Raw genomic sequence first — 461,373 nt, 5'->3', positions numbered from 1 at the left:
GTTAGATAGCTTCGTTTAATCTGTTACTGATTTTCCTTTTTCACTCCATAAACAAAGCGTTTGGGTGCATGAATCACCTTCAATCGACCATTATGCGCAGAGAGTTATTAACAAATTTGTCATGGACAGTGAGATTGACTCTTAAGTATTTACTCAACGCAGATCACATTTTTATCAACTGAAGATTGTGCTGCGGATTTTAACTCCTGATAATCCGCCGAAATTGCCCATTTTTATTACGGCATGCTACTGCGCAAGCAGGCAAGACCAAAATAGAAATGCTCTCCCGCTAAGGGGAGCGTCTCTGTTTTGGTCTTTTTTTTTGCTCCAACATCAGGGAAACACTATGAACTATAACGAGATAGCAGAAAAAATCCTCCAGGACGTGGGCGGCGCGGCCAATATACGTACGCTTACCCACTGCGCCACCCGGCTGCGTATGGAATTCATTGATCGTCGTAAAGTCCAGGATGAGGCGGTCAGTCAGATCCCTGGCGTGATCAGCGTGGTGGAAAAGGGCGGCCAGTTCCAGATTGTCATCGGCAACGAAGTGCAGCAGGTATATCGTCTGCTCAAAAAAGCGCTCCCGGAGACGAAATCGGTAACCGCTGAGGGTAAAGATCCCGCGTCAAACGGAGTAATTACCCGCATTATCAGCGTCATTTCCACAACCTTCACGCCGGTGATCCCGGCGATTACCGGCGCGGGGATGATAAAAGCGCTACTGGCTATTCTCAAACTGACGGGACTTATCAGTGCCACCAGCCCGACTTACCAGTTACTTAACATTATCGCCGACGCCGCGTTTTTCTTCCTGCCGGTACTGCTGGCTTACGGCGCGTCGATGAAATTTGAATGCAACCCAATTCTGGCAATGACGATTGCAGGCGTGTTGCTGCATCCGGGTATAGGGCAGATGATGGCTGCCGGAAAGCCGGTGGACTTTATGGGTATCAACGTTCTGCTTTCTGATTACGCAGGATCGGTGCTGCCGATCATTCTGACCGTCTGGTTGATGTCGTGGGTGGAGCGCTTTGCGGAAAAAGTCTCGCCCTCTATCATAAAATTCTTTATCAAACCGATGCTTATTCTGCTGATTACCGCGCCGCTGGCGCTGGTGGTCGTGGGCCCGGCGGGTATTCTGCTTAATGACCTGGTGGCGGCGGGTGCGGCAACCATCGACCGTCACGCCAGCTGGTTGATTCCAATGCTGATGGGCACATTACAACCGTTTTTGATAATCACCGGTACCGCCTGGGCGATGACGCCGATTGCCACCGGACAACTGAGCAAAAACGGCTTCGAGATGATAAACGGGCCAGGCATGCTGGCCTCAAACGTGGCGATGGGTGCTGCGACCCTGTGCGTGGCAATGAAAACCAAAAACAGCAACCTGCGCCAGCTGGCCTCGTCTTCCGGTTTTACTGCACTGCTGGGGATCACTGAACCGGCGCTGTACGGGGTATTGCTCAAATTCCGTCGCGTGCTGATCGCCGCGATGATCGGTGGCGGATGTGCCGGGATGTACGCCGGATTAAGCGGGTTAGTGCGTTACGCCTTTGTCTCGCCGGGACTCGCCGCGCTGCCGGCGTTTATCGGCGAAAATCCGATGAACATCGTTCATGCGTTGGTCACGGTGTCGATTTCTATCGTGGTCACCTTTGCGCTGACATGGGTGTTTGCTTTTAAAGAGGTGGAAGAAGCGGCAGTGGCGCCACTGAGTACCCCTCAGACGTCTCTCAGTCCGAATGCATCAGGCGAGAGCGTCATTGCTAGTCCGCTTAAGGGTGACGTTGTCACTTTATCTGAAGTTAATGATGACGTCTTCTCCGGCGGTTTGCTGGGCGAGGGTGTCGCTATTCGTCCGAAGGAGGGGGTATTAAAAGCACCGTTTGACGGCAAAGTGATGATGTTCCTGCCGTCCTGCCATGCAGTGGGCTTGCAGGATGCCAACGGCCTTGAACTGCTGATTCATATTGGTATTGATACCGTCAATCTTAATGGTCAGCACTTCAGTTCGTCTCTGAAAGTGGGTGACGAAGTGAAGGCCGGTGAGACGCTGATTACCTTTGATATTGCCGCCATCGAACAAGCCGGTTATGACCTGATCACCCCTGTTGTCGTGGTGAACGGTGACGAGCACGCCACGTTACGCATGACGACGGCCACCTCGGTGACCTTTGGCGATGAGCTGATGGTGAAGTCAACAAACGGGAGCCTTCAATGATTTATAAAAACGCGGCGCATTTTCCGGAGGGTTTCCTCTGGGGAGCCTCCACCTCGGCCTACCAGGTTGAAGGCGCGTGGAATGAAGACGGTAAAGGCCCCTCGGTTGTCGACATGCTCACCCATCCCCAGGGTACGGCGGATTTCCGTGTCGCCAGCGACCATTATCATCGCTTCGAAGAGGATGTGGCGCTGATGGCGGAAATGGGGCTGAAGGCCTACCGTTTTTCGGTGGCCTGGTCCCGGGTCATCCCCGATGGGGACGGTGAGATCAATCCTGCCGGTCTGGATTTCTACCGCCGCCTGATTGCTGCCCTGAATCGCCACCAGATCACCCCTGTCGTTACGCTTTATCATTTTGATTTGCCGTGGGCGCTGGAGCAAAAGGGCGGCTGGCTGAATCGCGACACGATCGATGCTTTTGTTCGCTACGCCGGGCTGTTGTTCAGCGAATTTGCCAGTCAGGTGCCGCTGTGGCTGACCATCAATGAGCAGAACACGCTGATTCTCCATCCGGGAGCGATCGGTGTGCCGGAGGGCGGTGTGCTTCCCGACGAGAAGTCGCGCTATCAACAAAATCACCACATGATGCTGGCGCAGGCAAGGGTATTCGCGCTTTGTCATCGGGACTATCCGGGGCTGAAAATAGGACCAGCTATCAATACCACCTCAATGTATGCCGAAACCTGCAAACCTGAAGACGCGATCGCAGCCCATAACTGGGAGACGCTGCGCGGCTGGAGTTTTTTGGATGTGGCGGTGCATGGTCGCTACAACGCGCTGGCCTGGGCCTGGTTACGCGATCGCGGACTGACGCCGGTAATTCACGAAGGGGATGCGGAACTGCTGGCGCAGGGGAAACCGGATTTTATCGCCATTAACTATTATTCCACCGCGACTATCGCCGCCAGTCGTGGGGACGGTAACGACGTGGCGCCACGGGCAGGCGATCAGCAAATTATGCTCGGTGAAACGGGCGTTTACCGACCGGCAGAAAACCCGTGGCTCGGCAAAACGCCCTACGGTTGGGTGGTCGATCCGGTCGGTTTACGTCTTACCCTGCGTAAAGTCTGCGAACGTTACGCCCTGCCTGTTCTGATTACGGAAAACGGGATGGGTGCGCCGGATAAACTTGAGGATGACGGCACCATTAATGACGACTATCGCATCGCTTTTTTGCAGGCGCATATCGAGCAAATGCAACTGGCGATTGCCGATGGGGTGGACCTTATGGGGTATTGCCCGTGGGCGGCTTTAGACGTGGTCAGTACGCATCAGGGATATGCCAAACGCTACGGCTTCATCTATGTCGATCGCGGCGAAGATGACCTCAAAACGCTTCGTCGCATCCGCAAACGCAGCTTCTGGTGGTATAAGGGTGTCATTGCAAGAAACGGTAATCCTGAGGACGATGCTCAGCCATGATTGTGCAGAAGGTACTTAACAATAGCCTCGTGCTTTCCTGTGATGACGATAATCGGGAGGTTATCGTCATGGGGAAGGGTATCGGTTTTAGTAGCCGACCCGGCGATGAAGTACCACCCGAAAAAATTGAAAAATTATTTGTGGTTCAGGAGCAAAGCGGTCGCAGCGGGTATCTGGAGGCACTCTCAGCGATGCCCGACGCGGTGATCGAAATGGCGGCGATGATTATCGCCCGGGCCAATGCGCAACTGGCAAACAAGGTCAGGGAGCAGATTTTCTTCACGCTGGCCGACCACTTGATGTTTGCGATTGAACGCTGCCAGAAAGGTATCGCGATCCAGAACCGGTTGCTTTCTGAGGTCCGACGCTTTTATCCCCAGCAGTATCGGGTAGCCAGCGAGGCGGTTGCGGCCATCAATCAGCAGCACGGTCTTGCGCTTCCTGATGAAGAGGCGGGGAATATCGCCTTTCATCTGGTTAATGGTCAGACGCAGGGCGACGATGTTGCACAAACCATGCAGTCGGTGAAGATGCTGAAAGACATCTTTAATCTGGTGCAGTATCACTTTAAACGGGAAATTGATACGGAGTCGCTTAACTACTCGCGGTTCCTTGTCCATATGCAGTTTTTTCTGCAGAGACTTCAGGAAGGCGAGTTGGATAAGGCCCGCGATAGCTTTCTGCTCGTGCAGATCATTAAGGAGTTTCCTCACGTCTACCGCTGTTCGCTGTTGATCAGGGATTATGTGAAGTCTCAGCTTGATGTCACCCTGGGTGGCAATGAATTATTGTGGCTTACCGTGCATTTGGTGAGGATTACCGGGGCGGATAGTGATGGGCATTGAGAGTAGGTGATAAGGGGAAGATCGCTTTTGTTAAAACGCGACAGCCATGCCTTTTCTCATTTTGCTTCATGCTTACAGGGAGGGTGTTGAGTCCCCGCTGAAACCGGCCGCTGGCTGAGGAGTCCCCAGAAAAAATGTATGCACGGACAGTCCCCTCTCCCTTGAGGGCTGAGGAATCCCCAGAAAAAATGTATGCACAGACAGTTCCCTCTCCCTGAGGGAGAGGGTTAGGGTGAGGGGGAAAATGCGGCTCTGAGGGTCATTCCGTTCACCTTATGTTCCTTGCTTTTCTATCGCTCCAGAACCCGTGAACGTGCCAGGGTGGCTCGCCGCCACCACCCTGGCGACCCGGGCTCCCGGCCAGGAAAATCGCCGCTGGCGCGGTTCACTTAGCGTATTCCTTCAGGCTTATCGGGGACGGGCGAAGGAAACGTCCCTGTAAAGTCGCCCTCGCCGCGCATCCCTGCGCGTCGCCCCGGCCTTGCGGATACGCTTCGTTGATTTTCAGCCGGACCAGAAAACCTCGCTGCGAGAAACTGCACTGAAGATAAAACGTTTTCGCTGTTTGCTTTAGCATCCTGAAGCTATTCTTTATTTCATTTAGCTTCAGGCTTACAGCGAGGGTGTTGTGTCCCCGCTGAAACCGGCGAGCCGGAGGCCGGAAGACAAGGTCTGGCCGCCAGGGATGGCGGTCAGAGGTTTGTCGAGCCAGGACGGCGAGTCAAACCGGCCGCAGGCTGAGGGCCGGGAGGTGAGCGCAGTGCGCAGCACCGGTTTCCGTGCGGGGCCGCGGGGATTGCTAAGGGGGCCGCGGTGGCCCCCTTAGCACGTTCACGGGTGACGGTTTCGGTATGTTCAGCAGGTCTGAAGGTGAACGTAAACACCTTCAGCGTCGCCCGTTTACCCTCGCCCCAGCCCTCTCCCACGGGGAGAGGGGGAAAAACGAGTCCCTTTTGCAGGTTCAGCAGATCTGGAAGTGAACGTAACCACCTTCGGAGCCGCCTGTTCCCCCCAACCCTGGTGGAGAGAAGGGAGAACGGCGAGCCCGCTTTATGGCATACCACCGCAGGTAATTACTCCCCCCACCGGTGCTTAATATAGCTGACCGCCTCCCGCGTTTGCGGCTGGTCCAGATAACCCTCTCTGAACAAAATCGTGCCGCTGATTTGTGGAATAGCCTCATTCAAATCAAGCTGCTTCTTCAGCTCCGGCACGCCGCCGCCAACCATCCAGTCAGGTTCATTTTTTGCGGCCACGCCTACTTTATAGAGCGCAACACCAATATAGAGCCGCGTTTTAGTCGGTTTTACGACCTCCGCCCACCACTTCGCCAGCACATCGTAGCGAGCCGCGTCGCGGGCAAAAGGCCAGTAGATCTGCGGCGCAATATAATCGAGCAGCCCCTGCTGTACCCAACGACGGGTATCGGCATAAGACTCATCATAGGCAGCCGCGCCACGGGTATCCGACCCGGCAGGATCGTGAGACCGATTTCGCCAGACTCCCGCCGGGCTGACGCCAAATTCCACATTGGGGTTGAGTTGCTTAATAGTGCGTGACACCTGCTCAATCAACAGTTGCGTATTATGCCGACGCCAGTCTGCTTTTGAACTGAATCCCTGCCCATACTGCCTGAAAGTCGAACTGTCATTGAGGGCAGAACCCGCCGATTCGGTATAGAAATAATCGTCAAACTGCACGCCGTCGACGGGATAACGTGCCACGACTTCGGCAACGATACTGGTTATCCAGTCGCGCGCTTCAGGAATGCCCGGGTCGAGAACATAGCGCTCCCCGGAGGTGCGGATCCAGTCGCGGTGCAGCACAAACACGCTGGCCGGGTTCAGTGAGAGCGTGCGGTTCAGCTCTGCTGCCGTAGACGGTTTAACGTTGGTGGAAACACGATAAGGATTGAACCAGGCATGAACGCGCATCCCGCGCTTATGCGCTTCGTCGAGCATAAATTGCAGCGGATCGTATCCCGGATCCAACCCTATGGTGCCGGTCAGCATATCTGACCACGGCAAAATCTTCGACGGCCAGAGCGCGGTGCCGTCGGGCTTCACCTGGAAGAAGACCGTATTGATGCCCAGACTTTTCAGTTTATCAAGCTTGTCGGTCAGCGCGGTTTGCTGAATACGGATACGCACGGCAGCGCTACTGCCATTCACCGAATTTAACGGCGGCCAGTCAAGGCGAGACACCGTGGTCAGCCAGACACCGCGCATCGGCATATTGTTGCGTGAACCGGCATCCGCAAGAGGGTGCGTGGCGACCGGCGGCAGGGGGGTAACAAGCGAGACCGGAGGTTTAGAGGCGCAACTGGCGAGTAAAAACGCCGCTGCCATGAACGCACAGCTTTTTTTAATTCTCGTTAGCGGGAGAAAACGACGCGAGCGGTTAATGGGATACTCCGGTATATCGGGTTGTCGCCTGGAAGGCACATTTTCGGCTTATTCGAAGGTAAGTCAATGCGCTATGTCGACGTTCATGCGTGAATGACGGTTTCTGCGCCAGGGTTTGCGCATCCCATAAACCGTAGAAGAGAATAAACAAAAAACCTACATAATTTTGTAGGTCGGCACACTTGCACTAAACGCTAATGTGGCACTAAATGAAGCGCTTATATCCGTTATGCTTCACCTTGCAGGTGCGTTGGCTACGTTTGTTCATCCCGGTTACAGAGTCAGCTATGCTACCGGGGCTCAACCTTACCTCTTTACTGCAAAATGAATGCGTCGGGGTATAACTTAATCTCAACAAGGAGAAGTGATGAATTTGCTTAATCGTTATTCCCTCGCTCTGATGCTCTCTGTTCTGCCGGGCGTCGCACTCGCCGGTGAGGCGCATGTCTGCAAATCGGCATCCATCGCGTTGACCAACAACAACGCCGTACTCTCTGACAGCACAGCTTTCACCTGCGGAGGCGGTCTGTCAGGCACGCTGCCTGAGCTGGCAAAATCAGGCTGGCAGATTGTGCAGGTGATTGAACAGAGTGATACCGCTTCCGTGCGTGCCGCCATGCAGCCCGGAAAAGTACCGGAAAACCCGGAAGATTTGATGAAAGGGTACTGGCAACTGGTGATTCAAAAGTAACAGCATGGGCAGCACGCATAGTGCTGCCCACAAAGGTTACTGTTGCTGTCGGCTGCGAGGTGTTTCTATTTGCAGCAGATAGCTCATCCACGCCGGGAGCAGGGTCAGCGTAAAGAATGTCGCGGCGACTAACCCACCAATGATGGCGAACGCCATGGGTCCCCAGAATACCTGCCGGGCAATGGGTATCATCCCGAAAATCGCGGCACACGCGGTCAGCAGAATCGGTCTTGCGCGGTGACGGGCCGCCTGTTTTATTGCCTCCGCATGGCTCAAACCTGCCTTAAGATTCTCATCCACTTCGCTAATCAGGATGATCGCATTACGGATAATCATCCCACTCAGGGCAATGACACCCAGCAGGGCCACAAAACCTAACGGTGTCCCCGTTGGCAGTAACGCCGCCACCACGCCCACAAATCCAAACGGGGCCATAAGGGTGGCAAGGATGACGCGGGAATAGCTTTGAAGCTGAATCATCATCACCGCCAGCATAGTAATGAGGGTAACCGGCAGAACCGACATTAACGAGTCATTACCTTTGTCCGACTCTTCAGATGCGCCGCTCACTGAGACGCTGTAACCGGTTGGCAGACTGCTGGCGAAAGCCCGCATTACGGGGGCGAGGTCGGTGACCACGCTGTCGACGTTTTGCCCGTGCGTCACATCCGCCTGCACCGTCACCGAGGCTTCGCGATTACGGCGTTGAATGACGGGGTTGCCTAAATCCCAGCTCAGGCTGGCAACGGCAGAAAGGGGAATTTTAGCCCCACCGTCCGTGGCGATCAGCGTGCCCTCAAGGCCCGACAGGTCGTTTCGGTCCGCTTCGCTGGCTTGTAAAATAATATCCGTGCTGCGGGTCTGCTCACGTAAAGCGGTCACGGTCACCCCGGAGTAAAACAGATTCAGTGCGTTGGCAATGCGCGCGTTACTCAGTCCGGCCATCGACGCCGCCGTCTGATTGATATGGATATCAACCGTGCGTTGCGGATCGCCGGAAGTGAGGTTGATCCCCGTTACACGGACATCCTTTGCCAGGAGATCGGCAAGCTTACGCGCGTAGATGCGTGTCTGATTAAAATCCGCGCCGCTAACCCGGTATTTCAGTGGCCAGCCCACCGGTGGGCCGAGCTCAAGGGGAGAGATACGCGTCACGATGTCACCAAACTGGTCATGGAGCAGAGCGGTGAGTTTTGCCTGTAGCTGTTCCCGCATTTCCGGGGCTTTCGCCACCACCACAAGCTGGGCCGTATTTTCCGCATCAGGTAAAAGATCCATGGGAAGATAAAAACGCACGGCACCGGTCCCAATCCAGCTCGAATACCGCGCAATGCCTTCTTCTTTATCCAGCATGCGTTCTAATTGATGGGTAACCTCTTGAGTACGTTGCTGGGTGCTGTTCTCCGGCAATGTCAGGCTGATTAACAGCTCCGGTCGGTCAGAGGCCGGGAAAAATTCGCTCTTGAGCCACTGGCTGCTCCAGACGGCCAGCACCAGAAGCAGACACGAGGCGAGGGTGACCGTCAGGCGGCGTCTGAGCGTGAAATCCAGAACAGCGTCATAGGCCTTTGCCAGGCACCCTGGCTGATGCGCCGGTTTTTGCATTTGTGCACCGGTTAGCAGCCAGATCCCGCTGAGCGGGGAGAAGAGGATCGCCACTATCCAGGAACTGATGAGCGAGATCAAAATGACCGCAAACAGAGAATAACAGTATTCTCCCGCCATCGATTTAGCGAAGCCCACCGGGATAAATCCTGCAATCATCACCAGCGTGCCGGTAAGCATCGGAAACGCGGTTTTGACAAAGGCACTGGAGGCGGCCTTACGCAGGGGTTCACCGCGTTCCAGATGGGAAATCATCGACTCAATGGTAATCATCGCGTCATCCACCAGTAGCCCAAGGGCGATAATTAACGCCCCTAATGAGATACGTTGCAGACCGATGCCCAGCAGATCCATGCCGATAAACGTCAGCGCCAGCACAATGGGGATCGCCACGGCGACCACCAGCCCGGCCCGTAATCCGAGCGAGACAAAGGAAACGGCCAGCACGATGACAATGGCTTCCATCAGGACATGCAGAAATCCGTCAACGGCCTCGTGCACAATGGCGGGCTGATTGGCTATTTTAGTGACCGTTATGCCATGGGGCAGGTCGGCGATAATGGCGGCCATGCGTGCATCCAGCGCCTTACCGAACGTGAGCATATTGCCGCCCGGCAGCATCGCAATCGCAATGCCATAGGCCGGCTGGCCATTGACGTGGAACACGGGATCCGGCGGCTCCGCTGCCTGGCGTTTAATCTGCACAATATCGCCAAGTGCAACCGTTCGCCCGCCTGCGCGCAGCGTCATATGTTGTAGCGTATTTTCATTTAAATCGGGGTGAATAACCTGAATGCTGACGCGATCATCCTGGGTCCTTAACGTACCGGACGGGGTGACGGCATTGGCGTTTTTTAGCGTGGCGATGATGTCGTCAGGAGAAATGCCCATCGACGCAATCTGGCGCGCAGAAAAGGTCAGGCTAATGCTGTCGCGTTGTACGCCAAATTGCACGGTCCTGCCAATATCCTTCACCGTATGAAGCTGACGCTGGATAGCATCGACGGCATCATGCATTTCCGTATGCGTGAATCCCTCGCCGGTAATGCCATACAGCGTGCCGTAAGTGGCATCATATTCGTCATTTACCACCAGAGGACTGACCTGGTCCGGCAGGGAGGCAGAGAGATCCTGCATCTTTTTGCGCAACTGCTGCCAGAGGGGTTTGACTTCCGCGGGGGGCGTGTCGTCCCGCAGATTGAGCGTGACCTCGGTGTAGCCATTACGCGTCTGACTCTCCACACTGTCAAACCACGGGAGTTCCTGTACCGTTTTTTCGATGGGGTCGGCCACCAGATTGACCATCTCCTGCGGCGTCGCACCGGGCCATTGCGCGCTGACGATCGCCGTCTTGATGGTAAACGCCGGATCTTCATCCCGAGAGAGGGCGTTAAAGGCTATCCAGCCAGCGGCCATAATGATCAGCAACAGGAAACTGACCATCTGCTGATGGGCTATCGCCCAGGAAGAGAGGTTGTATTTTTGCAGATTCATTGGGCGCCACCTTGAAAAATACGCACTTTTTCGTCATTAACCAACGTGGTGACGCCCGCTGAGACGACATGCTCGCCCGGCTTGACGCCCTGACTAATCCAGACGCCGTCAGTAGAAAAGCGCTGAAGGCTAACCGCTCTCACCTCCAGTTTGCTTGTCTGCGGGTTAACGACAAACACCGCGGGCTGGTTCCCGGAACGGATCAGTGCCGAGGCAGGGAGCCTCAGGCCGGGTGCCGTGCTGGCATCCAGTATCACGGCAACCGCCTCGCCAAACAGCGGCACGTTGGGTGCGGTGGCGAGGGTTGCTCTGACCTGTCGGGTGCGGGTGACGTCGTCCAGTTGCGGGCTGATGTAACGTATCCGAGCCGGCACGGGTTTTCCCTCAAGCATCACTGACACGTTATCGCCTGCGGACAGTGAGGGGACGTGCGCGGCGGGGATAAAAAACTGGACTTCGGTGGGGCCCGAGGCGATCGTGACCACCTCCTGACCGGCCGTGAGGCTTTGCCCCGGTGAGGGCACGACACGCGTGACCACACCATCAACGGGGGCGGTAATCGCATTGAAACCCGAGGTATTCAGCGCCACTGCACGTTGCGCCAGCGCCCGGGATTTGCGCGCATTCAGCGCAGCCATGTTGGCCGTTGCCTCGTCAAGTTGAGCACGTGAAGCCGTACCCACCTGATAAAGCTTTTTCACTCTGTCCAGCGCCAGCATGCCTTTTGACGCTTCGGCTAATGCGTCCTGGTACTCGGCAAGTGTGGCTGCGGTCTCCTCCTCACTTTGTACCCCTTTAAGGGTGGCAAGGACTTGCCCTTTTTTTACCCGTGATCCTACCTCTACCGGGCGGGTTGCCAGTTCGCCGTCCAGACGGAAATGCAAGGAGAGTTGTTGAGCGGGTTCAAGGGTGCCGCTCCAGGTCATTTGCGCCGGGCGTTGGGCGGCGGGAACCGTCCAGACCTTAACCTGTCTGGGCGCGGGGGATGCCGCCGGTCTTGCATCACATCCTGTTAACAGCAAGGTGAAGATAAGAGGGCTAAAGAAGGATAATAAATGTCCCTTATGCCGAAGAAAATCAGCGTTCGGTAAGCGTAATAAATGGTTGGTGGTCAGCATCGGCAGCGTCTCTGTTTATTTCTTGCCGCTATCTCACCGCATAAAGAACAAGGAACTTTTGAGAGACCATCAAGATTTGGTCAATAACGGCGTATTTCATAAATATTCCGTAGAAATTGCACCTGCCTTGTGAAGGTCTTGACAATTTATTGACACAGCTTCTGGATAATTTCCAAAAAGGCGGACAGGTTCCGCTTGATCGGAAATCACCGTACGCCAGGAGTTAGCCAATGGTATGGGTTATTGCAAAATTGCGTTCAACAGCCATTGTCGTCATGGCTTCTTTTATTCTCTCGGCATGTTCTCTTGCCCCGAAATATACCCGACCGGACAGCCAACTGCCGCTTGAATGGAATCAACATGACAGCGCAATAACCGCTACAACGTCGCTTTCGGTAGCACCGGTCTTTTTCAACGACGATAAATTGCGCCAGCTGATCGCGTTGACCATGGCGAATAACAAAGATATTGCGCTGTCTGCCCTGAATTTACAGAAATATGACGCGCAATACGGTGTGGAAAAAATGTCCTCTCTCCCCGGTATCAGTCTGCAGGCGCAACAAACTTCGGCCCACGAGCCGGGAGGAATATTCGATACCGTCGATACCGGTGCGGTCACTTTCCATCAGTATGATGTAAAGCTGGTATCAGCCTCGTGGGAAATCGACTTTTGGGGGCGACTAAGAAACCTGCGCGAAGCCGCGATGTATGACTATTTTTCCGCCGCAACCACGACGCGGGCATTAAAAATCAATTTGCTGGAGCAGACGGTAAGCCGTTATTTCGTTTATCTGGCCGACCGTGAGTATGTGGATATTGCCCGTCATCAGCTAGCAGCAGCGGTACAGCTGAGCGAAATGGCAGAAGGGGCAGCAAAGGCCGGAGAACGTAATCAAAGCCAGGTAATGGATGCAGAAAAGGAGGTGCGCCGTTTAAGGATTGAACTTCAGCAAGTGCAATTACAGGCGCAAAAGGATTATAACGCGCTGCAACTGATTGTCGGTTCGCCTTTACCGCAACGCTTATTTAATGATGCATCAATGGAAAGTGACTGGCATTTTCCCGTGATTCAGGAAGGACTGCCGTCTGAGGTTTTACTTAAACGGCCGGACATTCTGGCTGCGGAGTTCCAGCTTAAAGCAGCCAATGCGCGCATCGGCGCGGCACGAGCCGCGTTCTTTCCGACAATAACCCTTTCTGCTGAGGGCGGTTCATCAACCGCAGCCTTGAGTCAGTTATTTTCCGGTGGCAGTGCAGCCTGGAGCTTCGTTCCCTCCGTCACGTTGCCCATTTTTAATGGCGGTAAAAACAGCGCCAGGTTAACCCTCGCTGAGCTTAATAAACGCAGTGAGATTGTGAATTATCAAAAGGCGATACAGCAGGCGTTTGCCGATGTCTCAAGCGCACTTGCGGCGCAGTCTTCACTCAATAAACAGTCTGCGGAGATGGCGCAGTTTTATGCTGCTTCTCAACAGCAGTTTCGCATGACGGAAAGCACATTCATGGCCGGGCAAATCAGTAAAGAAGCGCTGATTGTACAGAAAAACGGGCTGATGCAGGCGCGTAAACAGATAACCGCAATGCGGCTTAACGTTTTGCTGCAGGCAGTGAAGGTCTATTCCGTTCTCGGTGGCGACAACACGCTTTGACGTATTGATTAATACTCTTCAGGTAATGTTATTTATGGCTTTAAAACATCGATTAATGGGATGGGAACCGTCAGATTTCGCCACCTATGCCCACGCATGGCAACGCTTTGGCGGCAGTGTGAATACGCATCCGGATGTCATTCGTTTTATCATGTCCGGCGGTGATAAGTCGTTCACCTTTTGGCACCGCCGTGAAAAGGGCGACGTGGTTGCGGCCTATTTTGTGGTAGATGAGCGTGTTATTGGCCTGGACGTCTGGCGGGAGTATCCGGTCTCGTTTGATGAAGTGCTTATCCCTGTTGCCGCCGGGCAGCGCATCTGGTTGCCGGATAAAACAAGCCGCCTTTCAGCTTCTCTCAGCGGTCAGGTCATTAATGCGGCCTTTAATTATCGTAATAAGCGTAAAGTGTGCCTGGTTAAAGAGACGTTCTCCGCGAAAACGATAAAGAAGAGAAAAGGGGAGATGCGTAAATTTCTCGAAATGGGTGGGGAGTGCCGTAAACTGGCAGACATGCCTGCGGCTGAGATCGCACGACTTTATGTTTACCTTTTTAAATTGCGTTTCGCTGATACCGTCAGGTGCTATACACAGGAAAATATTGCACGTTTGCTTACCGCAGTCAGCCCAATGATTTTTGGCAACGTGCTCTTTTTTCAGGGTAACCCCTGCGCAATAGATTTAGTTCTGAAAGCCGAAAGCGATCGGATGATTTATTTTGATGTCCCCAATGGGGGCGTAGATCCGCAGTTTGCACATTTAGCACCTGGCAGTTTACTCATGTGGGCTAATATTTCCGATGCGCGCGAATTGTGTGTGAAAAAGGAAAAGAAAATGGCGTTTTCGATTGGGCTTTATGAAAAGCAGTGGGATTATAAATTACTCTGGGCCAAGGCTCAGCGAACGGGTAAATCTCTGACCGTATAAACCCGGTTACTCAGGGTCTTTATTACCTGCGTGTGCATCCAGTAATACAGCGACGATCAGCTGAAGAAAAAAGATAAAGAAAGCGAAGGCAAGAACAATACATGCTTCCGTGTTAATTCTGTGCAGCGCACGATTCAAACAGTCAAGGAAATTAAGCGACATGGTAAACTCCTGTTTACCATGTATTTAACGCTATCAATTACAAGGTTCTGTAAAACTCGTGTTAAGAAACGGTCAATATTACCATTAATTATGCCGCCCTTAGCGTGACCCGAAAGGTGAGTCCGCCATACTCATTTTTCTGGACTTCAATGGTGCCATCGTGGGCATCACAAATCGCTCTTGCAATCGAGAGACCAAGCCCTGAACCACCGGAATAGCGCGAGCGGGACACTTCTTCGCGCACGAAGGGGGTAAAGATGTCCTCCATTAAGCTGTCCGGCACGCCTGGCCCCCTGTCTTTGAAGATGACGCTGACTTTACCGTTCATGCTCTCATAAGTAATGTCCAGACGCTTTCCTTCGGCGGCATAGCGCAGGACGTTGTCCATGAGGATCAGAAAAACCTGCCCCAGCCGATAGGGATCCGTCAGGCAACGGGATGCGCCCTGCTCGTGGTGGGAAATCTGCACGCCTTGCTTAATGGCTGATGGATTAATCCAGGCGATTTTCTCTCTGACCAGTTCGTTAATGCTGGTGGGCACCATGTTCAGGCTCAGCTGACCGGCATCCGCGAGTTTCAGCAAATGCAGATCCTCAACCAGCCGGTTAAGCGCGTTGAGTTGCTGCATCACCATGTTCAGCTGTGTGTCATTGGGTTCGAAAACGCCGTCAATCATCCCCTGCAGGCGACCGATAGCTGCGGTCAGGGGAGAGCGAAGCTCATGGGCCATGGCCACATGCGATTTTTTCAGCTCATTTTCATAACGCTGGAGCTGACGTGACATGCCGTTAAAGTTTTCACTGAGGCTGCGTAATTCCAGTGGCAAGCTCTCCGGTATGACCACCTGAGCACCAAAATTGCCTTTTGAGACGGCTCTGGCAACGCCAGCCAGCTGACTGATTTGCATGGAAAGCGGGCGGGCTGTCTTTAGCGTTAAGGTAAAAATCATCGGCATAACGATCAGTATTAATAATCCCAGTATCACCCAGTCGGTGATCCCTATGCCCGGATCGGAATAACCAATACCGTACCAGGTATCGATTATCTGATGATAACGCGTTATGTCCTGCTGCGGATTTTTAACGAGCAGCGACAACTCTGCGCGGATATCCGCCGGCATTCGGTACTCATGCCATTTGTTTTCAACAAAAAACTTAAGCCACATGCAAAAGGCGATCAGCACAATACTGCTGATGGCCAGAGAGATAACGCGGCGACAAATCCAGTTCCATAACGAGCTGTTTTCACGGCCTGCGCCCGAGCGCGTGTTTTTCATACGTTAGCGAACCTGTAACCAATACCCCGGACGTTGATGAGCAGGTCGGATTGCCCCGTCGCTTCGAGTTTTTTGCGTAAATTATAAATGTGAGTATCCACCACGCGTTCAAGGGCGTCACTCTCAGGCAGACACGCCTCCAGCAATGCCTGACGGGTAAAGGCTTTATAGGGCGATTTTAAGAACGTCATCAGCAATAACAGTTCAGTTGGCGTCAGGTCGAGGGGGTGGGGTGTTCCTCCCGGATTGTCGACCGAGACGATCATCGAATCCCTGTCAGCCGTGATACCACGAAACTGAAGCGTATCCGCCCGGTGTGCGGTTGAATAACGGCGAAGAACCGCATGAACGCGGGCGACGACTTCACCCGGATTGTAGGGTTTGACGACATAGTCATCTGCGCCGAATCGCAGGGCACTGATCTTATCAGTACCTTCACCGATGGCGGTGACCATAATGATCGGCACATCGCTTCGGCGCCTGACCGCCATCAGGACATCATTACCACTGAGGCCCGGTAACATCACATCTAACAGAATGAGATCGGGCTTCCAGCTAAAGACTAAATCCAGTCCACGTTGACCATCGCTGGCTATCGATGTCTGGAATTGTTCACGATTAAGATAGGCCTCAAGCACATTCGCAGCATCGAGGTCATCTTCAATAATTAAGACACGTTTCACGGTAGCCTCTTGATTAAATCTTGATTAAGTGTTGGGTCTATCTTGATTATTAGTGTGCATACTTTCAGTCTAATTGCGAACAGCATAATTCATTCCGGATGCTTTATGAAGAAAATAACACTCGCACTCGCCACTTTAATAACTTTACCGCTCTCCTGTTATGCAAATTCGGAGGTCGAAAAATCTGAAGTCACGGTCGGGCTGGTATCTCAGTACGCGCCAAAATATATGGGTTCAAAAAACGATAAAACGGATTTTCTTCCTTATTTTGACTGGACCAGAGGTTCCTGGTTTGCTAATTCTGAAAAAGGTGTGGGTTATCAACATCAGTTCGACACTGGCTTTTATCTGGGGCAGGCGCTGGGGTACTCGTGGGGGCGGGCTGACGACGACAGTTGGTATCAGGACGGTTCCCGGCATCTTAAGGGAATGGGTAAAATAAACGCTGCGATGACCTCAACCACGACACTTGGCTGGTGGATGGCTGAATGGATTGGTTTTGAAAGTAATATTATCGCACCGTTAACCGACAGTCAGGGTATGCAATACAAAATTGGACTAAACGTGGTGTTATTTAATGATGGCGACAATACGCTCGTTGTAAATACCGAAAGAAAATATGGTGATGCGCGATTTAATAATACCTGGTTTGGGGTAAATGAAAAACAGAGCCAGAATTCAGGTTTTAAACCCTTTCGCTCAGACTGGGGTTTGAACAGCGTTGATTACAGTATTAACTGGCAACATACCTTCAGTCCGAACTGGTCCGGGTATGCAGAAGTGCGTTATACCACGCTCGCGAGTCGCGTCAGTCATAGCCCACTTGTCGAAAAAGACGATTTTATGACGGGAACCCTTGGCGTGTTTTACACCTTTTAATGCGTAGGGGCTGTCTATAAAGGCTGGGTTATTTCCGGGCGAGCCGTACACCGACTCGCCCTCTAACAAAATCCCTTACTCGAACAGGCTGCGGTGGAGCACTTTTACGGCACTGTCTGAGGTTTCAGCCGGAAGCAGGAAACAGAGCGTGTGCTCGGATGCGCCATGGCAAATCATGCGCACATGATGTTTTTCCAGCTCAGCGAACACGTCTTTGCACACCCCTGACGCCTGGGTGAGTTCATTACCAATTAAGGTGACCAGATCCAGCCCGGTCTCCAGCTCTACGCGACAGCGAGAGGAGAGTTCCGTCAACAGCGAGGTGGTCAGCGAATCAGCCTCTCCCGATGTAGCGCAGGATGAATTCAGTATCAGGGCGATGCTGTTTTCTGACGTCGTTACCAGATCAATCGCCGTATTATGCCGCGACAGAACAGCAAACGTCTCAGCCAGGAAACTGCAGGCAGGCTGCGTGTGCAGGCTGTGCAGTTTTAACAGCGTCTGCTTGCGTCGTGTGGCCAGTGCACGATAGCGAGGCGGGTTCTCTGCGTGTCGACAAACCAGGGTGCCGCCAGCCGAAGGTTGTTTACTTGAGCCCACAAAGACCGGAATGTCTTTACGCATCGCAGGCAGCATGGTCGCCGGGTGCAGGACCTTGGCACCAAAAGCAGCCATCTCGCTGGCCTCAGAGAATGAGACTCTTTCCATACGCTGTGCCTGAGGAACAATACGCGGGTCCGTCGTGTAAATGCCGGCCACATCTGTCCAGATATCCACGCGCGCAGCGTGTAATGCTTCGCCGAACAGTGAGGCGCTGTAATCGCTGCCGCCACGGCCAAGGGTCGTGGTTTGACCCGTATCATCACTGCCGATAAACCCCTGCGTGATAACAAGCCCTTGTTCAATACGCGGGCGCAGCTGTTTTTCAGCCAGTTCCGCCGTTTCAGCAATCTGCGGTTCGGCACAGCCAAAGGCATCAGTGGTACGAATCACTTTGCGGGCATCGAACCACTGCGTTTCCACATCACGTTCACGCAGAACTTCAACAAACAGCAAGCTGGACATCAACTCGCCGTGACTGACCAGCGCGTCGCTCAGTGCGGGAGTCGCACTATGTTCTGCCGTCTCGGCAAGGCGACTAATATTCAGCAGCAAGCGATCGATCTCCTGACCGATTGCATCAGGCTGTTTCAGGCGTGAAATAATGTTGTATTGAATAGTGCGTAGGGTATCGATCTTGTCCAGGCGATCACGGCTTTGGAGGCCCGCGGCAAGTTCGACTAGAATATTAGTAACGCCTGCAGATGCGGACAGCACCACGAGACGAACATCTTTGTCAGCAAGGACGATGGAGGCACTGCGGTTCATCGCGTCAAAGTCAGCAACGCTGGTACCGCCAAATTTGGCAACGACGATGTGTGGATAAATGCGAGTCATAACAATCTCATTTCAGGGCGCCATAACAAGATGGCAAGAAAATTTTCATTCTCGGCTTAAGGGAAGGTGACTTCGCCTTACGAAATGTCCGCCCGCGAACATTTCTAATTACAACCCGGGATTAATGTCCTGTTGTCGATAACGTGTTTTGCCTGCACACGCTACGGGGTGTGATGCGCATTATATGACTTAAATTATTGGTTTCCTTTTTCTTTGTCAGGATTGAGTTTTTACTCATTCGCTGCCGGGACCGAGTGTCGTGAAAGCGTCACGTCTGAACGTTAAAGTTCCGGCACAATGTTGTTAAAAATCCTGCTGGCTCGCCGTACAGGAATAATTAGCGCGGGCATAGTAAGTGATTTAACCGTCTGGATCGACGTTTTCCTTAGCGTTTACCGTAAGCCAATGAAAAAAGGAATAATTTTTTTAAAAGATGCGCTGCTGTTTGTGTTAAATAAAGGTATGATTTGCAAGGAAAAATTTTGTAATAAACCGCAAGAAATAAAACATTGAGTCCGCTGCTAAAACAACATATATTAGCCGCGTTTTTTTCCACCCTAACCATTAACCTTTAATTCAACCCGGCGTTCATGATACCCGCGGTTGTAGGAGTGATATGATGACGGATAAAGTCCGTATTGATTCTTTGAGTGCTAATTCATTACCGCAAAGCAATGAAACCTTTTTAGCAAGACAAGCTGAGTTTGAATCTAACGTCAGGAGTTATCCGCGTAAACTGCCCCTGGCGATTGCCAAAGCGCAGGGCGTCTGGATTACTGATGTTGAAAATAATCAATATCTTGATTGCCTCGCAGGCGCCGGGACTATGGCACTGGGCCATAACCATCCTGAAGTGCTTCAAAGCATCCAAAGTGTCATTACCAGTGGCTTACCGTTACATACGCTCGATCTGACCACACCGCTGAAAGATGAGTTCTCATCTTATCTGCTGTCGTTGCTGCCAGGTCAGGGTAAAGAATATTGCCTGCAGTTCACCGGTCCATCCGGTGCTGATGCCGTTGAAGCTGCGCTGAAACTGGCGAAAAAAGTGACCGGTCGTTCAGGCGTGATCAGCTTCTCCGGCGGTTACCATGGTATGACCCATGGCGCGCTCTCCGTGACAGGTAATCTGTCGCCGAAAGAAGCGGTCGACGGCATGATGCCGGAAGTACAGTTTATGCCTTACCCGAATCAGTATCGCTGCCCGCTGGGTATCGGTGGTGAGGCGGGCGTTAAAGCGCTGACCTACTACTTCGATAACCTGATCAACGACGTTGAAAGTGGCGTGCGTAAACCTGCCGCCGTGATCCTGGAAGCCGTGCAAGGCGAGGGCGGTGTCAACCCGGCCCCGGCTGAGTGGCTGCAGCGTATCCGTAAAGTGACGCAGGAACACGGCATCATCCTGATCATCGACGAAGTGCAGGCGGGCTTCTGCCGCACCGGCAAACAGTTTGCCTTCGAGCACGCAGGTATCGAGCCAGACATTATTGTGATGTCCAAAGCTGTGGGCGGCGGTTTGCCGTTAGCGGTTCTGGGTATCAAAAAACAGTTTGACGCATGGGCGCCTGGCCACCATACCGGTACCTTCCGCGGCAACCAGTTGGCAATGGCCACCGGCCTGACCACGCTGAAAATCCTGAAAGACGACAAGATTGCCGATAAAGTCGCCGTTCAGGGCGAATGGCTGAAAGGCAAACTGGCTGAGCTGCAAAAACGCTATCCGGTAATTGGCCACGTTCGCGGCCTGGGTCTGATGATCGGTATTGAGATCGTTAAACCTAACGACGCGCAGGATCACATGGGTTGCTACCCGGCGGATGGCGAACTCTCTGCACTGTTGCAGAAAGAGTGCTTCAAAGCAGGTCTGATCCTTGAGCGCGGTGGCCGTCACGGCTGCGTGCTGCGTCTGCTGCCGTCGCTGTTAATTTCCAACGCAGAGCTGGAAATTTTCCTCGATAAATTTGAAAACGCTATGCTGGCTGCCGGCGTTAAGCCTGTTTAATCGGAGCTCTGGAACGAATGTCTGATTTAAATCTGATTCTTTCAGGTTCTGAGCAAAGTATTGCCGCTTATCAGGACGCTATCGATCAAAGCACCCAAGCCGTGGTGTCGTGGTTGAAGCAGCCGGAAATGTACCAGGGCAAGAGCGTTGAACAGTTGCGTGAACGTATCAATCTCGAATTCAACGCGCAGGGCCTGGGAAACCAGGCCGCTATCGAACGTGCGGTTGAGTACTTCCTGAAAGACAGCTTGTCCGTTCACCACCCGCAGTGTGTGGCGCATTTGCACTGCCCGAGTCTGGTGATTAGCCAGGCTGCGGAAGTGTTTATCAATGCGACCAACCAAAGCATGGACTCTTGGGATCAAAGCCCGTCAGCCACCATCATGGAAGTGAAGCTGGTTGAGTGGCTGCGTGAGCAGGTGGGTTTTGCAGCGGGCGACGCCGGTGTCTTCACCAGTGGCGGTACGCAGAGTAACCTGATGGGCCTGATGCTGGCACGCGATGCGTTCTTCGCGCGTCAGGGTCACTCTGTTCAGCAGGACGGCCTGACGGGCGACCTCAGCAAACTGAAAGTGTTCTGTTCTGAAAATGCGCATTTCTCTGTGCAAAAGAACATGGCGCTGATGGGGCTGGGCTACCGTTCCGTGACGCTGGTGAAAACCGACGAATTCTCACGGATGGACGTAAGCGATCTGGCTGAGAAACTCGCGCAGGCGAAAGCCAACGGTGAGCAGGTGATGGCGATTGTTGCCACTGCCGGTACCACCGATGCGGGAGCGATCGATCCGTTGGCCGACATCGCCGCACTGGCAGCGAAAGAAAATATTTGGGTGCATGTCGATGCGGCCTGGGGTGGCGCACTGTTGCTGTCCGAGAAGTATCGCCACTACCTGAATGGCCTGGAGTTAGTGGATTCCGTCACCCTGGATTTCCACAAGCAGTTCTTCCAGACCATCAGCTGCGGGGCATTCCTGCTGAAAGATGCGCGTCATTATCAGCTGATGCGTTACCAGGCTGCGTACCTGAACTCAGATTTCGATGAAGAGCATGGCGTACCGAATCTGGTCTCCAAGTCTCTGCAAACCACGCGTCGTTTCGATGCCCTGAAATTGTGGATGGGCCTCGAAGCGTTGGGTAAAAAGCAGTATGCCGAAATCATTGATAACGGCGTAACGCTTGCGCAGGACGTAGCGACCTTCGTGACCGAACAGCCGCATCTGGAACTGGTCATGCAGCCTCAGTTGGCAAGCGTACTTTTCCGTTTCCGTCCGGAGCAGGGTGACACTGCATTTGTGGCACTGCTGAACCAGCGCATCGGTGATGCATTGCTGGCTTCCGGTGCTGCCAACGTTGGAGTAACGGAAGCAGATGGCGTCACATGCCTGAAGCTGACATTGCTGAACCCGACCGTGAACCTGCAGGACATTAAGGTTCTGCTGGGCAGCGTGAAAGAGTGCGGTCTGCAATTACTGAACGCCTGAGTTTCTGGATAGTGAAAATAAAGCCGGTTGCCGAAATGCAGCCGGTTTTTTTATTGGTGGATCGGGCGCCTATGTCCGGAAGAGGAGGGCGAAAACCATAGCCGCCAGGGCGCCAGTTCCGAGAAAATCGCTTGTATAGCAATTTGCTTGCGTCAGAATATGCCTGATCCGATACCGGTGATTTTGCTCGAGCGTCTTGCCATTGACGTGACGACACAAGGACACCAATTTGGAAAGTGGCTGCTTAACGATGCAGTCACGCGGATTAGTCATCTGGCAGATCAGGTTGGAATAAAAGCCATTATGGTTCATGCCATCGATGAGCAGGCAAGAGCATTCTATGAATACTTCGGTTTTGTTCAGTCACCAATAGCTTCCAACACCTTATTCTATAAAGTATGAACAAGAGGTTAATCAGCCACGTTGTGAGCCGGTCGCAGAAATGCAGCCGGCTTTTTTATGATGTGACATTCAGCAGAAGCACGAGAGGAGAGCAGAATCACTGAGGCCTGGCGGCACCTTAAAGCACGTTTAAATTCAATTTAACATAATATACATTATGCGCACTCAAATTATGGTAGTGCGATTGTGATGTTTCTTGTGAGCTTCCGGCACGATGCCATTCACGTAGCTACACCCGCACTGGCTTATCAAAATGACCTCATGCAGCGCAGCTTTTACATTGGATGAAGGCAACCTGTACACGGACAATCAGTTCCCACATTTTCGCCGTGCGGCTGTAATTAACTTTCCTGCAACTTCTGACGCTATCCATGTTAAAACTTAGGGCTAACTTCCATTTGGAGATTGTTGTTTATGGCTTTTTTTTCCGGTATCACCGGACGACTGTTCCTGATAAATCTAATAACCGCCGTTGCCTATGCCTTCATCCTGCCTGTAATGAGTCTGTATTTGATTAATGGATTACACGCAAGCCCGATTTTTATCACCTTTTACAGCCTGGGTTTTGCTTTGTCTGGACTGTTTTTTAGCCAACTGATGGGAGGACTTGTAGATAAGGGATATCCGGCAAAACGTCTTTTCATCTGCTCTGTTCTGGCGCTTTTTTTGGCAGGCATCGCTTTCACTTTTTGCCGCAATCCTGTTGAGGCATTGATCGTGGGTATTTTTCTTATGGGGCCTGGAAATGCGTCTATCCCCTTACTTCTTTCAATGATCCGAAAGCATTCAATGACCGCAGGACTCAACTCAACGCGGTTAAATACCCAAATGCGTTCAGGGGTGTCTATTGTATGGATCGCGGGACCCGCTCTGGCATTTGTCTTCGCTGACAGATTTGGATTCGTCTTTAATTTTATGATTTCAGCCGTGCTTTCTGGCATGACCATACTTGCCAGCCTGTTGCTGCTTCCGAAGAATAAAAAAACAGTTAATGAATGCACTGTAAAATCAAGCGGTATCGAGAAAACCCGTATCCCTGGTATGATTTGGCTGTTGGGCGCAATAATGATGCTGGCAAATTTATCGAATAGCTTGTACCTGACCATTATGCCGTTGTACCTGGTTGAAGAACTTCATTTGCCTGCTTCGTTCCCCGGTTTTCTGCTGGGAGCAACTGCCATAATGGAAATTCCCGTAATGCTTGCCGCTGCGCATCTGGCAGAAAAAACCGGTAAAGAGCCGCTGATCCTGGTCGGTTTTCTGTTTGCCGCCCTTTACTACAGCCTGCTTCAGTTAGCCGGCAGCATGATTGAACTGATTGTGTTGCAGCTTTTAAACGGATTGTTCTTTGGTATTTTTGTCGGTCTGGGCATTTCTGTTATTCAGGACGCTTTGCCGCAACGCAGTGGTTTCGCCTCAGCATTCCACTCCAATGCCATGCGTACGGGAATGATGGCTGGTAACGGAATTGCCGGTCTGATGGCGCAGCTTGCTGGCTTTAGAATTACACTGCTTGTTCCATTATTCTCCGTGAGTTGTGCTGCATTATTGATGCTTTACATAAACAGAACCCACGCGATAAAAAATCGTTCAGTGATGAGTTGAGTCAACGTGCGGTTCCCGAGAATCGCATTACATTAAAACGGCGCCATTGCGTCGTTTTAATTCTTGTACTTTCGTACTGAACCTCCTCACTTTGATATCTTTTTTAATAACGGACCGTTATCTATTTAATTGACTCTCTTTCTCCCTCATTGTATAAAATCGCGCCCTTGTACTAATTCTCATTTACATCTAAGTCAGAACGAAGGATAGCGTTTCATGAAAAAGGTCATCAGTGCGTTAGGTTTGGTTTTCGCCTCGGTCAGCCCCGTTTTGGCTACCACCTACCCCGTTACTATCGAGAATTGCGGATACCAGGAAACCTTCACTAAGGCGCCAGAACGGGTTGTCGCACTGGGGCAAAATACCGTGGAGATTCTGTTACTGCTGGGTCTGCAGGATAACGTCGTCGCCAGCGCCTTCTGGCCTACGAAAGTTCTGCCTTCCCTTGCCAAACAAAACGAGCAAGTGAAAACCCTGACCGTAGAGATCCCGACCCTGGAATCCATTCTTGCGCAAAATCCTGACTTCGTTCCGGCCCAGTTGCCATTATTGCTGGGGCCTGAAAGTAAAGTCGCCAAACGCGAAGATCTCGCGACCGTAGGTGTGAACAGCTATATGTCTCCAGGCATGTGCGCGACTAAAAAAGCCGTCGGCGATATGTATGGCAGCCGCCAGAAGCTATGGGACATGACCTTCCTGTATAAGGAAATTGCTGACTTTGCCACTATATTTAACGTCGAAGACCGTGGTCATGCTCTGGTAGAAGATTTCAAAAAACGTGAAAGCGATCTGCGTGCTGAGTTCAGCAAAAATAAAAAAGACCTCTCATTCGTGTTCTGGTTCTCCAGTTCATCGCCCTCCTCTGACGCCTATGTTGGCGGCAAAAACAGCGCCTCTGGTTTTATTGCCAACGTGCTGGGTGGCCACAACGCCATCACATCTGAAACGGAATGGCCCACCGTTGGCTGGGAAAGCATCATTGCCGCTAACCCGGATGTGATCGTCGTTTCCAGCCTCGATCGTAATCGTTGGGCGCTGGATAACGCAGAAGAAAAAATTAAATTCCTCAAAAGCGATCCGGCGGTCAGCCAGCTTGATGCGGTTAAAAAAGGCCACATTGTGGTGATGGATGGCCAGGCGATGAACCCGACAATTCGTACCATTTATGGTGCGGAACAAGTTGCTGAACAGCTCAGAAAAATGGGGCTGAACTAATGACCCACGCCGTAAAACAGGCCCGTCAGGGCCTGCTGTTGACCACCTCGACAGTGCTGGCGCTGGTTTTATTGCTGTTGGTGACGGCAATCGGGGTAAGCGTCGGTGAACTGTCCATCCCGCTCAGCAGTGTATTTTATGCCCTGACTAACAGGCTTGGATTCACTGAGATCCCCCTGAGTCGCATCTATGAAAGTGTTATTTGGGATTTTCGCCTGAGCCGTGCGTTAGTAGCGGCCTGCTGTGGCGCGGGTCTGGCCATCTGCGGCGCGGTGCTGCAAAGTCTGTTAAAAAATGCCCTTGCGGAACCTTACGTGCTGGGTGTGTCGGCCGGGGCATCAACCGGTGCCGTTTCGGTGGTGGTGCTGGGCATCGGTACCGGAGCGGTTTCGCTTTCTGCCGGTGCCTTTGCCGGTGCCTTTGCGGCTTTCGCCTTTGTCGCCTTCCTGACTAACGGCGCTCGCGGGGGGAACGAACGCACCATACTTGCCGGTGTTGCCGCGTCCCAGCTCTTTAATGCCATTACGGCATATACCATCAGTACGTCCGCCAGCGCCCAGCAGGCGCGGGATGTCATGTTCTGGTTACTCGGCAGTTTTAGCGGTGTGCGTTGGCCGGAGTTTCAGTTAGCCCTTGCGGTCATGCTGTTGGGTCTCGCCGTGTGCCTCTTTTACGCCCGTGCGCTGGATGCTTTTACCTTTGGTGATGATGCTGCCGCGTCGCTGGGTATAAACGTTCCCGTGGTACGGCTTATCCTGTTCACGGCCACCGCACTGATGACGGCGACCATTGTCAGCATGGCGGGGTCGATTGGATTTGTCGGTCTGGTTGTGCCCCATATGATGCGCTTTTTCTTCGGCCCGCTTCATCGCACATTACTGATTGCCAGCGCATTGGCCGGCGCCATTCTGATGGTGCTGGCGGATATTGCCTCGCGCATGTTAATTGCGCCGCAAAGCTTACCGGTGGGCGTGGTGACAGCGCTGGTCGGCGTACCGTTCTTCGCCGTCATTATTTATCGTTCAAGGAACAAGTGATGAGTATCACGGCTGAAAACATTACCTGGAAGGTCGGTAAAAAAGTCATCGTTAATAATGTGTCTCTCACTGTTTCACAGGGGCAAACGGTGGGATTACTGGGGCCAAACGGTTCAGGAAAGTCGTCGCTGCTGCGTGTGCTTGCCGGTTTACGTCGCCCACATGAAGGCTCGGTTACCCTCGATGGCAACAATATTGCACATATGCCAAAAAAGCAGCTTGCCCGGCGCGTTGCCTTTGTTGAACAGCACGGAATGACCGAGTCCAATATGCGCGTGCGTGACGTCGTCAAACTTGGTCGCATTCCTCACCACACGGCATTTTCCGGCTGGAGCAGGCACGATGACGAGACGGTAAATGCCGCCCTTGAACGTGTCGATATGGTTGAAAAGAGCGATCAGGGCTGGTTGAGTCTCTCCGGTGGCGAGCGCCAGCGCGTGCACATTGCCCGAGCTCTGGCGCAGGTCCCGAGCGAAATTCTGTTGGATGAGCCGACTAACCACCTGGATATTCATCATCAAATGCAGTTGATGAAACTTATCAGTGAGTTACCGGTGACCAGCATTGTCGCTATTCATGACCTCAATCATGCCTCTATGTTCTGTGATGCGTTAATCGTCATGCAACAAGGCCAGGTGATTGCCAGCGGGACGCCGCAGGAGATTTTGACAGAGGAACTGCTCTGGGACGTTTTCCGGGTTGAAACCAAAATTGAAATATCGGCGTTTCATGGCAAGAAACACATTCATTACCTGATTTAAAGAAGACACCCTGCATGCCTGTTCTGCGTCCCGCTACACGCCTCTGGCCCCCGGTTTTACTGGGGAGCCAGTTTGTTTTTAACATTGGTTTTTATGCCGTTGTACCGTTTCTGGCCATTTTTCTGCGCGACGACATGCTGTTATCCGGTGGAATGATCGGCCTGATCCTTGGACTGCGAACCTTCTCGCAGCAGGGCATGTTTATTGTCGGCGGCGCGCTGTCCGACCGTTACGGTGCTCGCATCATCATCCTGTGCGGTTGCGTGATTCGTGTGGTGGGTTATCTTTTGCTGGCGCTCGGCGATAGCCTGACGCCGATCATTCTTGGTGCCTGCCTGACGGGGATTGGCGGCGCCCTTTTCTCTCCCTCCATTGAAGCATTGCTGGCGAAAGCGGGTACCGACAGTGAGGCCCGAGGCAAGCGCAGCCGTGCCGAATGGTTTGCGCTGTTTGCGGTGTGCGGTGAACTGGGTGCGGTATTGGGGCCGGTGGCGGGCGCACTACTGGCAGGTTTTGGCTTTCGCCAGGTGGCACTCGCTGGCGCTGTCGTTTTTGTTATTGCTCTGGGCATTTTGCATTTCTGTCTGCCGGCCGACGCCCCGCATAAAAAAACGCTACACTTCACGCCGTGGTGGACCACGTTCCGTCAGCCCCGCTTTGTCGCCTTCATTATTGCCTATAGCTCGTGGCTGCTGAGTTATAACCAACTTTACCTGGCCCTGCCGGTTGAAATTGCGCGCGCGGGCGGCAGTGAAAAAGATCTGGGGCCATTATTTATGCTGGCCTCGGTACTGATTATTCTTTTGCAACTGCCCCTTGCGCGATTCGCCCGGCGAATCGGCGCCATAAGGATTTTGCCGGTAGGGTTTTTATTGCTCTGCGCGTCCTTCCTGAGTGTTGCCTGCTTTGCCGCTATGCCGCCCCCGGATTCCTGGCTTCGTCTGTTACCCGCGGCCAGTTTTGTCACCCTGCTTACGCTCGGCCAGATGCTACTGGTGCCCTCGGCAAAAGATTTGATCCCGGTATTTGCCACGCCCGCGACGCTTGGCGCGCACTATGGCGCCTTAGCAACGGCAGGCGGTGTTGCGGTTCTGGCAGGTAATTTACTGTTAGGCAACCAATTAGATCGGGCATTAACCCCCTCTTCCGATGCGGTGGTTCCCTGGCTGCAATTGGCCGCCTTCCCGATGCTTAGCGCCATTGCGCTGGTCTTGATATTCCGTTCGGGGCGAGCATCAACTGAAAAACAGTAATCAACGTCCGCCGAAGCGTTAATGCGTTAACGTTCTGCAAGAGCCAGCGCTTCGTGCCGGGCGATGAAGTCGTTTTTCAACTGACTATAGATTTCGGAGCTGTTTTGGCTGTGTTTAGCAGCGCTGAGCTTGATATCAGCATACTGACTGGCAATGTCGCCGTTTCGTTGTAAATAGTTTCTAAAGGCCAGATGCCGGATAATATGCATACTCCCGGCTTCGAAAGCATGGACATGATGTGTGCGCCGCTCGCCGCCTTTAACAAAATAGCGTCTTCCACTGATGCCATATTCACCGCGCGGCGAATAACCTAACGCTGTCATCTGGTTATTCTGCTCATCCAGACTGTCGAGACTGATAACCTCAAGCAAAATATCAATCACGGGTTTGGCAATCAGCCCGGGTACAGACGTGCTACCAATATGATGGATATGCAGTAGCGTTTCATTCAATGCCTGGCGCAAATTATGGGCTTCCACGGCAAAGTCAGTGGCCCATTGCGCGTTATGTGGTTCAAGCGTGATGAGTCTGGCCATGTGTTTTTCCTCTTCTTGATGCCCCGCCTGAAGACTTACTCTTTAGGCTGCCAGTTTGCCCAGGGATTTTCTGCTTCCTCTTCCTGCGTTACCGGTGATGGCTCATCAAGCGAGTCGATGTACAACGCTTCCACTTCGCTGCGCGCCCAGGGTGTCCGACGCAAAAACTTGAGGCTGGATTTAATGCTTGGGTCGCTTTTGAAGCAATTGATATTGATGCGTTTTGCCAGTTCGGCCCAGCCATATTTAGCGACCAACACAGTGAGTAAGGCTTCAAGCGTAATACCATGTAAGGGATCTTTTGCAGCATGCATAAAGAGAATGTCCTGTACCAGAAGAGCAATTGCGCACACCATACTGGCTCTGCTACAGATGTGCAATAAATGCAGCGTTCAGCGTAGCGCAGGGACTATGGGTGCAAATCCTGGTCGTTAGGGCCGATGCCTCTAGACGCTGATTATGAGGGCTAGCCCTAAATATGAGCTTCCCGTTAATGTGCATTTAGCCGAACGCTGTAGCGAACAATGTCGTCCTGAGTGGCAATCTGCTCATAGAGCTTTCGTGCAGGATTGTGTGTTCGTGTAACCCAGTAGACTTTAGCCCAGCCTTTTTCTCTCCCTTCCCGCTGTAGATCCTCGATCAACGCCCTCCCCACCCCTTTTCCTCGGCTCCGTTGGTCGACATATAAATCTTCCAGATAGCAAAGCGGTTCCGTGACCCAAGTACCTTCATGTAGTACACAAAGTGCAAACCCAACGATATGCGCATCCCTTTCTGCCAGACGGCAAATCAGTGATGCGTTAGCTGTATGGATTCGCGCCCAGGTTTCCTGGGTAATGGCTTCGTCAAGCTGACTACCGGCAAAATCCAGATAGCCCTGCCAGAGCTGACGCCAGGCAATAAAATCGTCAGGTTTTGCTTCACGAACAACAATGCTCATTCTCACTCCTTTAGCGCCGGCACCAACCGGCTACAGATATCACGCATAAATTGCCGCAACCAGCGATGCGCCGGATCGACTTCAGTACGCGGATGCCACATTTGTGAAACGGTAATCCTCTTCGTTTTCACCGGCAGTTCAAAGGTGAACCAGGCTTCTGGCGCGGCGAGATTTATCAGAAACGAGGCAGGCACCAAGGCAATAAAATCGGTGCGCCGCACAACGGCCAGCGCCGCCGGAAAACCGGGAACGATGGCAGCAATTCTGCGCGCAAAACCGGCCTGGGCCAACCCCTCATCCACGGGGCCAGTCAGTAACCCCCTGCGTGAAGTGACGACATGCGGCCAGTTAACGTATTGTGACGTTGTCACATTTCTTGTTCCAGCGAGAGGATGAGACTGGCTCACCACCCCGACAAAGCGATCTCTGAACAACGCCTGAACACGGATCTCCGGTCCCATCTCACCGAGTACACCAATTTCAAGATCAACCCATCCTTCCCGCAATGGCCGTGCGCTCTTTTCCGGTTTTGCAGCAAAACGGAGGCTCACGCCAGGCGCGATGGTAGCCAGTTCGGCAATCAACGCAGGCCCAAACGCTTCGACAAATCCGTCGTTGGCGCGCAGGGTAAACAGCTGCTCAAGCGTGGCGATGTTCAGTTCTGGTGACGAAGGGCGAAGCACCGAGCGCGCGTCAAACACCGTATTCTGCGTCCGTTCGCGAATAGCCTGGGCATAAGGCGTCAGCACCATATTTCGGCCCGCTCTCACCAACAGTGGATCACCGGTAGTTTCTCTCAACCGGCTGAGCGTTCGGCTCATGGCGGAGGCGCTAAGCTGTAACCGGCGTGCCGCGCCTGCAACGCTTTGTTCCGCCAGCAGCGCATCGAGAGCGAAAAGTAAATTGAGATCGGGTTCAGTCATCTTGTAACGCTTCCGTGATCTTAAGAGAGGAGATATGGCGTTTCATGCAGGTTATATCTGCAATTGCTGCGTCTTCCGCCTTATCTTTGCCGACAGTATAGTTTCCTCAAATGAATCTACGCAGAGGTATTGATGGAATTATTTACTGATAAGACCGGTGATGAGGGACTGCCAGGCCGCGAGCGCTGTCTGGCGATGCTTGCCGTCATGACCTGTACCACCATGGCCGTGTTTGATGGGGCGATGGTTAATATCGCCCTGCCACAGATAGCCGAAGTGTTGCATGTGGCGGCCGGTGACGCGGTGTGGGTCGCTAACGGTTATCTCCTCACGACCGCCATGACGCTGGCCATCTTCTCTTCTCTGGCCGTCAGAACCGGGTTTCGGTCGTTATTTTCCGTTGGCGTTATCCTTTTTACCCTCGCCTCGCTGGGCTGCGCATTGTCTTCATCCCTGGAAATGCTGGTCGCCATGCGTTTATTGCAGGGGCTTGGCGGTGCGGCAACGTTGAGCATAGCGCCTGCCATTTTGCGTTCGATTTTCCCTAACCGGTTACTGGGTAGGATCCTGGGGGTCAACGCGTTGTTAATCGCCACCAATACCGCGATAGCCCCGGTGATCGGCGGTGCTTTGCTGAGCGCATTAGGCTGGCCGTGGTTGTTTGCTATTAATATCCCGTTAGGCATGGTGGCGCTGATAATGGCCCTGCGCACCCTCCCGGATAAACGCACTGTGAACGCTGGGCCATTCGACTATGCGGGCGCCATCTGGTCGGCAACAATGCTGGGAGCCGTGATCATGGCCTCCAATGCCTTTTCCCATGCCGGGTCCGAGAGTGGGCAAACCCTCTTTCCCGCAGGCGCGTACGGTCTTATTGCGCTCACTGCCGGTCTGCTGTTTGTGCGTCGCCAGCAGCGTGCGCCACACCCGCTTCTGCCGCTGACACTTTTTGCCTCAACACGATTTTCGCTGGCTGCGTTAACCTCCCTGGCCTCCTTTGTCAGCCAGGGCATGACCTTTGTCGCGCTGCCCTTTTTATTCCAGAGTGTGTACGGCTACAGTGCCTTTACGTCGGCGCTGCTTTTCACCGCCTGGCCTGTCGGGATAATCCTGTCTGCGCCTCAAGCGGGGCGTCTCGCCGATAGGCACTCACCGGCATTGATTTCAACCGTCGGGTTGGGTCTGTTTACGGTGGGATTACTTCTGCTCGCGCTGCTGCCCGATCCTGCGCAATGGTGGGATATCAGCCTGCGCGCCCTGGTGTGTGGTCTCGGGTTTGGCGCGTTCCAGAGCCCAAACAATCGCGAGATGTTGGCCAGCGCCTCCCGAGAGCACAGCAGTTATGCATCGGGCGTGCTGGCGATTATGCGAACCTTCGGCCAGTGTCTGGGCGCGGCTCTGGTCGGCGTCATCCTGTCTCTGTATGCTTCCTCGGGTCTGCATGACGGACAGGAGCACGCCGTAAGGTTAACGCTCTGGCTGGCAGCGGCAGCAACGCTACTGTCGATTGTGTTTAGCCTTTGTCGTCTCGCCAGCGCCAAACAGAAATAACGTTGCGACCTCAGAGCACCTCGACACATTCAAACTGTTCAAACACCAGTTCCATCTCTTCACTGAAGCACCCGTGCCGGGTGAAGAAGGCCTGGTGTTCCTTCTGCCAGTAAGCCAGGCTGAGATCGCCTTCTCCTTCTCGGGCCGCCAGTGCCGGCGTGACGTCGCTGAAACGCACCAGCTGTAATGCTGTTGTGCGAATCACACACACGGGCACGCCCTCACCATTAAGAATAATGTTATAGCGCCCAATTTGCGGCAAGGGTTCGTCGCTGTCATAACAGGCGTATGCGCTACAGGTAGCGGTTTTGATGCCGGAAATGACCAGGGACGCCAGTTCATCCGCCATTTGTGATGAATCACCAAACGCCCATGAGGCGGCACCGGGGTATTTCTCTGTTAATGTCTCTTGCATCTTGTTGTTTCACCACACAGATATTTTAGTATTAAGCATTGTTCATCTTTTAATGACATCGGGCACACTCTAATCCTGAGCCGCCAGCGCTCTGTCCCGCCCCTGAATTTTAGCCTGATACAAGGCTTTATCAGCCCCCTCTTTCAGGCGGGTAGCCTCATCCTCCGCGCCAGACCCTATCAGCGAGAAACAGCCTGCACTGATGGTGACCACTTTCTGATCGGCCCCCGATTCCGCATGGGTAATTTTGGCCATACGCACCGCAGTAACCGCCTGACGCGCAACAAAGAGTGCGGCCTCCGGGCCGGTGTCCGGCAAAATGATGGCAAACTCTTCACCGCCATAGCGGGCAATCAGATCAGAATTTCTGAGCTTCAGTTTCTGAATGATCTCACCCACCATGCGCAGGCAGCTGTCACCCGCGACGTGACCATAAAAATCGTTATAGCGTTTGAAAAAGTCGATATCCAGCATCACCAGAGACACCGGCTTTTTGCTCAATGCCGATGCCTTCAGACTCTGGGTCAGGAAGAGATCAAATTGTCGGCGGTTAGCCAGGCCCGTCAGACCGTCCGCGAGAGCCATAAGCTGAAGCGTATGGTTGATACTGGTCAACTCATCACGCAAGGCCGCCAGTTCGGTCTGATTTTTCACATTCATACGTACCTGACGGAACACGATGGTGCCCATCAGTAATGTGCCCAGCAGCAGCATGGCGTTCAGCACCAGATCCGGCAGGCTATCTTTCAGCCAGCGCGTCCAGAGTGCGGGCTTGTCGTACCCTGCTGCAACCACCAGCGGGTAACGTTCGAGTCGGGCAAAGCCAAATATCCGTTCCACATGATCCAATGCAGAAATCCAGGTCGCGTTGCCCCGGTCTTTCTGTGCCAGCTCACGGGTGAACAACGGGCTGGCAGAGAGGTTTTTATTGATCACATCATCCGGGAACGGGCGAACATAGAGTGCCGTGCCATCGGTAATCATCAGCGCCAACAGATCGCGATTTTCGAGCTCGAAATAGCTGTAAAAGTGTCGGAAGTAATCAATACGGATGGTGGCCAAAACCACGCCGGCAAATCCACCCGCCGCGTCGCTGAGACGCATTGAAACCGGGATCACCAGATCGCCGGTGGTACGACTGCTGATCACCTGTCCGATGTGCACGTTACTATGACCATTTAGCTTGTGATAGACAAAATATTCGCGATCGCTGTTATTGGTGATTTCCGGAAATTTGCCGAATGCCGTGGCTCTCATGTTCCCCTGCGCATCGTAAATGAACAGGCCGTGAAGTTGAGGCAAACGGTCTTTGAGATCGGTAAGGAAAACATCAAAGCGTTGCGTATCCAGGGCCGATACCCCCTCGGCGGGGATCGTACGCCGTATATCACGCAGGGCCAGCTCCGCCTGAAGAAAGGTGTCTTCTGCCTGACGCGCCTGGGAGACCGAAAGGTTGATGGCGCTACGCTCGGTATCCTCAATGGCGCGCTCCCAGGAGCGGCTTAACGTCCAGCTACTGGTGGCAACCCCGGCAAGCAGCAAGGCAACCATAAAAAAGGTGATGCTACGGCCAAGGGAGGAGTCGAGCGCCAGCGCGCCTGATATCAGTTTATTAATCTTCATCATGACTCCCTGGGCTGCGGTTTCCTTCCTGCCATTGATGGCCTGATGCATTAACGTCCACTGAATGATAAGTAAAAGCGGTTATAAGGATTATCACAAGGATCGACAGGAAAAAGTGGCTGGTGAATAAAAAGGAGAATAAGGTCTATTCCCCTGCCTGTTGGGTACGTGACGGCGTCATTTGACGATACGTTTAGGCCAGCGAATCGCGGAAACGCCGTTGAGAACCGGGCGGGCAAATAAAAAGCCCTGAAAACGTTCAATCCCGGCCGCTTCCAGCCAGCACCACTCTTCGACCTTTTCAACGCCTTCTGCCACAACGGTAATCTGCATTTCAGCACAGCAATCGATAATCGCTTTTACAATGGCTTGTTTAGGACCATGCTGGTGAATATCCGTGACGATGCTGCGATCGATTTTCAGTTTGTCCGGCTGAAACTTGGCGAGCAGAGACAACCCCGCAAATCCTGAACCAAAATCATCAATAGCAAGACCAATGCCTGCCGCACGCAGTTGACGGATGGCAAAGCTAAACTCATCGTAGCTGGAAATGACTTCGTCTTCTGTTACCTCAACGATGACCTGCTCCGGATCCAGTTTATTGCGGGTGATGTGTTCAAGTAAAATATTGACCGCCCCCGGAATTTTCACCAGCGACATCGGGAGTAAGTTGATGGCAATTTTATGATTGCCGATCCCCAACTGACGGGCCATGGCCAGCGCCCAGCCTTTTGACGCCAGATCGGCTTCGTGCAGCTTATGACTGGGAATGGTGGAAAAGTACTCCTGCGGACTGCCGCCGTTTGGCCCACGAATTAACGCCTCAAGTGACGAGATATTGCCCCGCACAGGCTCAATAATGGGCTGAAATGCGAACTGGCAGGGTTGGTCATCAAGAAGGGGAACAGTGACATTTTCAAACGGTGAATTTTTCGTGTCCAGACGCCAGCGGTCGGGGATGACATTTTTTACCCGCGGTTTTGGCTTCGGGGCTGACACGAAATTACGGATGAATTTGTACACCCTGTCATTGCAGGCAAGATGATATTTCAGCGTGCCAAATTTAATGACCGAACGTAGCACGACGCCGGGCTTATCAATACGTAAGTCAAAAAGCACCATGCCCTGATTGAGAAAACGGCGATTTGGCGCAAAATCACGCAAAAGTTCAACCACATCAGCATGGCGCTCATCGTGACGTATTCGTTCATATACGGCGTTTACCGCCGTGACCGGACCTTCAAGTACCTGCAAAAACTCTTTACCGTCGAAGAGTAAAACGCCGGTTACGTTAAGGTCGGTGTTACGCAGACTCGCCTGCTGGGCAAGTTCAGTCAGTTGCGAAGGATCCAACGCATTATGAAGTCTGCTACGGTAGATCAAAGTCGCTAACACTGGCTACTTCCCTCGAAATAAGTCCACATAAAAAGTAAATCTATAAGTACTACTGCAACAGTTTAGCAAGTGGCTGCGGATCCCGTTGGCTGAATAAAGGCCCTTATCGGGGTATGCTTTTCTACTAACATGGCTCCTACACCCGCAAATCAAGGGGTTACCAAATACACATTTAGCCAGCAAGCCACTCTGATTTAGCCGTACTTTATTACCAAAGGTAATTGCGACAGAAGCGTCGTGCCTGATTATGACAAAAATTTGTCAGCGCTGCTGATATATTAGCCGGCTATGTTAATACTTTTCCCGTTTATCACTTATTTCTTGATATTACATCCCGAATGCACTTTTAATTTCCCTTAAGGGCATTGAAAGCATCGCAGGAAATTTTTTGTATGTTTTTTCTTTTTCAAAATCATAACAACATTTAAATAATAAGCAGTAAGCATGACTAAAAAAATATTTAACGTTACTACTTTCCGTCATCGCCTCATTGGTGGAAAATGTGCGGGTAATAAAAAGAGCATTCCAACTGACTGGTAAATAAAAAAAGCATTACCGGCAGCACTATTCCTGTTTAATTGTAAGCAGTTTATTATGGGGCTATTCATGAAGCGTAACACTCCCGTTACACAGAAAGAGCTTTTACTTAACGAAGGCACGACGCTACTGTCGACTACTAATACGCATAGCCATATTACTTATGCCAATACCGCCTTTATCGACGCAAGCGGTTTTACCGAAGACCAGCTTGTCGGTGAGCCACACCATATCATTCGCCATCCGGACATGCCCCCTGCTGCTTTCGGGGACTTGTGGTTTACCATCCAGCAGGGAGAAAGCTGGACCGGAATGGTTAAAAACCGTCGCCAGAATGGTGACCATTATTGGGTGCGCGCTAATGTCACCCCGGTATATCAGCAAGGACAACTCACCGGATATATATCAGTACGCAACATTCCTTCTCGTCAGGAAATAAACACCAGCGATGAACTTTATAAAAAAGTAAACGATAATAAACTGCGTAGTTTCCGTTTCTATAAAGGGTTGGTTGTCAGGCGTGGGGTCCTGTCCTTTTTATCTCTTTTTCAACGCATCAGCGTTAGCAGTCGCACTAATTTAGGTATTGTCATTGCCGCTCTGTTATTAATGGCTATGCAATTTGGCACATTAAATGGTGCTGAAAAAGCAGGTATTACTCTGCTGACGCTTGCCGTGCTCTCTTTCTACCTGCAGGCGCAGGTGACCCGTCCGTTGAAAATTATTCTTACCCAGATGCAAAAAGTCGTATCCGGTCGTCAGTCAGATTATTACGCGTTCAACCGCGTTGATGAAATGGGCATGCTGCTGCGGCTGGTAAATCAGTCGGGCCTGAACCTCAGTTCGCTGGTGGACGATGTCTCTGCTCAAATCAAAGGGATCCGCACCATCAGTCAACGCATCACGCAGGAAGGGGAATCTTTGCAAAAACGTACCGAAGAGACCTCTGCGGATCTGCATCAGACCGCCGCGGCGGTTGAAGAGATAGCCAGTGCGGTGAAACAAACCGCCGAAACGGCGTCTGAAGCGATGGTTCGTGCCGATGAAACCAGCGTTAATGCCACCAACAGCGGCACTATCATGAAGAAAACGATCAGCATGATGCAGTCGGTTTCCCAGGATAATAACAAGATTGTCGATATTATCGGTGTGATTGACCGTATCGCATTCCAGACCAATATCCTGGCGCTCAATGCTGCTGTAGAAGCCGCCCGTGCGGGTGAATCTGGACGAGGCTTTGCGGTGGTGGCCGCCGAAGTGCGTAATCTGGCCCAGCATTCGGCGTCGGCCGCACGAGAAATTCAGACGCTGATTGAACAGAACGTGGCGAACGTAAAAACGGGTGTCGAGATGGTCGAAAATACGGAGACGCATTTGACCGCCATGATCGAGAACGTCCTCAACATGTCGACGATGATTAAAGAAATCGGTACTGCCACCCACGAACAGACACTGGCGCTTGAACTGATTAATCAGTCAGTCTCAAAAATTGGCGTTATGACGCACAACAATACCAGCATGGTCGAAAACGTCACCCTTACTGCGGAAGATCTCTCTGAGCGAGCCGCCCGCCTGCATCGTGCGGTGCATGTGTTTGGAGGCAGCTGAACCTGGACGGGCGCATGTTATAGTCAGGTTTTTACCCCCTGGCAGGTAGCGCGCCCATGTATTCAACGCTTCGAATCGTCATCCTGTTCGTTATCACCCTGTCGACTGCCCAGGCGGCTGATGTGCTGGTTCCACCGCCCGGGTATTTCAAACCGCCCGGCACGCCCAGTAAACCGCCTTCTCACTTTGTCTGCCCTCAATTCCCGGCCCCCTTTACCGGGGCACTTTTGTTTTCCAGTAAATATGAAGGCGCTGACAGTGCGCGGGCGACGCTTAACGCAGAGGCTGAGGAAAAGTTCCACCAGCAGACAACGGCAATTACCCGGCTGGAAAAGCAGGTCAGTCAACTGGTGATGGGGTATCAACGTGATGGCGATCCCGCTCGTGTGGCCTGTCTCGCTGATGGGCTGTCCGCCTGGGCGAGGGCTGATGCGCTCACCTCGACAGAGACGAATCATACGGGCAAGTCCATGCGTAAATGGGCGCTGGCCTCCCTCTCTTCTGCCTGGTTGCAGTTGCAGTTTTCACCGCTGCATCCGCTGGATCCGGTGAAAAGCCAGACCGTAGATATTGAGCACTGGCTGGGAAAACTGGCCGATCTGACGGTCAGCGACTGGGCGAACCTGCCGCTTGCCAGAACGAACAATCACAGTTACTGGGCGGCATGGGCCATCATGGCGACCGCCGTGGCGACCAATCGCCAGGATCTTTTCCAGCATGCACTGACAATGTACCGTACCGCGGCAGGCCAGGTGGATAACGATGGATTTCTAGCCAACGAACTGCGCAGAAAACAGCGTGCCTTCTCCTACCATAATTACGCTATCCAGCCGCTGGTAATGATCGCCCTCTTCGCTCGCAGTAATCATGTCGATGTGGTTGCTGAAAATCATTACGCCCTGCGACGCCTGGCCGAACGCATTGTGACAGGATTTGATAATGCCGCTGCGTTCAACATCAGGGCTGGCATTGCGCAGGATCGTTCATTTTTACGCCAAAAGTCCAGCTATGCCTGGCTTGAGGGCTGGTGCGCGCTTGATCGCTGCACAGAGGCCGCTAAGGCGCAGCTTCAGCAACAACGCCCGTTGTACAGCACCCGTCTGGGCGGTGACCTGACTGCGTTGTTTGCCAACCGGTAACGGACCCGGACTGTTCTGAAAGCAGTGCATCGCGGTTGCACTCGCCTGCCAGATAGCCGACCATGAGTTTTGCGGGACGACGTACACCCGCATCGATCGAAATGATACTGCCCCGTGTGTCGCACGGGTAACCCTTGAAACATGAACTGAATTAAGGAGTACGCATGAAGTCGAATCGTCAGGCACGTCATATTCTGGGACTGGATTATAAAGTCTCAAACATCAGGAAAGTCGTAAGCAAAGACGACAATGACACTGTGGTCACTCACCGTTCTGGACGTCATCGTCGCGCAGGCTAATACGCTGCATTTTTCCTGCCACCCCGCCCGGGGTGGTATTTACTCCATAAAATTCATCTCCTAAATACTGCACTCGTCAAGTATTTGGCATTTTGATGCTTTATACTGACGCGCGCTGCAGTACCCCGCCGTGAGCACGCATTCACGCCGGTTTTAATGACTTAGGAGTTGTAAGATGCAATCGAAGCATAATAAAAATCGTTCTTTGTATATTCCTTACGCAGGGCCACTGTTGCTTGAATTCCCGCTGTTGAACAAAGGCAGCGCGTTTAGCGTCGAAGAAAGAAGCCATTTCAACCTGCTGGGCCTGTTGCCCGAAGTGGTGGAAACCATCGAAGAGCAGGCTGAGCGCGCCTGGTTGCAGTATCAGGGTTTTAAAACCGACATCGATAAGCATATTTACCTGCGCAATATTCAGGACACTAACGAAACCCTCTTTTACCGTCTCGTGGAAAACCACCTCGATGAGATGATGCCCGTCATTTACACTCCGACCGTGGGCTGGGCATGTGAACGCTTCTCTGAAATCTATCGTCGTGCTCGCGGTGTGTTTATCTCCTGGAATAACCGCGGCAGCATGGACGATATTCTGCAGAACGTGCCGAACCACAACATCAAGGTGATCGTGGTCACCGACGGCGAACGTATTCTCGGTCTGGGCGACCAGGGCATTGGCGGAATGGGTATCCCAATTGGCAAACTCTCTCTTTATACCTCCTGTGGCGGCATTAGCCCGGCGTACACCCTTCCAGTGGTGCTGGACGTGGGCACAAACAATCAGCAACTGATCAACGATCCGCTCTATATGGGCTCTCGTCATCCGCGCATTACCGGCGATGATTACACCGCTTTTGTCGACGAATTTATCCAGGCCGTGACCCATCGCTGGCCAAACGTGCTGCTGCAGTTTGAAGATTTTGCCCAGAAAAACGCCATGCCGTTGTTGAACCGCTATCGCGACGAAATCTGTTGCTTCAACGACGACATTCAGGGCACCGCCGCCGTGACCGTGGGCACGTTAATCGCCGCAAGTCGCGCCGCAGGAAGTCAGCTGAGCAGTCAGAAGATTGTCTTCCTGGGGGCAGGTTCCGCAGGCTGTGGCATTGCTGAACAGATTATTGCGCAGACGCAGCGTGAAGGGCTGAGTGAAGCGGAGGCTCGCCAGAATGTCTACATGGTCGATCGTTTTGGCCTGCTCACCGATCAGATGCCAAACCTGCTGCCGTTCCAGAGCAAACTGGTCCAGAAGCGTGAAAACCTGGAAAGCTGGGACACCGCCGCTGACGCCCTGTCACTACTGGAAGTCGTGCGTAATGTGAAACCAGATATTCTGATCGGCGTTTCCGGGCAGACCGGGCTGTTTACAGAAGAGATCATTCGCGAAATGCATAAGCATTGCCCGCGCCCTATTATCATGCCGCTCTCAAACCCTACCTCCCGCGTAGAAGCGACGCCGCAGGATATCATCAGCTGGACCGAGGGCATGGCGCTGGTGGCCACCGGCAGTCCGTTTGCACCGGTGGTCTGGAACGACAAAACCTATCCGATTGCGCAGTGCAACAACTCCTATATCTTCCCGGGTATTGGTCTTGGGGTGATCGCTTCCGGGGCATCGCGCATCACCGACGACATGCTCATGTCAGCCAGTGAAACCCTGGCGAAGTACTCGCCGCTGCTGATCAACGGTGAAGGCCTGGTGTTGCCTGAGCTGAAAGACATTCATGTGGTTTCCCGCGCCATTGCTTTTGCTGTCGGCAAAATTGCCCAACAACAGGGTGTGGCGGTGAAAACCTCTGAAGAAGCGCTGTTACAGGCGATCGACGATAACTTCTGGAAGCCTGAATACCGTAGCTATCGCCGCACGGCGATTTGATCGTCTTTCTTCTGTTTGCCGGGCAATTTTGAGCCTGCCCGGCAAACGATCCCCCGCCTTTTTTGGCTGATAGCAAAATGCGCCTGACCACGCTACACTCCCTGCATCCATCAACTAACTGAATAAAGGAGGATAATTATGTTGTACTGTGAACGTCTTTTCGTTTCACGTACTTTTGGTGATCGCACCTGCTCAAGCGTTATCGGTATCGTGCTGCGATAACTTCGGCTTGAGCGAAGCTAACTGAATCCCTTCCCTCGGGCTTACCGGGTTATCGTCAGCGATGTTTGACGAGGCATTTTTATGCCTGTAACTCTTGAGTAAGCAATGAGCACATTACTGTCTGCACAATCATTACGTATTGAAACGGCCTTTGGCCCGTTATTTTCTGATCTCTCCTTTACCCTGAACCAGGGCGACCGCCTCGGGCTTATCGGCGACAACGGCTGCGGTAAAAGCACGCTGTTAAAAATACTGGACGGCACAATTTCGCCTTCCGGTGGCACGGTTTCCGTTGCCAGACACTGCCTGCTCGCGCGGGTTGAACAGCATTTGCCTGATGCACTGCTGTCGTTGAATCTTCTGGATGCGGTTCTGGCGCAACTGCCTGTGGTTGAGCATGACAGCTCACGCTGGCGCGCGGAAGCGTTGCTGGCGAGCATGGGGCTCACGCCTTCGGAAATCACCCTGCCGGCTGCCACCCTCAGCGGTGGGCAACATACCCGTTTGTTACTGGCGCGCGCACTCATCACCGAGCCGGATTTATTGTTGCTCGATGAGCCCAGTAACCATCTTGATCTGCCTACGCTACTGTGGCTTGAGCAGTTCCTGCAACGCTGGCCGGGAAGCTTTGTGCTGGTCTCGCACGATCGCGTCTTGCTCGATGCGGTCACTAACGGAAGCTGGATCCTGCGGGATTCCCGTCTGCATTACTTTGCCCTTCCCTGTTCTGCGGCACGCAGAGCGCTGGAGGAGCGTGATGCGAGCGATGCCCTTCGCCACAAGGCTGAGCAAAAGGAGATTGACAGGGTCACCTCCAGCGCCAAACGGCTGGCCACCTGGGGGCAGGTGTATGACAACGAAGATCTGTCACGCAAAGCCAAACAGATGGAAAAGCAGGTGGAACGTCTGAAAGAGAGCCAGACGCAGCTGACGGCGGGGAGTCCGTGGCGTCTGGCGCTACAGGGCGAACCCTTAATCGCCGATCGTCTGCTGGAGATGGAAAACCTGCCTGTACCGGCGGCGCCCCACCTGCCTGCGTTGTTTTCCGTGCCTCTGGCACGGATCAAAACCGGCGATCGGGTCGCCATTCTCGGGCAAAACGGCTGCGGAAAATCCTCTCTGTTACGGCTGATCTGGCGTCAGTTATCGACGCAAACGAGCGAGGCAACGATAAAATTGCATCCTCGTTTACATGCCGGTTATTACGACCAGACGCTGGAGCAGCTACCGGATGATGCAACGTTGCTGGACGCGCTGGAACCTTTCGCTCCCTCAGCGGAACTGCGGAAAATGACGCTTATCAGCGCCGGTTTTCCGTGGGCCCGACACGGGCAAAAGGTTGCGTCTCTTAGCGGTGGCGAGCGTTCACGCCTGCTGTTTATTGGCTTGTCGCTGGCGCGATACAATCTGTTATTACTGGATGAACCGACCAACCATCTGGATATGGCAGGTAAAGAAGCGTTGGCGGATACTCTGGTACAGTTCAGCGGCGGCGTGTTGCTGGTCAGTCACGACAGGGAACTTATCCAGGCAAGCTGTAACCGCTTCTGGTTAATTCGTCAGGGCACATTCAGCGAGTGGCATGATGTTGATGCCGCCTATGACGCCTTGCGTGAAACGACGAGCCCGCCCCGTAGCGTTTCGGTGTCACCGAATGTGGCTGGCGAACCGGAGGACGAAGCTGAGGCGTTGCTGGAGAGGCTTGTCACGCTGGAAACGCTGCTGGAACAAGATCTGGCACGTAAAATGTCACATCAAAAACCTGCTTTACAGGCCCAGTGGCGGGAAGAGATAGCGCGGCTCAACGCGATATTAATGTAAGGTGTTTTAAACGCGGGATAAGCGAAACGTTAACAGCGCTTATCCCATCACAGGCGCATCACGCGCCTGACTTTAAACTTCCGAATCGTAGGTATGGAGGAATTGATATGGATTTTTCACCCACCGGACTGGACGTGCTGTTTATCGCCGGTTTTGGCCCTGTCCCCCACAATGTGGAGGCGAGTAAAACGCTTTATCAGGGAGCATTAGGCCTTCCCCTTAAGGGCATGGAAGGAAATGAAGACTACCTTGTGGTTGAACACGGTGCGCTGGAGGGAGCAAAGCACTTTGCGCTCTGGCCGTTGCACCAGGCGGCGGAGTCCTGTTTTGGTACCCCGCACTGGCCTGCTGATATTCCCGTACCGCAAAGCTGGATCGAATTTGAGGTGCAGGACATCGCCAGTGCCACGCAGGTATTAAAAGACAAAGGTTACAGGCTACTGGTGGAGAACCGTCTTGAACCCTGGGGGCAAAGTATTACCCGCTTCCTCAGCCCGGAAGGGATGCTAGTGGGCTTAAGTATTACCCCCTGGATGCGGGATTAATTCTACGGGCCGCTGACAGAGCGGCCCTTTCAACTCACGCCAGCGCCTGGTGTTCCTGCTGACGCTTTGCTCTTTTATGCCCGTACATCAAAAGTGATGACATCGCGGAGAAGGACAGAATGGCCGCAGGCAACGTGACATAGTCCCAACTGAGACCCAGTGTAATCATCAGCCCACCGAAATACGCCCCTATCGCGCTGCCGAGGTTAAAGGCAATCTGGCCTCCTGCCGCGCCTAAAAGTTCCCCGCCTTTTGCATTCTGAATAAGCAAAATTTGCAGCGGTGCAGCGAGTGCAAACAATCCGGCACAGCAGATAAAGCCCATCGTCAGGGAGGCCACTTTATGTTCACCAAACGCAAACAACATCAGCAATGACAGGACGATAACCATATCGGTGGTGGCGGCAATGCGCAGTGGGCTAAAACGTCCCGATAACCGGCCGCTCATCAGGTTACCCAGCACCATGCCCAGCCCCATCAGCATCATGATGACGGTCATAAACAGCTCTGAGAACCCGGAGACGTTCAGCATGAAGGGTTTGATATAACTGAACCAGGCGAACACGCCAGCATTACCAAACATGGTGGCAGAAAAGATGAGCCAGGGTTCTGGCTTTTTCAGAAACCGGAACTGCTCGGACAATCGCGCTTCTGATTTATCGTACAGTTTTGGCACCCAGGCCAGGATCGAGAGCAGCACCAGCGCGTTAAACAGCGCAATGATGAAAAAGGTGTATCGCCAGCTAAAGGCGTGCCCCAGCCAGGTACCGAACGGCACGCCGGCGAGGTTGGCGACCGTCATCCCTGCGACCATGCCGGCAACCGCCAGCGTGACTTTTCCCGGCGGTGCAATCTTTGAAAGAATAATGGTGCCCACGCCAAAGAAAGCGCCATGGGGAAAGCCAGAGACCAGCCTGCCAATTGCCAACATGGTATATGACGTAGAAAAGGTAAAAATCACGTTGCCGACGGCGCACATCGCCACCAGAAATAACAGAATACTTTTTAAGGAAAATTTACTGGAAAAGAGCGCAATAATCGGCGCGCCAATCACCACGCCAAACGCATAAAAGGAGATCATATTCCCGGCGGAAGGAATGGTAATACCGACATCCCTCGCCAGCTCAGTAAGCACACCCATGATGCCGAACTCCGCCATGCCAAGACCAAAGGTGCCAAGCGCTAACGAAAATATCGTTTTTTTCATACCACAACCACATGTTAAATATTTGCAGCACGCATTATCAGCTATTCCCGAAGTGTGAACCAGATCAAATCATCGCCCTGCCTGCTTAATCCATAAAATCGCAACGGATTGTGAATGTCCGACGCTGAACTGCGCGAACCTACTGACTGAGCATTACACTCATTAAGGCATCTCATCATTAATCCGGGTAAGGAAAACGTTATGGGAAAGAAGAATAAGCAAGGTACCCTTCCAGAAGCACCCGCGGCACCGTCACTAAAAAACAAAGAGTACGAGAAAGAGCTACGTCGCCTGCATGTTGAACTGGTCAGGCTGCAACAATGGGTAGTCGCAAAGGGACTCAAGGTTTGTATTGTCTTTGAAGGGCGTGATGGGGCCGGAAAAGGGGGCACCATTAAAGCGATTACCGAGCGTGTTAGCCCCCGCGTTTTTCGTGTCGTCGCCCTGCCTGCACCCACCGAACGTGAAAAGACGCAGCTGTACCTTCAGCGGTACGTGCCCTACCTGCCCGCAGCGGGTGAAATCGTTATTTTTGATCGCAGTTGGTATAACCGGGCGGGTGTGGAGCGCGTCATGGGCTTTTGTACGCCGGAACAGGTGGACAAATTTCTGGAAAGCGCCCCAATGATGGAACGTGCCATTGTCGAATCCGGCATCATTTTGCTGAAATACTGGCTGGAGGTAACGCCCAAAGAGCAAGAGCGCCGCCTGCGTGATCGCATTAATGATGGTCGAAAAATCTGGAAGCTCTCCCCCATGGATATCAAGTCTTTCGACCGCTGGGACGACTACACCGTGGCGCGTGACGCCATGTTTGCCGCTACAGATACGTCGTGGGCACCGTGGTTTATGGCGCGGTCAGAGGATAAAAAGCGCGTACGCCTGAATATTATTACGCACCTGCTCTCGCAGGTTCCTTATGAAAAACTGCCCGTTGAAGCCGTGACCCTCCCCAGGCGTAAAATTGGCAAAGTGAAGCCCACGCATTATCCATTCCGAATCATTCCAGAACCGTTTTAATATCATCCCGAGCCTGCTCTGCATCGTTTTAATAAAGGGATGCAGAGTGCCATTTTAAAATTTGCATATCTTTCATTTTCACTGGAACATGCCTCGTAAAATAAACACTGCCAGGTGAATCAGTATTGTTTTTTATTATTCGCGAGGGATAATGCCTGCACACAAACAGGAGGTGAGCGATGAAAGTAAAAGCACACGATAATAATAGTCTCAATGCCGCTGCGCGCCCGCTAAGCCAGTCGCAGCAGCACTCAGGCCAGAATGACAAAAAATCCGCAGAACATCAGGAATTTATTCGTGAGATGAATGAGTTTGTGGCAAAAGCCGGTTTGTTATCCGATGACCCGTTTTTTTGAGGGCTTTAATGTCTTTCCAGTTTGATGTCTATCGTAACCCCTCTGAAAAAACAAAAGTATTGCAACCCTACATCATGGTCATCCAGCACGATTACTATGATGACTTATCGACGTGTTTAATTGTTCCCTTTGGTTATCGAGGCCATTCGACTCGTTATTATCATCAGGCCACACCTCGGATCAATATTGAATTTCAGTCGCTGTTTATGAATACGCCGGGCATCACTAGCGTGGAAAAAAAGAGACTACGCCGCGAACACTTTGTCTGTAATCTTAAAACAGCGCGGCCAGATCTCATTGCCGCACTGAATGCGCTTATCACCAACACTTAACTCCCTACTACCCGCTCCGATGTCTTACCGGAGCGGGGGAACTATTCGGCTTACTTTATCCCTTCTCTGTTCTCTTTCTGCGCTTCCAGGCGTTCCACCTCACGATACCAGCGCGGATGGTGCTTCTGCGCCCAGCGGCGACTCACCTTTCCTTCTATCATCCCTTTAATCGAGCCTTTGACCCAGAACGCCATATACATATGAATCAGAATGGCGTGGAGCAAAATAATGGCGGAGGTGGCGTGGATCAGCAGGCTATAGCGCACCACCTGTATCGGGAAATAGTGCGCAAACCAGGGCCGCCAGATAATGATCCCGGTGACCAGCAGCACAAAAATCATGCTCATGATGGTCCAGAACATCATCTTTTGCCCCGCATTGTATTTGCCGACCTTCGCAACCTTGTGTTCATTTCCTTTCAGGACTTCAACAATGCCTTTCAGCCAGGGGAGATCCTGCTTGTCGGGAATGTTGTGATGCACAAAGCGTACGAACATCACCATCAGGATGAGGAACACTGCCACTCCAAAGAACGGATGGAGAATGCGCCCCATCTGCGGCGTACCGAAGGTTTCTGTCAGCCATTGCAGCGTCGGAAAGAAGAATGAAATACCTGACAGTGACACCAGGAAAAAGAAGATAACCATCGTCCAGTGACAGGCGCGATCGATAAATGTGGTACGCACAATCATCTTTGACTTATTCATGGTTGTCCTCCTCGTGGTCATCCACTTCTTTGTTTGGACCAATACCGATGTAGTGATACATCAGCCCGGCAAAGGTGGCGATAAACCCGGCCGCGGACAGGGGTTTGAGTATCCCTTTCCACAGGTTGACGGAGGTATCGATCTTCGGGTCCTTTGGCAGGTTGTGGTATAACTCCGGCTGATCGTTATGGTGCAACACATACATGACGTGTGTGCCGCCCACGCCGGCTGGGTTATAAATCCCGGCATGGTCATAACCCCGGGCTTGCAGTTTGTCGACGCGTTGCTGCGCCACCTCCAGCATCTCAGCCTTGGTACCAAAATGAATCGCCCCCGTCGGGCAGGTTTTTACGCAGGCAGGCTCCTGACCCACGCTGACACGGTCAACGCAGAGCGTGCATTTATAAACCCGGTTATCTTCTTTGTTGAGCCGTGGAACATTAAACGGGCAACCCGCAATGCAATAGCCGCAGCCGATGCAGTTGTCCTGTTGGAAATCGACAATGCCGTTGGCGTACTGAATAATCGCCCCGGCGGACGGGCATGCCTTAAGGCAGCCCGGATCCTCGCAGTGCATACAACCATCTTTGCGGATCAGCCACTCCAGCTTGCCGTTCTGCTCGGTTTCGCTAAAACGCATCACCGTCCAGGATTTGGCGCTCAGGTCGGCCGGGTTATCGTATACCCCAACGCAGTGCCCCACCTCGTCACGAATGTCGTTCCATTCCGAACAGGCCACCTGGCAGGCTTTGCAGCCCACGCAGGAGGAGACATCAATCAACTTGGCCACTTCCGCTTTATGATCCCGCGCGCGTGGCGCGGGAGTCATGGCGTTCGTGGCGGAGCGTTTCAAAATGTCCTGTGTTTCCATTGCCATCTCGTCGCTCCTTACGCTTTCTCAATGTTGACCAGAAACGCCTTGTACTCTGGCGTTTGCGAATTGGCATCGCCAACGTTAGGCGTCAGGGTGTTGGCGATATACCCTTTCCGGGCCACACCTTCAAAGCCCCAGTGCAGCGGGATCCCCACGGTTTCTACCTGTTGACCGTTAACGTTGAGCGTTTGCAAGCGGCGGGTAACGACAGCCACCGCGCGAATAAAGCCGCGCTGGCTGCTAACCCTGACGCGATCGCCATTGGCAATCCCTTTTGCTCTCGCCAGGTTTTCGCTGATCTCCACAAACTGTTCCGGCTGAGCGATAGCGTTTAGTCGCGCATGTTTGGTCCAGGTATGAAAATGCTCCGTCAGGCGATAGGTCGTGCCAACGTAAGGGAATTTATCCTTCTTACCCAGGCGGACCGCATCTTCCTTGTACACACGCACAACAGGGCTGGAAACCACGTTCGGATGCAGCGGATTGGTGCCGAGCGGCGTTTCCACGGGTTCGTAATGTTCCGGGAAGGGGCCTTCCGCCAGTTTATCGAGCGCAAACAGACGCCCCAGACCTTCCGGTTGCATGATAAACGGCCCGGTGTTGCTGCCCGGCGGCGAAGTGTTGAAGTCCGGGATATCGTTACCCGCCCATTTCGTTCCCGTCCACTGGATCAGCATCCGTTTCGGATCCCATGGCTTGCCATTAATATCGGCTGACGCACGGTTATACAGAATGCGGCGGTTCATTGGCCACGCCCATGACCAGCCGAGCGTATTACCAAGGCCGGACGGATCGGCGTTATCACGGTTAGCCATCTGGTTGCCCTGCTCGGTCCAGCTTCCGGTGTAGATCCAGCAAGACGATGCCGTGGTGCCGTCATCACGTAGTTGGGCGAAGCTGCTCAGCAACTGGCCTTTCTTCGCGATCGGCACGCCGTTGGCATCATAGAGATCTGCCAGCGCAACGCCGTTGTTCTCTTTTGCCACTTCTTCCGACTCCGGGTGATCCGGCTGTTTGTAATTCCAGCTCATTCGCAGCAGCGGTTCGACACCCTTTCCGCCCTCGGTGCGATACATCTCGCGCAGGCGATGGTAAATCCCGGCCAGGATCTCGCCGTCATTACGCGCCTCACCCGGTGCATCCTGACCTTTCCAGTGCCACTGCAGCCAGCGACCGGAGTTGGCGATGGAGCCGTCTTCTTCCGCAAAGCAGGTCGACGGCAAACGAAATACCTCAGTCTGAATCGAGGCGGTATCCACATCGTTCATCTCGCCGTGGTTTTGCCAGAAATGGGACGTTTCAGTGACCAGCGGGTCAATCACCACCATATACTTCAGCTTGCTCAGACTGGCGACGACCTTATTTTTGTCCGGGAACGACGCCACCGGGTTAAAACCCTGGCAGATATAGCCTGTGACCTGCCCTTTCTCCATCATGTTGAAGTACTTGATAACGTCATAGGATTGATCCCACTTCGGCAGCCAGTGATAGCCCCAGTCGTTCTCCTTCTGTGCCGCATCGCCATAGAAGGATTTCATCAGGCTGACGAAGAATTTCGGATAGTTGCTCCAGTAGTTCACCTGGTCAGGTAGCGTCGCTTTTGGCGTATTCGCCGTCAGATAGCTTTGCAGGTCTGCCTGTTTCTCGGACGGCAGCGTCAGATAGCCGGTCAGGCTGGTCGACAGCAGGCCGAGATCGGTCAGGCCCTGAATGTTGGAGTGACCCCGCAGAGCGTTTACCCCGCCACCGGCCATGCCCATGTTGCCGAGCAGCAGCTGGATCATCGCCATGGTACGGATGTTCTGCGCGCCCACGGTGTGTTGCGTCCAGCCCAGCGCATACAGGAAAGTGGTGGTTCTGTCTGCGGCGCTGGTGGAGGCCAGCACGCCACACACTTTCAGGAAATCGGCTTTCGGCGTGCCACAGATGTTCTCCACGACCTCCGGCGTATAGCGCGAGACGTGCTGTTTCAGCAGGTTCCACACGCAGCGCGGGTGAGTGAGCGATTCATCGCGTTTGGCATAACCGTTCTCATCGAACTGATAGTGCCAGGAGGATTTATCGTACTGGCGTTTTTGCGCGTCATAACCGCTGAACAGCCCATCATCGAAAGCAAAATCGTCCCGCACCAGCAGGCCGGCGTTGGTGTAGTGTTTAACGTACTCGGCGTTTATTTTGTTATTTTCGATCAGGTACAGCAGCACGCCCGACAGGAAGGTAATGTCGGTCCCAGAGCGGATCGGCGCATAGATATCCGCCACCGACGCCGTGCGCGTAAAGCGCGGGTCGACGACAATCAGCGTCGCATCGTTGTTGTTTTTGGCTTCCATCGCCCAGCGGAACCCCACCGGATGGGCTTCAGCGGCGTTACCGCCCATTACCATCACGACGTTGGCATTTTTGATATCAACCCAGTGGTTGGTCATCGCACCGCGACCAAATGTTGGAGCAAGACTTGCTACCGTTGGTCCGTGTCAGACGCGCGCCTGGTTGTCTACCGCCAGCATGCCGAGTGAGCGCACAAATTTCTGCGTCAGCATGCCGGTCTCATTGCTCGCAGCGGACGCACATAACATGCCGGTGGAAAGCCAGCGATTGACCGCCACGCCCTGCGCATTGGTCTCGACGAAGTTAGCATCGCGGTCGGCTTTCATCAGTTTCGCTATGCGATTAAACGCATCATTCCAGGACAGGCGCTGCCATTTGTCAGACCCCGGCGCGCGATATTCCGGGTAACGCAGGCGATTTTCACTGTGAACATAGTCCAGCAGGCCTGCCCCCTTCGGGCAGAGCGCGCCACGGCTTACCGGATGATCGGAATCGCCCTCGATGTGGTAGATCTCGTCTTTTGCGTTCTTTGCGCCATCACCCAGGCTGTACATTAATAATCCACACCCTACTGAACAGTAGGTGCAGGTGTTACGAACTTCTTTTGCGCGAAGTAATTTATAATTACGCGCCTGAGCCAGCGCCATTTTTGGCGCAAAACCCAGTGCGGCGACCGTTGTCCCGGCCATACCCCCCGCGCAGATTTTAAAAAATTGTCTGCGGCTGACGTCCATTGCGTTCCTCGTTATTTTTAAGCAACAACGGCGGGGAAACTAACAGCAATATCCCTGCTGAATTTGCGTCAAATCAATAACGCGATGGACCAACTTCTTAATAGTCACTTTTGTCGGGTTTATATACTTCTTAGTAAGTACGTCTCCATGGGGATTTATTACCCTGCCGCTGTCTTAACGTGCTATACATTTGCCCCTTGCTATATTTTGAGGGGGCCAGAATAATGAATAAAAAACGTGCAACACTGATCGGTCTGATTGCCATCGTGTTGTGGAGCACGATGGTCGGCCTGATACGTGCGGTCAGTGAGGGGCTGGGGGCGGTTGGTGGCGCGGCAATGATCTACACGCTGAGCGGCATTCTGCTTGTGCTCACCGTCGGCTTTCCTGATATTCGCCGTTTCCCTCGCGGGTATTTGCTGGCAGGAAGCATCCTGTTTGTTTGCTATGAACTGTGCCTGGCGCTGTCTTTGGGTTATGCCGGTACCCGTCAGCAGGCTATTGAAGTGGGAATGGTCAATTATCTTTGGCCGAGCATGACCATATTATTCGCGATTCTTTTCAACGGGCAAAAAACCACATTCTGGGTCGTGCCCGGTTTACTTTTAGCCATTGCTGGCGTCAGTTGGGTATTAGGCGGCGAACAGGGAATCAATCTTCACGATATTCGCCAGAATGTACTCTCCAGTCCGCTCAGTTATTCTCTGGCCTTTATCGGGGCATTTATCTGGGCGGCGTATTGCACGGTCACCCGCAAATATGCCAAAGGGTCGAACGGTATTACGCTGTTTATTTTGCTGACCGCTGCGACATTATGGGTGAAATTTCTGCTCAGCGATCACCCCCCGATGCAATTCAGTGTGCCGGCGGTGATTAAACTTGCTTTAACCGCCATCGCCCTTGGGTTTGGCTACGCAGCATGGAATACGGGCATATTACACGGGCATGTTGCGGTACTGGCGGCAGCCTCTTACTTTACCCCGGTGCTCTCGTCAGCACTGGCCGCCGTGGTGTTAAACGCCCCGCTCTCATTTTCTTTCTGGCAGGGTGCGTTTATGGTCTGCGCCGGATCGCTACTCTGCTGGTGGGCCACCCGGGATACCTGACCACAATTGCACCTTCTGTTCATTTGAACTAAAATAATCATCAAATGAACAGGAGGTGTCTCTCTATGCAACTCTATACACCAAATACCCGGGCGATCCCGCACGATTTGCTCAGCATTCTGGGACTGCCCGCAACGGCCATTGCGGCTCACGACAGCATCAGCGAAGGGCTTGATGCCGGCGTGTTGCGTAACATCGCCGGTGCTGTTGCCCTTGATGAAGTCACGCTCTGCCGGATGGCGGGGATTGATCGTAATACTTACCAACGCCGCCTGAACAGCGCAGAAAAGCGCTTTTCCCCGGAGCAAAGCGCCAGAGTATATACGCTTGCCAGGGTTATCAGCGCCGCGCAGGAACTCTTTAACGGTGACAGCGAGCGTATGGCCAGTTGGCTGAACAAACCGGCGAAAGGTTTAGGCGGTAAAAAACCGGCAGAATTGCTCTCCACACCCGCTGGCGCAGACGCGGTGCTGACGTTGATTGGTCGTGTCGAACACGGCGTGATTAACTAATGGAAAACATTACCTTCTGGCGGCTGGTGAAGGAAAAATATGCCGCCACCGCTTTTGACGGCTACGGGGCGAGAACCTTCGGTGGTCGCTGGAATTCACCGGGTCAGGATTGTGTCTATCTGGGCTCATCCAAAGCGCTGTGCGTGCTGGAAACCCTGGTGCATCTGGACATTGAGGATATTACGCAAGGGTACGTTTTTTTAACCCTCAACGTACCGCGCACGCTGGTGGCAACCCTGGATCTCGATGCATTGCCGGAAGACTGGCAGTCCGATCCTGCGCCGGTTTCCACTCAGCATATTGGCGATGACTGGCTGGCCTCCAGCAAAAATGGCCTGGTATTGCGCGTCCCAAGCACCATTACGGGGGAATGGAACGCGCTTTTTAACCCGGAGCATCCGCAGGCGGCGAAGGTGCTCAAAAGCGTCAAATCGGAGCCTTTTACCTTAGATCCCCGTCTTAGTCGGCCATGCTAACCTGTTTTTCTACCCCTTTCAGGCTGAACCAAATCCCCACCGCCAGCAATAAAAGCAGCGTTCCTGCCGTTCCCAGCGCCACGCTGTGTGACGAGATAAAGGCCGTTTTCGCGGCAGACATAACGTCCTGTGCCAGCGGCGATGACACCGTCTGCGCCAACTGAAATGCCTCGCCAATAGATGATGAGGCCTGTGCGGCCTGTTGGCTGCTCAGGCCAGCGGGCAGCAAAATCGATGATGAAAAGCTGCGGGTCAGGATCAACCCAAACAGCGCGATGCCCAACCCCGCCCCCAGCTCATAGCCCATGGTTTCAATCGCTCCTGCGGCAGCGGCTTTTTCTTTAGGCGCCGCCGCCATAATGGCCGCCGTTGAGGAGAGTAACGCGCTGGCGGCACTGAAACCCAACAGGGCCATCAGGATCCAGGCCTGAGTCTGCTCCGTCGAAAAATCCGTCACGGAGAGCCCCAGGAAACTCATTGCACTCAGCGCCATACCGCCTGCTGCGACCTGCCGTAGCCCCAGACGAGTAACTAACATCCCGGCAATCGGACCGCTGAAACCGCTGGCTAACATCACCGGCAGCATAAACAAACCGGCGGCAAACGGAGTGAAACCATGCACAAACTGCAACTCCTGGGCCATCAGCAGTTCAAAGCCCACCAGCGCAACCATGGCGGTGACTGCCATAAGTACGCCAGAGAGGATAATACGATGCGTAAACAGACGCAGATCGATCATCGGCGTCGATGCGGCAAGCTGTTGACGCACAAACGCCATCAGTAGCCCTGCCCCGACAAAAAAGACCGCCGCGACGCCCCCGGCTGCAACACTCCCTTTCAGCGCCGTTTTTGCGCTCCAGACCAGCATCAAAATGGCTGCAATCAGCATCAGTGCCTGTATCAGATTGAGCGGCTGCTGACGTTGACCCGCCTGATGAGGAACGAAACGCGCCGTCAGCGCCATCACCACCAGCACAATGGGCACGTTGACCAGGAACACCGCCCCCCAGTTGAAATGTGCCAGCAACCAGCCGCCAATCAGCGGTCCAAAGGCCGCACCGCCCGAACCTACCGCCGCCCAGACGCCGAGCGCCATATTACGCTGTTCAGCTTTCGCGAAGGTAGTGCGGATCCCGGCAAGGGTTGCAGGCACGATCATGGCCGCACCAATGGCAAGCAAAGCGCGGGAGGCAATCAGTTGTTCAGCGCTGGAGGAAAAGGCCGCGAGCAGTGAAGCGGAACCAAACAGTCCACTTCCGAGCAGCAGCAAACGTTTAAAACCAATACGGTCACCCAGTGCGCCCATTGGCAGCACCATACCCGCCATGACCAGCGAATAGATATCAATAATCCACAGTAATTCGTTGCCGCTTGTCGCAAGCTCCGCACTCAACGTTGGGGAGGCTACATGCAGGACGGTCGCATCGATTGCCACCGGAATGTAGACCAGCACAATAATGACCAGCGTTAACCACTGACGAAACATAACACCCTCTTTGCAATATTGGACACGCGTCCAGAATGGGGATCCTACGGAATGTTGAACAACTGTCCAGCTTTTTGTTAGACTCCGTTCACTCAGCGTTTAAGGGAGCCATGAATGGCTTATCTGAATCGGGATGAGCGACGAGAGCTCATATTACAAGCAGCCATGCGCGTCGCACTCGCCGACGGATTTACCGGCATGACGGTGCGCAGGATAGCCAGCGAAGCTGGCGTGGCGACAGGCCAGGTACACCACCATTTTGCCTCGGGCGGAGAGCTAAAATCCCAGGCGTTTGTACGGGTGATTGCCGACCTGCTGGAGGCGGACGTGCTACCTCACTCTGCAACCTGGCGACAGCGGCTGCACGCCATGCTGGGCAGCAATGAAGGCGGGTTCGATCCTTATATTCATCTGTGGCGGGAAGCGCAGTTATTGGTCAGTAAAGAGGCCGAGCTGAAAGGGGCGTATGTTCTGACAATGGAGATGTGGCACAAGAAGGTGCTGGAGATTATTCACGCCGGTGTGGCGGCTCGGGAATTTACACCCGCGGATACAGCGGAAAACATCGCCTGGCGCTTAATTGCCCTCGTCTGCGGGCTGGATGGTATCTACGTGCTCGGTATGCCAGATGTCGACGATGTGGCCTTCGACCGACATCTGGATGCCATGATTTCTCGCGAACTGTTTTACTTGCCGTCGCCGTGAAGATTAAAACGTGACATTGTCACCTCCAGATCTTTCACGCTGAAGCCGTATTGCGGGTCGCTCGTGCCCAAACCAAAGCGCTGTTCCAGCAAAGCATGCAGGGCCTGCGCGTCTGGCGCAACCACCTCCTCGGTGACATGACCATCTTTCCAGGCCGTGAAGTGATAGTTGGTCAGCGTCAGTTTTACGCCATCGGGCAGATGGCGGCACATCAACAAGTGATGGCGGAAATGCGACTGCGGCCAGTGAGCTGAGTGGAAATTACCCATCACAAAATCGGCCTGATACTGCTGCCCCATTTCAAACTGGTACATCGACTGCCATTTGTCATGATGGCGGAACTGCAAAATCCAGTCCGGCCCCGCCTGCTGCAAGCGATAAAGACCATGCGGCGTTTTTTGCTCAATGTCTGCCACCAGGCGCACCGGCGCGGTCAGGGTTTGCCCCCCAAAACCCACATCCGCCAGCCACTGCTCATCATTAAGCGTGACAAGCAGCACGCGGTGGGTTCGCGGCGGCATTTGCGCCGGGTTGGATAACACCACCCGGCCCAGCAGACTACGAACGTTAAAGCCTGTCTCACGCAGCACACGTTCGAAGAGACCATTTTGTTCGAAGCAGTAACCACCGCGACGGGCAACCACCAGTTTGTTAAAGATCGCGTCATCAGTCAGTTCAATTTCGCGTGGCAATACAACGTCCACGTTCTCAAAAGGTATCGCGGCGTTGTGGTGTAAATGCAAAGACCGCAAGGTGTCGATGTTCACATCAGGCTGTGCGGTAAAATCAACACGGGCGAAATAAGCGTCCAAAAAAGGGGTCATGACCAGCTCCTGCAATAGATGTCCTTCTGTTATAACGCATTTTTTCTGCCCGACAGGCGATTTTGTGCGCTGCATTTAGCGTTGTGTGCCACGCTGCATAATCGCCAGCGCAGTGAGCATCAACACCAGACCGGTAATGAGCGTTAGCGTGGCCATTGCCATCCCCTGTCCTACCGATCCCTGCTCAAACTGGCGCCAGATAAAGACCGCGACGGTCTGGGTTCCGGCAGGCGCCAGCAGCAGCGATGTCACCAGCTCACGCGAGGCGATAGCGAACACCATCAACATGGCGGCCAACATGGCCGGAAAGACCAGCGGCAGCACAATAAAACGTAAAGCCTGGAAGGCGCTGGCACCGTGAACGCGCGCAGCGGGTTCCAGATTCCCCCCCAACTGGCGCAACGCACTACTGACATAGCGCACCGGCCAGGGCAGCAACAGGCAGCAATAAGAGAGCAGTAAAATAGCCCAGGTGTTATACGGAGAGACCGGCCAGAAGGTGCGGTTCCACAACAGAATTAACCCTACGCCAACCACAATCCCCGGCAGCGCCGCAGGCATAAGGGACAGTGCATCAATGACCCGTCGCCCTTTGATTTTCTGCACCACAACCAGCCAGGCGGCCACCAGACCCACAAAGCCGGTAATCAGCGCTGAGCCAAAGGCCAGTGATAAACTGGTTCCGAGCGCCGTTAATGCATCCCCCTGCTGGGCAAAGAGCGCGCTGTAATGGGCCGTGGTCGCATTCGCCAGCGATAAGCCCCCCGAGAGCGTGGACATCACGCCGGTTACCGCCATCGATAATCCAGGTACCACGACGGCGAGAAAGCCGACGAAAGCCATTGCCAGCACGACCGGCACGGCAGCGACACCGAGTGTTGCCCCCGTATTTTCCGTCGGTTTACCGGTTACGCTGGTCACCTCTTTCCCCCCCGTCAGCTTGCCCTGTAACCACCAGGCGCAGAGCGCAATGACAATCAGAATGAGGGAGAGCATTGACGCGCCCGGCAGATCAATCGGCCAGTCCGCCAGCCGTTTTTCAATGCCGACGGTCAGCATCACGACACCAGAGCGCGTCCCTAACGCGGCAGGAACGCCGTACTCTTCAATCGCCAGGGTAAAGGCCAACAGCATGCCAGCCGCCAGTGACGGCGACAGCATTGGCAGCGTCACATGAATAAATGCCCGCCACGGTGTTGCCCCGTGGACCCGGGCAACCAGCGCCAGTCGCTGCCCGCTGGCAAGCAGGCTACGTGAGACGGCGAAATAGACCACCGGGAAAATGTTCAGCGTCATCACCAGCACAATCCCGCTCTTACTGAACAGCAAGGCATTGAGATCGAAGCCCAGCAGTTGCGCCAGATAGCCGTTGGTTTGCAGCACCAGCATCCATGAGAGTGCGGCAATATAGGGCGGGGTTAAAAAGGGAATGAGGAACAGGAGATCCCAGAGTTTTGGGCACGGTAAATTAAACAACCCGCGTGCAACCCCCAGCGGCAGGCCGATACAGGCGCTCAGCAACGCAACGCCTGCGGCAATTTGTAATGTGCCAATAAACATGGCCGGAAGCTGAGGTTCAGAAAACAGGGGGCCGACGCCGGTAAAAGCCCCTTCCAGCGATCCGGCGATGAAATGGGGGAACACGGCCTGCAGGACAATAAAGAAAAGCGGTAAGGCGACCAGAATCACCAGAATGGCGACGGTCACCCCCGAGAGAAGTCGTTGGTTCACAGCGGCGTTCCAAAAGACGGGGCGGCCCCCGTCTGGTGATGATTACTGGGCGAAGAGCGTATTAAAACGCTTGAGGATATCGGCGCGCTCGCTGGTGCCGTCATTTTTGGTTGGCAGTACGTTCAACTCGGTAAACAGCGGACGTTTTGCCTGCACGTCGGTACGGGCGGGCATTAACCAGGCATCGGCCACCATTTTCTGCCCTTCTGGGGACAGCACATAATCAACGAAGGCTTTCGCATCGGCTTCATGCTGGGTGGTTTTGAGGATCATCATCGGACGCGGCGCGATCACGGTACCGCTGGCCGGGAAAATCACCTTCAGAGATTCCCCCTGCTCTATGTTGCCGTAGGTCACGTAATCTACCGCGCCAAAGACCGCTGCTTTCGCGCCCTGCATCACCGGCGTCACCGCCTGCGCGTTCGGGCCGCTGACGACCATGCCGTTTTTCTTCAACTCATCAAACAGCGCCCAGGCTTTGTCGCCCATGCCGTTTTGCAGGCCGATCAGCAAATCCAGAGAGGCACCGGAAAGCGCCGGGTCCGGGGTGGTCACTTTGTCTTTGAATGCCGGCGCGGTGAGATCTTTCCACTCTTTCGGCTCTGGCGTGCCGCTCTTGGTGTTCCAGACAATGCCCAGCGCGGAGATGCCCTGAGCAACATAATCAGCACTCTTCAAGGTATCCGGCACGTTGCCCGCGTTAGCACTTTGATACGGCAGCAGCCAGCCACGGTTGTGCAGATCTTCTGCGGTATCCCATGAGGCAGAGATCAGAATATCGGCCTGCGGATTGGCTTGTTCAGCTTCCAGACGGGCCATGACTTTGCCGGTGGTGGCCTGGAAAATATCCACTTTCACGCCGGTTTTCTTCTCAAAACCGCTGGCAAGACCTTTCGCCAGAGAACCTGGGCCTGCGGTATAAACGGTCAGCGCATGTGCGCTGGACATCATGACAGACGATAACACCATGGCTAACGCAACTCCTTTCTTCACGGACAGTCTGGCTTTCATGCAATTTCCCCTGAGGATGATGTAACAGAACGAATAGCGTCTACCCGACCGGCAGACAAATGAACAATACGGTCAGCGAGGATCTCGGCTTCGCGGCGATCGTGGGTGACATAAACGGCGGTAATACCAAGCTGGCGAAGCAGTGTGGCCATGTCGCGGCACAACGATTCGCGCAGTTCGCTGTCAAGATTGGAAAGCGGTTCATCAAACAACAACACCCGCGGTTCGGCGACAATCGCCCGCGCCAGCGCCACGCGCTGCTGTTGACCACCGGAAAGCCCGGAGGGTTTGCGTTTCGCAAACTCGCTAAGACCGACGCGCGCTAATGCCGCAGCGACGCGGCTTTCCCGTTCACCACGCGGCACATTGCGCATTCTGAGCGGAAAGGCGACGTTCTCGTCGACGGTCATGTGCGGCCAGAGCGCGTAATCCTGGAAGACCATGCCGATATCGCGGGCTTCTGGCGGCATTGCCCATCCGGCCTTCGCCACCAGACGTGAGCCAAAGGTAATGGTGCCGTTCGCAGGCAGTGTTAATCCTGCCAGCAAACGCAGCAAGGTACTTTTGCCGCAGCCGGAGGGGCCGAGCAGTGCCACGATGGTGCCAGCGGGGATCTGGAGATCGATCTGATCGAGTACGGTATGCGTACCAAAAGCGTACGAGACACCGTCAAGGCGGATTTCGGTAGATGCGTCCATTAGCGCTCTCCCACAATGAGAGAGCGTCCAACACCCATGGGCTTTCGCCGACGGGCCGCATCCACCTGCACATAAGTCAGGGGAGCAAACATATTGTTATCCTCTTTGGGATTTGCTGCCGCCGACTATAGGCAGGAAATGTGACGTATAAATTACGTTTATGTTGCGGCTTGATTTATAAGGAAGAGTGGTAAACGCTTAGAAGATCGTTCCTTCCATTTCCTTAATGAAAAAAGGTGATTACGTGCGTATCGCAACAATCACGAATTTTGCCTACATTTCCACCGTCGTTTTGACCCTGGCCTCGGGTGTGGCGCTATTTACGGCGTCTAATGCGGAACGCGCAGAACGCCAGGCTATCGCACACAGTCGTGTCTCCGACACGCTGGTTGATGAACTTGAAAGAGATGCTTATGCCCTGACCGATTTGGCGCGTGTTGCTGTGGTCCGCCGTCAGCCGGAGCAGATCGATGCCTGGCGACAGCAGTTGGATGCAGACATCAAGCTCGAAGACCGCCTGGTACAGTTGAGAGACCGGGATGCCACCACCGACGAAATTTTAATTCTGCGTGACGGGCTTAAAGTGCTCAGAGAACTGGAAGATGAACAACGTCAGGCGATAGAGGCGGTAGAACTCGGGAAAGCGAACGAAGCGATAGAGATTGTCTTTGGTCAACAATATGAGGACCAACTGGGCCAGGCCGAATACCGTTTTGCCCATTTCCGCAGTCTGTCAGACCAGCGCACGGACTCGGTGATTGCTGAAGCGACGCAGTTATCTCAGCGCTTGCGCACCCTGTCTGAAGTGATGGTGGGCCTGACCGCCCTGCTTTTCCTGTTCGTGCTGGGCTTTATCATCAAACACCGCATTTTGCGGCCGGTGGTTACCTTGAGTGATGTGGTCAACCGGCTGGCAACCCAGGATTACGCCGTGGAAACACCGGTGCTGGCGCAGGTGGATGAAATTGGAGACATGGCGCAGGCTATCCACATATTCCGTGAAAACGGTCTCGCACGGCAGCGGCTGGAGCAAGAGCGCGATGCCGAATGGGCCTCACGCACCCTGCTTGCGCGTATGACTCAACGCCTGCAAGGCTGTGATTCCTACTCTGCCATTATTCGCGTGGTGAGCCGTTTTGCTCCGCGGATTATTCCGGACATGGGAGGACGGCTCTACATTCTCGATACCCGCACGAACCGAATGAAATCGGCTGCCCGCTGGCTGTTGCCGCCAGGTGACGATGCGCCCTTCACGCCAGACGCCTGCTGGGCACTGAAACGCGGCCAATTGCATTGCCCTTCCCGTGACTCGGTGGATATGCCTTGTGATCACATTGTGCCGGAGATTGCCGCCCGCGCCATTTGTGTTCCGCTCATTGCGCAAAACAAAACCATTGGGCTGTTAACCTTTGATCAACCTGACCAGGATAAAGAGCCGCCCTACGCTTATCTGGAACTGATGGCGGAAACCCTCGCACTGGCACTGGCCAACCAGGGGCTGCGGGATACGCTTACCGAAAAAGCCGCCCATGATCCGCTTACCGGTCTGCGTAATCGCCTAAATCTGGAAGAGACCTTGCGCGCGATGATCGATCTGGCGATGAGCAATAACAGCTGCCTGAGCTGCCTGATGCTGGACATTGATTATTTCAAAAAGCTCAATGACAGCCACGGGCATGAAGCGGGCGATAAAGTGCTGCGTGAAATAGCTCAACTGCTGGTCGAGACGTTGGGCGACCGGGGCACGGCATTCCGCTACGGTGGCGAGGAGTTCCTGATTATGCTGCCTGACACCACGGAGACCGAGGCCCGCAAGCTGGCGGAACAACTTCTCCAGAATGTCATCACCCACCCTATTTTGTATGAATCCCATAATATCGGCCCGGTATCGGTCTCCATCGGTCTGGCAACCTGGCCGCAGCATGCCCGTGCCACCAATTTAATCCGGGCAGCTGACCTTGCGCTCTACCTGGCAAAAGAGCGCGGGCGCGGGCAGATTGTGGTTGCTCGTGCTGGCGGGCCGACAACCTCGGCGGGTGTCGCCTCTTGATAGATGTGCTTTAATGCCAGCGATTATCACTTTAAAGGATCTGTTATGAGCCATTTCCGCCCCGTTGCCCTGGACCACGCCAGTCGCCTGTTAAACCATGGGCCTACCGTGCTTATCACCAGTCGCGACGAACGTATCGACAGGCGTAACGTGATGGCTGCCGCCTGGTCGATGCCGGTTGAGTTCTCTCCGGCACGTATTGCTATTGTGGTGGATAAAAGCGCCTGGTCCCGCGAGTTGATTGAAGGCAGCGGGATGTTTGGCATCGTGGTACCCGGCGTCGCGGCAACAAACTGGACTTACGCTGTCGGCAGCGTCACCGGGCGCGAAGAGGACAAGTTCAACTGCTACGGCATACCGGCCTTTGCCGGGCCGGTGCTTGGATTGCCGGTTATTGAAGAGAAGTGCCTCGCCTGGTTGGAATGTCGCCTCTTACCGCCGACTGCTGCGCTGGAGAAGTACGACACGCTGTTTGGTGAAGTGGTCTCAGCGGCAGCTGATGAGCGGGCATTCGTTAACGGTCACTGGCAGTTCGACGAGGGTCAGCTCAATACCATCCACCATCTGGGCGGCGGCAATTTTGTTACCAGCGGGAGAGCGATTAAAGCGCCGGCATAATCTCTTTCTGCCCTCTCCTCTTAGTCTGAGTAATCCCCAGAAAAAATGCGTGCACAAACGCTCCCCTCGCCCCTGCGGGGAGAGGGCCAGGGTGAGGGGGAAATGCAGCTCTGGTGGTCATTCCGTTCACCTTATGTTCCTTGCTTTTCTATCGCTCCAGAACCCGTGAACGTGCCAGGGTGGTTCACCGCCACCACCCTGGCGACCCGGGCTCCCGGCCAGGAAAATCGCCGCTGGCGCGGTCCACTTAGCGTATTCCTTCAGGCTAATCGGGGGCGGGCGAAGGTAACGTCCGTGTAAAGTCGCCCTCGCCGCGCATCCCTGCGCGTCGCCCCGGCCTTACGGATACGCTTCGTCGATTTTCAGCCGGACCCTGTCATCGCGGCGAATGTTATATTCTCATTACGCCACGGTATCGCTGTAAAACGTAATATTACCAGGGAGGAAACCGTCCGGGCGCGTGGAGAATAGCAACAAACGCCCACGCAGAAGCATGGGCAAAGTACGACGTTAACAATCAGAGGCGAAATATTCGTCTCCGTTCTTCACTGGGCGTAATCCCGAAGACCTTCTTATAAAGCGTGGTGAAGTGGTTGCTGTTGGCAAAGCCGCACATAAATGCGATGTCGGTAATGGTCATATCCGTCTCACGCAGCTTTACTCGGGCGGAAACCAACCTCAGCCGCTTGAGATAACTGTCCGGCGTCAGGCCAGTCGCCTCCTTGATATGACGAAATGCCGTACGGCTGGTCAGGTGAAATTGCTCTGCAAGCTGCGTCCAGTCGTGATCCAAAAAACAGTGCTCCTGCAAGAAATGCAATAACTTGTGCAGCTTGTATTTGGTATTGCTGTACTCCGCTTCCGACTGAGCGTGAAGCATCGTGGTCAACAGCTGAAAAAAGAGTGATTCGCGCAAAGCACGCTTATGGTCGTTAAGCATCGCCGGAGAAAATATTTTTTCGATAAGGGATTTACAGTGCGCCCGACTGTCGGGGGCCAGCCAACCGTACCGCGAGGCATCGTGACCGGAAAATGACTGTAATAGTGGCTCGATGCCGGATAAATAACCGAAATTAACCCTTGGGTTAATCAGGATATTAATCAGCTTAAGCGTTCCCAACTCATCATAAAAATGGAAATCGGCCCCGCTAACAAAAAATACATCTCCCTGCTGAATGTACATAGGCTTGCCATTAATAACATGTAAACCATGTCCCTCTTCAACAATAACCAGTTCACCAAATTCATGGCAATGCTCGCAGCCATTATCTTCCGGATCGCTGGAATAAAGAGCGAGTTTGCTGTCAGGTGTGGGGAAATAATAGTCAATCGTCAGTGTGTTCATTCAGGTTACCGGAAATATGCTTCACGCACCCTGAACATATTACAACGCCAGGGTGAGAACGAATCCTGTTTCATAAATTGTGATCGCAGGCTTTAGTACCACACTGTCACTGCCATTTTTCTATGGATATTGGCATTGCGGGAGTGGCTGGCCGGGAAGCACAGATTCTATTCTGCATTCATCATGAATACAGAGGATGCAGAATGACCCAGGCACTACAACAAAACCCCGGCATGAAGATGGTGCGCCACGCACATTTTCTGGAGACCGCCGCCGCACTAAAGCCGCATTTACATAGCCAACGTCGCCAGCCCGCAAGGCTGGTCACCGCGCAGGCCGATGCCAGTACGCTTCATGGCTGGCGGGCGCAGGAGAGCGGCACGCCTGCTGAGTTATACGCCCGTGAATGGCAAAGCGGTGATAGCGTCATCGTTGATTTCGGCACCCACTGCGTCGGCTATCTCTCCCTTGCCTGCCATGCGGCAGGCAGCCCGCCCGATGCTCCCGCTCACCTGCGCCTGACCTTTGGCGAAACGCTCTGCGAAGTGGCCGAGCCTTTTAGCGATTATCAGGGCTGGTTATGCAGCAGTTGGTTGCAGCAACATGATCACTATATCGATGAATTCCCCGCTTCGCTGACGCTGCCCCGCCGTTACTGTTTTCGCTATCTCAAAATAGAGGTGGTGGCGGTGTCGCGTAAGTACCGTCTATGCCTCGACGATATCAGCGTAAACACGGTCAGTTCCGCCCCTGAAAGCTGCCCGCCCTGCCTGACCCAGGATCCGCTGCTGCGCAAGATTGATGAAGTCTCCGTCCTGACGCTGCGTAACTGTATGCAGGATGTCTTTGAAGATGGGCCGAAGCGCGATCGTCGCCTGTGGCTGGGCGATCTGCGACTGCAGGCGCTGGTCAATGATGTGACCTTTGCCGAGCACGATCCGGTGCGCCGCTGTCTTTACCTCTTCGCCGGAAACACCCGCGAAGATGGCATGCTGGCAGCCAATATCTTCGTGCAACCGGAGGTGATCGCGGACGACACCTTCCTGTTCGACTATGCGCTGTTTTTTATCGACGTGCTGCACAACTACCTCAGCAGTTCCGGTGACGAGCTAACCGCGCGCGAGTTGTGGCCTACCGCCTGGCGGCAGGTGGAGCTGGCGCTTGAACGCTGCGATGCAAGCGGCCTTGTTCGCGACAGCGAAGACTGGTGGTCCTTTATTGACTGGCATGAGGCGCTCAACAAACAGGCGGCATCACAGGGTGTGCTGATCTACTGTCTGGAGCGCGCACGATTGCTGGCACTGCGTTATGACGCCAGCAAAGTGACGGTATTAACCGAGACGCTGTGCAAATTAAAAGCCGCCGCCCTGAGCCATTTATGGGATGAGAAACAGGGTTTTTACGTCAGTGGTGCGGCTAAACAAGTCTCCGTCGCCTCACAGATCTGGCTGGTGCTGGCGGACGTTGGTGAAGCCGGGCAGCAGCGCCGGATAATGGAAAAACTACTGGAAAATTCGCCGGAACCGGGCATGAACACCCCCTATCTTCGCCACCACTTTATTGCCGCACTATTGAAAACCGGCCTACAGCAACAGGCGGTGGATGAGATCAAAACCTACTGGGGGGCAATGGTGGAGCACGGCGCAGATACCTTCTGGGAATTGTTCGACCCCGCCCATCCTGAGTATTCTCCGTACGGCAGCAAATTAATAAATAGCTACTGCCATGCGTGGAGTTGTACCCCGGCCTGGTTTATTCGCCAGTTCGGGCTTTAATCACAACAATAAGAGTGAGTATTTCTATGGCTGAAATAACATCTAACCTGTGGCGGCAACGCGTTGGCTATGGCATCGCGGACCTGTCCTGTAACCTCGTGTGGCAATTGATTTCACTGTATCTGATGTTTTTCTATACCGATGTAATGGGCCTGCCGGCTTATTACGTTGGCATTATGTTCTTAGTCACTCGCCTGGTTGACGGCGTAGCTGACGTATTAATGGGACTGGTGATTGATAATACAACCACCCGTTGGGGACGCTGCCGTCCTTATTTATTAATCGGCGCAGTACCCTTTGGATTATTGTGTGTACTGGCATTTTATGTGCCCGATTTCGGTACGACTGGAAAATTAATCTATGCATTTTTAACGTATTTGTGTCTGTCGTTTTTATATACCATCGTCAATATTCCATTCTGCGCTATGTTGCCTTTTATCACTAATGACTCAAAGGAACGTACCACCCTTTCTGCGGTCCGTATCTTGTTAGGTTCACTCGGATCGACCATTGTGGCCGTTGCTACCCTGCCGCTGGTGAATGCATTAGGAAAAGGTAATCAGACCCAAGGGTTTTTCTATACCGCCATTGTTTTTGGGGCGATCGCCACCTTCTTCCTGCTGATCAGTTTTCGCAACGTGGAGGAAAAAATCACCATCACTCAGGAGCGCATGACCTTAAAACGCGCCTGGATTGGGCTTAAATCCAATCAACCCTGGTTTGTGTTCGCGGTGAATATTTTCCTGATGTGGGGGGCCTTCTTTTTCCAGACCGGCGCACTGGTCTATTTCTTTCACTACTACGTGGGTAACGTAGAGCTGACGGCGATTGTCGCCGGGATCTCCACCTTCGTCCCGCTGCTGGGAACACTCACGGTGCCCATGCTGGCTTCTCGTATGAAGAAACGTCATGTCTATCTGGTTGCCAGCGCGATTAATCTGGTCGGCATGGGCGTGATGATTGTGGCAGGCGTCAATACGCTGGGGTTAATTATCGGGGCAGTGATTCTGTCACTCGGCGCCGGGCAACGTACTGCCATCTATTTCTCTATGCAGGCTGATCCGGTGGATTACGGCGTCTGGAAAACCGGGATTAACACCGCCGGCATCCTGACCTCCATCAACGGTTTTCTTGGCAAAGTCGCGATGGCTGGCGCAGGCGCAATCACTGGCATTTTACTCTCCACGGGCGGTTATGTTGCCAACCAGAGCCAAAATGCGTCGGCCCTGCTCGCGATTAAGTCCTGCTATCTCTACATCCCGGCCGTGTTGATCGTTGCATCGATGGTATGGATCGGGCGCTTCTACCGCCTCGATGACCATTATGAAGCCATCCGTGCCGATCTTGACGCAGGAAAACAGGCGACCGTCGAAAAACCGTCGCTGCCGGGTGAACGCGCCGCGATGTAACACCCTCACAATAAAAAATCTCTGACTCTTAAGGACTTTTATGCGTATCACTCTGATTAGCGCAGCGGTTTGCTGCGCCCTTTTTGGGGCTAATGCCGTCAATGCGGCAGCCCTCAGCGTTGAACAACGACTGGCGCTTCTGGAATCGCGTTTAAATGACGCGGAGAGTAAAGCGACGGAAGCAAATAACCGTGCTAAAGCCGCGGAACAGCGCACCATCAGCGCCGAAAACCGGGCAAAAAATGCCGAACAGCAATTACAGGCATTGAATGTACGTACTACCGCCAGCGAACAAAAAATGCAGGCAGCGCAGGAAAAAGTGAGCACTCAGAACAGCAAAAGCACCCTCGGTGATGGGGTTGAATTTAATGCCTACGCCCGCTCCGGGATGCTGATTAACGGGCACGGCAAAGGGGCGCGAGGCGGGCCAGGTGTCTCTCCGGCCAGTTCATTAAACGGCGATGCGCACGTTGGGCGTTTGGGCAACGAAAAGGATAACTACCTTGAGCTCAGCCTCGGTAAGAAAATGACCTTTGACGATGGATCATGGGCCCATTTCAAAACCATGATTGCCGATGGGGCGAACAATCCCGACCCGTGGGTGCAGGACAATGACAGCCACCATATTAACGTCCGCCAGCTGTACGTCGAGATGGGGAATTTTGCTGATTTCAGCGGCCCGGCTAAAAATGCCTCAATCTGGGCCGGGAAACGCTTTGATCGGGATAATTTTGATATCCACTTTACCGACAGCGACATCATGTTCCTGGGTGGCACCGGCGGTGGGATCAACGATGTGCAATGGGGCAATAATCTGCGTGGCGATTATTCGGTGTATGCGCGTAATTTCGGTGACTTAGGCAGCGATCGCTACGAAGACAATGACGTGCAGAACGTGATGTTCACCGCGAATCACTTCTACGGCGACCATCTGCAACTGATGCTCACGGGCATGACCGCCCAGGGCAATGACACGCTCAAGGACCGAACATCAACAACCGGGAGTTATGCCCTGCGCAGTGACAACACGGCTAAAAACGGTTATTACGCCATGCTGGCCTGGCATGATAAACAGCAGTTTTATGGCCTGACCAAAGGGGTTTCGGAAACCGCGTTGCAGTACGGCGGTGGGCTGGGGGCGGAGGCCCGTCAGCCGGGTAGCGACGGCGATCTGACAGAAAATGCGCGTTCACTGCGTCTGGCTTCCTACGGTATTGTGCCGTTGGCAACGAACTGGGAACTTGCGCCGTCGGTTATCGCTCAGCATAGTGAAGACCGCTACCGTGATGGCGACCGTTATGATTGGGTAGCCTTCAATCTGCGCGCGTCTCAGGCGCTTACGCGTAATTTCGCCCTGCTTTACGAAGCCTCCTGGCAGTATATGGACCTTGACCCCAATGGACGCAGCTACCGCGCAGACGGTGCGGTGAATACCTACCAGCAGGTGAAAGGCAATTTCTATAAGCTGACCTTCGCGCCAACCTTCAAAGTCGGGGATATTTTCGATATCAAAGCGCGGCCGGAGATCCGTTTCTTTGCAACCTGGATGAACTGGGATAAAAAACTGGACCGTTATGCGGTGAACGATGATTTTGGTAGCAAAGGGTTTACCGCAGGCGGAACCTGGAACTTTGGGGTGCAGACGGAGATTTGGTTCTAAGCGTTGTGTCATGCCGGATGACGGCTAACGCCTTATCCGGCCTACAGATTTTCTCACTCTCCCCATCGGCATTGAGGGCACGTTCACGGGTTCTGGTGTGACAGAAAAGCAAGGAACATAAGGTGAACGGCATGACCATCAGAGCTGCATTTCCCCCTCACCCTAACCCTAACCCTAACCGGAATCCCCAGTAATATTACGTTTTACAGCGATAACACTGCGCAATGAGAACACAACATTCACCGCGATGGCTGGGTCCGGCTGAAAATCGACGAAGCGTATCCGTAAGGCCGGGGCGACGCGCAGGGATGCGCGGCGAGGGCGATTTTACACGGACGTTACCTTCGCCCGTCCCCGATAAGCCTGAAGGCATACGCTGAGTGGACCGCGCAGCGGCGATTTTCCTGGCCGGGAGCCCGGGTCGCCAGGGTGGCGGCGGCGAGCCATCCTGGCACGTTCACGGGTTCTGGCGTGACAGAGAAGCAATGAACATAAGGTGAACGGAATGCCCCTTTAAGCTACATTTCCCCCTCACCCTAACCCTCAAGGGAGAGGGGGCCGATCGTGCTCGCAATTTTGTGGGGATCCCTCAGCCCTCAGATAGAGGGAAGCTATCGCGCTTACATCTCGTAACCCGGTTTTTTAATCAGCGTATCCAGATTCGGGGCAATGTCGGTGTCCCAGACTTCACTTTTCCATGCGTCTGGCTCGACCTGATTCAGGGCGACGCTAATGGAACTCTCTTTGCTGCCCAGGTGGCGGGCAATGGTATCGACAATGTCCGACGCCAGCGCGGATTTTTGCTCCTCGTTCAGGTCACGGGGAAAACATTTGATATCAATATGCGGCATGGTGTGCTCCTTGTATTAGGACTTTCAACCTACCACAGGCAAAAAGTCTCAGTTATCAAATAATGTCGTTATCACGCAGAACTTTATTCAGCTTCGGCACGGCGCAAACGGCATCGGCGATGGCGGAGATATGCGGTGCATTTTCGAAAAACCAGCTGTGGCGGGGCCCCCAGGTACGCATGACGCAAAGATAAATATCCAGCAACGTTAATTGCTCACCAAAAGCATAAGGCGTGGCCTTGAGCTGCTGATCCAACCAGACATATAACCGTTTGCGGTGATGAATAACCTGTTCGCGCAGCTGCTCTGGCGCCTGCGAAACGAAACGCTCAGGGTAATCCGCGTAGGTAAAAGTGGGATAGACATTGGCGACCAGCCAGATGAGTAAACGCCAGAACTGCTGGCGTTCCGGCGTGCCTTGCGGCGGCGCAAGCTCCGGTCGGATATCGAGAATCATTAAAGCGATAGCCGCTGATTCGGTCATGACGCTGCCATCATCAAGTTGCAGCGTGGGCACCTGGCAAAGCGGGTTAAGCCTGAGCAACCGGTCCTGCATGGGACCGGGTTTATCAAACCCTTCAACGTTCTCAAAATGATACGGAACATCTGCCAGGGTTAGCATCAGTTCAGCAATAGCAGAACCCCAGCCGGGCGCGCCATAGACGGTGAGCATAAGACCTTCTCTCTTGCGAATAAACCTACAGTTTAGTCAAACTGGCAAGGAAGGCGTCGGCTTCATGATCGTTAGTGATACGAACGAAACGCAGATGTTTATAGCGGGGATCGGCCATATCAGCCGCGTAGCGGGTGCGGTTCTTGCGCCAGGTTTTGAGCGTCCAGATGATGATGGACTCGCGGCTCAAAAAAGCGCGACGAAAACTTTCCCGGTTGCCGGTATCTGGCCAGAGCTCATTTTGCTGCCAGGCCCGCTTCATGGCGCGCAGTACGCACTGGCGTAAGGTACGCCAGAAACCATAATCGACCCAGACGATGAAATCGACGTCACGCCATTTAATCTCGCGGGTGCGATTGTAATTACCGTCCAGTACCCAGCCGGGGTTGTCCAGCGCCGCGATCAGCAGCGCATTCATCGCTTCGTCACTGCGCCCTTGCCAGTCGGGCAGCCAGTAAAGCTTATCCATTTCGATGTAAGGCACCCCAAGGGTTGCCGCGAGACGGCGGGATAGCGTTGATTTCCCACTGCCGCTGGTACCGATGACATTAATCTTCATGGCTTAAGCAGACTCACGTTCGACAAAATGAAAACCGATGTCCACCACCGCATCCTGCGGGGCAATGCCTTCAATGCGATCTGCCAGCAGCGTTGCGGCGCGTTGGCCGATCGCGTGGCGATCGACACTGATGGTGGTTATAGACGGCCAGGTATCACCGGCAAAATCTAAGTCCCCAAAGCCAATCACCGCCAAATCTTGTGGCACACGCAGTCCGCGAGACTGGGCTTCCACGATAGCCCCCTGCGCCAGCGTATCTGAACTACAGACAATCACATCGTATTCACCCGCCTTGAGCAGGTCGCTGAGCCCCTGGCGACCCGAAACAAAACGGGCCGGTAATGCGACATCAACGGCAGGCGGATTCATAATGCCACTGCGTGCCAGTGCATCCGTTAATCCACTGCGACGCAGGGCGGCGCGGTTATCTACCGTCCAGAGTAAACCCGGCCGACGATAGCCTTTACGCACCAGATACTCGGCCGTCGCCTCCCCCACTTTTTCGTGAGAAAACCCCACCAGCATATCCAGCGGCGTGGGGGTTAAATCCCAGATTTCCACCACCGGCACGCTGGCATTCAGGATCACGCGTTTGAGCTCCGTGGAGTGATGTATGCCAGTGAGCACAATGCCGTCAGGACGACGTGAGAGCAGCGTCGCAACCAGTTCCGCTTCGTTTTCCTGGGTGTAACCCGCCACGCACAGCAGCATATGGTAGCCGCGCTCCGCCAGTTCATCGCTGATGGTCTGAATCGTATCGACAAACATACTGTTGTTAATTTGCGGTACCACCACCGCAATGAGCTTACTGCGACGTGAAGCCAGCCCACCGGCCAGCGCATTGGGGATGTATCCCGTAGCTTTCACCGCCGCCAGCACTTTTTCGACGGTTTTCGGGCGCACAAGCTGTGGCGTGTTGAGTGCACGGCTGACCGTCATTGAAGAGAGACCCGCCGTACGGGCAACGTCTTCAAGAGTGGGCGCGCGAGGCGGAGTGGGACGTGTAGGTTTCGACATGTTGACTCACAACGGCGTGTTTTTGTGACGGGGATTATAGGCGATTTGTTAGATTTATTCGCGCATCACAACTCACCCTTTTGAACCTTGTAAATCAGCGAGTTATATCGAGGTTTTAACGCTAAATGTTATCGCTATCATTATAAAGACGTGTGCGTTAGGCGTGATTCCGAAATGTGATCGGTTTCAGGTTATGGTGCCATTCAAAACTGATTATTGTGATCTATTGTACATTTTGGCAGCAAAATTGTAGCGATGACGTCCTGGCTGGATTACAAATGTTAGCGCAAACATTAATACTATCCCGTCCACAGGAGTTGATCATGACTGTTAGTGCAAATTCTGATGCCGTCACCTACGCCAAAATGCAGGGCGCTAAAACAGCCGCGGAAACCGGCGACCGTATCGAGTGGGTTAAACTTTCCCTTGCCTTCCTGCCACTGGCGACTCCCGTCAGTGATGCCAAAGTACTGACCGGGCGTCAGAAGCCGCTGACGGAAGTGGCGATCATCATCGCCGAGATCCACACGCGCGATGGTTTTGAAGGCGTGGGTTTTAGCTATTCAAAACGCGCGGGTGGTCAGGGCATTTATGCGCATGCGAAAGAGATTGCCGACAACCTGCTGGGCGAAGATCCCAACGATATTGATAAGATTTATACCAAACTGCTGTGGGCGGGTGCGTCCGTTGGCCGTAGCGGCATGGCGGTCCAGGCCATCTCCCCTATCGATATCGCACTGTGGGATATGAAAGCCAAACGCGCAGGTCTGCCGCTGGCAAAACTGCTGGGATCACACCGTGACTCCGTGCAGTGCTACAACACTTCCGGCGGCTTCCTGCATACCCCGTTGGATCAGGTACTGAAGAACGTCGTGATTTCACGTGAGAACGGTATCGGGGGTATCAAAATCAAAGTCGGTCAACCGGATACCAAAGAAGATCTGCGTCGTCTGACGGCAGTACGCGAAGCACTGGGTGATGACTTCCCGCTGATGGTGGACGCAAACCAGCAATGGGACCGTGAAACGGCGATTCGCATGGGTCGTCAGATGGAAAAATTCAATCTTATCTGGATCGAAGAGCCCCTGGATGCATACGATGTCGAAGGCCACGCACAGCTTGCTGCCGCGCTGGACACGCCTATCGCCACCGGTGAGATGCTGACCAGTTTCCGCGAACACGAACAATTGATTCTGGGCAACGCCAGCGACTTCGTTCAGCCTGATGCCCCCCGCGTAGGCGGCATCTCACCGTTCCTGAAAATTATGGATCTCGCGGCGAAACATGGCCGGAAACTGGCCCCGCACTTCGCGATGGAAGTGCATCTGCACTTGTCCGCTGCCTACCCCATTGAGCCCTGGCTGGAGCACTTCGAATGGCTAAATCCGCTGTTCAATGAGCAACTGGAGCTGCGCGACGGTCGTATGTATGTTTCTGACCGCCACGGCCTCGGCTTCAGTATTAGCGAACAGGCGCGCGCCTGGACCCAGCAGAGCTGCGAATTCGGTAAACGCCCTTAACGTTACCAGGCGGGAGCCCTTCCCGCCTGTCTTAATACTCTTTTTATGCATAAAAATGGCGCGTCCTGCGCCACGCTGCTTCGCCATCATGGTTGTACTCCCGACGCGGCAGCGTTTTTTAATTTTTACGATACTCACATGCTTTGTTATCGCAATCATTTTATCGTGAATTTGCTTGCTGAATCACTGCATGTTTATTTGCGTTAAGATTGCACTTTTATCAGCAGTATATGTGATCATTCAAGCATATTGACACTTATAAAGTGGATTCTTTCTGTTGGTTTTAATATAAATGTTAGCGCGAACATAAAATATCAAAAGGAGCTATTAATGCATTCAGGTGCCGCCAGGGGTACTGATATTTAAGCCGAGAGAATACGTAACTTTCCCGTTTAATTATTGCGTCGGGGTTCTCCGTCGCCGAGGAATCGATGATGAGTCATGTTATTAAGCGCACCAATGTGCGCCACGGTATTCTTATTTTCTTATTTCTTGCCACCGTATTTAACTATGCTGACCGCGCAACGCTCTCCGTTGTTGCGCCTATAATGAGTAAAGAATTAGGGTTCGACCCGGAAGCGCTCGGGCTGGCCTTTTCCGCGTTTGGTATCTCCTACGTTATTATGCAAATCCCGGGTGGCTGGCTACTCGACAAATATGGCTCGCGGCTGGTCTATGGCTGCGCGCTGATCGGCTGGTCCTTCGTCACCATGTTCCAGGGCACCATTTATATGTTCGCCAGCCCGTTGATTGTACTGGTGATTTTGCGCCTGCTGATGGGCGCGATTGAAGCCCCTGCCTTCCCCGCAAATAGTCGCCTGAGCGTACAGTGGTTCCCGAATAAAGAGCGTGGATTTGTGACAGCGGTGTATCAGGCGGCGCAGTATATTTCACTCGGTATCGTTACGCCGTTAATGACGTTGATTCTGCATAATATGAGCTGGCACTACGTCTTTTATTATATTGGCGCTATCGGTGTGGTGCTGGGCATTGTCTGGCTGGCAAAAATTCGCGATCCCTTACAGCACAAAAAAATTAATCAACAGGAGTTAGACTATATTCGTGAAGGAGGTGGTGAACCCACTCTTGGCAGTGCAAGCAAAAAAGAAAAAATCACCTTTGCGCAAATTAAAAGCGTCTGCGTTAACCGCATGATGATCGGCGTTTATATTGGTCAGTTCTGTGTCACCTCTATAACCTGGTTCTTCCTGACCTGGTTCCCGACCTATTTATACCAGGCAAAAGGCATGTCGATTTTGAAAGTCGGTTTTATTGCCAGTATTCCGGCTATTGCCGGGTTTATTGGCGGTCTGATGGGCGGGGTCTTCTCTGACTGGTTATTAAAACGCGGGTACAGCCTCACTACGGCGCGTAAATTGCCCGTTATCTGCGGCATGCTGCTCTCCTGCGTGATTGTGGTGGCTAACTATACCCGCTCTGAAGTGGTCGTCATTGCTGCCATGAGCCTGGCATTTTTCGCCAAAGGATTCGGCAATCTAGGCTGGTGCGTGCTGAGCGACACTTCGCCAAAAGAGATGCTGGGCGTGGCCGGAGGCGTCTTTAATATGTGCGGCAATCTGGCAAGTATTATCACGCCGCTGGTTATCGGGGTGATTCTTTCCCAGACCCAATCCTTTGATTACGCTATTTTGTACGTGGGCTCTATGGGGTTAATTGGTCTGTTCTCCTACCTGTTCATTGTGGGTTCGCTGGAACGTATTCAGTTAACGCCGTCTGCGGCCTGAGAGTAAAAACGCGGCTTCGCAGTGCGAGGCCGCGGTCTCATTACGACAATACCTTCGACAGGAACTGGCGGGTTCGCGGATGCTGAGGGTGATTGAGCACCGCGTCGCTGTCGCCCTGCTCGACAATTTTCCCGTCAACCATAAACACCACCTGATCGGCCACTTCTCTGGCAAAACCAATCTCATGGGTGACGACCACCAGGGTGGTACCGGAACGGGCGAGCTTTTTAATCACGTCGAGCACCTCACCGACCAGTTCAGGATCCAGCGCAGAGGTGGGCTCATCGAACAACATGACCCTGGGCCGCAGCGCCAGCGCGCGGGCAATGGCGATGCGCTGCTGCTGTCCACCGGACAAATGCCGAGACCACGCATCCGCTTTATTACGCAGGCCCACTACGTCAAGCAGCTGGTACGCCCTGTCGATCGCCTCTTTGCGGCTCAATTGTTTGTGGGCGATCGGCGCTTCGATAAGGTTTTCCAGCACGGTCAAATGCGGAAACAGATTAAAGTTCTGGAACACGTAGCCAACATTAACCCGTTGGCGAAGGATTTCCTTCTCCTTCAGCTCATACAGTTTGTCACCTTTGAGGCGATAGCCGATGTAGTCGCCGTCAATCTGAATAAAGCCTTCATCAACGCGTTCAAGGTGATTGATAGCGCGCAGTAAGGTCGATTTACCCGAGCCGGAGGGGCCGAGTATCACCGTCACTGAACCGGGCGGGATCTCAAGCGACACCTCATCCAGCGCTTTGTGGCGCACGAAATATTTGCTGACGCTGGTAATGGAAATATGACCGTTAGGGGATGCTGGCATGGACAGGCTCCTGAGTGGGGGCCACGCGGGCTGGTGCGACGGCACGGGTGCGATTCGTATTGACGGCGGAACGGCGTTCGCTGCGCGCCAGTGAGCGTTCAACCAGATACTGAATTACCGACAGCACACTGGTGATAACGAGATACCACACCGCCCCCACCATCAGCAGCGGAATGACCTCCTGGGTTCGGTTGTAGATCATCTGAATGGTATAGAACAACTCCGGCATCGCCAGCACATAAACCATCGCGGTTCCCTTGGCGAGGCTGATAATTTCATTGAAGCCGGAGGGCAGAATAGTACGCAGCGCCTGTGGCAGGATAATGCGTAGCGTGCGGCGGGAGGCGGGCAGCCCCAGCGCGGCGGCCGCTTCGTATTGCCCATGATCTACGCCGAGAAAACCACCGCGAATGATCTCCGCAGTGTAGGCGCTTTGCACCAGCGTCAGTCCGACCACGGCTGTGGAAAATTGCCCCAGCACATTCACCGTTTCGAAGCTTGCCCACTGGATTGCCGTAAAGGGAATGCCAACCGACAAGGTGTCGTAGAGATAGGAGAAGTTATAGAGAATAATCAGCACCACAATCAGCGGCAATGAACGAAAAAGCCAGATATACCCCCACGCAAGGCTGCTCAGCAGCCACGATGAAGACAACCGTGCTAACGCCAGCAGCCCGCCAAGTATCACGCTTAGCAGCGTCCCCAGTAATGTCAGCAGTAACGTTTGCCCCAGTCCCTCCAGGATCACGGGTTCAAAGAACCAACGGGCAAAGACGCTCCACTCCCAACGCGGGTTAAACGCCACCGATTGAACAACAATTGCCAGCACCAGTAAGGCAAGTACCGCACCGATAATGCGCAGCGGGTAGCGCGCCGGAACGACTTTAATGTTTTCGCGCGATGTCATGATGATTCCTTCAGGCAGATTTACTCAGGTTGTCGACCGACAGCGATTTGGTAAAACGCAAGCGGCCATCAAACGGCGGCTGGCTGTACTCTTCCGGGTCGCGGTTGAGATCGAACTGCGCCTCATAGCCCTGGCTGAGATAAAGCCGCACCGCTTCCGGCTGACGAAAGCCCGTGGTCAGAAAAATGCGCCGGTAACCTGCGAGGATCGCCCGACGTTCAAGTTCGGCCACCACGCGGGCTGCAAGCCCCTGTTGACGTAAACCCGGCTTCGTCCAGATGCGCTTAATCTCGGCGGTATTTTCATCAAAAGGTTTGTACGCCCCGGTGGCGATAATCTCGCCATCACGCTCCAGCACCACAAACAACCCGTGCGGAGCCAGAAACCATTCCGGCAATTCCACCTCGGCATCTTTAGAAAAGTAATCCCCGTACCGGGCTGCATATTCCCCAAACAGCCCGGTGATAATGGGCTGCAGTTCGGGCGCCTCCGGGGAGATATCACGAAATCGTTCGCTCATCTGCGTCTCCTTAATCACCGAGTCCGGCGGGATTAATTTCAGAGGCCGCAATGCGTTCCGCCCCCTCACCCCAGCGGTTCAGCACTTTGTCGTAATCACCGTTTTTGATGACGCCGTTCAGTGCAGCCTGCACAGGTTCGACCAGACCACTGCCCTTTTTCAGGGTGACGGCAATGTGCGCCGCTTTTGGCCAGCCACCGTCCACGCTACCGACCAGACGTGTCTTATTGGTGAGCGCGGCTTTCCATGCGCCTATCACATTCGGGCCAAAGAAAGCATCTGCCCGACCCGACTGAATCGCCAGGGTTTGGGCGGCATCGTCTTTGGTGTACACCGGCGTAAAGGGTTTAAGCCCTTTCTTCTCGTTCTCCGCATTCCACGCGAGCAGGATCGATTCCTGGTTGGTGCCGGAACCGACAATAATGCGCAACCCAGCAATGTCTTCAGCTTTCTCAATGGCTTTGATTTTACTGGTGGATTTCACGTAAAAGCCGAGGGAGTCTTTGCGGTAGGTGGCGAAGTCAAACTTCTCTTTGCGCTCTTTGGTCACCGTGACGTTGCTGATGGCCGCATCGTATTTGCCGGAGGTCACCCCCAGCGGCCAGTCCTCCCAGGAGGTTGGCACCACATTAAGCTCCAGCCCGAGGCTGTCGGCCACCAGGCGGGCAATATCCACTTCACTGCCGAGCAGCGTTTTGTTGTCATCGGAAAACACGGTCAGTGGCGGCGAATTTAAGGCAGCCACCGCCACCGTAAACTTGCCCGGTACCGCCAGATGGAGATCTTTTGGCAGTTTCGCAATCGCATCCGGGTTACGCGCGGTATGGATCGGCGTTTTGTTGGCTTCAAGGCTCACGCCCGTGCCATTAATATTGACGTCATTGGCCCAGGCAAACGGCGTTAGTGCAAGGGATAAAGCCAGGATCAGTGCGGATTTCTGCATAGCGTTTTCTCTTTATTATTGTGCGATAGATTATTATTCGGTGAACTGATTGCGAGGCTGCGCGAGGCCAAAACTGTCGCGAAGCGTCGTGCCTGGGTACGCCTTGCGAAACAGGCCGCGTGCCTGAAGCACAGGAACGACCTGTTCAACAAAGCGCGGGAAGGTATCCGGCGTACCACCCTGGATGATAAAACCATCCGCGCCGCCGGCATCGAACCACTGTTGTAACCCGTTGGCGACCTCCTCCGCTGTGCCGGAAAAACGTGGGCGCGGTGAAGCACTTTCCAGTGCAACCTGGCGTAACGTCAGTTGACGCTCACGGGCATTACGTTTGATTTCGTCGGTGGTGCTGCGAAAGCTGTTCTGCCCTAAATCGCCGATATCGGGGAAAGGTTCATCAAGGGGGTACTGGCTGAAGTCGTGGTGTTCGAAGTAGCGGCCAAGATAGTTCAGCGCATCCTGAATGGAGACCAGTGCAGCGGTGGTCTGATATTGCCGCTCCACATCTTCAGCATCCTCCCCCACAATCACGCTGACGCCCTGGAAGATATGCAGATCATCCGGGCCTCGGCCATGGGTTTTAAGTTGCGCTTTTACGTCCTGATAAAAATGCTGCGCCTCTTCGAGCGTATCGTGGTGGGTAAATATCGCATCGGCATGGCGAGCAGCTAATTTTTTGCCGTCTTCCGATGCACCCGCCTGAAATATAATCGGTCGGCCCTGTGGCGTTCGGCCAATATTTAATGGCCCGGCAACCTGGAAAAAATCGCCATGATGATCGAGGGTATGGAGTTTATTCGGATCAAAGAATTGTCCGCTCGTTTTATCACGAATAAACGCATCCTCTTCCCACGAATCCCACAACCCTTTGACCACATCGAGATATTCATCGGCAATACGGTAGCGCAGTGCATGTTCAGGATGTTGGCTGCGGGAGAAATTTTTTGCGGAACCTTCCAGCGGCGAGGTCACCACGTTCCAGCCAGCACGACCGTTACTGAGGTGATCAAGGCTGGCGAACTGACGGGCAACGGTGAAGGGTTCACTGTAAGAGGTTGATAACGTGCCGACCAGACCGAGACGCGTGGTCACTGCCGCCAGCGTCGATAAAACGGTAATCGGTTCAAAACGGTTTAAGAAATGGGGAATCGATTTTTCGTTAATATAAAGGCCGTCGGCGACAAAAATAAAATCCAGCTTGCCTGCTTCCGCTATTAACGCCGTCTCTTTTACAAACGAAAAATTAATACTGGCATCCGCCAGCGCCGCCGGATGTCGCCATGCGGACATATTTCCGGAAGCACCGTGTAATATAGTTCCCAGCCGCAGTTGTCTTGTTTCTGACATGGTCATTCCTCGTTTTCAGGCAACAGGTCACCCGGAGCAACAGCCCCAGGCTCAGGTTAATGGTGATCAGGCCTGTAGTAAGGCTTTCTCTGCCAGCAACGCGAAATAGCGTGAGGCGTCTTCAATTAGTGCTTCATCGGGATTGAATGCCGGATGGTGCAAGCCGTACTCACTGGCGCTGCCAATACTGACGAATGCGCCAGGGATCTGCTCCAGATAGACGGCAAAATCCTCACCCCCCATGTGCAGGTCGGCCTCTTTGGTTTGATAACCATGCCAGTCGGCAACGTCGCGGGCAAAAGCCGCCCATTGCGCATCATTGACTAATGCGGATGGCCCGGCATGCCAGTGCACCTGAATATCTGCATTGAACGCCTGCGCCAGTCCTGCGGCGATAGCGTTGACCCGTGCCTTTACATGTTCCCGAACGTCCTGGCGATGGGTGCGTAACGTGCCTTCCAGTTCAACCTTTTCTGGCAGCACGTTCCAGGTATTGCCGCCGAGAATGCGGGTCACGCTGAGTACAACAGAATCGAGCGTGTCCACGCTGCGACTGGCTACGGTTTGCAGGGCCACCACCAGTTGACTGGCGACCACGATGGCGTCGATCCCCTCCTGTGGTCGGGCAGCATGTGCGCCTTTGCCGTTGACCTCAATCACCAGGCGATCGACGTTGGCGTAGAACGGCCCGCCGCGGGTAGCAAAGGCACCAACCGGTAAACCCGGTTCGTTGTGCATGCCAAAGATCGCGCTGACGTTCTCCAGCGCACCGGCCGCAATAAGTCGTTTTGCGCCGCCAAAGTTCTCTTCCGCAGGCTGGAATAAAATGCGCACTTTGCCCGGAAGTTGCGCCTCTTTCTCTTTCAGCAGCAGCGCGGCTCCCAGCATCACACTAGTGTGGATATCATGCCCGCAGGCGTGCATCACGCCCTTGTTGCGTGAAGCAAAGGGGACATCCACCGCTTCGTCGATAGGCAATGCGTCAATATCGGCGCGCAGGGCAATGATTTTCTCGCCTTGCCCCACTTCAACGACGACACCCGTGGGCAGAGAGACAGGGACAAAACGTAGCCCGGCCTCTTCCAGCCACTGACGCACGCGACGGGTGGTTTCAAACTCCTGTAATGAGAGCTCAGGGTACTGGTGCAGCTCGCGCCGCCAGTCGATTAACTGTTGTGCGAAACTCATTGCACCCCCTCCTGAATCCGCTGGGTTTGTGTCCAGGCTTCAGCCAGTAGCTTTAAAGAGGTAAGACGCGCAGGCGATTCCACCAGTGGGTTATCCAGAATAAATTCGTCGATGCCGAACGCATCTGCCAGTGCATCCAGCCCCGCCAGCACGGTTTTGGCTGTACCCTTGATGAGCGACGGCTCCCGGCGGAAAATGCGCACCGCCGGGCTGCCCGCCTGACGCGCAAAGGCCTGCGCCTGGGCTTCGCTGGACACGCTCACCCGCTGCCCGTTTTCCAGTTCTACGCCCCAGATTTCGACCTGCTGCGCCAGACGCTCAGCCTCGCTTTCTGTCTCTGCGGCAATGACCTGCACCGCCACAATCAGATCGCGCTGGCTGCGATTCCGCCATTCAGTGACAACGTCACGCAACAAAACCTTGTCGCCGTTAAGATGCGCGGCAAAGACAAAGTTCCAGTCGAGCGTGGCCGCCAGACGTGCGCTGTCCAGACTTGCACCCAGCAGAAAGCGTTCAGCGCTCAGCTCAGGAACAGGCGTCGCCGCCAGCGATTCAGCGTCCGCATTTATTGAAGTGCTTTTCAGCCAGCCATCCAGTTCACTTAACTGTTCAGCAAAGTTTCCCTTTTCATCACTATGGAGGCCACGCTGTAACGCCTGGGTGGAGAGAGGTAACCCTCCCGGCGCTTTACCAATGCCGATGTCAATGCGCCCTGGTGCCAGTGAAGAGAGAACATTGAAATTTTCTGCCACCTTATAGGGGCTGTAATGTTGCAACATCACGCCTCCGGATCCGACCCGAATGCGTTGGGTTTGCGCCGCTATCCAGGCGATGATGATTTCCGGTGAGGGGCTGGCAAGCTGGGGAGAATTATGATGTTCGGCAATCCAGAAGCGATGAAACCCTCCTTGTTCAGCGTGTTGCGCGAGCAAGAGCGTGCGCGCCAGGGCGCTCTGCGCGGTGTCGTTTTCCGCGATGGGACTTTTATCCAGCAAACTCAAACGATAGGACATGCAGGGAACTCAGGTTGGTTACGATAGAGGGCATTATTGAGAGCCGCATCGTCCTTTGTGAAACAATTAATTTACATTAAATAAGCAAAAAATTTGCAAAGTCACGCCCTACGCGCTGGCAGCATCATTATTCTTTATGGTTTGCCTTATCCCTGTTTGCCCGGTGATGCCCGAACTTACGCCTCTCCAGGGCATATTTAGTCAATTCTGCGGGGAATTTTACCCTGCGTAATCGCTTAATCTACTGACTGCTGGCGACTTCACAATTTCGACTTATCATCATCGGTTTTTCATCGGGTATCTTTTGCGTCGGTAAAAAATTGCGGGTAGGATGCTGCGCCATGTTTTGTCTTATTCATACGTAGAATGATTGAAAGGACAGAGCACTTTCCCGGCGGGGCAAACGTTTGGTTTTCGCGCTGTCGGGGGCGAGGAATTCCCAAAAGGTTCAGACAGGTCAACAGGTACATAATGAAAAAAACCGAGCATAACGCGGCGGAACATCAGGCCGCGAAACGACGTTGGTTAAACTCTCATGAAGAGGGTTACAACAAAGCAATGGGTAACCGCCAGGTGCAGATGATTGCCATCGGCGGTGCAATTGGCACAGGGTTATTTTTAGGCGCAGGCGCGCGTCTGCAGATGGCGGGGCCGTCACTGGCTATCGTTTATCTGGTCTGCGGTATCTTCTCCTTCTTTATTTTACGTGCGCTGGGTGAACTGGTTTTACACCGCCCTTCCAGTGGTAGCTTCGTCTCCTACGCCCGTGAGTTTCTGGGCGAGAAAGCCGCCTATGTGGCGGGCTGGATGTATTTCGTCAACTGGGCGATGACCGGTATCGTGGATATCACCGCCGTTGCGTTATATATGCACTATTGGGGTGCCTTTGGTGATGTTCCACAATGGGTCTTTGCACTGGGTGCGTTGGCCATTGTCGGCACCATGAACATGATCGGCGTGAAGTGGTTTGCCGAAATGGAGTTCTGGTTCGCCCTGGTGAAAGTGCTGGCGATTGTTGCATTTCTGGTGGTCGGCACGATTTTCCTCGGCTCCGGTAAACCGCTGGATGGCAATGCCACAGGTTTCCATCTCATCACCGATAACGGCGGTTTCTTCCCGCATGGTCTGCTGCCCGCGCTGGTGTTAATCCAGGGTGTGGTCTTCGCTTTCGCCTCCATTGAATTTGTTGGTACGGCCGCCGGGGAATGTAAAGACCCGGAAAAAACCGTACCGAGAGCGATTAACAGCGTCATCTGGCGTATTGGCCTGTTCTATGTCGGTTCCGTTGTGCTGCTGGTTCTGCTGCTGCCGTGGATGGCGTATCAGCCAGGTCAGAGCCCCTTCGTGACCTTCTTCTCTAAACTGGGCGTGCCGTACATGGGCGATGTGATGAACATCGTGGTACTGACCGCTGCGCTCTCCAGCCTGAACTCAGGCCTTTACTGCACCGGACGTATCCTGCGCTCAATGTCGATGGGGGGTTCTGCGCCGAAGTTCATGTCCAAAATGAGCAAACAGCATGTGCCCTATGCAGGCATTCTCGCGACGCTGGCGGTCTATGTAGTAGGCGTGTTCCTGAACTATCTGGTACCTGCTCAGGTGTTTGAAATTGTTCTGAACCAGGCGTCCGTTGGCATCATTGCCTCCTGGGCCTTTATCGTGGTCTGCCAGATGTGTCTGCGTAAAGCCATTAAAGAAGGTCGCGCGGCGGAAGTGAGCTTTAAGATGCCGGGTGCACCGTTCACCTCCTGGTTGACTCTGCTGTTCCTGTTCAGCGTGTTGGTTCTGATGGCGTTTGACTACCCGAACGGCACCCTGACCATCGGCTGTCTTCCGGTACTGGTGATTCTGCTGGTCGTCGGCTGGTTTGGCGTGCGTAAACGCGTTGCCGCTATCCACAGCACCGCACCGGTTGCCCAGGCGGGCCCTGCCGCAGATGCCCCGCTGGTAGAAGAAACCGCAAAATAATTAACGGCGTTTAACGTCACAAAAAAGCCAGCCAGGTCTTCACCGGCTGGCTTTTTTTATGGATGTGATTTACAGCGCTATGCGAATCACGTCATCTGGATCGGTTGCCTCTTTCTCCTTGGTGGAGGCCTGTTTCACGCTGACATACAGCGTCTTACCATCCGGGGAGAGCACCAGGCTGTTCGGGTAAGTCGGCGTATCGAAAGTTTTCACCACTTTATAGGTTTTAGCGTCAATTACGCTGACCTTACCGGCTTTGCGATGCGTCACATAGGCTTCATTGCGGGTTGGGTTAAACAGCACCGCCAGAGACTCAGGCGCGGCCACTTTCTCCAGCACTTTGCCATCGCGAATATCCACGACCAGCACCTCTGGCTCTTTAGAGTCAGTAATAAAAGCACGGTGACCGGCGGTATCAAGGCTGAGGTTCAGGTAGAAGTGCTCTTTGCCATCATCCTGCAGTTTTTTACGGCTTAACACGCTATTAGTGGCGGTATCGATAGTCACCAGTTCACCGTCAGCGTTGGTGCTGTACAGGCGTTTGGCTGACGAATCCACGGCAAGTCCCGTACTGAAGGTGCCGGTATTGGCAATGGTCGCTTTCAGTTTCATCGACTCACCGTCCACGACCCAGACGACGCTCTCTTTACCGATGCCGGTGATGTAAACGGTGTTAGTCGCTTCATCCACCGCTAACTGGCGCGGTTGCAGCGGGCGCACAGTTTCACTGCGTTTACGATCATCCAGCACCAGGCGGCCTTTTACCTCACCGGTTTTGGCATCAACCGCGGTGACGGCACTGTTGGTGGTATTACCAAACCAAAGCGTTTGCGTACGATTGTTAATGGTCGCGCCAAACGGTTTCAGATCATTATGAATGACCTGAGTCACTTCAAGCGACACCGGATCCAGACGGTAAACCACCCCACCCTTGTCCAGTTTGCGGCTTTGTGAAGTGGCAACCCACAACGCATTTTCCTGTTGGCTGTATGCCATCTCATAGGCACCTTTGCCCACCGCTTTGCGCAGCATCTCGTCTGCCGCCTGAGCGCTGAAGGCCCCCGCAAACAGCAAAGATCCGAGTAACAGAGAACCACGCAGACGCGGTGTGCATAAATGACGTAAAGACATGACGACTCCCTTTGATAATGGCGTTATTACGTTTATTGCTGCTTCACATGCTGTCCTTTCGACGACGTCATGGCATCGCCTTGTAACTGAGAATAGTAATCATTATGAGTCACAATGTGGAGAGTAAATTACACTTCCTTTACCCTTCTCCTTTTTTCCTACACTTTGTATTAACGTAATGTGCCGTTTAAGTTTTCATATTTTGTTTAAAACATTAACATTACCGACATGTTCCATTTGGTTCGTCTCTTAACCTGGTTTACACATGAATACTTTCGCTGTTTCAAGAATTGCGCTTCTCCTGCCTGTTTTACTTTCCCCTGCCGTGTGGGCCGCGGACAACGAACAGACGATGATCGTCAGCGCTGCTCCCGAAGGCGTCTCTGAGCTGGACACGCCAGCCGCCGTCAGCGTGGTCAACGGCGAGGATATGCGTCACGCGACGCCGCAGATTAATCTTTCGGAATCACTGTCGAGCGTGCCGGGACTCCAGGTACAGAATCGTCAGAACTACGCCCAGGATCTCCAGCTCTCTATTCGCGGTTTTGGTTCGCGCTCGACCTACGGCGTTCGCGGTATTCGTCTTTATGTTGATGGCATTCCCGCCACCATGCCGGATGGTCAGGGTCAGACATCGAATATCGATCTCAACAGCGTGGACAGTGTTGAAGTGTTACGCGGCCCCTTCTCTGCTCTCTATGGCAATGCGTCGGGTGGCGTGGTGAATGTGAAAACCGAAACCGGACGCCAGCCAACCACGCTCGAAGCCAGCAGTTATTACGGCAGTTACGGAAGCTGGCGTTATGGCACCAAAGCCACAGGTGCGGTCGGTAACGGCACACAACCAGGCGATGTGGATTACACCGTTTCTACCACCCGTTTCACGACGCACGGCTACCGCGACCGCAGCGAGGCCCGTAAAAATCTGGCCAATGCAAAATTGGGCGTGCGTATTGACGAGGTCAGCAAGCTGACGCTGATGTTTAATAGTGTCGACATCAAAGCGAACGATCCGGGCGGACTGACGCGCGACGAATGGCGCGATAACCCTCGCCAGTCTCCTCGGGCTGAGCAATACAACACCCGTAAAACGGTAAAACAGACGCAGGCCGGGCTGCGTTACGATCGTCAGTTCAGCGAGCAGGATGACTTTAGCGTCACGATGTACGCCGGAGAGCGCGAAACCACGCAGTTCCAGTCGATTCCTCGTGCGCCACAGTTGAATCCAACGCATGCCGGGGGCGTTATCGACCTGACGCGTCATTATCAGGGCATTGATACCCGCTGGACCCATCGCGGTGAGCTGGTTATTCCGGTAACCGTGACCGGGGGCCTGAATTATGAAAACATGAGCGAGCAGCGCAAAGGCTTTGAAAACTTCGTGATGGTCAACGGCGCGCCGGATTATGGCCGCGAAGGTCATTTACGCCGCAACGAACGTAACCTGATGTGGAACGTCGACCCTTATCTGCAAACCAGCTGGCAGCTCACGTCGAAGCTGTCACTGGATGCGGGAGTACGCTACAGCAACGTCTGGTTTGACTCCAACGATCGCTATATCACCGCCACCAATGGCGATGACAGTGGCGAAGCGAATTATCATAAATGGCTGCCGGCGGGTTCACTGAAGTATGCGGTGACCGATAGCTGGAACCTGTATGCCGCAGCCGGACGTGGCTTTGAAACGCCGACCATTAACGAACTCTCTTACCGCTCCAACGGTCAGAGCGGGCTGAACTTCGGTCTGAAACCTGCAACCAGCGACACGGTAGAGATTGGCAGCAAAACACGAATCGGTAATGGCTTGCTGAGTGCGGCGCTGTTCCGTACCGACACGGACAACGAACTGGTTACGGATACCAGCAGCGGTGGCCGCACGACCTATAAAAATGCCGGTAAAACCCGTCGTCAGGGAGCGGAAATGTCGCTCGATCAGCAGTTTGCTGGTAACTGGCGGGCGAAAGTCGCCTGGACTTACCTCGATGCCACCTACCGCAGCGATGATGTCTGTAACGACAGTGACTGCAACGGCAATCGTATTCCGGGAATTGCCCGCAATATGGGCTTTGCCTCATTGGGTTATGTGCCGGAAGAGGGTTGGTACGCCGGGGCGGATATTCGTTATCTGAGCAATATCGCGGCCGACGATGAAAATACGGCCATTGCCCCCTCCTGGACGGTGGTCGGTCTGAACACCGGGTACAAATTTAACTACGGTAACTGGGGTATGGATCTGTTTGGCCGTGTAGATAACCTGTTCGATCGTGAGTACGTCGGTTCAGTGATTGTGAATGAGTCGAATGGGCGTTATTACGAGCCAGCTCCGGGACGAAATTATGGGGTGGGGCTGTCGGTGGCATATCGGTTTGAGTGATTCAGTTGTTTAAGTTGGAACACGATCGGTCCCCTCTCCCAAGGGACTGAGGGATCCCCAGAAAAAATGCGAGCACGAGCGGTCCCCTCGCCCTTGAGGGCTGAGCGATCCCCACAAATAAATGCGAGCACGAGCGGTCCCCTCTCCCTTGAGGGAGAGGGTTAGGGTGAGGGGGGAAAATGCAGCTCCGATGGTCATTCCGTTCACCTTATGTTCCTTGCTTTTCTATAACGCCAGAACCCGTGAACGTGCCAGGGTGGTTCACCGCCACCACCCTGGCGACCCGGGCTCCCGGCCAGGAAAATCGCCGCTGACGCGGTCCACTACGCATATTCCTTCAGGCTAATCGGGGACGGGCGAAGGTAACCTCCCTGTAAAGTCGCCCTCGCCGCGCATCCCTGCGCGTCGCCCCGGCCTTACGGATACGCTTCGTCGATTTTCAGCCGGACCAGAAACCCTCGCTGTATGTCACTGTATTAAAGGCAACTCCGATTTCGCTTTTATAAAAACGCGACAGCCATGCCTTTTTTCATTTAGCTTCAGGCTTACAGCGAGGGTGTTGTGTCCCCGCTGAAACCGGCGAGCCGGAGGCCGGAAGACAAGGTCTGGCCGCCAGGGAGGGCGGGCAGAGGTTTGTCGAGCCAGGACGGCGAGTCAAACCGGCCGCAGGCTGAGGGCCGGGAGGTGAGCGCAGTGCGCAGCACCGGTTTCCGTGCGGGGCCGCGGGGATTGCAAAGGGGGCCGCGGCGGCCCCCTTTGCACGTTCACGGGTGACGGTTTCGGTATGTTCAGCCGGTCTGGAAGTGAACGGAACACACCTCGGTGCCGCCCGTTTCCCCTCACCCCAGCCCTCTCCCCGATGGGGCGAGGGAGAAAAGCGAGCCCCCCGTTGATTCAGCAGATCTGGCGGTGAACGGAACACACCTCGGTGCCGCCCGTTTCCCCTCACCCCAGCCCTCTCCCCGGTGGGGCGAGGGAGAAAAGCGAGCCCCCCGTTGATTCAGCAGATCTGGAAGTGAACGTAACTACCTTCGGTGCCGCCTGCTCCCCTCACCCCACGGGGAGAGGGAAAAACCCGCCAGCAGGTGAAACCTTAATCAGAACGTCGTCCAGCCCTCATCCCGACTCTCGGGCGCTTTCGCACGAGATTGCGCCTTCAATGCCGGGCGCAGCAACGGCTGCACTGAAGACGCCAGCTCGCCCCCTGCCTCAAGCCGGAAGGTCGCCACCAGCTGTTCCAGCAGGCGAGCCTGTTCTTCCAGCGAACCGGCTGCCGTTGAGGACTCACTTACCAGCGACGCATTCTGCTGCGTCGTGCTGTCAAGCTCGCTCACTGCACGCGCAATCTGCTCAATACCCCGGCTTTGCTCTTCAGATGCTGAGGAAATCTCGCCCATAATGTCGTTTACCCGCGTCACTGATTGCACCACTTCATCCATGGTCGCGCCGGCTTTGACCACCAGGTCACTGCCTTTGGTGATTCGTGAAACCGACTCACTGATTAAATGTTCAATATCTTTTGCTGCCTGAGAACTGCGCTGAGAGAGGTTGCGAACTTCGCTGGCCACCACCGCAAAACCACGCCCTTGTTCCCCTGCACGTGCAGCCTCTACCGCTGCGTTCAAAGCCAAAATATTGGTCTGGAAAGCGATGCTATTGATGACGGCGGTGATATCGGCAATTTTACTGGAGCTGGTATTGATGTCGTTCATGGTGTTGACCACCTCACGCATCACCTGCCCGCCTTCACTGGCCGTCGAGGACGCCTGTGCGGCAAGGCGGCTGGCGTTTCGGGCATTGTCGGCGTTGTTTTTCACCGTTGCAGTCAGCTCTTCCATGCTGGCCGCCGTTTCCACCACCGCCGCCGCCTGCTGCTCGGTGCGAGAAGATAAATCGGTATTGCCTTCGGCGATTTCTGTTGCTGCACGTGAAACCTGCGACACGCTGTTACGCACTTCGAAAATCATCTCACGCAATTTGCTGTTCATACGGCCCATCGCACCGGTAAGCTTGCCCAGTTCATCCTGACTATGCGCTGTAATCTGTGAACTCAGGTCGCCGCTGGCGATACGCTCGGCCAGCGCCAGGTTGTGCACCACCGGACGGGTAATCTGGCGGATGATCCACCAGGACACCATCACACCAATCAGAATGGCAATCAGGCCAATAATCGCGGCAATGGTACTGGACGTGTTTGCCAACGCGTCATTATGCGTTTTAACAAGACCCAGTAGCTGTTTAATGTCGGCACTGCTTTCATCACCACCTGATTTCACCTTATCTTCAGCGAGTTTCAGCCCCTGCACGGCGACATAATAGTTCACGCTGAGATCGTAATACTTACTCGTATCAGCCCAAAGAGCCTCCAGAGGGGCCTGGATTTCACTCGGTAACTGAGCAGAGACCGACTGGAGGGAGGCTTTCGTTTCGTTAAAATTCTTGTCCAGCGCAGCACGCGCCTCTTTGGTTGGGCTGAAGCGAAGCACCAGTGCCGCATCACGGATGCTGCTGATGTTAATCAGCTGATCAAAGATTTGGCCAGAAACCGCGCTATCCGCTACGGGCGTACGGATGAGGGTCGTAAAGCGGGGTTTTTGATCCTCCGCTGCCAAGTTATCCAATGAAGAACGCACGGCATTCAGGGCATTGGTGGCCTGCTGCATCTCACTTACGCTGGACTGGAATTGGGTCAGATGGCCATTGAGCGCGCTGAGGTAACCTTTCTCTTTTTCGGTCCAGCTCATCTCTTCGGCGCTGGCAGTGAGTTCGGAGGCATGTTTAACAAAGCCAGCCATTAGCTGCCCCGCTTTGTCATCGCCATAAAGATACTTAAGACGGTTAATTTTAGCCTGAAAGACTTCGATATTGACGTTGTAAATCAGATTGGTTTTTTCATAGACGTCGCGGATTTCTTTGAATCGTAACACGCTCAGAACGGTTGCAATGGCGACCAGGAACAGGACCACGCCGAATCCTACCGATAATTTTTTACTGATATTGATATTGCTCAACCCTTGGCTGAAAGACATCCGGGACTCCTTGCTGACAACAATGTTAGCGCCTGACTGCGCACTAAAACCTTATCGGCAATACGGATTCGTTTTTCAGAGAAAAGGTGATGTGGGAGCGAAAAGTGTGATGTAGATGCTCCTCTACAGCAAATTAGCCGTGAGGAGCATGCGGGAGGTTGTGAAAAATTGTGGCACTCTTTTTCAGGCTGAGGCGCCGTCAGCGAGAAAACTGTTTGCGTAAAATGATAGCGCCATCATCAATCGCTCGCCACAGGGCCTTCTCGCTGGCAGCACCATCCCCTTTCTCCAGGGCGGTTAATAAATCGCCATAATCATGCCCGCGAGTTAACTCATTTGATGAAGGATAAAGATAATTAAAGCATGGGCCGATACGCACCCACAGCTGTTCGATTAATGCCGACAAAGTGGGCATTCCCGCATAATGATAAACCGCAAAGCGAAATACACGATTGGTTTGTAAAGAGAGCTCCGTATTCCCGCTTTTAACGGCTTCATGGAAAATATCCGCGAGACTGCGTAATTCATGGAGGATAGCCGGGGTCATATTTTGACTCGCAGCACGCACTGCCATTCCTTCCAGATTTTTGCGGATATGATTAATTTCGCTGTAGCGTTCGAGATTAACTTCAGGCACTAAAAATGCCTGGGCCGGTGTGGCATGAAGCGCTCCGGCAGAAACAAGACGCAGTAATGCTTCTCTGACCGGCGTAATACTGGTGCCAAGTTGATCGGCAATTTCTTTAGTAATGAGGCGTGCGCCAGGTTTTAACGCACCAATAATAAGCGCACTTTTTAAACTTGCCTCTACTTGCATAGTAAGGCTTGTTCGTTGCGCTTTTTCCAAATCAAGCATGAGAGTATCCTGTAAAAAAATCTTATTAATTATCAGCCTTGTAGCCTGTCCGTAATCATAATGTCCCTAGGATATATTATGCAAAAGCATGCCTGGTATTGGATTGTCACGAGAATGTTAGAACGATTAGTTATTTATTATGCACAACTATCAGGAATCCTTACCGTGAGGTCATCGATTCCTGATATATGGTTAATTAAAGCTGTTTTTAAAAATTTTGCACGAAATATGATGACGGTTTTTCACCGTCATCATCATCTTAGTCTGCGGCACCAACCTGAATCACAACTTTACCGAAGTTTTTCCCTGCCAGCATCCCGATAAATGACTCAGGGGCGCTTTCAAGTTCATCGATAATCTGTTCGCGATAATGGATTTTCCCTTCAGAAATCCATTGCGACATGTCATGCTGAAATTCGTCAATACGGTGACCATAATCCTGGCTAATAATAAAGCCCTGCAATCGTATCCGTTTTTTCAATAGGGTGGCCATTAATAATGGAACCCTGTCCGGGCCTGCGGGTAATTCAGTCGAATTATAACCACTGACCAGACCACATAATGGAATACGGGCGGAAGTGTTCAATAATGGCAACACCGCATCGAAGACCGCGCCGCCGACATTTTCGAAATAGACATCAATACCCTGCGGGCAGGCCTGGGCGAGTTGCTCGGCAAAGTCATCCGCACGGTGATCCAGACAAGCGTCAAAGCCAAGCACCTCGACGGCGTGGCGACATTTCTCCGCGCCGCCAGCGACGCCCACCACACGGCATCCTTTGATCTTTCCGATTTGCCCAACCGTTGCGCCGACCGGCCCGGTGGCAGCCGCCACCACCAGCGTCTCACCCGCTTTTGGCTGACCGATGTCCAGCAAGCCCATATAGGCGGTAAAGCCCGGCATACCCAGGATACCCAGAGCCCAGGACGGATGCTGCGGGTTGTCCCCAAGCTTAACCAGCCCTTCGCCGTTTGAAATCTCATAGTCCTGCCAGCCGCTGTAGCCGAGGACCCACTCCCCTGTCTGGAAGTCAGGATGATGTGACGCAACCACCCGACTGACAGTGGCACCACACATTACCTCACCGATAGCCACCGGCGGGGAGTAGGATGGCGCATCGCTCATGCGTCCGCGCATATAGGGGTCAAGTGAAAGATAGACGGTACGCAGCAGGAGCTGGCCCTCTTCAGGCGTCGCGACGGCATGCTTTTCCAGCCGAAAATTGTCTGCAACCGGCGCGCCTTTTGGGCGAGAAGCCAGTACCCAACGGCGGTTATGTTCGCGTTCTTGCGTCATAAAGTTCTCCAGTGCCAAAAAGATGTATAGATAATAGGATGTATCCTCCAAACGTGCGCACTTATCGAACTCACGAAGATTGGGGGGTGACAGCCTAAACCCTGGCACTTAGGGAGCCGTTGTCATTACGCGCTGGCTGGGTTTAGTCGCACAATAAGGTAATAACAGGTTTCGGTTGTTTCGTTGATGAAACGGCAATCGTTCGGCGGCCCCAGCTCCAGGCAGTCACCCGCTTTCATTTCATGGCGCGTTTCCCCTTCGACGAACACCAACTCCCCCGCCTGCAACCAAATTAACTGGCGGGCGTGCAGGTAAGCGGAAGCAGGCATCGGGATATCGCTACCACCGGGAAGCTCGATGTGCACCAGATCGATAGGAATATCGCCCTTCGGTGAAAGATGACGACGCAGATAATGGCTTTGCGGATCGCGCCAGACCGGCTGATCGGCAAAACGCAGCAGTTTCCCCTCCTGCATTTCTGCCCGGGCAATCAGCGTAGACATGCTGATACCGAATGCGCCGGAAAGACGCGCAAGCAGCGCCGCCGTCGGGCTACTCTCACCGCGTTCAATTTTATGAATCATGGCGCGCGAAACCCCTGCCCGTTCGGCTAAGTCGCTCAGCGACCAGCCTCTTGACTCACGCTCAACGCGAATTCGCGCACTGATCCGTTGATTTATATTGTCTGAGATAGTATTCATATCGTAATACTATAGTGAACAACCACTGAGGTTCAACTTAAGCATGAACATTCGATATGCCTTAAAAGAGGACTGTGCCGCTATCGCGGAAATATACAACCATGCGGTACTGCACACCGCGGCTATCTGGAATGATAAAACGGTCGATGCAGACAACCGCATCGCCTGGTTCGAGGCACGGGCATTACTGGGTTACCCGGTGCTGGTCAGTGAAGAAAACGGTGTTGTAACAGGTTACGCCTCATTTGGCGACTGGCGCGCATTTGACGGCTTTCGTCATACCGTTGAACACTCTGTCTATGTTCACCCCGATTATCAGGGAAGGAAATTGGGTCAGGCGCTGATGAGCAGATTGATCGACGAAGCCAGGAAAATCGGCAAACACGTGATGGTTGCCGGGATCGAGTCACAAAATGCGGCGTCTATCCATCTGCATCAAAAACTCGGCTTCACACTGACCGCACAGATGCCGCAGGTTGGCACCAAATTTGGTCGCTGGCTGGATCTCAGCTTCCTGCAACTCCAGCTTGACGATCGCCTGGACCCGGATGCTATCTGATGAATCAGACGCTGACACTCTGTTTCCTCGTCGCTGCGGGCATCGGTCTGGTAGTGCAAAACATGCTGATGGTGCGTATCACCCAGTCCGCCTCCACCATTCTTATCGCCATGCTGCTCAACTCGCTGGTCGGCATTGTGCTGTTCGTCAGTATCTTGTTGATAAAGCATGGCACTGCCGGGTTCAGTGAGCTGGTGTCAACCGTGCACTGGTGGACCCTCATACCCGGCCTGCTTGGCTCGTTTTTTGTGTTTGCCAGTATCAGTGGATATCAGTATGTGGGTGCTGCCACAACTATCGCGGTACTGGTCGCCAGTCAGTTGATTGGCGGGCTGGTAATGGACGTAGTGAGAAGTCAGGGCGTGGCGCTAAAAGCGCTGGCAGGGCCGATATGTGGTGCCGTTTTGCTGGTGATTGGCGCCTGGCTGGTAGCCAGACGCCAGTTCTGAACTTACAGAATGGTGCCACCTTTGGTGAGATGCTCATGGCGGGCTTCAAGCTCTTCCTTATGATGACGCCCCTTATGAAAAATCGCCTGGCGCAGGCGCTGTTGCTGGGCGTAACGATCGTCCCGGCTCAGCGCTTCATCATTGCTTAACTCCACCAGCAATTCATTCATATGAATAATGACGCTCTCTTCAATGGTGCTATCCACTCGGGCGACAACCTCATCCAGATGTGACATGCCAACTCCTGTTAATTCAGTTTTGCTTTTGAAAAATCACTGCCCATCAAACTGACGCTGTAACCGCTGACGTTGCTGCGGGTGGCGTAGAAGGTTTTACCGTTCGCCAATGGGATCCACGGCGCCTCGGCGTAAAACACCTCTTGAGCCTGAGCGTAAAGTGCGGCGCGTTTCGCCGGATCGCTGGTCAGTTTGGCCTGTTGTACCGGGCCATCATACGCTTTATCGCACCAGCGTGCGGCATTAGAACCGCTCTTCACGCTGTTACAGCCCAGCAGGGTATCGGCAAAGTTATCCGGATCGCCATTATCGGACATCCAGCCAAAGAGCGCAGTGTCGTGCTCGCCACGACGCATACCCGTAAGGTATTCGCCCCACTCGTAAGAGACAATCTTCGCTTTGACACCCACTTTCGCCCAGTCGCTTTGAATCATCTCTGCAATGCGACGGGAGTTCGGGTTATAGGGACGCTGAACCGGCATTGACCACAGAGTGGTTTCAAAACCTTTATCCAGCCCAGCCTGTTTCAGCAGCGCTTTCGCTTTTTCCGGATCGTAACCGTAATCTTTCAGGTCTTTCTTGTAGCCGAGCATATTCGGTGGCAGCGGTGATTTCGCTACCGTCGCGGACCCCAGGAAAACGGCATCAATGATCGCTTTTTTATCGGTCGCGTAGTTCAGCGCCTGACGCACCAAGGCATTATCAAAGGGTTTCTTCTCGGTGTTAAACGCCAGATAGCCGACGTTCAGTGCGTCCACGGTATGCAGGGTCAGATCTTTATTGCCTTTAATCTGATCGAACTGCACCGGTGCCGGTGCCGGGATAATCTGGCACTCGTTGGTCTGCAGTTTCGCCAGGCGCGTTTGCACATCCGGGGTGATAGCAAAAATCAGGTGCTTAGTCGGGACCGCACCTTCCCAGTAGTTCGGGTTCGCCAGGTAACGAATCTGCGCGTCCGCTTTGTATTGTTGCAAGACATAAGGCCCGGTACCGATTGGCCAGTTATCAACGTTTTCAGGGGTGCCTTTTTTCAGCATCGCATCGGCATATTCTGCAGACAGAATAGAAGCAAAATCCATACCCCAGTCTGCGAGGAAGGCGGCGTTTGGCTCACTCAACACAAACTGAACGTGATTATCGTCGACTTTTTTAACTTCCGTGATCAGTTTATCCAGACCGACATCGCTGAAATATTCGTAATTACCTTTTGAAACATTATGATAGGGGTGATTAGGGTCTTTCTGACGCATGACCGAGAAAATAACATCGTCAGCGTTAAAATCGCGTGTCGGTTTAAAGAATTTGTTGCTATTGAATTTCACGCCCTGACGCAACGTAAAGGTGTAGGTTTTACCGTCCGGGGAAATGGTCCAGTCTGTCGCAAGAGAAGGCACCGGCGTATTTTTTTCCGGATCAAAGTTGACCAGGCGGTTATAGAGGACCTGAGAGCTGGCAACAAATGACGGGCCAGAGCTGGCGATTTGCGGGTTAAACGACTCAGGAGAAGCCTCTGAGCAGTAAACAATTGTGTCGTTGTTTGCGGCCCACGCAGCGCCTGTCGGTAATAATGTGCTCAGCGCCAGGGCGAGCAGCGTTTTCCTTGCGATCATAGTCTGAAACCTTATTTTTATATGAAGCATTAATCTCAGCACAGCGGAAGTGAACTGGCAAATAACGATTCACTATCAGGTTATTCTAAAGCAGTGTTTTTCGCTGAAATCTTCAGCAAAATAAAATTTAAAATTTAACTTAAGCAAACTCCGCGTCGTCAAGCCGTCCCTGCGCGACCAATGCGTCGAGAATTCAACGGTTTTGTCCTCTCTTCCGCCGTTTGCTTGTCATGACATTGCGTACAGTAGACGCGTGAAAAAGTCTATGGGATGAAAACGTGGCAAAAACTCTCTTGCGCAGCGGCGATCTGGATGATTTCCAGGCAGTCGGTGGTGGTGGCCAGGCCGTCTTTGATTCGGCACTGCAAATTCGTGAAGCTCTGCGTCTGCGTAAGCAGCAGGCACTGGTTGACTGCCTGGCTATTCCGCAGGTCAATGATGAAGGCGATCGTGTTGACTGGTACTCCCCGGTTGAAGGTCGTGCCGTCTCCTGGAAAGCCGCAGAGGAAGAGGCGCGTTTTCGCGCCCTGCGTTACCTCGACAGCACGCTGGATAGCGCAGCGTCATTAAGTCGCAAATGCATCCAGTCGCCGAAAACCGCACAACAACTGTTCGGCTCTCTTCTCGAGAAAGCGCTCCAGTTTCCGGGTGAGAACCACGTTTTCCTCGTCGATGGTAAACCCGTTATTACCTTCTGGGGTTTTGTGAACCTCAATGAAAGCGCCCGTGATGACGTGCTTGAGTGCCTGCGCAAAGAAGATATCCCTGAGCCGATCGTTATCATTGAACCAGAACCCGAACCGGAAGAAGAACCGGTGCCCGTTGTGAGCTTTGACAGCGCAGACGAACCGCTGCTTACCCCTGTTCCGCCGGTAAAATTCACACCGCCGCCAGAGCCTGTTGAACCGCTGGCAGAACCCGTAGCACCTGCACCAGTGCCAACCGCGCCTGAGCCGGCTCCGGTTAAACGCCGCCGCTATGGATTATGGGCCATACCGATTGCCGCTGCGGCGATCGCGGCGGTAGCAGTACCGCTGATTCTCAATCAGCAAGACCGCCCCGCACCCGCGCCAGTGCCGGTTGCGCAAACCACTGCTGTAGAGCCTGCTCCGGTTGAACCGCCAGCCGTTCCGTCACCGGTGCTGGCGGCGCAACTGCCGCTGCATCAGGCAGAGGTCGTGGCACCCAAAGTGGAAAAAGTCGACGCACCGCCTAAGCCTGTTATCATCGGCGCGATTCCCAAAGATGCGTTGGTCATGGATGCGCTGCAGATTAAAACCGGTTCGACGCGTTTCCTTAACGGTACCTGGCGCGTATTGATGGACGTGAAAGATCAGGTCAGCGGCAAAGCGCCGACCATCCGCTTCCAGATCCAGAATAACAAAGGGACGGCTCGCATTATTCAGGGAAACAACATCTCCTGTCGTGCCGACCTCTTTTCCGGTTTACATGAAACGGGCGTGCTGATGATAAAAAGCCGCAGCACCGCGCGTTGCAGCGACGGTACACGTTACCCAATGCCAGAAATTGCCTGCAAAGCGGGCAATAATGATGTTGCGGAGTGCAGCGCGCAATTTGATGCCAACACCCCCGTTTCCGTGACGTTCAGAAAAACAGGTGCCTGATTTATGCTGGTCAATCTTTGCGATTACAAACAGAGCGTCACCCTGATTGCCAACAGTGGCGTACAGTTTCTTGATTTTGGTCTGACGCCACAAGAGTCTGCACAGAGCGGTCGTTTTGTGCGTAAAACGGCGAACGGTCCGTTGCTGCGGCTCGACTACGATCTGGTCAATGAGCGTTACACCCTGCCCGGCCGTAATGGCAGCCTGCCGGAAGTGGTCAAGCCGGAGAGCACGCAGTCGTTGCACACCTCGCTCTCGATTCTTGATGGCGTCTGGTTGCCCATTCCGTTCCTGCGCTTTAATCCACCCCGCACCTTCGTGGAAGGCCCGGACAACTGGGCCCGAGTGCAGATCCGTAAACTGAATGAGCCTGACGGTGCCGGTAACACGCACCGTATTACGCTTGCCCTCGACAGTCAGATTAATGGTCAGTCACCGTCCGCCCTCGCGCCGCAGGAGAACGATATCCTCAACGGCACGCGTTTTTCGCTGGCCTGGCGTGACGATGAAGTGGCCGATTTTCTCGATCAAACCTGGGTGGACGGCTGGTTGCGCGAAGCGTTTCTCCAGTATGCCAGCCACAGCGATCCGCGCAGCGAACGCGACATCACCCAGGCAATGCGCAGTTTTGAGTATCAGTCCCACTGGCTGAACCTGCTCACCCTGCTCGGCACCCAGATTCAGGTGCCGGAAGTGAAAATAGTCACCCATACGCTCAGCACGCCGGCCATCCCGGTGGATCTGATCCTTGATGTGGGCAACACCCATACCTGTGGCGTCATCATTGAAGATCATGGTGATGCCAACGACGGCCTGCGCCAGACCGCAGAGCTGCAGGTACGCTCCCTGAGTGAGCCGCAATTTCTTAATGAGCCCCTGTTCACCAGCCGCCTTGAATTTTCCGAAGCCCGGTTTGGCAAGCAGCACTTTTCTGTTGAAAGCGGTCGCGAAGATGCCTTTGTCTGGCCGTCTATTGTGCGCGTGGGCGATGAAGCCCGTAAGCTGGCGATGCAGCGTCTGGGTACCGAAGGCAACAGCGGTATTTCCAGCCCGCGCCGTTATCTCTGGGATGAAACCCCGGTCTTACAGGACTGGCGCTTTAGCCAGATGAACAGCAAGACGCAACGGGAACCGTTGGCGACGGCGTTCCCGTTGATGAACCTGATGAACGACGAAGGCCAGCCGCTCTATACCCTGCCGCTGGATGAACGCCTGCCGGTCTTCTCGCCGCAGTACAGCCGCAGCACCCTGATGACGCATATGCTTTGCGAGCTGCTGGCGCAAGCTCTCGGGCAGATGAACAGCGTGGCCACCCGTTTACGTCTGGGCTTCCCGGCGTCACCACGCCAGCTACGTACCCTGATCCTCACTCTGCCATCCGCCATGCCCAAGCAGGAGCGTGAAATCTTCCGTCGCCGTATGTTCGAGGCAATAGCGATTGTCTGGAAAGCGATGGGCTGGCACCCGCAGGATGAAGATTTTGCCAACCGCAAGCAGCAGGATAAAAGTGTTGTGCCGGTTCCGCAGATCCAGATGGAGTGGGATGAGGCCAGCTGCGGTCAACTGGTGTGGTTGTACAACGAAGCAATTTCACGGTATTCCGGCCAGACGGAGACCTTTTTTGCCGCCCAGGCGCGCCCTGACCGGGTTGAACCCGAGGGCGCGCGTCCTGGCCGCTCTCTGCGCGTCGCCTCACTGGATATTGGCGGGGGCACTACCGACATGGCCATCACCCATTATCAACTGGATGACGGCACCGGCAGCAATGTCAAAATCACGCCGCAACTGCTGTTCCGCGAAGGCTTTAAGGTCGCCGGGGATGACATCCTGCTGGATATTATCCAGCGTTGCGTCCTGCCCGCTATGCAAACGCATTTGCAAAAAGCCGGCATCACTGACGCCGCATCGCTGATGGCAACGCTGTTTGGCGACTCGGGTCGTATTGACACTCAGGCGGTGTTGCGCCAACAAACTACCCTGCAGCTGTTTATGCCCATCGGGCATGCGATTCTGGCGGCATGGGAAGAGAGTGATATCAATGACCCGCTGGCGGGGTTGCATGCGACCTTTGGCGAGTTGCTTAAGCAGTTGCCGACCCGTAACGTGATGAACTATCTGAAGCAGGCTATCGATCACGCCCTGCCGTCAGGTTCGCTGGAGTTTGATGTGCTGACGGTTCCGCTGCAGGTGAATTTCCGCGAACTTCAGGATGCCATGCTCGCCGGGCAGTTTACGCTGACGGCCCCGCTCCATGCTGTGTGTGAAGCCATCAGCCACTACTGCTGCGACATCCTGCTGATCATGGGGCGTCCGGGTTGTCTGCCGGGCGTGCAGGCGCTGATTCGTCACCTGCAGCCTGTTCCTGTTAACCGCATGATCTGGCTCGATAAGTACCGAGTACATGAGTGGTACCCGTTCAGTCAACAAGGCAAAATTGGTAACCCGAAATCTACTGCCGCCGTGGGCGCAATGTTGTGCAGTCTGGCACTGGATTTGCGCCTGCCGCGCTTTAACTTTAAAGCGGCGGACATTGGCGCTTACTCCACCGTGCGCTACCTTGGCGTGCTGGACAATGTGGTCAATACCCTGCGCGATGAGAATATCTGGTATCACGACATTGACCTGGATAAACCCAACGCCAAACTGGATGCCCGGCTGCACTTCCCGCTTCGTGGCAACATTACCCTCGGTTTCCGTCAACTGGCAAATGCTCGCTGGCCAGCCACACCGCTCTATACGCTGAGCATTAACTCATCTGAGCTGGCAAAAACCATTGCCGGGGATGGCGTACTCAATGTGCGTTTACAATTCAGTGGCGGTAACAAACACAACGGGCCAGAGTCGTTTGTTCTGAGCGAGGCCTGGCTTCAGGATGGTACGCCGGTACCTGCCGATGCGTTAACCTTCAAACTGAATACGCTGGCCGACCGCCGCCATAGCGGCAGCCATTATTGGATCGACAGCGGGAGTGTGTACCTGAAATGAGTGCAAGCATGAACACAACCCAGGCCTTGCGAGCATGGATCAATGAAAACCGTCAGCTTTCCCCCTTACTGGAAGATGATGCCGATGCCTTGCTGGCACGTCTGACCGCCTTTACGGCGCAAGAAACCGCGCTGGATAGCGCTGCGCGGGCTCCCTGCACCGTCGGACTCTATGGCCACGCTCAGGCAGCCAAAGCCCACTTGCTAGCAGCCCTGTGTAATAGCGGCAGCGGACGGCTGAATGTGCAACTGGGTGAGAAAACGCTGGACTATTTTACCCACCTGAATCCAGGCCACATGCTGACCAGTATGGCGCTGCGTTTTAGTCGGCACAGTGACGTGCTGGACGACAATTTTCCCCTGCGTCTGCGCTTAATCAGCGAAGCCGAACTGGTGCAGGTATTTATCGCCCATGCACAGACGCTGCCTGACCTGAGGGTCGTGGACAAGTCAGTGGTCGAAAGCCGCCTCGCCAAATGGCGTGCGCTGCGCCAACCCAATCCGGTGCCGGGGCTGGTGGCTGAAGAGGTCGGCGCTATTGGACGTTTCTGGCGCGCCTGCGTCCCTTCGTCGCAGCAACATCTGGACGACGCCCTGTGGTATCAACTGGCCTGTCTGTTACCGTCGCTCGATTTGAGCGCCCGCGCCAGTGCGTGGTCGTTGTTATGGGGCGAACATCAGGAGCTGACGCAGCTCTGGCTCTCTCTGGCGCACACGCTGCACCAGACCGGCAATGCGTCTGAGCTCGCTGCCCCGCTGAGCCTGTTGGTGGATAATTTTGCCTTGCCAACCGAAGGTTTTCTGACGCCTGCGCCAGCCTCTTTCGATGAAGTGGCTGGCGAAGTTGTGGTTCATCCCTGGTCACACGCCCAACTGCAAAATGCGGTCAGCATTCCCCTCTCTACCCTTTCACTCCTGACCAAAGAACTGGTTTTGCCGGTTGAAGAGATCGTGCTGGAGAAGGTCGACATCCTGGATATTCCGACGCCTGCGCCTGAGGAAGGTCACCCTCTGTGGAACAGCAAATGCCGCTGGCTGCTGGAGAGTTATCGCCAGCAGTTGCAACCTGACGTGCTGCTGATTTGCAACGCAACGTCGCAGCGCTCTGCGACAACGACCACTGCCAGAGCGCTATTGCACTGGGTTAAAGAGACACAGTCCGGTCAGGAAGCGGCTTTGCCGGGTCTCGTCTGGACGATCACCCCACAAGACGCACGTTTCACCAGTGGGCAAAATCTCGACGAAGTCATCCAGCAACTGGTGGGAAAACCTGGACAGCACTGGGGTACCTTGCAGGCACTGGATGCCAGTAGTCTGCAACGGGTACTGGAGTGGCTTGCGCAAGCCACGACCCCGTCGTTAAGGCTGGCGCGCTTCAATGCGCTACGTGAACGCCATCTGGCCGCCCTGCGTGATTTGATGCAGGCCTGGGTAAATACACCGGCTAAAGAAAATGCTGCCCAGAAGACCCGGGCCGAAACCGTGGTGCGCGAGTTGCAGTCACATGCCTCTCGTCACGGTGAATTGCTCGAAGGCATGATGCCGGACATGCAACAGTTCGATAATCTCTGGAAGGTGCAGCAGCCCCGCGAAGAACAGGTCAGCGGCCTGTTTAACGAAGCCATCGACCTCTTTGCGGAGTCGGCGGAAAACGTTGAACACACCCTGTCAGCCCGTGACGTAGGTCAGCAGGCGCATGCCATGTGGGTAAATCATGTCCGCCAGTGGAGCCGTAATGACGACAACGCCGCGCGTTTGGGTTTATCCCCGGCGACGTTGCGGCACATGGCGGAGATCGTGATCGTCGCCAGCTACCGTTTAGGTTTGGCTGAACAGTTGCAGAAGATCATGCAACGTGACACCGCTTGTGCGGCCCAACTGTATGCTGAAACAGGTAACTTTGTGGCCTGGCTGGGGTATGCTGCGGTCAACGAATCGGAACGTCCTGCCAGTCGGGTAATGAAAGGCACGCCAATTTTCGTTTCTGCCCCGGTGGTGACGGGTGAACGATTGACGCGTCTCGGCGAACAGCCGGTGCATGCTGCAACCCGTTACGTCTATGACTGGCTGGTCGCGCTCTACAGTCGCGCCGTTGAGAATATGGGGTACAGCCATCCACTGGATGTGTCGGTTACCGCACGCAAAAAACTGAAGACCTTACTGCCATAAAAAAATGACCCGGCCACCTGCGTGCGTCGGGTCATTTATTTGCGCGTTTACGTTAAAACAGCGTAAACGCGAGGGCCACCGGGAAACTTATCGGCCAGGTTGCGCCAACCAGAAACGCACTCAGCGCCTTCATGCCTCGCGTCTCTTTCGACAAAAACCAGGTAACCACGCCGGCCAGTACGGACATCACTGCGTAAAAAACGAGCATCTTAAGATACAGGTCCATCATCTGCCTCCTTTCCATGGAAAACATACGCAGACCTATGTTGCACAATATCCACTTTCTGTTTTGTTTACCCCGTCACGCAATGACAGGAATAACACAAAAGATCAGAATATTGAGACCAGCAGCGCGACCGGGAAACTCATCGGCCAGGTCGACCCCACGAGAAATGCGCTTAAGAAGCGAATACGCTTGCGATCGCTGGTCAGGAACCAGGTGATGACGGCGCAAATCAACGCCATAATTGCGTAAAAAACCAACATTTTTTGATAAAGCGACATAGTCCACACGAAGATTGTGAAAACAAAACGACCGCAATATGCTTGTTTTCTTGACTCACATCAAGTTTTATTCACATATCGTGCGAATTTTACACTTTTGATGTAAGTCGATGTAACCCTTGGGGAGGAATATCGCTGACGGATTGGGTTACGGTTGATTGCGCTTGCGCCAGGCTTTGACCATTTCAGGCGTCACCTCATCGGCATAACAGATCGGGGAGTAGCCGCCGGGTTTGCTCCAGGCGCTGCGTTTACCGCAACTGCTGCCATTTCTCGCCTGATTGAACGGACAGGCACACGGGCCGGGATATTCCGCTATCGATTCAGCAATGATTCTTTTCTTCACCTGCGTATCGCTAACCGGCGTTCTGGCATAGCTACTGTTAAATGTGAAGAAACTGACTACCACAAAACACGTTGCCACTACTGATTGACATGTCATCGTCGTTGTCCTGATGGAGAGAACCTCCACGTTATTTGACAAGCGCCTGCCGCGTATTGATCATCGACAATTCCGGAATACAGGAATGATATTGATTTTTATATTTTCTGAACACGCCTGATAAATTTAACTTAAGACTCAACGCAATCAGTGACTCATATTGCACCTTCATCTTTCGGCTATGTACTTCTTGTTCAGAGTGCTTCTCTGATGGCGTCTTCTTTGGCGTGAGACCTGCAACTCTGATATTGTTGGTAAGCCAGAAATCATTTTTTTACAGGGTTAATGCAATGCAAAAGTTTGACGATCTGTGGCAAGCCATAGAAGTAAGAGTGTGTGAGAATAATGATATAACACACCAGGACATGACTAACGAAGACAGCGTGAGGGGCAACGCTGCCAAACAGCGCATTGCTCACATTTTCATTCTGGAAGTGCTGCTTTCCCGCCACCGTGAAAAATATGCCAGTCCGTATATTTCGCTGGCAGGTGAAGAAGCGCTTTACCATCTCATTTTCAAGCGCACCGGCTGGAAACCGTTTGAGATTAAACAACTCTCCTTCAGTGACGCTATGTTTGTCATTTCTGAACTCTTCCGCGAAGAGAATCTGCCCGCCGATGTGCGTGGCATTTTGCGTGCTAACGGATTACGCGATCAGCCTTATTCTTTATATGATTTCTCAGAAAAAGATTGGGCGCCCCGTGAAAACGAAAATATCCTCAAAAGATAGCCTGCGAATAATGTGAACGTTAAGGGCTTATTTAGCCCTTATTTTTTTCGGTACGTGCACATTCAGACATTGCGCTAAAAATGATAACCCCTGCCGTAAGCCCGTCATCAGCCCAGTAAAGGGGGCGGGATTTTGGGCAGTTAAATAAGCGATCGATGAAGATACCTCTTCTTCAGGCTGTTTTTCGAGCCGGGCAAAATGAAATTCCTCGCCTTCACAGAAATAGGTCTCAATGGGCAGTGTCCTGCCTGTACCCCCTGTTACTTCAGGTGTGCCGAACCAGGTTACCGTGGTTTGGTTGTCTTCCACTGTCACATACTCGGGCGCACCGCCGGGCAGCAGTAACACGACCAGTTTACTCATTATGTCATCCCCTGCCTGATGTAAAAAACGCGACATTATCGGTGACAGGACATGACGAACGGTTGTCGAATTAATTAACTTAATGTGACAATACGCAGACCTGCAACTCGAATTATTCAGGGCCCAGAGTTTTATTATTTTTGAAATCAAAGTGCGTTGGCACCGCGTACCACGCGCTTATAGAGATAAACTATCTTTACGTTTATTGACATAGCCAAAAGTATAAATCGTGAGTATTACCGCAATATTTATATCGTTATTCATTTTTTGCTACAAAGGCCATAACGTGCCATTTACATTCCCGGCCAAAGTGTCAGGAAACATACACAGAATACCCACTGTACGCCATGATGTGGCAGAAGGCCTGATACCGTTTACTTATACATTACCTGCATTACTGTTTGTTTAATGAGCGAGTGAGAATAAGATTAACCGGTCTTTGGCCCGATCATGGCCCTATGAACATTAAGAGCTTGAAAAGGCACGGTACTGATACTTTAATGTGCTTTACCTGCCAGATGGGCAGACCGGATGGCTAACGTTGCTGTGTTTACCCATCAGAGCGTATCAATAATAAAGAGAAAACAATGAGTTCAGATTATAAAGGCAAGAATATTTTTGGTGCAGATGTCTACCAGGGATCGGATGGTATTTACCACTCCAAAGAAGAGGCAGATAACACCTGGCGTTCTGATTATAAAAATCAAAATGATAGCAGTGACACTCCGCCTAACTCTTACATTCCCCCTTCCTATGACTACCAGACACAAAATACATTCCCGACAGGCGGCAGCAGTAATACGGGCATGTCTGACACGTTCAAAAATCGCCTGTGGGGTGTCGTGTTATGTGTTGTGGGAAGCTGGGCTATCACTTCGCTTATTCTGACTATCCCGTACGGCTATGAGCCACCCGGCCTGTTATTCCGTCTGCTTTCCGTGCTGTCGCTGGTGGTGTTTTGGCCAGCACGCCTTCTCATTGGCCTGATGGCAGATAAAAACCTCCCCTGGCTCGGTTTCCTTTTCCCGATTGCTTCACTGGCGAATATGTTGTGGCTCGGTTTAGTGGGGAAAGTTCTGCTGAAAAAAGGGAAGTTAAAAACGGTGTTTGGCATTAAGCATAAAAAGTACGCTCAGCTTTCATGGGTTAAAGTCGCACTGTTACTGCTTGCCGTTCAGCTTGTAATGGGGCTGATGTCACGATTGTAAGGCGAAAAGGACGGGTGGCAGGCCATAAGATCCCGACACCCGTAGCCGAGAGGGACCCCCACAAAAAAATGCGAGCACGGACAGCACCCTCTCCTCTCTGGGGAGAGGGATGGGGTGAGGGGGAACATGCGGCTCTGATGGTCATTCCGTTCACCTTATGTTCTTTGTTGTTCTATAACGCCAGAACCCGTGAACGTGCCAGGGCGGTTCACCCCACCGCCCTGGCGACCCGGGCTCCCGGCCAGGAAAATCGCCGCTGGCGCGGTCTACTTAGCGTATTCCTTCAGGCTTATCGGGGACGGGCGAAGGTAACGTCCATGTAAAGTCGCCCTCGCCGCGCATCCCTGCGCGTCGCCCCGGCCTTGCGGATACGCTTCGTCGATTTTCAGCCTGACCCAGTCATCGCTGAGACTTTTTTATTCTCATTACGCTGTGTTGTCGCTGCAAAACGTAATATTACTGGGGATTCCTCAGCCCGTAGCCAGTCAGTGTTTTATCATCACGTGGCGAACCACGGTGTAATCTTCCAGTCCGTAGACTGACATGTCCTTGCCGTAACCTGAAAGTTTCTGCCCCCCGTGCGGCATCTCGCTCACCAGCATAAAGTGCGTATTGACCCAGGTGCAGCCGTATTGCAGCCTGGCGCTCATTCTGTGCGCCCGCCCAACGTCTTTGGTCCATACGGAAGAGGCCAGGCCGTACTGCGAATCGTTAGCCCAGCCCAGCACCTGCTCTTCGTCATCAAAGACCGTCACGCTCACCACCGGGCCGAAAACTTCGCGCTGCACGATGGCGTCGTCCTGTTTTGCTCCTGCCAGCAACGTTGGCTCATAATAGTAACCAGCGCCATCGCGTTTTTTACCGCCAGTGATGACGTCGATGTGCGCCAGCGCCTTTGCATCATCTACTGCCTTTGTCACCCGAGCCAGATGCGCTTCTGAACTCAACGGCCCAAGCTCGGTAGACGCTTCCTCCGGTGCGCCCATTTTCAGACTGGCGACCGCCGCACCAAGTTTTTCCACCAGCGCGTCATAAATCCCCTTTTGTGCATAGATTCGGCAGGCAGCCGTACAATCCTGCCCGGCGTTATAGAATCCAAACGTCCGCACGCCTTCGACCACCGCATCGAGATCCGCGTCGTCGAACACAATCACCGGCGCTTTGCCTCCGAGTTCCATATGGGTGCGCTTAATCGACGGCGCGGTGTGACTGATAATATGCTCACCCGTGGCAATGGACCCGGTCAGGGAGACCATGCGCACTTTCTCATGCCCGGTCAACGGGTCGCCGACGGTCTTACCGCGACCAAAGAGCACGTTGAGTACGCCCGCCGGGAAAATATCTTTTGCCAGCTCAGCCAGTTTCAGCGCGGTCAGCGGCGTAATTTCCGAGGGTTTGATCACCACGCAGTTCCCCGCCGCCAGCGCCGGGCCCAGCTTCCAGGCTGCCATCATCAGTGGGTAGTTCCAGGGGGCGATTGACGCCACCACCCCGACCGGATCGCGACGAATCATAGAGGTGTGCCCTTCCAGATACTCCCCCGCCGCCAGCCCATTCAGACAGCGCGCGGCACCGGCAAAAAAGCGGAATACATCCACGACGGCCGGAATTTCATCGTTCAGCGCACAGTGCAGCGGTTTACCGCAGTTGAGCGATTCGAGTTTCGCCAGGGTTTCGGCGTTGTCCTCGATAACCTGTGCTAACTGGAGCAGGCATTCGGCGCGGGTTTTTGGCGTGGTCTGGCCCCAGGATTTAAACGCTTCATCGGCTGCCAGTACCGCCGCGTTGACCTGTGCCGGTGAGGCCTCCGCGATCTCCAGCAACACCTCGCCGGTGGCCGGGTTGTAAACGGCCTGCTTTTCCCCTTCGCCGTCGACCAGTTCGCCATTGATAAATAATTGATGTTGCATAGCGCTATCCTTATTCAATTGTCAGTTATTTGCCGGTACCCGCCACGGTTTCGCCATCGCGGGTCAGCCACCACGCACCCAAAATCGGCAGTGCTGTCGCCAGCATCACCAGCAGAGCCACCACGTTTGTGACCGGGACATCGCGTGGGCGGCCCAACTGATTCAACAGCCAGAGCGGCAAGGTACGTTCGTGGCCTGCGGTAAAGGTGGTCACGATAATTTCGTCGAACGACAGCGCGAACGCCAGCATGCCCCCGGCCAGTAGCGCCGAGCCCAGATTAGGCAGCACCACGTAACGGAAGGTCTGCCAGGTGTTCGCGCCGAGATCCATTGATGCCTCCACAAGGCTCCAGGAGGTGCGGCGAAAACGGGCAATCACGTTATTGAAAACCACGACCACGCAAAACGTCGCGTGCCCCACCACGATGGTAAAAAATCCCGGTTCCAGATTGACCGTTTTGAACGCCGTCAACAGTGCCAGACCAGTGACAATGCCGGGCAAGGCAATCGGCAACAGCAGCAGAAGAGAAATCGCATTTTTGCCAAAAAATGCGCTGCGCCACAAGGCCATTGCAGCAAGCGTGCCAAGCACGAGGGCAATGAAGGTCGCAACGGCCGCAATTTGAAGTGACAACGTCACCGCATCGAGAATATCCCCCCTCGCCGCCGCCACGCTGAACCACTTGAGCGTGAATCCCTGAGGCGGAAAGCTGAATGCCGCGTCCTCGGTATTAAAAGCATAGATGGCGATAATCAATAACGGAAAGTGGAGAAAGACCAAGCCGCCCCACGCGGCCAGTTTCAGAAACCAGGGTGCTCTTTCAAAGTGCATCGAATGCTCCCAGACGTTTCACAAACGACAAATAAAGTGCAATCAACAGGATGGGTACCAGCGTAAAGGCGGCAGCCATCGGCATATTGCCAATGGCCCCCTGTTGGGAATAGACCATATTGCCGATGAAGAAGCCCGGCGGCCCCACCAGTTGCGGAACGATAAAATCGCCGAGCGTCAGCGAGAAGGTAAAAATCGACCCGGCCGCTACGCCCGGAATCGCCAGCGGGAGGATCACGTGACGGAAGGTTTGCCGGGGTTTTGCCCCCAGATCGGCTGATGCCTGCAACAGAGATGGCGGCAGGCGTTCAAGCGCAGCCTGCACCGGGAGGATCATAAACGGCAGCCAGATGTAGACGAAGACCAGAAAACGCCCCAGTCCAGATGTTGACAGCGTATTCCCGCCGATACCCGGCAGCGTTAACACCGCCATCAGGAGCGGTTCCAGCCCCATGTGACTCAGAAACCACTGCGCGACTCCGTCTTTTGCCAGTAGCAGCGTCCACGCATAAGCTTTCACGATGTAACTGGCCCACATGGGCAACATGACCGCAATATAGAAAAAGGCTTTCCATTTCCCGTGGGTATATCTCGCCATAAACCAGGCCATTGGAAAGGCCAGAATGGCGCTGGCGAGGGTCACCGCCACCGCCATTGTTAATGTACGCAGAATGATGTCGTAATTAGCCGGATTAAACAGCGCCCACAGATTTTCCAGCGTCAGATCCGGCGTGACCGACATGGTGAAATCGTCAAAGGTATAGAATCCCTGCCAAAGCAGCGTCAGCAGCGAGCCGAAATAGACGATGCCGAACCACATCAACGGGCCAAGCAACAACAGGAACACACCCAGCGAGGGCTTACGCCAGAAAAAGCGACTCAGACGACCGGGTTTGGGTTGAGGATATACGCGCGCGTCCATATCAGGCGACTCCCTGCAATGGCACCATTGCGTCGCGCGACCAGGAGACCAGCACCGTTTGCCCGGTAGCCAACGACGCCGGTAGCACCGCATCTGACAGGTTTGCCTGAGTGACCAACAGCTTTTCGCCGTCCTCCAGCCTGAGCTCAAAGCGCGTCGCGGCCCCCTGATACTGTACCGCCTGAATGATGCCCTGCGCCTGAATCTCTCCCGGCAGATTCAGGCGAATATGTTCCGGGCGAAGTGAATACGCGCCGCGCATCGCGCACAATTTTCCGGCGCGCGCGTCGTCAAATACGTTTGAGGTCCCTACAAACCCGGCGACAAACGGCGTTCGCGGGCGCAGATAGAGTTCACGTGGCGTATCAACCTGCTCAATTTTGCCGTTGTTGAAGACCGCGACACGGTCTGACATAGACAGGGCTTCCCCCTGATCGTGGGTGACAAAGATAAAGGTGATACCCAGATCCTGCTGCAGCTTCTTCAGCTCAAACTGCATCTGTTCGCGCAGTTTTAAATCCAGCGCCCCCAGCGGTTCGTCGAGTAACAACACGCGGGGCTGATTAACCAGTGCACGAGCGATGGCCACGCGCTGACGCTGACCGCCGGAAAGCTGTGACGGTTTGCGGGTGTGGACGAAATCCAGCGCCACCTTCTCCAGCGCCTGACGGGCATGGGAATGACGCGTTTTTTTATCCACCCCTTTCACCATCAGCCCATAGGCCACGTTATCCAGAATCGACATATGTGGAAAAAGGGCATAGTCCTGAAAGACGGTGTTCACATCGCGTTCCCAGGGTGGCAGTTCGCTGGCTTCGCGCCCGAAGATGCGAATCGCTCCACCGCTCAATTGTTCGAAGCCGGCAACCAGGCGCAGACAGGTGGTTTTGCCGGAGCCAGACGGCCCCAGCATGGAGAAGAATTCGCCGTCATTGACCACCAGACTGACGCCGTCCACCGCGCGCACATCACCGTAAAAGCGCGAGACATCCTGAAATTCTACAGCGTAGGTCATGCGTGACTCCCGACCGATTAACGTCCGCCCATGATGGCAATGTAATCCTGGGTCCAGCGGCTATACGGAACATATTTTCCACCTTCCGCAATGGGGGTTTTCCAGAACGCAATCTTGTCAAAGAAGCTGAACCCGTTGGTTTCGCATCCTTTTTCACCTAACAGTTCACTGGCTTTGCAGCCCTGTGGCACAACTGGCAACGAACCGAACCAGGCGGCAACATCGCCCTGTACTTTCGGCGTCAGCGACCAGTTCATCCACTTGTAGGCGCAGTTAGGGTGTTTGGCCTGCGCATGCAGCATGGTGGTATCCGCCCAACCGGTGACCCCCTCTTTCGGGAACACGGTGGCAATCGGCTGGTTTTCCCCTTTCAGCGCGTTGGCCTGATAGGGCCAGGCGCTGGAGGCGACCACCCCTTCGTTTTTGAAGTCGCTCATCTGCACGGTGGTGTCATGCCAGTAACGGTGAATCAGGCCATGCTGATCGCGCAGCACTTTGAGTACCGCCTGATACTGCGATTCGGTGAGCTGGTAAGGGTCTTCTATGCCTAACTGCGGCTGGGTCGCTTTCACAAACAGCGCGGCGTCAGCAATATAGATAGGTCCGTCGTAGGCCTGTACCCGGCCCTGATTACTCTTGCCGTCCGGCAGGTCCTGTTTTACAAAGATAACGGCCCAGCTATCCGGGGGAGTCGGGAAGGTTTTGGTATTATACATCAACAGGTTAGGCCCCCACTGGTAAGGCGTTCCGTAAACCTTGCCGCCGACGTTAAACCACTCTCCTTTCTCAAGACGCGGATCGAGTGTCTTCCAGTTGGGGATAAGCGCAGTATTGATGGGCTGGACGCGCTTGCCCATGATCAAGCGCAGCGAGGCGTCACCGGAGGCGGTCACCAGGTCATAGCCGCCTTTTGCCATCAGACTTACCATCTCGTCCGAGGTCGCGGCGGTTTTGACGTTCACCGCACAGCCGCTCTCTTTTTCAAACGCCGTTACCCAGTCATAGGCTTTGTCGGTTTGCCCACGTTCGATGTATCCCGGCCAGGCGATGATGTCCAGCCGCCCTTCTCCTTTACCAATTTCTGTCGGTTCAGCAGCCTGTGCAGTCGCGATGGTCATGCCCAGCGCACCAAGGCAGCTCAGGGCAAATTTCTTGCTCATACGGTTTACTCCTGTCGCAATGAAATGAGCGGCCGCCCTGCCGTAAAAATATCTCCTGTTTTAAAAATAGACGGCACCCTGCCAGGCCGAACCCCGGCCGCAATAAATTTCGCGATGTTGTGACCGACAGCGCACTGCACTAATTCATCACCGTTCAGGAGACCGTCTTTTGGAGTATACACAAGGGGTTAGCGGACATCATGAAACCACAGAAGCTATGCGTATTTCGTATGAATACCCTGCGGGAAAGTGCAGAAAATAATGAAACTCTTCTTTATTTCTTTAATTAGCTTATTTCTAAATAAAGAAGAGTGTGTGTAGTAAATATGAATAACGAATGCGTTTATTCCATCATTTCGCGAATCAGGGCGGCTAATAAAATAACGCCCTTTTCTTCTCGTTCTCCCCATTGCCATGAGGCATTGAAACGAAAGAACGGCGTCGGCTCCCTGGCCGTCGAAAACATCTTACCCGGTGCAATACTCACCTGATGAGCCAGCGCACGTTCGCTGAGTTCACCGGCATCCAGGGGAGCGGGCAATTCCAGCCATAAAAAATAGCCACTCTCGTTGCGATGAATTTTCACCTCTGCCGGAAGATGGCGCAGCAGTGCCTGCCAGGCCTGCTGCTTGCGCTCCGCCAGTGAACGACGCAAGCGGCGCAGATGGGCGTCATAGCGTTGGGTTCCAAGATAATCGACGAGGGCCATCTGGATGGGTGAACTGGTGGAGAGCGTGCTCATCAGCTGTAATTGCTGAATCCGATGAGCGTGTCTGCCCGCCGCGACCCAGCCGATACGAAACCCGGCCACCAGGCATTTGGAAAAAGAAGAACAGTGGAGCGTCATGTCGCTGGTGTCCCAGGCTTTGGCAGGCAGCGGTTTTTCCCGACCGTAATACAGTTCGCTGTAGACATCATCTTCAATCAGGGTCACGTTATGTTGCGTTAACATGGCGATGAGACGCGCTTTCTTTTCCGCACTCAGGGTAAAACCCAGCGGGTTTTGACTGTTGGGCATCAGCCAACACGCTTTCACCGGATAGGTTTTCAGCGCCTCTTCCAGCGCGACCATATCAATACCCTCATGCACGTCGGTCGGTACGCTAAGTGCTTTTAACCTCAAGCGTTCCAGCGCCTGCAACGCGCCGTAAAAACAGGGCGTCTCAACGATGACCCAGTCACCCGGTTCCGTCACCGCCTGCAAACTTAAGTTTAATGCTTCCAGCGCCCCGGCAGTGATGACAATCTCGTCAGGCGAGATCTTCACGCCTTGCTGAGCGTAACGGCGGGAAATGGCCTGGCGCAGCGCCGCATTGCCCGGCGGCAGATTTTCAATAATGCTGACCGCTGTCGCGCTTTTACTGACGTTCGCCAGCGAGCGATTAAGCTGCTGCAACGGGAAGAGGCGCGGATCCGGAAACGCTGAGCCAAAGGGCAGAATAGAGGCATCACGGCTGGCCTGGAGAATGTCAAAAATATAGGTGTTAATGTCGACCGTTTCATCGCGTTGTACCTGAGCGGTCGGCGCAGCCGGGGGCCGGTGCGAGCGCGGTGCCACGTAATACCCCGACTGCGGGCGGGCAGTAATATAGCCCTGACTCTCAAGCAATTGATAAGCATGGCCGACGGTCATAAAGCTGAAGCCGCTGCTCGCCACCTGTTCACGCAACGAGGGCAGACGTTCACCCGGACGCCAGGCACCCAGCTCAATTTGTTCGATAATTTGCTTAGCCAGCCGCTGATACTTCTTCATGCCTTTCTCCCTGCCCCATACATCTATATCAGATGTAACAAAATAGCAGAAATAATGTAACTGTTATGGTTAAATTTCACATTATTGCCTCTGACAGTTCATTTTTGCCCGTCTTACCATAACAGGCATAACGATTGACTCAGAGGTTGTGCATGTTTGGTCTAGATGCGTTTCACCTGGCGAGGATCCAGTTTGCCTTTACGGTCTCCTTCCACATTATTTTCCCGGCTATCACCATTGGTCTTGCCAGCTATCTGGCGGTGCTTGAAGGGTTGTGGCTTAAAACGCGCAATCCCGTATGGCGCTCTCTCTATCACTTCTGGTCGAAGATCTTTGCCGTTAACTTCGGCATGGGCGTGGTCTCCGGGCTGGTCATGGCCTATCAGTTCGGCACCAACTGGAGCGGTTTTTCGCAGTTTGCCGGCAGCATTACCGGCCCGCTGCTGACCTATGAAGTGCTGACCGCCTTCTTTCTGGAAGCCGGTTTTCTTGGCGTGATGCTGTTTGGCTGGCGCAAAGTCGGGCCAGGTCTACATTTTTTTGCGACCTGCATGGTGGCGCTGGGCACGATCATTTCGACCTTCTGGATCCTCGCCTCCAACAGCTGGATGCAGACCCCGCAGGGCTATGAAATTGTCAACGGCCAAGTGGTGCCCGTTGACTGGTTTGCGGTGGTCTTTAACCCGTCGTTCCCCTATCGGCTGTTCCATATGTCGATTGCGGCGTTTTTGAGTAGCGCGCTGTTCGTTGGGGCATCTGCCGCCTGGCACCTGCTGCGCGGCAATAACAATCAGGGCATTCGCACCATGTTTTCGATGGCGCTGTGGATGACGCTTATCGTCGCACCCATTCAGGCGATGGTCGGCGACATGCACGGGCTGAACACCCTTGAGCATCAACCGGCGAAAATTGCCGCCATTGAAGGACACTGGGAAAACATTCCCGGCGAGCCGACGCCGCTGTTACTGTTCGGTTTACCGGATATGGAACAGGAGCGTACCCGCTACGGACTGGAAATTCCGGCGCTCGGTAGTCTGATCCTCACGCATAGTCTGGAGAAACAGGTGCCAGCGTTGAAGGAGTTCGCCAAAGAAGACAGGCCCAATTCCGCCATCGTTTTCTGGTCATTCCGCATTATGGCGGGGCTCGGCATGCTGATGATCCTGCTGGGTGTGGTGGCGTTGTGGTTGCGCTTCAAACAGCGTGTCTATACTTCACGTCCGTTTTTGTGGTTTGCCCTGCTGATGGGGCCGTCGGGCTTGATTGCCATTCTCGCAGGCTGGGTCACCACTGAAGTAGGACGCCAGCCCTGGGTGGTCTACGGACTTCAGCGCACGGCGGATGCTGTCTCCGCGCACGGCGATATGCACATGAGCGTGAGCCTGTTGGGATTCATCGTGGTTTACACCTCGGTATTCGGCGTTGGCTACAGCTACATGGTGCGCTTAATCAAGAAAGGGCCACAGGACAACGAGCCGTTCCCCACGGAAGAAGATGGCCGCCCTGCGCGCCCACTTTCCGCCGCCAGCACTGACTTTATGCCTCAGGAGAAGCCGTAATGGGTATCGATCTTTCCTTAATCTGGTTCGTGATCATCGTTTTTGCCACACTGATGTATATCGTGATGGACGGCTTTGATTTGGGTATTGGCATTCTCTTTCCGGTCATAAAAAACGCAGAGGATCGTGACGTCATGGTCAACAGTGTGGCACCGGTTTGGGATGGCAACGAGACCTGGCTGGTGCTCGGCGGTGCGGCGCTTTTTGGTGCCTTTCCGCTGGCTTATGCCGTGATCGTCGATGCGCTGACCATTCCGCTCACCCTGATGCTGATTGGGCTCATCTTTCGTGGCGTGGCCTTTGAGTTCCGCTTCAAAGCGACGCCTGCGCATCGGCCGTTCTGGGACAAGGCATTTATGGGAGGGTCGCTGCTGGCGACGTTCACCCAGGGCATGGTGGTCGGCGCGGTGATCAACGGTTTTCCGGTGGCGGGTCGCACCTATGCCGGCGGCCCGTTTGACTGGTTCACCCCTTTTACGCTGTTTTGCGGCCTGGGGTTGACGGTGGCTTATGGGCTGCTGGGGGCAGCCTGGTTGGTGATGAAGAGTGAAAACCCACTGCAGGCGACAATGCGCCGCCTCGCCAGAAGATTACTCGTTGCCTTACTGGTTACTATTGCCGTTATTAGCCTGTGGACGCCATTGGCTCACACAGCCATCGCCGATCGCTGGTTTAGTCTGCCAAACCTCTTCTGGCTGCTGCCGGTTCCTGTACTGGTTGCCTTGTCCAGTTTGTGGCAGTGGCATGCGCTCGGCGACAAAGACAGTCACCATCTGCCCTTTATTTTAACACTGGGGCTGATATTTCTCGGGTTCGCAGGGCTGGGAATAAGTATCTGGCCGCACATTATCCCGCCAGCAATCACGCTCTGGCAGGCGGCAGCCCCGTCACAGAGTCAGGGTTTCATGCTGGTTGGCGCATTGCTGATCATTCCCATCATTCTGGTCTACACCTTCTGGAGCTATTACGTTTTTCGCGGCAAAGTGCAACATGGGGAGGGTTATCACTGATGCATCATTCACTCTGGTATCGCCTGTTATGGCTGGTCATTATCTGGGGTGGCAGCGTCATGGCGCTGGCGCTGGTTGGGCTCTTCTTTCGTGTACTGATGGCATCGGCGGGGTTCAAGGCGCATTAGTTCAGTAAAACTCAATGCCCCCCTACAACGAGAAACGGCAGCCAGGCTGCCGTTTCTTTTGATTACGCGCCCTTACGTTTGGGCAGCGTTTTCATCAACTCTTCCGGGCTGACCGATGCTACTACACTGCCCGGCAGCGGCATCTTCAGGATGTGATTTTTGATTTTACCCACCACGTGCATTTCGCATGGGCGGCAGTCGAATTTCAGCGTTAACACTTCGTCACCATGCACCAGTTGCATCGGCGTGGCCTTCCAGCTTTTGATATTCCCCTTTGCCTGTTTCGGGCAGAGGTTAAAGGCAAAGCGCAGGCAATGCTTGGTGATCATCACCGGCACGTCACCCTTCTCTTCGTGCATTTCAAACGCGGCATCAATCAGCTTCACACCGTACTGTTGATAAAACTCACGCGCTTTATGGTTGTAAACGTTGGCTAAAAACGTCAAGTGGGTATCCGGGTAGACCGGGGCGGGCACGGAAACAGCCTTACGGGTGCCGCGCGGGTAGTTTGCCAGGCGGGCCTCATCCAGCATCTCAACCGCTTCACGACGGAACTGATTCAACAGGCTGTTCGGCACAAAGAGCGCACCCGGCAGGTTGATGTCGATTTGGCGTGCGTAAAAGATCGTTTGCCCCAGTTTCGCCAGGCCATCTTTCAGGCTATTGCGCGCTTTTTCCGCGTTGGTCGCCTCATCAAACTGCCCGTCGAGCGTGTGCGTAATGGTCACACCCTCTTCGCTGGTGAGCGTCAGGACAAGCTGCTCCTGCCAGCCGCTAAGCGTCATGTCCAGCGCTATGCGGCGCTCGCTGGAAGTTTTGGTCAGCGCCTGCTGCCAGTTGTGGTCGAGGTTACGGTTGAGCGGATGGTGCGGACGCACTTTGTACATGTCCGCAGGCATTTCATTTGGCCACACGCGGTAGCGATTCTCACCGGTTTTTTCGACGGTATTCGCGCGAAAGCCCACGACTTCACGCTTGATTAAAACGTTGAGACCATCACCGTTGGCCAGCGGCTCAGTCACTTCAACGTCGAGGTGGTCTTTGGTGACTTTCAGCACTTCGCCCACCGGCAGGCCGATAAATTTCGGCGAATCAAAGGCACCGATATCGCCTTTGCGCGCATTCACGAAGTAGTCAGTGCTGCCACGGTGGAAGGTTTTATCCGTCGACGGAATAAAGAAATGCTCGGTACGTCCGGCGGAGGAACGCGCCAGGTCACCGCGATCGTCGATAATGGCATCGAGCATCTGGCGGTAGTGCGCGGTGATGTTTTTCACGTAGCTCATATCTTTATATCGCCCTTCAATCTTGAAGGAGCGTACACCGGCGTCGATCAGCGCCGCCAGGTTCTCGGTCTGGTCGTTATCTTTCATCGACAGCAGATGTTTTTCGTAGGAGACCACACGGCCCTGATCGTCTTTCAGCGTATAAGGCAGGCGGCAGGCCTGCGAGCAATCGCCACGGTTGGCGCTGCGCCCGGTCTGGGCGTGAGAGATATTACATTGGCCGGAATAGGCCACGCAGAGCGCACCATGAATGAAGAATTCAATGGTGGCGTCGGTCACCTGATGAATTTCGCGAATTTGATTGAGGTTCAGTTCACGGGCTAACACAATCTGGCTGAACCCCACATCTGAAAGGAATTTTGCTTTTTCGACGCTACGGATATCGCACTGGGTGCTGGCATGCAGTTCAATCGGTGGGATATCCAGTTGCATGACCCCCATGTCCTGCACGATCAAGGCATCCACACCCGTCTCGTACAGAGAGGTAATCATTTTCTGCGCCGGTTCCAGTTCATCATCATGCAGAATGGTGTTCAGAGTAATAAAGACTTTCGCGCCATAGCGATGAGCAAAAGGCACCAGCGCGGCGATGTCCTGCAGGCTGTTGCTGGCATTATGGCGGGCCCCAAAACCCGGTCCACCAATGTAGACCGCGTCCGCCCCGTGCAGAATGGCTTCGCGAGCGATCGCGGCGTCACGGGCTGGGCTTAAAAGTTCAAGATGATGGGTTTGCAGGCGCATACAATCGTCGTTATCCATTATGTGCAAAATGGCGGCTATTGTAGTCAGTTCCCTGGCGTTTCACCACTGGCACCACAAGGCATTTTCCATCTGGCGGCAATGCATCGATGAAAATGATATTTTCCAGCAGCGATGGTTAAACGTAATGTAGCCACATTACGCGAGAGCTTTCGAATGGCGTCGCGGTGACATGAGGTCGCCCACAACGAGGTCAGTTGAAAATCATGCGTAGTTCGGACATTTCCTCGTCACGTTGTACGTTGTTGTTAATCGTCGTCGTTCTTTGCCGCAGGCTTGCTTGCGGCTTTTTCTTTTGGATAATGAATAAGCGAATGGAAATGCACGGTATGGGCTGAGCTGTTGCGATACGCATGGGCTTTATCGCCGGCAAAACGTATTCCGGTTCCTGTTTTCAATGCCTTCCACTCCCCCTCAATACACATGTCCAGTTCACCGGCTATCACCACCACATGCTCAATGACCCCTTTTTCATGGGGCGTTGATTCACTTATTGCGCCGGGTGCCAGGGTAATAGAAAAGTGATCGAAGTGCAGCACGTCATCCCACGGGAAAAGTGGAGTAATGACCATGGCCTGTTGCTGGGGATCGTAGGCAGTGGGCGTGTCGTTTTCCGGCGGTGCGATAAACGTGGAAAACGGCACATTCAGTCCGGTAGCAATTTTCCACAGCGTAGCGACCGTTGGGCTGGACTCGTTGCGCTCAATTTGTCCAAGCATGGCTTTCGAAACCCCGGTCTCTTCCGCAAGTCTGGAGAGGCTTAAGCCCCGTGTCTGGCGAAGCGTTTTCAGGGTCGTCGCCAGATAAAGTGTGGCTTCCATTTTGTCTCCTGTCAGGCTCTCATCCCGCTTGTGCGCTATAGCGCACAATGGTAGTTTTGTCGGATGCTATAACGCACAAGGGGTGCAATATGCGCGTTTCACCGTTCCCATTCACTTCCCTACTGGCGGGTTTTGTCGCCGTACTCGTTGGCTACGCCAGTTCCGCTGCTATCATCTGGCAGGCTGCCGCCGCTGCCGGGGCCACATCGTCACAAATCGCCGGCTGGATGACGGCCCTTGGTCTGGGCATGGGAATAAGCACTATCGCGTTATCTCTCTGGTACCGAATACCCGTTCTGACCGCCTGGTCAACGCCGGGTGCCGCACTCCTGGCGACCAGCCTTGAGGGATTGTCACTCGGCGAAGCGGTCGGCGTGTTTATCTTCGCTAACGCGCTCATTCTGCTGTGCGGCATAACGGGTCTGTTTGCCCGCCTCATGAAAGTCATCCCGCATAGCCTTGCCGCGGCAATGCTGGCCGGGATCTTACTGCGTTTTGGCCTGCAGGCCTTCAGTACTGTGCAGGGCCATATCGCGCTGTGCGGCAGTATGCTACTGGCCTGGCTTATCTGTAAAGCGCTGGCGCCTCGCTATGCCATTGTTGCGACATTGATTATTGGCGCACTGGTTGCCGGGTTAAAGGGCGATGTGGTCACTGATTCCCTCTCCTTTTCCATGGTGTTGCCTGAATTCACACGCCCGGTGTTTAATCCCGAAGCGCTTATTAGTATCGGCCTGCCCTTTTTCCTCGCCACCATGGCCTCTCAGAATGCGCCCGGCTTCGCGACGATGCAGGCTTCAGGTTACCCGGTGGCGGTTTCACCGCTGATTGTTTTTACCGGTGGCCTCGCACTGATATTGTCGCCGTTTGGGGTCTACTCCATCTGTATTGCGGCAATTACTGCCGCCATTTGTCAAAGCCCGGATGCGCATCCCGATGCCCAACAGCGCTGGAAAGCCGCGGTTGCGGCGGGGGGATTTTACCTGCTGGCAGGCATTTTTGGCGGGTCGATCACCTCACTACTGGCAGCATTGCCGCTTGCCTGGATCCAGACGCTGGCGGGGCTGGCACTGTTGGGGACGATTGGCGGCAGCTTATTTCAGGCGCTGGCACATGAGAAAGAAAGAGATGCCGCGGTGGTCACCTTTCTGGTGACGGCAAGTGGCGTCACCCTGCTGGGCGTGGGTTCGGCGTTTTGGGGACTGGTGGCGGGCGGTATCTGCTCTATCGCCCTGTCACGGACGCGACGCGCGTAGTTGTGAGGGCGTGATGCCATAAACTGCCCGGAAGCGGTTACTAAAGTGACTGGGCGAGCTGAAACCGCAGGCCATGGCTATCGCGGTCAGGGACGCTTCACTATTCAGCAAGCGGGTTTTGGCCTGCGCCATTCGCCGTTGCATTACATACTGATGCGGCGCCTGCCCCATCGATTGCCTGAACATACGCGCAAAATGGTATTCGCTTAACGCGGCTTGTTCGGCCAAATCCGCCAGTAAAAGGGGGTGTGACAGATGGGCTTCAATCCAGTCCACCACGTGACGCAGCACCGCCGGTGCCAGGCCCCCTCTCACCGTGGGTAACTGCCACTGAACGTTGCTGTAATGTTGAATCAAGTGGGTTAAGAGTAGCGTTGAAGCGGTGCTGAAGGTCAGCTGGTTGGCTTTTTGATGCCAGTCACTGCCGAGCAAAAACTGACGGTACAGCAAGGTGATTCGCTCATCCTGGGCGAAGGTCTTTTCATCCAGCGCAAAGGAGGCGGGGCTACGATCCCAGATACGCTCGCCAATCTCACGTAAGTGAGTGTCGGTGCAATATAAGTGCACAAAAGAGAGATCGTCGCGGATATCCCAACTGGATTCACTCTCCTGCGGGAGCAGGCAAAACCGATCCGGCCCACCGCCGTTCTTCCAGCCCGATGCGGTTTTATGGTAGCTCTCATAGCCGTCTGCCACATACAGGCTCAACGTGTGGTGATCGCAATACTGGGTGATGTTATCGCGCTTATTTGACCAGGCCGCCAGCTGGATGCCCGAATGCAATGCCACTGAGTCATGCAGAACAGCATTGTGATGCTTGAGGTTTTCAAAGGCCTGATAGGTCGGTTGCATAACGGCGCGTAACAAATAAGTAACCAGAATCCCAGTCTATGAATTACCACACCGCGATGCCAGCCTTTCCCTAAAAAAGCGCAAGAATTTGCAAGTCGCTGTGGGCTTTATGCAAGCACCAACGGCTGATTGCCGTGACACTTAGGGCTGGTCTGGCACAACAGGAATAACAATGAACGCTTTTTTATATTGTCTGGTGGTGGTGATTTGGGGAACGACGTGGATTGCGATATTTTTACAACAAGGGTCGGTGCCGGCACCGGTGTCCATTTTCTGGCGCTTCGCACTGGCGACGACCACCATTATGCTGGTGCTGATTGCCCTGCGACGGTTGCGTAAACTGGCGCTGCGGGATCATCTCTTCTGCCTGCTACAGGGCTGTTGCGTATTCGGCTTTAACTTTCTCTGTTTTTACACGGCAGCGGCGTGGATCAATACCGGGCTGGAGTCAGTCATTTTTTCCATGGCGGTGCTGTTCAACGCCGTAAACAGTTTCCTGTTTTTCGGTCAAAAACCCCCTGCCCGTTTTTACCCTGCCGCAGCGCTCGGGCTTATTGGCATTGTGACGCTGTTCTGGGACGATCTGCGGGCCAGTGGCATCAGCACTTCACTGCTGATGGGCATCGGCCTGTCGATTCTGGGCACCTTTGGTTTCTCGCTGGGTAACATGTTGAGCATGCGCCATCAGCGCAAAGGGCTCGAAACCATGACCACCAACGCCTGGGCGATGCTGTATGGCACTATCATCATGGGATGCATTGCGCTGGTGCGCGGTGACAGTTTCGCGCTTGAGTGGACGTTCAGCTATATGGGGGCGCTGGTCTACCTGGCTATTTTTGGTTCGGTGGTTGCCTTCGGTGCTTACTTCACCCTGGTGGGACGCATCGGTGCCAGCAATGCCGCCTACAGCACCCTGCTGTTTCCCCTGGTTGCGCTGAGTTTTTCCACCGTTTACGAAGGCTATGTCTGGCACAGTAACAGTATTATTGGGCTGGTGTTAATTCTGACCGGGAATCTGGTGATGTTCGCCAAACCGGGGAATATATTGCTACGCCGACGGGTAGCCTAAAGAATAGCGCCATCCTTGCGGATGGCGCAAAAATCATTTCTGTTTCACTTCAAACATTTTTGCATCCAGGACCATATCATCAATCACGTTTTTCAGCGTATCGACGGTCATCGGTGCATTTTCATTACTCAAATTTTTCCCTTCAGCCTGACGAACCACCTTAACAACCGGTTTATTGGTCTGGGCGTCAATCAGTTCGCCTTCGAAGAAGAGATGGGTTTCCATCGTACGATGCCCGGTTGCCGCCTGCGTACCCGCAACCACCATCATCACCGGCAGCACTTCATAGAATTGCATTCCTTCTTTACTGCGATCAACACCGGTAATCGCCCCGCGGAAAATCAGGCTATGCGCCCCCGGAGAGGTGACCAGCGGCTTGCGTTGCGCCGCGGCAGCTTTCAGTTTGCTGTTGGTATAGGTCAGAATGCCATCAAGGGTTTGCTGAGAGACCTGCGCTGTCGGTTTCGGTACCGGGTAATAGGTGACCGGATGATAAACAATACTGTCGTATTTACTTTCGTCAAACGATGGGTCAACCCAACGTAATACCGGTTTACCGTTGGCGGAGGTGGTTTGCTGTAAACCTGAATAATCCTTTAAGAAACCGGAGTATTGTTCCGGCTGAGTCACTTTTGACGCGCAGCCTGCTAGCGCAAGCAGCCCGGTAAGCACTGCCACTTTAAATACAGTACGCATGGAAGGTCCTTTTTGTGTGTGTAGATGCCATAAATGTTATAGCAAACAGCCGGGTACAATGCTGCTCAAAAAAAGGGACGCTTCTCAACTTTCAGAAAATTAATATATTTACCTGGTGTATCGTTCCGCATAAATAATGCCGATGCCCAGAGGGACACCGGCATTAACCGGTTATTTATTGATATCTACCTGATAGAAAATATGTTTACCAAAGGGATCGACTTCATATCCGGTGACTTCTTTGCGCACCGGTTCGAAAATTGTGGAATGCGCGATCATGACCGCTGGCATTTCGTCATGCATCATCTGCTGTGCCTGTTTATATAACGTCACGCGCTTGTCATGATCGGTAATGGCTTTCGCCTCAGTGATAATCTTATCGAAGGCCTGATTACACCATTTTGCCGAGTTTGATCCCCCGTCCGCCGACTGACAGGTAAACAGCGGCCCAAAGAAGTTATCCGGATCGCCGGTCGCCGTGGTCCAGCCCATTAACGCTGCCTGATGCTCACCGCTTTTCACACGTTTTAAATATTCACCCCATTCATAGGTGACGACTTTAGCGTTCACACCGACTTTCGCCCAGTCAGCCTGAATCATCTCCGCCATGCGTTTAGCGTTGGGGTTATACGGGCGCTGGACCGGCATGGCCCATAAATCAATCGTTGTGCCTTCGGGTAAGCCTGCTTCTTTTAGCAGGGCTTTCGCTTTTTCCGGATCGTATGCGTAGTCCTGTAGTTCACTGTCAGCACTCCAGACGCCCGGCGGCAGCAGGTTTTTCGCGGCGGTACCCGTGCCCTGGAAGACTGCGTTGATGATGGCAGGTTTATTGATGGCCAGCGCCAGCGCCTGGCGAACTTTGACGTTATCCAACGGCGCTTTTTGCGTATTGAAGGCGAGGAAACCGGTATTCAGCCCGGCTTTGCTCATAAGCTGAATGTCTTTGTTCTCTTTAAGACGCGGCAAATCCGCCGGGTTCGGGAATGGCATGACCTGACATTCGTTTTTTTCGAGCTTCGCGACGCGCACGGACGCATCCGGGGTAATGCTGAACACGAGACGGTCAATCTTCGCTTTTCCCTGCCAGTACTCCGGGAAGGCGGTAAAGAGAATGCGTGAATCTTTCTGGTATTGTGCCAGCTTAAACGGCCCGGTGCCGACAGGTTCCATATCGACCTTTTCCGGCGTTCCGGCTTTCAGCATTGCATCAGCGTATTCAGCCGACAAAATCGAAGCGAAGTACCAGGCCAGATCCGGCACAAATGGCGCTTCCGGGTGAGCCAACGTGAAACGGACGGTATTGTCGTCCACTTTATCGATGGCGGTGATGAGTTTACCGAACTCAAGGCTTTCAAAGTTGGAGTAATTGCCGTTAGAGACATTGTGGTAAGGATGTTTGGGATCTTTCTGGCGCATGAACGAGAAGATAACGTCATCAGCATTAAAATCTCGCGTGGGCGTGAAGAATTTATTGCTCTGGAATTTGACGCCCTTACGCAAATGGAAGGTATAGACCTTACCGTCTTCGCTGACATCCCAGCTTTCAGCAAGGCTGGGCTGTAATTCCGTGGTGCCCGCTTTAAAATCGACGAGGCGATTGTAAACCGGCACTGCACTGGCATCCACGCTGGTGCCCGAGGTATAAAGCTGCGGATTGAAATTTTCCGGGCTTCCTTCTGAGCAGTACACCAGCGTTTTCGCCGCTACAGAGGAACTCACCGCCAATGCCAATAAGGCCAATGCAACTGTTGTCTGTTTGCGAGTCATAGGTTTTCCTGTCGTTTTACTGTCCATGAGCCAAATAGTGCTTGTCGTTTTCCCTTCCATAAATAACATTAAAGTAATATTGCAAGCACCTGATAAGTCAAATAAAGAAGGATTCACTATGACATCGCCGCTCTCCAGTCAATTAACGCAACGCTTCTTTCGCTACCTTGCCATCAGCAGTCAAAGCGATGCAGGGGCCACCACCTTGCCCACGACATCAGGTCAGTTCGACATGGCGCGTACCCTGGCGCAAGAGCTTCAGGCACTGGGGTTAGAGGATATTGTGCTGGATGAACACGCGACCGTAACGGCGGTAAAACGCGGCAATGTTGCCGGTGCGCCGCGCGTCGGATTTATTACCCATATCGATACGGTAGACGTCGGGTTATCACCGGATATTCATCCACAAATTTTACGTTTTGAAGGCGATGATCTCTGCCTTAACCCGGAGAAAGCGATCTGGCTACGCGTCGACGAGCACCCGGAAATTTTGGCCTACCCCGGAGAAGAGATAATTTTTAGCGACGGCACCAGCGTGCTTGGCGCAGATAACAAAGCTGCGGTCACGGTGGTAATGCAACTGCTTGAAAACCTGACGGCGGACGATAAGCACGGGGATATCGTCGTGGCATTTGTGCCGGATGAAGAAGTGGGTTTACGTGGGGCAAAGGCGCTGGATCTGAAGCGCTTTGAGGTGGATTTTGCCTGGACTATCGACTGCTGCGAAAAGGGCGAAATCGTCTTTGAAAACTTCAATGCCGCCTCTGCCACTCTCCATTTTACTGGCGTGACGGCACATCCGATGTCCGCAAAAGGCGTGCTGGTGAATCCGCTGCTGATGGCAATGGATTACATTAACCATTTTGACAGAGCACAGACGCCGGAAAACACCGAAGGTCGTGAAGGGTATATCTGGTTCAACGGCATGGAAGCCGTACAAGGCCACGCACGCCTCAGCGCCAGCATCCGTGATTTTGACCTGGCAAGCTTTGAGCGGCGTAAAACTGAAATGCGCGATGTCGCGCAGAAGATTGCAGCACAGTATCCGACGGGTAGCGTGTCGATCGATATCAGCGACATCTACAGCAACATCAGCAATGCCATTGGCGAAGACCGCCGCGCGGTCGACCTGCTGTTTGAGGCAATGGAATCGCTGGGCATCACCCCTAAACCCACACCGATGCGCGGTGGAACCGACGGTGCCGCGCTTTCAGCCAAAGGTCTGTTGACCCCAAACTTCTTCACCGGCGCGCACAATTTCCACTCGCCGTTCGAATTTCTTCCCGTGAAGTCGTTTGAGGCTTCCTATGAGGTTGCCCGCCAGTTGTGCCTGCTGGCTGCCCGTTAAGCTTTACGTGCCAGTAAGGTGGCAAAACGCAGTTTGATGCGATTGCCGTTGGCGTCGGTGCGGTGTAGCTCACCGACGTCTTCGTTATATTTCTCGATTTGCCAACCGGCGTAGTACTCGCGCAGTTCGTTCTCTTTAAAGGCAAACGGGAACCCGACGGTACAGGGGAAATCTGCGGTATCCATCGCCGCCACAATCAGGTTATACCCGCCCGGTTTAGTGCAGCGCTGCATGTTGGCAATCAGGCCCGGAATGGTTTTTGCTTCCAGGAACATCAGCACTACGGTCGAGAGAATAAAATCGTATTCCCCCTCAAAACTCAGCGTGTTCAGGTCCATCACATCGGCTTCCAGTTGCGTGAGTCCTTCCGCCTTCCGTATCCGCTCAATATTGTCGATGCTCATGGGATTTTTGTCCCACGCCGTAACTTCATAACCATTAGCAGCCAGGAAAAGGCTGTTGCGGCCGTTCCCGCAGCCTAAATCCAGCGTTTTGCCGGGCGCGACGAATCTCACCGCATTCACGACATCTGAATGGGTACGCGTTAAGCCATATTTTTCAGTGAAATAATTGTCATCAAACTGGGTCATGGTGGGTCCTTTCTTGCCCGTTAAAAAGGGCTTAAGTTTATAAGTTGCATTTTAAATGAATTTTATTGGTTTTCTTATTGAATAGCCAGTATCGCAAAGTTTGCTACGTTTATCGTTGGGAATTAAAGGAAGCGAATGATGAAAAAATACCGACTCAGTGATGAGCGCCGTGCATTCAGCTATCAGCTTAGCGGCGAAAAGCAGACCGTAACCTTACGCCAGATCGTTGCCGAAGTGGATTTTAGTGATGTTACCGCCGGGACAATGGGCGGCTGGGTGGATGATGAAAGCGTCTTATCGCAAACCGGTGACTGCTGGATTTATGACGTTAACAGCATGGTTTTTGCGGGCAGCCGTATCCGCGATGACGCCCGCATCACACAGCCCTGTGTGATTTGCCACGACGTCATCATTGAACATCATGCCTGGGTAGACGGTGCGCAGATCAGCCATGGTGCCGTAATAAGTGACAACGTCATTGTTCAACTTGCCACTGTACGTGGCCATTGTCATCTCTTCGGTGATGCGCGCATTCTGCATGGGTGTGAAATCATCGCCGCTAAAGGATTAACGCCCGACAACGAACAAATCCTGCAAATTTATGACCGGGCAACCCTGACCCGCAGTCGCGTTGTGCATCAGGCGCAGGTGTATGGCGATGCGATACTGCATTACGCCTTTGTGGAGCACCGTGCCGAAATCTTTGATTTCGCCATTCTTGAAGGTAATGAGCTGAACGATGTCTGGGTGTGCGATTGTGCCAAAGTTTACGGAAGCGCAAGAGTCATGGCAGGTCGGGAAGAGGATGCCATCCCCACTCTACGCTACAGCGCCCAGGTGGCAGAACATGCGCAGGTGGAGGGCAATGTTGTTCTCAAGCATCACGTGCTGGTCGGTGGCCATGCCAGGCTGGCAGGCGGCCCCATACTGCTGGATGAAGATGTGGTCATTCAGGGAAATGCGCAAATTCGTGGCAATGTGATTCTCGAACATCATATTGAAGTGACTGATGACGCTTGCATTGTGGCGCTGGAAGGTGACACGATTTTGTTACGCGGAAGAAAGGTGATAAACGGCGCGCAGCACATCACCCGCACGCCGGTTGCTGGTCTATTTTGATGGGGGAGTGACAATGCGGCCATAAATATTCTGGTCGTGATACTCACCGTTCAAAAATTCTGCCTGCCGCAGACAGCCCTCAAGTATGAAGCCGTTACGCAGCGCAACCCGGTTGCTGGCGATATTCGCCGCCCGGCACTTAATCACAAAACGTCGAACGTCGCCACGTTGGGCATAAAACGCAATAAACGCCTGTAACGACGCTGACAGGATCCCCTGCCCCTGACAATCCTGATCAAGCCAGTAGCCGATGTAACCGGTTTTATTCGTCGGCTCAATGGAGTTAAAGGAGAGCACGCCGACCAGGACGTTGTCTTTGAGGATAACAAACATTTTGGCGTAGCCACGCTGATGCAGCAGCATGTTGCTCTGCGCGGTCTGGCGGCTCTGCTCTACGGAGGTCACGTACTGAGGCCAATCAAGAAAATGCTGAAGCCACTCTTTATTCTTGATAATCAATTGGTGCAGATCGTGAACAAAACGTTCGTCGATAGCCTGTAACTCAATATGCTCGTCGACCACGATTAAACTGTCGGTCAGTGTCATTAACTCTCCGTGGATCAGCCCCTCCCTTATTCAAGGGAGGGGAAAGGTTTAGCGCATAATACGATCGTCGACGTAATTGCGCTTGTCCGCCGCCGGCGGGAAGTAGTGATAAAGCCAGGTTTCGCTGATCGCTTCACCCTGACAGCGCAGGAACATCCGCATATCCACCGTGTCGGTAGAATCAGAGGTCGGGTACCAGTCAAACTGGATGCGATAACCGTCAAACGGCTCTACGTAAAGGATCTCAATCTGCTTCGCTTCGCCGCTTGAGAGGGTTATGACCGGCTCAATCCCGCGCGGCGCCGCCCCTTTCAGATCGCCGCCAACGAAATCGATGGCGAAGCGGCGCGCCCATTTCTGCGGATAATGTTCGCCCGGCGCCCATCCTTCCGGGAACCCACCCATGCCGGTACGGGTCGCATAAACCCGGGACAACGGTGAACGAACCGGCGGCATTGCGCTCCAGTATAAACGGTACTGGAAGGTTAAATCGTCGCCTGCCTTTATCGGTTTTTCCGGCTGCCAGAAGCAGACAATATTATCCAGCGTCTCGCCGGTCGTCGGGATTTCCATCAGCCCGACGGCACCTTTGCCCCATTTGTTACGGGGTTCCACCCACAGGCTCGGGCGCTTGTTGTACCAGCCCATGATGTCCTGGTAGTGGGTGAAATCACGGTCAAGCTGCAGCAGGCCAAAGCCTTTCGGGTTGTTGTCCTGATAGGCATTAAACTGCAACTTCTGCGGGTTATTCAGCGGGCGACAAATCCACTCGCCATTGCCGCGCCACATCGCCAGACGATCCGAGTCGTGGATCTGCGGGTGGATCGTGTCACAGACACGCCGCTCGTTATTGCCACAGCTGAACATACTGGTCATTGGGGCAATACCCAGCTGTTTGATGTCTTTGCGGGCGTAGAGGTGGTTATCCACCTCCATAATCACCTGGCTCTTCTCGCAGTGAATGACAAATTTGTACGCCCCGGTCAGGCTCGGGCTGTCCAGCAGCGTGTAGACCGTGAAGGTGGTGTCCGTATCCTTCGCCGTTTCAAACCAGAAAGAGGTAAAATCCGGGAACTCTTCAGGCGTGTCAGTGAAGGTGTCGATCGCCACGCCACGGGCAGAAAGGCCATACTGATAGGTGCTGTCTACGGCGCGGAAGTAGCTGGCTCCCAGGAAAGAGACGATGTCGCGACGCGCAAGCTCAGGGGCTTTAAACGCACGGAAACCGGCGAAGCCAAGATCGCTTTGCCCTTCGAGTTGCTTCGTATCCACACCCGCATCGTGATAATTAAATAACTCCGGGCGGAAGTGAATTTCACGTGCCTGGTGGCTGGCCGGGTCCAGAGAGAACATCCGCACGCGACGACGGAAGCCCATCCCCACATGGAAAAATTGCACATCCAGTTGACGCCCTTCGACATTGTTCCACAGCGAATGTGCTGCATCGTACTGGATGCTGTTATAAGCCTGCGGCGTCAGGTTCGCGAGGGTATCCGGCAGCGGACGTGGTGCCCCGCCCCAGGGCTGCTGCGCCAGATCATGTGCCATGGACTGCAACACGGAAAAATCGAAACGACGACTCTGACCATCGGCAATACCAGAATCGGCTGCAAAGGCAGCGCGCGAAAAGAGTGAGGCAACGCCGGTTGTTCCGCACGCTGCAGCCAGCGCCATTGATGCTTTAATAAAACGTCTGCGATTCATGCCCTGGAAGATATCCTTTTGGTCGTGAGATAACATTTCGCGCAACAGCGAAACAGCGACAAAACCTGAACTTTTATGAGCGCCCACTGTAGACAAATTCGGTTAAGAATCCAATTGTTGGGCGTCGATAATCTGCACAAAGTGGGAAATATTTTTGTCGATGGGAAGAGGCTGAATCGAAGGTAAAGTTAGGTATAAAAAGACCCCAACCGGACATCGAACGGCAGGGGTCACAAAATTAAGGCCTGTTATTTTGCGCTGACACTTACATCAATACCGGGGAAATACTTCTCCGCCAGGGTCTTGATGGTGCCATCAGCACGTACTTTATCAATCGCCGCATCAAGCTGCTTTTTGGTTGCCTCATCACCTTTACGCAGCCCAAAACCAATCCCGCTGCCGAGGATGGTATCGTCAGAGACCGGTTTGCCAATAAAGCCAAACCCTTTGCCCTGCGGCTTGCTGAGGAAACCTGCCTGCCCCGCAGCAGACATCACCAGTGAGGCATCAATACGGCCATTAAGCAGGTCGCTCCATGCCATATTCTGATCTTTATACGACACCACGGTGACACCGTGTTTTTCCCAGTGCTCTTTTGCATATGTTTCCTGAATAGAGCCCTGTAATACCCCGATTGTTTTGCCTTTCAGCCCTTCCGCAGTCGCCTCCATGCCGTCACCGGCTTTGCCCACAAGCTGAGACGGGATACGGTAGATGGGTTGCGTAAAATCGATGCTTTCACGCCGTTTTTCGGTGATATTCATCGCCGAGTTGATGGCATCATATTTTTTGGCTGTCAGCCCCGGAATCAGGGCATCGAATGACGTCTCTACCCAGCTACATTTGAGCTCGGCGGCTTTACAAATGGCATTCCCGAGGTCGATATCAAAACCTTCAAGCTCACCGGACGCATTGCGGCTTTCAAACGGGGGATACTCCGCCTCCAGACCATAACGCAGTTGCGTGGCGGCGAAGGATGATAATGAGCAAAGCATGCCCATGCCCAGACAGAGTGCTTTCAGTTTCACAATAAACGCTCCTTAGCGTGGCTTAACACGACACAGGGCCTGCGCGCCTGCTCTTAAAGTGGCCTCATCTTTGGCAAAAGAGAGACGTATCAATTTGTTATCAGTGCCATCGGTATAAAACGCCGACAACGGAATGGTGGCCACGCCGTAATCAGTGATCAGTCTTTTCACCATCTCGCTGTCGCATTCATCGCTGAAATGGCTGTAATCCGCCAACAGGAAGAACGAGCCTGCACTAGGTAACAAGCGGAACGGAGAGTCCGCTAGCAGGGTTTGCATGACATCGCGCTTACGTTGGTAAAACGCGGCCAGCGACAGCCAGGTCTGGGCATCATTCATGTGCTCTGCAAAAGCGTACTGCATCGGCGTATCCGCGGAAAACATTAAAAACTGATGGACCTTAACGATCTCATCCATCAGCGCTGCAGGGGCGACGCAGTAGCCCACGCGCCAGCCGGTGACGTGATAGGTCTTACCAAAAGAGGAGACAATCACGCTGCGTTCGGCAAGCTGCGGGTGGGTTGCCATGCCATGATGGGGCTGCCCGTCAAACACCACATGCTCATACACTTCATCGGACAAAATCACGATGTCTGTGTGACGGGTGATTTGCGCCAGTTGGGCTAAGTCACTGGCGGAGAAGACCTGCCCACTCGGGTTGTGCGGCGTATTGATGATGATCATACGCGTGCGCGGGGTAATGGCTGCACGGACTTCATCCCAGTTAACGGCAAAGTCCGGTACCGTCAGCTTGATGGCTACCGGGGTTGCCCCCTGTAACCTCACAATGGGGGCATAGCTGTCAAAGGAGGGTTCGAAATAGATGACTTCGTCACCGGGGTGCACCAGGCCGCCTATCGCCGAATAGAGTCCCTGGCTGGCGCTGGCGGTCACCAGCACTTCGTTATCCACGTCATAGTCGGCACCGTAAAGTTCAGCGATTTTCTGCGCAATCTTCACTTTAAGCGGACGCAGGCCGGTCATGGGCGCGTACTGATTATGATCGGCCTCCATGGCGCGCGTCACGGCAGCAACCAGCTGCGGATCGCAGGGGAAATTGGGGGCACCCTGAGAAAGGTTGATGGCATTATGTTGTGCGGAAAGTTGCCCAATTACGGTAAAGATAGTGGTGCCTACATCAGGTAATTTGGAACGCGAGGTCACCGGGGTACGCAAAGTCATGCTTTTTCCTTTCTCGATAAAAGTGCATAACCATTCAAACCAAAAGTCCATTGAGTGGACAAGCGAATTGTTGTCATAATAGCCATGACGAAAACGCATACCGGAGCCAGCATGTCCCCTCGCACCCTGCCCCTGAACGCTATTGATGCCTTTCTGGTTACCGCCAGACACCTGAATCTGACCCATGCTGCGAAGGAGCTCTGTCTGACTCAGGGTGCAGTAAGCCGTAAGATTGCCAGTCTTGAAGCCTGGTTTGGTTTTTCGTTATTTGAACGTCATGCCCGTGGGCTGCGGTTATCGCCACAGGGCAGTGCGCTGCTACCCGAACTGCGATCTGCCTTTGAGCATTTGCTGACCGTTGCCGGCCAGGCACGAGCGCAACAAACGGTCGTGCGCCTGAAAGCCCCCACCTGTGCGATGCGCTGGCTGGTGCCCCGCCTGCTTCATCTGGAGCGGGCGTTCCCGGAGGTTGAAATCGCGCTGACCACAACCACCGATCACGGCGTCAATTTTAAAACCGAGCCCTTTGACGCTGCCATCGTCTTTGGTACCCATTTCAGCGCCGGCGATCTGCTCTTTGATGAAGCCCTGACGCCGGTCATCGGCAGCATGTTTGCCGGAACCACATCGTTCGATGGTGTCACTCTCCTGCACCCCACCCGGGACAAGACTGACTGGTCCTTGTGGCTGGCAAAACAGGATGAGGTGCAGTTTGTTATGAAAAAAAATCAACACTTCGACACCATGGATTTAGCGATAACCGCCGCGATTCAGGGGCTGGGGATGGCAATGGCTGACGAGACGCTGGTGGCGGAGGATATCCGCGCAGGACGGCTACTCAGGCCGTGGCAACAGAGCGTAAAAACAGGCGCGAGCTACCGCCTGGTGATGCGGGAATCAGGCCACAATGCCGCCGTGCTGGCAGCATTTCGTCGCGGCCTGCTCACGCCTTAGTCGAGCTTCACATGGTGGCGCATGACCCGTTTGAAGAGGCTCAGACGCGCCCGCATGAAACGATTAACCATGCGAAATCCTGCATGTTTATTCAGTCCTATGCGCAGCAATCTGTCGTTACCCCGGATGCTGGCTTGCCACGGCACCGGCCCGTCAAGGCATGGGGAAGGGTTGCTGGCCTGATGCGCAAAACGCACCCAGTAATCGGCCACCTGGGCGGCAAATGCCCTGTCCCGCTCGTTTACATACTGTCGCGCAGGTTCTGTTAACAGCAGGTTGTCGAACACATAGGGCACCTCATTGCCGTGCCAGGCGCCGTTGATATAGGTGTCGTGCTCAGCCTCGGCCACATAATCGAACCAGTATCGCCAGCACGGTTGCCCGACACGCTGCTGCGCCTGCATCACGACCAGACCTAAGGTCGTAAACGCCATATCGCGACACACCTGCCGCCCCAGTTCAAGATCCCCTTTCACACCACGATAAAGCAGTTTGATGATGCCGAGCCCCAGCCGCTGTTCCCGACGCAGCTTGTCTACCTCTCCGGCGAGATCGACACCGAACTCCGCCATCACACTGGCTTCATCGCTGTTTGATCCGACGATCACCGGCATAGCGTGCTGACGACCCGCGAAAAAGACCTCCATCATCGGCTCCGGCAATACGCGATCGCCTGCGATCGGCGCAGGCGCAATTTTCAGCGGCGAGCCGAGCGGCCAGAACGCCTCGGCGGGAAGAGAACGCAGCTCCTCCGCCGTGGCATTCTCCAGACCCAGATGGCGGCCTGTGGCGACCCCTTTTTCCAGCGCCGTGGCCAGCGGCGTATCCGGCAGCGTGTAGCTGCTCTGAATAATGCCTTTATGAAACAAACCTTTTGCCAACGGTGACGCCATCAGGGACATCACGCTACGTCCGCCCGCCGATTCACCAAACAGCGTCACGTTACCGGCATCACCGCCAAAGGCGGCAATATTGTCCTGCACCCACTGCAGGGCCGCAATCTGGTCCAGCAGACCAAAATTGCAGACCGCATCGCCCTCTTCACCTTGCAGCGCGGGATGGGCGAAGAAACCCAAATGACCGAGGCGGTAATTGAACGTCACCACAACCACGTTGCGTCCGGCCAGCGCTTTACCGTCATAGGGCGGCAGGTCGCCTGCCCCCATGGTAAATGCCCCTCCGTGGATCCATACCATTACCGGTAGCGGCCCGGTGCGGTTTATGGGGGACCAGATATTCAGATAAAGACAATCTTCCGATAAGCGGCCGGGATCGCCGCCCGCAAGTTGCGTACAAATCTCGCGGTTCTGCCAGCTTGAGGCGCCAAAGGTGTCGGCAACGCGAATCCCCGTCCAGGCTTCAGCCCGTTGAGGTGAGCGCCAGCGCAATGCGCCGACGGGTGGCCTGGCATAAGGCAGGCCACGCCAGACGTAACAGCCGCCGTCAGTGACACCCACAACAGTGCCCTGACGGGTTTCGGCGAGTGGCGCGCAAGGGTTTTCCATAACAACATCCTGTTGATGAACACCTGAGCAGAGTACCGTTTTTACAACAGACCGCAACGTCGTTTGCTCCGCTCCTCAGCCTGTTGGTACAGCACGAACTCGTCCAGCACCTCACACCCCAGCGCGGTCTCGAATTGCGTTTTACTGGCGTTGCCGTGGTTTCGCGGCTGGGTTTCATTGCCCAGGTTCGACTGGAAAATACCGGCCGCACTCACCGGGAGAAAATCTTCATAGATAATGGGCTGCGCGCTTACCCAACCGCGTTCAATCAGCGGCTGGGGATCATCACCCGGACGAATCGCATGACGATGAGCTTCACCGGCAGGCGTCAGACGGTAACGAAACCAGGCCAGCTGCTGGTGGCGCAACAGCATTTCGCTGTCCGGGAAAGGTTTAAATACCGCCTGTAAATGATGTTGATGCGTCAGATTGTCTTTACCGGTTCCGGCCTCTGCCAGCAGCCTGTCGTACAAGGCACGTCCTTTTGGCGTCAGCGCAATGCCGCGCTGCTCAATCTCGCCAAAGCGTGCGGTATGGGTTCCGGTATGTTCACCTTTGAACTGCACCGGTTCATCCAGCGCTTTAAAGCTGGTCTGGCGCAGCAGTATGGGCACGTCACGACGCGGCGGGCCCTCAATCAGAATTTTAGGTTCAATGCCATACTCTGCCATCAGCGACTGCACCCGATCGATATCCAGCGTTCGCGGCGTCAGATGATTGATGTGACAGCCAGGGAAACAGACCACGTCCGCGACCAGACGATGCTCATTGTGCAACGCATGATACGTCTCTTCATCCACCGTGGCCTGCCGATGCCAACGGAAGGTTTCCAGTGCTTCACGCACAAAATCCGCAGCCTGTTGCTCGTTAAACGCCCCCTCCCGCTCCCACAACGCAATCAGCGCGCGGCAGGCCGGGGTGAAGATATCCCGTTTGCGCAAAATAGCCGCAGCTCTCTCCCTGAGCGGTTCGTCCGCAATCAGTTCAAGGCGCAACAGAGAGGTAAAAATGCGGAACGGATTACGCGCCAGCGCAGCGTCATCAACGGGCCGAAAGGCGGTTGAGTGGACCGGCACGCCGGCCTGTGAAAGATCGTAATAACTGACCGGAAACATCCCCATGATGGCGAACATCCTTCGCAACGTGGCAAGCTCTTCTGCGGTGCCCACCCTAATCGCTCCGTGACGTTCCACGTTCAGTCGCGCCAGTTCGTCGGCGTTGACAAGTTGTTCGTGCAGGCGAGGATTATTCTCCAGTACGGATAAATTCACGTCGGCTACCAGCTCCAGTAATGTGCCGTACTGGGGCACCTCCTGTTGGTACATCGCCGACATTGCCTGTGAAAAGTGTTCCCGAATATCATCAGCCGTGATGGGGTTCGCCATGTTGTTTTACCTCCGGTGTTTGTTACCTGGAGTGTAGGAAGCCCCTGGAGGCCCGTGAGGGAGAATTTACAAACTGTGATCGCGGCATTAATCAAAAAATGCCGTTATTCCGTGAAGTTGCATAACCAAAGATTATGAATAGACCCCTGAAAAGATGCGGGTAAGGTCACACTGCATACAAAATGTGTTTGTAACTTAAGAAGATTAAATGTTAAAAATATTTTGCTATCAAGTTATCAAAATTAAACAACTTTACTTGTCACAGGCATCGCTTCGTTTTAGATCATCTTATGGAAAAAAACGGTCTGTTCTCTCAGCGCATCCGCTTGCGCCATCTGCATACATTTGTCGCCGTCGCCCAGCAAGGTACCTTGGGGCGTGCGGCTGAAACCCTTAAGCTCAGTCAACCGGCGTTGTCCAAGACACTGAATGAACTGGAACAACTCACCGGCACCCGTCTTCTTGACCGTGGGCGTCTGGGGGCGCAACTGACGCTTGTCGGCGAGCAGTTTCTGACCCATGCCATTCGGGTACTTGACGCGCTTAATACCGCTGGCCAGTCCCTTAACTATCAGCCAGAGCAAAACAATGCGGTGATTCGGATTGGCGCCCTGCCCACTGCCGCGCTGGGCATTTTGCCGGAGGTCATCGGCCAGGTGCATAAACAGCAACCCGATCTCAACCTTCAGGTCGCGACTACCAATAATCCTATGCTGCTGGCCGGACTGAAATCCGGTGAACTGGACGTGGGTATCGGTCGAATGTCAGACCCGGAAATGATGAGCGGGCTGACCTACGAGATGCTGTTCCTGGAGTCGCTCAAGCTGGTGGTCCGCCCGGATCACCCGTTATTACAGACCACGATTACCCTGAGCCGGGTGCTGGAGTGGCCTGTCGTGGTGCTCCCCACCGGTACCGTGCCGCGCCAGAACGCCGAAGAGTTACTGCACAGTCATGGGTGCACGATGCCGGCTGGATGCATCGAGACCCTCTCCGCTTCGCTTTCCCGCCAGCTTACTGCAAATTTTGATTACGTCTGGTTTGTGCCCTCCGGGGCCGTGAAAAACGATCTCCGTCAGGGCTCACTGGTCGCCCTGCCGATTGTGCCTGCCGGTGTGGGCGACCCCATTGGTATTATTACCCGCGTCGATGCGCCGCTCTCTGCGGGTGTGCAATCGCTGATTAACGCCATTCGTAAAACCGTGCCGGATTGATCTCCGGCTGCGCTTTTGCGCAACAGGTAAGTAATGTGTTAATCGTGTGATAAATGTTGGTTATTGATAAACGGTTGTTGTTAAGAAGCGTACACTTAACGGTAAGCCATCCGTTGTTCGGAAAACCACATGAAATTCAAAACCGCCATTAAACCCTACCACGCCGCTGCCGGTGGTCTGGGGTCACTGGAAGCCACCACGCGTTTCGTCCTCGACAGCAAAAATGCCCTCAAAAACATGCGCAACCTGATGCGCATGAATAAAGCACGCGGCTTCGACTGCCCCGGTTGCGCCTGGGGAGACGATAATAAAAGTACCTTCAGCTTCTGTGAAAACGGCGCGAAAGCCGTGACCTGGGAAGCCACTCGCCGCCAGATCGGTGCCGAATTCTTTGCGCAACACAGCGTTGAAGCCCTGAATCGGCAGAGTGATTATTTCCTCGAATACCAGGGTCGTCTGACCGAACCGCTCTGCTATAACCCGCAAACTGACCACTACGAACCGATAAGCTGGACAGAGGCGTTTGCGATGATTGCGCAACATCTTCAGGCGATGGATAACCCGAACCAGCTGGAACTTTACACCTCGGGTCGAGCCAGTAACGAATCCTCTTATCTGTATCAACTTTTTGGCCGCATGTTGGGCACCAATAATTTCCCCGACTGTTCCAATATGTGTCACGAAGCCAGCGGCGCGGGCCTTAAACGCAGTATTGGCGTGGGTAAAGGAACGATTCACCTGAACGATTTTGATAAAGCCGATGCCATTTTCGTTTTCGGGCAAAACCCGGGGACCAATCATCCACGCATGCTGCATAGTCTGCGCCATGCCGCCGATCAGGGTGCACGGATTGTGACCTTCAATACGCTACGTGAACGTGGGCTTGAGCGTTTTGCCGATCCGCAAAAACCGCTGGAGGTGGTTACCCCCATGGCCGGGGTCATTAGCACCGATTATTACCAGCCCAACCTCGGGGGTGATATGGCCGCGGTGCGCGGCATGGCAAAAGCGCTGCTGGAGACCCAGCGTCAGAAACGGGCGAACGGTGAACCCGGCATTTTCGACGAGGCATTCATTGCCGAACACACGCAGGGTATTGATGACTGGTTTGCGCAAATCGATGCCGCCGACTGGAACACCATCGAAACGCAGTCGGGTTTACGCGAGCAGCAGCTGCGCGATGCGGCGGCAGTCTGGCAGCACGCTAAACGGGTGATTATCACCTGGGCAATGGGCATCACTCAGCACAAACATTCGCTCGATACCGTGCGCGAGATCGTTAACCTGCAACTGCTCGGTGGACATCTCGGTAAGCCGGGGGCGGGCCTGTGTCCGGTGCGAGGACACAGTAATGTGCAGGGCAATCGCACAATGGGCATAGATGAAAAGCCGCCTGCCGCGCTGCTCGACAGCCTGGCGCGCCACTTTAATTTTGAACCGCCCCGTGAGCCCGGCCATCATACCGTTGAGGCGATTCAGGCTATGCTGCGTGATGAAGTCAAGGTCCTCATCGCGTTAGGCGGCAACCTCGCGGCGGCGGCACCTGACACGCCGCTGACCTGCGAAGCCCTGACCCGCTGTGGTTTAACCGTCTACATCAGCACCAAACTTAACCGCAGTCATCTGATGCCGGGTGCAGCATCGTTGATTCTGCCGACCCTTGGGCGCACGGAAGAAGATGTGCAGGCAAGCGGTCGTCAGTATGTCACCGTTGAGGACTCTTTCAGCATGGTTCATGCCTCCGAAGGCATCGGCAAACCGCTTTGCGAAATGCAGCGTTCGGAAACGGCAATTGTGGCCGGGATTGCCCATGCCACGCTGGGCAGTGAGAAGGTAGACTGGCTGGCACTGGCCGACAATTACGACCTGATTCGCGATCATATTGCCGCGACGATCCCCGGCTTCCAGAACTTTAATGTGCGTTGTGATGAGCCGGGCGGCTTCTGGCTGGGCAACAACGCCGCGGCACTGAAATTTGCAACACCATCCGGGAAAGCAGAATTCAGTCAGGCACCGCTTCCGGTTGCTGTTTGCCCGGAAGCCGACGCGCCCTTTGTCCTGCAAACCTTGCGTTCACACGATCAGTACAACACCACCATTTACGGTCTCGACGATCGCTATCGCGGTGTCTACGGTCAGCGCGACGTACTCTTTATGCACGAAGCGGATATTCAGGCACTGGGACTAAGTGATGGCGACAGAGTCGATATCACTACGCTTTCTACCGACGGTATTGAACGCCGCGTTGAAGGATTCCGTCTGGTGGCCTACGCCATTCCGCGCGGTAACCTGGCGGCTTATTACCCGGAAACTAACCCTCTGGTTCCGCTTACCCGCTTTGGTGATGGCACCGGCACGCCTACCTCAAAATCCATCCCGGTTGTTGTGACACCGTCACGCCAGGCGGATACAATGCGTATCGCCTGATTTTGCCCCGGTTCGAAGTAGAGGGATCCCCACAAAATAATACGAGCACGGACAGTCCCCTCTCCCCGTGGGAGAGGGTTAGGGTGAGGGGAAACATGCGGCTCTGAGGGTCATGCCGTTCACCTTATGTTCCTTGCTTTTCTATCGCTCCAGAACCCGTGAACGTGCCAGGGTGGTTCACCGCCACCACCCTGGCGACCCGGGCTCCCGGCCAGGAAAATCGTTGCTGGGGAGTCCTCAGCACCGTGCATGGGCCCTTCTCAAATAATGCGATATTATTTATTAACAATTGCGTTAAACAATTTAACAGTTTTATCATGCCCATGACATTCACCAAATGGTTCGCACCCTCACTGGGATAACAACCTGAATGATCGTTTTTAGACCGAAAGGTCTGCATCATAACTATTCACCCCGACAGAGGTTATCCATTTGGTTCGTGCGTATTTATCGTACCAGAGAGGGGTTTAAAGGAGATGGACATGGCATCTGGTAACACACCGCCCAGGATAATTACGCTCCTGCGGTGGCTTCTCGCCGTTCTGATGGTCGTCATCGGACTGGCTATCAGTATTCTCGGTATCAAACTTATTACCTTCGGCGGCAGCGCATACTTTACGGTGATGGGCGTCATCATGCTCATCGCCGCGCTGTTGATCGTCAGAAATAAAACCAGCGGCCTTCTGCTTTATGCGCTGGCCTTTGTTGGCACGATCGTCTGGGCGGTAGCCGATGCGGGCTGGTCATTCTGGCCGCTGTTCTCTCGCCTGTTTACTTTTGGTGTGCTGGCCTTCCTGGCCGCGGTTGTCTGGCCGTTTATGCGTGCGCAACACCAGGCGAAACCGGTAAGCAAACCTGCCTTTGGCGTCGCCGCCGTGCTGGCTGTTTTGCTGCTGGCAAGCGCGGGTGGAATGTTCCACACCTGGAACGTCATCGCCCCCACCGAGTCAGTTTCCGTTAAGCCGGTTACCCCGGCGGATAAGCAACAGGACTGGAAGCACTGGGGCAATACCACACACGGCGATCGTTTTGCTGCGCTTGATCAAATCAATAAAGACAACATCAATAAGCTCCAAGTCGCCTGGGTTGCGCACACGGGCGACATCCCGCAAAGCAACGGTTCCGGTGCCGAAGACCAGAACACCCCGCTGCAAGTTGGCGATACGCTGTTTGTCTGTACGCCTTACAGTAAAGTGCTGGCGCTGGATGTCGATTCCGGTAAAGAGAAATGGCGTTACGATGCGAAAGCCACCGCCCCTAACTGGCAGCGCTGTCGTGGTCTCGGTTATTACGAAGAGAGCCAGACGGCAATCGCACCCGCTACCGATGCCCAACCGACTGCCTGCCCGCGTCGCCTGTTCCTGCCGACCACGGACGCGCGTCTGATTGCCATTAACGCCGATACTGGTCAACCGTGTGCAGATTTTGGTGATAACGGTACCGTTGATCTGAGCATCGGTATGGGTGACATCAAACCGGGCTACTACCAGCAAACCTCCACACCGCTTGTCGCGGGGAATGTGGTGGTGGTGGGTGGCCGTGTGGCCGATAACTTCTCCACCGGCGAACCGCCGGGCGTGGTACGTGCCTATGACGTACACACCGGGAAACTGGCATGGGCCTGGGACCTGGGTAACCCTGATCTCAAAGGGCTGCCGCCGGAAGGCCAGACCTATACGCGCGGTACACCGAACGTATGGTCAGCCATGTCTTACGACGCCAGACTGAACCTTATTTATCTCCCGACCGGTAACGCGACGCCGGACTTCTTCGCAGGTGAACGCACCGCGCTTGACGATAAGTACAGCTCTTCTATCGTTGCTGTCGATGCGACCACCGGTGATGTGCGCTGGCATTTCCAGACCACCCACCATGATTTGTGGGACTTTGACCTGCCTTCTCAACCGCTGCTGTATGACCTGCCAAACGGAAAAGGCGGTACCACGCCGGTGCTGGTTCAGACCAGTAAACAGGGCATGATCTTTATGCTCAATCGTGAGACCGGCGAGCCGGTAACGAAGGTTGAAGAGCGCCCGGTTCCGGCGGGTGATGTGCAAGGCGAACGCTATTCCCCTACCCAGCCTTACTCTGTTGGCATGCCGATGATTGGCAACGAGACGCTGAAAGAGTCGGACATGTGGGGCGCCACGCCGATTGATCTGCTGGTCTGCCGTATTGCCTTTAAAGGGATGCGTCACCAGGGCGTCTACACGCCGCCAGGCCTCGATCGTTCACTGCAATTCCCGGGTTCACTGGGCGGCATGAACTGGGGCAGCGTCTCCGTTGACCCGACCAACAACCTGATGTTTGTGAACGATATGCGTCTGGGGCTGGCGAACTATATGGTTCCGCGTGCAAACGTGGCCAAAAACGCCAGCGGCATCGAGATGGGCATCGTGCCAATGGACGGTACACCCTTTGGCGCTATGCGTGAGCGTTTCCTGTCACCGATGGGCATTCCGTGTCAAAAACCGCCGTTCGGGACGATGTCCGCTATCGACCTGACCAGCGGGAAAATGGTGTGGCAGGTGCCGGTAGGAACCGTGCAGGACACGGGGCCACTGGGGATTCGCATGCACATGCCGATTCCGATTGGTATGCCGACCCTGGGCGCCTCGCTCTCTACGCAGTCCGGTCTGTTGTTCTTTGCCGGTACGCAGGATTTCTATCTGCGTGCGTTTGATACCGCCACTGGTAAAGAAATCTGGAAGGATCGTCTGCCGGTGGGCAGCCAGTCCGGCCCGATGACCTATGTCTCGCCGAAAACCGGTAAGCAGTACATCATTATTAATGCAGGCGGCGCACGTCAGTCTCCTGACCGTGGTGATTACGTCATTGCTTACGCGCTGCCCGATAGTCAGTGATAGCGAGTCAAACGTAAAAAAGGGCCGAAAGGCCCTTTTTTATTGGCTGCCAGAACAAACCTGCCATCATGACGTCCGTATCCCCCCGGTCAAATTCCTAAACGCACTGTAAAACACATCATAAATGTTATATAAATAAACGAAAATGTTAGCCTCCTGATGTCGTCTAAGGAGAGACTAATGAAATACAGTGAGTTCAGACGCTGGTTGATTCAGCAAGGGGCAACGCTAAAAAAGCATCGTTCAGGCAGCAGCCATTTCAAAGTCTTCCTGGGCAACAGGCAATCGATCTTTCCCGATCATGGTTCAAAAGAGATGAGTGAAGGATTGCGAAAATCAATCATGAAAGACTTGGGGCTTTGAGCCTCGAGGCTAGTGAGGTACTGATATGTTTAACTTCGCGGTAAAACTGACATTTGATAACCATAGTCAGAGTTGGGACGTTTCCTGTCGTGATCTGCCGTTACTTCATTCTGTCGGAAATACGATTGAAGAGGCGTTACTCGAAGCCCAGGACGGAATCATTGCAGCAATCTCATTGGAAATGGACATGCGGCGTCCGATCCCCATCGCAAGCCCACCAGAGAAAGGTGAATATCTGGTTGGCGCACCCGTATTGGTGGCGATGAAAGCGGCGTTATACAACGCCATGATCGAGACGGGCACGCGAAAAGCTGATTTAGCGCGTCGACTTGGCGTTAATCCGCCACAGGTTGATCGCCTTTTGGATGTGGAACACTCGTCAAAAGTAGAGAAGCTTGAACTGGCGCTGGCCCAGGTGGGGCGCAAAGCCCAGATTGAAATTCTTGCGGCTTAAATTCACGCCATCCCGATGAAGTAAAAAAGGGCCTTTCGGCCCTTTTTTATTGGTGGTGTCGGCGTGTTCAGAACGTTTCCCAGTTATCCCCGCCGCCAGCGGTTGCCGGGCGTTGTGGGGTAAAGGTTTTGCCCGGGGCTGATGGCTTACGCTCAATGCGCTGCGCGCTGGAGGCGTTAACCCGGAACGTCCCGACCGCTTCGGTGAGTCGCGCCGCCTGCTCTTCCAGCGAACTGGCCGCCGCCGTGGCTTCTTCCACCAGCGAGGCGTTCTGTTGCGTCACATTATCCATTTCGGTAATCGCCTGGCTCACCTGGGTAATACCCTTGCTCTGCTCGTCAGATGCCGCGGCAATTTCCAGCATGATGTCGGTGACGCGTTTGACGGCGGTCACGATCTCATCCATGGTTTCCCCTGCCGAAACGACCTCGTTCGAACCTTTACTTATCAGATTAACGGACTCACTGATCAGCGCTTCAATCTCTTTCGCCGCCTGACCACTGCGGCTCGCCAGGTTGCGTACTTCGCTTGCCACGACGGCAAATCCACGGCCTTGCTCACCGGCACGCGCCGCTTCGACCGCGGCGTTCAGCGCCAGGATGTTGGTCTGGAAAGCAATACTGTTAATGACTGCGGTTATCTCAGAAATTTTCTTCGAGCTGGAAGTAATGTTGCTCATGGTCTGCACCACGCCGTCAACAATCTCACCGCCTTTCACCGCTTTACCGGAAGCATCACGGGCCAGGCTGCTGGCATGATGCGCATTGTCTGCGTTCTGTTTCACGGTCGCGGTAAGCTGCTCCATGCTGGCCGCAGTCTGTTCAATCGCCGCCGCCTGTTGCTCAGTGCGTGAAGAGAGATCGGTGTTACCCGCAGAAATCTCACTGGTTCCCCGGTAAATCTCATCGGCACCGTCGCGCACCGTCGACACGGTTTTAACCAGCGACTGCTGCATCACTTGTAAATCACGCGTCAGACGACCGATCTCACTGCGGCCCGCAGGCTCTTCTGCAGCAGTCAAATCCCCGGCAGCGATTTTCTCAATACGCAGCGCGGCACGCTGCAGCGGATTAATCACCACACGGCGCAAGACCATAAAGGTAATGAGCGTTAACACCAGCGCCACCGCAAAAGCGATGACCATAAACACCAGCCCCAGTTGCGTACGGGCGTGGGCATCGGCGCTCAGATGGCTGGCGCGTTCCGTACGAATTTTGATGGCTTTCAGCAGGACTTCGTTATAGGACGCGTCCTGTATGCGCGCTTTCTCATTTTCATGATTGATGATGGCTTCAAACATGCCGTTTTTGGCATATTTCAGCATGGGCTGCATACCATCAATATAGGCAGTAAAGCGCGTGGTCAGCTCAGCATCCAGCGCCGTGTCTTCCGGCGTTTTTACTGCGCGATCCATATAATCTTTAAAGCCCTGTTTGGACTGCTCGATACGTTTTTCCGCATCCGCAATATTCTTTTTCATCTCTTCCATTTCGGCGATGCGGCTGGCCGCCCCGGCATGGATCAAGCTAATACGTGCGATGCGTAAGTTATTGGAGCTGTTAGATAACCCCATGCGGACCTGCATTTCCTGAGTCAAATCCTGCTGATCGGTATCCGCCTGGACCAGAAAGTATCCTGCCAACCCCGAACTCAACGCAAACAACAACAAAATGCCACTTAAAATTGCTGCAAACAGGGGAACCAACCGAATATTGTGCAAAAATCCAATGCCTTGCGTTCTGAGCATCGCTGCTGTTTTATCCATGGCTATCGACTCTCTTATAGTAAGAAGCGTAAAACACGCCTGTAAGATCGGTATCGGCAATTGTGGGAGTTTTGTTACAGCGAAAAACGTCAGGCAGGTCACAGATTGGAACATTGAAACGCCAGCGGCGAAAACCGCTGGCGCTTGAATCAGTTATCGCCGAAATGGATAACGGTACGAATGGATTTTCCTTCATGCATCAGGTCGAAGGCTTCGTTGATGTTTTCAAGCGGCAAACGGTGAGTAATGAACGGATCCAGGTCAATTTTGCCCGCCATTGCATCTTCAACCATGCCCGGCAACTGAGTACGGCCTTTCACGCCACCGAAGGCAGAGCCGCGCCACACACGGCCAGTCACCAGCTGGAACGGACGGGTTTTGATCTCCTGACCTGCACCTGCGACCCCGATGATAACGCTCTCGCCCCAGCCTTTATGGCAGCACTCAAGCGCAGCGCGCATGACATTTACATTACCGATGCACTCAAAGCTGAAGTCCACGCCGCCGTCGGTCAGTTCAACAATCACGTCCTGTACCGGTTTTTCGTGATCTTTCGGGTTCACGAAATCGGTCGCCCCCATTTCACCCGCCAGCTTGAATTTCTCCGGGTTGGTGTCGACCGCAATAATACGGCCCGCTTTCGCCTGGACTGCGCCCTGGATAACGGCCAGACCGATACCGCCGAGGCCGAACACCGCCACGGTATCCCCCTCTTTTACTTTCGCAGTGTTATGCACCGCACCAATCCCGGTGGTTACACCGCAGCCCAGCAGGCACACTTTGTCCAGCGGCGCCTGCGGATTCACTTTCGCCAGTGAAATTTCTGCGACCACGGTATATTCGCTGAAGGTACTGGTCCCCATGTAGTGATAAATCGGTTCGCCGTTATAGGAGAAGCGGGTGGTGCCGTCTGGCATCAGGCCTTTACCCTGCGTGGCGCGAACGGCCTGGCAGAGGTTGGTCTTGCCGGATTTACAGAACTTACATTCACGACATTCAGCGGTGTACAGCGGAATAACGTGATCGCCCACGCTCAGACTGGTGACGCCTTCACCCACTTCCACCACGACGCCGCCACCTTCATGGCCAAGTACCGCCGGGAAGACGCCTTCCGGATCGTCACCGGATAAGGTAAAGGCATCGGTGTGACACACGCCGGTATGGGTGATGCGAACCAGCACTTCGCCTTTTTTTGGCGGCGCGACATCGATCTCAACAATTTTGAGCGGTTGACCCGGCCCGAAAGCCACTGCAGCACGTGATTTCATCAGACGTTTCCTTTTTATGTGTACGTAAGTTTATTTTAGATAAGAGCGCAAAAGATGACCGACTTCTGCCATGCGCAGCGCGCGCTGTTCGGGTGTGGTATCCCCCGCGACCAGCTCATCTTTTAAGTGGATTTCAACCATCTCCCCCATCAGACCGTTTGACGCTCCGCGAACGGCGGCGATCTGCTGCAAAATGGCGATGCAGGGCTCACCGTTTTCCAGCGCCCGTTCTAGCGCGTCGACTTGCCCACGAATGCGGCGCACGCGGGTGAGAATGCGTTTTTTATCTTCAGGTGAATGTGGCATTTTTGCTCCCTCTGATACTATAGAGGGGTATGGTACATGAAACACTTATCTGTTGTAAAAGAAGAACGTACATTGAGGGGAAAAATGTGTCGTTAGTAACGCACCGTCAGCAGATCTGCGAAACGCGTCGTGTATCGAGGCGAAAGTATCTCTCTTTTCATCTGCCACGGCTGCTGAATGCCCTGTCCGGCAAAGTAGAGGGTCCCTTTTCCTCTCTTTTCATTGAGCGTATCCAGCAGCAGCATCAGCGCCTCGCTGTTTGGTCGCGGCGCGCTCTCATCAAATAAGTTGAACTGTGCGACACCATGGCTGAAAAAATCGCCGAGCATCACCCCGGCTTTCTGATATCGATGCCCTTCCCGCCAGATATTATCCAGGCAGCGCGTTGCCGCCTGGATAATATCGCGCGTGTCCTGGGTCGGCGTCAGCAGTGGTAAGGCAACACTGTTACCGTAATAAGGTTCATTGGGCGCGAAGGGGGAGGTTTTGACAAACGCGGAGACAAACCGGCAATACTGGCGCTCCTTCCGCAATTTTTCGGCAGCGCGCGTGGCATGGGAACAGATAGCCTCGCGCATATCTTCGTAATTCGACACACGATCGCCGAAGCTGCGACTACACACAATCTCTTGCTTATGGGGTATAAACTCTTCCATTTCCAGGCAAGGTTCGCCGCGCAGTTCGCGAATCGTCCTTTCCAGTACCACGTTGAAATGCTTTCTGATGACCCATGTGGATTGCTCGGAGAGATCCAGCGCCGTCTTTATCCCCATTGCATTCAGTTTTTTGGTGATGCGCCGCCCCACTCCCCAAACCTCTTCGACCGGGGTCAGGGCCATCAGCCTTCGCTGACGATCCACGTTCGACAGATCAACGACTCCCCCCGTCTGACGCAGCCACTTTTTGGCTGCATGATTGGCGAGTTTCGCCAGCGTCTTGGTCGGCGCAATGCCGACGCCAATCTGCAAATGCGTTCGTTTCAGCACGGTATCGCGGATTTCCAGGCCAAATTCATGGAGGACCCGGCAGTTACGCACGCCGGTCAGGTCACAGAAGGCTTCGTCGATGGAATAAATCTCTACGCGCGGCACCATCTCTTCCAGGGTCGTCATCACCCGATGGCTCATATCGGCGTAGAGTTCATAATTGCTGGAAAAAGCGACAACGTTATGCTGCCTGAAGGCCTCTTTTTGTTTGAAGTACGGTGCGCCCATGGTGATGAAGGGTTTGGCTTCTGCACTGCGCGCAATGACGCAGCCATCGTTATTTGATAGCACCACGACCGGGCGCCCTTTTAAATCGGGCCGGAATACCGTCTCGCACGACGCGTAAAAGGCGTTCACATCGCATAAGGCGAACATATCAGCGCGTCGCTTTAACGATAAAGGTTACAACCCCAAAAATGTCGAGCGTCTCTTCGTTGCTGATAATAATGGGTGAGTAGGCGCTGTTCATGGGATTAAGCTGGATGCGGGGGCGGAGCTGGAGCGTTTTGACAGTAAATTCGCCATCGACGGCGGCAATAACGATATCGCCATGTTCGCCGGTGCGGGCGCTGTCGACAATCAGCAGGTCACCATCGGAAATGCCGGCGTCCGTCATGCTGTCGCCTGCGGCTTTAACAAAGTACGTTGAAGAAGGGTGTTGAATCAGTAAGGCGTTTAAATCAATGCGTTGTTCGACATAATCGGCTGCCGGAGACGGAAAACCGCACTGAACAAGATCGCTAAAAAGCGGAATAGCGGTTACCACACGTAGCTCCGCGGGTTTGAAAAATTCCATACATCACCTCCTGAATTAATTACTGTTTTTATATACAGTAGTTTTGTCAGTCGCGATGATCAAGATACCGCTGCGCTTGTTATTGAACACAAAACCCCCGTTTTGCCTTAAAGCATTGCCTGATGAGGAGCTTAGGTGAAGTGTAAATTTTGCCGGAATACGTTTAATTGCTTATTTCATGGGCAAAGAGGAGGAGACCGCGCTTGATGCTGTATGTATTTACAGTATACTCGTATCAGGTTTTTTATCTGGGTCTGGAGACGGTTATGTTCGTGGAACTGGTTTACGATAAACGCAATTTTGCAGGATTGCCTGGCGCACAAGAGCGCATTTTAGCCGAATTAACAAAACGTATCGGCCGCATTTTCCCGGATGCAGAGGTTCGCGTGAAGCCGATGGTGACGCTGCCGTCGATTAACACCGATGCCAGCAAACATGAGAAAGAGCAGATCAGCCGCGCAGTGCAGGAAATGTTTGAAGAGGCCGATATGTGGCTGGCGGTGGATGAGTAAAACGAGTTGGGCGTGCGCAGGTAAAAAGATCGGACGCCCGATATCAAATGGGTTTAGCAGTAAACGCTAGATTTTGAAAACCAACGTAGCAACTTTGATTCGCTCATAGACCTCAGTGGAGGGTGGAGCCGGGAGCTTCGCGTGTTCAATCGCTGATTTCACCACATGGCAAAAACCCGGATCACCGTTGACAGCTTGAACGTCGTTTAGCGAACCATTTGGATTCAGCTTAATGTCCAGACTGCATGTTTTCCCTTTCCACACATCAAGGTCATTTATTTCACGTTCAATAGCATTTCTTATCTGACCCGCATATCTCATGAGTTCCGCATTTGGGCTTTGTTCAGAAATGCCCTCAAGTAAGTCATCCACCTCTTTATTTTTTGGATGATGATTTGCTTGTGTACACCCTGCCAGCGATAACGCCGCAAAAGCCAGTAATAACACCCCACATTTATAACCCGCTCTGGCATAAATAGTTGTTATCATTATTTTGCTTTACCTTCTGTTTCTGTCATGACGTTAAAAGATACATGCCCCTGATGAACCCCAGGTTTTCCGGGTTCGAATTTGCAACGATTGACTGTCCGTTCAACCTCTTTTAAAAAAACCTCATCCCCTTTAAGTGACGTTGAGTAGACCTCTCCTTTCGCATTGACCCATGCCTGATATTCCACTGTACCTGAAATACGTAGTGCACTCGCTTTAGCAGGCATCACCGGTTGGGGGCAATTGAGGAGAACGGGTTTTTGCTCACTCGCTATCGCGGTTCCGGCAAAAAGCATGGTGGTGAAAAGTAATACACCTTTTTTCATAAACGGATCCCTCTCGTTATTTTTTAAAACATTAAAACAGAACGACGGCAGACGCGTTGATCAAAACAATCCTGAAAGCGGTTCTATGTCACAATAGAAAAAATCAGCAAAAGGACGTTTTATGATCGCTTTCACCCCCATTACCTCTGCCACCTTTCAGGGCTTTGTGGACTATTTCGTGCCGGATTATGCCGCCGAGATTACCGCCAATTATCATCTCAGTGAAACCGAAGCGCTCACTCAGGCCGCGCAGGAAATAAAAAACAGCTTTCCGCTGGCAGAAAACACGCCGGGTCAGACACTGCTGTGCATTACCCACCAGGAAAATAACCGCGAGTTGCATATAGGTTACCTGTGGTACAAAGCCAATACGCTGCAGAAATCCGTTTTTATTAATGAGTTTTATCTGTTCCCGCTGTTTCGCAATAAAGGACTGGGCCGCAAAGCGTTACGGGCACTTGAAGAGAGGTTAACACATGAGGGATGCCGCCAAATTCAGCTGCGCGTTGCAGGTGATAATGCACAAGCCCGACACCTGTATGAAGTCAGTGGGTTCAGGGTCACGGGGGTGAATATGAATAAAGTGCTGGAGAAATAGTGCCAATTGAGGGTGTTACCCCGGCAAGAATTGTTACGTCATCCTTGAGCCACCTGAATGCGCACATACAGTCTCGCCAGGGTAACGTGCTCTGCTGCCTGGTGTTGGCGAATTGAGCAGAACACGTTGAAATCCTATACCATTGAAAGGATTAATCAAATAAAAATAATATATCGATCGACCAAACCGATCGACAGATCACTTTTTGATCAGAAATAGTCCAAAAAAGAGGCCCGGCAGCCGTAGACTGCCAGGTAGTCAATTAGCGTTTCAGGGGTTGGCCAGCCGTTTCGCGGGCGCGTAAAACGGTCAGGAAGGTGATCAGTGCCGCTCCCATGACGTAGTACGCTGGGGAAAATTTGTCGCCCGTCGAACTGATAAGCCAGACGGAGAACCACGGCGTGATCCCGCCAAAGAAGGCAACCGCAAAGTTGTAGGCAATGGATAACCCGCCGTAGCGTACGCTGGTGGGAAACAACTCCGCCATCGCCGCACTGCATGCGCCATCAAACGCGGCAATAAAGGCTCCCAGCATCACCATCGCCAGCACCGCAGAGAGCATATCGCCCTGCGCCATCAGCATCATTGCCGGGTAGCTCAGCAAAATAAAGCCCGCGCACCCTGCCAGCATCAGCGGCTTACGGCCATATTTATCCGACAGCAGCCCCATAAAGGGCACCAGTACCGCTACCGAAAACAGGCCAATCGTGGTGATGGCATAGGAATCCAGCTTCGAATAATGCAGTTCGGTCGAAAGATAGCCCGGCATAAAGGTTTGCAGCGTCCAGTGACCAACCGCCTTAATCACCACAAATCCCACGCAGAACAGCAGAGCCGCCCACGCGCGCGTCACCGCAGAACGCAGCGGTGTGGCATCGGTTTGCCCTTGCTTCTGCGCTTCCAGAAACTCCGGTGAATCTTCCAGATGTTTACGTAAATACAACCCAACCCAGCCGAGCGGTCCGGCAATCAGGAACGGAATGCGCCAGCCCCAGTCGTTCATGGTGCTTTCACCGAGCGTAGCGGTGAGCAAGAAGACCAGACCCGACCCGGCAACAAACGCCATAAAACCGAAGTTATCTATCCAACAGGTGAAATAACCCCGCTTGTGGACAGGTGCATATTCCGCAAGATAGGTGGTCGCACCGGAGCTTTCCCCGCCTGCGGCGAAGCCTTGCACCAGACGGGTTATCACCAGCAGCACCGTCGCGGTAATGCCTATCTGGTGGTAAGTCGGCAGCAGACCCATCACAAATGTGGCGCCCGACGTCAGTAAAATGACCGTCGCCAGAACTTTTTGCCGCCCTTTCCTGTCGCCAAGTGACCCAAAATAGAGCCCCCCAAGCGGGCGCATAATGAAGCCCGCACCAAAGACGGCGAAGGATGAAAGCAGCGCCACGCTGGGATTTTCGGCATGGAAAAATTGCAAACCGATGATCGCGGCAAGGGTGCCGTACAGGCCGAAATCGAACCATTCAACAAAATGGCCGACCCCGGTGGCGAGTAAAACCTTACGTAATTTACGTGATGCCGTGGCCCCTTCTGGCTGGGCCGTCTGGTCGAGAGATTGCTGTGCAGGCTGTGACATAGCCCCTCCAAGTGATGACAGTGTTTCTATAATAGATATACTGTCAGTGCGAATTTCGCACAGCAGCTAACGTTCAAAATGTGATAACCGCCCTGCTTTCACCGTAAAATATTCATTGCGGTCACATTTTTCGGGCAAAAAGCGGCTGTATGGCAGTGTAGCGGGAAACCCCATCGCTTTCTTCAGGAAGATAACGAGAGCGTGCATAATCCTGGCGTACCGCCATAAAAAAACCCTGCCGAAGCAGGGTTTTATCATTCAGAAAGACGGACTAGCGACGCGCGCGCACAATCTGGTATTTGCGCGTAAGGTACTCCACCGGCGCGCTCCAGATGTGCACCAGGCGAGAGAACGGGAACAGCACAAACAAAGTCATTCCCAGCACCAGGTGTACGCGGTAAATAAACGCAACACCGTCGAGGTGCGCCGATGCGCCCACATGGAAGGTCACCACCGACTGCGCCCATCCCACCAGTTTCATCATTTCGCTGCCGTCCATATGCTGAGCGGAGAACGGAATAGTCAGCAGACCCAGCGCACATTGCAGCATCAGCAGCGACATAATCAGGATATCCGCCGTGGTTGAGGTGGCGCGAATACGCGGGTTAAACAGACGACGCTTGAGTAACATGACGCCGCCGACCAGCGTCATGACGCCACTGGCACCGCCTGCGAACATTGCCATTTTCTGTTTGACGTCGATGGGCAGGAAGGACTCATACATCCAGTGCGGCGTCAGCATACCCAGCGCATGACCGGCGAAAATACCCAGAATGCCGATGTGGAACAGGTTAGACCACAACGTCATGCCTTTGCGATCCAGCATCTGACTGGAGCCAGCACGCCAGCTGTACTGGCCGTAGTCATAACGCAGCCAGCTGCCGACCAAAAAGACAGTACCCGCGAGGTACGGATAAATATCGAAGAAGAACGTATTCAGGAAGTGCATTATTGCTGTCCTCCGGTGGTGATATTCAGATATTGCGGGGCGACGGCCCCGGCAAAACGACGCTGGTGGTTGGTGATTTCCGACTCACCGCATCCCTGTTCAGCGAAGAATTTCACTTGCTCTTCTTCCCACACCGCATCAAGTGCCTGCGGCGTATCGTCACGCGCTTCATCGGCAATCTTTTCGGCCACTTTCTGGTTATCGATAACCGTGTTGGCGAGCACCAATAAGGCATCAAACAATACAGCGTAATGACTTTCACGCTGGGTAAGACGCGCGCTGAGCAGCGCCAGAATCGGCGCGATGTCCTGTAAACCACCGATGGCCTCGGCAGCAGGCAACTGCGCCAGGTATTCCAGATAGAGCGGCAGATGATCCGGCAGCTCGCGGCTGTCCAGCTCAAGGCCGTGCTGCTCGTACTGCCCTAACAGGTCGACCATCGCCTGGCCCCGGTCCCGGGATTCGCCGTGCACATGCTCAAACAGCAGCAGTGAGGTGGCACGCCCACGGTCAAAGAGCTCGCTATAGTCTGACTGAGCATCCAGCGGGTCCTGATTCAGCAGATCGCGTAAAAACACGGTTATCTTTGCAAGCTGGGCTTTGGGCAGGTGTTCCGCTGACGCCAGGGCGTCGTAGCACTCCTGCTGATGCTGCCATAAGGCAGCATCGGGGTATTCCAGCAGACGGGAAACAATCACCAGTTCAATCATGGGTGCGGCTCCGTTTTCACTGTCACATCCACCGCATCAATACGGCGACTGTTGAACAGGTTGAATTTGGTGTCCGAACCGTGGCAGCCGTCGCCGAAGGTAAAGCCACAACCGCTCTTCTCCGGGAAGGCGTCACGCGCCAGTTCGCGGTGGCTGCTCGGTACCACGAAACGATCTTCGTAGTTAGCAATCGCCAGGTAACGGTACATCTCCTGCGCCTGGGCTTCGGTCAGACCCACTTCTTCCAGCGCACGGGTATCAATTTTCCCGTCAACGGTTTCGGTGCGTTTGTAGTGACGCATCGCCAGCATACGTTTCAGGGCCAACAGTACCGGGGCGGTGTCACCTGCGGTCAGCAGGTTTGCCAGGTACTGGACCGGAATACGCAGACTGTCGACATCCGGCAGAATGCCGTTGCTGCCAAGCGTGCCCGCGTCGGCGGCAGACTGAATCGGTGACAGAGGCGGCACGTACCAGACCATCGGCAGCGTGCGATATTCCGGGTGCAGCGGCAGCGCCAGCTTCCAGTCCATCGCCATTTTGTAAACCGGCGACTGCTGAGCCGCGTCAATGACGCTCAGCGGAATACCGTCTTTGATCGCCTGCTCAATAACTTTCGGATCGTTCGGGTCAAGGAAGACATCCAGTTGACGCTGGTAGAGATCTTTTTCGTTCTCAGTGCTTGCCGCCGTTTCGATGGCATCGGCGTCATACAGCAACACGCCGAGGTAGCGGATGCGGCCCACGCAGGTTTCGGAGCAAACGGTCGGCTGACCTGCTTCGATACGCGGATAACAGAAAATGCACTTCTCTGACTTGCCGCTCTTCCAGTTGAAGTAGATTTTTTTGTACGGGCAACCGGTGATACACATACGCCAGCCGCGGCACTTGTCCTGGTCGATCAGCACGATGCCGTCTTCTTCACGTTTGTAAATCGCACCGCTCGGGCAGGTCGCCACACACGCCGGGTTAAGACAGTGCTCGCACAGACGCGGCAGGTACATCATGAAGGTGTTTTCAAACTGGCCGTACATCGCCTTCTGCATGTTTTCGAAGTTTTTGTCTTTCGACAGCTTCTCAAACTCACCGCCCAGATCGTCTTCCCAGTTCGGACCGTATTTGATTTTGTCCAACCGCTTCCCGGTAATGACCGAACGCGGACGGGCAATCGGCTGGTGTTTGCTGTCAGCGGGGGCGTTATGCAGTGCCTGGTAGTCGTAATCAAACGGCTCGTAATAATCGTCGATTTCCGGCATATGCGGGTTGGCGAAGATTTTACCCAGCAGCCAGGCACGGTTACCCATGCGCGGCTGCAATTTGCCATTGATTTTACGGATCCAACCGCCCTTCCATTTCTCCTGGTTTTCCCAGTCGGTCGGGAAGCCCGTGCCCGGTTTGGTTTCCACGTTGTTAAACCACGCGTACTCCACCCCTTCACGGCTGGTCCAGACGTTTTTACAGGTGACTGAGCAGGTATGACAGCCGATGCATTTGTCGAGATTCAGCACCATGCCGACTTGTGAACGAATTTTCATTTTGCGCTCTCCTGTACCTGGTCATTGCCTTCGCCGTCCAGCCAGTTAATGTTCTTCATCTTACGTACCACCACAAACTCATCACGGTTTGAACCCACCGTTCCGTAGTAGTTAAAGCCGTAGGCCAGGTGCGCATAGCCGCCGATCATGTGGGTCGGTTTCGGCGTAATACGAGTCACCGAGTTATGGATACCGCCGCGCTGTTGGGTGATTTCTGACCCAGGAATGTTCACGATACGTTCCTGCGCGTGGTACATCATGGTCATCCCGGACGGTACACGCTGGCTCACGACCGCACGGGCGGTCAGGGCGCCGTTGCTATTGAAGACTTCAATCCAGTCGTTATCTTCAATACCCAGCTCTTTGGCATCCACGTCACTCATCCAGACAACCGGACCGCCGCGACCTAATGTCAGCATCAGCAGGTTGTCGCTATAGGTAGAGTGAATCCCCCATTTCTGGTGCGGCGTCAGGAAGTTGAGCGCTTTTTCCGGGTTGCCATTGGATTTCTCGCCCATCACTTCTTTCACCGAGCGGGTGTCGATTGGCGGACGATACACCAACAGGCTTTCGCCGAAATCGCGCATCCACTGATGATCCTGATACAGCTGCTGGCGGCCCGAGAGAGTGCGCCACGGAATCAGCTCGTGAACGTTGGTATAACCGGCGTTGTAAGAGACATGTTCATCTTCAAGCCCAGACCAGGTCGGGCTGGAGATGATTTTGCGCGGCTGCGCCTGGATATCGCGGAAGCGGATTTTTTCCTCTTCCTTATTGGTCGCCAGGTGGGTGTGATCGCGCCCGGTGAACTCACTCAGCGCCGCCCAGGCTTTCACCGCCACATGGCCGTTGGTTTCTGGTGCGAGGGTCAGGATCATCTCCGCCGCGTCAATCGCCGTGTTAAGCATCGGCTGACCTTTCGCCGGGCCGTCTGCCTTGGTGTAATTGAGCTTACGTAGCAGATCCATTTCGCTCTGAGTATTCCAGGCGATGCCTTTACCGCCGTTACCGACTTTGTCCATCAGCGGGCCAATAGAAGTAAAGCGCTCGTACGTTGCCGGGTAGTCACGCTCAACCTGAATCAGATGCGGCGCGGTTTTACCTGGAATCAGGTCACATTCCCCTTTCTTCCAGTCTTTTACGTCTAACGGCTGCGCCAGTTCGGCAGCGCTGTCGTGCTGAATCGGCAGAGTGACAAGGTCCGTCTCTTTACCGAGGTGACCCACGCACACTTCCGAGAATTTTTTGGCGATGGCTTTGTAGATTTCCCAGTCGCTTTTCGATTCCCATGCCGGATCAACGGCAGCAGACAGCGGGTGAATAAACGGATGCATATCCGAGGTATTCATGTCGTCTTTTTCGTACCAGGTGGCGGTCGGCAGCACGATGTCGGAATAGAGGCAGGTGCTTGACAGGCGGAAGTCCAGTGTCACCACCAGATCCAACTTGCCGTCGAGACCGTTATCTTTCCATTCCACTTCTTCCGGTTTCACACCACCCTGTTTGCCCAAATCTTTGCCCTGAATACCGTGCTCAGTACCCAGCAGGTATTTCAGCATGTATTCGTGGCCTTTACCGGACGAACCGAGCAGGTTTGAACGCCAGATAAAGAGGTTACGTGGATGGTTTTTACCGTTTTCCGGCTGTTCGGCGGCAAAATGCATAGAGCCATCTTTCAGCGATTTAACGGTGTAATCCACCGCGCTCATGCCTGCTTTTTCAGCCTCTTTTGCGATGTGCAGCGGGTTAGTACCCAGTTGCGGCGCAGACGGTAACCAGCCCATACGCTCAGCGCGCACGTTGAAGTCCAGCAGGTGACCGGTATAACGGGATTTATCCGCCAGCGGCGAGAGGATCTCCTGCGCGGTAACGGTCTCATAACGCCACTGGCTGGAGTGGTTATAGAAGTACGAGGTGCTGTTCATGTGGCGCGGCGGGCGCTGCCAGTCGAGGGCAAATGCCAGCGGCTGCCAGCCGGTCTGCGGACGCAGTTTTTCCTGGCCGACATAGTGCGCCCAGCCACCACCGCTCTGTCCGATACAACCGCAGAACACCAGCATGTTGATGATCCCACGGTAGTTCATATCGAGGTGGTACCAGTGGTTCATCCCGGCACCGATGATGACCATCGAGCGGCCATGGGTTTTATCGGCGTTATCCGCAAATTCGCGGGCGATACGGATGATATTAGCAGCAGAGACGCCGGTGATTTTCTCGGCCCAGGCTGGCGTATAGGCTTTGATATCGTTGTAGCTTGTGGCGCAATTCTCATCACCGAGGCCGCGTTCCAGACCATAGTTCGCCATGGTCAGATCGTAAACGGTGGTGACCAGCGCAGTGCGGCCATCCGCCAGTTGCAGGCGTTTCACCGGCAATTTGTGCAGCAGGATGTTTTCCAGTTCAACTTTGCTGAAATGCTCGGTGCCTTCACCGCCAAAGTACGGGAAACCCACACTGGCGATATCATCGTGGCTGCCCAGCAGGCTCAACTGCAGCTCAGTTTCCGCACCTGAAGTGCCGTCACGTTGTTCGAGGTTCCACTTGCCCTTCTCGCCCCAACGGAAACCGATAGATCCGTTCGGGGCCACCATCTCACCGTTGTCGGTGCAGGCAACGGTTTTCCACTCAGGATTGTTTTCCTGACCGAGAGCATCAACCAGATCGGAGGCGCGCAGCATGCGGCCTGCGGCATAGTAACCGTCACGCTCTTCCAGCATCACCAGCATCGGCATGTCGGTGTAACGACGCACATAGTCGGTGAAATACTGACTTGGGTTATCGAGGTGGAATTCACGCAGCATGACGTGGCCCATCGCCAGCGCCATCGCAGCATCGGTACCCTGTTTCGGGGCCAGCCACAGGTCGCACAGTTTAGCGATTTCGGCATAGTCCGGCGTTACGGCAACGGTTTTGGTGCCTTTGTAACGCACTTCAGTAAAGAAGTGGGCGTCCGGTGTACGGGTCTGCGGCACGTTAGAGCCCCAGGCGATGATGTAGCTGGAGTTGTACCAGTCAGCGGATTCCGGCACGTCGGTCTGCTCACCCCATGTCTGCGGAGACGCAGGCGGCAGGTCGCAATACCAGTCGTAGAAGCTCAGACAGGTGCCGCCAATCAACGACAGATAGCGTGCGCCGGAAGCGTAGGAAACCATCGACATCGCCGGGATCGGCGAGAAACCTGCCACGCGGTCCGGGCCATAGGTTTTCACGGTATAGACGTTAGAAGCAGCAATCAGCTCATTCACTTCCTGCCAGCTTGAGCGGACGAAACCGCCACGACCACGAGCCTGTTTGAAGCTTTTGGCTTTATCCGCGTCTTCAATGATAGAAGCCCAGGCGTTCACCGGATCAGGGTGTGCCACTTTCGCTTCACGCCACATTTTCATCAGGCGTTTGCGCATCAGGGGGTATTTCAGGCGGTTGGCGCTGTAGAGATACCAGGAGTAGCTGGCACCGCGCGGGCAGCCACGTGGTTCGTGGTTAGGCATGTCCGGGCGAGTACGCGGGTAGTCTGTCTGCTGGGTTTCCCAGGTGACCAGACCGTTTTTCACATAGATTTTCCAACTGCACGAACCGGTGCAGTTTACCCCATGGGTAGAACGGACAATCTTGTCATGCTGCCAGCGGCTTCGGTATCCATCCTCCCAATCCCGGTTTGTTTCGAGAAGCTGGCCATGCCCATCGGCAAAGGTGTCGCCCTTCTGTTTGAAGTAGCGAAACCGGTCCAGGAATTTACTCATCGGGTCTCTCCTGTTTGGAGCCTGACGGCTCTCTGATAAATCGACATTGCTGCATTGGCTGCGAAAGTAACGCTATGGAAGGAGACAAGAATTGATGGCGATCAAGCCGCACGGGCTTGCTTTGTGAGGCGGAAAATACGTCTACCCCCAAAGGAGGATGTGTTTTGAAAGTTTATATTGCTGATATATATAGATAAATTCCATATCCCTGAAAAGCAAATGGGTTAAAACCTGCTGAGGAGGTATTAAGGGGTATAACGCCCTGCAGACTGTAGCGCGCACGGTGCTGCATGATGGATGTCACATCATTAGTATGTTGTAACTAATGAAAGTGTAAAAAAAAGCGCGGCATGAAACCGCGCAAGGATAATCAACAGTTACTTACTTTTTATTGGAATTCTTGCCATACACGAACCAGGTGATCACCACACAGGCCACGTAGAAGATGAGGAACACTTTCATTGCCCCTGCCGGCGAACCGGTCAGCGCCAGTGACGTGCCGAATGCTTTAGGGATGAAGAACCCACCGATGGCGCCAATCGCAGAGATAAAGCCCAGAGCTGCGGCCGTCTCCGTTGCCGCTTCACGCAATGCGGTTGCTTCGCTGCCCCCGGCGTTTTTCACCCGCTCCAGCGTCATCTTACGGAAGTTCACCGAAATCATCTGGAAGGTAGAACCACTGCCCAACCCGGCGGTCAGGAACAGCATCAGGAAGACGCCGAAGAAGGCGATAAAGTTCCCACCCACGCCATTGGTGGGCAGCGTCAGGAACAGCAAGGCGCTAAAAATCGCCATCAGCACAAAGTTCACCAAGGTCACACGGGTACCGCCGAGACGGTCCGACAGCGCCCCACCGGCTGAACGCGCCAGCGCACCGATCAGGGGGCCAAAGAAGGCGTAATGCATGATGACCACATCCGGGAACTGGGTCTTAGAGAGCATGGCAAACCCGGCGGAAAAACCGATGAATGAGCCGAACGTCGCCAGGTAAAGGAAGCTCATGATCCACATGTGTTTACGCTTGAGCACCGGCAGCTGAGCACGTAGCGAGGCTTTGGAGGTTGCCAGTTCGTTCATGCCAAACCAGGCTGCGAGAGTAAATACGGCCAGGAAAGGCACCCACACCCAGGCGGCGTTGGCCAGGTAAATCATGCTGCCGTCGGGTTGAGCCACCCCGGTTGCGCCAAAGAAGGCAAAAATGGAGAACGAAATCGCCAGCGGAGCCAGCAGTTGCATCACGCTGACGCCGAGGTTACCGAAGCCGCCGTTAATGCCCAGCGCGCTACCCTGCCGCTCTTTAGGGAAAAAGAAGCTAATGTTGGCCATACTGGAGGCGAAGTTGGCCCCGGCAAAACCACACAGCAGCGCAATGGTAATAAAAGTACTGAACGGCGTGGAGGTGTCTTCAACGGCAAAACCAAGCCAGACACAAGGAATAATTAAAATACCGGTGCTGAACGCCGTCCAGCGGCGGCCACCAAATACCGGCACCATAAAGGAGTACGGTACGCGAAGCAGCGCACCCGACACCGAGGGCAATGCCGTCAACATAAAGAGCTGATCGGTCGAAAACTGGAAACCGACTTTATTCAGGTTAACGGCAACGGCACTAAACAACATCCATACACAAAACGCCAGCAGCAGACAGGGGACGGAAATCCACAGATTGCGGCTGGCAACGCCATTGCCCTGTTGCTGCCAGAAAACAGGATCCTCAGGACGCCAGTCGGTGATAACCCGATCGGATGCCCTTTGCGGGGTAGAAGAGTGGCTCATAGACACCTCTGATTATTGATTCGACGCCTGCCACCTTAGTTTTTACCGCGCAAGTTAAGTTGATATAAATCAAAGGAAAAGTTCACGATATATTGAGCGAAAAAACATCATGCTCACTTATGAGTAGAAAGAAGGGGTAAAAAAAGTGTGGTTTTTCACGGTGCTGAAGGATTCCATCAAAACCCCACTCATTTTGTTGGAACAGGTGACGATAAAGGGGTAATCCTTTTGGGGTATGGGTATACCCCAGGTGATGGCGGACAATGCGGTTCTTTTCTTCGCCACCGCAGGCAGGAGCTTCGCCCCTTATGCTAAAACGCCTCTTTACCCCGTTGACGCTGGTCAACCAGGTCGCCCTGACTATGCTGCTTTCCACCGTGATTGGCGTGGCAGGCATGGCGGTATCAGGCTGGCTGGTACAAGGGGTTCAGGGCAGCGCCCATGCCATCAATAAAGCGGGCTCGCTGCGCATGCAAAGCTATCGTTTGCTGGCGGCCATCCCGCTGCGTGAAGAAGACGCGCCCTTGCTGCGCGAGATGGAACTGACCGCATTCGGTCCCGAGCTGGCCGACGCTGCGGCCCGGGATGGTCAGCAAGCTCAGCTTCAGGCCTTACAGAACTACTGGCGCAATGAGGTGTCCCCCGCCCTGCAACAGGCCACCGAGCCAAGGGCGGCTTCTGCCGAAATCACCACCTATGTGAATCGTATCGACAATCTGGTGACAGCGTTTGACCACAGTACCGAGCAGCGCGTGTCGCATGTGGTCATCCTGCACCGGGTAATGGCCATTTTACTTGGTCTGATCCTGTTGTTTACCATTATCTGGCTGCGTGCCCGCCTGCTGTGGCCCTGGCAACAGCTGCTGAATATGGCGCGCGCCGTCAGCCAGCGTGATTTTCTGCAGCGGGCAAATATCAGCGGGCGCAATGAGATGGCGACGCTGGGTACGGCGCTCAATAACATGTCGGCAGAGCTGGCAGAGAGCTACGCGGTGCTGGAACAGCGGGTCAAAGAGAAAACCGCCGGACTTGAGCAAAAAAATGAAATTCTCTCCTTCTTATGGCAGGCCAATCATCGCCTGCACTCGCGTATACCTCTGTGCGAACGCCTCTCGCCGGTGTTAAACGGTTTACAGAGTCTGACGCTGCTGCATGATATTGAACTGCGCGTCTACGACATGGAAGACGAGGACAATCATCAGGAGTTCACCTGTCAGTCCAACGCCAGCTGTGATGATAAAGGCTGCCATTTATGCCCGCGCGGCGTACTTCCGCCGTCAACCGGCGGCACCACGCTGAAATGGCGCCTGGCGGATACGCATACCCAGTACGGTCTGTTGCTGGCACAGCTGCCGCACGGGCGTCATTTGAGTCACGATCAGCAGCAACTGGTGGATACCCTGGTGGAACAGCTCACCGCCACGCTGGCGTTAGATCGGCATCAGGAGCGTCAGCAGCAGCTCATGGTGATGGAGGAGCGAGCGACCATTGCCCGCGAACTGCATGATTCGATTGCCCAGTCCCTGTCCTGTATGAAGATGCAGGTCAGCTGCCTTCAAATGCAGGGGCAAAACCTGCCGGAAAATAGCCAGCAACTGCTTGGGCAGATTCGCACCGAACTCAACACCTCGTGGGCGCAATTACGTGAATTGCTCACCACTTTCCGTTTACAGTTGACGGAGCCGGGGCTGCGGCCTGCGCTGGAATCGAGCAGCAATGAGTACAGCGCACGCTTTGGTTTTCAGGTCAAACTGGACTATCAGCTTCCGCCTCGCCTGGTGCCTTCGCATCAGGCGATACACCTGCTACAGATTGCCCGTGAGGCGTTAAGCAATTCACTGAAACATTCAGGCGCCACTGAGGTCACCGTCTCGGTGACACAACAGGAAAAACGGGTAGTATTGCGGGTCAGTGATAACGGCTGCGGCGTGCCGGAAAACGCCGAACGAACCAACCATTACGGATTAATTATCATGCGCGACCGCGCGCAAAGCTTGCGTGGTGATTGTCAGGTGCGGCGGAGAGAGTCCGGCGGTACTGATGTTATTGTCACGTTTATTCCCGAAAATCTTCTCTCACCAGTGCAAGGAGATCACTATGACTAACCAGGAACCGGCCACCATTCTTTTGATTGACGACCATCCGATGTTGCGTACCGGCGTCAAGCAGCTCATCAGCATGTCGCCAGAGATAACCGTGGTGGGTGAAGCCAGTAACGGTGAGCAAGGTATTGAGCTGGCGGAAGCGCTGGATCCGGATCTGATTTTGCTGGATCTCAACATGCCCGGTATGAATGGCCTGGAAACGCTCGACAAGCTGCGTGAGAAATCCCTTTCGGGTCGAGTGGTCGTCTTTAGCGTCTCCAATCATGAAGAGGACGTGGTCACCGCGCTGAAACGCGGCGCTGACGGCTACCTGCTGAAAGATATGGAACCGGAAGATTTGCTGAAGTCACTGCAACAAGCGGCGGCCGGTGAGATGGTATTAAGCGAAGCGCTGACGCCGGTACTGGCGGCAAGCCTGCGCGCCAACCGTTCAGCCTCTGACCGCGATGTCAGTCAGTTAACCCCGCGTGAGCGTGATATTTTGAAACTGATTGCGCAGGGACTGCCCAACAAGATGATTGCCCGCCGTCTGGATATTACTGAAAGTACGGTGAAGGTTCATGTGAAGCATATGCTGAAAAAGATGCGGCTGAAGTCACGCGTGGAAGCGGCGGTGTGGGTGCATCAGGATCGTATTTTCTGATACGGCGTTTTGAGTGTCTGAGTTGTTCTGTCCCTCACTCCAGCCCTCTCCCCGATGGCTGCGGTATCCCACAAAAATGCGAGCACGGACAGTCCCCTCTCCCTTGAGGGAGAGGGTTAGGGTGAGGGGGAATATGCGGCGCTGAGGGTCATTCCGTTCACCTTATGTTCCTTGCTTTTCTGTCACGCCAGAACCCGTGAACGTGCCAGGGCGGTTCACCGCCACCGCCCTGGCGACCCGGGCTCCCGGCCAGGAAAATCGCCGCTGGCGCGGTCCACTACGCATATTCCTTCAGGCTTATCGGGGACGGGCGAAGGAAACCTCCCTGTAAAGTCGCCCTCGCCGCGCATCCCTGCGCGTCGCCCCGGCCTTACGGATACGCTTCGTCGATTTTCAGCCGGACCCAGTCATCGCTTTAACTGTTGTGTTCTTATTGAGCAGTGTTATCGCTGCAAAAGGTAATATTACTGGGGATTCCTCTCCCACGGGGCGAGGGGAAAGCGATCCACCCTTCCCCCTTTACCACGGTGAAAGCGCGGGGGGCGTAATATCCAACGGCGAGGTAATCGGCGGCGTCAGCGTCAGGACAATTTCATTGGATGCCACGCGCTGGCCTTTCTCATCTTCCGCAATCACTGACAACCGCCACTGATTCGGCGCTCCCTCACTGCTTTCCCAGCGCGGCATGATAATCGTCCAGCCGTCATCACTGCGAGGATTGGCAGGCGGCGTCAGGCTTAACGCTTGGGTATCCCCCTGCCAGTTGAGTTCGCGCAGGCCATGCGTACTGTTAATTTGCAGCTTAAGGGCGACGGTTTCGCCAGGCTGTAAATCCCACGGCGGAGTCGCGAGGTACACGGAAAGGGTTTTGCGCTGACGATACTCAAATACCGGTGCGGTATTACGCACCGGTGTGTCGTAACGACTACCGCGCAGCGTGCCGCTTTGGGTGAGCTCTCCCGCCGACAATTGTTTCCATAACGGCACGCCGAACTGGTAGTTCAGCTTCAGACCCAAATCGTTCTGACTGACGCCACTCTCTCCTTGTTTGTGGTGCGCCGTCACCGTCACCAACGGCACCGGGGTATAACTCACTCCCACTTTGACCGCAACCGGATTATGGTAGCCGGTGCCGGTATCAAAGAGGTCAACGTTATCACCAAAGTACTGCTCAACGCTCAGACTGGTATTGAGCTTTTGCCAGAACGGCAGGTTAGCCTGGGCGGTGATATCGTAGCCCCGCGCCATACGCTGTTGCTGCGTGGCGGTACGATAATCCCAACTGCTGAGTGGCTCATAATAGTTAGCAGAAAATTGTAACGACTCGCCCCATACTTCCGCACCCAGCCCGGTGCGGGCGATATTTTCATCAATCAGATTGTCGTAAAAGGTGTTGTAACCAATGCGCCAGTTTCCGGCGTTCCAGCGCTGCCCCAGACCAACGTTACCCACCAGCCCGGCGTCCTGTTGCGTTAAACCAAGCTGGCTCCAGCTCAGGTAGCGATTGGTATCCTGCAACGGAACAAACCAGTCACCATGACTGCCGGTGAAACCACCGTCGTCATCCACTTTAAAATCTACGGTCGCCTTGCCCCAGGGAGAGAGCAGCGTTTCGACCTGTTGATTCACTTCATCGCTGAGTACATCCCGCGCCTGACCCAGCGCGAATAACCGCGCCTGTTCGCCGGTAGTAAGACCGTTATCCGTCATGCTCGCTTCACCAAAAGCTTTGGCCATTTCAGCAAGATGCTTTGCCCCGGCCTGGCTTTCCGGGGCCATGCCAAGATCGGGCAGATTATCGCCATTATTATCGAACGGATTCTGCGCTTTCTGGGTATAGGTCTGCGGGGCGCTGACAGCATGTCCTGCCAGCGGCAAGACAAATGACAGAAGAATAAAAGATGAGGAAAACCAACGTATCACTGTAATGAACACATACTCCGGGCGTCGCCACTGATTGCCAGTTCACAGGGTAGCGTTTTACATCAACAATTTCAGCCTTCAGGAAAATTTCAGGAAAATCCTTAAGCCTCCCGCCTCGTTAAGACTACAGTTAAACTATCAAAACCTTTGAGGATGCCGGATGAAGCAGTCACTGAAGTGGGCGTTATGCAGTGCCCTTATGGCGTACGGTGCGAGCGCCAGCGCGAATACCACCTTCCAGTTACAATCCCCTGCCTTTGGTGACAACGGGTTAATGGAGAAAAAGTATGCCGGCAACGCCAAAAACAACCCTAACTGTACCGGTGAAAATATTTCGCCAGCGCTGGTATGGAACAACCCACCCTCAGAGGCAAAAAGCTTCGCGCTGATCGTTCACGATCCCGAAGGCGCGACCGGACTCGGCGTAACGCATCTGGTGGCCTATAACATTCCTCAGGCGACAACTGGCTTTGGTGAAAACGATTTACGCGACGGGAAAAATTTCACCGGGGGCAAAAATACCCCCGGCAATTTTCGCTGGCATGGCCCCTGCCCGCCACCGGGCAGCGGCGCGCACCATTATACCTTTACATTGATTGCCACCAGCCTCAGCCCGGATTTACCAGAGGGCTTAACCCGGGAGCAACTGTTTGAGCGCCTGAAAGGCCATACCCTTGCAGCAGCGGGCTTAATTGGCCGTTTCGGTCAATAGCGCTTTCAGTTCGGGCAGACAGGAACCGCAGTTAGTGCCGCAGCGCAGCCTTTTCCCAAGCGTTGCGGTACACCCACATCCGTCAGCAATCGCCGCACGAATCGCGTTTTCTCGCACGTTGTAACAGCTACAGATAGTACGCCCGGGTGCCGGCACCTCGGTTGCGGCTTTGCCTGCCAGTAGCGCATGGCGCAGCTGCGCGCTTTGCGGTGGGCGGGCGAATGCGGCGGCGACCGTCTGATGCGATATCGCAGGCTGATTTGCACTGCCCCAGAATCCCAGCATCAACGTGTCACCCTGCCAGGCCAGCAGGGTAAAGATCGTTCCCGCCCGTAACTGTTGCATCTGCCAGCCACGCAGGCGGCACTGTTCCTCAAGCCAGGGCGCGATATCGCTCTCCCCGGCGAGGGTCAGGTGAGTTAACTCACTGACCGCCTTTCGCGCCCAATGAAAAGCGGCAGGCGGTGCCATCACCTCTCGGCTGTAAAGTTCGCCCTGCCAGACAGGGTGCCAGGCGGCGATGCGCACCGCCGTTTGCTTACTTTCAGGCTGCCCGGAATGGGGGCAGCAGAGGCTGTCCACCAGGGCGTTGACCTTACCCTGGCGGGCAAAACAGTCGTTCCAGTGCATCGGCGAAAATAATACGCCAGGACGCTGCCCCGTTTGTACCCTCACCCGCGCCACCATCACGCCACGCGGCGAGCTGACACGGGCCAGTCCACCCTCGGTCAGGGTAAAGCGCTGCGCGTCTTCCGGTGCGATGTCGACAAACGGCTCAGCGATATGCTGCATCAGTTTTGCCACATGCCCCGTGCGGGTCATGGTGTGCCACTGGTCGCGAATACGCCCGGTGTTGAGCAGTAAGGGGTAGAGCGCATTCACCTGCGCATGGGTTGAGACAGGCTCCACCGGGACCATCCGCAGCTTGCCCGAGGGCCTCCAGCCTTTGACCACATTCAGTTCGCCCATCGGCCACTGTACCGGCATGAGGGCATTCCACTGCTCACGGCTGAGCGTCGCCAGAGGACTGATATCAAACGCGCGCGTTCCGTGGTTCTCATAACCCGACAGCGCAGCATGCTCTGAAAACACCTCGTGGGGATGCGTCCAGGCAAAGGCCTCACCGTAACCTAATTGTGCCGCCACGCGTGCGATGATCCACCAGTCTGCCTTCGCCTCGCCCGGCGCGGGTAAAAAGGCACGCTGGCGGGAAATACGCCGTTCAGAGTTGGTTACAGTGCCATTTTTTTCGCCCCAGGCCAGCGCCGGAAAGCGGATGTGGGCATAGCGGCTGGTGTCGGTCTGCTGCACCACTTCTGATACGATCACCAGCGGGCAGGCGGCCAGCGCCGCACAAACCGCATGGCTGTCGGGTAAAGAGACCGCCGGATTGGTGCCCATTATCCAGACCGCCTTCACCTCACCACGCCCGATAGCGTCAAACAGATCCACTGCCATCAGCCCCGGCGTTTGCGCCAGCCGTTCCGTGCCCCAGAAGCGCGCCAGACGTGCCAGGTCAGCCGGTTCAAAATTCATGTGCGCCGCCAGTTGGTTCGCCAGCCCGCCGACTTCACGCCCCCCCATCGCATTGGGTTGACCGGTTAAGGAAAACGGGCCGCAACCGGCACGGGCAAACTTGCCGCTGGCCAGGTGGACGTTAATGATGGCGTTGCATTTATCGCTGCCGCTGGCGGACTGATTAATGCCCATGGTATAGAGCGTGATGGCGCGCGGCGCAGTCAGGAAGAGATCGAAAAACGCGCTCACGCTCTCAGGCGGCAGGTCGCAGAACGCTGCCACTTTTTCAACCGTCCACGCGCGGGCTACGTCCAGTGCCGCACGGGCATCATCAAAATCGTCTATGAGGCCTTTCCCGGCCGCAATGGCGTTCAGTAAGCCGACAAACAGACCCGCATCGCTGCCCGGCGCAAGCGGGAGATGCAGGTCGGCCATGTCGCAGGTGGCGGTGACCCGCGGATCGATAACCACCACCTTCATAGCCGGATTTTGCTGCTTCGCCTGCACGATACGTTGATACAGCACCGGATGGGTCCAGGCCGCATTCGATCCCACCAGAATCAGCAGATCAGTGTTTTCCACATCCTCGTAACTGCAGGGCACCACATCTTCCCCGAAGGCCCGCTTGTAGCCTGTCACCGCAGACGACATGCACAGGCGGGAATTGGTATCGATGTTCGCCGCACCAATAAAGCCTTTCATCAATTTGTTGGCGGCATAGTAGTCCTCGGTCAACAGTTGACCGGAGGCATAGAATGCCACCGCTTGCGGGCCATATTGCTGGATTATCGCCTGCAATCTGTCCCCAGCCGCTGCCAGTGCGGTCTCCCAGTTTACGCGCTGGTTGTCGAGTTCCGGCCACAGCAGCCGGTCGTGGAGACCCGTGGTTTCACCGAGTGCGGCACCTTTCACACACAATCGCCCGGCGTTAGCCGGATGCTGTGCGTCGCCTGTCACACTGACGCCCGTGTCGCTGACCTTGACCAGCACACCGCAGCCTACGCCGCAGTAAGGACACGTTGTTCGGGTTTCACTCATGAAGCCTCCGCACGCATCAGCAACGCCTGATTGCCGACCCAGACCTTTCCGCCCTCGACTTTAACGGGCCAGGCGCGTACGGCAGGCTCTCCATTGTCCATACTGCAGCCGTCCCGCAGGCGGATGCGCTGTTTGTACAGGGGAGAAATGACCATCGGCTCGCCGTTGCTGTCGCCCAGCAGGCCGCGGGAGAGTACCCAGGCCTGGCTGCCAGGCTCGTGGTTATCCAGTGCATACACTGATTCGCCAAAGCGGAAGAGCGCTATCTGACGATCGCCAAGGCGCGCACCAATGCCGGCCTGCTCCGGGATCTCATCCAGCGTGCATATGGCCTGCCACGGGCGTGTTGAGGTTGCTCCTTCCTGCCAGGCGGGTGCCGGGGCCCGTTGCGGTTGCTCACGCATGGTTTCGCGATAAACCGCTTCATCGGGCTTATCGCTGTTCACATAAGAGCGGAAAAGCGCGACGCGGTCTGGATCGTTGAGTGTAGTTTGCCATTCACACTGGTAGCTGTCGACCACGCGCGCCATCTCCTCTTCGAGTTCACTGCCCATCTGCAGGCTGTCGTTGAGGATCACGTCACGCAGATAGTCGATGCCGCCTTCGAGGTTATCAAGCCAGGTACTGGTACGCTGCAGACGATCGGCAGTGCGGATATAAAACATCAAAAAACGGTCGATGGTGCGAATAAGCGTCACTTCATCCAGATCGCTGGCAAACAGATCCGCATGGCGTGGTTTCATGCCGCCATTGCCGCAAACGTAGAGATTCCAGCCTTTATCGGTGGCGATCACCCCGACATCTTTCCCCTGCGCTTCGGCGCACTCGCGCGTGCAACCGGACACGGCCATTTTGATTTTGTGTGGCGCACGCAGCCCTTTGTAGCGGTGTTCAAGAGTCACGGCCAGTCCGGTGGAATCCTGGACGCCGTAGCGGCACCAGGTTGAGCCGACGCAGGATTTTACCGTACGCAGCGACTTGCCGTAGGCGTGGCCGGTTTCGAATCCGGCGGCCACCAGTTCAGACCAGATAGCCGGCAGTTCTTCAAGGCGTGCACCAAAGAGATCGATACGCTGGCCGCCGGTCACTTTGCTGTACAACTGATAGCGTTTGGCAATCTGCCCGATGGCGATCAGGCCATCCGGCGTGACTTCCCCGGCGGGCATGCGCGGCACGATGGAATAGGTGCCGTCTTTCTGAATATTGGCAAAGTAGCGATCGTTGGTATCCTGCAGCGGCAGATGCGCCGGTTTAAGCAGATACTCGTTCCAGCAGGAGGCCAGAATCGACCCTACCAGCGGCTTACAGACCTCGCAGCCGTGACCGCGACCATAGCGGCTGAGCAACTGCGCGAAAGTGCGAATGTGGTTAACGCGCACCAGATGATGCAGCTCCTGACGCGAATAGGGGAAATGTTCGCAGACGTCCTTTTTCACCTCCACGCCCTGCTGCGTCAGTTGGTACTCCATCACCTGTTTCACCAGGGCGCTACAGCCACCGCAGCCGGTGGCGGCTTTGGTACAGCTTTTGATAGCGCTCATATCGGTGGCGCCTTGACGCACCGCAGCACAAATATCGCCTTTCGTGACGTTATGGCAGGAGCACAACTGCGCGCTCTCCGGGAGTGCGGCGACGCCAGGCGCCTTCGGCGCACTGCCCGCCAGCGCAGGCAGGATCAGACTCTCCGGCCGGGCAGGCAACGCCATGTCGTTCAACATCATCTGCAGCAAGGTCGCGTATTCGCTGGCATCCCCCACCAGCACCCCACCGAGGAGCCGTTTACCGTCTTCGCTGACCACGATTTTCTTATAGACTTTTGCCGGACCGTCGGTCCACTGGTAGCTGAGGCAGCCCGGTGCACGCCCGTGCGCATCGCCAAATGATGCAACATCCACACCCAGCAGCTTAAGTTTGGTGCTCATATCCGCACCGCTAAATGGCAGCGTTTCGCCGCTGAGACGGGCCGCTACCACCCGCGCCATCTGATACCCTGGTGCCACGAGGCCATAGACTTTGCCTTCCCATACCGCGCACTCGCCGATGGCGAAAATGTCTTTATCCGAGGTGCTACACTGGTTATCAATAGAGATGCCGCCACGCTCGCCCAGTTGCAAATCACAGCCCCGTGCCAGTGCGTCCTGCGGGCGGATACCGGCAGAGAAGACCACCATATCGGTGTTGAGACTTTCGCCGTCAGCAAAATGAAGCGTCAGGCCATCCGCGCAAGTGACAATGTCACGTGTCGATTTACTGGTATGCACCTGCACACCCAGCGCAGTGATTTTCTGGCGCAGCATGGCGCCGCCCTGTTCATCCAGTTGTACCGCCATCAGCGCGGGGGCAAACTCGACCACGTGAGTTTCCAGCCCTAGCTGTTTGAGCGCATTGGCGGCTTCAAGTCCCAGCAGACCGCCACCGATCACCACGCCACGCGTGGCATTTTTTGCCCGACGTGCAATGTCATCGAGGTCACCCAGCGTACGGTAAACAAAGCAACCTTCACTGTCATGGCCCGGCACCGGCGGCACGAAGGGGTACGACCCGGTTGCCAGCACCAGTTTATCCCAGTGGGTCTCATGCCCTTTGGCATCACGCACGACCTTCAGGTCACGGTCTATGTCCACAACCTGACGGGAGAGATGCAGTTCGATTCCGTTTTCAGCGAAGAAATCGCCTTGCACCATCGAGAGGGAGTCAGCGCTGCGCCCGGCAAAATACTCGGACAGATGCACGCGATCGTAAGCGGCATACTGCTCCGCGCCAAATACCACAATGTGGTATTCCTGATGAAGATTACGGCTAACGCATTGCTCAAGAAAATGGTGGCCGACCATGCCATGCCCGACCACAACCAGCGTGGGTTTTGTCATCATTGAGAGTCCTGCAGCCTCTGGCTGCGCTGAAAAGTTGTCGAATAGCCAGTCTGCCTGCGGCGTTTCTGGCGTATTGATTCGTTGGGTGAGCGCGGCGGCACTGGTGCAATCGCCCATCAGCAGCACGCCTTTCAGTTGTCCGTTGGCGAGGAGTAAACGACGGTAATGGCCGCTGAGCGGATCGAAGGTGGTCCAGACGTCATCGTCCTTATCGGCCTCTACGCGCCCGGCGCTAAACAGATCGATGCCGGTGACCTTGAGACGGGTGCCGCTGTCCTGCCAGGCAAAATCAGCCTGCGCCTCACCCAGCAGGCGCGCCGCCAGCACGTTCGCCTGTTCAAAGCAGGGGGCAACCAGGCCCCAGGTCTGCCCGTCGATTTCACAACACTCGCCAATGGCGCTGACGCCGCCGACTGAGGTGCGCATCTGCCCGTCCACCACAATGCCGCGAGCGCACGCCAGGCCACTGCGTTCAGCAAGGGCAGTCGCCGGGCGCACACCGGTTGCCATAACCACACGGGTGGCCGAAACCACGCGTCCGGTGGTCAGGGTGACGCTGTTTTTGTTGATGGCACTGATGCCAGCAGACAGCACGCAGTCGATACCCCGGGCGGTAAGATGCGTGGCCAGTAAAGCCCCCGCCTGCGGGTCAAGCTGCTGCTCCATCAGCCAGCCTGCGCGATTGACAAGCGTGACACTGTCACCATTACGGCGAAGTGCAGCGGCCGCTTCTACGCCTAACACGCCGCCACCGAGCACTACAACCGGCCCGCATCCCGCCAGAATCGCGTTAACGTCAGCAAGGGTGCGGAAAGACGTCACATGCGGTAAGTCATGCCCCGGTATCGGCGGCACAAAGGGCACGGAGCCGGTGGCAAACACCAGTTCATCCCACGCCAGCAAACGGCAGTCCGTTCTGAGCTGGCGAGCGGAGAGGTCTACGTCGCTAACCCGTTCGCCACGCAGCACGGTAATGTGGCGTTCTGCGTACCACTCATCCGTGTGCAGTACGGTGTCAGCAAAGGCCTTCTCCCCGCTGAGCACTGGCGAAAGCTGAATGCGGTTATAGGCCTGCGTCGGCTCGTCGCCAATCAGGGTGATGGCGAAGCGTCGGCTGCCGGACTGCGTGAGCCTTTCGACAAGGCGGGTTGCCGCCATGCCGTTGCCGATAATGACCAGTCGCGTCGTCATCCGCTTTCCTCAGGCCGCTTTCGGCTGTTTTTCGTAAAGGAACTGCAGGATCTGCTGGCGCAGGGCGTGGTAACGGCTGTCGTCCGCCAGTTGCACCCGATTGCGCGGGCGCGGCAGAGTAACGTTAACGATTTCCCCCACCGTCGCCGCCGGGCCGTTGGTCATCATCAGCACACGGTCAGAAAGCAGAACGGCTTCGTCAACATCATGGGTAATCAGCACGATGGTGGTGTTGAGCGACTGTTGAATGTGCATCACCGTGTCCTGCAAATGCGCTCGGGTCAGCGCATCCAGCGCACCGAAGGGTTCATCCATCAACAGCACTTTGGGCTTCATCGCCAGCGCACGGGCGATGCCGACGCGCTGCTTCATCCCGCCGGAGATCTCCCCGGGGCGCTTGTGGATGGCGTGCCCCATCTGCACCCGCTCCAGATTGTGTTCAATCCACTCCCGGCGCTCAGCTTTGTTCATGGTGCGGCGAAATACCTGGTCCACCGCCAGCGCCACGTTGTCAAAACAGGTGAGCCACGGCAGTAACGAGTGGTTCTGAAACACCACCGCCCGCTCGGGGCCAGGCCCGGCGATTTCACGGTTGTCGCAGATAAGCCCGCCTTCGGTCGGCAACGTGATACCGGCGATCAGATTCAGCAGCGTCGATTTACCGCAGCCGGAGTGACCAATCAGGCTGACGGTTTCGCCTTCATGAATGTCAAAGGAGACGTTTTGCAACGCCACAAAGTCGCCACCGGCGGTTGAGAAGCGCTGGCTGACGGCCTGGACCTGAATTAAGGGTTTCATGCTCATGATTATTTCTCCTGCCAGCTAAAACGACGTGCCACCAGCATCAACCCCTGCTCCAGCAGCAGGCCCACAACGCCGATAATGACGATGGCGATCAGAATGTTTTCCACATTGAGGTTGTTCCATTCGTTCCAGATCCAGAAACCGATCCCTAAGCCCCCGGTCAGCATCTCGGCGGCCACGATCACCAGCCAGGCGATGCCAATCGACAGACGCACGCCGGTCAACACGGCGGGTAAGACCGCAGGGAAGAGAATGCGGCGCATCACCGTCCATTCGGAAAGTTGCAACACACGGGCCACGTTGAGGTAATCCTCAGGAATACGTCTGACTCCTTCGGCGGTATTGATCACCATCGGCCAGATGGAACAAATAAAAATGGTCCAGCTTGAGGCAGGCTCCGCTTTCTGGAACAGCAACAGACCAATCGGCAACCAGGCCAGCGGGCTGACCGGACGCAGCAGCGCAATCAGCGGGTTAAACATGTGGGCGAAAAAGACAAAGCGGCCGATCAGAAAGCCCAGCGGAATGCCCACCAGTGCCGCGAGGCCGAAACCGATACCCACACGTTGCAGGGAGGCCAGCACGTTCCAGCCAATACCCATATCGTTTGGCCCGTCGCGGTAGAACGGGTCGGCAAAAATCGTTATCGCGGAGTCAAGGGTACTGAGCGGTGTAGGAAAGCCTTTGCTGTTAATGGCCGCCAGCTGCCAGGCCACCAGCAGCAGCCCCAGACCTAACAGACCCGGGAAGATGCGTTCTGCCAGCGCGCGGGCCTTTCTCGACCAGGCCGGTGTGGTGCGGCGCACCTGTACGGCGGGCATGACCAATACCTCAGCAGTGGCGGGCGCGGGTTCGACGCGCTGAAGTTTATGTGCGTGTTTCATTTCAGACCCCTATGCGTTGAAGGGAAAAACCGGTTGCGTACTGTTCCGGCGATTCGCCGGTCCAGCGGGTGCCGTCCATCAGCGTGCTGGTGCGCAAGCTGCTGGACGGTATGGAAATGTCGCCGAGGGCGGTGGCGGCCTCTTTCCAGACGTCGATGCGGTTAATGCGGCTGGCAATCGCCGTGTAGTCCGGGGCCGATTTCAGTAATCCCCAGCGGCGGAATTGGGTTAAGAACCACATGCCGTCGGAAAGCCAGGGGTAGTTCACCTGCCCCTCATTAAAGAAGCGGATGGCGTGGGCGTCCTGCCAGCGCTGACCTGCCCCGTTCTCGTACTCTCCCAGCATGCGCCCGGTGAGGTACTGCTCTTTGGTGTTGAGCCAGGCGCGACGAGAGAGAATGCGGGCGGTTTCACGACGGTTTTCCGGGGATGCATCAATCCAGCGCGCCGCCTCCATCACCGCACATACCAGCGCGCGGGCGGTGTTCGGATTTTGCTCCACCCAGGCGCTGCGGGTACCGAGGATCTTTTCCGGGTGATCCGGCCAGATGGATTGACTGGTCGCCGCCGTAAAACCGATGCGGTCGTTGATGGCGCGGGCATTCCAGGGTTCGCCAACGCAAAAGCCGACCATATTGCCAATACGCATGTTCATTACCATCTGCGGCGGTGGCACCACCACGGTACGGATGTCGGTAAAGGGGTTAATCCCGCCGCTGGCCAGCCAGTAATAGAGCCACATGGCATGGGTGCCTGTCGGGAAGGTATGGGCGAAGGTGTAGGTCCCCGGTTCGCTTTGCCCAACCAGCGTTTTCAGGCTTTCCACATGGGTAACGCCCTTCTCAAGCAGATCGGCAGAGAGCGTGATCCCCTGCCCGTTCTGGTTCAGCGTCATCAGGTTCGCCATCGCCTGCGGTTTGCCCGCAAGACCCAGCTCCAGACCATAAAGCAGTCCATAGAGAATGTGGGCCGCATCCAGTTCGCCGGATACCAGCTTATCGCGCACTGCCGCCCAACTGGCCTCTTTGGTCGGCACCAGCGTAATGCCGTATTTCTTATCGAACCCTTTCAGTGCCGCAATGACCAGCGGCGCGCAGTCGGTAAGCGGAATAAAGCCAACGCGCACTGTGGTCTGTTCTGGTTTGTCCGAACCGCCAGCCCATGCTGACTGCATCAGGCCTGGCAGCAGCATGGCGCCGCCCAGCGCGGCCCCGGTCTGTAAGAAACGCCGTCGTGATAAGAAAATGTGTGAATCGCCCATATGCACTCCCAAAGCAAAAAAAAGCGCCCATTGATGCTTTCGCACCAAAGGACGCCTTTATCCATGAAGCCGGTTAACCGCCGTTGGCTAGCCGCTTCTGTTGTCTGAAACTCTTATTCAGTAATGCAAGGGATGTGCCAGAAATTTCCGGCACATTGAGCCGCTTTTGTGCCTATGGAGGGCTGCTTTCGCACGGTCATTGTGCAGCAAATGCCCATTGACCGTGCAGCTACTCCTTAGGTGTTACTTCCCACAACGCGCGGACGGTCAGCAGCGCACGAGCGATCTCCACCATCCGCTGATTTTTATCCATTGCCATTTTACGCAGACACTGCCAGGCCTGCTCCTCGCTCATCTTTTGATGATTCATCAACACGATTTTGGCTTTATCAATGACCTTGCGCTCTTCAAGCATGTCTTGCAGAGAAGCCAGTTGTTGGCTGAGTTGTTCAATTTCCTGCGCCTGCTGACGCACCAGTGGCAGCAGCGCTTTTTCGTGGTACCGCTGCACGGTGTCTGGCGTAAACAGGCGCGTATTCAACGCAATGACCTCATCATCCTCACTCAGTAGACGGTCTGTCTCGCTATTAAGCGCGTTGATGAGCAACTCTTCCAGCGCCCGCAGGTGTTCGAGGCGCTGAGTTTGCAGCGTGAACCAGCGTAGGGCGTTATCACCGCCGTCGGCAGGAGGCGTGCGCGTGCAGGCCAGGCGGCGCATCTGCTCAATGTCCAGCCCCGCCCCGCACGCTTTGCTAAACAACGCCGCTAAGGTGGGTTCTGAGAGCGAAATGAAGGTGTCAAAACAGGGCTGCTGGCCGTCAATGCGATCTACCAGCGCCTGACGTTGCGCCTCGCTGAACCGACCCTCGGTAAACCCCATCGCTCCCAACGCGCGTTCCTGCCCCACCAGCTCTTTTCCCTGCATCAAGCTGTAAAGCGCCACCAGTCTGGCGGCAATGGTCGGATCGTCAATGCTGTCATTCAGTTGGGGAATAATACTCAGCAAATGGCCGATAATCCCGCTGAACTGCCCCATAGCCTGGTCGGCGGTAACCGTCTGCGCTTTTATTTGCTCTCTGAGTGCGGGAAGTTGCTCCAGCCCGGCAACAACGGTCGCGATTCGATGGCATAATGCGCTACTGGTCAATGGCCTGAGTCCGGCAAGTAACGGTAACAGCGCGGCTATCTGCTCATCTGCCAGCGCACTACTGGCGCGGCACTCCAGCCCATAGAGCCGCCCACGGGAGCACAGCCAAATATTTGACGCCCCCCGCTCGCACTGAAGCATGTGGGTCAGATGGCTGATTTTCCCGGCCAGCACACCCAGTTCAGCAAGCTGGCGAAGTTGGTTTTTCTGGATGTGACGCGCGTAGTGAAACCAGCCTGTGGCGTCGGTCCGTTCATTCATGCTGACTCTCCGTTTCATTCTCTTAACGGATAAGAAGCAATAACCATGCCCCCTCGAAGGAGTGAAGATGCAAAAGATAGTGATTGTGGCGAATGGCGCCGCCTACGGCAGTGAATCCTTGTTTAATAGCCTGCGTCTGGCGATTGCCCTGCGTGAACAGGAAAGTGGATTGCAGCTGCGTCTGTTTTTGATGTCTGACGCGGTGACGGCCGGGTTACGCGGGCAGAAACCGGCTGAAGGCTACAACATTCAGCAGATGCTGGAGATCCTGACCGCACAGGGCGTAGCGGTAAAACTGTGCAAAACCTGTACCGACGGGCGCGGTATTACCGCCCTGCCGCTGATTGATGGCGTGGAAATAGGCACACTCGTTGAACTGGCGCAGTGGACGCTGGCAGCGGACAAAGTATTAACATTCTAATTATCGCGAAGCTTTAATATTATTTTCTTATGGGTGCCCGCGCGGCATCAAGTTTGCCTGCTGCGTTGCCGATAGGGGTTAAAGACAACACAGCAGGTACTATAAATATGTTTAGATCGATTCGCGCTCGTATTATTGCAGCGACAGCGGGCTGTCTCGCCGTTGCGTTGCTTCTCAACACGGTTATTAACTATCAGGTAACCAGTCAGCATAACCAAAACGCTCAGCAGGATATTCTCGCCGGCACCAGCAGCAGTCACAGTCTGGCGATTAGCGACTGGGTAAACAACAAAATGACCGCGGTCTCCTCGTTACAGAAAGCGGCCCTCTCGGAGGACCCCGTTCCGGTCTTCACTCAGGTCGCGCAGGCGGGCGGTTTCATCAACGTTTACGTCGGTTACGCCAGCAAAACGGCGAAATTCTCTAATCCTGACGGCGTGCCGGCGGATTATGACCCGACCATTCGTCCGTGGTATCAGCAGGCCGTAAAAGCCGACGCGCCGGTTGTCACTGCGCCTTACGTGGATGCGGGCAGCGGTAAGCTGGTGGTGACCTTCGCGGTACCGGTGAAAGAGAACGGCACGCTGAAAGCGGTGGTGTCCGGCGACGTCTCAATGGACAGCGTGGTCGCCAACGTACACGGCATCAGCCCAACGCCGAACAGCAGCGGCATGTTACTTGACAGCGACGGCACGATTATCGCTGCCAACGACGGCAAACTGACGCTTAAACCCTATACGGATGCGATCGGGGGTGTCGCGTTAAGCGAGTTGCTGTCCGGTAAAGCCGTACACGGCACCTTTGCGGGTACGGATAAAGAATTTATCGCCACCAAAGTCAACGGTACTCAGTGGCAACTGGTGGTGGCACTCGACAGTGCAGACTCCACCACCGGCCTGCGCGCCCAGCTTAAAGCCTCAGCGATGTCGCTGGTTGTACTGGTACTGATTGCCGGGGCGTTAATGCACTGGATTGTGGCGACGATGCTGAAAAGACTGGTGACCATTCGCGATGCGATGAACGCCATCAGCAACGGCACCGACGATCTTTCTCAACGCCTGCCGGAACAGGGCAATGATGAAGTGGCGCAAATCGCGCATGCGTTTAACGCCTTCAGCGACAAGCTGTCGGTAGTGATGATGAAGTTGCGTGATTCAAGCACCTCCGTCAAACAGGCGGCGCAGGAGATTGCCGCCGGAAACCACGATCTCTCCGGGCGCACCGAACAGGCCGCATCCAGCCTGCGTGAAACCGCCAGCGCCGTTGAGCAAATCACCGCGTCCGTCGCCCAGTCAACCGACTCGGCAGCACAGGCGAACGCTCAGGCTCATACCGCATCTGAAGCGGCGTCCCGCGGCGGCCAGGTGGTCTCGCAGGCCATCAGCACGATGCAGACGATCGAAGTGGCCTCGGCAAGGATTGGGGATATTACCAGCGTTATTGATGGTATCGCCTTCCAGACCAATATTCTGGCGCTGAACGCCGCCGTGGAAGCGGCCCGTGCCGGTGAGCAGGGTCGCGGTTTTGCGGTAGTCGCTGGCGAAGTCCGTAACCTGGCAAGCCGCAGCGCGCAGGCGGCAAAAGAGATTAAAACCTTGATTGATTCCACGACCGAAAGCGTCGCCACCGGTTCACGCTATGTGCGCCTGGCGGGAGACAGCATGGGCGATATTGTCTCAAGCATCGACAGCGTATCGGTCATCATGCGTGAGATAACGGTGGCGACCAACGAGCAGATGAAAGGCATTCAGGAGATCAACCATGCGGTTATCGATCTGGACCGCATGGTACAGCAGAATGCTGAACTGGTGATTCAGTCGGCCGCCGCAGCCGGTGCCCTTCAGTCTCAGGCCGGGGAGCTTGCTGAAACCGCCGGACATTTCCGCATTTAATCTCCTGTCGGCGCATTTTTTCCACGATTTAATGCGCCGACCCATTTCCCCGCCGAATATTGTCATTTTTGTTTAATCGTTACGACATTCGTTGATCAAAATCAGCATCTGACCCGCTCGCGTTTGGTGTTATGCCATAAGTGATTTGTGAACGACATCACACACGGGAGCTTCCCGCAGGGAGTGCGTTGTTGATAACGACGGGGTTGAAAATGGCGTTGGTAAAAACAAGTTTGAAGTTATTTGGTGGGGATACGGTAGTTGTACGGTGTTCTGAAAATTGTCATATCCATTTGATGAGCGAGAAGAATAAAACCTCCGCCGCTCAGCAAGATGTTCTCAGCGTCCAGAATCGCGCCAGCGCGTATCTGGCCGTGCCGTACAGCGGTGTCTGGAATGTGCTGATCGATAGCCACAGCCAGACGCTGGAGCACTCAATCAGCTACGTTCCAGCCTGATTGCGTTTCAGGCAAAGCCAGGCTTCATTTCCGGGCCTGGCTTTTCTCCCGCCAACAGTCCGCGCACCCGCCCGACCAGCTCGTTAAGACAGTCGTCCTGCATCCCCAGCTTGATAAGTTCTTGCTCAAGCGAGAAAAGATACTGCGCATTGGTGCCAAGGGGACCGGTTGCGGTGGCGATTAAGGGCGCGATAACCTGGGTACGGGTATCGGATTCATAAAGGGGGTGGCGAGGATCCATGATAAACACCAGCGCGTTAACGGTTCGACCGTCATCGAGCGCCAGTTTGCGCCAGCTCGGCAGATAGCAGCCGGTAATCATTTCCCGCTTCCAGAGCAGCGTCAGCTCGTCATAAAGATCCGTTTCAGGCAGACGATAAGCCACGCCCGTGGTGCGTCCGCCCTCTTTCAGTGCAAGCATGCGGCCTGGCTGGCATGCCGTACCGCGCCCTGCGGTCAGCCGCAGGCAAAAGGCGCGGTGCCAGCCTACAAGCGTGCCGGTGCAGGATTCAACAAATTCCAGCGCGGGGTTCCACATCAGCGAACCGTAGCCAAATATCCACACCGGGCCATCATCCGGCCGACAGGCCAGGGTAGCGGCCAGAGACGCCGCCCGCTGCTCTGCTGACCAAAGCAGGGAGGCTTCAATGTCGCCAAATGCGGTTTTGCAGTCCGCTTTCATCAAGAAATCACGTGTTATCACTTTCCACCTCCGCCACTGCGTGCTTCCTTGCGACGACTTTACTGCTGCCTTCATGGCACTTTGCAATGACGATATGCAATTCACAGGCCGTTTTCAAGTGAACTCAGCAGGCCATTGCAGAGCGGTTAAAGCGAAACATCGGTCAGACTCATCTTAAGCGGTTAATAAAATGGCCTAATTATTTCTTTTTATGCCATTTATCATCATCCCCTTTCTCATAATCATTTTTTACCGCCGCCCAGGCCACGCGGTGTGCGGTTTCTTCCCGCGAGGCATCACCGCGACGATCGTCTTTGTCTTTATATTGGTCCCAGGCGCTATTAAAGGCTTCTTTGTAAATGTCCTGCGCGTGTGCCGGCAGCACATGCTGAACGCTATCAGGCAGGTCGGTTCTGTTTTTATAGGGCATCGTTGACTCCTTTTTGAGGTAAAGAGTAAGTCTGGACGCCAGCGCATAAGTTTGCCAGGCAGCAACTGAATTATTGCATCACCACAAACCTATCCCTATGTAAATAATGGATTTTTTATCAATAACATTAACTAATGCATTATTCAGATAAGAATCACCTTAAGTAGTAAATAAAAGTAAAAATCCCCTGTAGATAAGCGTTTGTCTGCTATTTTAGCTGCTGTTTATTCTTTCTATAATTACAAATACCTGCTCTGGATGGAGATAAAAATGACAACAACACACGAGGCGGTTAAGACCCGCCACAAGGAGACAACCCTTATTTTCCCGGCGCTGGCGCTGGCTGTCCTGTTTTTTTGGGGTAACAGCCAGTCGCTCTCTGTCGTTATCGGGATAAATGCCCTGGCACTGGTCGGTATTTTAGCCAGTGCCTTTAGCGTCGTTCGCCATGCTGATGTACTGGCACACCGTCTCGGCGAACCCTTCGGCTCTCTGATTTTGAGTCTTTCCGTGGTCATACTGGAAGTGAGTCTGATTTCTGCATTGATGGCGACCGGCGATGCCGCGCCAACGCTAATGCGCGATACGCTCTACTCCATCATTATGATTGTGACGGGTGGTCTGGTGGGTTTCTCTCTGCTGCTTGGCGGACGGAAATTCGCGACCCAGTACGTTAATCTGTTCGGTATCAAACAGTATTTAATTGCCCTCTTTCCGCTGGCGGTGATTGTTCTGGTCTTCCCGGTTGCCTTACCGGGTGGCAACTTCACCACCGGCCAGGCGCTGCTGGTGGCACTGATTTCTGCGGCGATGTACGGCGTGTTCCTGCTTATTCAGACCAAAACTCACCAGAGTTTGTTTGTCTATGAGCATGAGGATGACGGCGACGATGACGACCCGCACCATGGCAAACCCTCTGCCCATAGCAGCCTGTGGCATACGGCCTGGCTTATCGTTCACCTGATCGCCGTCATTGCGGTGACCAAGATGAATGCCAACCCGCTGGAGCACCTCCTGACGGAGATGAACGCGCCAGTGGCCTTTACCGGCTTTTTAGTGGCACTGCTTATTCTTTCCCCTGAAGGTCTGGGGGCGCTGAAGGCGGTGCTGAACAATCAGGTACAGCGCGCCATGAACCTGTTCTTTGGTTCGGTGCTGGCGACCATTTCACTGACGGTACCGGTGGTGACGATCATCGCCTGGATGACCGGCAATGATCTGATGTTTGGTCTGGGGAAACCGGAACTGGTGGTGATGCTGACATCGTTGGTGCTGTGCCAGATTTCATTCTCAACCGGCAAAACCAATGTGTTGAATGGGGCTGCGCACCTGGCGCTGTTTGCCGCCTATCTGATGACGATATTTGCCTGATCTGCCTCTTACACGCAAAAAAAACCCGCTTAGCTAAGCGGGTTTTTTTATCTTACTTGCTGGTATCCAGCTCTTCGAAGTTCTTCACCAGATCGTCAATAGCTTTGATCTGTTTCAGGAACGGTTCGAGTTTATCGAGCGGCAGTGCGGACGGGCCATCACATTTCGCGTTGGCTGGATCCGGGTGAGCTTCGATAAACAGACCGGCCAGACCGGTTGCCATGCCCGCGCGTGCCAGCTCAGCAACCTGCGCACGACGACCACCGGATGCGGCGCCAAACGGGTCACGGCACTGCAGGGCGTGGGTTACGTCGAAGATGACCGGTGAGTTGCCGGTGACGTTTTTCATCACGCTGAAGCCCAGCATGTCGACCACCAGGTTGTCGTAACCAAAGTTACTGCCGCGATCACACAGGATAACTTTGTCGTTGCCGCCTTCAGCGAATTTATCGACGATGTTACCCATCTGGCCCGGGCTCACGAACTGCGGTTTTTTGACGTTGATGACAGCACCGGTTTTCGCCATGGCTTCAACCAGATCGGTCTGGCGCGCCAGGAAGGCAGGCAACTGGATCACATCAACCACGTCGGCCACCGGCTGTGCCTGGCTGGCTTCATGAACGTCAGTGATAATTTTTACGCCAAAGGCTTGTTTCAGTTCCTGGAAAATCTTCATCCCTTCTTCCAGGCCCGGCCCACGATAGGATTTGATTGAGGAACGGTTGGCTTTATCAAAAGAGGCTTTGAACACGTACGGAATGCCCAGTTTCTGAGTCACTGTCACGTAATGTTCACAGATGCGCATCGCCAGATCGCGGGATTCCAGTACGTTCATACCGCCGAAAAGAACAAACGGCAGATCGTTGGCAACCTTGATATCGCCAATGCTAACCACTTTTTGAGTCATATTATTCCCTTACAGAGTGAGTCGATTAAATCAGGTTTAATGCAGTGTAATTTGTTTGTGCGAGATGGTGTTGATTTGCGCACGAATCATTTCGCTGATCGGGTCCTCAGGACACTGTTCAACGAAATAGCTCAGGTCATTCAGTGCAATATGATCGCACTCCAGCTGGGCGTAAATCAAACCCCGGTCGCGAATCTCATACGGATCTTCCGGATTAAATTGCAACAACACTTCGCTGGTGCGTAACGCCAGCTCCATCTGCTGCTCTTCCATTAATGCCGACTTGAGCGTATCCAGCAGTTTACGAATCACTTCGGCATTATCGGCTTCGTCAAGATCCTCGTTAAACAGCTCAGCCACCGGGCTGATATTGCCTTTCAGCCACACTTCCAGCGTGTGTTCGTCCAGCGTGTCGCCATTAAAGGGATTGATAAGCCACATTTCTCCATCCATCCACTCAGCCCGGAGAATGAGTTGGGTTGGAAAAATAACCGGCATCAATGGAATATCCAAATGCCCGGCAATCCATAACAAAATTGCCCCCAGGGACACGGCACTGCCCTGACGATTTGTTAGTACTTTATCCAGCCATAATGCATCCGACAGGCGATAGACCCCGCGGGTATCTTTAAAGCCCCATTCCCCGTAAAACAGCTCAATCAACTTTTCCAGTTGCCCGTCCTGCGGTTGAAGCTCCGAGATTTCTTCACGCGCCAGGCTTAGCAGTCGTTTCAGTTCATCGTGGACAAACTGCGACGGAAAGTCGTCGCGAACCCGTTCTGAAATCAGGATCATCCCATCACATAATGGCGCTTTGTTAAATTCGAAATCGGCTAACGACCGCATGTCTTACCCCAGTATCGGTATCTTTGTGGCGGCGAGTTTTATGATGATGTACAGCACCACCAGCCCCAGCAGGAACGCGATAAAGCCCGTTTGCTGGCTGCGCGGACGACGTCGTCCCAGCGCAATGAAACCCAAAACGATGTAGATGATAACGCCAAACAGCTTCTCCGTCAGCCATGACCCCTTCACAGTAAATGGCATATAGCCGCTCGCGATAACCAGCCCTGCTCCACTGAGCAGCAACAGGCTATCCACAATGTGCGGCACCGTGCGTGCCCAACGTGCATTACCACGCGGATTGTCCGTAAAACGCCACCAGTAACGCAGGACAAACAGGCTAATGGTAGGACAACGCACGTCAAATGTAGAAGGATCAAAACGTTATACGCATCCACTGCAGGGTCACTCCTGTAACGGCAGGCGCGCGAGCGAAATACGATCGTTACCGCCATAATCCTGGCAGGTTGCGACGTCCTCATAACCGTCTGCGCAAAAGAGCGCGCGGACAGCCTCTCCTTGCTGCCAGCCATGCTCAATGAGCAACCAGCCTCCGGGACGTAAAAAGCGACGTGCCTGGGTGATTATCCACGCAATATCCGCAAGCCCTTCGTTTGCCGCCACCAGTGCAGACCGGGGCTCAAACCGCACATCGCCCAGCGCAAGATGCGGATCATGCTCATCAATATAAGGTGGGTTGCTGACAATCATGTCAAAGCACGCCCCGTCCAGCGCACTAAACCAGCGACTTTCAAGGAGTGTGACGTTGCTGATGCCTAGCTGCTGCGCATTACGTGTCGCCAGCGCCACCGCCTCGGGAACAACGTCCACCGCCGTCACATGGCAGTCTGGTCGCTCACTGGCCAGCGCCAGTGCAATCGCCCCGGTGCCCGTGCCGAGGTCAAGGATCCGCGCGGGCTGTTCCGGCAACCGGCTGAGTGCCTGTTCAACCAGACACTCGGTGTCAGGACGCGGGATGAGCGTCGCGGCCGACACGTAAAGCGGCAGCGACCAGAATTCGCGTATCCCCACAAGGTGGGCCACCGGCTCTCCGCGTTCGCGACGAGCAAGCAGGTGCTCAAGCTGGTGCTGTTCTTCAACGCTGAGTAACGTCTCGCCAAAAGCCAGAATAAAGGTGCGCGCCCGCCCTGTCACAAAGCCCAGCAGGATCTCAGCGTCACGACGCGGACTTTCGCTGTGCGACAGACGCCCTGTCGCATCACGGAGCCACTGCTGGAACTCCATCACTCCTGTCCGGCCAGCGCTGCCAGTTGGTCAGCCTGGTATTCCTGAACGATAGGTTCGATCAACGCATCCAGTTTGCCTTCCATCACTTCGTCCAGCCGATAGATGGTGAGGTTGATACGGTGATCGGTCACACGTCCCTGCGGGAAGTTATAGGTGCGGTTGCGGTCGCTGCGATCGCCACTGCCCAACAGGTTGCGGCGCGTTGACGCTTCCGCCTGCTGGCGCTTCGCCATTTCTGCCGCATGGATACGTGCGCCCAACACGGAGAGCGCTTTGGCTTTATTTTTGTGCTGCGAGCGTTCGTCCTGGCACTCCACCACAATGCCGGTTGGCAGGTGGGTAATACGAATAGCAGAGTCGGTGGTGTTAACGTGCTGGCCGCCCGCACCCGAAGAGCGGAAAGTATCGATACGCAAATCCGCCGGGTTAATGTCCGGCAGTTCGGCTTCCGGCAACTCAGGCATCACCGCCACGGTACAGGCGGAAGTATGAATACGGCCCTGAGACTCTGTCGCAGGCACACGCTGCACACGGTGACCGCCGGATTCGAATTTCAGACGCCCATACACCCCGTCGCCGCTGATTTTGGCGATGACTTCTTTATAGCCACCGTGTTCACCTTCGTTGGCGCTCATGATCTCCACCCGCCAGCGGCGCGCTTCAGCATAGCGGCTGTACATGCGGAAAAGATCGCCGGCAAACAGGGCCGCTTCGTCACCGCCGGTACCGGCACGGACTTCGACGAAAGCGCTACGTTCATCATCAGGATCTTTAGGCAGCAGCAAAATTTGCAGGTGCTGTTCGAGCTGTTCACTTTTTTCTTTCGCTTCGCGCAGTTCTTCCTGCGCCATTTCGCGCATTTCCGGATCGTCGAGCATCATCTGCGCGGTTTCAATGTCTTCCTGAACCTGTTGCCAGTCAGTAAAGCAGCGTGACACGTCGCTTAATTGCGCGTATTCACGGGATAAGGCGCGGAATCGCTCTTGATCGGCGATGGTTTGCGCGTCACCCAGTAACGCCTGAACTTCTTCATGGCGTTCGTACAGGGCTTCCAGTTTGGCAACGATAGAAGGCTTCATAGGCGTAAATGCACCTTAGTTATAAGAGGTTGTTGTGCTACTCCAGCCCGAGGCTGTTGCGCAGAATAAGCAGGCGATCGTCATCCCCGTCACGGGCGGCCTGCTGAAGAGACTTGGTTGGTGCGTGGATCAGGCGGTTGGTCAGTTTCCAGGCCAGATCCTGCATAATGGCTTGCGCGTCACCGCCCTGTTCAAGGGCTGCCAGCGCTTTCGCTGTGAGTTCGTCCCGGACCTGCTCGGACTGACTACGGTAATCACGGATGGTCTCGCTGGCACTTTGCGCACGCAGCCAGGCCATAAATTCACTGGTTTCCTGAGCAACGATGGTTTCGGCCTGGACTGCGGCCGCTTTTCGTTGCGCCAGATTGTGCTGAATAATACTTTGCAGATCGTCAACGCTGTAGAGATAGGCGTTTGCTACTTTACCGACTTCAGGTTCGACGTCACGCGGCACAGCGATATCCACCAGCAGCACTGGCTGATTACGCCGCGCTTTCATCGCACGCTCGACCATACCTTTACCGATGATCGGTAGCGGGCTGGCCGTGGAGCTAATCACGATGTCTGCATCTTTCAGGCGTGAGTCGATCTCGCTCAGAGAGATGACTTCTGCCCCCACTTCATCAGCCAGCAGTTGCGCGCGTTCACGGGTACGGTTGGCGATGATCATGTTCTGCACTTTATGTTCGCGCAGATGACGGGCGACCAGCTCGATGGTTTCACCGGCGCCCACGAGAAGAACGGTAACGGCAGAGAGAGATTCGAAGATTTGTCGTGCCAGCGTACAGGCAGCAAAGGCGACAGAGACAGCGCTGGCACCGATATCCGTTTCCGTGCGCACGCGCTTGGCAACGGAGAAGGATTTCTGGAACATTCGCTCCAGTTCACTCACATTCAGGTGACCGCGATTAGAGTCTGCAAAGGCTTTCTTAACCTGCCCGAGAATTTGGGGTTCGCCGAGTACCAAAGAGTCGAGCCCACTCGCCACGCGCATTAAATGACTCACCGCATCGTTATCATGATGCCAGTAGAGGCTGTTGCGCAGCTCTTCTTCGCTAATTTGATGATAATCGCATAGCCAACGGACAAGGGACTCATGCAGGTTGTCCCGCTCGTCCACACTGAGATAGAGTTCAGTCCGGTTGCATGTCGACAGCACCACTCCGCCCTGCACCATTGGCTGCGCCAGCAGGCTTTCCAGAGCCTGGTCAAGCGTTTCCGGCGAAAACGTAATACGTTCTCGCAACGAAACGGGGGCCGTTTTGTGGTTGATGCCAAGCGCTAAAAGGGTCATGAGTGCGGGAGTAGTACCAACGTTGATAAGGTTAGACTGAGCGCATCATACAGGATGCGTGAGGGCAATAAAAGAGAGCGCCCCCTTTTGGAGTAATTGGTAATTTAATGATTTAAGACAACGTGAACGTAGACGCTCTGCGCGCCCGGCGCTAGCATTAAGTCTATTAACTGTAACGAATCTCAAGGACTTGCCCCCATTATGACTTTGCCGACTTCCCGTCTTATTCGCCTGCTACCGTTGGCAAGCCTCGTACTCAGCGCCTGTACGCTCAACGCGCCTAAGGGACCAGGACAAAGTCCAGATGCGCCGCAGTGGCGCCAGCACCAACAAGAGGTGCGTGCACTTAACCAGTTCCAGACGCGGGGTGCCTTTGCGTTCATCTCCGATCAGCAAAAAGTGTATGCCCGCTTCTTCTGGCAGCAAACCGGTCAGGATCGTTACCGCTTGCTGCTGACTAACCCACTAGGCAGCACTGAGCTTGAACTGAATGCTGCACCGGGTGCGGTTGAACTGGTGGACAACAAAGGCCAGCACTATAAAGCTGATGATGCCGAAGAGATGATTGGCAAATTGACCGGAATGCCTATTCCGCTCAACAGTCTGCGTCAGTGGATAGTGGGCCTGCCGGGTGATGCCACGGATTACAAACTGGATGACCAGTTCCGTTTGAGTGAAATCAATTACAGCCAGAACGGCAAAAACTGGAAAGTCGTTTACAACGGTTATGATACCAAGACCCAACCGGCTCTGCCGTCCAATCTTGAGCTGAGCGATGGCGGCCAACGCATCAAGCTGAAAATGGACAACTGGATCGCCAAATAATGATGACCCAGTGGCCTTCCCCGGCAAAACTCAATCTGTTTTTGTATATCACCGGCAGGCGTCCTGACGGTTACCACAATCTGCAAACGCTGTTCCAGTTTCTCGATTACGGCGACACGCTGCACATTGAACCCCGCACCGACGGTATTCTTCGCCTGCTCACCCCCATCAACGGGGTAGCGGACGAAGAAAACCTGATTGTCCGTGCCGCACGTTTGTTGATGAAGGCCGCGCAGGAGAGCGGGCGCTTGCCTGCGGGCAGTGGTGCGGATATTGGCATCGACAAGCGTCTGCCGATGGGCGGTGGGCTGGGAGGCGGTTCCTCAAACGCCGCGACAACGCTTGTGGCGCTCAACCACCTCTGGCAGTGCAGGTTCAGTGAGGATGAACTGGCCCAGCTGGGATTGCAGCTGGGTGCAGACGTTCCGGTATTCGTGCGTGGTCGCGCGGCGTTCGCGGAAGGGATTGGCGAGCGGCTTGTACCGGTTGCGCCGGCGGAAAAATGGTACCTGGTGCTCCACCCCGGCGTGCATATCTCCACGCCGGAAATTTTTAACGATCCGGAGTTACCAAGAGAGACGCCCGTGCGGTCAATCGAAACGTTGCTAAATTGTGAATTCAGCAACGATTGCGAGGTTATCGCAAGAAAACGTTTTCGTGAGGTTGATGCGGCGCTCCTCTGGCTGCTAGAATACGCGCCGTCGCGCCTGACTGGCACGGGAGCCTGTGTTTTTGCTGAATTTGATACAGAGCTCGCCGCACGTCAGGTGCTAGAGCAAGTCCCGGCTGGTTTACATGGTTTTGTGGCGCAGGGCGTCAATCTCTCGCCGCTTTCCAGGAAGCTTGCCGGGTAGCTGAGTTTCGGTGACAACGTCACCTTGTTCCAGACGTTGCATCGCGCTCTTTAATACACCGCCTGAATAGAATGTTGCCTGGCCCGCACAGTTTTTGGCATATTCTATTCACCAATGGACGCATGCCTGAGGTTCTTCTCGTGCCTGATATGAAGCTTTTTGCTGGTAACGCCACCCCGGAACTAGCACAACGTATTGCCAACCGCCTGTACACTTCTCTCGGCGACGCCGCCGTAGGTCGCTTTAGCGACGGCGAAGTCAGCGTACAAATCAACGAAAATGTACGCGGTGGTGATATTTTCATCATCCAGTCCACTTGTGCTCCAACTAACGATAACCTGATGGAATTGGTTGTTATGGTTGATGCGCTGCGCCGTGCTTCCGCAGGCCGTATCACCGCTGTTATTCCTTATTTTGGTTACGCTCGTCAGGATCGCCGTGTGCGTTCTGCACGTGTGCCTATCACGGCAAAAGTTGTGGCTGACTTCCTTTCCAGCGTTGGCGTTGACCGCGTCCTCACCGTTGACCTGCATGCTGAACAGATTCAGGGCTTCTTTGATGTACCGGTAGACAACGTTTTCGGCAGCCCAATCCTGCTCGAAGATATGCTGCAGAAAAACCTTGATAATCCTATCGTGGTCTCTCCCGATATCGGTGGCGTGGTTCGCGCTCGTGCGATTGCCAAACTGCTGAACGATACCGACATGGCTATCATCGACAAGCGCCGTCCGCGCGCGAACGTTTCCCAGGTGATGCACATCATCGGTGACGTCGCCGATCGTGACTGCGTCATGGTCGATGACATGATTGATACCGGTGGCACGCTGTGTAAAGCAGCCGAAGCACTGAAAGAACGTGGTGCAAAACGTGTATTTGCATACGCGACTCACCCGATCTTCTCTGGCAACGCGATTCAGAACATCAAAAATTCCGTGATCGATGAGTTCATCGTCTGCGATACCATTCCGCTGACGCCTGAAATCAAAGCGCTGGAGAAAGTCCGCACGCTGACGCTGTCTGGCATGCTGGCCGAAGCGATTCGTCGCATCAGCAACGAAGAATCCATTTCTGCAATGTTCGAACATTGATAGAAATCGGCACAGAAACCCGCTGCGGCGGGTTTTTTTATTGTTGTCATTTATTTGTATGATTTATTAAAAGCCGGTGTCTGTTTTGTATAACTGATGTTTACGCAGGGAAGAACATCACGATGAATAAACTCTTTTCCTCCCACGTTATGCCCTTCAGCGCGCTGATTGAAGCCTGCTGGAAAGAGAAATACAGCCTCGCCCGTTTCACCCGCGACCTGATTGCCGGCATAACCGTCGGCATTATTGCGATCCCCCTTGCGATGGCGCTGGCGATTGGCAGCGGCGTGGCACCCCAATATGGGCTCTATACTGCCGCGATCGCCGGGTTGGTTATCGCGTTGTCCGGTGGTTCGCGCTACAGCGTTTCAGGTCCTACCGCTGCCTTTGTCGTCATTCTTTATCCGGTTTCACAACAGTTTGGTCTGGGTGGTTTGCTGGTCGCGACCTTGATGTCAGGCGTGTTTCTGATTCTTTTTGGTCTTGCCCGCTTTGGGCGGCTGATTGAGTACATCCCCCTTTCAGTGACACTCGGGTTCACCTCCGGTATCGGTATTACTATCGGAACCATGCAGATTAAAGATTTCCTCGGCCTGCAGGTCGCACATATGCCCGAGCACTATCTGCAAAAAATCGGGGCGCTGGGCATGGCGTTGCCGACTCTGAACCCCGGTGATGCTGCGATTGGTATCGTCACCTTAGGCACATTGATTCTGTGGCCACGCCTGCGTATTCGCCTGCCCGGCCATCTGCCTGCGCTACTGGCGGGGTGCGCCATCATGGGGATCGTGAATCTCATGGGTGGCCATGTTGCGACCATTGGCTCGCAGTTCCACTACGTGCTCGCCGATGGCAGCCAGGGAAATGGCATTCCACAGCTGTTACCTCAGTTGGTTTTGCCGTGGAACTTACCTGACTCCCGCTTCACGCTGAGCTGGGCATCTTTACAGGCACTCCTCCCTGCCGCCTTTTCGATGGCAATGTTAGGGGCCATTGAATCGCTGCTTTGCGCAGTGGTGCTTGATGGCATGACCAGTACGCGTCACAAAGCGAACAGTGAGTTGATTGGTCAGGGATTGGGAAATATCGTCGCCCCGTTCTTTGGCGGCATTACGGCCACGGCAGCCATCGCCCGTTCAGCGGCCAACGTGCGCGCCGGGGCAACCTCACCCGTTTCGGCCATTATTCACTCGCTGCTGGTGATCCTGGCTTTACTGGTTCTCGCCCCCCTGCTCTCATGGTTGCCATTGTCAGCCATGGCGGCTCTGCTGCTGATGGTCGCGTGGAACATGAGCGAAGCGCATAAGGTAGTGAATCTGCTGCGGCGTGGTCCGAAAGACGACATCATCGTGATGTTAATCTGTATGTCGCTGACGGTATTGTTCGATATGGTTATCGCCATCAGCGTGGGCATTGTTCTCGCGTCTCTGCTGTTTATGCGCCGTATTGCACGCATGACCCGCCTCGCCCCGGTCAATGTTGACGTTGCGTCCGATGTTCTGGTGCTGCGCGTGATAGGCCCGCTTTTCTTCGCCGCTGCCGACGGTCTGTTTAGCGAACTGGAGTCACGGCTCGAAGGCAAACGGGTGGTGGTGTTGAAGTGGGATGCGGTTCCGGTACTGGATGCGGGTGGGCTTGATGCCTTCCAGCGTTTCGTGAAGCGTCTGCCGGAAGGCACCGAACTGCGTGTCAGCAACCTGGAGTTTCAGCCCCTGCGCACCATGGCACGGGCCGGTATTCAGCCCATCCCTGGGCGCTTATCCTTCTGGCCAAACCGTGACGCGGCTTTAGCTGACTTATGATCCTGAGGGTGCGGAATATAACTTCCGCATCATCACTTCTATCGCCCCCTGCAACCACCCCAACACCTCAGGCGTCATCCAGGTGCCTTTCATCAGATGCGGCTCCTCCTGCATGGCGAGGCGAAACTTCTGCTGGGTATGCGGTGAAGTGCCGGCATAGGATTGAAACAACGTCAGCCAGTTTTCAGCCAGCGCTTGTGCCTCGTCGGAATTCGGATCCAGAGCCGCAGCCGTCGCTTTATGTAAACGGGCCACCAGCGGCGGCCATTCCATTAGCCGATCAAAATAGTGTGCGCGGGTAAAAGCCATCTCCTCCGGTGACAAATACCGTTGCCAGATAGCCAGTTTACTCTCCGCAAAACTGCGCGTGATGTAGTCAATTATCTGTTCATCAATGCCCGTTTGTTCGCGCATTTGCGGCTCCAGCACATGCATTTCATTAAGCCGAGTGAGGAAATCCGGCCTGCCTGCGGTATCCTCTTCAAGGCGCGTCATCCAGCGCGTCGCGAATGCCATGGCCTGTGGGTCATCCACCGGGCAATTAATCTGCATGAGATGGCGAACGTTTTCGACCATCTCCAGCCAGGCGTTGCTACGTGCCTGGTCGTCTGCGGCAAACGGCAGTGCCTGTAATTCCTCTTTGCTAAACCAGCGATCGTACATTTTCATTAACTCCAGCGTCTGTAACCAGGATTCCAGGTCCGGTTCAGCACCGCAGGACAACCCGTTTCGCAATGTCAGTAGCTGGTCACGCAACGTCTGAATATTGCGCATTTGCTTGTCTAACAATGTGATTTGCTCAGTAAGCAGGGTATCCAGCGAGCGCGTCTCACGTGCCAGGTGTTCCGTGATAGCTGCCAGCGCCATTCCCGCTTTCGTCAGCACCTGAATCATATGCAGGCGTTTCACATCAGCGAGATTATATAAGCGATACCCGGCAGCACTTCGGGCGGAAGGGATAAGCAGTCCGATCGATTCATAGTGATGGAGCGTGCGAACGGTAATGCCTGCGCGTCGCGCTAACACACCAGCCTGAATTAACATAACGACCCCTTATCTTCCCCGTAAACAGACTCTCAGGCCTAACGTTACGTAAGGGTCAACAAAAAAGCCAAAAAAAACGGTTTCCACTGGAAACCGCTTTTTGCTTTTATCGCTATTACTGGTGCCCGTGTCCGTCACGGCGACAGCGTTTGTCATAGTGGCGTACCCACCAGTACTTGTCGCAGACCTGTTCGTGACCGCTAACGCGCGCACCTGCAAGCCAGAGTACCGCCCCCACGAAGATGCTCAATATGGCACCGTGCGCGAAATATTGCGGCAGGTTAAGTTGGGGAAGCTGGTTTAATATGGAGTAGCCCACGCCGACAACCATCACCACAAGCCCCAGCACCATCAGAACATTACCGAGTAACGAAGCGTTTTTGCGTTTCATAGTGTCACCTCCGGAACGATGGGTTGAACGGGAATAACCCCACTCAAATATTGGGTAAAGTATAGTCACGAGGACGGTTCCTGATTGCGGTTAGGATCACATTTACTCATATTGAGGCAACATAAGTTTACAAATAAGCCTATGAACTACATGAAATTCTAATGGTTCAACGGGGCAACTATTATCTCTTCCCCCGTTTCGCCTTGAGAACTTTGTTTTCAGGCGACGCACCACGTAAACTATGCGCCAGTTATTGACCTGGTCAGGAATAAAAAGTGACGATTAAACTGATTGTCGGGCTGGCAAACCCGGGGGCGGAATATGCCGCCACGCGCCATAATGCGGGTGCCTGGTATGTGGATTTACTGGCAGAACGTTTCCGTGCGCCGCTACGCGAAGAGGCGAAATTTTTTGGATACGCTTCGCGGATCAATATAGCGGGCGAAGATGTTCGACTGCTGGTCCCCACCACGTTTATGAACCTCAGTGGCAAAGCCGTTGCGGCCATGGCAACCTTTTATCGTATTAATCCGGATGAAATCCTGGTCGCCCACGATGAGCTTGACCTCCCCCCTGGCGTGGCGAAGTTTAAGTTAGGCGGCGGGCACGGCGGCCACAACGGTTTAAAAGACATCATCAGCAAGTTAGGCAATAACCCCAATTTCCACCGTTTGCGCATAGGAATTGGTCATCCGGGCGATAAAAACAAAGTTGTCGGTTTCGTGCTTGGCAAGCCGCCGGTATCAGAGCAGAAGCTCATCGACGACGCCGTAGACGAAGCGGCGCGCTGTACCGAGTTATGGCTGAAAGACGGCCTGACAAAAGCCACCAACCGCCTGCATGCCTTTAAGGCGCAATAACCCTCACCAGGTGGCATTTTTGCCCCGCGATACAGCGGTTACGTGTATAATAGGCAAAGTTATCCATTTTTATGCAACCTGTTCTCTATAACAGGTTGATTATTCAGAACTTAAGGTAATCACATCATGGGATTCAAATGCGGCATCGTTGGCCTGCCCAACGTAGGTAAATCCACCCTGTTCAATGCGCTCACCAAAGCCGGTATTGAAGCGGCTAACTTCCCGTTCTGTACTATTGAGCCGAACACCGGTGTTGTACCCATGCCCGATCCGCGTCTCGACAAGCTCGCTGAAATCGTTAAACCGCAGCGTATTCTGCCTACCACCATGGAATTCGTTGATATCGCCGGTCTGGTCAAAGGCGCGTCTAAAGGTGAAGGTCTGGGTAACCAGTTTCTGACTAACATTCGTGAAACCGAAGCGATTGGTCATGTTGTGCGTTGTTTCGAAAATGACAACATCATCCATGTGAACAACAAAGTTGACCCGGCTGACGACATCGAAGTCATCAATACCGAACTGGCCCTGTCGGACCTCGACACCTGCGAGCGCGCCCTGCACCGCGTACAGAAAAAAGCCAAAGGCGGCGATAAAGACGCGAAAGCGGAACAAGCGGCACTTGAAAAATGCCTGCCGCAGCTGGAAAACGCAGGCATGCTGCGTGCGCTGAAAAACCTGACCGAAGAAGATAAAGCGGCTATCAAATACCTGAGCTTCCTGACCCTCAAGCCGACCATGTACATTGCCAACGTTAATGAGGACGGTTTTGAAAACAACCCGTACCTCGATAAAGTGCGTGAGATCGCTGCAGCTGAAGGTTCTGTTGTCGTTGCCGTCTGCGCTGCCGTTGAATCTGATATCGCCGAACTGGACGATGCTGACCGTGAAGAGTTCATGGCGGAGCTGGGCATCGAAGAGCCGGGCCTGAACCGCGTGATTCGCGCCGGTTACGAGCTGTTAAACCTGCAGACTTACTTCACCGCTGGCGTGAAAGAAGTCCGTGCCTGGACCATCCCGGTAGGCGCAACAGCACCGCAGGCCGCAGGTAAAATCCACACCGACTTCGAGAAAGGCTTTATCCGTGCGCAAACCATCGCCTATGAAGACTTCATCACCTACAAGGGTGAGCAAGGGGCGAAAGAAGCCGGAAAAATGCGTGCAGAAGGTAAAGAGTACATCGTTAAAGATGGCGATGTCATGAACTTCCTGTTCAACGTCTGATCGTTTGCTGCGGCTTCATTTTTTAGCCCGCAGCCCGGTAAGTCTTTTAAAAATCCACGCCCTGGCGTGGATTTTTTATTGCAACATAACCATCATCCCGGTACTTGCACGTGGCGTGTCTATTATCGAGAACGGAATCGCAGCCTCCAGGGAGGCTCATACCACTCCCCGTGCGCCATGAATCATTTTCCCCTATTAGACATATCGGATTTAAGAGCACAACATGGACGCTACCCGCATGCTCAGAGGTGTAGATTTCACTTCATGTTTCTTCATCAGGACCCGTAATGAATATTATTGATGTCATTATGTCAGCAGGAAAGACATCGGTTGATGTCGCGCTTTATACCCTCATCCCAGTCATGATAATCATGTTGATCGTCATGAAATACCTCGAAGCGAAGGGGGTTGTCGATGCCATCGTGCGCCTCACCACCCCGCTGCTTAAGCCCTTTGGCATTTCCGGGCTGGCCATTTTTGCGCTGATCCAACTTAACTTCGTCAGCTTTGCCGCGCCGATCGCCGCACTGGCGATCATGGAAAAGCGCGGCACCTCAGACAGGCAACTTGCCGCCGCGCTGGCCATGCTCTTTGCGATGGGGCAAGGCAACGTCTTTTACCCGTTGATCCCGTTTGGGTTGCACTGGGGTAGCGCCATTGGTATTTCAATTGTCGGCGGGTTGATCGCAGCCGCAGTCACCTACCATCTGTTTGGCAAGAAATTATCGATGACGGTAAGGCGTGAGGAGGTGACGGAATCGCTGAATGATAAATCCTCTGCCAGCCTTATCGCGATTATTAACGGCGCGGGGGCGGATGCTATTCGTCTTGCACTGGGTTCACTGCCGATGCTGCTGCTCTCATTAACGATTGTCGGGATCCTCAAAGAAGCGGGGTTTATCACCCTGCTGACCACGCTGTTAGCCCCCGTATTAACCTTTTTTAGCATTCCTGAGATTTACGTATTACCGACGTTGACTAAATTCCTCGCGGGCGGTACGGCTTATTTCGGGGTAATCTCTGAATTATTGCGAAAAGGGCTGGTCACGCCTGAGCAGGTAAATGCCTCCGCCGGTTTTCTGATTCAGACCTTTGATTTGCCAGGTGTCGGCATTTTCCTGGGCATTGCCAGCCGGTTTGTCAGGCTGTTTCGCTACGTGATCCCCGGCGTCATTACCGGCATCGCACTACGCACGCTTATTCATGCCCTCCTCTATTAAGCGAACCACCAGCAATCCAAAAAAACCTGCCAGTAAACATCCAGAATTACCGGCAGGTTTTCGCTACTCGCTCTGCACGTCAGCGAGGATTTTCGCCATCCACACGCGGTCAATGGCCCCCGTATCATAATGGGCAAGGGTAAAGACCTGGGCCTGACTCATCATTAGCGCCAGTTCGGGGGTGATATTGAAACTTGCCGCCACCTCATGCCCTTCCAGTTCAGGCCGACGCTTACGCCGTTCAATGCGAAAACGCAGCTGGTTGTATTTCGCCCAGCTGATAAGGGTGAGACTGATAGCACAGGCCACCAGCAAATAGACCCCCAACGTACTGAGCGTGGTGTAGAACGGCCGGGGCCCGATAAAAGGATCATGTTCAATCGCAGTAATCAGACCGCTGTAAATCAGCCAGCTAAACCCCAGCCAGGCAAGGAGGGTTAACAGGGAATCCAGCGCACGTGGAAACAGCCGTTGTTCAGTAAAAATCAAAGGTTGGATCATGGTTTTAATCTCCCAATACCGCGATCGGGACTCACCCAACGCGCTCTGCTGCGTTTGCGCCGCAGCATCACTTTTGGGAAAGCCACAAGCGTAGTGAACAGGCTCAACATCCAGTACACCACCGGAAACCAGATAACCCAGAACAGAGACGCCGCAATACCTTTCTCATAGCGTCTTTCAATAAACAGACTGACCGAGAACTGCAACAGGCAGACCACGCCCAGCATCAGGCCAGTAAAAGCCGGTGGGAAAAGGTGCTGAACATATAAGGAATCGGGCATCGGAATAAGCAGCCCGATGAGAAACAACAGAATGCTGATGGCATAGGCAAAGGCCCATGCGGTTGACATACAAAACTCAAGAAACAGAGGCCACATGCGCCGGTACTCCCAGCTCCACAAGCGACGCATATTGACAATAAACACCTCTGCGCCCCCTTGCGCCCAGCGAAGGCGCTGCTTCCAAAGCCCTTTCAGCGTCTCGGGCATCAAAATCCAACACAGCGCACGCGGTTCGAAGAAAATCGACCAGTGGCGCAGTTGCAACTTCCAACTGATATCAATATCTTCCGTGATCATATCCGGGCTCCAGTACCCCACCTCCGCCAGGGCGCGACGGCGAAAAGCGGCAATGACACCAGAAACGGTAAAGACCTGGCCATAGACGCGCTGGGTACGTTTGATGAGGCCGATGATGGATGAAAATTCCCCCACCTGAACTCGCCCAATCAGCGTTGAACGCGTACGGATACGCGGATTACCGGTCACCGCCCCCACGCGAGGGTGATTGAGCAGCGGTGCGACCATATACACCGCCGCATCCTTATCCAGCAGCGCATCGCCATCAATACACACCAGAAAGTCACTGCGCGCCGCCGCAGCTCCCGCCTGCAGGGCTACTGCTTTGCCCTGATTCTCCGCCAGATGAATCACCCGCAGTCGCGCATATTCACTCGCTAACTGGTCCAGCACGGCTGCGGTGTTGTCTTTGGAACCGTCATTGATAGCAATCACTTCAATATTTTCATAACGTTGCGCCAGCGCCGCTTCGATAGTCTCACGTGCATTCAGCCCTTCGTTAAAGCACGGCACAAGAATGGAAATCAGCGGATTACCTGCCAGTGCAGGTGGCGGTGTGCCCGGCCCCCATGGCCAGTGGCGCTCGCGGTGAAACCAGAAGTAAAGCCCACCGCTTATCCAGAGGGCCGACATAAACAGCGGCCAGAAAAAGACGAAATCAAGGATCACTTCACCGGTAAAAATCACCGCCACGCCGAGCGGAAAACTAAACATCAGGCAAAGGATCAGGAAGGCGATGAGGCGATCGGTCATTTTTGCGGATACCAGTAGGAGGAAAAAGCAGAACGGATCTCTGCCATCCGGGGTTGATCGTTGATGAAATCGTCCGGGTAGTAGCCATAGTTTCTGGCACCGCTCAGTTTGAGCTGCCGCATCCACCCGTTAAGCATTTCACCGCTAATATCGTCCTGCCCTGCCCCCTTACGCCAGTCGCGTGCCTGAAGTTCAAAAACCGTTTTATCCAGTGCGCCAGGGAAACGGCCTACCTGCCCGACGAGCCTGTCGAGCCAGGCATCGGCATCGTTGACCGGGACATTTTCCATCAGCGGCATCGCCATTGGGGCTGTCCAGTCGTAGGTGCCGAGAAAGTCATTCAGATTCTGCGCAAACCAGGTTTCACTCCGCGGGTCCAGTACCGGCATGGCGTAAATGTTGCGGGCGGTTTTGATCTGCGGGCCGCGCACGGCACGCACGGTTTGCGTGAGCTGTTGGGTAAAATCAATCAGAGCGCGACTTTTAAAGCGCGTCCAGCGCGCCAGCAACTGCGGGTTGGCGCGAATCTGCGCAATGTTGTCCGGGAAGCCCGCTGCACGATAGGCGTTGAGCGCATCCGGGGAGGCATCCTCAAAGTCGGTCAAAAAGGCGTCATCATGAAACAGGATGCCGTTGAAGTTGGCATGGCGCGCCAGGTCCTCGTAGATATCGTTGATTCTCTGCCGGGCAACCGCACTCCAGGGGGAAAGACGCAAATAATGGCGGTTATCTGGCGCAATGCGTCCGTTATCTGACGACCACGCCGCCACACGAGGCACCGAGGAGTCTAACCCAAACGCCAGAACCGGCATCCAGGCGTAAACCTTCACCCCGGCACGGGTCTGCAACTGCCAGGAAACGAAGTTAAACAGATCCGCCCGCATGGGTAGCCAGCGACTGCGGAAATAGAGCGCGTTGACGTTGCCGTCCCCTTTTGGATCGGCATAGGCCTGTAAAAAGACATGGGTTATCTGCATATCAAAAACACGCTGGATGAGCAGATCGATATTTTTGCGCTGTTGGGCCGGGTTTTTGTCGTACACATAGTCGAGATCGATATGCATAACCCGCATGGTTTCAGGTTCCCTGACCTGAGCAATCTGGCTGGCGAAGCTACGCAGCGAAGGGTTGTTAGAAATCAGCACCCGGGGGATATCTTCCAGATTTGCGGCATTCGCCAGCCCCTGATTCAGGGTGAACGCCATCTGGTAGCCCTGCTGATGCGCGAGCTTGAGGGTCGTGCCGCTCGCCGCGCCGTAGGGCCAGACCCAGGCTCGCGGCGCTTTCCCGGTGACCTCTTTGATTTTGCCCGAAATGCGCGACAGGTCGGCTTTCATGCGCTGTTCAAACTGGGCATCCGTTTCGTACTGCCCGCTGGTTTTATCGTATAAACGGTTAGCGGCCGCTGGTTCCTGACTGCCTTGCGGATTGGCCTGATGGCCGTAATGGGATGCCCAGGTATGCGCACCCACTTCCACCCACCCCGACTCGCTGGCCTCGCGTACCATTTTCCAGGTGGCAAATTTTTCCCGTGGCGTCTTTAGTCCGCCAAAATCCACCAGCGAATGTTCCGGTGCATCCACCCAACTGCCAACGGGCGCCCACAGAGCGGGCCATTTGAACAACCGAAGCAGCGGCAGTACGCGCGTCGAGAAGCTACTGTATCCATCATCAAAGGTCAGCAGCACCGCCTTTTCGGGTAAGGTGCGTTTCCCGGCATGGGCATCCAGCACCTGCTGTACGCTAATCGGGTGGTAGCCGTTATCCTGCAACCAGGCAAACTGGTCGTTCAGGGCGCTGGTGCGCACGGACAGATAGCGCTGATCGGCCGCGCCGTCCTCCACGTCATGCCAGGCCAGCACAAGAAAGCTGTTTGTGGGCCAGCGCTGGTCCGCATACAGCGGCGCCCGCTCGGCGGGGGGAAGATAACGCGGCGTCGCGGCCAATGCACACATGCTCATCATCATCCATCCGACAATTATCCTCGTGGCGAGAAGCCATCGTTTCATCATGAAGCGCCCTTAAAACCTGACATTCAGATCAAATGCGAGGGCAATATTGCGCTCCCGCTTCCCGTCGTAAGGACGCTTATCCCAGGTGAGTTTCACCCCGGCATCCACTACGTTATTCCATTGAATACGTTGCCCGTAACCAAACTGATTGATGGCCCCACCGCTGTGCCCTTTTTGCCAGTAGCCGCCCGCTCCCGCCTCAAACTGCTGTTTCCAGACCGTGTCGTAATGGCGGTACAGCACCTGTTCGGCGCGCAGTGCTGCGACCGCCGAAACGTCACGTTTGGGGTTGTAATAAGGCACATTTTCTTTGCTGTTATGGCTGCCGCTGATGCCTGGGATAAAATCCAGAGTAAAACGTGGCAGCGTCCAGAGTCGTTCTTTACCGCTGATGCCGTACTCCAGCCTGTTGTTGCCGTCGGTGAAACGGGCGCCGGAAAGTGAAAGCTGATATTCGCGTCGTTCGTTCTGATAACCGCGCAACCACAGATCGCCGCCGTTGGCGTTCACCCCATTGCGCAGGGCGCGCAGCGGGGTGTTACGGGATAATCGCTCCGCCGAGCCCCCGACCCGCCAGTTGTCGCTCAAATCGTACCAGCCAGAGAGGCGTCCGCCGATTTTCTGACCGCTGTCATCGTTGCGCCCGGAGACCTCCATTTCGGCCCAGCTCCCCCTTGACGTCCATTCCGCACCCGCCAGCAGATCCCGGCTTATCCCCTTCCCCTCCTCAAACTCGCCACGGGCAAAGTTGTAGCCGGTAAACAGTCGCCAGTTTTGGTTAACAGGCGGGCTGTAAAGCGCGGCGTTGAGGGTGAAATCATGTTTGCCACTGACCGGACTGTCGGATGAGATGCCCTGTGACCCGGCTATCCGCAGTTCAGCCTTATTGTGCACGGCCATAAGTCGTTCAAGCTGCAACGTGGCGGCGTCATCCGGGCTGCGGGCGACCACATCCTTCGTCAGTTCATCGGCCTGCTGCCACTCCTGGAGCTCCATGGCCGTCCATGCTTGTTGCCTTTCCAGCGTCAGGTTGCTGGGTTCTATCACTTCGGCAAGCTTGAGTTCGCGCTCTGCGGCACGCGGTAATCCCCTTGCCAGCAGCACTGACGCATAGGCAATACGCAGTGCCTGGTTACCCGCTCCTGTACGCGCCAGGCGTTCCGCATGCGTCTCTGCTGCAGGCAAATTATTGATGGCCACCAGATACTCGGTTTGTAAGGATCTGGCCAGCAGCCAGTTGTCATTGGGCTGCGGCGTGGGTGATCCATAGACCTGGCGCAGATAAGGGCTCTCTTTACTGTATGTATCCAGTTGCTGTTTTGCTTCGTCGAAATGGTTGTTATCAAGACGGGCATACAGCAGTTCCTGTTGATCGTCCATGGTCAGCGGCTTTGAGGCCAGGGTCGAGCCACGCGGAAAATAGATGCTTTCAAGCAGGAACTCGGCTTTGTCCGGCTGCTTCTGCGCAAGATATGCCGAAGCGACCCATCTTCTGGCATAGTCAGGAACAGGCGTTCCGGTCGCCTCAAGCGACTCAAATTCGGCGACCGCTTCATCCATGCGTTTACGGATGACCAGCGCACCCAGTCGGTCAATCCTGGCGCGCCGCACATCCCCTTGCGCCTCGGGGTGTTGCTTCCACGCGGCAATCAGCGCGTCATAGCGAGCCAGTGCTTTATCTGCCACAAGAAAACGTTCATCTTCATTGCGGGTAGGCGTGAACGCAGCGCGGACGCTTTGCGCCGCCGCATCCAGTTCAAGTTGGCGCGCAATGGCATCAGGCTGTGGGAAGCGTTCTGAAAGGGTCAGCGCGGGGCCGGCAATGCGACTGGCCGACAGGGCAGCCAACAGCGTGGGCACCACGTTTTTATTGCGGTCTGAATCGGTATCGAGGTGGCTGGCCGCCAGTACTGAATCCCAGTTTTTCCCCTGAGCATGATAAACATAAGCCAGCAGTGCCTCTCTCTCGGGCCCCGGATCCTCGTCTACCCAGCGCCGTGCTTCGGTGATGGCCTGCTCATTGCGGTGGGCATCTGCGAGCGTCATTATCCAGCCGGTGCGGGCGTCGCTATTGCCGGGCTCACCTTGCAGAACGGTTTCCCAGACGGCCAGCGAGGCATTCCACTGCTTTTGGTTACGCAGCGCGCGGGCGGCAGCAACTTGCCCTCTGGCAGGGATGGCCACACGCTGGCGATAACGATCCCATACCGCCAGCGTCTCAGCGTCATTACTGGCCCATGAGGAAACCTGAAGCCAGTCGGCAATCTCTCCTGCCGTTAGCTGTGTCTGTTTTTCCCGAACGGCGAGGTATTGCAATAACGGCTGACGGTCGCCATCCCGTGCCTGAATAATAAGTTCGTCGTAGGTAGACGTTTGGGCGTGTGCCCATGTCGGGAATAACATGCTCACCATTAATAAATATCGTCCTGAACGCAAGGGTTTAATAACGCATGAGGAGCAGGAAACTCTGAACATAGCTATCCCTTTATCTCGGTTTTAATGTGAGCCTTTCATTTATTCATGACTAAGAGCCTAATGGGATAGGCTCTAAACTATGACGGAAATTTAATAACCAAACAAGAAACAAAAAAGCATGGGTAAATTTAAAATGTCATGCTTTTTTCGTATTTATCATTATCCCGTTAAGAACTACATATTTTCAAATAACACCAGCGCGCCGCTCAAAACGTTAGCAGCCGCGTTTATCTTTTACCAATTCATGAAATAAAAAAACACGCCGAAGCGTGCTTTTCATGTTAATTTCATTCTTTCGTATCAGGCTTTTTCTGCATACTCAGTAAAATGTCCTGGCCAACGTCTGATTAAAAATTCTTATCCAGAGAAAGCGTGACATTGCGCTGTCGATAATCATAGAAATCGATATTGCTGTCGACCCGTTTCCAGGTGAAGTTCAGTTTCGGCATCACTCCAAAGAAATAAAGGTCGCGATGCCAGAGCGAGAGGTTATAGATCTGTTCGTTATCTTTGCGTCGCGTCGAGAAGATATCACTGTCGGCCTGGTAATTGCGTCTGGCAATGGCCGTGGTGGCGGCAAACGAGAGTTGCCAGGGCATGTCAACCTGCACCCCGCTGCGCAAACCTACCCGGTGGTTAGATTCACTGCGGGTGAAGGTCTGCTGATCGAGCAGATCAAAGCCGGCAAATCCTGACACCCGGTTACTGAAGGCATGTGACAGGGTTGTGGAAGAGTAACGATTTTGTCCACGCAAGAATCGATAATCTTCATCATCATAATCCAGTTTCTGATATTCCAGCGCCTGACTCACTTGCCAGGTAGGCGTAAGTAAATAACTGTATTCGGCGCGGACGCCAGGGCCAGAAGAATACGCCTCGGTGCCATACCATCTTTTTTCATAAAAAGGCAGCAGGGAGAATTGTTGCCGGAAATTACGCCATTGGTATCCAGCATAAGCACGGGTGGTAATATCATCAAAGTCATGATTATTCCAGTAACTCTTACCGTTTACCGTACCCAGAAATCGCAAGCCATGCTGATCGTAGAGTTGAACATCTTTTTGTAATGCGCCGTTAAACCAGAAACCTTCTCCGCGCTGAGGGAAACTGTCCTTATTACGAATAAACAGACGATCGCCAACCCGAATGGTTTTACCAGAGGAAGCATTATTCACATTGCTGTCATTCAGATAACTCACGCTAAATGAACCCGTTAATGCGCTGCCTTTCTGAATGCGCTCAAGATATTGCGCAATGACCTGCTGAATATTCTCAGGGGGATTGCTTTGTAATACACGGCGAAACTGATAATCCGCCGCGTCAAACTGACGATTTTCAAACATGGCGCGTGCTAAATCCAGACGCACCGCGGCAAAGTCAGGATGCGTACTCAGAATAGCGCGATAGTGTTCAATCGCCTCTGCATAATGCCCCTGACTGCGTGCCAGACCGGCTTTTGCAAAATGAATCAGGGTTGAATCCGGGTTTGGTGACGCCGCATAGACAGGTAAAATGGCGCGAACCATCGGCCATTTTTCTTCACGAATGGCTTGATCGAGCAGCGCCATCGCCAGCTCTGGTTGTTCTGCCAGTTGAGCATTGGTGACATGCAGCGTCTTTTCACCAGGCTCGGTGCGCTTGTCCGGCGTGGTCAGTCGTTCAAAGTGGGGAGCAGCAGGAATCGAGTCGGTTTCCGGCGGCGCAGCAAACGCAACGCTGAGCGGGCACAGCAGACTCAGTGCGCCAGTACGCAAAATATTCATAGAAAGGCTTACCATCTGAAGATCCGGTCAGCCAGGCTGACCGGAAAACGGTTTATTGACGTGTCGCGCCAAAGGATGCGTTTTTAGTCGTATCTGCGAACTGCGCCAGACCGCCTAATTCTTCAGCCGTAGGGCCATTGAAGTGTCCGGTGAACGTCCCCGCCTGCCCGCCGGATTGCGCATTGCCGGTGAAACCACCGTTGGCAATGTTGCCCTGCATCGCCACTTCGCTACCGAAGGTATCATTTCCGGTAATGGTGCCGTTGATGGTTTTCGCAGCGAAATCGATGTTAAAGCGAGCATCACTCAGGACATCTTCACGCATGCCGTGACCCACATAGGTCGCCGTTCCCTGAGTTGGCACGTTAGCCGCGAGCGTGGCATCTCCAGTGTAGAAGACTTCATGCTGGCCTTTTTCAAATTGTGTCCAGGTACCGAACGTGGTGTAACTCATACGGCCACAGCACCATGACGTTGAGGAGACCGGGGAACGGTCGTCACGGGTAAGCCGCTGGGTTTGCACCAGGCCTGCAGAGATCCCGGTGCCGCGCATAACATATTCACGGCCCTCGGGGGTGGTGTAGGTCCAACCAGAAATGGTACCGCCGGTGGTCAGGCTGACCGGTGCCGTGGCAGGAGTTTCCGGCGTGGTGCCCGTATTGCCGTTATCCGTTTGCACAGGCGCCGTGGTTGCCGGGGGCGTGCTGTCGCCACCACCGCCACCACCGCCACCGCCACCGCCACATGCAGTCAATACAAAAGCGGTCAGTAATAAGCCAGGTTTTAAGATCCCCATACGCAAAACGTCCTTGGTTGTGAATAAATTCGTAGGATTTGTAACGTAATTTTTATGAATAAATTTACGTCAAAACATTCAGCATCTCTAACGAATAGTCCTTATTACCGACAATTCTAAGATTAATCTTAACAAGCACTTAGACAATGTTGCGCTTAAGGTTCTGTTAATCAGCAATAATTTGACTTAAGGCGCGCAATTAACCTTTTATTAACCCGATTGCTTATATGCCTCTTTATTCACCTGCGCTTTGCTTGTTACAAAAATGCAACTTAGGACTTTACATTTTTTTCAACATTTATTATTTTTTTTAACGGAACAACACTGAACTTATTTTAAACCCGATATCAGAGGAATAACGTATGCGTCAGACTGAGTTCAAACAACATGCTACTTCCGCCGTTGTCGGTTATTTTGCCCGTGCCTCGCTGCCCTCTCAGCAGCAAACGCTGGGTCAACTTACCCGTGAAATCCTCTCTGCGGGAGAGCGCCTGAACCGCAAATCACTTTGCGACAGGCTTCTTGCAAAACTTGGTCAGTCAAACGACCCGGTGCAGGGAAGACACTACCAGGAGCTACTGAATCTCCTGTTTGTATGATGGAAAATCGGGTCGCGTTGCATGATGACGCATCGATGTTGTGCCAGCGCAGGCGTCACGTCTCGCTGGCTGAAAGCTCTGAGAAGTGATTGCGTCAGGATCTTTCTGCACGGGGAATAACTGACATTCAGAGACCAGTTTATGTACAGAAGTGAACAAGAGATTCAAATCGATATTATCGTTGGCGAAGCCGTGATGGCGTTGCTCAACGAAGGAGCGGCTATTACCCAGTCTGCTCTGTTACAGCAATTACGAAAGATGGCGCGTGACGAGCATGATGGCGCGCGCAAAAAGGTGTTGACGCTGGCGCTGGCGGAAGTCCGCGATAGCATTACCGCTCTGAATCACGCTTGTGGTGAGCAGCAACCGCCAGGAGTCAGTGAAACGGGTAACCGAAATACCAAACATTGAATACTTTTGCCCCTGTGGGCAGTGGTAGCACCGGCGAGTCCAGGCAGAGCTCCCAGATAACAAGGATAATTTTAATGCGTCAGCACACAGCACAAGCCGCCCTTATTCATTTCTTCCACAGCGCAGGTGAGCGCCTGGCAGAAGAGACCGAAATGCTCGGTCTGGCCGTCAGGTCCCTGATTGCGAAGGGCATCCCGATTACTAATAAAGCCATTATCCTTCAGCTCATCGCCGAGATTGAGCAGACGCAGAGTGTTGCCAGGATGAATGTGCTACGACAAACGCTTGATATTGTGGTTGGCCGCACGCCAGACGATATTTAATGCCCCACCCTTTTGTGGGTGCGATATCCCCCCTCAGATCAGAGGCTTCCATACATTGCTCATTGCACGTGGGAAGCCTAAAAATTCGCTTTTACAGCCTGCATCAGAAAATCCATAACGTTACTCAATGCGATGCCCGTCGACCACCAGGGCCAGGCATACCGCGAAAGGGATAACTTACGACGCAGATGAAGCAGGCTATACGCATCCGGGTTAAATGTGAACACTGCAAAGGTCCGCTGCGTGCCAGAAGCGGACGATGGGAATGTGAGAGTTATAGTACTTCAAATATTTTATATAAGTAGTCCACACATTCTATAGGTGAACGTGCAGACTACATAAGTTCTGGCATTTACTCGTTCATAATAGGAAGCTTTTTAAGAAACTCTTTAAGATTCCAGGCATCCCACGGCAGATGTTCGGTAATACCTATAATCACAATTTCTGTTTCAGCAGAGACATCACGGATGATCCTGAGCGTCTGAGTAAGGTTCAGTTTCCCTACCGGATACACCGCCTGCCAGTCAAACTCAGGTTCAGGCTCCGCGAACAGCAGCGAACGGAAGACGTCCGGGTTGAGGACATCCAGGTCCAGATGCACGGCAAGTTTGCAGATGTTCTGTTCTTTTATCCAGCGAGTGATCCTGTCACTGTTTTCATAAAGTTCTTCAGGTCGGGCGATCTGCAAACCAAGATCGCTGATAACGGACGATTCCTGCTCAGTCAGCCCTTCTTCAATCAGACCGGCATACATGACGCGCGAGGGGGCTACCGGGATCTTCACTTTTGAAGCAAACTCCGGATCGCCGCCGCCTAAAAGATTGCCCAGTACCATGGTATGGCCGTTGGTAAAATCGCGCGGGGTCTTCACATCAGGGTGTGAATCGATCCACAGTACGCCCATTTCACCATTGTGCCTGGCGTTCATCCAGGCAAACGGAGACTGGTCTACAAGGCAGTCACCGCCAAACACCACGATATGATCCGGTTCTTCTTTTTCCAGCACTGCCCAGGCCTCATCATGCTGGCTGAGTAACTGCCGGCGATAAAGCAAACCCTCTTCAGGCTCAGGCGTGTCCGGGTTAAATTCCGGCACGCTGATAGTATGCAGAGGGGAGCGTGACTCCGGAGAGAGCCAGTGCAGCAAACGGGCACCAAACCCGTAGAGCTCCTGGTTGCCACCCTGCCACTGTGGAAATAAGATCCTGATGGTTTTTTTCGACTTGTCAGTCATATTCACTCCCTGTTTTTCAGCACCGCTGGTGATAACAATTAAAAACGCTCTTTTTCCTTAATGTCCGCAACCGGCGAAAGAATATCGCCAGGCAGTTCGTGGAGTGGCAGACCGCTGCCGACTTTTCGTGGCCAGTCAGGATTGGCAAGCGCAGCCTTGCCAATGGAAACAAAGTCTGCACCCATACCCAGAAGCTTTTCTGCCGTTTCACCGTCATCCAGCCCACCGTTAGCAATGATGATGGTCTCCGGAGCGGCTTCACGGGCAAGCTCAACAAGGCTCTTGTCGCTGTTCTCGAATGCAGGTAGCCAGGATTTGTATTCGGTCACATGGATATAGTCCACGCCGGCATCGGCGAGCAGACCGAAGATTTTCCTGGCACCGGCCTCACCTTCTTTCCATTTATGATGAAAATCGTTTACTTTTCCTTGCGAAATCCTGACGCCCAGCGTCTTTTCTGCGCCAATTTTGCCGCGTACGGCACGGATAACTTCCAGCGTAATGGCCAGCCGGTTTTCCAGGGAACCGCCCCATCCATCCGTGCGCTGGTTGGTATCGTCTGTCAGGAACTGGTCAAGCAGGTATCCGTTCGCAGCATGGATCTCAACCCCGTCGAATTTTGCATCACTGACAGCACGCTCCGCGCTGTCGGCAAAACTGGAGATGATGGAGCGGATCTGCTCTTCACTGAGTGCCCGGGGAGTGCGGTATTCTCCGGAACCATGATAGAACTCAAGCTGCAGACCTTTAGGTTTTACGGCAGAAGGACCAGCAGAGTCCGGACGGTAGATATTTTTCTGAGACAATGCGCCGGCATGAATGAGCTGGGCTATGACCCGTGCACCGTTCTGATGCGCTTTTTCGACAATATCTTTCCAGCCGGAGAGCTGTTCTTCATTCACGATGCCTGGCTGAAACGCATAGGTCTGCGACCACGCCTGGTCAATGTAGATCCCCTCGGTGATGATGGCGCCGAATCCCCCACGGGCAAAGCGGAGGTAATAATCCTGCATCTTTTCACCCGGTACGCCGGTTTCAGACGCGGAGATACGCGTCATAGGGGCAACCATGATGCGATTGCTGAACAGAGTGCGATTAATAAATGTGGCTTCGAATAATGATGCGTGGCGCATGGTGACTCCTCGATAACAATTATAATAAAAATAATTATAATGCCGTTATTCTGAACGTTATACTGGTAGGAAGTGCATCACTGTATAACGGAAAACGATATAATGAATCTTCGAGACGTCGAACTGTTCACCATTCTTGCGGAAACCTGCAATCTTTCTCAGGCTGCACGCAGACTTGGCATGAGCGCGATGAGCGTGTCGCGACATCTCGCCCAGCTGGAAAAGGATTTAGGTGCGCGTCTGTTTCAGCGTACGACCCGCGCGGTCTCACTGACCAGCGAAGGCGAAGAGTTTCTTCCCTATGCCAGAACCATGATGGAAGCAGAACAGGGCGCGCGGATTATGTTCAGCGAGGACGCTGGCGGGGCAACAGGCCTCTTGAAGATTACGGCACCCTCCGGCATCGGCCGGCGTTACATACTTCCCCTGCTGCCTGAACTCATGGAACGAAATCCGAAGATGAAAATCGACCTCAACCTCAGTGATGACGTGGTGGATATCGTGGGTCAGGGATACGATGTGGCCATCAGGGTCGCCCCGCTCAGGGATTCGAACCTGATTGCCCACAGACTCAGCAGCAACCCCCGGGTCCTCTGTGCCTCACCTGCTTATCTTTCCCGGCACGGGATCCCCACCACGCTGGCAGAACTGACCAATCATCAGTGTTTGAGAACGGCAATGGTGTCTCAGTGGACATTTGAGAAGGATGGAATTCAACTCAGTCATCTACTTGAGCCTCGGTTCATCTGTAACAATGTTGAAGGTGTCCGAAGCATGTGTAAGGCCAGTGCAGGCCTGGCACAATTAACAAAAGCAGATGTTCATTCTGAACTGGCAGCCGGAGAACTGGTTGAAATAACTCTCAGTGATGCAGAGCCTCACATGCTGGCGATATGGGCGTTGTTTCCGACAAAGCGCTACCTGCCGTGCCGCGTTACTGTCTTCCTTGATGCTTTAAAGTCATCGCTGAAAGACCTGATGTTATGAACAAAAAGTTTTTTCATTTTTGCTGCAGGCGAAGGATTTGTGATGTCCGCTTCTCGCTCTAAGCAGACATATCTAAATGGCTTAGTTGAACCTGCTAAAATCTGACACGCGCAGGATTGACCTGGTCGCTCGATAACAGACATGACCGATACCACGCTTCTGACGTTTCGGCGGAGTTAAACCAGCAACCGGGCCTAATTATTAAGGGCTGCAAGTGTGCTGAGCCCTGCCTAAGATGTAGCATTGTGTTAGCTAAAAGGAGTAAACATGGAAGTAACCGTAGAGCTGTGTCCGCCAGATGAATGGGAATCCATGGTGAAAATTTTTACCGAGATGGAAGAACATTATTATGGCAAGGGCATCATTCAGGAGCCACTGTTGAAGAATTACCTCCGCAATCGACTGTTCAGCCAGCTCTCCGGTACTCTGGTGGTCAGGGCTCGCTGCGACGCTCATGTTGTTGGGCTGGCGTGCTGCAGTATTCTCTACCCTTCTCCTCGATACAGTGGGCAACTGCATCTCAAAGAGCTTTATGTCTCCCGGAGTGAGAGAGGTAAAGGCATTGGGAAATCTATAATGCGCTTTGTTGCGAAGCTCGCTCTTGAACATGAGTGTCGTAGCCTCGACTGGCACGCCGAGAAATCAAATACTGGGGCAAACCGCTTTTATCAGTCTTTAGGGGGCAGAATAAATGACGGTATTGTGAGTTATTATCTTCATGGTGAACGCCTGAATAAACTGGCTTGCGATAGTTCGACAGAACCTGGCGGCTGTACTGATTAGGCTATCGAACTGATGATTTGGCTTGCCGAAAAGGCAGAGAGAGCCTGCAGAATGTTGATGCAGTATCCGCTCTGTGCTAGAAGCGGACACCGTTACAGAGACCATTGTGGTAGTAAAAGCCAGGATGTTAATAGGGATGCTGAACAATACGTCTTAATTATTTTTAGTGCTACGCATACTTTTAGAAGGCTGAAGCATTTATCGACATATCGACGTTCCCACCGAATCCAATGCGGTAAGTTTTACTTTCATTTTCCTTTAGATTTATACCTACTTCTTTTAAACCAGCGACACAGATGCTTGTCTGTTTTGCACTTAAAACATGATCCCCGGGTTGAGCATAAAATGTTACTTTTTCTCCAGTATCCAATTCGGCGATCGCTCTACCATCAAGATAAACAACTATGTTGCAACCACTTCCAGTAAAACCAGAATCACGTTTGACTACCAGGGTAGCTTCGCCTGGATTTTTCGTTTGGGAAGATTTTAAAATTATACGTTCTGCTGGAACATTTTTAGCATCTGCATTACTGACAATAGTTGTGGCACAACCAACTAACAGGGTGATAAAGGCTAAGAAAAAACTTTTCCAACCGATAATTTTATGGCGCATGCTATGTTCCATTAATAATGATTAAACACGATAACCGAATCCCCACTGCTTTGGTAGTAATGCATTAAGTCGGCAGCACAGCCTCTTGCTAATAATGATCTCAGGGTAACTTTCGCATCTCACTCATAGCGGATTCTGCCTTGCACCTGTCTCTGTCTTATCAAATACTGGACTGAACAGCCAGAAGCATCCTTCTTCGAATCCATCCACTACCTGCCCTTATTGCCAGCCAGTAAGCGGTCATTTTCAGCTGAGTAATTCGATCCGGACAGTAAATGAATGTTTCAGTACGCAACTCATGTTGACCTTCTTTGATTTCCGTAACCCGGTAGCGCAGTAAAAGCTTCGCGCGACCCGGCGCGACTGACGTCTGATAAGCATAAGTATCCAGCACATTTTCCAGACCGAAATCTGCACGCCAGAATTGTCCGCACAAGCCGTAGCAGAGTTCAGATGCTGACTTTTCCAGAAGGGTAAAACTGTTCAGGCCAAAGCTGTTAACCGCCAAGGGGGGGCTACCGAATCGAAATTTTTGCGGAATTTGTCGCACAGACATTAGTAGTCGGATGACGGCGTCTTCCTGAATATCGAATTCTGCTACTAACGGCAGGATCCTTTCAGGTAAGTTTGTCTTAATGACGATCTGATGTTTTTCATAAAACTGGAACTGTGGCAAAAAAAAGGGAATATCCTGCCATTGAGCAAGCGCTTTACTGGTAACGAATCCAGGGTTCAACATGTTACCTCCTTGTTATCCTTCAAGCCCAGCCAGAGTATCATATGCCTAATAGCCCGCACCAAATTCGTTTGGCTCAGGAGACTCTTCCGCAAGTAATTCTTGATAACTGACATCGGGAATTAAAAACCCTGCACATATATTCAGGCATTACAGCTGAAAATAATGTCCGCTTTTCGCTCACAGAACGCCTAAAGGCGCTTCAGATGGTCCGTTTTGTGCCAGAAGCGGACGTTTCCGGGCAAGACAAAATCAATGGAAATGGACTGTCCATGGGCTTTTTAGCGCACGATGTTTTGTATCTCATCGACCAGCAACCCTATGATTTCGTTAGCCTCAGTTATTTTGCGTCTAACCACGGCTAGTTGATGTACGGGAAGAACAGGAAGATCCGGATGATTAGTGATGTTGAGTTTTTCAGGTACGCAACACTTCGTCAGAACAGCCATGGCCATACCACTTTCAGCAGCGGCAATCTGACCTGCAATATGCGGGCTGTTATAGACAATGCGGTAACCTCCCGGCATTTTCTCCAGCGCCTTTAGAAAATTTTTACGCGCTTCACTACCTAATTCGTACATTGCAACCGGCAAAGGTACAGGTAGCTCGCCCTGGGCATTAGCAAGATTACCTACCCAAACCAGAGGTATACTGGCCAGCCAGACTCCTCTGTCCGGACGATCCTGCGACACAATAGCAACATCAAGTTCACCGGCATCGATTTTAGGTATCAGGGATGATGAAGGTTCGCATAAAAGAGAAAGCTCAATACCCGGGTACTTCTGGCTGAATGTTCTAAGCAAAGGTGAAAGATAGCGCGCTGCATAGTCATCAGGTATACCCAGGCTGACATGCCCATGCGGTGCTTTCTGTTTAAGGGCGCTCAATGCAAGTGAGTGTGTCCGCAATATTTGATCTGTGTAACTAAGCAGATCTTTGCCAGCAGGAGTTAACGTTAATCTCCTGACCTCACGGGAAAAAACCTTTCTTTCAAGAAGGTCCTCTATTTTCTTAATATGCATGCTAATTGCTGACTGTGAACGGCAGAGCCTTTCAGCTGAAGCAGTCATTGAACCTGTTTCAGCAACATTCTGAAACGAACGCAGCCACTGTATCTCAAGATCATGTTCTCTCATCTTGCTCACTTTGCTATCTGAAAATCGAATACTGATGCCTTAAATTATTCGTTTAAATCAACTCCTGAGCCAGTGTTACTTTGTCTGAAAGGAGGAGTAACCAAATGAATGAAAAAAAACATGCCGCCGTAGGCGTACAAGTTTGTACTATGCTTTTTGGTCTGTCAGCCGTGATAGCTAAAGATTTGTCTTTACCAGCCAGTACTATTGTCGCTGGACGTGCCTTATGGGCGGCAATCTCACTCGGTCTGTTAGTGATTCTGTTTCGCAGAAATGACTGGAACAGGCTAACGCTACGTGAAACCGGTCATTTGCTCATTAATGGGGCATTACTGGCTGGACACTGGCTATGTTTCTTTTATGGCATTGTTGAAGGGGGAGTGGCAGTTGGTACCTTAGGCTTCGCAAGCTTTCCAGTGTTCGTCTCTTTATTGGAAAAGACATTCTTTAATAAACCCATTACTCCACTTAAAGTATGGTGTACAGCACTCATAGCTGCGGGATTACTGATTATATCACCTGATATTTTTTATAGCTCTCAGCTTGGTTCTGGACTGGCATGGTCTCTTGCCGCCGGTTTTTCCTATGCACTGATAGTACTTTACAACAGGCATACAGCATCGAATGTCTCTCCGATTCAGGCATCATTTATACAATTCACAAGCTGTGCAACTGTGACGCTCCCGTGGGGTTATTCTTCATTAATATCAAGTTATTACACAGAATTCTTAGGGTTGATGCTGCTAGGGGTACTTTGTACCGCTGTAGCCTATACATTTCTAATTTTTGCAATCAAGAAAGTTGAAGCGGGGAAAGCAGCAATAATCATTTCACTGGAACCCGTGTGGGCTATTTTTTTTGCAGCAATATGGCTTCACGAAGTTCCCACAATTCAGACATTCATAGGAGGGTCACTGGTTATCTCAGCAGTTATTCTCAGCTCCCGAGAATCGCTATCTGACCTGAATGGCCAGCGCTCATAAAAGGCCCCGCCTCAGTGATATACATCCTGGAGTATGGCCGTTAAGACGAGCAGCTACGTGCTTACTCCATTAACTGGCATTACTGTTCGCTATGCAGAAGTTATGCCGTACGTCCGCTGATCGCTCTAAGCCGACATATCTAAATGGCTTAGTTGAACCTGCTAAAATCTGACACGCGCAGGATTGACCTGGTCGCTCGATAACAGACATGACCGATACCACGCTTATGACGTTTCGGCGGAGCTAAACCAGCAACCGGGCCTGATTGTTAAGGGCGGCAAGGGTGCTGAGCCCTGCCTAAGATGTGGCGTTTTGTTAGCTAAAAGGAGTAAACATGGAAGTAACCGTAGAGCTGTGTCCGCCAGATGAATGGGGATCCATGGTGCAAATTTTTACCGAGATGGAAGAGCACTATTATGGCAAAGGCATCATTCAGGAACCACTGTTGAAGAATTACCTCCGCAATCGACTGTTCAGCCAGCTCTCCGGTACTCTGGTGGTCAGGGCTCGCTGCGACGCTCATGTTGTTGGGCTGGCGTGCTGCAGTATTCTCTACCCTTCTCCTCGATACAGTGGGCAACTGCATCTCAAAGAGCTTTATGTCTCCCGGAGTGAGAGAGGTAAAGGCATTGGGAAATCTATAATGCGCTTTGTTGCGAAGCTCGCTCTTGAACATGAGTGTCGTAGCCTCGACTGGCATGCCGAGAAATCAAATGCTGGAGCAAACCGCTTTTATCAGTCTTTAGGGGGCAGAATAAATGACGGTATTGTGAGTTATTATCTTCATGGTGAACGCCTGAATAAACTGGCTTCCGATAGTTCGACAGAACCTGGCGGCTGTACTGATTAGGCTATCGAACTGATGATTTGGCTTGCCGAAAAGGCAGAGAGAGCCTGCAGAAAGTTGATGCAGTATCCGCAGGGTTAATAAGCCTTAGGCAGCTCAGTAAGGAGCTTTACAAAGCGCTTCCTGACTTCTTGGTATCCGTTATTTTCATAAAATTTGTGTGCTCTGGTTCTTCTTTCACTGCTTGAAAGCTCAATCTGAGAACATTTTTTATCGAGGGCTATGCGCTCAGAGGCAATCAGAAGTTGCTGCCCTACCCCCGCCCCACGTGACGACTCATCGATGACCAGAGCTGAAATTAATGCCCATAAGCTATTTTCATGAACAGGGGTGATAAAATTTATAACAACAACGCCGCAAACTTCCTTGTCTGATTCAGCCACTAAAGTACAAAGCGTACTCTGTGCCATACCGATGCGTTGCTCTAAGCTCTCAGTGTCTGTCTGATAACCCAACTGCAGGAAAAGCTTTTTTAGAGAGGGAACATCTTTTGATTCTGCCGCCCTTATTAAAATCATTGTGATCATCTCCTTGCGTAGGGTTCAACAAAAATATCCAGATTTCATCAATCAAATCAATAAAATTTCAAACCACACAAGGAAAAAGACAATTCAAAATAGCCGTCCAGGAAACACGCTTAACCAACCCGCAGTCAGTCACCCTGGATTTAGATGTGATTTCCGCTCCCCGCTCAGAGTAGACATAAGGCAGCGGAATGACTTTGCTCATATATTAGTGAACGCCCCTTGAACGAATGGTGGTCTCCTGTAGGGCCAGTACGATACTTACGGAATGGCCGTAGCGGCCGCTTTCAGTAGAGTTAGTTGCTGCCCTTATGCTTTCTGTTCGGCTGCTGCAATTGCTTATCTGGTTTACTGAAAAAATGCGCATAGCAACATTGAGTCCGCGTTATAGAGATCATTAAAAATAGACTAATGGTCCCCTGTCAATATTAGTAGGTTGACCTTAAATACTAAAAAAATTGTTGACTCATTTCTCTCACTACCCTAATCACCTACCCTTCCAGAATGCTCAAATCAGAATCAGCGGATATTATGTGTGTGGAAAGATGATTAAGTATGTTTAGCGTCATTATCTACCATATGGATATTGAAAATTTTTCTACGTTAAAGCTAAAATCTCACTACCACGGTCAGAACGGACCCTTCTGAAATATCTAAAAAAGTCAATCATGATTTAATGTCTTATATTCGCGTTATGCACCGCTACTTTGTTCTGCGGTTATACTGTCTTGTTGTAAACTCACTCTCTTATCATGTTAGATTTAAGCTTATGTTAATTGGCTATGGTAGCCAATGATAAGAGACACTGTCTTGATGAAAGGTATATTTGGACAAGCAACAGGGCTGATTCATGTAGTCTTTGTGTTCTGCCAGACAATCGCTTTATCATTAATCAAGTTAATTACTAATAATGACCACACAATTAAGAATGTCTAACTTGCTACCTCTAAAAATCATCTCTACCGGCGTCGCGTTGCCGCCTGACCGTGTGGCGTCCTCCACGCTCGATGCTCGTCTGGGGAAACCTGCCGGCTATGTTGAAAAACGCTCGGGTATAGTTTATCGCTATCATGCCACTGACGATGCCAGCCAGGCCGAACTCGCCGCCGCCGCGCTGCAGGATGCCCTGACTCGTCACGCTATCCCATCAGACTCAATAGATTTGTTAATCTCTGCCTCGGCAATATCGGTGCAGGCGCTGCCTTGCACCGCCGCGCATATTCTTAAGGTGGCGGGGTTGTCGCCCGGCACGCCCGGCTTCGATGTTAATAGCAGTTGTGTCAGCTTTATTTCGGCGCTGCAGGTAGCGGCGGGACTGCTGAATGCCGGAACGTATCGGCGTATTGCCATCGTTTCGGCGGATATCGCTTCGCGCGGCCTGGACTGGAACCACGAAGAGTCGTCGCTGATTTTCGGCGACGGTGCCGCCTGCGCTATCGTTGAGCGCGGCGACGGCACCAGTGGCATCCTCGCAAGTCTGGTGGAAACCTACCCTGCCTCAAGCGAACTTTGTGAAATCCGCGCGGGTGGCACACGTCGCAACCCGCGCGCCGGTATGAGTGAGCAAGATTTCCTGTTCCATATGCAGGGCAAGCCGCTGTTTCGGCAAGCATCGGCGTTGATTGAGGATTATCTCGAGCGGCTGCTGAGCGCCAGCGGCCTGGCACTGGAGCAAATCGCCACCGTGGTGCCGCACCAGGCTAGCCATCTTTCTCTGGAACATATGCGAAAGCGGTTACACGTCTCCAGCGAAGCGCTTGTCGATATCTACCGTTATCATGGCAATCAGGTGGCGGCATCTATCCCGACAGCGCTACATGCCGCCGTGACAACCGGACGCTACAATCCCGGTCAGCCGGTGATGCTCATCGGTACTGCCGCCGGGCTGGCGCTGGCCGGCATGGTGCTGCTGCCATGAAGATACTGGTCACTGGGGCGACTAGCGGGCTGGGACGCAACGCGGCGCAGTGGTTGCTGGATAACGGATATCAGGTACGTGCCACTGGTAGAGATGAGCGGGCTGGCGGGATGTTACGTAAGCTGGGTGCCGAGTTTTGTACGCTCGATCTGGCTGAGGCCACGGCGCAGCAGTGCCAGCAGTTAGTGACAGGCTGCGAATGGGTATGGCATTGTGCAGCAAAGTCTTCCCCCTGGGGTGGTAAAGCAGAATTTCATCGCATCAACGCTGATGCGACAGAGAAGCTGGCGGAGGCGGCCGGACGCTGCAACGTTCGCCGCTTTGTGCATATCTCAACACCAGCGATATATTTCGATTATCAGTCGCATTACGATCTTAACGAGCGCTACCGGGCCCGACGCTTTGCGAATCACTATGCCGCCAGCAAGTATGCCGCCGAGCTGCATCTGCTAGCGCAAGCGAATATCTATCCCCAGACCACCTACATTATTCTGCGTCCACGCGGCCTGTTTGGCCCGCATGACCGGGTAATTTTGCCACGGTTATTACAGCAGCTCGAACGCGATCGTGGCGTGATGCGACTGCCCGGTGGCGGGCAAGCACTGCTGGATCTGACGTTTACCCCCAACGTGGTGCATGCAATGGTGCTGGCAAGCGAACAACCGGGATTGCCGTCCGGTGCCGTGTACAACATCACTAATCACCAGCCACAGCGGCTGGAGGAAATGCTGGATGCGCTGCTGCGCCAGGAACTGGGGCTCAGCTATCACATCCAGGCCGTGCCTTATCGACTACTGAATGCACTGGCCGGCGGCATGGAGCTGTGGGCAACGCTAAGTGGTAAGGAACCGCTGCTGACGCGCTACAGTGTGGGTGCGGTGAATTTTGACATGACCCTGAGCCAGACCCGTGCGATAGAAGAGCTGGGTTATCGACCACGTTATTCTCTTGAAGAGGGTATTCGCCTGACCGGAGAGTGGCTGCGACAACAAGGAGGCGTAAAGCATGGCTAAGGTCACCGCTTTCGAAGTGGGCTACTGCACGCATATCGGCTGCATGGCCCTCAGGGGCGCCGGGTTCAGGGTGTGTAAGTTCCCGGCACGCGCTTATCTACTGGAGGTGGGTGAGCGCCGCTGGCTCTGGGATACCGGCTACTCACATTATTTTCAGAAGCACACGCAGTCGGGGCTGTTCAGCCTTTACCGCCACATGACGCCGGTCTATTTCGACCCTTCCGAGTCACTGGCGTGCCAGCTGCGCGCCTGGGGTTATGCTAAGGGCGATATTCAGGCCCTGATCGTCTCACATTTTCACGCGGATCACATCGCCGGGCTGCATGAATTCAGCCATCTCGAATTTATTTGCTCCGGCGAAGGCTGGCAGCAAACTCGCGGGTTGCGGGGTTTTGCTGCCCTCAAGCGAGCCTTCATTCCTGACCTGATACCGGCGACGTTCGAAAGTAACCTGCAGTTTATGGAAGCGTTTCCGTCAGTCGCATTGTCGGCCCTGCTGACGCCGTTCGAACGCGGGTATGCGTTGCCAGGTAGCGAAGGAGAGATCGTGCTGGTGCCCCTGCCGGGGCATGCGGCCGGCCATATTGGCGCCTTTATTCTCACCGACGACGGTTGGACACTGCTGGCCAGCGATGCGGCCTGGTCGCCGCAGAGCTACCAGACGCTGCGCGGACCTTCGCGCCTGGCCAATCTGGTGATGGACGATGCTGCGGCATACACACACACCCTGCAGCGGCTCAACACATTGTGGGCCGGCGGTCATGTCAATATTCTGTTGTGTCATGAGGGGGACCTGTGATTCCCTTCATGACGCTGTGGCACTATTTCCGCATCCGACGCCTGCGCTTTCGCGATCGTAAGGCGCTGGAGCAGCATCAGTCCCGGCAGATCGCGATCTTTGCCCGTCGGGTGTTGAGTAAGAGCCCCTACTTTCAGCGTTTCTGTTGTCAGCCGTTCGCTGAATGGCCGCAGATGGACAAAGCGCTGATGATGGCCCGGTTCGACGAGATGAATACTGCCGGATTGCAACTCGATACTGTGCTGGCGTGCGCCCAACGTAGCGAAGCAGATCGCGATTTTGCGCCGAAGATAGGCCGTTACAGCGTGGGGTTGTCATCCGGTACCTCAGGGCAGCGAGGTGTTTTTGTCGTCAGCCCGCGCGAACAGCATGTTTGGGCCGGAGGTATGCTGGCGAAAATGCTGCCGGACGGACTCATGGCGGGCGAGCGCGTCGCCTTGTTTCTTCGGGCGGACAATAATCTCTATCACAGCGTCCAAAATCGTTGGCTCAGCCTTGAATTTTACGATTTGCTTGCACCGTTCACCGGGCATTTACCGGTACTGGAACGACAGGCGCCCAGCATTATCGTGGCGCCGGCGCAGGTACTTCGCGCGTTGGCGTTGGCGGTACTGAACGGGCAAGTGAAGCTGTCGGTCAAAAAAGTGATTTCGGTCGCCGAGGTATTAGAAGAGCAGGATCGGCGTCTGCTGATGAAGGTCTTTCCCGAGGTCGGGGAAGTGTACCAGGCCACTGAAGGTTTTCTCGCCGCCACCTGTGCGCACGGCACGTTGCACCTGAATGAAGCGTTTTTGCATATTGAAGCGCAGTGGATCGACGAACTCCGTTTTACGCCAATCATCACTGATTTTACGCGCCGGACCCAGCCTGTCGTGCGTTATCGACTGGACGATGTGCTGGTGCTGCGCAAGGAACCTTGTCCATGTGGGCAACCGACGCGGGCGATCGCCCGTATCGAAGGGCGACGAGACGATCAACTGATGTTACCCGATGCGCAACAGCGGCCGCAGGTGGTATTCGCCGATGCCTGTAGTCGGGCTCTCGCTAACGCTTTGCCGTTGACCAGCGATTACCGCCTCATCCAGCGGGGTGAACGCAATCTGGAGCTTATCGCAGATTGCAACGCGGCGGAATTAGCACACTGTCAGGCGCAGTTGAACGCATTGTTCGCCCAACAGGGCATTGCCATCGAGTCGCTGGAATGGCGATTGACGATGCAAGAAGTGCTTCCAAAATTGGATCGCAAGCGAAGGCGCATATTGCGTCAGGCGGAGGAAGCATGAAAAACCTGAATTTCAGGCTTTGGCATATGTTGCTGGGTTGGGGCACAGTCGGCGTGGTGTATACCGTGGCCGATCGCTTACAGGGCGTAGGAACCTTATTGCCTCCATTGGTATTTGATCGGATTATCCCGTTCAACCCTACGGCCATCTGGCTCTATCTGTCTTTTTTTCTCATTGTCCCGGCGGGTTATCTTCTGGCGCCGCAACAGCGGATAAAATGGCTGACGCGCGCGATGCAGCTCACCGCGTTGGGCGCCGGTGCAGTTTATCTACTATGGCCGACCACCATGGTATATCCGCAAAATGATGGTATCGGAATCAGTGCTCAACTGCTGAGGGTGTTAACTCAGGTGGATTCATCACAAAACTGCCTGCCATCGTTGCATATGGCGCTGGTGGTGCTGGTGGTATGGGCGCTAAGCGACGGCGAGCGTAGAGTCCGGACAGCGCTGTGGGCGCTGTGGGGTGTGGCGATCGCATTTTCCATTCTGCAACTGCGACGTCACTTGTTTGTCGATTTGGCGAGCGGCGCGCTGCTGGCGCTTTTTGCGGGTTGGGTGGCCCTGCGCATGGATATCCTGCGTCGCCGAGTCGTTAAAGGAGAAATGGGATGATCGATCTGGCAATGCCGATTGTTTTCATGCTGTTCATTGTAGTGGCCGAAGCGGTGGCGTTGCGCTGGGGGCGTGGTGAGCCGGTCAATTGGCACGATATCGTGTTTAACCTTAATTCGGGCCATATCATACTGTGGTTATTTCGCGGACTGGAAGTCACCTGTTACGGCTACGTGGCCGCACGTTTCAGTCCTGGGTTGCTGGATGCCCTTCCTGCGCCATTGATGTGGTTATTTGCTTTGCTGGCGTGGGACTTCTGTTTTTACTGGCTGCACCGTCTGCACCATCGTTTCCGGCTGCTGTGGGCGGTCCATGTGGTGCACCATCAGGGCGAGCATTTTAATCTGTCACTGGGGGTGCGTAACTCCTGGTATTCGTCACTGACGTCGATTCCGTTCTTTTTACTTCTGGCGCTGGTGGGTGTGCCGCTGTCAGTTTTCGTCGCGGTCTCGATTTTTCATTACAGCATCCAGTTGTTTAACCACAATGCCCTGACGCCCAAACTCGGCGTGTTGGAAAAAATTCTGGTCACGCCGGCGCATCACCGCGTGCACCACGTCAAGGACATCGCGTACTCCAATAAGAACTTCGGTGGCAGCTTTATTTTCTGGGATAAGCTGTTCGGTACCTTCTGCCCGGCCTTGCCGAACACGCCGTTCAGCTATGGCGTCGGCGGCGACAGTTCATCTGCCAATCCATTCTGGGCGAGCAACCTTCCTTTTCTGCGCTATTTACGTATCGCATGGCGCCCGCGTCCGGGGCAGCCACGTAGCGGCCGCTCGGCGCTCAGCGTATTCAGCGGTACAATGTTATTGTTCGCGCTGGTTGTCGGTTATGTTTATCAATACGGTTACGGCTACGAGCAAATCAGCTGGCCGCAAATGGCGCTACTGGTGCTGCTGGCATTGGGCGCCGTGGCGCTCGGAGGCATGACGGAAGGTCGGCCGTGGGCGAGCGTCGTCTGGTTGCTCAATGCGCTGCTCATACCGCTACTGTTTATTGGCTACCTCAACTGGCCACAGTCCTGGTGGTACGTGACATTAGCTGCCTTAGCGCTGCATGCCCTGTGCATCACTCTGGGCTGGGGGCGCCCCACCTCGACAGTCCCCTCGGAGGAGCCGCATGGCTGAACCATTACTGCCGCTGCGCTTTCCCGCTGCTGGCGAGCAGGCATTTCACAACGATCTCAAACGCGCAGCACATGCATGCCTGGCGGGCGATCATCGCTATGCGGATGCCGCAGGGTTGACCAAGGCTGGGCTATTGTTGGCGTTATGTGCCGGTTTTTATGCGCTGAGCCTGCTCCAGCATCAGCTTTGGTCGTACTCACTCTGCTATTTCCTCTTCGTGATCATGGGTATGCTGCTTAACGTCAATGTCAATCATGATGCTTCGCATAATGCTTTCCTGCGAACCCCCTGGGCCAATCGCCTGGTGGGACGGGTGGTGACACTGCCATTGGGTGTTGATCCGGACTACTGGCGCACGCGTCATGTGGATTTCCACCATGTTTACGCCAACGTCGAGCATTACGATCTGGATACCGAGGAGAACGGTTTTTTCCGTCAGACGCCGTTCCAGCGTTGGCGGCCCCATATGCGCTATCAGCATCTCTACTGGCCCCTGATCGCCGCCCTTTCGCTACCTTATATCGCCTGGATTTTTGATTGGTCCGATCGCTTAGATAAAACGCCGCTGCGAGAAAAGCGCCTGCTGGCAGGGTCCGGCGGTTGGACCGTGTTCGTTGTCTCAAAGTTGCTCCATTTAGCATTGGTGCTGGTGGTGCCAATGATTGTGTGCCACTTGCATGGCATCGGCTGGGGTTGGGTGCTGCTGGTTTATACGATCAGCCAGATGTGCGCCTCGCTGCTGGTGGTGTTCTTGCTTTTGGGGACCCACTGGGCACAGGCCGAGTTTTACCCGGTACCCACTGGCGACTGCATGCCGCACGGCTGGTACCGGCATAATTTCGCCACCGCCTGCGACTGGAAGCCGGGTATGAGCTGGATTGAGCACCTTACCGGTGGGCTGAATTATCACCTGACTCATCACCTGTTTCCCGGCTGGCATCACCGTCACTACCCGGCGCTGGCCATGGCGGTGGCAGAGGTCGCGCAGCGGCACGGTATGGCTTACCGCTGCATCAGCTATCGCGAACTGCTGGCCCAACAACGGCAGTTCTTACGACGAATGGGGCAGCCATGAAACCGTTGCGTCCGTTAGCCTATCGGCGTGACGACAGCGGCTTGCACCGCGCGCTGATGCAGGCCGCCCAACAGTATCTGATGAAACGTGGCGATCATCGTTTCGCCGACGGCGGTATGTTGGCGAAGGTCGCGCTGCTGCTGACGATATGCGGCTTGTGTTATGGGATGAGCCTGCTGCAGCATAACGTCTGGGCGTTTTTCGCCTGCTACTTCGGTTTTATCTTTAGCGGGATGTTCCTGACGGTAAACGTGGTGCACGACGCCTCCCACAACGCGTTTTTCCGTAAAGCCTGGGCCAATCGCTGGCTGAATAGTCTGGTGAGTGTGCCGCTGGGGCTTGACCCCGATTGCTGGCGCGTGCGGCACGTGCTGTTCCACCATACTCACAACAATATCGAAGATTACGATCCCGATATCGATGCCAATGGTGTGCTGCGGCAGACACCGTTCCAGCGCTGGCGCCCCTTCATGCGCGGGCAGCGTTACTATTGGCCACTCGTGGCGGCGCTGACTTTTCCGTACTACATCTGGTTGTTCGATTGGTTGGACCGGGCGGGCAGGACGCGTGTGGCAGCCCGTATGGCGAATCAGGGTTTGCGCGGCTGGTGCGGGTTTCTTGCGGGTAAAGCGGCACATATTCTGTTGGCGCTGGCGATTCCGTGCTGGCTGCTACCGTCAACTATCGGTATTGGCAAAATTCTGCTGGTCTATTTACTGAGCCAGATGTTTTCTTCGTTGATATTCGTGATGCTGATCATCGGTACTCACTGGGCCAAAGCTAACTTTTATCAGGCGCCAGAAAAAGGCGCGATGCCGCACAGTTGGTATCAACACGTATTCGCTACCACTTTCGACTGGCAGACCCGGCCAAACTGGCTAGGGTACTGGCTTGGTGGGGCAAACCTGCATTTGACGCATCATCTGTTCCCGAACTGGAGTCACCGCCATTACCAGGCGCTAAGCCGCATTATCGGCGAGGTAGCACCGCGTTACGGCATCGACTACCGCCTGCTGGAGCTGGAGGAGTTATTGCACTTGCAACAGCGCTTCCTTAAAGCGATGGGACGCAAGCCGGAATAGCATCGCAATTTGCTTCGTGAGTAAGGTGAATTTTACTTCCCTCACGGTATGGCAGGTCTACCGCTGCCGGGGGAAATGCCAGGCGTTAGTAGTCGTAGTATTATACCGTCTGATAGCAGGGACTTTTTTCGTATTTTTTCTCGAAATTCTGACAGGAAACATGCTTAAAACATCAAGGACATTATGGAGCCGTGAGGCCATAGCCAGTACCGCCCACGTTATTCAGGTCGAACGCTTACTCACAAACCAGATTTTTATTGATGAAACACTGCTGGTTATGGTCCGCCAGGGGCAAAAAAGCATTGTGTGGCGGGGCCAGGAAACACTTGTATCTGCCGGCGAGGCCATATTAGTCAGTGCCGGAATCTTACTCGATGTAACAAATATTCCTCCTTCTAATCACACTCCTTTTGAAGCAGAGTGGCTGAGCTTTCCATTATTAACGATATATGACCCCACTGGCGCAAACGAAAGCGACAAGCCGCGTGTACTTCGCGATGTGAGCATCCATTTTCGCCAGGCTTTCGACCATGCAGTCGTCTCTATCCGGGATACCGCAGGCATTCCCGATAGAGTGGCAATGAAACGGATGGAGGAAATGTGCGCATGGTTAGAAAGTTTTGGTCTGATGCTGAAGCCAGCGGCAAAAATGATGCTGAGTCAGCGCATCAGGAAGCTCGTATTAAAAGATCTTCTGAAAAACTGGACAGCATCTGAAATTTCCCGTCACTTTGCCATGTCAGAGGCGACATTACGCCGGAGGCTTAATGCCGAGAATACCTGTTTCAAGAATGTTGTCACCGAGGCCAGAATGGGGCATGCCCTGGCGCTGTTACAAGCTACAGACCAGACAATATTCCAGATAGCGCTGGGCGTTGGTTACGAAAACCCATCGAAGTTCTCCGCCCGTTTTCGAGCCCGCTTTGGTTTTAGCCCAAAGCAAATTCGCGCGAAGGAAACGCCCGTTGCCCTGAAATGACCTGAAAACATTACCGGCTCTGTATCACTTCCAGACGGGCAGTAGCAAGAGTATTTATGCCAGCAACAAAGCCAACCAGAGCCGGAGTAGCATCGACCGTAACATGTGGCAGCGTGGCAACATTCAGAGCTCTAAGGGTGATCACATAGTGGTGTGTCTGCCCAGTAGGCGGGCATGGCCCACCGTATCCCGGAATACCAAAATCGGTGCGGGTTTGAAAGGCAGGAGATGGCAATCCCTTATCATCTGATCCTATACCAGCTGCAAGCGCGTGGCTGCTGGCTGGTATATTGACCACTGTCCAGTGCACCCATCCGTGTCCCGTTGGGGCATCTTTATCAAAGATCTCCAGCACAAAACCTCGCGTGCCAGCAGGAGCATGTTCCCATTCAAGAGCGGGCGAATGATTTCCCCCATCACATCCCAAGCCCAACGCGGCACTGCTCAGGTGGTCATTTTCAAAGCGGCCATTTTTGATTTCCGGGCTGGTCAATTTGAAAGAAACATGGCTATTTGCCTGAGCCGTCGCACTCAGAATGGACAAGACACCGACTACAATGATTTTTTTTAATGCGTTCACAATATTGACCAATTGAAATAAAACAGATCACCATCCTAACAACGACCTTCTCTACTTCGCGCTCCCGCCCCGCTCATGTTCTAATCCAAAACGCTCAATAAGCGCTTTGCTATAATGAAGTTATTAACGCCGGGTGATATGTTTGACATTATACTTGTTGGTATTCTGGTAAATATCGGATAAATCGACGATGAGGTTGTTCTGTGCATAGCTGATTGACTGAACCCGTAAGAGCAGGCTATTTTGCGGAACCTGCAGTAGTTCAGCTTGTTCCCTGGTCGCCAGAACCGGGGTATAGGTGCGGTGGCTCTCAAGAATGGTGATATGGCAATTCTTCTTAAAGTAGTTAAATTTAGACCCTTCCAGATTACCGATGCTTAGCCATGGAAAAATCGCTACAGGGATATAACTGTCTTCTATTAGAATCGGCGCGTCGTCAATCAAACGAATGCGTTTGACATAATAGACTTTATCTCCCGGTTCAATTTTCAACTGTTGTGCAATAGCCGGAGGCGCATCCATCATAGTGAACTCAATAACGCGGTTCATATAATTGGTGACTCCAACTATGTGCATCTGGTAGTTAAATCCGTCTAATTCCCCTCCGTGATAGTTGCTCTTTCGCGCCACATATGAACCGCTGCCGTGACGCTTGACTATCAGCTTTTCCCTTTCCAGCAGTGTAAGCGCCTTGCGGATAGTCATCACTGAAACCTGTAGTTCTTCGGCCAGTGCTTTTTCACTAGGCAGGTTATCTCCAACTTCAAATTCATCGCTGTTGATGCGAATTTTAAGCTTGTCTGCGATTGATTTGTAGATCACTTCTAGATGTCCTCTGGTAGTTCCTGATAGTGCACTCTTTCTATAACATCATGATTATAATGATTTATCATCATAATTAAGTAAAATGAATGATATGTCATCTATTTATTTTGTTTTATTTATATATCTATTAACACAAGGCATATATGACTTGTGTCACAGTTCAAAATTTAACGTCTCTGAACATTTCCTTTTGGCGCATAGGCTGAATCACATGTTTCGAGCACTGGCGGTCGATAAGTGGTGAAGGGGAAAAGAATGATCGGGGTAAAAAAATTACAGGATTTTTCGAAGGCAATGATTGGGCCAGTTTTGTATCTGCCGGTTGTAGGCCTATTGATTGCTTTGCTCAGTATGACTACCAATAAAATATGGGTAGCAGAAGACAGCTCGCTTTTCCTGCTGGGAAAATATGTTTCTAGTATGCTCTGGGCAATCATGAATAACCTGGGTTTCTTCTTTTGCCTGGGGTTGGCGGGAGGACTGGCTAAAACCCGAAAAGCGGAAGCGGCTTTTGTTGCCGCAATGACCTGGTTTATGTACCTGGCGGCAAATAATAGTTGGCTTACCCTGACCCAGCGTCTTGCCTCTGGTAGCAGCAACGCGCAACTTTACGGCAGCGGACAAACTTTTATTTTTGGTTTCCAGGTTATTGATATTGGCGTGTTTCTTGGCATCCTTCTGGGCTGCGCAGTCGCCTTCGTTCACAACCGGTTTGTCGACATTGAGTTTCGTGGCGCATTCTCCATTTATGGAAACAGTAAACTTGTCCTACTTATTATGATCCCACTGGTCGGCGTGTTTGCTATCGCTACGGTTTATTTCTGGCCGATTGTAGAACACGGTATATCGGCCCTGACGGTAGTGATGAAAACTTTCGGTGCCGCAGGGGTTTTTCTGTATGGCTTTCTCAACCGTTTTCTTATCCCGACAGGATTACACCATCTCATTTGGTCACCTTTTGTTTTTACTTCTATTGGTGGACAGCTGTTAATTGAAGGGCAGACAGTAGTGGGTGCAAAACCCATTTTTCTCGCAGAAATTGCTAACAGTACAGGGGGAGCATTAAGCGATTCGGCGCGATTTTTAACCTACGGAATGGTGAAAATATTTGGTACCGCTGGAATGGCCCTTGCCTTTTACAAAACAGCGAGACCTGAAAATAAGCAAAAATTGAAAATCACACTTATCCCTTTGATTGTGACCTCATTTCTGGTGGGAATAACCGAGCCTTTTGAGTTTTTATTTATCTTTACCGCACCGTTGTTATGGCTGGTTTATTCTTTACTGGATGGTTTTTTTCAAATGCTCGCGTGGCTTCTTGATGTGCGAGTATGCGCTACAAATGGGATTATCGACTTTATTGTTTATAACATTCCGGCCGGAATACATCAGACACGCTGGCCTGTTTTTGTCGCGCTGGGATTAATAGAAACAGCGGCAATGTATTATATCGGTAAGTTCTTGATTATCCGTTTTAGAATGCGTACGCCAGGCCAGGAACATCAGGATGATGTTGTTAAACAACCGACAAATACAAATACTTCTGAACCTGGCAAAGCTTCAGGAGAGCAAATCATCCTGGGCCTTGGTGGCAAAGAAAATGTCTGTTCTGTAGATAATTGTTTTACACGACTTCGGGTTAACGTGCAGGACCCCGCTTTAGTACAGGAAAGTATTCTGAAAAGCAGCGGCGGTACCAGCGTTATTATAAATGGCAATCACGTTCAGGTTATTTATGGTTTAGGGGTTAATAAAATCCGTAACGCTGTGAATCGCTATTTAGACGTGCATGAATAATGAGGTGGAAGATGAAAAATAAGTTTGTTGTTACCATAGCTGGCGGCGGGAGCACTTATACTCCGGGTATTGTCATGATGCTTTTGGAAAATATGGAAAGATTTCCTCTGAGCGAAATTCGGTTATACGATAATAATCATGACAGACAAAGTGTTATCGGTGAAGCCTGCGCGATTCTGGTGGCTGAACGTTACCCGCAAATCGCATTTAGCTTTACCACCGATCCGCAGGAAGCATTCAGTAACGTCGATTTTGTCATGGCCCATATTCGCGTAGGCCTCTATGAGATGCGCGAGAAAGATGAGAAAATACCTCTTAAATATGGGGTTATCGGCCAGGAAACTTGTGGTCCGGGTGGTATTGCTTATGGTATGCGCTCTATTGCCGGGGTGCTTGAACTGGTGGATTACATGGAGACCTACTCCCCCGGAGCATGGATGCTAAACTATTCCAATCCCGCAGCTATTGTTGCCGAGGCCACTCGTCGATTACGGCCAAATGCAAAAATTATTAATATTTGCGACATGCCGGTGGCCATTGAGGGGTTATTTGCCGATATTCTCGGACTTAAATCGCGTAAAGAGATGAACGTTCGTTATTTCGGCCTGAACCATTTTGGATGGTGGACAAGCATCACTGATAAAATGGGCAATGATTTAATGCCAGCATTAAAGAATCACGTTTCTGAACTGGGCTATTGCAGCCCGAAAGAAGATTTTCAGCATAAAGCGCCAAGCTGGATTGAGACTTTCAAAAAAGTGAAAGACGTCTTTGCGCTTGATACCGACACTTTGCCTAATACCTATCTGAAATACTATTTCTATGCAGACTATGAGGTTGCCCACTCGGACGTCAGCTTTACTCGCGCCAATGAAGTGATGGTGGGAAGGGAAAAAGAAGTGTTTGATATGGCAAGAGAAATCGTTGCTAAACAGAGCGCTAAAGAGGCGCATTTCCATGCCGGGGCGCATGCGACCTTTATCGTAGACCTCGCCTGTGCCATCGCCTTTAATACCCAGGAGAGAATGCTACTGATTGTGGAGAACAACGGCGCTATCGCAAACTTTGACGATACCGCTATGGTCGAAGTGCCGTGTCTGGTCGGTGTTAATGGCCCTGAGCCGCTTGCTATGGGTAAGATTCCGGTGTTTCAAAAAGGGTTGATGGAACAGCAGGTGGCGGTTGAAAAACTGGTCGTTGATGCCTGGGTTGAAGGAAGCTACCAGAAGCTATGGCAAGCAATGACTTTGTCTAAAACAGTGCCGAGTGCTTCGGTAGCAAAAGCTATCCTCGATGAACTCATTAATGCTAACCGCGATTACTGGCCTGCACTGAGCTAAGATTCTGTTCATTTATCAGTACTAATGCCCGATGTGTCTCATCGGGCGTTTTGTCTTTATTATCTCCAGCCAGACTGGTGGTGATAAGGCTTTTAGCTCCAGACATTTATGAAAATCATTTAATTCCTTAAAACCTTGCAGTCCGTCAATGATAAAGAAGGGATCGCCCGCATGCGCGCGACGGGTTAAACAAACCCGGATAGGTCGGTTTGGCATCTTTAGAAAGCGGGAATGCATATCGGCAACGCAATAGTGCTGCATGGTTAAGGCCTTCGTTTAGCGTCATGAATGGCACGCCCCAGGCATCCGTCCCCTGCCCCTTCCCCTCCTCGTCTTGCCCGTCTGTTACACACGCCTGTCTATACTTGCTTTCTCTGCACCTTAATCCACCTGTCAGCTATTCCCTCATGATGGAGAACCCCATGCCCGAGACATTCACCCTTTCTGACCATGATCTTCAACTCATAAACCGCTACTGGCGAGCGGCGAATTATCTTTCCGTGGGCCAGATTTACCTGATGGATAACCCTCTGTTGCGTCAGCCCCTTAAACCGGAACATATTAAACCCCGACTGCTCGGTCACTGGGGCACCACGCCCGGACTAAACTTTATCTATGCCCATCTGAACCGTGTTATTCGGGCTCGCAATCTGGATATGATCTATATCTGCGGGCCTGGGCACGGTGGTCCCGGTATGGTGGCAAACACCTGGCTTGAGGGAAGTTACAGCGAGATCTACCCCGATGTGAGCCAGGACGCCGCAGGCATGAAAACGCTTTTTCGTCAGTTTTCCTTTCCTGGCGGCATCCCCAGCCATGCAGCCCCGGAAACACCCGGCTCAATTAATGAAGGCGGCGAACTGGGGTACTCCCTCTCTCATGCCTTCGGCGCGGTGTTTGATAACCCCTCGTTGATTGCCACCTGCGTGATTGGCGATGGTGAAGCCGAAACCGGCCCGCTCGCCTCCAGTTGGTTTGGCATAAAGTTCCTCAATGCCGCGCGAGATGGCGCTGTGTTACCGATTTTGCATCTCAACGGCTACAAAATCGCTAACCCAACGATACTGGGGCGCATGTCCGATGAAGATCTGCATGCGCTGTTTCGCGGCTATGGTTATGAACCTTACCTGGTCAGCGGTGACGATCCACAACTCATGCATCAGCAGATGGCGCAGACGCTTGAAAACGTTCTCGACACTGTCCGCGAGTATCAGCAGCAGGCACGAAGCGGAAAGCCGCAGGACGCACTCCCCCCTTGGCCGATGATCATTTTGCGCAGCCCCAAAGGCTGGACCGGCCCCAAAACCGTTGACGGTAAGAAAGTGGAAGATTTCTGGCGGGCACACCAGGTGCCCATCTCATCGTGTCGGGAAAATGACGCTCACCGTGAGATTCTGGAACGCTGGATGCGAAGCTATCAGCCTGAGGAGCTGTTTGATGAAAATGGCACGCTGAGAGCCGAGCTGCGAGCACTGGTGCCTCTGGGGGATAAACGCATGGGGGCGTCGCCCTGGGCAAACGGCGGCAGACTGCGTAAGCCCCTGGTAACACCTTCGCTGGAACAATACGCGGTCGAAGTCTCCTCACCCGGCGAAACGCAGGCTGAATCCACGGCCGCCCTCGGCAGTTATCTGGCGGGCATTTTTAAGGCTAACCCGGAAAACTTCCGCCTCTTTGGCCCTGATGAAACCGCGTCGAACAGGCTGGGTAAAGTTTTTGATGTTACCAGCCGAACCTGGCAGGAGCCGGTTAAACCTTATGACGAACAACTGGCCGCAGACGGGCGGGTAATGGAAATTTTAAGCGAGCATCAGTGCCAGGGCTGGCTTGAAGGCTATCTCCTGACGGGTCGCCACGGGTTATTCAACTGCTATGAAGCCTTTATCCACATCGTCGATTCGATGTTTAATCAACATGCCAAATGGCTAAAAGTTACGCGCAAACTGCCCTGGCGTGAGCCGATTTCTTCACTCAACTATCTGCTCTCTTCTCATGTCTGGCGTCAGGACCATAATGGTTACAGTCATCAGGACCCTGGTTTTATCGATCATGTCGCCAATAAAAAGGCGGATATCGTGCGCATTTATTTACCACCCGATGCCAATACCCTGCTTTGTGTCGCCGACCACTGCCTGAATACCTGGGATCGCATTAACGTGATCGTTGCGGGCAAACAGCCCGCTCCGCAGTGGCTGACGCTGGAGGAAGCCGCCAAACACGTCGCCGCCGGGATGGGGATTTGGTACTGGGCCGGTACGGTAGCGGAAGGTGAATCACCGGATGTTGTCATGGCTTGCGCCGGGGATGTGCCGACCCTCGAAACGCTCGCGGCCGTGGATCTGCTACGCAACTATCTGCCTGACCTCAAAATTCAGGTCGTTAACGTGGTGGATTTGATGGCGTTGCAAACAAGCGAACAGCACCCCCATGGGCTGAGTGAAGACGCCTTTGAGGCGCTGTTCACCGTCGATAAACCGGTCATTTTTGCCTTCCATGGCTATCCGGGGCTCATTCAGCGACTGACCTGGTCACGCAACCATCATCGCCATTTTCATGTTCTCGGTTTTATTGAAGAAGGGACAACCACAACGCCTTTTGATATGACCGTGATGAATGAACTGGATAGATTCCATTTAGCCCAACAGGCTATTCAGCGCATTCCTGCACTGGCGGGAAAAGCAGATGACATACTCGATGACCTGCAGGAGAAAATTGCTGCTCACCATCAGTATGTGCGTGAACAGGGTGAAGACCTGCCAGAAGTGCAGAACTGGAAATGGCCATCACAACAAGGCGACAGCGATGTGCCGGAATAAGTGAACCGGCCTGGGTACAAGCCGGTTCACTGTCGTTCACTATGTAAGGACTGCACTATCCTCATGGGCAGGTTCACTGACCTGTCCATGAGGGCGATATTATTTTCATCTCGTTACTCGCCCCTTTACCTGCCTCATTTTCATAAGACTTATCTCAAATAAAGATTACCATCGCTTATGGTTATGCCTGTTCAAAATGTAAATTAGTGTCAACATATGTCAACCAAACTTGCTGACGCCCTGCTTCAGCAGCAATTTGATAACGCACGTTATTAATTCATATGCACTTAACATGATTTAACTCCCTTATTTGATAAGATATATATCACATACGACATTCAAAACAGCCTGCGACATTATTTTCTCAAAAAACAAGCGAAGCGGTGAATATTACAATATGTAAACGGTTACGTTTCGGTTTGACTTATTTCATTCCCGGTCTAGTTTTAGATACGGACACCGACGACATGAGATGCAAAATATGTCGTTTATTTAAACAACGAAACTGGAGAAATAACATGGCTGAACATCGTGGCGGTTCTGGTAATTTCGCAGAAAATCGTGAAAAAGCATCCGACGCAGGTCGTAAAGGTGGTCAAAATAGTGGCGGTAATTTCAAAAATGATCCGCAACGCGCCTCCGAAGCAGGCAAAAAAGGCGGCCAGCAGAGTCATGGCGGCGGCCGGAAATCGGGTGAGTAATATATCTCGAAAATAGCATTTAACATTACGTTAAATGTGAACATTGATAGCGAGTCGAAGTTGGCTCGCTTTTAATTTCACATATCTTAAGGATATATTTTATGCAAGTGAATTCGATTACAGATTTATTTATTCATGCATTATCTGACATTTACAGCGCGGAAAAACAACTGACCCGCGCCCTGTCTAAAATGGCCCGTGAATCCGCCAGTACCGAACTGTCGGATGCGTTTAAACAGCACCTGGAAGAGACGCAGGGGCAAATTGAGCGCATCGATCAAATTATCGAGGCTGAGCCCAATATCAAACTGAAACGGATGAAATGTCATGCGATGGAAGGGTTGATTGACGAGGCGAACGAAATCATTGAAGCCACCGATAAAGGCAGCGTCCGTGATGCCGGTCTGATAGCCGCAGCGCAAAAAGTTGAGCACTACGAGATCGCCTCCTACGGCACGTTGTCTACCCTTGCAGGACAATTAGGGCTTAAAAAAGCGAAAGCCCTGCTTGATGAAACCTTGCAAGAAGAAAAAACCACCGACGACCTGCTAACTAAGATTGCGACTTCAAATGTTAATTTAAAAGCTGAAGGCAAATAATTGATTCTGCCCAACTGACAGCTTTTTTAATTTAATCTGGTAAGCAAAACGACGATAAAGGATATTATTATGACTCCACAAGAAAATTACCATGACTGGCTACGTGACGCGCATGCAATGGAAAAACAAGCTGAGTCCATGCTGAGCTCAATGAGTAGCCGCATCGATAATTATCCTGACCTGCGTGCAAGAATTGAGCAACATCTAACCGAGACGCAGGGTCAAATTAAACTTCTTGAAGAAGTGCTCGATCGTAACGGTATTAACCGTTCGGTAATGAAAGATGCCACCAGCAAAATGAGCGCAATGGGCCAGGCTGTTGGGGGAATGTTTGCCTCCGATGAAGTGGTCAAAGGCGCAATTAGTAGCTATGTCTTCGAGCAATTTGAAATTGCATGTTACACCTCTTTAATCCGCGCCGCCGAAAAAGTGGGTGATACCGCAGGTGTAGAAGTCTTCAAGCAAATCTTAACCCAAGAAAAAGCGATGGCGGAATGGGCCTTTAATCACCTGCCTGATGTGACTGAGCAATTTTTACTGCGTGATGCCGCTGACGGTGTCGAAGCGAAAAAATAACTGACACATCAGGAGGCTTTATGTTTCGACACGTCAAACAATTGCAATATACGGTCCGGGTGAGTGAACCTAACCCCGGCCTGGCCAATCTTTTACTCGAACAGTTTGGTGGTCCACAAGGCGAACTGGCTGCCGCCTGCCGCTACTTTACCCAGGGTCTGGGTGATGAAGATGCAGGGCGCAAAGAGATGCTGATGGACATCGCTACCGAAGAGCTAAGCCACCTTGAAATCATCGGTTCGCTGGTTGGGATGCTCAACAAAGGGGCAAAAGGTCGATTAGCCGAAGGGACCGAAAGTGAGGCTGAACTCTATCGTTCTCTGACCGAGAACGGTAATGACAGCCATATCACCTCCCTGCTCTACGGCGGCGGACCTGCGCTGACGAACTCAGCGGGCGTTCCCTGGACTGCAGCTTATGTGGACACCATTGGTGAAGTGACCGCTGACCTGCGTTCGAATATTGCCGCAGAAGCACGCGCTAAAATCATTTACGAGCGCTTAATCAATGTGACGGACGATCCTGGCGTGAAAGATGCGCTAAGCTTTCTGATGACCCGTGAAGCCGCGCACATGCTCTCGTTTGAGAAGGCGCTGTACTCCATCCGTAATAACTTCCCACCGGGTAAACTGCCGCCTATCGAGCAATACACTAACGTGTATTACAACATGTCTGAAGGCGACGACCCGCGCGGGAGCTGGAACAGCGACGAGAACTTCGAGTATGTCGCCAATCCACAACCCGCTGTAGACGGCGGTGACGGACTGGCGACGGTGAAACTGAGTCGCGAACAGCAGGCGCTGGTAAAGGCGATGACTAAACGTACCGAGTCCGATCCTGCGGTAGAGCCCCTGACCGGCGTTGAGCTCGGTAAAGGTGAGCCGCAAGAGAAATAAGTCGTACGTTAACAATGCCTGCCAACCACACCCCTTTAATAAGGGGTGTTTTTTTGCAGAAAGGTGACAAAAATGTTTGAGTTAGATGCATTTCATCTGGCAAGACTACAATTCGCCTTTACGGTCTCGTTTCATATCATCTTTCCTGCCATTACGATCGGGCTTGCCAGCTATCTGGTCGTGCTGGAGGGATTATGGCTGAAAACGAAAAACCCCGACTGGCGGGCCATGTATCATTTCTGGCTGAAGATTTTCGCCGTTAACTTTGGGATGGGCGTCGTCTCAGGGCTGGTAATGGCCTACCAGTTCGGTACCAACTGGAGTGGGTTTTCTCAGTTCGCCGGTAGCATTACCGGCCCTCTTCTCACCTATGAAGTGCTGACCGCATTCTTCCTTGAGGCGGGTTTTCTCGGCGTAATGTTGTTCGGCTGGAAAAAGGTTGGCCCGGGACTGCACTTCTTTGCCACCTGTATGGTCGCCCTGGGCACCCTGATGTCTACGTTCTGGATCCTTGCCTCCAACAGCTGGATGCACACCCCGCAGGGCTTTGAAGTCGTTAACGGTCAGGTTGTGCCAACGGACTGGTTTGCCGTCATCTTTAACCCCTCGTTCCCTTATCGTCTCATCCATATGACCATCGCCGCCTTTTTAAGCAGCGCACTGTTCGTCGGTGCATCCGCCGCCTGGCATCTGCTACGGGGTAACGACACCCCCGCCATTCGTAAAATGCTCTCAATGGCGATGTGGATGGCGCTGGTTGTGGCCCCCATTCAGGCGGTGGTCGGCGATGCGCACGGTCTGAACACCCTGAAACATCAACCGGCGAAGATAGCCGCCATTGAGGGACACTGGGAAAACCCGCCCGGTGAAGCCACGCCGCTGCTGCTGTTCGGCTTACCGGATATGGACGAGGAGCGCACGCGCTTCGCCGTTGAAATCCCTGCCCTCGGCAGCCTGATCCTGACCCACTCGCTGGATGAACAGGTCCCGGCGCTGAAAGATTTTCCAAAAGATGAGCGCCCCAACTCCACTATCGTATTTTGGTCATTTCGTCTGATGGTGGGCATGGGGCTGTTGATGATTACGCTGGGCGTCGCAGCACTCTGGCTACGGTTCCGCCATCGCCTTTACACCTGTCGTCCCTTCCTTCATTTTGCGCTCTGGATGGGTCCGGCAGGTCTGGTGGCCATCCTCGCCGGTTGGGTCACCACGGAGGTGGGTCGCCAGCCCTGGGTGGTTTATGGGTTGTTACGCACCATCGATGCGGTATCACTGCACAGCACGTTGCAGATGAGCCTGAGTCTGCTGACGTTCTTCGTGGTGTATACCTCCGTCTTCGGCGTCGGTTACGGTTATATGGTTCGCCTTATCAAAAAAGGGCCGCAGCCTTATGACGAGCATCCAACCGATGGGCGACCCGCACGGCCACTGTCAGCCGCGGGTGAAAAATTACAGGGTGAGGAGAGAAACTAATGGGTATCGATCTGTCACTTATCTGGTTTGTCATCATCGTCTTCGCCACCTTGATGTATATCGTGATGGATGGCTTTGACCTGGGCATCGGAATCCTTTTTCCCCTGATTCAGGATGAGGGGGAACGCGATGTGATGGTCAACAGCGTCGCCCCCGTGTGGGATGGTAACGAAACCTGGCTGGTACTCGGCGGTGCCGGTCTGTTTGGCGCGTTCCCGCTCGCCTATGCGGTCATTACCGATGCCCTGGCAATCCCCCTGACGCTGATGCTCATCGGTCTTATTTTTCGCGGCGTGGCATTTGAGTTTCGCTTCAAAGCCACACCCGAGCATAAGCCGTTCTGGGATAAAGCGTTCCTGTGTGGTTCATTGCTCGCCACCTTTACGCAGGGCATTGTAGTGGGTGCGGTGATAAACGGTTTTCCCGTCTCCGGCCGCACCTTTAGCGGTGGCGCACTGGACTGGCTCACCGCCTTTAATCTGTTCTGCGGCGTCGGTCTGGTGGTGACTTACGGCTTACTCGGGGCGAGCTGGCTGGTGATGAAAAGCGAGGGCAACCTACAGCATCGCATGCGTGTCGCGGCAAAAAATTTGCTGCTGGGGCTGTTACTGGCGATGGCGGTGGTGAGCATCTGGACACCCCTCACCCATGCGGACATTGCAGGTCGTTGGTTCAGCCTGCCTAACCTGTGGTTCTTTGCCCCGGTGCCGGTACTGGTTCTGGTGTTGAGTTTCTTGCTTTGGCGCACGCTAAAAGACACGCGATTCCATGCATTGCCGTTTGTATTAACCCTGGGCCTGATATTTTTAGGCTTTAGCGGTCTCGGGATCAGTATCTGGCCCAATATTATTCCACCCGATATTTCCTTATGGCAGGCGGCATCTCCGCCACAAAGCCAGGGCTTTATGTTAGTGGGGGCCTTGCTGATTATTCCGGTGATCCTGGTTTACACCTTCTGGAGTTATTACGTGTTTCGCGGAAAAGTTCAGCATGGGGAGGGTTATCACTGATGTCCTGGAAACAAAAAGCCGCCGCCAAAAAAGTCATGTGGTTTATATTACTCTGGTTTGGCAGCGTGTTTTCTTTATTTATTGCCAGCTCATTGATTAAACTTCTGATGTCAATGGCTGGCCTTCACACCTGATATTTACGCTTCGCGAAGGGGTTGCTGCTCTTCATTTAATAACATAATGAGCGTTCCCATTGCGTAGGCAGCCGCCTCTTTCACCACCGATTCGCTATCACCTTCAAAGTGTTTTACGCGGGTATGCACTTTATTATCCGGTAATTGCCAGGCAAACCAGACGGTACCCGCCGGGGTGCCGTCTTCACCGCCATCTGGCCCGGCATAGCCACTCACCGCCAGGCTCACGTGCGCGCCCGAGCGCCGTTGTGCGCCTGCGGCCATCTCTTTAACCGTCTGTTCGCTGACCGCAGTGCAGGTGGCGATGGTGTCGTAACTGACCTCCAGCACGGTGATTTTTGCTTCATCGGTATAGGTGACAAAGCCACTGCCGTAAAATTCCGGGGTGTCGCCGGCGGCGCATAGCGAGGAGGCAATCAGCCCTCCCGTACAGGATTCCGCCGTGGTCAGTTGCAGTTTTTTTTCAATCAGTACTCGCCCAAGTTCCCGGGCGATGGACAACGAAGGGGCTGTCATCATTCACCTCTCATGTCGAAAATAAGGTGGCGCAGGGAATACCGGCCACCCGTTGGTGGTTAAATTGTCGCCTTTTCACTCTGCATGCCCGGCACCAGTATCACCTTACGGCACTCTTCCTGGCGCTTTTCAAAGATCTCATATCCCCGCGCCGCCTCTTCCAGCGGCAGGTGATGCGTCACTATCTCTTCAGGGGTGAGATGGCCTTTATCGATAAGCGCCAGTAAGTCTGGCAGATACGCGTGAACGTGCGTCTGACCCATTTTGAAGGTAATGCCTTTATCGAAGGCGTCACCAAACATAAACCCATGAATGAAGCCGGCATAGACGCCCGGTACGCTGACAATCCCTCCCCGGCGCACGGCGGCAATAGCCTGCCGCAATACCTTGCCGCTGCTGCCTTCAATTTTCAGCGTGCTTAATACGGTTTCGGTAATGCTGCCTTTTGCCTCAAAGCCTACGGCATCAATCACAGCATCTACCCCGCGATGACCAGGGGTATTCTCGATAATCCATGCCGCCGGATCGTCATTCTTATCGAAATTGATTGGCACCACGCCATAACGCTGCTCTGCAAAGGCGAGACGGTAGTCATTATGATCAATCATAAAGATCTGTTCAGCGCCCATCAGCCGCGCGCAGGCCGCCGACAAAAGCCCTACCGGCCCGGCCCCGTAAATTGCAACGCGGGACCCTTGTTTGACCTCGGCGTTTTTTACCGCCTGCCAGGCCGTCGGCAGGATGTCGGAGAGGAACAGAACTTTTTCGTCCGGCAGGTGGCTCGGAACTTTGAAGGGGCCGGTATTGGCTTTTGGCACACGTACGTATTCAGCCTGCCCGCCAGGGATACCGCCATAGAGGTTGCTGTAGCCAAACAGGGCTGCTGGCGGGGTAATGCTCTTACGATTGAGCGCCGCGCCCTTGCCGCTATTGGTTGTTTCACAGGCTGAGTACTGCTGCAGTCGGCAGAAAAAACAGTCACCACAGGCGATAACGAACGGGATAACCACGCGATCGCCTTTGCTGACATTTTTTACCTCTGACCCGGCTTCCACCACCTCGCCCATAAACTCATGACCAAAAATATCGCCATGCTCGGTGCCAGGGATTTTACCGTGATACAAGTGCAGGTCAGACCCGCAGATAGCCGTCGCCGTTACGCGCAGAATGATGTCATCTGCGGCTTCCAGACCCGGATCGGGCATATTATCGACGCTCACCTTATGAGGCCCATGATAAGTCAATGCTTTCATCAATGATTCTCCTCTAAACGATGACAGCGACACTCAATGGAAAAATGTCACTCGTTTTCATTTAACCCGCATTATTCATAGAACAGCACCCGTGAATCTGTACAGGAAAAATTAGTATTAATCTTATTCAACATCGCCGATTATTTTCTGCGCGAGTTCGCTGAATGTTTGAGGGATATTTACCCTCATCCTTCATAAGAATAGTTCACATTTCCCACGAACTGTTTAAGTAATGACGCATTATAATAATCATAGGTACAAGCGCAGCGATAAATACCCCGGACAAGGCAACACCCAAGGCTGAATGATTATTTATGATTACGGTTAGCGACTGGAATATATGATTAATTACGACTATACCCGTTATACTTCAAGCTGCATGAGCGTTGGCTGCGTTTGTTCACCCCAGTCACTTACTTTAGTAAGCTCCTGGGGATTCACTCTCTTGCTGCGTGATTCGGCCAACGGCCTCACCCCTTTGGGGCCAGCACGAGTGCTGTTCAAAACAGTTAACTGTTTTGTCCTGCAACTCGAATTATTTAGGGTAGATACCCTTTTGACTCCCTCATTCATTAAGCTGTGGAATGTAAAATACAATGACCTATCTGGCGTGGACCGCAGCGACTGGCTGCCTGCTTTTACTGATGTCGCTCTCTTACGGCTGGATCAGCCGTGTTCCGGTTCCGGTGTTCGGGCTCTATTTACTGGTCGGCATTGTCTGTGGCCCCTGGGTGCTCGATGTCATCAATCTCGACATTGCTGCCCATGCTTCGCTCATCAGTCGTGTCACGGAAATTGCGATGGCGGCTTCGCTGTTTATTACCGGGCTAAAGATTCGTCTCCCTCTGAACTCGCCCTACTGGAAAATGGGTATCAAACTGGCGTTGCCGGCCATGTTACTGACCATCGCCGGGATCATGGTTGTATCCCATTTTTTGACCGGCCTTTCCTGGCCTTTATCTTTAGCCTTAGCCGCAATCCTTGCCCCCACCGATCCCGTGCTGGCCAGTCTGGTGGCCATCAACGATGCCAGAGATGGCGACCAGTTGCGCATTGCTCTGTCCAGCGAAGCAGGCCTCAATGACGGAACCGCGCTGCCTTTTTTAATGCTGGCACTGATCTGGCACAAAGCGGGCGGCGCGATTAACGCCCACGAGTGGCTGACATGGCTAAGCGTCGACCTTGTCTGGGCCCTGCTTGGCGGGCTGGCGATCGGCTTTCTGCTCGGTCGGGCCATTGGGCTTCTGGCCACCCGCTCACGCCACGCGCAGGGCGAAGTAGCGCCCAGTGATTTTGTCGCGCTGTCGCTTATTTGCCTGAGTTTTTCTCTGGCAATGGCCGTCAGCGCATCTGGATTCCTGGCCGCGTTTGCCGCCGGTGTCGGGTTACGAAGTGCAGAAGTCAGCGTACAGAAGCGCCATCCCGATCAAAAGATGGTAGAAGACGACCTGCCCGCTGAAATGCAGGTCAATCCTCACACTCGCCACGGTCTGGAAGAGAGTAACCCCATTAAATCCGTCGGACTGGTTATTGGCGATGCCCTCTCATTTGGCGACACGGTGGAACGCATTTTTGCCGCCGCGCTGGTGATTATTCTGGGGATTACCCTCGCCTTACACTGGGATATACACGCGCTCTTGCTGGCCTTCATTATTTTTGTCGTCATCCGCCCCCTCGCCGTATTCATTATTACCTGGCGCTCGGGAGAATCCCTTTTTCACCGGATTAGCCTGGGCTGGCTCGGCATCCGCGGCATCGGTAGTCTTAATTACATCGCCTGGACCTATGTTCACGGTTTGCAGGGCGCACAAGCGAACACCCTCACAAACTTTGCCATAACGATTGTGACAGTGAGCGTGCTGGTGCACGGCATCTCCGTCACTCCCTTACTCACGCTCAGGCGAAAAAGGGAAAATCACTGACCCGTTACGATTTAAGCCCTTAAAAAAGGGTGAGATTGCGTGTTTAACAGTGGACGGCAGTGAGGTAACAGGTAAAGATTAAGCTTATGCCCCTTCTCCAGGAGTACTCATGTTCTCTGGCCTCAACAAACACGAAGCAAAAAAACTGGCTGCTATTGAGATTCTGAAAAGAGACGATGCTGAACGGGATCGCGCTCTGGGGGAATTTGCCTGGCTGGCCAGTAAAGTCATGGGTGTGTCGGGGTGTTTTGTCACCATTTTCGACGAAATATTTCAGTACATAAAATTCTCCGTCAACATTCCTGACCTTGCGGGCAAAATGCCCATTGAAGAGAGTATGTGCAAGCACTCAGTGGCCGCATGCAAACCTATAATCTGCTCTGACACCCGTCTGGACCCGCGCTTCGTCAGTCACCCTCTCGTCACCAATGGGCATGTCATTTTTTATGCTGCCGCGCCGCTCAAAACGAAAGAGGGGTTTGCGCTCGGCACGTTATGCGTCAGTGAAGAAAGCCCTTTCACGCCAACGGAAGCCCACATTGAAGAGTTTTTGCGCATTGCGTCTCTGGCGAGCGCTTACCTGGAGTCATGGTATTCGTTAGGCCGTATCGATCCCCTGACCGGTCTACCCAATCGCCAGCATTTGCGCAGTGAAATCGAGCGACTGACCGAAAAGGACGCCGACGCTGAGTACGGATTGCTGATTTTTGATTGCATTGACATCCCACGGGCTTACGAGCTTTCGCGCTATCTGGGTCTGGCGGCCATCGAAAAGATGCTCCATAGCTTTGGCCCGTTGCTCAGGATGCGTCTGCAATTAGATGACGCCGTGGCGTTGTATGCTTTTGCCACCGGGCGCTATGCCGTTCTGGTGAAAAAAGAGTATGCCCGGACCCTTATCCGCAGAGTCAAAAAACTGCCGTCGACCCGCGCAAGAATTACGGGAGAGGTGGAGGTTGAGTTAAATATATTCACCGGTTTTGTGCTTTTCAGGGGCCAGACGGTCACCACGGCCGAACTCCTTCGGCGCGGCGTCAGCGCGTTGCATGAGGCCATCAGACAGTCCATACCGGTTAAAGAATTTGACGTCAATCTGGACCAAAAGCGCAATGACGACTTCAAACTCCTTTATGATTTAGGCGAGGCATTCAAATCGTCGGGGCAGATTTTCCTGGTTTATCAACCAAAGATATTACTCCACTGCGAAAAAACGGTCGGTGTGGAGGCCCTGCTGCGCTGGACGCACCCCGAACGGGGGCCCATTTCGCCCACGGTTATTGTTTCCCTCGCACAGAAAACCACCTTGATGAACGACATCACCAACTGGGTCGTCGATGAGGTTCTGCGGCAGGTCACGTTATGGCGGGCAGAGAATATTCAGATACCGGTTTCAATCAACTTCACCGCCAGCGATGTCTCCCAGCCAGGCTTTGCTAACCACCTCGAAAGTAAATTGCTGAAACATGGCCTGACAACCTCAGACATCCGTATTGAGTGTCTGGAAACCGAGGAGATCATCGCCAACGAAACCGCACTCCAGGAGCTGGATATGCTTAAAATCAGGGGATTTAAAATCCTGCTTGATGACTTTGGCGCGGGCTACAGTAACATCAATTACCTGCGCAAAATTCCGCTGGATATCATCAAACTGGACCGCTCTATCATCAGCAAAATCACCGAAGATTTGGGCAGTCGCATCATCGCAAAAAATATTATCGCCATGCTTAAAGAGCTGGATTACACCGTTCTGGCAGAAGGGGTTGAAGATGAAGAGACGGCCAACATCCTGAAGGCCTTCGGCTGCGATGAAGCGCAGGGTTTTTACTTCTCCCGGCCGCTGATTGCAGAGGATTTAGTCGCCTGGCTTCGCAACCATCATTGAGGAAGTGCCCGGCGGCGTAACCGCCGTTAAACGCCGCCGGGCATGAGGCTTACAACGCTTTATTCTCTTCGGTGGCTTCCGCCGCCTCGACTTCACGGTACCAGCGCGGATGGTGTTTCTTCGCCCAACGACGGCTCACCTTGCCCTCAACCATTCCTTTGATCGAGCCTTTCACCCAGAACGCCATATATATGTGGATCAAAATGGCATGAATTAAGACGATGGCCGCCGTCGCATGCACCAGCAGGCTCCAGCGCACCACGCTAACAGGAAAATAGGACGAAAAGTAAGGCCGCCAGATAATCACCCCGGTCACCAGCAAGACAAAGATCAGGCTCATGATGCTCCAGAACATCATTTTCTGCCCGGCATTGTATTTGCCCACGTCTGCCACTTTGTGCTCATTGCCTTTCAGCACTTCAACAATGCCTTTAAACCAGGGGATATCCTGTTTGTCAGGGATGTTGTGATGCACGAAACGCACAAACATAAACATCAGCAGCACAAAAATCAGCAGACCAAAAAAGGGGTGCAGCAGTCGGCCCATTTGCGGTGTGCCGAAGGTTTGCGTCAGCCACTGTAGTGTCGGGAAAAACAGCGCGATGCCTGAAAGAGAGACCAGAAAGAAACTGATCACGACCGTCCAGTGGCAGGCCCTGTCGATAAACGAAGTGCGCAGGATCATTTTGCGTTTACTCATGGTCGTGCTCCTCTTCCTCATCATCCGTTTCCTTGTTTGGCCCGATACCGACGTAGTGATAGATAAGCCCGGCAAAGGTGGCGATAAAACCGGCGGCAGAGAGCGGTTTAAGGATCCCTTTCCAGAGATTCACCGGCATCGCAATCTGGGGATCGGCAGGCAGCCCGTGGTACAACTCCGGGCTGTCGGCATGGTGCAGCACATACATCACATGCGTGCCCCCCACGCCCTCTGGGTTGTAAACCCCCGCATCGGCGTAGCCGCGTTTTTTCAGCTGCGCTACACGGGTTTGCGCTACGTCAAGCATCTCTTTTTTGGTGCCAAACTGAATCGCGCCGGTTGGGCAGGTTTTCACGCAGGCCGGCTCCTGGCCCACGCTCACCCGGTCAACGCACAGCGTGCACTTGTAGACGCGGTTATCGTCCGGGTTGAGACGGGGGATATTGAACGGACAGCCAGCAATACAGTAGCCACAGCCGATGCAGTGTTCAGACTGAAAATCGACAATGCCGTTGGCGTACTGAATAATGGCGCCGGCTGACGGACAGGCTTTAAGGCAGCCCGGATCCGCACAGTGCATACAGCCATCTTTGCGAATTAACCACTCCAGTTTGTCGTTCTGCTCTGTTTCGCTAAAACGCATCACCGTCCAGGATTTCGCACTCAAATCCGTTGGATTGTCATACACGCCGTTGCAGTACCCCACCTCGTCGCGGATGTCGTTCCATTCAGAGCAGGCCACCTGACACCCTTTGCAGCCAATGCAGGTGGAGACATCTATCAGTTTGGCGACCTCGGCGCGGAAATCCCGCGCCTGAGGGGGAGGCGTAAAGCCATTGGTGGCTGAACGTTTAATAATATCCTGTGATTGCATAGACATTGATGGTCTCCCTCCCCTACGCCTTCTCGATGTTAACTAAGAACGCCTTGTATTCCGGCGTCTGTGAGTTAGCGTCACCCACTGATGGGGTGAGGGTATTGGCGAGAAAGCCCTTACGCGTCGCCCCTTCAAAGCCCCAGTGACACGGGATCCCAACGGTGTTAATGGACTTCCCGTCAATGGTCAGCGTTTGCAGGCGCTTCGTGACCACCGCTTTGGCTTTGATAAAACCACGCTTTGACATCACCTTCACCGTATCGCCTGCCACAATTCCTTTGTCTTTCGCCAGCCCCTCGCCAATCTCAACAAACTGATCCGGCTGCGCAATGGCATTGAGCCGGGCATGTTTCGTCCAGTGACGGAACAGTTCGGTTATCGAATAGGTGGTTGCTACGTAGGGGAACTCCTCCGCCTTGCCCATATTGGCCATGTCATCCCTGAAGATACGCGCCACCGGGCTGGAGACCACGTTCGGATGAAGCGGATTCGTGCCGATAGGCGATTCAATCGGTTCATAGTGTTCCGGGAACGGCCCATCATTCATTTTGTCGAGGGAGAACAGCCTTGCGACCCCTTCCGGGTTCATGATAAAGGGTCCGACATGGCTGTCTGGTGCCGAGGCGTTGTAGTCAGCCACGTCCATCCCTGTCCATGTTTTACCGTCCCAGTGCAGCAGTGCGCGTTTTGCATCCCAGGGTTTACCGGCTGGATCCGCCGATGCACGGTTGTAAAGGATGCGGCGGTTAGCGGGCCATGACCAGGCCCATCCCGGCGTACAGCCCAGACCATAAGGATCGCTATTATCGCGGTTGGCCATCTGGTTACCCTGCTCGGTCCAGCTTCCGCAATACACCCAACAGAAACTGCTGGTCGAACCATCATCCCGTAGCTGGGCGAAGCTGCTCAGCTGTTGCCCTTTTTTAGCGATCAACTGACCTTTGTCATCATAAAGATCCTGTAGCGCCTGACCGTTTGCCTCACGGGCAATCTCTTCCGGGTGCGGGTCACGAGGATCTTTGTAGTTCCAGGACATATTAAATAGCGGCTCGGGGTTCGCCCCGCCTTCCTGCTGATAAAGCTCGCGCAGACGCATGAACAGCCGCCCAAGGATTTTGCCATCATGCAGCGCTTCGCCCGGCGGCTCTGCCGCCGCCCAGTGCCACTGTAGCCAGCGGCCGGAGTTGGCAATGGATCCATCCTCTTCAGCAAAGCAGGAGGATGGCAGACGGAAGATTTCAGTTTTAATGCTCGTAGGGTCGACATCATTCATCTCCCCGTGGTGCTGCCAGAAATTCGAGGACTCCGTCACCAGCGGATCAATCACCACCATGTATTTCAGCTTTGAGAGCGCGCGCGAGGATTTGTTTTTGTCCGGGAACGCCGCCAGTGGATTAAAGCCCTGCACAATGTAGCCGTTGATTTTGCCTTCCAGCATCAGCTCGGCCTGGGTCATCACGTCATAGAGGCGATCCCATTTCGGTAACCAGTCATAGCCCCAGTTATTTTGCGCGCTGGCATGTTCACCCCAGAAGCTCTTCATCATGCTAATGAAAAACTTCGGTGTGTTCTGCCAGTAGTTGACCTCATTCACCCCTAACGCAGGCGGCGTGATTTGTGAAATATAGGTGTCGAAATCCGGCTGCTTTTCTGAAGGTAACGGCATGTAGCCAGGCAGGTTGGTGGAGAGCAAACCGAGATCCGTGTAGCCCTGAATGTTGGAGTGACCGCGCAGTGCATTGACCCCACCGCCCGCCATACCAATATTACCCAGCAGCAGTTGCAGCATGCCCGCAGCGCGGATGATTTGCGCACCGGCGGAGTGATGCGTCCAGCCCAGCGCGTACAAAATGGTCGCGGTTCTGTCTGGCACGCTGGTGCTGGCGAGGATCTGGCAGATGCGGATGAAGTCTTTCTCCGACGTTCCGCAGAGGCGGCTGACCATCGCTGGCGTGTAACGTTCGACATGGGTTTTCAACAAGTTCCAGACGCAGCGTGGGTGGCTCAGTGTGTCGTCACGCCGCGCATTGCCTTTCTCGTCCAGCTGATAGAACCAGCTCGACTTGTCGTATTGACGTTTGTTGCCGTCGTAGCCGCTGAACAGGCCGTCGTTAAACGCATAATCATCGCGGATCAGGAAGCCGGCATTGGTGTAGTGGCGCACGTACTCCTGCTGTACCTGGTTGTGCTCAAGGAGATAGCGAATAACGCCTAACAAAAAGGCGGTGTCGGAACCGGCGCGGATAGGTGCGTAGAGATCGGCCACCGCCGCACTGCGGTTGAAGCGGGGGTCAACCACTACCACGGTGGCATCATTTTTGGTCTGAGCTTCAACCACCCATTTGAAGCCAACAGGGTGCGCTTCGGCGGCGTTACCGCCCATGATCAGCACCACGTTGGCATTTTTGATGTCCACCCAGTTATTGGTCATCGCGCCGCGTCCGAAGGTCGGCGCCAGTGCGGATACGGTCGGACCGTGGCACAGACGCGCCTGGCAGTCGATCGCCACCATACCCAGCGCGCGGGTGAACTTACCGTCAAGCACCCCGGTTTCATTGCTGGCCGCAGACGAACACAGCATGCCGGTGGTGGTCCAGCGGTTAACCGTTAGCCCTTGTTGGTTTTTCTCAATGAAGTTGGCGTCACGGTCATCTTTCATCAGACGGGCGATGCGGTTAATCGCCTCATCCCAGCTAATGCGCTGCCATTTATCCGAACCGGGTGCGCGGTATTCTGGATATTGCAGGCGGGTTTCTGCGTGGATGTAATCCAGCACTCCCGCCCCTTTTGGGCACAGTGAACCCCGGCTGACCGGATGATCCGGATCACCTTCCACGTGATAAATGCTTTCTCTGACGTTTTTGGCGTTATCGCCGAGGCTGTACATCAACATGCCGCAACCCACTGAGCAGTAGGTGCAGTTATTGCGTGTCTCTTTTGCTTTTAAGAGTTTGTATTGACGGGTTTCCGCAAGCGCGGAAAAAGATGTTAAAAATCCGAGAGATGCAACAGTGGTTCCTGCCATACCGCCCGCGCAGATCCGAAAGAACTGCCTCCGGCTGAATTCCATTTATCCTCCAGCTTAAAACTTAAGACTCGAAAAGGGAGGCAGATTATAGGGTTATTCGCCGTCATTGACCATTACCCCGGTGGGGTTATTGCGCGCCATCGACCAGGAATTCTGGACGAAATCACACATACCGGGCCAGGGTTCCTATACTTACCGCCGGAGGTCGTTAATGAGAACGTTTTTAAAATCTTTATTCGCCAGTCCCGACACCCTGCTTCAGGTGATGAGTCATAGTGAAATTCAGGACGCCATCGAAGATGGGGAACGGATAGTGGTTGATGCCGATGGAAATACCTCGGTCAATATCCGTTGCCAGAAAGTCCAGGAGGACTTTAAGCGGCACATTGAAGCACTGAAGAGGGCATAGGGATGGGTACGGCAATTTTTATGGTCATGATGGTGTGCGGCTACTGGTACAGTTCCCACGATCTCACCACCCGTTTTAAATTCAAACGTAGCTTTGGTTGGGATGTCTATTTTCTGGTGGCGCTGTACGGCTGCATTTTTGTCTTACAGGGGATGTTCGCGACGGCCATCCTGTGGCTCTGTTTGCTCATCAGTTCAACGGTAATGAACGCGTTGCCGGGCGCATTCGGCCCGGAATATCATCACTGGCATATGTCCTTTATGAACTGGACCTTCTTAGGTATTCAGGGGCCGGTCGTTGTGATGCTCGCCTTCGCCGTGTTTTTCTGTCTCTGGCGCTCAAACTGGGCACCGAGTGCGCGACTGGATACCGGCGGACGCAGGGAGTTATATAAGCATCTTTCTCGTGCCAATGGTGTGGAAGGCCTTATCTATCAGTGTATGGAGAGTGGCGATCTGGCATGGATTACGCTGACATCGCAGCGGATTTACATCGGAATGGTGCATACCGCCACGTTTGACAGTGGAGAAGCCAATAATATCGTTTTGATTCCGATGCTGAGCGGCTATCGCGATCGCACCACCCTGGACCTGCGGGTAGAACACAACTACAGCGCCTGGTACGAATCACACGATCTCGACATTGATGCGGCACTGAATTTTCGCAAAGTAATCATGCTGTCGCAGATTGAGAGTTTATCGCTCTTCCACCCGGCGCAGGTTATGGCGATGGGCATCCATAAAGCGCAGGATGCCCACTCAGAGGCTTAAAGCCAGTTACGCCCTTGCGGCGTCGGCTCAGTGCGGTCCGGTAGCGGCATGTCGATGGGCAATGAGGCCAGATGTGCCGCCCACAGGTCCGCAATCCATTTAACGCCACGCGCGGTAAAGCGCGCCTGTGACCAGGTGCGCTGATTTTCTGCCACACCGTCATGCACGGTAAAATACCCCGCCTGAATATGATGCTTCGCAGGCATCAGCACACCGCTTACACGCTGCATGATATTGCGCTCAAGCAAAAATTGACGGAAGTCTGGCTCTTTGGCCTTAAGCATTTTGCAAAGCTCACGAAAGCCCAGGTCTTTTTCCACTTTAACAAAGTCGTCAAAGAAGGCGGCCTTCGGGAACATCAGGGCCAGTTGCTCTTCCGCACGCTGGCGCTTTTCGTACTGTTCTGCCCAGGCATGAGCAGCCGCGGCAGGATTCGTAAAGTCCGGCAGACTAATGGCCTGTTCCCGTGCCTGCCAGCGATCAAGCATATCCGCCGTAAAGCCAGGTGAGAGCCGCGCCACGGTCAGCACCGAGTCTCGCTTGTTAAGCAAAAACTCCTGACGCATCTCCCCTTCGCGCTCATAAAGCTGTGTCTGCACGGGCTGCGACAGGCGCTGAGCCGTTTCAAGACTTTTTACCATGCGCTTCACTTCGGTGTGGGCTATCCCTGTCAGCTTAGCGATTTCACGGCTGCTCATGGTAGGCATCCGCTCGTTCGAATTGAGAATGTCCAAAGGAATCACCATATCGTTCACCACTCATTCATGCTCACATAACAACCTGTAGAAAGAATAACCAATACCTGTTTAAATATCCAGTATAATTTTTAAGCTAAGATAAAATAGACGAGCCGTTGCACAAATAACCCGCCACCGGAGGACACTGTCATGATCGTCATATGCAAGGCCTGCGGCACCTCCTATGCTTCATCCGGTTCAAAACCACAGCGTTGCAACCTCTGTGAAGATGCCCGTCAGTTTGTCCCCGCAACCGGCCAGGAATGGATTGATTTACCGGCGCTGCTGGCTTCACACGCAAACCTGTGGCGACAGCAAGACGCTAATCTCCTGAGCATCACCACCGTGCCCGCGTTCGCGATTGGTCAACGCGCTTTTCTTCTGCGAACCGCTGAGGGCAATATTCTGTGGGACTGAATATCGCATCCCTGCGTTAAAGGGTTGGCGCAGGAGGCGCCATGGATGTTGAGTTTTACTCACCCTTACCCGCCGTTTTTATCGTTTTTCAATTAACAGACCGTCGCCAATAATTATCCCTTAGCCTCCTCATTACCTGACGTCGGGCCGGGGATAATATTGCACGCATTATTTTTTGCCGTCAGGAAATCCAGGGCGCCGTCTATTTTCTGCGTCACCAGACTTAAAAGATGAAATAGCGGATGCCGGGAAGGAAAAAGAGACGTTGGCCTTCGTTATTCGTGAAAAAATGCTCGCCCTGAGCAGGCTTGTGCCTGAGAAATATAAAACGCAGGCAAATCTTCTTTATTTTCGCCCCGATTGGTCAGCAGGTGAAAAATTGGTTATCATCCGCACCCACTCTCCCACCGGGCTGTCTGATGTCTACCCTTTTTGATTCTTTTATCGCCCCGCCGTGTCATGATGAGATTGAGATCCTCTCTCAGGACGCGCACATGGTGATTATCAACAAACCCAGCGGGTTGCTCAGTCTGTCAGGGAAAAACCCACAAAACCTCGATTCCGTGCATCACCGGCTGGTCAGCATTTTTCCCGGCTGTACCCTGGTTCACCGCCTTGATTTCGGCACTTCAGGTTTGATGGTGGTGGCGCGCACCAAAGCCATTAATGCAGCCCTGTGCCACCAGTTCAGCCAACGCTCGGTGACAAAAGTTTACAGCGCCCTGCTCTGCGGGCATCTGGAGCATAACGAGGGGGTTATTGATGCGGCGATTGCCAAAGATCCTGCCTTGTTCCCGTTGATGTCGATTTGCGCAGTTAACGGCAAACCGGCGCGATCACGCTATCAGGTGGTTGAGCGATATTTGCAAGAGATGCCGGGAGAAAAGCCTTTGCCCGTCACGCGGGTGATGCTTACCCCGGAGACCGGACGCACCCATCAGTTGCGCATCCACTGCCAGCACCTGGGCTACCCTATTCTGGGGTGTGATTTATATGGCGGTCGGCTGCTGCCGGGTACTGAACGCACACCACGGCTTATGCTTCATGCCAGCGAGTTGCATTTGGTACATCCCGTGAGCGGTGAGCCCATCAGGATGCGTCACGCCAGCCCGTTCTGAAGCGTCAGCGCACCGCGCCACTCCCGGCGCGGCTAAGAGGGGTTTACCACATCAAATCATCAGGGATTTTGAAGTCGGCATAAGGATCGTCTTCATCCTGAATATCCTGACTGAGCGCACTGTTCAACACAATAAAGCTCGCATCGCGCTGGGCAATTTTGTCGGCAACGACTGCCGGAATAATGGCGTATTGGCTCTCGCTGCTGTTATCAACAACCAGTCGCGCAATGGCAAGACGGCCATTGATAAGCTGGGTCTGGGTCTGTTTATCTACCACTACTTTTTTAATCAGGTTGTTATCGGTGAAGTTAAAGTCAATGTTGCCCTTTGCAACGCTGATCCTGTTCATCTCAATCAACTGTTTGACCTGCGCTTTGTACTCTTTGGTCAACGCGGCCTGTTTTTGTTGCTCACTCAACTGCTTGTCGCGCTCAAGCTGCGCCTTTTTATTTTCTTCGACCGCCTCGCGTGCCTCACGCGCCTGTACGCGTGATTTTTTCGCTGTTCTCTGGACTTTGGCCATTTTTTTGCTGGTGACGAGGCCAGCTTTGAGCATCTGCTCTTGTAAAGTGAGTTTTGTCATCTTCGTTTCTGAACCAGGTGAAAAATTTAGGCAAGTATACCTGTATTTTGCGCGGCTGTGGCGGGGGGATTCTGTTAGCGCTCTTTATTGTCGGCATGACTGACGTGAGTCCAGGGCCAGGCTGCGGCCCCGGTTCAGGGTAACACTGACGCGACATTACACCGGCATTGAGAAGCTCGTCACTTTGTCCGTCTGCGGGTCGATAGAGATAATACAAATAGCAAAGTTGCCGCCCAGACGGTCTTTACGGTCGGAAATTTTTAGGTTGTAGGTTTCAGAGAATGAGGTATACCCGGAGGAGTTCGATTCATTGAGTTTGAAGCCTACCAGATCTTCGAAATAAGCGCGTGACTTCCCGACGCTGGTTTTACATTGTTCATTGGTGATGGTGCCAACCTTTCTCGACGTCGTTGTCGTCTGACTGCTGCTGCTCGTACTTTTAGTATTCAGCGCAGTATTCACAGCTTTCATTTGATCGCTGACCGTTTTCTGAAAATCTGCGCAAGAGGCGGACAGTAAAACCATGCTGCATATTAACAACTTTTTCATTGTATTCCTTACAATAATTAACGTCATTTGTCAGCGGGACAGTATAAATTTTACAATTCGGTAACTCCAGAAAATATTTACCTGACCAATACAATTCAGGCTACCAATATTGGTGGGCCGTTTTATCTTTAATTCAACCCGCGTTTAATCCGCGAAATCCAATTTGATACAGCGGAATAAAACATCGCGAAATATCGCCATGTCCAACGCCTGCGATTATTTACGGCGCCGACATCAACCACGGTTAACTGATGTACAACGGAAGTTTTCCTCCACTTTGTAAGGCGCCAGAAGGTCCGGGTGAATGAACCAGGCCATGCCTGCCTGTTGGTTATGGCGATGACGATGCTGGACGCGCCTGCCTGAATGCGTATGATTATCAGTTTCGTCAAAGCAAGGAATGCGCATGCGCACATGGTTACGTTGTTTCTCTGCCCTTCTGCTGTGGTTTAGTGCGACGACGCTCGCCAGTGATATCACATCGTCCATACCGCTAATTACGGTTGAAACCGAAGGCACCGGACCGGATGTCATTCTCATCCCCGGTCTCGCGTCGTCGCGCAGCGTCTGGGACGGTGTGTCTGCCGAATTAAACGCCCATTATCGACTGCATAAAATCCAGCTTGCGGGCTTTGCCGGGCAGCCGCCCGTGAGCCGGGAGGCAGGAGAATTCGTAACCCCCGTCGCGCAGGCGATTGCCGATTACATCCGCCAGCACAAACTCTCTCACCCGGCAATTATCGGCCATTCGCTGGGGGGTGAAGTTGCCCTGATGTTGGCCGCACAGCACCCCGATCTGCCGGGCCGTGTAGCAGTTGTTGATGCGCTGCCCTTCTTTAGTCTGATGTTTAATCCGCAGGCGACGACGGCGTCGGTTACCCCGCAAGCCAGCCAGTTTCGCCAGATGATGATCGCCGCGAGTAAAGACGATTTTGCCCACCAGCAGCAGCAAGGTATCGCGCGACTGGTCAAAACTGAATCGGTGCGCGAGCAGCTGGTCAACGCCAGTCTTAACTCTGATCGACAGACGCTGGCTGATGCTACCTTCGACATCATGACGCTGGATTTACGTCCGCAACTGCCCAACATCCGGGTTCCGGTTACCGTCCTGTACGCGTGGGATCCGCTGTATGGTCTTCCCGCCGCACAGGTCGATACGCTGTATAACCAATCCTATGCCGCGCTCAACGGCGTGAAACTGACGCGCATCGACAATAGCTTCCACTTTGTGATGTACGATCAGCCGGTCGAATTTGCAGAGCAAGTGAAGGTGTTTTTACAGCAGAGATAGTCCCTTTTGCTGGACGGCAGCGGTGAAAGCGTTGGCGAGCACGCAGATCCCCTCTCCTCTTTGGGGAGAGGGTCAGGGTGAGGGGAAACATGCGGCTCTGAAAGTCTTTCCGTTCACCTTATGTTCCTTGCTTTTCTATAACGCCAGAACCTGTGAACGTGCCAGGGTGGTTCACCGCCACCACCCTGGCGACCCGGGCTCCCGGCCAGGAAAATCGCCGCTGGCGCGGTCCACTACGCGTATTCCTTCAGGCTTATCGGGGACGGGCGAAGGAAACATCCGTGTAAAGTCGCCCTCGCCGCGCATCCCTGCGCGTCGCCCCGGCCTTGCGGATACGCTTCGTCGATTTTCAGCCGGACCCAGTCACCGCTGACACTTTTTTATTCTCATTGCACTGTGTTATCGCTGTAAAACCTAACTCATTCAGAGCTCCCTCAGCCGATGGGGTGAGCGGAAACCCCGCCACGATGGTGCGATGAACACGCCTTTAATGACTTAAAATCTGCTCCAGGAATTGCTGAGTGCGAGGATGCTCCGGCTGACTAAAGAAGCGCTCTGGCGGGGCCGTCTCCACAATCTTACCGTCAGCCATCAGAATCACCTTGTCCGCCACGGTGCGGGCAAAGCCCATCTCGTGGGTCACCACGATCATCGTCATTCCGCCATCGGCGAGATCCAACATCACATCCAGCACCTCTTTGATCATTTCCGGATCGAGTGCGGAGGTGGGCTCATCAAACAGCAGAATTTCCGGCTCCATACATAACGCGCGGGCAATCGCGACACGCTGCTGCTGGCCGCCGGAGAGCTGTAACGGGAACTTATGCGCCTGGTTGGCGATATGCACCTTTTCCAGGTAGTGCATCGCCAGCTCTGTTGCCTGTTTCTGGCTGAGTTTACGCACCAGGGTGGGTCCGAGCGTGAGATTATCGAGTACGCTCAGGTGCGGGAACAAATTAAACTGCTGAAACAGCATACTGATGCTCTGACGGATACGATTAATGTTGCGCACGTTGTCGTTCATCTCGATGCCATTGACCAGAATCTGCCCCTTCTGGTGCTCTTCCAGACGGTTAATGCAGCGAATCAGCGTCGATTTGCCTGAACCTGACGGCCCGCAAATCACCACCCGTTCGCCTTTATTCACGGTCAATGAGACATTATCGAGCACGTTGAATTTGCCGAACCATTTGCTGACGGCATTAATTTCAATAACGGGACGTGGAGACATCAGGCGTTTCCTTCTGCAGTGCGACTGGCATCAATGCGCTTCTCTACCCAAATGGCGTAGCGGGAGAGCATAAAACCAAAGACGATATAAATGGCCGAGATAAAGACGTAGGTTTCGATGTAATAACGCCGCCATTGCGGATCCTGCATCACCGCGCTGGTCGCGGTCAGCACATCGAACAGGCCGATGATTATCACAAACGAGGTGTTCTTCATCGCGGCAATAATGTGGTTGGTCACCGCAGGCAGACAAATGCGTAGCGCCTGCGGCAGGATGATTTTGGTGGTGGTATGCCAGTAGCTGAGATTCAGCACTGCGGCGGCTTCATACTGCCCGCGCGGCACCGACTGCAATCCTCCCCGGATCACTTCCGCCTGATAGCAGGCGAAGAACAGCGCGATGCCCACGATAATACGCAGCAGCTTGTTAATTTCCATGTCGGTGGGTAAGAACAACGGGAAGATATTCACCGCCACAAACAGAATGGTGATCAGCGGCACGCCGCGCAGCCCCTCAATAAAGATAACCGACAGGCCGCGCAAAAACGGCAGTGGCGAACGACGGCCCAACGCCAGTGCCACCGAGACCGGCATACCGATAATCACCGTCCCCGAGAACAGCAGCAGCGTCAGCGGCAGACCACCCCAGTCCGCGGATTGCACCGCCGCCAGCCCAAACACGCCACCGCTCATCAACACGGACATGACCACCAGCGAGACGCCCCACAGCGGCCACAAAAAGCGTGAATGCCAGCAAGCCGGGGAAAGCGACAGCACCACGCTCGCAAACCAGATAACCATGCACAGCGCCGGACGCCACTGCTCCTCATAGGGGTAAAGTCCAAACAGGATCGGTCGGTATTTTTCGCCAATGACCGCCCAGCAGGCGCCGGCAGCGGCGCGGCACTCCGCCACACCACCAGCAAATACCGCATCGGTGATGCCCCAGCGTACCAGCTTACTGCCCACAAACAGGATCAGCGTCAACAGCAGCAGCGTAAGCACCGTTTGCGCGAGGCTGCTGAATAAATTACGCCGTAACCAATAAATCGCAGAATGTTGCATGCTCTCTTCCTCAACGCTCTTTAATGGCGACGTAACGGTTAAACAGGTTCATCAACAGCGACGTCGAGCCGCTGATAATCAGATACACCACCATCATGATGGCGATCGCCTCCAGCGCCTGGCCGGTCTGGTTCATCAGGGTGTTGGTGATGTTGGCAAGTTCGGGGTAGCCCACCACCACCGCAATGGAACTGTTTTTTGCCAAGCTCACATACTGACTGGCCAGCGGCGGCACCATCACGCGCATTGCCTGCGGCATCACCACATGGCGAACCACGTGCCAGGGCGATAGTGACAGCGAACGGGCAGCCTCAAGTTGCCCTTTTGGCACCGACTGGATCCCGGCGCGGACAATTTCCGCAATAAATGCCGACGAATAGAGCGCAATGCCCAGCAGTAACGCGGTGAATTCAGGACTGACGGTAAACCCGCCCTTAAAGTTGAACCCACGCAGTTCCGGCTGGTTCAGCGCATGCGGCGCGCCTGTCAGCCACCAGGCCAGCAGCGGCAAGCCGATGATCAGCGCCAGTCGAATTCGCCTCACGGGAATGATGCGGCCTTTGTGCTCACGCAGGCGTCGCGCCAGTACCGACAGCCCGGCACTCAGCAATACCGCGAGGATGAGTGCGTACAGCACTGCGAGCCAGCCCGGATGTCCCTGTAACACGGTCATTGTCAGGCCGCGATTGGTGAGAAAGCCAAAGGTGCCTAAGTCAATCGCCTCCCGCGGTGACGGTAGGTTGCGGATGACGACCGACCAGAAGATGACCTGCAAAATCACCGGCACGTTACGCAGCAGTTCGACGTACCCTTCCGCCAGTTTGACCAGCAGCCAGTTTTTCGACACACGCCCCAATCCGACGAAAAAACCGAGTGTGGTCGCCAAAACGATGCCGCACAGCGTGACATAGAGGGTGTTCAGCAAGCCGGCCAGTACGGCGCGAGCGTAGCTATCACGCGGCGTGTACTCAATCAGCGTTTCGCCAATCGCAAACTGCGCGCTCTGCCCGAGAAAGCCAAAACCGGTGGCAATCCGCTGGGTTCGCATGTTCGCCACCACATTGGTGTAAAGCCACCAGGAGAAGCCCGCCAGCAGCGCGGCCAGCAGAAACTGGTAACACCAGGCACGCGTGGTCTTACTCCCCAGCAGCGTAGAGAGACGGAACCCGGCCATTTTTGCGGGCGTTTCGGGGGTTAAAATGTACGCATTGGCGTTGTCAGTCTGTTTCATCATGTCAGGATCGTAGAGCCAGTATCAGCAGCGCCCCCGTGGGGGCGCATCAATTAACGAATGGGCAAGCCGTACAACAGACCACCGTTGGTCCACAGATTGTTCAGGTCACGCTCCAGCGGTTCACTGCTCTGCGGCCCGAAATGGCGGTTGTAGATATCGCCGTAGTTACCCACCTGTTTCACAATGTTGTAAGCCCACTGCTTATCCAGCCCGAGTTTCTGACCGAAATCGCCGCTTGCGCCCAGTAACCCCTGCACATCCGGGTCGGCGGACTTCAGTTGCTCATCCACATTGGCCTGGTTGACCTTCATCTCTTCGGCGTTAAACGTGGCGTAGACCACCCATTTGACGATGTTGAACCACTGGTCATCGCCTTTACGCACCGCCATCGCCAGCGGCTCTTTTGAGTAGATGCCCGGCAGGATCACGTGATCGTCGGGGTTTTCCGCATCGAAGTTTTTCACACCCGGCAGCGCGACTTTGTCGCGGGCGATCACGTCACAGCGCCCGGCCAGGTAGGCCGCAACGTACTCTTTGTTGTTCTCAATCACCACCGGGGTGTAGTGCATATGGCGGGAAGCGAAGATCTGCGCCACGTTCTGTTCGGTACTGCTGCCTGGGGTGATACAGACCGTTGCGCCATCCAGGTCTTCCACTTTCTTCACGCCGCTGTTGGCGCGAACCATAAAGCCCGTGCCGGTGTAGAAGTTAGGCGGTGCAAAATTCAGCCCCAGCGAGACGTCGCGGGTCAGCGAGGCGGTAATGTTACGTGACAGCAAATCCACCTCACCCGACTGGATCGCCGGGAAACGTTGTGCCGTTGAGAGCGGAGTAAAGCGCACTTTTTTCGCATCGCCTAACACTGCTGCCGCCACGGCGCGGCAGAAGTCGACGTCCAGCCCTTCCCAATTGCCCTTGTTATCGATAGAAGAAAAACCGTGACGCGCCGGGTGCACGCCGCACACTAACTCACCCCGCGCTTTGATTTTGCTCAGCGTGTCGCCACTTGTCGCCGGGGCGTCTTCGGCCAGCGCCTGGCCTGCCAGAGTGGTTAATGCCAGCAGCAGCGCTGAGGCAAAAAATGTGTTTCTTTTCAGCATGTCTGTTCCCTTATTACTGCCTGTTATTGTGTTTTAAACGGCGGCCTGCCCGATGGGCGGACCGCTTATGGTGTTGGTAAATTCGTGGTTCTGGCAAAGAAAGAATTCGCCAGAGCAAATACATAAAGAATCTAACGCAGCCAACCCTGCACCCCCTGCCAGAGCAGTTGCAGACTAAGCAGCACCATCGTCAGACGAAAAGCCACGCGAAAAAGCTTTTCCGGTAAATTGTCGAGCATCCGGGTGCCAAGCCAGGTGCCGAGCGCACCGCTGGCGACCATCATCACCAGCACCGGCAGCCAACTCGCCCAGGCAAAACCCATCAGGCCGAAGGCCAGGATTTTTAACCCGTGCTGTAGCACCATGCAGGTGGCATGAGTGGCAATCAGCGGCTGCTTTTTCAGCCCCTGAGAGCTGATAAGCCCTGCCACCATCGGCCCGGTGGCACCGACTATCATCGTGCCGATACTGCTGACCACACCGCCCAAAACAAACAGTCCACGGTTGAGCGGTTTGGCTTCGCCGCGTTTGCGTATCACCGACCAGAGGATAAATAGCCCCAGCGCAATGCGCGCCACGCTGTCCGGGATGATGGCCGCCACCGGCGCACCGAGGGCAATACCCACGGCACTGCCGAGTAAAAACCACAGCACCAGCGGCCAGACGACGTGCACACGCTGAATAAGCGTGCGGCTAAAGTTTGACCCCAACTGCACCATACCGTGCACCGGCATCAGGCTGCTGATAGGCATACCCAGCCCCATCACCGCCAGAAGTACCGTGCCCCCTCCCAGCCCCATCGCCGCGGTAAGCGCCGAGGTCATAAAACTACAAGCCACCATCACGGCGGCAAACGTCGGGCTGATTTCAGCGGGGATCCATTGCCAGGTCATCGCCGCTCCGCTTAACGGTAATCATCATTGAGTAAACGCCCATAGAGCGCCTGCGCCTCGGGTGCCGTCAGCACGCGCCGGGCGCAATCGAGGAATTTTTCTTTCAGCAGTCCTTCCGGCAAGGGGAATTTCGGGCTGGAGCCGCGCGCGCCTTCAACGGTTTTGCGGAACTGACGCCCGTCAGTCGTGGTGAGAGTGACAAACGCCGTGTGGGTGACCGGCTCATTGTGGGTCGTCAGCGTCACGCGATTCATCAGCGACTGGGTGTGTGGGTCGGCAAAACGTTGCGGGTCAATAAAATCATCCAACGTCAGCGTGCCGGTGACAAAGGCCCGCGCCACGCAATAGTGCAGGCTGAATTTGCCCGCCAGCGGGTTTTCCGGTTGCGGAATATTGATATGCGGGAAGCGAATCGGATGGACCTGCACCTCAATGCGTTCAATATCGTCAGAGGTCAGTTCCGTCTCGTCGCGCAGCGCAAGCACACCGTCCAGCGGCGAAAGGATCGCGTAGCAGCAGGAGAAGTATTTGAAGTTGTTGCTCTTTTCGGTATCGAGGATGAAGGGCGTACCGGTCCAGGCTTCGGTCAACGGCGTGGCATCTGCGTTTTCACGGCCATTGAAGACGTTAAAGTAGCCGTGATGATGCTCAAACGCCGTTTTACCCGCTGTAAAGCCCTCTTGCGCCAGCAGCACTGCCATCACTGCGCTGCGCGCCGCCTGACCCACCACTAACGCTTTGGTTTCGCTGCCGAAATTTGACTTGATGCCGGAGGAGAGTGACGCACTGATAGAAAGCGCTGTTGCCGTCTGTGCTTCATCCAGTCCCAGCAACACCGCGCAGGCTGCCACCCCGGCGAAGAGCCCCACGGTAGTGGTCGGATGCCAGCCATGACGGTACTGGAACGGGCTGACCGCTTTGCCCATCCGCACTGCGGTCTCATAACCTGCCAGATAAGCGCGCAAGATAGCCTCGCCGTTCAGTTCACGGTCATCCGCCAGCGCCAGTAGTGCGGGTAAAACGGCGACAGAGATGTGCCCATGCAGCCAGGAGTTTGAGTCATCAAAATCCAGCAGATGCGAAGCCGTGCCGTTTAACAGCGCCGCATCCAGTGGGTTCAGCTTCAGATCGGTGCCAAAAATACGGCTTTTACCGGTGGCAGCCGAAGGCACCACCACGCGACGCAGCTTACTCGCCCCCTCCTGCACGCCACCGGCAAGGGTCACGCCAAGCGTATCGATAATCGCCGTGCGCGCCTGCTCGTAAGCCGCGTCTGAAAAGCGCTGGCCAGAGAACGCCAGCAGGTTTGCCGCAAAGTGTCGGGCTACGGTCATGAACAACATTCCTTAAATTCAGTGTTAGCCAGCCAGTAAGGCGGTGATTTGCGCCAGTGCGCCGGGGCGTTCAAAGTTCGCGGCAGCCTGGTAAAGTGCATCGCTGCGCAGGACACCGAGCACCGGAATAGTGAGGGAATCAAATTTTGCACGCAGTTCGGCGTCGGTAAGGGGGTTTTGCGGGTGACCACGGTAGACCTCGGTCCGGGCGTGCAGCACCTCACCATCATCCAGCCAGAGATCAATAAATGCTGAACTGGCCGACTGGCCGTCTACGGCGTCGATCTCAAGACGGGTCAGCAGCGCGCGGGCCGCCGGATCGTCCACGGTCTGTTGGGTAAAGTCGGTGTCGGTCAGGCCATAACCTGAAAGCGCCAGCGCTATGCAGTGCGGTATGCTGAATTTACTCTCCAGCGGCGTGGTCGGATTGAGGATACCGGCGTTGACCATTCCCATCGGGTGCACTTTAGCCGCGATGCGCGCGATCGCGCGCCCTTTAAGCTGCGGATAAAGTTTGCGCGCGGTTTCAATCGAGGCATGGGTACCGCGGCAGCTGGCGTAGAGCTTGTAGCCATTGGTCAGCAACTCCCAGCTCTCGCCAAAGTCCAGCGGCGGAATTTCAGCGCTGCCGTCCTGGATAAAGTTTTTCACCCAACCGTCGGTTTCGTAGAAATGGTGGGCCCCCACAAAGCCTTCGGCAGCGAGCTGTGCGGCCAGAATGCCGTCCATTGCGGCTTTACCGGCATGGAAGGGTTTTCCGTGCGTGCCAGAGGATTTTTGCAGCCCGCCCATCATGGTGGCGGCGGCACCGAGGGCGTTGCCGATCTGCTCTTGTGACAGGCCGAGTATGGAGGCGGCAACCGCTGCGGCCCCTGCACGCCCCACAACGGAAGTCGGGTGGAAGCCTCGGCGCTGTAAATTACGCCCCACGCCCGGAACCCAGCCACCGCCGAGTTTCGCCATCACTTCAAACCCGGCAATAAAGGCGTGTAGCACGCGCACTTCACTCACCGGCGTGGACTGCGCCATTGCCAGCGCCGTCGCCCAGCACGGCCCGCCAGGGTGGCCGGAACCGGCCGGGTGGGTGTCATCATAGTCGGCCGCGTGCGCCATCGTGGCATTGATCATCGCAGCCAGACCGGGCGTGGTGGTTTCGCCGAGAATAACGCGCGCCTCACCCGAGGCGTTCCAGACCCTGGCAACCTGACGGACGGCGTTGACCGCATCGTCATTTACCGCCCCAATCGCCACGCCCAGATGGTCGATCAGGGCACGTTTCGCTTCATGCAGCACGTCAGCGGGTATCTTCCACTCATGAGCGTGATGAATGAAATGGCTTAACTGCTCGCCCCGGCTGTTGACGCTTGATGTGATGCCTGTTGTGGTCATTGGTTTTCCCTGGTGCTGGCAAAAAATCTCATAAAACATGCCAGTGCAATATTGAATTCAATTGTATACAATGAAATACATGCTCAACATAGCAGGCCTGTTAACCACCTCAAAAGACAAAAAATGGATAAGCTAAGAACAAAATTAGCAATAAATCCGTCATCAATGTGGCAATATGACCGCGTCTTCAGTGGGACTGATGCGGGTTTTTCGGAGTGTGATTTTTACGCGCCGATACCGGGGACTTTTATAGTAAATCATGAATTTAAATACGACTGACTCAGGAGTGACATTGTCACCTTTCGACGTGCTGATTACGGCTATTGAACAGGGCGAACTGCTGCCAGGCGAGCGTTTGCAGGAAATCCGCCTTGCAGAGAAATTTGGCATCAGCCGCACGCCGATTCGTGAGGCGTTGCATCGTCTGGAAACCCTTGGACTGGCGGAGCCAGGACCGGGGCGCGGGCTGGTTGTCGCTAAACTGAGTTATGAGCGACTGCGCCAGCTCTTTGCGGTACGTGAGGGGCTGGAAAGACTGGCGATGCAGCTGGCGGTCACCTCCGCGTCAGACGAAGAAATTGCGTTGCTGCAGGATATGGTGAACGCCGAGCGGACGCTGACCGACAGCAAAGCATTACACGATCATAACCGTCTCTTTCATCGACAAATTTATCGCTCAACGCATAACCCTTATCTCAATGAAATGCTGGATAATTTGCGCATTCACCTCTCACTGCTGCGCGGTACGACCTACGCCCTGCCGGATCGTAGTGAAGAGGCAAAGCGTGAACATCAGGCGATTGTCAATGCCCTTGCACGTCGCGACAGCGCCGCCGCCCAGGAAGCGGCCTGCGAGCATATTCGCAACGGTTATCGTGCAAGGCTGGCGATCATCAGTCAGTTAGAGCACTAACCCTTTACGCTGAGCAGCCGATTAACATCCGCCCAGTCGCTCAGCGTATCGATGTCCTGCACAACGCCGGGGTCTTCCAGTTGTAAATCCCGTACCCGCCCCTGCTGTCGTGCTGCTTGTACAATACTTTTCGCCCCTTGCTCCCCGGTCAACGCTAACAGCGCCGCCTGATGCTGGCGGCCAAATCCGACCGGATGCCCGCTTTGCTGTCGGTGGCGCGGGACGACCAGCGGGTGATCCTGTAAGGCCTCCGCCACCAGGCGCAGCGAAGCGGGTTTTATCAATGGGAGATCGCCCGGTAAAACCAGCCAGCCGGCGGCATCGGGCGTGGCCTGCACGCCCAGCGCAATTGAGTGCCCCATCCCTGCGGTGCCGCCTTCGGGCTTGACAAGATGCCAGCGTAAACCGGCTGCGTTTACCGCATCAATGACCCATGTGAGAATCGGTTTTCCTGCCAGCTGCGCTTCGAGCTTATGTCTTCTGCCTCCCGATGCATAAAACCGTTCGCCCCGCCCGGCAGCGAGAATCACTACGGTAGGTGTGGCTGTCATACCTCAGACTCTGCCAGCGTGCTTTGACGCACGGCGGCAATATGCGCCAGAATCGACAGCGCCAGTGAGTGGGCATCGCGCGCTTTTGGAAAGATCCCCACCGGGGCATGAATACGGGCGATGTCCGCTTCTGACCAGCCGAGTTGTTGCAGTTTGCGAACGCGCTTACCGTGCGTCCGTGTACTGCCCAACGCGCCGATATAAAAAGGCGATGCCGCCAGCGCGTGTTGCAGAATCGGGAGCTCACGTTCACTGTCGTGGTACAGCAAAACGACAGCCGTGTTACGGTCGATAAGGTGACTGAGTTTAAGTGGGTTGAGCCCATCCAGCACCTGCACGTCATAACCCGTCGCCTTTGCGAGGAGCGCGGTCGTCTGCCCCTCCAGCGCACCGCCTGCCACGATCACTCGCACTTTGGGTTGATAGCAGACCCTGTACCCGCCATCGTGCCAGCCTTCTGTTTTGCGCCCCGGCATACTGTGTAACTGCCGGGATGTTGCGCACCAGCTAAGACAAGCGCTCTGCCGCAGCGCCAGTGCATTGAGCACCGCCAGTACGGGCTGAACTGACCGGAGCTTGTGAATGGCGAGGGTTATCCCGCCGCCACAGGGCAATACAATGTCGAACCAGGGCGACCCTTCACCATATTTCACCAGCCGGTCCTGACCCGATGCAATGACGTCTAGCGCCTCACAGGCGGCGGCATGTTCAATGCAGCCCCCCGAAACGAAACCGCAATAATAGCCGTCCTCGCGCACCGCCATCTGGGCACCGATCGCGCGAGCGGCCCCGCCGCGGATCTCCACCAGCGTGACCAGCGCCGTCGCCATACCCGCACTGAGCGCCTCGGCGGCGAAACGCAGAACCGTTTCGCTGTCATCGGTCAGCACGGCCTGTACAGGTACAACCGGCGATGCCGCCGGATGTGTGTTCATCATCACCTGAGTCGCCATGCCGCTTCCTTACCCGGCGTCCGGTAGCTGTGTGAGCAGTTTATCGAGCCTGACGGGGTAATCCCTGACACGCACACCGGTCGCGTTATAAATCGCATTGGCGATGGCCGCGCTAACGCCACACAATCCCAGTTCCCCTACCCCTTTGGCTTTCATCGGCGAGGAGACCGGATCGGTGTCTTCCAGGAAAATGACCTCCTGCTCAGGGACGTCGGCATGCACCGGCACTTCGTAGCCCGCCATATCGTGATTAACGAAATAGCCCCGTCCGGTGTCAACCGAAAGCTCTTCCATCAGCGCCGCGCCGAGGCCCATGGTCATCGCACCAATCACCTGACTGCGGGCCGTTTTCGGGTTAAGAATGCGCCCTGCAGCACACACCGCCAGCATGCGCCGCACCCGAACCTCACCGGAGGCGCTGTCTACCGCCACTTCTACAAAATGACCTGCGAAGGTGGACTGCTGAAACTGCTTGTCGAGATCGCCAAATTCGATAGTGTCTTCCGCCGTCACCGGGCCGTGAATCGTGGCATCGGTAAGAGGCACACGCTTATCGGCGGACTGAATCTGTCCATCGGCAAACTCGGCGGTTTGTGGATCAAACCCTAACTGCCGCGCAAGGGTTTCACGCAATTTCACGCAGGCGGCATAGACGCCCGAGGTCGAGGTGTTCGCTCCCCATTGCCCACCGGATCCCGCTGAGACCGGGTAATCAGAATCGCCGAGTCGCACAACCACCTTGTCCAGCGCAACGCCGAGCATTTCGGCGGCCGTCTGGGCAATAATGGTGTAACTCCCGGTGCCGATATCGGTCATATCGGTTTCCACGGTAACAACGCCCTGCGCGTCCAGTTGCACGCGGGCACCGGATGGGCCCACCAGGTTATCGCGAAAACCAGCCGCCATGCCCCGTCCGATGAGCCAGCGCCCTTCGCGCACTTGTGCGGGCTGCGGGTTGCGTTGCGCCCAGCCAAAACGTTCTGCTCCGGTACGCAGGCAGGCAATCAACTGCCGACGAGAGAAGAAACGTTCAGGATGTGCAGGATCGACCTGCGTGTCATTCAGCACGCGGAATTCCACCGGATCAATCCCCGCTTTCTCCGCCAGTTCATCAATGGCAATCTCCAGCGCCATCAGACCCGGCGCTTCACCGGGAGCACGCATCGAATTGCCTTCAGGCAGGTCGAGTCTTGCCAGACGCAAGCCGGTGTGACGGTTCGCCCCCGCATAGAGATACTGTGTCTGGTTGACCGCCGTCTCCGGCGCGCCATCGGGCAGATTACCCGACCAGCTTTCATGTTTGATGGCGGTTATTTGCCCACGCTCATCAGCACCCAGCCGAATATGCTGCAAGGTGGCCGGGCGGTGGGTGGTGTTATTGGGAATAAGCGGTCGTGGCAGCATGACTTTGACCGGACGGTTTATCGCCCGCGCCCCCAGCGCCGCCAGCAGGGCATCGCTGCGTAAAAAGAGCTTGCCGCCAAACCCGCCACCGATGAAGGGTGAAATGACGCGAACGTTCTCAGCCGGCATGTTTAACGTTTTTGCCAGCTCCTTTCGCCACCAGTTGATCATCTGACTGGACGTCCAGACGGTAAGCTTACCCTCTTCCCAGGCGGCCATTGAAGCATGAGGCTCCATTGCCATATGGCTTTGATCGGGTGTGGTATAAACCGCGTCCAGGGTTACGCTTGCCTCAGCGAAGGCACGGTCAAAATCACCGGTGACATTATCCGGTGTATCCTCCGGGGGTTCAGTGACAGAGGGCTGTTGCTCGGCAAGGCTGTATGCCCCCTCTTCCGTGACATATTCAGCCTGCACCAGGGCCGCAGCCGCACGGGCTTCTTCAAAAGTCTGCGCCACCACCAGGGCGATGGCCTGGTGGTAGTGCGCGATCTCAGGTCCGCCTAACAGCGTGGCGGCGTTCATTTCACCTTTACCGAGTGAACCGGCATTGAGATACGTGACCACGGCCAGCACCCCAGGTGCCTGCTCAGCAGCCTGCACATCCAGGGTCGTCATGCGCCCTTTGGCAATCGCCGCCCCCACCACGTAGCCATAAGCGACATCAGGCAAAGCGTCATGCCATTCGTAGGCATAGGTGGCGCTGCCGGTTGTTTTTAATGGACCGTCAATACGATTGTGCGGCTGACCGACAATCTTCAGCCGGTCGATGGGGTTAACGCCGGCGGGTTTTTCAAATTTCATGGTTAACCCCTCCCTTCCGCCATCACCGAGGCGAGTGTGCGTTTTGCAAGTGTGAGTTTAAAGGCGTTTTCCGCTGTGGGCGTGGCGCTGGCGAACAGGTGGTCATAGACCGGTTGTGCCCCCTGTGGTAAGAGCGTGTCCGCCTCTTCCATCCGCCAGGGTTTATGTGCAACGCCGCCAAAAGCCACCCGTCCGGTGCCGTCGGGGTGAATAATGGCAGCAACCGATACCAACGCAAATGCGTACGAGGCGCGATCGCGCACCTTGCGATAGATATGCGTGCCACCGCAGGGTGACGGAAGCGTGACGCTCGTAATCAGTTCCCCGGTTTGCAGCACGTTTTCAAGATGCGGCGTCTGTTGTGGCGCGCGATAAAACGCCGCGACAGGGATCTGACGAGTTTCCCCCTGCGGGTTGACCGTTTCGATTTGCGCATCAAGCAGGCGCATGGCCACGGCCATATCGCTGGGATGCGTAGCGATACAGGCCTCACTTGCCCCCACCACCGCATGCTGACGGCTAAATCCGCTCAGGGCAGCGCACCCGCTGCCTGGACGGCGTTTATTGCAGGGCGGGTTGGTATCGTAAAAGTAAGGGCAACGGGTGCGCTGCAGAAGATTTCCGGCGGTGGTCGCGCGATTGCGTAACTGGCCGGATGCTCCCGCCAGCAGCGCACGAGACAACACCCCGTAATCACGTCGTACCAATGGGTGCGCGGCAAGATCGGTATTACGCACCAGCGCGCCAATGCGTAGCCCCCCTTCCGGCGTGGGGGTAATCTCATCGAGTCCCAGCCCGTTAACGTCAATGAGATGAACGGGCGTTTCAATTTCGAGCTTCATCAAATCGAGCAGGTTAGTGCCGCCCGCAATAAATTTTGCCCCTGGCGTATTAAGCGCATGCGCTGCGGCGCTGCCAGGCGTGGTGGCACGTTCATAGGTGAAGGCCTTCATGATTTGCCTCCCGCTGCCACGTCTTCAATCGCCGCCAGGATGTTCGAATAAGCGCCACAGCGACAGATATTGCCGCTCATACGCTCACGAATTTCCTCAGCCGTTCTCTGGGGATCGGACACCAGGTCATGGGTAACGTGACTCGGTATGCCCGCCTCAATTTCCTGCAAAACGGCCACCGAGGAGCAGATTTGCCCCGGCGTGCAGTAACCGCACTGGTAACCATCATGCTCAATAAACGCGGCCTGCATCGGGTGCAAATTATCCGGTGTGCCCAGACCTTCAATGGTCGTGACTTCCGCGTCCTGATGCATGACCGCCAGCGTCAGGCAACTGTTCAGCCTGCGGCCATCAACAATTACAGTACAGGCACCGCACTGACCATGGTCGCACCCTTTTTTACTGCCGGTCAGGTGCAGGTTCTCCCGAAGCGCATCCAGTAAGGTGGTGCGCGTATCGACGTTTAACTGATGCACCACGCCATTGACGTTAAGTGACAGGGGCATGGTGACAGGAACCGGTGTGGTGCCCAGTTCATTCGCGCGGGCAGCAGTGAATGCTGCCGGGGTTTCGCCATGGTTGCTCATACCAGGCCTCCAGTATTTGAGTAAATAAAAAAAGAAAAATGACGGCGTTATGCGTTTTTTGAATAATGGTTAAGCATAGTCGCCACTTCCGGCAGGAGTATTCTTAAAAGGACGTGGGGGATGAGCAGACGGCATGAGAAATGGTGAGCGGTTATCTTGAGCTCCCGGTAAGCATTTACCAGGAGCAGGATTTTCATCAGAGATAGTGTCTGAGTAACTCCTCCAGGCTGTTCTGGTCGACGGCAAACTGGCGAATACCTTCGGCCAGTTTCTCAATGGCCATGGCATCCTGATTATGCGCCCAATAAAATGCTGCTTCGCTCATCACCGCAGGTTTTGGCAGGATCTCGCCCGTATAATGCAGCCCCTCAGGCACGGGAGCATCGCTTTGCTGAAGCTGTGCCAGCAACGGGGGTGACACGGTCAGTCGGTCGCAACCGTTCAGCGCGAGCACCTGTTCAGTGCTGCGAAAACTTGCGCCCATCACCACTGTTTTGTAGTCGTGCTTTTTGTAAAACTGCCAGATGTTTTGTACCGACTGCACGCCAGGATCGTTAGCTGGGGTAAAGGTGGTGCCCGGCTGATTTTTTTTGTACCAGTCAGTAATGCGCCCGACAAAGGGCGAAATCAGAAAAACGTTAGCGTCGGCGCAGGCCCGGGCCTGAGCAAAGGAAAAGAGCAGCGTCAGGTTACAGTTAATACCCTCTTTTTCCAGAACCTCAGCGGCGCGGATCCCCTGCCAGGTCGAGGCAAGTTTGATCAACACACGCGCTTTACCGATCCCTTTCTCGGCATAAAGGCCGATAATCTCACGGGCCTTCTCAATGCTGGCCTGAGTGTCATAGGAGAGACGGGCATCCACTTCGGTTGAGATGCGACCCGGTATACTTTTCAGGATAAGCACGCCGATGCTTACCGCAAGATAATCAGCGATCGCCGCCACCAGGCCTTCCGCCTGAGGATGACGGGATTTTACCGTTGCGACTGCGTCGGTAATCAGTGTCTGATACTGCGGCAACTGCGCCGCTTTGTAGATAAGCGAAGGGTTGGTGGTCGCATCTTCCGGCTGATAGGCCAGAATGCTGTCGATATCACCGCTATCGGCGACGATCACCGTGCGCTGCTTTAATGCGTCAAGCTGATTCATATTTTTACCTGTCAGTGAAAACATTGCTGGCCTACCCCAGAGCAAGGCGCTGCCCGGTGTAGCCCAGCAATAAAAGCGCAATTAACGTGCCGCGGCGACGCGTGAGGTCAGTCCAGGCATGTTGAAGCACTCTGCTTCGTTCTGAATCATGTCTTTAATTTTATTGACCACATAACGCTCAGGTTCGACACCGAACGATTTCAGATTGGCAAACATCGTTTGCATCTCTTTCACTACCGCCGGTTTTTCATAGTTGTAATGACCGCTGAGTTCAAGGATCTCTTTGAGGAGCGCAGGCTCACTAAAGATTTGCTCTTCGGTTTTGTTTTTATGCTCGTCGGTCATCCATTTTTCCCATTTATGACTGAGCACACATTCGCGGGTGAGCACCGTTTTTAGATCCGATGCGGATTTAATAAAGCCTTTGGCTGCCAGATCTTTCTCCACTTCCGCCAGCTTCAGATAGGCCCGGGTTTCAATGGTGCCGTATGCCGGTGCCACATTCATCGCGGTGATCCCAAGCCCTGGATGTTTGAGCAGGATGTCATCCGGCAGATAGTCACCGTTATGCTCTTTCAGACCCACGCCGTGGCGGGTACTGATCGCAGACAGCTCAGCGCTCTGCACGTCGTTAAAGTGGCCGACGTTTTTGGTCAGGCGGGTCAGGGTACCGGTCTGACCGACAATAAACAGCGGCTGTGGCAGGGATTCGGCTGCCAGGCGTTTATTCAGCTCAACGATAAAACCTTCGTACGCGGCGATATCGGTCAGGCCGCCGTTGGTCTCTTCCGTCCCAACTTCGTAGAAAAACTCTTTCAGGTTGTGGGTCTTGCGGTACGCTTCGCAAAAGCGAATCAACTCAACGGTACGGCTCAGCACCAGTTCAATATCAATCACTTTACCCACAACGTACGGATCTTTGGTCGGGTCGATGTGCAACAGGTCGAATCCGGCATCCATGTCCACTTCATAAGAGCGACGGGCGAGTTTCATGGCCTCCGCTTCCGGGATGTGATCTTTACGCTCTTTATCTCGCTGCCACGGGCCGCCGTGGTCACGACAGAGGAAATAGTCGCCGTCAAAGCCCACTTTTTCCGCCATCGCCTTCAGGTCAGCAGCAAAGCGGAACTGATCCCAGTTATTAACGTAACCTGCGCCGAATTCGTCGGCATCAACCTGGTTACGGCTGGCAATAAACATCAGCGGCAGATCTTTTTCTTTACCTAATTCAAAACAGGCCTGAATTAATGCCGGGGACATGGGGCCAATTCCCAGCATGGTGGATTTACCGCCGTTAACGATATAATCGACATACTGTTTCATTGTGTTTTTCATGACAACTCCTTAGGCTTTATTCATATCAGAAGTAATAGTTTTTTTAGCGGATACCTTTTTTACCGGCTCGCTAATATTCGGGCGTAATACATGCAGACAAATAGCGGTAACAATGACACCAATGGCCATGTCGATGACGTACCACATTGGGGCTTTATTAACACCGGCGATGGCAATTAAACCACCGTGAGGCACCATGGATTCAACACCGTGAATCATGGCCAGACCGGCGCCAACGGCGCTACCAATAATAATCGAGGGCAATACAGTTTTAAGATTCTTAACCGCAAAAGGAATCGCCCCTTCGGTAATACCAATCAATCCCATAAACGCGGCGGATGTCCCCATTCTTTTTTCATCTTCCGCCCATTTACGCGGGGAAATAAACGTGGAAAGGGCAAGACCTAATGGCGGAATAGCACAGGCGATACGATAAGCCCCGTTTGGCCCATAAATACCTTCTGCCATTAATGCGAGAGTAAAGGCAGTGGCGGTTTTATTTACCGGGCCGCCCATATCAAAGGCTGCCATCGCTCCGACAATCAGACCTATTATTACGCCACTCGTGCCCTGCATATTCGACAGCATGGTCACCAGCCATTTCATGGCAATACCAATCGGCCCGATCAGGATATACAGGTAGACCATGCCAACAATAAAGCTGGAGACAATAGGAATGATCATAATGGGCATAACCGGCATCAGGGCTTTTGGCACTTTCCAGCCCTTGATCCATTTCGCCACGTAGCCACTCATGATGCCGAGCAACATCGCACCAAGGAACCCGGTAACGACATGGGATTCACCGAGCGGCGTTGCCGCCATAAAGCCCGTGATGATGCCCGGCGTGAGGCCCGGTTTACCGGCTATCGAGTAAGCGATATACGCCGCAAGCACCGGAATCATCATCCCCAGCCCGGCGCTGCCAATTGCACCGAGGTTGAGCATAAACCCATTGGTGACCACAATGCCTTTGCCTGCCGTGGGCTCACCGCCCACCAGCGATAACGCCAGGCAAATACCGCCGACCACGACCACCGGCATCATATAAGAGACACCGGTACTGAATGCTTTGACTAAATCATCCTTCACGGTTTTCATCATATCCGACATGTTTATTCTCCTTGACCCTGCTATTTAGATGTGCACCGTCCCACCCAGGGGGTGTAAAAATAAATCGCAGTGTTCGCAGGTAATAGTTAGATTAAATAACGCACCTTGATTAACAGTAGGAAATTTTACTGAACCAGTTTTTCCGCTCTGTCAATAATGGCTGCCGGGTCACGCACCACTTCAGAAGGGTTAAGGGAAATAACACGCCCTTCATCTTCTTTTTCTTCGAAACGTTCAACGCCTTCAATACCGATTGCAACGGCCATAATAACGACGTCTGCCTCGGCAATTTCATCTTCGCTTAATTCGTTTTCGATCCCCATGCCACCCTGGGTTTCGACTTTCACCTCATAGCCACGCTTTTTGCATTCCTGCTCGATAGCTTCCTGCGCCATATAAGTATGTGCCACGCCTGTAATACAAGCTGCTACGCCGACAATTTTCATGTGTAACTCCTGGCTTTTATTGATTGCTTTCGTTCACTGTCCTGGACACCTTTACGGTTTGATGTCTCAGCGTTTATTTACCAGTTGATGATTCAGATATTCAAACGTCGAGCGTTCTGACCATCAGGTTGTAGAGTACTTCGGTGTGTGCTGCGTTTTTTATTTCATTGCGGAAATCCTCGTTCATTAATTTTCGGGCAAGCGTGGAGAAATATTTCATATGGGCATTCGATTCAGCCGATTTACTGACCGTCAGCATAAAGACCGTGGATACCTCTTCGTCACCCCAGCGAATCGGTTTCGCCAGCGTGGCGACGCTGATGGTGGAGTCATCAATATGTTCAGATTTGGTATGCGGAATGGCAAAGCCATAGCCCACCGCGGTGGAGAAGGTGTCCTCTCGCGCCCAGATGTCGTCACATAACCTGTCGCGGTTGCGGGTACGGTGATGCAGCCAAAGATTGTCAGTCATTATCTTGATGACCTCATTTTTGTCCTGAGCGTCGAGGCCACAAAAAACAAATGCTTCGCCAAGAATCGGTTTATGGCGGCTGGCGTTCACCTCCGGCGATTGCAAAATCGCTTTAACGTCGTCGGTGCGTTTGACCTTCACCACCGCCTGCGCCAGCTGCTGGCATTTGCGGTAATCCAGTTCACGCAGCGCATGCTTCACCCCCGGAATGGCGGTGGCGCTCATGCTCAACTCGTCAAAGCCCATGCCGGTGAAGAGCGGCAGGAAATCCGGACTGGCACCCAGTTCGCCACAAATGCCAATCCATTTTCCCGACCGGTGCACCTCGTCGACGGCAAACTGCATGGCGCGTAAAAAGGCGGGCGCGTAGTTGTCATAGACGTTACTGACCCGGCTGTTGCCACGATCGGCGGCAAAGAAATACTGGGTCAGATCGTTGCTGCCGACGCTGAAGAAATCCGCATACTCGGCGATTTCCGGTATCGCAAAAAGGACGGAAGGAACCTCCAGCATCACGCCCAGTTCAATAGTGTCCGAGAACGGCAGGCCTTGCTCACGCATCGCCTGCTTCACCTCCTCCAGGACCTCACGACACCAGATAACCTCATCGACGCTGGCGATCATCGGAATCATGATTTTCGCGTTGCCCGCGGCCGACGCCGTGAGAATCGCTTTAAGTTGCAGGGTGAAGAGGTCGCGATAGTGGGGATAGGTGCGCACCGCCCGGAAGCCCAGGAACGGGTTTTCCTCGTCGCCGAGACTCAGGTAGTCGACTGGTTTGTCGCCGCCAATATCAAAAGTACGGAAGATGACCGGCTTCCCCCCTGCAAGCACCGCCACGCGGGTATAGAGTTCGGCAAGCTCGGCGTAATCCGGGGACGTTTCCCGGTCCATGAAGGACATCTCGGTACGGAACAGTCCCACCCCCTCAGCACCCTGCTTAAACGCGGATTCCGCTTCTGCCAGGCTGGCAATGTTGGCGACAATCTCAACGTTGTGTCCGTCGACGGTTGTCGCCAGCTGGTTCACATTTTCCAGCATCTGCTGCTGCATGTTCCGCTGTACCGCCATCTCATTGCGGTAATAGCGCAGCACGCTGTCATCGGCGCCGGTAATCAGAATTCCGGGGTCCCCATCAATAATGATGTCCTGCTGGCCGTCCAGGTTCAGCGCCGTAAAATCAATATCCGTCAAGGTCGGAATACCCAACGAACGCGCCAGAATAGCGGTGTGTGAGGTTTTCCCGGTCGCGGTTAATACCATTCCGGCAAGATGTTTTTTATCGATACTGAGGAATTTGCTGGGCGTGAGACTGTCAGCAAAAATAATTGACGCGCTGTTAATGTCGAGGCTATTTTTCGGCAAAGACGCTTCGCCATAAATAGCCACCAGCAGCTGCGTGGTGATATCCAGCACATCCAGCACGCGTTCTTTAATATATTTACTGGATGAACGATTAAGCATTTCACAAAACGCTGCCGCTGCTGTTATGACTGCTGACCATGCATTGTTGTGTTGCTGAATATAATCAGTCATCGCCGCCTGAAATGCAGCATCAGTAATAATTGAAAGATGCGCCTGAATAATCTCGTGCTCTACGCCGGTTTTACTTTCCAGCGCGGCATGCTTTTCACATTTCAACGCTTCCAGTCCTGACAGCAGACGTGCCATTTCCGTGTCGACAGGGCCTTGTGTACCCGGATTACGCGCCAGCATCTCTTCCAGGGTCAGGCTTTGTACCACCAGCGGACGGGCAATGGCGACGCCACCGCTGACACGCGTCCCCTGGATAAAATGGGGCTGTATCTCGCGTAACGAGCGGGGCAGATACCCCGCTTCCGTTGCTGACGGCGCTTCCCGCACCTCTTCATAAGCGGGCAATTTTTTCAGCAATGCGCGTAATTTTTCTGCCTGCGCCGGTGCATCAGCGCCCTCTATAACAATGTCACACACGTCGTTAAATAAAGTATCGGTTGCGACCAGTGAGAGTGCGCTTTTTGCACTCCCCGCAAGCCCGTTGCGATTATTTTTCCAGCTCACCTCCGCCGCAAAGGTATTACAGAGCCGCTCAATATGCCCCGCTGGCCTTGCATGAATACCTTCCTTTAGCTCACATTTATAAGTTATGACTTCAGACATAACGACTCCCGAATACTTTATACGACTGCGGATGTTTTATTAGCAGGTTTAGCACCCTGCCGTTCATGTTATATATCCTTGACCGTAAACCAGCAGGTTGAAATATGAAAAAAGTGACCTTTTCTGGAAAAAACACACCAACGATGTAATTTGTGAATAGACTCACAAATAGTTGACAAAACTACTATGGGTAACGTTATTACTATTAAAACGCCTTTCTTTCTATTTATTGCCTCCCCCTAAACAGGCTACAACATTGTCATCTCCGTATTTCAGGCACCCACGCGGCCATTCGGTATCACTCACTGAGGAGTTTATGATGTACCCCGTTGACCTGCATATGCACACTGTCGCCAGCACCCATGCTTACAGCACGGTTCATGACTATATCGCCCAGGCGGTACGTAAAGGGTTACAACTTATCGCGATAACCGATCATGGCCCTGAGATGGTTGATGCGCCCCATGAGTTTCATTTCAACAATATGCGCATTCTCCCCAGGGTGGTTGACGGCGTGGGGATCCTGCGAGGCGTAGAGGCCAATATTAAAGCGAACGGCGAGACCGACTGCAGCGAGAAAATGCATGCCGCGCTGGACCTCATCATCGCGGGTTTTCATAAGCAGGTGTTTGCCCCAGCCGATATGATTGCCCACACGGATGCGCTAATCGCTGTTATCAACAGCGGCAAAGTCCACATCATCAGTCACCCCGGTAATCCGGAATACCCGATCGATATCCCTGCCGTGGTCGAGGCGGCAAAAAGCTGCAATGTGGCGCTGGAGGTCAACAACGCCTCCTTTGTGAACTCGCGCAAAGGCAGTGAGCCTCACTGCCTGAAGATTGTTTCCGCGGTGGCCGAAGCCGGGGGGATGATCTCACTGGGAACCGACGCCCATAGCGCCTTTTCGCTGGGCGATTTCACTGCCTGTCAGCACATTATCGACGCCACCGGGTTTCCGCAAAGCCACATACTCAACGTCTCGCCACAGCGGGTGCTTGCGTTTCTGGAGTCTCACGGAGGAGAGAGAATGACTGAGATTTATGCGGCACTGAAGTAATTAAAACGCAGCGTCGAGAAGCTTAGAGCCTATCCCAGGGGGCAGAGACAGCGGATGAAAACCGGAGCCCGCAGGCTCCGGCATAAGCATTAAAACTCGTAGCGGGCACCGAAGTTGTAGCGGCGGCCTTCCAGAATGGCGGCCTGATTATAAGAGGTGACATGACGCGGGTTGGCATCGAACAGGTTATACACCCCGCCCATCAGGGTGATGTTCTTATTGAGGTGGTAGCGCACCCCGGAGTCAACCAGCGCATACGCCTCGGTGGAGGTGGATTTGCCTAAATCCGGCGTATTACTGCGCCAGCTTGCTTTAGTCCATAGCTCAAGGTCGTTAGCCGCATTCCACGTGAGCGAGACGTTCGCCATGCTGGTCGGGTACTCGTTAAGCGCATAGCCTTTATAGGTTCCGCTCTTCTGTTCGCTATGGGTGTAGGTGTAGTTGGCGTTGGCTTTAAGCGCATCGGTCACCTGCCAGTCGCCGTTCAGCTCAAGACCATAGATTTCGGCGTCGCTGACGTTAAAGTACTGCGAAACGCTATCCGCAAGATAACCGTTGTACTGACACTGGTGCGTGTCCGTGGTGGTACAGATCGTATAGTCACTGATTTTGTTTTTAAACTTGGTGTAAAAGAGGGTCGCATCCACGGCCAGGGCATCCTGCTGCCAGTAAACGCCGACTTCGGTGTTGACGCTCTCTTCCGGTTTCAGGTCATCGTTACCAATGCCGATTTCAGAGTAAGGATAGGCCCCGTACACGCTGGTGAAACCGGAGTTATTCTCGCGCAGATCCGGTTTTTTATACCCGGCGGATACCCCCCCTTTCAGCGCCCAGTTTTCGTCAATCGTCCAGTTGCCGTAAAGTTTTGGGGTGACGTGATAGCCAAAGTAGCTGTCGTGATCCAGGCGTGCCGAGGTGGTGAGCGTAAAGTCCGGCACCATCATCCAGGCATCTTCCGCAAACAGCGCCCAGCCGTCACGATCGATTTTACTGACCGGCGTGACCCCCGGTGCGACTTTATCGGCAATACCGAAAGTGTCATTCAGTTCATTACGGGTGAAGTTGGCCCCCACCGTCAGCTTGTGATCGCCGAGGGTAAAGGTGTTTGCGCTGTTAGCTTCGAAGTTGCGCTGTTCGATAAACTGCGATGACATGCCCGGTACGCGATATTCAGTCCGTGCTTTCTCATAGCTGACAAAATTCTTCACCTCTACCAGATCATCGCCATACCAGGCGTGCTGGGAAAGCGAGGCCGCATCACGATCAAAGCCCCAGTACCACTGCTTATCGTTGTGGCTTTTCTCCTGATGCCCGCGTGAAGCATTCAGCTCCCAGAGCTGAGTATCAATCGGCGACATCGACACGGTTGCGTCGACGTTGCCGGCCTGGTGCTTAACGAAACGCTCGTCATTCACGCTGTCGTCGTCACGGCGGTCAAGGTAATCGGCCCCGACGCTCACCCCCAGTTTGCCAGGGATTATCGGCCCCATGATAAAAGCGTTAGTCTGGTTGGTGTTTCCGTACTCACTTTTCTCCTGGAGGTAATAATTGTCCTCCAGCACGCCGGTCCATTTATCGAGATTAAAGGCTTTTTTAGTGATGACGTTGACCACGCCGCCAATGGAGTCAGAGCCGTAAAGCGAGGACATCGGCCCTCGGATGACCTCGACGCGTTCAATAGCCGCAAGTGGCGGCATAAAGTTCGCCTCCGCGCCAATATGGTGACCATAAGGACGGGATTCACGCGTCCCCTGCTTGATGCCGTTCACCATGTAAGCCGTATAGCTTGTTCCCATGCCACGCATCTGTACGTCACCGGACGCCAGGCTACCGGTTCCGCTCCCGGTCAGTACGCCCGGCATTTCGTGCAGCGCCTCAGTGACGTTCTGGTTCGAACGCGTGTTGAGCGCTTTCTCGTCGACCACCGAAATGGTTGCCGGGGCTTCGCGCCGCTCCTGACTGAATCCGGTGGCAGTTACCACCATCTCATCTTCGTTTTTTGTGTCGTCATCTGCGGCAAAAACAGCGGCCGGAAGGTTACTGAGGGCGAGCGCTATCGCCACGGCCATGCGTGTCTGGGTAGTCACTGAAGCGTCCTTAAAGTGGGGTGAAATCGAGAGTGAGTCGCTGGGTTGCGTAACGGTCTTCGCGATGTCGCATTGACGCAGGATGCCACTGTAATAGCAGGCATCTCTGGCGCTGATTTTTTAATCATTTGTGAAGACACGTTATTATTCTTTACCGTTGTTTACGTTTTGCAAATGGTAATCAATCTTAATATCATTTGCAATTATGATGTAATAATCAGGCAAAGTCCGTGGCATGCTTTTTCAGGCAGGGGCGTGGAATATTCGCTGTCGCCCGATTCCCTTCCCCACCTCGGAGGAATCCCCAGCACCATTACGTTTTACAGCGATATCACGGTGAAATGAGAATAAAACGGTCACCCTGGCCCTCTCCCCGGTGGGGCGAGGGGACCTATAGTGCTGGCATTTTTTTGTGGGGATTCCTCAGCCCCACCTGGCACGGGGCCGAGGGGAAACCGGGTCGGGCTTTAGGCTTTTAATTACAGTTCTATGATCTTTCCGCGTGGGAAATGAAGTATTTTGCGGATGGTGCTGACAACCTCTTCCGGGCTTAATAACAGCGCGTTGATCCTCACGTTAAGGATACGGCAGCCTGTAAAGCGATCCTGGTTATCGATTTTGATATCGGAGGCGATAAGGACAAGATCGGCGGCAATAATATCCTTCTCGGTAATCGTATTTTTGATACCGAATACCCCCTGGGTTTCAATCTTGATGGCGAAACGGTGTGCTTTTGCCAGTTTCTCCAGTTGCTCTGCTGCCATATAGGTATGCGCCACGCCGGTTGCGCAGGCGGTCACTGCGACGATAGTCAGCTTATGGTCGCCTGTGCTCTGCAAAGCATCATCTTTCTCTGGACGGGTCATAACATACTCGCTCCCTTATTTTTGCGTCGGTACTCAAGTGGGGTACAGTCATTGATGTCTCGAAAAACCTTGCAAAAGTAATTTGCATCGGTAAATCCGCACTTATCTGCGACGTCATTTATTTTTAAATTTGTATTGGTCAATAATGTTCTCGAACGGGAAATACGCACCTGCTTGAGGTACTCATTAAACCGGGCATCGGCCTCTTTAGAAAAAAGACGCGACAGGTAACCCGGTGAAATATTAAAGGCATCGGCCACGCTCTCGCGGCTGATATCCGAGCTGTAATGGGTATCAATATGTTTTTTGATCTCATCAAGCAGCGAAACCGGGCCTTTGTGGTTGTCCAGCCCTTCCGTCACCTGGTAGAGAATGTCGTTAAGCAAGGCGTACACAATATGGGCGAAGGTTTCGCCAGTGGTGTTCTGGCTCCAGGCAAGGGACTCAGCGAGTTCCAGCAGGCGATCGCGCACGGTACTGCTGGAGTTTTGCAGGTTAAACTTCTCCACCTCTTTAAACTGCTGCCCGTCCCAGTTACTGATGCTAAAACCCACATCCTGTTTCCAGAAAACGATCGACATGCAGATGACCGGGCTATCCCATTGGGGTGAATTCCAGCCATTGGCTGGAATATAGGTAATAGAACCGACCGGACGGGCATATTTGACGACCCTGTCGGTCCCTTTCGGGATAAGCATGCTCATCACCCCTTTTACCGCCAGCTCAATTCGCGGTACATGCAGGTGGTAGGCCATGGCGGGCGGTTGCGCGTTGCCGTTGGCCACCAGAATGGACTCACCACCGGCACACAGGCTGCTAAATTCACTGAGGATCGACTGTATAAACACTTACCATCCTTCTCGGTTCACAGGTTCAGGTCACTTTCATTGCGTCTTTGCGCGATTTTTGCCGCGGGCTTAAGGTCGATTTCAAAATCTTTACGGCGACCGCCGTTGTAACCGTGCCGCAAATAATTGCGAAGACGTAGCCGACCGGGTTACCAATAATGGGCAAAACGATTAACCCACCCCAGGGCGCGGCCCCGGTCGCCCCCAGCCATAATGACAGCACCGATGCGACAGCACTGCCGGTGACAATAGCGGGGATCACCCGTACCGGATCGGTGGCTGCAAACGGGATTGCCCCTTCGGTAACCCCCATCAGCCCCATAATGACCGCCGGTTTGCCCGCTTCGCGCTCCACATCGTTAAACACGCTCTTAAACATAAAGGTGGCCAGCGCCAGTCCAAGCGGCGGTGTGCACACGGCAGCGGCCACGGCGGCCATCAGTTGCGGATTGGTGGAGATCAAGGCAACGGCGAAGAAAAAGGCGGTTTTGTTCATCGGACCGCCCATGTCGACGGCGATCATCCCGCCCAGCACGCAGCCGATGATCAGCGATGAAGCACTTTGCATATCCGATAACCAGAGGCTGAGTGCTTTCATCAACCAGGCTATAGGGTCGCCAATGATGTAGTACACGGTCATGCCGGTCAGAAAGGTCCCTAACAGCGGAATAATGAAAATGGGCAGGATCATGCGCAAAAAAAGGGGGATCTTCAGACGTTCAATGATATTCAGCAGGACATACACCACCAGCCCCGCGATGATACCTGCCAGCATTCCCCCTAAAAATCCGGCACCCATCTGGCTTGCCATCAGCCCGCCAATCGCCCCCGGCGCAATTCCGGGTTTATCGACCATCGAATAAGCAATAAACCCGGCCAGAATGGGAATAAACAGGGTCAGACCAGCGACACCCACTTCGGCCATCGCTTTAAGAAAACCCGTCTCAGGCATGGCGGCTTTGCCATTGAACATGACGGCAAGCGCGAGCAATACACCGCCCGCAACGACAAAGGGGATCATGTATGACACGCCGGTCATAAAGTGCCTTTTGGTATTTTTTAGCAGCTTCAGCATATCCGCCTCATCTTTGTAGGGTACTCAGAACGTCAGGGTTCTGCTCAGCAGGCGGTACAGGGCCTGCGGATCGGTTGAGTTTTTTGTCTTTTTTATAAAGTCATCATTCATCAGCATCCGTGCGAGGGTGGAAAAATACCTCATGTGTTCAGCATCGGGGGCACTTTCACTGATGGTGAGCATAAAAATCGTGTCCACCTCCTGGCCGCCCCAGAAGACGGGTCTGGCAAGCGTTGCCACGCTAATAGAGGAGTCACTGGCGTGGCGCGATCGGGCGTGAGGAATGGCTATCCCCTGCCCGGCAACCGTGGGAAATGGCGCTTCACGACGCCAGACGTCATCGCATAATTGGTGGCGGTTATCGGTACGCTGATGCAGCCAGAGGTTATCCACCATCCTCTTGATGGCATCGTTCTTATCCCTGGCGTCCAGTTCCCATAGCACCAGTTCCGGTGCCAGCACGGGCTTTGGTGAAACCGCATAAACGTCCGGCGACAGCAGCCGCTCTTTCACTGTCGCCGAACGTTGTGCTTGCATCAATGCGCCTGCCAGCGTCCGGCATTTGTGATAATCCAGTTCCCGCAATGCCTGCTTGATGACGGGAATCGATGGACCATTAATGCTCAGCTCATCAAAGCCCATGCCGACCAGGACAGGCAGAAACGCACCGCTGGCGGCCATCTCTCCGCACAGTCCAATCCATTTTCCCGCCCGATGCACCTCCTCGACTGCAAACTGCAGGGCGCGCAAGAAGGCCGGGGCGTGATTATCGTATATGTCTCTGACCTGCGTATTGCCGCGATCGGCGGCAAAAAAGTACTGCGTCAGGTCGTTGCTGCCAATGCTGAAAAAATCGGCATACGCCGCCATGTCAGGTATTGAAAAGAGCACCGACGGCACCTCAAGCATGACCCCAAGTTCGATGCTGCTATCAAAGGCGACGCCCTCTTCACGCAATTGCGCTTTTGCCTGCTCAAGCTGGGCACGACACCAGATAATTTCCTCGACGTGCGCGACCATCGGAATCATGACCTTCGCGGCCCCCACGGCCGATGCGGCCAGAATCGCTTTCAGTTGCTGCATAAAAAGCCCGTGAAGCGTTGGATAGGTGCGTACCGCCCTGAAACCCAGAAACGGATTTTCCTCTTTCTCCCGCGCCAGCCAGGCAATCGGTTTGTCGCCGCCGATATCAAAGGTCCGAAAAATCACGGTTTTCCCGCGAGCCGCATTCATGACCTGGGAATAGAGCGCCAATAGTTCGTGATAATCCGGCGAGGAGGTTCTCTCCATAAACGACATTTCGGTACGAAACAGACCGATACTCAGCGCCCCATTTTCGAAGGCCAACGTCGCCTCTTCGGGACGGGTAATGTTGGCCGCAATTTCTACCGGGTGCCCGTCAGCGGTCACCGCAGGCGCCTGCACGTTCGCTAACATCCGCTGCTGCATGTCGTGGCGCACCTGTCTTTCGTTGCGGTAGTAGTGCAGCACCTGTTCAGTGGGTGTGGCAATGATCCCGCCGAGATCGCCATCCAGCACGATGTCCTGCTCCGGGCGCAGCGTGAAATCGTGAAAGTCGATGTCTGCAAGGGCTGGAATGCCTGATGCCCGTGTCAGAATAGCGGTGTGCGAGGTTTTTCCGCCGCTGGAGAGAACGATGCCCGCCAGCCACTGTTTATTGAGCGCCAGAAACTGGCTGGGTGTCAGGCTATTGGCAAAGACCACAGACGGACGATGCAGGATTAAAGGAGGCTGAGAGACCGCCTCTGCGCCGTACATGTGGGTTAATAGCTGAAGCGCTATATCAAAAACATCCAGCGTGCGCTCATTGATGTAGCGGCTCGTCGATTCGCTTAGCGTCTCGCATGTCGCCATGGCCGCCTGCACCACCGCCGACCAGGCGTTCTCGTTGGCATTGATGTAGCCCATCAGGGTGTCAAGAAACTGGGGATCGGTAACCAGTGAAATGTGGGCCTGCAGAATGTCATGTTCCAGGCTGCGGGAGGTGTTCAACAATGCCTCTTTCTGGCGGCGAATCCGCTGCAGGCCTTTGCTGATGCGCGCTTTTTCATCCTCAGGTGAAAACGGGCCACCGGGATTGCGCGCCAGGATTTCCGCGAGGGTCAGGTTATGAAAGATAACCGGCCGGGCAATCGCCACGCCACCGCTGACGCGCGTGCCAGCAATAAACTCGGCCTGCGTTTCCTGTAGCGAGCGCGGTAAATACCCCTCCGCCAGCGCGGAACTCTCTTCCTGCCCCTCTTTCCATACCTCAAGCTGGTTCAGCAGAAAGTGAAGTTGCACCGAGGCCGTATGTTCGTCATCGCCGACCAACACGATGTTGCATACGTCCCCTTGCAGGGTATCAGTGGCGATCAGGGCGAGAGCACTTTTGGCATTGGCGGTGAGAAGCGTGCGGGTGTTGCACCACTGCACATCGGCGGTGAAAAGATGGCACAGGCGCTCAATGTAACCCGCAGGCCTGGCGTGAACGCCCTCTTGCAACGTGCATTTCCAGGTGAATGCCACTGACATAACCACGACTCCCGACAGTCTATGATAGACGTTTAAACCCAACGATCGGCCTACTATCCTTCACTGTTATTACGGGAGTTAACATAGTAAAAATGTCACCTTTACTTAAAAATAGTGACCTGTTTACAGTTTTGTGACTTTTGTCATACCCGTCTGCATACCGCATCGCAGTGGGTCATTCAGTTTGCGTGTCTTGTCGGCAATATTGCTAAACGATGCAGCGGACAGGGCATCAAGAGTGGCTTTCGCCCAAACCATGAGCAGGAGGTATAAGCTGCATTCTGTCGAAACCGGGGTGATTTTTATGGCGGGAGACTGAGCTGCAAGGCAGGCGAGCCTCCCCTGCGCTTTTTTGTATAGAGATGCGCCAGGGAAGCCAGAGAGCAGAGTGAACGGAATCCGTTAGTAGCGCCAGACACGCGCCGTGAGATCCCGTTGAGGCTTACTTAGCGATACACAATCCCGCCATCAATCAAAATCGCCTGCCCGGTCACGTAGTCGGAATCCGGCCCAGCCAGATACGACACCAGACTGGCCACGTCATCCGGCGTTTCAGGACGACCCAACGCAATCCCTTCTACATATTTCTTATAGGTCTCGCCCACTGGTGCGCCTGTTATCTCTGAAAAACGCTTATCGATCTCGGTCCACATGCCGGTACCCACAATGCCCGGGCAGTAGGCATTCACCGTGATCCCACGGCTGGCGTACTCTTTTGCTGCCGCCTGCGTCAACGCACGTACCGCAAACTTGGTGGCGGAGTAAATGCCCAGCATCGCAAAACCGTCATGTCCGGCGATAGAACAGGCATTTATAATTTTGCCTTTGTGCTTACGCTCTTCGAATTTTTTCGCGGCAGCCTGAATGCCCCACAAGGTACCCTGTACGTTGATGCGCATAATGCGATCCACCTCTTCCGGCGTGACGTCAGAGAGGGGCTGCACCTGGGCAATGCCCGCATTGTTGACGATGATGTCAAAGCCACCCAGCTCACGTTCAGTCTGGGCAACCGCCTCATAGACCTGTTCGCGATCGGAGATATCCGCCACGAAGGTCGCCGCTTTGCGACCCAGCGCTCTGACCTCAGCCGCGACCGCTTCCAGCGCATCGGCTTTCATGTCCACCAGCATGACTGACGCGCCATCTTTTGCCAGACGTAACGCAATACCGCGTCCGATCCCCTGACCTGCACCGGTTACCAGGGCGACTTTATTCTCGATAGCCATACTTTCTTCACCTCATCCTGAAAAAACGCTGCATTCATCACAGCAGATGGGCATTACACTACCGCTGGTGAGAGGGGTGGCCTACCCCCTCTGATGGGGGGGTAGGCCACCAGGATAATGCGTTAAGTCGCTGTAATGCTGGTGACACCGCGCGGCCTTAAGTACACTCGGGGAAACAAAAAAAGAGGTGGCGCTTGCATGGTGTTTTTGTCCCCCGAGGGTCGGTTCGCCCCTGACAACGTTGACGACGACCCTTTCCGTTTTACGCATAAACTCCCGTTGATTCTCACTAAGTTCACGCCGCCGCGCACGCCGGGTGAACTGTTACAACGCGAACGATTATTACAGCAACTGGACGAGGCCACCGCGGGCAGAGTAACCCTGGTGTGTGCTGCCGCCGGCTTTGGTAAAACGACATTGCTTGCGCAATGGTATCGTGCGCGACAGCAGCAGGGAGAGGCGCTCGCCTGGCTCAGCCTGGAAGAGGAGGACAATTCCCCCGCCCTCTTTGTGCGTTATCTGTTCGCCGCACTGAGCCCGCTTTATGATGGGCTTCAGACGCCTGTTGCCCTTTCTGCATCAAATGATGATGCCACGGACAGTGCCCTGTTTTTAGCCTGGCTTGCCAATGCGCTACACGCTTGCCCTCATCCGCTCTATCTGATTCTTGATGATTACCACACCATAAGCGACCCTGAGATCCATGCAGGCGTAAACTGGCTTCTTCATCATGCCCCGGACTGTTTACATTTGATTATTGGCAGCCGTGCTCATCTGCCGTTTTCACTTAGTCGCCTGCATCTTCAGGATCACTACGCTGAAATCGACGATCGCCAGTTGCGTTTCACTCTTCAGGAGGCGCAAGACTATTTTGCCCGTTCGGTGATGCCGGGTGTGAGACAGCAGGATATTCCGCACCTGCTGTCTCTGACCGAAGGCTGGGTGGCCGGAATGAAACTGGCGAGTCTGGCCTTACCCAATGGCACGGCACCGCGGCGCTTAACGGGCGAGCTTCGCTCAGGTTCACGCTCCCTCGCCCGTTATCTGGAGGAGGTGATTTTTGCCCCTCTGCCGCCTGAGGTGCTGCAATTTTTGATGCAAACATCGGTCCTCAATCGCCTGCATCCCAGCTTATGTGACACTGTCACGCAGTCAACGCAAAGTAAAGCCATGCTCGCGTGGATTGAGAGCCATAATTTGTTCCTCAGCGCACTGGATGAAGACGGACTCTGGTTTCGCTATCACCCCCTGATGCGGGATGTGCTTCTCCAGCGTTTACAGCAAACAAGCGACAGTGACATCAGCCTGTTGCACGAGCGGGCCGGGAACTGGTTTGCGGCAGAGCAGCTATGGGCGGAAGCCGTTCGCCACGCGCTGGCAGCGGGAAAATCGGTCACCCGCCATGCCGAGGCCGGGGCGCAATCGCTGGCGGAAGAAGGCGATATCGCCACCATGGTGCGCTGGATACGTTATCTGCCCGCCACCCCCGATCCCTCCAGGATTGAGCTGCAACTCAATCTGGCCTGGGCGTTAGCCCACCATTTTCACTTTGCCGACGCCCGCCAGCTACTGGATGCGATTGATGCGATGGTCGCAATACAAACCACGCCGCTGCCCCGCGCGACCTGGGTAAAGCAGCGGGTAGTGCGCGCCATATGTGAAGCCTTTGCCGATAACATCAGCGGCAGTATCACCCTCGTCGAACCTCTGCTGAAAGAGGTGCCCTGTAACGACGTCTGGGTTGATGGGCTGGTCTGTAACATTCTTAGCTACTGCCATCTGGCACTCGCTCATCCGCAGCGAACACTGGATGTGCAACAGCGCTTTCCCATGGGAATGGCCAAAAACCGCAACATGTTTATTGAGGTCTACCGGGCATTCGTGCTGTCGCTGGCGTATCTGCGTCAGGGCAATCTTGATGAAGCTGAACGGCAGGCGACTCAGGCATGGCAGCAAGCCGAGCAGCAAACCGGCAGTCACTCCAGCAGCGGTGCAACCCTGGCCCCCCTGCTTGCGGCTATCGCCTGGACGCGTGGTGAGGGTGATGCCGCCCATGCCCTGCTGGCACCGCGTCTGGGTATGATTGACGACTGTTGCCCGGCCGATGGCGTCAGCCTCTGTTACGCCATTCTGGCCCGCTGGGCACAAATAAACGGTCAATATGATGATGCTCACGCGTTGCTGATACATGCAGAGCAGTTGTCACTGCGTCGGGGCTGGTGGCGCGTCCGTATCGATCTTCTCGCCGAACGCGTGAAATTGTTTCTGGATGTGGAAGACACGCACAGCGCGCGCCAGTGTGCTCATACCCTGGCGGGGCTTGCACAGGATGCAAATAATCTTATTGCCCATTGGCAAAGTGCGCTGAGCGAAAGCCGTCTGCTGTTGGCCGAGAATCAACCGCAGGCCGCTGCCACCCGGCTTGATGCCGTCATCATTGAGCAGGAGGCGCACGGCGAGACCCTCTTCGCGCTGCGTGTCCGGTTGCTACAGGCAGCGGCGCTCTGGCGGGCGGGTAAGACCCGTCAGGCGGCGATGACCTGTAAACCTGCCCTTGCGCTTGCCGTGCAGCATAAAATGGCGCGCAGCCTGCATGAGGCCGGGCATGAGCTGCCTGCGCTGTTGCGCTGGATGCGCGAACATCTGGCCCCGGACGACAACATCACAGAAGCAGAAAACCTGCTCGGCATTTCATCTCAGCCTGATACGCTGCGGCTTACGGAACGTGAACAGCAAACCTTGCGCCTGATTGCCGAAGGGAACTCCAATAAAGCCATCGCCCGCACGCTCGGTATTTCCGTTGAGACGGTGAAATGGCATCTCAAGCAGCTGTATGAAAAGCTTGAAGTAAATGGACGCATCCAGGCGGTGAATCAGGCGAGGAAACGGGGTTTGCTGGTTTAGGGCAAAATCGAGCACGTTTCATGGCCAGTTTATGGATACGACGCGACGAACCAATCCCGCGGCACGCACCTCAGTCCCGTGGGGCGCACAGGGCAATGCACATCCCCACCAGCGCAGCAGCCGTCAACCAGTGAAAGACCGTGACCCAGTTTTCCAGTATGGGATGCGTCCCCAATATCACCGTGATCGCGGCCAGCATCATGGCGCCCGCCATATACTGGCTGGTGGCCATCAGTGCGCTGGCGCGTCCCTGCAGCGCAGCAGGGGTGGCGGTGAGCCCAATCGCAAACATCGCCGGGTAGATGAGCCCGTGGCCAACGCCGCTGAGCGCGATCCCCAACATAAAGCCCCAGGATACCGGCACTGGCAGTGACGCGGATAGAAGTCCCAATCCCAACGCCGCGGCGGCAAATCCTGCCACCAGCACCTGGGCGCTGGCAAAGCGGCGGGTCAGCGAGGAATAAAGAGCATTACCCACCACAATCAGCACGGCCAGCGGCGTAAACAGCAGCCCCGTCATCACCGCCCCTAACTGCCAGCTCTGCTGCCACAGTAAAGTCATGACATAAAACTGGCTGCCTACGCTTGCCATGTAGCAGCCGCTACTGAGCCAGCCGCTTTTCAGCCCCGACAGGTTACGCAACCGTGGTGAAAAGAGCGGGTGTTGAGCAAAGCGCTCATGAAGGATAAACAGCACCACCATCACCAATGCCAGACGGTTCGCGATAAAATCATGCGTTCCGGTTTCGGCATAACGCATCAACGCCCAGACTAATGCCCCAGCAGTGGCACATCCCAACAGCGCCCCCCGGCCCGCTGGCGATTTTTCGGTGCCTGCACGCATGGCCGAGAAATCCAGTCTGACCCGCCATAGCGCCAGCAACCCCGGCGGCAGATTAATGAAAAAGATGACGCGCCAGTTAACAGAGACCAGAACGCCACCCAGCATGACGCCGGCCACCAGACCAAGTGCCCCGATGGCACTCCACACCGCCAGCGCCCGCCGATGGGCCTCACCCTCAAAACGCTGGGCCATCAACGCCAGTATCGCGGGTTGCAGTAGCGCAGCAGCCATGCCCTGACCCGCCCGCGCCAGCAGCAGCATTGAGGCCGTGTGCGCCATTCCGCCGATGACCGAAGCCAGTAAAAATAGCCCCATCCCGGCACTGAACACCTGCCTCGCGCCGAAACGGTCGCAGAGGCTTCCGCCCAATAGCAACAGTCCGGCAAAGGTCAGTCCATAGAGCGAAACAACCCACTGCATTTCACCCGGCGACAGGTGTAAATCCTGCGCCAGCGCAGGTAAGGCGATGTAGACAATCGCGTAATCGAGCGCAATCAACGCCTGGGCGATACCGGGCGCCAGCAGCGCGAGGCGGCGCTTCGCAGGGGCGTTATCAATGAGATGAGTGTGCGTCATCAGGCTTCCTGTTTGGTGAGATATGATGAATAATCCTCATGGATTACCGTCTTTCCCTACAGGCTACGCCCAATACCACAACCATTTCAAAGTCATAGATTTCAGCCTAAGATGAGTTTAATTCAGCCATGAGAAAACGTCGTCTTCCACCGCTTACCGCTGTTCGCGCTTTTGACAGCGTCGCCCGTCATGCAAGCTTTAAACTGGCGGCAGACGAAATCGGGGTAACCCCGACGGCCATCAGCCATCAGATACGCCAACTGGAAGAGCATCTGGCGCAGCGGTTGTTCACCCGTTCAGCGCGGGCAGTCACCCTGACGCCTGCGGGAGAGATCCTGTTTCGCGCCTCAGGAAACATCTTCGCCACCCTGCGTGAAGCCGTGGCACTGATTGATACCCAAACGCTGCCCGATGCGCTGACCCTCAGCACCACCTCCAACTTTCTTACCAACTGGCTGGTGCCCAGGCTCTCCGCCTTGCACACCGCGCTTCCGGCGCTGGATTTACGCCTGCATAGCAGCACGCAGCTTGTGGATCTCGGGGGAGCCATCGCCGACTGCGCGATTCGCTACAGCATGCAGGCCGATGAAATGCTCGACAGTACCTTGCTCTGGCGCGATCGCTTTGTGCTGGTTGCCAGCCCATCACTGACGCTGCGCACCCCTCAGGATTTGCACAACGTGACGCTGTTTCATATTGAAAACCGACATGTACCGACCCCGGAACCGGACTGGCAACACTGGCAAAGGGCCTATGGCCCCCAGAGCCTGAAGGTAGAGACAGGGATTCGCTTTGATGATGAGACACACGCCATCCAGGCCGCGATAGCCGGGCAAGGTGTCCTCCTCGCCAGTGAGCTATTGGTTCAATATCCGCTGTCGCAGGGTTTACTGCATATTGCCCTGCCGGGCGCGTTGCCCGGCGGCAACTACTACTTTGTCACTCACCCGCAGAAAACGGCTCGCGAGGATATTGAGCAGTTGAGAACGTGGATAATGACGGCATTTGAAGATGTTACGTTGTCACACAACACCCATTAAAAGAGGAAGCCTTACAATGAAAATGAGTGATATTCCTTTCGCACTCACGCAGTGGCAGGATATTGAACCGGTTCGCCATCCCGGTGAAGAAGGTTATGCCCTCTGGCGCAGCGCGCAGTTCAATGATATTCGTGTGCGTATCGTCGAGTATTCTGCTGGCTATAAAGCCGATCACTGGTGTCTGAAAGGGCACATCCTCTTCTGCCTCGAAGGTGAACTGCATACCGAACTTGAAGATGGACGCACCTTTCTCCTCACACCCGGCGTGAGTTACCAGGTAGCAGATAATGCCGAAGCGCATCGCTCATCAACACAAACCGGCGCGAAGCTGTTTATTGTCGATTAACGGTCCGGGCGAGCATTTAGGTGCTCGCCCTTTTATTTCTAAACGCTTCTCTTCTCGTCAGACCCTGTCATCACAGCGACGATGTTACTCCTCGCGCCGTTTTATCGCGGTAACACGTCTTATTACTGAGGGTTACGGTTATCCACCGTCGGTGTGACCCGCACCGCCGCAAAGACAATCACCATTGCGGTGATCAACAGCAGGCCGCTGCCGGTAAAGACGCCGTTTGCGCCACTGAGATCAAACACCGCTCCGCCGCCCGCCGCACCGGCCCCAATGGCAAATTGAATAGACGCCACCAGCAGCCCACCTGCGCTTTCTGCCTCATCGGGCACGGTGATCGCAAGCCATGTGGTCCAGCCGACCGGCACCAGGCCAAAAGCAAAGCCCCACAGCGTGACCAGCACCCCATCCAGCACTGCCAGGTGCCCGAAGGCCACCATAGTGAGCGCCAGCGCGCCCATCACCAGCGGTACCAGTGCCAGCGTGAGGTGAAGATTACGGGCCAGCAGATGCCCGGCAATCGACGTGCCGAGAAAGTTGGCGAGACCAAACCCTAACAGGATCAGGGAAATGCTCTCGACGCTCACCTGCCCGACGGTTTCAAGGAACGGTCGCAGATAGGTGAAGAACGCGAAATGTCCGCTGAAAATGAGAAGGGTTGCCAGCATGCCGCCCGCCATGCCGGGACGACGCAACACCTTGAACAGGGTGCCCAGGCTGCCGCTGTGCTCCGGTTTCATTGACGGCAATACCCACATTTGCCAGAGCAGCGCCAGGACGCTCGGCAGGATGCAAAGAATAAAAACGTTACGCCAGCCAATGAGACTCCCCAGATAGCTACCCAGCGGCGCCGCCACTACCGTGGCAATCGACACGCTGGAAAAGATGATTGCCAGCGCCTGAGGAATTTTATCTGTCGGTACCAGTCGCATCGCGGTGGCGGTCGACATGGCCCAGAAACCGCCAATCGCAACGCCGAGCAGCAGGCGGCCAATCAGCATCACCTCCAGCGTAGGGGCAAAGGCCACCAGCAGACTGGAGAGGATTTGCATCACTGAGAAGAACATCAGCACCCAGCGACGGTCGATGCTTTTGGTCGCCGCCGAAATCAACAGGCCGCTTACCAGCGCGACCAGCGCCGTTGCGGTGACCGCCTGCCCCGCCATCCCTTCGGTTACCCCTAAACTTGCTGCCATTGGCGTCAGTAAACTGGCGGGCAGAAACTCTGCCGTAATTAAGCCAAAAACGCCCAACCCCAGTGAATAGACTGCTCGCCAGGCGGGCTTTGCGGGCGCAAGGGCCTCGGTCGCCGCGATGCATGAATTCATCTGTTACTCTCCTGTTATTGAAATGTGACTTACATCGCAAATCATAGGAAGTTCACCGTGGACGATCTATGACATATAATCCTCGATTATTGATTATTCGTCCGGATTTATGGCATGACGGTTCAGGCACCCGATTTGATCAGCGAATTGTTACGCGGCATGCGCCTCTCAGGGGTGAAATATCGCCGCATCGAGGCCAGCGCCCCCTTTGGTGTCGCCTTCGGTTTCGCGCCAGGCAAAGCGCAGTTTCACTTTGTCAGCCGGGGTACGGCAGTGCTGCGAATGGCGAGTGGCGCCACCTTCACGCTCAACAGCGGCGACGCGCTTTTTATCCCTAATGGCAATGCCCATGCCCTGCTCTCTGATGAGCACGCGGCGGTTACCCCCGTGTCGTCATTTCCGACAGAAGCCATTTGTGGCGATGTCTGTGCCATTACCTGTGAATCCTGCCCCGACAGTGACAGCACGATAATATTCAGTGGGTGTATGGATTTCGAACTGGGCGGGATGCAGCCGCTGATCAAAGCGATGCCGGAAGTGATGATGGTGAGCCGGCTAATGACCACCTGGCCGGAAATCCATCCCTTACTGGCCGCGATGGAGCGTGAATCTCTGACCCGCCAGGTGGGGTTTGCCGGAATTCTGGCGCGGCTTGCCGATGTGGTCGCCGCACTGATTGTTCGCGGTTGGGTAGAGGCCGGTTGTGGTAAGTCCAACGGCTGCTTGCAGGTGCTGCGCGATCCGCGACTGAGCCGGGCAATCTATGCGATGCATCAACAACCGGGCATCAACTGGAGCGTGGCGGAACTGGCAAAAGAAGCGGGCACCTCACGGTCGGTCTTCGCTGAGCGGTTTCTCGCGGCCACGGGTACGACGCCAGCGAAATACCTCAGCGAGTTACGCATGCGGCTGGCGATCCAGTACATCAACCAGGAGCAACAGCCGATTGAAACCGTGGCGCTACGTCTGGGCTACAGCTCGCTCGCCGCGTTTAGTCGGGCATTTAAGCGCATTGTCGGTCAGTCGCCGGGTGCCGTGCGGGAAGTGCGGCAGACAGAAGATCAGGTGTAAACCTTATTACTGCGATAAAGCGTGTTCCGTCAGACTGTCGATGACCCCCTCCTGCTGCCACTGCGCCAGGAGTGTGGTTAGCGCAGAAAACCAGCGCACATCGCTTTTTGCCACACAAATCGCCTGCTGGATACCGGTGAAGTTGTCCGGCAGCACCCGAAAATCCGGGTGTTCGCGTGCGGTTTTTTCTAAAGGCTGGCGGATACCTGCCGTCATTTCCCCTGCCCCGTCGAGAAAAGCCTCGATGGCATCCTGAGAGGAGTCATGGCGTATCAGCGTCGCCTCCCGCAGTTCCCTGGTGAGCCATAAATCATAAGCTGCGTTTTTGCCCACATTGATCACCACGCCAGCCTTGTCCATTTCCTGTACGCTCTGCCAGTGGCTGTGCGCCCTGACCAGCAGCGTGCCCTGAATCGTGATATAGGGGGAAGTGAAACGCAGCAGGGCTTCGCGTTTAGGATCGATGGCCAGAAACGCGATATCCCAGATGTCTTTGCCCGCATCATCCACCACCTTCCCGGCAGCGGGATAGGTCAAAAACACGGGTTCCCGCCCGAGGCTATCGGCAATTTTATTAGCCAGCGCCACGGTGATCCCGTTGGGTTTGCCCTGCTCATCTTCGGTCGCCAGGACGGCATTGCCTAAATTGATGGCAAAACGTAAGGGTGCGGCTGCGCTATCTGACATCTGACTCTCCAGGGGAAGCAATGGATGAAACGGTCTTTATTCAGCATAGCAGCCCCACCCCCACTTAACTTTCCAGTCGCTGACGATGGCGAAGGCCGGGGAACCATTTCATCCACAACGCCACCACAATTAACGTCCCAATCCCCCCAATCGCGGCGGCAGGCACCGCCCCCAACCAGGCCGCCAGCATCCCGGATTCAAATTCACCCAGCTGGTTAGAGGTGTTGATAAAGATAGAATTGACCGCGTTAACGCGGCCGCGCATGTCGTCTGGCGTATCGAGCTGAACCAGCGAACCACGAATCACCATGCTCACCATGTCGCAGCCGCCCAGCGCAAACAGTGCCAGTAATGAAAGCCACATCCAGCTTGAGAAGGCAAAGATCAGCGTGGCGACGCCAAAGCCCGCCACGCTCATAAACATGATGAGGCCAACGTTGCGTTTCAGCGCCCGGTGGCTAAGCCAGAAGCCCACCAGCAGCGCACCCACGGCTGGCGCGCTTCGCAGTAACCCCAGCCCCATCGGCCCAGTGTGCAGGACATCGTGAGCAAAAATAGGCAACAGTGCGGTCGCGCCACCGAGCAGCACGGCAAAGAGATCCAGTGAAATCACCCCCAGCACGTCAGGTCTTTTACGAATAAAGTCGACGCCTGCAAACAGCGAGGTCAGCGTCGGCGGCGTGCGTGGCGGTAGCGCCTGTTCATAACGCAGGCTCAGAACCAGCATCAGTGAAACCAGATACAGACCGGCGGTCACGGTATAGACCACATCCGCACCGGCAGCATAGAGAAAGCCCCCCAGCGCCGGGCCAACAATTTGCGCCGCCTGGCCGGATACCGCATTAGCGGCCGTGGCACGCGGGAGTATGGAGACAGGCACCAGCGCCGGGAGCATGGAGATCATCGCCGGCGACTCAATCGTTTTAGCGCTGGAGATAATAAAAATCAGCAGCAAAATGACCCCGACGCTGGCATCACCTTTCCAGGTAAACCAGGCCAGCAGCGCGATGGCGACCCACTCAAAAACCTGGCCGAACATCACCACCCGGCGACGGTCAAACTGATCGGCAATATGCCCGGCAGGCAGCGCCAGCAGCACCGAGGGGAAGAACTGCACCAGACCAATCATCCCGAGCCAAAAAGCGCTGTGGGTCTGGGAGTAGATTTGCCAGCCCACGATTATCGAGAGCATCTGAAAACCAAAGCTTGAGCTGGTGCGTGCCAGCCAGAACGCTACAAACGAACGATGCTGTAACAGACTGCCATCGCGAGCAGATAATACCGGTGCCATAAACGTATCCCATTAAGCGCCCGACCCGATTGGCTATCTTACTTGTCAGTTTAAACCTGGCAGTGCTCAACATCCTCACGTACTGCTTGTACGCTCCGGTTTTTCCGCGCTGTCCGAGTTCAAACTGCCTGCGCCGAATACGCCAACCGGGTCAGGCTGAAAAACGGCCCGAGCTATTAGGTGCCCGGTGCCGATGTGTTGTTACAACGCCCAATACCCAAATAATTCATGTTGCAGGAAGATGGCAAACGAGGATGTCCCCAGGAGCTTACTGAAGTAAGTGACTGGGGCAGCCGAGTGAAGCCAACGCATCTGCAGCGTGAAGAATGACGGGTATTCAATGCGCGGCAGAGGGCGGCCCACCCGGCGCCCCCGACCTGACAAACGGAGGTTTTGCAAACCAGATAATGACCACCAACGCCATAAAACCCCAGCCCAACAGCCAGAAATAGTCGATGGTTGACATCATATACGCCTGCTGTTCGATGGTTTTATCCACCGCGGCCAGATGCTGCTGCGTCACCCCGCCCATTTTATGGAGATAGTCCATGGCGGGTGGATGGTAAACCGAAACGCTCTCCGTCAGATTGGCGTGGTGATAAATCTCGCGCCGTGACCACAACCAGGTGGTCAGAGAGGAAGCAAAAGAGCCGCCCAGCACACGGAAGAAAGTCGCAAGGCCAGACCCCTCTGCCACTTCGTTACCGTGCAGGTTCGACAGCACGATGGTGGTGATGGGCATAAAGAACAGCGCCACGCCAATGCCCATAAACATCTGCACTTCCGCAATCGTGCGGAAATCCACGCTGGTGTTGAACTGGGCGCGCAACAGACACGACGCGCCCATGGTCAGGAACGAGAGCGAAGCCAGAATACGCAGATCCACCCGGTTGGCATAGCGCCCTACAATGGGGGTGAGGAGCAGCGGCAGGAAGCCCATCGGTGCCGCAGCCAGCCCCGCCCAGATAGCGGTGTAACCCATCTGCGTTTGCAGCCACTGGGGCAAGATAATGTTGATGGCAAAAAACGCCGCATAGCCGAGCATCAGCGTGGTGGTACCGATGGCAAAGTTGCGGTCAGCAAACAGCCGCAGATTGACAATGGGGTGGCGCTCGCCCAGTTCCCAAATCACAAACGAGACCAGCGCGATGGCGGAGATGACCGACATGACGATAATTTCTGTCGATGAGAACCAGTCGAGATCGTTGCCTTTGTCCAGCACCACCTGCAACAGCCCGACCCCCAGCACCAGCAATGCGATGCCGATGTAATCGATAGGGGCAATGGTCGTCGTCTCTTCACGCTCACGCAGCTGCGTCCAGACCACAATCGCCGCAAAGATGCCGATCGGCACATTGATGTAAAAGATCCACGGCCAGGAGTAGTTGTCAGTGATCCAGCCGCCGGTAATCGGCCCGACAATCGGCGCGACCACCGTCACCATCGACAGCAGGGCCAGCGCCATACTGCGTTTGGTGGTCGGGAAAATAACCAACAACAGGGTCTGGCACATGGGAAACATGGGACCGGCGAAAAAACCCTGCAGCGCACGGAAGATAATCAGCTCGGTCATACTATGGGCAAAGCCGCACAGGAATGAGGTCAGCGTAAACAGCGTGACTGACCCCACAAACAGCTTCAGTTGGCCAAAACGTCGGGTAAACCATCCCGTTAGCGGCAGCGCGATGGCATTGCACACCGCAAACGAGGTGATAACCCAGGTGCCCTGGTCCGAACTCACCCCGAGGTTACCGGCAATGGTCGGCAACGCCACGTTGGCGATGGTGGTATCGAGAACCTGCATAAAGGTCGCCAGCGACAGCGCAATGGTGGCGAGCAGCAGGCTGGGGGGCGTAAACGCCGCCTTGTCTTGCATAACGCCTCTCTTAGCGGTTGCTCGCCGCTACGGCCTGACGGTTATCATGGAGGATCTTCGCCACCACCTGATCGGCTTTATCGAGCGCATTCTGATAAACATCGGTGGTAAAGCGCGGCGCGGCAACGGTCTGCTGTGGTAACAGGTGGCCGTCAGTATCATGGATGTCCACTCGCACGAACATCGACAGTCCGACGCGCAGCGGGTGTTTCTCCATATCGTGCGGGTCGAGGGTAATACGCACCGGCAGACGTTGCACAATTTTGATCCAGTTACCGCTGGCATTCTGCGCGGGCAGCAGCGAGAACGCACTGCCCGTGCCGATACCTAAGCTCTCGATGGTGCCCTGATACTCCACTTTATCGCCATACAGATCGGCAGTCAGGACCACTTTCTGCCCCATACGCATAGTGTTGAGCTGGCTCTCTTTAAAGTTGGCATCCACCCAAACCTGATCAAGCGGCACAATCGACATCAGCGTGGTGCCGGAGTCGACACGCATCCCCAATTGCACAGCACGTTTTGCCACGTAGCCACTGACCGGCGCGACAATGGTGCTACGGGCGTTATCGAGGAAGCGCTGACGCAGGGTGGCCACCGCACTTTTGATTTCCGGGTGACTGTCGATAACCGTGTCATCAACCATCGCCAGATTGGTGGTTAACGCCTGTTTTGCCGCCATCAAATCACTCTGTGCACTGGCAACCGCATCGCGGTAATGAGAGAGATCTTCCGCAGACACGGCGCCTGCCGCAAAGATTTTCTGCCGACGGGCATAATCGCTCTGGGCGGTTTGCAGCGTGACCTGTTTCGCCGCCACCTGTGCACGATAATTATCCGCCGTGCTGTACAGACCACGCACCTGGCGCACGGTGCTGGCCAGATTGGCTTCCGCCTGCTGCAGCGCGATCTGTGTGTCGCTTGGGTCGAGCAGCACCAGCGGCTGGCCCTTGGTGACGTAATCCCCCTCGTCAACGGCGACCTGGGTGACCGTGCCGGCAATCTGCGGCGTCAGCGTGACCAGGTTAGCATTCACGTACGCATCATCCGTGGTCTCGTAGTAGCGGGCATAAAGCAAGTACCACGCCAGGCAGCCTGCGGCTATCAACAGCAGGATAATCAGCAGGATCGCAAAATTACGTTTGCGTTTGCTCGGGGCGCGTTCGGGTTGTGCTGATGAAGGTGCAGATGAAGTTTGCATCGTGGTTAAACCTTTTTCTGGACAGCTTAGCGATGGGGTTTCGTTGCCTCGTCCGGCAGCATTTTTATCAGCAGCTGGACCAGCAAACGTGATTCTTCAGGGGTCAGACGGGCGGTAAGCGAGCCCAGAATGGTGGCGAGCGCCTCATTCTGAAAACGGTCGCAAATGGCCCGGCCTTTGTCGGTCAGTGCCAGGATCACCTGGCGTTTGTCTTCAGGATTGGGGGTACGCAGGATCAGCGAACGCTTCACCATGCGCTCAAGCATTCGGCTCATCGCCCCGGCATCCATCAGCAGATTTTTGCTCACCTCAAGCGGGCTGTTGAAGCCCTTATAGATACTGATCAGCACCTTGAACTGGGCAGCAGTGATATCGGTGTCGGCAAAAAAGTGGCTGATAAGCTGGTCTTTGAACTGGTTCGCCAGGTGGATAAGCAAGCCGAGATGAAGTTTAGGGTTAGGAATGTCCGCAATGTCGTTCATGTTATTTGCCTGGTCAATAATTACAATTGAAATTACTGACCAGGCAAATGTTTGTCAACGTGGCGTAAAGAAGATCGCACAAATCTATACATTTTGACGTTCCCCCCCTGTTTTGGTGGGCGGAAAAAGATAAAGCGATCCCCCATTCTGCCGATAAATTATCAACTGCTTCTGGAACGGGATGGTGGGTGTTTCACAAGCTGTAATATCCCGGACCACAACGAATACTCGCAACATATGGTAAGGACACACCCGCTATGGTGAGCCACATTGGAAGTCATCAGAACACCCTTCGCCCGTCCGCAGAGGCTGCAACGCCTGCTGCACGTTCACCCGCGCAACCTAGCGATTACAATGTGGAAAGCGACGTACGGGGGGCCGCTAACGGGCGTGTTACCCTCTCCTCGCTGGGCCAGCAGTTGAGTCGCAGCGCTGGTGAGTCAGATACCGTCAACGCAGGCCTGAGTCGAAAAGCACTCGCTGCAAAAGCCGAAACACTGCTCGGCCAAATTACCGGAACACAGTTTTCCGCGAACCGGGCCATTTATGATGCACAAGTGCCTGAGTCTGACTCACCGGAACGCCTCGCCCAGGCCAAACAGGCAACCGAGTTTGTTCACGGAAACGGCCGCAATCCTTTTGCAGGCCTTTCACGTGAAGAGCTGGCGTTAATCACTTACGACGACAGCGGTTCGTTCACCACGAATGAGCGAAGAGCGGCCTGGGAGGAAGCATACGACAGGGAGTATGCGTGGCGTCAAAACGTGGTGGCTAAAGCGATGGCCGAATACAACGGCAGCGGCAAACTGACCGACTTCTTTGGCGAAGTACTGGAACATTTTCACTCTCTGCCAGCGATAGAGCAGGCGCAATACCCGGACAACTACGCCGAAAAGCTGCAAAAATGGATAGATCTGGACTACAACTACCTGACCAACCGTGCAGAGGGTAAGGGCAAACCTGAAGAGGCTCTGACCCTGGAACAAAGCCTCGACTTGCTTCAACCCTGACGCTTCTCTGGGCCGCATGACACTCATCACCTGAACCGGTGCCTGCCATCGGTTTCCCGATTTTTGCCTGACGCCTGGTTCTGCCCCCTCATCCAACGGAATATAAAAAATCATATCGTGATGAAAATATCATTCAGCATGTGATCGAGGCAGTACTAACACCTTGATGTAATGATCAATGATGAAACTTTAGTGAGCGGCTTAACCGCCGGGCGTCATCCCGTCCGTCTTGCTTACTTAGAAGGATTTAGCTATCAAATCCGTAGATTCATTCAAATATCTATAACTGAAAGCAGTGATATATCGTAGAGGCATTCACAAAACAAATGGAGCCAGATATGAGCATGTCAGAAGACACATCCCAGGAATCCTCGGCAGCAAAATGCCCTTTTCATGATGGCGGTTCAAAACCCGCAAAAAAAAGTAGCGTGACCACAAACCGGGACTGGTGGCCGGAACAATTGCGCGTCGACCTGCTGAATCAACACTCCAGACGCTCCAACCCGCTGGATGAAACATTCAATTACCGTGAAGAGTTCAAAAAGCTCGATTACGCGGAACTGAAAGCAGATATCAAAAAAGTGCTCACCGACTCACAAGACTGGTGGCCAGCAGACTGGGGCAGCTATATCGGTCTCTTTATTCGTATGGCCTGGCACAGCGCCGGCACCTATCGTACCGTCGACGGTCGAGGCGGTTCAGGCCGCGGGCAACAGCGTTTTGCCCCGCTTAACTCCTGGCCTGACAACGTCAGTCTTGATAAAGCACGCCGCCTGCTGTGGCCGGTGAAACAAAAACACGGGCAGAAAATTTCCTGGGCCGATCTGCTGATGCTGGCGGGTAACGTGGCGCTTGAAAACGCCGGCTTCCGTACCTTCGGGTTTGGCGCCGGTCGCGAAGATGTGTGGGAACCGGACCTGGATGTGAACTGGGGCAACGAGAAATCCTGGCTTGAACATCGTCACCCGGAAAGCCTCGCGCAGGCGGCCATTGGCGCCACTGAAATGGGGCTGATATATGTGAACCCGGAAGGCCCGAACGCCAGCGGTGAGCCGGTCTCTGCGGGCGCTGCGATTCGCGCGACCTTTGGCAACATGGGGATGGATGATGAAGAGATCGTCGCCCTGATTGCAGGGGGGCATACCCTCGGTAAAACCCACGGTGCGGCGTCGGCTGACCATGTGGGCGTTGAGCCAGAAGGTGCGCCACTGGAGTCGCAGGGTCTCGGTTGGACCAGCAGTTATGCCAGCGGTGCCGGTAGCGATGCCATTACCTCCGGTCTGGAAGTGGTCTGGACGCAAACGCCGACCCAGTGGAGTAATTATTTCTTTGAGAACCTGTTCAAATACGAGTGGGTCCAGACCCGCAGTCCGGCAGGTGCGATTCAGTTTGAAGCTAAAGATGCACCGGACATCATTCCCGATCCTTTCCACCCGGAGAAAAAACGCAAGCCGACCATGCTGGTTACTGACCTGACGCTGCGTTTTGATCCGGATTTCGAGAAGATTTCCCGCCGTTTCCTCAACGATCCGCAGGCCTTCAACGAAGCCTTCGCCCGCGCCTGGTTTAAATTAACCCACCGCGATATGGGGCCAAAAGCACGTTACATTGGTCCGGAAGTGCCGAGTGAAGATCTGATTTGGCAGGATCCGTTACCGGCAGCTATTCACCATCCGACCGATGCCGACATTGCCAGCCTGAAAGTGGCGATTGCCGGTGCAGGTTTGTCGGTGAGTGAGTTGATTTCGGTTGCCTGGGCCTCAGCGTCTACCTTCCGTGGTGGGGATAAACGGGGTGGCGCAAACGGTGCGCGTCTGGCACTGGCCCCGCAAAACGGCTGGCCGGTCAACGCCGTTGCGCTCAAAGCCTTACCTGCCCTGCAGGCCATTCAGCAGGCATCAGGCAAAGCCTCGCTGGCGGATATCATCGTGCTGGCGGGTGTCGTTGGGATTGAGCAAGCCGCGGCAGCCGCTGGCGTGCAGGCTAGCGTGCCGTTCACCCCTGGCCGGGTTGATGCCCGTCTGGATCAGACGGATGTTGAATCGTTCAAACTGCTGGAGCCGCTGGCGGATGGTTTTCGCAACTATCGTCGTGAGCGCGATGAGATAACGACCGAAACGCTGCTTATCGACAAGGCCCAACAGTTGACGCTGAGTGCGCCGGAACTGACCGTTCTGTTAGGCGGGATGCGCGTGCTGGGCACCAACTTTGATGGTAGCAAACACGGCGTCTTTACCGACCGCGTTGGTGTGCTCAGTAACGATTTCTTCGTGAATCTGCTGGATATGCGCACCGCATGGAAACCGGTTGATGAGCAAGCGGAGCTGTTTGAAGGCCGCGACCGTAAAACCGGCGAGGTCAAATACACCGCAACCCGTGCGGACCTGGTATTTGGTTCGAACTCCATCCTGCGCGCGCTGGCGGAAGTGTACGCCAGTGACGATGCGAAGCAGAAGTTCGTGACGGACTTCGTTGCCGCCTGGACGAAAGTGATGAATCTGGATCGTTTCGACCTGTAATTCTCGCGCTGTAAACCGGCAAGCAGGCCCCCTGCTTGCCGGTTTTTTATTGCATCAAAAAGACCTGCGGTGTTTCTCTGTCGGGATGTGATTCCACCCTTACCTCGGCGCCGTACCATTTTTCGATGATCGGTTGCACAATCACCTCTTCTGGCGTCCCCTGCGCCACGACTTTGCCCTGATGCAACAGCAGAATACGGTCGGCCCAAAGCGCGGCAAGATTCAGATCGTGCAGCACCACGCAGACGTGCAGATTTCCCTTCTGCGTCAGGTTTTTCATCAGACGAAGCAACTGCTGTTGATGATAGAGATCCAGCGCTGAGGTGGGTTCGTCCAGAAAGAGCCATCCCTGGGGGCCGTCATCTTGCCAAAGCTGCGCCAGGCTGCGGGCCAGCTGGACCCGCTGCTGCTCTCCGCCGGACAGGGTGGCGTAGTGGCGCCCGGCCAGCGGCAGGCAGTCGGTCAGCGCCATCACCTGCTGCACAATGTCCTGTTCCTGTTTCTTTCCCCAGGGGGCGCGGCCCATGGCCACAATGCTTTCGACCTGCCAGTCAAAACGCAGTTGGGTGTGCTGTAACATCACCGCGCGACGGCGAGAGAGGGTCTCTGGTGACCACTGGTCGAGAGGCAACTCACCGATACGGCACTCACCGAAGCGAACCGGTAGATAACCGGTCAGCAAGCGTAATAACGTAGATTTCCCCGCGCCGTTAGGGCCGATCAGTGCCACCATTTCGCCCGCGTCCAGCGTCAGGGAAACATCATCAATTAATCGACGTTTTCCCCTATCAAGACGAAGGCGTTCCGCGGTCAGTCGATTATCCATGCGCTGCTTTTCCCTGTTTGAATATCATCCACAAAAACCAGGGGGCCCCAATGATGCTGGTGATAAGCCCTACTGGCATTTCCGCCGGTGCAACCAGGGTACGGGCAACGGTGTCCGCAACCAGCAGCAAGAGCGCGCCCATCAGCAGGGAACCTGGCACCAGTGCACGGTGATCGGCACCCAGCCAAAGACGCATGAGATGCGGTACTACAAGGCCGATAAAACCAATAATGCCGCAGATAGCCACTGACGACGCTACCAGTAAGGCGCTGCACAGCAGCATCAGGCGCTGTAATTTCGGGACGTTTACGCCGAGGTAGTGGGCCTCTTCGTCGCCGAGTTGCAGGAGGTTGAGTTGTGCAGCCATGCGCCAGACGACCAGCGACGACGGCACCATCAGGGTGGCGGCGACCAGCAGCATCGACCACTGTGCCTGCCCGATGGTGCCCATTCCCCAGAGGGAAAGCTGGCGAAGCTGGGCATCGTTACTGATCCATGAAAGCATCCCTACCGCCGCCGCACACAATGCGTTAATCGCAATACCGACCAGCAGCAGCCGCGAGAGCGTGCCATCCTCAGACTGGCTTAACATGAAAATGACCACCATCACCGACAAGCTGCCGACGAAAGCCGCCACCATGGGGGCATACAGCGCGATGATTGCCGGGACAGAAAAAGGCAATACCAGCCACATGGCCACCGCCAGTGCCGCCCCGCCACTGACGCCCAGCAAGCTCGGGTCAGCGAGCGGATTGCGGAATAATCCCTGCAACACACAGCCGCACAGCGCCAGCGACGATCCCACCAGCAGCGCCAGCAAAACGCGTGGCAACCGTATGGTCAGCCAAATCTGGCGCAATCCTTCATCGCCGCCCGGCCAGAGACTCGCCAGCGGCAGACGCATCGCCCCAATGGTGGTCGCCAGTAACGTCATGCCCACCAGCAGTACCGCTACTGCCAGCAGCGTGCGCGAAGCCACCCGACGCATCAGGGCAGTGACTCGGCTTTGGTGCGTAAGTCACGCAGTGCCTGAGGCGTGCGTACGCTAAAGCCTGACAGGGCGATATCGTCAATGATATGGACCTGTTTGTTACGCCCGGCAGGCGTTTGCGCAAGGCCAGGTAGTTTCCACAGGTTCTCTTCCCCGCCCATGCTTTTCACGCCATCCGCCGAGATGACCACCAGATCCGGCTGGCTGGCAATGATCCCTTCCTGAGAAAGGCCGCGATAATTTTCAAAGCCTTGCATCGCATTCGTCAGCCCGGCGGCGCGAATCGCACCGTCTGCCGCAGTTTGTTGACCCGCCACCATCGCCCCCATCCCGCCATGGCTCAGAATAAAGAGCACCCGCTTGTTGAGCGGCTGTTTGGGCAGCGTCGCAATCTCGTCGTCAAGCTGTTTACGCAGCATAGCGCCCTGCTCTTTTTTGCCCAGCGCGTCAGCAATCACATCCACCTTTTTAGCGATCGACGCGAGTGAGTAACCGCCCGGTACCGTCACGACGTTGACATGATTTTCGCTTAGCCTGTCGAGTACCTGCGACGGCTGCACCTGCGCACTGGCGAGCACCAGCGTCGGGCGCAGGGAAAGAATGCCTTCCGCGTTGAGCTGGCGCACATAGCCGACGTTCGGCAGCTTCATCACCTCAGCCGGCCAGGTGCTGGTCGTATCACGCGCCACCAGCGTGTCGCCCGCCCCCAGCGCCCAGGCAATTTCAGTCACATCGCCGCCCAGCGGGATGACGCGTTCGACGGCCTGCGCCATCAATGGCAAGGCCACCAGCAGCATCAGGATTTTTTTCATGCCGCTTTTCCTTTTCCGGTTAACGCATCCACCTGCGCGCGCCATTGCGGTTGTTCAACCGTGCCTTCGCTGCGCTGCCCGTACAGCTGGGCTATCTGCGTGCCGTCGGCGGCGAAGAGTTCCAGGCTGGTGACGTGTCCATCGGCCGTAGGTTTACGGGTAATCCAGCTTTCAGCAATGGCGTCAGCACGCAGATGCAGGGTAAACGCGGTGTTGAAGATGTTGAGCCAGCCTTTCATCGGCATCACTTTTTCCAGTGCGCCGGTGAAAATCTGCGTACACCCCCGGTTGCCGACAAAGATCATGATTTCGTTGCCCTGAGCCACGACGGTATCCAGCAATTGCGGCAGCGCCTCGTTACTCACCAGGCAGGCCAGGTCATTCCCCACCAGGCGAAATGCCTGCTGGCGCGTAATGTTGTTTTTCTTCAGCAAGCCAAAGAATTGATGCACGTCCGTCATCGTCCGCCATGCCCTGTCGAGCGTAGCGGCATCGCTGTCCGTGGCGTAGTGAGGCTTTTCCTCTGGTTTCAGGTTAAGTGGTAGAGATGCGGTCGCAGTGAACGTGGCTAACAGGTCATCCCATGCGCTCCGCACGGTGTTCGCCGTGGCGTACACTTTCAACAGTGCATCGCCCTGCCGGTCAAAGAACTGAATACTCTGGCGTTCACCGGGCGGGCTCTGCTCACGCAGGGCAAAAGCGCTGGCCCATTGGGTAATGAACAGACGCAGGTCAAGGGCACGTGGATTCAGCACCAGGCCGGCGTGTTCACCGATTTTTAGATTCGTGAAGCTGCCGAGCTGTTCGTGGACGGCATAGTCGTTGCGGCAAATACACTTGGTTTCGCCGACGGTTTCAAGGGCGCTCAGGATCGCACGGGCATCGTCGTTGAGACGCACGGCATCATGACCGACACGGGCGAAGGTGAGTTCCGCCTCGCTGATGGCCAGATCGTGGGCGAGATCGCGTGCATATTTTGCAGGCGAATGGGTTTTGAGGGTCTGGTACTGCTGCCAGATGTCCTGAGCGTTTTGCGATGAAACGGTCATATCAGTGCTTCCTTCTTAGGATAAAACCTCCGGCCAGATGACCGGAGGGCAGGTAAAGTCAGACAAAAATCAGAAGTCGACATTAACACCCAACTGCCAGGTGCGGCCTGGCATGGTCGCCAGCGCTTTGTCGTAAGCGTCCTGATTGGTTGAGACCTCCTGCGTTCGGCTGCTGAGGTAATCCCAATATTTACGGTCAGTGATGTTGTACACGCCGCCGTTGATTTTGACGTTTTTTGCCACCTGCCAGTATGCCGTCCAGTCAAGCAGACCGTATCCCGGCACGCGCATGTAATCGTTGCTGGCATCGCCAATTGCACTACCGGTATTGGTATAGGATTCACGGCTGGTTGCGGTTGCCTGCTTACCTTTTACGAAGGTGGCAGTCAGCGCGGTACCATACTGTTTCGCCGGGTCATCCCAGGCCACGCCGACGATCGCTTTCATCGGCGCGACGCTGTCGAGATCGATGTACTTGTCGCCCATATAGCGTGACTTAGACTGGCCCTGGGAATAGCCATATGCCAGAGTGGCGCTTAGCCCATTAACCTCCTCAAACCAGGTACCGAAGTTAAATTTGGTGCTGATTTCACCGCCGTAGATATAGGCTTTGTCGCGGTTTTCTGCCTGATAAATGGTGTAGATGTTAGACGGAACACGAGCGAACTTGTCCGGGTTGTTGGTCCGGGTATAGCGGGTATAGGCGATAAAATTCTTATAACTGTTGTAGAACAGCGAAGTGCGCAGCGTAATCCCTTCTGTCACCTCCCCTTTCAGGCCCCACTCCAGGTTATCGCTGGTCTCCGTTTTCACATCGGTATTGCCGATGAGCGCATATTGCCCCCGCCCGGCGTAGCTGGAACCCAGGTTCCAGGAGCCATAAAGCTGGCTGGCATTCGGGAATTCCGCACCACGGGTATATTGCAGGTAAGTCATCAACCGCGGCGTAATGTCGTACTGGAAGGTCAGGGACGGCAGCACCTGAGTATCAGCATTTTTACCGTACAGCGTGGCGACATCAGACTCATCCAGCACCGTGCTGTTGGTGGTCAGGCTGCTCAGGTTCTCCGGCTTCATTGACTGATGCACCACACGCACGCCGGGAATAATGGCGAAATTGTGGCTATCGAGATCGAAATTGATCTGATCCTGCACGAACGCCCCCAGGGTGTAGCTGCTGGAGTCCGCTTCCGGCTGCATGATCGCGCTGAAGGTGCTCGGCACCGGCGACTGGCTGAACGGACGTTCGGTTTTGCTCATACTGGCATTGAAGCCCGCGCTAAGGTCATGGCGGCCAAAGGTTTTCGCCATCGCGTTCTGGATGCCCCAGGTGTTGGTGTCGTAATTCGAGGCGACGGTTTCAAGCGCCAGCGACGTGCTGTCCGGCATGTACGTCCAGTCGTGGGCTTCGGTGTGCTGATAGAAAACTTTCGTGGACATGCTGTCCAGCCAGTCATTCATCGGCGTCCAGTCATCTTTCAGGCTGATGCCCCAACGGCGGGTCTGGGAAGTCTGCTGCGCTTCACCAATAGTATTACTGCCCGCGCTATCCCAGGCCGCGTAATGGGTATGGTTGGTTTTGTGGTAATAGTCCAGCGTGGTGGTCAGTTTATGCGCATCGGTCGCCTGCCAGATACCGGAGGCCATCAACGCATCAGAGTGCCAGTTTGCCGGCCAGGCGTCGTGAGTATCGCTATTGTTACGGGTCTGCTGACCATCGCGACGACTGTAAACAAAGACGCCACGCAGGGTGTCATCGCCCCCGGCCGCAGTCAGGCCGTTGTGCCAACTGCGATCGGCGGAGTCATAATCGCTCTGGTAGCCGAAGTACGTCTCTTTGCCGGCGTGCAGATAATTGTCTGCCGATTTAGGACGGAATGAAACATTGCCGCCAATGGACGTATTGGCATTATCGATGGCGGTCGCGCCCGCGTGAATATCAACATGGCCGTACATGTACGGGTCGATGTAGTCGCGGCCAATGCCAAAGGAGTTCAGACCTGAACGGCTGACGTAGCTGCGCCCGGTCGCGTCCGGTTGCGGGATGCCGTCAACGTCAATGCCGACACGGTTGCTTTCCAGACCACGGATGTTGTACCCGGTGTAGCCGCCACGGTCAAAACCGCTTTTGCCGTTACCTGAGCCCCCGCTGGCGCCGGTCGCCCCGATCAGCGGTTCATAACGCATGATCGAACCAAAGTCGTTCGCGCCTTTATTTTGCAGGTCCTGAGCACTAACGGAATGATTGCTACCCGCTTTAAGCACGGGAATGGGTGCGGTCACCACCATCTCCTCCGCAGAGTCCTGCTGAGCGTGGGGTGTTGTTGCCTGTGTGGTGACCGTATCTGCCGCCAGGGCGGAAGACTGATACAGTGCTGCGAGCAGTGAAGTCACCAGGACGCTTTTACGGAAAGGTGCCTGGGAAAATTGCGATGTACCCATAGTTTTGCAAGCCTTAGAATTTATTAGTATCCGGCTCACAGGTTGCTTCCAGTCTCTTTTATCGGGGTGGCTTCTGTCAGCACAAGACAGGAGTCGCCACCGCGTATTTTAGGATCGGAATAATAATGATAATAATTATCACTTGCAACAACTTCACAATTTCTTCACTTTTTAGCCCGGCTTTTGTATAACTCAGGCTTACATTACTCCCCTACGGTTAACGCCATGACGACCTCAAAACCTGCTGTTACCATCCATTACTGCTCACAGTGCAACTGGATGCTGCGCGCCACCTGGATGTCACAGGAGCTCCTGCACAGCTTTAGCGCCGATCTCGCGTCGGTCACGCTCATTCCCGGTACCGGGGGTATTTTCGTGATTGATATTAACGGGCATGTTATCTGGGAGCGGAAACAGGATGGCGGTTTCCCGGATGCTGCAGAGTTGAAACGGCGAGTGCGGGACTACTGTTTCCCTGAAAAAGAGCTGGGGCATCTGGAGAAAAAAGAGAAGTAGTCTGCACATTGAAACGTACCGGTGAAGCCGCCCCACCGGTACCTGTCATCAACAACGATTAATCCTGGCTTGCCACACCCAGCGAGGACAAGCTGTCCGGCCAGGCGGGCACACTGGCCCGCACGATATTGCGGCCTGCATGTTTTGCTTCGTACAACGCGTCATCCGCGGCCTGAATCAGCTGACCATAATCCGTATGGCTGCGCTGGTTGTGGCTTGCCACTCCGATACTGACGCTGACAATACCCGCTGGTGCGTTAGCGTGCGGAAGCGCCAGATTCTGTACGCTGGCGCGCAGTTTTTCCGCCACTTCCACCGCCCTGGCAGAGCGCATTTCAGGCAGCAGTGCACAAAACTCTTCTCCGCCATAACGAAACAGCAAATCGGTATGGCGAGGTAGCGCGTTACGCATCGCCGTCGCTACCTGCTTCAAACAGAGATCCCCCTGCTGATGGCCGTAGCGATCGTTATAACGCTTAAAGTGATCGACATCGATCAGTAGCAGCGAGAGCGACTTGTTGTTACGCTTGCTGGTGCGCCACTCTTTATCAATACAAAGGTCAAAGTAGCGGCGGTTGCCCACGCCCGTCAGGCCATCGGACAAGGACTGAGACAACAGCTCGTGTGTCTGCTCACGCAATAACGATTCGCGCCGCACCGCCATGCTGACGTCAACGATCTGAATCAGCCCGTAACGTTCTTTATCCCCCAGCGGCACGATAGTCACTGCCTGACTCAAACGCGCCCCCGGCTGTGCCGGTTCGGCAAACAGCGGGAACGGCGAGCGGTGAAGCGACTGCGACAACAGCGCCGGAAGATTGTGACTAATCGCCTGCTTAAGGGCGACGCCCACGCGATGGTTACGCAGGTCAGGAAAAATTGTGAAGAAATCCTGACCAAGCGCGTCGCTCGCCGGTCGTCCTGTGTGTGTTTCTAACCAAGCGTTCCACAGCGTAATGCGGTAGTTCGCATCCACAACTATCACCCCAAGACTCAGGGCGGAAAATGCATCCAGTAACAGCTTGTCGTTCATAGTTATTATAATCCGTCAGGGACCATACCGGATTCCAGGCGCATGATATAGAGCCTGACTTGTTCGCGTAAATCACGCAGTGCCGACATGTCGAGAATAAAGGCCAGGTAGCCCTCGATCTGCTTACGCTCGAGTGAAAAATCGATGCGTAGCATTAATACTGACGGATCCGCGTCATCATGGCTGGGGTTCAGGATCTGCTCACTGCTGCCGACCCGGAATACCGGTAGTGACCCTTCCAGCTCTTTCTGGAACATGTTTGCTAAGGTTCCCACGCAGGCATTGAGCACGATATTGCCAATTTCGCTCATTGCTTCACGTTCCATCTCACCCAGTTCGTCGGCGGGGATAAGATCGCCGACCATCATACGGACGATCTCAAAACTGGCCCGTTCCGGGAACATCAAAATCGCTTCTGTGGCATACGCCCCTTTATACTGCTGGCTGATGCCGCAGAGCGACAGACCGGCACCCAACTCTTCCGCCGCTTCCGAGCGGGTCGTAATGCGAATAGAGGGCACGGACATACGCACTTCTTCGTTGACGATGCTGCTCATCGCCGCCGCCGCGTGCCCCACCCCGATGTTGAAAATCTCCATCAGGCTGTCCGCTTCGAGTTCACTCATGCTCATTTCATCGATCATACGCTGGACTCCAGTCCGTTGAGCATGGCGTGAATCTCAGCTTCTTTAATCGGCTTGGACAGGAATCCCAGCCCCATCTCTTCAGCCTGCGCCTGGACGGAGTGCTGGACGTTGGCCGTCAACAGTACGATGTGCGTTTGTGGGTAGTTTTGCCGCAAAATGGCCGCCGCAGCCAGCCCACCCATGCCGGGCATATTGACGTCGAGCAGGATCAGGTACGGTTGCTTTTCCGCCGCCATCTCAATGGCCTGTTCGCCTGTTGCCGCCTCAACAATATCCCAGTCCTTGCGCAGGCTCAGCACATACTGGCGGGAGATCATCCGTGATAAGCGGCTGTCATCAACAATGAGGATTTGTTCAGGCATTTTTTAAGTTCTCTGTTCGGGTTCAACGGGCATACAAAGGGCCCGGTACGTTCCCCCGCGCGCAATGCGCTACCATTCTCGCCGGGGTCTGGAAAGTCAGATTCAACGTCAAGCCGTCGCCACAACGCCGGTGTGCGACAGATTTCCGTTAGGTACACAGTTAATCGGCACACAAACGCATTTAATTAGCCCTTAAGTGTAATTTGATGAACAACGGCTGCCGAAGGCGGCATAACCCGATGATTACAGGGCGCGACCGGGGGTTTATCAGAGGAAAAGAGGGCACAGAAGGAAGGCCATCTGGGCTGGCATGTCGAAAATAGTGGCGTGGGGGTGCATGAGAGGGGGTAAAAGAAAAGAAGCTGCGAGGGGGTCGCAGCTTCGGTTTAACCGTTATTTTTTCACCGGCTCGGGTTTTTTATCACCGGATTCCGGGGCATTACGTGGGTCATCTTTTTCAATCTGCATTCTATTGACCTCCTGTTGTAACCAAATATAAAAATTTGCAGCTTTATATCCAGCGAGCCAGTGACCCTCCGCGTTATTTTAACGCATACCTGGAGGGCACCAGTTCGCTTATATATTAGTCGTGTCAAAAATAATTATGCATTGGCTGATTAAGCCGATGCGCACTATTTTTTGCCACCACTTTGGCTACTCTGACCGCCTTTCTTACCGGCTTCGGACGCGCGCTGCGGGTCATTTTTAAAGTTCCCGCCGCTGTGTTGCCCGCCTTTTTTACCCGCTTCAGATGCTTTTTCCCGGTCTTCTGCGAAATTACCGGAACCGCCTCTATGCTCTGCCATAATATGTCTCCCGTTCATGTTATTAAATAACCGATACGAAAATATTATATCGATCGCATACAAGAATTAACCTTAGCTGGCATAACCAAATAGTCAAAGCGGAACGGCGATAATAAGCGGAACGCAAACAGAGTGTTAGCCATTAATATTACAGGCAATATTATGGATATAAAAAAACGGAGCATTTCTGCTCCGTTTCGGATATTCCCTGGGGTCACGCCGAATGATTAATAGAAGCCCATCGCTGACCCGCTATAACTGACCAGCAGGTTCTTGATTTGTTGGTACTGGCTGAGGGCCATTTTGTGCGTTTCACGGCCGACGCCGGAATTTTTGTAGCCGCCAAACGCAGCGTGTGCCGGGTAAAGATGGTAACAGTTGGTCCATACGCGACCGGCTTTGATGCCGCGCCCCATGCGCCATGCGCGGTTAATGTCCAGCGTCCAGAGGCCCGCCCCGAGGCCATATTCAGTGTCGTTCGCCAGTTTCAACGCCTCGGCTTCATCTTTGAAAGTGGTAATACCGATAACCGGCCCAAAGATCTCCTCCTGGAAGCAACGCATCTGGTTGTGGCCCTTAATCAGCGTGGGCTGAATATAGAAGCCATTACCCAGCGCATCGCCGTGCGCCACGTGGGCGCCGCCGGTAATAATTTCACCGCCCTCTTCACGCGCGATATCAATGTAAGAGAGAATTTTGTCGTACTGCTCGCGGGAAGCCTGCGCCCCGATCATGGTATCGGTATCAAAGGGGTCACCTTTGCGGATATTTTCCATCCGCGCCAGCACCTTTTCCACGAACTGCGGATAGATGGATTCCTGCACCAGCACGCGAGACGGACAGGTACAGACTTCACCCTGGTTGAAGAAGCCCAGCACGACCCCCTCAATCGCTTTGTCCACATAGCCTTCATCACCGTTCAGCACATCTTCGAAATAGATGTTTGGGGATTTGCCACCCAGTTCAACGGTGCTGGGGATGATGTTTTCCGCTGCACAGGAGAGGATATGGCGGCCAATCGACGTGGAGCCGGTAAAGGCGATTTTCTCAATGCGTTTGCTGCGTGCCAGTGGCTCGCCGGCTTCGGTGCCGAAGCCGTGTACCACGTTCAACACGCCTTTCGGCAGCAGATCGCCAATCAGTTCCATTAGCACACAAATGCCCAGCGGCGTCTGCTCGGCCGGTTTCAGGACCACGCAGTTACCGGCAGCCAGCGCCGGGGCTAGCTTCCAGGCCGCCATCAGCAGCGGGAAGTTCCAGGGAATAATCTGCCCGACCACCCCCAGCGGTTCGTAAATGTGATAGGCCACGGTGGTGCTGTCGATCTCTGCCGCCGTTCCTTCCTGCGCACGGATACACCCGGCGAAATAACGGAAGTGATCCACCGCCAGCGGCAGATCCGCATTGAGCGTTTCGCGAATCGGTTTGCCATTATCCCAGGTTTCGGTGAGCGCCAACAGTTCAAGGTTTTGCTCAATACGGTCGGCAATAGCCAGCAACACATTGCCCCGCTCCTGCGCGCTGGTTTTTCCCCAGGCATCGGCGGCGGCATGTGCGGCATCGAGGGCTTTTTCAATGTCTTCTGCGCCCGAACGTGGGAACTCTGCAATAACCTGCCCGGTCACCGGCGAGGTATTGGAGAACCAGCGTCCTTCTACTGGGTCGACAAACTCGCCGCCAATGTAGTTGCCATAACGATTTTTAAAGGAGACTTTCGCGCCGGCAAGGCCAGGGTGTACATATTTCATAAGATGTTCCTCTCTTTATTATGGGTACAGGTGAGGCTCGTAGCGTGTGGGTACGGGTGTATATAAGCAGTTCTTATGCCAAAAAAAGAAATGAACAGAGAATTTTTATAAATCGTTTATTTTCAATACGTTAATGAGATACTGCAGGATTGCATCTGCCAGGTGAGGCGATAACAGAAACGATTCTCTTCGTGAACTGTGTTGTGTGTCGCTACATGTGCGACACCAATATGCTACACATTTGTAACATTTCAGTTTATGGAGTGAGCCATGCCACAACGCCCACTGTCTTCGGCCCTTATCCAGCACAACGTCGGATTACCCTGTCAACTGGAAGACTCCTGGCAGCGCAGCCTGAACTATGGACTGACACGCGATGATGACACTCAACCCTGGGTGGCCACGTCGCTGTTGAAAGATGCCCGGGCGGAAAATGCCTGGATTAGCCAACTGGTGGCCCCTCTGCTCTCGCGCCTGCGGCCGGATCTTGCCAGCCACCCCGCGATTATGGTGATGTCAGATGCCGCCGGGCTGGTTCTGGAAACGCACGGTAATTCGGACTTCCTGCATAAAGCGCAACGCTATGCCCTCGCCCCTGGAAACCTGTGGGGGGAGCATGCGCGGGGGACGAATGCCATTGGTACGGCGCTGGCCCTGCAACGCCATTGTGAAGTTTCCGGCGGCGAACACTACCTCAGCCGAAATGCCGGGCTGTTTTGCTCTGCTTCACCGGTGTTCCGCCCGGACGGCAAAATTGCAGGGGTATTGGATATCTCCACGCCTGCACACCTTCCTCGCCACGATGCAGCGGCTTTTATTCGCCGCGCCGTCTGCGAAATTGAGCATGCCTGGACCTCCAGCGCAGTGGGTGCCCGACGCTGGTTATTAAGTCTGCATCAGGATGCAAATGTACTGAACACTGCCCACGAACTGCTGCTTATCTTTGAAGATGACACCCTGCTTGGCGCAAACAAACTGGCGATGGATGCCTTTTCATTAACGGCGGGACACTTTGGCGCGACAGATCTCCATGCGCTGTTTCCTGGCGCCACGCTGCAAGCCGGGCAAATGACCCTCGATGCCGCGAACCGTCAGCGCTATTTTGTGCGCCAGACGCCCCCAGAGCGCCGCTACAGCGGTCGTGGTATCGCGCCGCCTGCCGGCGTGTCACCCGAAAAAGAGAAAGCGTTGCGAATACTCAATGCCGGGATTTCCCTGTGCATTACCGGTGAAACAGGCTGTGGGAAGGAGCACCTTGCCCGTGAACTTTATGGCAAGAGCCAGTGGCACAAGGGCAATTTCGTCGCCATTAACTGTGCGGCGTTACCGGAAAATCTGATTGAGTCCGAACTGTTCGGCTACGTTCCCGGCGCCTTCACCGGGGCCAATCCGAAAGGGTATATCGGCAAGTGCCGTGAAGCCGACGGCGGGATTCTGTTCCTGGATGAAATTGGCGACATGCCGCTCAGCCTGCAAACGCGTTTGCTACGGGTTCTCCAGGAGAAGAAGGTCACTCCGCTCGGTTCAAACACCACCTGGAACGTTAATTTTGCGCTGGTGTGCGCCACCCATCAGGATCTGGCAGCGAGGGTGCAATCCGGCGCTTTTCGTGAAGACCTGCTTTATCGCATACAGGAGTTTCAGCACCGAATCCCGCCGCTCCGGGAGTGGCCGCATATCGCCAGCTTTATTCGGACATTATGGCGTGAACTGGGTGCAGCCACGCGCGGGTTGGTTCTGACGGACGAGGCGGTATCCGCACTGGCCCGACGCCCCTGGCCGGGTAATGTGCGGCAGTTGATAAGCCAGCTGCGGGTACTCATGGCGCTGGCAGATGATGGATGTCATATCCTACCCGGAGATTTGCCCGGCGAGCCTTTGCCCTCCAGCCCGCCGGTCATCGTCCCCGCCGCGCCCGTGGAAGAAAAGGCCATCCAGGAGGCGCTGGGAAATATGAGTCTTGCGGCGAAAAAACTGGGCATTTCACGCAGTACCTTGTATCGCCGTCTGGAAAAACGGCAGACGGCGGGTTGAAGTTACGGTGTCACGGGAAGATCATCCAGCCAGTGTCCCACGACCTGGCGCGCTGCGCTGGAGAGTTTGGCGCTGTAACGGGTCGCCTCTTCGCGTAGGGTGCGCGGATCGATGCCTGCCTGGCTCAATTCACTGGCGTGGCCCACCAGCCAGCTTTCCAGGGCGGAAGCGGTCACTTCCAGATGGAACTGGAAACCCAGCGCGTAATTGTCGACGCTGAACGCCTGGTTTTCACAGACGTCGCTACTGGCAAGCAGGATTGCACTCTGCGGGATCTCAAACTGGTCACCGTGCCAGTGCAGCACCGGAAGATTATCGAGCGGCGCAAAGTACGCCGGTGCGCCAGTGTGCAGGGTAATGGGCGCATAACCTATCTCTTTTTTGCTCATCGCGCTGACACGGGCACCCAGGGCTGTGGCAATCATTTGTGCGCCAAGACAGATGCCCAGCACCGGTTTTTTGGCCGCTAAACGCTCGCGAATAATGCGCAGTTCTGTCTCCAGGAAGGGGTAGAGATGCTGTTCGTAAACGCCGACAGGCCCACCCAGGACGATCAGCAGATCGTCCTTCAGTGCATCAAAGGATGCGAGGGACTGGACGGGAGTATCAATACAGCGCCAGCGGTACCCCTTAGCCAGCAAGGTCTCGCTCAGAGAGTCCAAATCTTCAAAAGGAACATGTCGAAATACAACGGCAGTCTTCATAGCAGAGATCCATCCTTTATCGTAAGCGAAAATCATCAAGCTCTGTATTCAGCATACCCAAAAATACCAGGCTAAGGATTTACTTATGTGCGCAGATGCGATCGCGATGCGCGATTTTTACGTTACATGATACTTCATGACCACGTGTGGCATTTACCGCAGGCAATTGCGCCGTCTTATTGTTCCGAATTTACTGTCTGAATTCCTGCCCTGAGCTCGTCAAAGATCCTGAGTGTCTATACTGAACCTCTGTAATCACATATCGGGGAGGTAGAATGGCTTATCTGTTACAACTGAACATTATTTCGGTATTAATGTCGCCCACATTTTGGATCAATCTGGCGATTGTATTTTTCATCACCATCATCACGTATTGGGTGACGAACCGCTTGCTGACGCTGCTTTATAAGACCATTCATCGTGCGGGTAAAAATAATGCCAGAATTGAGCGACTGGGTTCAGTTGCGTTTGATATGCTGAAAAAAACCAGTAAGCTCCTTATGTTATTTGCTGCTTTTCTTTTCAGTCTGCGTTTTGTCGCGTTGCCTGAGCGCCTGTTTTCCACCATCTCCCACGCCTGGTTTGTGGTCTTCGCCATTCAAATGGCTATTTGGCTCGATCAGGGTGTGCAGTCCTGGATGCGTCATTTACTTTATTCGCCAGGCACCAGTAAAAACCCGGTAACGCTGGTCATACTGGGCATGATATTACGCACTTTCGTCTGGGCAATTATGCTGCTCTCGGTGCTGGCTAATGCGGGTGTGGATATTACCGCCCTGATCGCCAGTCTCGGTGTTGGGGGTATCGCCATCGCGCTTGCCGTCCAGACCGTGCTGAGCGATGTGTTTGCCTCGCTCTCAATTGGTTTTGATAAGCCTTTCGAGATTGGCGATTTTGTGGTCTTTAATGACGTGGCGGGGACCATTGAGCATATTGGCCTGAAAACCACCCGTATCCGTAGCCTCAGTGGTGAGCAAATTGTGTGTGCTAACGCGCAGTTATTGCAACAGACCATTCATAACTATAAGCGTATGCAGACACGCCGCATTGTGTTTACTTTCGGCGTCTCGATAACCACCCCACCGGAGAAATTACGCATTATTGGCGATCTGGTGAAAAAAATCGTTACGGAAGTCGGCGAAACAAAATTCGATCGCGCGCATTTACTGGACTTCAATAAAGACCGGTTAACCTATGAGGTTGTCCATATCGTTAATACCGCCGATTACAATAAATATATGGATGTGCAGCAGGAAATTAATATCCGCATTATTGAAAGCCTTGCAGAGCAGGATATTGAGTTGGCCCTGCCTTCGCTGATCGTGCGCTCTCCGCTGAGAGTGACGCCCGAGTCCGGGGCATTACGCTCGGCCAGCAATTTCTAAAGGTGAGAAGATGTGGTGGCTGATGGGGGCCACCACCCTTCACGTCGCGAACCTGATTAAACTTTTCGCCTGTAAACCTCGTCAGTTGTCATAGCTCAGGGTGACAGCGGTAATTTTACCGGCCGCAATATCAAAAGAGAGGCGTTTTTTACCCAACAGGTAAAACAGCCATTCACCGTCATCGTTCTGCTGATGCTGACCTTCACCGTAACGCTTTTTAATGTCCTCAACCGACATGCCGATAAAGGCCCCACGATGCGTTTTCATGGCTGTTGATGAGAAGGTAATCTGCGCGACGATATAATCATCAACGTCGCGGTCTGCTTTATCCCACCAGAGATTCGACGTATAGAGATCCCACCCTTCATAATGATGCTGATAGAACTTATAGCTTTCATCATCAAAAACCACGTCGCCAACAAAGTTATCACTCAGAGACGGTCCCAGGCGCGACTGTACGTCTTCATCCCACTTATCTCCCAGTGCAATGGACTGGCCGTTAATGCTGAGTGAAAAATCGGCTTTACTGAGAGGCATTACCGACGTTGGATATGCGTTGTTCGCCGAAGCCGGGGCCAGGGCGGCAAAAAAAGAGAGCCCGGCAAATACCATGGCCGAGGCGACGGTACGTGTGTTCATTGCATTCATAATGTTTTCGTCATTCAGTCCCGTGAAGCGATGACAACCTGCTGCAAACAGTCCGGTTGTTTGACGGCAAAAGCAAACGAAACGCTTTGCCCGTTTGCATCTGCCACGGAGGTATAGCTTGTCGTCTCATTTTCCGAATGACCATGCGGCACATCGGTCAATGTTAGTTGAGGAAAGTGTGTCTTTATAGTGGGCAGCGTAACGCACTGCCCTTGCCAGGTGAAGCGCATGAAGGGAGCGTGATCGTTTAAGCTTTTACTTAGCCGGATATCGATATCATTCAGTTGCCCCCCCTTCTCAAGAAATACCGGTTTCGCCGTGTAGAATTGGGTGTATTCATTCTGTTCTACCGGAGAAAGGGTCAGCGGGAATTGCGCCGTGTTAGCGACAGTGAGATCACGCAACGCAGGGCGAATATGATTAATAAATCCCCATAAATCCCCGGACGGGATTTTTGCTTGCGCAGCGCCACTCGCCATCATCAGTGTCATCAAAATCAGCGCTGGCGCGGGTAAAGCATATAAATTCTGGCGTGTATCTCTCATGGATTTATTCATCTTCAACGTCCAATACGCTTACACTGTAGCATGTGCATCACCCCCAAGAGCGCGGTGTAACATTATTATTCGCATAACTTCACGCCATACTTTATTCTTTTTTGGTTAACGAACTTGCGTATTTTGAAGGGAAATTCTGTGGCAAAAATTCTGTTAATGATTCTCATGGTACTTGTGCTTTTTTTGGGAGCATATACCTTCTTTGACCTCATTAATTCGCTGTGGTTGGTGCTCAGATACGAGCAGCTCAATATTTATTCAACAGGGGCGCTTTTAGGCAAAGTGGCCTTTTTCGCCTGTACGCTGGCAGCGTTTTTCTTATTTTTCCGCCTGTTCAAACGTCAACGCTGATGCGCATTGCAGGGCTCATTTCTTCGATTTGCAAGGCAGAATATCAGCCATCGCCGCCACAATGAGTGTGGACGCACGCTGTTTTTTTTGTTCAGCGTTAAGGTGTTCGAAATAGGGATAGAGCATTTCATACCGGGAATTGGGCAGAACCTGCCTGGACTCACACCACGCCGAACCTTCCGTGCTATCCAATACGCCCAGCAGATAAAGGGTAGCTTTAATGCGTTCACGCTCATTCGTTTTTGATAACCAGGCGTTGGCGAAGCGTTCAGCACTTAAGTTGAAATCATGCCCTGTCAGGAGCTCAGGATCGCGCGGGAATACACGGGTGTCGTCGTACGGTAATGCCTTCGCACTCGGGTATTCGAAGGTTTCGGCCTGCGCCGTATATACCGTGCAGATCGAGAGAAAAAGAGTGACCAGCGTTGAGAGTTTTTTCATCACATATCCTTAAAGACGAATGAGGCGGCGGCCCGTTGCGATACCAGGCGTCATTTCGTGCGCGGGAACAAGCCAATGAAGCTACGTTCAGCGCCCTAAGGTTAATGCGCCACGCAGCACCCTGCAATGCAAGGGGGAAAGCGGCAAGGTAAATTGTCTGTAAGCGCGCAAAATGCCACATCCAACACGCTACGCTTCGCAAATTCGACTAAGGTTTTCACAAGGTTGGCTATAGCGGCCCCGCTTTTACCTGCTAAGGAGAACACTTGATGACCAGACCTTATTTGCGCCGTCAGCGCACGCTATATCTTGCAATGCACCTCGCACTGGGTGGTGCCCTGCTTTCTCTCCTCCCCTCGGCCTTCGCCGCAGAACAACAAAACATTAAGCCGTCACCGGACATTTTGCTGGGGCCGCTCTTTAGTGATGTGCAAAGCGCTAAACTCTTTCCCGATCAAAAAACCTTTGCTGATGCCGTGCCCAAAGGCGATCCGCTGATGATCCTTGCGGATTACCGGATGCAACGGAATCAAACCAGCTTTGATTTGCGCCATTTTGTTAACGTCAATTTCGACTTACCCAAAGAAGGCGAGAAGTATGTGCCGCCCGAAGGGCAAAACCTGCGTGAACATATTGATGGCCTGTGGACCGTTTTGACCCGTACCACCGATCACGCCAGCAAATGGGATTCACTTCTGCCGCTGCCGCAACCGTATGTGGTGCCCGGCGGGCGTTTTCGTGAGGTCTACTACTGGGATAGCTACTTCACCATGCTCGGCCTGGCTGAAAGCGGCCACTGGGACAAAATCGAAGACATGGTGGCGAACTTCGCCTATGAAATCGACAGTTGGGGACATATTCCCAATGGTAACCGCAGCTATTATCTGAGCCGTTCTCAGCCGCCGTTCTTTGCCTTTATGGTGGAATTGCTGGCCAGTAAAAAAGGCGATGAGGTGCTGAAAACCTATTTGCCGCAACTGGAAAAAGAGTATCAGTACTGGATGGAAGGGGCGGATAGCCTGCAGAATGGCGAAGCGAATAAGCGGGTCGTCAAACTGGAAGACGGTTCAGTGCTGAACCGATACTGGGATGATAAAGATACTCCGCGCCCGGAATCCTGGCTGGATGACGTCACCACGGCGAAAAACAATCCTAATCGCCCTGCGACCGAAATTTATCGCGATCTGCGCTCTGCCGCCGCATCGGGCTGGGACTTCAGTTCACGCTGGATGGATGACCCGAATCAATTGGGTTCGATTCGCACCACCAGCATCGTGCCGGTCGACTTGAATGCGCTGATGTTCAAACTGGAGAAAATGATTGCTCGCGCAAGCCAGGCGTCGGGTGACAGCGCCAAAGCCAGCAAGTTTGAAGCGCTTGCCAGCGCACGGCAGAAAGGGATGGAAGCCAACCTGTGGAATGATAAAGACGGCTGGTATGCCGATTACGACCTGAAGACCAGGAAGGTGCGTAATCAGCTGACCGCTGCGGCCCTCTTCCCGCTGTATGTGAACGCCGCCGCCAAAGACCGTGCAGACAAGGTGGCCACCGCTACGCAGGCCCGTTTGCTGAAGCAGGGGGGAATTTCTACCACCACCGTGAACAGCGGTCAGCAATGGGATGCGCCAAACGGCTGGGCGCCGCTCCAGTGGGTCGCCACCGCCGGGTTGCAGAATTACAATCACAAGAAACTGGCGATGGATGTGACCTGGCGCTTCCTTTCTAACGTTCAACACACTTATGACCGCGAGAAGAAGCTGGTGGAGAAATATGATGTCAGTACCACCGGAACCGGCGGTGGCGGTGGCGAATATCCGTTGCAGGATGGTTTTGGCTGGACGAACGGCGTCACTCTGATGATGCTCGATTTAGTCTGCCCGAAAGAAAACCCTTGTGACAGCCTGCCTGCCACCCAGCCCGTTACCGACGCGGCAACCACGCAACAACCCGCAGCACAGAAAGTGGCGCAGTAAAGAAAGCAAAACCCGGCAGATTTGCATCTGCCGGGTTTATTCTCAAAAGGGTTTGAGGCGGGAAATAACTCAGTCCCGGCGAATCATCCTGAATACGGCCAGCACCACAATCGCACCTACCACTGCTACAGCGAAACTACGGATATCGAAGCCTGTAACATCGCCGCCCATGCCAAACATCGTGGCCAGCCAGCCACCGACGACCGCACCGACTATCCCCAGAATAGACGTTAAAATAAAGCCGCCGCCATCTCGTCCCGGCATGATGAACTTAGCTATAATTCCGGCGATGAGGCCAAATACAATCCACGCGATGATGCCCATTTTGCTCTCTCCTGCTCAAACGTCATACAACTGCGTCGACCACCATGGCGACGCGTTGCGTTAAGTATAGGCTATAGAGCGAAAACTGATTTCTTCTCACGGACTTAATCGAAACTTTTGTAAAAATAATTTCGCTTTTGTCTGAAGTAATTTCGGCAAATGCCGATAGACAATCCAGACGGTCTGTCAGTTACCAAGGAGCCTTTCGGCGTGAGTAAGTACAGTGAGCAGTTCCTGAAAAATAACCCCTTAGCGGTGCTTGGTGTGATTCGCGACCTGCAGAAGCATCAGGTCCCGGTGCGTATCACCTGGGCAAGTGGTCAGTTCATCAGTAAGATTCTCGACGTGAGCCCTGATGCCCTGATCATGGACTTTGGCAGTCAGGAGTTTGAAAATACGTCCGTCCAGCGCGCCGATAAGGTGACAGTGTCTGCCGAAACCCAGGGGGCGAAGGTGGAATTTACGCTGCCAAAGCTTGAGAGTGGTATCTGGCAGTCCCTGCCCGCTTTCATTACGCCGCTGCCCGACTCACTGTTCTTCATTCAACGCCGCGAGTATTTCCGCATCAATGCGCCGCTGCACCCGGCCTATTTTTGTAAAGCATTATTGCCTAACAAAGCCGAACTCCGTTTTCGTCTCTTCGATCTCTCGCTGGGTGGCATGGGCGCACTGCTGGATGGCGTATTACCCGAAGGGTTACAGGCGGGGATGCGTTTTTCGCAGATTGAACTGGACATGGCGTCCTGGGGGCAGTTCTATTTTGATGCTCAGCTGATCGCGATTGGCGAACGTAAGGTGGTGGATGGCAAGAATGAGACCATTACCACGCCCCGACTGAGTTTCCGTTTCCTGAACGTCAGCCCGGGCGTCGAACGCGAACTCCAGCGCATTATCTTTTCGCTGGAGCGCGAGGCGCGCGAACGCGCCAGTCGGGTGCGATAATCACATCGCATCCATCGCTTTTTGTACTTTCCAGATATAGCGCGGCGCCTGAGGCGCAGGGTGGTTATCCACGATGTGTTCGAAGAATTCGTTCGCGCTCAAATCATTGATCTCATTGATGGCCTTTTTCCTGTCTGACGAAAACGTTCTGAGCAACGCCCCCGCGCCGTTGACGTAAGAGACCACCAGGGCATACTGCATCACCTCGGGATTTTTGATTCCGGCAAGCGGGCCGTGTTCCAGAATACTCAGATAAGCGGCACCCATCGAAATATTACGCTCCGGATTTTTCAGCTCACTGGTGGTCGGCTCCCCTTTCCAGCCCATGCGCTGATACACTTCACGTCCGGCCGTGGAGGCCTTCAGTTGCATTAAGCCAACAGCGTTAGATTTACTCACCAGCGTCGGATTACCGCCGGACTCAACGGCAATCATGGCCGTAATCAGTCGTGGGCTTACCCCCCAGGCAGCGCCTGCTTTTTGACTGATGGGCATCCACTGCATCGCCCGTTTTACCGGCACTTCCGGATTCCAGTCCGGGTTACGGTAATCTTGTTTTGAGCTACAGCCCGCCAGCAATACCACTAAAAAAGCAAACCATCTTAATTTCACACGCAATCCTTCTATGGTGAACGCATCTCTACGGATGACAACGAACAAGGTTAGCGGCATGATAACCGTTTCCGATCAGATGTCAGCAAGGAATTGCCATGTCCAGGTTTCATTTGGTAGCCCCCTCCGGCTATTGCATTAATCAGTCTGCCGCAGCACTTGGGGTTCAACGACTGGAGGCAATGGGACACCAGGTGGACAATCGCCAGGTGATCGCCCGCCGGGACCAGCGCTTTGCCGGATCTGACGCGGAGCGCGTACACGACCTGAATGCGCTTATTGAACTAGACGAGGCCGATGTCATTGTCCTGCCCGTCCGTGGCGGCTATGGGGCCAGTCGCTTGCTTGAGCAGGTCGACTGGCAGGGGCTGATTGCCCGTCAGCGCTCTCACCCGCTTCTCATTTGTGGTCACAGCGATTTCACCGCCTTTCAGTTAGGCTTACTGTCGCTTGGTAACGTCATTACCTTTAGCGGCCCGATGCTGGCGGGTAATTTTGGCGCTCCGACGCTGAATGACTTCACGCTGGATCATTTCTGGCGAGCACTGCGCAATGAAACCTTCACCGTCGAGTGGAACGGTCAGGGGCCGCGCTGCCAGGCTGAGGGTACCCTGTGGGGGGGAAATCTGGCGATGCTTAACTCACTGCTGGGTACGCCCTGGTTCCCGACCATCGATGGCGGCATCCTGGTGGTGGAAGACATCAACGAACATCCTTTCCGGGTAGAACGCATGCTGTTGCAACTGCTGCATAGTGGAGTGCTCGCTCGCCAGAATGCCTTAATTCTGGGGAGTTTCAGTGGTTCTGAACCGAATGACTACGATGCAGGCTACACTTTAATGACCATGGTGGACTACCTGAGAAGCCGATTGACCATCCCGGTGTTAACGGGACTGGCGTTTGGCCACGAACAGCAAACGGTCACTCTGCCATTGGGTGCGCAGGCAGTGCTGCGTCATGATGAATATGCGCAACTGACGCTGAGCGGGCATCCTGTGCTGTCGGCATAAAAAAATTATTCATCTGGCTTATTAATTCAACTTTTCTGCCGTTAATATAAAGGGGTTTTGCAACCCGCGCCCTGCTGTGCGTCAGACGCACCCGGGGGGCGGGAATTATAGAGAATGACGTCGAGAGGAGAAGCACGACATTGGACGCTGAGGCGGTAATTAGTCTGTTTATTTTGGGTTCAGTACTTGTAACCTGCAGTATTTTATTAAGTTCGTTTTCTTCCCGTCTCGGTATTCCTATCCTGGTTATCTTCCTTGCCATTGGTATGCTGGCAGGTATTGATGGTATCGGCGGTATTCCGTTCGACAATTATCCCTTCGCGTACATGGTCAGTAACCTGGCGCTGGCGGTGATCCTGCTGGATGGCGGCATGCGCACGCAGGCCAGCTCCTTTCGGGTTGCGCTCGGACCGGCGTTGTCGCTGGCGACGATCGGCGTGCTTATCACCTCCGGCCTGACCGGCATGATGGCGGCCTGGCTATTTCATCTCGACTTAATTGAAGGGCTGCTGATTGGGGCGATTGTTGGCTCCACGGATGCGGCGGCAGTGTTCTCGCTGCTCGGCGGCAAAGGACTTAACGAACGCGTCGGGGCCACCCTTGAGATAGAGTCCGGTAGCAACGATCCGATGGCCGTCTTCTTGACCATCACCCTGATTGAAATGATTCAACAGCATAATCTGGGATTAAGCTGGACGTTTGCGCTACACATCGTGCAGGAGTTTGGCCTCGGGATACTGGTCGGACTGGGCGGTGGTTATCTGCTCCTGCAAATGATAAACCGTATCGACCTGCCCGCCGGGCTCTACCCCTTACTGGCGTTGAGCGGCGGTATCCTGGTGTTTGCTGTCACCACCGCCATTGAAGGTAGCGGTATCCTGGCGGTCTACCTGTGCGGTTTTGTGCTGGGCAACCGTCCGATTCGCAACCGCTTTGCCATTCAGCAAAATTTCGACGGTCTGGCCTGGCTGGCGCAAATTGGCATGTTCCTGGTGCTGGGTCTGCTGGTCACACCGTCCGATCTGCTGCCGATTGCTATCCCGGCGCTGATCCTCTCCGCATGGATGATTTTTGTCGCCCGACCGTTGTCGGTTTTCGCCGGACTGTTGCCCTTCCGCGGTTTCAATTTGCGTGAGCGTATTTTCATCAGTTGGGTGGGGCTGCGCGGCGCGGTGCCGATCATTCTTGCGGTTTTCCCGATGATGGCCGGGCTCGATCATGCTCGCCTGTTCTTTAACCTCGCCTTCTTCGTGGTGCTGGTTTCTCTGTTGTTCCAGGGAACGTCCCTCTCCTGGGCGGCAAAAAAGGCGAAGGTGGTGGTGCCTCCGGTGGGGATGCCCGTCTCCCGTTTGGGGCTGGATATTCACCCGGAAAACCCGTGGGAGCAGTTTGTATACCAGCTCAGCGCCGATAAATGGTGTGTAGGTGCGGCGCTGCGTGATTTACATATGCCCGCAGAGACACGCATTGCGGCGCTGTTTCGTGACAATGTGCTGTTGCACCCCAGCGGCAGCACCCGTCTGCGTGAAGGGGACGTACTCTGCGTGATTGGCCGCGAGCGCGACCTGCCAGCGCTCGGTAAGCTCTTTAGCCAGACGCCGCCTGTCGCACTGGATCAGCGTTTCTTCGGTGATTTTATTCTTGAGGCTAACGCTAAATTTGCCGATGTCGCACTGATTTACGGACTGGAAGAGGGGCTGGAGTATCGCGACAAGCAGCAAACGCTCGGCGAGATTGTTCAGCAACTGCTGGGGGCGGCCCCGGTAGTGGGCGACCAGGTAGAATTTGCCGGTATGGTCTGGACGGTGGCTGAAAAAGCGGAGAACGCCGTATCGAAGGTTGGGGTGCGGGTCGCGGAGGAAGAGGCGGAATAACCACCTCACGTTAGGTTACAGTGTCACAACAGGCACGCGGGGGGCCAGAGCGCACATGAGCTCATAGCCCACCGTGCCTGCCGAAGCAGCAACTTCGTCAATCTTCACTTCATTTCCCCACAATTCCACAGGGGTTCCGATACCCGCTTGCGGACAGGGCGTTAAGTCTACCGCCAGCATGTCCATGGAGATGGCTCCCACCGTACCGGTTCGAACCCCATCCACCAGCACTGGCGTTCCGTTCGCGGCAAGGCGCGGATAACCGTCTGCGTAGCCGCAGGCGACAATTCCGATGCGCTGCTCACCGCGGGCAGAATAACGACTTCCGTAACCGACGCTGTCTCCGGCCTGTAAGGTCTGTACACCGATTATCTGGCTGGACAGGGTCATGACCGGGCGAATGCCACTGTTGGCGACATCCTGCCACTGCCCTGAAGGTGACGCACCGTAAAGCACGATGCCGGGCCGTACCCAGTCCGCATGGACTTCCGGGAGCCAGAGTGTGGCGGCTGAATTAGAGAAAGAACATGCACACTCCAGCCCTTCTGTTGCGCGGGCAATCCGTTCTTTCGCCTCGGTGATGCCATCAGGCAGTTCGGCGTTGGCGAAATGGGCCATTAAGGTAATGTCACCCACATTCTTTAGCTCACGAAGCTGACGCCAGATGCTCTGCACCCGCTCAGGCTGAAAGCCCAGCCGGTTCATGCCGCTGTTCATCTTGAGGTAAACATCCAGCGGCGCATGAAGCTGCGCATCCTGCAAAACTTTGAGTTGCCAGTTACTGTGAATACTGGTGGTGAGCCGGTATTTATCAAACAGCGGCAGTTCATCGGCATGGAAAAAGCCTTCAAGCATCAGGATGGGGCCTTTCCACCCGCGTTCTCGCAGCAGTATGGCCTCTTCAAGGTTTAACAGTGCAAAACCATCCGTGCCTTCCAGCGCCCGCCAGATCCGGTCAATGCCGTGACCGTAAGCATTGGCTTTTACCACCGACCAGATGCGCGACGTGGGTGCCGCACGGCGAACTGTCAGCAAATTGTGGCGCAATGCCTGCAAATCGATCGCGGCCTGTACGGGACGTGACATGCGTTCTCCTTGTTTCAGTTGTGCGCGCCGTGTAACTGCTGCTCATGGCGCCCGGGCGTGAAACCCGGTAGGTATCGGGCCACGCTTAAATCCTCCCACGGAATCGCCGGCGTTCGCCCTGAGATCAGGTCGCTGAGCAATTGCCCTGAACCACAAGCCATTGTCCAGCCGAGGGTGCCATGACCCGTGTTCAACCACAGATTCTTAAACGGCGAACGGCCAACAATAGGCGTACCGTCCGGGGTCATTGGGCGCAGCCCGGTCCAGAATGTGGCCTGTTCAACATGACCGCCTTGCGGGAACAGATCTTTTACCACCATTTCCAGCGTTGCGCGCCGGGGTTCTCGTAACAGGGTGTTAAAGCCAACAATCTCCGCCATGCCCCCGACACGGATGCGTTTATCGAAGCGGGTGATGGCAATTTTGTAGGTTTCATCGAGGATAGTTGAAACAGGCGCCCCCGCCTCATCCGCAATGGGTAGAGTGAGCGAATACCCTTTCAAAGGGTAAACAGGAATATCGACAATGCCGTTGAGCATGGCGGTCGAATAAGAGCCAAAAGCCATCACATAGGCATCTGCTTTGATGACCTCATCCCCACACTTCACACCGTAGATTTGCCCGCTCTCATACAGCAGGCGATCGACCGGAGTGTTAAAGCGGAACGTGACCCCTTCTCGCGCCACCATGTCAGCCAGGTTCTGCGTGAACAGCTGGCAGTCGCCGGTTTCGTCATTGGGTAAACGCAAGCCACCGCTGAGCTTATGAGAGACCGAAGCCAGCGCCGGTTCGACCTCAGCCAGACGGGCTGACTCCAGAAGCTGGTAAGGGACGCCCGCCTCTTCAAGCACGGCGATATCGCGGGTCGCATTTTCGTACTGTTCGGCGGTTCGGAAGAGTTGTAACGTGCCCCCCTGCCGCCCTTCATACTGGATATGGGTGGTGTCACGCAGCAGCTTAAGGCAGTCGCGGCTGTACTCCGCCAGCCGCACCATGCGCCCTTTGTTTTCCATGTAGTGGCGCGTGTCGCAGTTGCGCAGCATCTGCCACATCCACTTAAGCTGAGACGGTGTGCCATCGAGGCTAATCGCCAGCGGCGCATGACGCTGGAACATCCATTTAATGGCCTTTAAGGGTACGCCGGGTGCCGCCCAGGGTGCAGCGTAGCCCGGTGAAATTTGTCCTGCGTTGGCGGCGCTGGTTTGTAGCGCTGGCCCCGGCTCCCTGTCGATAACCGTCACCTCGTGACCCGCCTGGCGTAAATACCACGCGCTGGTGATGCCCACCACGCCTCCTCCCAGTACGACAACTCGCATAGCCTGCTCCCATGAGTAAAGCACAATCATCTGATTACAAATTGATAACCCAGATGAAAATGTTATTCAACATATGGCTTTTTTATGGTGATATTTCTCACATCTTTCAGTAAATAAAGGTATTGGCTCAGCTGGCATCTCCTGCTGCGCGCTCTTTTGCCATAGCATAAAATGCTGGCCTTACCGGCATTACACCCCTGTTCACCACTGGAAATCGTGAAGTAAAAGCGACGCGCTAACCCACAGTTTTTATTGCGTGTTCTATCATTGAAATGAGACCTTCCATACAGAGAAGGTTGTTCACAATGAGGGCGCGCTAATGGCTACATTTGATTCCATGAATAAGGATTCTGTACGTCTCAGTGATGGACCTGACTGGACCTTCGAACTACTGGATGTCTATCTCGCCGAAATCGACCGGGTGGCAAAGCTCTACCGCCTCGATACCTACCCCCATCAAATCGAAGTGATTACCTCCGAGCAGATGATGGACGCCTACTCCAGCGTCGGGATGCCCATTAACTATCCGCACTGGTCATTTGGTAAAAAATTTATCGAAACGGAGCGTCTCTACAAGCACGGCCAGCAAGGTCTGGCGTATGAGATTGTCATTAACTCCAACCCGTGCATTGCTTACCTGATGGAAGAGAACACCATTACCATGCAGGCGCTGGTCATGGCGCATGCCTGTTACGGTCACAACTCTTTCTTTAAAAATAACTACTTATTCCGCAGCTGGACGGACGCCAGCTCCATCGTCGACTATCTGATTTTTGCCCGTAATTACATCACTGACTGCGAAGAGCGCTATGGCGTAGAAGAAGTCGAAAAACTGCTCGATTCATGCCATGCCTTAATGAATTACGGCGTCGACCGTTATAAACGCCCGCAAAAAATCTCGCTGCAGGAAGAAAAAGCGCGGCAAAAAAGCCGTGAAGAGTATCTGCAAAGCCAGGTGAACACGCTGTGGCGTACCTTGCCGAAGCGTGAAGAAGAGAGAGCCGTCGTGGAAGCGCGTCGCTACCCTTCCGAGCCGCAGGAAAACTTGCTCTATTTCATGGAGAAGAACGCGCCGTTACTGGAGCCCTGGCAGCGTGAGATTTTGCGTATTGTGCGCAAGGTCAGTCAGTACTTTTACCCGCAGAAACAGACCCAGGTGATGAACGAAGGCTGGGCCACCTTCTGGCACTACACCATCCTCAATCATCTGTACGACGAAGGCAAAGTAACCGACCGCTTTATGCTGGAGTTTTTACATAGCCACACAAATGTCGTGTTCCAGCCCCCCTATAACAGTCCGTGGTACAGCGGTATTAACCCGTATGCCCTGGGCTTTGCCATGTTCCAGGATATCAAACGCATCTGTCAGACGCCGACGGAGGAAGACAAATACTGGTTCCCGGATATTGCCGGTTCTGACTGGTTGGAGACGCTGCATTTCGCGATGCGCGACTTTAAAGATGAAAGTTTTATCAGCCAGTTCCTGTCGCCAAAAGTGATGCGTGATTTCCGCCTGTTCACCGTGCTGGATGACGATCGCAATAACTATCTGGAGATTGCCGCTATTCACAATGAAGATGGCTACCGGGAGATCCGCAACAAGCTGTCGTCACAGTACAATCTGAGTAACCTGGAGCCGAATATCCAGGTGTGGAATGTGGATCTGCGCGGCGATCGGTCGCTGACGTTGCGCTATATCCCGCACAATCGGGCCCCCCTGGATAAAGGGCGCCGGGAGGTCCTTAAACATGTTCACCGTTTATGGGGCTTTGATGTGACACTGGAGCAGCAAAATGAAGATGGCAGCGTGGAGTTACTGGACCGTTGCCCTGCCCGCAATAACTCACTCTGATGCCATAAAAAAACCCCTCTGGCTTCGGAGGGGTTTTGTTTGCTTATCGCCCGTGCATGACTAAATCGCCCGGCAGATTTTTATGCATTCGCTGCCAAATCTCACCGCTGTCATGACCGTATTTACGCACGGTTTCATATACCTGATCGTGCAGTTTTTGTTCACACAATTCAACCAGACGATGATAGAAGCCAAGGGCCAGACTGCGCGCCTCCGGGCTGGCAAAGTAATGGCGGCCGATACGGGTGTAAAGCCCTTTCATCCCGTTCAGAATCAAACCGTAGATCGGGTTGCCGGATGCAAATGCCAGGCCGCGGAAAATGTTGTAATCCAGTTCAGCAAAGGCATCGCCGTGATCGTCCACTTCGCGCGTTTTCGCCAGCACTTCCAGCGCCTGGTCAGGGTGCTGACGGAAGGCAGTGCGAATAAAGATCGTCGCGATATTGGTACGTACTGACAGGAGATTGTCGATCAGCTGCGGAACGCTCTCATGATCCAGACGTGCCAGTGTTTCCAGAATATTCAGCCCTGAGGTTTCCCAAAAGTTATTAACTTTCGTCGGCTTACCATGCTGAATCGTCAGCCAGCCATCGCGGGCTAAACGCTGTAACACTTCACGCAGGGTGGTACGAGTGACGCCAATCAGTTCGGAAAGTTCGCGTTCAGCTGGAAGAATCGACCCCGGAGGGAAGCGGTTATTCCAGATACTTTCGATGATGTACTCTTCCGCGAAACCCGCCGGGCTCTGCGCCTTTATGACCATAGTGAGATTTCCATTAAACAACATAAGCAAATATCACTCATCATACCAGACCCATTAAGGGGCAGATAGCACAGGGGGTGAAGAAAAAGGGGATCGGCTGCCCATTTTAAAAGATTCACCTCGCTTATCTGTGCATCAATCTACACACCGGGAAAAGGCCCTGCGGCGCCGGGTTAGTTAACGTTTTTTGCAAAAACTACGTTAGCTTTAGCGCTTTAATTACATACTTTGCGAAACCCTTTAACCTGACGACGGATAAACATCCAATTACGTATTATTTTCTTTGGTGATAGTGGCTTGCGATGTGAATTCGTTTACACTGCGTTTTCTAAGCGTGTCCCAGGGAATTGATTATGTTGCGATACTTAAACAAGTGCTCACGCGGGCGCGGCGCCTGGCTGTTAATGGCGTTTACCGCGCTGGCGCTTGAACTTGCGGCGCTGTGGTTCCAGCACGTCATGCTGTTGAAACCATGCGTATTATGTATATATGAGCGTTCGGCTCTGTTTGGCGTGATGGGTGCGGGCCTGGTTGGCGCGATCGCGCCGAAAACGCCACTGCGCTATGTGGCGATTGTTATCTGGTTATACAGCGCCTGGCGTGGTATCCAGTTAGCCTATGAGCATACGATGATTCAGCTTCATCCCTCTCCATTTATGACCTGCGATTTCGCGGCCCGTTTCCCGACATGGCTGCCGCTGGATAAATGGCTACCCCAGATTTTTGTTGCCTCTGGTGACTGTGCTGAAAAACAGTGGCAGTTCCTGTCGCTGGAAATGCCCCAATGGCTGCTGGGTATCTTTGTTGCCTACTTAGCGATAGCCGTCCTGGTGCTGATTGCTCAGCCCTTCAAACCGAAAAAACGCGACCTGTTTGGTCGTTGAGAAAAGCGCCTCAGGGCGCTTTTTTTAGTTCAATTGCGATTCATTTTCATAAGGTGTATTTTAAATGCAGCTTATAGAGGAGGTTTTTATGTCGCATTTACGTATTCCTGCTAACTGGAAAGTGAAACGCTCTACGCCTTTCTTCACTAAAGAAAATGTGCCGGCGGCCTTGCTATCACATCACAACACCGCGGCCGGGGTATTCGGGCAACTGGTGGTGATGGAAGGCACGGTAACCTATTTTGGTTTTGCTAACGAACAGGCAACCGAGCATGAGGTGAAGGTGATGATCAATGCCGGTCAGTTCGCCACCAGCCCACCGCAATACTGGCATCGCATCGAATTAAGCGACGATGCGCAGTTTAATATCAACTTCTGGGTGGAAGACGATAACGGCAGCGATGAACTGTTCCACGCTAAAAAGGCGTAACGGTTTTATTGCGCCCAGTCCGGCTTGTTTAAAATATGGTCCTGCCAGTCACGCACGTCGGACTCTTTGACCGCAATATGTCGTACCGTGATGCGCTGTTTATGCATCATCTCTTTTGAGCCGGTACGCAGCGGGTGCCAGACGGGCAGCGTGCTGCCTTCCGCCAGCAGGCGATAGGCGCAGGTGGGCGGCAGCCATTCAAAGGTCGGAAGATTGTCGCGGGTGAGCTTGATACAGTCCGGCTCATACTCAAAACGCCGTTCGTAGTTCTTACACTGGCAGGTTTTGATATTGAGCTGGCGGCAGGCGACGTTGGTGAAGTAGATTTCGTCCGTATCTTCATCCATGAGTTTATGCAGGCAACACTGACCACATCCGTCACACAGCGATTCCCACTCCGCATCCGTCATTTGATCCAGCGTTTTGCTTTGCCAGAAAGGTGTGTCGTTCATAAGTCTGTTCGCCATTTAAAACCAGGGAGCACCTTATAACCAGTCTGGCAGGGGGATGCAAGTTTTGCCGCCCTTTTTGGCGGCAAAGGCACTCAGAGGACGCGAGTGTTCAGTGAAAGGCCGTTAAAACTGACCTCCAGTTCGTCACCACTTTGCAGTGGCCCTACGCCATCCGGCGTTCCGGTCAGCACGACGTCACCCGCCTTCAAGGTGAAGTACCGGCTCATATACGCAATCAGCGGGACGATTTTGTGGATCATATCGGCGGTCGTGCCCTGCTGACGAACCTCGCCATTCACTTTCAGGCCGAGCGACGTATTTTGTGGGTCGCTGGTAAATTCAGCGGCGGGGATGAAACCGGAAATCGGGCAGGAATTATCAAAGCCTTTGGCTTTTTCCCACGGTTGCCCTGCTTTCTTCATCTTCCCCTGCAGGTCGCGCAGGGTGAGATCCAGCGCAACGCCATAGCCAGCGATAGCTTTCAGAACATGTTCTTCGGTCGCCTGACGCAGGGTTGAACCGATCAACACGGCCAGTTCCACTTCATGATGTACCGATCCAAAATCTTGCGGCAGGGCCAGCGGCTGGCGTAAGTCGCACAGCGCCGTTTCAGGCTTAATAAAGAGCACCGGCTCTTCCGGCGTGGCGCTCCCCATTTCCTTAATATGTTTGGCGTAGTTACTGCCCACGCAAACCACCTTGCTCACCGGGTAATCCAGCAGTGCGCCCTGCCAGTTATGATGCTGATACATGTTTTTCCCCTAAGTAACACATTGAAGATGAGAGAAAAATGACTATCCGCGCCACCTGAAAGTTTGTCAAATGCCAAACAGTGTCTACAAAGGGCCGTTGAGAAATAAGGAATGTGGCGGAATCGTTCCACCACATTGATAACTGGCGGGATTAGCTGCTTAAAGAAATATGCTGTTTTAACAAATCTTCCGGCGGCGGAGGCAGTTGTAAATAAAAGCCCTGCTCGCTCAATGCGGCTTTCACTTTTTCCAGATCGGCATTCGCCAGTTTTTTTCGACCATCCAGTGGCAGGATCATTGCCAGCTGTGGGCGACCAAAGCTTTTCATTAATTCTGGCGGCACACGGCTAAAATCGTCTTTTTTTTCGACATACAGATATGTCTCATCACGCAGGGAACTTCGGTAGATCACACAAAACATACTTAATTACTCTGAATTAATGGGTGGTTACTTGCCTGAATATAATAGTGACTATAACATGCTTGATAGTCTTCGGAATATCACTCGGTTGGCAGTGATAATAGCAAAATGAGTAAGGTCAGGATGTCAAACACGCCCATCGAGCTAAAAGGCAGTAGTTTTACCTTATCAGTGGTTCATTTGCATGATGCAAAGCCCGAGGTTATTCGCCAGGCATTAGAAGACAAAATCGCTCAGGCACCCGCTTTTTTAAAACATGCCCCCATTGTTATTAATGTTTCCGATCTTATTAGCCCGGTTAACTGGCCGCAATTGCAAAAAGCCATTCTGGCGACGGGGTTACGTATTGTCGGCATCAGCGGCTGTCACGACAGCGAACTGAAAGCGGAGATTGAACGTGCAGGTCTTCCCCTGCTTACTGAGGGGAAAGAACAAGCACCGCGGCCCGCCCCTGCTCCGGTTTCAGCCCCTCCTGTTGTTGCGCCGATAACAAAAACGCGCTTGATTGATTTGCCCGTGCGTTCCGGTCAGCGAATCTATGCGCCAGACAGCGATCTTATCGTTACCAGCCATGTCAGCGCCGGTGCGGAGCTGATCGCAGATGGCAACATCCATATTTACGGCATGATGCGTGGCCGTGCGCTGGCGGGGGCAAGCGGCGCGCAGGATTCACAAATATTTTGTACTCACCTCACGGCGGAACTGGTGTCCATCGCAGGGGAATACTGGCTGAGCGATAGAATCCCGGCCGATTATTATGGCAAAGCGGCGCGTCTGCGTTTGGTGGACAACGCTTTGACTATTCAACCGTTAGATTAAGCCCTTTTAACAAGGAACTCCTATGGCACGCATTATTGTTGTTACTTCGGGTAAAGGGGGCGTTGGTAAGACAACCTCCAGCGCGGCCATCGCTACTGGTTTGGCCCAGAAGGGAAACAAGACCGTCGTTATCGACTTCGATATTGGCCTGCGTAACCTCGACCTGATTATGGGATGCGAGCGTCGTGTGGTTTATGATTTCGTCAACGTCATTCAGGGTGATGCAACGCTGAACCAGGCGTTGATCAAAGATAAGCGCACCGAGAATCTCTATATTCTCCCCGCTTCTCAGACGCGCGATAAAGACGCGCTGACCCGTGAAGGCGTCGAAAAAGTGCTGGATGAACTCAATAAAATGGATTTTGCGTTCATCATCTGCGACTCCCCGGCTGGCATTGAAACCGGTGCATTAATGGCGCTCTACTTTGCAGACGAAGCCATTATCACCACCAACCCGGAAGTGTCGTCAGTGCGCGATTCTGACCGCATCCTTGGCATTCTGGCCTCGAAATCGCGCCGCGCCGAAAACGGTCAGGACCCGATTAAAGAGCACCTGTTGTTGACCCGGTATAACCCAGGCCGCGTTAACAGGGGCGACATGCTCAGTATGGAAGATGTGCTGGAAATCCTGCGCATTAAGTTGGTTGGCGTGATCCCGGAAGATCAATCCGTGCTCCGTGCATCTAACCAGGGCGAGCCAGTTATTCTGGACGCTGCGGCTGATGCCGGTAAAGCCTACGCCGATACCGTTGATCGCCTGTTGGGAGAAGAACGCCCTTTTCGCTTCATTGAAGAAGAGAAGAAAGGTTTCCTCAAACGCCTGTTCGGAGGATAAGTTATGGCATTACTCGACTTTTTTCTCTCAAGAAAAAAGAACACCGCCAACATCGCGAAAGAGCGTCTGCAAATTATTGTTGCTGAACGTCGCCGAAGCGATGCAGAACCACATTATTTGCCGCAGCTGAAACGCGATATTCTGGAAGTCATTTGTAAGTACGTACAAATCGATCCGGAGATGGTCACAGTTCAGCTCGAGCAAAAAGGTGATGATATTTCCATTCTGGAACTTAACGTCACCCTTCCTGAACCGGAAGAGACAAAATAATATCGTCGGTAATTTGGTTTACGTGACGTAATAAAAAAGGCAGAAAATTTCTGCCTTTTTTGTTAGCTGAAACTGAAAGCCTGTATTTATTTACAGGTATTATCGCGGATATTGCGCTAATAAAGTTTTTAACCGATCGGCCATCAATCCTGCACGCCAGCCGCTAATTAATTCAGGCAGCGCAGGCAGAGTTTTCAATTTCCAGTGCCAGTTTAATAACTGATTAATCTGTCGGCGCGATGCCAGTAATTCCGCACTCAGCCCTTTCGCTTCACTGACGCCCTGCACCAGGGTTTTGATCTCCTTGAAAGCCTTACGATAACCGGGCATATCAATCAGATTCAGCAGCGGCTCCGGCAACGATTCTTCAGGCAAAGCCTGGGCCTGAGCAACCAGTGCGAGCAAGGTTTTACCATGGAAACGGATTTCGCTGCCGGACAAACCGATGCTGTCCAGCTCACCCATGCTGCCCGGCATATAGCGCGCGACGGCCCACAGATTCTCTTCACGCACCACAAAGTTCACCGCGAGATCGCGTTCACGTGCTTTACGCAGACGCCAGTCAGCCAGCAGACGCAGGCAGGCCAGTTGGCGCGTGCGCAACTGCCAGGCATTACTGATTTCACGCCAGGCATCTTCAGGCGCGAGTATCTCCTGCCGGCGCTGCATCATCAGGCGGCACTCATCCAGGGCGGCCTCCAGCCAGCCTGCCTGCGCGGTTTCAGCCATTAACTTATGGGCGATAGGTAACAGATACCAGACATCTGCCGCCGCATAATCGCACTGACGCTCGGTCAACGGGCGCGCCAGCCAGTCGGTGCGGGATTCGCTTTTATCAATCGCGAGACCGGTAAACTCTTCCACCATCGAGGCAAAACCCCAGGAGAGCGCGCGACCGCAGAACGCCGCCAGGATCTGAGTATCAATCATCGGTTGCGGCAGCATGCCGAAAGCATTGAGGAAGACCTCAAGATCTTCACTCCCTGCATGCAGGAATTTGGTGACGCGGGTATCGCTCAAGAGCGTGCGAAAGGCGGTCCAGTCGGTGATAGCCAGCGGATCGATTAAGGCAAGTTGCTCACCGTCAAACAACTGGATCAATCCAAGCTGAGGATAATAGGTACGGGTGCGGACAAATTCAGTATCCAGGGCAACGGCATCTTTTGTGCCCGCGACTTCACATAGTGCTGCCAGGGCCTCGTTCGTGGTGATCATCTGGTAATTCAAATCATTTTCTCTTCAGTTTGCGCCCATAAAAAACGCCGGATTAACCGGCGTTCAGGCGACTCACGCATAGCTCAGACTTTATTGTCCACTTTGGCGCGGGCTTCGTCACGCAATTCTCGTCGTAAAATTTTACCCACGTTCGATTTTGGCAGTTCGGTTCGGAACTCGACCTTTTTTGGCACCTTATAACCGGTGAGCTGACGTCGACAGAAAGCAATCAGCGCCTCTTCTGTTAGCGCCGGGTCTTTTTTCACCACGAAAATTTTGACCAACTCACCGCTGTTTTCCGAAGGGACGCCCACGGCAGCCACTTCCTGTACACCCGCATGTTGCATCACCACATCTTCAATTTCATTGGGGTAGACATTGAAGCCGGAGACCAGAATCATGTCTTTTTTGCGATCGACAATGCGCATAAAGCCTTCGTCATCAATAACCGCAATATCGCCGGTGTATAACCAGCCATCTTTGATGATTTCATCCGTCGCATCCGGGCGCTGCCAGTAGCCCAGCATCACCTGGGGCCCCTTCACGCACAATTCGCCAGGCGCGCCATGTTCAACTTCGTTGCCTTCGTCATCCACCAGTTTTACATCGGTTGAGGGTACCGGCAGACCAATACTGCCACTGTGATAATCGATATCATGCGGGTTCACGCTAACCAGCGGTGAGCATTCAGTTAAACCATACCCTTCCAGTAAATACTGTCCGGTCAGTTTGACCCAACGTTCAGCCACCGCCTGCTGGACCGGCATCCCGCCTCCCGCTGAGAGATGCAGAGAGGAGAAGTCCAGCTTGCGGAAATCTTCGTTATTGAGCAACGCATTAAACAGCGTATTTACGCCGGTCATTGCGGTGAACGGATATTTTGCCAGCTCTTTCACCAGCCCTGGAATATCGCGTGGGTTGGTGATCAGTAAGTTCTGACCGCCCAGCTCAATAAACAACAGGCAGTTCATGGTCAGGGCAAAGATGTGGTACAGCGGCAGCGCGGTGACCACCAGCTCGGTGCCCCGGTGCAGCAACGGGCCGTAAGTGGCATTCACCTGCTCAAGGTTCGCCAGCATATTGCGGTGGGTTAACATCGCCCCTTTGGCGACGCCGGTCGTGCCGCCGGTGTATTGCAGGAAAGCCAGGTCGTCAGTCGCCACCTCTGGCTTCACATATTGCTGCCGGTAACCCGCTTGCAAAGCACGCCGAAACGAGATGGCATCCGGCAGATGGTATTTCGGCACCAGACGTTTCACGTATTTGACGACAAAGTTCACCAGCGTGCCTTTCGCCGGGGAGAGTTGATCGCCCATGCGGGTCAGGATCACATGGCGAACCTGCGTCTTATCGACCACTTTTTCCAGGGTGTGGGCAAAGTTTGAGACAATCACGATGGCTGCTGCACCGCTGTCATTTAACTGATGCTCAAGCTCACGCGGGGTATACAGTGGGTTCACGTTCACCACGACCATACCTGCACGCAAAATACCAAAAAGAGCAACCGGGTACTGTAAGAGGTTTGGCATCATCAGGGCCACGCGATCGCCCTTTTTAAGCCCCAGACTTTGCTGGAGATAGGCCGCGAAGGCCCGGCTACGCTCTTCGAGTTTGCGGAAGGTCATCACCTCCCCCATGTTCACGAAAGCAGGCTGGTCAGCATAGCGCGCCGCGGAGTGTTCAAAGAGTTCAACCAGGGATTGATAACGATCGGGATTGATTTCCGCAGGCACATCGGCGGGATAACGGTTTAGCCAAACCTTCTTCAATGCATCACCTCTAAAATGGATATTTGACGTCATCTCAACCCCGTTTAATAAACAAGTCGTTAACATAATATTAACTCAGCGTACCAGTTTATTAATTGTCCAAATTGAAGGTTGCGAAGCGCGTCACTAATTATTTTTCTTATTGTCATTTCAATAAAGAAACAGCGGACCAGCCGCTGTTTGATTGACCAGGCAGAACGGAGAACTACTCCGTTACAATGCTTTGCTCATAAGCAGGACCCGGGTTATACCAGCCCCAACCGCCGTAACCATGGCGCCACGGATGTGGCCCCATCATCCAGGGGTCCATCGGCACAGGAGGTAAAACCACCTGTTTGGCAATGTGCCAGCGTTTATACCCTTCGGCATTCACGACCAGAAACTTATAGGGCGCACCGCCCACCTGACCATCGTAAACGCCGGTAATCGGCCCGACCACGGTCACCAGCTGATTCTGGAAATCCACCGGATCGATGAATCCGTTAACTTCCGCCAGAATACGGCCAACTGACGTGCGGCCCAGGATAGGTCGTGCACCGCTGTCCAGCGGCACCGCGGCGATTTCCAGACGCGTTTTGCCTTTCTGATTAATAACCTTGACCACCTTGCCACCAAAGCGCGATTCCTGGCCGACATAAAGCTGGGGCGCATTCATCACCCGCACCAGATCTTCCTGCGGCGTTGGACTGCTGCCTTTGATGGCGTCAGGTACGGAGACACACCCACTTAATGCCACAGCGACGATGCCTGCTAACAGCCAGCGACTAACCCTTTTTTGATTCGCCATGATGCGACTCCTTACACTCAGTTTGTACTACTGAGATTCATTCGCGGCCTGGAAGTTTCTTCCACGCCACTTCGTTTCGCAAATAAACAGGTTCGGACTGTTCCACGGCAACGGTTCGTCCTTCAGCAAGCAGTTGCAGTGCGATGGGCAGCATATCCTGTGCAGCGGGAAGCTCAATCTTTCCGTCGGTCAGCGTCAGGCCGCTGCTGATGCCCATTTCCGGCCAGGCTTTCCAGCCGGTCCCCACAGTGGCCCATGCACCATCAAGCTGTGCCAGACGGTGTTCTACGGCTTCGGGTTTGAGCACGGCTTCGGTCTCTTCACCGTGCCAGATACCTTTTTCATCACGCTGGTACTCGGCCCAGTAGACCTCGCCCATGCGCGCATCAATCGCCGCCAGCACGCGGGTCGCGCCAGTCTGACGCCATGCACCTTGTGCCATGGTAACCAGCGTCGAAACGCCGATCATGGGAAGATCTGCCCCTAAGGCCAGTCCTTGAGCGATGCCGATGCCGATGCGTACGCCGGTAAAACTGCCCGGACCACGGCCAAACGCCAGCGCATCCAGTTCCGCCAGCGCTACGCCGCCTTCGGTGAGGACGTCGTTAACCAGTGGCAAGATACGTTGGGTATGTTCGCGAGGGCAAAGTTCGAAGTGAGCAAAGGTTGCTCCGTTGTCATGCAGTGCAACGGAGCAGGCTTCGGTGGCGGTATCAATAGCCAGAATTCGCATGGGTATTCGCAGTCCCGGTAAAACAAAATGGCGCGCATCTTAACACAGTCTACGGCAAATTACTCCGCTTCGCCCGCCGCCAGGAATGCGACTGCGCGTTGAATATCCCGGGTACGGGGAGCAGGCGGCAGGCTGGACAAAAAGACCGCGCCGTAGGGGCGCATCACCAGACGGTTGTCGCAGATCACCAGCACACCGCGATCGTCTACGTCACGAATCAATCGCCCTACGCCCTGTTTGAGGGTAATGACCGCATCCGGTAGCTGGACCTCATCGAACGGGTCGCCACCGCGAAGGCGGCAATCTTCCATTCGCGCTTTCAATAGCGGATCGTCAGGCGAGGTAAACGGCAGTTTATCGATAATGACCAACGATAACGTATCGCCACGGACATCCACCCCTTCCCAAAAACTGCTGGTCGCCACCAGCAGCGCGTTGCCCGCACTGACAAACTGTTGGAGCAATTGACCTTTACTGGTTTCGCCCTGAAGCAACACGGGAAGCGTCATCGTCGCACGGAACGCTTCAGCAAGGCCACGCATCATGGCGTGGGACGTGCAGAGCATAAAGCAACGCCCGTTGTTGGCTTCAATAATCGGTTTCAGCATGGCGGCCAGATGACGCGCGGCACCGGGTTGATTGGTCTGTGGGAGGTTACGCGGTACGCAAAGTAAGGTCTGGCGCGCGTAGTCAAAGGGGCTCGGTAGCAACAGGGATTCGGCCTCATCGATTCCAAGCCGGGCGGTGAAGTGGTGAAGATCGTCATTCACCGAGAGCGTGGCGGAGGTAAATATCCAGCTGCCTTTTTTGGTCGCCATGACCTCCTGGAATTTATCGGAGACCGAGAGCGGCGTCAGTGCCAGGGTGAAGTGCCGCGAGGTACATTCATACCAGTAGCTGTAACCTGGCTGGTTGTAATCTTTCAGCCGTTTAAGCCGCGCACGGTAGACAGTGGCCCGCTCAAAGGCAGCATCCAGTAACGCGGATCGCCCGAGAGACAATTTTGCCACGTCGTAACAGAGTTCGAGGGCGTCATCGAGCAGCAGCAACGCGCGCTGGATATGCGCGTCGGCCAGCAGTTCGCGTAAATTGCCACGATACCCCGGTTCACCCAGCTGCAGGCGAAAGTCCTGCGTGCTCTGTGCAAGCCTGTCCGCACATTTTTGCAACTGTTGGGTGTCTTTGAGCTCAGTGCGGTAGGCAATGGTGAAATCTTTTGCCAGATCGAGCAACTGCCTGCTGGAGAGCGACTGGCCAAAGTACTGGCTGGCAATGTCAGGGAGCTGGTGGGCTTCATCGAAAATCATGACTTCGGCTTCCGGAATAAGCTCGCCAAAACCGCTCTCTTTAACCACCATATCGGCAAGAAACAGATGGTGGTTAACCACCACCACGTCAGCATCCATCGCCTTTTTACGCGCTTTCACCACGAAACAGTCTTTGTACATCGGGCAATCACTGCCCAGACAGTTATCGTTGGTACTGGTAACCAGCGGCCAGGCGGCAGAATCTTCCGCTACGCTCGCGCAGGTGCTGATATCGCCATCAAGGGTATTATTGGACCAGGAACGCAACATGACCACGTCGCTCAGCGTCTGCACCGGCAAGTCCCCGCCCGCCAGAACCTGCTGTTCCAGTCGTTCAATACACAGGTAGTTTGAACGCCCTTTAAGCAACGCGGTGCGGCCCGTAAAGGCGAGCGCTTTCGCAACGGTAGGCAGATCGCGACTATAGAGCTGATCCTGTAAGGCTTTGGACCCGGTCGAGATGATCACTTTTTTCCCGGCGCGTAACGCAGGTGCCAGGTAGGCATAGGTTTTCCCCGTACCGGTTCCCGCCTCGACCACTAACGGTTGCGTTCGCGAAATCGCCTCGCTAACGGCATGGGCCATCTGGCGCTGCGGTTCACGCGGCTTGAAACCCGGTATCGCTTTGGCCAACTGACCGTCTGTTGCAAAATCGTCCGTCACACTGCCCCCACACTGGATAAATCGCCAGCGATTATGTCAGGGCATTGGGTTTTGCGCCAGTCTGTGGCAGTCTTGCCCGCATTCAAAAGAAAAACCCAGAGGAAGATGTATGACCATTACCCGCATTGATGCCGACGCCCGCATGTCTGACGCTGTTATCCATAATCACACGCTCTACTATACTGGCGTGCCGGAAAACCTGGACGCAGACGCCTTTGAGCAAACCGCCAATACCCTGGCGCAAATCGACGCCGTGCTGGCTAAACAGGGCAGCGACAAGACCCGCATTCTGGACGTCACTATTTTTCTGGTCGATAAGCAGGATTTCGCGGCGATGAACAAAGCCTGGGATGCGTGGGTTGTCCCCGGACAAGCGCCCGTACGCTGTACCGTTCAGGCGGGTCTGATGAATCCGAAGTATAAAGTTGAAATTAAGATTGTGGCCGCAGTCTGAGAGCGCATCGCCCGGCGCGTGTCCCGCGCCGGGATTTATGCCAGATCCAGAAAATCGTCGTGTTCAAGGTAATGGTTAAGCGCGCGGATGATTTCATCGTCGCTGGCGTGCGGCTTTTGCTGGATAGCTAATTCCACGACCGACTGAAAATGTTCCCCCATACAGGCGAAGTGGGGGTAATGCCCGTTTGACGTTACCGCCTCTTCGTCATCGCTGCCAGCCACATAGAGCACATCGCCCGCCTTAAGCAGCCCGTCGTGCGTGGAATAGAGATCGTAATAAAGCGTTTTCCCCTGCCCGGCTTTCACACAGGCAATCAGCGCGTCAATGCCAAGCGCCCTGTTCAGCCGCAGGGTTTCCAGCGCCGGTCCTGCTGGCTCAAACTGCACCGTTGCCCCGGTAGCCTGTAGCTCTCGCTCCAGTGGGCGCAAACGCAGGCGAAAATCCTCACCCACACAGATTGGCAGGTTGGCGACAAAGCTCAGCGCATCGGCAAGGGGTAAATTCAGCGTTTTTCTGAGAACCTGAACCACCTTAAGTTTTTGCGGGCCGATGTCGGTGATGAGCAGGCGCCCTGCCTGCCAGTCCTCCGGGTCCACATCCGGCGTGTTCTCTTCATCGATATCACGCGTCTGCCACGTTTCCCGCAGCTCAAGCCAGAAAGCGCTGTCCGCTTCGGTGTGCGCGTCCAGTAACGCGAGCGCGGCTGTCTCATCGGCATGGCACAGCTGATTTAGCAGGCTTTGAAACGCCTGCAAATCAGGCGCGATGCGTTCAGCCTGCCAGCGGCCCGCACCGTGCGCGGCATAATAGACCGGGTAGCCCTGAGCCGCTTCGCCCAGATCGATAAAAAAGGGATCGTCCATGCCATTGAGGGCTATCAGATACCAGCCGGGCTGCCACATGCCAGGCGTGTCCGCCACCAGATTCTCCCCGGTGATGCCGTGCCAGCGATAACCGTTATGCCAGGCGTGCCACTGCTCTGGCTGCGGATAGTGGAAAGGAAGCATGAGGTCCCCCGGGACAACCGCCGCAGTGATAAACGCATAGATCGCATCAGGTATTGTCTCAGGCATCACATGTTCCATTCTCTACCCCTGGAAATTACTCGTCTTCAAAGCGCGCTACGATACGCTCACCCGTATGACTGGCGCGGATTTCCCTGGCGACAAGCGTGATGGCCTCGCCGCTGCTCATGCCTTGCGACATCAATTCCTGAATACGCTCGACGGCTTTTTGCTGCTGGTCGTGACTGAGGGAAGGTAAACCTGCAAACATGGGTAACTCCTGCTAAATTATTGGCGCTAATTATTTCATGCGCCGTGGCTATGCGCCAGCGTTGGCGTTAAGAGCCGGGAACAATGAACCAAACAACACCCGCCATGATGGCACTGCCCTGGCAGCCAGATGCTGCCGAACACTATTTTTCCACCCTCCAGCATTTGCCATGGTCAATGATGCTCCACTCCGGCCATGCTGATCATGCCTATAACCGCTTTGATATTCTGGTGGCTGAGCCATGTGCGACGCTGGTCACCACGGGGGAATGTACCGTCATTCGGGATAACCAGGGAGAGCGGCGTTCTACACACGATCCCCTTGTTCTGCTCCAGCAATGCATTGATCAAGCAAAGATAAAGCCAGCGATAAGCGAGACCTTGCCCTTCCAGGGCGGAGCGCTCGGGCTTTTTGGCTACGATCTGGGTCGTCGCTTCGAAAAACTCCCCCAACAGGCGGAAAATGATATTGCGCTCCCGGACATGGCGGTGGGCATTTACGACTGGGCGCTGATCGTTGACCACCATTTGCAGCAGGTAACCCTACTGAGTTACGGGGACATTGACGCGCGCCTCGCCTGGCTTTCGCAGCAAACCCCGCCCGCCGTTCCGCCTTTTCGCCTGACGACGTCGTGGCAGTCTAATATGACCCGCGAAAGCTATGGTGAAAAATTCCGTCAGGTACAAGCGTGGCTGCAGAGCGGTGACTGTTATCAGGTCAATCTGGCCCAGCGTTTTCAGGCCCGCTATCAGGGCGATGAATGGCAGGCGTTTGTGCATCTGAATCACGCCAATCGCGCACCCTTTAGTGCGTTCATTCGGCTGGATGACGGTGCAATATTAAGCCTGTCGCCGGAACGTTTTATTCAGATTTCCGCAGACGTCATTCAGACCCGGCCGATAAAAGGCACGTTGCCGCGCCATCAGGATCCTCAAGAAGATGCGCGACAGGCTGAAAAACTGGCGGCTTCGCCCAAAGATCGCGCGGAGAACGTCATGATTGTCGACTTAATGCGCAACGATATTGGCCGGGTCGCTGTGCCGGGGAGCGTGCGTGTGCCTGAGCTATTTGTCGTTGAGCCTTTCCCTGCCGTGCATCACCTGGTCAGTACCGTGACCGCGACCTTGCCCACGACGCTCCATGCCAGTGATGTGCTCCGCGCCGCGTTTCCGGGTGGTTCGATCACCGGCGCGCCAAAAATCCGGGCGATGGAAATCATTGATGCGCTGGAGCCCCAGCGGCGAAACGCCTGGTGCGGCAGCATCGGTTACCTCAGCTTTTGCGGCAATATGGATACCAGCATTACTATCCGCACGTTGACCGCCTGGCAGGGCCAGCTCTACTGTTCAGCTGGAGGTGGCATTGTGGCCGACAGTGAGGAAGAGGCGGAATATCAGGAAACCTTTGATAAAGTTAATCGTATCTTGCAGCAACTGGAGAAGTGAAAAACATGACGCAGCCTGTTCTGACGTTGGACGATTTTTTATCCCGCTTTCAACTTTTGCGCCCGCAGTTAAAGCCCAGCGTCGCCAATACGCGCCAGGCGGCCGTGCTGGTGCCCGTGGTTCGTCGCGAGCAGCCAGGCCTGCTGTTAACCCAGCGTTCACCGTTCTTGCGTAAGCATGCCGGCCAGGTGGCTTTCCCCGGCGGTGCAGTCGATGGCACTGATGCTTCTCTCATCGCCGCCGCCCTGCGTGAAGCGCAGGAAGAAGTCGCCATTCCGCCTGAGGTCGTTGAAGTCATTGGCGTTCTGCCTCCGGTCGATAGCGTGACCGGCTTTCGTGTCACCCCGGTAGTTGGCATCATCCCACCGGATTTGCATTACCACGCCAGTGAAGATGAAGTGGCCTCTGTCTTTGAAATGCCGCTGGCCGAAGCCCTGCGTCTGGGGCGCTATCATCCTCTGGATATCCACCGTCACGGCAATGCGCATCGGGTGTGGCTCTCCTGGTATCAGCATTACTTTGTCTGGGGCATGACGGCGGGCATTATTCGTGAGCTGTCACTGCAAATTGGTGACCGGCCTTGACTATACTTCAATCAAAGCATTCGTGAGTTGAATGCTTTCAGCCGCCAGACATGAGAAAAATCGGGCTCAGGCATTAGTTTAATTCATGTGAATAGTTCAACCGTGAAATTACTTCCCTCTTACACTATGCGCAGTTATTACATCGTTGCCGGAACCCCGGCAACCCTGTCAGGAGTGTTAATGTGATTAGTATATTCGACATGTTTAAAGTGGGAATTGGACCTTCCTCCTCCCACACTGTTGGCCCGATGAAGGCCGGAAAACAGTTCGTCGATGACCTGGTCGAAAAGGGATTGCTGGAGCGCGTTACCCGCGTTGCGGTGGACGTTTATGGTTCACTGTCGTTAACGGGTAAAGGCCACCACACCGATATCGCCATTATTATGGGCCTTGCGGGCAATGAGCCAGCCACTGTGGACATCGACGCGATTCCTGCGTTCATCCGTGATGTGGAAACGCGGGGTCGACTGCTGCTGGCGTCCGGTCGTCAGGAAGTGGATTTCCCGCCAAACGACGGCATGCGCTTCCACAGCGATAACCTACCGCTGCATGAAAATGCCATGAGTATTCATGCATGGAGCGGCGAAAAAGAGATCTACAGCAAAACCTATTATTCCATCGGCGGCGGCTTTATCGTCGATGAAGAACACTTTGGTAAAGAGACCGTTGCCAGCGTTAACGTGCCCTATCCGTTTAAGTCTGCCAGCGAAATGCTCGGCTATTGTCAGCAGACCGGCCTTTCGTTGTCCGGCATGGTCATGCAAAACGAACTGGCGCTTCATAGCAAACAAGAGATTGAAGACTATTTCGGTCACGTCTGGGCAACCATGCGCGCCTGTATCGACCGTGGCATGAACACGGAAGGCGTGTTGCCGGGTCCACTGCGTGTGCCGCGCCGTGCTTCTGCCCTGCGCCGTATGCTGGTGTCCAGTGATAAGCTCTCAAGCGATCCGATGAACGTGATCGACTGGGTGAACATGTTTGCACTGGCGGTCAACGAAGAAAACGCAGCCGGAGGGCGTGTGGTCACCGCGCCGACAAACGGGGCATGTGGCATCGTTCCGGCAGTGCTGGCCTATTATGACCACTTTATCGAGTCCGTGAGTCCGGATATCTACATCCGTTACTTCCTTGCGGCGGGTGCCATTGGCGCACTCTACAAAATGAATGCGTCCATTTCTGGTGCCGAAGTGGGCTGCCAGGGTGAAGTGGGCGTCGCCTGCTCGATGGCGGCGGCAGGTCTGGCCGAGCTTCTGGGTGCAAGCCCGGAGCAGGTGTGCGTGGCCGCTGAAATCGGAATGGAACACAATCTGGGGCTGACGTGCGACCCGGTTGCCGGTCAGGTTCAGGTTCCCTGCATTGAACGTAACGCTATCGCCTCCGTGAAGGCCATCAATGCCTCCCGTATGGCCCTGCGTCGTACCAGCGCACCTCGCGTATCGCTCGATAAAGTGATCGAAACCATGTACGAGACGGGCAAAGATATGAATGCGAAGTACCGCGAAACCTCTCGTGGCGGCCTTGCCATCAAGGTTCAGTGCGACTAATACTTCTCTAAAGCCCTTCTGCAACGGAAGGGCTAATTTCTGCCTCTTTCTCCTCTATTTGCCATTTCCCCACTACACTTTCTTTGTTCTGGCGGTTATTCCAGGCCAGTGGCTACACGGGCGGTCACGGCATGCAAACAGCACAGCGGATCATTTCGGGCTATCGGCGAAAACGCATCATTCTCTGCGTGATGGTTGCTATTACCGTTTTTTTTACCACCCTGACCGTGCGATTTATTTTGGAGCGCAATTTAAATCAGGCCAAAATTGCGGCTTTCACCGCCCATGCTGTTCACTCTCTCGATAAATTACTTTTACCGCTTCAAAGTAAGCGCAGTGAGGTGATTCCACTGGTCGGTCAACCCTGCGCCAGTGCGCATCTCCTGTTGCGTAAGCAGGCCGCCAGTCTGCAAACCGTCAGGGCCATTGGGTTAATCAAGGAGGGCATGCTCTATTGTTCGAGCATTTTTGGTTATCGGGATGTCCCTATCGCTTCGCTCCAGCCTGCGCTGCCGTCCACCAAACCCCTGTTACTGCTGTCCACCGATCAATCGTTACTGAAAAATTCACCGGTGATGATTTTTTGGTACCCCACCACCCCTGACGGACAAAACGGTATCACTGAGGTCATCAATATTGACCTGTTGACGAACTTTACCCTTGAACCCGAACTACCGCTGATTAGCAGTGCGAGTCTGAGCGTCGGACAACGGCATCTGGTTTATGGCCAGGGGGTAGTCGATGCCCTCCCCGCGCTAAAGGATGAAGAACGTTACCAGCAATCTTCCGGCCATTTTCCTTTTACCGTGTCGGTCTTAAGCCCGGGTGCTACGCAACTGGCATTGCGTTACCTTCCCTCTCAGGTGCCGTTGGCGGTGATGCTCAGTTTGCTGGTGGGCTACATCTTCTGGCTGGCGACCGCGGGCCGAATGAGTTTTTCCTGGGAGATCAATCTGGGGCTCGCGGCACATGAGTTCGAACTCTTTTGCCAACCTCTGCTCGACGCCAACACGCAAAGTTGTGTCGGCGTGGAGATCCTGTTGCGCTGGAACAACCCGCGCCAGGGGTGGATTTCACCGGAAGTGTTTATCCCTATCGCTGAAGAACAGAACCTTATTGCCCCGCTCACCCGCTATGTAATGGCCGAAACACAGCGTCAGCTTGGACTCTTCCCTGCCGACAGTAAATTTCATATTGGCATCAATGTCGCGCCCAGCCACCTCCGCCACGGGCTTTTGCTGAAGGATTTGAATCACTATTGGTTTAATTCGCACCCCGTTCAGCAGTTGATCATCGAGCTGACCGAGCGCGATGCCTTACAAGATGTGGATTACCGGATAGTGCGCGAATTACACCGCAAGGGGGTAAAGATTGCGATTGATGATTTTGGTACCGGAAACAGTTCACTGTCGTGGCTCGAACGGCTCCATCCCGATGTGCTGAAAATCGACAAGTCTTTCACGACGGCAATTGGTACCGATGCGGTGAATTCCACGGTTACGGACATGATTATTGCGCTGGGGCAGCGCTTGCACATTGAACTGGTGGCGGAGGGGGTGGAGAACCCCCGTCAGGCGCAGCATTTACGCCAGCGGGGGGTACAAATATTGCAGGGCTTTTTGTACGCCAAGCCCATGCCAATTAAAGAGTTTCCACGCTGGCTGGCGGGGTGGACCTCGCCTCCCGCCAGCCGTAATAAACGGATGGTGCCGTTTATGCCGCTGTAGAATTACTCTTCTTCATCGTACAGCGGTCGCTCTTTAACAACACGCACCAGATCGATACGGTAATCGTTCGCTTCCACAACGGTTATCTGCAGCGGTTTGAGTTCCAGCACATCGCCCGGGCGAGGGATTTGACCATTGATTGCGATCACCAGACCGGCAACCGTTGCAATGTCTTCCTCTTCGTTGACCAGCGTGTCGAGTTGCAACGTATGTTGCAGAGCATGGAGGTCGGTCGCGCCCTTGACCAGCCAGCCGTCGCCATCGGCCACGATTTCAGGGGTTTCGTCGGCATCCGGGAACTCACCGGCAATCGCTTCAAGCACGTCAAGCGGGGTCACCAGACCCTGAACCACACCAAATTCATTGGTCACGATAACGAAGCTACCACGGGCGCGGCGCAACACGGCGAGAAGCTTGATTGGGTCCAGCGTCTCCGGGACCACAATAGCAGGTGACATTGCCGCGATAGAGGCCACGTCCCCACCTTCTTCCAGCGCCACCAGCATCTCTTTAGCGCGAACGATACCAATCACTTCATCCAGCTCACCACGGCACACCGGGAACAAGCTATGCGGAGAGGAGAGCAATTGCTGTCGAATTTCATCCACGCCCAGATTGGCATCCACCCAACTGATTTCACCGCGCGGCGTCATGATGCTGCGCAGCGAACGGGAAGCCAGGGTCAGTACACCGTTGATCATATACCGCTCTTCGTCAGCAAACGCACCTTCAGGTACCGGCACCGCCGCCGGGCTTTCCGCATCCTGTGGCTGGTTTGTTTGACGCTTACCGCCCATCAACCGCAGGATGGCGTCCGCAGTACGCGCACGCAGCGGCACCGCCGACTGATGGCGAATGAAGTTGCGACGCGCAATCTGGTTAAACAGTTCGATAATGATGGAGAAACCAATCGCCGCGTACAGGTAACCTTTCGGAATATGGAAACCAAATCCTTCGGCCACCAGGCTCAGACCGATCATCAACAGGAAGCTCAGACAAAGCACCACAACGGTAGGATGTTGGTTTACAAAACGGGTCAACGGTTTTGAAGCCAGCAGCATCACGGCCATTGCAATCACTACTGCGGCCATCATTACCGGCAGATGGTTCACCATACCGACCGCGGTAATCACCGCGTCAAGGGAGAACACCGCATCAAGAATAACGATCTGGACAACCACCACCCAGAAACTGGCATAGCCTTTTCCTTGCCCGCCTTCAAGCTGACGGTTTTCGAGCCGCTCATGCAGTTCCGTCGTGGCTTTGAACAGCAGGAAGATACCGCCGAACAGCATGATCAAATCACGCCCTGAGAAGGTGAAGTCCCAGACGGTGAAGAGCGGTTGGGTCAGCGTCACCATCCAGGAGATCAATGACAGCAGCCCCAGACGCATGACCAGTGCCAACGACAGGCCGATCAGGCGTGCTTTATCTCGCTGTTTTGGCGGTAATTTATCGGCAAGAATGGCGATAAACACCAGGTTATCAATACCAAGAACAATTTCCAGAACGACAAGCGTCAACAGGCCCGCCCAGATTGAGGGGTCCATTAAGAATTCCATGGCAAGCTCCTGCTCAAAACAAGGCCAGACAGCGCGCACGAGCGCACAGGCATGATGACATTAAAAGGGGTCGGAGAACGGAAAGGGTTGGCAATGGGTTGCCAGAGGGTGAACTGACGTCGGTGACGGTCCATACGGTGGGCTACTGCCCTATACTCCTGAAATATTAAACGGAATGTAAACATATCAGAGAGACTTTACCTTTGGCAAAGATTTACCTGAATTTGCATTTTAAAGATATTTTTCGCTTCGAAATTTCTGAAATGCTTAAGGTAAATTACGGATCTTCATCACATAAATTATTTTTTCACTATCTAAAATAAATCCCGGAAGTCTTAGTTTTTCCTCCCTGCCCCGCATCTGAATCGATTCGGTGAACAGCGAGGTTCTCAACACACATGTTGCAAGTGTGTTAACGACAAAAACGAAGGAGGTAGCAAGTGACCATTGCTATTGTGATAGGCACACATGGTTGGGCTGCGGAGCAGTTACTCAAAACCGCTGAAATGTTATTAGGCGAGCAAGAGAACGTAGGCTGGATCGATTTCGTTCCCGGTGAGAATGCCGAGACGCTTATCGAGAAGTACAACGCACAACTGGCGAAACTCGACATCCATCAGGGCGTACTTTTTCTTGTTGATACCTGGGGCGGTAGCCCGTTCAACGCAGCAAGCCGTATTGTTGTCGACAAAGAACAGCATGAAGTGATTGCCGGGGTAAACATCCCAATGCTAGTCGAAACTTTAATGGCGCGTGATGATAACCCAACGTTTGACGAACTCGTGGCTGTTGCAGTGGAAACGGGTCGGGAAGGTGTCAAAGCGTTGAAAGCCGCACCGGTGGTTAAAGCCGCGCCCGCTGCTGCGCCTAAAGTATCTGTCCCTGCTAAGCCCATGGGGCCGAATGATTACATGACCATCGGCCTTGCGCGTATTGATGACCGCCTGATTCATGGGCAAGTCGCCACGCGCTGGACAAAAGAAACAAACGTGACGCGTATTATTGTCGTCAGCGACGAAGTGGCTGCCGATAACGTGCGTAAAACGCTCCTCACTCAGGTTGCGCCGCCGGGGGTGACGGCGCATGTGGTGGATGTCGCCAAGATGGTCCGTGTTTATAACAACCCGAAATATGCGGGTGAACGTGTCATGTTGCTGTTTACTAATCCGACAGACGTTGAACGCGTCGTTGAGGGTGGCGTGAAGGTTACGTCGGTGAATATTGGTGGTATGGCTTTCCGGCAGGGGAAAACGCAGGTTAATAACGCTATCTCCGTAGACGAGAAAGATATCGAAGCCTTCAAAAAACTTAATGCCCGCGGTATTGAGCTTGAGGCCCGTAAGGTTTCTACCGATCAGAAGCTGAAAATGATGGATTTAATCGGCAAGGTGGCGAAGTAATCACCCCGTTGATTGACTCGGTTTCACACTTACGTTTGTTTTAGCATAGGAGAAGTACAATGGAGATTACCACTCTTCAGATTGTGCTGGTGTTCGTTGTAGCCTGTATTGCCGGTATGGAGTCGGTGCTTGATGAGTTCCAGTTTCACCGTCCGTTAGTGGCCTGTACGCTGGTGGGTATCGTTCTGGGTGATATGAAAACCGGGATCATCATCGGTGGTACGCTGGAAATGATCGCCCTTGGCTGGATGAACATTGGGGCCGCCGTTGCTCCGGATGCCGCGCTGGCTTCCATCATCTCAACCGTGCTGGTCATCGCCGGGCATCAAAGCATTGGTGCGGGTATCGCGCTGGCGATTCCACTGGCCGCCGCCGGTCAGGTTCTGACCATTATCGTACGTACCATCACCGTAGCTTTCCAACATGCGGCAGACAAAGCAGCAGATAGCGGAAACCTGACGGCGCTATCCTGGATCCATGTCTCTTCACTTTTCCTGCAGGCAATGCGTATCGCTATTCCGGCAGTCATTGTTGCTATTTCGGTCGGCACCAGTGAAGTCCAGGGTCTGTTAAATGCCATTCCTGAAGTGGTCACCAGTGGTCTGAATATCGCCGGGGGGATGATCGTTGTGGTTGGTTATGCAATGGTCATTAACATGATGCGCGCAGGCTATCTGATGCCGTTCTTCTACCTTGGTTTCGTGACCGCCGCCTTCACCAACTTCAACCTGGTGGCATTAGGCGTTATCGGCGCGGTAATGGCTATCCTCTACATCCAGCTTAGCCCGAAATACAACCGCTCAGCCGCCCCTGCGCAGGCTGCAAGTTCCAACGATCTTGATAACGAACTGGACTAACAGGTGAACGACATGGTTGATATGACTAAAACTACCCCTGAGAAAAAACTGACTCCGGGTGACATTCGTGGCGTGTTCATCCGTTCTAACCTGTTCCAGGGTTCATGGAACTTCGAACGTATGCAGGCGCTGGGTTTCTGCTTCTCAATGGTGCCGGCAATAAAACGCCTTTATCCGGAGAATAACGAAGCGCGACGTCAGGCGATAAAGCGCCATCTGGAATTTTTTAACACTCACCCTTATGTGGCCGCACCGGTGCTGGGTGTCACGCTGGCGATGGAAGAGCAACGTGCTAACGGGGCAGAGATTGACGACGGTGCGATTAACGGTATCAAAGTTGGTCTGATGGGGCCGCTGGCTGGCGTAGGTGACCCGATTTTCTGGGGAACGGTCCGTCCGGTATTCGCTGCGCTCGGTGCCGGGATCGCCATGAGCGGTAGCCTGCTCGGTCCATTACTGTTCTTCGTGCTGTTTAACCTGGTCCGTCTGGCTACACGCTATTACGGCGTCGCCTACGGTTACCGTAAAGGTATCGATATCGTTAAAGATATGGGCGGCGGTTTCCTGCAGAAACTGACGGAGGGTGCGTCAATCCTCGGCCTGTTTGTGATGGGGGCACTGGTAAACAAATGGACGCACGTTAACATCCCGCTGGTTGTTTCACGTATCACTGACCAGACGGGCAAAGAAAATGTTACCACCGTGCAGACCATTCTTGACCAGCTTATGCCGGGCCTGGTGCCGTTGCTACTGACCTTCGCCTGTATGTGGTTACTGCGTAAGAAAGTGAACCCATTGTGGATTATCGTGGGCTTCTTCGTCATCGGTATTGCCGGTTACGCCGTGGGTCTGTTAGGTCTGTAATCTGTTGTGCTATAACCGGGGCCAGGCCCCGGTTTTTTTATTTTCAGGAGACGCAATGACGCTTACGGACAGCATTGTGGTGATGTTCATCACCGCCCTTCTGGCTTACGCCCTCTATGATGAGTGGGTTCTGCCCCGGCGCAAGGGTAAAGCCCTTTTGACCCTTCCCCTGCTGCGGCGCAGCCGCGTGGACGCCTCCATCTTTGTCGGCCTGTTGATCATTCTTATTTATAACAATGTGGTAAATGGCGGAACACTCTTAACCACATGGTTATTAAGTGCGCTATCGTTGCTCGCAATATACCTGTTCTGGATCCGGGTGCCTAAAATCATCTTTAAAGCACAAGGTTTTTACTATTCCAGCGTCTGGATTGAATATAACCGCATTAAAGAAATGAATTTATCGGAAGACGGAGTGCTAGTGATGCAATTAGAGCATCAGCGCCTGCTTGTGCGCGTCAAAAATATTGATGATCTTGAGAAGATATATAAATTTCTCGTTAAAAATTAGTCAGATAAAGATAACCGCATTAACGGTATCCGTATATTTATTAAGCACACTTATAGCCATTGCTATAATATCCCCGTGAAAAAACAGTTAAATTTTTTAACGTTAATTTTACTCGAATTGCTAAATGAAAATCGTTATCAACAAGTAAACGGGGTTATAAATTTCTGTTGTTGTTTTATATTCTAAAAATATGTTAAGGTTGCGCCCGTCGTTGGGGAGTAGCCGATTACTGTTATTACAGAAATGTACGTGTCAACATACTCGTTGCAAAACGTGGCACGTACGGACTGACATCATTCAGTCAGGCGAGACCATAGACACATCAACTGCTTTTTACTGGGGGCAGTGGTGTGTTATATGGAATTCCCGGTCAGGACGCTCGCATGAATTTATCCGCCACACTCCTCCTCGCCTTCGGCATGTCGATGGATGCTTTTGCCGCTTCGATTGGCAAAGGTGCGACACTGCACAAGCCTAAGTTCTCTGAAGCACTGCGCACGGGTCTCATTTTTGGCGTGATTGAAACACTGACTCCCCTGCTTGGCTGGGGAATGGGCATGCTGGCCAGTCAGTTCGTGCTGGAGTGGAACCACTGGATAGCGTTCGTCTTATTGGTCTTCCTCGGAGGAAGAATGGTGCTGGAAGGGTTTCGTGGCGAAAGCGATAGTGCTGCCGAAGCTCCCTGCCGCCACGGTTTCTGGTTACTGGTCACGACCGCAATAGCCACCAGCCTGGACGCGATGGCCGTCGGCGTTGGGCTTGCTTTTCTTCAGGTCAATATCCTCACCACTGCACTGGCTATCGGCTGTGCCACTCTGATCATGTCAACGCTGGGTATAATGATAGGACGTTTTATCGGCCCACTGTTAGGCAAGCGCGCCGAAATTCTTGGCGGTATCGTGCTGATTGGTATTGGCGTACAGATCCTCTGGAGCCATTTCGCCCCTTAATCTCTACGACGCAGACAGTGCAGTGTGAAATCGGTCTGACAACGGAACAACGCTGTATTCTCCAGTTGCGCCCACACTTCCGGTTTGGCCCGCCATGCAAATGGTGTCATTTGCAATAATGCCACCGCTTCCTTACCGGTCAGGCTCATATCATAGGCAAGTGACTGCTGTTCGATAACCTCAAATCCCTCGATTTCCCCTGCATCAGGCGCATGCAACATGGCTTCTTTGTAGATTAACCCCTTGAGCTCCAACAGATGGCGCGGACCCGGTGCGGCGGTAATGACGATGCCACCGGGTTTCACCACTCTCATCAACTCTTCAGCCTTGCAGGGCGCATAAATTCGCACCACCGCATCAATGCTGTTTGTTTCGAAGGGAAGTCGGTGGCTGGAGGCTACGCAGAACATGGCTTGTGGATAGCGTTTGGCAGCAGCACGGATTGCTACCTTCGACACGTCCAGTCCCAGCGTTTGCGCCCCCTTACGGTCTGCCACCCCGGCAAACGCATGGGTGTAGTACCCTTCTCCACATCCAATATCCAGCAGCGCATCGGCCGCCGAGGGCAAACGGGCATCAAGTTTTGCCGTTATAGCATCACGAAGCGGCTGGTAGTGCCCTGCATCAAGGAAAGCGCGGCGTGCCTGCATCATTTCAGCGCTGTCACCCGGATCGCGTGAACGCTTATGCTGCACGGGCAGTAAATTGACGTACCCTTCTTTCGCAATATCAAACTGGTGGCGATTGTTGCAGGAAAAACTGCGTTCTGAACGACTCAACGGCGAGTGACAAAGCGGGCAACTGAAGGGCATAACAACTCCGGGACTAAACAAAGGGCGAAAGTGTACCGCCATTCTTCACGCCGGGGAATGCGAAGCAGAAATTAAAAAGCCCCGCACAGGTGCGAGGCTTTCCGCTGACATTGATACGCCAAAGGCGCTTCAAGACCAGTGGTTTTGAAATTAGATGGCTGTTACGTTTACAGCAGCCGGGCCTTTCTGGCCGTCCTGAATTTCAAACTCAACGTTCTGACCTTCAGCCAGAGTTTTGAAGCCATTACCCTGGATTGCAGAGAAGTGTACGAACACGTCTTTGCTGCCGTCAGCAGGAGTAATGAAACCGAAGCCTTTAGACTCGTTGAACCACTTAACTTGACCTTTAATCTTTGCCATTTGCAATATTCCTTAATGTATATACTTCGCCCGCAGGCATTAACTGAGATAAAACTGAGACATTACTGCTTGAGGCACTAATATAAGGTTCGGCAGAGAAGCGGTATTCAACGAAAACGTGTTTACTCAGGACTTCTTTACTGAAAATGCCACACATAAACAGAACTGTACCTCGTTTGACCCAAAACGTGTTATCACACACTACGTTTAATATGGCAAGCCATTTTTAAACATGTCTGGATCCGTCGCACAATTTCCAGGGATATCTACACAAGGTGTGCACATTTTAACAATGCCATTAACCTTTTGTGAAGCGAAGGATACAAACGTTAAGTGTACAAAAAACACGTAATAACCATAGCTTAAGCCGCTCCGTTCGTCTACGTAAGCACTTAAAATTATTCAAATATAGCGTATATCATCCTTGTCATTTAAGTGCTGCTTTATCATTAACCCGTAATGAGTTAACTCTGATCTTAGCAATTTTAGTGACTATGCATTTGCTCAGGTTGACTATCGAATAATTGTTGTGCAATTAATCCTTTGATGCACCAAAATAATGAAACCTTGATGACAGTGCCTCAAAAAAAGGCAATAAAAACGTTTCGATAAAATTAAAACTCTTAATTATTAGAAATAATAAAATAGTATCAATCAGCATGCCCGGCATCAGGGAGTGTTAAATATTGACCAATCCTGAGGGGCAGAAAATTTGAGAACCCGCTCACCGTTTCGTTTAACGCTTCTTGTAATTCACATACTGGCTCGTCCAATGATTCATCTGCCAGTTCAAATACGCCCCAGTGGATAGGAAAGGCAAGTGGTTTATCCAGCTGCTCCCATAGCTTAACAGCCTGCTGAGGATCCATATGATTGGTCGCCATAAACCAGCGGGGAGCGTAAGCACCGATGGGCAAAGCCGCCACATCAATGTTCCCGAGACGCGCCGGTATTTGCAGTAACTCGGGGGTATATCCGGTATCTCCCGGAAACCAGAACCGCCAGTCGCGACGTTCAATCACCCACCCGCACCATAATGATGCATTGCGGTCCCAGAAGGTCCGCATGCTCCAGTGTTGCGCAGGTACGGCGGTATAAACCACGCCCTGGCGCGTCACACTTTGCCACCAGTCGAGTTCAATGACATCACGTGCGCCGCGCTGACGAAGCCATCGCTTAAGTCCTAACGGTGCGAAAAACGTGATATCGGGGAACCGCGCAAGCAACAGGCGAATGCTTTTGTCATCAAGGTGATCGTAGTGATTGTGCGAGATAACAACGGCATCGACTGCGGGTAAATCGGCAATCGAAAGCGCGATGGGCGTGCGCCTCTCTGGTCCTGCAAAAGAAAGCGGTGAGGCGCGCCGGGAGAAGACCGGGTCCGTCAGGATATATTGATTTTGTAGGCGTAACAGGATAGTGGAATGGCCCAGCCACCATAATTTATTTTCTGAACCTGATACGTCTATCTCGGCAGGCTGCCACCAGGTCGCAATGAAGTGTTCATAGCCACCCGCAGGGGGCAAGGGAAGACCAGCGGCTTTACGCTCCTTCCTCCAGCGCTTAACCTCTCCGGGCTGGTGGCCACCGGGGCTCAGATTGGTAAAACCTTCCGGGGAGTGATGGGAGAGCGAAGCATCAAACCAGGGATTTTTCCGTGTCATGCCCCACTCCCATTCTCATGTTTGATTCTTAACGTTCAGCGACTAAACGAATGAATTCGTCATCTTTACCTTTGGCCGCAGCCTGTTCCACGGGCGCCTCTTTTTCTGGCTCGTTGGCTTCACACAAACGACGCAGCAGCGCATTTTGACGTTTTTGTTGATCCAGCAATGCTTCAAGCAACTCAATTTGTTCGTTTGTACGTGAGCTGGCACGGTTGATAAAGAACCACAGCGCCAGCCCTACCAGTAACACCACCACAGAAACAATCAATGACGCAAAATTGAGTGCGCCAGACGTTATCATTTCGTTCATTTCACCACCTCTACCAAAACGCAGTATTCTATCACCGGCGGTCAGGAAGGAAATCGCTTACAGGAAAAAAGCGGCTACCAGGGGATGAATTTATTGACGACGCAGATGCCGCTGAAAAATTGCACATCATCGTCACACATCACATTTAGCATTTGAGTCCAGAGCAGCAGGCAGATTGCCAACACGGCAACCAGCAACAGCCATCTATATTTTCTCACTCCACTCTCCGATACATCACTGAATGCAATCACCTTAGCACGCTAACTTTAAACCGCGACTAACTGTAGCTGCTTTCGGGATTTTTAGGAATGCTCAACTTGCAGCCCATAAGCATTAGCGTAGCCTGTTGCTGAGTGTTAACAGCAAGGAAGAGAAATGCGTACTCTTATTCGAACAATTATTCTGCTGGCCCTGGTCTGGGTGGGCATTTTGCTTAGTGGTTATGGTGTATTGATTGGCAGTACTGAAAATGCAGCAGGATTGGGCTTGCAGTGTAAGTACCTGACTGCCCGAGGCGTGAGTACGGCACAGTATGTGCACTCCAGTAGCGGGATTATCGGCCTGACGCAATGTCCGATATTGCGGAAAAGCGAAAACATTATCGACAATGGCTAGATATGAAAAGCGCCGCTTACGGGCGGCGCTTTTGCATCAGAACGGATAGGCGTTGTAACCCATTTGTTCAGAAATTTTCCGCGCGGCCTGGTGAAGCATCTCAACATATTCATGAAGACGCTCTTCCGAGAAGCGCAGCGTAGGGAAAGAGATACTCAATCCGGCAATAACCACGCCAAAGCGGTCAAAGACCGGCACGCCGATGCAGCGTAACCCCTCTTCCTGCTCCTCGTTATCTTCGCCGTAGCCCTGCTCGCGAACGACATCCAGCATCGTGAGCAACTCTTCGGTGCTGGTGATAGTGCGGTCGGTGCTGCGTTTATATTCTACGCCGTCCAGAATCTGTAACACGTCTTCACGTTCACGCCATGCCAGCAGCACTTTACCAATTGCGGTGCTGTAAAGCGGATTGCGACGGCCAATACGTGAGTACATACGCAGGTTGTACATTGAATCGATTTTATGGATGTAAACAATACTGTCTTCATCCAGCGCCCCAAGATGAATCGTCTCTTTCGTCAGACGTGAAAGTTCACGCATCTGAATATCCGCACTGCGGATAAGATCCACGTTTTGCAGCGCGCGTGCGCCGAGTTCAAAAAGTTTGAGCGTTAAAGAGTACTTCTCGGATTCGCCTTCCTGAGCAACATAACCTAACGATTTCATGGTTTGCAAAAAGCGATAGACGGTACTTTTTGACATCATGACACGCTGAGACAGCTCAGTGATGCCGATTTCACGCTCTTCGCCCAGCGCCTGCAGAATGCCAAAGACTTTCAGTACAGAAGAAACAGAATCTGGCTGTTTATCCAAATCTGCGATTGCCATTAATCACCTCATCGCCAGTGTTTTATAAAAATTAGAATGGGTTTTTATTATAAATTTCTCCCCCCTCTGCCGCAATGCACGTATGCCAACTTCATTACAAATCTGCGATATAAAACCGGAAACCCATGACCAGAGGCGTTTCTCAGTGGGTTCATTCATTATCTTCACGTTTTTTAGGGAATCTGAATGCCCTCCTCGTCTTGAGAAGAGGCCTGATGCCAACAAAGAAAGACGATGGCTAACGACTTGTGAAGCCAGGTGGGGGGGATTATTTCACCCATAAAAAAAGCGCGTCTAGGACGCGCTTTTTTATTCTGTATGGATTATTTGAGATAAGAGCCGCTACGCAGCGCTTCAATACGTTTATCCAACGGCGGGTGAGTCATAAAGAGCTCACTCAGGGATTTTGATTTCCCGTTAATACAGAACGCCATCATGGTACTGGCTTCCTGCGGTTCATAGCTGGTTTTCAAACGCTGCAGGGCTGCAATCATCTTCTCACGACCCACCAGTTTCGCCGAGCCGGCATCTGCGTGGAACTCACGGTGACGTGAGAACCACATCGTAATAATGCTCGCCAGTATGCCGAACACCAGTTCAAGCACGGTTGCCACGACGAAATAGATCATTGGGTTACCGTTGCTCTCTTCACCGTCATCACGATTCCCGCCCATAAAGCCGGCAGCAATCTGCGCCAGGATGCGCGAGATGAAAATAACAAAGGTGTTTACCACGCCCTGAATCAGCGTCATGGTGACCATATCGCCGTTCGCAATATGGCTGATCTCGTGAGCAATTACGGCTTCAGCCTCGTCACGGCTCATGTTCTGTAAAAGCCCGGTACTTACAGCAACCAGTGAAGCGTCACGACGGGCACCGGTGGCAAAGGCGTTGATATCTGGCGCATGGTAGATAGCCACCTGCGGCATCGCAATGCCTGCCTGACGGGATTGATTTGCAACCGTATCCATCAGCCAGCGTTCCATATCATTACGGGGTTGCTCAATCACCTCACCGCCCACCGATTTCAGCGCCATCCATTTTGACATCAGTAACGAAATGAAAGAGCCGCCAAAACCGAACAGCAGCGCCATGATTAATAAACCCTGGACGCTACTCGACCGAATACCCGTCAGGCTGAGCACGAGGCCGAATACCAACATGACGGCCAGGTTTGTCAGCAGGAAGAGCGCGATTCGCATCATAATTTTCTTTTAACCTCAGTTTAACAACACGCACTATGCGATTACCCACATCGTATGGGTAATGACGCTATTTTCAAGCATCGGAATGCCGTAAGTGACCAGAAAGACACAACTTTACATTTTGTAGCACAATGCTGACGCCAGAATGAACTTGTTAAAAAAACAGGCACAATTTCTTGTGCCTGTTGAGGAGTTACTTCGCAGGGGCGGGTTGAGCCGCTGGTTTGTCTTTGTCCATCGCCGCAAGGTCCAGGGCAATGTGAACCGTCTCATCCAGATAAGGATCCGGTTCTTTGTAATCTTTCGGCAAATCGTCCAGTTTCTTCAGCGACGGCTTCCCTTCGCGCTTAAAGCGATCGTTGAGACGCCCCAGACGAATCGCATCGTCCTCAGCATTCTCTTTCTCGCGCTGGACCAGATTCAGCGATACCTGATTACGTTTGTCTTTCATCGCATCAAAACGGGCAATGTCCTTAAAGATGTACTGGAATTCAGGATCTTTCGCGATACGCTCGTCATGTTTTTTCAGCAATTCCGGGCCAAACGGCTTCATATCACCAGACTTCGTAAAGGTAGCAGCGTTAATGCTATCCCACGGCAAGGCGTTGTCTTCGAATTTTTCGCCCGTCTCGGTCTCTTGTGTCCCGGTTGGCATGATGATGTCCGGCGTCACACCTTTGCGCTGGGTACTGCCACCGTTTACACGATAGAACTTCTGGATGGTGTACTGGACAGAGCCCAGTGCAGGCCACTCAGGGCGCAACATTTGATCGTAAATACGGTTGAGCGAGCGGTACTGCTGGACGGTGCCTTTACCAAATGTCGGCTCACCAACAATAAGGGCACGGCCATAGTCCTGCATCGCAGCGGCAAAGATTTCCGAGGCAGAAGCACTGAATCGGTCAACCAGAACCACCAGCGGTCCTTTGTAATAAACCACGCCATCGGTATCGCTATCTTCGCGTACCTTGCCGTTGTTATCACGAACCTGCACCACCGGGCCCGATGGAATGAACAGACCGGACAGCGAAACCGCTTCGGTCAGTGCACCACCGCCATTGGTACGCAGGTCGATAATGACGCTGCTGACATTCTGCTTTTCCAGCTTCTGCAACTGAACCTTAACGTCGTCCGTCAGGCCAACATAGAAGCCCGGAATGTCCAGAACGGCGACTTTCTCTTTGCCAACCGTTTTAACGGTCATTTTCACCGCGCGGTCTTCAAGACGAATACGCTCACGGGTCAGCGTGATAGTCCGTGTTTTGGTGCCCTTCCCTGCAGGAAGAATTTCCAGGCGCACTTTACTGCCTTTGGGGCCTTTGATCAGAGCAACAACATCATCAAGACGCCAGCCGATCACATCGACCATATTCTGCCCGGTCTGGCCGACACCGACGATGCGGTCACCCACGCTAATCGCTTTGCTCTTCGCAGCAGGACCACCCGCCACCATGGAGTTAATGACGGTATAGTCATCATCCATTTGCAGCACAGCACCGATACCTTCCAGAGACAGGCTCATTTCGGTATTGAACTGCTCGGTGTTGCGCGGCGACAGGTAATTCGTGTGCGGATCGATTTCGCGAGCGAAAGAAGTCATCGCCAGGGAGAAAACATCTTCACTGTTCGTTTGCGCCAGACGGCGAATTGCAAACTTGTAGCGGCGCGTCAGGGTTTCACGGACTTCCTGATCGTTTTTACCGGTCAGTTTGAGGCTTAATTCGTCGTATTTAACCTTGCTATCCCACAGCGCGTTTAATTCCGCCTCGTCTTTTGGCCAGGGCGCTTTGCTGCGATCGAGGTTGAAGGAGTCATTGCCGGAGAAGTCCATCGGACGCTCCAGCACCTTCAACGCGTATTGATAACGTTCAAAACGACGCTTTTGGGCGAGGTTATAGAGGTCGTAAAATACCTCCAGCTTGCCACTGCGCAACTCATCGCCGAGTACCGTTTTCTTTTTGGCAAACTGGTCAACATCACTGGCTAACAGCACATTGTGGCTGTAGTCCAGTAAATTGAGGTAGCGATCGAAAATCTTTGCCGAAAAGGCCTGATCCAGATCGAACTGACGATAGTGAGAGCGGGTAAAACGCGAGGTCACGCGCTCACTTACCGTCGCGTGCTGTGTCTCTTCCTTCAATACCGGGATTTGATCAGCACGCGTAATATCTTCAACTGCGAATACCTGACCTGTTATTAACAACAGGCCAGCCAACGCGGTGCGCTTAAACAAAGTGTTCATGCCAGGCCAGGCCTCCGTTTCAGAACATCAAATGTTCTGCGCGTACAATCATCGACATACCCGAAGTAAGCTGTACGCGAACGCCATCTTTGGTGATTTCCACTACGGTAGCGTCCATCGCATTATTACCCGCTTTTACCTTGAGACTCTGACCCACGCTCAGTACAGATAAGTCTGAAACTGGAGTGTGGCGCTCTTCTTTAGGTGCCCGTTGGGGTTTAGCGACAGGTTTATCGGCACGTGCTTTCTGCTCGCCACCCTCTTTACGGCGAGGAGCAGGACGCGGTTTACGCTCACGGCGCGGCGCCTCTTCTGACTCTCCTGCGGCAGCGGCAGCTTCTCGTTTCTTAGCTTGCTGCTCAGCGCGCTGTGCCTGAACGCGTGCTTTCGCTTCTTCAAGCTGTTTACGAGCGTGCTCTACGTGTTGCTCATCCAGCGCACCACAGTCATTACCGTCGAGATCCACTCGAATCGCGCCGGCTTTAATACCGTAAAGGTAGCGCCAGCTCGATGTATACAGACGTAAGGCTGAACGAAGCTGAGTTTTGCTGAGGCTCATCTCGCCTTCAACGCGCTCAACTAAATCCTGAAAAATACCAATTTTCAGGGGACGCGCTTCGCCTTCAGCACTGAAACAGTGAGGAAAACGTTCGGCCAGAAACGCGATAACTTCTTTACTGCTATTCAACTTAGGTTGATTTTCCATGAAATTTCCTGATTACAACGGACGTTGCCAACAAGCGCAGGCATGAACAGGCGTCATTATAATGACGCTATCAGTAATTGCTACGTTATCCGTTGATTATCCTGCGACGTCCAGAAAGAATTTTTTATAATCGGTGTGTTCGAGAACGTTTTGCAGGTGTGAAACCAGCTCACGCAGACCACGTTCATCGTCAATGGCAAAGCGCGAAAACTCGACGCTGTCGATATCCAGAACCCCAATAATTTTATTATTTACCGTAATCGGTAACACAATTTCAGAATTACTGGCTGCATCACAGGCAATGTGCCCATCAAACTGATGCACATCTTCTACCCGCTGGACGCTGTTTTGCGCGACTGCCGTCCCACACACGCCGCGGCCCACCGGGATTCGAACACAGGCGAGTTTTCCCTGAAACGGCCCCAGAACCAGCGTTTCACCTTCGAGAAGATAAAAACCGGCCCAGTTCACCCCACTCAGTCGTTCAAACAGCAACGCGCTGGTATTCGCGAGTGTCGCTAAAAAACTGGTTTCACCTGCCATTAATGCCTGAAAGTCACGGTTTAAATCCGCGTAAAATTCTGTTTTGTTCATTTTCCAATCACTTAAAGTCTTACTTTTGTCTCACCACATGGCCTATTAAAATAAGCATTAAATGCGTTGATGCTCAAGAAGTTCCAATCATGAGTTAATATAGATGCATTCTCGATTTATTCATTTGCATGCAATGGCCCTAAAAAACCGACAGATAACGCCTGCTAAAAAAATAGCCGTTCACGCCATAGGCGATGCATTGCCACGCGCACACTATCAGCGTTGCCCGCAATGCGATACGCTTTTTGCGCTTCCCGTCATGAAATCGCATCAAAGCGCCTTCTGTCCCTGTTGCGATGCCAAAATTCGCGATGGCCGGGACTGGTCCCTGACGCGGCTCGCAGCGATGGCAATCACCATGTTGCTATTGATGCCCTTTGCCTGGAGCGAACCTTTGCTCCATCTCTATTTGCTTGGGGTGCGCATCGATGCGGATTTACTGCAGGGCATCTGGCAGATTGTTGCTCAGGGCGATCCTCTGACCGCAGCCATGGTGCTGTTCTGCGCGGTGGGTGCTCCGCTCATTCTGGTCGCTGCAATCGCCTATTTGTGGCTGGGTAATATTCTTGGCATGAATCTTCGCCCCATCTTACTGATGCTGGAGAAGCTCAAAGAATGGGTCATGCTGGATATCTATCTTGTGGGTATTGGTGTGGCCTCCATCAAAGTCCAGGATTACGCTTTTTTACGCCCTGGAATCGGGCTGGTTGCTTTCATCGCGCTGGTTGTTCTCAGCATTATGACCATCATCCATCTCAACGTAGAACAATTGTGGGAGCGTTTTTACCCTCAGCGCCCGGCTAAGCGACCGGACGAAAAGCTCCGCGTCTGCCTGGGTTGCCACTTTACGGGCTTTCCCGACCCCAGAGGGCGCTGCCCGCGTTGTCATATTCCGTTACGCCATCGTCGTCGGCAGAGTGTGCAAAAATGCTGGGCCGCGCTCATCGCCTCCATCATTTTCCTCTTTCCGGCGAACCTGCTGCCCATCTCCGTGGTTTATATTAACGGTGCCCGTCAGCAGGATACGATCATGTCCGGTATTATCTCTCTGGGCAGCAGCAATATTGCCGTTGCTGCGGTGGTGTTTATTGCCAGTATACTGGTGCCATTTACCAAAGTTATCGTGATGTTTACACTGCTGCTTAGCATCCACTTCAAATTCGAGCAGGGATTACGCGCACGCCTCATTTTATTACGTATCGTCACATGGATTGGTCGCTGGTCCATGCTTGACCTGTTTGTCATCTCATTGACGATGTCATTGATTAATCGCGACCAATTGCTTGCTTTTACTATGGGACCGGCTGCGTTTTATTTCGGCGCAGCGGTAATATTGACTATTCTTGCTGTGGAATGGCTGGACAGCCGCTTACTTTGGGATGCACATGAGTCAGGAAACCCCCGCTTCGCCGACTGAAGCGCGCATTAAAACCAAACGTCGCATTTCGCCTTTCTGGATTTTGCCGGTTCTTGCGCTGCTCATCGCGGGCTGGCTCATCTGGAACAGTTACGAAGATCGCGGTAATACGATTACGATTGATTTTATGTCTGCTGACGGTATCGTCGTTGGACGAACGCCCGTGCGTTATCAGGGAGTGGAAGTTGGCACGGTACAGGATATTCGCCTGAGCGAAGACCTGAAAAAAATCGAAGTGCGTGCCAGCATCAAATCCAATATGAAGGATGCGCTACGCAGCGATACGCAGTTCTGGTTAGTGACGCCCAAGGCTTCGCTGGCGGGCGTCTCCGGCCTGGATGCGCTGGTCGGCGGTAACTACATCGGCATGATGCCGGGTAAAGGTGAGCCACAGGATCACTTTGCCGCGCTGGATACTCAGCCCAAATACCGTCTTAATAACGGCGAGTTGATGATTCACCTGCACGCCCCTGACCTGGGCTCGTTGAACAGCGGTTCGCTGGTCTATTTCCGCAAGATCCCGGTTGGACGCGTTTACGATTATTCCATTAACGCCAACAAACAGGGCGTCACGATCGATGTTTTAATCGAGCGGCGTTTTACCAATCTCATTAAAAAGGGCAGCCGCTTCTGGAACGTCTCGGGTGTGGATGCAGATGTCAGTCTCAGCGGTGCGAAGGTGAAGCTTGAAAGTCTGGCGGCGCTGGTAAACGGTGCGATTGCCTTTGACTCACCGGAAGGCTCTGCTCACGCCAGCCAGGATGATGAATTTGGATTGTATGAAGATCTGGCCCACAGTCAGCGCGGCGTGCTCGTCAAGCTTGATTTACCGGACGGCCAGGGTCTGAAAGCTGGCTCTACCCCGCTGATGTATCAGGGCCTAGAAGTGGGGGAACTGACCAAAATCAATCTGGATCCTGGCGGTACGGTGACCGGTGAAATGACGGTGGACCCGAGCGTCGTTAATCTGCTTCGTGACAACACGCGCATAGAAATGCGCAGCCCCAAGCTGTCATTAAATAATGCCAGCGTCAGTTCATTACTGACCGGCACCACGCTCGAACTGGTGCCGGGTGAAGGCCAACCGCGCAATCACTTTGTCGTGCTTCCTTCTGATAAAACCCTTCTCCAGGAACCTGGCGTTGTCACGCTGACCCTGAAAGCGCCGGAGAGTTACGGTATCGATGCAGGGCAACCGCTTGTCCTGCATGGCGTTCAGGTCGGCCAGGTGCTGGAACGCGATCTCACCAGCAAAGGCGTCTCGTTTGCCATCGCCATCGATCCGCAATATCGCGACCTGGTCAAAGGCGACAGCAAATTTGTGGTTAACAGTCGGGTTGATGTCAAAGTGGGTCTCGATGGGGTCGAATTCCTTGCTGCCAGTGCCAATGAATGGTTGAGTGGGGGGATCCGCATTTTGCCGGGGACCAAAGGCGACATGAAGCCCGACTACCCGCTATATGCCAATCTGGATAAAGCGGTAGAGAACAGTCTCAGCGACTTACCGACCACGACCCTGACGCTGACGGCGGACACCTTGCCTGACGTTCAGGCAGGTTCAGTTGTGCTCTACCGTAAGTTCCAGGTGGGGGAAATCATCACTGTTCGCCCGCGCGCCAATGCCTTTGATATTGAAGTGCACATTAAACCCGAATATCGCTCACTCCTGACCAACAACAGCGTGTTCTGGGCAGAAGGCGGCGCGAAAGTACAGTTGAACGGCAGCGGATTGACCGTGCAGGCCTCACCGTTGTCGCGCGCCATCAAAGGCGCGATCAGCTTTGATAATCTCAGTGGTGCTGGTGCCAGCGCACGTAAAGGCGACAAGCGCATACTTTACGCATCTGAAACCACCGCACGCGCGGTAGGCAGCCAGATAACCCTGCACGCCTTTGATGCAGGCAAACTCGCCGCCGGGATGCCGATTCGTTATCTGGGCATTGATATTGGCCAGATCTCAAATCTTGAACTCATTACCGATCGCAATGAAGTACAGGCCACTGCGGTGTTATACCCGGAATATGTGCGAACTTTCGCCAGGAACGGTACCCGCTTCTCGGTCGTGACACCGCAGATTTCTGCGGCAGGTGTTGAACACCTCGATACCATTCTTCAACCCTACATCAATGTGGAACCGGGTCATGGAGAGGCGCGCCGCGAGTTTGAACTTCAGGAAGCAACGATTACCGATTCACGCTATCTGGACGGCTTAAATATTGTTGTTGAAGCACCGGAAGCAGGCTCGTTGAATATCGGTACGCCAGTGCTGTTCCGTGGCATTGAAGTCGGTACGGTGACAGGTCTGGTATTGGGCTCAATGTCTGACAGAGTGATGGTCGGGTTGCGTATCAGTAAGCGCTATCAGCACCTCGTGCGTAACAACTCCGTCTTCTGGCTGGCGTCCGGCTACTCACTGGACTTCGGTCTGACCGGCGGCGTGGTGAAAACCGGCACCTTTAATCAGTTCATTCGCGGAGGCGTTGCCTTTGCCACGCCTCCGGGCGTGCCGCTCGCGCCGAAAGCGCAACCGGATAAACACTTCCTGCTGCAGGAAAGTGAGCCGAAAGAGTGGCGACAATGGGGCACCGCGCTGCCTCGCTAAACCCTGATTGCTCCGGCGTGCCCGCGCCGGAGCGATTATGTTACACTGCGCGCCTGTTCGACTCCCTGTGGTGTTCTTCGTGGCTCAAAACGCTGTTTATCTCCCTGACGAATTCCTGGCACAAATGCGTGATGCAATGCCAGCCGCCCTCTCCTTCGATGAGTTTATTGCCGCCTGCCAGCGCCCCCTGCGGCGTAGCATTCGCGTTAATACCCTTAAAATCTCCGTGGCCGATTTTCTGGCGCTGGTTTCGCCGTACCGCTGGCAGCTTACGTCGATTCCCTGGTGCGAAGAAGGATTCTGGATCGAGCGTGAAGACGAGGACGCCGTGCCGTTGGGCAGCACCGCCGAACACCTGAGCGGTCTGTTTTATATTCAGGAAGCGAGTTCCATGCTGCCAGTGAGCGCGCTTTTCGCTGAGGGCAACACGCCGACCCGGGTGATGGACGTCGCTGCTGCGCCCGGCTCAAAAACCACTCAAATCGCGGCGAGGATGGGCAACCGGGGCGCTATTCTGGCCAATGAATACTCCGCCAGCCGGGTAAAAGTGTTGCATGCCAATATTAGCCGTTGCGGGATTGCCAACGTGGCCTTAACCCATTTCGACGGCCGCGTTTTTGGCCCTGCGCTGCCGGAGATGTTTGATGCGATCCTGCTCGATGCCCCCTGTTCCGGCGAAGGCGTGGTGCGTAAAGACCCTGATGCGCTTAAAAACTGGTCACATGCCAGTAATCTTGAGATAGCGGCCACGCAACGTGAGCTTATCGACAGTGCCTTTCATGCGCTCCGCCCCGGTGGGACCCTGGTCTACTCCACCTGCACCCTGAATCGGGATGAAAACGAAGCCGTATGCCACTGGCTTGCGCAGCAGTACCCCGACGCCGTCGAATTCTCCCCTTTAGGTGCATTATTCTCAGGCGCCGACCAGGCCGTCACCGAAGAGGGCTTTCTGCATGTCTTCCCGCAGATTTACGACTGTGAAGGCTTCTTCGTCGCCCGTTTACGCAAACGTGCATCGCTGCCCCCGCTTCCTGCACCTCAGTATAAAGTCGGTAAATTCCCTTTTGCTCCGGTCAAAACGCGCGAAGCGGCAGATATCACCGCTGCGGCTGCCAGCGTGGGACTGACCTGGGAGAGTGAATTACGGCTCTGGCAACGTGATAAAGAGGTCTGGTTATTCCCCCAGGCGGTTGAACCTTTGATCGGAAAAGTCCGTTTTTCACGCATCGGTCTCAAACTTGCCGAAAGCCATAATAAAGGTTTTCGCTGGCAGCACGAGGCGGTCATCGCGCTGGCGGGTAGCCAAAATCCTCTGGCTTTTGAGCTCACGCATGATGAAGCTGAGGAGTGGTATCGGGGGCGTGATGTCTATCCGCAGACGGCACCCGGCGGCAACGACGTCATCGTTACCCATCAGCACCAGCCGCTGGGACTGGCCAGGAAAATCGGATCTCGCTTGAAGAACAGTTACCCCAGAGAGTTGGTCAGGGACGGGCGCTTATTCGCAAGTAAGCGTTAATCCGTCTAAAAAAACGCACATTTCGACTGGCATGATGTGATTTGTTGTACCAAGCTAAAAAGTGGACGACTGCACTGGTCGTACCACAATTTAACCATCAACGGAGAGCATTATGACGAAAACCAGCGTGCGTATCGGCGCCTTCGAAATCGATGATGCCGAGTTGCAGGGCGAAAATCAGGGTGAGAGAACGTTGCGTATTCCCTGTTCATCTGACCCGGATCTGTGTATGCAACTTGATGCCTGGGACGCGGAAACCAGCATTCCAGCGATCCTTGACGGCGAACATTCGGTTTTATACCGCGAACACTACGATCAAAAGTCTGACACCTGGGTCATGCGCCTTGCCTGATTCAATGGGAACCCGTCCATAGACGGGTTATTTACCCGCTTCATTTCCCCTGCCCCCATTCATCCCCTACAATTAAATAATGTTGTTGTGATCCGAGGATGGAATGTTCGCACTGGTTTTGTTTGTTTGCTACCTGGACGGTGGGTGTGATGACATTGTGGTGGATGTCTTCAATACTGAAAGTCAGTGCCTTGTGGCGATGGATGTACAGCGTTTACGCTATGGCGGATGCTACCCTGTTGAAGATTTCATTGACGGTTTCTGGCGTCCGGCTCAGGAATACAGTGATTTCTGATTATTGCACTTTCACCAGTGTCAGATGCCCGCCGAAGACGGCGCCGGTATCAATATAATGTAGGTTTTCACTGTCGAACCGCCGTTTGAGTGGGGTATGGCCGAACCAGAAATGGTCAGCACCCCGTATCGCGTCTCCCTTGCCTGAAAGCAAACGATTTATTCGCCCCCGGTTCCACAATAGCGCGTCCTGATCGACCGGCTGGAGCCATTCATACTGCACCGCAGGATAGTCAGCATGGGCGATAATATTTACGCCACTGCTGCAATGCAGCTCCAGTATTAAAGGCAATTGTGCGCATGACTTCAGTGCCTGCCCGACCAGCTTGTGTTCTTCTGCCGAAAGATGCGTATACCACGTTCCGCCATTGACTAACCATGTCGACATCTCTCCAGTCGATAAGGCATCAAGCGCCATCTGTTCGTGATTACCGCGCACACTCTGAAACCAGGGTTTCTGCAATAATTGCAGGCACGACAAACTGTCCGGGCCGCGGTCAATCAGATCGCCAACGCAAATGAGCAAATCCTGCCAGGGATCGAACCGTAGCGTGCGTAGCTGCGTCAGGAGCTGCTGATAGCAGCCATGTAAGTCACCCATAATCCAGATGTGACGCCATTTGTTGCCCTCAATACGCTGATACATAAATTCCCCCCTGTATTGAGTATAGAGAGAAGTCTAAACTTCATGGCATTGTCATAAGCATCTCATTTACCTCAATCTCCCCTAAACGAACCGGAAATAAAACTCACCTCAGCGTTAATTTATAATTCCGTTGTCCTTAGAATGGTATTTGAAACATTCAGAGGTGAATATCGTGTCTAATATCAGTCTGCAAACCAAAAACCTGCCATCTTCCCAACGACATATAATTAGCGAACTGGTTACAGGCCGTTTAATTCCGGGCCCAATCTGGCGTAAGCGAGAATACCGCCTGAAGTTTTTACTACGCTCACTGCTATTCTGGTCCTCCACCGTCAGGATGTTAGATGCATTATCCCGGCGACCGGGTTTCGACGCGCAACTTCAGGCCCAGGTCACCTTACCGAGTAAATCTCATCGCCAATATTTAACGCTGGGACTCAGTGCGTCTCAACGCGCCGATGCCATTATTAGCCACTACGACTGGCTTGATAATCAGCTATCCAAACGTGCGGCAGACGCGTTCACCGCAACCCTGCCGCAGCAAATATTGCGTTTTGCGGGTAAGGATGGCGCCGAATTCTCTGTATTCGCTTCGGGTGCACATAAAGCAGAACGTGAAGGCGAAAGCACGCTGTGGTTTTATGATGGCAATAACGCCCTGCTGGCAAGCGTCACATTTAGCGTCACCACTGAAAATGGAGAACGTGCGCTGGTCATCGGGGGCCTTCAGGGGCCGCGCAAAAATGTCACTCATGAGGTGATTAAAGTCGCAACCAAAGCCTGCTATGGCATCTTCCCGAAACGTCTGCTTCTCGAAACCTTATGGCAGATGTGTGCCAGTACGGGCATTAATGCTGTTTACGGTGTGAGTGATAACGGCCACGTCTTCCGCGCATTACGCTATCGTTTGAGCAAAGGTCGACACTTTCATGCCAGCTACGATGAATTTTGGTCCTCTATTGATGGCGTAAAGAGTGATAATTATCGCTGGCGTTTGCCTTTACTCATGGCGCGAAAACCGCTTGAAGAGATTGCCAGCAAAAAAAGAGCCGAATATCGTCGTCGTTTTCAACTACTTGATGAAATACACGCCTCACTGAATAATTACTTTTAATCATCATCGCGGGCAGAAATTTTTTCTGCCCTTACTCGCTGGTTTTATTAATAACGTTTGAAATCAGGGGCCTCAGGAATAATTTAACGATATATCCTTAAAGGGAATTAATTCATGTTAGTGTGGTTATTCCATTCCTCAGCCCGGAGGGGCTATCCCAAACCTAAAATTTGTTTGCCTGGTTTGCAACGGAAATCAGTTTTTGTTTACGCAGTACAGCCCTGAAAAAAATGATCCACATGGGGCAATATGTTCGGTCTGTGGCGCCCGGCTCACGCTAAAAACTTGCATCCCGAAAAGACGTCGGTGGATTAAGCAAGCCTCATAAATGCGAGGCCTCATATGAGGCCTCACCACAACGACGTCGCGTTGGAGTCAGAGGAAAGATTATCTGCAAAGCGCATCCGGAATGGATGCTGCTTTAGAGGGGATCAATAAAATTGCCGAATCGCCTGTTCAGTTTCACGTGCGCTGACCAGGTCAGAAAACTTTGCAATCAGGAACTCTTCCCCATCCAGCACATAAGTTTCGATTGGCAGATCCAGGAAGGACCGTTGATCGTTTCTGTAGCTGACTTTTTTCAGGTCATCTTCAACAGAAAGGTGCTCGACCTTGCCACCGGGGAGTATTACCACAACATCTTTGCTCATGTCGTTATCCTCAGTTTTGTTTAAATTGCATACGACAGTAGCACAGCCTTTTGGTCATCGTCTCTTCTTATGTTTCATCATCGTTTGCCGTGCCAGCAGCACCCAAGTCATAAACCATAACGGTGACGCGCTCGTTGTCGACACACTTTTCCTCTACGCTGCGCCAGCCCAAATGACGATAAAGCCCCTGCTGGTCTGGCGTGTAGAGCCATAAGGCAGGATAACCCGCGAGCGAAGCAGCCTCTACGAGTGCGCGTATCAGTTTACTGGCAACACCTTTGCCGCGATGTTGCGGAGCAGTGAGCACTTCCCCGAGCCAGTATTTGCGCTCAAAATCATCTCTTAACTCCCAGGTGATAATACTCGCTGTTGCCAGTAACTCAGTTGATTCCAACGCCACCAGGGTGATTTCTTCATTATGGCCCATGGACCGTTGCTGCAGACGCGAGATAATCTTCTCTTTTGATGACCAGCGTTCAAAATCCGACCATTCCTGGTAGAGAAGCGTGGCTAACGTATCCGTTATTTCTCTCTCACTGTCCTGTAAACGTACTATGTCCATCGCCATTCCTCTGCTGGTAATTTTTCAATGATTCTAAAAACGTTGGCTGATTGGGTGCCAGATTATGAAATGGTTTAGCCCGTGTACAGGCATTACGAAGGGGAGATTAACGGGGCAGTTACGTCCTGATGGCAGATTCGGCAACAAGGGTCAGCAAAGCCCGGATTGAATTGCGTTTATCATCATAATTAACAAAAAGGGGATATTTTCAGTAACGTTAGAGATAAAGGAATGACTCGACTTGTCTTTGGCTGGTTTTCCAGACATTAAGATATGACGTGCGTCGTCATTCCCCTGTTCACATTACACCGAAAAAAACATCATCCCGTGCTTATAAAGCTCATTAGGTGAGACCTGCTTCGATCCAAAACGACCTATATATGTGCTACCACACCGTGGCCGCGCTAACCAGGCTAACGAAAAGTAAATTTTCCGAATACTCTTTAAGCTCCTTAAGATAACCTTCGTCATTGTATTTCAACATTTCAATAGCTGACGCAGCACTTTCAGCTTCAACTTCAAAATGATGTTTTTTATAACCATGCTTTTTAAGCAGTGCGGCAGCTTCTTTATCAATGCTAGCTTTAGTAAACACTCTTGCGCGGGAATCGTTGTAATAAAAGACATAAATACTCACGTTAACCTCCATGCACTCAGTGAAAGTACCCGTTTCTAAATTAGCATTTAATAACAAGGTCTGACAGACAGGTGGGATCAATTTTTACGTTATTTAACGCGCATTATCACTGCTCGCCCTTTGGCTTGCCGGCAGGACAGACATTTTTTGGCGTTCTTAAGTATTGACTCAAAGGCAGGCAGGACGGTGTTCCCGGAAAACGGCAGAAAAGTATCGAGATGCGCGCAAAAAAGAATTTATTCTGGTATAACGTTTTCAGTGCCGAAGATGGGAATTCGGACAATTTTCGGACGAAGCCCTGTAAGTCCTTGCCTGCAAAGGCAAACAAAAAAAGACCGAATACGATTCCTGTATTCGGTCCAGGGAAATGGCTCTTGGGAGAGAGCCGTGCGCTAAAAGTTGGCATTAATGCAGGCTAAGTCGCCTTGCACTTTAAGAATAGATGACGACGTCAGGTTTTCCAGTTTGCAGCGAGTACGCTCTGAAAAATCAGGCTATCGTCACGCTTAAAAATGTTAAAACCGCAAGACTTATTAAATTAAGCTTGCGGTTTTTTATTATTTATCAGGAAGTTATTCCTATTTATTAACAAAGCTTCTCTGCTCGGGTAATAAACGGTGCCAGACTCATCTTTTCACCTGGACGGGACGGATTATCAACCTGAATGATTGAAATAGGCTGCGCGGTGGTTTTGCCGCTTTTCACCTGCTGCTCGGCAACATCATTTAGCGGATATTGCACCAGCGTACTGGGATTAATGACGTAGAGGGCGTGTCCCGGGCGACACGTCAACATCACCTCTTCGCGATTGAATGCCCAGTTGTCCTTGCCAATTTCAAAGCGGCTTACCGTAATTACCGTTGGGGCCGCAGAGGCCGCCGCTGAGAAGGCGAGTAATAACATCAATAGATTTTTTTTCATCATATCCCCGGCTCAGAAGGGTTCCCAGGTGGCGAACAGACTCACCGCCGCCAGTGCAAATGCGCCCAGCACCACTTCAGTCCATGTCATAAGAATCAGTGTTTGTCGCGCCCGTGAATGTTTCAGGCTCAAGCGTGGCACCAGAACATACCTGTTCACCAGGGCAATTGCCACCATAAGCACGACGAACGCACTTTTGATCAACAGCAAACGGCCCCATGCGGTGTGCCACGGGCCACTCATACCCTGGATAAAGAGCCCGTTGATGATGCCGGTAATCAGCACCCCCGCCACCGCCACGTGCCCGTAACGTGAAAAACGCATCATCGCAAGCGTGGCCTGCTTTTGCCAACGACGGCGCGTCAGGTTCATACAGAAAATCACCGGCAGGAGACCACCGAACCAAAGAGACGCACAAATCAGATGCAACGCATGGTTAGTACGCTGCATCAGCCCGGGCAAACCCTCAAGCATAGCGGCATGACCTACGCCCGCCATTAACAACAGCTGCGCCCCGCAAACGAGCATCAACCGGCTTTGATGGAACGGCTGTATTATGACCATACAAAACGTAAGAACGGCCATAACCATTTGCCAGACCCATACACTGCCGAATTGTGTTTCTATCAGTAAAAGCCATGTTTGCGGTTGCCAGACGTCCTGCCAACCGTTTCCCATTAAGCCGCCCTGCAGCGCATAGAGCATAAATGCACTCACGACCGTCACTAACAGGCAACCCCGCTGAAACGTCATGAAATAGCGCGCCATAAGACGCTGTAAATGAAGCGGCGCCAGACGACTAATAAAATAACTGCAGCCGAACACCAACATTAAAGCGCTGAAATGGAGGAATCGCAGCCCAACATAGCTTGCCGTTAACATTCGTTACTTCACGGTGAAACTATAGGTGCCGCGCGTTTTGTGGCCATCAACCGAGACAACATGCCAGTCAACGGTATAATTGCCCGGTTGTAATTCCTGTTCGACAGGAACAACGAGCTGAGCGTTATCCTCTTTACTGCGGGATGCCGTACCGGTTTTAACGGTTTTTTTAGCGGCATCCGTCAGGGTCAGCCCACTGAATTTGGGTTCAATGCCTTCAGAGAAGTTCAGCATGAGCACCTGCGGTGGGCTAACCTGAGCGTTTGCGGCGGGAACTTGCGCCTTCAGGTGCGCATGCGCGAAAGCCAGGGGCGTAACAAGCAAAGCACCGGCAACGCAGAGTACCCGGCTAAAACCTGATAGGGTAAGAATCATGCTAGCTATTCCTTTTCGTTATGTATTTAGGCACGAGGATAACGCTGTATAATGTTTGCGTCGAGTATGATCCTCGGTGCTCTTGTCTTTCTGCGACAGGCTTAGTACCTTTTGCGGCGTAAACCCAGGAGAAACGAATGAATACCAATCTGGCTCACCTCCCCCAGGAGGAAATGGATAAAGTGAACGTCGATCTGGCTGCGGCAGGTGTGGCATTCAAGGAGCGCTATAACATGCCCATTATCGCCGAAGTGGTTGAGCATGAGCAGCCGGAGCACCTACGAAACTGGTTTCGCGAGCGGCTTATTGCTCATCGTCTGGCCTCCGTTAATCTTTCCCGCCTGCCTTATGAGCCGAAAAGCAAATGACAGCGGGAACCGTACTGCGCGTCATTGATACCGAAACCTGCGATTTGCAGGGAGGGGTTGTTGAAGTCGCCTCCGTGGACGTGGTTGACGGACAGATTGTAAACCCCATGAGCCATCTTGTTCGCCCCGACAGGCCTATCAGTCCGCAGGCCATGGCCATTCACCGCATCACCGAAGCCATGGTGGTAAACCAGCCGTGGATTGAAGAGGTCATCCCACATTACTACGGCAGTGAATGGTACGTTGCTCATAACGCCAGCTTTGATCGTCGCGTATTACCTGAAATGCCTGGGGAGTGGATTTGTACCATGAAGCTCGCCCGCCGATTGTGGCCCGGCATCAAGTACAGCAATATGGCGCTCTATAAGTCCCGCAAACTGAATGTGCAGACACCAGCAGGTCTACATCATCACCGGGCGCTGTATGACTGTTACATCACCGCCGCGTTGCTGATTGATATTATGAACACCTCAGGCTGGACGCCGGATCAGATGGCTACCGTAACCGGTCGCCCTGCACTGGTCACTACCTTTTCCTTTGGAAAATACCGCGGTAAAGCCGTATCCGAAGTCGCTGAGCGCGACCCCGGATACTTGCGTTGGTTGTTTAATAATCTCGACAGAATGAGTCCGGAACTGAGGCTGACGCTTAAACATTACCTGGGCGAACACTAGCTTACGGGGAACCCTTCAGGGTTCCCTGCGCCAGCGCGATCAGAAACGCATACTCCATCGCTACCCCTTCATACGACTTGAATCTCCCCGACTTCCCGCCGTGGCCGGAATCCATATCGGTACAGAGCAGCAGCAAATTGTTGTCCGTTTTGAGTTCACGTAACTTCGCTACCCATTTTGCAGGCTCCCAGTACTGGACCTGGGAATCATGTAACCCGGTCGTCACCAGCAGGTGCGGATAGGGGTGCGCGCCAACGTTATCGTAAGGGCTGTAACCCTTCATATAATGGTAGTAAGTCTCGTCCTGCGGATTCCCCCACTCCTCAAACTCCCCGGTTGTCAGGGGAATAGATTCATCAAGCATGGTGGTTAAGGTGTCGACGAAAGGCACCTGCGCCACCACACCATGAAACAAGGAAGGGCGCTCGTTAATGACAGCTCCAAGCAGCAGCCCTCCGGCACTTCCGCCCATGCCGTAGCAAAACAGAGGCGAGCCGTAGCCCTGAGCTAAAAGGGAATCAGTAACATCGATGTAATCATGGAAGGTATTTTTTTTGTTGAGGAATTTGCCATCTTCATACCACTGCTGGCCCAGTTCACCGCCGCCGCGGATATGGGCAATCGCATAGACAAAACCGCGATCTAACAGGCTCAATCGACTACTGCTAAAATCCGCATCCATACTGGCCCCGTATGAACCATACCCATAGACCAGAATCGGGTTTTTACCTTTACGGAAATACTTTTGGTTATAGACGAGGGATACCGGGACTTCAACACCATCACGCGCACGCACCCACAAATGCTCGCTCCGGTACTGACTGGCATCGAAACCGGGCACGTCAGATTGCTTAAGGACCCGGCGTTCACCGGTATCCATATCCAGTTCAAACAAGGTATCGGGGGTGGTCATCGACGAATAACCATAGCGCAAACGTGAGGTTTCCGGTTCAGGATTATAAGCGACCCAGGTGACATAAGCCGGATCGTCAAAGGCGATACCAGTGACTTCGCGCGTTTTACGATTGATCTGTCGCAGGCTGGTCAAGCCTCTCTGACGCTCTTCCACCACTAACCAGTCCGTAAAGAGGGTAAACCCCTCCAGCATGATGTTTTCGCGCGCCGGTATCAGCACTTCCCAACGACGCTCATCGCGAACTTTCGTCCGGTAAAGGCCAAAATTCTTCCCGTCCCGGTTTGAGCGCAAATAGAACGTATGCTGAAAATGGTCGAGGCTGTATTCATGATCCTTACGCCGCGGCAGGAAACAGAGCGGTTGCGCATCGGGCAACTCAGCGTCCAGCAATAACACCTCACTGGTCGTCGCGCTCGAAAGATGAATGACAATGTAGTGCTGGGAGGTGGTTTTACTCAGCCCGACATAGAATGTGTCATCCTTCTCTTCATAAATGAGCTCATCATCGGTTGAGGGTGTTCCCACGGTATGGCGCCAGACCTGATAAGGCAGCAGGGTCGTGGCGTGCTTGCGCACGTAATAAAGCGTCTCTGAATCGTTGACCCAAACAAACTCCGGGGCGACGTTGTCGAGCATCTCCGGATACCAGTTCCCGGTCTCCAGATTACGAAACCGCAAACCATATTGTCGCCGTGAGAGATAGTCTTCTGCGAGCGCCATGATTTTATTGTCAGGGGTAACCGAGAATCCACCGAGCGTATAAAACTCACTATGGGCGGCGCGCTTGTTGCCATCAAGCATGACCTGCCATTCATCCCACTCCGCCGATAAAACCGACTGGCGTTGATAGATAGCGTATTCACACCCTGGCTCATACACATGCCGATAGCGATATCCATTTTTAACGTAGGGCGCAGAGACCTCACGGGGAGGAATACGGGAGATGATTTCAGCGAGCAGTGTGTCCTGCAACGCCTGCTGAGAGGCCATGATCTGGCGTCCGTACTCATTTTCCTGTTGGAGATAGTCCAGCACTTCTGGCTGAGAGCGCGTATCGTCCCGCAGCCAGTAGTAATTATCCAGACGGGTATCACCATGTAAGGTCATGGTATGGGGAACTTGCTTAGCTTTCGGCAGCATAACTCTTATCTTATTTATTCTACACACTATAAGGTTGGCAAAACCTGCCGCCGATGCAAGCGAAACGTAATATCAGGGCTACTGAGGGAGCGCTCTTTTTTGCTGCTGGAGATCGGCCTCGATACCTTCCCGGACATCCTGAGGGATCTTCAACGCATCACCAAGGGCGCTGAGATAGCTACGCTCCATAAAATGGTCGATATCAATCGCCGCGCAGCTCAGGAAGTAAACTTCCAGCGCCTCTTCTTCATTTTTAATGTCTCGTGCCAGACGCTGCGGATCAAGTGGCTGCTCAATCGCCTTCGCTACCAGTGCTCTGCCCTGCTCTTCGACACCCGCTTCTTTAAGCTGATGTTCAATGGCGGCACGTTCTTTATCATCTATGTGTCCATCACTTTTGGCGGCAAACACCAGAGCCAGAATCAGTCGTTCAGTACGAACATCCAGCGGTGAGCTCGTTTGACCGAACTGAGGTTCGCCTTGATGCGCCGTACGCACTTTGTCTTTATATTTGTTCCAAAGGACGGAGCCGGCCACTGCCCCACCGCCGACTAATAATGCACCGGTGCCATATTTGGTCAGTAGTTTACGCGATGATTTACTTGCGACCAGCAACCCCGCAAGGCCACCCAGCGCACCGGGCACAAGCAGCTTGCCCAGCCCCTGTTCGGAAGATGAATGTTCAGACGAGCCTTTTTGGCCCAGAAGAGATTGGAGTTGATTCAACCAGTTTGACATGATGTCCCCCGCTTAAGCGATGCCAGAAAGGTTCAGCGTAAGCGAGGGGGTGTCAGGAAATGTCTAAAACAGCAAAAGATGAGAAAATTCTAACCGCTTATTGATGCTGATACTCAGCTTTGCCCGCTTTGCAATCAACCTGAACCAGATAATGGATATCGGTGCTCTTACCACGCACCGTCAGCGGTACGCGCCATTTATCGTCTTTGCCCTGAATGTCCTTCGGGCTAATCCAGGCTACGGGGTCAGCCTGACCCAGTTTTTTCTGGTCATCAGCCCAGCGCACAATCCGGTTTTGCAGATAGTCACGTTTAACGCTGGCCGCGATACCGTCAGCATTCATTCCTTCACAAACAGGAAATTTCACCGTTTTTTCATTATCGATGGTGACGGTTTTGTCATCAGCAGCAGAACTCACGAAGCTCGCTGCCAGTAATGCCGTACCGAATAACACTCCTGCTATTTTCATGCTTTTCTCCTGTGCATTTAGCCCATTCAAAGCATGGTACAAATTACTGGCAGTGCAAGCCGAATCAGGCGGCTGAACGCTTCGATGCACGCTTGATGTCAACGGCTGCGGTGTCACCTGCGGTATCATCAGAAGCCGCGACAGGCGCGGACTCTTCAGCTTCCGCAGAAGGCAATTTACCTGACTTGAAAATATGGCTGAGAACCTCTTTTTGCTCTGCAAGCCACATCGCCATTTGATCACGCTGTTCGCCTTCCAGGGCCACCGGCGCATCGCCAAGCCAGGTCTCAAGTACCTCGGCCAGATCAAGCATTTTGTCGTAGGCGTCCGCTTCCTTTTTACTGGCAAAAGACATTTTTTCCTCACCGTTACGAATCACAACATATTTAACTTCAACCGCCATGATACAGCCCTCACCTGTTTATATATACAGTATATTACGCCACATGGGTCGGTGGCGCAAGTCGTAAAAGACAGACGCAAACGTTTTCGTATATACTGCGGCCAGGTTTTTTTGAAGGTGAAAAGCGATGACTCTTTTAGGAACTGCGCTGCGTCCGGCAGCAACACGGGTGATGTTATTAGGCTCTGGTGAATTGGGTAAAGAAGTGGCTATCGAATGCCAGCGTCTGGGGATTGAGGTGATTGCTGTCGATCGCTACGCAGATGCGCCTGCTATGCATGTTGCCCATCGTTCGCATGTTATCAATATGCTGGATGGCGAGGCACTGAAAGCGTTGGTCGCTCTCGAAAAACCGCATTTTATTGTGCCTGAAATTGAAGCCATTGCGACGGATATGCTCATTGAGCTGGAATCTCAGGGGCAACATGTTGTGCCTTGCGCACGCGCCGCGAAACTGACCATGAACCGGGAAGGCATTCGTCGCCTGGCGGCTGAAGAGCTTGGGCTCCCGACTTCCAGCTATCGCTTTGCCGACAGCGAACCCGCATTCCACCAGGCGGTTGAAGAGATCGGTTTACCCTGCATTGTTAAGCCGGTCATGAGCTCTTCCGGTAAAGGTCAGAGTCTTATTCGTAGCCGCGATCGGTTAGCCAACGCCTGGCAATACGCCCAACAAGGCGGACGTGCCGGTGCGGGCCGCGTTATCGTCGAAGGCGTAGTGAATTTTGATTTCGAAATTACCCTGTTAACCGTGAGTGCCGTTGACGGCGTCCATTTCTGCGCGCCGGTTGGCCATCGCCAGGAAGAGGGCGATTACCGCGAGTCCTGGCAGCCTCAGTATATGTCCGACCTCGCGCTGGAGCGCGCGCAGGACGTCGCGCGTAAGGTAGTTCTGGCTCTGGGCGGGCATGGCTTGTTCGGCGTTGAACTGTTCGTGTGCGGCGATGAGGTGGTGTTTAGCGAGGTGTCTCCCCGCCCGCATGATACCGGCATGGTGACGCTGATTTCGCAGGACGTTTCAGAATTCGCCCTGCACGTGCGTGCCTTCCTCGGTCTGCCAGTAGGTCAGATTCGCCAGTACGGGCCGTCTGCCTCTGCGGTGATCCTGCCCGAGCTCCAGAGCCAGAACGTGACCTTTGATAATGTGCAGGGTGCCGTTGGCGCAGGCCTGCAGGTGCGTCTGTTTGGTAAACCCGAGATTGATGGCACCCGTCGCTTAGGCGTCGCATTAGCCACGGCAGAAACTGTAGAAGAGGCGGTTGAACGAGCGAAAGCCGCGGCGGCTGCAGTGAAGGTTCAAGGTTAAATCTGGTAAGCATCCCCGGTGGCGCTTCGCTTACCGGGGCTACGGGTTTTATTTATATTCGACCAGGTAGGTCAGTTTGCCGTTTGCTTTCCCGGCGGTCACCGTGCTGCCGGTCTTGATATAACGCGCATAGAGCGGAATGGTCATCATGGCATTCACACCAGACACCAGTGTTCCCGTTGTGGGTTGTGAAAATTTCATTGGCGTTAGCACGGTATCCGAACTTGAAAGCTGAATGCCAATGCCCGTGGCACTGCCTGTCTCGCTGCTGATAGCCATAATACCGTTGGTGTCATTAATGACGCTGGTGGCGGGCGTGAGGCTCAGGCTCCAGATCGCGTTAGTGGTGATGGGATTGGCAACGGTAGTGACGGTATTGCTGCTGCTATACTTAAGTATGTTGTAACTATAAAATTGCGGGCCACCGTAGTTGCAATTGATGAGGTCGATAGACGCTTTCACCCACGGGGTTACTGAATTTACCGCAGCAAATACGGAGATATTATGTTTCCCGAGATCAACTGTTTTACTGGCTTCTGCGAGCGTACAGGTCGGTTGGGTAAAGGTAAGCTTGCCGGTAAGGCTGGGGCGAAAAACCGCAAAGTCGCTGCCGGGTGAGTTCTCCCCGCCTACCACGGTTTCCACTTTCGGTAACGTAGTCAGGTCAATTGAACTGGCGGTAATCTCACCCGTTTTGATGAGCACATACGTGATATCGCCGTTAGGCGTTGTGGTATTACATGAATAGTTGTAGCTAGAAACGCATGAGCCAAAACTGTAATTTTTATTCCCCAAAACACGGTTGGTGCTGCTGGTCAGAATGACCATACCTATCCCCTCAACGCCGGTCTGATAAACAGTGCCAAGGCTGCTGCCCTGCCATGACGACGGCACAGGCACCGCACCGCCGACAAATTGCCCTTTCACATAATAATTACTGGCGGTAAGGCTGTTATTACAATTAACCCTGTAATAAGTGTATTTGTTATTACGTGCCGTTATTCTGTAAAGTTCAGTGCCGGGGGTAATATCTTTCGGCATCTGTATTGCTGCGGGGTTCAAACTTAAACTGGCAGTAACAATTGTTCCATTAGTCTGATCACCGCTTGAATAGCTCACTAATTTGCACGCTGCCTGAGAAACCAATGAAAAACTTAGTGTGCTGAATATCACTACGACTAAAAGTAGGTGTCCTTTTCTCATTCCACACTCCTTTAATTATTTTGTAACCGCGTCATAAATTTGTGTCGCACCGTTATCATCTACCCACCTCACCTGAAACGGTGTCGCGGCTTTAAGCGGCAACGGAAAATTCCGCGTCTTTCCTGGCCCAATCATGTCAACAGGCCACTCCCCCTCTTTGCTCGTCACTGACACCAGTGACACATGCCAGCCCGTGGGATTTGTCACCGCGACGCCCTGCCCCGTGCTCTGCCAGATAAGCTCCCGCACCGCTGTCGCCGGACTCCCTTTTAGCCCCGCCGGGCGATAAAACACTTTCACTCTGGACTGCAGCGCGACCTGCAGGCGATTCTTTTCCTTTGCAGGAAGCTTTACGGGCACATCCAGTACGTTGAGCCAGAACACGGATTCGCGGTCTACAGGCAATGCTGAAGCATTGACCATGCGCAGTCGCAACGTTTTGGCGCTGTCGCCATCCACGCGGGCTATCGGCGGGAAAATCACAAACGGGGTGCGCAGCGTCGTCGGGTCAGCATTCACCTCGCCGTTATCCAGCCAGCTCTGTACCAGCACCGGCTTACTGCTACGATTTTTGATAGGAACGGTGACTTCACGCGCTGTTGCGTTATAAATCACCCTTGTATTATTCATTACAATGCTGGCGGTGGCATGGGCTGAAATAAGCCACAACACGCTGATACAAAAAATATTTCGCAACATTCCCTTGCTCCCGTAATATCCGGAACGTCCTTTTGACGCTGTAAGACGGACAGTGCGTAGAGCGGAATGATAAAAGCGCTGAAGTGGGGAAAAATAATCTTATTGAAGTGAAAGCTATAACCAGGAAAAACACATAAAAAAACCGGCACGCATTTGCGCACCGGTTTGTCATTTCAGCCGGGATTATCTGCCCCGGACAAGCAACTTACTTCGCGCCTTCTACCGCTTCGCGAGCCAGTTTGGTGATGCGGTCATAATCGCCAGCTTCCAGCGCGTCGGCCGGAACCAGCCAGGAACCGCCGATACACAGCACGCTTTTCAGCGCCAGGTAATCACGGTAGTTCGCCGGAGAGATGCCGCCAGTCGGGCAGAAACGAACCTGAGAGAACGGACCTGCGATAGCCTGCAGTGCTTTGGTGCCCCCATTGGCTTCCGCCGGGAAGAATTTGAACTCTTTCAGACCATAGTCCATACCCAACATCAGTTCAGACACGGTGCTGATACCCGGAATCAACGGAATGGAACCCTCGGTTGCCGCTTTCAGCAGCGGCTCAGTCAGGCCCGGGCTGATAGCAAATTGTGCACCGGCTTCGGTCACTTCTTTCAGTTGCTGCGGATTCAGCACGGTACCTGCGCCGATGATCGCATCCGGCACTTCTTTCGCAATCGCACGAATAGCATCCATAGCGCATGGTGTACGCAGCGTCACTTCCAGTACGCGAACACCGCCCGCAACCAGCGCTTTCGCCATCGGGACGGCGTGCTCCAGTTTGTTAACAACAATAACCGGCACAACCGGGCCAGTGGTCAGGATTGCTTCTGCACTCGTTTTCCAATTTTTCATCAGAGTTTTTCTCTCGCCAGAACGAATAATCTTGTCGTTTTTAAAAATCGATACAGGTTGCGCCCTGTTCCGCGCCGGACAGTTTCTCACGTAACGCGCCGAACATTTCACGCCCCGTGCCCACGCGCATGGCGCTCAGGTCAGGAATATGTGGCTGGCGTGCGGCCAGTTCTGCTTCATCTACCAGCAGCGTGAGTTCACCCGTCTGCCCGTTCACGCGGATCATGTCGCCGTCGCGAACTTTAGCCAGCAAACCACCGTCGTAGGCCTCAGGCGTGACGTGGATGGCGGAAGGCACTTTACCTGAAGCACCAGAGAGACGTCCATCGGTAACTAACGCAATTTTGAAACAGCGGTCCAATAATACACCAAGTGGCGGCATAAGTTTATGTAATTCTGGCATACCATTCGCTTTTGGCCCTTGATGGCGCACCACCACCACGCAGTCTTTATCCAGCAGCCCTGCCTCAAAAGCAGGTAATACGTCATGCTGACTTTCAAAGACCACCGCTGGCGCTTCGATAACCTGATATTCAACCGGTACGGCAGACGTTTTCATTACCGCACGACCGAGGTTGCCGCTGAGGACTTTTGTTCCACCATGGCGTGAGAACGGCGCATCAACCGTAGCAATAACATGGGTGTCAAGCGGGGCCGCCGCCCCTTCACGCCAGGCGAGCTCACCGTTATCCAGCCATGGCTCCAGGGTGTAGCGCGAGAGACCGAAACCGGCAACCGTGTTGACGTCTTCATGTAACAGGCCGCCTTTGAGCAGTTCACGCATCAGCACCGGCACGCCACCCGCTGCCTGGAAGTGGTTAATATCGGCGGGACCGTTCGGGTAGAGTTTCGCCATCAGCGGCACCACTTCGGAGATCTCTGAGAAATCATCCCAGTTAATGATGATGCCTGCCGCTCTGGCCATCGCCACAAGGTGCATGGTGTGGTTCGTTGAGCCGCCCGTTGCCAGCAAGGCAACGATACCGTTTACCACTGCTTTTTCGTCAATCATTTTGCCAAGGGGCATCCATTCGCTGCCGTTGCCGGTCAGGCGCGTCACCTGACGCGCGGCCGCCGAGGTTAATGCCTCACGCAGGGGAGCATCGGGATGGACAAAAGAGGAGCCCGGCAACTGCATCCCCATGAACTCAATTACCATCTGGTTGGTATTGGCAGTACCGTAGAAGGTGCAGGTGCCCGGTGCATGGTAAGAAGCCGCTTCCGATTCCAGCAGCGCCATACGATCAACCTTCCCTTCCGCATAAAGCTGGCGGATGCGCACTTTTTCTTTATTTGGCAGGCCGCTGGCCATCGGGCCTGATGGAACAAACACCGCCGGCAAATGACCAAAGGAAAGTGCTGCCATCGCAAGGCCCGGTACGATTTTATCGCATACGCCCAGGTACAATGCGCCATCAAACATATTATGCGACAGACCCACCGCTGCCGACATGGCAATGACTTCACGACTGAGAAGCGAAAGTTCCATACCGTCCTGGCCTTGCGTGACACCGTCACACATCGCAGGCACGCCCCCCGCGACCTGACCGATCGCATTCACTGAGTGCAACGCTTTGCGAATAATAGTGGGATAGGTTTCGTAAGGCTGATGTGCGGAGAGCATATCGTTGTAGGAGGTAATAATGGCGATATTGTTACGCAGCATACTTTTCAGCCCGGCTTTATCTTCAGGCTGACAAGCCGCGAAGCCGTGTGCCAGGTTGCCGCAGGCTAACGACGAACGGTGGACCGTTTCGCTCTTCGCTTGTTCTATGCGTTTAAGGTAGGCCGACCGGCTTTCGCGCGAGCGTTCCGCAATACGGTTTGTTACGCGTAACAATACTGAGTTCATAAAGGCTCCTGAAATTCATCTGTTCAGAGCAACGTAATGCTTCGTATGAATCAGGTGAATGATTCCACCTTCTTTCCCGTAGCCACGCGCCCTAAAGGCAAAATCGCTGTCGCCAGTGTAATAAAAAAAGCCCCGCTGGTGAATCCAGTCGGGGCTTGAAAGATGAAAAATTGTCCTGATTTCTGTGTTAGATCATGTTACCGGTAAAATGACGTAACACCCTCTGTTCATCCGTTACTCAAATTCGTTCCAGGAACGGCCATCACGCGTGATCATGGCAACAGAAGCGACCGGCCCCCAGGTACCCGCCTGATACGGCTTCGGCGAGTCGTTATCCATCGCCCAGGCTTCAGTGATGGAGTCGACCCATTTCCAGGCCTCCTCCACCTCATCACGACGGACAAACAGTGCCTGAATGCCACGCATGGTTTCCAGCAGCAGACGCTCGTAAGCATCGGCAAGATGGGTCTCATTAAAGGTCTCGGAGTAGCTCAGGTCCAGCTTGGTGATCTGCAGATTATGCTTGTGATCCAGACCCGGCACCTTGTTGAGCACCTGGATATCGACACCTTCATCTGGCTGCAGACGAATGGTCAATTTGTTCTGCGGCAGATCCTGCCAGGACTCTTTAAACAGGTTCAGTTCAGGCGTTTTGAAGTACACAACAACTTCAGAACATTTGGTGGGCAGACGTTTACCGGTACGCAGGTAGAACGGCACCCCTGCCCAACGCCAGTTATCAATATCCACACGAATCGCTACGAAGGTCTCAGTGTTACTGGACTTGTTCGCGCCTTCCTCTTCAAGGTAGCCCGGCACCTTCTTGCCCTGGGCAAAACCGGCGGAGTACTGACCACGCACTGTTTTTTCACGCACGTTGGTGCGATCGATGCGACGCAGGGATTTGAGCACTTTCACTTTTTCATCGCGAATAGCGTCAGCGGTAAGGTCGGACGGAGGTGACATGGCAATCATGCACAGAATTTGCAGCAGGTGGTTCTGGATCATGTCGCGCATCTGACCGGCCTGATCAAAGTAGCCCCAGCGTCCTTCGATGCCCACTTCTTCCGCAACGGTGATTTCCACATGATCAATGGTGCGGTTATCCCAGTTATTTACAAACAGGGAGTTCGCAAAACGCAGCGCCAGCAGGTTCAGTACCGTCTCTTTGCCGAGATAATGGTCGATACGGTAAACCTGGCACTCTTCAAAGTACTCGCCCACCTGATCGTTAATTTCACGTGAGGTAGCCAGCGAGGTGCCCAGCGGTTTTTCCATCACCACGCGCGCGGGCTTGGCATTCAGTTTTGCTTCGCCCAGCCCTTTGCAGATAGCGCCGAAGGTGCTTGGCGGCATCGCGAAATAGTTGATGGTCGTGCGTTCTTTCTGGTCGAGCATTTTGCCCAGACGGTTAAACGCTTTGACATCGTTAACATCAAGGTTACAAAAATCGAGACGCGCGCTCAGGGTATCCCACAGCGCCTCGTCGATTTTTTCTTTCATGAAGGTCTCAAGCGCTTCACGCACCACCTTGGTGTAGGCTTCTTTATCCCAATCCGCGCGCCCAACACCCAGGATGCGCGTATCAGGATGAATCTGCCCTGCTTTTTCTAGCTGATACAGGGAAGGCAGCAATTTTCGGCGTGCGAGATCGCCTTTCGCGCCGAAAATGACCAGGTCACATGCCTGGGCTGTTTGCGTTACCGCCATGTCATTCTCCTCAGTTGGCTTTTCCTGGTGCTTATGCCAGGCCTTAGTTGTAATTTTATTACACTGCACTGTACTGCTTTTACGTAATTCCCGAAACCGCTAACACTTATCATGCCGTGCGTTCTTGTGGCGCAGGCACAAAATGTGGACTTTCGCCCTGAAAACGCTGGATATTTGCCAGATGCTTTAGGCATAAAATCCGACTGCGATCATGTTATGAAAAAAAACAACATCGATTCAGGTTGCGACTTACCTTTCCGCTTCACAGGGAGGTATATTCTTGCTAAACCGCTTCACGGTTTTACACTTTTGTGGAACCGTTTACCCAAGAGCATGCTGCTAATAATGAATATGCTGGAAAAAATCCAGTCTCAACTGGAACACCTTAGCAAATCCGAACGTAAAGTGGCGGAAGTGATCCTCGCCACGCCGGATAAAGCCATACACTCCAGTATCGCCGCACTCGCACAAGAAGCAGGCGTCAGCGAACCGACTGTAAACCGCTTCTGTCGCAGCCTCGATACGCGGGGATTCCCCGACTTCAAACTGCATCTGGCGCAAAGCCTCGCCAATGGCACGCCCTATGTCAACCGTAATGTTGATGAGGATGATAGCGTCGAAGCCTACACGGGTAAAATTTTTGAATCCGCGATGGCGAGCCTCGACCATGTGCGCCAGTCTCTTGATATGACATCGGTTAACCGTGCCGTTGATTTACTGACTCAGGCCAAAAAAATCGCCTTTTTTGGCCTGGGCTCATCCGCTGCGGTCGCCCATGATGCGATGAACAAATTTTTTCGCTTCAACGTACCGGTAGTCTATTCCGACGACATTGTGCTGCAACGCATGAGCTGTATGAATTGTAGCGATGACGATGTCGTGGTGCTGATCTCTCATACCGGGCGTACCAAAAGTCTCGTCGAACTGGCTCAACTGGCCCGTGAAAACGATGCCATGGTAATAGCCCTGACCTCAGCCGATACGCCACTGGCGCGTGAGGCAACGCTTGCCATCACTCTGGATGTACCGGAAGACACCGACATTTATATGCCGATGGTGTCGCGGCTGGCGCAGCTTACTGTTATCGATGTGCTCGCCACGGGCTTCACGCTGCGACGGGGGGCAAAATTCAGGGATAACTTGAAGCGTGTCAAAGAAGCGCTAAAAGAATCGCGCTTTGATAAGGAGCTCCTTATCCGGAGCGACAAACACTAATAGTAATAACAAAGCTGTAACATCTTACGCCATTCGGGTAGATTTACTGTTTGCTGCAAGAGCGCAGTCCTTATCCGAATTCTTGTTCACGCAACACCTGGTTGTTTTAGACAACGGAGTATTACATGTCCAGAAGGCTTCGCAGAACCAAAATCGTTACCACCTTAGGCCCGGCTACCGATCGTGATAATAACCTTGAAAAGGTTATCGCTGCGGGCGCCAACGTGGTGCGGATGAACTTCTCACACGGCACCGCGGAAGATCATAAATTGCGTGCAGATAAAGTGCGCGAGATTGCGGCAAAACTGGGACGTCATGTGGCTATCCTTGGCGACCTGCAAGGGCCAAAAATCCGTGTGTCGACCTTTAAGGAAGGCAAAGTCTTCCTTAACATCGGCGATAAATTCCTGCTTGATGCCAATCTCGGCAAAGGCGAAGGCGATAAAGAGAAAGTCGGCATCGATTACAAAGGCCTGCCTGCTGACGTGGTACCTGGCGACATTCTGCTGCTTGACGATGGCCGCGTTCAGTTGAAAGTGCTCGAAGTCCAGGGCATGAAAGTCTTTACCGAAGTGACCGTTGGCGGCCCTCTGTCCAACAACAAAGGTATTAACAAACTCGGCGGCGGCCTCTCTGCTGAAGCGCTGACCGAAAAAGACAAAGCGGACATACTGACCGCGGCGTTAATCGGTGTGGATTACCTTGCCGTTTCCTTCCCGCGCTGTGGCGAAGATTTAAATTACGCTCGTCGTCTTGCGCGCGATGCCGGCTGTGACGCCAAAATTGTCGCAAAGGTTGAACGTGCAGAAGCCGTTTGCAGCCAGGACGCCATGGACGATGTCATTCTCGCCTCTGATGTCGTCATGGTGGCCCGTGGCGATCTCGGTGTAGAAATTGGTGACCCGGAACTGGTTGGTATTCAGAAAGCGTTGATTCGTCGCGCTCGCCAGCTCAATCGCTCCGTCATCACGGCGACGCAGATGATGGAATCGATGATCACCAATCCGATGCCGACCCGTGCGGAAGTGATGGATGTGGCCAACGCCGTGCTTGATGGAACCGATGCGGTCATGCTCTCTGCAGAAACGGCAGCGGGTCAGTACCCGGCAGAAACCGTGGCCGCGATGGCGCGTGTTTGCCTGGGTGCTGAGAAGATCCCAAGCATCAATGTCTCTAAACACCGTCTGGATATCCAGTTCGATAACGTTGAAGAAGCCATTGCGATGTCGGCGATGTATGCGGCTAACCACCTGAAAGGGGTAACGGCAATCATCTCCATGACGGAGTCCGGGCGTACTGCTCTGATGACCTCACGTATCAGTTCCGGGCTGCCGATTTTTGCGCTCTCCCGCCATGAACGTACGCTGAACCTGACCGCGCTTTATCGTGGCGTTACGCCGGTCTATTTCGACAGCGTTAATGACGGAGTGGCGGCCGCGAATGATGCGGTTAACCTGCTGCGTGACAAAGGCTACCTGCTCTCCGGCGATCTGGTGATCGTGACGCAGGGTGACGTGATGAGTACCGTGGGCACGACCAATACCACGCGTATTCTGACTGTAGAGTAAGCGAGAGTTGATAAGACAAGCCCCGCACGCTGCGGGGCTTTTTTATGTTTGTTATTTCTTCGGGAAGAGCTCTTTACGTTTATAGGGCTCTTTATCACCAGGTTTACGCGTTTTTAGCAACTTCAAAATCCAGGTGTACTGTTCCGGGTTTGGCCTGACCAGTAACTCCACCTCCTCGTTCATACGACGAGCAATAGTGACGTCATCCGCGGTATTCAGGTCATCCATCGGCGGGCGAATTTGGATAGTCAGGCGGTGTGACTGCGCGTCATAGACGGGGAACAGCGGCACAATACGCGCACGACACACTTTCATCAGGCGGCCAATCGCCGGGAGGGTGGCTTTGTAAGTGGCAAAGAAATCAACGAACTCACTGTGTTCAGGGCCATGATCCTGATCGGGTAAGTAGTATCCCCAGTAGCCCTGACGAACAGACTGAATAAACGGTTTAATACCGTTACTTCTGGCATGCAGACGGCCACCAAAACGGCGTCGCACGGTATTCCAGACATAGTCAAATACCGGGTTGCCCTGGTTATGAAACATCGCCGCGATATTGCGCCCCTGCGACGCCATCAGCATCGCCGGAATATCGACGCCCCAGCCGTGCGGCACCAGGAAAATAACGTTCTCGTTGTTCGCTCGCAGTTCATCAATAATGCCCTGCCCCTGCCACTCCACACGCGGCAGGACTTTTTCCGGCCCGCGAATGGCCAGCTCCGCCATCAACACCATCGCCTGAGGCGCGGTAGCAAACATCTCGTCGATCAACGCTTCGCGCTGTGCATCGCTCTGCTCAGGAAAACAGTACAGCAGGTTAATTTGTGCCCGACGGCGCGCACTTTTGCCAAGCTTACCCGCAAGGCGTCCAAGTTTCCCTAAAAGCGGATCACGCAGCGAGGGAGGCACCATGGCCACACCGGCAAACGCCAGAACGCCAAGCCATGCGCCCCAGTAACGCGGATGGCGAAACCCCTTCTCAAACTCGGGAATGTATTCAGAATTATTTTTCTTCGTTTCCATGCATATTCCGCAGGCAGACAGGTATCAAAATGAAAAGTAAAGACAGTGTAGCGAGGCGCACCGTTTCCTACAAAAGAAAAAGCCGGCGCACATGGGCACCGGCTTTCAGAGGTGCAACGATTAATCAAAGCGGAGCTGAGGGATAACTTCTTTCACTTGCGCCAGATAATCGCGGCGATCCGATCCCGTCAACCCTTCGGTTCTTGGCAATTTCGCGGTGAGCGGGTTCACGGCCTGTTGGTTGATCCACACTTCATAATGCAGATGCGGACCCGTTGAGCGACCGGTGTTGCCAGAAAGCGCGATGCGATCGCCACGCTTCACCTTCTGCCCCTCTTTCACCAGCAGTTTACGCAGATGCATATAACGTGTGGTGTAGGTGCGTCCATGACGTACGGCGACATAATAGCCCGCCGCGCCACTGCGTTTCGCAACCACAACTTCGCCATCGCCCACGGAGAGCACCGGCGTACCCTGCGGCATGGCAAAATCCACGCCTTTATGTGGCGCTACGCGCCCGGTAACCGGGTTCAGACGACGCGGGTTAAAGTTGGAAGAGACGCGGAACTGCCTGGAAGTCGGGAAGCGCAGGAAGCCCTTCGCCAGGCCAGTACCATTACGATCGTAGAATTTGCCATCCTCGGCACGAATGGCGAAATAGTCTTTGCCATCGGAACGCAGACGAACGCCGACCAGTTGGCTCTGCTCCTGCTTGCCCTGAAGCATTTCACGGGACATCAGAACGGAAAACTCATCACCTTTTTTCAGCTTACGGAAGTCCATCTGCCACTGCATGGCTTTGATAACAGAACTTATTTCACCGCTGGTTAAGCCGGCATCCCGCGCGCTACTGACAAAGCTCCCACCGACGGTCCCTTTCATGACCGAGTTAACCCAGTCTCCTTCCTGCATCGCGCTGCTCATCTTGAAGCCGCCATCAACGCGGTCATACGTACGGGTTTCGCGGCGGGACATCTCCCAGGTCAGACGCTGAAGGTCGCCATCAGCGGTCAGCGTCCAGGAGAGCTGTTGACCGATTTTCATGTTGCGCAAGTCTTTGTCAGCCGCAGCCAGCTGGCTGATGTCACCCATCTCAATGCCATACTGATTCAGAATGCTGCTGAGGGTATCACCGGTTGAAACCACATATTCATGCACACCGGCCTCATTCGCTGTCTTATCATCCAGTTCATCCTGAGGAATATCTTCGACTTCATCCGGCATTGTCTGGTCGATAGGTTCACTGGCTTCTGGCAGCAACGAGCGAATTTCGCTCTTTTCGAGGGTAATAGCTTTGACGATAGGTGTAGGTTCGGACTGTTCCGGGTGGTAAACATACGGACGCCAGACGGCGACCGTAAGCGTGAGAACTGTAAGTGACCCCAGCATGACGCGGTGGGGTCGGGGCAGATTGTTAAATGCCAGGGCGACAGAGCGGGCTATCTGTTGCACGTATCCACTTCCTCGTTAATCTCCTTTCAGGCAGCTCGCATACTGGCTCGACAGCAAGGTCAGGAACTTTGAATAGCTCTCTTTACCCAGCTGGACAGGGGTTCCCAGCGGATCTAACGTCCCCATTCGGACAGACGTGCCTCTGGCAACCGCTTCAACGACGGCTGGCCTGAACTGTGGCTCAGCAAAAACGCAGGTTGCTTTTTGCTCAACCAACTGTGTTCTGATTTGATGTAAACGCTGCGCACCGGGTTGAATTTCGGGGTTGACGGTAAAGTGACCCAAGGGAGTCAGTCCGTAGTGTTTTTCAAAGTATCCATAGGCATCGTGAAAAACGAAATAACCCTTACCCTTCAGCGGTGCCAGCTCGTTACCCACCTGCTTGTCGGTCTGGGCTAAGTTTGCCTCAAACGATTTCAGGTTGGCATCCAGCCGGGCTCGGCTTTGCGGCATAAGTTCCACTAATTTATCGTGGATTGCAACCGCCGACATCCGCGCAATCTCCGGCGAAAGCCACAGATGCATGTTGTAATCACCATGATGATGATGCTCGTCACTATTTTCATCGCCGTGGTCATGTCCGGCATGCTCATGTTCGTCATCGTCACTGCCTTTCATGAGAAGCGGCTTCACTTCCGGCAGCCCCGACATGACTACCTGCTTGGCGGCGGGAATCTGTTGCGCAGACTTGTCCATGAAGGCTTCCATCTCAGGGCCAACCCAAAAGACTAAGTCCGCGTTCTTTAAGCGTTTTACATCAGAGGGACGTAACGCATAATCATGCTCAGATGCCCCATCTGGCAGTAAAACTTCGGTGGTTGTCACCCCATCAGCAATGGCAGAAGCGATGAAGCCCAACGGCTTGAGAGAGGCCACAACAGCGGCGTTTGCCGTACCGGTTAGCGCGCCAAAAAGGGCCGTTGAGAGCGTTGCGCAAAGAAGCGTATTTTTATGTAACATTATGCGACTAATTCTCGTAATGAATGGGTGGAGTGTGATATTATAACATTCTATCACATGTGCAACCCCTTAAACGCTATGACTAATTTGGTAACCCTGGAAAACGTCTCTGTCAGTTTTGGTCAAAGACGCGTTCTGTCTGACATTTCGCTGAATCTGGAACCCGGTAAAATTCTTACCCTCCTCGGTCCAAACGGGGCGGGTAAGTCGACGCTCGTTCGTGTCGTGCTGGGGCTGGTAGCACCAGATTCTGGCACGATCAAGCGCGGTCATCGGCTGCAAATCGGCTATGTACCGCAAAAACTGCATCTTGATGCTACCCTTCCCCTGACGGTCGGTCGGTTTATGCGTTTGCGCCCGGGTACCCGTAAAGACGATATTCTGCCTGCACTCAAGCGCGTTCATGCGGCCCATCTTGTTGATGCGCCGATGCAAAAATTATCCGGTGGCGAGACCCAGCGTGTCCTTCTGGCGCGGGCCTTACTCAATAAACCCGAATTGCTGGTTTTGGATGAGCCGACCCAGGGCGTGGATGTTAACGGCCAGGTCGCCCTTTACGACCTCATCGATAAGCTTCGTCGTGAGCTTAATTGTGCTGTGTTAATGGTCTCACACGATCTGCATCTGGTGATGGCAAAAACTGACGAAGTACTGTGCCTTAACCACCATATCTGCTGCTCGGGTGCCCCCGAAGTCGTCTCCATGCACCCGGAATTCATTTCGATGTTTGGCCCACGCGGCGCGGAACAACTGGGTATTTATCGCCACCAGCATAACCATCGCCATGATTTACAAGGGCGCATTATTTTACGTCAGGGAAATGGACGCGGATGATTGAATTATTACTCCCCGGCTGGTTTGCCGGGATTTTACTGGCCTGTGCGGCAGGTCCGTTGGGTTCGTTTGTGGTCTGGCGTCGCATGTCTTACTTTGGCGATACCCTCGCTCATGCCTCCCTGCTGGGTGTGGCTTTTGGTTTATTGCTGGACGTTAACCCATTTTATGCGGTCATCGTGGTCACGCTTTTGCTGGCTGGCGGTCTGGTGTGGCTGGAAAAACGCCCCCATCTGGCCGTCGATACTCTGTTGGGTATCATGGCCCACAGCGCACTCTCGCTCGGGATGGTGGTGGTCAGCCTGATGTCGAATATTCGCGTCGATTTAATGGCCTATCTGTTTGGCGATCTGCTTGCGGTTACGCCCCAGGATTTGATTGCCATCGCGCTCGGTGTCGCCGTGGTGATTGCTATCCTGCTATGGCAGTGGCGCAACCTGCTTTCAATGACCATCAGCCCTGAACTGGCGTTCGTAGACGGGGTTAAAATTCAGCGGGTTAAGCTGTTATTGATGCTGGTGACAGCGCTGACAATTGGCGTGGCGATGAAGTTTGTCGGTGCGCTCATTATCACCTCCTTACTGATCATTCCTGCTGCCACCGCTCGCCGCTTTGCTAAAACGCCGGAGCAGATGGCCGCTGTCGCAGTCGGCATTGGCATGATAGCCGTCACCGGGGGGTTAACCTTCTCAGCGTTTTATGACACCCCAGCCGGTCCGTCCGTGGTGCTTTGTGCAGCCCTGTTATTTGTCCTCACCATGGTCAAAAAGCCCGCCAATTAATCCTTCGTTTTCGCAGGGCACCGGATGTGCCCTGCAACTAGCGCAAAATCTCCCGATATCCCCCCCTGCCACAGAAATATTTCAGCCATGTGATCTTTTGCTCACTAATAGATTCTTCGTACAGAGAGGCCTGAGAAGCGCATCTACAGTTAAGTCAGGACTGATTGTCACAGTCCGGACAGATTAACCTGACGGGAGGTGCATTATGCTACTGATCGGAACGGGCGTGCTTTTGATGATAATCCTGCTGGCAACACTGGTTTCCCGTTCGGCCATGCAGGATATCGAAAACGACTATTAAGGTCCCAGACATGAGTCTCAGGGCATTGCGGGTGGGGTAATGCCGAAGTGATTCCAGGCGCGAACCGTGGCCATACGGCCACGCGGTGTACGCTGCAGGAAACCTTGTTGAATCAGGTAGGGTTCCAGCACGTCCTCAATGGTTTCACGCTCTTCACCAATTGCTGCGGCGAGGTTATCCAGCCCGACCGGACCGCCAAAGAACTTGTCGATGACCGCAAGCAGTAATTTGCGGTCCATATAGTCAAAGCCTTCGGCATCCACATTCAGCATATCCAGCGCCTGCGCGGCAACATCAAGTGAGATGGCGCCGTCGTGCTTCACTTCGGCAAAGTCACGCACCCGGCGCAGCAGACGGTTAGCAATACGCGGCGTACCTCGCGCCCGTCGCGCCACTTCCAGCGCCCCCTCATTGCTCATCTCCAGCCCCATGAAGCGTGCACTGCGCCCGACAATATGCTGCAAATCCGCAACCTGATAAAACTCAAGACGCTGCACAATGCCAAAACGGTCGCGCAACGGAGAGGTCAGCGACCCGGCGCGCGTGGTTGCGCCAATGAGCGTAAAAGGCGGCAGATCGATTTTAATCGAACGGGCCGCCGGGCCTTCACCGATCATGATGTCCAGTTGATAATCTTCCATCGCCGGGTAAAGGACTTCTTCAACAACCGGGGAGAGGCGGTGGATCTCATCGATGAACAGCACATCGTGCGGTTCCAGGTTAGTCAGCATCGCGGCCAGATCGCCCGCTTTTTCCAGCACGGGCCCGGAGGTCGTACGCAGGTTAACGCCCATCTCATTGGCGACGATGTTGGCAAGGGTGGTTTTGCCTAAACCCGGTGGCCCGAAGATCAGTAAGTGATCCAGCGCGTCGCCACGCTGTTTCGCCGCCTGAATGAAAATTTCCATCTGCGAGCGCACCTGCGGCTGGCCAATGTACTCTTCCAGCATCTTCGGGCGAATTGCACGGTCTGCCACCTCTTCAGCATTGACGCTTCCGGCGGAAATCAGACGGTCTGCTTCTATCATCCTTTACCTCACAACGCGGCGCGTAATGCTTCGCGGATAAGCGTTTCACTGCTGGCATCTGGTTTAGCGATTTTACTCACCATCCGGCTGGCTTCCTGAGGTTTATAGCCCAGCGACACCAGCGCTGCAACGGCTTCCTGTTCCGCATCATCTGTCGCCGGTCCTGATGGTGAGGTGAGCACCAGGTCAGCCGCCGGGGTAAAGAGATCGCCATGCAGCCCTTTAAAGCGATCTTTCATTTCGACAATCAGACGCTCTGCGGTTTTCTTGCCGATACCTGGCAGTTTAATTAACGCTGCCGGTTCTTCACGCTCGACGGCATTGACGAACTGCTGAGCGTTCATACCAGAGAGAATGGCGAGCGCCAGTTTTGGGCCAACGCCATTGGTTTTGATTAACTCGCGAAACAGCGTGCGTTCCTGTTTGTTATTAAAACCAAACAGCAAATGGGCATCTTCACGCACCACAAAATGGGTAAACACCACCGCTTCTTTACCTGATTCAGGCAGTTCATAGAAACAGGTCATTGGCATATGCACTTCATAGCCCACGCCTCCGACTTCCAGTAAAACCAGGGGGGGCTGTTTTTCGAGAATAATGCCTCTGAGTCTGCCTATCACGTGACGCTCCTGCGTTAGGGCGGAAGAAAGTATGCTGTATCATAAGAAAAGGCTGGATAGATATCCAGATGAAAAACGTGTAATTTCATTGCCTTTTTGCGTGCGTCCGTCACCTGCCTGACACTGGGCTTCCTTCTGGCGGTGTTGCCTGTCAGGGCCCTTTTTTAGGGCGGACATGCCAGCTAATGCATTCCACTCTTATTTTTCTGCGTCCCTGGCGTCGCGTTTCCTGAGTCCGGAAGGTGGCGCACACACGATACCGGCTGCCAATGAACCGTTCGGCTTCCTCAGCGTTCTCCGTCTCAAGCAATAGTTCACGCCGGGGCGTGCAGACGCGATAGATAAATTTTCGCCTTTTCGCTCGCCTTGAAACAGCAAAGCGGTGAATCAACACCGTCAAGGCAATGAAGGCGAGAATGGCCCACATCATGATGAGCGCGGGGATACGGCTTTGAATAAAAAACCAGTCGCCGCAGGGTTTTGCCAGCGCAGGTTCACCTGCCACGACGTTCATGCAAATCTGGGTGTCGGGTGCGATGCGGGCTTTATCGACGTGCCAGGTCCAGTCCCTGCCCTTTGCACGCCAGGTCACATCATAGTCATAGAGAGTAGAGCAATCGGTGCGGCCACGGAAATGGTCACACCGATCGAGCATACGTCGCTCGGCACTGCTCGTGATATGGAGTCTGGAAACCGTCCCTGAAGCGATGACACTGTCGCGATACCACGCGGACTCAGTGATGACCACATACGCGTTGAGTAACAGAAAGAGTACAAAAAGCACTTTTTTCATCGACAGTATCACTGGTCCTCGTGATGACGTTTTAGCGCAACCGGCCTCGTGCCAGGTTGAGACGGGTGTCGCTCATCTGCATCGCATTTTGACTGACGTGACAATGGGTGATCGCTATCGCCAGCGCATCGGCGGCATCCGCCTGCGGGTTAGCCGGCAGTTTCAATAAAGTACGCACCATATGCTGCACCTGGGTTTTCTCCGCACCGCCGTTCCCTACCACCGTCTGTTTCACCTGACGCGCAGCGTATTCGAACACCGGGAGATCCTGATTCACCGCAGCCACAATAGCCACACCCCGCGCCTGACCGAGCTTGAGCGCAGAATCAGCATTTTTTGCCATGAAGACTTGTTCAATAGCGAAATAATCAGGCTGGAATTGGGTAATGATTTCCGTCACACCCGCGTAGATGAGCTTCAGACGCGATGGCAAATCGTCGACTTTGGTACGGATACACCCGGAGCCCAGGTAGGTCAGTTGCCTGCCTACCTGGCGGATGACACCGTAACCGGTGACGCGTGAGCCCGGATCGATACCGAGAATAATAGACATCACGCGTCTCCTCTTAACGGTTCAGGCAGCCTCATTCGAGAGTCGCTGCAACCTCATCAGAGATTTCACCGTTATGGTAAACTTCCTGCACGTCGTCACAGTCTTCCAGCATATCGATCAGACGCAGCAGTTTCGGTGCAGTTTCTGCATCCATGTCTGCTTTGGTTGATGGGATCATGGATACTTCAGCGGCGTCGGCTTTCAGGCCAGCAGCTTCCAGGGCATCACGTACCGCACCCATTTCTTCCCAGGCGGTGTAAACGTCGATTGCGCCATCATCAAAGGTCATCACGTCTTCCGCACCGGCTTCCAGCGCAGCTTCCATGATCACGTCTTCATCACCTTTCTCAAAGGAGATAACGCCTTTTTTGCTGAACAGGTAAGAAACGGAACCATCGGTACCCAAATTGCCACCGGTTTTGGTAAAGGCATGACGCACTTCAGCAACGGTACGGTTACGGTTATCAGACAGGCATTCCACCATCACTGCGGTGCCGCCAGGACCGTAACCTTCATAAATGATGGTTTCCATGTTCGCATCGTCGTCACCGCCCACGCCACGTGCGATGGCACGGTTGAGGGTGTCACGCGTCATGTTGTTCGACAGCGCTTTATCGATTGCCGCGCGCAGACGCGGGTTTGAACCAGCATCACCGCCGCCAAGACGGGCAGCCGTCACCAGTTCACGAATGATTTTAGTGAAGATTTTACCGCGTTTGGCATCCTGTGCCGCTTTGCGATGCTTGGTGTTGGCCCATTTACTATGACCTGCCATAAATATTTCCTCAAAATTATCCTGCGCCTTTCAGCGTCCAGATGTGTTGGCTACGCCCACTCACGCCCGTCACTTACCAAAGTAAGCGCCTGGCGATTCGCGACCTTGCCGCCTGCCTGGAAACTAAAATGCTCGGAAATTAATTAACATTAATTACAAATTCTTCAATTGCCTGCCGGTTACTCCATGATTTGGTTAATGCCGCCGCTTGTGGCGCATCAACCCAGCGGTAAGCCTGGTGTTCGGTGAACACAATGGCGCGCTCATGGGGAAGTGCAAGGCAGAACCAGGATTCTGTATTGCGCTCAATACCCGGGGCGTAACGATGACGTAAATGACTAAAAATTTCGTACTCTACCGTGCGCTGGCAGTCCACTAAGGTCAGATTCTCGCGAGCGATATCAATCGTGACCTCTTCCTTTACTTCACGCGCGGCAGCATGCTGCGCGAGTTCATTGTCTTCCAGGCTGCCGGTCACCGACTGCCAGAAATCCGGATCATCGCGCCGCTGAAGCATCAGCACCCGTTTCGTGTCTTGCGCATAGATAACAATCAACACCGAAACGGGACGCTTATACACTTTATCCTTCACACTGCCTCGTTGTTGGCTGCCCTCGTTCGTCCCGTTCACATAGTTATCTATGCTCATGGGAATTCACTCAGTTGCCGCCGCGATGCGGAGCGAATGATTTCGTGTATATAAGTCATATCAGTTCTTCTCTTCCTTTTTCACCACTTCGATACCCAGCTCAGTTAACGATGCCGGGTTAGCGAAGCTCGGTGCTTCTGTCATCAGACAAGCAGCGGCGGTGGTTTTCGGGAAGGCAATCACATCACGAATGTTATCAGTACCGGTCAGCAGCATGGTCAGACGATCCAGGCCAAAGGCGAGGCCGGCATGCGGCGGGGTACCGTATTTCAGGGCGTCCAGCAGGAAGCCAAACTTCTCGCGCTGCTCCTGTTCGTTGATGCCCAGAATACCAAATACGGTCTGCTGCATTTCGCCGCTGTAAATACGAACCGAGCCGCCACCGACTTCGTAGCCGTTGATGACCATATCGTAGGCGTTAGCCACCGCATCTTCCGGTGCGGCTTTCAGTTCGGATGCCGTCATGTCTTTTGGCGAAGTGAACGGGTGGTGCATCGCCGTCAGGCCGCCTTCACCATCATCTTCAAACATCGGGAAGTCGATAACCCACAGCGGCGCCCATTTGTTTTCGTCGGTGAGGCTGAGATCTTTACCCAGCTTCAGACGCAGGGCACCCAGCGCATCTGCAACCACTTTCTTATTGTCTGCGCCGAAGAAAATCATGTCGCCATCTTGCGCACCGGTGCGCTCAAGAATCGCTTCCACAATCTCTGCGTTGAGGAATTTTGCCACCGGGCTGTTGATGCCTTCGAGCCCTTTTGCACGCTCGTTCACTTTGATATAGGCCAGCCCCTTCGCGCCGTAAATCTTAACGAAGTTACCGTAGTCATCAATCAATTTGCGCGTCAGCGCCGCGCCACCCGGCACGCGCAGGGCAGCAACGCGACCTTTCGGATCGTTAGCCGGGCCTGCAAACACTGCGAATTCAACGGATTTCAGCAGGTCAGCAACGTCCACCAGCTCCATCGGGTTACGCAGGTCCGGTTTATCAGAACCGTAACGGCGTTCCGCTTCGGCAAAGGTCATGATCGGGAACTGGCCCAGATCGACGTTTTTGATATCCAGCCACAGTTTTCGGATCAGGTCTTCCATCACTTCGCGCACCTGTGGTGCGGTCATGAAGGAGGTTTCGACGTCGATCTGGGTGAATTCCGGCTGGCGGTCAGCACGCAGGTCTTCATCACGGAAACATTTAACAATCTGGTAGTAACGATCGAAGCCGGACATCATCAGCAGCTGTTTGAACAGCTGTGGGGACTGCGGCAGCGCATAGAACTTGCCTTTGTGTACGCGGCTTGGCACCAGGTAGTCACGGGCGCCTTCCGGCGTCGCTTTGGTCAGCATCGGGGTTTCGATATCGAGGAAACCGTGATCGTCCATGAAGCGACGCACGAAGCTGGTAATTTTCGCACGGGTTTTCAGGCGCTGCGCCATTTCCGGGCGACGCAGATCCAGGTAGCGATATTTTAAACGCGCTTCTTCGGTGTTGACCTGGTTGGAGTCCAGCGGCAGCGGCTCTGAGCGGTTGATAATGGTCAGTTCGGTAGCGAAGACTTCGATTTCGCCGGTCGCCATGTCGCTGTTGACGTTTTTCTCGTCACGCGCACGCACGGTGCCGGTCACCACGATGCAGAATTCGTTACGCAGTTCAGAGGCCAGTTTGAATGCCTCAGCATCCGGATCGAAGAACACCTGAACGATGCCTTCGCGGTCACGCATATCAATAAAAATAAGGCTGCCGAGATCACGACGACGGTTGACCCAACCACACAAAGTCACCTGCTGCCCGACGTGGGTCTTACGCAGTTGCCCGCAATATTCTGTACGCATGAGATGTCCCTTAACTTAAGCCGCAGGCTGTTTGTTGCCTGCCCTGCAGACGACGTTATCGCAGCTTTAGCTGAATGTCACAACTGGATGAAAAAAGGCGGCTATTATACTGGAAATAATGGCTGACGATAAGCCCGATACCGCCTGTACGCGCGTTTGCTGCACGCTTAATGACTATTCTCACAAAAATTAACAAAATTTGTAAACCGTACGGGCGCATATACCGCGTAAGGTAAATGTGATGTCATTCATATTTCAGGAGTAATCATGCTGGAACTTCACCCTGCAAAATCCGCGCTGGTCGTCATTGATTTACAGGAAGGCATTCTGCCTTTTGCCGGCGGCCCCTACTCTGCCGCAGAGGTGGTCAACCGCTCCGCAGAGCTGGCAAAGACGTTTCGGGCAAACGGCTCGCCGGTGATTCTGGTGCGTGTGGGCTGGTCAGCGGATTTTGCTGAAGCGCTGAAACAGCCGGTCGATGCGGCTGCCCCAGGCCATGGCTTACCGGATAACTGGTGGGCCTACCCGACCGCATTAGGCAAACAGGAGGGCGATATTGAAGTGACCAAACGCCAGTGGGGGGCATTTTATGGCACCGATCTGGAACTTCAGTTACGCCGTCGCGGGATTGACACCATCGTCCTGTGCGGAATTTCAACGAATATTGGCGTAGAATCTACCGCACGAAACGCCTGGGAGCTGGGCTTTAATCTGGTGGTGGTGGAAGATGCGTGCGCTGCGGCCACCAGCGAACAGCATCACGGCAGTATGACTCATATTTTCCCGCGCATTGGTCGCGTTCGCAGCACGAAAGAGATCCTCGACGCATTATGATTTATCTGGGACTTCCCCAGTGGTCGCACCCGAAATGGGTGCGCCTGGGTATCACCGGTCTGGAAGAGTACGCTCGCCACTTCAACTGTGTGGAGGGCAACACCACGCTCTATGCCCTGCCGAAAGCAGAAATTGTGCTGCGCTGGCGGGAGCAAACCGATGACAATTTCCGCTTTTGCTTTAAATTTCCGGCCACCATCTCTCATAACGCGTCACTGCGTCAGTGCGGCGATCTGACGCTGGAATTTTTCACCCGCATGGCGCCGCTGGATGCGCGTATTGGGCAATACTGGTTGCAACTGCCCGCCACGTTTGGCCCACGGGATCTGCCGGCATTGTGGACCTTTCTCGACGGCTTACCGACCGCCTTCACGTACGGCGTTGAAGTCCGTCATCCGTCATTTTTTGCCAAGGGCGATGATGAACGCGATCTTAACCGGGGACTGCTTCAGCGCAACGTTAACCGGGTGATCCTCGACAGTCGCCCGGTACACAGCGCCATTCCACACAGTGAAGCGGTGAGAGAGGCGCAACGGAAAAAACCGAAAGTCCCGGTTCACGCGCTGGTCACTGCACAAAATCCCATGGTGCGCTTTATCGGCAGCGATAACATGCTACAAAACCGCGAGTTGTTTGCGGTCTGGCTGGAAAAACTGCCCGTGTGGGAACAGACCACCACGCCTTATCTCTTTCTGCACACGCCCGATATTGCCCAGGCGCCAGAGCTTGTGGATACCTTATGGCACGACTTGCAGCAGGTCGCGCCCTCTATTGGCACTCCTCCGTCCATCCCTTCGCAATCTTCTCTTTTCTGAATGGATTACCTATCATTGTAAAGCCATCAGGTACTAAAGGGAGTTTGTATGGTTAGCGCGCTGTATGCCGTGCTGGGTGCGTTACTGCTCATTAAGTTTTCGTTTGATGTCGTTCGCCTGCGTATGCAATACCGCGTGAGCTATGGTGACGGCGGTTTCAGTGAGCTGCAAAGTGCAATACGCATTCACGGTAACGCGGTGGAATATATTCCCATAGCGTTGATCCTGTTGCTGTTTATGGAAATGAACGGGGCAGAGACCTGGATGGTTCATGTGTGCGGCATTCTGCTGATTGCCGGGCGACTGATGCACTATTACGGTTTTCATCATCGCCTTTTTCGCTGGCGGCGCTCGGGGATGAGTGCCACCTGGTGTTCACTGTTGCTGATGGCGCTGGCTAATCTGTGGTATATGCCGTGGGAGTTGGTTTTCTCCCTGCGTTAGCGCACAATACGCCACTTTGTTTTCCCGGGTATTTACATTATGTCTAACCGCGACACGCTTTTTTCCGCGCCTATCGCCAGCCTGGGCGACTGGACCTTTGACGAACGGGTGGCCGAAGTCTTCCCCGATATGATCCAGCGTTCCGTTCCGGGTTACTCCAATATTATTTCGATGATCGGCATGCTCGCCGAGCGCTTCGTGCAGCCTGAGACGCAGATTTATGATCTCGGCTGTTCACTGGGCGCCGCCACGCTGTCGGTGCGCCGTAACATTCATCACGACGGCTGCCGCATCATCGCGGTCGATAATTCCCCCGCGATGGTTGAACGCTGCCGCCGCCATATTGATGCGTATAAAGCGCCAACCCCCGTTCAGGTTGTTGAGGGTGATATTCGCGATGTGACCATCGAAAATGCCTCGCTGGTGGTGCTGAACTTTACTTTGCAATTCCTTGAGCCGCCGGAGCGCCAGGCGCTGCTCGACAAAATTTATCAGGGGCTGAACCCTGGCGGCGCGCTGGTGCTGTCGGAGAAATTCAGCTTTGAAGATGAAACCGTCGGCGAACTGTTATTTAACATGCATCACGACTTTAAGCGTGCCAATGGCTACAGCGAGCTGGAAATCAGCCAGAAGCGCAGCATGCTGGAAAATGTGATGCTGACGGATTCCGTCACTACCCACAAATCACGCCTGCGTAGCGCCGGTTTTGAGCACAGCGAAGTCTGGTTCCAGTGCTTTAACTTCGGTTCACTGGTCGCCGTCAAAGCAGGGAATGGCGCATGATTACCTTTGAGCGTTTTTACCAACAGATTGCAGTCAGCCCCTTATCGCACTGGCTGGAAACGTTGCCCGCGCAAATAGCCACCTGGCAGCGTGAAGCGGTGCACGGTCAAATTAAGCAGTGGACCAGCGCCATTAACTATTTGCCGGAGCTGAAACCGCACCAGCTCGATCTGCTTAACGGCGTCATCGCGACAAGCGAAGAGCCATTAAGTGCAGGTGAATTGACGCGCATTGAGACCCATCTACGTAACCTGATGCCGTGGCGTAAAGGCCCCTTCTCGCTCTACGGTCTGGACATCAATACCGAATGGCGTTCCGACTGGAAATGGGATCGCGTTCTGCCGCACCTGTCTGATTTGCGCGGTCGCACGATTCTGGATGTGGGTTGCGGTAGCGGCTATCACATGTGGCGAATGATCGGGGCCGGGGCAAAATTTGCTGTCGGTATCGATCCGACGCAGCTTTTCCTGCATCAGTTTGAAGCCGTGCGTAAGCTGCTGGGTGACGATCGCCGTGCACACTTGTTACCGCTGGGCATAGAACAACTTCCGGCTCTCAATGCGTTCGATACCGTCTTCTCCATGGGCGTGCTGTACCACCGTCGTTCTCCGCTGGAGCACCTCTGGCAGCTCAAGGATCAACTGGTGCAGGATGGCGAGCTGGTGCTGGAGACGCTGGTGGTTGAGGGTGACGAGAATACCGTTCTGGTGCCGGGCGATCGCTACGCGCAAATGCGCAACGTCTATTTCATTCCATCCGCCGCCGCGTTGAAGAACTGGCTGGAGAAATGTGGATTCGTTGATGTGCGCGTTGTGGATGTCAACACCACCACGGTGGAAGAGCAGCGCCGCACCGACTGGATGATTACCGAATCGCTGGCCGAATTCCTTGACCCGAATGACAGCAGCAAAACCATTGAAGGCTACCCTGCCCCCGTTCGCGCCGTGCTGATTGCCAGAAAGCCGTAATCATTATGCCGGGTGGCGGCTTCGCCTTACCCGGCCTACAATCCCCGCCGTCCGCTCCTCGTAAACCTGAAATGTGCAGTGGAATATGGCGAACGCCGCTGCGGGACGAAATATGCCGGAGAAGGACAAAAAAAGACCCCTGTTGAAATTGCAGGGGCCTGGTACAAATAAGCATCATATTGGGCGACATGATGCTGCGGTAAAATCGGTTACTGTGCGTGATGAACAATGTGCGCTTTCATCATCGCGACGGCATCGCCATCCACACGGTAGCGGGAGTATTCATCCGCTGTGGTGTCTGCCGACATCGATAAGCCGGTATTGCGATATCGCATGGGGGACGCAATAAGCTGCCCCGCTGAACTATGCACTTCCGGGATACCGGCACTGAGAAAGCTATCCAGATTGCTCGCTCGAACGCCTGCACCCGCCATAATGATTGGAACACCTGAGCGGGCATTTAGTTCCGTAATTAATGAAATACCTTTTTCGGCGGAAGACTGCTGACCCGATGTCAGAATCCGCGCCACACCCAAATGGCCCAGAATATCAGCGGCTTGATGCGGGTTAGCACACATATCGAAAGCGCGATGAAATGTGACTTTCATTCCGTGCGCGGCATGCATGATTTGCTGCATCCGCGGCACATCGACGTTACCCTCTTCGTCCAGCACTCCTGTGACCAGTCCTGGAAAGCCCAGTTCGCGAATGACCTGAATATCTTCCAGCATGGCGGCAAACTCTTCGGCGTCGTAACAAAAATCGCCACCGCGTGGGCGCACGATGGGGTGCACCGGAATCGTCACCGTCTGGCGAACCCGTTTCAGCACCCCGAGTGACGGCGTCAGCCCGCCCTCTTTCGGCGCAGCGCACAATTCGATACGGTCGGCCCCATGACGCTGTGCCGCTAAGGCGCAGGCCGCGCTGTAACAACAAATCTCCAGTAACGTCATTTTTGCTCCTTAAAACTCCTGTTCGCTGGCTACGATGGCTTCAATGGACCAGGGGTGAAATTTCACCGTCACTTTACCGTCGGTGACCGCAAGCGTCGGATTGGGTAGCCGCTCACGCTCTCCTTTTGGCGAGCTGGTTTTAACAAAAATGCCTGCCTGGCTCAGTCCCTCGTCGGACAGCAGCGCCAGCGCACGGGCATTGAGCGTTTCTGGCTCGCCCGGCAACACAATCTCAATGTGCTCCCAGCCTTCATGCGGATAACGCTTTTCACCAGGCCAGGGCAGTTCTACAACCTGAAAGCGCCAGTGGCCGACACATACCGGGTCATGCAACTTGAACAGACAAATAGGACGACCGTTGATCACCGTCTCCGACAGCAGCTCGCCGCACTGCTCAAAGCCGCGACGCCAGCGTTCGGCCGTGGCATTCTGATGACACCGCAGTGAGATATGGTCCGCGTCGAGAGAGGTAATGTCCAGCCCAAGGCGAGCGCTCAGTTGGGTAAAATCATCAATAAAACGCGGGAGATCCGCGCTAATATCGCGCAGTTCTTCAAGGGTCTGCCAGCGGGTCATTTCTCGTTATCCATGCAGTTGATAAGGCGGCTAATCTACCCTGTTATTTCCGGCTTACCAACCCAGCAAGCGAAACAAAAACCACTGCGGTTCCCCTGCTGACGCCATGGGGCAATTGCAGTATACTCCCGCCTTTGATTATCAACACCCGGACGCAGCCCGCGTTTTGCACGTTGCGTCGACAATGTAAGGTATCCCGGTGAATATTCAGACTCTTCTCTCAGAAAAAGTCAGTCAGGCGCTCATTGCCGCAGGTGCGGCGGCAGATTGTGAACCGCAGGTTCGTCAGTCAGCAAAAGTCCAGTTTGGCGACTATCAGGCTAACGGCGTGATGGCGATTGCTAAAAAACTGGGTATGGCCCCCCGACAACTGGCTGAGCAGGTTCTGACCCATCTCGACCTCAACGGGATTGCCAGCAAAGTAGAAATTGCCGGTCCTGGCTTTATCAATATCTTCCTCGCCCCGGCGTTTCTCGCAGAACACGTCAGCGAAGCGCTGAAATCTGACCGTCTGGGCGTGGCAAAACCCCAGCCGCAGACCATTGTTATCGACTATTCCGCGCCAAACGTGGCGAAAGAGATGCACGTGGGTCACCTGCGCTCCACCATTATTGGCGACGCGTCCGTACGTACCCAGGAGTTCCTCGGCCATAAAGTCATCCGCGCCAACCACGTGGGCGACTGGGGTACGCAGTTCGGGATGCTGATTGCATATTTAGAAAAGCAGCAGCAGGAGAACGCCGGTGAGATGGCGCTGGCGGACCTCGAAGGTTTCTACCGTAAAGCCAAAAAGCATTACGATGAAGACGCTGAGTTCGCCGAACGCGCCCGTAGCTACGTGGTGAAACTCCAGGGCGGCGACGAATACTGCCGTCAGATGTGGCGCAAGCTGGTTGACATCACCATGGGCCAGAACCAGATTGCCTACGAGCGTCTGAACGTCACCCTGACCCGTGACGACGTGATGGGCGAAAGTCTTTACAATCCGATGCTGCCGGGCATCGTGGCCGATTTGAAAGCCAAAGGCCTGGCCGTGGAGAGTGAAGGTGCAACGGTTGTCTTCCTTGACGAGTACCAGAACAAAGAAGGTGAACCGATGGGCGTTATCATCCAGAAAAAGGATGGCGGCTACCTCTACACCACAACTGACATCGCCTGTGCCAAATACCGCTACGAGACGCTGCATGCGGACCGTGTGCTCTATTACATCGACTCCCGTCAGCACCAGCATCTGATGCAAGCATGGACCATTGTACGCAAAGCTGGTTACATCCCCGATTCTCTCTCGCTCGAACATCACATGTTCGGCATGATGCTCGGCAAAGACGGCAAACCGTTCAAAACCCGCGCAGGCGGCACCGTCAAACTGTCTGACCTGTTGGATGAAGCGCTGGAACGTGCCCGTCGTCTGGTGGCAGAGAAGAACCCGGACATGCCTGCCGATGAGCTGGAAAAACTGGCGAATGCCGTGGGCATTGGGGCCGTGAAATATGCCGATCTGTCCAAAAACCGAACCACGGATTACGTCTTCGACTGGGACAACATGCTGGCGTTCGAAGGCAACACCGCACCTTATATGCAGTACGCCTACACGCGCGTGCTGTCGGTGTTCCGTAAAGCAGGTATCGAAGAGAGCGCTCTGCTGAACGCGCCGGTTATGATTGCGGAAGATCGTGAAGCGCAACTGGCAGCCCGCCTGCTGCAATTTGAAGAGACGCTGACCGTGGTCGCCCGCGAAGGGACGCCGCATGTGATGTGTGCTTATCTGTACGATCTGGCCGGCTTGTTCTCCGGCTTCTATGAGCACTGTCCGATTCTCAGCGCAGAGAGCGAAGCGGTGCGTAACAGTCGCCTGAAGCTGGCGCTGCTGACTGCCAAAACGCTGAAGCTGGGCCTGGATACGCTCGGTATTGAAACCGTCGAGCGTATGTAACGCCTTCTTACTGCACTTCATCATGAGGCCGGAGCGGACAACGCTTCGGCTTTTTTTATCCCCTGGCGCCTTGCCTTATCCTACCTCCCGGCTAGCACATTAGCGGTTTGAAAATGTTGCTTCACGCGTATCATTTAGCGCCCTGCCTGGCCCGAATTTCACTCTTTACGCCCAAACTTTAGTGATCCTACCAGTTTTAGGGAGGCCAAAACTCAGAATTGTCTGTGGTTTTAGGACTAATCCCTCTTTCGTCGTAAGGCAAATAACACAACAATTTTACAAAAATTCACATTAGCTCCTTTTTGCTTACACGGCACGGAATGACCGATGATCATAAGACGCAAACTCACCCTCATAATCACCACGGCAGCCAATCTTTCTATTGTTCCTTTTACGCATGCGGCATCGCCTGAAGATCAGTTTATTATTCAGCAACAACGCCAAAGGGCGCTGGAAGAACAGATTACTCCGCCGACACCCGATGTGCGGCTCACCGAACCCACCTCCAGCTTTGGTAAGATCCCGTTCCCCAATGAAACGCCCTGCTTCCCAATCAACCGTGTTGAACTCAGCGGCCAGGAGGCACTACCACACTGGTTGCCTCTTCAGCGGGTGGCGAATCAGGCACAGGGGCAATGTCTCGGAGGCAAAGGGATTAACCTGCTGATGAGCACGTTACAAAACCGGCTGGTGGATCATGGCTGGATAACCACCCGCGTGCTCGCACCTTCGCAGGATTTGAAAAGCGGGACTCTGAAACTGGCGATTGTGCCGGGATATGTACGCCAGGTAAAACTGACGCCGGACAGCGATGATTACATTCAGCTTTATAGCGCCTTCCCTGCCCATGAAGGGAATCTGCTGGATTTACGTGACATCGAGCAAGGGCTGGAAAACCTGCAGCGCCTGCCCACCGTAGAAGCCAATATGGAACTCCTGCCGGGTGAAAAACCGGGGGAGAGCGATATTGTCATCACCCGCAAACAGCGCAAAATGTGGCGTCTTGGGCTGTCAGTGGACGATTCAGGCACCGAGACCACCGGGCGCTATCAGGGTGGCGTCACGCTATCGCTGGACAACCCCTTCTCGCTTAGCGACTTACTGTACGTGTCTGCCAGCCATGACCTGAATGATAAAGGCGGCAAGGGCAGCAAAAACTACACCGCACACTATTCCGTCCCCTTTGGCTACTGGATGTTGGGTGTGACGGGCAGCGATTACGACTATCACCAGACCGTGGCCGGTTTAAATCAGGACTACCGGTACAGTGGCAAAAGTAAAAACCTCGACGTCCAGCTTAGCCGTGTGCTGCACCGCAGCGGCTCGCAGAAAACCACCTTTACTTACGATGTGCTGGCGCGCGAAACGCGCAACTACATTGATGATACCGAAGTGGGCGTGCAGCGCCGGCAGACAGCAGGCTGGCGTATGGGGCTACAACATCGTCACTATATTGGCCAGGCCACCCTGGATGCAGGCGTCAGCTATCAGCGCGGCACCCGTTGGTTTGGTGCGCAACCTGCGCCGGAAGAGTATATCGGTGATGCCACTGCGCTCAGCAAAATCATTGTGCTCAACAGCCAACTGGACCTGCCGTTTGATATCGGCACTCAGCATTTCCGCTATAACGTGCAGTACCTGCGTCAGATGAGCAATACCCCGCTGACCCCGCAGGATCAGTTTGCGATTGGTAACCGCTGGACGGTGCGCGGTTTCGACGGTGAACGCACGCTTAACGCCAGCCATGGCTGGTACGTTCGCAACGATTTGGGCTGGAGCACACCGCTGCCTAATCAGGAACTGTATATCGGTGCAGATTACGGCGAAGTCGGCGGTTACAGCTCAGATTACCTGATCGGTAAACATCTGGCAGGCGGCGTCGTGGGCCTGCGTGGCAGCGCCTTCAATACCGCCTATGACCTGTTTGCTGGCACGCCTTTCTCGAAACCGGACGGATTCCACACCAGCTCCGCCACCCTGGGCTTCAACCTGAACTGGAGCTGGTAATGCGCGTTGGAGACTACGACATCAAAGCGCCGTTGCTGCTGGGTGGCGAAGAGAATGAGGCCGAAGTGTTGGGGGCCAGCGTCTGGCTGTGGATGCACTCCCCTATGCACCGCGATGCGCCTCTTCATGCTTTGCCCACGCTGCTGTTGCCGATCATCAAGCGTCGTCAGTACGTGCTCATTGCTCGCGACGCACAGCCTATTTTCTTTCTCAGTTGGGCCTGGCTTGATGAAGAGGCCGAAGCCCGGTTTCTCACCCGTCCCTCCATTGAGATGCGTGAAGAAGACTGGCAAAGCGGCGATCGCATGTGGTTTTGCGACTGGATTGCGCCCTTTGGCGATACCACCGAAATGAACAAACTTATGCGCAGCGACTTCTTTGCAGACCGTTGCGCCCGCGCGCTGTACCACCGGGGTGCTGAGCGCGGTAAACGTGTCGTGATGTTCCACGGCAATAATGTTACCCGCAAAGCCGCACGGCACTGGCAGCAGACGCATCCGCTTGCCGTGAACCTGCCGGAAGTGTTTAAAGGAATGAATAATGAATAAGAACCTGTACCGTATCGTCTTTAACAAAGCGCGCGGCATGTTAATGGTCGTGGCAGATATCGCCCTTTCCGGTCGCGCTGGCTCCTCACGCGGCGCCGGCCTCGGCCATACCCACAGCCGTTTGGTATGTAAAATCAGTACCATGAGCCTGAGCCTGTGGCTGGCGATGGGGGTCATACAAACGGCGCAGGCCAATATTGTGGCCGACATCAATGCCGCGAAAAATCAGCAGCCAACGGTTCTGCAAAGCGCCAACGGTACGCCACAGGTCAACATTCAGACGCCGTCCAAAGGTGGGGTTTCGCGCAACAATTACACCCAGTTTGATGTGAATCAACAGGGTGCCATCCTCAACAACTCCCATAAAAATGTGCAAACCCAACTGGGCGGGATGGTGGCCGGTAACCCCTGGCTGGCTAAAGGCGAAGCCAAAGTCATTCTGAACGAAGTCACCGCCCGCGATCCCAGCAAGCTTAACGGGATGATTGAAGTGGCGGGCCAGAAGGCGCAGGTGGTGATTGCCAACCCGGCAGGGATCACCTGTAACGGCTGCGGTTTTATTAACGCCAACCGCGCCACCCTGACCACCGGTCAGACACAGCTGACCAATGGCAATCTTACGGGCTACAACGTCGAACGCGGCGAAGTGGTAGTAGAAGGTGCCGGGATGGACACCACCGGCGCGGATTACACCGATATCATCGCCCGTTCGGTCAAAGTCAATGCCGGACTGTGGGCAAACGATCTCAAGGTCACCACCGGACGTAACCAGGTTGATGCGGCCCATGATCAGGTCACCAAAGGTAGCGATGAGGCCAGCACACGTCCGCAGCTGGCCGTCGATGTCTCCAGCCTGGGCGGCATGTATGCCGGTAAAATCCGTATGGTCGGTACCGAAACGGGCGTCGGCGTGCGTAACGCCGGTGCGCTGGGCGCACAGGCGGGCAGCGTAACCCTGACCGTTGACGGTCGAATTGAGAACAGTGGCACCGTGCGCGGCAGCGAGAGCGCTATTGTGCAAACCGCGGGCGAGTTCCGTAACAGCGGCGTCATGACTGCAGGAAACGATCTCCAGGCGCGTGCCGCCACGCTCACTGCCGATAAAGGCAGCGTCCTGGCCGCCGGGGTGAGTAACGACGGCAAAGTGGGCGACACGGGCGAGTTGCAACTGACCACCAACGGACAACTCAGCGCGCACGGCCAGACGCTGGCTGGCGGAAATGTGGCTATTCAGGGTCAGGGCGTGGACATCAGCGGCAGCCAGACCCAGGGTAAACGAGTCGTGCTGAACGCCAATAGCGGCGATCTGAGCACGCAAAACGCTCTGGTTGGCGCCAGTGAGTTGACTGCCACTACCGCGGGAACGCTCAATAACAATGGCGGTAGCCTGAGCGCCGATAAGCTTAACCTCAGCGCACAGCGTCTTTCAAACCAGAAAGGCAAACTGATTCAGAGTGGCAAAGGCACGCTGGCGGTCGCTCTGCCCGGCTCGCTTGATAACCAGCAGGGGCAAATTGCCAGCAATGGTGACCTTGAACTGAATGCAGATGCAGTGAATAACCGCGGTGGGCAGTTACTGGGCGTTGAAGGAAGCACCCGCCTTACCAGCGGATCGCTGGATAATACCGAGGGACTTATCTCTGCCACCGGTGGCGAGGGTCAGATCCGCGCTCGCCAGGCGGTTAACAATGCGGGCGGTCGCATTGAGGCGGCAAAAAACCAGCGCATTGAGGCGGCGAGTCTGAACAACCAAAAAGGGGTGATTGTTGCTGATGGTGCAGCGCTCGCCCTGAATAAAGGCGACTTTGATAACCAGGGCGGCTCTCTGCTCTCGCAAGGCACGCTGGATATCGAAAGCGGTGCCGTCAATAACCAGAGTGGTTTCCTTGCCAGTAATGGAGCCTTTAACTTTACGGGCGGGGATGTCGATAACCGTCTCGGTCAGTTTGGCACTGACAGCACGTTGAATGCCCGCTTTGACAACTTTATTAACGAGCAAGGTGCGGTGAAAGCTGGCGGCGACATGACGCTGGATGGAACCAGCCTGGTCAATGACAACGCGGGTCTGATTCAAAGTGGCGGCACGCTTAATGCCAGCGCACAGCGCATCAGTAACCGCAACAGCGGCAAAACGGGGGGCATCATTTCGCTTGGTGATACTACCCTCGCCGCAGATACGGTGGATAACAGCAACGGTGTGGCTTATGCCGGCAAGGGGATAAACGTCAGCGGTGAAACGTTGAATAACGCCGCCGGTCAGTTGGTCGCCGCAGAAAGTCTGACCGTGAATTCGGCCCAGCGACTTGATAACCAGTCCGGTCTGATTCAGGCTAAAAACATCCAGGCCTCCGCAGGCGCACTGAACAATGTCGATGGCACACTCAACAGCCAGGGCGAACTGAACCTCTCCAGCAACAATCTGAATAACCAGGCGGGGACACTGGCGGCAAAAGGCGCAATGGATATCGCCGCAGCCACGCTGGACAACCGCAACGGCGGGCGCGTGATTGGCGAAGGTAAAACCGCCTTACACACCGACAGCCTGTTGAATAATGATGGGCAGATTCAGTCGGTTGACGATCTGCTGCTCGACAGCGCGAAAGGCGTCATCGATAACGCATCAGGGCTTATCCGCACCGGGAAGTCATTAACGCTCAACGCCGTCGATTTCGTTAACCAGAATACGCTGGGCGACAATAAAGGCGTGGAAGGCCAGCGCGTCACGCTGTCGACCGGTACGCTTAACAACCAGAGCGGCAGCGTTCTCGCCGACGACGCGCTGGTGATTCGAAACGCAGGTGAGCTAAACAACACGGGCGGAGCGCTGGCCGCTTCCGGTGTGCTGGATGTAGGCGGTGAAAAGCTTAATGTCATAAACCGCGACGGTACGCTGAAAGCGGGTAAGGCACTGAATGTGGATGCGGAGACCCTCGATGGCAGCGGCCAGCTCTTGTCGCTGGGTGATATGGATCTGCAAAGTGCCAACACCTTTACTAACAGCGGCTCGACGATTGCCAACGGTACCCTCACCCTGGCAACAAACGGTGATGTGATTAACAGCGGCAAACTCCTCGCCGGTCAGGCTCTCAATGTCGAGAGCGAGAATCTGACCAATGCGAAAGACGGGGAAATAAACGCCGGACGCAATACGCTCACGACGCGTGGCACCCTTCTTAACCGCGGCCTGATTGACGGCGGTTATACGCGCCTCAATGCCGATACGCTGACCAACATCGGCACCGGTCGTATCTATGGTGATGCCGTGGGCGTCAATGCCACGACCTTCAATAACCTCGCAGAAAACGGGACGGCGGCAACGCTTGCCGGACGCGAACGCGTCGATCTCGGCGTCACCACCCTCAACAATGTCGACCATGGCCTGATCTACAGCGCAGGCAACATGGCGATAGGTGGAAGCCTGGCCGATAACGGTGCCGCCACCGGGCAGGCCGCCGCCATTAATAACCACAGCTCGACCATCGAGTCGGCTGGCGATATGGCGATCAAAGCCGACCAGATCAATAACATTAACGATCGCTTCTCAACCGAGATCGTGACCGTTTCACAGGAGCCGTTGACCGAATATCAACACTCCGGTTCCACCAACCGCTGGAAAGCAGGCACTGAAAACGTCTTCGTTGACGACAACTCTTCAGATGGCTTGCGCAATCTCAGCACGCCGGAGCTGCCCGGTGGCGGCCACGATAATTTCAACCAGTATGATTACACCCGTACGGTCGAAGAGACGCGTATCAAAGAGAGCGACCCGGCGAAGATCCTCGCCGGCGGCAACCTGACCCTGAGCGGGAATACGCTGAATAACGATAAGAGCCAGGTGATTGCGGGTGGAACGCTGAGTACTGACGGGCTGGGTACCATCAAGAACGATGATGTAACCGGCGTACGTCGTACCACGGATGTCGGTACCGTCACCCATTACTATCGCATCCGTCACAAAGGCGATGACGAACAGGGACGTGACAGAACCAACTACACCCCGCCAACGGCCATTCAGTCTATCAAGCTGAAACCGGGCCAGTTGGTCAGCAACAGCACCGTTGATGGCAGCAATCTGTCGATTTCGCCGCTGGTTCAGCAGGCGACACAGGCGACGATCGCTAAAGGTGCAGGTGTGGGTAGCGGGCAAGTCGGCTCACCGACTTCGCCTCCACAACAGGCGGTCTCGCCTGGCGAACCTGTTACGCCACCCGCCGGGCAGCAGTTTGAAGTGACGCCAGCAGATGGCCTTATCCGTATCGTTGGCCCGAACACGACGCTACCGGACAACAGCCTGTTTAAGGTTAACCCTTCAGCCGATGTGCCGTTTTTGGTCGAAACCGATCCGCGTTTCACCAATGAGAAACAGTGGCTGGGCAGCGATTATATGCAGAAAGCCTTCAGTAGCGATGGCGACAACACCCAGAAACGGCTTGGCGATGGCTACTATGAGCAACGTCTGGTACGTGAGCAGGTTATCGGTGCCACGGGTCAGCGCTACCTCGACGGCTACTCCAATGATGAGGAGCAGTACAAGTCATTAATGGATAAAGGCATTACCTTCGGCAAACAGTACGACCTCAAGCTGGGTGTGGCGTTGACGCCGGAGCAGATGGCGCTGCTGACCGGGGACATCGTCTGGCTGGTGAACACCCGCGTGAAGATGCCGGATGGCTCAATGCAGACGGTGTTAGTGCCGCAGGTCTATGCCAAAGTGAAACAGGGTGATATTGACGGCTCCGGGGCGCTGATTGCCGGCAACAACGTCTCTCTGAAACTGAACGGTTCGCTGTTCAACAGCGGGACCATCAGCGGTCGTCGCGTGTTGCAGCTTGACGCTGACAATATCACCAATCAGGCCGGTACCATTCGTGGGGCGGACGTCAATCTTGCGGCCCGTACCGACATTAACAATATCGGTGGCACGATGGTGGGCGATAACAGCCTGATTGCCAACGCCGGACGCGACATCAACGTCACCACCACCACCGCCAGCGCACAGAGCGCTAACGGTGAAAACCGCTTCAGCCGCACTACGATTGACAGCGTCTCCGGCATTTACGTGCAGGGGAAAGACGGCAAGCTGGCACTCCAGTCTGGCCGGGATATTACCCTGACCGGCGCACAGGTCATTGCCAGCGGCGAGAACGGCAAAGCCCAGCTTGTGGCGGGCCGCGATCTGAATCTCGACACCGTCACCACGGCGCGTAGCGACAATCTTATCTGGGATGCCGATAACACGCTCAAACAGAGCAGTCTGGAACACAACGGCACCACCGTGAGCGGCACCGGCGGCGTGACGCTGGCGGCGAAAAACGACATCAATGCTCGCGGCGCATCGGTGAACTCCGACGGGGCGCTGGCGTTGCTTGCCGGTCAGGATGTCAACATTAGCGGCGTGCTGAATGAAAGCCAGCTCGATGAGCGGCACAAAGTGGTGGGCGGCAACGGCTGGCTGTCCAAAACCACCCGAACGACCCGTGACACCATTGATCGGCAGACGGTACAGGGAAGCGAACTCAGCGCCAACACGGTGAAAATCGATGCGGGCAATGACGTGACCGTCGCAGGCAGCAGCATCGTGGGTACCGGCGACGTGGGCGTTCGCGCTGGTAATGATTTAACGCTGACCACCATGGGCGGACGCAATGAAGAGACACACTTTAAGCAGGAGAAAAAATCGGGTCTGCTGAGTTCAGGGGGTATCGGCTTTACCGTGGGTTCGCGTAAAGAGACCACCGAACAGGCCAGTCAGGCGCTTTCCGGTCAGGGTTCCATGGTCGGCAGTCTTCAGGGTGATACGGTGCTGCTGGCGGGCAATAACTATCGTCAGACCGGCAGCACGGTCGCGTCGCCTGAAGGCAATGTCGGCATCCAGGGTAAAAATGTCACCATTGAAGCCGACGAGAACACCTACGCCTCTCAGTACAAACGTACCGTGGAGCAAAAAGGGTTTACCCTTGCAGTCAACGTGCCGGTAGTGCAGGCCGTACGCGGAGCCATTCAGAGCACGGAGAATGTGGGCAAGAGCAACGATGACCGCATCAACATGCTGGCAGCCGCCAACGCCGCATGGGACAGCGCCCGCGCGGCCAGTGCAATGATGAATATGTCGCAAGGTTTGATGGAAAACGGCGCCCAGGCGATGGCACAGAACGTCAGCGTGTCGCTGACCTATGGCCAAAGTAAACAGACGAATACCGAAAACACCAACAGCACCAGCGCGCTGGCGAGCAAAGTGAACGCCGGGCAAAACGCAGTGGTGGTGGCGACCGGTGGCAAGCAGTCGGACATCAACATCATCGGCTCAGATGTCAGCGGCAAGCAGAGTACCACCCTGTTTGCTGACAACGACATCAATATCGTGGCCGCGCAGCAAGAGCGCCATGAACGCAGTGATAATAAGTCCAGCGGCTGGAACGCGGGCGTTGCCGTCAGCTACGGCCAGGGGGGAGCCTCCTTCGGCGTCACGGCCGGTGCCAATAAAGGCAAAGGCTATGGCAACGGGGATGAAGTGTCCTGGCGTAACAGTCATGTCGGCGATATGGACGGGCAGACCACCCTTACCAGCGGTGGCACCACCACCCTGCGTGGCGGTCAGCTTCTGGGTAAAGGCGTCGACATTACCGCCCAGGATCTGAACATCGAAAGCCTTCAGGACACCATGCAATACGAAGGCAAACAGATGAATGTCGGTGGGCAGGTGACGGTGGGCTTCGGCTTTGCCGCCTCCGGTAACTACGGTAAGTCGGATGTGAATGCCGATTACGCCTCCGTGCAGGAGCAGTCCGGGGTCTTTGCCGGGGCAGACGGTTACGACATTAATGTTAAAGGCAACACCGATCTCGTCGGGGGGCTGATCACCTCCAGCGCCAGCGCGGAGCAGGCAGGTAAAAATCAGTTCAGCACCGGCACGCTCAGCTGGCGTGATGTTTACAACAACTCTGATTTTGAAGGCAACGGCTTTGGCATTGGCGGCTCAATGAGCATGAACACCGACATGGGACTGGGCAAAAATGCCACCCCACAGAGTGGCAAAACCGTGACGGATAAAGACGGCAATACCCATCTGGCGGAAGGCTATGCATCGCTGGACAAAAACATCAGCTTCGGCATTGGTCACGACAGCGGCAGCGAGAGCTCTGTCACCCGTAGCGGCATCAACACGAGTAATGTGACCGTTACCCGTCCTGATGCGCAGCAACAGGCGATTGACGGCATCAAAACCGACATCACGACCGAGACCGCCGCCGCCAACTCGGGTCGTCTTGAGAACAACTTCGACAAAGATCAGGTCTTTAAAGAGCTGAATCTGCAGGTCCAGGTGACGCGCGACTTTAAAGAGAATGCCAACCGTCAGATTGGGGTCCTGCTGGATGGCAAGCAGGCAGCAGCCCGTGATGAACTGCAAAAAGCGATTAAGTCAGGTGACGTGGCGAAACGCGATGCCGCCCTGGATGAGATTTATAAAATTCAGTATCAGCGCCGCCTGCTACAGACCGTCGTTGGCATCGTCGCCGGCTCCCCGGATGCCGCCATCACCCAGGGTACCCTGGTTCTCGCTGCAACCAAATTGCGTGAAGAGACGGCCAAAAACTCAATGTTGTCGCCGGGTGTGGTCGATAAATCCAATGGCCAGGTGCTAAGCAATATATCAGCGGTAAGTGGCGCCTATGATGGGCTGAAACTCGGCGGCGTAAGGGTTGGCTTAGATATCATTTGCGGTTCAGATAACGGACGCTGTGACACCAAAAAAGACGCGAGCGGAAAATGGGTGCTTGATTATGATGACCAGGGACGCGTGAAATACAAAGGTGATGAAAAGCACCCGACGTTAACCTCTCTCCTGGAAGATAAAGATATCTCGGCTGGACTTTATGGCTATACGGGCGGGCTGCAGGGTGTCGAGGGGCTTTTTGGCGACACGCCTTATGCTCCCGGCACGCTGAAAGGCGATTTCTTCGATACCACCGTGGAAAGCTTCGCCGGTACACATGATTTCATCGGCGGCCAGTTACCGGGCTTCTATGATGAAACAGGTAACACCTCCCGTAACCGTTCGGATTTCACCGAAAAAGCGTCGGAAATCTGGACCATTGCGGCGATTCCGCAGGCAGCACCTTTCGCATTAAGCGAGGTGGTCTCACCGGAGCTGCTGGAATTCATTTTCGCAACCAACAAATAACAGGATAAAACATGGTAAAGATGATAGGCATTATCGCGAGTCTGTTTATGTTATCCGGCTGTGTCGTTGCGGATATGGACTCGTCGAATTACAAATATGTGCCCTGGATACAGTTGTTTCAGAAACCGGAGGCATCGGGCCGCACCAATGAGGCTCAGCGTAAAGCCGATCTGTACAGCTGTGGTGTTGATCGCAAGGAGAGTCTTGACGATCCGCAATGGAGCCTGAATACCACTAACCCTGGTGAGACGTACGAGCAGTCCATTAAGCGCAGGGATAAAGTGATAAGTTGTATGAAAAGCAAAGGCTATAAGGTTTACGGTTTTGACGAGTGCGGCCCACTGAAAAAACCTACCGGGTTATGCCCGAACTAACTGGCCAGTCAATCCCCTGCTAAACAGCAGGGGATTTTTTTACGTAATGCTTCAGAAATAAGCTGTTGAAACTCATCGTCACTGCCAAACAATAACAGGATAAAACATGGTAAAGATGCCGGGCATTATTGCGAGTCTGTTTATGTTATCCGGCTGTGTCGTTGCGGATTTGGACTCGTCGAATTACAGGTATGTGCCCTGGGTACAGGTATTTCAAAAGCCGGAGGCATCCGGCAAGACCAATGTTGCCCAACGTAAAGCGGATTTGTACCGTTGTGGTGTGAGACGTGAGGATAATCTGGATGACCCAAGCTGGAGTCTAAACACTGTTCATGCAGGAGAGACCGTCGAGCAAGCAAGTGACAGGAACGATAAGGTCAGAAGCTGTATGAAAAGCAAAGGCTACAAGGTTTACGGCTTTGACCAGTGCGGCCCGTTGAAAAAACCCACCGGGTTATGCCCGAACTGATGGTTTAAAGCAGCCCCGGCGAACAGAACGCAACGCCCGATGGCGCAAGCTTATCGGGCCTACGGGTAACGCCAACGCTGGGTTTACGTAGGCCGGATAAGGCGAAGGCCGTTATCCGGCAACCGCCTAAAAGTATGTTGTAACTAATAACAAAAAAAATCCGTAACCCCGAAGGATTACGGATCTCTTATTTGCTGCATGAATCAGAAATACTTACGCAGATACTCTGTCAGACACAGCATCGCCATCGCCTGGCCGTATGGCATGGAAGTCAGCGGAATCTGGCGGTAGAACGCTAAATCGCTCCCCATCCCGGTACCAAAGGAGACCTGTAGCAGCTCCCCTTCTGCTGAGATGTTCTGCACCACCGCCTTGATGGCATTCTCGGCCACTTGCGCATATTCCGGCCCGACGTAGCGTTTGCGAACGGCTTTGAGGATGCCATAGGCAAAGCCGGCAGTGGCGGAGGCCTCAAGATAGGAATTGGGATCGTCGAGCAGCGTATGCCACAGTCCGCTCTCATCCTGGCACTTCGCCAGCGCAGCAATCTGGGCATTTAGCACCTGCACCAGGTAACGGCGCACGGCGTTATTTTCCGGCAGATCCACCAGCTCCAGGAAGTCCGGGATGACGATGGTCAGCCAGCTGTTGCCCCGCGCCCAACGTGCCTGGGCGAAGTTGTGGTTGCCTTCGTAATTCCAGCCGTGGAACCACAGCCCTGTCTCCCTGTCCATCAGGTTCTGCACGTGCAGCAGGAACTGATAAACCGCTTCTTCTACGTAATCCGGGCGGTTCAACAGCTTACCGATTTTTGCCAGCGGCAGGACGGTCATCATCAGCGTGTCATCCCACATCTGCTGATGGTTCTCTTCCGCCAGCGTGATGTGCTGCATTCCGCCGTGCTCGGTGCGCGGCATTTCGTTCATCGCCCATTCGGCCCAGGTTTCCAGCCACGGTAAGTAGCTGGCGTTACCGGTTTCTTCGTAGCGATACGCCAGCGTCAGGAACGGCGCCATGGTGTTGACGTTTTTGGTGGTTGCACCCTCGGCAAAACGATCGGCAAACCAGCTGTCGATAATATCGCGGACCGTGTTATCACCCGTCTGGCGATAATACTGGTACATCCCATACAGGCCAACGCCGTGCGTCCACTCCCAACCCGCCCATCCTTTGGTGTCAATCACGCGCCCATCGTCCAGCCGCAGCAGAAACTCGCCGGAGGTGTCGTGAATATTCACCAGGTTATGCGTCACCTTCTGGATTAACGCTTTCAGCTCATCACGGGCGATAAAACGCTCGGGCTGGCAAAGTAACGGGCTGTGTTTGACAGGCCATACCTTCATATTCTTAACCTCAGTTGTAAGTCGATTTCAGTGACGCGCGTTCTTTCAGTGACGGCGCGGCAGGCTTATTACGATTCAGATAGCCAATGTTGTTATTGCCCCACAGCGTGTCATACGGCATACCAGCCAGCATTTCGACGGTGGCACGTGCTTCAGGCGTTGCGGTTTCCGGCATGGCGCGACCAGAGGTCCGCATTTTTGCCGTCTCTTCACGCAGGATGCTGTGGGTTTTCAGGTTCAGTTTGAAGCGCAGGGAGACAAGGAAACCACAGCACAGAACGGCCACGGTTCCGACGCTCAGAATCAGCAGAATAGTGTGGCTCACTTCCGGTACCTGCGTTTTCTGCCCGGAGACGAAGCCGGACATCTGCATCACAATCCCCACCAGCATTACCGCACCGGCCTGAGAGGCTTTACGGGTCAGGGTCATAATGCCCGCGAAGATCCCTTCACGACGCTGGCCGGTGACCACTTCATCAATATCCGCAATGTAGGTATAGGTGTTCCACGGTACGTAGTTGATACCACCACGGCCCAGGCCCGCGACAGCAGAAATCAGCAGCAGCAGCGCGTAAACATCACTCAGACCCGCCCAGTACAGCACCGCGTAAGAGACCGCACTCAGGCCGAACAGCACCACGACCATGCGGTAAGAAGGCGCAGGTCCAAAGCGAATGCACAGCGGGATCATGGCGATAACGGCAATGAACTGGAAGATGGCCATGGTGCCCAACAGGCTGGACGCCATAGAGGCTTCCTGCATCAGAACGAAGACCACGTAGTAGGTGAAGACGGCGTTAAAGACGTCCTGGGCAATATAACCCCCGAGGTACATGCCCAGGTGCTGACGGAAAATTTTAATACGCAGCGTCGAGCTTAATTCCACGAACAGACGGCTCATGCTCTGACCAAAGGTCAGGCTCTTTTTCTCTTCTTCTGCACGCAGCGCAGCTTCGGTCCAGTCTTCACGCGGACGCTCCCAGGTAAAGCACCAGACAAAGGTCAACATGATGGCGCACAGCACCGAGAAGACCAGGCTTGCATAGAAGAAGGAGATGGGGTTGTCTTTACCGAAGTGCGCTAACAGAATGCCCGGCAGGAAAGAGGCCAGAATGGCGGACATCTGCGCCATGGAGATACGTGCGCCGGAGAATTTGGTTTTCTGTTTAAAGTCATCGGTCATTTCCGGTACCAGCGTTTCGTACGGTACCAGGATCATGGTGTAGACAATATCAAAAATCAGATAGGTCACCAGGTAGTACCAGAAGCTCATGTCGCCTACCCACATTATGGAGTAGCTGAACACGCACGGAATACCCAGCAGAATAAAGAATTTACGACGACCAAAGCGCTTGCCAAGCCAGGTGGAGCCAAAGTTGTCGGTCAAAAAGCCCATCAGCGGGCTGACGACGGCATCCAGTACCCTTGCAGCAGCGAAAATAAAGGTCGCTTCGATCGGTGTTAATCCGCAAAACGTTGTGTAGAAGTACAGCAGCCATGCAGCGGTCAGTGCGGTCGTGCCCGCTCCCAGAAAATCCCCCGACCCGTAGGCGAGGTAGTTAGCTAAACCAATTTTACGTGTTTTCATTGCCGTTAACCCTGTTCATTATTGAGGGACCTCTGGCAATCCGGCTTCGCCAAAGGTAATGCTTACACGGCTAAAGTAAAATTATGTGCTGCGCGAAACCTTTCTGTTTCTGCCATTGAAACGACCGGACTGGCAAAAAAGCAAAGAGTCTCATAACGTGTGTCACTGATTTATAAAACAGTGTTTCTGCTGCTTCAAAAGAGAGGGTCAAAAATTGCGAGCGAGCCATCAAAATCTTTAAAAAGAGGGTGATGGCTGCGGAAAAGACGAGCGATTAGCGGTAGTTAACGATGACCTGATTGCTGGTGACGTTCAATGCCGGAATGAGTCGCCCACCGCCGGGGACCTCCCAGACAAAGCGCATCGGCTCAATGGCCGGCACGCCGGCAAAGCCGACCGTGCTGCCACTTTGTGCATCAAGCTGAACACAGCGGGTTTGCGAGCAGAGTCGGACATTGAGCCCGGCAGGCGTCGGGCCATTTAATTCATAACGCCAGACCACCACGGTCATCAGTCCGTTAACGGGCTGCGAGGGGGCAAGGACCCGAGATGACGCCGCCTGCCCACGGTGGCTTAGAATAATCCCTACGCTGCTGGCCTGCCATGCGCCCTCCCCGGCTGCCTGCACCCACAACGGCAGCGCCAGCAGAAGCCCTGCGAGTAATCGCATTACTTACCTCCGATGGTCGCGGTCATGCGAATATGGCGGTTGTCAGACATTTCGAGGTTAGAAAGCACCACCAGCTGCGGCAGGCTGCGGCGCAGGAAACGTGACAGCAGCGGTCGCAGCGCATGGTTCACCAGCAAGACCGGCGGTGCGCCCATCATCTCCTGACGCGACAGCGCTTCCTGCGTCTGGGCCAGCAAGCGATCCGCAAGGCCCGGTTCCAGTCCACCCCCGCCCTGGAGGGCCTGCAACAACAGACGCTCAAGCGGGGTGTCCAGACCTATCACCTGCACTTCACCGGTGCCCGGGAACCACTGTTGAGTGATCGCACGCCCCAGCGCCACGCGCACGACGGTGGTCAGTTCGTGCGGATCGTTTTGCAACGGCGCATGTTCGGCCAGGGTCTCGAGTATGGTGCGCATATCACGAATCGGCACTTTTTCTGCCAGCAGGTTTTGCAGAACTTTATGCAGCGTGGTCAGCGTGACCACGCCAGGCACCAGGTCTTCAGTCAGCTTCGGCATTTCCTGGGTCACGCGATCCAGCAGTTGCTGCGCTTCCTGACGACCAAACAGCTCCGGCGCAAACTGACTAATGAGATGGTTAAGGTGCGTGGCGACCACGGTACTGGCTTCCACCACGGTAAAGCCCTGAATCTGCGCCTGTTCTTTGAGCGCGCTTTCAATCCAGATGGCGGTAAGGCCAAACGCCGGATCAACCGTCTGTTCGCCCGGCAGCGTGCCGGCAGCGGTCCCCGGGTTAATCGCCAGCCAGCGTCCCGGATACGCTTCACCACTGCCCACTTCCACCCCTTTCATCAGGATGCGATAGCGTGCCGGTGGCAGATCCATGTTGTCACGAATATGGACCACCGGCGGCAGGAAGCCCATATCCTGAGCAAATTTCTTACGAATACTGCGAATACGCCCGAGCAGTTCGCCATCCTGCTGGAAATCCACCATGGGAATCAGGCGGTAGCCGACCTCCATACCGAGCGAATCTTCCAGTTGCACATCATTCCATGTTGCTTCCACGGCCTGGGTGTTCTCCGGCATCTTAACCGGAGCCGCTTCGGTAGGCGCTTTCTCCTCTTTGCCGCGCAGCCACCAGGCGAGCCCCAGTAAGGCGGCGGTGAACAGCAGGAAAACGAAGTTTGGCATGCCCGGCACCAGGCCCAGCAGACCCAGCACTGCGGCACTTAACAGCATGACGCGCGGGTTGCTGAACAGCTGACCGACCATCTGCTGACCGACGTCCTGATCGGTGGCGACGCGGGTAACAATCACACCCGCCGCGGTGGAGATAACCAGCGCAGGTATCTGCGCCACCAGACCGTCACCGATGGTCAGCAACGTATAGCTTTCTGCCGCGTGGCCCACGTCCATGCCATGCTGCAAAACGCCTACCAGCAGGCCGCCGACCACGTTAATAACCATAATCAGGATGCCTGCGATGGCATCCCCGCGCACGAATTTACTCGCACCGTCCATTGAGCCGTAGAAGTCAGCTTCCTGGGTCACTTCAGAACGGCGGCGCTTGGCCTCATCTTCACCAATCAGACCGGCGTTAAGATCGGCATCAATCGCCATCTGTTTGCCGGGCATGCCGTCAAGGACAAAGCGCGCACCCACTTCCGCAATACGCCCGGCACCCTTGGTGATAACCATGAAGTTAATGATGACGAGGATGATGAACACCACGATACCGATCGCAAAGTTACCCCCAACCAGGAAGTGGCCGAACGCTTCGACCACCTTACCTGCCGCCGCTCCGCCGGTATGTCCGTCCATCAAAATGATACGCGTGGACGCCACGTTTAGCGCAAGGCGCAGCAAGGTGGTGAACAGCAGAATGGTCGGGAACGCAGCAAACTCAAGGGTTTTCTGGGTGAACATGGCCACCAACAGCACCATGATCGACAGCGCAATGTTAAAGGTAAAAAGCAGATCCAGGATGAATGCCGGTAACGGCAGTACCATCATCGACAGGATAAGCAGGATCAGTATCGGCCCTGCCAGTATCTGCCATTGCGTTGATTTCAGGTTGCCCGGCAGGCGCAACATAGAGACCAGATTAGCCATCAGTGTCCTTCTCGTTCAAAAAATCCAGCGCCTCAGGCACAGGTAAATTTGCAGGTTTAACCGGGCGTTGACCGCCCGTCAGACGCCAGCGTTTCAATTGCCATACCCAGGCCAGCACTTCGGCGACGGCCGCATACAACTGCCCGGGAATTTGTTGACCAATTTCAGCATGGCGATAAAGCGCACGCGCCAGCGGCGGCGCTTCCAGCATCGGAATTTTGTTCTCAGTACCAATTTCACGAATGCGCAGGGCAATCAGACCGGAGCCTTTTGCCACGACTTTAGGCGCACTCATTTTGTTCTCGTCATATTGCAATGCGACCGCATAGTGCGTCGGGTTGGTCACGATGACATCCGCTTTGGGCACATCGGCCATCATGCGGCGACGCGCAGCGTCACGCTGCAACTGTCGAATGCGCCCTTTGACGTGAGGGTCGCCTTCCTGTTGTTTAAATTCGTCACGGATATCCTGGCGGGACATGCGCAACTTTTTAATGTGGCTGTAAATCTGGAAGAAAACGTCAAAACCGACCATCGGGATTATCGACAGGACCACCAGAATGCAGCACATGCCCGCGATGTTCAGCGCGCTGGCCATGGCGGTAACCGGGGCTTCCGTCATCAGTCGCATCACATCCGGCCATTTATGCCATAAATAGAGGCCGGCCACGCTGCCCATCAGCAGTGCTTTCATCACCGCTTTTACCAGTTCAGCGACAACCTGCGCGGAGAACAGGCGCTTGATGCCGCTCAGCGGATTCAGTTTTGAAAACTTAAACTGCAACGACTTGCCGCTAAACACCAGGCCACCCAGCATCAACGGCCCCAGAATAGCCATTATCACTACGCCCGTAATCAGCGGGAGCAGCGCCACCATTGCGTTCTTGATCAGCAATATAATTTGGCTGAGAATTAAATTAGGATCGTTGATGATGTTGTGGTCAAAACGTAATCCTGCCGTCAACATCATCGATAAACGACGTGCAAACGCCTCCCCACCCATCCAGATAATGCTGACGCCAACAATCAGAATCAGTACGGAGGTCAGCTCTTTCGATCGGGGGACCTGCCCTTCTTCTCGCGCCTTTTCTAGTCGGTGCGATGTGGGGGCTTCTGTTTTGTCGTCGCTATCGTCTGCCACGGCTTAAATCCACGGGTGGAGGTTTGATGACATATTGCCAGAGTCAAGTCTGTCTAATGGGCAGAGTAAGGCATAAAAACGGGGGGTTTTCGCCGTTAACAAGCAGGGATAATGAAAAAGGGAAGGATTTGTCAATTAACTGCGGCGCCCGTACCCCCGGTTTTTTGCCAATTATCAATCATAAAAGGAATGAACGATGTGCGGACTCATAAAAGCCTGGGAACTTCACTCAACTAAGGAAGAATATTTAGCATCACACAAGCTTAGTGACGTTAAATGCTTCAAATGTGGGTCTACGAAGACTTTAGATGTGGGTTTAACTAATATGGTCGACAACAGAAGAACGATTCACTGCGCGAGATGTAAAGTCACCCTGTACCGTGAAGAGGATTAAATACATTTCAAATCGCGCCATAGCTTTCACTACGGCGCGTTTATATCAGAAACCGAGGCTGTCGAGCAGGTCGTCGACCTGATCCTGGCTTGCAACCACACCGGCTTTGGTGGCGTCAAGCTGCGGACCATTAAGCAGGCCTTCGTTCTCGCGCTTCGGACGTGCTGACTGATCCGGCATGTTCTCGAGCAGCACCATCAGCAGCTGACGCTCAATCTCCTGAATCACATCCATCATGCGCTTGATAACCTGACCGGTCAGGTCCTGGAAATCCTGCGCCATCATGATGTCCAGCAATTGGGCGTTAGTGAAGCTGGTGTGGCCCGGTACATCACCCAGATATTTACGGGTATCGGTGACCAGTTCACGGGCGTCGCTCAGTTCGATGGGATTTTCAAACCATTCATCCCAACGTTTTGACAGCGTTTTCGCCCCTTTTTCCAGCGCATCCTGATGCGGCTGTGACGCTTCAACGCTGTTCAGCGCGCGCTCAGCAGCCTGCGCCGTCATCTGTACCACGTAATCAAGACGATCGCGGGCATCGGGAATGGCTTCTGCCGCTTCCGCAATCGCCTGGTCGAGACCTAACTCGCGCAGGCTGTCACGCAGCATACGGGTCAGACTGCCGATCCGGGCAATGATGTCGGTAGGTGAATGCTCTTCCACAGGTTTAATAGAAGGTTGAATCATCGTCCAGTCCTCACATGCCGAGTTTCTCGAAGATCTTACCGAGTTTCTCTTCCAGGGTTGCAGCAGTGAACGGTTTCACTACATAGCCACTCGCACCAGCCTGTGCCGCTGCGATAATGTTCTCTTTCTTGGCTTCCGCCGTTACCATCAGGACCGGTAACGTCGCCATGTTGCCGGAAGCACGGATGGTTTTAAGTAGCTCAAGGCCATCCATGTTCGGCATGTTCCAGTCGGAGATCACAAAGCCAAAGCCGCCGGCCTGAAGTTTATTCAGCGCGTCAACGCCGTCTTCAGCTTCCTCAACGTTGTTGAACCCCAGCTCTTTTAACAGGTTGCGCACGATACGACGCATCGTGGAGAAATCATCAACAACCAGAAATTTGAGCTCTTTATCCGCCATAAAACTTCACTCCTCGTTAAATACGTATTGCCTGTCCGGCACTGATTTTCGCCAGCATTTGCTGGCTAACCTGACTGAGATCGACCACTTCGCTCACGCCACCCATATTGATGGCTTCGCGCGGCATGCCGAACACCACACAACTTGCTTCATTCTGCGCGATGGTCCAGGCACCGGCCTGGTGCATCGCTAACATTCCTGCCGCCCCATCATTGCCCATCCCGGTGAGGATAACGCCGACGGCGTTTCGCCCCGCATGTTTGGCGACCGAATGGAAAAGCACATCCACGGCGGGACGATGCCGGTTCACCGGCGGGCCGTCGTGAATTTTAATCTGGTAGTTCGCACCACTACGCGCGAGCTCCATATGTTTATCGCCGGGGGCAATATAAGCATGCCCTGGCAATACACGCTCACCGTCTTCTGCCTCTTTCACGCTGATTTGACAGAGTTTGTTCAGACGCTCAGCAAAAGAGCGGGTAAAGCCCGGCGGCATATGCTGCGTAATCAGAATACCCGGACTTGAGAGCGGCAATGGCTGGAGTACATGGCGAATTGCCTCTGTTCCTCCGGTTGACGCCCCAATAGCCAGCAGTTTTTCAGAACTCAGCAGCGGGCCGGCTTTCATCAGGGTAACGGGTGCGGCAGTGGGATGATGAGCAGCCAGACGCGCACGTGACGCAGTGCGCACCTTCTCGGCTATCATCTCGCTGTAGGCCAGCATCCCTTCACGAATCCCCAATTGCGGTTTGGTCACAAAGTCGATGGCACCCAGTTCGAGCGCGCGCAATGTGACTTCTGAACCCTTTCCCGTCAAGGAGGAGACCATGACCACTGGCATAGGCCGCAGACGCATCAACTTTTCGAGGAAATCCAGCCCGTCCATACGAGGCATCTCCACATCCAGCGTCAGCACGTCCGGGTTATATTTTTTAATTAAATCCCGGGCAACCAATGGATCCGGTGCGGTAGCCACCATCTCCATATCGCTGTGACTGTTGATAATTTCGGTCATGATTTGACGCATCAGCGCGGAATCATCGACAGACATTACCCTGATTTTACTCATGCTTTTTCCTTACTCAGCGCATAAACAGTTTGGCCACGCAGGCTAAACTCACGCACGAGGTTGCTGAAATTCTCCGAATGCCCGGCAAAGAGTAATCCGTCAGGCTTAAGCAATGGTGCGAAACGATGCAGAATGTCCTGCTGCGTCGTTTTATCAAAGTAAATCATTACATTACGGCAAAATATGGCGTCGAACGGCCCGGGTACGTTGTACTGTTTATCGAGCAGGTTCATCGGCATAAATTCGACATAATTTGCCAGCTCCTGGCGCACGCGGACTAAACCGGCATGCGGCCCGGTGCCACGCATGAAATAACGCTGGAGCTGCTGAGGCGACAGCGTTTTCAGCTCATCCTGGCGATAAACACCGTTGCGCGCTTTTTCCAGCACCTCGGTATCGATATCGCTGGCAATCACCTTAAAGCGACCCGGCGCCATACCCAATGCATCCGCGAGGGTAATCGCGATGGAGTAAGGTTCTTCGCCCGTAGACGCTGCCGCACTCCAGATACGGTACTCACCGCTGCGCTTACGGGCATGCTCTGCCAGCACCGGGAAGTGGTGTGCTTCGCGGAAGAAGGCCGTAAGGTTAGTGGTCAGGGAATTGATAAACGCCTGCCACTCTGCGCTGTTCTGGTTGGCTTCCAGCATGCTCAGATAACGACCGAAATCGTCCAGTCCCAGCGTGCGTAAACGACGCACCAGGCGGTTGTACACCATGTCCCTTTTATGGTCGGCGAGTACGATCCCGGCTCGCTGATAAATCAACTGACAAATTCGACGAAAATGCGCGTCAGACAGCGCGAGGCGCTGAGTCATCTGTTGCAATATGGATGACGTTTGCCCACTGGGCAGCGATGAAGTCATAGCGCGTTCTCAACCTGGTTTATGATGCAACAGGCACGCCGTTTGGCGGTGCCACTTCGGGTGACGAAACTGGGTCTTCAAGTTTAAATACGGCAACCAGCGACGTCAGATTGTCCGCCTGATGGGCGAGTTGATCGGTTGCCGCAGCCGCTTCTTCGACTAACGAAGCGTTCTGTTGCGTCACCTGATCCATCTGACTGACGGCCAGCGCCACCTGCTCAATGCCACGGCGTTGTTCATCCGAAGCAGAGGCAATTTCCCCCATGATGTCGTTCACCTGCGTCACTGAGCGGACGATCTCCATCATGGTTTGCGCGGACGTATCCACCAGCGTTGACCCTTGCTGCACACGCGAGACCGAGTCTTCTATCAACCCTTTTATTTCTTTTGCCGCCTGTGCACTTCGACTGGCAAGGTTACGGACCTCACCAGCCACCACGGCGAAGCCGCGGCCCTGCTCACCGGCACGCGCCGCTTCCACTGCAGCGTTGAGTGCCAGAATGTTTGTCTGAAACGCGATACCATCAATCACGCTGATGATGTCGCCAATCTTTTGCGAACTGGTGGCAATCTCATGCATTGTGCTTGCCACATTTGACGCCTGCTGCCCGCCTTTACGTGCCGTCTCTGCCGCGCCCTGCGCCAGGCTGGATGCCTGACGGGCGTTATCGGCGTTCTGCCCGACGGTCGCGGTTAACTCTTCCATACTCGCCGCCGTTTGCGCGAGAGAAGCAGCCTGCTGTTCGGTGCGTGCCGACAGGTCGTTGTTCCCCGCAGCGATCTCCGAAATACCGGTGTGCATCGCATAGCTGCCCTGGCGTACATCCGTGACCGTAGCGCGCAGTGACGTCTGCATTTTTTTCAGGCTGGCGAAAATAGCCGAAATCTCGTTTTTACCGTATACCGCAATCGGGCGCGCCAGGTTGCCCGCAGAGATGCTGTCAAAGTGGCTGCTGATTATCGCCAGCGGCTGCACAATCATCTTGCGTGACCAGAACAGGGCGCAGGAGGTCAGCAGTGCGGCGAGGATAACCACCGCCACAAAGATCACCGCTGAACGCTGATAATTGCTCTGCCCTTCTGCTTTAGCCGATTCCACAAAATGGTTAATGTGGCCCTGCCAGGCTTCAAAATTCTTATCGAACGCATCCTGAGATTGCTGCACCGGCGCGGTCATAAAGTCGGACAACTGGTTGCTCTCAAGCCAGGCGGCCTGATGTTCAAGGTCGCCGTGCCAGGCGGTATACGCCGCTTTAGTGCCTGCCTGTAGCGTTTTCCCTTCCTCGGTCAACACCGGAATGGCCAAAAACGCCTGTATCTTTGCGTCGGCCAGCGCCAGATCCGCTTTCGCCTGCGCCATGAGCCCTTTGACATCCTCTGGCGGGTAAGCCAGTGCGGTCAGGGTCCCCGCTTTATTCAGTGAGGTACTGGCCTGCAGCAATATTGAGCGTGTCATCATCAAGGTGCTGCGCTGCTGATTACTTTTTTCTACTTCTTCCAGATGACCGGTACTCTCACGAAAGGCCCAAAAAGAGAGCCCGTTACTTCCTACCTGCAAAATGCCACAAACAATCAAAATCAGAAAAAGTGTTGTCGAGATACGAATACGATTTAACATCCACGCTCCCATCAGGCGGCAAGCGGCCGCCGTGAATATCCACTAAAAGGTTTCCCAATTATCATCTTGTCCGGTAGAGAGCTGGCGTGGTCTGGCGGCTGTCGGAACGTTAACAGCTGCCGGATTAAGCGAACGCTGAGCCGGGATTCCAGGTACAGAAGAGAGTCTGAAAGCAGAGACCGTCCTGGTCAGGCGGCTGGCTTGTTCTTCGAGTGCAGCTGCGGCGGCTGCAGATTGTTGAACCAGCGACGCGTTCTGTTGCGTGACGCGGTCCATTTCGGACACCGCCAGCGCAACCTGATCGATACCCCGGCTCTGTTCATCAGATGCCGACGCAATCTCACCCATAATATCGTTTACGCGCGTGACCGCATTCACGATGTCGTTCATGGTCTCCCCGGCGCTTTCCACCAGTACCGAACCGGTATCGACACGGGAGACGGAATCCTCAATCAAGCCCTTAATCTCTTTAGCGGCCTGTGCGCTACGGCTGGCAAGGTTACGCACTTCGCCCGCAACGACGGCAAATCCACGACCTTGCTCACCCGCACGCGCCGCTTCTACAGCGGCATTAAGCGCCAGGATATTGGTCTGGAAGGCGATACCATCAATGACGCTGGTGATATCGGAAATTTTCTGCGAGCTGGCGGCAATGTCATGCATCGTTTTCACCACGCCGTCGACCACTTTACCGCCGCGCTCGGCGGTGTCAGACGCACTCTTCGCCAGCAATGAGGCCTGACGGGCATTTTCGGCGTTCTGCTTCACCGTAGCGGTCAGCTCTTCCATGCTGGCAGCCGTCTCTTCCAGCGCAGATGCCTGCTCTTCGGTACGCGAAGAGAGATCGTTATTTCCGGCGGCGATTTCGCTGGTGCCGGAATGGATGGCATCAGAGCCTGCACGCACGCTGGAAACGGTTTCTATCAGGGCGCGCTGCATGTGATCGACGCTGTGCGCCAGATCGGTAATTTCACTGCGTCCTTCCACTACCAGGTGGTGCGCCAGATTGCCACCAGCAATTTCGCGAATATGCTTGATGACCGCACCGAGTGGCTGAAGCAAAATACGGCGAATCCCCTGCCAGACCAGCATCAGCACGACCACCAACGCCAATGCGAGCACCGCCATCTGCCATTTGGCAAACTGGTAGTCGCTCACGCTTTCGTCATAAGCCTGCCGATAGAGGGATTCACTGAGCTGGGAATATTTGGTTAAGGCTTCACCCAAACCATTTTGCATCCCTTGGGTTGCCTGCGCGAAATAGCCATCCATGTTGCCGCCTTCAAGGAACTGCACCAGTTCGGTGAGTCCGGCAGCATAGGTGGTATATTTTTCGTCGAGCGTTTGGCGGGCCTGTTCCATTTCGGGCACCACCGGCAGCGCACGGAAGTTGTCATAGTGTTTAGCGGCTTCGGCAAGGCTGCTCTTGGCGCTGTTCAGCAGATCGGTTTTGGCGCTGCTCTGCTGATTATTTGACGCCATCATCATGCGGGCAGATGACCGGCTAAGGTTAATACGGGTTTGCAGCATCAACTCCCAGGTTTTACCCAGTTCGGTTTGCTGCGAACGCAGATCGTTAGAAACCGCAAAACTCTGCTGATTTTGTTTAAGCGAAGAGAATAAAAGGCCGCCAGAAAGCAACTGGAGTAAAGCGAACACCACCAGCACACTCATCAGCATTGTGACAACGCGAATACGGTTTAACATACGACACCTTCCAGAAAACGTGTTAACGCTGTTATCGGCAAGGGTCAACGGAACTTTACATTTGCGAAAAGGAATTACACAGACTCTACACAAATGCTTTAGCGGGCGTACAACCGCCTGCGTCAGTATTCAGCGTTTCAGAGGCCAATATCAATGGTCAGGGTATCGCTGTACGCCCCACCTGGCGGGGTAGTCTGATTGGGCAACACCTGCGCCGTATAGTTAAACGTGCGTAAGGTACCATCGGTGCTGACCGCGGAAGAGATAGCGCTGGCCCAGCGCTCTGATCCTGTTGAACCCCAGCGTGACGTGGTGCTGCCTTTATAAATTTCATAGCTCAGTCGGTTCGTCGCCCCACTCGCCATTCTGCGCACGCTGCCGCTGGCATTGACGCCGTTGTTGATGCCCACGGTATAGGCGTAGCCCTTGGTGCAGGTGACGCCTATCGACTGCGAAATGGTCGGGAAGCTTTTGGCCACCGGCGCACTGCCAAAGGCAACGGCAGGCGCGGTAATGGTGGTACAGTCATTGGCCACCGTCATGTTGACCGTCAGCGTCAGCGGCAGGTTGCCCGACTGGTTTTTAGAGCAACCAATTAACCCTTCTTCGCAAATGCTATAAAACACATTCAACGACATCACCGCCTGATAGGTTCCCGCAGAGACCGTCTGCCCGTTCACCGTGCGTAAATAGAGCGGTAAGGTGTATCGCTTCGAGCCGAGCAACGTCAGTAACACCCCAGCGTTCCAGGTGTATCCCTGAATACGGGTCACTTCACTGGCCGCACTGCAACTGTTGAGGCCGCAAAGTTTAAAGGCGATGGTATCAGTGGAGGTCGGATCGTCGGTGCGCTTCATGACCGCACGATCGCCGACAAAAACCGTGGGCGTGATGGCCGTCAGCGTCACCGAATCATTGGTGAGCAGCGTTAAGGTGGTATCGCAATCGAGCAATAAATTGAGGGTCGTCGACTGTTCAGCGTTGTTGAGCACAAAGGAACTGACCTGCGTTCCCAGTGAAGGGTTAAGGTTAGAGAAGCTGGCCCGGCAGGCGGACCAGGCCTGGGGGATAGTGATGAGCAGCAGTATCAGGGTGAGGAAAGCCTTGCGCATCAGTTGCTCCTCTTGCAGGTGAGTGGCCCGTAAGTTTGTAATTTGTGCTGTGGATTTGGCGTAAGCGCAAAGCTTGTTGTGCAGCGTGACCCATCTGGCAGGCGGACGGTCAGCAGGTTCGACTCATCGAGGTTTTCAATCCAGGCAATTCCGTCGTAACCCACCACCGCCGTGGGTTTACCTTCACGGCTGACCTGGCTTGTCACTGGCAAGGCATGGCCCTGTTCATCATGCAGGATAACGTTGGCGACACGCTCTTGTTGCATGGGGAACTCCACCAGATAACCGGAGCGACGCCGCAGGGCAACGCGCTGTTCGGTTTGTGCAATACTGGTGTCAGCAGGCAGATTAAGGGTATTGATGCTGTAGGTTGCCGGGTAGTAGGACGACACGCCGCTGACCAGCAGATAACCGTTTTTGTTGGTTTTACCCACCGGCTGATTCTCATAGCTGACCGGAATGTGCGGCTGCCCGCCGGTACTGACCACCACAAAGGCATCATTGATTTTATTCGCTGCCAGCAGTTCATTATCCATGAGCACCAGTGACCCCATCATTTCGCCCCACCAGGTGCGCATATCGGTATAACCATACATCCCACCCTGCATCTCAACGTTATTGTTACGCCAGCCAAGGGTGCCCTGCTGATAGCTGTCCCCTTCGCTTTGTCTTCCCAGGGAAACGTTCCAACTGAATCCGCCATCGGATGGCATCGCATGGCTATAGTTCACCCGCTGGGTGTTACCGTAATCAGGTGACTTTTCAAGGCTAAGGGTGGCATTGTCGCGCTCGCCCAGCGGGATTTGGATAGCCATTGCCAGGGTCCAGTCACCGCGCTCTTTATCATGGCTGCCTGACACATAAAGGCTGCTGGAACCCCATAAGCTCTTACTCCAGGAGAGGTTCAGCAGTTCGGTTTTACTGTTGTCAAAGCTGCGTACGCCAATCCATGCCGCCCCCACGGTGCCATAGTCGCCCAGGGTAAAAGAGAGTGAGTACTGGTCGGTATTGCGACTGAGACTGGCGATGGGCTGGGTGTTACTGGTGGTGTTGTCGTAATAGTAATTTTGATCATAGAGGGCCAGGTTGCCGAACCCCCGATCGCGGCGGATATGCTGTGTGGCAATGCTGAAAGCGCTGGTGCTGTACTGATACCCCCAGTTGAACTGGCTGCCGCCCTCGCCTCGCATCCGGCTCTCCGTCCACGAACTGTTTACCACCCCCAGACGCCAGAGTTTGACCACCGCACCCGCGCCGCCAAGAGCCAATTCTTCCGCCCCTTCCCCGTGCGCTTCCAGCGTCAGGGCGTCCGTTAATCCATAGCGGTACGAACCGCTGCCCACCAGCGGGCCATAGTCAAAATTATCAATGCCGTAGTTGCGCCTGAGACTGCCAATGGTGATTGCACCATCGCTCAGCCCTGCATTCAGCAGATCGCTGGCAACGTAAAACGGCATCGTGGTGCTGACCTGCCTGCCCAGCGCATCCGTGGTCACCAGCACGGCATTGCCCGCACCATTGATGTAAGGCAGGTTCGTCAGGGTAAAAGGACCCGGCTCCAGTTGCCGTGAACCGGCGCGATAACCGTTGATAAACACATCAACCGAGGTGGGTACCGCCGCTTCACCCGAGAACGACGGTATCGGCCAGGTCACCAGATCCGGGCGCAGGGAAAAGTCACGGCCATAGCTTATCCCCCCGACGCGCACGCTGTTGCTCCAGCTCAGCGAATCAGAGATAACGTCCCCAACGCTCACCTGGGTGGCATCGTCTTCGTTGGTGAACATCAGCGAGGTGTCGTAACGGGTATAGCCTTCCTGGCGGGAAGATTCGCCGGACAGACGGGAAATCCAGGTGCCGGTGGTCGAGAGCGATGCGTTACCGGCGAAATAACGGTATTCATGCCATAGCGACGCCTGACCGCCAGCCTGGTCCGTTTTACTGGCGTACAGGTCGTAATTCAGTAGCGATCCGCGACCTGAAAAGAGCTCACTGCGCTGCTGACCACTGTTAAAGGCAGTGAAGCGCTCCGGCAGCCACGCTTTCGGCATAAATAACAACAGGCGCTGGCCTTCGCTGTCATAATCTGTACGCACATTGGCTAAGGTGGACACGTTCACTTCCCTCTGCGGTAAATGCTCAGCGGGGATCCCGGCCCGTTGCAAATCAGCGCTGGAGACAAAATACGCGCCGTCTCGCCGGGTAACCGGCACCCTCTGCTGGGTATCGTAGTGGTTCAGCACCAGGCTCAAATGGAAAACGGCTTGTTCATTTATCGCCTGCGCATCAGGCGGCGGAGGGAGTGCATCGTCGCCCTCCTGCGCCTTCACAGAGGCTGAATAGCCAACCAGCAGGAGCATCGCCGGGAAAATTACCTGGCGGATGTCTGCCATGCACTGTCCTGAGCGTTGATTTTGGCCTTAAGCTCCACGGGGGCCGGTAAATTAGCGGGCAATGGCCAGGCGCGGGTACCGCCGGGCAGCACATAGCCGAGCAATCCTTCAGCAATGGGGCGCATTTGCCCGCCCTGACGGCCTGACACCTCAGTGAGACGTACATGCACTTTGCCAGTGTTGCGCACCTGGATAGCCGGTTTGCCGTTGTCGCGTACCACCTGCCAGCTGAGATCGGATGGATTCACTAGCGCATGGTTAGCGCTGTCCGGATAGGTGGTGATGCCCTGCCCGTAGACAAACAGCGGTATGGAATAGCGCATCTGCAGTTTGATGCCGATCTGTGGGGTGTTGCCACTCTCCGCCTGGGGGATTTCATCAACGATAATACGATAGGCCTGCTCAACACCGGCAGGAACCTGAGTTTGCTTAATCAGGCGGATAAGCTGCTTGGAGCCTTTTTGAATGGTCACAATCGGCGGGCTGGCCACCACATCGGTTTGCTGTTCGTAACGCTCATTGCCTGCCACTTGCTGCCAGCGGACAATACGCACCTGCATGGTGGCGGGAGTATTACCCTGATTCTGAATCCACAACTCTGTCGCGTTGGTCTCAGGCCCAAGCCAGGGATCGATAGGCCAGAGCAAAATGGTGGCTGCCGCTTTAGCCTCTTGCGCCGCCATGCTCAGCGACGCCACCAGTAACAGACCTGCCGCACGCGCGACTCCCGATGTAAAACGCATAGCACTTCTCCCTGGTTACCATGACAAGGTCACGGTGAGTTGATCTGTGTAGGTTCCCGCTGGACTCAGAGCGGTAAGCTGCGCCGCCGCAAAGAGAGTTAACGCAATATTGTTTGCATCGGTGTAGCTGATGGCGACGGACTGCGTCGTAATTTCGGCGTTAGCCGCCAGCGAACTGCTGCTATAAAGCCGGTAAGGCACCCGTTGTGTCCCTCCCGAACGTTGCAAATTACGCACGTTCGAGTAATTCGCCCCATTATTGATGGTCATACTGAGCGCCACGCCCGGCGTACAGGCAAGAGACAGCGCGGCGTTAGGCACAAAACTGGTCGTCACTTGTCCACTTTGTGCCCCGGTGTAAGTGCCGAAATTCAACGTTCCCAGCACCCCGCCCGTACCGCTGGTCACCGAACAGCCCGGCGTTACCGTTGCGCCGACGGTGAACGTCTGTTGCGTAACCGTCAGGGCAACTGCACGGTCCGGTAAGCCCATTGTGCATAGCAGTAGCCCAAAACAAGGGCGTAACAGCCTGTTGCCTCTCAAAGGAGAGACGCAATTCCCTTTCGCCCACATGCGGTGTTTATCAGTAGACGACGTTCACATTCAGCGTATCGGTATAGGTCCCCGGCAGCACGGTCACGCTGTTGCCGCCACCGGTGATCCGGCCATACAGGGTGTAAGAGTCCACCCCGCCAGCGGTGGAGGCGCGGGGAATGTTGACCCCATTACCCACTTCGTTACTGAATGCGCTATCGCTGAAGACGCTATAGGCCACCCCCTGCGTATTGGCAGCGGTACGAAGATAACGGGGTGTCGCACCCGGTGTACCCACGGTGGTGGTCGGCGTCGCCGTATTGGTGTTGCTGATTATCTGGACGGTATAACTGGTAGTGGTGCACTGAATGGTAAACGTACTCCCGCCAGCGCCCGTCCCCGATAACTGGGTAGTTAACTGGTTAAAGGTGGCCGGATTCGTACCAAAGTCGAGGGTACCGAAATTAATACCGGTTTGTGACGGTGAGCCGTTAATTAAGCAACCGTTAGAGAGCGTCAATGTCGCACCGATTGTGCCTGAACTGACAACCGCGTCGGCATTATTTACCGACATCGCGATGAACCCCATAACCAGGGCAAGGCGTATTTTATTCATATTGCACCTCCGGAATGACGCACCTAATGAGTAATAAAAAATAAAGATAAAGCGGGCGAGAGAATTCAATTCAAAAGTAGTAATAACAAAAATTTAGCTGATGATTCTGCGTTCAACCAATGAAAATCCGCCGCTTAATTATCAGATGAAATAACCCATATTCTCATTTATTTTCAATCGGTTATTTTTTGAAACAAGGATATACATGTCGGCTTGCAAAAGATATATCAGCCGTTATGTGATACGCATCACAATATATTGCATGAGGGAAAATATATGTGTTTTAATGTGGCTTCAGAGAAATTAAGTGAGACTTACTTTATTCATAGTTAAGCTGCAGCGAACAATATTTAATATATGTTACACTGAGTGAAATGTTAAATTCATAATATAAAAAGGCCGACGTGATGTCGGCCATGTGAAAAATGTAAAGAAATCGTATTTTCGATTAATTCAGCATTCACTTTACACTAATAAATGATGCTGACATTTATCGTGTCCGTATAAATACCTGGCATAACCGCAGGGTTATTTCCTGCTCCCTGAATTCGCCCATACAAGGTGTAATAATCCACGCCTTGCGCAGAAGAGACGCGAGGAAGCGGAGAATTATTAGCAACCTCAGCATTAAAGGTGCCATCACTGTACAGACGGTAGGCAGCGCCCTGTGTGCTGTTGGATGCGCTACGTAAATAACGTGCGGTGCTGCCTGGAATCCCCACTGCGGTGGCCGGCGCAACGGTATTGGTGTTGCCTGTCACCACGACGCTGTAACTCTGGGTGGTGCATTGCACGCCTATCGCATTGGCTGCGGTTCCAGAGCCGGTAAGTTGGGTTGAGAGTTGCGAAAAAGTCGCAGGGCTTTCGCCAAAATTCAGGCTGCCTAAATTAATCCCATTTTGATTGGTCGAGCCATTAATTAAGCAACCATTAGAAAGCGTCAAACTGACGCCAATGGTCCCGCTACTGACTGCCGCACGCGCCGGGAGGATGCAAAACGCAGAAAGAATGCTGAGTAAAAGAATATATGTTATTTTCATTAACCGTTCCGGAAATGCCGCAAGTTATTCATATCGCTGTAAATGATTTAAAGATTCGCATTTCCATCGCTGCCTGACAGCTCGTCATTCTTTAAATCAATAAAAAACCTGGCTGAGTGAAAAGGCGTGCTCAGTCAGCCTGTTTAAATAACGCTTCGCACATTTTCAGTGACGTTTTGGGGAAATAAACGCCCTTCTGAGAATGAGGCAATAATATAATAATTTAAGCAGCAAGAAAACATCATTTACACAGGCTAAAATAATCGTTAACCGAGCACAACGACGGGAGAAGATAAAAACGGAGAAGAGAGATGAAACAGAGGATATAAGTAAAAAATAAAGCTCTCCCGCCGGACGACGGAAGAGCTTGGCGCATCAGGCGACCTGCGTTGCCGCGATATCCAACAGTGCCATTTCGTCACTGTTCAGCAGCTTCTCGATGTTCACCAGAATCAGCATACGGTCACCGATAGCGCCCAGACCCGTCAGGTATTCTGTCGAGAGGGTCACGGCGAATTCAGGGGCCGGACGAATCTGGTCGGAGACCAGAGACAGAACGTCGGAGACGCCGTCAACCACAATGCCGACCACACGCTGACCGAAGTTCAGCACGATAACCACGGTGTTGTCGTTATACTCCACGTCCTGCTGGCTGAACTTCACGCGCAGATCGACGATAGGCACAATGACGCCGCGCAGGTTAGTGACGCCTTTGATAAAGTCAGGTGTATTGGCAATGCGGGTGACCTGATCGTATCCCCGGATTTCCTGAACTTTGAGAATATCGATTCCATATTCTTCATCGCCCAGGGTAAACACCAGGAATTCCTGACCTGATGGCTCGCCCGCCAGTTTTGTTACATTACTCATACCGGTCATGTTTTTACCTTTTTACTCAATCAGGCGGCTGTGTGCGCCATACGTTGTTCGCGATTTAATCCCTGAAGTGCCGAGACATCGACAATCAGCGCAACGCTACCATCACCGAGGATGGTAGCCGCAGAAATCCCCGGCACTTTACGATAATTGCTTTCGAGGTTTTTCACCACGACCTGATGCTGACCGATCAGCTGATCCACCAGCAGCGCATAGCGACGACCTGCGCTTTGCAGAATCACCACAATACCCTGCGTGGCTTCGGTTTTCGCGCCGGACACATCGAAAACTTTCCACAATTCCACTAACGGCAGATATTCGCCACGCACTTCCAGTACGCGCTCGCCACCGGCCAACGGATGGAGATCTTCGTCACGCGGTTGCAGAGATTCCATCACGGCATTCAGCGGAAGAATAAACACTTCGTCGCTGACTTTCACGGACATGCCGTCAAGAATAGCGAGGGTCAATGGCAGCAGAATGCGAATGGTGGTGCCCTGACCTTGTTTCGATTTGATCTCAACGTGGCCACCCATTTCCTGGATGTTACGTTTCACCACGTCCATCCCTACGCCGCGACCAGAGACATCGGTCACCTGCTCAGCGGTAGAGAAGCCTGGCGCGAAGATCAGCATGCCGACATCTTCATCAGACATGTTTTCACTAACCGCCATCCCCTGGGAGAGGGCTTTTGCCAGAATGCGCTCACGGTTGAGGCCCGCACCGTCATCGGTCACTTCGATACAGATGTTACCGCCCTGATGCTCTGCGGACAGAATCAGGTTGCCCACCGGGGATTTTCCTGCCGCCACGCGTTTTTCTGGCGTTTCAATACCGTGATCAAGACTGTTGCGCACCAGGTGCGTTAACGGATCGATGATACGTTCGATCAGGCTCTTATCCAGTTCAGTGGAGCTCCCTTGCAGGGTAAGCTCCACCTGTTTGTCGAGCTTGGTAGCCAGGTCACGCACCAGACGCGGGAAGCGGCTGAAGACATATTCCATCGGCATCATACGGATGGACATAACGGATTCTTGCAGATCGCGGGCGTTGCGCTGAAGTTGCGTCATGCTGGTGATCAAATCACCGTGGTTGACCGGGTCCAGCTCATTGGAGCGCTGCGCCAGCATGGACTGGGTAATCACCAGTTCACCCACCAGGTTAATCAGCTGATCCACTTTCTCAACCGCAACGCGGATGCTGGTGGACTCGCTGGCACGCGCTGGTTTTTCCGCACGTCCGGCAGGTTGCTCTTTCGGCACGGCCTTAAGCGCTGGCGGCTGAGCAACGGCAGGAGCAGCCTCAACGGCGGTAACCGGGGCGGCTTCAACCACCTCTTCAACCGCTTCGGCAGGTGCGCTGGCCGCTGCGGTTTCAAAGGCAATTTGATCGGGTTCAATCACAAAGCAGAGCACGGCAGTGATGTCGTCCTCGCCAACGCCACCGTCAAGGGTCGCGCTTAAGGTGTTGGTCCCTTTCACCACATCGCTGAGGGTAGCCAGGTTACCGAGCTCTTCTTCGAGCAGGTTAACTTCACCCTCTTTCAGGCCCGACAGGACGATACGCAGCTTGCCCTCTGTTTCATTGGCTGCGGGTGCCGCGGCTGCCGGCGCACAAGCCGTATCGACAACAGACAATTTAGCGCCACTGTTAGCGGCAGGTACAACTTCACCTTTGGCTTCCAGCGCTAATTGACGCAGCGCATTACAGATATATTCAAAGCTTGCGGCATCGGGCTCGGTGGAGCTTTTATAGGCGTCGAGCTGTTCCTGCATAATATCTTTGGTTTCCAAAAACAGGTTGATAATGTCGGTATTAAGCTGCATCTCTCCGCGGCGGGCTTCATCAAGCAGGTTTTCCATTAAGTGCGTGGTTTCCTGCAAAATGGTGAAGCCAAACGTGCCTGCGCCTCCTTTTATGGAGTGGGCTGCACGAAAGATGGCGTTGAGTTGTTCCGAATCTGGCGCTTCCGGCACCAGATCCAGCAGGTGCTGCTCCATATCCGCCAACAACTCGTCAGCTTCATCAAAGAACGTCTGATAAAAATCGCTAATATCCATGCTCACGCTATCACCTCGAGTCGGGTTGTGGCGATGTGGTAACGGCTGCCGCAGGCGCAGACGCTGGCTCTGACGCCGCCGCTGCCTCCGGCTGTCTAATGACGCTTAGTGGCACATTCTGGCTTTCGGCGTTTTCATGCAGAATGGCTTCTTCTGCTTGTTTGTTTAGCACCAAAAGGCTGATACGCCGGTTGATGGCTTCGTTTGCTCCGCGGGCCGCGAGTCGCATCGTCGCTGCCATGCCGATCACCCGAAGCATTTTCCCATCGTCAAGTCCCCCAACAACCAGCTCACGCCGCGATGCGTTTGCACGATCGGCTGAGAGTTCCCAGTTGCTGTACCCTTTCTCACCGTTGGCATAGGGATAGTCATCGGTGTGTCCGGAAATGCTAATTTTGTTGGGTATTTCGTTAAGTACCGGTGCGATGGCTCGCAGGATGTCATGCATATAGGGCTCGACTTCCGCACTGCCGGTTTTAAACATTGGACGGTTCTGGCTATCGATGATTTGAATGCGTAAACCTTCCTGAACGAGATCAATTTTCAGATGCGGGCGCAGGGCACGTAGCTTCGGGTCCGCTTCAATCAATTGGTCCAGCTCACCGCGTAATTTACTCAGCCGGTTTTGCTCCATGCGCTTTCTGAGATCTTCAATGTTCGGCTGTTTTTTAACTTCACCATTCTGCTGGGTATAGTCATCACCACCACCGGGAATAGGGCTGTCGCTGTTCGAAATCCTTGGCCCCCCGGTGACCGCTGTCGCCAACGGCGTGCGGAAATATTCGGCAATCTGAATCAGCTGTTTAGGGCTGGAAATCGAGATAAGCCACATTATTAAGAAGAAGGCCATCATCGCCGTCATAAAGTCGGCATAGGCGATTTTCCAGGAGCCATGGGCTCCCCCGCCATGTCCTTTATGTTTTTTGCGTCTTACGACGACGATAGGATGGGACTGATTTTTCATGCGTCCTCAGTCGTTGTCTGTTGGTTCGGGTTTCTTACCGCACGCACGTGTTCGTCAAGCTCGACAAACGTTGGACGTTCGGTGGAGTACAGCGTCTTACGCCCAAATTCAACCGCGATCGGCGGAGCATAGCCGTTGAGATTGGACAACAGGGTGATTTTCACACACTGCATCATCTTGGTGGTTTCAGCACTTTTCTGGCGGAGAACGCTCGCCAGCGGAGAGACGAAACCATAAGCCAGCAAAATACCGAGGAAGGTGCCCACCATGGCGTGTGCAATCAATGCACCCAGCTCTGCTGCGGGGCGGTCCGCCGAGGCGAGGGTATGTACGACGCCCATTACCGCCGCAACGATACCGAACGCAGGCAGTGAATCCCCGACGGCGGCCAGCGCATTGGCCGGTACCTCAGCTTCACTTTCATGGGTTTCGATCTCTTCGTCCATCAGGGCTTCAATTTCGAAAGTATTCATGTTGCCGCTGATGATAAGTCGCAGATAATCCACGATAAATTCCAGCATGGTATTGTCCGCGAGAATACGTGGGTAGCTGGCAAAAATTTCGCTTTCTTTCGGGTTCTCAATATCACGTTCCAGCGAGAACATGCCTTGTTGACGTGATTTCGCCATCAGGCGATAGAGCAGCGCCAGCAAGTCCATGTACGTACTTTTGGTATATTTAGAACGACGGAAAAGTATGGGCAACGCTTTGATGGTACCCTTAATGGCTTTTCCGTTGTTACCAACGATAAACGCACCGATACCCGCACCGCCGATGATGAGAAGCTCCGACGGTTGATAAAGTGCGCCAAGGTGCCCGCCGGTCATCATGTACCCGCCTAAGACAGCACCAACAACCACTATGTAACCTAATACGATAAGCACGACATCATCCTTCCGCTAATGACTATGGCAAGGGTAAACAGATCTCAACATTCACGTTTCACGATAGTCAGGCAAAAAAAAAGCAGCGGTAGACTTCACCGCTGCTGGAGTTCTTCACACCTGATTCGGTCAAACAGCCTGATCGATCTGTTCATCCAGCAGTTGTGGAATAATATCGGCAGCTTCACGGGAAAGTTTACGTCTTTTTACCGCTCTGGATGGCGGCTGGCATAAACTGCAAGCGAAGCTCCCTACAGGCTGATGTGCATGGGTAATAAAATTACCGTTGCAGCAATTGCAGCGCGATAACTCCAGCATTCCGCTTTCCACAAATCGGACCAACGTCCAGGCGCGCGTCAGCGCCAGAAGTGGGCCTTCCTCAGGTTGAGGACACTGTTCGAGATAGAGTCGATAGGCTTTAATGACGGCATCTACGCCGCTGCAAAGCCCGGTTTTCAGCAGATACTGCCAGGCATTACAGAACATGGATGCGTGAATATTTTGCTCCCACGTCATAAACCAGTCGGTGGAGAATGGCAGCATACCTTTCGGCGGCGGGCTACCACGTAACTCTTTATAGAGTTTGATGAGACGACCACGGCTTAGCTGCGTCTCACTCTCCAACATCTGTAAACGTGCGCCTAATGTAATCAGCTCCATAGCAAGCTGAATATCGCGGGCTTCCTGAACAATGCTTTTTTCGCTCATCATTAAGCCCTTTTTTTCCGGGCAGCAGCATCGCCAGTTTGGTTTGATTCATTAAGCAAACGAGTGGAAAGCAGAATGCCAGTGTGGATCTGTTGCAGGTCATCCACGCGGGATTCCTGAGTCAGACGCGTAATAGTCTGATGGTTGTCAAAACGGAACTGACAGATAACCTGATTAGTTTCAGCCAGCTTAACCATTTGCGGAAGTGTTAATTCGACCAGTGTATTGGCCATTTCTTCATTGACGCCTAAGCGAAACATCGCTGAAGGTTTGTCCTGACTGATCAAACGCTGAGCAAGGAGCAGATATGACAAATTGATGTCATAAATGTGTTTCAGCAACTCGGATGTATGCATTTTTCCCATCCAGAATAACCAACTTGTGTCTTATGCGGTCAAGCCGCACCCCGTGATGTCGCCGGGAAAAACCCGGTAAAAAAAGAAAGGCTAAAAAATGCATATCTAACTTAGGATCGGTGAGAAAGACGTCGGTTGAAATGTTAGCGTCTTGCCACACTCTTAATCATTTCTTACAAAGAACTAAGACTTTTCCTAATTCGACGCAACTGTACTCGTAGGTGCTCACACATACAATCTGACCATGGAGAAATTTTGAAAATTATGTGATACACGTCACATAATTTAAGCTATTTCCCATAATAAATCTATCAGTCTGGCTTCTGATTTGAATATTTTTTGTTCTATCAATCGTCTTTTCTATTCCTTTTGTGCGAATAGTCATGCAAAAAACTTGCACAATGGCCTTAACTGGTCTGATGTCGGGCCATTTAAGAAATTTAAAAACAGTCAATTGTTTCTAAAAAAGAAACGATAATAAAAAGCCATATAAAACAGTAAATTATGCAATCAGATTCATTAATTAATTACCATTCGCTATCATTTCAATATTGTTAATCGAGCTAATTAATAATTTCACTATTTAACTTTAAATGCGGAAAATTTAAGTTAAGTGTTTAATATTTGTTAAAATGTTTAAAGGTCAATCAGTCGATTCGATAAGAATCCTTAATGAATATTTATGACATTGTTCACATGATTGTCATTCTCATGGATTGCGCTGGTGGCAGAAAGGGAGTAATGCTGGTAAGTGAAACCCGTTGCAGGAGCTCATTATGCGCTATACCCACCTTTTAGTTGCCGTCTCAATGTCACCTGAAAGTCACCGGTTAGTAGCAAAAGCGGTGTCAATCGCCCGTCCGTTTCAGGCACGGCTCACGCTTATCACCCTTATGTCCGATCCCGAAATGTACAACCATCTGGTTGCGCCGATGATGGAGAACGTGCGTGAAGTGCTGGCGGAAGAAACGCAACAATTTATGAATGAGCTGGTTGAACGCGCCGGTTATCCCGTCGAGCAAACGATCGTGGCTTCCGGTGAGCTTAGCGAGCATGTCCGTCACACCTGCCGTACCCAGAGTGTCGATCTGGTTATCTATGGCAACCATAATCAGGGTTTCTTTTCACGGGCGACGTGTTCGGCGAAATCGATTGTGGGGAGCAGCGGCGTGGACGTGCTTCTTGTGCCGCTTGAGGCGTAAAAAAACTCCCGCCGAAGCGGGAGTGAGGGGTTAAGCCAGTTTCGGGAAGGCCGCCACGTTGTTCTGTAGCCTGCTGTCAGCACTACGTGGCGCGATGCCCTTTAAATCGTCAATAAACCTCTCCTGCCAGTGATGAATATCATTCTTCTTAATCACCTCCAGCATCTCTGAATGTCGCGCTATACGCTCAGCCAGCGGCATAGTGAGCGCCCTGTCCAGCGCAGCGGCAACATCATCGCGATCGTAAGGATTGACGATCAGCGCCGAGGTCAGTTCGTTTGCCGCGCCGGCAAATTGCGACAGCACCAGCACGCCGGGGTTAGCGGGATCCTGTGCTGCAACATACTCTTTCGCGACCAGGTTCATCCCGTCCCGCAGCGGCGTCACCAGCCCGACCTCGGCATAGCGAAACACTTTCATCAGGACTTTGCGATCGAAGTGCTGATTCAGGTAGTAAAGCGGCGTCCAGCCTAACTGACCGTATTTACCATTGATTCGGCCCGCTTCTGTTTCGAGCTGATGACGAATGTCCTGGTAGGCCTGCACTTCACCACGAGAGGTGGGGGCAATCTGGGTGTAACGAATTTTGCCATGATGCTGCGGGTACTTTTCCAGTAACGCCTCATAAGCCAGGAAGCGTTCAGGCAAGCCTTTGGAATAGTCCAGTCGCTCAACCGAGAAGATATTCTTCACATTCTTGAGCTCGTTTTTAAGCTGTGCCAGTTTGGGCGGCATGGGCCCTGCGGCCTGCTCGGCAATCTCTTCAGGCTCAATCCCGATAGGATAGACCTCAGTATTAAAGGTTTTGCCCCAGGCGGTATGGTTTTTCCCACTGCGGGTAGTGACGCGCGTTTGCGCCGACACCGAGTCAAGAAACGCGAGCCTGTCGTTCTCGGTCTGGAAACCGAGCAGGTCATAGTCACATAAGGCTTCGAGCAACTCGGCGTGCGGGGGAAGCGCGTTAAAAATTTCAGGGGTCGGGAACGGAATGTGCAGGAAGAAGCCAATCTGGTTATTGATGCCTCTGTTGCGCAGTTCACTGGCGAAAGGCAGCAAATGGTAATCATGAATCCAGAGGATATCGTCCTCTTTCAAGAGCGGCAGTAGTTTGTCTGCCAGTAGCGCATTAACCCGCTGATACCCGTCCCAGGCATCACGCTGATAGTTCACCAGGTCCAGACGGTAATGGAATGCGGGCCACAACACCGCATTGGAAAATTGCGAATAGTACTGATCGTAATTTTCCTCACTGAGGTTAAAGGATGCCCAGGTAATATTGCCACGGGACACCTCATTTAACGGGGCCTCTTCATCCCCAATTTCACCACTCCAGCCAAACCACAAGCCTCCGGTCGCTTTTAGCGCCCCGAGAATGCCGACTGCCAGGCCACCTGCGCTGGATTTTTTATCATCAGGCGGTGCAATGCGATTAGATACTACGACTAAGCGACTCATAGCCATCTCTCCTGTTTGTTAACGCCTTTTCTTCTTGTAATTGATGGTCGGTGATACGTTTTAGCCACTGATGAACACCTTTTACATCGTTTAACCGGTAGCCAGCCAGCGTACGTCCTGTGCCAACCTTAACCGAAACACCCTTCAATCGATTGACCACGTCAAAACCATGCTCGTCGGTCAGATCATCGCCAATAAAGACCGGTGTGCGCCCATGAAACGGTGCTTCCTGCAGAAAAGTTTCAATGGCGGCACCTTTATCAATCGCCGCAGGCTTAAGCTCAATGACGCACTTCCCTGGCTGCATCGACAGCTCGGGATAGCGCGCCACCATTTTCATCGCCAGCGCACGAATGTCTTCCTCATGGTGCAGCGCCTGACGATAGTGCAGCGCAAAGGCCATGCCTTTGGCTTCAAGTTCAGTGCCGCGAAGTTGCGCCATTTCGGCCACCAACTCATGTTCCAGCGGCTGGACAACGCTAAGCGGTAACGAGACCCGGTGGATTTCACCATTGATGTCGCGGCGCTCTGCCCCATGCACCCCGGCCAGCGGGAAACGATGAGGAGAAGCAAGCTGGTCAAGCTCAGCCATTGAACGCCCTGAAATCAACGCCAGCGCACCATCATTGAGTCTTGCAAGCAGTGCAAGCTGCTCAAGTACGTCTGATGGAACGAATACCAGATCCGGATGCGGTTGGATATCAGCGAGGGTGCCATCGAGGTCGAAAAAAAAGGCAAATTTACCCGAAAATACAGGCGGTATGGATAACGTGTCAGCCACCCTGGACTCCTCCTTACAGTGTGAGAGAAAGGTCTCTTTCGATAACCTTTCATTATCATTAGCCATGTAAGTATAGACAGTGTGACGGCGCTCGCCATTTTATGCGGAACTCTCCAGCCGAATTAACGCCTGGAGAGTTTGATAACGTAGACTTAAAGGTCGGGACGGTTTTATTAAACGGTACGTTTGGCTTTTTGTTTGTAACGGTCAAAGATGACCGCTGCAAGCAGGATCAGACCGCGAACAACATACTGAGCAAACGGCGAGATATTGAGCAAGTTCATGGCGTTTTCTACCGTACCCAGAATCAGGATCCCGGCGACCACGTAAGAGATCTTGCCAATCCCCCCTTTCAGAGACACCCCGCCTAATACACAGGCTGAGATAACAATCAACTCATAACCGATAGAGGTCATCGGCTGACCGCTTGTCATGCGTGATGCAAGGATAATCCCTGCGGCGGCGGACACCAGGCCAGAAAGCACAAAGATGATGATTTTGGTACGCACCACCGGCACACCGGCCAGACGCGCCGCTTCTTCGTTACCGCCAATGGCCAGCGTATTGCGCCCAAAGGTGGTGCGATTGAGCAGGAAGCCAAAGACAATCAGGCAGGCCACGGTCAACCAGATGGGTGCCGGCAGGCCTAACCAGTTGGCATAGCCCAGGGTAAAGAAGCTTTCGTCTTCAATACCCACCGCTTTACCGTCTGAAATAATATAGGCCAGCCCGCGCACTATCTGCATCGTCGCAAGGGTGGTTATCAGGGCGTTGATTTTAAGTCGTGCAATAACGAAACCGTTGATAAAACCACTCACCACACCCAGCATCAGGCCTGCAAACACGCCAATCCACAGGCTTTCACTGAGGTTGATAACCACCGCGGTTGTTACACCTGCGCAGGCGATAACCGAGGCCACGGACAGGTCAAAATCGCCGGAAGCCAGGCAGAAAAGCATCCCACAGGCCACCATCCCCGACATCGAAATGGCAAGCCCCAGGCCTTTCATATTGATGAAGGTCGCGAAGTTAGGTACAAAAACCGCGCAGCCAAGGAACAGCACGGCAAACACCACCAGCATGCCGAACTGGTCCCAAATGCGCCCGAACGTAAATGGCGACTTTGATGCGCCGGAAGAGGTTAAAGATGACATCGTGTTCTCCTCGCTCAGGCAACAGCCTGGCTGACTTTTGGCATTGCGAGGCTTAAAGCTCGCTGTTCATCTGCCTGACCATGAAGCAGTTCCCCGGCAATTTCCCCTTCCCGCATCACAATGATCCGGTCGGCGACACCCAGGACTTCAGGCAGGTCACTGGAAGCAAACAACACCGCGACACCACGGGCTGCCAGCGCATAGATAACGTTATAAATTTCATGTTTTGCTCCGACGTCAATACCGCGCGTCGGCTCATCGAGCAAAATGACCTTCATCTCTTCGGAGAGCCAGCGGCCGAGAATGGCTTTCTGTTGGTTTCCACCTGAGAGGTTCATGATCAGCTGGTCGGCACTGGGGGTTTTAATGTTAAGGGCATTGATATGATGCCGGGCGTTTTCTGCTTCCCATCCGTCATTAATCAGGCACCCCGCACGCAGGTATTTGCGGCGTGCGCTGATGTTGATATTTTCCCGTACCGAGTGAACCGGAATAATGCCGTCGGCTTTCCTGTCTTCCGGGCATAGCATCATACCGGCACTGATGGCGTGCGCAGGTTTTTGAATGTTCACGGTCTGACCGTCAATAAAGACCTTGCCCTCGGAGATGCGAGTGCCACCAAACAGACCTTTCATTAATTCACTGCGACCCGCCCCCACGAGACCAAACAGGCCGACGATTTCGCCACTGCGCACCGTCAGACTGATTGGGGTACGGACGCCGGGCGCTTTGACCTGCTCCAGACGCAGCCGCTCATCGCCATAATCACGCGGTTTCCAGCCGTAGATATCCCCCAGATCCCTGCCGACCATGGCCTGGACCAGCGAATCATGATTGACCTGCTGCATGTCGGTGAAGGTACGTACATAACGGCCATCTTTGAACACGGTAATCGCGTCGCTCAGGGCAAATATCTCTTCCATACGGTGCGAAACATAGAGGATCACGCGCCCTTCTTTGCGCAGCTCGCGAATCACCCGGAACAGATTCTCAATTTCGCGAGCGGAGAGGGAGCTGGTAGGTTCGTCAAAGGCAATAATTTTGGCATTGCGCGCCAGGGCTTTGGCAATTTCAACCATCTGCCACTGACCAATAGAGAGATATTTCAGCGGCGTTTGCGGGTCGATATCGAGCCCGAGGTGTTTTAGCTGAAGCCCGGCTTCATAATTCAGCAGCGAGCGATTAACGAATCCGCTCTTATGAGGAAGTTGCCCGAGGTAGATATTCTCTGCCACGGTCATTTCCGGCACCAGGTGAAGCTCCTGGTAAATAATCGCCACCCCGGCGTTGAGCGCCGCAGTCGTGTCGTTAAAGCTGACGTCCTGACCTTTGATCGCCAGCGTCCCGGTCGTCGGCGCGTAGTTGCCACTGAGGACCTTTAACAGAGTCGACTTACCGGCACCGTTTTCTCCCATCAGGGCGTGCACCTGTCCCGCGTGGCAATCAAAACTGATGTCACTCAGGGCTTTTACGCCCGGGAACGTCTTACCAATGCCGCGAAAGGAGAGATAGGGAGTTGAGTCTTGCATAACGTCTCCGTGAATCATTTTCTTGGTGTACATCAGGCCCTCCACCCGAAAGCAGAGGGCGCTATCAGCAGAGATTTACTTCACGCCCAGCCCTTTTTTCGCCAGCTCTTCTTTAAAGTTATCGCGCGTGATCAGCACCACGTCGGTAACCGCTGTGAATTTAGGCGGTTCGACGCCTTTGGTGACCCAGTTGTACAGCAGCTCACTGGTTTTGTAGCCGTGTACATCCGGGCTTGGCAGCAGCGAGCCGTAGAAGCCTGTCGCCTGCGCTTTAGACAGCTCGCTGACCGCATCCACACCGTTGATGCCGATACCAATCACGTTAGGTGCTTTAAAGCCCTGCCCTTCGGTTGCACGTACGCCGCCCAGCACAGTGCTGTCGTTCATGCCTACCACCAGCCAGTGTTTAACTTCCGGGTGCTGTACCAGCAAGGAGTTGCCGGCATCGAATGCGCCAGGGATATCGTTAGATTTGGTCGGGACCTGATAAATTTGTTTTTCCGGGAAGCCTGCGGCTTTCAGTGCATCCATGGAACCGGTGGTACGACGACGCGCGGTATCCAGTTCGTTGGCGGTAATGGCCATTACCGCGGTTTCTTTAATATCCCAGCCGCGTTTTTGCATCTCTTTATACAGTTCCTGACCCTGGCGCGCGCCAATTTCACTCGCCGCCATCATCACCAGCGGAACGGAAGTCATCGGTTCGCCTTTCGCATTCACGAACTGGTCATCCACGGCAATGACTTTCATGTCATAGCCTCGGGCTTTGGCCACAATGGCTGCGCCCAGTTTAGGGTCAGGGGTACAGATAACAAATCCCTTCGCGCCGCTTGCCGCAAGGCTGTCGATAGCATTCAGCGTTTTTTCACCATCCGGGACCGCAATCTTAATCACTTCAAACCCTAAGTCTTTGCCCGCTTTGTCGGCAAATTTCCACTCCGTCTGGAACCAGGGTTCTTCCGGCTGTTTCACTAAAAAGCCCAGTTTCATCGATTCAGCGATAGCGGATTGTGACATAACGGCAGCCAGACCTATGGCTGCCAACGCTTTAGTGAATTTGTGCATGGTTATCTCCAGCTTTGGCATTCTTTTATGTAGGGGGAAAATTTTACCGGTTCATTTAAAAGTTCATAAAACAAGGCATTAGAGTCCGCACTTCACTGGACACCTGTGCTGGCAGTAGTTTTAGCGGGAAATTGATTCTCCATAGGAGAGCAACATCACACCGCAGAATTACAGTAATTACGTACATAAATTCAGCGGATTTAGACATAAAAAAAGGCGGATTTGTCAGACAATTAGAGAGGGGGTCAGCAGATTAATCCATAGCATCAGCTATGTTATCCTTGTCCCCGAATGCAGGGCGCACCCGGGGGAGGCATTACCAGGCGTAATAAATGTGATCCGCGTGGTCACGGACCGGCGCGTCATCGCCTAGCAGGCGAGCAGAAAGCGCGAAGGCGAAGTCGAAAGCGTGGCCCAGCCCTTTTCCGCTCAGCAAGTTGCCATCTTCCACAACCGGGGCATCAACATATTCACCGCCGCTCACCCCTTCCCACAGGTCGCCAGAGCAGACATAACGGCGCCCGTTTAGCAGCCCATTCCCGCCCAGCACACGTGCGGCGGCTGAGCAGATGGGGCAAATAAGCTTGTTTTGCGCGTCATGAGATTTAACAAAGGCAATAACGTCAGCGCTGGCAGCAAGGTTGACGCTGCCCTGCGGGCCACCCGGAAGCACGACGGCATCGTAAAGTTCACCGCTGCGCTCCACCAGAGTATGGTCAGCGACCATTGGAATATTGTGATAACTGACGACGGCGCGGGATTCCGCGCACGCAAGTGTTTCTACTTCAATATGCAGACGACGCAGAATATCAATAGTAATAATGGCTTCAGCTTCCTCAAAACCGGGCGCCAGCAACACCGCCACTTTTTTCATTTATGCATTCCTTACCAACAGGTTGAAAGAGTGTTTATTTTTACTCAAAACACCGTTTCATAACCATACCCTTGTCACATATCGGCACCTCTTTGCCTGGGATCGCGTGTAGTGTGGATTTGACCGAATGCACTGACGCCAACCTGAATCGGAAAACGTTTTAATTTATTTCAGAATTAAAGTTGAATCACCGTAATTTCGCCATCCGGTAACGAAGGGTAACCGATTATCTTTAAGGATGTTCTTATTCCCCTCTTCTCGTTATTCTTATTTCCCCGGCCGTGGATGGCTAAATAAAAAATGATTTCTGCACAGGATCATCCCATACATAAGGATATAACCATGACAACCCCTTCAATGGCGCGTAAATTAAACGCCCAAATGAATCTTGAATTTAGTGCATCGCAACTTTATGTCACCTTAAGCAATTGGTGTATGGAGCGTAACCTGACGCGTATTGCGCTGTGTTTGCGGCATCAGGCGCAAACCGGCATCACCCATACGATGCGCGTTTTTGACTATATAAAACAAACTGGCCGCTATCCAATAATAAAATCCGTGAATATTTCGACCACAGCAATTCATTCAATTGATGAACTACTGCAACAGGCGGTGGAGAATCAGTTAATGCGTTATCAGGAGCTGGCGTGCCTCGCCGAAGCGGCCCGGGTGGAAACGGATAATACTGCCTTAAACTTGCTCTCTGCTATTTATGACGATCAGAAAAGTCTTCACGAGCAATTAATTACTCAGATGAATGAATATTCCCGTCTTCCGGTTACATTGACTCGCTAAGCCCTTAGGAATCTCCAGAAGAAATGCGTGCACGAGCGGCCCCCTCGCCCATTTGGGGAGAGGGCTGGGGTGAGGGGGAAAATGCGGCGCTGAGGGTCATTCCGTTCACCTTATGTTCCTTGCTTTTCAATAACGCCAGAACCCGTGAACGTGCCAGGGTGGTTCACCGCCACCACCCTGGCGACCCGGGCTCCCGGCCAGGAAAATCGCCGCTGACGCGGTCCACTACGCGTATTCCTTCAGGCTGATCGGGGACGGGCGAAGGTAACGTCCATGTAAAATCGCCCTCGCCGCGCATCCCTGCGCGTCGCCCCGGCCTTGCGGATATGCTTCGTCGATTTTCAGCCGGACCCTCTCATCGCGGTGGCTGTTGTGTTCTCATTGCGCAGTGTTAACGCTGCAAAACGTCATATCACTGCGGATCCCTCAGCGCTAAGCCCCCTTCCCTGGTCACCATTCTCATGAATCAATGGATTCTGCGAACAGTTTTAACCCTTTTGTTTACACAAATATCAAATTAATGTTAATGAAAAGTATATAAGTTATTGCTTTTATTAAATTTTCTCAAATCCGATCTGGCTCTCATTGAGTAGCATTACAAAATGTAATGATTTGTCTGGTTTATCAATATCAAGGACAAGTGAGTCATGATTACCATTGAATTTATTATTATTATTCTCTGCTTGCTACTGGGGACGCGTTTCGGCGGGATGGGGTTGGGGTTAATCAGCGGCATTGGCCTCTTTATACTGAGTTTTGTCTTTGGCCTTGAGCCAGGCAAACCGCCGGTCGACGTGATGTTGACCATTCTTGCCGTCATAGGCTGCGCCGCCACGTTGCAAACCGCAGGCGGCCTGAACGTGATGATGCAGTTTGCTGAACGTCTGTTGCGCCGTCATCCACAACACATCACCCTACTGGCCCCGTTTACCACGTGGATGCTGACCTTTCTCTGCGGCACCGGGCATGTGGTTTACACTATGTTCCCCATCATTGCTGATATCGCATTGAAGAAAAACATCCGCCCGGAACGCCCGATGGCGGTGGCTTCTATTGCCTCACAAATGGCGATCACAGCGTCACCGGTGTCGGTGGCCGTGGTGTCGTTAGTCTCCATTCTGGCGGCCCAGCATGGGATAGGTCATGCATGGAGCATCCTTGAAATTCTGGCCGTTTCCGTACCGGCATCGTTATTTGGCGTGGCTATCGCTGCATTGTGGAGCTTACGCCGTGGAAAAGATCTCGCCGACGATGCAGAATTTCAGGAAAAGCTTAAAGATCCAAAACAACGTGAGTTTATCTATGGTGCCAGCGAGACCCTGATGAACCAGCGGTTTCCGAAGGAAGCCTACTGGTCAACCTGGATCTTCTTTACCGGGATTCTGGTGGTGGTTCTGCTCGGCGCACTCCCTGACCTTCGTCCGGCCTTCGAAGTGAAAGGCAAGCTCTCGCCGTTGTCCATGAACCTGGTTATCCAGATGATGATGTTAATTGCCGGCGCCATTATGCTGGTGGTCTGCAAGGTTAATCCTTCTGCCATTTCCAGTGGTGCGGTGTTTAAAGCGGGGATGGTGGCGATCTTCTCGGTGTTTGGCGTCGCCTGGATGAGCGATACCTTCTTTCAGGCACACCTGAACGAACTAAAAATGGCGCTGGAAGGGGTCGTTAAGAGCCACCCCTGGACCTATGCCATCGTGCTGTTTCTGGTATCTAAACTGGTGAACAGCCAGGCGGCGGCATTAACGGCAGTCGCTCCGATGGGACTGATGCTTGGCGTTGAGCCAAAAATGCTGCTGGCCTTCTTCCCCGCCTCTTACGGCTACTTCGTCCTGCCGACCTACCCGAGCGATCTGGCCTGTATCGGCTTTGACCGCTCCGGGACTACCCGTATTGGTAAATTCATTATCAACCACAGCTTTATTTTGCCAGGACTGATTGGCGTGAGTTGCGCCTGTGCGGCAAGCTATATGCTGGTGTCTGTCTTCTTTTAAAGCCCGCTTTATTTGGCGCGATGCGCCAAACGCCGGAAATAAAAAAACCTGCCATCGCAGGTTTTTTTATTATCAGAACATAGCGCCAGGCGGTACGTCTTTGAAGGTTTTGCAGTAGGTTTCAAAAATGCTTTTCAGGATTTTGCGCAATTTCATGGTTTGCTCCGACGATTTGTTATGCAGGTGTTATCAGTTGATGTGCATATAATATGACCTTCATCACAAAACACAAGTTTTTCGTGACAGAAATCACGTTTTAAAAATCGTGGAAATGCGTTTTTTGTTAAAAATGCGTGTTAAATCTGCTGGTTAGCAAACTAAAAATATTTTGATGTTATTAAATATTTTTTGAGGGGATCAAGAGGCGTACGACAAGGATTTAACAAATGGCGAGGAAAAGGGCCGGCATCGGCCGGCCCGCAGCGCATCAGGCAAGGATTTCGCGCACGAAAGCTTCAATCTCTTTATCCTGGCAGTTCTCAAAGAAGCACTGCTGGAAACGTGGACCCGAAACGGCCGTTTTCACCAGCTCAGGATCGATAGCACGCAGGGTGTCGAGGTAATTTTCCTTCACTACCGCGGCTTTGACCTGATTCAGAATACCGGCATTACGCACCTGCGGCTCTTTACGCTCCGGCGGGTAACCTTCGCCCTTGCGCCCGGTAAAGGCTTTCTCAAAAATAAAACGAACGTTCAGCTCTGCGCCCCAGCCGAAGCCTTTAGCGAAAGGCAAGGAAAGTGCGTTGCCGTTGTTGATTTGTGCGAACAGGAAGGCGTCGGCGGGATCGATACAATAGCCGCAGATGACACCAGGATGGATGTTCAGTGACATCAGTGCCCCTTGCCCGGTACCGCAGCCTGTGACGACGAAATCAACCGCTTTGGCATTCAGCAGAATGCTAGCCATAATACCAAGGTGGATATA

410 protein-coding genes, 6 pseudogenes and 1 riboswitch (1 of these 417 cut by a window edge) are annotated in these 461,373 nt (G+C 53.9%); of the genes and pseudogenes, 169 read left to right on the top strand and 247 right to left on the bottom strand.

The window, feature by feature from the left end; all coding sequences use genetic code 11:
• The first annotated feature begins 346 nt into the window (after positions 1-346).
• Genes ACUY4Q_RS11745 through ACUY4Q_RS11735 form a run of 3 tightly spaced genes read left to right on the top strand, consistent with a single transcriptional unit; the run spans position 347 to position 4,496 of the window.
• A complete protein-coding gene (locus ACUY4Q_RS11745; protein WP_458047187.1) occupies positions 347-2,227 on the top strand; it encodes a beta-glucoside-specific PTS transporter subunit IIABC in 1,881 nt (626 codons plus the stop codon).
• The gene (locus ACUY4Q_RS11740; protein WP_458047186.1) at positions 2,224-3,651 is read left to right on the top strand and encodes a glycoside hydrolase family 1 protein; all 1,428 of its coding nucleotides are present in this window, start codon (positions 2,224-2,226) and stop codon (positions 3,649-3,651) included. Before ACUY4Q_RS11745 ends, ACUY4Q_RS11740 begins: the two co-directional genes overlap by 4 nt.
• A complete protein-coding gene (locus ACUY4Q_RS11735) occupies positions 3,648-4,496 on the top strand; it encodes a PRD domain-containing protein (protein ID WP_458047185.1) in 849 nt (282 codons plus the stop codon). Before ACUY4Q_RS11740 ends, ACUY4Q_RS11735 begins: the two co-directional genes overlap by 4 nt.
• A gap of 1,073 nt (positions 4,497-5,569) precedes the next feature.
• On the opposite strand, the gene ACUY4Q_RS11730 is transcribed toward ACUY4Q_RS11735, so the two are convergent.
• Positions 5,570-6,844 carry a glycoside hydrolase family 10-like protein gene (locus ACUY4Q_RS11730; protein WP_458047184.1) on the bottom strand — a complete coding sequence of 425 codons (1,275 nt, stop codon included), beginning with the start codon at positions 6,842-6,844 and terminating at the stop codon, positions 5,570-5,572.
• 424 nt (positions 6,845-7,268) lie between these two features.
• On the opposite strand from ACUY4Q_RS11730, the gene ACUY4Q_RS11725 reads away from it, so the two are divergent.
• Positions 7,269-7,592 carry a hypothetical protein gene (locus tag ACUY4Q_RS11725; RefSeq protein WP_458047183.1) on the top strand — a complete coding sequence of 108 codons (324 nt, stop codon included), beginning with the start codon at positions 7,269-7,271 and terminating at the stop codon, positions 7,590-7,592.
• A gap of 36 nt (positions 7,593-7,628) precedes the next feature.
• Here ACUY4Q_RS11725 and ACUY4Q_RS11720 read toward each other — a convergent pair whose 3' ends face one another.
• Both ACUY4Q_RS11720 and ACUY4Q_RS11715 read right to left on the bottom strand, forming a co-directional pair.
• A complete protein-coding gene (locus tag ACUY4Q_RS11720) occupies positions 7,629-10,691 on the bottom strand; it encodes an efflux RND transporter permease subunit (protein ID WP_458047182.1) in 3,063 nt (1,020 codons plus the stop codon).
• Positions 10,688-11,809 (bottom strand): efflux RND transporter periplasmic adaptor subunit, encoded by a 1,122-nt coding sequence (locus tag ACUY4Q_RS11715; protein WP_458047181.1) that lies wholly within the window; start codon positions 11,807-11,809, stop codon positions 10,688-10,690. The genes ACUY4Q_RS11720 and ACUY4Q_RS11715 overlap by 4 nt, the downstream gene beginning before the upstream one ends.
• A gap of 230 nt (positions 11,810-12,039) precedes the next feature.
• On the opposite strand from ACUY4Q_RS11715, the gene ACUY4Q_RS11710 reads away from it, so the two are divergent.
• Together ACUY4Q_RS11710 and ACUY4Q_RS11705 are read left to right on the top strand one after the other, a co-directional pair.
• Entirely contained in the window at positions 12,040-13,458 is a 1,419-nt protein-coding gene (locus ACUY4Q_RS11710) for an efflux transporter outer membrane subunit (protein ID WP_458047180.1), read from the top strand.
• 34 nt (positions 13,459-13,492) lie between these two features.
• A complete protein-coding gene (locus tag ACUY4Q_RS11705) occupies positions 13,493-14,383 on the top strand; it encodes a GNAT family protein (RefSeq protein ID WP_458047179.1) in 891 nt (296 codons plus the stop codon).
• Between the two features lie 6 nt (positions 14,384-14,389).
• Here the strand turns inward: ACUY4Q_RS11705 and ACUY4Q_RS11700 are convergent, their stop codons facing one another.
• The 3 genes from ACUY4Q_RS11700 to ACUY4Q_RS11690 form a co-directional block, all read right to left on the bottom strand.
• Entirely contained in the window at positions 14,390-14,545 is a 156-nt protein-coding gene (locus tag ACUY4Q_RS11700; RefSeq protein WP_458047178.1) for a hypothetical protein, read from the bottom strand.
• Positions 14,546-14,633: 88 nt separating this feature from the next.
• On the bottom strand, positions 14,634-15,821 hold the full coding sequence (locus tag ACUY4Q_RS11695) for a sensor histidine kinase (RefSeq protein ID WP_458047177.1): 1,188 nt from the start codon (positions 15,819-15,821) through the stop codon (positions 14,634-14,636).
• Positions 15,818-16,504, bottom strand: a complete 687-nt coding sequence (locus ACUY4Q_RS11690) for a response regulator (protein WP_458047176.1) — start codon at positions 16,502-16,504, stop codon at positions 15,818-15,820. The genes ACUY4Q_RS11695 and ACUY4Q_RS11690 overlap by 4 nt, the downstream gene beginning before the upstream one ends.
• Positions 16,505-16,609: 105 nt before the next feature.
• Here ACUY4Q_RS11690 and ACUY4Q_RS11685 point away from each other — a divergent pair, with 105 nt between their 5' ends.
• Positions 16,610-17,383: a MipA/OmpV family protein gene (locus ACUY4Q_RS11685; protein ID WP_458047175.1), complete on the top strand. Its 774-nt coding sequence runs from the start codon at positions 16,610-16,612 to the stop codon at positions 17,381-17,383.
• Between the two features lie 75 nt (positions 17,384-17,458).
• On the opposite strand, the gene lysC is transcribed toward ACUY4Q_RS11685, so the two are convergent.
• The gene (gene lysC, locus ACUY4Q_RS11680; protein ID WP_458047174.1) at positions 17,459-18,820 is read right to left on the bottom strand and encodes a lysine-sensitive aspartokinase 3; all 1,362 of its coding nucleotides are present in this window, start codon (positions 18,818-18,820) and stop codon (positions 17,459-17,461) included.
• Between the two features lie 297 nt (positions 18,821-19,117).
• Here lysC and ACUY4Q_RS11675 point away from each other — a divergent pair, with 297 nt between their 5' ends.
• The 9 genes and pseudogenes from ACUY4Q_RS11675 (at position 19,118) to ACUY4Q_RS11635 (ending at position 28,576) form a co-directional block, all read left to right on the top strand.
• Complete coding sequence (locus tag ACUY4Q_RS11675; protein WP_458047173.1) at positions 19,118-19,333, top strand: hypothetical protein; 216 nt, start codon at positions 19,118-19,120, stop codon at positions 19,331-19,333.
• Positions 19,334-19,436: 103 nt separating this feature from the next.
• On the top strand, positions 19,437-20,822 hold the full coding sequence (locus ACUY4Q_RS11670; RefSeq protein ID WP_458047172.1) for a diaminobutyrate--2-oxoglutarate transaminase: 1,386 nt from the start codon (positions 19,437-19,439) through the stop codon (positions 20,820-20,822).
• Positions 20,823-20,839: 17 nt separating this feature from the next.
• The gene (locus ACUY4Q_RS11665) at positions 20,840-22,303 is read left to right on the top strand and encodes a pyridoxal phosphate-dependent decarboxylase family protein (RefSeq protein WP_458047171.1); all 1,464 of its coding nucleotides are present in this window, start codon (positions 20,840-20,842) and stop codon (positions 22,301-22,303) included.
• A gap of 147 nt (positions 22,304-22,450) precedes the next feature.
• Positions 22,451-22,705 (top strand): annotated as a pseudogene (locus tag ACUY4Q_RS11660) (GNAT family N-acetyltransferase); the annotation flags it as partial.
• A gap of 414 nt (positions 22,706-23,119) precedes the next feature.
• Positions 23,120-24,310 carry a sugar efflux transporter gene (locus tag ACUY4Q_RS11655; RefSeq protein ID WP_458047170.1) on the top strand — a complete coding sequence of 397 codons (1,191 nt, stop codon included), beginning with the start codon at positions 23,120-23,122 and terminating at the stop codon, positions 24,308-24,310.
• Between the two features lie 216 nt (positions 24,311-24,526).
• Positions 24,527-25,525 (top strand): siderophore ABC transporter substrate-binding protein EitA, encoded by a 999-nt coding sequence (gene eitA / locus ACUY4Q_RS11650; RefSeq protein WP_458047169.1) that lies wholly within the window; start codon positions 24,527-24,529, stop codon positions 25,523-25,525.
• Complete coding sequence (locus tag ACUY4Q_RS11645; RefSeq protein ID WP_458047168.1) at positions 25,525-26,562, top strand: FecCD family ABC transporter permease; 1,038 nt, start codon at positions 25,525-25,527, stop codon at positions 26,560-26,562. The genes eitA and ACUY4Q_RS11645 overlap by 1 nt, the downstream gene beginning before the upstream one ends.
• Entirely contained in the window at positions 26,562-27,323 is a 762-nt protein-coding gene (gene eitC, locus ACUY4Q_RS11640; RefSeq protein ID WP_458047167.1) for a siderophore ABC transporter ATP-binding protein EitC, read from the top strand. Before ACUY4Q_RS11645 ends, eitC begins: the two co-directional genes overlap by 1 nt.
• A gap of 14 nt (positions 27,324-27,337) precedes the next feature.
• Positions 27,338-28,576, top strand: a complete 1,239-nt coding sequence (locus ACUY4Q_RS11635; RefSeq protein WP_458047166.1) for an MDR family MFS transporter — start codon at positions 27,338-27,340, stop codon at positions 28,574-28,576.
• Positions 28,577-28,602: 26 nt separating this feature from the next.
• Here the strand turns inward: ACUY4Q_RS11635 and ACUY4Q_RS11630 are convergent, their stop codons facing one another.
• From ACUY4Q_RS11630 to ACUY4Q_RS11615, 4 genes are all read right to left on the bottom strand, one after another.
• Positions 28,603-29,112, bottom strand: a complete 510-nt coding sequence (locus ACUY4Q_RS11630) for a GrpB family protein (RefSeq protein WP_458047165.1) — start codon at positions 29,110-29,112, stop codon at positions 28,603-28,605.
• Between the two features lie 35 nt (positions 29,113-29,147).
• Positions 29,148-29,426 carry a VF530 family protein gene (locus ACUY4Q_RS11625; protein WP_458047325.1) on the bottom strand — a complete coding sequence of 93 codons (279 nt, stop codon included), beginning with the start codon at positions 29,424-29,426 and terminating at the stop codon, positions 29,148-29,150.
• Positions 29,427-29,602: 176 nt separating this feature from the next.
• Positions 29,603-30,052 carry a GNAT family N-acetyltransferase gene (locus tag ACUY4Q_RS11620; protein ID WP_458047164.1) on the bottom strand — a complete coding sequence of 150 codons (450 nt, stop codon included), beginning with the start codon at positions 30,050-30,052 and terminating at the stop codon, positions 29,603-29,605.
• A gap of 2 nt (positions 30,053-30,054) precedes the next feature.
• Positions 30,055-30,975: a LysR family transcriptional regulator gene (locus tag ACUY4Q_RS11615; RefSeq protein WP_458047163.1), complete on the bottom strand. Its 921-nt coding sequence runs from the start codon at positions 30,973-30,975 to the stop codon at positions 30,055-30,057.
• 132 nt (positions 30,976-31,107) lie between these two features.
• Here ACUY4Q_RS11615 and ACUY4Q_RS11610 point away from each other — a divergent pair, with 132 nt between their 5' ends.
• Complete coding sequence (locus ACUY4Q_RS11610; protein ID WP_458047162.1) at positions 31,108-32,526, top strand: MFS transporter; 1,419 nt, start codon at positions 31,108-31,110, stop codon at positions 32,524-32,526.
• Between the two features lie 10 nt (positions 32,527-32,536).
• Here ACUY4Q_RS11610 and ACUY4Q_RS11605 read toward each other — a convergent pair whose 3' ends face one another.
• From ACUY4Q_RS11605 to ACUY4Q_RS11595, 3 genes are all read right to left on the bottom strand, one after another.
• A complete protein-coding gene (locus ACUY4Q_RS11605) occupies positions 32,537-32,941 on the bottom strand; it encodes an ASCH domain-containing protein (protein WP_458047161.1) in 405 nt (134 codons plus the stop codon).
• A 69-nt stretch (positions 32,942-33,010) separates the two neighbouring features.
• Positions 33,011-34,564, bottom strand: a complete 1,554-nt coding sequence (locus ACUY4Q_RS11600; protein WP_458047324.1) for a diguanylate cyclase — start codon at positions 34,562-34,564, stop codon at positions 33,011-33,013.
• Between the two features lie 177 nt (positions 34,565-34,741).
• Positions 34,742-35,959: a diguanylate phosphodiesterase gene (locus tag ACUY4Q_RS11595; protein ID WP_458047160.1), complete on the bottom strand. Its 1,218-nt coding sequence runs from the start codon at positions 35,957-35,959 to the stop codon at positions 34,742-34,744.
• A 606-nt stretch (positions 35,960-36,565) separates the two neighbouring features.
• Here ACUY4Q_RS11595 and ACUY4Q_RS11590 point away from each other — a divergent pair.
• From ACUY4Q_RS11590 to ACUY4Q_RS11565, 6 genes are all read left to right on the top strand, one after another.
• Positions 36,566-38,104 carry a methyl-accepting chemotaxis protein gene (locus ACUY4Q_RS11590; protein ID WP_458047159.1) on the top strand — a complete coding sequence of 513 codons (1,539 nt, stop codon included), beginning with the start codon at positions 36,566-36,568 and terminating at the stop codon, positions 38,102-38,104.
• Positions 38,105-38,160: 56 nt separating this feature from the next.
• Positions 38,161-39,243, top strand: a complete 1,083-nt coding sequence (locus tag ACUY4Q_RS11585) for a mannuronate-specific alginate lyase (protein ID WP_458047158.1) — start codon at positions 38,161-38,163, stop codon at positions 39,241-39,243.
• Positions 39,244-39,407: 164 nt separating this feature from the next.
• Complete coding sequence (gene sra / locus ACUY4Q_RS11580) at positions 39,408-39,542, top strand: stationary-phase-induced ribosome-associated protein (RefSeq protein WP_458047157.1); 135 nt, start codon at positions 39,408-39,410, stop codon at positions 39,540-39,542.
• A gap of 175 nt (positions 39,543-39,717) precedes the next feature.
• Complete coding sequence (locus ACUY4Q_RS11575; RefSeq protein WP_458047156.1) at positions 39,718-41,415, top strand: NAD-dependent malic enzyme; 1,698 nt, start codon at positions 39,718-39,720, stop codon at positions 41,413-41,415.
• Positions 41,416-41,742: 327 nt separating this feature from the next.
• Complete coding sequence (locus ACUY4Q_RS11570) at positions 41,743-43,458, top strand: ABC-F family ATP-binding cassette domain-containing protein (protein WP_458047155.1); 1,716 nt, start codon at positions 41,743-41,745, stop codon at positions 43,456-43,458.
• A 107-nt stretch (positions 43,459-43,565) separates the two neighbouring features.
• Positions 43,566-44,003: a VOC family protein gene (locus tag ACUY4Q_RS11565; protein ID WP_458047154.1), complete on the top strand. Its 438-nt coding sequence runs from the start codon at positions 43,566-43,568 to the stop codon at positions 44,001-44,003.
• A gap of 34 nt (positions 44,004-44,037) precedes the next feature.
• Here the strand turns inward: ACUY4Q_RS11565 and araJ are convergent, their stop codons facing one another.
• Positions 44,038-45,210: an MFS transporter AraJ gene (gene araJ, locus ACUY4Q_RS11560; RefSeq protein WP_458047153.1), complete on the bottom strand. Its 1,173-nt coding sequence runs from the start codon at positions 45,208-45,210 to the stop codon at positions 44,038-44,040.
• Between the two features lie 201 nt (positions 45,211-45,411).
• Here araJ and ppk2 point away from each other — a divergent pair, with 201 nt between their 5' ends.
• From ppk2 to ACUY4Q_RS11545, 3 genes are all read left to right on the top strand, one after another.
• Complete coding sequence (ppk2, locus tag ACUY4Q_RS11555) at positions 45,412-46,230, top strand: polyphosphate kinase 2 (RefSeq protein WP_458047152.1); 819 nt, start codon at positions 45,412-45,414, stop codon at positions 46,228-46,230.
• Positions 46,231-46,409: 179 nt separating this feature from the next.
• Positions 46,410-46,586, top strand: a complete 177-nt coding sequence (locus tag ACUY4Q_RS11550; RefSeq protein ID WP_458047151.1) for a hypothetical protein — start codon at positions 46,410-46,412, stop codon at positions 46,584-46,586.
• A gap of 8 nt (positions 46,587-46,594) precedes the next feature.
• Positions 46,595-46,918: a CcdB family protein gene (locus ACUY4Q_RS11545; RefSeq protein WP_458047150.1), complete on the top strand. Its 324-nt coding sequence runs from the start codon at positions 46,595-46,597 to the stop codon at positions 46,916-46,918.
• Between the two features lie 50 nt (positions 46,919-46,968).
• Here ACUY4Q_RS11545 and fdnI (ACUY4Q_RS11540) read toward each other — a convergent pair whose 3' ends face one another.
• From fdnI (ACUY4Q_RS11540) to fdnG (ACUY4Q_RS11530), 3 genes are read right to left on the bottom strand one after another with little or no spacing between them, the layout of a single operon-like run.
• Entirely contained in the window at positions 46,969-47,625 is a 657-nt protein-coding gene (gene fdnI, locus ACUY4Q_RS11540; protein WP_458047149.1) for a formate dehydrogenase-N subunit gamma, read from the bottom strand.
• Positions 47,618-48,502, bottom strand: a complete 885-nt coding sequence (gene fdxH, locus ACUY4Q_RS11535; protein ID WP_458047148.1) for a formate dehydrogenase subunit beta — start codon at positions 48,500-48,502, stop codon at positions 47,618-47,620. Before fdxH (ACUY4Q_RS11535) ends, fdnI (ACUY4Q_RS11540) begins: the two co-directional genes overlap by 8 nt.
• A gap of 11 nt (positions 48,503-48,513) precedes the next feature.
• Complete coding sequence (fdnG, locus tag ACUY4Q_RS11530) at positions 48,514-51,561, bottom strand: formate dehydrogenase-N subunit alpha (RefSeq protein ID WP_458047147.1); 3,048 nt, start codon at positions 51,559-51,561, stop codon at positions 48,514-48,516.
• Between the two features lie 224 nt (positions 51,562-51,785).
• On the opposite strand from fdnG (ACUY4Q_RS11530), the gene yddG reads away from it, so the two are divergent.
• The 3 genes from yddG to ACUY4Q_RS11515 all read left to right on the top strand — a co-directional run bounded on the left by yddG (position 51,786) and on the right by ACUY4Q_RS11515 (position 53,655).
• Positions 51,786-52,667: an aromatic amino acid DMT transporter YddG gene (gene yddG, locus ACUY4Q_RS11525; protein ID WP_458047146.1), complete on the top strand. Its 882-nt coding sequence runs from the start codon at positions 51,786-51,788 to the stop codon at positions 52,665-52,667.
• Between the two features lie 65 nt (positions 52,668-52,732).
• Positions 52,733-53,179 carry an Xre family toxin-antitoxin system antitoxin gene (locus ACUY4Q_RS11520; protein ID WP_458047145.1) on the top strand — a complete coding sequence of 149 codons (447 nt, stop codon included), beginning with the start codon at positions 52,733-52,735 and terminating at the stop codon, positions 53,177-53,179.
• Complete coding sequence (locus ACUY4Q_RS11515) at positions 53,179-53,655, top strand: RES family NAD+ phosphorylase (protein ID WP_458047144.1); 477 nt, start codon at positions 53,179-53,181, stop codon at positions 53,653-53,655. The genes ACUY4Q_RS11520 and ACUY4Q_RS11515 overlap by 1 nt, the downstream gene beginning before the upstream one ends.
• Here the strand turns inward: ACUY4Q_RS11515 and ACUY4Q_RS11510 are convergent.
• The gene (locus ACUY4Q_RS11510) at positions 53,639-55,141 is read right to left on the bottom strand and encodes a SmvA family efflux MFS transporter (RefSeq protein ID WP_458047143.1); all 1,503 of its coding nucleotides are present in this window, start codon (positions 55,139-55,141) and stop codon (positions 53,639-53,641) included. The two genes, ACUY4Q_RS11515 and ACUY4Q_RS11510, sit on opposite strands and share 17 nt — an antisense overlap.
• Positions 55,142-55,255: 114 nt before the next feature.
• Here ACUY4Q_RS11510 and ACUY4Q_RS11505 point away from each other — a divergent pair, with 114 nt between their 5' ends.
• On the top strand, positions 55,256-55,846 hold the full coding sequence (locus ACUY4Q_RS11505) for a TetR family transcriptional regulator (RefSeq protein ID WP_458047142.1): 591 nt from the start codon (positions 55,256-55,258) through the stop codon (positions 55,844-55,846).
• Here ACUY4Q_RS11505 and ACUY4Q_RS11500 read toward each other — a convergent pair.
• The 4 genes from ACUY4Q_RS11500 to ACUY4Q_RS11485 form a co-directional block, all read right to left on the bottom strand.
• A complete protein-coding gene (locus tag ACUY4Q_RS11500; RefSeq protein WP_458047141.1) occupies positions 55,828-56,670 on the bottom strand; it encodes an arylamine N-acetyltransferase in 843 nt (280 codons plus the stop codon). The two genes, ACUY4Q_RS11505 and ACUY4Q_RS11500, sit on opposite strands and share 19 nt — an antisense overlap.
• A 75-nt stretch (positions 56,671-56,745) precedes the next feature.
• Positions 56,746-58,401, bottom strand: coding sequence for an ABC transporter permease (locus ACUY4Q_RS11495; RefSeq protein WP_458047140.1), 1,656 nt, complete (start codon positions 58,399-58,401; stop codon positions 56,746-56,748).
• A 42-nt stretch (positions 58,402-58,443) separates the two neighbouring features.
• The gene (locus tag ACUY4Q_RS11490; RefSeq protein WP_458047139.1) at positions 58,444-59,412 is read right to left on the bottom strand and encodes an ABC transporter substrate-binding protein; all 969 of its coding nucleotides are present in this window, start codon (positions 59,410-59,412) and stop codon (positions 58,444-58,446) included.
• A complete protein-coding gene (locus tag ACUY4Q_RS11485) occupies positions 59,409-60,110 on the bottom strand; it encodes an ABC transporter ATP-binding protein (protein ID WP_458047138.1) in 702 nt (233 codons plus the stop codon). The genes ACUY4Q_RS11490 and ACUY4Q_RS11485 overlap by 4 nt, the downstream gene beginning before the upstream one ends.
• Before the next feature lie 244 nt (positions 60,111-60,354).
• Between ACUY4Q_RS11485 and ACUY4Q_RS11480 the strand changes: the two genes are divergently transcribed.
• Both ACUY4Q_RS11480 and ACUY4Q_RS11475 read left to right on the top strand, forming a co-directional pair.
• Positions 60,355-62,160, top strand: coding sequence for a diguanylate cyclase (locus ACUY4Q_RS11480; RefSeq protein ID WP_458047137.1), 1,806 nt, complete (start codon positions 60,355-60,357; stop codon positions 62,158-62,160).
• A gap of 45 nt (positions 62,161-62,205) precedes the next feature.
• Positions 62,206-62,778, top strand: a complete 573-nt coding sequence (locus ACUY4Q_RS11475) for a flavin reductase family protein (protein WP_458047136.1) — start codon at positions 62,206-62,208, stop codon at positions 62,776-62,778.
• 517 nt (positions 62,779-63,295) lie between these two features.
• Here the strand turns inward: ACUY4Q_RS11475 and ACUY4Q_RS11470 are convergent.
• Entirely contained in the window at positions 63,296-64,123 is an 828-nt protein-coding gene (locus ACUY4Q_RS11470; protein WP_458047135.1) for a helix-turn-helix domain-containing protein, read from the bottom strand.
• Between the two features lie 203 nt (positions 64,124-64,326).
• Between ACUY4Q_RS11470 and ACUY4Q_RS11465 the strand changes: the two genes are divergently transcribed.
• Genes ACUY4Q_RS11465 through ACUY4Q_RS11455 form a run of 3 tightly spaced genes read left to right on the top strand, consistent with a single transcriptional unit; the run spans position 64,327 to position 68,967 of the window.
• The gene (locus ACUY4Q_RS11465; RefSeq protein WP_458047134.1) at positions 64,327-65,898 is read left to right on the top strand and encodes an alpha-L-rhamnosidase-related protein; all 1,572 of its coding nucleotides are present in this window, start codon (positions 64,327-64,329) and stop codon (positions 65,896-65,898) included.
• A 26-nt stretch (positions 65,899-65,924) separates the two neighbouring features.
• A complete protein-coding gene (locus ACUY4Q_RS11460) occupies positions 65,925-67,307 on the top strand; it encodes a glycoside-pentoside-hexuronide (GPH):cation symporter (protein WP_458047133.1) in 1,383 nt (460 codons plus the stop codon).
• 40 nt (positions 67,308-67,347) lie between these two features.
• Positions 67,348-68,967: a carbohydrate porin gene (locus ACUY4Q_RS11455; RefSeq protein ID WP_458047132.1), complete on the top strand. Its 1,620-nt coding sequence runs from the start codon at positions 67,348-67,350 to the stop codon at positions 68,965-68,967.
• A 620-nt stretch (positions 68,968-69,587) separates the two neighbouring features.
• On the opposite strand, the gene pptA is transcribed toward ACUY4Q_RS11455, so the two are convergent.
• Genes pptA through ACUY4Q_RS11435 form a run of 4 tightly spaced genes read right to left on the bottom strand, consistent with a single transcriptional unit; the run spans position 69,588 to position 72,067 of the window.
• A complete protein-coding gene (gene pptA, locus ACUY4Q_RS11450; protein ID WP_458047131.1) occupies positions 69,588-69,818 on the bottom strand; it encodes a tautomerase PptA in 231 nt (76 codons plus the stop codon).
• Positions 69,819-69,873: 55 nt separating this feature from the next.
• Positions 69,874-70,491 (bottom strand): glutathione S-transferase family protein, encoded by a 618-nt coding sequence (locus ACUY4Q_RS11445; protein WP_458047130.1) that lies wholly within the window; start codon positions 70,489-70,491, stop codon positions 69,874-69,876.
• Positions 70,492-70,516: 25 nt separating this feature from the next.
• Positions 70,517-71,050: a P-loop NTPase family protein gene (locus tag ACUY4Q_RS11440; RefSeq protein ID WP_458047129.1), complete on the bottom strand. Its 534-nt coding sequence runs from the start codon at positions 71,048-71,050 to the stop codon at positions 70,517-70,519.
• Between the two features lie 3 nt (positions 71,051-71,053).
• Entirely contained in the window at positions 71,054-72,067 is a 1,014-nt protein-coding gene (locus tag ACUY4Q_RS11435; RefSeq protein ID WP_458047128.1) for a LacI family DNA-binding transcriptional regulator, read from the bottom strand.
• A 323-nt stretch (positions 72,068-72,390) separates the two neighbouring features.
• On the opposite strand from ACUY4Q_RS11435, the gene ACUY4Q_RS11430 reads away from it, so the two are divergent.
• Together ACUY4Q_RS11430 and ACUY4Q_RS11425 are read left to right on the top strand one after the other, a co-directional pair.
• Positions 72,391-73,587 (top strand): L-talarate/galactarate dehydratase, encoded by a 1,197-nt coding sequence (locus tag ACUY4Q_RS11430; protein ID WP_458047127.1) that lies wholly within the window; start codon positions 72,391-72,393, stop codon positions 73,585-73,587.
• 434 nt (positions 73,588-74,021) lie between these two features.
• Positions 74,022-75,332, top strand: coding sequence for an MFS transporter (locus ACUY4Q_RS11425; RefSeq protein ID WP_458047323.1), 1,311 nt, complete (start codon positions 74,022-74,024; stop codon positions 75,330-75,332).
• Between the two features lie 40 nt (positions 75,333-75,372).
• Here the strand turns inward: ACUY4Q_RS11425 and ACUY4Q_RS11420 are convergent, their stop codons facing one another.
• The 7 genes from ACUY4Q_RS11420 to ACUY4Q_RS11395 form a co-directional block, all read right to left on the bottom strand.
• Positions 75,373-76,149, bottom strand: coding sequence for an amino acid ABC transporter ATP-binding protein (locus tag ACUY4Q_RS11420; protein WP_458047126.1), 777 nt, complete (start codon positions 76,147-76,149; stop codon positions 75,373-75,375).
• Positions 76,133-77,056 carry an amino acid ABC transporter permease gene (locus ACUY4Q_RS11415; protein WP_458047125.1) on the bottom strand — a complete coding sequence of 308 codons (924 nt, stop codon included), beginning with the start codon at positions 77,054-77,056 and terminating at the stop codon, positions 76,133-76,135. Before ACUY4Q_RS11415 ends, ACUY4Q_RS11420 begins: the two co-directional genes overlap by 17 nt.
• Before the next feature lie 10 nt (positions 77,057-77,066).
• A complete protein-coding gene (locus ACUY4Q_RS11410) occupies positions 77,067-77,576 on the bottom strand; it encodes a GNAT family N-acetyltransferase (RefSeq protein ID WP_458047124.1) in 510 nt (169 codons plus the stop codon).
• Positions 77,577-77,586: 10 nt separating this feature from the next.
• Entirely contained in the window at positions 77,587-78,519 is a 933-nt protein-coding gene (locus ACUY4Q_RS24835) for an ABC transporter substrate-binding protein (protein WP_505335118.1), read from the bottom strand.
• 33 nt (positions 78,520-78,552) lie between these two features.
• Entirely contained in the window at positions 78,553-79,866 is a 1,314-nt protein-coding gene (locus tag ACUY4Q_RS24830) for an LLM class flavin-dependent oxidoreductase (RefSeq protein WP_505335117.1), read from the bottom strand.
• 66 nt (positions 79,867-79,932) lie between these two features.
• Positions 79,933-81,054 carry an amidohydrolase gene (locus ACUY4Q_RS11400; RefSeq protein ID WP_458047123.1) on the bottom strand — a complete coding sequence of 374 codons (1,122 nt, stop codon included), beginning with the start codon at positions 81,052-81,054 and terminating at the stop codon, positions 79,933-79,935.
• The gene (locus ACUY4Q_RS11395) at positions 81,051-82,067 is read right to left on the bottom strand and encodes an LLM class flavin-dependent oxidoreductase (protein ID WP_458047122.1); all 1,017 of its coding nucleotides are present in this window, start codon (positions 82,065-82,067) and stop codon (positions 81,051-81,053) included. The genes ACUY4Q_RS11400 and ACUY4Q_RS11395 overlap by 4 nt, the downstream gene beginning before the upstream one ends.
• 471 nt (positions 82,068-82,538) lie before the next feature.
• Between ACUY4Q_RS11395 and ansP the strand changes: the two genes are divergently transcribed.
• The gene (gene ansP / locus ACUY4Q_RS11390) at positions 82,539-84,035 is read left to right on the top strand and encodes an L-asparagine permease (RefSeq protein WP_458047121.1); all 1,497 of its coding nucleotides are present in this window, start codon (positions 82,539-82,541) and stop codon (positions 84,033-84,035) included.
• Positions 84,036-84,104: 69 nt separating this feature from the next.
• Here the strand turns inward: ansP and yncE are convergent, their stop codons facing one another.
• Positions 84,105-85,166 (bottom strand): 7-bladed beta-propeller protein YncE, encoded by a 1,062-nt coding sequence (gene yncE / locus ACUY4Q_RS11385; RefSeq protein ID WP_458047120.1) that lies wholly within the window; start codon positions 85,164-85,166, stop codon positions 84,105-84,107.
• A 265-nt stretch (positions 85,167-85,431) separates the two neighbouring features.
• On the opposite strand from yncE, the gene pqqU reads away from it, so the two are divergent.
• Positions 85,432-87,540: a TonB-dependent receptor PqqU gene (gene pqqU, locus ACUY4Q_RS11380; protein ID WP_458047119.1), complete on the top strand. Its 2,109-nt coding sequence runs from the start codon at positions 85,432-85,434 to the stop codon at positions 87,538-87,540.
• A 1,097-nt stretch (positions 87,541-88,637) separates the two neighbouring features.
• Here pqqU and ACUY4Q_RS11375 read toward each other — a convergent pair.
• From ACUY4Q_RS11375 to ACUY4Q_RS11360, 4 genes are all read right to left on the bottom strand, one after another.
• Positions 88,638-90,569: a methyl-accepting chemotaxis protein gene (locus ACUY4Q_RS11375; RefSeq protein ID WP_458047118.1), complete on the bottom strand. Its 1,932-nt coding sequence runs from the start codon at positions 90,567-90,569 to the stop codon at positions 88,638-88,640.
• Between the two features lie 199 nt (positions 90,570-90,768).
• Entirely contained in the window at positions 90,769-91,425 is a 657-nt protein-coding gene (locus ACUY4Q_RS11370; RefSeq protein ID WP_458047117.1) for a GntR family transcriptional regulator, read from the bottom strand.
• Between the two features lie 259 nt (positions 91,426-91,684).
• Positions 91,685-92,722: an NADPH-dependent curcumin/dihydrocurcumin reductase gene (gene curA / locus ACUY4Q_RS11365; RefSeq protein WP_458047116.1), complete on the bottom strand. Its 1,038-nt coding sequence runs from the start codon at positions 92,720-92,722 to the stop codon at positions 91,685-91,687.
• 125 nt (positions 92,723-92,847) lie between these two features.
• Positions 92,848-93,423 carry a helix-turn-helix domain-containing protein gene (locus ACUY4Q_RS11360; RefSeq protein WP_458047115.1) on the bottom strand — a complete coding sequence of 192 codons (576 nt, stop codon included), beginning with the start codon at positions 93,421-93,423 and terminating at the stop codon, positions 92,848-92,850.
• Between the two features lie 43 nt (positions 93,424-93,466).
• Here ACUY4Q_RS11360 and ACUY4Q_RS11355 point away from each other — a divergent pair, with 43 nt between their 5' ends.
• Positions 93,467-93,982 carry a GNAT family N-acetyltransferase gene (locus ACUY4Q_RS11355; protein WP_458047114.1) on the top strand — a complete coding sequence of 172 codons (516 nt, stop codon included), beginning with the start codon at positions 93,467-93,469 and terminating at the stop codon, positions 93,980-93,982.
• Positions 93,982-94,431, top strand: coding sequence for a DMT family transporter (locus ACUY4Q_RS11350; RefSeq protein WP_458047113.1), 450 nt, complete (start codon positions 93,982-93,984; stop codon positions 94,429-94,431). Before ACUY4Q_RS11355 ends, ACUY4Q_RS11350 begins: the two co-directional genes overlap by 1 nt.
• A 2-nt stretch (positions 94,432-94,433) precedes the next feature.
• On the opposite strand, the gene ACUY4Q_RS11345 is transcribed toward ACUY4Q_RS11350, so the two are convergent.
• Together ACUY4Q_RS11345 and ACUY4Q_RS11340 are read right to left on the bottom strand one after the other, a co-directional pair.
• Positions 94,434-94,667: a DUF2526 family protein gene (locus tag ACUY4Q_RS11345; RefSeq protein ID WP_458047112.1), complete on the bottom strand. Its 234-nt coding sequence runs from the start codon at positions 94,665-94,667 to the stop codon at positions 94,434-94,436.
• An 11-nt stretch (positions 94,668-94,678) separates the two neighbouring features.
• Positions 94,679-96,277, bottom strand: a complete 1,599-nt coding sequence (locus tag ACUY4Q_RS11340) for an ABC transporter substrate-binding protein (protein WP_458047111.1) — start codon at positions 96,275-96,277, stop codon at positions 94,679-94,681.
• A 278-nt stretch (positions 96,278-96,555) separates the two neighbouring features.
• Between ACUY4Q_RS11340 and ACUY4Q_RS11335 the strand changes: the two genes are divergently transcribed.
• From ACUY4Q_RS11335 to ACUY4Q_RS11325, 3 genes are read left to right on the top strand one after another with little or no spacing between them, the layout of a single operon-like run.
• Complete coding sequence (locus ACUY4Q_RS11335; protein WP_458047110.1) at positions 96,556-97,902, top strand: SrfA family protein; 1,347 nt, start codon at positions 96,556-96,558, stop codon at positions 97,900-97,902.
• A gap of 3 nt (positions 97,903-97,905) precedes the next feature.
• On the top strand, positions 97,906-100,887 hold the full coding sequence (locus ACUY4Q_RS11330; protein WP_458047109.1) for a virulence factor SrfB: 2,982 nt from the start codon (positions 97,906-97,908) through the stop codon (positions 100,885-100,887).
• The gene (locus tag ACUY4Q_RS11325) at positions 100,884-103,055 is read left to right on the top strand and encodes a virulence factor SrfC family protein (protein WP_458047108.1); all 2,172 of its coding nucleotides are present in this window, start codon (positions 100,884-100,886) and stop codon (positions 103,053-103,055) included. The genes ACUY4Q_RS11330 and ACUY4Q_RS11325 overlap by 4 nt, the downstream gene beginning before the upstream one ends.
• 52 nt (positions 103,056-103,107) lie before the next feature.
• Here ACUY4Q_RS11325 and ACUY4Q_RS11320 read toward each other — a convergent pair whose 3' ends face one another.
• The 3 genes from ACUY4Q_RS11320 to ACUY4Q_RS11310 all read right to left on the bottom strand — a co-directional run bounded on the left by ACUY4Q_RS11320 (position 103,108) and on the right by ACUY4Q_RS11310 (position 104,001).
• Positions 103,108-103,281, bottom strand: coding sequence for a GhoT/OrtT family toxin (locus ACUY4Q_RS11320; RefSeq protein ID WP_458047322.1), 174 nt, complete (start codon positions 103,279-103,281; stop codon positions 103,108-103,110).
• 104 nt (positions 103,282-103,385) lie between these two features.
• A complete protein-coding gene (locus tag ACUY4Q_RS11315) occupies positions 103,386-103,559 on the bottom strand; it encodes a GhoT/OrtT family toxin (RefSeq protein ID WP_458047107.1) in 174 nt (57 codons plus the stop codon).
• A 148-nt stretch (positions 103,560-103,707) separates the two neighbouring features.
• The gene (locus tag ACUY4Q_RS11310) at positions 103,708-104,001 is read right to left on the bottom strand and encodes a hypothetical protein (protein ID WP_458047106.1); all 294 of its coding nucleotides are present in this window, start codon (positions 103,999-104,001) and stop codon (positions 103,708-103,710) included.
• A gap of 290 nt (positions 104,002-104,291) precedes the next feature.
• Between ACUY4Q_RS11310 and ACUY4Q_RS11305 the strand changes: the two genes are divergently transcribed.
• Positions 104,292-104,732, top strand: coding sequence for an ECs1072 family phage-associated protein (locus ACUY4Q_RS11305; protein WP_458047105.1), 441 nt, complete (start codon positions 104,292-104,294; stop codon positions 104,730-104,732).
• A gap of 27 nt (positions 104,733-104,759) precedes the next feature.
• Here ACUY4Q_RS11305 and ACUY4Q_RS11300 read toward each other — a convergent pair whose 3' ends face one another.
• Positions 104,760-105,095: a hypothetical protein gene (locus ACUY4Q_RS11300; protein ID WP_458047104.1), complete on the bottom strand. Its 336-nt coding sequence runs from the start codon at positions 105,093-105,095 to the stop codon at positions 104,760-104,762.
• A 587-nt stretch (positions 105,096-105,682) separates the two neighbouring features.
• Here ACUY4Q_RS11300 and ACUY4Q_RS11295 point away from each other — a divergent pair.
• Positions 105,683-106,303, top strand: a complete 621-nt coding sequence (locus tag ACUY4Q_RS11295) for a hypothetical protein (RefSeq protein ID WP_458047103.1) — start codon at positions 105,683-105,685, stop codon at positions 106,301-106,303.
• Between the two features lie 485 nt (positions 106,304-106,788).
• On the opposite strand, the gene patD is transcribed toward ACUY4Q_RS11295, so the two are convergent.
• The 6 genes from patD to ACUY4Q_RS11265 all read right to left on the bottom strand — a co-directional run bounded on the left by patD (position 106,789) and on the right by ACUY4Q_RS11265 (position 113,895).
• Positions 106,789-108,213: an aminobutyraldehyde dehydrogenase gene (gene patD / locus ACUY4Q_RS11290; protein WP_458047102.1), complete on the bottom strand. Its 1,425-nt coding sequence runs from the start codon at positions 108,211-108,213 to the stop codon at positions 106,789-106,791.
• Between the two features lie 25 nt (positions 108,214-108,238).
• On the bottom strand, positions 108,239-109,045 hold the full coding sequence (locus ACUY4Q_RS11285) for an ABC transporter permease (RefSeq protein ID WP_458047101.1): 807 nt from the start codon (positions 109,043-109,045) through the stop codon (positions 108,239-108,241).
• Positions 109,035-109,967, bottom strand: coding sequence for an ABC transporter permease (locus tag ACUY4Q_RS11280; protein WP_458047100.1), 933 nt, complete (start codon positions 109,965-109,967; stop codon positions 109,035-109,037). Before ACUY4Q_RS11280 ends, ACUY4Q_RS11285 begins: the two co-directional genes overlap by 11 nt.
• A 1-nt stretch (position 109,968) precedes the next feature.
• A complete protein-coding gene (locus ACUY4Q_RS11275; protein WP_458047099.1) occupies positions 109,969-110,982 on the bottom strand; it encodes an ABC transporter ATP-binding protein in 1,014 nt (337 codons plus the stop codon).
• Between the two features lie 17 nt (positions 110,983-110,999).
• Entirely contained in the window at positions 111,000-112,142 is a 1,143-nt protein-coding gene (ydcS, locus tag ACUY4Q_RS11270; RefSeq protein WP_458047098.1) for a putative ABC transporter substrate-binding protein YdcS, read from the bottom strand.
• Between the two features lie 343 nt (positions 112,143-112,485).
• A complete protein-coding gene (locus tag ACUY4Q_RS11265) occupies positions 112,486-113,895 on the bottom strand; it encodes an aminotransferase-like domain-containing protein (protein WP_458047097.1) in 1,410 nt (469 codons plus the stop codon).
• Positions 113,896-114,047: 152 nt separating this feature from the next.
• On the opposite strand from ACUY4Q_RS11265, the gene ACUY4Q_RS11260 reads away from it, so the two are divergent.
• From ACUY4Q_RS11260 to ACUY4Q_RS11250, 3 genes are read left to right on the top strand one after another with little or no spacing between them, the layout of a single operon-like run.
• Positions 114,048-115,454: a cytochrome ubiquinol oxidase subunit I gene (locus ACUY4Q_RS11260; protein ID WP_458047096.1), complete on the top strand. Its 1,407-nt coding sequence runs from the start codon at positions 114,048-114,050 to the stop codon at positions 115,452-115,454.
• Positions 115,454-116,464 (top strand): cytochrome d ubiquinol oxidase subunit II, encoded by a 1,011-nt coding sequence (cydB, locus tag ACUY4Q_RS11255; protein WP_458047095.1) that lies wholly within the window; start codon positions 115,454-115,456, stop codon positions 116,462-116,464. The genes ACUY4Q_RS11260 and cydB (ACUY4Q_RS11255) overlap by 1 nt, the downstream gene beginning before the upstream one ends.
• On the top strand, positions 116,464-116,592 hold the full coding sequence (locus ACUY4Q_RS11250; protein WP_458047094.1) for a DUF2474 domain-containing protein: 129 nt from the start codon (positions 116,464-116,466) through the stop codon (positions 116,590-116,592). Before cydB (ACUY4Q_RS11255) ends, ACUY4Q_RS11250 begins: the two co-directional genes overlap by 1 nt.
• A 62-nt stretch (positions 116,593-116,654) precedes the next feature.
• Here the strand turns inward: ACUY4Q_RS11250 and ACUY4Q_RS11245 are convergent, their stop codons facing one another.
• Positions 116,655-118,619, bottom strand: coding sequence for a peptidase U32 family protein (locus ACUY4Q_RS11245; protein ID WP_458047093.1), 1,965 nt, complete (start codon positions 118,617-118,619; stop codon positions 116,655-116,657).
• Between the two features lie 266 nt (positions 118,620-118,885).
• Positions 118,886-119,458, bottom strand: coding sequence for a helix-turn-helix domain-containing protein (locus ACUY4Q_RS11240; RefSeq protein ID WP_458047092.1), 573 nt, complete (start codon positions 119,456-119,458; stop codon positions 118,886-118,888).
• Positions 119,459-119,547: 89 nt separating this feature from the next.
• On the opposite strand from ACUY4Q_RS11240, the gene ACUY4Q_RS11235 reads away from it, so the two are divergent.
• Positions 119,548-120,714, top strand: coding sequence for a benzoate/H(+) symporter BenE family transporter (locus tag ACUY4Q_RS11235; RefSeq protein ID WP_458047091.1), 1,167 nt, complete (start codon positions 119,548-119,550; stop codon positions 120,712-120,714).
• On the opposite strand, the gene ACUY4Q_RS11230 is transcribed toward ACUY4Q_RS11235, so the two are convergent.
• On the bottom strand, positions 120,694-121,566 hold the full coding sequence (locus tag ACUY4Q_RS11230; RefSeq protein ID WP_458047321.1) for a helix-turn-helix domain-containing protein: 873 nt from the start codon (positions 121,564-121,566) through the stop codon (positions 120,694-120,696). The two genes, ACUY4Q_RS11235 and ACUY4Q_RS11230, sit on opposite strands and share 21 nt — an antisense overlap.
• 172 nt (positions 121,567-121,738) lie before the next feature.
• Between ACUY4Q_RS11230 and ACUY4Q_RS11225 the strand changes: the two genes are divergently transcribed.
• The gene (locus tag ACUY4Q_RS11225) at positions 121,739-122,635 is read left to right on the top strand and encodes a DMT family transporter (protein WP_458047090.1); all 897 of its coding nucleotides are present in this window, start codon (positions 121,739-121,741) and stop codon (positions 122,633-122,635) included.
• Positions 122,636-122,668: 33 nt separating this feature from the next.
• Here the strand turns inward: ACUY4Q_RS11225 and ACUY4Q_RS11220 are convergent, their stop codons facing one another.
• Positions 122,669-123,331, bottom strand: a complete 663-nt coding sequence (locus ACUY4Q_RS11220; RefSeq protein WP_458047089.1) for a DUF3313 domain-containing protein — start codon at positions 123,329-123,331, stop codon at positions 122,669-122,671.
• A gap of 171 nt (positions 123,332-123,502) precedes the next feature.
• A complete protein-coding gene (locus ACUY4Q_RS11215) occupies positions 123,503-125,098 on the bottom strand; it encodes an ABC transporter substrate-binding protein (RefSeq protein WP_458047088.1) in 1,596 nt (531 codons plus the stop codon).
• A 118-nt stretch (positions 125,099-125,216) separates the two neighbouring features.
• On the opposite strand from ACUY4Q_RS11215, the gene pepT reads away from it, so the two are divergent.
• Positions 125,217-126,446: a peptidase T gene (pepT, locus tag ACUY4Q_RS11210; protein ID WP_458047087.1), complete on the top strand. Its 1,230-nt coding sequence runs from the start codon at positions 125,217-125,219 to the stop codon at positions 126,444-126,446.
• On the opposite strand, the gene tehB is transcribed toward pepT, so the two are convergent.
• On the bottom strand, positions 126,443-127,036 hold the full coding sequence (gene tehB / locus ACUY4Q_RS11205; RefSeq protein WP_458047086.1) for a tellurite resistance methyltransferase TehB: 594 nt from the start codon (positions 127,034-127,036) through the stop codon (positions 126,443-126,445). The two genes, pepT and tehB, sit on opposite strands and share 4 nt — an antisense overlap.
• 138 nt (positions 127,037-127,174) lie before the next feature.
• On the opposite strand from tehB, the gene ydcK reads away from it, so the two are divergent.
• Positions 127,175-128,155 (top strand): YdcK family protein, encoded by a 981-nt coding sequence (gene ydcK / locus ACUY4Q_RS11200; protein WP_458047320.1) that lies wholly within the window; start codon positions 127,175-127,177, stop codon positions 128,153-128,155.
• Here the strand turns inward: ydcK and rimL are convergent.
• From rimL to ACUY4Q_RS11180, 4 genes are all read right to left on the bottom strand, one after another.
• Positions 128,147-128,701 (bottom strand): 50S ribosomal protein L7/L12-serine acetyltransferase, encoded by a 555-nt coding sequence (gene rimL / locus ACUY4Q_RS11195; protein ID WP_458047085.1) that lies wholly within the window; start codon positions 128,699-128,701, stop codon positions 128,147-128,149. The genes ydcK and rimL overlap by 9 nt on opposite strands.
• Before the next feature lie 48 nt (positions 128,702-128,749).
• Positions 128,750-130,405 carry a glucan biosynthesis protein D gene (locus ACUY4Q_RS11190; protein ID WP_458047084.1) on the bottom strand — a complete coding sequence of 552 codons (1,656 nt, stop codon included), beginning with the start codon at positions 130,403-130,405 and terminating at the stop codon, positions 128,750-128,752.
• Between the two features lie 248 nt (positions 130,406-130,653).
• A complete protein-coding gene (locus ACUY4Q_RS11185; protein WP_458047083.1) occupies positions 130,654-131,433 on the bottom strand; it encodes a transporter substrate-binding domain-containing protein in 780 nt (259 codons plus the stop codon).
• Positions 131,434-131,445: 12 nt separating this feature from the next.
• On the bottom strand, positions 131,446-132,615 hold the full coding sequence (locus ACUY4Q_RS11180; RefSeq protein ID WP_458047082.1) for a methionine aminotransferase: 1,170 nt from the start codon (positions 132,613-132,615) through the stop codon (positions 131,446-131,448).
• Between the two features lie 111 nt (positions 132,616-132,726).
• Here ACUY4Q_RS11180 and ACUY4Q_RS11175 point away from each other — a divergent pair, with 111 nt between their 5' ends.
• Positions 132,727-133,569 (top strand): LysR family transcriptional regulator, encoded by an 843-nt coding sequence (locus ACUY4Q_RS11175; protein ID WP_458047081.1) that lies wholly within the window; start codon positions 132,727-132,729, stop codon positions 133,567-133,569.
• On the opposite strand, the gene ACUY4Q_RS11170 is transcribed toward ACUY4Q_RS11175, so the two are convergent.
• Both ACUY4Q_RS11170 and hglS read right to left on the bottom strand, forming a co-directional pair.
• Positions 133,566-135,074, bottom strand: coding sequence for a carboxylesterase/lipase family protein (locus ACUY4Q_RS11170; protein WP_458047080.1), 1,509 nt, complete (start codon positions 135,072-135,074; stop codon positions 133,566-133,568). The two genes, ACUY4Q_RS11175 and ACUY4Q_RS11170, sit on opposite strands and share 4 nt — an antisense overlap.
• A gap of 41 nt (positions 135,075-135,115) precedes the next feature.
• Positions 135,116-136,459 carry a 2-oxoadipate dioxygenase/decarboxylase HglS gene (gene hglS / locus ACUY4Q_RS11165; RefSeq protein ID WP_458047079.1) on the bottom strand — a complete coding sequence of 448 codons (1,344 nt, stop codon included), beginning with the start codon at positions 136,457-136,459 and terminating at the stop codon, positions 135,116-135,118.
• Between the two features lie 290 nt (positions 136,460-136,749).
• On the opposite strand from hglS, the gene ACUY4Q_RS11160 reads away from it, so the two are divergent.
• The 5 genes from ACUY4Q_RS11160 (at position 136,750) to ACUY4Q_RS11140 (ending at position 143,781) form a co-directional block, all read left to right on the top strand.
• Positions 136,750-137,673 carry a LysR substrate-binding domain-containing protein gene (locus ACUY4Q_RS11160; RefSeq protein WP_458047078.1) on the top strand — a complete coding sequence of 308 codons (924 nt, stop codon included), beginning with the start codon at positions 136,750-136,752 and terminating at the stop codon, positions 137,671-137,673.
• Positions 137,674-137,802: 129 nt separating this feature from the next.
• Positions 137,803-140,100 carry an FdhF/YdeP family oxidoreductase gene (locus ACUY4Q_RS11155; protein WP_458047077.1) on the top strand — a complete coding sequence of 766 codons (2,298 nt, stop codon included), beginning with the start codon at positions 137,803-137,805 and terminating at the stop codon, positions 140,098-140,100.
• A 482-nt stretch (positions 140,101-140,582) separates the two neighbouring features.
• A complete protein-coding gene (locus tag ACUY4Q_RS11150) occupies positions 140,583-142,964 on the top strand; it encodes a membrane-bound PQQ-dependent dehydrogenase, glucose/quinate/shikimate family (RefSeq protein ID WP_458047076.1) in 2,382 nt (793 codons plus the stop codon).
• A gap of 180 nt (positions 142,965-143,144) precedes the next feature.
• Positions 143,145-143,327 carry a type II toxin-antitoxin system HicA family toxin gene (locus ACUY4Q_RS11145; protein WP_458047075.1) on the top strand — a complete coding sequence of 61 codons (183 nt, stop codon included), beginning with the start codon at positions 143,145-143,147 and terminating at the stop codon, positions 143,325-143,327.
• Between the two features lie 25 nt (positions 143,328-143,352).
• Positions 143,353-143,781, top strand: coding sequence for a type II toxin-antitoxin system HicB family antitoxin (locus tag ACUY4Q_RS11140; protein WP_458047074.1), 429 nt, complete (start codon positions 143,353-143,355; stop codon positions 143,779-143,781).
• Positions 143,782-143,848: 67 nt separating this feature from the next.
• On the opposite strand, the gene ACUY4Q_RS11135 is transcribed toward ACUY4Q_RS11140, so the two are convergent.
• The 5 genes from ACUY4Q_RS11135 to ACUY4Q_RS11115 form a co-directional block, all read right to left on the bottom strand.
• Positions 143,849-145,546 carry a methyl-accepting chemotaxis protein gene (locus ACUY4Q_RS11135; protein ID WP_458047073.1) on the bottom strand — a complete coding sequence of 566 codons (1,698 nt, stop codon included), beginning with the start codon at positions 145,544-145,546 and terminating at the stop codon, positions 143,849-143,851.
• A 149-nt stretch (positions 145,547-145,695) separates the two neighbouring features.
• Positions 145,696-146,814, bottom strand: a complete 1,119-nt coding sequence (locus tag ACUY4Q_RS11130; RefSeq protein WP_458047072.1) for an S-(hydroxymethyl)glutathione dehydrogenase/class III alcohol dehydrogenase — start codon at positions 146,812-146,814, stop codon at positions 145,696-145,698.
• A 30-nt stretch (positions 146,815-146,844) separates the two neighbouring features.
• A complete protein-coding gene (locus ACUY4Q_RS11125) occupies positions 146,845-147,120 on the bottom strand; it encodes a metal/formaldehyde-sensitive transcriptional repressor (protein WP_437891780.1) in 276 nt (91 codons plus the stop codon).
• A gap of 92 nt (positions 147,121-147,212) precedes the next feature.
• Positions 147,213-148,481 (bottom strand): Y-family DNA polymerase, encoded by a 1,269-nt coding sequence (locus ACUY4Q_RS11120; protein ID WP_458047071.1) that lies wholly within the window; start codon positions 148,479-148,481, stop codon positions 147,213-147,215.
• Position 148,482: 1 nt separating this feature from the next.
• Positions 148,483-148,902, bottom strand: a complete 420-nt coding sequence (locus tag ACUY4Q_RS11115) for a translesion error-prone DNA polymerase V autoproteolytic subunit (RefSeq protein ID WP_458047070.1) — start codon at positions 148,900-148,902, stop codon at positions 148,483-148,485.
• A 266-nt stretch (positions 148,903-149,168) separates the two neighbouring features.
• On the opposite strand from ACUY4Q_RS11115, the gene ACUY4Q_RS11110 reads away from it, so the two are divergent.
• Positions 149,169-149,414 (top strand): DinI-like family protein, encoded by a 246-nt coding sequence (locus tag ACUY4Q_RS11110; protein ID WP_458047069.1) that lies wholly within the window; start codon positions 149,169-149,171, stop codon positions 149,412-149,414.
• Between the two features lie 66 nt (positions 149,415-149,480).
• On the opposite strand, the gene tolA is transcribed toward ACUY4Q_RS11110, so the two are convergent.
• Entirely contained in the window at positions 149,481-149,903 is a 423-nt protein-coding gene (gene tolA, locus ACUY4Q_RS11105) for a cell envelope integrity protein TolA (RefSeq protein WP_458047068.1), read from the bottom strand.
• The gene (locus ACUY4Q_RS11100; protein ID WP_458047067.1) at positions 149,903-150,229 is read right to left on the bottom strand and encodes an energy transducer TonB; all 327 of its coding nucleotides are present in this window, start codon (positions 150,227-150,229) and stop codon (positions 149,903-149,905) included. Before ACUY4Q_RS11100 ends, tolA begins: the two co-directional genes overlap by 1 nt.
• A 121-nt stretch (positions 150,230-150,350) precedes the next feature.
• Between ACUY4Q_RS11100 and ACUY4Q_RS11095 the strand changes: the two genes are divergently transcribed.
• The gene (locus ACUY4Q_RS11095; RefSeq protein WP_458047066.1) at positions 150,351-150,827 is read left to right on the top strand and encodes a GNAT family N-acetyltransferase; all 477 of its coding nucleotides are present in this window, start codon (positions 150,351-150,353) and stop codon (positions 150,825-150,827) included.
• 262 nt (positions 150,828-151,089) lie between these two features.
• On the opposite strand, the gene ACUY4Q_RS11090 is transcribed toward ACUY4Q_RS11095, so the two are convergent.
• The 6 genes from ACUY4Q_RS11090 to ACUY4Q_RS11065 form a co-directional block, all read right to left on the bottom strand.
• Positions 151,090-152,415, bottom strand: coding sequence for an MFS transporter (locus ACUY4Q_RS11090; protein WP_458047065.1), 1,326 nt, complete (start codon positions 152,413-152,415; stop codon positions 151,090-151,092).
• Between the two features lie 271 nt (positions 152,416-152,686).
• On the bottom strand, positions 152,687-153,364 hold the full coding sequence (narI, locus tag ACUY4Q_RS11085; RefSeq protein ID WP_458047064.1) for a respiratory nitrate reductase subunit gamma: 678 nt from the start codon (positions 153,362-153,364) through the stop codon (positions 152,687-152,689).
• Positions 153,364-154,074 carry a nitrate reductase molybdenum cofactor assembly chaperone gene (gene narJ, locus ACUY4Q_RS11080; RefSeq protein WP_458047063.1) on the bottom strand — a complete coding sequence of 237 codons (711 nt, stop codon included), beginning with the start codon at positions 154,072-154,074 and terminating at the stop codon, positions 153,364-153,366. The genes narI and narJ overlap by 1 nt, the downstream gene beginning before the upstream one ends.
• Positions 154,071-155,609 (bottom strand): nitrate reductase subunit beta, encoded by a 1,539-nt coding sequence (narH, locus tag ACUY4Q_RS11075; protein WP_458047062.1) that lies wholly within the window; start codon positions 155,607-155,609, stop codon positions 154,071-154,073. The genes narJ and narH overlap by 4 nt, the downstream gene beginning before the upstream one ends.
• Complete coding sequence (locus ACUY4Q_RS11070) at positions 155,606-159,349, bottom strand: nitrate reductase subunit alpha (RefSeq protein ID WP_458047061.1); 3,744 nt, start codon at positions 159,347-159,349, stop codon at positions 155,606-155,608. The genes narH and ACUY4Q_RS11070 overlap by 4 nt, the downstream gene beginning before the upstream one ends.
• A gap of 381 nt (positions 159,350-159,730) precedes the next feature.
• Positions 159,731-161,125 carry a NarK family nitrate/nitrite MFS transporter gene (locus ACUY4Q_RS11065; protein WP_458047060.1) on the bottom strand — a complete coding sequence of 465 codons (1,395 nt, stop codon included), beginning with the start codon at positions 161,123-161,125 and terminating at the stop codon, positions 159,731-159,733.
• 308 nt (positions 161,126-161,433) lie between these two features.
• Between ACUY4Q_RS11065 and narX the strand changes: the two genes are divergently transcribed.
• Positions 161,434-163,230, top strand: coding sequence for a nitrate/nitrite two-component system sensor histidine kinase NarX (gene narX, locus ACUY4Q_RS11060; RefSeq protein ID WP_458047059.1), 1,797 nt, complete (start codon positions 161,434-161,436; stop codon positions 163,228-163,230).
• The gene (narL, locus tag ACUY4Q_RS11055; RefSeq protein ID WP_458047058.1) at positions 163,223-163,873 is read left to right on the top strand and encodes a two-component system response regulator NarL; all 651 of its coding nucleotides are present in this window, start codon (positions 163,223-163,225) and stop codon (positions 163,871-163,873) included. The genes narX and narL overlap by 8 nt, the downstream gene beginning before the upstream one ends.
• 519 nt (positions 163,874-164,392) lie before the next feature.
• On the opposite strand, the gene ACUY4Q_RS11050 is transcribed toward narL, so the two are convergent.
• Complete coding sequence (locus tag ACUY4Q_RS11050) at positions 164,393-165,802, bottom strand: YchO/YchP family invasin (protein WP_458047319.1); 1,410 nt, start codon at positions 165,800-165,802, stop codon at positions 164,393-164,395.
• Positions 165,803-165,956: 154 nt separating this feature from the next.
• Here ACUY4Q_RS11050 and ACUY4Q_RS11045 point away from each other — a divergent pair, with 154 nt between their 5' ends.
• Positions 165,957-166,508, top strand: coding sequence for a YbhB/YbcL family Raf kinase inhibitor-like protein (locus tag ACUY4Q_RS11045; RefSeq protein ID WP_458047057.1), 552 nt, complete (start codon positions 165,957-165,959; stop codon positions 166,506-166,508).
• On the opposite strand, the gene ACUY4Q_RS11040 is transcribed toward ACUY4Q_RS11045, so the two are convergent.
• The 6 genes from ACUY4Q_RS11040 to nasR all read right to left on the bottom strand — a co-directional run bounded on the left by ACUY4Q_RS11040 (position 166,485) and on the right by nasR (position 177,485).
• Positions 166,485-169,064, bottom strand: coding sequence for a nitrate reductase (locus ACUY4Q_RS11040; protein WP_458047056.1), 2,580 nt, complete (start codon positions 169,062-169,064; stop codon positions 166,485-166,487). The genes ACUY4Q_RS11045 and ACUY4Q_RS11040 overlap by 24 nt on opposite strands.
• Positions 169,061-173,128 carry a nitrite reductase large subunit NirB gene (gene nirB / locus ACUY4Q_RS11035; protein ID WP_458047055.1) on the bottom strand — a complete coding sequence of 1,356 codons (4,068 nt, stop codon included), beginning with the start codon at positions 173,126-173,128 and terminating at the stop codon, positions 169,061-169,063. Before nirB ends, ACUY4Q_RS11040 begins: the two co-directional genes overlap by 4 nt.
• Before the next feature lie 9 nt (positions 173,129-173,137).
• Positions 173,138-173,926 carry an ABC transporter ATP-binding protein gene (locus tag ACUY4Q_RS11030; protein WP_458047318.1) on the bottom strand — a complete coding sequence of 263 codons (789 nt, stop codon included), beginning with the start codon at positions 173,924-173,926 and terminating at the stop codon, positions 173,138-173,140.
• Positions 173,927-173,934: 8 nt separating this feature from the next.
• A complete protein-coding gene (ntrB, locus tag ACUY4Q_RS11025; RefSeq protein ID WP_458047054.1) occupies positions 173,935-174,816 on the bottom strand; it encodes a nitrate ABC transporter permease in 882 nt (293 codons plus the stop codon).
• Position 174,817: 1 nt separating this feature from the next.
• Positions 174,818-176,077, bottom strand: coding sequence for an ABC transporter substrate-binding protein (locus ACUY4Q_RS11020; protein WP_458047053.1), 1,260 nt, complete (start codon positions 176,075-176,077; stop codon positions 174,818-174,820).
• Between the two features lie 229 nt (positions 176,078-176,306).
• On the bottom strand, positions 176,307-177,485 hold the full coding sequence (gene nasR / locus ACUY4Q_RS11015) for a nitrate regulatory protein NasR (protein WP_458047052.1): 1,179 nt from the start codon (positions 177,483-177,485) through the stop codon (positions 176,307-176,309).
• A gap of 67 nt (positions 177,486-177,552) precedes the next feature.
• Between nasR and ACUY4Q_RS11010 the strand changes: the two genes are divergently transcribed.
• The 3 genes from ACUY4Q_RS11010 to ACUY4Q_RS11000 all read left to right on the top strand — a co-directional run bounded on the left by ACUY4Q_RS11010 (position 177,553) and on the right by ACUY4Q_RS11000 (position 180,256).
• The gene (locus ACUY4Q_RS11010) at positions 177,553-177,906 is read left to right on the top strand and encodes a DsrE/DsrF/TusD sulfur relay family protein (RefSeq protein ID WP_458047051.1); all 354 of its coding nucleotides are present in this window, start codon (positions 177,553-177,555) and stop codon (positions 177,904-177,906) included.
• A gap of 107 nt (positions 177,907-178,013) precedes the next feature.
• Positions 178,014-179,798, top strand: coding sequence for a methyl-accepting chemotaxis protein (locus ACUY4Q_RS11005; RefSeq protein WP_458047050.1), 1,785 nt, complete (start codon positions 178,014-178,016; stop codon positions 179,796-179,798).
• A gap of 212 nt (positions 179,799-180,010) precedes the next feature.
• Positions 180,011-180,256, top strand: coding sequence for a DUF1883 domain-containing protein (locus ACUY4Q_RS11000; protein ID WP_458047049.1), 246 nt, complete (start codon positions 180,011-180,013; stop codon positions 180,254-180,256).
• 7 nt (positions 180,257-180,263) lie between these two features.
• Here ACUY4Q_RS11000 and ACUY4Q_RS10995 read toward each other — a convergent pair whose 3' ends face one another.
• On the bottom strand, positions 180,264-180,959 hold the full coding sequence (locus tag ACUY4Q_RS10995; protein ID WP_458047048.1) for a gamma-glutamylcyclotransferase: 696 nt from the start codon (positions 180,957-180,959) through the stop codon (positions 180,264-180,266).
• A 178-nt stretch (positions 180,960-181,137) separates the two neighbouring features.
• Positions 181,138-181,368 (bottom strand): putative cation transport regulator ChaB, encoded by a 231-nt coding sequence (gene chaB, locus ACUY4Q_RS10990; protein ID WP_458047047.1) that lies wholly within the window; start codon positions 181,366-181,368, stop codon positions 181,138-181,140.
• Between the two features lie 270 nt (positions 181,369-181,638).
• Between chaB and chaA the strand changes: the two genes are divergently transcribed.
• Positions 181,639-182,739 carry a sodium-potassium/proton antiporter ChaA gene (gene chaA, locus ACUY4Q_RS10985; protein WP_458047046.1) on the top strand — a complete coding sequence of 367 codons (1,101 nt, stop codon included), beginning with the start codon at positions 181,639-181,641 and terminating at the stop codon, positions 182,737-182,739.
• Positions 182,740-182,791: 52 nt separating this feature from the next.
• On the opposite strand, the gene kdsA is transcribed toward chaA, so the two are convergent.
• The 6 genes and pseudogenes from kdsA to hemA form a co-directional block, all read right to left on the bottom strand.
• Positions 182,792-183,646, bottom strand: coding sequence for a 3-deoxy-8-phosphooctulonate synthase (gene kdsA, locus ACUY4Q_RS10980; RefSeq protein WP_458047045.1), 855 nt, complete (start codon positions 183,644-183,646; stop codon positions 182,792-182,794).
• 36 nt (positions 183,647-183,682) lie between these two features.
• On the bottom strand, positions 183,683-184,492 hold the full coding sequence (gene sirB1, locus ACUY4Q_RS10975; protein ID WP_458047044.1) for an invasion regulator SirB1: 810 nt from the start codon (positions 184,490-184,492) through the stop codon (positions 183,683-183,685).
• A 3-nt stretch (positions 184,493-184,495) separates the two neighbouring features.
• Positions 184,496-184,887, bottom strand: a pseudogene (sirB2, locus tag ACUY4Q_RS10970) (invasion regulator SirB2).
• Between the two features lie 7 nt (positions 184,888-184,894).
• Positions 184,895-185,734 (bottom strand): peptide chain release factor N(5)-glutamine methyltransferase, encoded by an 840-nt coding sequence (gene prmC, locus ACUY4Q_RS10965; RefSeq protein WP_458047043.1) that lies wholly within the window; start codon positions 185,732-185,734, stop codon positions 184,895-184,897.
• Positions 185,734-186,816: a peptide chain release factor 1 gene (gene prfA, locus ACUY4Q_RS10960; RefSeq protein ID WP_458047042.1), complete on the bottom strand. Its 1,083-nt coding sequence runs from the start codon at positions 186,814-186,816 to the stop codon at positions 185,734-185,736. Before prfA ends, prmC begins: the two co-directional genes overlap by 1 nt.
• Before the next feature lie 37 nt (positions 186,817-186,853).
• Positions 186,854-188,110 (bottom strand): glutamyl-tRNA reductase, encoded by a 1,257-nt coding sequence (hemA, locus tag ACUY4Q_RS10955; RefSeq protein ID WP_458047041.1) that lies wholly within the window; start codon positions 188,108-188,110, stop codon positions 186,854-186,856.
• A gap of 201 nt (positions 188,111-188,311) precedes the next feature.
• On the opposite strand from hemA, the gene lolB reads away from it, so the two are divergent.
• The 4 genes from lolB (at position 188,312) to dauA (ending at position 192,679) form a co-directional block, all read left to right on the top strand.
• Positions 188,312-188,935: a lipoprotein insertase outer membrane protein LolB gene (gene lolB, locus ACUY4Q_RS10950; RefSeq protein WP_458047040.1), complete on the top strand. Its 624-nt coding sequence runs from the start codon at positions 188,312-188,314 to the stop codon at positions 188,933-188,935.
• A complete protein-coding gene (gene ispE / locus ACUY4Q_RS10945) occupies positions 188,935-189,789 on the top strand; it encodes a 4-(cytidine 5'-diphospho)-2-C-methyl-D-erythritol kinase (RefSeq protein WP_458047039.1) in 855 nt (284 codons plus the stop codon). The genes lolB and ispE overlap by 1 nt, the downstream gene beginning before the upstream one ends.
• Before the next feature lie 140 nt (positions 189,790-189,929).
• Complete coding sequence (gene prs / locus ACUY4Q_RS10940; protein WP_437890785.1) at positions 189,930-190,877, top strand: ribose-phosphate diphosphokinase; 948 nt, start codon at positions 189,930-189,932, stop codon at positions 190,875-190,877.
• A gap of 122 nt (positions 190,878-190,999) precedes the next feature.
• Positions 191,000-192,679, top strand: a complete 1,680-nt coding sequence (gene dauA / locus ACUY4Q_RS10935) for a C4-dicarboxylic acid transporter DauA (protein WP_458047038.1) — start codon at positions 191,000-191,002, stop codon at positions 192,677-192,679.
• On the opposite strand, the gene ACUY4Q_RS10930 is transcribed toward dauA, so the two are convergent.
• Both ACUY4Q_RS10930 and ychH read right to left on the bottom strand, forming a co-directional pair.
• The gene (locus ACUY4Q_RS10930; protein ID WP_458047037.1) at positions 192,674-193,723 is read right to left on the bottom strand and encodes a MerR family transcriptional regulator; all 1,050 of its coding nucleotides are present in this window, start codon (positions 193,721-193,723) and stop codon (positions 192,674-192,676) included. The two genes, dauA and ACUY4Q_RS10930, sit on opposite strands and share 6 nt — an antisense overlap.
• A gap of 115 nt (positions 193,724-193,838) precedes the next feature.
• On the bottom strand, positions 193,839-194,114 hold the full coding sequence (gene ychH, locus ACUY4Q_RS10925; protein WP_458047036.1) for a stress-induced protein YchH: 276 nt from the start codon (positions 194,112-194,114) through the stop codon (positions 193,839-193,841).
• A gap of 275 nt (positions 194,115-194,389) precedes the next feature.
• Between ychH and pth the strand changes: the two genes are divergently transcribed.
• From pth to ACUY4Q_RS10910, 3 genes are all read left to right on the top strand, one after another.
• On the top strand, positions 194,390-194,974 hold the full coding sequence (gene pth, locus ACUY4Q_RS10920; RefSeq protein ID WP_458047035.1) for an aminoacyl-tRNA hydrolase: 585 nt from the start codon (positions 194,390-194,392) through the stop codon (positions 194,972-194,974).
• A gap of 126 nt (positions 194,975-195,100) precedes the next feature.
• The gene (gene ychF / locus ACUY4Q_RS10915; RefSeq protein ID WP_458047034.1) at positions 195,101-196,195 is read left to right on the top strand and encodes a redox-regulated ATPase YchF; all 1,095 of its coding nucleotides are present in this window, start codon (positions 195,101-195,103) and stop codon (positions 196,193-196,195) included.
• 287 nt (positions 196,196-196,482) lie between these two features.
• Complete coding sequence (locus tag ACUY4Q_RS10910; protein ID WP_458047033.1) at positions 196,483-197,415, top strand: nucleoside recognition domain-containing protein; 933 nt, start codon at positions 196,483-196,485, stop codon at positions 197,413-197,415.
• Positions 197,416-197,478: 63 nt separating this feature from the next.
• Here ACUY4Q_RS10910 and pgaD read toward each other — a convergent pair whose 3' ends face one another.
• From pgaD to ACUY4Q_RS10880, 6 genes are all read right to left on the bottom strand, one after another.
• Positions 197,479-197,916 (bottom strand): poly-beta-1,6-N-acetyl-D-glucosamine biosynthesis protein PgaD, encoded by a 438-nt coding sequence (gene pgaD, locus ACUY4Q_RS10905; protein WP_458047032.1) that lies wholly within the window; start codon positions 197,914-197,916, stop codon positions 197,479-197,481.
• Entirely contained in the window at positions 197,913-199,247 is a 1,335-nt protein-coding gene (gene pgaC, locus ACUY4Q_RS10900; protein WP_458047031.1) for a poly-beta-1,6-N-acetyl-D-glucosamine synthase, read from the bottom strand. Before pgaC ends, pgaD begins: the two co-directional genes overlap by 4 nt.
• Entirely contained in the window at positions 199,244-201,259 is a 2,016-nt protein-coding gene (gene pgaB, locus ACUY4Q_RS10895; protein ID WP_458047030.1) for a poly-beta-1,6-N-acetyl-D-glucosamine N-deacetylase PgaB, read from the bottom strand. The genes pgaC and pgaB overlap by 4 nt, the downstream gene beginning before the upstream one ends.
• A gap of 9 nt (positions 201,260-201,268) precedes the next feature.
• A complete protein-coding gene (pgaA, locus tag ACUY4Q_RS10890) occupies positions 201,269-203,734 on the bottom strand; it encodes a poly-beta-1,6 N-acetyl-D-glucosamine export porin PgaA (RefSeq protein WP_458047029.1) in 2,466 nt (821 codons plus the stop codon).
• Positions 203,735-204,081: 347 nt separating this feature from the next.
• Positions 204,082-205,512, bottom strand: coding sequence for a surface lipoprotein assembly modifier (locus tag ACUY4Q_RS10885; protein ID WP_458047028.1), 1,431 nt, complete (start codon positions 205,510-205,512; stop codon positions 204,082-204,084).
• Positions 205,513-205,549: 37 nt separating this feature from the next.
• Entirely contained in the window at positions 205,550-206,293 is a 744-nt protein-coding gene (locus ACUY4Q_RS10880; RefSeq protein WP_458047027.1) for a Slam-dependent surface lipoprotein, read from the bottom strand.
• A gap of 362 nt (positions 206,294-206,655) precedes the next feature.
• On the opposite strand from ACUY4Q_RS10880, the gene ycgZ reads away from it, so the two are divergent.
• The 3 genes from ycgZ (at position 206,656) to ACUY4Q_RS10865 (ending at position 207,626) form a co-directional block, all read left to right on the top strand.
• Entirely contained in the window at positions 206,656-206,892 is a 237-nt protein-coding gene (gene ycgZ / locus ACUY4Q_RS10875) for a regulatory protein YcgZ (protein WP_458047026.1), read from the top strand.
• A 141-nt stretch (positions 206,893-207,033) separates the two neighbouring features.
• On the top strand, positions 207,034-207,303 hold the full coding sequence (locus ACUY4Q_RS10870) for a hypothetical protein (protein ID WP_458047025.1): 270 nt from the start codon (positions 207,034-207,036) through the stop codon (positions 207,301-207,303).
• A gap of 74 nt (positions 207,304-207,377) precedes the next feature.
• On the top strand, positions 207,378-207,626 hold the full coding sequence (locus tag ACUY4Q_RS10865; RefSeq protein ID WP_458047024.1) for a biofilm development regulator YmgB/AriR family protein: 249 nt from the start codon (positions 207,378-207,380) through the stop codon (positions 207,624-207,626).
• Between the two features lie 352 nt (positions 207,627-207,978).
• Here the strand turns inward: ACUY4Q_RS10865 and ACUY4Q_RS10860 are convergent, their stop codons facing one another.
• Positions 207,979-208,860, bottom strand: a complete 882-nt coding sequence (locus ACUY4Q_RS10860; RefSeq protein WP_458047023.1) for an arginase family protein — start codon at positions 208,858-208,860, stop codon at positions 207,979-207,981.
• 38 nt (positions 208,861-208,898) lie between these two features.
• Complete coding sequence (locus ACUY4Q_RS10855) at positions 208,899-209,993, bottom strand: oxidoreductase (protein WP_458047022.1); 1,095 nt, start codon at positions 209,991-209,993, stop codon at positions 208,899-208,901.
• Positions 209,994-210,095: 102 nt separating this feature from the next.
• Here ACUY4Q_RS10855 and ACUY4Q_RS10850 point away from each other — a divergent pair, with 102 nt between their 5' ends.
• Both ACUY4Q_RS10850 and ACUY4Q_RS10845 read left to right on the top strand, forming a co-directional pair.
• On the top strand, positions 210,096-210,980 hold the full coding sequence (locus ACUY4Q_RS10850; protein WP_458047021.1) for a LysR family transcriptional regulator: 885 nt from the start codon (positions 210,096-210,098) through the stop codon (positions 210,978-210,980).
• A 378-nt stretch (positions 210,981-211,358) separates the two neighbouring features.
• Positions 211,359-211,763 carry a GNAT family N-acetyltransferase gene (locus tag ACUY4Q_RS10845; RefSeq protein ID WP_458047317.1) on the top strand — a complete coding sequence of 135 codons (405 nt, stop codon included), beginning with the start codon at positions 211,359-211,361 and terminating at the stop codon, positions 211,761-211,763.
• 181 nt (positions 211,764-211,944) lie between these two features.
• Here ACUY4Q_RS10845 and ACUY4Q_RS10840 read toward each other — a convergent pair whose 3' ends face one another.
• The 3 genes from ACUY4Q_RS10840 to ACUY4Q_RS10830 form a co-directional block, all read right to left on the bottom strand.
• Positions 211,945-212,376 (bottom strand): hypothetical protein, encoded by a 432-nt coding sequence (locus ACUY4Q_RS10840; protein WP_458047020.1) that lies wholly within the window; start codon positions 212,374-212,376, stop codon positions 211,945-211,947.
• 160 nt (positions 212,377-212,536) lie between these two features.
• Positions 212,537-213,115 carry a hypothetical protein gene (locus ACUY4Q_RS10835; protein ID WP_458047019.1) on the bottom strand — a complete coding sequence of 193 codons (579 nt, stop codon included), beginning with the start codon at positions 213,113-213,115 and terminating at the stop codon, positions 212,537-212,539.
• A 278-nt stretch (positions 213,116-213,393) separates the two neighbouring features.
• Positions 213,394-214,248: a LysR family transcriptional regulator gene (locus ACUY4Q_RS10830; RefSeq protein ID WP_458047018.1), complete on the bottom strand. Its 855-nt coding sequence runs from the start codon at positions 214,246-214,248 to the stop codon at positions 213,394-213,396.
• A 104-nt stretch (positions 214,249-214,352) separates the two neighbouring features.
• Here ACUY4Q_RS10830 and ACUY4Q_RS10825 point away from each other — a divergent pair, with 104 nt between their 5' ends.
• Positions 214,353-215,231, top strand: a complete 879-nt coding sequence (locus ACUY4Q_RS10825; RefSeq protein ID WP_458047017.1) for a DMT family transporter — start codon at positions 214,353-214,355, stop codon at positions 215,229-215,231.
• Positions 215,232-215,676: 445 nt separating this feature from the next.
• Entirely contained in the window at positions 215,677-216,081 is a 405-nt protein-coding gene (locus ACUY4Q_RS10820; RefSeq protein ID WP_458047316.1) for a GNAT family N-acetyltransferase, read from the top strand.
• 74 nt (positions 216,082-216,155) lie between these two features.
• Here ACUY4Q_RS10820 and ACUY4Q_RS10815 read toward each other — a convergent pair whose 3' ends face one another.
• Positions 216,156-216,596, bottom strand: a complete 441-nt coding sequence (locus ACUY4Q_RS10815; RefSeq protein ID WP_458047315.1) for a GNAT family N-acetyltransferase — start codon at positions 216,594-216,596, stop codon at positions 216,156-216,158.
• A gap of 916 nt (positions 216,597-217,512) precedes the next feature.
• On the opposite strand from ACUY4Q_RS10815, the gene ACUY4Q_RS10810 reads away from it, so the two are divergent.
• From ACUY4Q_RS10810 to ACUY4Q_RS10770, 9 genes are all read left to right on the top strand, one after another.
• Positions 217,513-218,520 carry a 3-oxoacyl-[acyl-carrier-protein] synthase III C-terminal domain-containing protein gene (locus ACUY4Q_RS10810; protein WP_458047016.1) on the top strand — a complete coding sequence of 336 codons (1,008 nt, stop codon included), beginning with the start codon at positions 217,513-217,515 and terminating at the stop codon, positions 218,518-218,520.
• Positions 218,517-219,533, top strand: coding sequence for an NAD-dependent epimerase/dehydratase family protein (locus tag ACUY4Q_RS10805; protein ID WP_458047015.1), 1,017 nt, complete (start codon positions 218,517-218,519; stop codon positions 219,531-219,533). Before ACUY4Q_RS10810 ends, ACUY4Q_RS10805 begins: the two co-directional genes overlap by 4 nt.
• Positions 219,526-220,332 carry an MBL fold metallo-hydrolase gene (locus tag ACUY4Q_RS10800; RefSeq protein ID WP_458047014.1) on the top strand — a complete coding sequence of 269 codons (807 nt, stop codon included), beginning with the start codon at positions 219,526-219,528 and terminating at the stop codon, positions 220,330-220,332. The genes ACUY4Q_RS10805 and ACUY4Q_RS10800 overlap by 8 nt, the downstream gene beginning before the upstream one ends.
• Entirely contained in the window at positions 220,329-221,615 is a 1,287-nt protein-coding gene (locus ACUY4Q_RS10795; RefSeq protein WP_458047013.1) for a F390 synthetase-related protein, read from the top strand. Before ACUY4Q_RS10800 ends, ACUY4Q_RS10795 begins: the two co-directional genes overlap by 4 nt.
• Positions 221,612-222,229: a phosphatase PAP2 family protein gene (locus tag ACUY4Q_RS10790; RefSeq protein ID WP_458047012.1), complete on the top strand. Its 618-nt coding sequence runs from the start codon at positions 221,612-221,614 to the stop codon at positions 222,227-222,229. The genes ACUY4Q_RS10795 and ACUY4Q_RS10790 overlap by 4 nt, the downstream gene beginning before the upstream one ends.
• Positions 222,226-223,359, top strand: coding sequence for a sterol desaturase family protein (locus ACUY4Q_RS10785; protein ID WP_458047011.1), 1,134 nt, complete (start codon positions 222,226-222,228; stop codon positions 223,357-223,359). Before ACUY4Q_RS10790 ends, ACUY4Q_RS10785 begins: the two co-directional genes overlap by 4 nt.
• Positions 223,352-224,434: a fatty acid desaturase family protein gene (locus ACUY4Q_RS10780; protein WP_458047010.1), complete on the top strand. Its 1,083-nt coding sequence runs from the start codon at positions 223,352-223,354 to the stop codon at positions 224,432-224,434. The genes ACUY4Q_RS10785 and ACUY4Q_RS10780 overlap by 8 nt, the downstream gene beginning before the upstream one ends.
• Entirely contained in the window at positions 224,431-225,516 is a 1,086-nt protein-coding gene (locus tag ACUY4Q_RS10775) for a fatty acid desaturase family protein (RefSeq protein ID WP_458047009.1), read from the top strand. The genes ACUY4Q_RS10780 and ACUY4Q_RS10775 overlap by 4 nt, the downstream gene beginning before the upstream one ends.
• A gap of 160 nt (positions 225,517-225,676) precedes the next feature.
• Positions 225,677-226,495: a helix-turn-helix transcriptional regulator gene (locus ACUY4Q_RS10770; protein ID WP_458047008.1), complete on the top strand. Its 819-nt coding sequence runs from the start codon at positions 225,677-225,679 to the stop codon at positions 226,493-226,495.
• Between the two features lie 10 nt (positions 226,496-226,505).
• On the opposite strand, the gene ACUY4Q_RS10765 is transcribed toward ACUY4Q_RS10770, so the two are convergent.
• A complete protein-coding gene (locus ACUY4Q_RS10765) occupies positions 226,506-227,075 on the bottom strand; it encodes a YbhB/YbcL family Raf kinase inhibitor-like protein (RefSeq protein ID WP_458047007.1) in 570 nt (189 codons plus the stop codon).
• 123 nt (positions 227,076-227,198) lie between these two features.
• Positions 227,199-227,897, bottom strand: a complete 699-nt coding sequence (locus ACUY4Q_RS10760) for a GntR family transcriptional regulator (RefSeq protein WP_458047006.1) — start codon at positions 227,895-227,897, stop codon at positions 227,199-227,201.
• Positions 227,898-228,155: 258 nt separating this feature from the next.
• Here ACUY4Q_RS10760 and ACUY4Q_RS10755 point away from each other — a divergent pair, with 258 nt between their 5' ends.
• The 10 genes from ACUY4Q_RS10755 to ACUY4Q_RS10710 all read left to right on the top strand — a co-directional run bounded on the left by ACUY4Q_RS10755 (position 228,156) and on the right by ACUY4Q_RS10710 (position 239,242).
• Positions 228,156-229,697, top strand: coding sequence for a PTS transporter subunit EIIC (locus ACUY4Q_RS10755; protein ID WP_458047005.1), 1,542 nt, complete (start codon positions 228,156-228,158; stop codon positions 229,695-229,697).
• Positions 229,698-229,708: 11 nt separating this feature from the next.
• Positions 229,709-231,037 (top strand): 6-phospho-alpha-glucosidase, encoded by a 1,329-nt coding sequence (locus ACUY4Q_RS10750; protein ID WP_458047004.1) that lies wholly within the window; start codon positions 229,709-229,711, stop codon positions 231,035-231,037.
• Positions 231,038-231,459: 422 nt separating this feature from the next.
• Entirely contained in the window at positions 231,460-233,853 is a 2,394-nt protein-coding gene (locus tag ACUY4Q_RS10745; protein WP_458047003.1) for a phosphoketolase family protein, read from the top strand.
• A gap of 518 nt (positions 233,854-234,371) precedes the next feature.
• Complete coding sequence (locus ACUY4Q_RS10740) at positions 234,372-234,554, top strand: con-10 family general stress protein (protein WP_458047002.1); 183 nt, start codon at positions 234,372-234,374, stop codon at positions 234,552-234,554.
• 101 nt (positions 234,555-234,655) lie between these two features.
• Positions 234,656-235,153 carry a YciE/YciF ferroxidase family protein gene (locus ACUY4Q_RS10735; protein ID WP_458047001.1) on the top strand — a complete coding sequence of 166 codons (498 nt, stop codon included), beginning with the start codon at positions 234,656-234,658 and terminating at the stop codon, positions 235,151-235,153.
• A 69-nt stretch (positions 235,154-235,222) separates the two neighbouring features.
• The gene (locus ACUY4Q_RS10730; protein WP_458047000.1) at positions 235,223-235,729 is read left to right on the top strand and encodes a ferritin-like domain-containing protein; all 507 of its coding nucleotides are present in this window, start codon (positions 235,223-235,225) and stop codon (positions 235,727-235,729) included.
• Between the two features lie 20 nt (positions 235,730-235,749).
• Positions 235,750-236,625 (top strand): manganese catalase family protein, encoded by an 876-nt coding sequence (locus ACUY4Q_RS10725; protein ID WP_458046999.1) that lies wholly within the window; start codon positions 235,750-235,752, stop codon positions 236,623-236,625.
• Positions 236,626-236,697: 72 nt separating this feature from the next.
• Positions 236,698-238,098, top strand: a complete 1,401-nt coding sequence (locus ACUY4Q_RS10720) for a cytochrome ubiquinol oxidase subunit I (protein WP_458046998.1) — start codon at positions 236,698-236,700, stop codon at positions 238,096-238,098.
• Positions 238,098-239,108, top strand: coding sequence for a cytochrome d ubiquinol oxidase subunit II (gene cydB, locus ACUY4Q_RS10715; RefSeq protein WP_458046997.1), 1,011 nt, complete (start codon positions 238,098-238,100; stop codon positions 239,106-239,108). The genes ACUY4Q_RS10720 and cydB (ACUY4Q_RS10715) overlap by 1 nt, the downstream gene beginning before the upstream one ends.
• Positions 239,108-239,242, top strand: a complete 135-nt coding sequence (locus ACUY4Q_RS10710; protein ID WP_458046996.1) for a DUF2474 family protein — start codon at positions 239,108-239,110, stop codon at positions 239,240-239,242. Before cydB (ACUY4Q_RS10715) ends, ACUY4Q_RS10710 begins: the two co-directional genes overlap by 1 nt.
• A 3-nt stretch (positions 239,243-239,245) precedes the next feature.
• On the opposite strand, the gene ACUY4Q_RS10705 is transcribed toward ACUY4Q_RS10710, so the two are convergent.
• Positions 239,246-239,761 (bottom strand): 2-oxo-tetronate isomerase, encoded by a 516-nt coding sequence (locus tag ACUY4Q_RS10705; RefSeq protein WP_458046995.1) that lies wholly within the window; start codon positions 239,759-239,761, stop codon positions 239,246-239,248.
• A 56-nt stretch (positions 239,762-239,817) separates the two neighbouring features.
• The gene (locus ACUY4Q_RS10700) at positions 239,818-241,011 is read right to left on the bottom strand and encodes a zinc-dependent alcohol dehydrogenase (protein WP_458046994.1); all 1,194 of its coding nucleotides are present in this window, start codon (positions 241,009-241,011) and stop codon (positions 239,818-239,820) included.
• 596 nt (positions 241,012-241,607) lie between these two features.
• Here ACUY4Q_RS10700 and ACUY4Q_RS10695 point away from each other — a divergent pair.
• Entirely contained in the window at positions 241,608-242,933 is a 1,326-nt protein-coding gene (locus tag ACUY4Q_RS10695) for a cation:proton antiporter (RefSeq protein WP_458046993.1), read from the top strand.
• A gap of 109 nt (positions 242,934-243,042) precedes the next feature.
• Complete coding sequence (locus tag ACUY4Q_RS10690; RefSeq protein ID WP_458046992.1) at positions 243,043-244,815, top strand: sensor domain-containing diguanylate cyclase; 1,773 nt, start codon at positions 243,043-243,045, stop codon at positions 244,813-244,815.
• A 49-nt stretch (positions 244,816-244,864) separates the two neighbouring features.
• Here ACUY4Q_RS10690 and fdnI (ACUY4Q_RS10685) read toward each other — a convergent pair whose 3' ends face one another.
• Genes fdnI (ACUY4Q_RS10685) through fdnG (ACUY4Q_RS10675) form a run of 3 tightly spaced genes read right to left on the bottom strand, consistent with a single transcriptional unit; the run spans position 244,865 to position 249,462 of the window.
• Positions 244,865-245,515 (bottom strand): formate dehydrogenase-N subunit gamma, encoded by a 651-nt coding sequence (gene fdnI / locus ACUY4Q_RS10685; protein ID WP_458046991.1) that lies wholly within the window; start codon positions 245,513-245,515, stop codon positions 244,865-244,867.
• A complete protein-coding gene (gene fdxH, locus ACUY4Q_RS10680) occupies positions 245,508-246,395 on the bottom strand; it encodes a formate dehydrogenase subunit beta (RefSeq protein ID WP_458046990.1) in 888 nt (295 codons plus the stop codon). The genes fdnI (ACUY4Q_RS10685) and fdxH (ACUY4Q_RS10680) overlap by 8 nt, the downstream gene beginning before the upstream one ends.
• Positions 246,396-246,411: 16 nt before the next feature.
• Positions 246,412-249,462 carry a formate dehydrogenase-N subunit alpha gene (gene fdnG, locus ACUY4Q_RS10675; RefSeq protein WP_458046989.1) on the bottom strand — a complete coding sequence of 1,017 codons (3,051 nt, stop codon included), beginning with the start codon at positions 249,460-249,462 and terminating at the stop codon, positions 246,412-246,414.
• Between the two features lie 169 nt (positions 249,463-249,631).
• Here fdnG (ACUY4Q_RS10675) and ACUY4Q_RS10670 point away from each other — a divergent pair, with 169 nt between their 5' ends.
• Together ACUY4Q_RS10670 and ACUY4Q_RS10665 are read left to right on the top strand one after the other, a co-directional pair.
• Complete coding sequence (locus ACUY4Q_RS10670) at positions 249,632-249,829, top strand: hypothetical protein (RefSeq protein WP_458046988.1); 198 nt, start codon at positions 249,632-249,634, stop codon at positions 249,827-249,829.
• 2 nt (positions 249,830-249,831) lie between these two features.
• On the top strand, positions 249,832-250,599 hold the full coding sequence (locus tag ACUY4Q_RS10665) for a hypothetical protein (protein WP_458046987.1): 768 nt from the start codon (positions 249,832-249,834) through the stop codon (positions 250,597-250,599).
• On the opposite strand, the gene ACUY4Q_RS10660 is transcribed toward ACUY4Q_RS10665, so the two are convergent.
• Complete coding sequence (locus ACUY4Q_RS10660; RefSeq protein ID WP_458046986.1) at positions 250,596-251,345, bottom strand: phage antirepressor KilAC domain-containing protein; 750 nt, start codon at positions 251,343-251,345, stop codon at positions 250,596-250,598. The two genes, ACUY4Q_RS10665 and ACUY4Q_RS10660, sit on opposite strands and share 4 nt — an antisense overlap.
• A gap of 141 nt (positions 251,346-251,486) precedes the next feature.
• Between ACUY4Q_RS10660 and ACUY4Q_RS10655 the strand changes: the two are divergent.
• The 3 genes and pseudogenes from ACUY4Q_RS10655 to ACUY4Q_RS10645 form a co-directional block, all read left to right on the top strand.
• Positions 251,487-251,750, top strand: a pseudogene (locus tag ACUY4Q_RS10655) (MBL fold metallo-hydrolase); the annotation flags it as partial.
• A gap of 178 nt (positions 251,751-251,928) precedes the next feature.
• Positions 251,929-252,189 (top strand): hypothetical protein, encoded by a 261-nt coding sequence (locus ACUY4Q_RS10650; RefSeq protein WP_458046985.1) that lies wholly within the window; start codon positions 251,929-251,931, stop codon positions 252,187-252,189.
• Positions 252,173-252,871 carry an RluA family pseudouridine synthase gene (locus tag ACUY4Q_RS10645; protein ID WP_458046984.1) on the top strand — a complete coding sequence of 233 codons (699 nt, stop codon included), beginning with the start codon at positions 252,173-252,175 and terminating at the stop codon, positions 252,869-252,871. Before ACUY4Q_RS10650 ends, ACUY4Q_RS10645 begins: the two co-directional genes overlap by 17 nt.
• A 43-nt stretch (positions 252,872-252,914) precedes the next feature.
• Here the strand turns inward: ACUY4Q_RS10645 and ACUY4Q_RS10640 are convergent, their stop codons facing one another.
• Complete coding sequence (locus ACUY4Q_RS10640) at positions 252,915-253,454, bottom strand: DUF2058 domain-containing protein (protein WP_458046983.1); 540 nt, start codon at positions 253,452-253,454, stop codon at positions 252,915-252,917.
• A 156-nt stretch (positions 253,455-253,610) separates the two neighbouring features.
• Positions 253,611-254,003: a hypothetical protein gene (locus tag ACUY4Q_RS10635; RefSeq protein ID WP_458046982.1), complete on the bottom strand. Its 393-nt coding sequence runs from the start codon at positions 254,001-254,003 to the stop codon at positions 253,611-253,613.
• Between the two features lie 406 nt (positions 254,004-254,409).
• Here ACUY4Q_RS10635 and ACUY4Q_RS10630 point away from each other — a divergent pair, with 406 nt between their 5' ends.
• Complete coding sequence (locus ACUY4Q_RS10630) at positions 254,410-255,294, top strand: alpha/beta fold hydrolase (protein WP_458046981.1); 885 nt, start codon at positions 254,410-254,412, stop codon at positions 255,292-255,294.
• Between the two features lie 487 nt (positions 255,295-255,781).
• Here ACUY4Q_RS10630 and ACUY4Q_RS10625 read toward each other — a convergent pair whose 3' ends face one another.
• The 7 genes from ACUY4Q_RS10625 to ACUY4Q_RS10595 form a co-directional block, all read right to left on the bottom strand.
• The gene (locus tag ACUY4Q_RS10625; protein ID WP_458046980.1) at positions 255,782-256,525 is read right to left on the bottom strand and encodes an amino acid ABC transporter ATP-binding protein; all 744 of its coding nucleotides are present in this window, start codon (positions 256,523-256,525) and stop codon (positions 255,782-255,784) included.
• Positions 256,525-257,589: an amino acid ABC transporter permease gene (locus ACUY4Q_RS10620; protein WP_458046979.1), complete on the bottom strand. Its 1,065-nt coding sequence runs from the start codon at positions 257,587-257,589 to the stop codon at positions 256,525-256,527. The genes ACUY4Q_RS10625 and ACUY4Q_RS10620 overlap by 1 nt, the downstream gene beginning before the upstream one ends.
• A gap of 10 nt (positions 257,590-257,599) precedes the next feature.
• Positions 257,600-258,823 (bottom strand): amino acid ABC transporter permease, encoded by a 1,224-nt coding sequence (locus ACUY4Q_RS10615; RefSeq protein ID WP_458046978.1) that lies wholly within the window; start codon positions 258,821-258,823, stop codon positions 257,600-257,602.
• A 50-nt stretch (positions 258,824-258,873) separates the two neighbouring features.
• Positions 258,874-259,923, bottom strand: coding sequence for an amino acid ABC transporter substrate-binding protein (locus ACUY4Q_RS10610; protein WP_458046977.1), 1,050 nt, complete (start codon positions 259,921-259,923; stop codon positions 258,874-258,876).
• Positions 259,924-260,054: 131 nt separating this feature from the next.
• Positions 260,055-260,816: a sulfite exporter TauE/SafE family protein gene (locus ACUY4Q_RS10605; RefSeq protein ID WP_458046976.1), complete on the bottom strand. Its 762-nt coding sequence runs from the start codon at positions 260,814-260,816 to the stop codon at positions 260,055-260,057.
• Between the two features lie 11 nt (positions 260,817-260,827).
• Positions 260,828-262,150, bottom strand: coding sequence for an MmgE/PrpD family protein (locus tag ACUY4Q_RS10600; protein ID WP_458046975.1), 1,323 nt, complete (start codon positions 262,148-262,150; stop codon positions 260,828-260,830).
• 24 nt (positions 262,151-262,174) lie between these two features.
• Positions 262,175-263,539 carry an MmgE/PrpD family protein gene (locus ACUY4Q_RS10595; protein ID WP_458046974.1) on the bottom strand — a complete coding sequence of 455 codons (1,365 nt, stop codon included), beginning with the start codon at positions 263,537-263,539 and terminating at the stop codon, positions 262,175-262,177.
• A gap of 286 nt (positions 263,540-263,825) precedes the next feature.
• Between ACUY4Q_RS10595 and ACUY4Q_RS10590 the strand changes: the two genes are divergently transcribed.
• Complete coding sequence (locus ACUY4Q_RS10590; RefSeq protein WP_458046973.1) at positions 263,826-264,452, top strand: GntR family transcriptional regulator; 627 nt, start codon at positions 263,826-263,828, stop codon at positions 264,450-264,452.
• On the opposite strand, the gene ACUY4Q_RS10585 is transcribed toward ACUY4Q_RS10590, so the two are convergent.
• From ACUY4Q_RS10585 to ptsP (ACUY4Q_RS10540), 10 genes are all read right to left on the bottom strand, one after another.
• The gene (locus ACUY4Q_RS10585; RefSeq protein WP_458046972.1) at positions 264,449-265,003 is read right to left on the bottom strand and encodes a nucleotidyltransferase family protein; all 555 of its coding nucleotides are present in this window, start codon (positions 265,001-265,003) and stop codon (positions 264,449-264,451) included. The genes ACUY4Q_RS10590 and ACUY4Q_RS10585 overlap by 4 nt on opposite strands.
• Positions 265,000-265,941, bottom strand: a complete 942-nt coding sequence (locus ACUY4Q_RS10580; RefSeq protein ID WP_458047314.1) for an XdhC family protein — start codon at positions 265,939-265,941, stop codon at positions 265,000-265,002. Before ACUY4Q_RS10580 ends, ACUY4Q_RS10585 begins: the two co-directional genes overlap by 4 nt.
• A 24-nt stretch (positions 265,942-265,965) precedes the next feature.
• Entirely contained in the window at positions 265,966-268,164 is a 2,199-nt protein-coding gene (gene paoC / locus ACUY4Q_RS10575) for an aldehyde oxidoreductase molybdenum-binding subunit PaoC (protein WP_458046971.1), read from the bottom strand.
• 2 nt (positions 268,165-268,166) lie between these two features.
• Positions 268,167-269,117 (bottom strand): FAD binding domain-containing protein, encoded by a 951-nt coding sequence (locus ACUY4Q_RS10570; protein ID WP_458046970.1) that lies wholly within the window; start codon positions 269,115-269,117, stop codon positions 268,167-268,169.
• Positions 269,114-269,623 carry an aldehyde dehydrogenase iron-sulfur subunit PaoA gene (gene paoA / locus ACUY4Q_RS10565; protein WP_458047313.1) on the bottom strand — a complete coding sequence of 170 codons (510 nt, stop codon included), beginning with the start codon at positions 269,621-269,623 and terminating at the stop codon, positions 269,114-269,116. Before paoA ends, ACUY4Q_RS10570 begins: the two co-directional genes overlap by 4 nt.
• Positions 269,624-269,900: 277 nt before the next feature.
• Complete coding sequence (tal, locus tag ACUY4Q_RS10560; protein WP_458046969.1) at positions 269,901-270,851, bottom strand: transaldolase; 951 nt, start codon at positions 270,849-270,851, stop codon at positions 269,901-269,903.
• An 81-nt stretch (positions 270,852-270,932) separates the two neighbouring features.
• Positions 270,933-272,186: a class II D-tagatose-bisphosphate aldolase non-catalytic subunit gene (locus ACUY4Q_RS10555; RefSeq protein WP_458046968.1), complete on the bottom strand. Its 1,254-nt coding sequence runs from the start codon at positions 272,184-272,186 to the stop codon at positions 270,933-270,935.
• A 9-nt stretch (positions 272,187-272,195) separates the two neighbouring features.
• The gene (locus tag ACUY4Q_RS10550) at positions 272,196-273,299 is read right to left on the bottom strand and encodes a PTS fructose transporter subunit IIC (protein WP_458046967.1); all 1,104 of its coding nucleotides are present in this window, start codon (positions 273,297-273,299) and stop codon (positions 272,196-272,198) included.
• Positions 273,300-273,424: 125 nt separating this feature from the next.
• A complete protein-coding gene (locus ACUY4Q_RS10545; protein WP_458046966.1) occupies positions 273,425-273,745 on the bottom strand; it encodes a PTS fructose transporter subunit IIB in 321 nt (106 codons plus the stop codon).
• Between the two features lie 100 nt (positions 273,746-273,845).
• Positions 273,846-276,356, bottom strand: coding sequence for a phosphoenolpyruvate--protein phosphotransferase (gene ptsP, locus ACUY4Q_RS10540; protein ID WP_458046965.1), 2,511 nt, complete (start codon positions 276,354-276,356; stop codon positions 273,846-273,848).
• A gap of 319 nt (positions 276,357-276,675) precedes the next feature.
• Here ptsP (ACUY4Q_RS10540) and ACUY4Q_RS10535 point away from each other — a divergent pair, with 319 nt between their 5' ends.
• Positions 276,676-277,416: a phosphatase gene (locus ACUY4Q_RS10535; protein WP_458047312.1), complete on the top strand. Its 741-nt coding sequence runs from the start codon at positions 276,676-276,678 to the stop codon at positions 277,414-277,416.
• An 89-nt stretch (positions 277,417-277,505) separates the two neighbouring features.
• On the opposite strand, the gene ACUY4Q_RS10530 is transcribed toward ACUY4Q_RS10535, so the two are convergent.
• The 6 genes from ACUY4Q_RS10530 to ACUY4Q_RS10505 all read right to left on the bottom strand — a co-directional run bounded on the left by ACUY4Q_RS10530 (position 277,506) and on the right by ACUY4Q_RS10505 (position 286,053).
• On the bottom strand, positions 277,506-279,503 hold the full coding sequence (locus ACUY4Q_RS10530; protein WP_458046964.1) for a TonB-dependent receptor domain-containing protein: 1,998 nt from the start codon (positions 279,501-279,503) through the stop codon (positions 277,506-277,508).
• Positions 279,504-279,982: 479 nt separating this feature from the next.
• Positions 279,983-280,369 (bottom strand): PTS fructose transporter subunit IIB, encoded by a 387-nt coding sequence (locus tag ACUY4Q_RS10525; RefSeq protein ID WP_458046963.1) that lies wholly within the window; start codon positions 280,367-280,369, stop codon positions 279,983-279,985.
• Positions 280,366-281,217, bottom strand: coding sequence for an AraC family transcriptional regulator (locus tag ACUY4Q_RS10520; protein ID WP_458046962.1), 852 nt, complete (start codon positions 281,215-281,217; stop codon positions 280,366-280,368). Before ACUY4Q_RS10520 ends, ACUY4Q_RS10525 begins: the two co-directional genes overlap by 4 nt.
• Positions 281,218-281,242: 25 nt before the next feature.
• Complete coding sequence (locus tag ACUY4Q_RS10515) at positions 281,243-282,292, bottom strand: PTS fructose transporter subunit IIC (protein ID WP_458046961.1); 1,050 nt, start codon at positions 282,290-282,292, stop codon at positions 281,243-281,245.
• Positions 282,293-282,316: 24 nt separating this feature from the next.
• On the bottom strand, positions 282,317-284,827 hold the full coding sequence (ptsP, locus tag ACUY4Q_RS10510; protein WP_458046960.1) for a phosphoenolpyruvate--protein phosphotransferase: 2,511 nt from the start codon (positions 284,825-284,827) through the stop codon (positions 282,317-282,319).
• A gap of 446 nt (positions 284,828-285,273) precedes the next feature.
• The gene (locus ACUY4Q_RS10505) at positions 285,274-286,053 is read right to left on the bottom strand and encodes an acetoin reductase (protein WP_458046959.1); all 780 of its coding nucleotides are present in this window, start codon (positions 286,051-286,053) and stop codon (positions 285,274-285,276) included.
• A gap of 198 nt (positions 286,054-286,251) precedes the next feature.
• On the opposite strand from ACUY4Q_RS10505, the gene ACUY4Q_RS10500 reads away from it, so the two are divergent.
• The gene (locus ACUY4Q_RS10500; protein ID WP_458046958.1) at positions 286,252-288,957 is read left to right on the top strand and encodes a winged helix-turn-helix domain-containing protein; all 2,706 of its coding nucleotides are present in this window, start codon (positions 286,252-286,254) and stop codon (positions 288,955-288,957) included.
• Positions 288,958-289,027: 70 nt separating this feature from the next.
• Here ACUY4Q_RS10500 and ACUY4Q_RS10495 read toward each other — a convergent pair whose 3' ends face one another.
• Positions 289,028-290,377: an MFS transporter gene (locus tag ACUY4Q_RS10495; protein ID WP_458046957.1), complete on the bottom strand. Its 1,350-nt coding sequence runs from the start codon at positions 290,375-290,377 to the stop codon at positions 289,028-289,030.
• 128 nt (positions 290,378-290,505) lie between these two features.
• On the opposite strand from ACUY4Q_RS10495, the gene ACUY4Q_RS10490 reads away from it, so the two are divergent.
• Entirely contained in the window at positions 290,506-291,417 is a 912-nt protein-coding gene (locus ACUY4Q_RS10490; protein ID WP_458046956.1) for a LysR substrate-binding domain-containing protein, read from the top strand.
• A 16-nt stretch (positions 291,418-291,433) separates the two neighbouring features.
• On the top strand, positions 291,434-291,763 hold the full coding sequence (locus ACUY4Q_RS10485; RefSeq protein ID WP_458046955.1) for a DHCW motif cupin fold protein: 330 nt from the start codon (positions 291,434-291,436) through the stop codon (positions 291,761-291,763).
• Between the two features lie 122 nt (positions 291,764-291,885).
• Here ACUY4Q_RS10485 and ACUY4Q_RS10480 read toward each other — a convergent pair whose 3' ends face one another.
• Positions 291,886-293,094 (bottom strand): MFS transporter, encoded by a 1,209-nt coding sequence (locus ACUY4Q_RS10480; RefSeq protein WP_458046954.1) that lies wholly within the window; start codon positions 293,092-293,094, stop codon positions 291,886-291,888.
• A gap of 114 nt (positions 293,095-293,208) precedes the next feature.
• Here ACUY4Q_RS10480 and ACUY4Q_RS10475 point away from each other — a divergent pair, with 114 nt between their 5' ends.
• Positions 293,209-294,165 (top strand): cupin domain-containing protein, encoded by a 957-nt coding sequence (locus tag ACUY4Q_RS10475; protein WP_458046953.1) that lies wholly within the window; start codon positions 293,209-293,211, stop codon positions 294,163-294,165.
• Positions 294,166-294,171: 6 nt separating this feature from the next.
• Here the strand turns inward: ACUY4Q_RS10475 and ACUY4Q_RS10470 are convergent, their stop codons facing one another.
• The 5 genes from ACUY4Q_RS10470 to ACUY4Q_RS10450 all read right to left on the bottom strand — a co-directional run bounded on the left by ACUY4Q_RS10470 (position 294,172) and on the right by ACUY4Q_RS10450 (position 299,702).
• The gene (locus tag ACUY4Q_RS10470; protein WP_458046952.1) at positions 294,172-294,852 is read right to left on the bottom strand and encodes a transporter substrate-binding domain-containing protein; all 681 of its coding nucleotides are present in this window, start codon (positions 294,850-294,852) and stop codon (positions 294,172-294,174) included.
• A gap of 64 nt (positions 294,853-294,916) precedes the next feature.
• A complete protein-coding gene (locus tag ACUY4Q_RS10465) occupies positions 294,917-296,143 on the bottom strand; it encodes an MFS transporter (RefSeq protein ID WP_458046951.1) in 1,227 nt (408 codons plus the stop codon).
• Positions 296,144-296,480: 337 nt separating this feature from the next.
• Positions 296,481-298,019 (bottom strand): DHA2 family efflux MFS transporter permease subunit, encoded by a 1,539-nt coding sequence (locus ACUY4Q_RS10460; protein WP_458046950.1) that lies wholly within the window; start codon positions 298,017-298,019, stop codon positions 296,481-296,483.
• 10 nt (positions 298,020-298,029) lie between these two features.
• Entirely contained in the window at positions 298,030-299,220 is a 1,191-nt protein-coding gene (locus ACUY4Q_RS10455) for an HlyD family secretion protein (RefSeq protein WP_458046949.1), read from the bottom strand.
• Positions 299,221-299,246: 26 nt separating this feature from the next.
• Positions 299,247-299,702 carry a MarR family transcriptional regulator gene (locus ACUY4Q_RS10450; RefSeq protein WP_458046948.1) on the bottom strand — a complete coding sequence of 152 codons (456 nt, stop codon included), beginning with the start codon at positions 299,700-299,702 and terminating at the stop codon, positions 299,247-299,249.
• Positions 299,703-299,959: 257 nt separating this feature from the next.
• Between ACUY4Q_RS10450 and ACUY4Q_RS10445 the strand changes: the two genes are divergently transcribed.
• A complete protein-coding gene (locus ACUY4Q_RS10445) occupies positions 299,960-300,712 on the top strand; it encodes a hypothetical protein (protein ID WP_458046947.1) in 753 nt (250 codons plus the stop codon).
• A gap of 338 nt (positions 300,713-301,050) precedes the next feature.
• Positions 301,051-303,231 (top strand): catalase/peroxidase HPI, encoded by a 2,181-nt coding sequence (gene katG / locus ACUY4Q_RS10440; RefSeq protein ID WP_458046946.1) that lies wholly within the window; start codon positions 301,051-301,053, stop codon positions 303,229-303,231.
• A 46-nt stretch (positions 303,232-303,277) separates the two neighbouring features.
• On the opposite strand, the gene ACUY4Q_RS10435 is transcribed toward katG, so the two are convergent.
• The 5 genes from ACUY4Q_RS10435 to ACUY4Q_RS10415 all read right to left on the bottom strand — a co-directional run bounded on the left by ACUY4Q_RS10435 (position 303,278) and on the right by ACUY4Q_RS10415 (position 309,351).
• Positions 303,278-304,057 carry a heme ABC transporter ATP-binding protein gene (locus ACUY4Q_RS10435; RefSeq protein ID WP_458046945.1) on the bottom strand — a complete coding sequence of 260 codons (780 nt, stop codon included), beginning with the start codon at positions 304,055-304,057 and terminating at the stop codon, positions 303,278-303,280.
• Positions 304,050-305,045 (bottom strand): FecCD family ABC transporter permease, encoded by a 996-nt coding sequence (locus ACUY4Q_RS10430; RefSeq protein WP_458046944.1) that lies wholly within the window; start codon positions 305,043-305,045, stop codon positions 304,050-304,052. The genes ACUY4Q_RS10435 and ACUY4Q_RS10430 overlap by 8 nt, the downstream gene beginning before the upstream one ends.
• Positions 305,045-305,860, bottom strand: coding sequence for a heme/hemin ABC transporter substrate-binding protein (locus tag ACUY4Q_RS10425; RefSeq protein ID WP_458046943.1), 816 nt, complete (start codon positions 305,858-305,860; stop codon positions 305,045-305,047). The genes ACUY4Q_RS10430 and ACUY4Q_RS10425 overlap by 1 nt, the downstream gene beginning before the upstream one ends.
• A complete protein-coding gene (locus ACUY4Q_RS10420; RefSeq protein ID WP_458046942.1) occupies positions 305,857-306,909 on the bottom strand; it encodes a hemin-degrading factor in 1,053 nt (350 codons plus the stop codon). Before ACUY4Q_RS10420 ends, ACUY4Q_RS10425 begins: the two co-directional genes overlap by 4 nt.
• Before the next feature lie 69 nt (positions 306,910-306,978).
• Positions 306,979-309,351, bottom strand: a complete 2,373-nt coding sequence (locus ACUY4Q_RS10415) for a TonB-dependent receptor domain-containing protein (RefSeq protein WP_458046941.1) — start codon at positions 309,349-309,351, stop codon at positions 306,979-306,981.
• 225 nt (positions 309,352-309,576) lie between these two features.
• Here ACUY4Q_RS10415 and ACUY4Q_RS10410 point away from each other — a divergent pair, with 225 nt between their 5' ends.
• Positions 309,577-309,867 (top strand): Rdx family protein, encoded by a 291-nt coding sequence (locus ACUY4Q_RS10410; protein ID WP_458046940.1) that lies wholly within the window; start codon positions 309,577-309,579, stop codon positions 309,865-309,867.
• Between the two features lie 58 nt (positions 309,868-309,925).
• Here ACUY4Q_RS10410 and ACUY4Q_RS10405 read toward each other — a convergent pair whose 3' ends face one another.
• From ACUY4Q_RS10405 to exaC, 5 genes are all read right to left on the bottom strand, one after another.
• Positions 309,926-310,900 (bottom strand): diguanylate cyclase, encoded by a 975-nt coding sequence (locus ACUY4Q_RS10405; protein WP_458046939.1) that lies wholly within the window; start codon positions 310,898-310,900, stop codon positions 309,926-309,928.
• Positions 310,901-310,905: 5 nt separating this feature from the next.
• Positions 310,906-311,544: a chemotaxis protein CheC gene (locus tag ACUY4Q_RS10400; RefSeq protein WP_458046938.1), complete on the bottom strand. Its 639-nt coding sequence runs from the start codon at positions 311,542-311,544 to the stop codon at positions 310,906-310,908.
• Positions 311,541-311,909 carry a response regulator gene (locus tag ACUY4Q_RS10395; protein WP_458046937.1) on the bottom strand — a complete coding sequence of 123 codons (369 nt, stop codon included), beginning with the start codon at positions 311,907-311,909 and terminating at the stop codon, positions 311,541-311,543. Before ACUY4Q_RS10395 ends, ACUY4Q_RS10400 begins: the two co-directional genes overlap by 4 nt.
• 632 nt (positions 311,910-312,541) lie before the next feature.
• Positions 312,542-312,715 (bottom strand): con-10 family general stress protein, encoded by a 174-nt coding sequence (locus ACUY4Q_RS10390; protein ID WP_458046936.1) that lies wholly within the window; start codon positions 312,713-312,715, stop codon positions 312,542-312,544.
• A gap of 227 nt (positions 312,716-312,942) precedes the next feature.
• On the bottom strand, positions 312,943-314,463 hold the full coding sequence (gene exaC, locus ACUY4Q_RS10385) for an acetaldehyde dehydrogenase ExaC (protein ID WP_458046935.1): 1,521 nt from the start codon (positions 314,461-314,463) through the stop codon (positions 312,943-312,945).
• Positions 314,464-314,733: 270 nt separating this feature from the next.
• On the opposite strand from exaC, the gene ACUY4Q_RS10380 reads away from it, so the two are divergent.
• Positions 314,734-316,497: a sigma-54-dependent Fis family transcriptional regulator gene (locus tag ACUY4Q_RS10380; protein WP_458046934.1), complete on the top strand. Its 1,764-nt coding sequence runs from the start codon at positions 314,734-314,736 to the stop codon at positions 316,495-316,497.
• Between the two features lie 2 nt (positions 316,498-316,499).
• Here the strand turns inward: ACUY4Q_RS10380 and ACUY4Q_RS10375 are convergent, their stop codons facing one another.
• Positions 316,500-317,201, bottom strand: coding sequence for a glutamine amidotransferase (locus ACUY4Q_RS10375; protein ID WP_458046933.1), 702 nt, complete (start codon positions 317,199-317,201; stop codon positions 316,500-316,502).
• A gap of 275 nt (positions 317,202-317,476) precedes the next feature.
• Here ACUY4Q_RS10375 and ACUY4Q_RS10370 point away from each other — a divergent pair, with 275 nt between their 5' ends.
• The gene (locus tag ACUY4Q_RS10370) at positions 317,477-318,586 is read left to right on the top strand and encodes a mechanosensitive ion channel family protein (protein WP_458046932.1); all 1,110 of its coding nucleotides are present in this window, start codon (positions 317,477-317,479) and stop codon (positions 318,584-318,586) included.
• A gap of 81 nt (positions 318,587-318,667) precedes the next feature.
• On the opposite strand, the gene ACUY4Q_RS10365 is transcribed toward ACUY4Q_RS10370, so the two are convergent.
• Positions 318,668-319,234, bottom strand: coding sequence for a hypothetical protein (locus tag ACUY4Q_RS10365; protein ID WP_458046931.1), 567 nt, complete (start codon positions 319,232-319,234; stop codon positions 318,668-318,670).
• 14 nt (positions 319,235-319,248) lie between these two features.
• Positions 319,249-319,791, bottom strand: coding sequence for a hypothetical protein (locus ACUY4Q_RS10360; RefSeq protein WP_458046930.1), 543 nt, complete (start codon positions 319,789-319,791; stop codon positions 319,249-319,251).
• A gap of 138 nt (positions 319,792-319,929) precedes the next feature.
• On the opposite strand from ACUY4Q_RS10360, the gene ACUY4Q_RS10355 reads away from it, so the two are divergent.
• Complete coding sequence (locus ACUY4Q_RS10355; protein ID WP_458046929.1) at positions 319,930-320,142, top strand: hypothetical protein; 213 nt, start codon at positions 319,930-319,932, stop codon at positions 320,140-320,142.
• Positions 320,143-320,157: 15 nt separating this feature from the next.
• On the opposite strand, the gene ACUY4Q_RS10350 is transcribed toward ACUY4Q_RS10355, so the two are convergent.
• Positions 320,158-320,583, bottom strand: a complete 426-nt coding sequence (locus ACUY4Q_RS10350; RefSeq protein ID WP_458046928.1) for a Rap1a/Tai family immunity protein — start codon at positions 320,581-320,583, stop codon at positions 320,158-320,160.
• Between the two features lie 269 nt (positions 320,584-320,852).
• Here ACUY4Q_RS10350 and ACUY4Q_RS10345 point away from each other — a divergent pair, with 269 nt between their 5' ends.
• Positions 320,853-322,556, top strand: a complete 1,704-nt coding sequence (locus tag ACUY4Q_RS10345; protein ID WP_458046927.1) for an alpha,alpha-trehalase — start codon at positions 320,853-320,855, stop codon at positions 322,554-322,556.
• Positions 322,557-322,625: 69 nt separating this feature from the next.
• On the opposite strand, the gene ACUY4Q_RS10340 is transcribed toward ACUY4Q_RS10345, so the two are convergent.
• Positions 322,626-322,880 (bottom strand): GlsB/YeaQ/YmgE family stress response membrane protein, encoded by a 255-nt coding sequence (locus ACUY4Q_RS10340; RefSeq protein ID WP_458046926.1) that lies wholly within the window; start codon positions 322,878-322,880, stop codon positions 322,626-322,628.
• A 210-nt stretch (positions 322,881-323,090) separates the two neighbouring features.
• On the opposite strand from ACUY4Q_RS10340, the gene ycgR reads away from it, so the two are divergent.
• The gene (gene ycgR / locus ACUY4Q_RS10335; RefSeq protein WP_458046925.1) at positions 323,091-323,822 is read left to right on the top strand and encodes a flagellar brake protein YcgR; all 732 of its coding nucleotides are present in this window, start codon (positions 323,091-323,093) and stop codon (positions 323,820-323,822) included.
• On the opposite strand, the gene emtA is transcribed toward ycgR, so the two are convergent.
• Complete coding sequence (gene emtA, locus ACUY4Q_RS10330) at positions 323,823-324,434, bottom strand: membrane-bound lytic murein transglycosylase EmtA (RefSeq protein ID WP_458046924.1); 612 nt, start codon at positions 324,432-324,434, stop codon at positions 323,823-323,825.
• Between the two features lie 98 nt (positions 324,435-324,532).
• Here emtA and ldcA point away from each other — a divergent pair, with 98 nt between their 5' ends.
• A complete protein-coding gene (ldcA, locus tag ACUY4Q_RS10325) occupies positions 324,533-325,444 on the top strand; it encodes a muramoyltetrapeptide carboxypeptidase (RefSeq protein ID WP_458046923.1) in 912 nt (303 codons plus the stop codon).
• A 140-nt stretch (positions 325,445-325,584) separates the two neighbouring features.
• Positions 325,585-327,252: pseudogene (locus ACUY4Q_RS10320) on the top strand (potassium/proton antiporter); the annotation flags it as partial.
• A 3-nt stretch (positions 327,253-327,255) separates the two neighbouring features.
• On the opposite strand, the pseudogene ACUY4Q_RS10315 reads toward ACUY4Q_RS10320, so the two are convergent.
• From ACUY4Q_RS10315 to ACUY4Q_RS10305, 3 genes and pseudogenes are all read right to left on the bottom strand, one after another.
• Positions 327,256-327,327: pseudogene (locus tag ACUY4Q_RS10315) on the bottom strand (hypothetical protein); the annotation flags it as partial.
• A gap of 6 nt (positions 327,328-327,333) precedes the next feature.
• Positions 327,334-328,404: a catabolic alanine racemase DadX gene (gene dadX, locus ACUY4Q_RS10310; protein ID WP_458046922.1), complete on the bottom strand. Its 1,071-nt coding sequence runs from the start codon at positions 328,402-328,404 to the stop codon at positions 327,334-327,336.
• Between the two features lie 14 nt (positions 328,405-328,418).
• Positions 328,419-329,720, bottom strand: a complete 1,302-nt coding sequence (locus tag ACUY4Q_RS10305) for a D-amino acid dehydrogenase (protein ID WP_458046921.1) — start codon at positions 329,718-329,720, stop codon at positions 328,419-328,421.
• 319 nt (positions 329,721-330,039) lie between these two features.
• Between ACUY4Q_RS10305 and ACUY4Q_RS10300 the strand changes: the two genes are divergently transcribed.
• Positions 330,040-331,572 carry a SpoVR family protein gene (locus ACUY4Q_RS10300; protein WP_458046920.1) on the top strand — a complete coding sequence of 511 codons (1,533 nt, stop codon included), beginning with the start codon at positions 330,040-330,042 and terminating at the stop codon, positions 331,570-331,572.
• Between the two features lie 43 nt (positions 331,573-331,615).
• Here ACUY4Q_RS10300 and fadR read toward each other — a convergent pair whose 3' ends face one another.
• Entirely contained in the window at positions 331,616-332,335 is a 720-nt protein-coding gene (gene fadR, locus ACUY4Q_RS10295; RefSeq protein ID WP_458046919.1) for a fatty acid metabolism transcriptional regulator FadR, read from the bottom strand.
• 353 nt (positions 332,336-332,688) lie between these two features.
• Between fadR and dsbB the strand changes: the two genes are divergently transcribed.
• Entirely contained in the window at positions 332,689-333,219 is a 531-nt protein-coding gene (gene dsbB / locus ACUY4Q_RS10290) for a disulfide bond formation protein DsbB (RefSeq protein WP_458046918.1), read from the top strand.
• Between the two features lie 88 nt (positions 333,220-333,307).
• On the top strand, positions 333,308-333,649 hold the full coding sequence (locus tag ACUY4Q_RS10285; protein ID WP_458046917.1) for a TehB family protein: 342 nt from the start codon (positions 333,308-333,310) through the stop codon (positions 333,647-333,649).
• A gap of 5 nt (positions 333,650-333,654) precedes the next feature.
• Here ACUY4Q_RS10285 and ycgN read toward each other — a convergent pair whose 3' ends face one another.
• The 3 genes from ycgN to ACUY4Q_RS10270 form a co-directional block, all read right to left on the bottom strand.
• A complete protein-coding gene (gene ycgN / locus ACUY4Q_RS10280) occupies positions 333,655-334,101 on the bottom strand; it encodes a cysteine cluster protein YcgN (RefSeq protein WP_458047311.1) in 447 nt (148 codons plus the stop codon).
• Positions 334,102-334,193: 92 nt separating this feature from the next.
• A complete protein-coding gene (locus tag ACUY4Q_RS10275; RefSeq protein WP_458046916.1) occupies positions 334,194-334,853 on the bottom strand; it encodes a fumarylacetoacetate hydrolase family protein in 660 nt (219 codons plus the stop codon).
• A gap of 151 nt (positions 334,854-335,004) precedes the next feature.
• Complete coding sequence (locus tag ACUY4Q_RS10270) at positions 335,005-335,274, bottom strand: YcgL domain-containing protein (RefSeq protein WP_458046915.1); 270 nt, start codon at positions 335,272-335,274, stop codon at positions 335,005-335,007.
• 123 nt (positions 335,275-335,397) lie between these two features.
• Here ACUY4Q_RS10270 and minC point away from each other — a divergent pair, with 123 nt between their 5' ends.
• Genes minC through minE form a run of 3 tightly spaced genes read left to right on the top strand, consistent with a single transcriptional unit; the run spans position 335,398 to position 337,198 of the window.
• Positions 335,398-336,093, top strand: coding sequence for a septum site-determining protein MinC (minC, locus tag ACUY4Q_RS10265; RefSeq protein ID WP_458046914.1), 696 nt, complete (start codon positions 335,398-335,400; stop codon positions 336,091-336,093).
• Positions 336,094-336,115: 22 nt separating this feature from the next.
• Positions 336,116-336,928, top strand: coding sequence for a septum site-determining protein MinD (gene minD, locus ACUY4Q_RS10260; RefSeq protein WP_458046913.1), 813 nt, complete (start codon positions 336,116-336,118; stop codon positions 336,926-336,928).
• Between the two features lie 3 nt (positions 336,929-336,931).
• The gene (gene minE / locus ACUY4Q_RS10255) at positions 336,932-337,198 is read left to right on the top strand and encodes a cell division topological specificity factor MinE (protein WP_437431572.1); all 267 of its coding nucleotides are present in this window, start codon (positions 336,932-336,934) and stop codon (positions 337,196-337,198) included.
• Between the two features lie 99 nt (positions 337,199-337,297).
• Here the strand turns inward: minE and rnd are convergent, their stop codons facing one another.
• The 5 genes from rnd to yoaA form a co-directional block, all read right to left on the bottom strand.
• A complete protein-coding gene (rnd, locus tag ACUY4Q_RS10250) occupies positions 337,298-338,425 on the bottom strand; it encodes a ribonuclease D (protein ID WP_458046912.1) in 1,128 nt (375 codons plus the stop codon).
• 71 nt (positions 338,426-338,496) lie between these two features.
• Complete coding sequence (fadD, locus tag ACUY4Q_RS10245; RefSeq protein WP_458046911.1) at positions 338,497-340,182, bottom strand: long-chain-fatty-acid--CoA ligase FadD; 1,686 nt, start codon at positions 340,180-340,182, stop codon at positions 338,497-338,499.
• A gap of 205 nt (positions 340,183-340,387) precedes the next feature.
• Positions 340,388-340,969 carry a Slp family lipoprotein gene (locus ACUY4Q_RS10240; RefSeq protein WP_458046910.1) on the bottom strand — a complete coding sequence of 194 codons (582 nt, stop codon included), beginning with the start codon at positions 340,967-340,969 and terminating at the stop codon, positions 340,388-340,390.
• A 37-nt stretch (positions 340,970-341,006) separates the two neighbouring features.
• Positions 341,007-341,702 (bottom strand): tRNA (adenosine(37)-N6)-threonylcarbamoyltransferase complex dimerization subunit type 1 TsaB, encoded by a 696-nt coding sequence (gene tsaB, locus ACUY4Q_RS10235; protein WP_458046909.1) that lies wholly within the window; start codon positions 341,700-341,702, stop codon positions 341,007-341,009.
• A gap of 59 nt (positions 341,703-341,761) precedes the next feature.
• Complete coding sequence (gene yoaA, locus ACUY4Q_RS10230) at positions 341,762-343,672, bottom strand: DNA repair helicase YoaA (protein ID WP_458046908.1); 1,911 nt, start codon at positions 343,670-343,672, stop codon at positions 341,762-341,764.
• A gap of 109 nt (positions 343,673-343,781) precedes the next feature.
• Between yoaA and ACUY4Q_RS10225 the strand changes: the two genes are divergently transcribed.
• Positions 343,782-344,126 (top strand): RidA family protein, encoded by a 345-nt coding sequence (locus ACUY4Q_RS10225; RefSeq protein ID WP_458046907.1) that lies wholly within the window; start codon positions 343,782-343,784, stop codon positions 344,124-344,126.
• A 35-nt stretch (positions 344,127-344,161) separates the two neighbouring features.
• Here ACUY4Q_RS10225 and ACUY4Q_RS10220 read toward each other — a convergent pair whose 3' ends face one another.
• Together ACUY4Q_RS10220 and ACUY4Q_RS10215 are read right to left on the bottom strand one after the other, a co-directional pair.
• Positions 344,162-345,202, bottom strand: coding sequence for an SMI1/KNR4 family protein (locus ACUY4Q_RS10220; protein WP_458046906.1), 1,041 nt, complete (start codon positions 345,200-345,202; stop codon positions 344,162-344,164).
• A 28-nt stretch (positions 345,203-345,230) separates the two neighbouring features.
• On the bottom strand, positions 345,231-345,404 hold the full coding sequence (locus tag ACUY4Q_RS10215) for a YoaH family protein (protein ID WP_458046905.1): 174 nt from the start codon (positions 345,402-345,404) through the stop codon (positions 345,231-345,233).
• A gap of 83 nt (positions 345,405-345,487) precedes the next feature.
• Between ACUY4Q_RS10215 and pabB the strand changes: the two genes are divergently transcribed.
• From pabB to pdeD, 4 genes are all read left to right on the top strand, one after another.
• Positions 345,488-346,849, top strand: coding sequence for an aminodeoxychorismate synthase component 1 (gene pabB / locus ACUY4Q_RS10210; RefSeq protein ID WP_458046904.1), 1,362 nt, complete (start codon positions 345,488-345,490; stop codon positions 346,847-346,849).
• 5 nt (positions 346,850-346,854) lie between these two features.
• A complete protein-coding gene (locus ACUY4Q_RS10205; RefSeq protein ID WP_458046903.1) occupies positions 346,855-347,433 on the top strand; it encodes a CoA pyrophosphatase in 579 nt (192 codons plus the stop codon).
• A gap of 182 nt (positions 347,434-347,615) precedes the next feature.
• A complete protein-coding gene (gene sdaA / locus ACUY4Q_RS10200) occupies positions 347,616-348,980 on the top strand; it encodes an L-serine ammonia-lyase (RefSeq protein WP_458046902.1) in 1,365 nt (454 codons plus the stop codon).
• A 131-nt stretch (positions 348,981-349,111) separates the two neighbouring features.
• Positions 349,112-350,707, top strand: coding sequence for a cyclic di-3',5'-guanosine monophosphate phosphodiesterase PdeD (pdeD, locus tag ACUY4Q_RS10195; RefSeq protein WP_458046901.1), 1,596 nt, complete (start codon positions 349,112-349,114; stop codon positions 350,705-350,707).
• Positions 350,708-350,709: 2 nt separating this feature from the next.
• Here pdeD and yoaE read toward each other — a convergent pair whose 3' ends face one another.
• Complete coding sequence (gene yoaE, locus ACUY4Q_RS10190; protein WP_458046900.1) at positions 350,710-352,269, bottom strand: CNNM family cation transport protein YoaE; 1,560 nt, start codon at positions 352,267-352,269, stop codon at positions 350,710-350,712.
• A gap of 440 nt (positions 352,270-352,709) precedes the next feature.
• On the opposite strand from yoaE, the gene manX reads away from it, so the two are divergent.
• From manX to mntP, 5 genes are all read left to right on the top strand, one after another.
• A complete protein-coding gene (manX, locus tag ACUY4Q_RS10185) occupies positions 352,710-353,669 on the top strand; it encodes a PTS mannose transporter subunit IIAB (protein ID WP_458046899.1) in 960 nt (319 codons plus the stop codon).
• A gap of 59 nt (positions 353,670-353,728) precedes the next feature.
• Complete coding sequence (locus ACUY4Q_RS10180; RefSeq protein WP_458046898.1) at positions 353,729-354,526, top strand: PTS mannose/fructose/sorbose transporter subunit IIC; 798 nt, start codon at positions 353,729-353,731, stop codon at positions 354,524-354,526.
• A 12-nt stretch (positions 354,527-354,538) separates the two neighbouring features.
• Positions 354,539-355,390 carry a PTS mannose transporter subunit IID gene (locus tag ACUY4Q_RS10175; RefSeq protein ID WP_458046897.1) on the top strand — a complete coding sequence of 284 codons (852 nt, stop codon included), beginning with the start codon at positions 354,539-354,541 and terminating at the stop codon, positions 355,388-355,390.
• A 55-nt stretch (positions 355,391-355,445) separates the two neighbouring features.
• A complete protein-coding gene (locus ACUY4Q_RS10170; protein ID WP_458046896.1) occupies positions 355,446-355,901 on the top strand; it encodes a DUF986 family protein in 456 nt (151 codons plus the stop codon).
• Between the two features lie 201 nt (positions 355,902-356,102).
• Positions 356,103-356,282, top strand: a riboswitch (yybP-ykoY riboswitch).
• 2 nt (positions 356,283-356,284) lie between these two features.
• Complete coding sequence (gene mntP, locus ACUY4Q_RS10165; protein ID WP_458046895.1) at positions 356,285-356,851, top strand: manganese efflux pump MntP; 567 nt, start codon at positions 356,285-356,287, stop codon at positions 356,849-356,851.
• On the opposite strand, the gene rlmA is transcribed toward mntP, so the two are convergent.
• The 6 genes and pseudogenes from rlmA to mgrB form a co-directional block, all read right to left on the bottom strand.
• Positions 356,848-357,663, bottom strand: coding sequence for a 23S rRNA (guanine(745)-N(1))-methyltransferase (gene rlmA / locus ACUY4Q_RS10160; RefSeq protein ID WP_458046894.1), 816 nt, complete (start codon positions 357,661-357,663; stop codon positions 356,848-356,850). The two genes, mntP and rlmA, sit on opposite strands and share 4 nt — an antisense overlap.
• 150 nt (positions 357,664-357,813) lie before the next feature.
• A complete protein-coding gene (cspE, locus tag ACUY4Q_RS10155; protein ID WP_001062678.1) occupies positions 357,814-358,023 on the bottom strand; it encodes a transcription antiterminator/RNA stability regulator CspE in 210 nt (69 codons plus the stop codon).
• Between the two features lie 12 nt (positions 358,024-358,035).
• Positions 358,036-358,180, bottom strand: a pseudogene (locus ACUY4Q_RS10150) (DUF2627 domain-containing protein).
• A gap of 493 nt (positions 358,181-358,673) precedes the next feature.
• Positions 358,674-359,687 (bottom strand): MBL fold metallo-hydrolase, encoded by a 1,014-nt coding sequence (locus ACUY4Q_RS10145; protein ID WP_458046893.1) that lies wholly within the window; start codon positions 359,685-359,687, stop codon positions 358,674-358,676.
• A gap of 28 nt (positions 359,688-359,715) precedes the next feature.
• Positions 359,716-360,000: a YebO family protein gene (locus tag ACUY4Q_RS10140; RefSeq protein ID WP_458046892.1), complete on the bottom strand. Its 285-nt coding sequence runs from the start codon at positions 359,998-360,000 to the stop codon at positions 359,716-359,718.
• 74 nt (positions 360,001-360,074) lie between these two features.
• Complete coding sequence (gene mgrB, locus ACUY4Q_RS10135) at positions 360,075-360,218, bottom strand: PhoP/PhoQ regulatory lipoprotein MgrB (RefSeq protein WP_458046891.1); 144 nt, start codon at positions 360,216-360,218, stop codon at positions 360,075-360,077.
• A gap of 157 nt (positions 360,219-360,375) precedes the next feature.
• Between mgrB and ACUY4Q_RS10130 the strand changes: the two genes are divergently transcribed.
• Positions 360,376-360,615 (top strand): YobH family protein, encoded by a 240-nt coding sequence (locus ACUY4Q_RS10130; RefSeq protein WP_458046890.1) that lies wholly within the window; start codon positions 360,376-360,378, stop codon positions 360,613-360,615.
• Positions 360,616-360,651: 36 nt separating this feature from the next.
• Here the strand turns inward: ACUY4Q_RS10130 and kdgR are convergent, their stop codons facing one another.
• The 5 genes from kdgR to msrC form a co-directional block, all read right to left on the bottom strand.
• The gene (gene kdgR / locus ACUY4Q_RS10125; RefSeq protein WP_458046889.1) at positions 360,652-361,443 is read right to left on the bottom strand and encodes a DNA-binding transcriptional regulator KdgR; all 792 of its coding nucleotides are present in this window, start codon (positions 361,441-361,443) and stop codon (positions 360,652-360,654) included.
• A gap of 323 nt (positions 361,444-361,766) precedes the next feature.
• Complete coding sequence (htpX, locus tag ACUY4Q_RS10120) at positions 361,767-362,648, bottom strand: protease HtpX (RefSeq protein WP_458046888.1); 882 nt, start codon at positions 362,646-362,648, stop codon at positions 361,767-361,769.
• Positions 362,649-362,841: 193 nt separating this feature from the next.
• On the bottom strand, positions 362,842-364,890 hold the full coding sequence (prc, locus tag ACUY4Q_RS10115; protein ID WP_458046887.1) for a carboxy terminal-processing peptidase: 2,049 nt from the start codon (positions 364,888-364,890) through the stop codon (positions 362,842-362,844).
• A 19-nt stretch (positions 364,891-364,909) separates the two neighbouring features.
• Positions 364,910-365,596, bottom strand: coding sequence for an RNA chaperone ProQ (gene proQ, locus ACUY4Q_RS10110; protein ID WP_458046886.1), 687 nt, complete (start codon positions 365,594-365,596; stop codon positions 364,910-364,912).
• Between the two features lie 96 nt (positions 365,597-365,692).
• Entirely contained in the window at positions 365,693-366,190 is a 498-nt protein-coding gene (gene msrC, locus ACUY4Q_RS10105; RefSeq protein WP_458046885.1) for a free L-methionine (R)-S-oxide reductase MsrC, read from the bottom strand.
• Positions 366,191-366,323: 133 nt separating this feature from the next.
• On the opposite strand from msrC, the gene yebS reads away from it, so the two are divergent.
• The 5 genes from yebS to ACUY4Q_RS10080 all read left to right on the top strand — a co-directional run bounded on the left by yebS (position 366,324) and on the right by ACUY4Q_RS10080 (position 372,375).
• Positions 366,324-367,607, top strand: coding sequence for a membrane integrity lipid transport subunit YebS (gene yebS / locus ACUY4Q_RS10100; RefSeq protein WP_458047310.1), 1,284 nt, complete (start codon positions 366,324-366,326; stop codon positions 367,605-367,607).
• Positions 367,576-370,209 carry a PqiB family protein gene (locus ACUY4Q_RS10095; RefSeq protein WP_458046884.1) on the top strand — a complete coding sequence of 878 codons (2,634 nt, stop codon included), beginning with the start codon at positions 367,576-367,578 and terminating at the stop codon, positions 370,207-370,209. The genes yebS and ACUY4Q_RS10095 overlap by 32 nt, the downstream gene beginning before the upstream one ends.
• 79 nt (positions 370,210-370,288) lie before the next feature.
• Positions 370,289-371,728 carry a 16S rRNA (cytosine(1407)-C(5))-methyltransferase RsmF gene (gene rsmF, locus ACUY4Q_RS10090; protein WP_458046883.1) on the top strand — a complete coding sequence of 480 codons (1,440 nt, stop codon included), beginning with the start codon at positions 370,289-370,291 and terminating at the stop codon, positions 371,726-371,728.
• Between the two features lie 112 nt (positions 371,729-371,840).
• A complete protein-coding gene (locus ACUY4Q_RS10085; RefSeq protein ID WP_047370879.1) occupies positions 371,841-372,080 on the top strand; it encodes a YebV family protein in 240 nt (79 codons plus the stop codon).
• A 103-nt stretch (positions 372,081-372,183) separates the two neighbouring features.
• The gene (locus ACUY4Q_RS10080; protein WP_458046882.1) at positions 372,184-372,375 is read left to right on the top strand and encodes a YdfD/YebW family protein; all 192 of its coding nucleotides are present in this window, start codon (positions 372,184-372,186) and stop codon (positions 372,373-372,375) included.
• Here the strand turns inward: ACUY4Q_RS10080 and pphA are convergent, their stop codons facing one another.
• A complete protein-coding gene (gene pphA / locus ACUY4Q_RS10075) occupies positions 372,376-373,020 on the bottom strand; it encodes a protein-serine/threonine phosphatase (protein WP_458046881.1) in 645 nt (214 codons plus the stop codon).
• 172 nt (positions 373,021-373,192) lie between these two features.
• Between pphA and ACUY4Q_RS10070 the strand changes: the two genes are divergently transcribed.
• Positions 373,193-374,134, top strand: a complete 942-nt coding sequence (locus ACUY4Q_RS10070) for a VirK/YbjX family protein (protein ID WP_458046880.1) — start codon at positions 373,193-373,195, stop codon at positions 374,132-374,134.
• A gap of 431 nt (positions 374,135-374,565) precedes the next feature.
• On the opposite strand, the gene ACUY4Q_RS10065 is transcribed toward ACUY4Q_RS10070, so the two are convergent.
• The 6 genes from ACUY4Q_RS10065 to yobA all read right to left on the bottom strand — a co-directional run bounded on the left by ACUY4Q_RS10065 (position 374,566) and on the right by yobA (position 378,161).
• The gene (locus tag ACUY4Q_RS10065; RefSeq protein ID WP_458046879.1) at positions 374,566-374,784 is read right to left on the bottom strand and encodes a hypothetical protein; all 219 of its coding nucleotides are present in this window, start codon (positions 374,782-374,784) and stop codon (positions 374,566-374,568) included.
• Positions 374,785-374,851: 67 nt separating this feature from the next.
• Positions 374,852-375,346 carry a GNAT family N-acetyltransferase gene (locus tag ACUY4Q_RS10060; protein WP_458046878.1) on the bottom strand — a complete coding sequence of 165 codons (495 nt, stop codon included), beginning with the start codon at positions 375,344-375,346 and terminating at the stop codon, positions 374,852-374,854.
• A gap of 385 nt (positions 375,347-375,731) precedes the next feature.
• Positions 375,732-375,983, bottom strand: coding sequence for a hypothetical protein (locus ACUY4Q_RS10055; RefSeq protein ID WP_458046877.1), 252 nt, complete (start codon positions 375,981-375,983; stop codon positions 375,732-375,734).
• Between the two features lie 585 nt (positions 375,984-376,568).
• A complete protein-coding gene (locus ACUY4Q_RS10050; RefSeq protein ID WP_458046876.1) occupies positions 376,569-376,907 on the bottom strand; it encodes a YebY family protein in 339 nt (112 codons plus the stop codon).
• A 9-nt stretch (positions 376,908-376,916) separates the two neighbouring features.
• Positions 376,917-377,786, bottom strand: coding sequence for a copper homeostasis membrane protein CopD (gene copD / locus ACUY4Q_RS10045; protein ID WP_458046875.1), 870 nt, complete (start codon positions 377,784-377,786; stop codon positions 376,917-376,919).
• A 3-nt stretch (positions 377,787-377,789) separates the two neighbouring features.
• Positions 377,790-378,161: a CopC domain-containing protein YobA gene (yobA, locus tag ACUY4Q_RS10040; RefSeq protein ID WP_458046874.1), complete on the bottom strand. Its 372-nt coding sequence runs from the start codon at positions 378,159-378,161 to the stop codon at positions 377,790-377,792.
• Between the two features lie 137 nt (positions 378,162-378,298).
• Here yobA and ACUY4Q_RS10035 point away from each other — a divergent pair, with 137 nt between their 5' ends.
• Both ACUY4Q_RS10035 and exoX read left to right on the top strand, forming a co-directional pair.
• Positions 378,299-378,529, top strand: a complete 231-nt coding sequence (locus ACUY4Q_RS10035; RefSeq protein WP_458046873.1) for a DNA polymerase III subunit theta — start codon at positions 378,299-378,301, stop codon at positions 378,527-378,529.
• Positions 378,526-379,203, top strand: a complete 678-nt coding sequence (gene exoX, locus ACUY4Q_RS10030) for an exodeoxyribonuclease X (RefSeq protein ID WP_458046872.1) — start codon at positions 378,526-378,528, stop codon at positions 379,201-379,203. The genes ACUY4Q_RS10035 and exoX overlap by 4 nt, the downstream gene beginning before the upstream one ends.
• A 1-nt stretch (position 379,204) precedes the next feature.
• On the opposite strand, the gene ptrB is transcribed toward exoX, so the two are convergent.
• The 4 genes from ptrB to ACUY4Q_RS10010 all read right to left on the bottom strand — a co-directional run bounded on the left by ptrB (position 379,205) and on the right by ACUY4Q_RS10010 (position 382,869).
• Positions 379,205-381,259 carry an oligopeptidase B gene (gene ptrB, locus ACUY4Q_RS10025; RefSeq protein ID WP_458046871.1) on the bottom strand — a complete coding sequence of 685 codons (2,055 nt, stop codon included), beginning with the start codon at positions 381,257-381,259 and terminating at the stop codon, positions 379,205-379,207.
• Positions 381,260-381,337: 78 nt separating this feature from the next.
• On the bottom strand, positions 381,338-381,997 hold the full coding sequence (locus tag ACUY4Q_RS10020) for a tellurite resistance TerB family protein (RefSeq protein ID WP_458046870.1): 660 nt from the start codon (positions 381,995-381,997) through the stop codon (positions 381,338-381,340).
• Positions 381,998-382,094: 97 nt separating this feature from the next.
• Positions 382,095-382,466, bottom strand: a complete 372-nt coding sequence (gene yebF, locus ACUY4Q_RS10015) for a protein YebF (RefSeq protein WP_458046869.1) — start codon at positions 382,464-382,466, stop codon at positions 382,095-382,097.
• A gap of 64 nt (positions 382,467-382,530) precedes the next feature.
• Entirely contained in the window at positions 382,531-382,869 is a 339-nt protein-coding gene (locus ACUY4Q_RS10010) for a YebG family protein (RefSeq protein WP_458046868.1), read from the bottom strand.
• Between the two features lie 127 nt (positions 382,870-382,996).
• On the opposite strand from ACUY4Q_RS10010, the gene purT reads away from it, so the two are divergent.
• Positions 382,997-384,175 carry a formate-dependent phosphoribosylglycinamide formyltransferase gene (gene purT / locus ACUY4Q_RS10005; protein WP_458046867.1) on the top strand — a complete coding sequence of 393 codons (1,179 nt, stop codon included), beginning with the start codon at positions 382,997-382,999 and terminating at the stop codon, positions 384,173-384,175.
• A gap of 48 nt (positions 384,176-384,223) precedes the next feature.
• Here purT and ACUY4Q_RS10000 read toward each other — a convergent pair whose 3' ends face one another.
• The 5 genes from ACUY4Q_RS10000 to zwf all read right to left on the bottom strand — a co-directional run bounded on the left by ACUY4Q_RS10000 (position 384,224) and on the right by zwf (position 390,483).
• On the bottom strand, positions 384,224-385,102 hold the full coding sequence (locus ACUY4Q_RS10000; protein ID WP_458046866.1) for a fimbrial protein: 879 nt from the start codon (positions 385,100-385,102) through the stop codon (positions 384,224-384,226).
• Between the two features lie 291 nt (positions 385,103-385,393).
• A complete protein-coding gene (locus ACUY4Q_RS09995) occupies positions 385,394-386,077 on the bottom strand; it encodes a fimbrial biogenesis chaperone (RefSeq protein WP_458046865.1) in 684 nt (227 codons plus the stop codon).
• A gap of 205 nt (positions 386,078-386,282) precedes the next feature.
• Positions 386,283-386,921 carry a bifunctional 4-hydroxy-2-oxoglutarate aldolase/2-dehydro-3-deoxy-phosphogluconate aldolase gene (gene kdgA, locus ACUY4Q_RS09990; RefSeq protein WP_458046864.1) on the bottom strand — a complete coding sequence of 213 codons (639 nt, stop codon included), beginning with the start codon at positions 386,919-386,921 and terminating at the stop codon, positions 386,283-386,285.
• A 40-nt stretch (positions 386,922-386,961) separates the two neighbouring features.
• Positions 386,962-388,773, bottom strand: a complete 1,812-nt coding sequence (gene edd / locus ACUY4Q_RS09985) for a phosphogluconate dehydratase (RefSeq protein WP_458046863.1) — start codon at positions 388,771-388,773, stop codon at positions 386,962-386,964.
• 234 nt (positions 388,774-389,007) lie between these two features.
• A complete protein-coding gene (zwf, locus tag ACUY4Q_RS09980) occupies positions 389,008-390,483 on the bottom strand; it encodes a glucose-6-phosphate dehydrogenase (RefSeq protein WP_458046862.1) in 1,476 nt (491 codons plus the stop codon).
• A 345-nt stretch (positions 390,484-390,828) separates the two neighbouring features.
• Here zwf and ACUY4Q_RS09975 point away from each other — a divergent pair, with 345 nt between their 5' ends.
• On the top strand, positions 390,829-391,698 hold the full coding sequence (locus tag ACUY4Q_RS09975) for a MurR/RpiR family transcriptional regulator (RefSeq protein ID WP_458046861.1): 870 nt from the start codon (positions 390,829-390,831) through the stop codon (positions 391,696-391,698).
• Between the two features lie 125 nt (positions 391,699-391,823).
• Complete coding sequence (pyk, locus tag ACUY4Q_RS09970; protein WP_458046860.1) at positions 391,824-393,266, top strand: pyruvate kinase; 1,443 nt, start codon at positions 391,824-391,826, stop codon at positions 393,264-393,266.
• 51 nt (positions 393,267-393,317) lie between these two features.
• On the opposite strand, the gene lpxM is transcribed toward pyk, so the two are convergent.
• The 3 genes from lpxM to znuA form a co-directional block, all read right to left on the bottom strand.
• The gene (gene lpxM / locus ACUY4Q_RS09965) at positions 393,318-394,289 is read right to left on the bottom strand and encodes a lauroyl-Kdo(2)-lipid IV(A) myristoyltransferase (RefSeq protein ID WP_458046859.1); all 972 of its coding nucleotides are present in this window, start codon (positions 394,287-394,289) and stop codon (positions 393,318-393,320) included.
• 120 nt (positions 394,290-394,409) lie between these two features.
• A complete protein-coding gene (mepM, locus tag ACUY4Q_RS09960) occupies positions 394,410-395,741 on the bottom strand; it encodes a murein DD-endopeptidase MepM (RefSeq protein ID WP_458046858.1) in 1,332 nt (443 codons plus the stop codon).
• Positions 395,742-395,756: 15 nt separating this feature from the next.
• A complete protein-coding gene (znuA, locus tag ACUY4Q_RS09955) occupies positions 395,757-396,701 on the bottom strand; it encodes a zinc ABC transporter substrate-binding protein ZnuA (protein WP_458046857.1) in 945 nt (314 codons plus the stop codon).
• 78 nt (positions 396,702-396,779) lie between these two features.
• Between znuA and znuC the strand changes: the two genes are divergently transcribed.
• Complete coding sequence (gene znuC, locus ACUY4Q_RS09950; RefSeq protein WP_458046856.1) at positions 396,780-397,535, top strand: zinc ABC transporter ATP-binding protein ZnuC; 756 nt, start codon at positions 396,780-396,782, stop codon at positions 397,533-397,535.
• Positions 397,532-398,317 (top strand): zinc ABC transporter permease subunit ZnuB, encoded by a 786-nt coding sequence (gene znuB / locus ACUY4Q_RS09945; protein WP_458046855.1) that lies wholly within the window; start codon positions 397,532-397,534, stop codon positions 398,315-398,317. Before znuC ends, znuB begins: the two co-directional genes overlap by 4 nt.
• 318 nt (positions 398,318-398,635) lie before the next feature.
• Here znuB and ruvB read toward each other — a convergent pair whose 3' ends face one another.
• From ruvB to aspS, 7 genes are all read right to left on the bottom strand, one after another.
• On the bottom strand, positions 398,636-399,646 hold the full coding sequence (ruvB, locus tag ACUY4Q_RS09940) for a Holliday junction branch migration DNA helicase RuvB (protein WP_458046854.1): 1,011 nt from the start codon (positions 399,644-399,646) through the stop codon (positions 398,636-398,638).
• Between the two features lie 8 nt (positions 399,647-399,654).
• Positions 399,655-400,266, bottom strand: coding sequence for a Holliday junction branch migration protein RuvA (gene ruvA / locus ACUY4Q_RS09935; protein ID WP_458046853.1), 612 nt, complete (start codon positions 400,264-400,266; stop codon positions 399,655-399,657).
• A 151-nt stretch (positions 400,267-400,417) separates the two neighbouring features.
• A complete protein-coding gene (locus tag ACUY4Q_RS09930) occupies positions 400,418-401,059 on the bottom strand; it encodes a hypothetical protein (RefSeq protein ID WP_458046852.1) in 642 nt (213 codons plus the stop codon).
• A 31-nt stretch (positions 401,060-401,090) separates the two neighbouring features.
• Positions 401,091-401,612 (bottom strand): crossover junction endodeoxyribonuclease RuvC, encoded by a 522-nt coding sequence (gene ruvC, locus ACUY4Q_RS09925; RefSeq protein WP_458046851.1) that lies wholly within the window; start codon positions 401,610-401,612, stop codon positions 401,091-401,093.
• A gap of 31 nt (positions 401,613-401,643) precedes the next feature.
• Positions 401,644-402,387: a YebC/PmpR family DNA-binding transcriptional regulator gene (locus ACUY4Q_RS09920; RefSeq protein ID WP_458046850.1), complete on the bottom strand. Its 744-nt coding sequence runs from the start codon at positions 402,385-402,387 to the stop codon at positions 401,644-401,646.
• Positions 402,388-402,526: 139 nt separating this feature from the next.
• Entirely contained in the window at positions 402,527-402,979 is a 453-nt protein-coding gene (gene nudB / locus ACUY4Q_RS09915) for a dihydroneopterin triphosphate diphosphatase (RefSeq protein WP_458047309.1), read from the bottom strand.
• Positions 402,980-403,096: 117 nt separating this feature from the next.
• A complete protein-coding gene (gene aspS, locus ACUY4Q_RS09910) occupies positions 403,097-404,866 on the bottom strand; it encodes an aspartate--tRNA ligase (RefSeq protein ID WP_458046849.1) in 1,770 nt (589 codons plus the stop codon).
• A 267-nt stretch (positions 404,867-405,133) separates the two neighbouring features.
• Between aspS and ACUY4Q_RS09905 the strand changes: the two genes are divergently transcribed.
• From ACUY4Q_RS09905 to cmoB, 5 genes are read left to right on the top strand one after another with little or no spacing between them, the layout of a single operon-like run.
• Positions 405,134-405,700, top strand: a complete 567-nt coding sequence (locus tag ACUY4Q_RS09905) for a hydrolase (protein ID WP_458046848.1) — start codon at positions 405,134-405,136, stop codon at positions 405,698-405,700.
• Positions 405,697-406,515 (top strand): DUF72 domain-containing protein, encoded by an 819-nt coding sequence (locus ACUY4Q_RS09900; protein ID WP_458046847.1) that lies wholly within the window; start codon positions 405,697-405,699, stop codon positions 406,513-406,515. Before ACUY4Q_RS09905 ends, ACUY4Q_RS09900 begins: the two co-directional genes overlap by 4 nt.
• A gap of 48 nt (positions 406,516-406,563) precedes the next feature.
• A complete protein-coding gene (locus ACUY4Q_RS09895) occupies positions 406,564-406,959 on the top strand; it encodes an MAPEG family protein (protein WP_458046846.1) in 396 nt (131 codons plus the stop codon).
• Between the two features lie 39 nt (positions 406,960-406,998).
• A complete protein-coding gene (cmoA, locus tag ACUY4Q_RS09890; RefSeq protein ID WP_458046845.1) occupies positions 406,999-407,742 on the top strand; it encodes a carboxy-S-adenosyl-L-methionine synthase CmoA in 744 nt (247 codons plus the stop codon).
• Positions 407,739-408,710: a tRNA 5-methoxyuridine(34)/uridine 5-oxyacetic acid(34) synthase CmoB gene (gene cmoB, locus ACUY4Q_RS09885; RefSeq protein ID WP_458046844.1), complete on the top strand. Its 972-nt coding sequence runs from the start codon at positions 407,739-407,741 to the stop codon at positions 408,708-408,710. The genes cmoA and cmoB overlap by 4 nt, the downstream gene beginning before the upstream one ends.
• Positions 408,711-408,919: 209 nt before the next feature.
• Here the strand turns inward: cmoB and cutC are convergent, their stop codons facing one another.
• Together cutC and ACUY4Q_RS09875 are read right to left on the bottom strand one after the other, a co-directional pair.
• Entirely contained in the window at positions 408,920-409,663 is a 744-nt protein-coding gene (gene cutC / locus ACUY4Q_RS09880) for a copper homeostasis protein CutC (RefSeq protein ID WP_458046843.1), read from the bottom strand.
• Positions 409,664-409,672: 9 nt separating this feature from the next.
• Positions 409,673-410,239 (bottom strand): VOC family protein, encoded by a 567-nt coding sequence (locus ACUY4Q_RS09875; RefSeq protein ID WP_458046842.1) that lies wholly within the window; start codon positions 410,237-410,239, stop codon positions 409,673-409,675.
• A gap of 199 nt (positions 410,240-410,438) precedes the next feature.
• On the opposite strand from ACUY4Q_RS09875, the gene argS reads away from it, so the two are divergent.
• The 6 genes from argS to ACUY4Q_RS09845 all read left to right on the top strand — a co-directional run bounded on the left by argS (position 410,439) and on the right by ACUY4Q_RS09845 (position 423,752).
• A complete protein-coding gene (gene argS / locus ACUY4Q_RS09870) occupies positions 410,439-412,172 on the top strand; it encodes an arginine--tRNA ligase (RefSeq protein WP_458046841.1) in 1,734 nt (577 codons plus the stop codon).
• Between the two features lie 327 nt (positions 412,173-412,499).
• Positions 412,500-414,179 (top strand): ShlB/FhaC/HecB family hemolysin secretion/activation protein, encoded by a 1,680-nt coding sequence (locus ACUY4Q_RS09865; protein ID WP_458046840.1) that lies wholly within the window; start codon positions 412,500-412,502, stop codon positions 414,177-414,179.
• Complete coding sequence (locus ACUY4Q_RS09860) at positions 414,179-414,727, top strand: toxin-activating lysine-acyltransferase (RefSeq protein WP_458046839.1); 549 nt, start codon at positions 414,179-414,181, stop codon at positions 414,725-414,727. The genes ACUY4Q_RS09865 and ACUY4Q_RS09860 overlap by 1 nt, the downstream gene beginning before the upstream one ends.
• A complete protein-coding gene (locus ACUY4Q_RS09855) occupies positions 414,720-422,909 on the top strand; it encodes a two-partner secretion domain-containing protein (protein ID WP_458046838.1) in 8,190 nt (2,729 codons plus the stop codon). The genes ACUY4Q_RS09860 and ACUY4Q_RS09855 overlap by 8 nt, the downstream gene beginning before the upstream one ends.
• 11 nt (positions 422,910-422,920) lie before the next feature.
• Entirely contained in the window at positions 422,921-423,283 is a 363-nt protein-coding gene (locus ACUY4Q_RS09850) for a hypothetical protein (RefSeq protein WP_458046837.1), read from the top strand.
• 106 nt (positions 423,284-423,389) lie between these two features.
• Positions 423,390-423,752 carry a hypothetical protein gene (locus ACUY4Q_RS09845; protein ID WP_458046836.1) on the top strand — a complete coding sequence of 121 codons (363 nt, stop codon included), beginning with the start codon at positions 423,390-423,392 and terminating at the stop codon, positions 423,750-423,752.
• A gap of 203 nt (positions 423,753-423,955) precedes the next feature.
• On the opposite strand, the gene bglB is transcribed toward ACUY4Q_RS09845, so the two are convergent.
• The 23 genes from bglB to flhD form a co-directional block, all read right to left on the bottom strand.
• Positions 423,956-425,095 carry a beta-galactosidase BglB gene (gene bglB, locus ACUY4Q_RS09840; protein WP_458046835.1) on the bottom strand — a complete coding sequence of 380 codons (1,140 nt, stop codon included), beginning with the start codon at positions 425,093-425,095 and terminating at the stop codon, positions 423,956-423,958.
• A gap of 10 nt (positions 425,096-425,105) precedes the next feature.
• Positions 425,106-426,683 carry an MFS transporter gene (locus ACUY4Q_RS09835; RefSeq protein WP_458046834.1) on the bottom strand — a complete coding sequence of 526 codons (1,578 nt, stop codon included), beginning with the start codon at positions 426,681-426,683 and terminating at the stop codon, positions 425,106-425,108.
• A gap of 274 nt (positions 426,684-426,957) precedes the next feature.
• Complete coding sequence (flhE, locus tag ACUY4Q_RS09830; RefSeq protein WP_458046833.1) at positions 426,958-427,353, bottom strand: flagellar protein FlhE; 396 nt, start codon at positions 427,351-427,353, stop codon at positions 426,958-426,960.
• Positions 427,353-429,431 (bottom strand): flagellar biosynthesis protein FlhA, encoded by a 2,079-nt coding sequence (gene flhA, locus ACUY4Q_RS09825; RefSeq protein WP_458046832.1) that lies wholly within the window; start codon positions 429,429-429,431, stop codon positions 427,353-427,355. Before flhA ends, flhE begins: the two co-directional genes overlap by 1 nt.
• The gene (gene flhB / locus ACUY4Q_RS09820) at positions 429,424-430,572 is read right to left on the bottom strand and encodes a flagellar biosynthesis protein FlhB (RefSeq protein WP_458046831.1); all 1,149 of its coding nucleotides are present in this window, start codon (positions 430,570-430,572) and stop codon (positions 429,424-429,426) included. The genes flhA and flhB overlap by 8 nt, the downstream gene beginning before the upstream one ends.
• A 439-nt stretch (positions 430,573-431,011) precedes the next feature.
• Positions 431,012-431,656 (bottom strand): protein phosphatase CheZ, encoded by a 645-nt coding sequence (cheZ, locus tag ACUY4Q_RS09815; RefSeq protein ID WP_458046830.1) that lies wholly within the window; start codon positions 431,654-431,656, stop codon positions 431,012-431,014.
• A gap of 10 nt (positions 431,657-431,666) precedes the next feature.
• Entirely contained in the window at positions 431,667-432,056 is a 390-nt protein-coding gene (gene cheY / locus ACUY4Q_RS09810; protein ID WP_437431651.1) for a chemotaxis response regulator CheY, read from the bottom strand.
• A 16-nt stretch (positions 432,057-432,072) separates the two neighbouring features.
• Positions 432,073-433,125 carry a protein-glutamate methylesterase/protein-glutamine glutaminase gene (locus ACUY4Q_RS09805; RefSeq protein WP_458046829.1) on the bottom strand — a complete coding sequence of 351 codons (1,053 nt, stop codon included), beginning with the start codon at positions 433,123-433,125 and terminating at the stop codon, positions 432,073-432,075.
• Positions 433,122-433,991, bottom strand: a complete 870-nt coding sequence (gene cheR / locus ACUY4Q_RS09800; protein ID WP_458046828.1) for a protein-glutamate O-methyltransferase CheR — start codon at positions 433,989-433,991, stop codon at positions 433,122-433,124. Before cheR ends, ACUY4Q_RS09805 begins: the two co-directional genes overlap by 4 nt.
• Before the next feature lie 19 nt (positions 433,992-434,010).
• The gene (tap, locus tag ACUY4Q_RS09795) at positions 434,011-435,609 is read right to left on the bottom strand and encodes a methyl-accepting chemotaxis protein IV (RefSeq protein WP_458046827.1); all 1,599 of its coding nucleotides are present in this window, start codon (positions 435,607-435,609) and stop codon (positions 434,011-434,013) included.
• Positions 435,610-435,651: 42 nt separating this feature from the next.
• A complete protein-coding gene (tar, locus tag ACUY4Q_RS09790) occupies positions 435,652-437,316 on the bottom strand; it encodes a methyl-accepting chemotaxis protein II (protein ID WP_458046826.1) in 1,665 nt (554 codons plus the stop codon).
• A gap of 137 nt (positions 437,317-437,453) precedes the next feature.
• Positions 437,454-438,428, bottom strand: coding sequence for a Csu type fimbrial protein (locus ACUY4Q_RS09785; RefSeq protein WP_458046825.1), 975 nt, complete (start codon positions 438,426-438,428; stop codon positions 437,454-437,456).
• The gene (locus tag ACUY4Q_RS09780; protein WP_458046824.1) at positions 438,428-440,821 is read right to left on the bottom strand and encodes a fimbria/pilus outer membrane usher protein; all 2,394 of its coding nucleotides are present in this window, start codon (positions 440,819-440,821) and stop codon (positions 438,428-438,430) included. The genes ACUY4Q_RS09785 and ACUY4Q_RS09780 overlap by 1 nt, the downstream gene beginning before the upstream one ends.
• A complete protein-coding gene (locus ACUY4Q_RS09775; RefSeq protein ID WP_458046823.1) occupies positions 440,800-441,564 on the bottom strand; it encodes a fimbrial biogenesis chaperone in 765 nt (254 codons plus the stop codon). The genes ACUY4Q_RS09780 and ACUY4Q_RS09775 overlap by 22 nt, the downstream gene beginning before the upstream one ends.
• 15 nt (positions 441,565-441,579) lie before the next feature.
• Complete coding sequence (locus tag ACUY4Q_RS09770; RefSeq protein WP_458046822.1) at positions 441,580-442,056, bottom strand: Csu type fimbrial protein; 477 nt, start codon at positions 442,054-442,056, stop codon at positions 441,580-441,582.
• A 91-nt stretch (positions 442,057-442,147) separates the two neighbouring features.
• Positions 442,148-442,687: a spore coat protein U domain-containing protein gene (locus tag ACUY4Q_RS09765; RefSeq protein WP_458047308.1), complete on the bottom strand. Its 540-nt coding sequence runs from the start codon at positions 442,685-442,687 to the stop codon at positions 442,148-442,150.
• Positions 442,688-443,184: 497 nt separating this feature from the next.
• Positions 443,185-443,754 carry a Csu type fimbrial protein gene (locus tag ACUY4Q_RS09760; RefSeq protein WP_458046821.1) on the bottom strand — a complete coding sequence of 190 codons (570 nt, stop codon included), beginning with the start codon at positions 443,752-443,754 and terminating at the stop codon, positions 443,185-443,187.
• A gap of 375 nt (positions 443,755-444,129) precedes the next feature.
• A complete protein-coding gene (gene cheW / locus ACUY4Q_RS09755) occupies positions 444,130-444,633 on the bottom strand; it encodes a chemotaxis protein CheW (protein WP_458046820.1) in 504 nt (167 codons plus the stop codon).
• Positions 444,634-444,653: 20 nt separating this feature from the next.
• Entirely contained in the window at positions 444,654-446,696 is a 2,043-nt protein-coding gene (gene cheA / locus ACUY4Q_RS09750) for a chemotaxis protein CheA (RefSeq protein ID WP_458046819.1), read from the bottom strand.
• 4 nt (positions 446,697-446,700) lie between these two features.
• Positions 446,701-447,654, bottom strand: a complete 954-nt coding sequence (motB, locus tag ACUY4Q_RS09745) for a flagellar motor protein MotB (RefSeq protein ID WP_458046818.1) — start codon at positions 447,652-447,654, stop codon at positions 446,701-446,703.
• On the bottom strand, positions 447,651-448,538 hold the full coding sequence (gene motA / locus ACUY4Q_RS09740) for a flagellar motor stator protein MotA (protein WP_458046817.1): 888 nt from the start codon (positions 448,536-448,538) through the stop codon (positions 447,651-447,653). The genes motB and motA overlap by 4 nt, the downstream gene beginning before the upstream one ends.
• A 129-nt stretch (positions 448,539-448,667) precedes the next feature.
• Positions 448,668-449,246 carry a flagellar transcriptional regulator FlhC gene (flhC, locus tag ACUY4Q_RS09735; RefSeq protein WP_458047307.1) on the bottom strand — a complete coding sequence of 193 codons (579 nt, stop codon included), beginning with the start codon at positions 449,244-449,246 and terminating at the stop codon, positions 448,668-448,670.
• Positions 449,247-449,248: 2 nt separating this feature from the next.
• Entirely contained in the window at positions 449,249-449,602 is a 354-nt protein-coding gene (flhD, locus tag ACUY4Q_RS09730) for a flagellar transcriptional regulator FlhD (protein ID WP_458046816.1), read from the bottom strand.
• Positions 449,603-450,378: 776 nt separating this feature from the next.
• On the opposite strand from flhD, the gene uspC reads away from it, so the two are divergent.
• Positions 450,379-450,804: a universal stress protein UspC gene (uspC, locus tag ACUY4Q_RS09725; protein WP_458046815.1), complete on the top strand. Its 426-nt coding sequence runs from the start codon at positions 450,379-450,381 to the stop codon at positions 450,802-450,804.
• 30 nt (positions 450,805-450,834) lie between these two features.
• On the opposite strand, the gene otsA is transcribed toward uspC, so the two are convergent.
• From otsA to ACUY4Q_RS09695, 6 genes are all read right to left on the bottom strand, one after another.
• Complete coding sequence (gene otsA / locus ACUY4Q_RS09720) at positions 450,835-452,259, bottom strand: alpha,alpha-trehalose-phosphate synthase (protein ID WP_458046814.1); 1,425 nt, start codon at positions 452,257-452,259, stop codon at positions 450,835-450,837.
• On the bottom strand, positions 452,234-453,040 hold the full coding sequence (gene otsB / locus ACUY4Q_RS09715; RefSeq protein WP_458046813.1) for a trehalose-phosphatase: 807 nt from the start codon (positions 453,038-453,040) through the stop codon (positions 452,234-452,236). Before otsB ends, otsA begins: the two co-directional genes overlap by 26 nt.
• Before the next feature lie 173 nt (positions 453,041-453,213).
• A complete protein-coding gene (araH, locus tag ACUY4Q_RS09710; RefSeq protein ID WP_458046812.1) occupies positions 453,214-454,194 on the bottom strand; it encodes an L-arabinose ABC transporter permease AraH in 981 nt (326 codons plus the stop codon).
• A gap of 14 nt (positions 454,195-454,208) precedes the next feature.
• Positions 454,209-455,723 (bottom strand): L-arabinose ABC transporter ATP-binding protein AraG, encoded by a 1,515-nt coding sequence (gene araG / locus ACUY4Q_RS09705; protein ID WP_458046811.1) that lies wholly within the window; start codon positions 455,721-455,723, stop codon positions 454,209-454,211.
• Positions 455,724-455,798: 75 nt separating this feature from the next.
• Positions 455,799-456,788 carry an arabinose ABC transporter substrate-binding protein gene (locus ACUY4Q_RS09700; RefSeq protein WP_458046810.1) on the bottom strand — a complete coding sequence of 330 codons (990 nt, stop codon included), beginning with the start codon at positions 456,786-456,788 and terminating at the stop codon, positions 455,799-455,801.
• Positions 456,789-457,104: 316 nt separating this feature from the next.
• Positions 457,105-457,662 (bottom strand): DJ-1/PfpI family protein, encoded by a 558-nt coding sequence (locus ACUY4Q_RS09695; RefSeq protein ID WP_458046809.1) that lies wholly within the window; start codon positions 457,660-457,662, stop codon positions 457,105-457,107.
• A gap of 342 nt (positions 457,663-458,004) precedes the next feature.
• On the opposite strand from ACUY4Q_RS09695, the gene ACUY4Q_RS09690 reads away from it, so the two are divergent.
• A complete protein-coding gene (locus ACUY4Q_RS09690) occupies positions 458,005-458,457 on the top strand; it encodes a ferritin-like domain-containing protein (RefSeq protein ID WP_458046808.1) in 453 nt (150 codons plus the stop codon).
• Positions 458,458-459,104: 647 nt separating this feature from the next.
• The gene (locus tag ACUY4Q_RS09685) at positions 459,105-460,448 is read left to right on the top strand and encodes an anaerobic C4-dicarboxylate transporter (RefSeq protein ID WP_458046807.1); all 1,344 of its coding nucleotides are present in this window, start codon (positions 459,105-459,107) and stop codon (positions 460,446-460,448) included.
• Between the two features lie 72 nt (positions 460,449-460,520).
• Here ACUY4Q_RS09685 and azuC read toward each other — a convergent pair whose 3' ends face one another.
• Entirely contained in the window at positions 460,521-460,604 is an 84-nt protein-coding gene (gene azuC, locus ACUY4Q_RS09680) for a stress response protein AzuC (RefSeq protein WP_088218881.1), read from the bottom strand.
• A 271-nt stretch (positions 460,605-460,875) separates the two neighbouring features.
• Positions 460,876-461,373: the 3' portion of an RpiB/LacA/LacB family sugar-phosphate isomerase gene (locus ACUY4Q_RS09675; protein ID WP_458046806.1), read on the bottom strand. It continues 141 nt past the right edge of the window; 498 of the gene's 639 nt are visible here — the last part of the coding sequence; the start codon falls outside the window, past its right edge — the gene reads right to left on this strand; the stop codon is at positions 460,876-460,878.

Source organism: Phytobacter cepae, assembly GCF_054165735.1.
Note: the sequence above shows the minus strand (reverse complement) of the source record. Positions and strands in the feature narration are given on the sequence as shown.

Excerpts from the sequence above, each read along its gene's own strand:
- narI (WP_458047064.1), bottom strand. The coding sequence starts at position 153,364 with ATGCACTTCCTGAATACGTTCTTCTTCGATATTTATCCGTACCTCGCG.
- ACUY4Q_RS11630 (WP_458047165.1), bottom strand. The coding sequence starts at position 29,112 with ATGGCCAGACTCATCACGCTTGAACCACATAACGCGCAATGGGCCACT.
- ppk2 (WP_458047152.1), top strand. The coding sequence starts at position 45,412 with ATGGGAAAGAAGAATAAGCAAGGTACCCTTCCAGAAGCACCCGCGGCA.
- azuC (WP_088218881.1), bottom strand. The coding sequence starts at position 460,604 with ATGAAATTGCGCAAAATCCTGAAAAGCATTTTTGAAACCTACTGCAAA.
- cmoA (WP_458046845.1), top strand. The coding sequence starts at position 406,999 with ATGTCTAACCGCGACACGCTTTTTTCCGCGCCTATCGCCAGCCTGGGC.
- ACUY4Q_RS11550 (WP_458047151.1), top strand. The coding sequence starts at position 46,410 with ATGAAAGTAAAAGCACACGATAATAATAGTCTCAATGCCGCTGCGCGC.
- paoC (WP_458046971.1), bottom strand. The coding sequence starts at position 268,164 with ATGAAATTTGAAAAACCCGCCGGCGTTAACCCCATCGACCGGCTGAAG.
- narL (WP_458047058.1), top strand. The coding sequence starts at position 163,223 with ATGACTAACCAGGAACCGGCCACCATTCTTTTGATTGACGACCATCCG.
- ACUY4Q_RS09860 (WP_458046839.1), top strand. The coding sequence starts at position 414,179 with ATGCGCGTTGGAGACTACGACATCAAAGCGCCGTTGCTGCTGGGTGGC.
- dsbB (WP_458046918.1), top strand. The coding sequence starts at position 332,689 with ATGTTGCGATACTTAAACAAGTGCTCACGCGGGCGCGGCGCCTGGCTG.
- pepT (WP_458047087.1), top strand. The coding sequence starts at position 125,217 with ATGACATCGCCGCTCTCCAGTCAATTAACGCAACGCTTCTTTCGCTAC.
- ACUY4Q_RS10630 (WP_458046981.1), top strand. The coding sequence starts at position 254,410 with ATGCGCACATGGTTACGTTGTTTCTCTGCCCTTCTGCTGTGGTTTAGT.
- ACUY4Q_RS10365 (WP_458046931.1), bottom strand. The coding sequence starts at position 319,234 with ATGAATGCAATGAACACACGTACCGTCGCCTCGGCCATGGTATTTGCC.
- exoX (WP_458046872.1), top strand. The coding sequence starts at position 378,526 with ATGACAGCGGGAACCGTACTGCGCGTCATTGATACCGAAACCTGCGAT.
- ACUY4Q_RS11545 (WP_458047150.1), top strand. The coding sequence starts at position 46,595 with ATGTCTTTCCAGTTTGATGTCTATCGTAACCCCTCTGAAAAAACAAAA.
- ACUY4Q_RS10415 (WP_458046941.1), bottom strand. The coding sequence starts at position 309,351 with ATGGGTACATCGCAATTTTCCCAGGCACCTTTCCGTAAAAGCGTCCTG.
- ACUY4Q_RS10815 (WP_458047315.1), bottom strand. The coding sequence starts at position 216,596 with ATGATTTTAATAAGGGCGGCAGAATCAAAAGATGTTCCCTCTCTAAAA.
- cmoB (WP_458046844.1), top strand. The coding sequence starts at position 407,739 with ATGATTACCTTTGAGCGTTTTTACCAACAGATTGCAGTCAGCCCCTTA.
- eitC (WP_458047167.1), top strand. The coding sequence starts at position 26,562 with ATGAGTATCACGGCTGAAAACATTACCTGGAAGGTCGGTAAAAAAGTC.
- cydB (WP_458046997.1), top strand. The coding sequence starts at position 238,098 with ATGGGTATCGATCTGTCACTTATCTGGTTTGTCATCATCGTCTTCGCC.
- ACUY4Q_RS11225 (WP_458047090.1), top strand. The coding sequence starts at position 121,739 with ATGAACGCTTTTTTATATTGTCTGGTGGTGGTGATTTGGGGAACGACG.
- znuC (WP_458046856.1), top strand. The coding sequence starts at position 396,780 with ATGACTAATTTGGTAACCCTGGAAAACGTCTCTGTCAGTTTTGGTCAA.
- ACUY4Q_RS09920 (WP_458046850.1), bottom strand. The coding sequence starts at position 402,387 with ATGGCAGGTCATAGTAAATGGGCCAACACCAAGCATCGCAAAGCGGCA.
- ACUY4Q_RS11280 (WP_458047100.1), bottom strand. The coding sequence starts at position 109,967 with ATGGACGCGCGCGTATATCCTCAACCCAAACCCGGTCGTCTGAGTCGC.
- ACUY4Q_RS11410 (WP_458047124.1), bottom strand. The coding sequence starts at position 77,576 with ATGAGCGAACGATTTCGTGATATCTCCCCGGAGGCGCCCGAACTGCAG.
- ACUY4Q_RS10705 (WP_458046995.1), bottom strand. The coding sequence starts at position 239,761 with ATGATGACAGCCCCTTCGTTGTCCATCGCCCGGGAACTTGGGCGAGTA.
- ACUY4Q_RS11070 (WP_458047061.1), bottom strand. The coding sequence starts at position 159,349 with ATGAGTAAATTCCTGGACCGGTTTCGCTACTTCAAACAGAAGGGCGAC.
- ACUY4Q_RS09695 (WP_458046809.1), bottom strand. The coding sequence starts at position 457,662 with ATGAAAAAAGTGGCGGTGTTGCTGGCGCCCGGTTTTGAGGAAGCTGAA.
- yoaE (WP_458046900.1), bottom strand. The coding sequence starts at position 352,269 with ATGGAATTCTTAATGGACCCCTCAATCTGGGCGGGCCTGTTGACGCTT.
- ACUY4Q_RS11705 (WP_458047179.1), top strand. The coding sequence starts at position 13,493 with ATGGCTTTAAAACATCGATTAATGGGATGGGAACCGTCAGATTTCGCC.
- ACUY4Q_RS11665 (WP_458047171.1), top strand. The coding sequence starts at position 20,840 with ATGTCTGATTTAAATCTGATTCTTTCAGGTTCTGAGCAAAGTATTGCC.
- ACUY4Q_RS10350 (WP_458046928.1), bottom strand. The coding sequence starts at position 320,583 with ATGAAAAAACTCTCAACGCTGGTCACTCTTTTTCTCTCGATCTGCACG.
- flhA (WP_458046832.1), bottom strand. The coding sequence starts at position 429,431 with ATGGCTAATCTGGTCTCTATGTTGCGCCTGCCGGGCAACCTGAAATCA.
- ACUY4Q_RS10020 (WP_458046870.1), bottom strand. The coding sequence starts at position 381,997 with ATGTCAAACTGGTTGAATCAACTCCAATCTCTTCTGGGCCAAAAAGGC.
- narX (WP_458047059.1), top strand. The coding sequence starts at position 161,434 with ATGCTAAAACGCCTCTTTACCCCGTTGACGCTGGTCAACCAGGTCGCC.
- pptA (WP_458047131.1), bottom strand. The coding sequence starts at position 69,818 with ATGCCGCATATTGATATCAAATGTTTTCCCCGTGACCTGAACGAGGAG.
- ACUY4Q_RS10585 (WP_458046972.1), bottom strand. The coding sequence starts at position 265,003 with ATGACAGCCACACCTACCGTAGTGATTCTCGCTGCCGGGCGGGGCGAA.
- ACUY4Q_RS10430 (WP_458046944.1), bottom strand. The coding sequence starts at position 305,045 with ATGCGTCGGGTGGCTTCGCGCACGCTGCTGGCAGTAGCGGTACTGCTG.
- minD (WP_458046913.1), top strand. The coding sequence starts at position 336,116 with ATGGCACGCATTATTGTTGTTACTTCGGGTAAAGGGGGCGTTGGTAAG.
- ACUY4Q_RS10140 (WP_458046892.1), bottom strand. The coding sequence starts at position 360,000 with ATGAACGAAATGATAACGTCTGGCGCACTCAATTTTGCGTCATTGATT.
- ACUY4Q_RS11265 (WP_458047097.1), bottom strand. The coding sequence starts at position 113,895 with ATGAAGAAGTATCAGCGGCTGGCTAAGCAAATTATCGAACAAATTGAG.
- ACUY4Q_RS10240 (WP_458046910.1), bottom strand. The coding sequence starts at position 340,969 with ATGGCGAATCAAAAAAGGGTTAGTCGCTGGCTGTTAGCAGGCATCGTC.
- lpxM (WP_458046859.1), bottom strand. The coding sequence starts at position 394,289 with ATGGAAACGAAGAAAAATAATTCTGAATACATTCCCGAGTTTGAGAAG.
- ACUY4Q_RS10515 (WP_458046961.1), bottom strand. The coding sequence starts at position 282,292 with ATGCTGAAGCTGCTAAAAAATACCAAAAGGCACTTTATGACCGGCGTG.
- dauA (WP_458047038.1), top strand. The coding sequence starts at position 191,000 with ATGAATAAACTCTTTTCCTCCCACGTTATGCCCTTCAGCGCGCTGATT.
- ACUY4Q_RS09895 (WP_458046846.1), top strand. The coding sequence starts at position 406,564 with ATGGTTAGCGCGCTGTATGCCGTGCTGGGTGCGTTACTGCTCATTAAG.
- ACUY4Q_RS11470 (WP_458047135.1), bottom strand. The coding sequence starts at position 64,123 with ATGAACACACTGACGATTGACTATTATTTCCCCACACCTGACAGCAAA.
- ACUY4Q_RS11350 (WP_458047113.1), top strand. The coding sequence starts at position 93,982 with ATGAATCAGACGCTGACACTCTGTTTCCTCGTCGCTGCGGGCATCGGT.
- ACUY4Q_RS11435 (WP_458047128.1), bottom strand. The coding sequence starts at position 72,067 with ATGTCGAAACCTACACGTCCCACTCCGCCTCGCGCGCCCACTCTTGAA.
- ACUY4Q_RS11260 (WP_458047096.1), top strand. The coding sequence starts at position 114,048 with ATGTTTGGTCTAGATGCGTTTCACCTGGCGAGGATCCAGTTTGCCTTT.
- ACUY4Q_RS11275 (WP_458047099.1), bottom strand. The coding sequence starts at position 110,982 with ATGACCTACGCTGTAGAATTTCAGGATGTCTCGCGCTTTTACGGTGAT.
- ACUY4Q_RS11575 (WP_458047156.1), top strand. The coding sequence starts at position 39,718 with ATGCAATCGAAGCATAATAAAAATCGTTCTTTGTATATTCCTTACGCA.
- flhE (WP_458046833.1), bottom strand. The coding sequence starts at position 427,353 with ATGCGATTACTCGCAGGGCTTCTGCTGGCGCTGCCGTTGTGGGTGCAG.
- ACUY4Q_RS10930 (WP_458047037.1), bottom strand. The coding sequence starts at position 193,723 with ATGTTAATTCAGGCTGGTGTGTTAGCGCGACGCGCAGGCATTACCGTT.
- ACUY4Q_RS11510 (WP_458047143.1), bottom strand. The coding sequence starts at position 55,141 with ATGTTTCGTCAGTGGTTAACGCTGGTCATTATTGTGCTGGTCTACATT.
- ACUY4Q_RS10785 (WP_458047011.1), top strand. The coding sequence starts at position 222,226 with ATGATCGATCTGGCAATGCCGATTGTTTTCATGCTGTTCATTGTAGTG.
- ACUY4Q_RS11135 (WP_458047073.1), bottom strand. The coding sequence starts at position 145,546 with ATGGATAAAACAGCAGCGATGCTCAGAACGCAAGGCATTGGATTTTTG.
- ACUY4Q_RS10010 (WP_458046868.1), bottom strand. The coding sequence starts at position 382,869 with ATGGCGGTTGAAGTTAAATATGTTGTGATTCGTAACGGTGAGGAAAAA.
- ACUY4Q_RS10405 (WP_458046939.1), bottom strand. The coding sequence starts at position 310,900 with ATGAACGACAAGCTGTTACTGGATGCATTTTCCGCCCTGAGTCTTGGG.
- ACUY4Q_RS11285 (WP_458047101.1), bottom strand. The coding sequence starts at position 109,045 with ATGCACTTTGAAAGAGCACCCTGGTTTCTGAAACTGGCCGCGTGGGGC.
- ACUY4Q_RS11400 (WP_458047123.1), bottom strand. The coding sequence starts at position 81,054 with ATGAGTTTCGCACAACAGTTAATCGACTGGCGGCGCGAGCTGCACCAG.
- ACUY4Q_RS10360 (WP_458046930.1), bottom strand. The coding sequence starts at position 319,791 with ATGAATAAATCCATGAGAGATACACGCCAGAATTTATATGCTTTACCC.
- ACUY4Q_RS11300 (WP_458047104.1), bottom strand. The coding sequence starts at position 105,095 with ATGAGTAAACTGGTCGTGTTACTGCTGCCCGGCGGTGCGCCCGAGTAT.
- ACUY4Q_RS10095 (WP_458046884.1), top strand. The coding sequence starts at position 367,576 with ATGAGTCAGGAAACCCCCGCTTCGCCGACTGAAGCGCGCATTAAAACC.
- paoA (WP_458047313.1), bottom strand. The coding sequence starts at position 269,623 with ATGCCCCTGTCACTTAACGTCAATGGCGTGGTGCATCAGTTAAACGTC.
- yebS (WP_458047310.1), top strand. The coding sequence starts at position 366,324 with ATGGCCCTAAAAAACCGACAGATAACGCCTGCTAAAAAAATAGCCGTT.
- ACUY4Q_RS11700 (WP_458047178.1), bottom strand. The coding sequence starts at position 14,545 with ATGTCGCTTAATTTCCTTGACTGTTTGAATCGTGCGCTGCACAGAATT.
- ACUY4Q_RS10525 (WP_458046963.1), bottom strand. The coding sequence starts at position 280,369 with ATGACCCGTCCAGAGAAAGATGATGCTTTGCAGAGCACAGGCGACCAT.
- uspC (WP_458046815.1), top strand. The coding sequence starts at position 450,379 with ATGCGCTATACCCACCTTTTAGTTGCCGTCTCAATGTCACCTGAAAGT.
- ACUY4Q_RS10060 (WP_458046878.1), bottom strand. The coding sequence starts at position 375,346 with ATGGACATAGTACGTTTACAGGACAGTGAGAGAGAAATAACGGATACG.
- ACUY4Q_RS10285 (WP_458046917.1), top strand. The coding sequence starts at position 333,308 with ATGTCGCATTTACGTATTCCTGCTAACTGGAAAGTGAAACGCTCTACG.
- ACUY4Q_RS10615 (WP_458046978.1), bottom strand. The coding sequence starts at position 258,823 with ATGATGAAACAGACTGACAACGCCAATGCGTACATTTTAACCCCCGAA.
- ACUY4Q_RS10500 (WP_458046958.1), top strand. The coding sequence starts at position 286,252 with ATGGTGTTTTTGTCCCCCGAGGGTCGGTTCGCCCCTGACAACGTTGAC.
- ACUY4Q_RS11090 (WP_458047065.1), bottom strand. The coding sequence starts at position 152,415 with ATGTCACAGCCTGCACAGCAATCTCTCGACCAGACGGCCCAGCCAGAA.
- ACUY4Q_RS11340 (WP_458047111.1), bottom strand. The coding sequence starts at position 96,277 with ATGATCGCAAGGAAAACGCTGCTCGCCCTGGCGCTGAGCACATTATTA.
- cheY (WP_437431651.1), bottom strand. The coding sequence starts at position 432,056 with ATGGCGGATAAAGAGCTCAAATTTCTGGTTGTTGATGATTTCTCCACG.
- ACUY4Q_RS11740 (WP_458047186.1), top strand. The coding sequence starts at position 2,224 with ATGATTTATAAAAACGCGGCGCATTTTCCGGAGGGTTTCCTCTGGGGA.
- araJ (WP_458047153.1), bottom strand. The coding sequence starts at position 45,210 with ATGAAAAAAACGATATTTTCGTTAGCGCTTGGCACCTTTGGTCTTGGC.
- otsA (WP_458046814.1), bottom strand. The coding sequence starts at position 452,259 with ATGAGTCGCTTAGTCGTAGTATCTAATCGCATTGCACCGCCTGATGAT.
- znuA (WP_458046857.1), bottom strand. The coding sequence starts at position 396,701 with ATGTTACATAAAAATACGCTTCTTTGCGCAACGCTCTCAACGGCCCTT.
- ACUY4Q_RS11215 (WP_458047088.1), bottom strand. The coding sequence starts at position 125,098 with ATGACTCGCAAACAGACAACAGTTGCATTGGCCTTATTGGCATTGGCG.
- prc (WP_458046887.1), bottom strand. The coding sequence starts at position 364,890 with ATGAACACTTTGTTTAAGCGCACCGCGTTGGCTGGCCTGTTGTTAATA.
- ACUY4Q_RS09760 (WP_458046821.1), bottom strand. The coding sequence starts at position 443,754 with ATGAAAATAACATATATTCTTTTACTCAGCATTCTTTCTGCGTTTTGC.
- ACUY4Q_RS11190 (WP_458047084.1), bottom strand. The coding sequence starts at position 130,405 with ATGAATCGCAGACGTTTTATTAAAGCATCAATGGCGCTGGCTGCAGCG.
- ACUY4Q_RS11375 (WP_458047118.1), bottom strand. The coding sequence starts at position 90,569 with ATGTCTTTCAGCCAAGGGTTGAGCAATATCAATATCAGTAAAAAATTA.
- hemA (WP_458047041.1), bottom strand. The coding sequence starts at position 188,110 with ATGACCCTTTTAGCGCTTGGCATCAACCACAAAACGGCCCCCGTTTCG.
- ACUY4Q_RS11415 (WP_458047125.1), bottom strand. The coding sequence starts at position 77,056 with ATGACATCGCGCGAAAACATTAAAGTCGTTCCGGCGCGCTACCCGCTG.
- tar (WP_458046826.1), bottom strand. The coding sequence starts at position 437,316 with ATGTTAAACCGTATTCGCGTTGTCACAATGCTGATGAGTGTGCTGGTG.
- ACUY4Q_RS10830 (WP_458047018.1), bottom strand. The coding sequence starts at position 214,248 with ATGAGAGAACATGATCTTGAGATACAGTGGCTGCGTTCGTTTCAGAAT.
- ACUY4Q_RS10745 (WP_458047003.1), top strand. The coding sequence starts at position 231,460 with ATGCCCGAGACATTCACCCTTTCTGACCATGATCTTCAACTCATAAAC.
- ACUY4Q_RS10700 (WP_458046994.1), bottom strand. The coding sequence starts at position 241,011 with ATGAAAGCATTGACTTATCATGGGCCTCATAAGGTGAGCGTCGATAAT.
- proQ (WP_458046886.1), bottom strand. The coding sequence starts at position 365,596 with ATGGAAAATCAACCTAAGTTGAATAGCAGTAAAGAAGTTATCGCGTTT.
- pgaD (WP_458047032.1), bottom strand. The coding sequence starts at position 197,916 with ATGATCCAACCTTTGATTTTTACTGAACAACGGCTGTTTCCACGTGCG.
- ACUY4Q_RS10180 (WP_458046898.1), top strand. The coding sequence starts at position 353,729 with ATGGAGATTACCACTCTTCAGATTGTGCTGGTGTTCGTTGTAGCCTGT.
- ACUY4Q_RS10780 (WP_458047010.1), top strand. The coding sequence starts at position 223,352 with ATGGCTGAACCATTACTGCCGCTGCGCTTTCCCGCTGCTGGCGAGCAG.
- tap (WP_458046827.1), bottom strand. The coding sequence starts at position 435,609 with ATGTTAAATCGTATTCGTATCTCGACAACACTTTTTCTGATTTTGATT.
- kdsA (WP_458047045.1), bottom strand. The coding sequence starts at position 183,646 with ATGACTCAAAAAGTGGTTAGCATTGGCGATATCAAGGTTGCCAACGAT.
- copD (WP_458046875.1), bottom strand. The coding sequence starts at position 377,786 with ATGTTAACGGCAAGCTATGTTGGGCTGCGATTCCTCCATTTCAGCGCT.
- rimL (WP_458047085.1), bottom strand. The coding sequence starts at position 128,701 with ATGACACTGACCGACAGTTTAATCGTGGTCGACGAGCATATTGAGTTA.
- ACUY4Q_RS11020 (WP_458047053.1), bottom strand. The coding sequence starts at position 176,077 with ATGGGCGATTCACACATTTTCTTATCACGACGGCGTTTCTTACAGACC.
- ACUY4Q_RS11730 (WP_458047184.1), bottom strand. The coding sequence starts at position 6,844 with ATGGCAGCGGCGTTTTTACTCGCCAGTTGCGCCTCTAAACCTCCGGTC.
- ruvC (WP_458046851.1), bottom strand. The coding sequence starts at position 401,612 with ATGTCTATTATTCTCGGTATCGATCCGGGCTCACGCGTCACCGGTTAC.
- ACUY4Q_RS10170 (WP_458046896.1), top strand. The coding sequence starts at position 355,446 with ATGACGCTTACGGACAGCATTGTGGTGATGTTCATCACCGCCCTTCTG.
- ACUY4Q_RS11455 (WP_458047132.1), top strand. The coding sequence starts at position 67,348 with ATGCGTATCACTCTGATTAGCGCAGCGGTTTGCTGCGCCCTTTTTGGG.
- ACUY4Q_RS11515 (WP_458047144.1), top strand. The coding sequence starts at position 53,179 with ATGGAAAACATTACCTTCTGGCGGCTGGTGAAGGAAAAATATGCCGCC.
- ACUY4Q_RS10805 (WP_458047015.1), top strand. The coding sequence starts at position 218,517 with ATGAAGATACTGGTCACTGGGGCGACTAGCGGGCTGGGACGCAACGCG.
- ACUY4Q_RS09855 (WP_458046838.1), top strand. The coding sequence starts at position 414,720 with ATGAATAAGAACCTGTACCGTATCGTCTTTAACAAAGCGCGCGGCATG.
- ACUY4Q_RS11315 (WP_458047107.1), bottom strand. The coding sequence starts at position 103,559 with ATGTCGCTTTATCAAAAAATGTTGGTTTTTTACGCAATTATGGCGTTG.
- cheR (WP_458046828.1), bottom strand. The coding sequence starts at position 433,991 with ATGACTTCATCGCTGCCCAGTGGGCAAACGTCATCCATATTGCAACAG.
- ACUY4Q_RS11305 (WP_458047105.1), top strand. The coding sequence starts at position 104,292 with ATGCAAAAGTTTGACGATCTGTGGCAAGCCATAGAAGTAAGAGTGTGT.
- tsaB (WP_458046909.1), bottom strand. The coding sequence starts at position 341,702 with ATGCGAATTCTGGCTATTGATACCGCCACCGAAGCCTGCTCCGTTGCA.
- yncE (WP_458047120.1), bottom strand. The coding sequence starts at position 85,166 with ATGTCTTTACGTCATTTATGCACACCGCGTCTGCGTGGTTCTCTGTTA.
- ACUY4Q_RS09780 (WP_458046824.1), bottom strand. The coding sequence starts at position 440,821 with ATGGCAGACATCCGCCAGGTAATTTTCCCGGCGATGCTCCTGCTGGTT.
- ACUY4Q_RS11040 (WP_458047056.1), bottom strand. The coding sequence starts at position 169,064 with ATGAGTGAAACCCGAACAACGTGTCCTTACTGCGGCGTAGGCTGCGGT.
- ACUY4Q_RS10750 (WP_458047004.1), top strand. The coding sequence starts at position 229,709 with ATGAAAAATAAGTTTGTTGTTACCATAGCTGGCGGCGGGAGCACTTAT.
- ACUY4Q_RS11735 (WP_458047185.1), top strand. The coding sequence starts at position 3,648 with ATGATTGTGCAGAAGGTACTTAACAATAGCCTCGTGCTTTCCTGTGAT.
- msrC (WP_458046885.1), bottom strand. The coding sequence starts at position 366,190 with ATGAACAAAACAGAATTTTACGCGGATTTAAACCGTGACTTTCAGGCA.
- ACUY4Q_RS11310 (WP_458047106.1), bottom strand. The coding sequence starts at position 104,001 with ATGACATGTCAATCAGTAGTGGCAACGTGTTTTGTGGTAGTCAGTTTC.
- ACUY4Q_RS09845 (WP_458046836.1), top strand. The coding sequence starts at position 423,390 with ATGGTAAAGATGCCGGGCATTATTGCGAGTCTGTTTATGTTATCCGGC.
- ACUY4Q_RS10735 (WP_458047001.1), top strand. The coding sequence starts at position 234,656 with ATGCAAGTGAATTCGATTACAGATTTATTTATTCATGCATTATCTGAC.
- chaB (WP_458047047.1), bottom strand. The coding sequence starts at position 181,368 with ATGCCCTATAAAAACAGAACCGACCTGCCTGATAGCGTTCAGCATGTG.
- ACUY4Q_RS10910 (WP_458047033.1), top strand. The coding sequence starts at position 196,483 with ATGAATATTATTGATGTCATTATGTCAGCAGGAAAGACATCGGTTGAT.
- cspE (WP_001062678.1), bottom strand. The coding sequence starts at position 358,023 with ATGGCAAAGATTAAAGGTCAAGTTAAGTGGTTCAACGAGTCTAAAGGC.
- yobA (WP_458046874.1), bottom strand. The coding sequence starts at position 378,161 with ATGATTCTTACCCTATCAGGTTTTAGCCGGGTACTCTGCGTTGCCGGT.
- ACUY4Q_RS09690 (WP_458046808.1), top strand. The coding sequence starts at position 458,005 with ATGACAACCCCTTCAATGGCGCGTAAATTAAACGCCCAAATGAATCTT.
- purT (WP_458046867.1), top strand. The coding sequence starts at position 382,997 with ATGACTCTTTTAGGAACTGCGCTGCGTCCGGCAGCAACACGGGTGATG.
- ACUY4Q_RS10595 (WP_458046974.1), bottom strand. The coding sequence starts at position 263,539 with ATGACCACAACAGGCATCACATCAAGCGTCAACAGCCGGGGCGAGCAG.
- ycgZ (WP_458047026.1), top strand. The coding sequence starts at position 206,656 with ATGCGTCAGACTGAGTTCAAACAACATGCTACTTCCGCCGTTGTCGGT.
- hglS (WP_458047079.1), bottom strand. The coding sequence starts at position 136,459 with ATGGCGAACCCCATCACGGCTGATGATATTCGGGAACACTTTTCACAG.
- ACUY4Q_RS10695 (WP_458046993.1), top strand. The coding sequence starts at position 241,608 with ATGACCTATCTGGCGTGGACCGCAGCGACTGGCTGCCTGCTTTTACTG.
- fdnI (WP_458046991.1), bottom strand. The coding sequence starts at position 245,515 with ATGAGTAAACGCAAAATGATCCTGCGCACTTCGTTTATCGACAGGGCC.
- ACUY4Q_RS10400 (WP_458046938.1), bottom strand. The coding sequence starts at position 311,544 with ATGATCGATGAAATGAGCATGAGTGAACTCGAAGCGGACAGCCTGATG.
- minC (WP_458046914.1), top strand. The coding sequence starts at position 335,398 with ATGTCAAACACGCCCATCGAGCTAAAAGGCAGTAGTTTTACCTTATCA.
- ACUY4Q_RS10635 (WP_458046982.1), bottom strand. The coding sequence starts at position 254,003 with ATGAAAAAGTTGTTAATATGCAGCATGGTTTTACTGTCCGCCTCTTGC.
- cheW (WP_458046820.1), bottom strand. The coding sequence starts at position 444,633 with ATGACCGGTATGAGTAATGTAACAAAACTGGCGGGCGAGCCATCAGGT.
- ACUY4Q_RS11655 (WP_458047170.1), top strand. The coding sequence starts at position 23,120 with ATGGCTTTTTTTTCCGGTATCACCGGACGACTGTTCCTGATAAATCTA.
- kdgA (WP_458046864.1), bottom strand. The coding sequence starts at position 386,921 with ATGAAAAATTGGAAAACGAGTGCAGAAGCAATCCTGACCACTGGCCCG.
- ACUY4Q_RS11010 (WP_458047051.1), top strand. The coding sequence starts at position 177,553 with ATGCAAAAGATAGTGATTGTGGCGAATGGCGCCGCCTACGGCAGTGAA.
- tal (WP_458046969.1), bottom strand. The coding sequence starts at position 270,851 with ATGAATCAGCTTGACGCATTAAAGCAGCGCACGGTGATCGTCGCCGAT.
- dadX (WP_458046922.1), bottom strand. The coding sequence starts at position 328,404 with ATGTCACGTCCCGTACAGGCCGCGATCGATTTGCAGGCATTGCGCCAC.
- ACUY4Q_RS10840 (WP_458047020.1), bottom strand. The coding sequence starts at position 212,376 with ATGCGCCATAAAATTATCGGTTGGAAAAGTTTTTTCTTAGCCTTTATC.
- ACUY4Q_RS10545 (WP_458046966.1), bottom strand. The coding sequence starts at position 273,745 with ATGAAAATTGTCGGCGTAGCAGCTTGTATTACAGGCGTGGCACATACT.
- ACUY4Q_RS11345 (WP_458047112.1), bottom strand. The coding sequence starts at position 94,667 with ATGTCACATCTGGATGAGGTTGTCGCCCGAGTGGATAGCACCATTGAA.
- ACUY4Q_RS09875 (WP_458046842.1), bottom strand. The coding sequence starts at position 410,239 with ATGACCCGCTGGCAGACCCTTGAAGAACTGCGCGATATTAGCGCGGAT.
- ACUY4Q_RS11175 (WP_458047081.1), top strand. The coding sequence starts at position 132,727 with ATGTCCCCTCGCACCCTGCCCCTGAACGCTATTGATGCCTTTCTGGTT.
- ACUY4Q_RS11235 (WP_458047091.1), top strand. The coding sequence starts at position 119,548 with ATGCGCGTTTCACCGTTCCCATTCACTTCCCTACTGGCGGGTTTTGTC.
- ACUY4Q_RS11605 (WP_458047161.1), bottom strand. The coding sequence starts at position 32,941 with ATGCAAGAGACATTAACAGAGAAATACCCCGGTGCCGCCTCATGGGCG.
- ACUY4Q_RS10620 (WP_458046979.1), bottom strand. The coding sequence starts at position 257,589 with ATGCAACATTCTGCGATTTATTGGTTACGGCGTAATTTATTCAGCAGC.
- ACUY4Q_RS10450 (WP_458046948.1), bottom strand. The coding sequence starts at position 299,702 with ATGAACGACATTGCGGACATTCCTAACCCTAAACTTCATCTCGGCTTG.
- yddG (WP_458047146.1), top strand. The coding sequence starts at position 51,786 with ATGAATAAAAAACGTGCAACACTGATCGGTCTGATTGCCATCGTGTTG.
- ACUY4Q_RS10865 (WP_458047024.1), top strand. The coding sequence starts at position 207,378 with ATGCGTCAGCACACAGCACAAGCCGCCCTTATTCATTTCTTCCACAGC.
- pphA (WP_458046881.1), bottom strand. The coding sequence starts at position 373,020 with ATGTATCAGCGTATTGAGGGCAACAAATGGCGTCACATCTGGATTATG.
- ACUY4Q_RS10825 (WP_458047017.1), top strand. The coding sequence starts at position 214,353 with ATGAATGAAAAAAAACATGCCGCCGTAGGCGTACAAGTTTGTACTATG.
- ACUY4Q_RS11330 (WP_458047109.1), top strand. The coding sequence starts at position 97,906 with ATGCTGGTCAATCTTTGCGATTACAAACAGAGCGTCACCCTGATTGCC.
- edd (WP_458046863.1), bottom strand. The coding sequence starts at position 388,773 with ATGAACTCAGTATTGTTACGCGTAACAAACCGTATTGCGGAACGCTCG.
- ACUY4Q_RS09900 (WP_458046847.1), top strand. The coding sequence starts at position 405,697 with ATGATTTATCTGGGACTTCCCCAGTGGTCGCACCCGAAATGGGTGCGC.
- ACUY4Q_RS10205 (WP_458046903.1), top strand. The coding sequence starts at position 346,855 with ATGACGCAGCCTGTTCTGACGTTGGACGATTTTTTATCCCGCTTTCAA.
- ACUY4Q_RS10625 (WP_458046980.1), bottom strand. The coding sequence starts at position 256,525 with ATGTCTCCACGTCCCGTTATTGAAATTAATGCCGTCAGCAAATGGTTC.
- ACUY4Q_RS11725 (WP_458047183.1), top strand. The coding sequence starts at position 7,269 with ATGAATTTGCTTAATCGTTATTCCCTCGCTCTGATGCTCTCTGTTCTG.
- flhC (WP_458047307.1), bottom strand. The coding sequence starts at position 449,246 with ATGAGCGAAAAAAGCATTGTTCAGGAAGCCCGCGATATTCAGCTTGCT.
- ACUY4Q_RS11355 (WP_458047114.1), top strand. The coding sequence starts at position 93,467 with ATGAACATTCGATATGCCTTAAAAGAGGACTGTGCCGCTATCGCGGAA.
- ACUY4Q_RS11120 (WP_458047071.1), bottom strand. The coding sequence starts at position 148,481 with ATGTTCGCCTTATGCGATGTGAACGCCTTTTACGCGTCGTGCGAGACG.
- ACUY4Q_RS11615 (WP_458047163.1), bottom strand. The coding sequence starts at position 30,975 with ATGACTGAACCCGATCTCAATTTACTTTTCGCTCTCGATGCGCTGCTG.
- kdgR (WP_458046889.1), bottom strand. The coding sequence starts at position 361,443 with ATGGCAATCGCAGATTTGGATAAACAGCCAGATTCTGTTTCTTCTGTA.
- ACUY4Q_RS10300 (WP_458046920.1), top strand. The coding sequence starts at position 330,040 with ATGGCTACATTTGATTCCATGAATAAGGATTCTGTACGTCTCAGTGAT.
- cutC (WP_458046843.1), bottom strand. The coding sequence starts at position 409,663 with ATGACGTTACTGGAGATTTGTTGTTACAGCGCGGCCTGCGCCTTAGCG.
- ACUY4Q_RS10725 (WP_458046999.1), top strand. The coding sequence starts at position 235,750 with ATGTTTCGACACGTCAAACAATTGCAATATACGGTCCGGGTGAGTGAA.
- ACUY4Q_RS11170 (WP_458047080.1), bottom strand. The coding sequence starts at position 135,074 with ATGGAAAACCCTTGCGCGCCACTCGCCGAAACCCGTCAGGGCACTGTT.
- ptsP (WP_458046960.1), bottom strand. The coding sequence starts at position 284,827 with ATGTCAGTGGCATTCACCTGGAAATGCACGTTGCAAGAGGGCGTTCAC.
- fadR (WP_458046919.1), bottom strand. The coding sequence starts at position 332,335 with ATGGTCATAAAGGCGCAGAGCCCGGCGGGTTTCGCGGAAGAGTACATC.
- ACUY4Q_RS09995 (WP_458046865.1), bottom strand. The coding sequence starts at position 386,077 with ATGTTGCGAAATATTTTTTGTATCAGCGTGTTGTGGCTTATTTCAGCC.
- ydcS (WP_458047098.1), bottom strand. The coding sequence starts at position 112,142 with ATGAGCAAGAAATTTGCCCTGAGCTGCCTTGGTGCGCTGGGCATGACC.
- ACUY4Q_RS11465 (WP_458047134.1), top strand. The coding sequence starts at position 64,327 with ATGACCCAGGCACTACAACAAAACCCCGGCATGAAGATGGTGCGCCAC.
- ACUY4Q_RS10485 (WP_458046955.1), top strand. The coding sequence starts at position 291,434 with ATGAAAATGAGTGATATTCCTTTCGCACTCACGCAGTGGCAGGATATT.
- ACUY4Q_RS10605 (WP_458046976.1), bottom strand. The coding sequence starts at position 260,816 with ATGACCTGGCAATGGATCCCCGCTGAAATCAGCCCGACGTTTGCCGCC.
- ACUY4Q_RS11160 (WP_458047078.1), top strand. The coding sequence starts at position 136,750 with ATGGAAAAAAACGGTCTGTTCTCTCAGCGCATCCGCTTGCGCCATCTG.
- ACUY4Q_RS11320 (WP_458047322.1), bottom strand. The coding sequence starts at position 103,281 with ATGGACCTGTATCTTAAGATGCTCGTTTTTTACGCAGTGATGTCCGTA.
- ACUY4Q_RS10345 (WP_458046927.1), top strand. The coding sequence starts at position 320,853 with ATGACCAGACCTTATTTGCGCCGTCAGCGCACGCTATATCTTGCAATG.
- ACUY4Q_RS11445 (WP_458047130.1), bottom strand. The coding sequence starts at position 70,491 with ATGCTCACCGTCTATGGCGCGCCCGGCTGGGGTTCTGCTATTGCTGAA.
- fdnI (WP_458047149.1), bottom strand. The coding sequence starts at position 47,625 with ATGAATAAGTCAAAGATGATTGTGCGTACCACATTTATCGATCGCGCC.
- motB (WP_458046818.1), bottom strand. The coding sequence starts at position 447,654 with ATGAAAAATCAGTCCCATCCTATCGTCGTCGTAAGACGCAAAAAACAT.
- ACUY4Q_RS11230 (WP_458047321.1), bottom strand. The coding sequence starts at position 121,566 with ATGCAACCGACCTATCAGGCCTTTGAAAACCTCAAGCATCACAATGCT.
- ACUY4Q_RS11475 (WP_458047136.1), top strand. The coding sequence starts at position 62,206 with ATGAGCCATTTCCGCCCCGTTGCCCTGGACCACGCCAGTCGCCTGTTA.
- bglB (WP_458046835.1), bottom strand. The coding sequence starts at position 425,095 with ATGAAGGTATGGCCTGTCAAACACAGCCCGTTACTTTGCCAGCCCGAG.
- ACUY4Q_RS10130 (WP_458046890.1), top strand. The coding sequence starts at position 360,376 with ATGCGTACTCTTATTCGAACAATTATTCTGCTGGCCCTGGTCTGGGTG.
- znuB (WP_458046855.1), top strand. The coding sequence starts at position 397,532 with ATGATTGAATTATTACTCCCCGGCTGGTTTGCCGGGATTTTACTGGCC.
- ACUY4Q_RS10475 (WP_458046953.1), top strand. The coding sequence starts at position 293,209 with ATGACGGTTCAGGCACCCGATTTGATCAGCGAATTGTTACGCGGCATG.
- ACUY4Q_RS11745 (WP_458047187.1), top strand. The coding sequence starts at position 347 with ATGAACTATAACGAGATAGCAGAAAAAATCCTCCAGGACGTGGGCGGC.
- ACUY4Q_RS11570 (WP_458047155.1), top strand. The coding sequence starts at position 41,743 with ATGAGCACATTACTGTCTGCACAATCATTACGTATTGAAACGGCCTTT.
- ACUY4Q_RS11720 (WP_458047182.1), bottom strand. The coding sequence starts at position 10,691 with ATGAATCTGCAAAAATACAACCTCTCTTCCTGGGCGATAGCCCATCAG.
- ACUY4Q_RS10470 (WP_458046952.1), bottom strand. The coding sequence starts at position 294,852 with ATGTCAGATAGCGCAGCCGCACCCTTACGTTTTGCCATCAATTTAGGC.
- ACUY4Q_RS11130 (WP_458047072.1), bottom strand. The coding sequence starts at position 146,814 with ATGAAATCACGTGCTGCAGTGGCTTTCGGGCCGGGTCAACCGCTCAAA.
- ACUY4Q_RS10775 (WP_458047009.1), top strand. The coding sequence starts at position 224,431 with ATGAAACCGTTGCGTCCGTTAGCCTATCGGCGTGACGACAGCGGCTTG.
- aspS (WP_458046849.1), bottom strand. The coding sequence starts at position 404,866 with ATGCGTACAGAATATTGCGGGCAACTGCGTAAGACCCACGTCGGGCAG.
- ACUY4Q_RS09975 (WP_458046861.1), top strand. The coding sequence starts at position 390,829 with ATGAATATGCTGGAAAAAATCCAGTCTCAACTGGAACACCTTAGCAAA.
- ACUY4Q_RS10390 (WP_458046936.1), bottom strand. The coding sequence starts at position 312,715 with ATGGCAGAGCATAGAGGCGGTTCCGGTAATTTCGCAGAAGACCGGGAA.
- ACUY4Q_RS11000 (WP_458047049.1), top strand. The coding sequence starts at position 180,011 with ATGGCGTTGGTAAAAACAAGTTTGAAGTTATTTGGTGGGGATACGGTA.
- ACUY4Q_RS10740 (WP_458047002.1), top strand. The coding sequence starts at position 234,372 with ATGGCTGAACATCGTGGCGGTTCTGGTAATTTCGCAGAAAATCGTGAA.
- ACUY4Q_RS11590 (WP_458047159.1), top strand. The coding sequence starts at position 36,566 with ATGAAGCGTAACACTCCCGTTACACAGAAAGAGCTTTTACTTAACGAA.
- ACUY4Q_RS09770 (WP_458046822.1), bottom strand. The coding sequence starts at position 442,056 with ATGGGCTTACCGGACCGTGCAGTTGCCCTGACGGTTACGCAACAGACG.
- ACUY4Q_RS10085 (WP_047370879.1), top strand. The coding sequence starts at position 371,841 with ATGACGAAAACCAGCGTGCGTATCGGCGCCTTCGAAATCGATGATGCC.
- ACUY4Q_RS10800 (WP_458047014.1), top strand. The coding sequence starts at position 219,526 with ATGGCTAAGGTCACCGCTTTCGAAGTGGGCTACTGCACGCATATCGGC.
- ACUY4Q_RS11715 (WP_458047181.1), bottom strand. The coding sequence starts at position 11,809 with ATGCTGACCACCAACCATTTATTACGCTTACCGAACGCTGATTTTCTT.
- ACUY4Q_RS09765 (WP_458047308.1), bottom strand. The coding sequence starts at position 442,687 with ATGGGGTTCATCGCGATGTCGGTAAATAATGCCGACGCGGTTGTCAGT.
- ACUY4Q_RS10465 (WP_458046951.1), bottom strand. The coding sequence starts at position 296,143 with ATGGCACCGGTATTATCTGCTCGCGATGGCAGTCTGTTACAGCATCGT.
- tolA (WP_458047068.1), bottom strand. The coding sequence starts at position 149,903 with ATGATAACAACTATTTATGCCAGAGCGGGTTATAAATGTGGGGTGTTA.
- ACUY4Q_RS10270 (WP_458046915.1), bottom strand. The coding sequence starts at position 335,274 with ATGTTTTGTGTGATCTACCGAAGTTCCCTGCGTGATGAGACATATCTG.
- ACUY4Q_RS11155 (WP_458047077.1), top strand. The coding sequence starts at position 137,803 with ATGAAATTCAAAACCGCCATTAAACCCTACCACGCCGCTGCCGGTGGT.
- ychH (WP_458047036.1), bottom strand. The coding sequence starts at position 194,114 with ATGAAACGCAAAAACGCTTCGTTACTCGGTAATGTTCTGATGGTGCTG.
- ispE (WP_458047039.1), top strand. The coding sequence starts at position 188,935 with ATGATGACCCAGTGGCCTTCCCCGGCAAAACTCAATCTGTTTTTGTAT.
- ACUY4Q_RS09775 (WP_458046823.1), bottom strand. The coding sequence starts at position 441,564 with ATGCGTTTTACATCGGGAGTCGCGCGTGCGGCAGGTCTGTTACTGGTG.
- ACUY4Q_RS09805 (WP_458046829.1), bottom strand. The coding sequence starts at position 433,125 with ATGAGTAAAATCAGGGTAATGTCTGTCGATGATTCCGCGCTGATGCGT.
- ydcK (WP_458047320.1), top strand. The coding sequence starts at position 127,175 with ATGAAAAAATACCGACTCAGTGATGAGCGCCGTGCATTCAGCTATCAG.
- ACUY4Q_RS10710 (WP_458046996.1), top strand. The coding sequence starts at position 239,108 with ATGTCCTGGAAACAAAAAGCCGCCGCCAAAAAAGTCATGTGGTTTATA.
- mntP (WP_458046895.1), top strand. The coding sequence starts at position 356,285 with ATGAATTTATCCGCCACACTCCTCCTCGCCTTCGGCATGTCGATGGAT.
- ACUY4Q_RS11670 (WP_458047172.1), top strand. The coding sequence starts at position 19,437 with ATGATGACGGATAAAGTCCGTATTGATTCTTTGAGTGCTAATTCATTA.
- prmC (WP_458047043.1), bottom strand. The coding sequence starts at position 185,734 with ATGGAGTTCCAGCAGTGGCTCCGTGATGCGACAGGGCGTCTGTCGCAC.
- ACUY4Q_RS11565 (WP_458047154.1), top strand. The coding sequence starts at position 43,566 with ATGGATTTTTCACCCACCGGACTGGACGTGCTGTTTATCGCCGGTTTT.
- ACUY4Q_RS09930 (WP_458046852.1), bottom strand. The coding sequence starts at position 401,059 with ATGAAAAAAGTGCTTTTTGTACTCTTTCTGTTACTCAACGCGTATGTG.
- ACUY4Q_RS09785 (WP_458046825.1), bottom strand. The coding sequence starts at position 438,428 with ATGCGCAAGGCTTTCCTCACCCTGATACTGCTGCTCATCACTATCCCC.
- ACUY4Q_RS11115 (WP_458047070.1), bottom strand. The coding sequence starts at position 148,902 with ATGGAATTTTTCAAACCCGCGGAGCTACGTGTGGTAACCGCTATTCCG.
- ACUY4Q_RS11610 (WP_458047162.1), top strand. The coding sequence starts at position 31,108 with ATGGAATTATTTACTGATAAGACCGGTGATGAGGGACTGCCAGGCCGC.
- ACUY4Q_RS10535 (WP_458047312.1), top strand. The coding sequence starts at position 276,676 with ATGTACCCCGTTGACCTGCATATGCACACTGTCGCCAGCACCCATGCT.
- prfA (WP_458047042.1), bottom strand. The coding sequence starts at position 186,816 with ATGAAGCCTTCTATCGTTGCCAAACTGGAAGCCCTGTACGAACGCCAT.
- ACUY4Q_RS10755 (WP_458047005.1), top strand. The coding sequence starts at position 228,156 with ATGATCGGGGTAAAAAAATTACAGGATTTTTCGAAGGCAATGATTGGG.
- ACUY4Q_RS11695 (WP_458047177.1), bottom strand. The coding sequence starts at position 15,821 with ATGAAAAACACGCGCTCGGGCGCAGGCCGTGAAAACAGCTCGTTATGG.
- lysC (WP_458047174.1), bottom strand. The coding sequence starts at position 18,820 with ATGACTCGCATTTATCCACACATCGTCGTTGCCAAATTTGGCGGTACC.
- cheZ (WP_458046830.1), bottom strand. The coding sequence starts at position 431,656 with ATGATTCAACCTTCTATTAAACCTGTGGAAGAGCATTCACCTACCGAC.
- lolB (WP_458047040.1), top strand. The coding sequence starts at position 188,312 with ATGACTTTGCCGACTTCCCGTCTTATTCGCCTGCTACCGTTGGCAAGC.
- eitA (WP_458047169.1), top strand. The coding sequence starts at position 24,527 with ATGAAAAAGGTCATCAGTGCGTTAGGTTTGGTTTTCGCCTCGGTCAGC.
- ACUY4Q_RS10600 (WP_458046975.1), bottom strand. The coding sequence starts at position 262,150 with ATGACCGTAGCCCGACACTTTGCGGCAAACCTGCTGGCGTTCTCTGGC.
- ACUY4Q_RS10835 (WP_458047019.1), bottom strand. The coding sequence starts at position 213,115 with ATGTTGAACCCTGGATTCGTTACCAGTAAAGCGCTTGCTCAATGGCAG.
- ACUY4Q_RS10670 (WP_458046988.1), top strand. The coding sequence starts at position 249,632 with ATGAGAACGTTTTTAAAATCTTTATTCGCCAGTCCCGACACCCTGCTT.
- flhD (WP_458046816.1), bottom strand. The coding sequence starts at position 449,602 with ATGCATACATCCGAGTTGCTGAAACACATTTATGACATCAATTTGTCA.
- ACUY4Q_RS11710 (WP_458047180.1), top strand. The coding sequence starts at position 12,040 with ATGGTATGGGTTATTGCAAAATTGCGTTCAACAGCCATTGTCGTCATG.
- nirB (WP_458047055.1), bottom strand. The coding sequence starts at position 173,128 with ATGACGACGCGACTGGTCATTATCGGCAACGGCATGGCGGCAACCCGC.
- ACUY4Q_RS10555 (WP_458046968.1), bottom strand. The coding sequence starts at position 272,186 with ATGAAAAACACAATGAAACAGTATGTCGATTATATCGTTAACGGCGGT.
- tehB (WP_458047086.1), bottom strand. The coding sequence starts at position 127,036 with ATGACCCAGTTTGATGACAATTATTTCACTGAAAAATATGGCTTAACG.
- ACUY4Q_RS10770 (WP_458047008.1), top strand. The coding sequence starts at position 225,677 with ATGCTTAAAACATCAAGGACATTATGGAGCCGTGAGGCCATAGCCAGT.
- pyk (WP_458046860.1), top strand. The coding sequence starts at position 391,824 with ATGTCCAGAAGGCTTCGCAGAACCAAAATCGTTACCACCTTAGGCCCG.
- ldcA (WP_458046923.1), top strand. The coding sequence starts at position 324,533 with ATGTCCAGGTTTCATTTGGTAGCCCCCTCCGGCTATTGCATTAATCAG.
- fdxH (WP_458047148.1), bottom strand. The coding sequence starts at position 48,502 with ATGGCAATGGAAACACAGGACATTTTGAAACGCTCCGCCACGAACGCC.
- ACUY4Q_RS11395 (WP_458047122.1), bottom strand. The coding sequence starts at position 82,067 with ATGTCCTATCGTTTGAGTTTGCTGGATAAAAGTCCCATCGCGGAAAAC.
- ACUY4Q_RS11150 (WP_458047076.1), top strand. The coding sequence starts at position 140,583 with ATGGCATCTGGTAACACACCGCCCAGGATAATTACGCTCCTGCGGTGG.
- ACUY4Q_RS10215 (WP_458046905.1), bottom strand. The coding sequence starts at position 345,404 with ATGTTTGCAGGTTTACCTTCCCTCAGTCACGACCAGCAGCAAAAAGCC.
- ACUY4Q_RS11245 (WP_458047093.1), bottom strand. The coding sequence starts at position 118,619 with ATGCGCCTGCAAACCCATCATCTTGAACTTTTAAGCCCAGCCCGTGAC.
- ycgN (WP_458047311.1), bottom strand. The coding sequence starts at position 334,101 with ATGAACGACACACCTTTCTGGCAAAGCAAAACGCTGGATCAAATGACG.
- ACUY4Q_RS11520 (WP_458047145.1), top strand. The coding sequence starts at position 52,733 with ATGCAACTCTATACACCAAATACCCGGGCGATCCCGCACGATTTGCTC.
- ACUY4Q_RS10490 (WP_458046956.1), top strand. The coding sequence starts at position 290,506 with ATGAGAAAACGTCGTCTTCCACCGCTTACCGCTGTTCGCGCTTTTGAC.
- ptsP (WP_458046965.1), bottom strand. The coding sequence starts at position 276,356 with ATGTCTGAAGTCATAACTTATAAATGTGAGCTAAAGGAAGGTATTCAT.
- ACUY4Q_RS10870 (WP_458047025.1), top strand. The coding sequence starts at position 207,034 with ATGTACAGAAGTGAACAAGAGATTCAAATCGATATTATCGTTGGCGAA.
- ACUY4Q_RS11030 (WP_458047318.1), bottom strand. The coding sequence starts at position 173,926 with ATGAAACCCTTAATTCAGGTCCAGGCCGTCAGCCAGCGCTTCTCAACC.
- ACUY4Q_RS24835 (WP_505335118.1), bottom strand. The coding sequence starts at position 78,519 with ATGCAGAAATCCGCACTGATCCTGGCTTTATCCCTTGCACTAACGCCG.
- pabB (WP_458046904.1), top strand. The coding sequence starts at position 345,488 with ATGAACCAAACAACACCCGCCATGATGGCACTGCCCTGGCAGCCAGAT.
- ACUY4Q_RS09850 (WP_458046837.1), top strand. The coding sequence starts at position 422,921 with ATGGTAAAGATGATAGGCATTATCGCGAGTCTGTTTATGTTATCCGGC.
- ACUY4Q_RS10850 (WP_458047021.1), top strand. The coding sequence starts at position 210,096 with ATGAATCTTCGAGACGTCGAACTGTTCACCATTCTTGCGGAAACCTGC.
- katG (WP_458046946.1), top strand. The coding sequence starts at position 301,051 with ATGAGCATGTCAGAAGACACATCCCAGGAATCCTCGGCAGCAAAATGC.
- ACUY4Q_RS11505 (WP_458047142.1), top strand. The coding sequence starts at position 55,256 with ATGGCTTATCTGAATCGGGATGAGCGACGAGAGCTCATATTACAAGCA.
- araH (WP_458046812.1), bottom strand. The coding sequence starts at position 454,194 with ATGTCATCTTTAACCTCTTCCGGCGCATCAAAGTCGCCATTTACGTTC.
- ACUY4Q_RS10610 (WP_458046977.1), bottom strand. The coding sequence starts at position 259,923 with ATGCTGAAAAGAAACACATTTTTTGCCTCAGCGCTGCTGCTGGCATTA.
- ACUY4Q_RS10420 (WP_458046942.1), bottom strand. The coding sequence starts at position 306,909 with ATGACCGTTTCATCGCAAAACGCTCAGGACATCTGGCAGCAGTACCAG.
- sra (WP_458047157.1), top strand. The coding sequence starts at position 39,408 with ATGAAGTCGAATCGTCAGGCACGTCATATTCTGGGACTGGATTATAAA.
- ACUY4Q_RS11425 (WP_458047323.1), top strand. The coding sequence starts at position 74,022 with ATGAGTCATGTTATTAAGCGCACCAATGTGCGCCACGGTATTCTTATT.
- sirB1 (WP_458047044.1), bottom strand. The coding sequence starts at position 184,492 with ATGCGGTCGTTAGCCGATTTCGAATTTAACAAAGCGCCATTATGTGAT.
- ACUY4Q_RS11325 (WP_458047108.1), top strand. The coding sequence starts at position 100,884 with ATGAGTGCAAGCATGAACACAACCCAGGCCTTGCGAGCATGGATCAAT.
- nasR (WP_458047052.1), bottom strand. The coding sequence starts at position 177,485 with ATGAATGAACGGACCGACGCCACAGGCTGGTTTCACTACGCGCGTCAC.
- pgaB (WP_458047030.1), bottom strand. The coding sequence starts at position 201,259 with ATGATGAAACGATGGCTTCTCGCCACGAGGATAATTGTCGGATGGATG.
- ACUY4Q_RS10855 (WP_458047022.1), bottom strand. The coding sequence starts at position 209,993 with ATGCGCCACGCATCATTATTCGAAGCCACATTTATTAATCGCACTCTG.
- pdeD (WP_458046901.1), top strand. The coding sequence starts at position 349,112 with ATGCAAACAGCACAGCGGATCATTTCGGGCTATCGGCGAAAACGCATC.
- ACUY4Q_RS11145 (WP_458047075.1), top strand. The coding sequence starts at position 143,145 with ATGAAATACAGTGAGTTCAGACGCTGGTTGATTCAGCAAGGGGCAACG.
- ACUY4Q_RS10380 (WP_458046934.1), top strand. The coding sequence starts at position 314,734 with ATGCCACAACGCCCACTGTCTTCGGCCCTTATCCAGCACAACGTCGGA.
- ACUY4Q_RS11635 (WP_458047166.1), top strand. The coding sequence starts at position 27,338 with ATGCCTGTTCTGCGTCCCGCTACACGCCTCTGGCCCCCGGTTTTACTG.
- htpX (WP_458046888.1), bottom strand. The coding sequence starts at position 362,648 with ATGATGCGAATCGCGCTCTTCCTGCTGACAAACCTGGCCGTCATGTTG.
- ychF (WP_458047034.1), top strand. The coding sequence starts at position 195,101 with ATGGGATTCAAATGCGGCATCGTTGGCCTGCCCAACGTAGGTAAATCC.
- ACUY4Q_RS11370 (WP_458047117.1), bottom strand. The coding sequence starts at position 91,425 with ATGCTTGATTTGGAAAAAGCGCAACGAACAAGCCTTACTATGCAAGTA.
- araG (WP_458046811.1), bottom strand. The coding sequence starts at position 455,723 with ATGCAAGACTCAACTCCCTATCTCTCCTTTCGCGGCATTGGTAAGACG.
- ACUY4Q_RS11110 (WP_458047069.1), top strand. The coding sequence starts at position 149,169 with ATGTTCGTGGAACTGGTTTACGATAAACGCAATTTTGCAGGATTGCCT.
- ACUY4Q_RS10220 (WP_458046906.1), bottom strand. The coding sequence starts at position 345,202 with ATGCCTGAGACAATACCTGATGCGATCTATGCGTTTATCACTGCGGCG.
- ACUY4Q_RS10580 (WP_458047314.1), bottom strand. The coding sequence starts at position 265,941 with ATGATGAACACACATCCGGCGGCATCGCCGGTTGTACCTGTACAGGCC.
- ACUY4Q_RS10880 (WP_458047027.1), bottom strand. The coding sequence starts at position 206,293 with ATGGGGATCTTAAAACCTGGCTTATTACTGACCGCTTTTGTATTGACT.
- ACUY4Q_RS11295 (WP_458047103.1), top strand. The coding sequence starts at position 105,683 with ATGAGTTCAGATTATAAAGGCAAGAATATTTTTGGTGCAGATGTCTAC.
- ptrB (WP_458046871.1), bottom strand. The coding sequence starts at position 381,259 with ATGCTGCCGAAAGCTAAGCAAGTTCCCCATACCATGACCTTACATGGT.
- ACUY4Q_RS11250 (WP_458047094.1), top strand. The coding sequence starts at position 116,464 with ATGCATCATTCACTCTGGTATCGCCTGTTATGGCTGGTCATTATCTGG.
- ACUY4Q_RS10460 (WP_458046950.1), bottom strand. The coding sequence starts at position 298,019 with ATGCAAGACAAGGCGGCGTTTACGCCCCCCAGCCTGCTGCTCGCCACC.
- ACUY4Q_RS10790 (WP_458047012.1), top strand. The coding sequence starts at position 221,612 with ATGAAAAACCTGAATTTCAGGCTTTGGCATATGTTGCTGGGTTGGGGC.
- ACUY4Q_RS11180 (WP_458047082.1), bottom strand. The coding sequence starts at position 132,615 with ATGACTTTGCGTACCCCGGTGACCTCGCGTTCCAAATTACCTGATGTA.
- fdnG (WP_458046989.1), bottom strand. The coding sequence starts at position 249,462 with ATGGAATTCAGCCGGAGGCAGTTCTTTCGGATCTGCGCGGGCGGTATG.
- ACUY4Q_RS10370 (WP_458046932.1), top strand. The coding sequence starts at position 317,477 with ATGGCTTATCTGTTACAACTGAACATTATTTCGGTATTAATGTCGCCC.
- ACUY4Q_RS10660 (WP_458046986.1), bottom strand. The coding sequence starts at position 251,345 with ATGGTGATTCCTTTGGACATTCTCAATTCGAACGAGCGGATGCCTACC.
- ACUY4Q_RS10410 (WP_458046940.1), top strand. The coding sequence starts at position 309,577 with ATGACGACCTCAAAACCTGCTGTTACCATCCATTACTGCTCACAGTGC.
- ACUY4Q_RS11625 (WP_458047325.1), bottom strand. The coding sequence starts at position 29,426 with ATGCATGCTGCAAAAGATCCCTTACATGGTATTACGCTTGAAGCCTTA.
- ACUY4Q_RS11620 (WP_458047164.1), bottom strand. The coding sequence starts at position 30,052 with ATGAGCATTGTTGTTCGTGAAGCAAAACCTGACGATTTTATTGCCTGG.
- ACUY4Q_RS10175 (WP_458046897.1), top strand. The coding sequence starts at position 354,539 with ATGGTTGATATGACTAAAACTACCCCTGAGAAAAAACTGACTCCGGGT.
- narJ (WP_458047063.1), bottom strand. The coding sequence starts at position 154,074 with ATGATTGAACTGGTGATTGTTTCCCGTCTGCTGGAATACCCCGATGCT.
- ACUY4Q_RS10810 (WP_458047016.1), top strand. The coding sequence starts at position 217,513 with ATGACCACACAATTAAGAATGTCTAACTTGCTACCTCTAAAAATCATC.
- ACUY4Q_RS10455 (WP_458046949.1), bottom strand. The coding sequence starts at position 299,220 with ATGCAAACTTCATCTGCACCTTCATCAGCACAACCCGAACGCGCCCCG.
- ACUY4Q_RS10570 (WP_458046970.1), bottom strand. The coding sequence starts at position 269,117 with ATGAAGGCCTTCACCTATGAACGTGCCACCACGCCTGGCAGCGCCGCA.
- ACUY4Q_RS11360 (WP_458047115.1), bottom strand. The coding sequence starts at position 93,423 with ATGAATACTATCTCAGACAATATAAATCAACGGATCAGTGCGCGAATT.
- ACUY4Q_RS10860 (WP_458047023.1), bottom strand. The coding sequence starts at position 208,860 with ATGACTGACAAGTCGAAAAAAACCATCAGGATCTTATTTCCACAGTGG.
- ACUY4Q_RS09835 (WP_458046834.1), bottom strand. The coding sequence starts at position 426,683 with ATGAAAACACGTAAAATTGGTTTAGCTAACTACCTCGCCTACGGGTCG.
- ACUY4Q_RS10445 (WP_458046947.1), top strand. The coding sequence starts at position 299,960 with ATGGTGAGCCACATTGGAAGTCATCAGAACACCCTTCGCCCGTCCGCA.
- ACUY4Q_RS11420 (WP_458047126.1), bottom strand. The coding sequence starts at position 76,149 with ATGCCAGCATCCCCTAACGGTCATATTTCCATTACCAGCGTCAGCAAA.
- ACUY4Q_RS11675 (WP_458047173.1), top strand. The coding sequence starts at position 19,118 with ATGTTGTTAAAAATCCTGCTGGCTCGCCGTACAGGAATAATTAGCGCG.
- ACUY4Q_RS10505 (WP_458046959.1), bottom strand. The coding sequence starts at position 286,053 with ATGGCTATCGAGAATAAAGTCGCCCTGGTAACCGGTGCAGGTCAGGGG.
- ACUY4Q_RS10395 (WP_458046937.1), bottom strand. The coding sequence starts at position 311,909 with ATGCCTGAACAAATCCTCATTGTTGATGACAGCCGCTTATCACGGATG.
- ACUY4Q_RS11430 (WP_458047127.1), top strand. The coding sequence starts at position 72,391 with ATGACTGTTAGTGCAAATTCTGATGCCGTCACCTACGCCAAAATGCAG.
- ACUY4Q_RS10480 (WP_458046954.1), bottom strand. The coding sequence starts at position 293,094 with ATGAATTCATGCATCGCGGCGACCGAGGCCCTTGCGCCCGCAAAGCCC.
- chaA (WP_458047046.1), top strand. The coding sequence starts at position 181,639 with ATGACAACAACACACGAGGCGGTTAAGACCCGCCACAAGGAGACAACC.
- ACUY4Q_RS10665 (WP_458046987.1), top strand. The coding sequence starts at position 249,832 with ATGGGTACGGCAATTTTTATGGTCATGATGGTGTGCGGCTACTGGTAC.
- ACUY4Q_RS11490 (WP_458047139.1), bottom strand. The coding sequence starts at position 59,412 with ATGAAAGCCAGACTGTCCGTGAAGAAAGGAGTTGCGTTAGCCATGGTG.
- rlmA (WP_458046894.1), bottom strand. The coding sequence starts at position 357,663 with ATGCCCTTCAGTTGCCCGCTTTGTCACTCGCCGTTGAGTCGTTCAGAA.
- ACUY4Q_RS11440 (WP_458047129.1), bottom strand. The coding sequence starts at position 71,050 with ATGAAGATTAATGTCATCGGTACCAGCGGCAGTGGGAAATCAACGCTA.
- exaC (WP_458046935.1), bottom strand. The coding sequence starts at position 314,463 with ATGAAATATGTACACCCTGGCCTTGCCGGCGCGAAAGTCTCCTTTAAA.
- ACUY4Q_RS10645 (WP_458046984.1), top strand. The coding sequence starts at position 252,173 with ATGTCTACCCTTTTTGATTCTTTTATCGCCCCGCCGTGTCATGATGAG.
- ACUY4Q_RS10550 (WP_458046967.1), bottom strand. The coding sequence starts at position 273,299 with ATGTCGGATATGATGAAAACCGTGAAGGATGATTTAGTCAAAGCATTC.
- ACUY4Q_RS09700 (WP_458046810.1), bottom strand. The coding sequence starts at position 456,788 with ATGCACAAATTCACTAAAGCGTTGGCAGCCATAGGTCTGGCTGCCGTT.
- ACUY4Q_RS24830 (WP_505335117.1), bottom strand. The coding sequence starts at position 79,866 with ATGTCAGAAACAAGACAACTGCGGCTGGGAACTATATTACACGGTGCT.
- patD (WP_458047102.1), bottom strand. The coding sequence starts at position 108,213 with ATGCAACATCAATTATTTATCAATGGCGAACTGGTCGACGGCGAAGGG.
- ACUY4Q_RS10225 (WP_458046907.1), top strand. The coding sequence starts at position 343,782 with ATGACCATTACCCGCATTGATGCCGACGCCCGCATGTCTGACGCTGTT.
- fdxH (WP_458046990.1), bottom strand. The coding sequence starts at position 246,395 with ATGTCTATGCAATCACAGGATATTATTAAACGTTCAGCCACCAATGGC.
- ACUY4Q_RS10065 (WP_458046879.1), bottom strand. The coding sequence starts at position 374,784 with ATGAGCAAAGATGTTGTGGTAATACTCCCCGGTGGCAAGGTCGAGCAC.
- ACUY4Q_RS11485 (WP_458047138.1), bottom strand. The coding sequence starts at position 60,110 with ATGGACGCATCTACCGAAATCCGCCTTGACGGTGTCTCGTACGCTTTT.
- ACUY4Q_RS10275 (WP_458046916.1), bottom strand. The coding sequence starts at position 334,853 with ATGTATCAGCATCATAACTGGCAGGGCGCACTGCTGGATTACCCGGTG.
- ansP (WP_458047121.1), top strand. The coding sequence starts at position 82,539 with ATGAAAAAAACCGAGCATAACGCGGCGGAACATCAGGCCGCGAAACGA.
- narH (WP_458047062.1), bottom strand. The coding sequence starts at position 155,609 with ATGAAAATTCGTTCACAAGTCGGCATGGTGCTGAATCTCGACAAATGC.
- ACUY4Q_RS10720 (WP_458046998.1), top strand. The coding sequence starts at position 236,698 with ATGTTTGAGTTAGATGCATTTCATCTGGCAAGACTACAATTCGCCTTT.
- pqqU (WP_458047119.1), top strand. The coding sequence starts at position 85,432 with ATGAATACTTTCGCTGTTTCAAGAATTGCGCTTCTCCTGCCTGTTTTA.
- ACUY4Q_RS10375 (WP_458046933.1), bottom strand. The coding sequence starts at position 317,201 with ATGAAGACTGCCGTTGTATTTCGACATGTTCCTTTTGAAGATTTGGAC.
- ACUY4Q_RS09865 (WP_458046840.1), top strand. The coding sequence starts at position 412,500 with ATGATCATAAGACGCAAACTCACCCTCATAATCACCACGGCAGCCAAT.
- ACUY4Q_RS09685 (WP_458046807.1), top strand. The coding sequence starts at position 459,105 with ATGATTACCATTGAATTTATTATTATTATTCTCTGCTTGCTACTGGGG.
- ACUY4Q_RS10305 (WP_458046921.1), bottom strand. The coding sequence starts at position 329,720 with ATGCGAGTTGTCGTACTGGGAGGAGGCGTGGTGGGCATCACCAGCGCG.
- ACUY4Q_RS11460 (WP_458047133.1), top strand. The coding sequence starts at position 65,925 with ATGGCTGAAATAACATCTAACCTGTGGCGGCAACGCGTTGGCTATGGC.
- ACUY4Q_RS11600 (WP_458047324.1), bottom strand. The coding sequence starts at position 34,564 with ATGAAGATTAATAAACTGATATCAGGCGCGCTGGCGCTCGACTCCTCC.
- ruvB (WP_458046854.1), bottom strand. The coding sequence starts at position 399,646 with ATGATAGAAGCAGACCGTCTGATTTCCGCCGGAAGCGTCAATGCTGAA.
- ACUY4Q_RS11005 (WP_458047050.1), top strand. The coding sequence starts at position 178,014 with ATGTTTAGATCGATTCGCGCTCGTATTATTGCAGCGACAGCGGGCTGT.
- cydB (WP_458047095.1), top strand. The coding sequence starts at position 115,454 with ATGGGTATCGATCTTTCCTTAATCTGGTTCGTGATCATCGTTTTTGCC.
- ntrB (WP_458047054.1), bottom strand. The coding sequence starts at position 174,816 with ATGAAACACGCACATAAACTTCAGCGCGTCGAACCCGCGCCCGCCACT.
- curA (WP_458047116.1), bottom strand. The coding sequence starts at position 92,722 with ATGACGCAAGAACGCGAACATAACCGCCGTTGGGTACTGGCTTCTCGC.
- pgaA (WP_458047029.1), bottom strand. The coding sequence starts at position 203,734 with ATGTTCAGAGTTTCCTGCTCCTCATGCGTTATTAAACCCTTGCGTTCA.
- pgaC (WP_458047031.1), bottom strand. The coding sequence starts at position 199,247 with ATGACCGATCGCCTCATCGCCTTCCTGATCCTTTGCCTGATGTTTAGT.
- ACUY4Q_RS09905 (WP_458046848.1), top strand. The coding sequence starts at position 405,134 with ATGCTGGAACTTCACCCTGCAAAATCCGCGCTGGTCGTCATTGATTTA.
- yebF (WP_458046869.1), bottom strand. The coding sequence starts at position 382,466 with ATGAAAATAGCAGGAGTGTTATTCGGTACGGCATTACTGGCAGCGAGC.
- ACUY4Q_RS10885 (WP_458047028.1), bottom strand. The coding sequence starts at position 205,512 with ATGGTAAGCCTTTCTATGAATATTTTGCGTACTGGCGCACTGAGTCTG.
- zwf (WP_458046862.1), bottom strand. The coding sequence starts at position 390,483 with ATGGCGGTAACGCAAACAGCCCAGGCATGTGACCTGGTCATTTTCGGC.
- ACUY4Q_RS11100 (WP_458047067.1), bottom strand. The coding sequence starts at position 150,229 with ATGAAAAAAGGTGTATTACTTTTCACCACCATGCTTTTTGCCGGAACC.
- ACUY4Q_RS10690 (WP_458046992.1), top strand. The coding sequence starts at position 243,043 with ATGTTCTCTGGCCTCAACAAACACGAAGCAAAAAAACTGGCTGCTATT.
- ACUY4Q_RS11065 (WP_458047060.1), bottom strand. The coding sequence starts at position 161,125 with ATGAGCCACTCTTCTACCCCGCAAAGGGCATCCGATCGGGTTATCACC.
- ACUY4Q_RS10050 (WP_458046876.1), bottom strand. The coding sequence starts at position 376,907 with ATGATGAAAAAAAATCTATTGATGTTATTACTCGCCTTCTCAGCGGCG.
- ACUY4Q_RS10035 (WP_458046873.1), top strand. The coding sequence starts at position 378,299 with ATGAATACCAATCTGGCTCACCTCCCCCAGGAGGAAATGGATAAAGTG.
- ACUY4Q_RS10435 (WP_458046945.1), bottom strand. The coding sequence starts at position 304,057 with ATGGATAATCGACTGACCGCGGAACGCCTTCGTCTTGATAGGGGAAAA.
- ACUY4Q_RS11240 (WP_458047092.1), bottom strand. The coding sequence starts at position 119,458 with ATGGAAGCCACACTTTATCTGGCGACGACCCTGAAAACGCTTCGCCAG.
- ACUY4Q_RS11140 (WP_458047074.1), top strand. The coding sequence starts at position 143,353 with ATGTTTAACTTCGCGGTAAAACTGACATTTGATAACCATAGTCAGAGT.
- ACUY4Q_RS11645 (WP_458047168.1), top strand. The coding sequence starts at position 25,525 with ATGACCCACGCCGTAAAACAGGCCCGTCAGGGCCTGCTGTTGACCACC.
- ACUY4Q_RS10730 (WP_458047000.1), top strand. The coding sequence starts at position 235,223 with ATGACTCCACAAGAAAATTACCATGACTGGCTACGTGACGCGCATGCA.
- ACUY4Q_RS10080 (WP_458046882.1), top strand. The coding sequence starts at position 372,184 with ATGTTCGCACTGGTTTTGTTTGTTTGCTACCTGGACGGTGGGTGTGAT.
- ACUY4Q_RS11045 (WP_458047057.1), top strand. The coding sequence starts at position 165,957 with ATGAAGCAGTCACTGAAGTGGGCGTTATGCAGTGCCCTTATGGCGTAC.
- ACUY4Q_RS11685 (WP_458047175.1), top strand. The coding sequence starts at position 16,610 with ATGAAGAAAATAACACTCGCACTCGCCACTTTAATAACTTTACCGCTC.
- ACUY4Q_RS10495 (WP_458046957.1), bottom strand. The coding sequence starts at position 290,377 with ATGACGCACACTCATCTCATTGATAACGCCCCTGCGAAGCGCCGCCTC.
- ACUY4Q_RS11095 (WP_458047066.1), top strand. The coding sequence starts at position 150,351 with ATGATCGCTTTCACCCCCATTACCTCTGCCACCTTTCAGGGCTTTGTG.
- ACUY4Q_RS10340 (WP_458046926.1), bottom strand. The coding sequence starts at position 322,880 with ATGGGCATCATCGCGTGGATTGTATTTGGCCTCATCGCCGGAATTATA.
- ACUY4Q_RS11220 (WP_458047089.1), bottom strand. The coding sequence starts at position 123,331 with ATGCGTACTGTATTTAAAGTGGCAGTGCTTACCGGGCTGCTTGCGCTA.
- minE (WP_437431572.1), top strand. The coding sequence starts at position 336,932 with ATGGCATTACTCGACTTTTTTCTCTCAAGAAAAAAGAACACCGCCAAC.
- ACUY4Q_RS10640 (WP_458046983.1), bottom strand. The coding sequence starts at position 253,454 with ATGACAAAACTCACTTTACAAGAGCAGATGCTCAAAGCTGGCCTCGTC.
- ACUY4Q_RS10145 (WP_458046893.1), bottom strand. The coding sequence starts at position 359,687 with ATGACACGGAAAAATCCCTGGTTTGATGCTTCGCTCTCCCATCACTCC.
- ACUY4Q_RS11585 (WP_458047158.1), top strand. The coding sequence starts at position 38,161 with ATGTATTCAACGCTTCGAATCGTCATCCTGTTCGTTATCACCCTGTCG.
- ACUY4Q_RS10425 (WP_458046943.1), bottom strand. The coding sequence starts at position 305,860 with ATGAAAAAAATCCTGATGCTGCTGGTGGCCTTGCCATTGATGGCGCAG.
- ACUY4Q_RS11125 (WP_437891780.1), bottom strand. The coding sequence starts at position 147,120 with ATGCCACATTCACCTGAAGATAAAAAACGCATTCTCACCCGCGTGCGC.
- ACUY4Q_RS11500 (WP_458047141.1), bottom strand. The coding sequence starts at position 56,670 with ATGACCCCTTTTTTGGACGCTTATTTCGCCCGTGTTGATTTTACCGCA.